Source organism: Halosaccharopolyspora lacisalsi, assembly GCF_014137975.1.
GTDB lineage: Bacteria > Actinomycetota > Actinomycetes > Mycobacteriales > Pseudonocardiaceae > Halosaccharopolyspora > Halosaccharopolyspora lacisalsi.
Map to the genome: position 1 here is coordinate 115343 of NZ_JACGWZ010000002.1, position 458271 is coordinate 573613.

Consider the following 458271-nt stretch of genomic DNA (forward strand, 5'->3'; position numbering starts at 1 on the left):
GGGGCTGCAACGGCTGGCCGAGCACATCGGACGCCCCGCGGTGCTGCTTCCCACCGACGACGCGGGAGCGATCTTCGTGGCCGAGCAGGCCGCCCGGCTGCGCCGGTGGTTCCTCTTCGCCGCCCCGGATCCGGAGCTGCCACGGCGGCTGGCGGGCAAGTCCTCGATGTACGAGCTGTGCCGGACGGTGGGGTTCCCCCACCCACGGGGGGTGCGGGCGGAAACCTGGAACCAGGCGCGGGACTTCGCCGCACGGACGGGATTTCCGCTGGTCGCCAAGCTCGCGACACCGTGGCGATCCGCCGGTCAGGGGGTGCGCAGTACGACGATCGTGGAGACGGAGCAGGGCTTGTGCGAGCTGTACCGGGCCTGCGGCCGGGCCGGACTCGTCCTGCAGGAGTTCATCACCGGCGACGGTGACTGGTTCTTCCACGGCTACTGCGGCACGGACGGTGCGTGCCTGTCCGCGCACACCGGGGTCAAGGAGCGTTCCTACCCGGCTCGTGCCGGACTGACCAGCCTCGGCCGGTCGGTGGTCAACACCGAGCTTCGGGACAGGGTCACGGAGCTGCTCGGGCGACTGTCCTACCGGGGCACCGTCGACATCGACCTGCGTTGGGACCAGCGGGACCGCAGCTACAAGCTGCTGGACTTCAATCCCCGGCTCGGAGCGCAGTTCCGGCTGTTTCGCGACGAGGCGGGAATCGACGTGGTACGAGCCGCCTATCTCGATCTGACGGGGCAGCGGGTCGCCGCGGGTGGCGCGGTGGCAGAACGTCGGTTCCTGGTCGAGAACTACGACCCGCTCGCCGCCTGGCGCTACTGGCGTCGCGGCGAGATCGGACTGCGCTCCTGGGCGGCGTCGTTGCGGGGGGTGGACGAGGTGGCGTGGTTGGCCTCCGACGATCTCTTGCCGTTCGGCCTGATGTGCCTGCGGATGTCCTGGCGAGCCCTCAGCGGTCCGCGGCGCGGACGGTCGACACCGCAGCAACCCCGCTACCGGGCCGGTCGAGCGGCCGGGAACCGGCGGCACGGACACAACGCGCGACACGACGTGTCGCTCCAACCGGTAGGGGAGGACCAGCCATGAACGAACTCGTCGACGTGGCCATCGTGGGTGCCGGGCCGTACGGACTGTCCTTGGCGGCCCATCTCCGAAGTAACGGTGTGCGCTACCGCCAGTTCGGGGTCCCGATGAACCTGTGGCGCCGGGCCATGCCGCGGGGCATGTACCTCAAGTCGCAGGGGTTCGCCTCCAACCTGTCCGACCCCGACGGCACCCACACGCTGGCCGAGTTCTGCCGGCAGACGGGGCGGCCCTACTCCGACCGCGGCATGCCGGTGTCGCTGGAAACGTTCGTCTCGTACGGGCACTGGTTTCAGCAGCACCGGGCTCCCGACGTGGAGGAAGTGCTGGTCACCGGAGTCACCCGGGTGGGAGGTCACTACGAGGTCTGCCTCGCCGACGGCGAGGAGTTCCGCGCCCGCAACGTGGTGGTCGCCACCGGTGTCGAGTACTTCCCGCGCGTACCGGACCAACTCGCCGCGCTGCCGGCTCACCTGTGCTCGCACAGCTCGGCTCACGACGACCTGTCCGGTTTTCGCGGCCGGGACGTCATCGTGCTGGGGGCGGGTCAGTCCGCCCTGGAGACGGCGGCACTGCTGCACGAGAACGGCGCCGACGTGCGGTTGGTGGCCAGAGCTTCGCAGGTGCGCTGGAACGGGCCTCCGCTGACCGCGAACCGGTCCCTGCACCGGCGGGTACGCGAACCCGAGGCCGGACTGGGCTCGGGCTTGACGACGTGGTTCTACTCCGAACAACCGTGGCTGTTCCGGCACCTGCCCCCGGCAGTACGGGCGAACCGGGCACGCAACGCGCTCGGGCCGGCGGGGGCGTGGTGGCTGCGTGAGCGGGTGGAGGGCCAGTTCCCCGTGCTGCTCCGCCACACCGTCGACTGGGCTCGGTCCCGGCAGGACCGGGTCAGGCTGGGGATGACCCAGGCCGACGGGCGGCCCTGCGAACTTCGCGCCGACCACGTGATCACCGCCACCGGTTTTCCGCCGGACCTGCGGCGCCTGAACTTCCTGAGCACACGGCTGCGCAGCCGGATACGGACGTTGGATCGCACGCCCCAGCTCGGAGCGGACTTCCAGAGCTCGGTGCCGGGACTGTTCTTCATCGGCCCCTCGGTGGCTCCCACCTTCGGTCCCGCCATGCGGTTCGTCTACGGCGCTGACTACGCCAGTCGGCAGGTGGCCGGGCGGTTGGTGCCGGAGGCGAATCCTCGGTCGGCCACGTTCCAGGGAGTCGGTAGATGAGTCCGACCAAGCTCGTCGCCCACGGCAGGGAGGTGATCGAACCTTCCGGCGGGACATCGGTGCCCGTGTCAGGGGGGTTCGACGACTCCGTGGCCAACCGGCGCTTCGCGCGGCTGAGTCCGGTGTTGACCCTGCCCCTGCTCGATACGTTCGCGTTGACCGTGCTGGTCCTGTCGGTGGGACCGAGCGTTCGTTTCGGTGCGTACTACGTGCCCGCCGTGCTGGTGCTGTTGGCCGCCGAGGGACAGCACCGCCTGCGGATCTGCCTGCGTGTCGGCGAGCAGGTGCCGCGCGTCGCCACCGCGGCGACACTGCCGCTGGTCGTGCTGCTGCCGTGGGGGCCGGCGGGGCCGATCGCGTTGCTGGGGCTCCTCGCGACCGCCGTGATCATTGTGCTGCGCAGCACGGCGTGCCAGGTGCTCCGGGTGCTGCACCGGCGCGGTCGGTTGCTCCAGCCGGTGGTGCTGCTGGGCGCGGACCCGAGGGCGGTGGAGATCGCCGAGCTGCTCGAGCGGCATCCCGAACTGGGATTGCGCCCGTGCGGTTTCCTGGATCGGCTCGGCGGTGCGCCCGCGGAGTCCTTGCTGGCGGACCCCTCCGAGCTGCCCGAGGTGATCGTCCGGCACGGCATCGCGCGTGTCCTCGTGTGCGACCCCGCGATGAGCGAGGCGGAGCTGACGTCGCTGCTGCGCTCCTGCCGTTCGTCGGCCGTCGACGTGTGCCTGGTGCCGCGACTGGCCGAGCTGGGGATGGCGGTCCCGCACGGTCGTCTCGACGAGGTGTGGGGGATCCCCCTCGTACCGCTGCGCCGGTGGGGGTGTGCGGGGCCGGGTGCCTGTGCCAAACGCGTCTTCGACCTGCTGATGGGAGCCGTACTGGTTACGGTGACGGCGCCGGTGACGCTGTTGCTCGCGGGCGCGATCCGGCTCCGCGGTGGTGCGGTGTTCTTCCGCCAGCTGCGAGTCACCGGCACCGGGGCGATGACCTCGGTCGTCAAGCTGCGCACCGTCGACAGCGGCGGCGGGGGCTGGAGCGTCTCCCCGCAGCACTGCACCCGGCTGGGGCGGTGGTTGCGCGTCACGCACTTCGACGAGCTGCCCCAACTGGTGCACGTGGTGCGGGCGGAGATGTCCCTGGTGGGGCCGCGCCCGGAACGTCCCCGCTACGCCGAGCGCTTCGCTCGGGAGATCCCGCACTACGCCGACCGGCATCGGATGCTCGGGGGAATGACGGGCTGGGCGCAGGTGCACGGCCTGCACGGAGACACCTCGATCGCCGAGCGGGCGCGGTTCGACAACCAGTACATCGAGTACTGGTCGCCGTGGTTGGACGTGGTGATCGTGATGCGAACGCTGATGATCGTGGCGGGCGCGGTGCTGCGGTGCCGCGCTCCCGCCGTGGGAGGAGGAAAACGGTGAGAGTACTGCATGTGATCACGGGCCTGGGCGTGGGCGGTGCCGAACTGCAGTTGCGTTCGATACTGCGGTGCACGCGCCACGACGCCGAGGTGGTCGCACTGTACAACCCCGGCGCCGTCGCCGACATGATCCTCGACGACGGCTTCCGCGTGCACGACCTGGGCATGACGAGGAACACGCAGCTCTCGGCGGTGCTGCGGTTGCGCGATCTCATCCGGCGCGGCGACTACGACGTGGTCCACGTGCACCTGTACCGGGCGTGCGTGTACGGGCGGATCGCCGCGAAGATGGCCGGTGGGCGGACCGTGGTCACCACCGAGCACTCCATCGGTGAGACGCACCTGGAACGCCGCCGCATGACCCTCGGAGTGCGCGGGTTGTACCTCGGTACCGAGCTGTGCTCGGACGCCACGATCGCGGTGTCGGACACGGTGGCCGAACGGCTGGTGAACTGGGGAGTGCCCTCCCGCAAGATCACGGTGATTCCCAACGGCGTCGATTTCGACCGGGTCGCCTTCGATCCCGATGCCCGGGCGCGGATCCGCGAGGAGTTCGGCATCCCCACCCGGTCCAGTCTCATCGGTGTGCTCGGGCGGCTGGATCCGAACAAGCGCTTCGACCTGGTCATCGAGGCCGCGGCCCCGCTGCTGCGTTCCGGGGCACGGTTGCTGATCGTCGGAGACGGTCCCGACCGCGATCGGCTGGAGCGGCTGACGAGGGAGCACGGTGTCGTCGATCAGGTTGTTTTCGCCGGTCAACGTCACGACGTGGCGGCGATCCTGTCGGCTCTGGACCTGTTCTTGGCCCCTTCGCGGCAGGAGACCTTCGGACTCTCCGTGCTGGAGGCGTTGGCCAACGGTGTGGTGGCGCTGTACACGACCTGTCCGGCCCTGGCCGACGTCGAGACCGACCGGGCGCGCCAGGTACCCGGCACTGCCGAGGATCTGCGTCGCGAGATCGCCACCGAGCTGACGAGTGTGCGGCCACGCACGGAAGAGCCCGCAGTCCGCGAGCGGTACGGCATCGAGGCGGTCACCGGCAGGATCGACGACCTCTACGAGCGGCTGCGGGAGCGACGCGAACAGTCCACCACGGGGACGTCTCCGGCCCCGAGCGACCGAACCACCGAACGTACGGGAGGCCGAGAATGAGAGCACTGGTCACGGGAGCCGCGGGATTCATCGGGTCGCACCTGACCGAACAGCTGCTCGCCGACGAACACAGCGTCGTCGGTCTCGACGATCTCAGCACGGGAGCTCACGAGAACCTGGCACCGGTGCTGGGGCGGAGCCGGTTTCGCCTGGTACGAGGCACGATCCTGGACTCCGAGACCGTCGACGAGCTGGTCAGCGGTGTGGACGTGGTCTTTCACATGGCCGCCGCCGTCGGCGCGTTCGTCATCCGCGACCGCGCGCGCGAGAGCCTGATGACCAACATCCACGGCACCGAGAACGTCCTGGCCGCCGCGCATCGACACGGTGCCCGCCTGCTGCTGGCCTCCACCAGCGAAATCTACGGCAAGAACTCCACGGTCGGTCTCGGCGAGGACGACGACCGCGTCGTCGGCTCCCCGTTGAAGTCCCGCTGGTCCTATTCGGAGGCCAAGGCCATCGACGAGAGCCTCACCGACTGCTACGTACGCGAGTCCGGGCTGGGCGCGGTGATCGTGCGGTTGTTCAACACCGTCGGTCCTCGCCAGACCGGTCGCTACGGGATGGTGGTGCCGAGGTTCGTGCGGCAGGCGCTCGACGGCTCCCCGCTGACCGTCTTCGGTACCGGTGAGCAGGTGCGCTGCTTCTGTCACGTGCACGACGTGGTGCCGGCACTGATCCGGTTGGCGACCCTGCCCCGAGCGAACGGGCTGGCGGTGAACCTGGGCAACAGCAGCCAAGTCACGATCTCCGAACTGGCCGCGCGGGTGATCGCGCTGACCGGTTCGACCAGCTCCGTCGAGTACGTGCCCTACGAGGAGGCCTACGGGTCCGGCTACGAGGACATGCTGCTCCGGGTGCCGGACTGCTCCCGGGCGCGGGAACTCATCGGATTCCGGCCGGTCCGGGACCTGGACGAGATCATCACCACCGTCGTCGACGACCAGCTCCTCGGTCGCCGCTCCCGGACAGCCGCGGTGTCGTGACGGGCCATGGTGAAGAAGGCGAGGACGGCGGAGCGCGAAGCGGTACCGCGGCGAGCCGCACGGTGGCCGCGGAAGCGTCGCCACCTGCTCGGCTCGGCCTACCTGCTGCTGCTGCTGGGGTGCGCGCTGCTGCTGGTGGCGCTCAGCCTGACACCGGCGCCCGCACCGACCTCGCAGCGTCAGACCCTGGTGGTGGGGGCCCTGCCGTTCTGGAACATCGGTGGTGGCACCGAAACACTGGTGACGCACCGGGAGAGCGTCAACGGCGTGTCGCCGTGGATGTACGGGATCGGCCCCAACGGAGGGATCACCACCCAGTACTCCCCCGAGGACTCCGACAAGGTGGATCGCAACCTGAGCAGGTTGCGGGACGCCGGGCTGCCGGTCATGCCCACGCTGGCCAACATCACCGAGGGGCGGTGGGCCTACGAGCCCGTCGCGCGGATGCTGCACGACCCGGAGTTGATGCGTCGACACGTGGCCGGCATCGTCTCCCTGGTCCAGCGAGAGGGCTACAACGGCATCGACATCGACTACGAGGACCTGCGCGCCCGCGATCGCGACGCCTTCACGGGGTTCATCACCCTGCTGGCCGAGCGGTTGCACGCAGTGGACAAGAAGCTCTCGGTCGCGCTGTTCGCCAAGACCACCGATGCCGGCTACGACGAGCGCAACGTGGCGCAGGACTACGCGGCGATCGGCCGGGTCGCCGACCAGGTCAGGTTGATGGGCTACGACTACCACTGGTCCACGTCGGAACCGGGTGCGGTGGCGCCCGTCGGATGGGTTCGCGACGTCCTGGACTACGCCAAGACCAGGATCCCGCCGGACAAGATCGTGCTCGGCGTTCCCCTCTACGGCTACGACTGGGTCGATGGGCACGGCGAGTCGGTCACGTGGTTGGAAGCTTTTCGGCTGGCCACCGAGCACGGGGCGAAAGTGCGCTACGACCGGGACCGCCAAGCACCGTGGTTTCGCTACACCGACGAGAAGGGGCGCGAGCATGAAGTGTGGTTCGAGAACGCGGCGAGTTCACGAGCCAAGTTCGAGGCAGTTCGGGCAGCGGGAATCCGCGGTGTGTACCTGTGGATGTACGGCCACGAGGACGTGGGGATGTGGCCCGCGCTGCGCGACACCCTGCCGGTCGGTTAGTCCGCGCCGCGGCGACGCACGAGGAGTGCTGTCGTGATTCCGTGGTGGGTGCTGGCCGTGCTCGTGGTCGGGGCCAACTTCACACTGTGGGGCTCGGTCGGGGCGGTGCGGCTGGTCGAGAGCCTCGTGCGGCGCGCCGGAGAGCGGGTGCCGCAGCGCGCCGTGGGCCCGGGTGCGGCCTCCAAATCCGGAATGCGAGTGCTGCGCTCCGAGGAGCGTGCACCCGGCGGAGGCGCCAAATCGGTCGACGTCGGTGACGTGGCGGTGCTCATCGCCGCGCACAACGAGCGCGTGGTGATCCAGGACAGCATCCGCTCCGTGCTGCGCCTGGTACCTCCCAAAAACGTCCACGTCGTCTCCGACGGGTCCAGCGACCACACCTACAAGTTGGCGCGGCGCGCCGGTGCCAAGGTGATCCGCACTCGCAAGAACGTCGGCAAGGCCGGTGCCCTGCAGGAGGCGATCGAGCGGTTCAGGCTGGTCGACAGGTTCCGGGTCGTGATGCTGCTGGATGCAGACACCAAGGTCGACGCGAACTACTTCGCCTCCGCGCTGCCGATGTTCGACGACGCGCGCGTGGTGGCCGTGGCCGGATGCGTGCAAACGGCCTGGCGGCGTCGTGGCCTGTCGTTGATGGGCAAGCTGTTGGCGTGTCACCGCGAGCGCATCTACGCGCTGACGCAGTACCTGCTCAAGTTCGGACAGACCTGGTCGCGGTTCAACGCGACCCACATCGTGCCGGGGTTCGCCAGCCTGTATCGCACCGAGGTGCTCCCGCACATCGAGATGAACCCGCCCGGCCTGGTCATCGAGGATTTCAACATGACCTTCGAGGTCTACCAGAAGAAACTCGGCAAGGTCGGTTTCACGCCGTCGGCCGTCGCGGTCACCCAGGACCCCGACAACCTTCGCGACTACGTGCGTCAGACCCGGCGGTGGGCACTCGGACTGTGGCAGACCGTCCGACGGCATCCGCCCCGGGCCAACCTGTTCACGCTCATGCTCACCCTGCTGCTCCTGGAGCTGTTGACCAGCAGTTTCCTGATTCTGCTGGTGCCGGTCATCCTGGTGGCACTGACGGTGCCCCAGTTGCTCGTGGGCGTGCCGGGGATGAGCGGACTGCACGCCTTCATGGCCGCACATTTCAGCCTCGGATCACTGATGTTCGGAGTGCTGCTGCCCGACATCGTGCTGACCTGCGGCGTGGCGCTGTTCCAGCGGCGCCCCCGCTTTCTGCTCTTCGGAGCCTTCTTCCTGGCGCTGCGGGTGCTCGACTCGGTGTTGTCGCTGCAGGCGCTGGCTCGCGCGTGGTCGCTGTCGACGGGGCGGTGGCGCAGCCCCGGTCGTCGGGCGATCGGGACGGGAAAGATGTGAAAGCGCTGGTGACAGAGCTTTCACGCGGACAAACCGAGCCGTTTGGGGGACAGTGGACGGGTGGATGTGTTGCGGGTGCTACTGGTGGACGACCACCGGATGCTGACCGAGGCCCTGAGTGCCCGCCTCTCGGCGACTCCGGACCTGTGGGTGGTCGGCTGCTGCGTACCCGGCGACCCCGGTCTGCCCGAAACCGTCGGCCGGTTGCGCCCGGACATTCTCCTGATCGATACGCAGTCGCTGGGTACGACCTCGGGTGAGGTGTTGGAAAGAGTGGTACAGGCACGGCCGTCGATACGGCTCGTGGTGCTCACGGCCGGGTACGACGCCGCTCGCGCCGTCGATGCCGCCCGTGCCGGTGTCACCGCTTGGATCCCCAAGGAACACGGCATCGAGGAGCTCATCGCCGTCCTGCGCGGTGTCCGCAGGGATTACGGATGGTTCCCGCCCCAGGTGCTCGGCGCGGTGCTGCGCGAGTTGCGCAACGACGTGCGGCAAGCGCGGGAGCAGTCCGGTCCGCTGGACGTGCTCAGCGACCGGGAACGGGAGGTGCTGCTGGGCATGGTGGCCGGTAAACGCGGCGGGCAGATCGCCGAGGATCTGGTGATTTCGAGTCAGACGGTACGCACGCACACTCGGAGCATCCTGACGAAACTTCGAGTGCACAGTCAGCTCGAGGCGGTCAGCGTCGCCTGCGCGGCCGGCCTGCGCGGGCCTCGTGAGCAGCTGTGTGCCACCGACGGGTCGACGGTTACGCGGTGACTCGCCGGCGCAGACAAGTGGCCACCGTCATCACCCGTCTCGAGGGTGGTGCGGGAGTGCTGGCGCTGCGCGGTGCCCGTGCCCTGGACGCGGCCAGTCATCGCGTGACGATCATTACGGGGAGCGGGGGGCGACTCCTCCGGGAGGCCGCCTCCTGCGGCCTGGAGACCGTGGTCGAGCCGGCGTTGTGTGCCCCCATCGCGCCGTGGCACGACCTGAAGGCGTTGCGGAACCTGACCACGTTGTTCGCGCGGCGCGGCTTCGACGTCGTGCACACGCACTGCGCGAAAGCCGGGGCGGTGGGACGGCTGGCCGCGCACCGAACGGGAGTGCCCCGAATCGTGCACACGTTTCACGGTTTTCCGTTCCACCCTTTTCAGTCGGCGTTGCGCCACCGTGGCTACATCGCCGTCGAACGCGGACTGGGCTCGATCACCGATCTCGCGCTCGGTGTGGGCGCGGGAGTGACCGTCGAGGCCGTGCGGCGGGCACTCGTGCCACCGGAGCGCATCCGCACCATCGGCGTGGCCGTCGATCCGGAGGCGCCGGAGGCCACCGACCCGGCCCGCCGCAGTGCCCGCCGTGCGCTGGACGTTCCCGAGGCGACCACTGTGGTCGGCGCGGTCGGGAGAGTGACTTACCAGAAGGCACCGGAGGACTTCGTGCACGCGTTGCGTGCCCTGGCACGGTCGAACGTGATGGGGGTGTGGGTGGGTGGTGGTGAACTCGCCGGTGAGGTGCGCCGGCTGGCCGCACGGGTACTACCGCGGGGGAGCCTGCTGATCACCGGCGACCGCACCGACGTCACCGAGCTGCTTCCCGCCTTCGACGTCTTCGCTCTGCCGAGCCGCTACGAGGGACTGCCGCTGGCGGTCGTGGAAGCTATGGTCAGCGGAGTTCCCGTCGTGGCCACGGCGGTCAACGCCGTGAGTGATGCCGTGCTCCCCGGTGAAACCGGGTTGCTGGTGCCTCCCGGCCGTCCGGACCTGCTGGCCGGGGCGGTCGCTCACCTTCTCGACCATCCCCACGAGGCCGCCAGGATGGCCGCGGCGGCACGTGCCCGGGTACGTCCCCACCACACCGCCTCGACGCTGGCCGAGGCGCTGACCGCGGCCTACCAGCCGGTCTTCACCCCGCACGTCAACGCTGCATGACCGATTTTCGCACCGCACGAACTATTGGTATCGATCAATGTGGAGGGATCCGCTCGATAGCGCGAACGATCCGGAAAACAGTGCCGAGCAAGCAACGCAACCTCCTGTCCGAACGACTCGAGAAGTAGCAACGACAGCCACGACAGAGGTCGACGACCTCGCGCAAGGGGCCGACGATGGTGGAGTTGATAGTGGGTGACGGTCACACGATCTTCGTGGAGGCGCTCGTGTCCGTGCTTCCCCAGCAGGGTTTCGACGTGCTGGGGACCGCGAGCAGTCTCGACGAGACCGTCGCGGCGGTCCGGCGGCACAAGCCCGACGTGTGCCTGCTCGACCGCCACCTCGCCGGCGGCGACACGATCGACGCTCTCGGAGAGCTGGACGAGGCCAGCAGCGTCACCAAGGTGCTCGTGCTCGCCGCCGACGGTGACATGCTGGGGATGCGGCATGCTCTGAAATCCGGTGCTTCCGGCTACGTGAGCAAGATGTGCGGCCTGGCCGCTCTCAGCTCCGGTATTCGCGATGTGGTCAAGGGACGAACCGTCGTCAACCTCGCCACCCGGCATTCGTCACGAACGGCCCCCCTCGGCGATGCCCACCGGCTCGCCGCGCACCTGACGGCCAGGGAGTGGGAGTGCCTGGGGCTGCTCGTCGAGGGAGCCCGCACCACGGTCATGGCCGAGCGGCTCGGAGTCTCAGCCGCCACGGTGCGCACGCACGTGCAGGCGGTCCTGACCAAACTGGGCGTGCACTCCCGGCTCGAAGCGGCCTCGTTCGCACTACGTCACCGCCTGCTCGACAACGCCGGGGCCGGTACGACTGCCGTCACCTCCTGACCGCGCGGCCGTGCCGGTGTGGTGATCGCGACGTGGGGTATCACCGTCTCGCGCTTGGCTGCTGGCGGTCAGTGCAGTGGTGACCGGTGATGGCGAATCAGGGCCATCAGGGTCTCCCGCCGCACGGCCGAAAGGGCGGCTACTCCGTCAGGACGGCCTCGACGAGGTGCGGGCCGGGCTCGGAGTGGGCCTGGCGCAGTGCGTCGAGCAGCTCCTGCCCGGTGGTGGCCCGCACGGCGGACACACCGAACCCGGCGGCCAGGGCCGTCCAGTCCGGCGCGGGACCGTCCAGACTGGTCATTCCGGTAGCGGCCGCACCGGGCTGCTCGACTCCCGAGCGCGCCAGTTCGGACTCCAGGATGCGGTACCGCCGGTTCGCGCACACCACGGTGGTCACGTCGAGGTTCTCGCGAGCCTGCGTCCAGAGCCCCTGCAACGTGTAGAGCGCGCTGCCGTCGGCCTGGAAATCGATCACGGGCCGGTCCGGGCAGGCGAGCGCGGCACCCGTGGCCATGGGGATGCCGATACCGATGGCACCTCCGGTCAGGGTGAGCTCGGTGTGCGCGGGGGCGGCGGAAGCCAGTTTGGGGTAGGCGGCCGAGCTCGAAACGCCCTCGTTGACCACGATCGCCGACTCAGGCTGGCTCAGCACGATCGCGGCGGCCACCGCCGAGGCCCCGAGGGCGCCCTCGGGAGGACGCACCTGCTTGGGCTCGGTCGCGGGCAGCTTGGTGGCGGCGCTGCCGCTGATCTCGGCGAGCTGCTGGAGGCCGTCGAGCGGATCCTGCTCCGGTGTCGCCAGGGTGTGCACGCGCATGGTGGAGGGGATCGGCATGCTCGGCATCCCCGGGTAGCCGAAGAAGGAGACCGGTCGTGAAGTACCGACCAGAACGAGGTCGGAGAAGTCGTCGAGGGTCTTCTGCCGGGCTTCGGGGAAGTAGGGCAGGGACCGCACGCCGGGAATGTCGGGTCCGCGCTCCAGCCGGGCGGGTGAACCTTCGGCGAAGACCTCGCCGCCGTGGTCGTGGGCGATCCGTGCCGCCGTACGCAGCCCCTCGGCCGTCAGGGCCGAGCCACCCATCAGCAGTGCCGGGCGCTTGTCCGCGGACAGGGCCTTGGCGACCGCGGAGACCTGCTGAGCGTCGACAGCGGGCACCGGCTCGGCGGCCGGGATCTCGGCCGTGACTCCGCCCTGCGCCCACATGTGGTCGCTGGCCGCGATCAGGGTGGCGGGCAGCTGCCCGGTCCGTGCTGCTCGCCAGGCCTCGACGAAATCGGCGGAGGCGCTCGCGGGCGAACTCGTCCGCCCGACCCAGCCCGACACGGGACGGGCGAGCGACTCGATATCACTGGCCAGGGGTGGGTCCGCGTGCTGGTGCCAGCTCGCGTGCTCGCCGACGACATTGAGCAGCGGGGTACGAGCCCGACGCGCGTTGTGCAGGTTGGCGATCCCGTTGGCCAACCCGGGGCCCAGGTGCAGCAGTGTCATCGCCGGGACACCCGTCATCCGCGCGTAGCCGTCGGCCGCGCCGGTGACAACGCCTTCGGACAGCCCGAGCACCGTGCGAATGCCGGGTATGGTGTCGAACGCTTCGACCAGGGGCATCTCCGTGGTGCCCGGATTGGCGAAACACACCTCGACCCCGGCCGACCTCGCCGTGCTCAGTAGACCTTCCGAGCCCTTCACGCGCCGCTCCTCACTTCGGTTCCCGCTGCGGCCATGCTCTACGGTTCGGCTCCCGCCGGCAATACGGCGATTCCCGCCGCAGCTTCAGTCCTGGTAAGCGGCGAGGTGTTCCAGGATCAAACGACTGACCGTCGCCGGTGCCTCCTCGGCCATCCAGTGCGAGACGTCCTCGATCGTTTCGAAGCGGTACTCGCCGGTGACGTGCCGACCGGAGCCCAGCGCCGCCGCGGAGCCGATCGCGGCGTCCTCGGTGCTCCAGACGTACAGCGTCGGTACCGGGACGGGGCCGGTGGCTCCGCTGAAGCGCACTGCCCGGTACCAGTTCAGCGCCGCGGTCAAGGCTCCCGGTTCGGACAACCGACGGACGTAGTCGCGGATGTGCTCCTCGGGAACCTTGTGCTCGTAGATCTGTCGCAGTTTGCGGGCGTCGTCGGCGAGCAGCGCGTGCTCGGCACCCGGTGAACGGAACACCTGCATGTACCGGGAGCGCTGCTGCTGGTCCGCGTCGTGGGTGATGGCGTGTCCGAGCGTGTCGGGATGGGGCACCGAGAGCGCGGTCAGCGTCCGGATCCGTGCCGGGGCCGCGGCGGCGACCGACCAGGCCACCGCGGCGCCCCAGTCGTGCCCGACGACGTCGAACCGCTGCCAGCCGAGCTGATCGGCCATGGCCAGCACGTCGCCGACCAGCTCCTCCATCCGGTAGTCGGCGACCTGCTCGGGACGCACCTCGGGGGAGTAGCCGCGCTGGTCGGGGGCGACTGCGCGGCACTCGGCGAGCTCCAGCGCCGCGAGTTGCTCGCTGAACTCGAGAGCGGACTCGGGAAAACCGTGCAGCAACAACACGCCACGCCCGTCCTCCGGCCCTGCTGCCAGCGCGTCGAACTTGCCGGCGGGGGTGGGGATCTGCAGGTGATCGATCATGAGTCCACCCTAAGCCCGACGGCGGCGCCGCCCCAGCCCTCACGAGACGATGCGATACCCCCACGAGCCGGTGTGCTCCTCACCGGGCCGTAGCACGATGACGCCCTCACCGGTGACGAAAGCGTTCGGCGGGCAGGTCATCGGTTCCACGACCAGTCCCGAGCGTGCCGGTCGCTCGGTGCTGGGGGCGTCGTCGGTGTAGACCTGGATGTAGTCGTACGTGTCGTCCATCCAGAGGTGGATGTCGGCCCCCCCGGTGCGCCCGAACTTCACGACGGTCTCGCCGCGGGAGTCGCGCCCCAGATCGGTGAAGGCGGTGTCCATGGTGGTCGGTCCGAGCGGGCGGGCCGCGCGGAAGTCGTACTTGGTTCCCTCCACCGGGGCTTTGCCGGTCGGGATGAGCCGGTCGTTGGTCACGTAGTAGGTGCCGGCGGGGAGTTCGAACTCGATCGAGTCGATCGTTCCGGAGCCGGCCGCGATGTAGGGGTGGACGGCCGTGCCGAAGGGGGCGTTCGTGCGGCCCGCGTTGCGGGAGGTCAGCGTGCTGCGGATCCCGTGGTCGTCGAGGCGGAACTCGATCCGGAAGGACATGGGGAACGGATACCCGTACTGCGGGTGCAGCAGGTACTCCAGCACGACCCTGTCGTGGCTGTGGTGCACCGGCTCCCACTCGACGAAGTTCATCAGTCCGTGCAGCGCCGACTCCCGCGAGGGCTCGTTGATCGGCACCTGTAGCTGCTCGCCCTCGAAGGTGTAGCGTCCCCGGTCGATGCGGTTGGGCCACGGCAGGATCGTCTTGCCCTGGTAGCCCCCGCCGACCTCGTCGGCCGGATGAGTGACCAGCAGCTCGGTACCGTCGTACTGCCAGGACAGCAACGTCGCCGACACTCCGGCGATCACCGCACGCTGCCGCCCCGAGCGCAGTTCGTAGAGTCGACCACTGGCGGTCTGCGTTCTGCCGTGGCCTTCTCCGTTGCCGTGCCGGCCGGTCTTGCCCGCGGCCGTTCCCGCCAGGGCGGTCATGGTGGTCGTCGCCATCGCCGTGGTCATCATCGACCGCCTGGTCCACACTCGCCGACTGTCGGACATCGAGTTCCTTCCCGTCGTTGGCTGCTTCGTCTCGAGCTCTACTGTGGCCGGTGCCACGGCCTCCTGCCAGCGCGACGCGGATCGACCGTCCACACGGACCGGTGGTGCCGGGTGACGGTTCTCGGCCGAACTCGTCACCCGGCACGGTGATCTAGGGTGTGCCGACGTCGATAATGGCCTCGTTGCTGGCCCTGACCGCGGCCACGTCCGGCTTGGTGATCCTGCGGTCGTAGGTCATCAGGCCGTTGACTTCGTTCTCCACGTCCGAGACCTGGGTGTAGATCGCCGCGGACAGTCCCTGCCGCCGGATCACCCCGGTGAGCTCGTCGCTGAGTTCCGCGTAGCGGCGGGTCAGCTCGGCGCGGCTGTCGGTCATCTCGTAGGCGCTGGGATCACCGGGCCACAGGTGCCCCTGCTCGATCAGGCCCAGCCCGCCGTACTCGCCGTCGACCGCGGCTCGGTCGCCGGTCACCTCGGGGTTTCCCGGGCCGACGTAGGTGTGGTCGTCGTAGACGTCCCCGGCACCGGTGTCGGGAAGCGAGTTGCAGCAGTTCACTCCGCTGGAGGCGTTGACCAGTCGGCTCGGGTCCATGCGTTCGACCCGCTCGGCGAGGCGAGCGGTGTCGAACTCGCCCCACCCCTCGTTGAAGGTGACCCAGCTCACGATCGATGTCGTGCTGTCGAGTTGCTCGACCATGTCCGTGAGCCCGGCCTCGTAGTTGGCCTTGGCCTCCGCGGACACCGGCGGACCGGGTTCGCCACCGACCTGGGCCGTCAGCGACGGCATGTCCTGCCACACCAGCATGCCCATCCGGTCGGCCCAGTAGTACCAGCGAGCCGGAGCGACCTTGATGTGCTTGCGCAGCATGTTGAAGCCGAGCTGCTTGGCCTGCTTGATGTCGAAGCGCATCGCCTCGTCGGTCGGCGGGGTGTAGAGCCCGTCCGGCCAGTAACCCTGGTCCAGCATCCCCTGCTGGAACAGGATCTCGCCGTTGAGCGCCATCCGCGGCCTTCCCCGGGCGTCCTCTACCAGGCCGATCGAGCGCATCCCCTGGTAGCTGGTGACCTCGTCCACGGCGCGCCCTGACCCGTCGATCAGCCGGACGGTGAGGTCGTAGAGATAGGGATCCTTCGGACTCCACAGGTGCGCCTCGGGTACCGGCAGGCTCAGCGGGCTGTCGGCGGGCCCGACCGTGCGGGAGACTTCGCGCCCGCCGGGCTCGGAGACGATCGCCTCGACGCGCTGCCCCCGCACCCCACGGGTGTGCGCCGTCAGCGCGAAGCTGCTGGTGTCGAGGTTCGGCGTGATGTCGAGGTGGCGGATGTGAGCGGTGGAGACCGGCTCGATCCACACGGTCTGCCAGATCCCGGAGGACCCGGTGTAGAAGATGCCGCCCGGCTTGTTGGTCTGCTTGCCGACGGGGTAGGGGTTGCCCTCGTTGCGGTCCTCGGCGGCGACCGTGACCTGCTGCTTCCTGCCCGGTTTCAGCGCGTCGGTCACGTCGACGGTGAACCTGGTGAAGCCACCACCGTGGCGGGCCACCTCATGACCGTTGACCCAGACCGTGGCTTCCTGGTCCACGGCGCCGAGGTGCAGCAACAGCCGTTGACCGCGCCAGTCGGGCGGCACCTTGAAGGTGCGCCGGTAGAGCATGTGCTCGTCGTGGCGCTTGATGCCGGACAGGGCCGACTCGGGGGGATACGGCACGAGGATGCGCTCGTCGAGCTCGGCGTCCCGCGCCGGCGGCGTCGACCCGGCAGCGTACTGCCAGACACCGTTGAGGTTCTTCCACTTCTCACGCGCCAGCTGCGGGCGCGGGTACTTCGGCAGGGCGTTGTTCGGCCCGACCTCGTCGGTCCAGGGTGTGGACAGCGGTGGTTGCTCGGGTTGCCACTCCGGGGCGGGCTGGGCATGGAGGCCGGGCGCTGAAGCGACCATTACGAGCGTGGCGAGCGCGAGGCTGGAGAGATACGCGAGGGGTCGTCGCCGTCGCGGGTGAGAGTGCACGGATACCTCCCGGGGGAAGAGTCGATGATGACTCGATGCGGTGACGCACCACACTCGAGTCAAAATCACCAGTAATCAACAAGAGTGACCATCACCACACGTATACGTCAATGATGCGCCGGGCAAGCGCGCGAGTCGGAGCAGGAACCCGGGCCGAACGGAGTATTCGTCGCGGGGACCAGGTGGTTGCGTCCGGTTTGTCGCGATCGTGCGCGTCGCTGGGTAGTCGTCTGGTTACTACTGGTCATAAGGATCATGCGAGGAAGTCGGGGGTGATGCCCGAAAACGATTTCCTAGGGTTCGTGAAGGCGACTGTGACGAACCTCGAATTCATTGGAATTTCGTTGCGGAGAGCACGGACGGGTTCCGCAATGAGCAATTATTGACTCGGACGTGGAGCGCCCGTCGCCGAGTTCGGCGGCGTCGCGCGCGACAATGCGTCCCCTCCGGGGCGTCGAGAGGCGTTGTCGAGAGGATCATGAGATGAATTACCAAGGGGCACTCGTCGCCGCGATCGGGAGGATAAAAGTGGCGGAGCCGAGGGGCCGCGAGGCGAACTGTCGCGGGCGCGACGGGCCGATATCGGGCCGTCGCGACAGGACTTGACCGATCAGGAACGCCGGTGCTTTCGAACGTTCCGGAGCTGAATCCCCACCGAGGCCTCGTTCAGCGGTTCCTCCCGCGCTGCGCAGCTGGGATCATCGCTGCGGCGGCAGGGGTCGGTGGAGCTCGGGAGCGGCGCGCGAGGAGGACGTGACTAGTGGGAACCGGCTCGTGGCGATGGTTCGGTCTCGACGGTCGCCCTGGCGCTGCGCTGCATCGGAATACCAGTGTAACATCCTCGCCCCCGTTCGCGATGAAACGGGAGCGAGGGGACGACAGAGCTCGTCCGACGGTGGCACCCGCGGCGGGGTTCGTGGGGCGCTGCGGCAGTACCGCGGCGACACTGTGACGGTGATTATTTCGCCGACCGATGAGGTTGCCCCGTTTGTCTCCGTTGTGGTATTTAATGCGCCCGCGCAGTGTACGCAAGATCATCGACTTGTGCCTTTACCGGATCGTGACTCGGCGCCGAAATGCTTGAATGAGTGCAGGTCGGGACGCATTTATTTACCCAGGGTGATCGTACGAATCACGCGATCATACTATTGGTATGATTAGGGTCACACGTTTGTGCTGTTGCTTTTTTTGTTTATTCGCCTAAGTTGGGTTCTCGGCGCACGGATTGTGCTTCGGGATCCGGTCGGCAAAGGTGCCGATCGAGTGTGATGACCGGCGTCGGCGCGCGGCCCCGAGTTTCGGCTGCCCGCGCCGGTTGCGGCCCTGGCGATGATCAGCGGCGACCCGACGCGTCCGTGGGAAGGCTCGACGCGGACAGCGCGGACCGAGCGATGCAGTGGCGCATGACCAACGCGAGTGGTGGGAGTGAAGTATGGCCAAGAGCGTGGATGATCTTGCCCGCGGTAACCAGTCAGGGACGGCCGCGGAGGACGTGGCGGACCCGGTGCACCGTGAGCAGCAGGCCTTCGGCGACAACCCGACCGAGGTGCGCGACACTGATCACTACACCCATGAGTACGTCGGTGGATTCGTCGACAAGTGGGACGACCTGATCGACTGGAAGAAGCGCTACGAGAGCGAAGGCCAGTTCTTCGTCGACCAGCTCAAGGCCCGCGGGGTCCAGTCGGTCCTCGACGTGGCCACCGGCACCGGTTTCCACTCGGTGCGGTTGCTGGAAGAGGGCTTCGAGACCGTAAGCGCGGACGGCAGCCCGCAGATGCTGGCCCAGGCCTTCAGCAACGGGCTGGCTTATGGCGGTCACATCCTACGAGTGGTCCACGCCGACTGGCGCTGGCTCAACCGGGACGTGCACGGTGAGTACGACGCCATCATCTGCCTGGGTAACTCATTCACCCACCTGTTCTCCGAGCGGGACCGTCGCAAGACTCTGGCCGAGTTCTACGCCATGCTCAAGCATGACGGTGTGCTGATCATCGATCAGCGCAACTACGACTCGATCCTGGACGACGGCTTCTCCAGCAAGCACACGTACTACTACGCCGGCGAGGACGTCTCGGCCGAGCCGGACTACCTCGATGACGGGCTCGCCCGCTTCAAGTACACCTTCCCGGACAAGTCCGAGTACTTCCTGAACATGTACCCGCTGCGCAAGAACTACACGCGGCGGCTGATGCGCGAGGTCGGCTTCCAGCGCATCGACACCTACGGTGACTTCCAGGAAACCCACGGTGACACCGAACCGGACTTCTTCATCCACATCGCGGAGAAGAGCTACCGGGAAGAGGACGAGCTGGCGGACATGTACTCCTCCGCGGTGAACACCGCCAGGGACTACTACAACTCCGAGGACGCCGACAACTTCTACTACCACGTCTGGGGCGGCAACGACATCCACGTCGGCCTCTACGAGACCCCGGAGCAGGACATCGACACCGCCTCGCGCCGTACGGTGGAGCGGATGGCGAGCAAGGTCGAGATCACCCCCGAGACCCGGATCCTCGACATCGGCGCGGGCTACGGTGGTGCCGCTCGCTACCTGGCGCGGACCTACGGTTGCAAGGTTGCCTGCCTGAACCTCAGCGAGGTGGAGAACCAGCGCAACATCGAGTTCAACCGCGCCGAGGGCCTCGACGGGCTCATCGAGGTCAAGGACGGTTCCTTCGAGGACATCCCGTACCAGGACAACGCCTTCGACCTGGTGTGGTCGCAGGACGCGATGCTGCACAGCGGCGACCGCGGGCGGGTCCTGGAGGAGACCACTCGCGTGCTCAAGCCGGGTGGTGACTTCGTGTTCACCGACCCGATGTCCTCCGACCAGGCGGCCAGGAAGGACTTGGAGCCGATCCTGGACCGGCTCAGCCTGGACAGCATGGGCTCGCCCGGCTTCTACCGCAAGGAGCTGGCGCGGCTGGGTCTGCAGACGTTCGACTTCGAGGACCTGACCAGCTACCTGCCGCTGCACTACGGCAGGGTCCTCGAGGTCCTTGAGAGCCGGGAGCAGGAGCTGTCCGACCGGATCGGCGAGCGGTACCGCACGAGCATGAAGGCCGGTCTGCGCAACTGGGTCAACGGTGGCAACACCGGAAACCTCGCGTGGGGCATCGTCCACGCTCGTTCCTGAGACCGATACCCCGAGACCTACCCACGAAGACACAAGTACCGAGAGTCGAAAGGTGAAGATCAGCCGTGACTGAGATGAACCGCAGGTTGTTCACGAGTGAGTCGGTGACCGAGGGTCATCCGGACAAGATGGCCGACTCCATCAGTGATGCGATTCTGGACGCGATGCTGGCCCAGGACCCGCGCTCGCGCGTGGCGATGGAGACGATGATCACCACGGGTCAGGTGCACCTGGCCGGTGAGGTCACCACCGAGGCCTACGTCGACATCCCGACCCTGGTACGGGACAAGATCCTGGAGATCGGTTACGACGACTCGGCCAAGGGCTTCGACGGCACGACCTGCGGCATCAACGTGGCCATCGACCAGCAGTCGCCGGACATCGGGCAGGGCGTGGACACCGCCCACGAGTCCCGGGTCGAGGGCGCCATCGACGAGATCGCCAGCCAGGGCGCCGGTGACCAGGGGCTGATGTTCGGTTACGCCTCCAGCGAGACCGACGAGCTGATGCCGCTGCCGATCGCCCTGGCCCACCGGTTGTCCCGCCGGCTGACCCGCGTCCGCAACGACGGCACGCTGCCGTACCTGCGCGCCGACGGCAAGACCCAGGTCACCGTCGAGTACGCCGGCGACCAGCCGGTGCGCCTGGACACCGCGGTGCTGTCCACCCAGCACGCCGAGGACGTCGACCTCGACAAGACGCTGGCCGGCGACATCCGCGAGAAGGTCATCAACCCGGAGATCGAGAAGGTCGGCCTGGACACCGCGGACATGCGCCTGCTGGTGAATCCGACGGGCCGGTTCGTCACGGGTGGTCCGATGGGTGACTGCGGTCTGACCGGCCGTAAGATCATCGTGGACACCTACGGGGGCATGGCGCGTCACGGTGGTGGTGCCTTCTCCGGTAAGGACCCGTCGAAGGTGGACCGTTCGGCGGCGTACGCCACGCGGTGGGTGGCCAAGAACATCGTGGCGGCCGGGTTGGCCGAGCGGGTCGAGGTGCAGACGGCCTTCGCGATCGGCAAGGCGGCGCCGGTGGGCCTGTTCGTGGAGACCTTCGGGACCGAGAACGTGGATCCGGACAAGATCCAGGCGGCGATCAACCAGGTCTTCGACCTGCGTCCGGCGGCCATCATCCGGGACCTGGACCTGCTGCACCCGATCTATGCTCCGACGGCGGCGTACGGTCACTTCGGCCGGACCGACGTGGACCTGCCCTGGGAGCGCACCAACCGCGTCCAGGAGCTCAAGAACGCGGCCGGTGTGTAGGTAATCAGCTGACGTGGGTTCTCGCGCAGGCTGCGGGACGCGGACGGCCGCGTCCCGCAGCCTGGCGGGCACACCCGCACCAACCATCCAGCTGACCGTAGGCCGATGGCTGATCACAGCCATCGGCCCTGGTGAAGGAGTTTCTCAGTGCAGATCGCGGTGACCGGTTCAATTGCCACCGACCATCTCATGGCCTATTCCGGCAAGATCGCCGACCAGCTGATCGCAGACCAACTACAGCAGGTTTCGCTGTCGTTCCTCGTCGAGGAGCTCGTGGTTCGCAGGGGCGGTATCGCCGCCAACATCACCTTCGGACTCGGCCAGCTCGGCGTTACCTCGTTGCTGGTCAACGCCGTCGGGCAGGACTTCGAGGACTACCGCGCCTGGCTGGACCGCCACGGCGTGGACACTGTCTCCGTGCACGTTTCCGAGACCGCGCACACCGCCCGGTTCACGTGCACGACGGACCAGGAGCAGAACCAGATCGCCTCGTTCTACCCCGGCGCGATGTCGGAGGCCCGCGAGATCGAGCTCAGGCCGGTCGCCGACCGCGTCGGCGGTCTGGACCTCGTGGTGATCTCGGCGGGCGACCCCGAGGCGATGCTGCGCCACACCCAGGAGTGCCGTGACCGCGGTTACTCCTTCCTGGCCGACCCGGGCCAGCAGTTGGCGACGATGAGCGGCCCCGACGTCCGTAAGCTGGTGGACGGGGCCAAGTACCTGTTCACCAACGAGTACGAGCACAGCCTGCTGCTGCAGTCCTCGGGCTGGTCGCACGACGAGGTCCTGCAGAAGGTCGACAAGTGGGTGACCACTCTGGGTGACCAGGGCGTGCGCGTGGAGTCCCGGTCTGAGCCGACGATCGAGATCTCCCCGGTGCAGCCCAAGCAGGTCGCCGACCCGACGGGGGCGGGCGACGCACTGCGCGCCGGTTTCCTGGCCGGTCAGGCCAAGGGACTGAGCCTGGAGCGTTCGTTCCAGCTCGGTTGCACACTGGCGACAGTGTCGCTGGAGACAGACGGCCCGCAGGAATATGACGTCGAGCACGGCTCGTTCGTGGCCAGGATCGCCGAGACCTACGGTGACGCTGCGGCGGCCGAGGTCGAGTCGACCCTTCGCTGAAGCATCCGGGAAGGCAGCGTGATGACGACACAGAAAGAATCGGGACCGCAGGACAACGACCCGAGCGGGTTCCTGACGGCCATCGCCGATCGCGTGCTCGTCGGGGACGGCGGCATGGGCACGGCGTTGCAGGAGTACGACCTCTCGCTGGAGGACTTCAGCAACCTCGAGGGTTGCAACGAGATCCTCAACGAGACTCGTCCCGACGTGGTCCGCTCGATCTACACGGGCTTCCTGAAAAACGGCTCCGATGCCATCGAGTCGAACACATTCGGTTGCAACCTCCCGAACTTCGACGAGTACGACATCGTGGAGCGCATCCGCGACCTCGCCGAGAAGGGCGTGGCACTGGCCAGGGAGTGCTGTGACGAGTACTCCACCCCGGAGAAGCCGCGCTTCGTCCTGGGATCCATGGGGCCGGGTACCAAGCTTCCCACCCTCGGGCACGCGCCCTACGCGGATCTGCGTGACGCTTACCACCAGCAGGTGCTGGGCATGCTCGACGGCGGCGTCGACGTGGTGCTGGTCGAGACGTCCCAGGACCTGCTGCAGACCAAGGCGGCGGTCGTCGCGGCCAAGCGTGCCATGGCCGACCAGCAGAAGTGGGTGCCGATCATCGCCCACGTCACCGTCGAGCAGATGGGCACCATGCTGGTCGGCTCGGAGATCGGTGCCGCGCTGACGGCCCTGGAGCCGCTGGGCATCGACATGATCGGCATGAACTGCGCCACCGGCCCGGCCGAGATGAGCGAGCACATGCGAGTGCTGGCCGAGCACTCCACCGTGCCGATCTCGGTGATGCCGAACGCCGGCCTGCCCGAGCTCGGCGACAACGGCGCGGTGTACCCGCTGCAGCCCGACGAGCTGGCCGACGCGCTGGTCGGCTTCGCCAACAAGTTCGGTGCCCGCCTGGTCGGCGGCTGCTGTGGTGTGACCGGCGAACACGTGCGCCAGGTCGCCGAGGCGGTCAACGGGATGAACCCGGCCCCGCGCGTACCCGAGATCGTGCCGTCCGTCTCCTCGATGTACCAGGCGGTGCCGTTCGAGCAGGACGCATCGATCCTCAACGTCGGTGAGCGCACCAACGCCAACGGTTCCAAGGCGTTCCGCGAGGCGATGCTCGAGGAGCGCTACGAGGACTGCGTCGAGATCGCCAAGGCGCAGACCCGAGAGGGCGCGCACATGCTCGACCTGTGCGTGGACTACGTCGGCCGCGACGGCACCTACGACATGAAGGAGCTGGCCTCCCGGCTGGCCACCGCCTCGACGTTGCCGGTCATGGTGGACTCCACCGAGCCGGCCGTGATCGAGGCCGGTCTGGAGCACCTCGGTGGCCGGTGCGCGGTCAACTCGATCAACTACGAGGACGGCACCGAACCGGGCGGGCGGTTCGACCGCGTGATGCAGATGGTGCGCGAGCACGGTGCCACCGTGGTCTGCACCTGCATCGACGAGGAGGGGCAGGCGCGTAACGCGGAGTGGAAGCTCCGGGTCGCCGAGCGCCTCATCGCCGACCTCACCACGAACTGGGGGCTGGACGAGTCGGCGATTATCATCGACTGCCTGGTGTTCCCGATCACCACCGGGCAGGAGGAGGTCCGCAAGGACGGCATCGAGACGATCGAGGCGATCCGCCAGCTGAAGGCGCGGCACCCCAGGGTGCAGACCACGCTGGGGTTGTCGAACGTGTCGTTCGGCCTGAACCCGGCGGCGCGCCAGGTGCTCAACTCGGTGTTCCTCAACGAGTGCCGCGAGGTGGGGCTGGACAGCGCGATCGTGCACGCCTCCAAGATCCTGCCGATGAACAAGATCGACGACGAGGCCAAGCAGGTCGCCCTGGACCTCGTCTACGATCGGCGCCGGGAGGCCGCCGAGGGCGAAGAGGCCTACGACCCGCTGCAGAAGCTGATGGCTCTGTTCGAGGGCAAGTCCGCCTCGTCCAGCGGTGCCTCCAAGGCCGAGGAGCTCGCGGCCCTGCCGCTGTTCGAGCGGCTGGAGCAGCGCATCGTCGACGGTGAGCTGAACGGTCTCAACGCCGATCTCGACGAGGCCATGAAGGAGAAGAAGCCTCTCGAGATCGTCAACGAGACCCTGCTCGCCGGGATGAAGGTCGTCGGTGACCTGTTCGGTTCCGGGCAGATGCAGTTGCCGTTCGTGCTGCAGTCCGCGGAGGCCATGAAGACCGCCGTGGCCCACCTCGAGCCGCACATGGACAAGGACGACTCCGGCGGCAAGGGCAGGTTGCTGCTGGCCACCGTCAAGGGCGACGTGCACGACATCGGCAAGAACCTGGTCGACATCATCGTGTCGAACAACGGCTACGAGGTGGTCAACATCGGCACGAAGCAGCCGATCAACACCATCTTGGAGGAGGCCGAGAAGAACAAGGTCGACGCGATCGGGATGTCCGGTCTGCTGGTCAAGTCCACTGTGATCATGAAGGACAACCTGGAGGAGATGAACTCCAGGGGGATCGCGGAGAAGTACCCGGTGATGCTCGGCGGTGCCGCGCTGACCCGTACCTTCGTGGAGAACCAGCTCGACGAGACCTACGAGGGCGACGTCCGCTACGCCAAGGACGCCTTCGAGGGGCTCACCCTGATGGACCGCATCATGCAGTCCAAGAACGGTGAGAACCCGGAGGCCGACGAGGCGGAGAAGGCCAAGAAGGCCGAGCGCAAGGCCCGCCACGAGCGGTCCCAGCGCATCGCGGAGAAGCGCAAGGCCGAGGAGGGCGAGCTTCCCAGCCTGGACGACACCACCAAGTCGAACGTCGACACCGAGGCCGGTGTGCCGACACCGCCGTTCTGGGGTTCGAAGGTCGTCAAGGGCGTTCCGGTGGCCGACTACCTGTCGCTGCTCGACGAGCGTGCGACGTTCTTCGGCCAGTGGGGTCTGCGTGGCGCGAAGAAGGGCGATGGTCCTTCGTACGAGGAGTTGGTGGAGTCCGAGGGGCGTCCCCGCCTGCGGGCCTGGATGGACGAACTGGCGACCAAGGGAATCCTGCAGCACGCGGCGGTGGTCTACGGTTACTTCCCGTGCGTGTCCGAGGGCAATGATCTGATCGTGCTGGACAAGGAGGTGCCGGACGCCGAGGAGCGGCACCGGTTCCACTTCCCGCGTCAGCCGAAGGAACGCCGCCTGTGCCTGGCCGACTTCTACCGTTCGCGGGAGAAGGCCGAGCAACTCGGCCAGGTCGACGTGCTGCCGATCCAGCTGGTGACGATGGGTACTCCCATCGCCGACTACGCCAACGAGCTGTTCGAGAAGAACGCCTACCGGGACTACCTGGAGATCCACGGCATGGGCGTGCAGTTGACCGAGGCGTTGGCGGAGTACTGGCACCGTCGCGTTCGCCAGGAGCTGCTGTGGCCGGCCGGTGGGGCGGTCGCGCAGGAGGATCCCGAGGACGTGGAGCAGTTCTTCAAGCTCGGTTACCGGGGCGCCCGGTACTCCTTCGGGTACGGCGCGTGCCCGGAGATCGAGGACCGGGCGAAGCTCGTCGAGTTGCTCGACAGCGAGCGCATCGGCGTGGTGCTCTCGGAGGGTTACCAGCTGCATCCGGAACAGTCCACCGACGCGATCGTCAGCCACCACCCGGAAGCCAAGTACTTCAACGTGTGACCTGGTGTCTGCGGAAAGTGGCTGACATCGCACTGAACAGGGAAAACGAGGAAAGGAAATCATGAGCCCGAAACTTGAGAAGGTCAACGGCATCGAGTTCGCGATCGCGGACCCGAAGCTGGCCGAGACCGGCCGTCACCAGATCCGCCTGGCGGAGCACGAGATGCCGGGTCTGATGGCTACTCGCCGTGAGTACTCGGAGAGCAAGCCGCTCAAGGGTGCTCGGATCGCGGGTTCGCTGCACATGACGGTGCAGACCGCGGTGCTCATCGAGACGCTGGTGGAGCTCGGCGCCGAGGTGCGCTGGGTCTCCTGCAACATCTTCTCCACCCAGGACGAGGCCGCCGCGGCCGTCGTCGTGGGCCAGGGCACTCCGGACAAGCCGGAGGGCACGCCGGTGTTCGCCTGGAAGGGCGAGACGCTGGAGGAGTACTGGTGGTGCACCAACCAGCTGTTCCACAACTTTGCCGGTGGCAAGGGCGCGAACATGATCCTGGACGACGGTGGCGACGCCACCATGCTGGTCCAGAAGGGCGTCGAGTTCGAGCGGGCCGGTGCCGTGCCGCAGCCCACCGAGGACGACCCGGACGAGTTCAAGGTCGTGCTCTCGGTCCTGCGCGAGAGCCTCGCCCAGGACAAGCAGCGGTTCACCAAGGCCGCCAAGGAGATCAAGGGCGTCACCGAGGAGACCACCACCGGTGTGCACAAGCTCTACGAGCTGGTCAAGTCCGGTGACCTGCTGTTCCCGGCGATCAACGTCAACGACTCGGTGACCAAGTCGAAGTTCGACAACAAGTACGGCTGCCGCCACTCGCTGGTGGACGGCATCAACCGTGGCACCGACGTGCTCATCGGTGGCAAGACCGCGGTGATCTGCGGCTTCGGTGACGTCGGCAAGGGTTCCGCCGAGTCGCTGCGCGGCCAGGGCGCCCGGGTCATCATCACCGAGATCGACCCGATCTGCGCGCTGCAGGCAGCGATGGAGGGCTACGAGGTCAAGACGATGGAGGACGTCGTCGAGGAAGCCGACATCTTCATCACCACGACCGGCAACTTCGACATCATCACGGCCGACCACATGAGCCGGATGAAGCACAACGCGATCGTCGGCAACGTCGGGCACTTCGACAACGAGATCGACATGGCCGGCCTGGAGAAGGTCCCCGGCATCAAGAAGGTCGAGATCAAGCCGCAGGTCCACGAGTACACCTTCACCGACGGGCACGCGGTCATCGTGCTGTCCGAGGGCCGCCTGCTCAACCTGGGCAACGCCACCGGCCACCCGAGCTTCGTGATGTCCAACTCGTTCACCAACCAGACGTTGGCGCAGATCGAGCTGTGGACCAAGCCGGGCGAGTACGGCAAGGACGTCTACATGCTGCCCAAGCACCTCGACGAGAAGGTGGCGCAGCTGCACCTGGACGCGCTGGGCGTCAAGCTCACCAAGATGACCAAGGCGCAGGCCGAGTACATCGGCGTCGACGTCGAGGGCCCGTACAAGCCCGAGCACTACCGGTACTGATCCACGCGCACCACGAGTGCCGACCGGTGACTGCAGCCGCCGCCCGGGCACGGGCCCGGGCGGCGGCCCCTCCGCCCCGCTCACCGCGGCGTGTGCGAATCACGCCGGGCGCGGACAGGCTCCGAAAACGGCAGTTCTCATCGATTTTTCGTTTCCGGGTGAAGTCACCGTTTCATTCGATAGTAGTATTGGTCCCTCCTCGCGGCGAGGTAGGTTCGCAGGAGCTGTTGGTGAGCTCTGCGGTGACCGACGTCGACAAAAGGAAAACCCGAGGCCGACATGAACACCATGAACACCATCGCACTCGAACTGGTACCGCCCGACCTCGACGGCGGCGTGGAAAAAGCCGTGGAGGAAGGTCGCAAGGTGGCCGAGAACGCTCGGGCCACCGGTCTCGACGGCCGCATTCGGCATCTCATGATGCCGGGAATCATCGCCGAGGACGACGACCGCCCGGTCGAGATCAAACCCAAGATGGACGTGCTCGACTTCTGGAAGACGGTCCAGCCCGAGGTCGGCGACGTCAACGGGCTGTGCACCCAGGTGACCGCCTTCCACGACAAGCAACAGCTCACCGAGCGGCTGCACAGCCTGCGTGACGCGGGCATGGACGGCGTCGCCTTCGTCGGCGTGCCCCGCACCATGGCCGACGGTGAGGGCCCCGGGCTGGCTCCCACCGACGCGCTGACGCAGTTCCAGGACGTCATCGGAAACCGCGGCTCCATCCTGATCCCGACCAGGGAGGGCGAGCAGGGCCGGTTCAACTTCAAGTGCGAACGCGGCGCCACCTACGGGATGACGCAGCTGCTGTACTCCGATGCCATCGTCGACTTCCTCGGCGAGTTCGCCAAGCAGACCTCGCACCGCCCCGAGATTCTGCTTTCCTTCGGATTCGTTCCCGGAGCAGAAAGCAATGCGAAACTCATCGACTGGCTTATTCAGGATCCGGGAAACCCGGCCGTGGAGCGGGAGCAGAAGTTCGTGGCCGAACTCGCGGAACGCTCCTTCGCGGAACGCAAACAGGCGCTCGTCGACCTTTACAAACGAGTCATCGACGGTGTGGGAGGGCTCGGATTCCCGCTGAGCGTCCACCTGGAGGCGCCCTACGGCAACGTGAAGCCGGCCTTCGAAACCTTCGCGGAGATGCTCGACTACTGGGCCCCGCGTCCGGCCGGCTCGTGACCTCACACGTCCGCTGATCATCGGTAGTCACCGTGCCCCGGTTCGAAGAACCGGGGCACGGCTTTGTTTCGCGTCGAGCGCGCGTAGCAGCGCGGCGGTGCGGCAATGGGGCGTCGAGTCACCTCGTTCCGGGGCGGTGAGCTCGGCTGTGCCAGGATCGGGTGAGGTTATCCACTCTTTCGGGTGAACCACGGGATCCGGGGTGAGCCCGGGCCGGTCGTTGAAGAGGTGAGGTCGATGGTGACGGAGCGGTCGGACGGCGTGGTCGCCGCCCTGCGGGCGAGCCTGCCGGAACAGCGGTTGATCACCGCCCCGGACTCCGTCGCCCGTTACGCCCACGACGAGGCCGAGTGGGCTCCGTACGGACAACCGGCGGCCGTGGTGCGCGTGAGCAGTACCGACGAGGTCGTCACGGTGGTGCGGGCCGCTGCCGAGGCCGGTGTCGCCGTGGTGCCGCGTGGAGCGGGAAGCGGCCTGTCGGGTGGGGCCAACGCCCTGGACGGGTGCGTGATGATCTCGTTCGAGTCGATGAACTCGATCCTGGAGGTCAACACCGCCGAGCAGCTCGCGGTCGTCCAACCGGGCGTGATCAACGACGAGTTCCGTTCCGCCTGCCTGGAGCACGGCGCGTGGTACCCGCCCGACCCGGCCAGCTCGCCGTGGTCGACCCTCGGCGGCAACGTCGCCACCAACGCGGGCGGTGTGTGCTGCGTCAAGTACGGCGTGACCCGGGACTACGTGCTGGGGATGGAAGCCGTGCTCGGCAGCGGCGAGGTCGTCCGACTGGGGCGGCGTACCGCCAAGGGAGTCACCGGGTACGACCTGTGCGGGCTGTTCGTGGGCTCGGAGGGCACGCTCGGCGTCATCACCGAGATCACGGTCAAGCTGCGGCCGGGGACGCGCGCCCCGGAACGCACCGTCGTCGGCGCCTTCGACTCGCTGGTGGACGCCGGTGCGGCGGTGTCCGAGGTCACGGCTTCCGGCGTGGTGCCGTCGGCACTGGAACTGCTCGACGGCCAGACCCTGCGGGCCGTGGACGAGTGGAAGAACATGGGCCTGAGCTCGGAGGCCGAAGTCCTGCTGCTGGGGCGTTCGGACGCTCCCGGTGCCGCGGGGGAGCAGGAGGTCGAGACCCTGCTGAGTTGCTTCGACAAGGGCGGAGCGCGCTGGAGCACGCATTCCACCGACCAGCACGAGGCCGACGCCCTGTTCGCCGCGCGCAGGCTGGCGTATCCGGCGCTGGAGCGGCTCGGTCCGCTGCTGACCGAGGACGTCTGCGTCCCCCGGGCAGCGGTGCCGGAGATGCTCTCCCGCATCGAGCGGGCGGCTCGGCGACACGACACCCGGATCGGCAACATCGCCCATGCCGGCGACGGCAACCTGCACCCGTTGATCATCACTCCCGCCGGGGACGACGCGGCCAGGCAACGTGCCCAGCGCGCCTTCCACGACATCGTCGACGACGCGATCGCCCTCGGCGGTACCGTGACCGGGGAGCACGGCGTGGGACTGCTCAAGCGCAAGGGACTGCACGCCGAGCTCAGCCCTACCGTCGTCGGGATGCACGAAGCCGTCAAGAACGCCCTCGATCCCGCCGGGATCTTCAATCCCGGCAAGGTCTTCGGCGCGCCCCACGACTGACGGTCCTCGGCGACGGCCTCACACCATGTTCAGGGCCGCCTGTTCGATGGTGCTCTCGTCGAGAAGGACGTGGTGCGCGGCCGGGCCGAGCGGGATGAAGCTGTCCTCGCTGGTGACACGCCTGATGGTCCCCGCGAAACCGCCGTCGACCAGTGCGGTGACCACCGGCTCGGAGACCCCGCCGCCGCGGCGGGTCTCGTCGGCGACGAGTACCCGGCCGGTGGCGCGGGCCGCCTCCAGGAGGTCGTCCACCGGCAGTGGCGCCAACCAGCGCAGGTCCAGGACCCGGACGCCGATGCCGTGCCGGTGGTGCAGCCGCCGTGCCACACGCAGGCTCATCGCCAGTCCGTTGCCGTAGGTGACCAGGGTGAGGTCCGTGCCGTGACCGTGCGTACGCGCCCGGCCGACGGGAACGTGGGCATCGGGAGCGGGGGCGAGCCAGCCCTCGTCGCCGGTCTCGTGCAGGTCACGCGTGTGGTAGAGGGCGATCGGTTCGAGGAACACGCACACCCTGCCCTCCTCGTGCGCCGCGGCCACGCAGGTTCGCAGCATCGCCGCCGCGTCGTCGGGACGTGCCGGGGAGGCCACGACGACGCCGGGCATGTCCCGCAACGCCGCCACGCTGTTGTCGTTGTGGAAGTGCCCGCCGAAGCCCTTCTGGTACGCGTAACCGGCCACGCGTACGACCATCGGGTTGCGGTAGCGCCCGTCGGAGAAGAAGCTCAGCGTGCCGGCCTCGCCGCGCAACTGGTCGGCGGCATTGTGCAGGTAAGCGAGATACTGGATCTCCGCGACGGGCAGCAGACCGGCCGGGCCCGCGCCGAGCGCGGTACCGAGAATGCTCTGCTCGTCCAGGAGGGCGTCGAAGACCCGTATCCCTCCGAACCGCTTGCGCAGACCTCGCGTCACCCCGTACACGCCGCCCTTGCGGGCGACGTCCTGGCCGAAGACCAGCACGCGGTCGTCCCGGGCCAGTTCGTCGGCGAGCGCGCGGTTGATGCTCTGGGCCAGGGTGAGTGCTTCGGAAGCACCACCGTTGTCCGCGAGCCGGGTGGCCCTGCGAGCCACCGCCTCAGGCCGGGTGCGGGAGATCGCGGCCATGACCTCGCGCGAATCGGCCAGTTTGGGGCGTTCGAGCACCTCCTCGGCGATGCGGGCCACCTCGCGCCGTTTCGCCTCGTAGTGCTCGACGACTTCGTCGGGGGACAGGATCCCGTGCCGGACGAGAGCCCGCGCGGTCGCCAACACCGGATCGTGGTCGTAGTCCGTGGCGATCTCGGTCCGTCCGCGGTAGCCGGACTCCACGTCCGAGCCCGCGTGCCCCATCAGACGCACGGTACGCAGGTGCAGCAAAGCCGGGGCGCGATTCCGGCGTACCCACTCGGTCGCCCGGCGGGCGACGTCGAGGCACCGGAGCGGATCGTCACCGTCGGCGGTGAAAAAACGCAGTCCCGGTCGGTGCGCGTAAGCCGACTCGATCCATCCCGGGGGCGTGCGCACGCTGATCCCGATCCCGTTGTCCTCGCACACCATCAGCAGTGGCATGGGCAGGCCCTGATACGCGCAGTGCAGGGCCGTGTTGATCGCGCCGGTGGCCGTGGAGTGGTTCGCCGACGCGTCACCGAAGCTGGTCACCACCACGGAGTTCGGCGACCACTCGTGGTCCGCCCCCAACCTGTTCGCACGGTCGAGGCAGAAGGCCAGCCCGACCGCGCGCGGGAGGTGGGAGGCGATGGTCGAGGTCTGGGGAATGACGCCGAGTTCGGCGTTGCCGAAGACCTTGTGGCGCCCCGCCGAGATCGGTTCGTCGGCGGAGGCCACCACTCCCAGCAACACGTCCCGCAACGGGTCGCTGCCGGGGAGCTGTCGTGCGCGCTCCAGGTAGAATCCGCCGGAGCGGTAGTGCAGCAGGGCCGGGTCCGAGGGGCTCAGCGCCGCGGCGACGGCGGCGTTCGATTCGTGGCCGGAGGACCCGATGCTGTAGAAGCCGAGACCGCGCGCTCCGAGCTGCCGCGCGGCGAAGTCCAGGTGCCTGCTGCCCAGCTGGGAGTCGAACAACTCCAGGAGGCGGGACCCGGTGTCCCCGGGCAGCGGTTGTCGCGGGCTCGCACGGGACTGCTCGGCGAGGCCGGTGACCACCGTCAGGAAGTGCTCGTCGATCGCCTCGCGCTTGGCGGGTGTGGTGGTCACGGCGCCTCCGGCTCGTAGTGGGCGCTGTCGCCGCGCCAGCCCTCGGCCACGGCAGCGCAGGACTTGGCCAGCTGGTCCAGCGCGATCGGCAGCAGCGGGTTGGTGTTCTGCTTGCGGTAGAGGGCCTTGACCCGGCGGTACGGTTGCCGCCCGGCGAGGCGCGTGACCCGCACGTGCTCTTCGGACACCGCCAGTCCCGGCAGGACCGCCGTACCCAGGCCGCGGGCCACCAGGTCCCGGATCACCGCGTAGTCGTTGCTGCGGAAGACGATCTCCGGGATGAAGTCGCTGGCAGCGGCCAGCCGCACCAGCGAGCGGGCCCCGGACGTGTCGTGGCGGGTGCAGATCCACCTGTCGGCGGCGAGGTCGCCCAGTCGTACCTGCTCGGCCGAGGCCAGTCGATGCGTTTCCGGCAGGGCCAGCAGCAGCGGCTCCGCCAGCAGCTCCTCCGCGCACAGCTCCAACGGCCACTGCCGGGGGTCGAGGTCGTACTCGAAGACCACGGCGGCATCCACCCGGCCGTCCAGCACGCCACCGATCACCTCGTCCGGGTCGCCCTCGTCGAGCTGGACCTCGGCGTGCGGGCACCGGTCCACTACGGCGCCCAGCACGTCCGGCAGGACGCGGGCGTTGGCCGTGGCGAAGCTGGCCAGCCGCAGGCTGCCCTCGTCCCCGACGACCATCGCCCGCACCTCGCGTTCCAGCGAGTCGAGCGCCCCCAGCACGTCCCGGCTCCGTTCGGCCAACCGCCGCGCGAGCGCGGTGCTGCGAGCACTGCGCGCGGAACGCTCGAACAGCGCGCCTCCCACCGAGCGTTCCAGCAGCACCATCTGCTGGGACACCGCCGAAGCCGTGTACCCCAGGGCGCGGCCGGCCTCGGCGAAGGAACCGGTGCGGACGCACTCCTGCAGGGTGCGCAGGTGAATCGGGTTGAGCACGAAGGTGCCTCGGCAATCACACGTCGCGGCACAGCGGGAAACGGCTTATGCGTGGCCGCGCAGTTGTGCGGGCAACCGGTAGTCCAGCTCGGGCTCGACGGTGTCGACGTCCATCTGGGCCTTCTGCAACGTGCCGGAGAAGTCCCAGTTCAGCGACTGCCACCGGGTGAACTGGTCGATCACCCACATGCCGGACAGTCGCCCGCCGTTACCGGAACGGCCGTTGCCGCCGAACGGCAGGTGCGCCTCGGCGCCGGAGGTGGAGTTGTTGGCGCTGACCATGCCCGCGCCGATGCCCTCGCGGAAGCGGAACGCGGTGGCCGGATCGGTGGTGTAGACCGCCGCCGACAGGCCGTATCCGGGAGCGTTGCCGAGTTCGATGGCCTCTTCGAGCGTGTCGTAGGTGGTGATCCCCACGATCGGCCCGAAGGTCTCCTGCAGGAACACCGTGTCGTCGCTGCGCATCCCGTCCAGCAGCACGGGGTGGTAGTACAGGCCCGTCGAGGGATCACCGCGGAAGGTAGCGCGCGGGGCCGAGTCGCCGATCCGGCCGACGGACTCGGAACCGAGCACCTTGTGATGCCCACCGATCTCGTCGAGGATTCGTTCGAAGTTGTCGGCGAACTTCTGGTCCAGCATCGGTCCGTAGAGGACGTCCCCGGTCGGTTCGCCGATGACGGCGGCGCGCAGTGCCTCGTCCAGCCGTGCGGTGAACTCATCGTGCACGTCGTTGTGCACGATGAGATTTCCGAGCGAGGTACAGCGCTGACCGGCCGTACCCCATCCCGAGAATAGAGCACCCTGCACCGCCAGGTCGAGGTCGGCGTCCGGCGTCACCACCATGGGGTTCTTGCCGCCCAGCTCCAGGCAGGGGCTCTGCAGGTAGCGCCCGCACAGCTCACCGATCCGCGAACCGACCGCGCTGGACCCGGTGAATCCGACCTTGTCGACGACACCGGCCTGCAGCGCCCTTTCCAGACCCTCGAAAGTGGCCGTGCCGTCGGCGTAGACGAGATTGAGCACGCCCCCGGGGACTCCGGCGCGCCAGGCCAGTTCGGCCAGCGCCCGCGCGGTCGCCGCCGCGTACTCGGCGGGCTTCCAGACCACCGCGTTGCCGCACAGCAGAGCGGGGACCAGATACCAGGACGGGACGGCGACGGGGAAGTTGCCCGCCGTGATCACGGTGGCCACTCCGACCGGCTCGCGGAAGGTGAACAGTTGCTTGTTCGGCATCTCCGAGGGCACGGTCTGCCCGTAGAGCCTGCGGCCCTCGCCCACGAAGAAGTCGCAGGTGTCGATGATCTCCTGGACCTCGCCGAGGGCCTCGACGTAGGGCTTTCCGATCTCGCGGGTGACCAGCCCGGCCAGCGACTCCTTGTTCGCCTCCACCAGGCGACCGAAGCCGGCGATCACCCGCCCGCGCAGGGGAGCCGGGACCCGCGCCCACTCGCGCTGGGCCGTTCGAGCGTGTTCGGCGGCGTCCAGGAGGGTCCCCGGTCCCGCCAGCCGGACCCGCGCGACCACGTCATCGAGCCGTGCCGGGTTCCGCGACAGGTACTCGCCCGTTTCCTCCGTCGCCCCCCTTCCCTCCGGGCCGATCACGCAGCTCCACGTCGTCGACTCCACCGACACGCACCTCTTCCCACTCGCTGGTCGTCCTGCGGCCGCCCGTCACTGTGTCTCACGACACCGGCGTTGACCTACGGCCACCGTAAACGTCCACGGGGCGATGTGCGCCAGAATCAGTACGGCGATTCCTGTTGCCGCTGAGCATCAGCGATGCTGTTGCCCGCCGTGCCCGTCCCGGGCACATGATGCGGTAGAACGGGCGGGATGACCTTCGCCGAACGACTGCGGGAGCTGCTTCCCGATCCCGCGGAGTTCCCCGGCCGGACGAGCATCGCCGCCTGGGTTCTCGACGAGTCCGACGCGGTGACGTGGGACTCGCGACGTCCGGTGCAGGCGGCCAGCACGATCAAGGTGCTGATCCTGATCGCGATGTTGCGCCGGGTTCGGGACGGGGGGCAGAGCCTGGACGTCGAACTGCGGCTGCCCGAACCGGAACGGCGCGTCGGTGGTACCGGCGTTCTGGGGGAGCTGACGAGCGTCGACCGGCTCAGTCTGGCCGATCTGCTGACCCTGATGATCGTGGTCAGCGACAACACGGCGACGAACATCGTGATCGATCTCCTCGGCGTCGAGGCGATCGATGCCTGCGCTCGCGACCTCGGTTGTACGGACACCCGGGTGCAGCGCCACCTGATGGACGTCGACGCGATGCTCGACGGGCTGGACAACACCACCACCGCCATGGACCAGGCGCGTGTGCTGGACGCACTGGCTCGGGGAACGGCCCTGCCCGAAGACCTGACCCGCTACGCATTGGACGTGCTGTCCCGCCAGCAGGTCCGCGACCGGCTTCCCGCGCTGTTGCCGGTGAGCGCACGGTGCTGGAACAAGACGGGCGAGCAGCCCGCCCTCCGCCACGACGTGGGACTGATCGGCACCGGCGAGCGTCCGCGGGCCGTGGTCGCCGTGCTGGTCGACGAACTCACCGACGAACGCTCCCGCACCGACTACCGGGGAGGACCCGCCTGTGATCTCATCGCCGACCTCGGCGCCCGCGTCCACGCGGCGCTGCGATGACCCGGTTCTCGCGGACGGGTTCAGGAGGTGGTTACTGCTCCGGGGCGGTGTCGGCGCCGGTGCGCTCAATCGTTCAGCGTCTCGACCTCGATGACGAGGGTGTACGAGCGGGACTCGCCCGGTTGCAGGTACGGCAGTTCCCCGGCGGCCCGCGCCGCGGCGCGACCGGTGATGACCCGGCAGTTGGCCGGCTCGATCCCCAACACGTACGTGCCGGCCCCCAGCATCTTCCACTGGAACAGTCCGGGTAACGCCGTGGTGTCGAAGCGGATCGCCAGTGCCAGTCCGCGAGCGGCGTTGTTCAGCTTGACCTCGACCTGCCCGGACTCGGCGAACTCGTGACGAAAGACCTGCTCGGCGAAGTCGGTTTTCGGAGCGGTGAAGGTGTTCCAGGACGCGAGGCCGAGCTCGGCCTGCGCGTCGCGGGCGACAGGGCTGCTGCCTGGGATGCTCAACGTGCTGCTCTCGTCCAGCAGGGGCCAGCCGAGATTCATGTGGTAAAGCACCATGTGCGGATGCGGCTCGAACCCCTCGTTGGTCACCGTGTCGGTCACGGTGATGGTTCGGGAACCGAGTTCGGTGCCGATGCTGCGCGACAGCGTCAGGTTCTCGCCGAACAACCGGGCCTGCTGCAGCTGCCCCGTGACCTCGAAGCGATAACCCCCGGCGACGGGGTCCTGCCGGGTGTTGACGTCGTGGGCCGGAATACCGCTGGCCCGTCCGTGCAGGCCGAGCTCCTCGCCCCGGTCGGTGTTGGCGGCACCGAACTGGTCCAGTCCGCAGGTCGTGAGCAGCCCTCCTCCGAAGGCGCGTTGCCACTGGGCGCCACGGTGCTCGGCCAGCGAGGGGGAGACGTGGCCGGCGGGCGAGATCCAGGCCAGCGGAACACCCCGGAAGCTCGCCGCCCCCAGGTCCAGGCCGCGGTCGGGCAGCACGTCGAAGACCAGTCCGGAACCGGACCGCACCTGGTAGCGACGCGCACCCCTCGCGGGGCCGTCCTCCTCGGAAAAGCGCTCGATCCCCCCGAGCTGTGCGAGGGAACCGACCCGGTCGCGCCACTGCGTCGTCGATTGGTCGTCCAGAAACCACACGCCCGCGATCCTGTCACGACGCCGCGGGCGGCCGAGCGTGCGTGTCCCTCGCCCGAACCATCGCACTTCAGCCGCCGTGCTCACCGGTGATCGCCGAGACGGCCAGCTCCCTGGTCTGCTCGCCGACTTCCGGTACCTGAAATCCCTGGCGTCGGATGTGCTCGACCAGCTCGGTCTCCGGGGGCACGTTGTGCCGGCGCAGGTAGTAACCGACCGCACCCGGCCAGATCCAGTCCCCGTCGGTGTGGAAGGTCAACGGCACCGATGCGGCCGCCTCCGGGTCCAGCTGATCCGTGTCGTAGCTGCGAGCCGCGAGCACGATCGGCGCCCGTTCGAGGTACTCGATGATCTGAGCTCGTTCCTGCGGACCGACCACGGGACGGTCGGCGACCGGCCTGCCGGCGCCGTCGGCTCCGTCGAAGACCTCCGCCTTGCGCAACTCGGTGACGTCCGCGTTCCCCACGTCCGAGGTGGGCAGTCCGGCCCGTTCCGCCAGCCATCCCGGGATGTTGTGCTCGGCCCTGGGGTAGTGGTGCAGTTCGGCGTCGAACTCCGCCGTGGTGGGGACACCGCGCCACGAGGGCTCGTAGTCGCCGTTGAAGTCGACGCTGTAGCTACCCGGGCGTTGCAGCTGATACAGCGCGCTGATCCACGTGCCGCGCTCGGGTTGGTGCATACCGTGGCGCAGTTCGTCGAACATCGGTTCGATCTCCGCCGGTGGGGTGAGAGGAACCAGGGTGCCGTTGGGGGCCTGCAATTGTGCGGCGAGCTCACGGTGCGAGCCCACTGCCCGGTATTCCACGCTGGCTTCCTGCCAGCCGGGGGGCAGCATCTGCACGATCACGCGACCGATTTGCTGAATCAGCTCCTGCTGCCCTTCCTCGGTCAGTGATCCCGGCTGGATCGGGGGTTCCGGTTGGCTCATGACTGCATCCTCCCAGTCGGACGGTCAACCCTCGGTGTGGTTTCGCGCGAGTCCGGCGACGCGTGACGGTGCCATCGTCGCAGCAGCTTAGGATCTCGTCGTTCGCACCTACGAGATCCTGTGTCCTCCGGCAGGGCGAAGGAGGCTCGCGCGGCCGCTGTTGCCGGGATCTCAGCCCGTGCGCAGTGCTGTTCGTCCGAATCCGGTGACCACCGGAACGTCCGAGAGAAGGATTGTTGACAATCAGACTCAGCCGGGTTTAGCTTCCAGTTATCGTCAGTGTGAGCGGAGGTGACCATGTGGACGCGTGAGCGCGAGTATCCGCGTCGACTCCGTTGGTTGTCCTCTTCGTCGTTGTGGCTGCGACATTCGTGAACCGCGCTACCGCCACGGGGAACACGGGCGGGTAGTGCGTCCGACGGGCCGTTCGGCCCGACGCTTTTCATTTTCACCAGTGGGTGCCGCGAGTTGCGGTACCCGTTCGACGTCTCGGGAAGGAGGTTCGGCCGGTGGCACTCGTGGACTGCGACCCGCTGATGAGGGTGACGTGGGCGGACCCGGTGACGGGCAAACGCGGATACTTGGTCGTGCACAGTCTCGTGTCCGGCCTCGCCACCGGCGGGACCCGGATGCGTGCCGGGTGCACGATGGCGGAGGTGGAGGATCTGGCACTGGGCATGGCACGCAAGACCGCCGTGTTCAACCTGCCGGTCGGCGGCGCCAAGGGAGGCATCGACTGCGATCCGAAGGATCCCGGGGCCAAGGACGTGCTGCACCGCTTCGTCGAGGCGATGCGGCCGTGGATCGACGCCCACTGGGTGACCGCCGAGGATCTCGGCGTGCCGCAGCACCTCATCGACGAGGTCTTCGAAGAGGTGGGACTGCAGCAGTCCTACCACGCCGCGATCCGGCGTGCCCCCGACGCGGAGCACACGTTGCGGCGCATTCGCGCCGGACTCAACGCACCGGTCCCGGGAGGACTGCTGCTCGGTGATGTCGTCGGCGGCTACGGCGTGGCCCAGAGCTGCTTGGGAGTGGTCCGCTCCCGTGGCTGGCAGGAGGACCGGACGACGGTGGCGGTCCAGGGGGTGGGCACCATGGGCGGCGGAGCCGCCTGGTACCTGCACGAGGCGGGCCTCCGGATCGTGGCGGTGGCCGATGCCGCCGGCACCCTGTACCACCCCGACGGGTTGGACGTCCCCGCGCTGCTGGAATCGCGTGATCGCTTCGGAGAGATCGACCGCACGCAGGTGCCCGAGGACGTGCACCGGTTCTCGCGGGACGAGGTCCTGGCCACCGATGTGGACATCCTGATCCCCGCCGCCGTGTCGTACGCGATCACCCCGCAACGGGTGCCGGAGATCCGCGCGAAGGTGATCGTCGAGGCGGCTAACACCCCGGTCACGGCCGAGGCCGAGAACCAGCTCGCGAGCGGGGGAGTTCCGGTGATCCCGGACTTCGTCGCGAACTCGGGTGCGGTGGCCTGGGCGTGGTGGTTGCTGCTGGGGCGGGTCGACGCGGATCCGGTGCTGTCGTTCAGCGTGCTGCGTGAGGAGATGTTGGCCAAGATGCCGCCGCTGCTGGAGGCGTGGGACGCCGACGGAACCACTCCGCGAGTCGCGGCCCTGGAATTGGCCGATCAGCACAGCGAGCACAATCGTGCCGCCGAGGCCGAGGGGCGGAGGTTGGCCACCATTCCCTAGTGGTCGCGCGGATGACAGTCCTTCGCGGGGGTGCTAGCGTGGGGACGTTGCAGTTGTGGTTCCCACCAGTCCGGTATCCAGCAGTACGGTTTCGAGCAGTACTGGAAAGTGCCTGCGGCATCCCGTGACGCAGGCACTTTGTTGTGCCGGAGGCCGCTCGGCCAGGGTGATCATCTCGGCGACTTTCGGGGGTCTGCGCAGTGTCGACCCTGGCTGGAGTAGGAGACTGAAGAATGGCTACCGGCACCGTCAAGTGGTTCAATGCCGAAAAGGGATTCGGATTCATCACCCCGGATGAGGGTGAGTCCGATGTGTTCGCCCACTACTCGGCGATTGACGCCAGCGGTTTCCGCACGCTGGACGAGAACCAGCGTGTGGAGTTCGATATCACCCAGGGCCCGAAGGGTCCGCAGGCCGCTCAGATCCGTAGTATCTGAGTTCACCTGTTCGTTTCCACTGGCCCCACGTTCCTGCGGAGCGTGGGGCCAGTGGTGTTTGGGGCGGGTTCGTGGTCGCATTCAGTAATCGAATTTCATACGAACCGGTGACTCGGCGCGGGGTAGGCTTCTCCCGATTGATGTCGATCGTCGTGCGAGGTGCTGGTGCCCCTGCGTGTGTTCGTGGCCGGTGCGACCGGAGCGGTCGGAAATGCGCTGCTTCCACGGTTGCGGGAACAGGGCCACCACGTGACCGCTCTCGTGCGGCAGGCCGGCCGTGCCGAGGCGCTCGGCCCCGTCGACGGTGTCGCCACCGCCGACGTCCTGGATCAGTCCGCACTGCGGGAGGCTCTGCAGCGAGCTCGCCCCGATGTCGTGGTACAGCAGCTCTCCGGCTTCCGCGATGTCGACGTCACCGAAGGTCTGCGTCGCACCGCTTGGCTGCGTGACCGGGGGACGCGCAACCTGGTGTCGGCGGCCGTCGAGGCCGGAGCGCACCGCGTCGTCGCCCAGAGCGCGGCATCGGCGTACCTCCCGGAGGGCCACGAGATCCTCGACGAGGAAGCGCCGCTGTGGACGGACGCCCCCGGCCGGTGGGGCGAGTCGGTACGTGCCGTGGAGACCTTGGAGGACGCGGTACTGACCTGCCCGGACATCGAGGGGGTGGTGCTGCGCTACGGCGTGCTCTACGGTCCCGGTACCTCGTACGCGTCCGGTGGTGCCGTGCACGCCCTGGTTCGCGGCAGTGCCTTACCCATGGTCCGTGAGGAGGCGGGGCTGACCTCGTTCACCCACGTCGACGACGCGGCCGGTGCCGCGCTGGCCGTGCTGACCGAGGCGGAACCGGCCGCTTACAACGTGGTCGACAACGAACCCGCCGAGATCACCGAATGGCTTCCCACCTACGCACGCATGATCGACGCTCCCGCTCCGGTGTCGTTGACGCTGGAACAGGCGAGAGGTCAGCTCGACTGGCTCACGGTGCACCAGCTCACCGAGCGGCGCGGTGCCACGAACTTCCGCCTCCGCGAGACGCTGGGCTGGCGACCTTCCTGGCCGAGCTGGCGCGAGGGATTCGCCGACCTGTTCGGCCTGTGGCCGAGCTGAGGCACCGGGGGAACGTCCGGATCGGCCCGCTGGTCGGATCACCCCGGATCGTAGGGGTCGTCGTCGGGAACGACGTAGCGTTGCTCGGCCACGTCGGCGGGATTGGCGTCCGGCGGCGTCTCCGTCATGTCCGCGACGAGCCCCTCCTCCTCGGAGTCCTCCCGGCCCTGCTGAACCTGCTCGATGGCGTCGGCTTCCGGCGTTTCGAAGTCCATGCGAAAACTCCTCGCTTCGGCGCTGGTTACTGCCACCAATGTAACCGTCGCCGCCGTGCGGCGAGTCGTCGCGAACGCTTACTGCTCCAGTGGGGGAAAGTCGGGCGGACGGCGCTGTTGGTGGCTGCGCGCGCCCTCGGTCACGTCGGGTCTGCGGAACGCGTTGATCATTCGCTCGCCCGCGTCGGCCGTGGCGGTTTCCAGACCGGTGTCCAGTCCGGTGTAGACCTGCTGTTTGATGTCGGCCATCGAGGCGGGAGAGCACTCCGTCGCCAGCGCGCGCGCGTAGGTCAGCGCGGCATCGAGGACTTCCTCCTCCGGAAGTACCCGATCGACCAGACCCAGTTCGTGCGCCTCGGTCCCCGGCAGGGTCCGCGCGGACAACAGCAGATCGAGCGCTCGGCCGACTCCCACCAGCTTCGGCAACAGCCAGGCCAGCCCGTACTCGGCGACCAGCCCGCGCTTGCTGAAGGCCGTGGTGAACTTCGCGTCCCGCGCCGCGAAACGGATGTCGGTGAACAGGGCCGCGACGAGTCCGACCCCGGCCACCGGCCCGTTGATCGCCGAGATCACGGGTTTGCGTATCCGGATCGGCAGTGACAGGGCGTGTCCGCCGGAGGCGGCCTCCTCCGGGGCGACCTCGGCCAAACCGGCGATGTCCGCCCCGGCGCAGAAGCCGCGTCCGGCACCGGTCAGCACGATCGCCCGCACTTTCCGGTCGGAGTCGGCCCGCTCGAGGAGCTCGAGGTAGCGCTGCTGCATCGTCGCGGTCCAGGCGTTGAGCCGGTCCGGCCGGTTGAGGGTCAGCAGCAGAACTCCCTCACGCCGTTCGACCAGCACCTCGTCGGTGTCCGCGGAGTCGTCTCCGTCCGGCACGCCATCACCTCCGCCGTGGTTACCAGCAAGCTACCCAGCTGTGATCCACGACTCAACCGGGGGCGGCCGTCCGCCGCGGACGGACACCCCCCGGAATGCCTCAACCGATCGAGCGACCGGCGTAGTGCGGGGGTGTTTCGGTGAGCGCGCCGATCCGCCGTGCCACCTCGTCCGGGAACTCGACGGCGCGGCCCTGCTCGCCGTCGACGTGCAGGGCGAGGACCTCCTCGGTGGCCACGACCTCCTCGCCGAGGCTCATCTCGTGGCAGATCCGCAGCTTCTTGGCGCTGCCGCCGACGACGTGCGTGGTCACGACCAGCTCGGACTCGGGTCCGACCTCCCGCAGGTACCTGACGTGTGCTTCGACCGTGTACAGCGAGCACCCGGTGCGTCGCCGGTACTGCTCGTCCAGGCCGATGTGCTCCATCAGCGCGTCGGTGGCGAAGCCGAAGACCAGCACGTAGTAGGCCTCGCTGAGGTGCCCGTTGTAGTCGATCCACTCGTCGCGGACCTGCTGACGCAGCGGGGGCGGAGCGGTCACGAGGCCCCCTTCCGGACGTTGTCGACGACGCGCATGACCTCGATGATGGCGCGGTCGCGGTCGGCGACGAGCTCGGCGATGTCGCGTCCCTCGGCGGCCTCCTCGCACCCCTCGACCATGCGGTTGCGCAGCTCGTCGGTCAGCTCGGGCGCTTCCAGCCGCGTCCACGGCGACTTCAACGACGGCCCGAAGTGGTCGAGCATGTGGGCCATGCCGCCCTCACCGCCGGCGAGGTGGAAGGTCAGGCACGGTCCCAGCAGCGGCCAGCGCAGCCCGGGGCCCTCGGTGATGGAGGCGTCGAGCTGGGCGGGAGTGGCTTCGCCGTTGGCGACCATGTGCAGGGCCTCCCGCCAGATCGCCTCCTGGAGGCGGTTGGCGATGAAGCCGGGGACCTCGTGGTCCATCGTGATGACCGACTTGCCCGCGACCTCGAAGAACTCCGAGGCCCAGCGCACCGCCGACTGATCGGTCTTCTCACCGCCGACGACCTCGACCAGCGGAATGAGGTACGGCGGATTGAAGGGGTGACCCACCACGAGTCGCTGCGGGGTGGGGCAGTCGACCTGCATCTCGGTCATCCCGTGACCCGAGGTGGAGGAGGAGATGACCACGTCGGTCGGGGTGGCCGCGTCGATGCGGGCCAGCAGGTCCTGCTTGATCTCCAGCGTCTCCGGTGCGCTCTCCTGGACGAACTGGGCCTCGGCCACGGCCTCTTCCAGGGTCGACGCGACCGTGAGGTGCTCGCGCGAGGCCCCCTCGGCGAGACCGAGTTCGGTCAGGGCGGGCCAGGCTGCCTCGACCAGCCGTCGCAGCTTGTCCGCGGCGTCGTCGGCGGGGTCCCACGCGGTGACGCGATAGCCGCGCGCGAGGAAGTGCGCGACCCAGCCGCCGCCGATCACTCCCGCGCCGACGCAGGCGACGTGGGAGACGCCCTCGGGGGAAACGGTGTACTCGGTCAACTCATGCCCTCCGCTTCAGTCCGAGCTTCTCGCGTGCCTGCTCGGGGGTGGCGATCCTGGAGCCCATGCCCTCGACGATCGAGACCGCCCGCTCCACGAGCTGGGCGTTGGTGGCCTTGACCCCCTTGCTCAGGTACAGGTTGTCCTCCAGCCCGACCCGGACGTGTCCGCCGAGCAGCGCCGACTGGGCCACCCAGGGCAGCTGGTTGCGGCCGATGGAGAAGCTGGCCCAGTTGGAGTCCGGGGGCAGCATGTTGACCATCGCCTGCAGGACGCCGGGATCGGCCGGTGCGCCGTAGGGGATTCCCATGCACAGCTGGAACAGCGCCGGGGCGTCGATGAGGCCCTCGTCGATGAGCTTGGTGGCGAACCACAGCTGCCCGGTGTCGAAGATCTCCATCTCCGGTTTCACCCCGAGCTCCTGGATGCGCCGAGCACCGGCCCGCAGCATGTCCGGAGTGCTGATGTAGAGCTGGCTGCCGTCGCCGAAGTTCAGCGAGCCGCAGTCCATCGTGCAGATGTCGGGCAGCAGCTCCTCGACGTGGGGTAGCCGTTCCAGACCGTTGACCAGGTCGGTGCCGTCCACCGGCTTGTGCGGGTCCTCCTGGGAGATGAACAGGTCACCGCCCATTCCCGCGGTGAGGTTGACGACCACGTCCACGCCGGAATCGCGGATCCGGCTCATCACCTCGCGGTACAGCGCGACGTCGCGGGAGCCCTGGGTGGTCTCCACGTTGCGCACGTGGATGTGGACCACGGCCGCACCGGCGTTGGCGGCGTCGACGGCCGAGGTCGCGATCTGCTCCGGTGTGACCGGCACGTGCTCGCTGCGGCCGGCCGTGTCGCCGGCTCCGGTGAGCGCGGCTGTGACGATGACTTCGTTGTTCATGCTCGGGATCCCTTCCGGGAGGAAAAGCCGCGCGGGGTGTCGCGCGGTGGGCATCGGTTGCTTGCTGCCTGCCGGGCGCGTGGGTCAGGGCCGGACGATCTCGCGGTGGACGAAGTCCCGCAGTGTCCGATGCATCCCCTCCACCGACCGGCCCGGCCGGTCGGTCATGACCTGGATGCCGAGGCCGTCGATGAGCGCGGTCAGCGTCATCGCCAGCTCGTCGGGGTCGGTCTCGGCGAACACGCCCTGCTGCTGGCCCTGACGGATCGTGTGGGCGATCGTGTCGTGCCAGCGGTTGTAGGAGTCGGTGTGCAGCACCCGCAGCTCCGGTCGCAGCGTGCTTTCGTTCCACACCTGCATCCAGATCGACCACTCCAGTCGCAACAGGCCCGGTGTGGGCAGTTGCAGCTCGACCAGCCGCAACAGTCGCTCGTGCGCGTCGTCGATCATGTGCAACTCGGCCACCTGGCGGTCGAACGCCAGTCGCACCGAGTAGCGCAGGGTCTCCGTGAGCAGGTCGTCGCGGCCGGGGAAGTAGTAGTGGATGGTGGCCGCGCTGGTCCCGCACGCCTTGGCGACGTCGGCGATCCGGACCGAGTGGTACCCGCGTTCGGCGATCAGGTGCCATGCGGCATCCAGGATCTGCTGGTAGCGCCCGGCGTCCTGGGAGTGCGTGAGCTCGACCTCGGTGCGCGCCGACCGCCGCGGCGCCGCCGCCACGGTGTCGGCTTCGTCGCTGCCGTTGATCAACCAGTTCACCGTGACGTTGCCGACCTCGGCGATCCCGGTGAGCTCGGCGGGCGTGAACCGTCGAGTACCCGCCAGGGACTTCGACAGCTTGGTCGCCTCCAAACCGATCAGCTCGGCGAAGGCCCGCTGGCTTCGCGGGTGCCGTCGCAGGATGTCGCGCACCCGTTCACGCAACCCGTCCGTCGTGCTCTCCACGGTGGAGAACACTAACAAGGCATTGCGAAAATCGCAACGATGCGGCTGTGTTGCGGTTCGGCGAGATGCTTTGTCACGCGACGTGGCCATTGAATTAGTCTGCTGCCCTGCTAAGATGTTCGCTCGGGTTGACTGGTGACGCTGAGTGGTTCAGAGTGACCTCTCAACGAACGACTGGCACATCAGTCGAATCGCAACGGCCGCGCCGTGGCGCTCAGTGTGGAGCGCCCGCGCCGGGATGGCCGTGTTCGACATCGACGTCGGCGCTGTGGCCCGTGCCCGCCCGACGCCTGGTTCGTGCTTGCTGTGTCGACGGGTTTGCGCACGAGTGCCCGTCGCGAATCCTTGGAGGTGCTTCCGCAATCGGTGGTGCAACCGGAAGAGTCCGGATCGACAAACAGGTTTTCTGGTGGTCGCTGCTGCTCGTGGCGGTCATCTGCGTTCCGGTGATGATCGCCCCCGAGCGGGGAAAACAGGCCCTCGACGCCGTGCTGGGAGTGCTGACCGGCGAGTTCGGGTGGCTGTACCTGTGGTTCGCCGTGGCGGTCTTCGGCTTCCTGGTCTGGCTGGCCTGCAGTCGGTACGGGCGGGTGAAGTTCGGCGACCCCGACGACAAGCCCGAGTTCTCCACGCTGAGCTGGATGTCGATGATCTTCACCGCCGCCATCGGCGGCGGGATCATGTACTGGGGTGTGATCGAGTGGGCGTACTACTACAACGACCCGCCGATGGGGATGGCCCCAGGGAGCGTGGAAGCCGCGCACTGGTCGGCGACCTACCCGTTGTTCCACTGGGGCTTCACCGCGTGGGGCCTGTTCTGCCTGCCTGCGCTCGCGTTGGCCTACGTCTACCACGTGCGCAAACAACGGACCCTGCGGCTCAGCGACGCCTGCCGGGGCGTCATCGGTGATCGTGCGGACGGCTGGCTCGGCCGCCTCATCGACGTCCTGTTCATCTTCGGCCTCGTCGGGGCCGCCGGAACCTCGCTGGGTCTGGAGGTGCCCGTCGTCTCCGACGGGCTCGCCACGCTGACCCCCCTGTCGAAGGGGGTGCCGCTGGACATCGCCGTGGTGGTGATCTGGACCGTCCTGTTCGGCGCGAGCGTGTTCCTCGGCCTGCAGAAGGGGCTCAAGCGCCTCGCCGACTTCAACGTCTGGCTGGCCTTCGCGCTGGGTGCGTTCATCCTCGTGGCAGGGCCGACGGTGTTCATGCTCGACACGTTCACCAACAGCGCAGGCATCCTGCTGCAGAACTTCGTGGAGATGAGCTTCTACACCGATCCCGTGGGAGGCTCCGGCTTCGAGGAGGAGTGGACCATCTTCTACTGGGGCTGGTGGATCTCCTACGCGCCCTTCGTGGGCCTGTTCGTGGCCAAGATCTCCAAGGGGCGCACCATCCGCGGCATGATCGCGGGGATGTGCCTGGCGGGCAGTGCCGGGTGCTGGCTGGCGTTCACCCTGCTGGGCAACACCGGCCTGTACTACGAGATCAAGAACATGGTGCCGGTGGCCGACATCGTCGCCTCCCAGGGCGACACCGCCGGGATCATGGCGACGTTGACGAATCTGCCGCTGGGCACCGTGGTGCTGACGATCTTCGTGGCCCTGGTGATCGTGTTCCTGGCCACCACGCTGGACTCCTCGGCCTACACCATGGCGGCGGTGGCCTCGCGGGAGATGCCCCGGGGCAGTGATCCGGCGCGCTGGCACCGCGTGTTCTGGGCGGTCGTGCTGGCCGGTGTCTCGCTGGTGCTGATGTACGTGGGAGGCCTCGAGGCCCTGCAGACGCTGTCCATCATCACGGCTTTCCCGCTGATCTTCGTGCTCGGTGTCGTGCTCGTGTCGTTCTACCGGTGGCTGAAGGCCGACCACGGGCCCGCGGTGCCGAAATCCGTGCCCGAGAACCCGGCCCAGGAGGGGACGATCCCCCCACCGGAGTCGGACGAACCGGAACCGCTTACCACGAGCACCTCCGCGCACTGAGGCCCGGTCGAGTGTGGCGACCACCGAGTCCGCGTGGTGAGCTGTGGTCGTGTTTGCACCACGGTGGATGAGGCGAACGTGACTCACTCGGAATCCGACTCGGCGCGAACCGGTCAGGCGCAGGACCACCGCTGGAGAGTGCTGGGACTGTGCCTGGCGGCGGGTTTCATGACCCTGCTGGACGTGAGCATCGTCAACGTGGCGCTGCCGTCGATCCAGCAGGGCCTGGACGCTTCTCCCACGGCGTTGTCCTGGGTCGTCTCCGGATACGCCCTGACCTTCGGACTGGTGCTGGTACCCGCGGGGAAGCTGGGGGACCGGATCGGGCGCAGTCGCATGTTCGTGATCGCGCTGCTGGCCTTCACGGTCGCCAGCGTGCTGGCCGGAGCGGCCCAGGGCGCGACGTGGCTGGTGGTGGCCCGGCTCCTCCAGGGAACGGCCGGCGGCCTGCTCAACCCGCAGATTCTCGGGTTGATGCAGCAGGAGTTCCGGGGACACGAGCGGGGCAAGGCCTTCGGGGCCTTCGGGGCCGTGGTGGGTGTTTCCACCGCGATCGGACCGCTGCTGGGCGGGCTGATCATCCAGCTCGCGGGTAGTGAGCACGGATGGCGCTGGGTGTTCCTGGTCAACCTGCCCATCGGGGTCGTGGCGCTGGTGCTGGCGATGCGGTTCCTGCCGCGCAACGTGGTGCACGGGCGCACGGAGGGCACGGACATCGTGGGGGTGGCCCTGCTCGGCACCGGCATGGTCTGCCTGCTGTTGCCCTTGGTGGAGGGCGGTGGCGACGTCTGGTACCTGTTCGTCGCGGCGGTGGTGCTGCTCGGGGCGTTCGTGTTCTGGGAGCACCGCTACCGACTGGCCGGACGCAGTCCGCTGGTGAACCTGCGGCTGTTCACCAACCGGCGCTACACCTTCGGCTCCGGCCTCGGGACGGTCTACTTCGCCGGCTTCACCGGTATTTTCTTCGTGCTCGCGGTGTACTTCCAGCGCGGCCTCGGCTACACGGCGCTGGAAGCCGGATTGGCACTGACGCCGTTCGCGGTGGGCTCGGCCGTGTCGGCGGCCCTGAGCGGGCGGATCGTGCACCGCTTCGGTCGCAAGCTGGTGCTGGTGGGCCTGGTGGGGGCGCTGGTGGGACTGCTGGCCACGGATCTGCTGCTGGCCACCGGCCTCGGCGCCGCAGCCGGACTGATCACCGCCCTGCCGCTGCTGGTGGCCGGGGCCGGCAGCGGGATGGTGATCTCGCCGAACCAGACCGTGACGCTCAGCGAGATCGACGTCGCGCACGGCGGCACGGCGGCGGGGGTGCAGCAGACCGGGCAGCGGATCGGATCCGCCCTGGGAATCGCCACCGCTTCCGGCCTGTTTTTCCGAGCCCTGTCCGACGGCTACACGGCCGCGATCTCTACCGGCCTGATCGTCTCGGTCTCCTTCGTGGGACTGGCCCTGCTGGTGGGGTTGGCCGAGCTCGTCGTCGACCGCCTGCGCCCGATCGCTTAGGGGGCGAGGGCCGTCGGAGCCGAAGAGGGGCTTCGACGGCGTTCTGGCTCGTCGCGGAGCGAGGGTCAGTTCGCGCGGTGAGCGTCGCTCGGACCGGCACCGACCTCTTGTGCGTCGAGCCCGCGGACCGCTCGGGCGGCCCGCGGGCTCGACGTCACTCCGCCTCGGTGGGGCTGGTGGTCCGGGAGGACAGCCGGGAGTTGCGGCGTCCGTAGCCGACGTAGATCGCCAGTCCCAGCAGCAGCCACACCCCGAAACGGATCCAGGTCAGGACGTTGAGGTTCATCATCAGGTAGAGGCAGGCCAGTGCGGTGAGGATCGGCAGCCACGGCGACAGCGGCACCCGGAAGGGACGGTTGAGGTTCGGCTTGCGGTGGCGCAGCACCGGCACGGCCAGCGCGACGATGAAGAAACCGGACAGCGCCCCGATGCTGACCATGTCCGCCAGCTCGGTGATCGGGACGAACCCGGCGATCAGCATGATGAGGCCGGCTCCGAGGAGGGTCACCCGGTGCGGCGTGCCCCAGCGGGGGTGCACCTGGGAGAGCTTGCGGGGCAGCAGCCCGTCGCGGCTCATGGCGAAACCGATCCGGCCGATGGTGACCAGTTCGACCATCATCACCGAGGTCAGTCCCAGCACGGCGCCGAAGCCGACGAGGGCGGCGATCCAGTGCGCCCCGACGTCGGTGAACGCCGCCGACAGCGGTGCGGCGACGTTGATGTCGCGGTAGTCGACCATGGAGGTCAGCACGAAGGACACCGCCACGTACAGCACGCTGCACACCGCCAGGCTGCCCAACAGGCCCACGGGAAGGTCCCGCCGGGGATTCTTGGTCTCCTCGCCCATGTTGGCCAGCGATTCGAACCCGGTGTAGCCGAAGAAGACGATGGCCGCGGCTGTGAGCACTCCGCCGAACCCGTATACGGACTGCTTCCAGCCCAGCAGCGCCGAGAGGAGGGGCTGCTGGGTGGCGTCCGCGCTGACCTCGGCGGGTTGGGCCGGCGGGATGAACGGGTCGAGGTAGGCGGCGTTGAAGAAGAACAGGCCGGCCACGACGACCAGGACGCACACCGAGACCTTGAGGATCACCAGTGTGTTGGTGACCCACGAGGACTCCCGGATGCCGGCCACGGCCACGGCGGCGAGCACCGCGATGATCAGCATCGCTCCGATGTTGACCGTGGAGTCCTCCCCGAACCACTGCTCCGGCAGTCCGAGCAGACTGGCCACGTAACCCGACCAACTTCGGGAGACCACCGAGGCGCCGAGGGCGAACTCCAGCAGCAGGTCCCACCCGATGATCCAGGCGAAGATCTCGCCCAGCGTGGCGTAGGCGTAGGTGTAGGCGCTACCCGCCGTCGGCACGGCCGAGGCGAGTTCGGCGTAGCACAGCGCGGCGAGCCCGGCCACGACAGCGCCGATGAGGAACGATATGACCACGCCGGGCCCCGCGTGGTCCTTGGCCTCGACACCGGTGAGCGTGAAGATACCGGAGCCGATGATGATTCCGATTCCCCAGCCGGTCAGATCCCTGCCGGAGAGTCGACGCTTCAGTCCCGCTCGTTGGCCCCGGTCGAGGACGTCCTCGACGGGGATCGTTCGCAACACACTCACGAAGGAGCACCGTACGCGGAAACAGGGCGCATGTTCACCTTTCCCGTCATGTGGGAGAACGGTGAACTGCGCCCTGATTCGCTCATGCGGGGACGTGGCTGGTGTCCCGGTCCCACACGCGGTGACCGGCCAGCGTCGAGGCGAACTCCTCGAAGAACTCCGAGGGCAACGAGCCCTCGTTGCTCACGGCCGTGATGACGCCGTGGTCGTTGGCGACCGATTGCGAGTCATCGGCGTGCCGCACTCCGTTGACCCCGGCCCGCTGGAGCATCGCCACGCCCTCCTGGCTGGCGGCCACCGGCTTGAAGTGCTTGTAGGCCTCGGTGACGAAGTGCACGCTGTAGCCGTCGGCGGAGAGGTTCTGCACGCTTTCGCCGGTGCCCGGGACGACGACCGCGTCGAACACCACCGAAGCCAGGGTGTCGATGCGCGCGTCGACCTGCACGTGCCCGGAGCTGCTGGCCCGCACCGAGCCGTCCCGCAGGCTCAGGACCTGGGGCACCGCCCCGCGGTCGGTCAGTTCCTGCTTGATCTGCTCCACCTCGCCGGAGTCGACCCCGTCGGCGACGAGCACGGCCACCTGGCGGGTGGCGATGGTGTCCTTGACCGAGTTCTCCTGGCTCAACGCCGGTGAGCTCTTGCCGTGGTTGCTCCGCGCGGCCGTGCTGGGAGGTGTGACCCCGACGCCTTCGGCGACCGCCACGGCCAGGTCGTGGTCGACGTGGTTGAGGTGTTCGACCACTCCCTCGCGGATGTGGGTGTGCTCGACCTTGCCCAGCTCGAAGCGGAACGCGGAGATGATGTGGTCCTTCTCCCAGTGGGCCATGCTGTTCCAGAACAGGGTGGCCTGACTGTAGTGGTCCTTGAAGCTCTCGCTGCGCTTGCTGATCTTGGCCCCCTCGACCTTTTCCTGGTAGTGCCGGAAGACATCCTGGTCATCGGCCATCGCGGGGCATCCTCCGGAGAGGCTGTTCTTGTGGTACGTCGCCTTGCTGGTGTGCACCCGGTTCTGTTGGAAACCGTCGCGCTGATGGGTGGAGATGTCGCTGATGGCGCGGTTCACCGGCAGGTAGGAGAAGTTCGGCCCGCCCAGGCGGATCAGCTGCGTGTCGAGGTAGGAGAAGTTGCGCGCCTGCAGCAGGGGGTCGTTGGTGAAGTCGATGCCCGGCACGACGTTGGCCGTGTGGAAGGCGACCTGCTCGGTCTCGGCGAAGAAGTTGTCCGGATTGCGGTTGAGCGTCAGCTTGCCCACCGGCTGGACCGGCACCTCCTCCTCGGGGATGATCTTGGTGGCGTCGAGCAGGTCGAAGTCGAAGTCGTGCTCGCGGGACTCGTCGACCAGCTGCACGCCCAGCTCCCATTCCGGGTAGTCGCCGTTGGCGATGTTCTCCCACAGGTCCTGCCGGTTGTAGTCGGAGTTCTTGCCCGCGATCTTCTGGGTCTCGTCCCAGACCAACGAGTGGGTGCCGAGCATGGGCTTCCAGTGGAACTTCACGAACGTGCCCCTGCCCTCGGCGTTGACGAGCCGGAAGGTGTGGACGCCGAAGCCCTGCATCATCCGGTAGCTGCGGGGGATCGCGCGATCCGACATCAGCCACATCATCATGTGCATCGTCTCGGGCTGGAGCTGCACGAAGTCCCAGAGCGTGTCGTGCGCCGAGGCGCCCTGCGGGATCCCCGTGTCGGGTTCAGGCTTCACCGCGTGCACGAAGTCGGGGAACTTGATCCCGTCCTGGATGAAGAACGCCGGCATGTTGTTGCCGACGAGATCGTAGTTGCCTTGGCTGGTGTAGAACTTGGTGGCGAAACCCCGCACGTCGCGCACGGTGTCGTTGGACCCCTTGGAGCCCTGCACGGTGGAGAACCGCACGAACACCGGGGTCTGCTCCTGCGGGTCGGTCAGGAACCGCGCGGCGGTGTAGTCCGACAGCCACCCGCTGTAGGGCTGGAACTGACCGTAGGCACCGGATCCCCGAGCGTGCACAACCCGTTCCGGGATGCGTTCGTGGTCGAAATGAGTGATCTTCTCGCGGGTGTGGAAGTCCTCCAGCAGCGTGGGGCCGCGTTCCCCGGCGGTGAGGGCGTCGTCGGTGTGGTCGATCTTCACGCCCTGCTGGGTGGTGAGGTTGGTGTCCTGGGGATCCTTGCGCACCTGGTCGAGTTGTTCGTCCTTGGCGTCGCGACGGCTTTGGGAAGCCATGAATAACCTCCGGCAAATGACAGACACTGCTGTCCGGGGATGCCCAACAGTGGCGGTGGCTATGCGCGGTGGCCCGAACACGGTCGGTCTAACCGAACAGCGGCAGGTGACGTATCAGTTCGGGGGCGCCCGCCACGATCAGGAAGTGGATGGTGCGGCCGAGGAAGCTCACTCCCAGGAAACCGAGGGCACCGATCCCGGCGGCACCCACGGCGAAGCACATCACGGTGAACGGTGGCAGGCTGGCGACCGCGCCGACGAACAGGACCATCAGCGCCCACCACGGTTGCCGTTCGGCGCGGTGCTGGAACCTCCACATCCACTTCGCCCAGCGACTGTCACTGCCGACCGCGGTCATCCGGCTCATGCGCCGTCCGAGGGTGAGACTGCCGCGCCCAGCGAAGTAGAGCAGGGTCTTGCCCGCCAGCTGCCCCACCGTGGCGGCCAGCGCCAGTGCCCACCACGGCACGCCGTTCACCGCGGAGACCGCGCCGATCAGGTAGAGCTCGATATTGACCAGGGGGAACACGCTCCCCAGCGCGGCCGTGCCCGCCGTGGTCAGCAGCCAGCCCCTCATCCGCCTCGCCCCGGACGTGGTGGCCGGGTGCGCACGAGCATCGAAAGGACTCCAGGGGGCGCGGACGGGAACGCTCCAACGGTACCGGGGTGTGCTCACCCGGTCGCCGGTGTGGTTGTGCGGCCACCTCGGGTGGTGATGTGGTTGCTCGGGTGGTGGTCGTTCCGGCTACCCGCGGTGTTGATCGAGGAGGCGTACGTGAGCATGGTTTCCGAACGGCAGTCGTTGTTCCCGGGGTTGCGGGATCCGGGGGAGACCGAGGCGATCCGGTTCGACGAGCGCGTGTTGAGCTACACCGATCTCGCCGGAGTCACCGCGAACCTGGCCGAGCGCATCGGTTCGGCGCGGTGCGTGGCGGTGTGGGGCACTGCCTGCCCGGAGACCTGCGCCGCCGTGGTCGGGGCACTGGCGGCCGGTGCGGCGGTGGTGCCGCTCAATCCGAAGCTGGGTCGGCGCGAGCTCGCTCACATCGTCGCCGACAGCTCCCCCGAACTCGTCCTGGCCGCCTCGGACTTCCCCGCGCCGGAAGCACTCGACGGGATTCCGGTCCACCACGTCGACCTCGAGGCTCGGGGTGGTGAGCTGCCGGAGGAGCCCCCGGAGGAGGACGCGGCACTGATCGTCTACACCTCGGGGACCACCGGGCCGCCGAAGGGGGTGGTGCTGTCGCGTCGGGCGATCCGGACGAATCTCGACGCGGTGGCTCGTGCGTGGGAGTGGACGCACCGGGACGTGCTCGTGCACGCGCTGCCGCTGTTCCACGTGCACGGCCTGATTCTCGGCACGCTCGGACCGTTGCGGCTGGGCGGCAGCGTGCGTCATCTCGGGAAGTTCTCCTCGCGGGCCGTGGCCGACGAACTCGCCGGTTCCGCCACGATGCTGTTCGGGGTCCCCACCATGTACCACCGGCTCGCCGAGGACGCCGAGCAGCAGCCGGACATCGCGGAATCGGTGGGCGGGGCACGGTTGCTCGTCTCGGGGTCGGCGCCGCTTCCCGCCGTCGAGCACCAGCGAATCACGCGCCTGACCGGTCAGCGGGTCGTCGAGCGCTACGGCATGAGCGAAACGATCATGAACTGCGGGGTGCGGGCCTCGGGAGATCGCAGGCCCGGGTACGTGGGCCCGCCCTTCGACGGCGTGGAGCTCAAGCTCGTCGACGAACAGGACCAGGAGATCACGGTCAGTGATGACGAGACCGTCGGCGAGATCCTCGTCCGTGGCTCGAACCTGTTCACCGAGTACCTCAACCGTCCGGACGCCACCGCCGAGGCCTTCCTCGACGGCTGGTTCCGCACCGGTGACGTGGCGACCAGGGCCGCCGACGGCTACATCCGCATCGTGGGTCGCCGAGCCACCGACATCATCAAGAGCGGCGGTTACAAGATCGGGGCCGGCGAGATCGAGAACGTGCTGCTGGAGCATCCGGCAGTGGCCGAGGTCGCCGTGACCGGGGAGCAGGATCCGGACCTCGGCGAACGCATCGTGGCGTGGGTGGTGCCCGCCGCGGAAGAGCAGGTCGACGAGGACGCCCTCGCCGAGCACGTCGCCGGACTGCTCACTCCGCACAAGCGTCCGCGTGTCGTTCGTGTCCTCACGGAGCTGCCGCGCAACGAGATGGGAAAGGTCATGAAGAAGGCGCTGCAGAGCTGAGGCGTTTTCGAAGCTTCCTGGTCCGGATGTCGGTGTGACATGTGCCCGTCTGTCCCCTTCGGGCTGTCCCGGCACGGTCAACATAGGTTAGCCTAACCAAGCCCACGGGCGGTCGCGAAGATCCGTACCGGTGACCGTGACCGCCGCTCGTGGCTGCTGACCGTGCCCGAGGCCGGTCAGGCCGGGGTCAGGCGCCTCCCGTCCTGGTGGTGGCCGGTGGGCACGGTGGTCAACGGCAGGAAGGGACGACATGGAGCCGACGGGGATCAACGGCCGGATCGCACTGGTGACGGGAGCCGCTCAGGGGATCGGCGCCGCCGTGACGAGGTCCCTCCGGGGCGGCGGCGCCACCGTCGCGGGACTCGACGTCCGCTCGGGGGAGGACGCGACCCACGTCGTCGACGTCGCCGATTCCGAGGCGGTCGAGGAGGCGGTGGCGAGGGTGGAACGGGACCTCGGCCCGGTCGACATCCTCGTCAACGTCGCCGGGGTGCTACGTCCCGGCAAGGTGGACGAGCTCGGTGACGACGACTGGAGGGACACCTTCGCGGTCAACACCGACGGCGTGTTCCACACGTGCCGTGCGGTTTCGCAACGGATGATCCCCCGGAAGCGCGGCTCGATCGTCACGGTGGGTTCCAACGCCGCCGGCGTACCGCGCTACGGCATGGCCTCCTACGCGGCGTCCAAGGCCGCGGCGACCTTGTTCACCAAGTCCCTCGGGCTCGAACTCGCCGAGCACGGCATCCGCTGCAACGTCGTCTCCCCCGGCCCCACCGACACCGAGATGCAGCGCGACCTGTGGGCGGACGACGACGGTGCGGAGGCGGTCATCACCGGCTCGCTCGAGACCTACAAGGCGGGAATTCCCCTGAACAGGCTCGCCACCGCCGACGACATCGCCGACGCCGTGATGTTTCTGGTCTCCGATCGAGCCAAGCACGTCACCATGCACGACCTCTACGTCGACGGCGGCACCACGCTGCGCGCCTGAACTCAGAGGCCGGTCCTCCCGGACGAAAGCCCGTCGTGACGATCCATCCTCTTCGCCCCACGAAAGGCACACATGACGATCGACAGCGATCCCACCGGCCTCGACACCCTCGTAGCCACCGACGAGGCCGCCCGGTTGTTACAGGCCTACGAGCCCGGCTCTTCGTTCTTCCTGTCCTCGCCGCGAGGGACCATGCTGGCGCGTGGCGCCGAGGCCACGGTGCCCAGGACCGGAACCCGGGCGGACCTGCCCGCCCGCGTCGCCGAGTTCCTGCGCGACGCCGAGGGGTTCGGTCGTGGCAACCCGATGGTCGTCGGCGCGGTGCCCTTCGCCGACTCCTTGCCCGCCCACCTCGTCCTGCCCGACGAGGTGATCCACGCGAGTCCGCTGGACGTGCTCGCCCCGGCCACGGAATCGGAGGAGGTCGACTGCGCCGTTCGTGCCGTTCCGCCTCCGGAGGAGTACGAGCGCGGAGTCGAACGCGTGCTGCGCCGCATCGGCGACGGCGAGCTCGACAAGGCGGTACTGGCACGTTCCCTGGAGCTGTCCACGCCCGACCCGATCAACCCCTCGCGCATGTTGCGCAACCTGGCGCTGCGGGACCCGAGTGGCTACACGTTCGCGGTGGACCTTCCCCGGCGAGACGCCGACGGCGCCGGTGACCCTTCCGTTCCCGGATCGGGGTTCGGGCGCACGTTGCTCGGAGCCAGTCCCGAACTGCTGGTTTCCCGCAGCGGGTTCCTGGTGCGGGCAAACCCGTTGGCGGGCTCGCTGCCACGTTCCGACGACCCGACCGAGGACCGGGCCCGCGCGCAACGACTGCTGAACTCGGACAAGGACCGCCGCGAGCACTCCGTGGTGATCGAGTCGGTCGCCGCGGCACTGCGCCCGCTGTGCTCCGACCTGCACGTGCCCGCGGAACCGACGGTGACGGCCACCGCGACCATGTGGCATCTGTCGACCGAGATCACCGGAACGGTGCGGGACCAGCGAACCTCCTCCCTGCACCTCGCGACCGCCCTGCACCCCACTCCCGCCGTGTGCGGCGCGCCCGTGAGGGCTGCGGGCAGCGCCATCGCCGAGGTCGAACCGTTCGAGCGCGGGTACTACACCGGAATGGTCGGGTGGTGCGACGCGGCCGGGGACGGCGAGTGGGTGGTGGCCATTCGCTGCGGCGAGGTCGAGGACAACTCGCTGCGGCTGTTCGCGGGGGCCGGCATCGTCGACGGCTCCGATCCCGCCGCCGAGCTCGCCGAGACCTCCGCGAAGTTTCGAACGGCCCTGGCGGCGATGGGCTGGCAGCACCGGATCTGACTCGGTTCCGACCGCGTGCGTGGAGGAAAGCGGCTTCGCCGCTTGTCGAAGGAGCCCTGAGGACGAGGGGAAAAGAGATGTTATCGGGATGTCCCACCTGGCCGGAGGAGTTCGCGCGGTATTACCGGCAGGCCGGGTACTGGCGCGGGGAAACCTTCGGCGAGTTGCTGCGCCGCGGTGCCGAGGAGCACGGCGAGCGCATCGCCCTCGTCGACGACCGGCGGCGGATCAGTTATCGCGAGCTGGACGCTCGTGCGGACCGGTTGACGGCCGGACTGCGTGAACTGGGGGTCGAGTACCAGGACCGCGTGGTGGTGCAGCTGCCCAACATCGCGGAGTTCTTCGAGGTGTGCTTCGCGCTGTTTCGCCTCGGTGCCGTCCCGGTGTTCGCCCTGCCCTCGCACCGGCTCACCGAAGTCGGTTACTTCTGCGAGTTCAGCGCTGCCACCGCCTACATCACCACCGACACCGAAGCCGGGTTCGACCACCGCGAGCTGGCCGCCGAGGTGACCGCGAAGGTTCCCGAACCGCCACACGTGATCATCGCGGGTGACCCCGGTGAGCACCCCTTCCACGCGCTGGAGGACCTCCACGCCGAACCGGTCGCCGATCGCGCCGGGCCGAGCTCCGGAGACATCGCCTTCCTGCAACTGTCCGGGGGCAGCACCGGAGTGCCGAAGCTGATCCCGCGCACCCACGACGACTACCTCTACTCCTTCCGGGCCAGCAACGACATCTGCGGCGTGGACGCCGACACGGTGTACCTCGGTGCGCTGCCGATCGCGCACAACTTCCCCATGAGTTCGCCGGGCACGTTCGGCGTCCTGCACGCCGGTGGGCGAGTGGTGCTGGCACGCCGCTCCAGCCCCGACGAGGTCTTCGAGCTGATCGAACGCGAGCGCGTCACCCTCACCGCCGCCGTCCCGCCCCTGGCGCTGGTGTGGTTGGACGCCGCCGAGGAGACAGAGCGAGACCTGTCGAGTCTGCGGGTGTTGCAGATCGGAGGTGCCAAGTGCAGCGAGGAGGTCGCTCGCCGGGTGCGCCCGACCTTCGGCGCGACCCTGCAACAGGTCTTCGGCATGGCCGAGGGACTGGTCAACTACACCCGGCTGGACGATCCCGAGGAGGTCGTCCTCACCACCCAGGGCCGGCCCATCTCCCCGGACGACGAGGTCCTCGTCGTCGATGACGAGGACCGACCCGTCGCCACCGGTGAAACCGGACACCTGCTCACCCGGGGGCCGTACACGATCCGCGGTTACTACCGGGCTGAGGAGCACAACGCCGCGGTGTTCACCCCGCAGGGCTTCTACCGCACCGGTGACGTGGTGCGACGGACCCCGCAGGGCAACATCGTGGTCGAGGGCCGAGCCAAGGACCAGATCAACCGGGGCGGCGAGAAGGTCGCCGCCGAAGAGATCGAGAACCACCTGCTGGCGCACCAGGACGTGCACGACGCCGCCGTGGTCTCCATGCCGGACGAGTACCTCGGGGAACGCTCGTGTGCCTTCGTCGTCCCGCGAGGCCACCCGCCCCGGGGGCGCGAGTTGATCCGGTTCGTCCGACGTCGCGGGTTGGCCGGCTACAAGGTTCCCGACCGGGTCGAGTTCGTCGAGCGGTTTCCGCGGACCGGTGTCGGCAAGACCAGCAAGGCCGACCTGCGGGCCGCGATCGAACGGGAGCTGGTTCCTCACCTCCACGAGGAAAAGAAACGGGCCTGAGGACAGGCCTGCGACGACGAAGAGGTCATGATGGCGCTTCCCGCAATCGCACCGTACTCCGTGCCACGTCAGGAGGAACTCCCCGCCGATCGGGTCGACTGGCGGCTCGAACCGGACCGGGCCGTGCTGCTCGTCCACGACATGGAGCGGCATTTCGTGGATGCCTTCACCCCGGACAGCGAGCCGCTCGACGAGGTCGTGCCCAACATCGGCGCACTGGCCGGTGCGGCCAGATCGTCCGGGGTGCCGGTCGTCTACAGCGCTCAGCCGAGTGGTCAGACCCCCGAACAACGGGGGCTGCAACTGGAGTGGTGGGGGCCCGGCGTCTCCGATCCGGACCAGGAAGCCATCATCGGCGAGCTGGCGCCCGGTCCGGAGGACGTGGTGCTGACCAAGTGGCGCTACAGCGCCTTCCAACGCACCGAGTTGCGCGAGATGATGCGGGCCTGGGGCAGGGACCAGCTCGTCATCACCGGCATCTACGCCCACATCGGCTGCCTGATGACCGCGGCCGAGGCGTTCCAGCAGGAAGTACGAGCCTTCTTCGTGGCCGATGCCGTCGCCGACTTCTCCGAGCAGGACCACAGGATGGCGGTGTCCTACGCCGCGAAGCGGTGCGCCGTGGTGCGCTCGGCGAACCGGGTGCTGGCGGAGCTGGTGGGCGAACACACCGCCGCGGTGTGAGCCGCGCGATTCGAGAGCAGTGGTGAGGAATGAGTGACGATTCGACGTTGACGCGCGACGGTGTGCGAGCCGAGATCGCCGAGTTGCTCTACGAGGACCCGGCCGAACTCACCGATGACGAGGATCTCGTCGACTTCGGTCTGGACTCGGTGCGGATCATGAGCCTCGTCGAGCGTTGGCGCAAACGCGGCGTGAAGATCACCTTCGCCGAGCTGGCCGAGCGCTCGACGCTGGCCGAGTGGTGGGAGGTCCTGGAAGCCCGGTGACCGGGCCGTCCCGAACTCGATGGCGGGTGATGAACGCGTCGTCGTGGCGGTCACACCGCCACGACGACGCGTTCACCCTTCGGGACGGTCCCGGTCAGTTTCCGGGCCAGGGCACCTGAGGGGACCGGTAGTAGTCGATGCCGAGCTGTTCCCACCGGGGAGCCTGGGCGGCCAGTCGCTGACGATAGGCCTGCCAGTCGTGCTTGCTCGCCGGGGACCAGCCGATCTCGGCGATACCGGGCAGGCGCGGGAAGGCCATGAACTCGACCTGGTCGAGGTTGGCCAGCGTCTCGGTCCACATCGGGGCCTCGACGCCCAGGATCGCCTCGTCCGGCACGTCGGGCAGGAACGTCGCGGGATCCCACCGGTAGGAGTCCCGGACGGTGCTGTACCCGGCCCAGTCCAGCCCGAGCTCGGTGTCCTCGTTGTACTTCATGTCGATGTAGGCCTTGTTCGCCGGGGACATGAGGATCTTGTTCCCGTTGGCGGCGGCCTCGACCATCTCCGGCGCGGAGTTCTCGGTGTGCCAGTACTGCACCACCGAGCCCTTCGGGGGAGTGGCCTTGGCGTACTCGCTCCAGCCGACGGCGGTCTTGCCGTACTTCTCGACCAGGGGCAGCACGCGGGACATGAACTTCTTGTAGTCGGCCTCGCTGGTCGAGTGCGCCTCGTCACCACCTATGTGCAGGTACGGGCCGGGGGTCATGGCGGCGACCTCGCGGATCACGTCCTCGACGAACCGGTAGGTGACCGGTTCGTCGATGCACAGCGAGCTGAACCCGACCTCGATACCCGTGTACGGAGGAGGCGCCGTCCCGTCGCAGTTCAGCTTGTCGTAGGAGGACAGCGCGGCGTTGGTGTGGCCGGGCAGGTCGATCTCGGGAACGATGGTGACGTTGCGCGCGGCGGCGTAGTCGACGATCTCGCCGTACTCCTGCTTGGTGTAGTACCCGCCGGGCGTGCCACCGACCTCGGTGTCGCCCCCGTGGGTCGTCAGCCGGGGCCAGCTGTCGATCTGGATGCGCCAGCCCTGGTCGTCGCTGAGGTGCAGGTGCAGGTAGTTGACCTTGTACAGCGCGAGGTGGTCGATGTAGCGCTTGACCGAATCGACGCCGTGGAAGTGCCGCGCGACGTCGAGCATCGCGGCGCGGTGTTCGAAGCGGGGCCGGTCGGTGATCTCCCCACCGGGGATCGTCCAGGGCCCGGACCGCTCACTGTCGCTTTCGATCGTGGCCGGCAACAGCTGGCGCAGCGTCTGCATCCCGTTGAACAAGCCGTCACCGGTGGTGGCGCGGATTGTCACGGAGTCGTCGTCGATCCGCAGTCGGTAACCGGCTCGCCCGAGCTCGGCGCGGGAACCGTCCAGCCGTAGCGAGATGCCCCCGGTCTCGTCTTCACCCTCGTACTTGGCCGCGTCGTGCTTGATCGGCAGGGCGAACCCGGTGGCGGGTCGCAGCAGCTCCCGCAGTCGGTTCGCCACCCGCTTGGCGGAGGACGCCTGCTTGTCGATGTGAATGCTGGTGTGCCCGGTCAGTCGGTACTGCTCGCCGCTCGCCGGTTCGACGGACACTGGTGCGGGGATCACGTCGTACAGCGACGACTCGGAGAGTTGCGCACCGCTGGCGGTCGAGAACATGCCCGCCGTCATGATCGCGCTCGCTGCCAGCGCCAGGGTCACCGAAGCGCGTCGCGGGAAGGGCGTACGTCCTGATCCGGCTCCTGTCGGTGCCGCTGTCCGCGGCTGTGCTCGGTTCATGGTCGTTTCCGTGCTTCCTGTCGGAAATGGTCCGATAAGGTATAGACCAAAGTTGCGCAGGCTGCATATCGGCCATTCGGAGTACGGGGATCCCGCGGTGCCGGGCACGGCGGGAATGGTCGCGGTCGGGGAGTCGTTCGTGCCGACGAGCGCTTTCGGCGAAGCCGAACGGTCGGACCCGTCGGTGCTGCTGGTCGCGTGAGAGGGCGATGAGGACGCTCGCCGCACGGGAGCGACCGCTGGGCGCCGGACGAACGCACCACCAAGACAACGTGTTCTCGGTCACACATAATCGGGGAGGGGAGTTCACGAGCTAACGCTCGCTCCGGTCCTCCCGATAGTCGAAACGGAGGTGCTACGACTGATGCGCACGGAGACGCGGCCGACGGCGGAGGAATCCGACAGTAGCGGCGAGCTGCCCACCACGCCGTGCAGCGTGGTGTGGAGCGGCGGTCATTCGTACGTACTCGAAGGCGTCGGTGGCCGCTCCCTCTGGGCGGGCGTGGACGACCGCGGTCGTCCACGGTTTCTGACCGACGCCGAACTCGCGAGCCGTGGTTGGTCGCGCCCGCGGTGACGAGTTCACGAGGTGATCCCGCCACGGGCGCCTCGGAGTTTCACGGAGGCGATGTGGGACCCTGAACCGTACGGACGTCGCCGGATGTCCGAAATCGGGCCGATTACGGGCGGGGCGGTCACGCAGCGGTTCAGGGGAGGGGCGTGGTGCAGGACACCGACGGCACCACGGCAGGATCCCACTCCGGGGGCGCGGGGGAACGTGCCCCGGGGTTCGAGCGGATCAAGGAAGCCGCGGTGGGTGTCTGGGACGATCCGTGGTGGACCGTTCCGAACTTTCTCAGCGCCCTCCGGCTGGCGGGCGTCCCACTGTTCCTGTGGCTGCTGCTGGGGCCGCACCACGACCTGCTGGCGTTGCTGATGCTGGTGGTCAGTGGCGCCACCGATTGGTTGGACGGCAAGCTGGCCCGCTGGTTGAACCAGTACAGCCGCATCGGGCAACTGCTGGATCCCGCGGCCGACCGGCTCTACATCATCGCGACCCTGGTCGCGTTCGTGATGCGTGATGTCGTCCCGTGGTGGGCCGCGTTGTTGCTGATAGCTCGCGACCTCGTGCTCACCCTGTGTCTGCCCGTGCTGCGTTACTACGGATACGAGCCACCCGACGTGCACTACCTGGGCAAAGCGGCGACTTTCTGCCTCATGTACGCCTTCCCCCTGCTGCTGCTCCTCCAGGGGGACTTCTCCTTCGACGCGGTCGTGCGACCCTTCGCCTACGCCTTCACGTGCTGGGGCGGAGCCCTGTACCTGTGGGCCGGGGTGCTCTACCTGGTCCAGGTCTTCTCGGCCGTGCGGGCGGCCCACGCCACCCGTGGTTGAGCGTCGCCACGTCTTGCGGGCCCTGCCACCGGCCCAATACGCTCGTCGAGCCCACGCGATCACAGCGGCGGGAAGAGCAGTCTGGCTAGGAAGGCGGGAAGGTGGCTCCGGAAGGAACCAGGTACACCCGAGAGCACGAGTGGGTCTCGCCCACCGGCCGGGACACGGTGCGCATCGGCATCACCGACTACGCGCAGCAGCAGCTGGGCGACGTGGTCTTCGTGGACCTTCCCCAGGTGGGGGAGCGACTCACCGAATCCGCGACGATCGGTGAAGTCGAGTCGACCAAGAGCGTCTCCGACCTGTACGCGCCCGTGGCGGGTGAGGTCGTGGCCCGCAACGAGCTGCTCGACGACCGCCCCGAACTCGTCAACACGCAGCCCTACGGCGACGGGTGGATGGTCGAGTTGCGCCTGGACGATTCCGGTGCGCTCGAGAACCTGCTCGACGAGGCGGCTTATCGCACGGTGCTCGAGCAAGGATGACGCGGTGGTCGCGCCGAAAACGGCGGAGTCGATGTTGGGAGTCGCGCGCGGAGCGTCGTCGGCGACGCGGTACGTTGGGTAACACTGGCACGACCCATCCGCTTAGAGGAGAGCTCAGGTGAGCACGAACGACGGGCCCGGCGACGTACCGCCGGAGCAGTCATCGGAGACCACCTCGGTCTTCAGGCCCTTCCTCTCGGAGCAGGAGAGCACCGAGAGCGCGCCCTCGGAGTCTGCCGCGTCCGGGGTCGATTCGCTGCCCGCCGGGTCCGCCCTGCTGGTGGTCAAGCGTGGTCCGAACGCGGGTTCGCGCTTCCTGCTCGACCGGGAGACCACCAGTTCCGGACGTCATCCGGACAGCGACATCTTCCTGGACGACGTCACGGTCTCCCGCAGGCACGCCGAGTTCCGGCGCGAGGGCAATGACTACGTGGTCGTCGACGTCGGCAGCCTCAACGGCACCTACGTCAACAGGGAGCCGGTGGACACATCGGTGCTGGCCAACGGTGACGAGGTGCAGATCGGCAAGTTCCGCCTGGTGTTCCTGACCGGGCCCGCTGACGGAGGACAGGGCGCCTCGTAGCGCCGGACCGGAAGGCGACGGCGCAGGGGCGGTGCCAGGTACCGCCCCGGCGAACTGGACTTGGTCCGGATACGGCGATGAGCGCGGTGTGGTCCGGCCCACCGCGCCCGCCAACGTGCGATTGGAAATCCGCTGTCGGGTACCCGGTGTATTGTGCGGGTGCTGTTGGCAGGAAGCAGCGGTCCACGGAGTGGGAATGGTGCGGTTGGCGGTGGCCGAGACAGGGCATCTTCGCCGTATCGCAGGTAGCGTCGAAGGCGTCGGTGCGCGATCCTCGGAGAAGAGGTCACGCTTCGACGCGCTGGAGGAGGCGATTGGACGATGAGCAGTGAGATGCGCGTCGTCGGCGTGCGAGTGGAACTACCAGCCAACCAGCCGATCCTGCTGCTACGTGAAACCGAGGGCGAGCGGTACTTGCCGATCTGGATCGGCTCGGTGGAGGCTACGGCCATCGCGCTCGAACAGCAGGGTGTACGTCCGGCCAGGCCGCTGACACACGACTTGCTCAAGGACGTGATCGGGTCCCTCGGACGGGATCTGGAGCAGGTCCGTGTCATCGACCTCCAAGAGGGCACGTTCTTCGCCGAACTCGTCTTCGACGGGGACGTGCGGGTCTCGGCCCGTCCGAGCGATTCGGTGGCCCTCGCGTTGCGAGTGGGCGTGCCGATCCACGCCGACGAAGCCGTGCTCGACGAGGCGGGCCTGCTGATTCCCGACGAGCAGGAGGACGAGGTCGAGAAGTTCAAGGAATTCCTGGACTCGGTCTCGCCGGAGGACTTTCGCGGGGCCGATACGTGACGACGTCGTCGCGCCGGGACGGTCCTCCGGCCGGGCGTCGGCGGCGTGCCGGAATGCGGCCGGCGCCCGGCCGCGTGTCACGTTGACCGTCCGCACGGCCGGATCTACCGTGGACACATCCTCACCGAGGGTGGGCCCGCAGTGGACGGCCCCGAATCCGACATCGGCGACCTTCGGCGTGAAAGCTCGGGTCGCAGGCGGCCTGCGGCATGTCGGGGGAGGGAGGTAGGCGTGGTCGAACAAGCACCCGATGCCGAGCAGGGGGAGCTGTTCGCCGACTCCTCGTTGCCGGACGCGCTGGTCGGTTATCGTGGTTCCGCCGCCTGTCAGATAGCGGGTATCACCTACCGCCAGCTCGACTACTGGGCGCGTACCTGCCTGGTCGGGCCCTCGATCCGACTCGCGGAGGGGTCGGGATCGCAGCGCCTGTACTCGTTCAAGGACCTCCTGGTGCTCAAGGTCGTCAAGCGGCTGCTGGACACCGGAGTCTCGTTGCACAACATCCGGGCGGCAGTGGAGCACCTCCGCCACCGGGGCGTGCGGGATCTGGCCGGCATCACCCTGTTCAGCGACGGAACGACGGTCTACGAGTGCACTTCCGCCGAGGAAGTGGTCGATCTGCTGCAAGGGGGGCAGGGAGTGTTCGGGATCGCGGTCAGCGGTGCGATGCGCGAGATCAGCGGCACGATCCGCGACTTTCCCGCCGAGCGCGCCGACGGTGCCGAACAATCCGTCCATGTCCACGACGAGTTGTCCCGACGGCGTCAGGACCGTCACATCGGCTGACGTATCGGGTAGGCTGCACACCAGTCGCAGACCCCGTGCGGGAGAGTTCGCTTCCGGTCCGGAACCGGAGGCGGCGCCGAAGGAGCAACTACTCCCCGACAACCTCTCAGGCCTCTTGGACCGCGCGGGCGAGATACCTCTGGAAAGAGGGTTCGACGCAAGGAGGCGCGGACCCCGCCGACGGTGCAAGTCCGGCTCGCCGCCGGGCGAAGCTCTCAGGCGTCCGCTTCGCGGACATTGACAGAGGGGGAGGGCAGTACTCGCCGCGAGTGCTGCCGCCCCTGGCTGTAATGCCGCGATGAGCGAGGTTTGGCGATGACCGATGTGACCAACGACCGTATCCCCCTGGCCGCGCTGGAGCACGGCACTCCGTTCGCCCAGCGCCACGTCGGGCCGATGCCCGCGGAGCTGGCCCACATGCTCGACGTGATCGGGGTCGGTTCGCTGGAGGAACTGGGCGAGCAGGCCGTCCCCGCCGGTATCCGCGAGCGGGACCTGAATCTGGCGCTCCCGGAGCCGGCGACCGAGGCCGAGTCGCTCGACGAACTGCGCGGACTGGCCGAGCGGTGCCACCCGCACGCCGAGATGATCGGCCTGGGCTACTACCCCACGATCACCCCGCCGGTGATCCGGCGCAACGTGATCGAGAATCCCGCCTGGTACACCGCCTACACCCCCTACCAGCCGGAGATCTCGCAGGGCAGGCTGGAGGCCCTGCTGAACTTCCAGACGATGGTGGCCGATCTCACCGGTGTTCCGGTGTCGAACTCCTCGATGCTCGACGAGTCCACGGCCGCGTCCGAGGGCATGACCCTGGTGCGGCGTGCCGGGCGAGCTGCCTCGTCCCGTTTCGTCGTCGACGCCGACACACTGCCACAGACGCTTTCCGTGCTGCGCACGCGGGCCGAGCCGCTGGGCATCGAAGTGGTCGTGGCGGACCTGTCCGAGGGCGTGGCCGGGCTGCCGGAGGGTGACTTCTTCGGTGCGCTGCTAGCCTACCCGGGTGCCTCGGGCGCCCTGCGCGACCACGAGGAGTTGATCTCCGAGATCCACCGCAGGGGCGGTATGGCCATCGTCTCCTCCGACCTGCTCGCGCTGACCCTGGTGCGCTCGCCCGGCGAGATCGGTGCCGACGTGGTGGTCGGTAACACCCAGCGCTTCGGAGTGCCGATGGGCTTCGGGGGCCCGCACGCCGGCTACATGGCGGTGCGCAAGGGACTGGAACGCCAGTTGCCCGGCCGGCTGGTCGGGGTCAGCGTCGACGCCGACGGCAACCAGGCCTACCGGCTCGCGCTGCAAACCCGGGAACAGCACATTCGTCGGGAGAAGGCCACCAGCAACATCTGCACGGCCCAGGTCCTGCTGGCCGTGGTGGCTTCCATGTACGCCGTCTACCACGGCCCCGAAGGACTGCGGGCGATCGCGACCCGGGCGCACCGCATGGCCACCGTGCTGGCGACGCGGTTGCGCGAGGGTGGCGTTGAAGTCGTGCACTCCGATTTCTTCGACACCGTGCTCACCAGGGTGCCGGGGCGTGCCGACGAGGTGGTCGCCGCGGCCAGGGACGCGGGCATCAACCTCCGTCGCGTCGACGCCGACCACGTGGGCGTGAGCTGCGACGAGACGACGACCCGCGGACGGCTCACCGCGGTGTGGCAGGCGTTCGGGCTGGACCGCGGAGAGCTCACCGACATCGACGAGCTCGACGCGCGGGTCCCGGACGCGTTGCCCGGGGTGCTGCACCGCGAGTCGGAGTACCTGACCCACCCGGTGTTCCACCAGCACCGTTCGGAGACCTCGCTGCTGCGCTACCTGCGCCGCTTGTCGGACTCCGACGTGGCGCTGGACCGCAGCATGATCCCGCTCGGATCCTGCACGATGAAGCTCAACGCCACGGCGGAGATGGAGCCCATCACCTGGCCCGCCTTCGCCGAGCTGCACCCCTTCGCGCCCGCCGAGGACGCCGAGGGGCTGCTGCGCGTCGTCGAGGATCTGCAGACCTGGTTGTCGGAGATCACCGGTTACGACGCGGTGAGCCTGCAGCCCAACGCGGGCAGTCAGGGCGAGTTCGCCGGTCTGCTGGCCATCAGCGCCTACCACCACGACCGCGGTGAGTCCGAGCGAGACGTGTGCCTGATCCCGGCCAGCGCGCACGGGACGAACGCCGCCAGCGCCGTCATGGCCGGGATGCGGGTCATCGTCGTGCGGTGCGACGATTCCGGCAACATCGAGATGGACCACCTGCGCGAGGTCGTTGACGCCCACCGGGACGACCTCGCGGCCATCATGGTCACCTACCCGTCCACGCACGGGGTCTACGAGGACACGGTCCAGGAGGTCTGTGGGCTGGTGCACGATGCGGGCGGGCAGGTCTACGTCGACGGCGCCAACCTCAACGCGCTGATCGGGCTGGCGCGGATGGGCAAGTTCGGTGCCGACGTCTCGCACCTGAACCTGCACAAGACGTTCTGCATCCCGCACGGTGGCGGTGGTCCCGGCGTGGGGCCGATCGGGGTCCGCGAGCACCTCTCGCAGTTCCTGCCGAACCACCCGTTGCAGCCGATGGCAGGCCCTGAGACGGGTGTGGGTCCGATCAGTGCCGCCCCGTGGGGCAGCGCCTCGATTCTGCCGATCTCGTGGGCCTATGTGCGAATGATGGGTTCGGACGGGCTGCGCCGTGCCACGCTGACCGCCGTCGCGGCGGCGAACTACGTCGCTCGGCGTCTCGACGACCACTTCCCGGTGCTCTACACCGGCGCGGGCGGGTTCGTGGCCCACGAGTGCATCCTCGACCTGCGCCAGATCACCAAGGACGCCGGCCTGTCCATCGACGACGTCGCCAAGCGATTGGCCGACTACGGACTCCACGCGCCGACGATGTCGTTCCCGGTGGCGGGCACGCTGATGGTCGAGCCGACCGAGAGCGAGAACCTCGCCGAGCTGGACCGGTTCTGCGAGGCGATGATCGCGATCCGCGCCGAGATCGACAAGGTCGCCTCCGGGCAGTGGCCCGTCGACGACAACCCGTTGTGCCACGCTCCGCACACGGCCGTTTCCCTGGCGGGGGAGTGGGACCACGCCTACGATCGGCGGACCGCCGCCTACCCGATGATGGGCGCCGGTACGGACAAGGTGTGGCCCACGGTGCGTCGTATCGACGGGGCCAAGGGCGACCGCAACCTGGTTTGCTCGTGCCCGCCGCTGTCGGCCTACGAAGGGTGACCCGGAGTGCTCCCGATGAGGCCGTGCACTACCGTGGAAAACTTCACGTGACCGGCTCCGAGAGGAGTTGAACAATGCTGACCATCAGCGAAAGCGCCGCCGAGGTCATCAAGGTGGTCTTGTCGGGTAGTGACTCCGCCGAGGAGGCCGGGCTTCGGATCGCCGGAGGCGAGGAAACACCCGAGGAGCTTCAGGCCTCGGTCGCCACCGGCCCAGAGGGCGGCGACCAGGTTATCGAACAGGAGGGCGTGCGCGTTTTCCTGGACGAGCGTGCCGCTTCTGCACTGGGTGACAAGACCCTGGACGCGGAGAAGGACGACAGCGGTGAGGTCGGCCTGACAGTTCGCGAGTGAACGACGAGACCCGCCGGGACGGCTTCGGCTCCCGGCGGGTCTCGTTTCTCAGGCTCCGGTCGCTGCCGGGGCTGGTTCGGCCCAGTCGAGCAGGCCGCGACAGGTATCGATCAGTCGTCGACGCAGCGGTGCTGCTTCCTCGCTGAAGGCCCGCTGCTGCCGGACGTAGTCGGCTCGTCCTTCGGGCGTCTCGATGGGCACGGGCTCGTAACCGAGCTCCCGGAGATCGTAGGGGCTCGCCCTCATGTCGAGCTCGCGGATGCGGGCGGCCAGTTCGAAACAGTCGGCCACGAGCTCCGACGGGACGAACGGCTCCAACTTGTACGCCCACTTGTACATGTCCATGTTGTTGTGCAGACAACCCGGCTGTTCCAGTCGTGTCTGGTCCTCGCGGCGGGGTTGCAGTTCGTTGCGAGGCCGGGCCGGTTCGCTGAAGAACCGGAAGGCGTCGTGATGGCTGCACTGGATCCGCATCGACTCGACGACCTCGTCTGTGCCCTGACCGCCCAAGCGCAGCGACCGGTCGGCGTGTCGCTTGTCGTCCTCACCGACGCGGTAGACCATCGCCCACTCGTGGAGACCGAAGCAGCCCAGCTGCGCCGAGCGCGACTCGACGGCCGTCAGCAGCGAGAGAACGAACTCCACGGTGCTCCGCCGGGTGGGAGTCAGCGCCGCCCGATCGAGCGCGACACCCTCCGAGGTCTCGACGTACCCGCGCCGGTCGAGGAACTCCTGGCCGTGGGCCAACGCCACGCCGTACCCCGGATGCCACCGCTCCAACCGAGCGGGTCTGTGCGAGTAGTAGGTGAACAGGAAGTCCATCACCGGGTGCTTCCGGCCGTGCTGCTGCCGCTGCCGGTGGGGCCCGGTGTACACCTTCACGCGCTGCTGATGCGCCTGTTGTCGCTCTCGCCATTCGTCTTCAGCGAGGACAGTCACGTAATTTTCCCTCTCTTCAGGTCAGCACCGAGTCAGCACGGTCAATCCTAGTCAGCACCGACCGGTCGCAAAGCATCCCGCATCTCTGCTCGGGAGCATCCCCGGGCAGGCGCCCGCAGATGGCGACCGCGGCGCTGATGGACTTGATCTCGCGGAGCCGCAGGCCGGAGGCGAAACGGTGCAAGTGGTGGGTGCCCGGTGAGCAGGCACAAGGAAGCCCCTGCCGCTCTACCGGGGCACGACAGGGTCAAAGCTTTCAGCGGCTCCTCGGAGCCTTCGAAGACGTTCGGACCCTTCTCCGGCTCCCTCAGGGCCGCCGACGGGTTGTCGAGCGCACTCGCCGACTCGTGACACTGCCACTCGGGGAGGCTGTTGTTCTCCAGGTCCACCACGGCGTTCCCGAGAGCGGCCATAGCGAGCGGGACCAACCACCTGCCTCTCCGCTGTTCACGACTGTTCCCCCTTCAGGGACGAGTGGCAGTCCGTGCACGTCGGTGTCGGCAGCCAGTCGATCTCGGACGGTCCGGCCATCGGCACCTCTTCGACCCCGCACACGGACGTTCCGAACTTACGGCCGTCCCCCTTCCGGCCGCCCTTGAACGCGTGCCGCGTCCCGTGCGGCCCCCTCTCGTCCCCGAGCACGGGGAGCCAGTAGTGGTACCGGCTCCCCGTGCGGTGTCCTGACTGCTTCCGTACCGCTCCTTGCTGGGCTAAATAGTGACAATTGAGACAAAACTAGGCTAAATCTGTATAACGAGCCAATAAGGGCGCGCACGCCGTTCGAGCGTTATACCGTCAAACCATGACGAGTGAGCCGGTGACGACGGGAGCGCTAGCGAGGGCACTCGGGTTGTCTCGCCGGTCGATCGCCCGGTACGCGGAAGCTGGCCAGATCACCCCGGAGTTCACCACTCCCGGTGGGCACCATCGCTGGGACGCGGACAAGGTTCGCCAGCAGCTACGCGACCAGTCCCCTCGACTCCGGTAGCCGACCCGCAAGTGGCTCTCACGAATCCGTGGAACGGCGACAGACGGACGATCGTCCGAGGTCAAGGTAGACACGGGTCCACAGCCGTGCGGAACCCGGTTGGAGCGGGTGAATCTCGCGCGCCACTCGGGTCCGGACAGCACCGACATCGAGTCGGACACTGTGGCCGGGCTGGTTCAGGCGACGTGGGTGCTGTCGCGGACGGTGCCGACGTACTCCTCCACGAGGTCCTCCAGCGCGACCACGCCCAGCGGGGTGCCGGAGGCGTCGACGGCCGTGGCGAGGTGGCTGCCGGTGCGACGTAGTGCGGTGAGGGCGTCGTCGAGACGAGCCTGCACCCGCACCGTCGGAAGGTCGCGCACGCGTGCGGGTTCCACCGGTGTCTCCGGCCTGTCGCCGGCCTGGTCGAGCACGTCCTTGATGTGCAGGTAGCCGAGCAGTCCGCTGTGATCGGTGCGAACGGGGAACCGGGAGAAGCCGGTGGCCGACACGGCGTTCTCGACGTCTCCCAGGGTCGGATCGCCGGGGAGGGTCGTCAGCTTCCGCATGGGCACGAAGACCTCGCTGACCGTGCTCTGCACCGAGGACAGGGTCTTGGCCAGCCGGTGGTGTTCGGACTGGTCGATGAGGCCCTCGCGGCGCGATTCCACCAGCAGTTCGGCCAGTTCCGAGGACGTGTAGGCGGTCTCCAGGTCGTCCTTGGGCTCGACCCGGAGCAACCGGAGCACTCCGTTGGCCATCATGTTGAACAGCGCGATGAGCGGTCGCGCCACCTTGACGAAGGCCACCAGCAGGGGCACGAACCACAGGGCCAACCGCTCCGGATCGGCGATGGCCAGGTTCTTGGGCACCATCTCGCCGATCAGCACGTGCAGTATCACCACCAGGGCCAGCGCGACCACGAAGGCCGTCCCGTGCAGCAGCGCGTCGGGCACCGGCAGGCCGCCGACGAGTTTTTCCAGCTGGTGAGCCACGGCCGGTTCCCCGAGCCGCCCCAGACCCAGCGAGCACAGCGTGATGCCGAGCTGGGCGCTGGTCAGCATCAACGAGCCTTCCTGGCTGGCGTTGATGACCGTGTGCGCCCGGCCGACGCCCTGCTCGCGCAGGGCTTCCAGCCGATCGCGGCGCGAGGACAGCAACGAGAACTCCGCGCCGACGAACAGGGCGTTGCACAGCAACAGCAGCAGGCTCAGTACGAGGGCGAAGGTGTCGCTCATCGGGCCACCTCCCGCACGCCCTCGGGCCTGTCGCCGGCGGGGGCCGTCGTGCTGTCGTGCTCACGGGCCAACCGCAGTTCGGCGATGCGGTTCCGGTCCATGCGGGTGACCATCAGTCGCCAGCGACCGCTGTCGATGCCGTCTCCGGCCACCGGGATCCGGCCGAGTTCGGCCAGCACGAGTCCGGCCACCGTCTCGTAGTCGCCCTCGGGCATCTCGAAGCCCGTCGCCTCCCGGAGTTCGTCGGAGCGGAGAAGCCCCGAGACGAGCCACGTCTCGCGGCCCGCGGAGCGCACGGCTGCCGTCTCGCGGCGGTCGTGCTCGTCGCGGACGTCGCCGATGATCTCCTCGACCACGTCTTCGAGGCTGACGATGCCCGCCGTGCCGCCGTACTCGTCGACGACGAGGGCCAGCTGCAGCCCGGAACCCCGCAGTCGGTTCAGCAGCGCGTCACCGTCGAGGGTTTCGGGGACCGTCGGGACGGGCCGGGTCAGCGATCCCACGCGAGTGGTCTCGCGCTGATTCTGACCCACCCCGAAGGCCTGTTTGACGTGGATCACGCCGTGCACGTCGTCGAGGTCGCCACCGTGGACCGGGAACCGGGAGAACCCGGTCCGGCGGGCCAGGTCGAGCAGGTCCAGGACGCAGTCCTTCGCCGACAGCGACTCGACCTTCACACGCGGGGTCATCAGTTCGGCGGCGGTGCGCTCGCCGAAGCGCAGGGACTTGTCCATGAGCTCGGCGGTGGACTCGTCGAGGGTGCCGTGCTCGGCGCTGGAACGCACGATCGAGCCGAGCTCCTCGGCCGAGCGGGCCGAGCGCAGTTCCTCCTGGGGTTCGACGCCCAGCCGGCGCACGACCCAGTTGGCGCTGTTGTTCATCCCATCGATGAGCCAGCGAAAGATCAGCGAGAACCGCGAGTGGTAGCCGGCCACCGCCCGGGCCGTGGGCAGCGAACGAGCGATGGCCAGGTTCTTGGGCACCATCTCACCGAAGACCATCGACAGGGTCGTGGCCAGCAGGATCGCCAGCGCCAGCGCCAGCGGTACCGCGACCGACTCCGGAATCCCCAGAGCCGTGAACACCGGGCGCACCAGGTCGCCGATGAGGGGTTCGGCCACGTAGCCGGTGACCAGGGTGGTCAGGGTGATCGCGACCTGGGCGCCGGAGAGCTGGAACGACAGCGAGCGGTGAGCGCGCTGCACGGTCTTGGCCCGCCGGTCGCCGACTTCGGCCACGTGCGCGTCGACCGCGCTCCGCTCCAGCGAGGTCAGGGAGAACTCGGCAGCCACGGCCAGCGCGGTGCCGAGGGTGAGCACGGCGACGAACAACAGTCCCAGAACCGCTATCAGGACGTCCATCAGCGGCTACCTCGCAGCGTGTTCGCCGCTGGGCGCACGTCGCCGCGGTGTTCGGAGGCGCCGGGTCTTCGACCCGGCCCGATACTGCCGTCGTCAGTCGAGTGTGCCTCGGGCACCGACGTTGTCACTCCTCTACGGAAGGGCTTACGAGGTATGTCCTCCATTGTATCCCGAGCGCGGCAGCGGAGGAGGAGGCCTTCGCCACCGGACTCAGGGGCGGCGTCCGAGCAGCGCCAGCAGCCGGGTTTGCCCGCCCGCGTCGGGAGTGACCGGCTGCGGGGGGTCGAAGATGCCCAACCCCTGCATGGACTGCACGTGGGGGGAGAACACGGAGTGCACGGTCTCCACCAGCTCGGGGTCGAGTTCGTCGTCGATCTCCAGGCCACGCGCCAGGTCCCAGGCGTGCACGGTCAGATCCAGGGTCATCTGCCAGCCGTAGTCCTCGGTGCGGATCTTTCCGCCGGTGACGTGGACCTGTCCCCTGACGGCCTTAGGGGCGTCCCAGGCGGCTCGGGCCGCCGCGCTCGCCTCCGCCCACGCCTCGATCGGATCGGAGCCGAGCTGGTCGCCGTCGAAGCGGTCGCCCACCTGCTCCAGGGTGGCCCCGTCCAGCAGCCAGGGTGCCCAGAGCTGCTCGCTCACGAGGTGGTTGAGCAGGTCACGGACGTTCCACTCGGTGCAGGGGGTCCGGTTGTCCCACTGGTCCTCCCGCATCCGACGCACCCGGCTGTCGAACTCGCGCATGGCGGTGCGGTGCGCGGGGAGTAGCTCCATGGTGTCCTCCGGCAATCAGGCGGTTACATAAAGTGACAAAATAAGGGGTTTCCTTCACCCGTTTGCCTGCGGGCGCTACCCCGATAAGCAGAGTGTAGGTACCTGGTGTAGACCTTTGTTTGCTTAAGTGTAATCCTTTCGGGTGTTCCCGGTGCCCTGCGCCGCTACGGACAGTTGTAGCCTCCCCCACAGTCTGAGTGGCTACAGCCACCATGCACACGTACGAGAGGACGTGATCGTGAACACCTCCACGGTTGCGGACCAGCCCGAGGGTAAGGGCTTCTTCGGCCAGCCCCCGGGCCTGTCCACGCTGTTCTTCACCGAGATGTGGGAACGGTTCTCCTACTACGGTATGCGCGCCATCCTGGCGCTGTACCTCTACACCACGGTCGCCGAAGGTGGCCTGGGCATCGATGAGAGCATCGCTCTGCCGTTGGTGCTGACCTACGGTTCCGCTGTATACCTGACCGGTGTTGCCGGTGGCTGGCTGGCCGATCGCATGCTCGGGTCGCAGCGAGCCATCTTCTACGGTGGCGTTCTGATCATGCTCGGCCACGTCTGCATGGCCATCCCCGGCGGTCTTGCCGCACTGGGAGCTGGGCTCGTGCTGATCGTGCTCGGCACCGGTCTTCTGAAGCCGAATGTCTCCAACGTGGTGGGCGGCCTCTACTCCAAGGAGGACACACGCAGAGACGCCGGCTTCTCGATCTTCTACACGGGCATCAACATCGGTGCCTTCATCAGCCAGATCCTCACACCGACCCTGCAGACCAACATCGGTTTCCACTGGGGTTTCGGTGCGGCCGCCGTCGGGATGGCTCTCGGCTTGGTTCAGTACGCTCTCGGACGCGGTCGTCTCGGTGCCGCGGGACGCCAACCGGTCAACCCCCTTCCTGCGGACAGCAGGGGACCGGTCCTGGCGCGGATCGCGCTCATCGCCGCAGTCCTGGCGCTCGTTCTCGTGGGGGCAGGAGCGCTGTGGGGCATCCTCGGGGTGGTCAACACGGTCACCGGTATCGCGATCATTCTGCCGCTGGCCTATTTCATCGTGATGTTCCGCAGTCAGCAGGTCACCAAGATGGAGCGGGACCGGCTGCTCGCCTACATCCCGCTTTTCCTGGCCACGGCCGTTTTCTTCATGCTTTTCGAACAGCAGGCCGCCACGTTGGTGGCGGTCACGGACTTCCAGACCGACACCAGCGTGTTCGGTTACGAGTTCCCGGTCGGGTGGTTCCAGTCGATTAACCCGTTGGCGATCATCATCCTCGCGCCCCTGTTCGCGGTGATGTGGACCAAGCTGGGTAACCGTCAGCCTTCCACGCCGGTCAAGTTCGTGGGTGGTCTGGTCTTCGTGGGGATCGCCTTCCTGTGGGTGGTGTTCTCGAGCCTGTTCACCAACGACGAGGGACTGCTCAACCCGTTCATGATCGGGTTCGTGTTCGTGTTGTTGACCATTGGTGAGCTCATGCTCTCGCCGGTCGGGCTCTCGGCGACCACCAAGCTGGCACCGCAGGCGTTCTCCTCGCAGACGATGGGGCTGTACTTCCTCGCTCCCGCTTTGGGGCAGGCCGTGGCGGCGCAGCTGGTGAAGCTGTATTCCGATGCCCATCAGAACCTGTACTTCGGTGGTGTGGGTCTGATGACCATCGTGCTGGGAGGCGTATTGCTTCTGCTGGCGCCGTGGATCAAGCGCTATATGCGGGGCGTGCTGTAGACCGTGTTTTCGTGGGGAGCTCGTTGTCGGGCGGGGCCCCACGGGGCATTGAGTAGTGCTTTTCGGTGTTTCATCGTTCTTGTTGGCATTGCTGCGGCGCGCGAATGATGGGGGCGCACAACCGAGTTGTGCGCTCCCATCATTCTTTGTGGGGCGCTCTCTCGTTCTTATTCTGTGGACCGAGCGTCCTGGGTAGGCCGGGAAGTGAAGTTTGATTTCGTGTCAGTGAAATTCCCAGCTGGATTTTACGCTTATGTCGGGTGGGAAAGCACGTTGCTGACGAGGTCTGCCCGGAGGGAATCCATTCGCCGGTGGTCCGCAGTCCCGATCCGGTTTTTGGGTCCTCCCAGGACGTGACAGCCCGGTATTCCCCGCGTGGGCCAGGTTGGCACCGGAAGTTATGTGTCATGTAAACCGCGTTGTGATCCAGCCAGACATCGCATCCTGGTGGTACTCCGGCTGTGGATGCCGGGGGTTCAACGGGATCTGCTGCAGCAGCGTTGGTGCTTCCCCATGAAACGGACCCGAGTGCTGTCAACGGCATCGTTGCAGAAGCGACCAGAGTCGCGGTGATCCAATTTTTGAGTCGTTTCATTTGTTTCCCTTGGATTGGATTGATTATTGTTGATCAATGCGGAGAACAGCATGGAGATATGACTGATGACAAGAGATTGATGCTTGGTTCCAGTGGTCTTTGCGACATCACCGGTTTCGAACAGATGAAGTGGTTGCCCGCCTGCCGAGCCGTCAGCGGGCCGAGGAGTTCTCGGACTCCTGGTGAGTGGTTCTACCGGCCTCCCGGGCCAGGTCTTCGAGCGTCTGGCTGACCCGGTCCAGCAGTTTGATGCTGCGGTGCAGCGAGGTGGGGCCGGTGTTCAGCGACTCGGCGATGTCGTGCAGGACTTCGGAGTGCTGCCGTGCGGGCCGCAGGGCGTCTTCGAAGTTCCGGTCCGCCCCGTCGGTCAGTGCCCCGGCCGCGTCGGCCAGCGCCCACAGCAGTTCCGCGACTCGGTTGCGGGTGTCCGCGTCGGACATCTCCACAGCCGTCGGTAGCACCACGGCCAGGTTGCGCACGTAGTAGGCACACCCGCTGATCAGCGTCAGCCACCGGCTGAGCTGGCTGCGGTGGGAGCGCCACCGGTAGGTGGTCAGTGGCCGAGCACGGTTGAGCAACTGCTGGAGCCGGTCGTCGAGATCCCGTACAGACTCACGCATCCCCGCGACGGTTTCTCCGGTGCTGGCGTCATTGCCGCTCTCGCGCAGCAGGTCGCGCAGACTCCCCAGGAACTCCCTGGAACGGGTCTGAACGACCGAGCTGGTTCGGGTCGGCAGGATCAGCACCGCAGCCAGCACTCCGGCCGCCGCACCCAGCGCGGTCTCCGCCAACCTGGTGCCCAGCACCGAGACGTCGAAGATCCCGAGGATTCCGTAGAGGATTCCCAGCAACGTGGTGATGAAGAAGGTCGCCACGGCGTAGGCGTAGCCGATGAAGTAGAAGGCCACGAACACGCACAGCAGCACCAGGGCGAACTCGAGCGGGGTGTTGCCGGTGACCTGGACGGCGACCAGGATCCCGAAGACCACCCCGAGCAGCGTTCCCACCGTTCGTTGCCAGGCGCGCACCAGCAGTTCGCCACGGCTGTTGGTGCTGATGAACACCACGAAAGCGGTGATCACCGCCCAGTACCAGCGGTTCGGGGAGACCAACTGTCCGAACACGATGGCCAGACCCGCCGCACAGGTGACCTGGACCGCCGTGCGGACCTCCTGCCGTTGCAGCCCGGTGCTCTCCGCTTCCTCCTCGCGTTCGGTCTCCTCCTGCTCCTCCTGCTCGGAGCTCTCGCTCGTGGCGGGGGAGGTCGAGCTGCTCCTGCCGAGTTCGGCGGTGGCCGCGGCGAGATCGGCCAGGCCGGCACCGAGTCGTCGGATCGTCATCGCCAGCTCGGCGGACTCCTCCCGCTCGACGCGGTCGGCCACCCGGTGGCTGGTTTCACGGACCTCGGCGGGGGTGGTGCGCACCACGTCCAGCAGGGAGCGCAGTGCCCGCGGCACCGTCGTACCGGGCTGGTCGATCGCCCGGAGCAGTGGCGTGAGAAGGTTCTCCGCGGCGAGCTCGATGTCGAGGATGCGCTGCCGCAGCTTCTCCCGACCGGACTCGTCGAGTCCCGTGAGCTGTTGCACGGTGCTCTCCAGCATCAGCGCCGTCTCGTTGAGCTGGGTCGAGCGGTTGTTCAGCTGCTTGCGCCGCTGCGTCGAACCGGGGTTCTCCGTCACGTCACGGACGGCGTGCAGGAGCGCGTACACCTGCGCTCGCAGGGTGCGCCGCCCCCGGTCGAGGATGCCCTGGGGATTGTCGGGCAGGACGACGAAGCGCAGCACGAAGGCGACCAGAGCCCCGCAGACACCGGCGAGCACCATGTACGGCAGCTGGGCGAAGCTCGGCTTCAGGAACATGGCGAAGAAATAGCCGAAGAAGCCGACCATTCCCAGCGCGAAGTACCGCGACCCGAACCGCCGGATGTAGGTGGCGACGAAAATCACCACCAGGAACACCAGTACCTTGACCACCGGTAACGGTTGGGTCGTGGTGGCCAGTAACAACGTCACGGCGGCCGGGAGTGGTACGAGCAGGGTGGTGATCCGGCGTTGGCGGTCGGTCTCGTCGTTGACCGCCACGATCGCCTGGATCGCCACGACCGCCCCGACGATCGCCGTGGGCAGGGGCTGCCCCCACCAGCCCAGCAGCGGGATCATGATCACTACGGTGAGCCCGACCGAGGACACCGCGCGCGTGGCCCGCCGCAGCCGCCTCAGGGCCGGATCGGAGGCGATGAAGCGGTTCCACCACTCGCTCCACATCCGTTGCCAGGCTCCTTTCCGTCGGCGCGCGCCCGGCCTCGGCGACTCTCCCTCGGCAACTCCTGGCGTGTGCGACAGTACGCGCCGCCGTGGTGATCGGCATCGTGTGAAACCGATGGCTCGCGGAGCTGGCGGGGAGTTCCGTGCCTGGAAGGCTCACCGGCCCCGGTGGCGGCGAACGCTCTCCTCGACGAGATCGAGGACCGGGTCGAGATCATCGGCGGGCAACCCCATGGCCAGGTGCGAGACCAGTCCCTCCAGGAAGAGTTCCAGGTAGGAGGTGAGGACGTCGACGTCGACGTCCTCGCGCAGGTTACCCGCACCGCGCTGCCATTTCAGCCGTTCGCGGGTGGCGGTGGTGAGCTGTTCGGAACGTTGTGCCCACCGTTGGCGAAAGTCCGTGTCCGTGCGCAGCCTGCGGGAGACCTCCAGGCGCGTGCCCAGCCAGTCGGCGCCGGGTGCCTCCGAGGTTCCCGGTTCCTCGAGCAGGTTGCGCATCACCTGCACCAGTCCCTGCTCGGCGACGACGTCGGCCATGCGCCCGGCATCGTCCTCGGCCAGGGCGAGGAACAGCGATTCCTTGTCCTTGAAGTGGTGGAAGATCGCGCCTCGTGAGAGCCCCGTGGCCTCTTCCAGCCTGCGTACCGTCGCGCCCTCGTAACCGTGCCGGGCGAAGCAGGCTCGCGAACCGTCCAGGATCTGGCGCCGGCGAGCTTGCAGGTGGTCGGAACTGACACGGGGCATGCGTCGCATGGTCCCAGTTTGTCGAACCGTTTTGCAATCCGTACGTACGTATTGTAAGTGGATTGTCGACAATGGAACCGTAATTAGCACAGCACGATGACGCCTGCAAGAGGGTGCGGGGCCGTGCTGCTGCCGGTAGCGTCGGTAATCAGTTCACTTCAGGTGGTGATCCACGTGACCGTGTCGATCGATTCCAGCGCCCACGAGTTTCCCGCTTCCCACGTAAGGACACGAGCCGATGCCGAGGCCTACGTCGCGTCGGTGTGTTTCAAGCACGGCCCGCCGCGACTGCTCGGCGTCGAACTCGAATGGACCGTCCACCATGCCGATGACCTCCGTCGTCCGCTCGACCCCGAGGCGCTGATCGAAGCTCTCGGATCGCACGCTCCGCGCTCCCTGGCCGCCTACAGCCCCCACGATCCGCTGCCCTGCGGATCGACGTTGACCGTCGAACCCGGTGGTCAGGTCGAGGTCTCCAGCAGTCCCGCCGAATCGTTGCGGACGCTGTTCGCCGCCGTCGCCGCCGACGCCGCCTACGTCGGGCGACTGTTCACCGCCGCCGGTTTCGTCCTCGGCGAGCAGGGCATCGACCCCTGGCGCCGTCCCCGCCGAGTGCTGCGGACCTCGCGCTATGCCGCGATGGAGTCCGCGTTCGACCGGATCGGCATCGACGGACGGTTGATGATGTGCAGTACCGCCGGCATCCAGGTGTGCCTGGACGCGGGGGAGCCCCATCGCGTGGCGTCCCGCTGGGCGGCACTGCACGCGCTGGGGCCGGTGATGATGGCGACTTTCGCCAACTCGCCCACCCTGTTCGGCGCGGACACCGGGTGGGCTTCGTCCCGGAGCCGTTCGGTGCTGCGTACCGATCCACCACGTACCCGTCCGGGGCCGATCACCGTCGACCCGGCGGCGAGCTGGGCCAAGAGGATTCTCGACACGGGCCTGGTGTGTCTGCGCTCCGAGGGCGAGGACTGGACCGTGCCCAGCGGGTTCAGCTTCGCGGAGTGGATCAGCGGCGGACTGCCGAGGCCGCCGACCGACGACGACCTCGACTACCACATGAGCACGGTCTTTCCGCCGGTGCGCCCACGCGGTTACCTGGAGGTGCGCTATCTCGACGCCCAGCCGGGGCAGGACTGGATGCTGCCCGCGGCGGCGCTGATCGCCCTGTTCCGCTCGGAGACGACCGTCGACGCCGTACTGGAACTGGCCTCTCCCGCCGCGGGCCGCTGGGTGCACGCGGCCCGCCACGGCCTGTTCGACCCCCAGCTCGCCCGTGCCGCGAAGACGGTCTTCGACCTGGCCTGCCGATGTCTGGAACACCCCGACTCCCCGCCGGGGCTGGCCGAGCGCTTGGCCGCCTTCGTCGAACACCGCCTGAGCCGTGCCGAATCCCATATCCGGTGAATCGGAGGTCCCATGACACAGCGGACGACGCACTCGCCGACACAACGCCCGACGACCGAGTTGACCGGCTCGGAGCTGCGGACCCGCGTTGCCGCCGAGCTACAACGCACCCGCCGGCGCAGCACCACCCTGACCAGCGCCGTCGATGACGACGACCTGGTCCGTCAGCACTCCCCGCTGATGTCTCCGCTGGTGTGGGATCTGGCCCACGTCGGCAGTCAGGAGGAGCAGTGGTTGGTGCGCGACGTCGGTGACCGCCCGGCGCTGCGCCCCGACATCGACGATCTCTACGACGCCTTCCAACACGCGCGCAGCGACCGCCCCACGCTTCCGTTGCTCGGTCCGCGAGAGGCTCGCGGCTACGTGAGCACCGTCCGCGACAAGGTCCTCGACCTGTTGGACCACGTGTCGCTGGAAGGGCGCCCCCTGGTGGAACAGGCCTTCGCCTTCGGCATGATCATCCAGCACGAGCAGCAGCACGCCGAGACGATGCTGGCCACCCACCAGTTGCGCCGGGGGGAACCGGTCCTCGACGCCGAGCCCACCCCCCACGCCCCCGACGCGGACTCGTTGCCGGAGGAGGTCCTCGTCCCGGCCGGGACGTTCACCATGGGCACATCCACGGAGCCGTGGGCGCTGGACAACGAGCGCCCCGCTCACGACGTTCACGTGGACGCCTTCGCCCTCGACACCACACCGGTCACCAACGGCGAGTTCCGGCGCTTCATCGCCGACGGCGGTTACGACCAGCCCCGGTGGTGGAGCCGGCAGGGCTGGGAGTACCGGCAGCGGGCCGGACTGCGCGCCCCGCTGTTCTGGGAGTCCGACGGGGTCACCTGGCTGCGGCGCCGGTTCGGTCACGTCGAGCCGGTGCCCGCGGAGGAACCGGTGGTGCACGTGTCCTTCCACGAGGCGCAGGCCTACGCGAACTGGGCGGGCAAGCGCCTGCCGACGGAGCGGGAGTGGGAGAAGGCCGCCCGGTTCGATCCGCGGACCGGCCGCTGCCTGCGGTACCCGTGGGGCGACCACGAGCCACGGCCGGAGGATGCCAACCTCGGTCAACGGCACCTGCGGCCGGCACCGGCCGGTGCCTACCCGGCGGGAGCGGCCCCCTGCGGCGCACGGCAGTTGATCGGCGACGTGTGGGAGTGGACGGCCTCGGACTTCGCGCCCCACCCGGGGTTCGAGGCGTTCCCGTACCGGGAGTACTCGGAGGTCTTCTTCGGACCGGACCACAAGGTGCTGCGCGGCGGCTCCTTCGGCACCGACGCCGCCGCCTGCCGCGGCACCTTCCGCAACTGGGACTTCCCGGTCCGTCGTCAGATCTTCGCCGGATTCCGGTGCGCCCGTACGCCCGCCCCCGAAGAGACAAGGTGAGGTGTCGGTCGATGTGCCGCCATGTGGGGTATCTCGGCCCGGCCGTGAACCTCGACGATCTGCTGCTCACCCCCCGACACTCGATGCTCGAACAGACTTGGGCGCCGTCCGAGATGCGCGGTGGGGGAACGGTCAACGTGGACGGGTTCGGTGTCGGGTGGTACCCGCGGGACGCGGAGGAGCCGTTGCGACACCGCGCGGCGGTTCCGATGTGGACCGACACCGGTTTCACCGACCTGGCCGCGGCCTCGTCGGCGACGGCGGTGCTGGGGGCCGTGCGTTCGGCCACCGTGGGAACTCCGGTCGTCCACACCGCGTGCGCGCCCTTCACGGCGGGGCCGTGGTTGTTCAGCCACAACGGGCGCGTGTCCGGCTGGCCGGACTCCCTGGCGGCGGTCGCCTCCCAACTCGACGCGGTCGACCTGATGACGCTGGACGCCCCGACGGACTCCGCCGTGGTGTGGGCACTGCTGCGGCGTCGTCTCGAAGACGGTCAGCCGCCGGAAAAAGCGGTGTGCGAGGTCCTCGCGGAGGTGGTCACGGCCGCTCCCGAGTCGCGCATGAACCTGCTGCTGACCGACGGCACCGTGCTCATCGCCACGACCTGGACCCATTCCCTGTCGGTGCGGCGCGACGACGACGCCGTGACCGTGGCTTCCGAACCCTTCGGGGAGCGGCGGGGGTGGGAGCCCGTCGCCGACCGACACCTCGTCGTCGCCGACACCACCGAGGTCAGCATCACCGCGTTACCGGAGGTAGGAGAGTCATGAGCGAACCCGAGCTGATCGTGCTGTCCACCGAAACCGACACGGCCCGTGAGCTGCGTGCCGACGTTCGGGACGGCTTGAGGGACACACCCAAGCGGCTGTCGTCGAAGTGGTTGTACGACACGCGTGGCAGCGAGCTCTTCGAACACATCACGGAGCTGTCCGAGTACTACCAGAAACGCGCCGAGCAGCGCATCCTGCGGGACAACGCCGCCGAGATCGCGGGGCTGACCGGTGTCGGCACGCTCGTCGAACTGGGCTCGGGCTCGTCGGAGAAGACCCGGCTGCTGCTGGATGCCATGCGCAACGAGACGTTGGAGCGGTTCGTGCCGCTGGACGTGTCCGAGTCGGCGCTGCGGTCGGCGGTGGAGGCGATCGCGCTCGACTACCCCGAGTTGACCGTGCGGGGAGTCGTCGGTGACTTCACCACCGGTCTGGCCAAGATGCCCCCCACCGACGACAGGATGGTGGCCTTCCTCGGAGGGACGATCGGCAATCTGCTGCCCGACCAGCGGGCCGAGTTCCTGGCCTCGGTGCGTGCCGCGCTGCGTCCCGGCGACTGGCTGCTGCTGGGTACCGACCTCGTCAAGGACCCGGATCGGCTGGTGCGCGCCTACGACGACGCCGAGGGGGTGACCGCCGAGTTCAACCGCAACGTGCTGCGAATGCTCAACCGCGAGCTGGGTGCGGACTTTCCCGTCGAGGACTTCGAGCACCGGGTCCACTGGGACGCCGACCGGGAGTGGATCGAGATGCGACTGCGGGCCGGGCGCGCGCTGCGCGTGTTCGTGCGGGAGCTGGACATGACGGTGGATTTCGCCGCGGGCGAGGAGATCCGCACCGAGATCTCGGCGAAGTTCCGGCTGGACCGGATCCGCCGGGAGCTCGACGTGGGGGGCTTCGACCTGTACCGGTGGTGGTCCGACGAGGCGGGGGACTTCGCCGTTTCCCTGGCTTCGGCGAGGTAGCGGAGTGCGCGGCCGCACCGCCGTTGCCGATGCCCGAGTCGTGCTCGCCGGCAGCACGGGGACGTGAATCCCGTGCGAAGGATGGTTCAGCGGCTGGGTGGATCCCCGTGGTTCGCCGCCGTGGGGCGGAGGGCGGTCCCCCTGGATCTCGCGGTGCAGCGCCGCACCGGCGGACGGATCAGCCTGCTCGGGCTGTTCGGCCTCCCCTCGTTGCTGCTGATCACGACAGGGCGCAGGAGCGGGAAACCGCGCCCGGTGCCGTTGCTGTACGCGCCGCGCGGCTCGGAGTGCCTCGTCGTCGGCTCCAACTGGGGGCGGTCGCAGCACCCGGGATGGTCGTCGAACCTGCTGGCCGAGCCGGACGCGCTGGTGCGGGTGCGCGGGCGCGACGTGCCCGTGCGTGCGCGACAGGTCACCGGTGCGGAACGGGACCGGTTGTGGCGCGAGGTCCTGACCCGGTTCTGGCCGGCCTACGACGACTACGCGGCACGAGCCGCCGACCGCGAGATCCGGGTCTTCGCCTTGTCTCCGCGATAGCGGTCAGGTCTCCGCGGCGGTCCGGGGCCTCCGCACGCCCGGAACGACGTGAGCCACCCGCGAGGACCGCTACCCGAGGCCACCGCGTTTGCTCACGCTGGTGACCAGGTGTTGGTACCACGACCCGAGCAGGCGGGGGAGTGCGTCGATGGCGTGGGCGTCGGTTCCGACGAGGATCCTGGCCCTGTCGCGCCGCACTCCGCGCAGGATGGTGCCTGCCGCCTCCTCGGGGGCGGTGCGGGCGATTCGGTCGAACGAGCCGGCCAGCTCCCGGGTGGAGCGGCCGGACGAGGCCCGCGAGTTCCGCGCGATCGCGGTCTTGATCCCGCCCGGGTGGACGCAACTCACCCCCACGGGACGCCCGGCCAGCCGCATCTCCTGACGCAGTGACTCGGTGAACCCGCGAACCGCGAACTTGGTGGCGTTGTAGGCGCTCTGGGTCGGTACTCCGATGAGACCGAAGACGCTGGAGAGGTTGACGAGGTGCCCGTCACCGGAGGAGATCAGGTGCGGGAGGAAGGCCTTCGTGCCGTGCACCACGCCCCAGAAGTTGGTGTCGACGATCCACTCGATGTCCTGCCAGCTCATTTCCGCCACGGTTCCGGTGACCGCGACTCCGGCGTTGTTGAACACCAGGTTGACCTCGCCGAAGTCCGCGAGTACTTCGTCGGCGTGGGTGTGGACCGCGTCCCGATCGGAGACGTCCAGTGCGTACGAACGGGCTCGTGCTCCGATCTTGTCGCACGACCGCGCGGTCTCGGCCACGCCCGCCTCGTCGACGTCGGACAGCGCCAGTCGTGCTCCCTGGGTGGCCAGCCCCACCGCCAGTGCCCGTCCGATCCCCGAACCGGCGCCGGTGATCACCGCAACCTTCCCCGTGAAGTTCCGCACCGCGAACCTCCTATGTGAAACCTACTCGAAGTAGCTTACCGGTCCGGCGACGACAACCGGCAGCGCTCCGACCTTGATCGAACGGGATCCACCTGCGTGTGTCCCAACGGGGACGCGCACAGCCCGTGCACCTACACTTCGTGCCGGTGGCGCAGCCGATTCGAGGATGTCTCGGGACCGGTGCGGTGGACAGGAAGGAAGAATTCAGTGGGTGCTCGTTTCGAAGAGCTCGACTGGCGCGAAACCTCGATCGGGGTGATCAGCCTCCGGCGCAGACGCGACCCGTCGCTCGAACGGGATGTCCACGAGATCAAACTCGATGACGAGTTCCTCATGTCGAGCCTGTTCACGGTGGCCGAAGCCGAGCTCGCACGGCTGGGACTGGACGCGCTGTCCGGCACCGACCTCGACGTCGTCGTGGGGGGACTCGGACTCGGGTACACCGCCCAGGCCGCGTTGGAGGATCAGCGCGTGCGTTCGCTGCGCGTCGTGGAGTCGCTCGAGTCGGTCATCGAGTGGCATCAGCGCGCCCTGCTGCCGCTCGGTTCCGAGCTGGTCTCCGACCGGCGCAGTCACATGGTGCACGGCGATTTCTTCGCGATGGTCGGCGACGGCTCCGGGTTCGGCGCCGAGACACCGGATCAGCGCTTTCACGCCGTTCTCCTCGACATCGACCACTCGCCGACGAACGTCCTGCACCCGAGCCACGCCGCGTTCTACGAGCCCGAAGGCCTGCGCCGACTCGCCGGGCACCTTCACCCGGGAGGGGTGTTCGCGCTGTGGTCGGACGACCCGCCCGACGAGAACGTCAACGCAGCGCTCACGGAGGTGTTCGCGACCTCGGAGGCACACGTCATCACGTTCACCAACCCGTATACGGGGGGAGAGTCGACGAACACCGTCTACGTGGCCAAGCTGGCCGGTCCGGACCACTGTCCCAAAGGGTGAACGGACCGTTTGGGCATTCACACCGCCCGAACGGTCCGTTCACCACGATGTCGGGAGGCGCCTTCAACCGGACACCCCCGACAAGAAAACATCAGTGTCCGTTACTGCTCGGGCCGTGAATGCGTCAGAATGGCCCTGTGGCGGCAGTCGAGGGGTTGACCGTGGCACCGGTGAAGGCGTTGGCCACCGTGCCCCGACAGCGCGTGCGGCTGGAGGAGCAGGGGGTGGCCGAGGACCGGCGGTTGTTTCTCGCCCACGCCGACGATTCCGTCGCCACGCTGCGCCACCACCCGGAGCTGACCCGGGTCGTACCCGATCTCGACCTGCCGGAGCGGAAGCTGCGGGTGACTCTTCCGGACGGAACGACGGCCACGTCTTCCCTGGACTCGACCGGACGGCGGTTGGAGAGCCGGATCTTCGGCAAGGACCGCTCGGGACACGTGCTGGACGGGCCGGTCGCCGACGCGCTGTCCCACCACGTCGGCCGGTCGCTGCGCGTCGTGCTCGCGGAAGGCGGTGGGATCGGGTGGGACGAGGGCCCCGTCTCGCTGCTGGGGACCGCCTCGGTGGCCGACGTCCTCCCGCCCGAGGTGCCCGGCGTCGGGCGCTTCCGGATGCTCGTCGAGCTCGGTGACACCGAACCCTACGAGGAGGACACCTGGGTGGGGCGGCGGGTGCGTCTCGGGGGAGCGCTGGTGCGCGTGACCCACTCGCTCAAGCGGTGCGTGGTCATGAACCACTCACCTGTCAGCGGCGCCAGGGACCGCAACGTGCTGCGCGGACTCGTCGCACGTCGCGGGCGTGACCTCATGTGCCTCGGAGTGATCGCGGAGGTCGTCCGTCCCGGCGATGTCGCTCTCGGCGATCCGGTCGAGGTGACCTCCGGCGGTTCCGAGTGATCAGTGCTCGCGGGCGGCGGAGTCCCGGAGGGTGTGCAGGACCTCGGGAGATGGGGTCAGGTGCCGGACGTGGACCAGGGCGTCGAAGGCCCGTCTCGGGTCGATGTCCAGCGTGAGGTTCTGCGCGCAGACGACCGTGGTCTCGGTGAGTCGTTCCGGCGGCACGCGCCGCAGGTCCACCAAGTGCAGCGGCAGCTCGGCGGTGTCCATCAGCGCGTCGAGGCTGCGGGGCGGTGGCGGTGGAATCTCCTCCGACGAGATCGAGGAGAGCCGGGGAGGAGAACCCTCGAAATGCGGTTCGGGGAAGCTGCCACGAGTGCGCGTCGTGCCGATGACGACCATGTCCTCGCCCAGCGCGGGTGCGAGGAGCTCGCCCAGCGACGGAGTCCCGATGGGGGTGCTCCCGCGCTGGACATGACCGTTGTGGCCGCTGACGACGACGCGTTCCTCGCGGTCGAGGATCCAGCGGACGGTGTCGGCCATCAGCACATCGCGTGAGTTGCGGCCGGTGACGAGGTGGTCGTCGAGGCACTGGGCACCGAGCGCGCACCGATAGGCGATGTCGTCCTCGGAGGAGCGGGCGCGTTCGACGAGGTCGGCGATCCCGCGGGACAGCCGCCGACGCTCGTCGGGTTCCATCGTCTGGTGGCGTGCAGGGGCCCGAAACATGTCGCCGAGATCGGCCAGAGCGAGGAGGTCCGGGTCCTCCGACCTGGGCTCCAAGCGTGCGAGGCAGGCTCGCACGGCTGGAAGCGGGGAGGCGTACGAGCCGGGGGCGTCCATGCCGTAAAAGCTCACCGTGCCGGCGTGCTCCGCGTTCCGGTCACGCATCCACCGCAGTTGGTCGTGCTTTTCCTCGCACGCGCCGAAGCCGTAGGTGATTCCGCTGCGGGCGAGCTGCTCCGGATCACCCGGTCCGCCCCGCAGCCAGTCGTCGACCGCCAGGCCCTCGGCGAAACCGGACTCCATGACGAACGCCGAGAACCCGAGCTCGTCGACGAGGAAGCGCGTCACGCGATCGGTGAGCCGGGAGATTTCCGAGACGGCGTGTTCACTCTCCCCGAGACACACGAGGCGAGCATCTCCGACGAGATCACGAATTGACGCGAGATCGCCGACGTCGGGATCGGCGGGATCAAGGGTACGCAGCGGGACCGCGAGGTCGCGCACCGAGTTCGTCGACATGTTGGGCACTCCTGATGTTCGGCACGTACCGGTTCTTCCATCCTGAAGCATCTCCCACCGCTGCGGAGGAAGGCGTGGCTCGGGACGGCTCGCTCCAGGAGTGCCACTGTCGGTGGTGTGTGCGAGTCTCGGTACCGCCGTGCTCCGCAGCGACGACGAGGGTGATGACCGTGGAGACCGAAACCGTGCACTTGGGCGTGTACGAACCCGCCACGCCCGACGCCTGGTACGCGCTGCATCGAGACCAGGGCGCGCGACCGTTCGCGGCGATGAGGACGGCCGGATGACCAGTGGAACGAGAAAGGAGATCCACCGTGGCCGAAGCCCCTTTCGACTGGGTGGTGTTCGACCTCAACGGCACCCTGCTCGACCCCTCCGCCATCGTCGCCGGACTGCCGTTGGAAGGTGAGGAAACGGCGCTGGCCCTGCTGGACGAGACCGTCGAGCAGGCGATGGTCGACACCTTGGTCGGGTGGTATCGCCCCTTTTCGGAGTATCTGCGGGCCGCGATCAGTCGGCGCTTGCGGCTGTCCGGGTTCGACGACACGGCGGAGCGGATGCGCGAGGCGCTGGCCGCAGCCCGCACGCTGCCCGCCTACCCCGACACCACCAGGGCGCTGGAGGTGGCCAGGGAGGCGGGGCTGCGGATCGCCACGATCACCAACAGCCCGAGCGAGTCCGCCGAGGCCGCGTTGGAAGCCTCCGGGACGCGCGCGTACTTCGACGCCGTCGTCGGTAGTGACCATGCCCGGGCCTACAAGCCCGCTTCCGTGGTGTACCGGACCGGGCTCGACAGGATCGGTACTCGTCCCTCACGAGCCTGCATGGTCGCCGCTCACGGCTGGGACGTGCACGGCGCGAAAGCGGCGGGGATGTTCACGGCGTGGGTGGGGCACAAGGAGCGACGGCTGCTGGACACGGTGAGCTCCCCGGACTTCTCCGGTGTCGACCTCGTCGAGGTGTGTCACAGCCTGGCCGCCGCGGTGAGGTCATGATCCTCGTGCGTCCACGGCGAACCCCCCGGCCGCCGGCAAGCGCATCATGCACGCCATGCACGGCATCCCCGCCGGTCGGTCGGAGACCTCGGCGATCTCGGCCGGAATGTGAATCCCGCAGTAGGTCTCCCAGAAATCGGGGTTCGTGTCGGGGGCGGGGCGGCCGGCCAGATGCGCCTCGCGCCGTGACTCGCTCATCGTGCCCGCCGTGAAGCGAACGGCAACAGTGCTGCTCATACAGGTGCCCCGACACGCAGTTTCGCGGCCCGCATGCATTCTTCGCAGGTGGGCCAGAGCCAGTTGATGTCGGTACTCGGGGCCGCCTCGACGGAACGCTCGCACAGCGTCGTCAGGGTCTCACCCCCCCTGTACTGCTTACCCCCCGGCAGCCGCCCGGCCATGGCGTGACGCTTCTTCTCGGCGGGTTGCCAATGGTGCTTGAGTTCGGTCGTCATGATCGCACCTCCGAACAAGGGACGTGAACACCGAGCCGCCATGATGCACGACCCCCGGGCGAATGTGTCGCAATTCACTCTAAGGGGGCGGATTGCCCGCTTGCCCGAGGGGGCGACCCGCCTGAACGCGTCGTGCACGGAGGAGTTTCGCGCGGAACCGTACTTTCACGGTTCCGCGCGAAACCGCGTCACCACTCGTTCACGAGGCGATCATGTTGCGCAGCACGTACTGCAGGATGCCGCCATTGCGGTAGTAGTCCGCCTCACCGGGGGTGTCGATGCGCACCGTAGCGTCGAACTCGACGGTGGAACCGTTCTCGCGGTGGGCCGTGACCCGCATCGTCTCCGGGATCGTTCCCTCGTTGAGGTGGGTGATACCGGAGATGTCGAAGGTCTCGGTGCCGTCCAGCCCCAGCGAGTGGGCGTTGGCCCCATCCGGGAACTGCAACGGGACCACGCCCATGCCGATGAGGTTCGAGCGGTGGATGCGCTCGAAGGACTCGGCGATGACCGCCTGGACGCCCAGCAGCTTGGTGCCCTTGGCCGCCCAGTCCCGGGAGGACCCGGAGCCGTACTCCTTGCCTGCCAGCACGACCAGCGGGGTGCCCTGCGCGGCGTAGTTCTGCGCGGCGTCGTAGATGAACGCCTGCGGACCGCCCGGCTGCGTGAAGTCGCGGGTGTAGCCGCCCTGCACGTCGTCGAGCAGCAGGTTGCGCAGCCGGATGTTGGCGAACGTGCCTCGGATCATCACCTCGTGGTTGCCGCGACGGGAACCGTAGGAGTTGAAGTCCTTGCGCTCGATGCCGTGCTCGCGCAGGTACTGTCCCGCCGGCGAGTCCGACTTGATCGCACCGGCGGGCGAGATGTGGTCGGTGGTCACCGAGTCGCCCAGCAACGCGAGCACTCGCGCTCCCGAGATGTCGGAGAGCGCTGCGGGCTCCGCGCCCATGCCCTCGAAGTAAGGGGGCTTGCGCACGTAGGTGGAGTCCGTGTCCCACTCGAAGGTCTCGCCCTGCGGCGTGGGCAGCGAGCGCCACCGCTCGTCACCGTTGAACACGTCGGCGTAGTCGGAGGTGAACATCTCCTGGGTGATCGCCGAGTCCATCGTGTTCTGGATCTCGGCCGGGCTCGGCCAGATGTCGCGCAGGTAGACCGGCTCGCCCTCGGTGTCGTGGCCCAGCGGGTCGGACTCGAAGTCGAAGTCCATCGTGCCCGCCAGCGCGTAGGCGATCACCAGCGGCGGCGAGGCCAGGTAGTTCATCTTCACGTCCGGATTGATCCGGCCCTCGAAGTTGCGGTTGCCGGACAGCACCGACACCGCCGCCAGATCGTTGTCCTGCACGGTCTGCGAGATCTCATCCGACAGCGGCCCGGAGTTGCCGATGCAGGTGGTGCAGCCGTAGCCGACCAGGTGGTAGCCCAGCTTCTCCAGGTAGGGCCAGAGCCCGGCCTTCTCGTAGTAGTCGGTGACCACCTGGGACCCGGGAGCCATCGAGGTCTTGACCCACGGCTTGCTCGTCAGACCCTTGTCCACGGCGTTGCGGGCCAGCAGGGCCGCACCGAGCATCACCGAGGGGTTCGAGGTGTTGGTGCAGGAGGTGATCGAGGCGATCACCACGGCACCGTGGTCCAGCTCGAACTCCCCGCGGTCCTGCGTGCTCACCTTGACGGGCGTGGACGTGCGCCCGGAGGCACCGTTGGCCGCGGACAGGTGCGGTTGCGGCCTGTCGGCGTCACCGCGGTGGGTCACGGAGGGGGCGTCACTGGCGGGGAAGGACTCCTGGCCGGCCTCGTCGAGCACGGCGTCGTCGGCGGCGTGCTCGGTGGGGACGTAGTCGGTCAGCGACTCCCGGAAGGAGGGCTTGGCCGCCGAGACCGCGATGCGGTCCTGCGGGCGCTTCGGCCCGGCGATGGACGGAACCACGGTGGACAGGTCCAGCTCCAGGTACTCGGAGTACTCCGGCTCGTGGTTCGGGTCGTGCCACAGGCCCTGTTCCTTGGCGTAGGACTCCACGAGGTCGAGCTGGTCCTGCGGGCGGCCGGTGAGCTTGAGGTAGCGCAGGCTCTCCTCGTCGATCGGGAAGATCGCCGCGGTCGAGCCGAACTCCGGGCTCATGTTGCCGATGGTGGCGCGGTTGGCCAGCGGCACCGAGCCCACACCGGAGCCGTAGAACTCGACGAACTTGCCGACCACGCCGTGCTCGCGCAGCATCTCGGTGATCGTGAGCACCACGTCGGTCGCGGTGGCTCCCGGCGGGATCTCACCGGTGAGCTTGAAGCCCACCACGCGCGGGATGAGCATGGACACCGGCTGGCCCAGCATCGCCGCCTCGGCCTCGATGCCGCCCACGCCCCAGCCGAGCACGCCCAGACCGTTGACCATCGTGGTGTGCGAGTCGGTACCCACGCAGGTGTCGGGGTAGGCCTGCCCGTTGCGGGACATGACGCTGCGGGCCAGGTGCTCGAGGTTGACCTGGTGCACGATGCCGGTGCCGGGCGGCACGACCTTGAACTCGTCGAAGGCCCCCTGGCCCCAGCGCAGGAACTGGTAACGCTCCCTGTTGCGCTGGTACTCGTACTCGACGTTGCGCTCGAAGGCGTCGGGCTTGCCGAACACGTCGATGACCACGGAGTGGTCGATGACCAGCTCGGCCGGTGCCAGCGGGTTGACCGACGAGGCGTCGCCGCCGAGCTCGGTCACGGCCTCGCGCATGGTGGCGAGATCGACCACGCAGGGAACTCCGGTGAAGTCCTGCATGATGACCCGGGCGGGGGTGAACTGGATCTCGGTCGACGGTTCGGCTTTGGGGTCCCATTCGGCCAGGGCACGCACGTGCTCGGCCTTGATGTTGGCACCATCCTCGGTGCGCAGCAGGTTTTCCAGCAGGATCTTGAGGCTGTAGGGCAGCCGTTGCGCGCCCTCGACCGCGTCCAGTCGGAACACCTCGTAGGAGGCGTCACCGACCTTCAGCGTGCCGCGGGCGCCGAAGCTGTCCTTGCTCGCAGGTGCAGTCACGGTCAACTCCATCTCGCGACGGGCGCAAGTTCGGGAACGACGGCGAGTCTCGCGTACCTCACCCAGGGGCGCGCGGGAGACCCGGCCATACAGGTAACAGTACGCTTGTCCTATATTCGCCCTCAAGGCCGGGTCGATGAAGAATCGGGCACGCATGACGCTGCGTGCAAGACCGAGGTTTTTCCGCGCTGCGAAGTTCCCGCTCGGGAAACTCCGGAGTTCTTGCTCACCGTGTTGCCGCGAGGTGGTCGTCGGTTCGCGGACTCCCTAGGCCCCGGTGAGCATCCACGCGAACACGACGACGGCGCCGCCGGTGAGGGTGCTGGCGGTGGCGTGCGTCGACAGTCGTCCTCCGCTCGGCTCGGGGGTTCGTTCGAGGTGTGCCAGGAAGTCCAGCGCGACGTGGAGGAAGAGCCCGGCGGCCACGCCGAACACCACGGCGGTCACCGACGTGGGAGGTGACCACCCCAGCAGCCCGACCGCGATGGACGAGATCCCGACTCCGCAGGCGGGAAGCACGACCGGTGTGACAGGTTCCCCGGCCCGGCGCAGCGATCGGGCCGCGGCGTAACCGGCAGGGCCCTTGTGCGAGACGATCGAGAGCCCGAGGAGCACTCCCGCGTTCGGCATGCTGGCGTAGACCGCTCCGATCACGAGCCCCGCGGTCACTGCGTGGATGGTCAACCGGACGACGCAGTCGTCCGGTGTCGTGCGGGTGCTGAGCCGGTCGGCGTTGTGCAGTGCGAACCCGACGAGTACACCGGTCGCGGTGCCGAAGCCGCCCAGCTTCGGGTCCTGGGTGATCGCCATCGGCAGCAGGAAGGCGCAAGCGCTGGTCACCATCGCCCCGGCCGTCGCGCCGTTCGCCCAGGTGAGCACGTGGGAGTTCGCGATCGCGCGCCGGCCGAGCACGGCCCCGGCGATCATGGACAGGCAGGACGCCACGGCGATGATCAGCAGCTTCCACAGCTGCGCCGCTCCCGCGGCTGCGCACATTCCCAGGAGGAGCCCCGCGGTGCCCAGCGCCCACGCGTGCTCGCCCGCTCGGTGGTGCTCCCTCGTCGTCAGAGTCATGGCCCTCGTTCCGGTGGATATCTCCCGCGGCGTGGCCGCGAGCGTCGGACATCGACGACGTGAACCCTATAGAAAATGAAAATCAATGTCATATAAAGGCACAGCGATGATTCCGATGCCTCCGCTGGAGGGCGCGAGGAGTCCGGTGTGAATGGGGGGCTCGTCGGTGAGCGCGTCCATCCGGGTGTTTCCGTTGGTCACTGGAAGGCAGCGGCTCCGGTGCGGGTCGGGGTCAACACCGGAGCCGCCGCCGTACGGGGCCGGAGACGACGCTTTTGCCGTCGGGGGGCGGCATCGTGCCGTCCCCGGTGCGCCAGGGTTTAGTGGTGTACGTCACCAGAACCAGGCATGGTGAATACAACTATGTTGTGTTCACAAAGTCAATTTTCACAGGGTGGCTCGATCGAATGAACTTCGATCACCGTGCGCAACGTGATGAACTCGGAATGCCGGTACACCAGGAGGAGGCGTAGCGCGTGGCCATGTCATCAAGCCCGGCAGTGCTCAAGCGTTGGATCGCATTGGAACTCAAGCGCCTGCGCGGTGAGGCGGGACTGAAGCAGAAGGATGCCGCCGCACGGGTCGGTCGCTCCCAACAGCACGTCGGCTATCTGGAAGGCGCGCGGAACCTGCCTTCGGCGGGTGATCTGGAGCTGCTGCTCGGCCTCTACGAGGTTCCGGAACGGATCACGTTCATGCGCGAACTCCTCGCCGCGGCGAAGAAAGGTAAGGACTGGTGGTCCGGTCTCAATGAAGCGGTCCCCCAGTGGTTCAATCTGTTTCTCGGTTTGGAGGCGGGCGCGACCGACTTGTCCTCGTTCGACTCCTTGCTGGTCACCGGGTTGCTTCAGACGTCGGAGTATGCCGAATCGGTCATTCGAGCCGACACCGATCTCACGGACGAGGAGGTTCGGCAACGCGTCGCGCTGAGGCAGGGGCGCCAGCGCATCCTCGACCAGGACGACCCCGTGCGGCTGTGGACCATCATGGACGAGGCGGTGCTGTATCGGCGAACCGGTGATGCGACGGTCATGCACGAGCAGCTCGCGCACTTGCTGAAGATGTCCGAGCGCCCGCGCATCGACATCCAGATCCTGCCGCTGGACGCGGGAACGCACATGGCACAGCAGGGCGGCACTTTCACCGTGATGAGATTTCCGCCCGACATGGTGGGAGATCCCGGTGCTGTCTACCACGATCTGGTCACCACTGGGATGTATTTCGAGGAGGCCGCGGACATCGCCGTCTACGAGCGAACACTGGCGAGGTTGCACGCCATGGCGGCCAGCCAGGAAGAATCCCGAACGATCATCCAACGCGCTTTGAAGGAGGTTCAACCGTGAACGAGAGCGTCCCCGCCCGAACGCTGGCGAACGTGACGTTTCGAGTGTCGCGATTCAGTGGGCAGAACGGTCACTGCGTCGAGATCGGTCAGGCGAACGCGGCGTTCGGGGTGCGCGATTCGAAGCTCCGGAATTCGCCCGTGCTGGCGATGACGGCTGAACGCGGCCGTGCGTTCCTGAACGCGATCAAGCGGGGGCGGTTCGACCGGTAGGGCGGAGAGCCGGAGGGGCGTGCCCAGTTCTCGGGACCCGGCACGCCCCGTTCGTTCCGTGCATCGCCCGCTGTCGGTGAAAGAAGCGGCACGTGCGGGCGGCCGTTCGTCCCGGCTGGGATGCTGCCGGTATGGGACGACTGCTGATCGGCACGGCGTCGTGGACCGACCGGACTCTGATCGAGTCGGGCTGGTATCCGGCCGAGGCCGACACCCCGGCCAAGCGCCTCGAGTTCTACGCCTCCCGGTTCCCGCTGGCCGAGGTCGACGCGACCTACTACCACCCGCCCGCGGAACGGACCGCCGCGCTGTGGGTGCAGCGCACTCCGGAGCGGTTCACGTTCAACGTCAAGGCGTTCAGCCTGTTCACACGGCACCCGACCAAACCCACCGCACTGCCCAAGGACCTCCGCCCCGACACCGAGGGCCTCACGCGGTCGAACGTCTACCTCGACGACCTCGACCCGCGCGTCGTCGACGAGATGTGGCAGCGGTTCCTGAGCGCGCTCACACCCCTGCACGAGGCGGGCAAGCTCGGTGCGATCCTGCTCCAGTTCCCGCGATGGTTCCCGATCAGCCGTGCCAACAAGCAGTACCTGCTGGAGTGCCGGGACCGCGCGGCGCCGATGCCGGTCTGCGTGGAGTTTCGCAACCACACCTGGATGCGGGAGGACAACAGGGAGGAGACGCTGGAGTTCCTGTCCACCCACGGTCTGCCGTACGTCGTGGTGGACATGCCCCAGGGACACACCAGCTCGATTCCGCCGGTGGTCGCGGCGACGGCCGAGCTGGCGGTCGTGCGGTTCCACGGGCGCTCGCGGAACTGGACCAGCCGCGACATCCAGGAGAAGTACGGGTACAAGTACTCGCACCGCGAGCTGGCCGAGTGGGCCCCGAAACTGCGTCACCTCGCCGAGTCGGCCACCACGACGCACGTGGTGATGAACAACTGCTACCGCGACTACGCCCAGACCGACGCCGCGGAACTGGCGGGGCTCGTCGACACCGGCTGAGGAGAGCTCCGCGAGACTCGGCAGCCGCTCGTGTCCGGGAGCTCGGCCGTCACCGCCCCCGCCACCATCGTCGAGCCCTGTCCCACAGCCCCGCCCCACCGGCTGACTCGCCGCTTCGGTGCTCGCGCGGAACCCGGTCGTGGACGGGCGGCAGCGACCACGGCGTGTGGGGTTCGGCCTGGTACCAGTAGGCCACCGACGAGTAGTCGTCCGATCGCTTGTTGGCGTGCCCGTGCTCGATGCTGACCCTGATCGTGCTGGAGAACGTGACCGGATCCTCGATGTGGAAGCGATAGAGGCTGATCCACCCGCTCCAGTTCTCGCCGCCGGCCAGGGTGATGCCGTGGTACGGCGCGGAGTGGGGGCGGCTCGGGCACCACGCCGTGTCGAAGTAGTCCTCCGTGCCGGTGCCGTGCAGCGTCGGTGGCCAGGTGTCCCCGTCGACGAAGATCATGTCGTCGCCCTCGCCGTACCAGTTCCACTGCGTCGTGTCGCGAAGGTTGTGCACGTTGAGCACGCAACCGACGTAGTGTCCGGTTCCGTGCGCGTCGAGGACCGTGTAATTGTCCGCGCCGTCGAGGTTGGTTCCCGTCAGCAGGAACTCCGCGTTCGTCTGCCCGTCCTGGTCGACCCCCTGGCAGGGGTGGGCCTGCCGGTACTGCGCGTGGAACCTGCCGATCCCGTCCTCCAGCTCGTCGTACTGCTCGTAGTCGATGTAGTAGTAGAACAGGACCGGCTGGTGGTCGAGTTCGCTGGTGATCTCGAACCGCGCGGCCGAGGCGAAGGGCATGTGGAAGTAGCAGGTGAACGACTTTCCGTCCTGCGGACTCATCTGCAGCGGCGCGGACACGAAGTCGACCGTCCGTGCGTGGCCGACCCCGAAGAAGTCCCCGAGCGGTGCCAGGATGCTCGGATGCTCCTCGTCGTCCCAGTAGGCGCGCAGGACCAGCCGCCGGAGGAAGTCCGGTTCCCGCTCCGGCCGTTCGGGGGCGACCGTGACCCAGATGTGGGTCACCGAACCCGCTCCTCGGACGTCGGCCAGCGTGCGCGTCCGTCCGGGCAGGAGCGTCAGGCGGTCGTCGTTTCCCCCGCTCCGGTCCCAGCTGGAGGCCCTGCCCCGCCTGCTGTGCCGCAGCCGAGCGAGATCACGCAGGCTGCTGCCGTGTTCGCCGTAACGTACCGTCATCGTTGGCCCGCCCTTTCCGAATCGGTCGGTCTCGATCCGCTCCGGACCCCGCCCCTCGGTCCCGTGGTCCCATCGTCGTCCCGCGGAACCGCCGCAGCCAGCGCACCAATCGGGAAGGTCGGTGTGAGTCAGGGAGTGCCGTAGAAGGTGGCGACCTCGACGAGCCCGAGGGGAATGCGCGTGATTTCGCCAGGTGTGTCGCTGGTCGTGAGGCCGCGCAGGACGAGTGCCAGGCGCGGACGTTCGTCGAGGCGGCGGGCGAATTCGACGTAGGTCGCCAGCAGGTGCACGCACGGGTCCTTGCGACTGGTGCAGTCGCAGGTGGCTGTCCGGGTCGCGGGATCGGGCGCGAGGGTCAGCCCCGCCTGCTTCAGCGCGGTGTGGACGGAGTCGTTCAGGTCACCGCCGACGGGTTGGTCGGCCAGCACGGTGCGTGCTTTCGCCAGCAGGGGCTCGTCCCAGATGGGGACCGTGATCCGGACTCGGTGGCGGCTGCGGTCCCGGACAGTGGCCTCGATGAGGCCGGTGGTCGCGTCGAGGTCGTGGACTCGATCGTTCCGGGCCAGGGACCGTGCCCGGGGCAGGGCGGGGTCGGGGCGGATGATCGAGGTGGGCTCGGCCAGCCGCAGCCAGTCCCGCCCCCATGCGGTGGTGCCGAACTCGTCGCTCATCGTCGTCATCGGTCCAGTTCGAGCAGGGCGCGGAGTTGATCGTCGCCGAGCCGGGCGAGGTCGGTCTCGACGGTGCGGGTTCGTCCGACGGCGATGCCGGAGAGGTCGCGTTTGCCCGCGTGGAGGTCGGCGATCGCCTCCTCCACGCTGCGCTCGGTGCACAGCGTGTGGACGGTCACGGCGCGGGTCTGACCGATGCGATGCGCCCGGTCGCTGGCTTGGTCCTCGACGGCGGGGTTCCACCACCGGTCGTAGTGCACCACGTGGGTGGCCCGGGTGAGGTTGAGCCCGAACCCGGCGGCACGCAGGCTCAGCAACAGCATCGGTGGCCCGTCGGGGTCCAGCTGAAATCGGTTGATCATCTCTTCGCGGACGGTGGTGGACAGGCCGCCGTGCAGGAACGGCACCGTCCTGCCGGTGACCTCCTCGCCGAGGTGGGCGGCCAGCAGCTCGCCGGTCTCGCGGTACTGGGTGAACACCAGCGCCCGCTCTCCACTGTCGACGATCTCGGCGAGCATCTCGGTGACGCGGTCGAGTTTGCCCGACCGGCCGCCCAGGTGGCCCCCGGTGGGGTGTGCCAGCTCGGGGTGGTTGCAGATGTGCTTGAGCCGGGTCAGCAGGGTCAGCACCCGACCGCGGCGCTCGATGCCCGAGCCCAGGCCGCTGTCGAGGACCTCCTCCAAGCTGGTTCGGTAGAGCCGCTCCTGTTCGGCGGTCAGCTCGCACACCACCGTCGACTCGATCTTGGCGGGCAGTTCGGGAGCGACGTCGCTCTTGTGGCGGCGCAGCACGTGCGGCCCGACGATCTCGTGCAGGCGCCGCGCCGCGGCCTCGGAACGGCGTTGTTCGACGGCGGCGGCGAACCGGCGACGGAACCTGGCTCGGGGGCCGAGCAGGCCGGGATTGGTGAAAGCCAGCAACGACCACAACTCGTCGAGCCGGTTCTCCACCGGGGTCCCGGTCATCGCCACCCGCAGCCGGGCGTTCAGCTTCCGCGCGGCACGGGCGGCCCGGGTGTCCGGGTTCTTGATCTGCTGGGCCTCGTCGAGCACGATCACGTCCCAGCCCACCTTCGCGAGCACGTCGGCGTCGCCGCGCAGCACCCCGTAGCTGGTCAGCACCACCGATTCGGTGGTGAGTCCGTCGAGGCCCTCGTTCCGCGCGGAACCCGTACGGAAGGCGACGTCGATTCCGGGGGCGAACCGGTCGAGCTCACGTGCCCAGTTACCGAGCACCGACGTCGGGCACACCACCAAGTGCGGTCCGGGACGCCGAGCCAGTACGGCGATGGCCTGCACCGTTTTGCCCAGTCCCATCTCGTCGGCCAGCACACCACCACCGTGGGTGGCCGCTGCTCGCAACCACGCCACACCGGCGCGCTGATAAGGGCGCAGCGCCGCCTCCACCGGGTCGGCGGGATCCGCGTCGTCGGTGGCATCGCCACCGGTGATGCCGTGCCGGACGGCGTCCACGGCCGCCCGGCCCGACCAGATCGTGGCGCCGTCCAGGCAGAGCGCCGCGTGTCCAGCGGTCGGCAACTCGTCGATCAGCGTCTCGACGGACTCGCCGTCCCGCATCGCGGCCGCGATGCGGGACCACGCCCGCAACGATTCTCCCGCCGTCGTGGAGGAGGACCAGTTCGCCAGTGCCGCCACGGCTGATTCGGCGTCGACGAGCACCGCGGGAACTTCGGTCGCCACCACCGCACGGCCCGCCCGCTCCGGGAGCGCGAGCGGCAACCGGGTTTCAGCGCCCTCCGGAAGTCCCGCCTCCGCGGCGGCGGTCCCCGGATTCCGCACGCCCCACCAGGCGAAGCACTCCGATTCCACGACGAAGCACGCCTGCAGCACCTCGGGCAGCGCGCCGCCGCCGTCGAATTCGGTGCTCATCTTACGCGCCCGTGCGATTTCGTCGGGGTGTTCGTGGCGCTCTCGACCAGGGAAGCACGTCGGACTCCGGGAGTGTGTGAACCAGCCTTTCAACGGTGACGATACATCACGTCGAGATGTCCTCGTCGGGGGAATTCGTATTTGACACGGCGCGCTTCCGAGGTTCCGGATAAGTCGTGCCGGGTGATTTGACAATTCCCCTTTCTTTCTGTCCGGGGGTCGGTGGCGGTATTCGACGTCCCGTTCTCGGCGAGGTGCGTCCCGGCTGTGGGTTGCGATAATCGTAAGTATAGTAACTTCAGTGTTAAATGAAATTACACCAATGTGACACCAGCACCCGACGAAAGCACCGCTCAGACGTCGACGGTCACCGTGCACCTCCACAGCCGACCGTCGGCGGAGAAATCCAGGCCGTGCAGGACACGGCCTTGGGCACCGCGCCGAAGAGGCCGAGCTCTTCCAGCGGCGCCACGGTCATGCGCCCGGAGCGTGTCCCGGCGGTGTTCGCCCTCGGCGCCCAACGCGACCACGTTCTCGGTGTCGAGAAGGTAGATCGACCTCGTCGAGGACCGAGACCAACGCGTCCTCGTCGTCGGAGGCGGCGAGATCGGTGGTCGCGGTTCGTTCCGGCCGCGCGGTGGAGACGTCGGCGAAGCTCTCGACCACCGCGGCCACGGCCTCGCCGAGACGGGCTTGCCGGGTCGGCCCCCACGCCTCGATGCGCGGATCCGCGGTGTGCGGCAGGCTTCGGTGCCCGCTTTCCGGCTCGGTCACCCCTTGACCACGCCCAGTGGTGTCAGTCGTGCGATCGTGCGGCACAGTCCGGCGCCTTCGGAGGCCTTCACGACCTCGGTGGCGTCCTTGTACGCGTCGGGAGACTCCGCGGCGAGGCCGCGCCGGGACGTCCCGCGCACGGCGATTCCCCGTGCTTCCAGCTCCTGCTGGAGGGTCTTGCCGCTGACCGAGCGGGCCATCTGGTGCCTGCTCTTCGGGCGGCCCGCCCCGTGGCACGTGGAGTAGAAGGCGTCGTTGTCCGCGACGCCCGTGAGCACGTAGGAGGACGTGCCCATCGAGCCCGGGATGAGCACCGGCCGACCGACCTCGCGGAGGCCGGAGGGCAACCCCTCGTGTCCCGGAGGCAGGGCCGGGGTCCGCCCCCTTGCGGTGGACGCACAGCCCGCGTCGTTCCCCCTCGACCTCGTGATGCTCGATCTTGGCCATGTTGTGCGAGACGTCGTAGACCAGCCACATCTCACAGCCGGTCCGCTGCTCGAAGACCTCCGCCGCGGCTTCGCCCAGCACGTGCCGGTTCGCGCGGGCGTAGTTGGCCGCGGCGGCCATCGCACCCAGGTAAGCTCGTGCTTCCGGGGACTCCACGGGGGCGCAGGCCAGTTGCCGGTCCGGCACCTGGACTCCGCGGGACGGCATGGTCTTTTCCATGGCCCGTACGTGGTCGGTGCAGATCTGGTGTCCGAGGCCGCGTGACCCGCAGTGGATCATCACGCACACCTGGTCGGGTTCCAGGACGAAGGCCGCGGCCACCCGCTCGTCGTAGAGCTGGTCGATCGTCTGGGCCCCGGGAAGTGCTTCCCGGGGCCCAGACTGCCGACCTGCCCGAGGCCGCGCTCCACGGCCCGCTCGCTGACCTGCCCCGGATCGGCGTCGTCGACCGCGCCGGCGTCCTCGCAGCGATCGAGGTCGCGTTGTTCACCCCGGCCCCGCTGCACCGCGTACCGCGAACCGGACAGCAGGACCTTCTCGAGTTCCTGCTGCCCGGAGACCGTCCACACGGCCCCTCGTCCCGCACCTCTCGGAATCGCCCGCCCGAGCCCGCCCATGATCGAATCGCGGTGGAGCGCGAAGTCGTGTCGATTCAGGCTCGTGCCGATCAGACGTACTCCGCAGGAGATGTCGACCCCGACACCCCCGGGAGAGACCACGCCGCCCTCTCGCACGTCGGTGGCCGCGACCCCGCCGATGGGGAAGCCGTATCCCCGGTGCATGTCGGGCATCGCGTAGGAGGCACCGACGACGCCGGGAAGCACGGCCACGCGGACCACCTGGTCGAGCGACTGGTCGGCACTCGGCTCGGGAAGCAGCGCCTTCGAGGTGAACACCATCCCGGGTACCCGCATCTCCTCGTGCCGCTGGATGCGGAAGCGGTTCGGGGTTTCCTCGATGAGTTCCATGCCGGCTCCCCGTGGCGACTCCCGCTTCGGGACTGCTCCCGGCGGCGACGGGACAAACCGTCGCAGGGACGCCGGTCCGCGGAAGCGGGAGCCGAACGGGTGTCGGCTCAGTCGCTCGGGGCCTCGTGCTCGAGGCTGGGTTCCTCGGGTGCGGTGGTGGTTTTCCGCAGCAGTGCGACCGTCCCGGCGAGCAGGAGCACCGCGGCCAGCAGTCCCAGCACCGTGCTGCCGGTGAGGCCGAGGACGAGGTAGCCGACCACCGTGAAGGCGGCGACGGCCAGGGCGTACGGCAGCTGGGTCATGACGTGGTCGACGTGGTGGGAGCCGGCTCCGGCCGAGGACAGGATCGTCGTGTCGGAGATGGGGGAGCAGTGATCCCCGAAGATGGCACCGGCGAGAACGGCGGCCAGCAGGGGCAGCATGAGGGTGATGTCCGTGCTCGCCGCGATGTCGGCGGCGATGGGCAGCAGCACGCCGAACGTTCCCCAGGAGCTTCCGGTGGAAAACGCCATGAATCCCGACAGGATGAACACCAGCATGGGAAGCAGCGTCAGGCTGATGCTTCCGTCGACGAGCCCGGCCAGGTAGCCCCCGGTACCGAGTCCGCTGATCACCTCGATCATCGTCCAGGCGAACAACAGGATCCAGATCGCCGGGAGCATGGACTTGATACCGACCCGCAGCCCCGTCGCGATGGTGCCGCGGTGCGTTTTCCGGCGGACGGTGAGAATCATGGCGGTGATCCAGCCGAGGACGCTGCCGCACAGCAGGGAGGTCGGCACGTCGGTGTTCTCGAACACCGACAGCAGCGTCGCCCCGCCCTCGGACTGCCGGACGCCGGTGACGATCATGGTGACCACGCTAGCGAGTACCAGGGCGGCGATCGGCCACACCAGGTCGCGGACCCGGCCGTTCTCGTTGGCCGCGAGCTGGTTCTCGTCGCCGGGCACGGCGCCCTTGGCCGGGTCGGTCAGCCCGCCTCCCTCGACGGCGCGCCGCTCGTGCTCGCGCATGGGGCCGACATCCAGGCGGAACCAGGCGACGCAGCAGATCATCAGCAGCGCCAGGATGGCGTAGTAGTTCAGGGGCACCATCCGGACGAAGGCCTCCAGCGACCCCAGGTTGCCCAATCCGTGGGTGGCGAGAATGCCCGCGAGGATCGAGATGATGTAGGCGCCCCAGCTGGAGACGGGCATGACCACGCAGACGGGCGCGGACGTGGAGTCGATCATGTATGCCAGCTTCGCCCGGGAGATGCGCTGCCGGTCGGCGATGGGGCGGCTGACGTTGCCCACGACCAGGGCGTTGAAGTAGTCGTCGATGAAGATGATCAGCCCCAGCGCGACGGGGACGAAGGTGGCGCCGACCCGGGTTCGCACCCGGCCGGTCGCCCACTGCCCGAAGGCGCGACTGCCTCCGCAGACCGTCACCAGGGAAGCGACCATGCCGAGAAAGAGCAGGAAGCCCAGGTTGAACACCTTACCGGTGTTGAGTCCGCCGTCGGCGACGAAAATGCCGCTGACGATGGTGTACAACTGCTCCAGTCCGGCTAATGGACGGAATTGGTTGAGCATCAGCAGACCGACAGCGATGCCTGCTCCGAGCGACAGCAGCACTTTTCGCGTCAGTATCACCAGCACAATGGCCAGTACCGGCGGAATGAGGGAATACACCGAATCGGCCATGTGATTCGCTCCTTCGTTTCGGTGGGCGCGGTCGACCCGGTGTCGTCGGATTTTCCGCTGGTTCCTGTCGGTGACGGCTCGTGTCGCCCGCGGCATCGGTAATCGGCACCGCGGGTGTTTCGCACAGTGTCGCGCTATACGCTTAGATACTCGTGGCCTGGACTGTCAAGTGACCTCCACCGGGGAAGCCGGTCGTGCGTGGAGGTCGGCCCTCGGTCAGCCGGCCGCCGGAGGCCACGATCCGGGACGCAGCAATCCACGGGTGTAGGCGGCGGCGACCAGCGCCGTGCGGTTGGCGGCGTCGAGGCGCCGCCGAAGCCGCGCGATGTGGTAGTTGACCCCGTCCACGCTGACTCCGAGCTCCCGCCCGATCGCCGAACTCGGTTTGCCCAGCGCCACCCGTTCCAGCACACGGGCCTCCCGGTCGCTCAGCGTCATGGCCGGCTCGGCGGTGCGGTTCTCGGCCTGCTGCCGCCGGGCCATGCTGGCCAGCAACATCGCACCGTCGAGCTCCGGGTGGGGCAGCGGTTGCAGGGTCATCTCGGCGCCGTCGGCGGGCTTCCCGAGTGGTTCCACCGAGAAGCGGTGCGTCGCGCGCCCACCGGACCGCAGGACGCGTTCGATCTTGGGGAGCACGGTCGGATCGACGGGACGCACCAGCTCGGTCAGCGCCGTGCCGCGCAGCGAGCTCATCTTCGTCGTGAAGAACGTGGCCATCGCGGGGTTGGCCTCCACGATCCGCCCGGTCGGTGTGCACATCGCGATCGGCAACGGAAGCGACATCACCAGGTCCAGCAGCCTGCTGCGCCACCGGCGGGCCTCCCGCAGCGCTTCGACGTGGTTGGTCAGGTCGAACAGGATCGAGCCGACGAGCCCGGATCCGGGCGAGACCGGGAAGTGGTAGGCCCGCCACGGGGAGTCGACGGTGCGTTCGCGCAGCAGGGTGGTGCCCAGGGTGCGCACGCTCCGGTGCTCGGCGGGCAGTATCTCGGCGAGGGAGGGGAGCGGGAGCTCGTTGAGCGGCTTCCCGAGTACGGACGGGTCCCCGCAGAGCTGCTCGAACTTCCGGTTGGCCCAGCGGACGTGACTCCGCGCGTCGAAAACCGCCACGGGAACGGGCAGGTGCGTCAGGAACGCCGACAGCTCCCCGGTGGGCTCGCTCGTGCTCATCACGCTCCCCTCAGGTCCTGTCGTCCGTGATGTCAACCGGAAAACGAACATCGATGCTACAAGTTCTGGTAGCTCCTTCGGCGGTACCGGGTGCCTCGCATGGCCATCATCGAGGCGGACAGGTTGGCGACAGGCGTGAGGAGACCTTTCCATGACCCGCAGGACGAAGACCCCCGGCAGGAACCGAGGCTCCGGGCTACCGCATCCCCCGGGGCGTCTTCCGCTGCTGGGTGACGTGGCGGAGCTGCGCGGCAACCGGCCCTTTCAACGGATCGTCGACGAGGGGCGCGGGCTCGGACCGATCTTCACGAGGAAGGTGCTCGGTACCGAGATCACGGTCGTCTCCGGGGCCGACCTCGTCGCGGAACTCGCCGACGAGCAGCGGTTCTCCAAGAAGGTGGCGGGATCCCTGCGGGAGGTCCGCCGCTTCGCCGGTGACGGACTGTTCACCGCGGACAACCACGAGCCGAACTGGGCCAGGGCGCACGATCTGCTGCTGCCCGCGTTCGCGATGAGCTCGATGCGCGACTACCACCCCGCGATGCTGAGCGTGGCCAACAAACTGCTGGCTCGCTGGGACGTCGCCGCCCCGGAGAGCACTGTGGACGTGCCCGGCGACATGACCCGGCTGACGCTGGACACGATCGGACTGTGCGGGTTCGGTTTCGACTTCGAGTCGTTCGAACGCACCGAGCCGCACCCGTTCGTCGAGGCGATGGTGCGGGGGCTGCTGCACGCGCAGAACAGGGGCAGGCGCCTGCCGGGGACGACTCGCCTGTACCGCAAGCGGGACGATCAGCACGAACGCGACATCGAGCTGATGTCCGAAGTCGTCGACGAGGTGATCCGCGAGCGCAGGGCTTCCGGGGACACCAGCACCGACGACCTGCTCGGGCTGATGCTCAACTCCGACGGCGGACCCGACGAGGTCAACATCCGCTACCAGGTGATCACGTTCCTCATCGCCGGGCACGAGACGACTTCGGGGGCGCTGTCGTTCGCCCTGCACTACCTGGCCAAGCATCCGGCCGTGCTGGCCCGCGCGCAGGCCGAGGTCGACGCCCTGTGGGGCGAGGAGGACGACCCGCAGCCCCGCTACGAGGACATCGGGAAGCTGCGCTACGTGCGCCAGGTCCTCAACGAGGCGCTGCGGCTGTGGCCCACCGCGCCGGGGTTCACGCGCGCGCCGATCGAGGACACGGTGATCGGCGGACGCTACCCGGTCGCCGAGGGACAGCCCCTGCTGGTCTCCGCTTCGCTGCTGCATCGCGATCCGGTCTGGGGAGACAACGTGGACAACTTCGATCCGGAGCGGTTCTCGCCGGAGCAGGAGAAGCAGCGTCCGCCCCATGCTTTCAAGCCGTTCGGCACCGGCGAACGCGAGTGCATCGGTCGTCAGTTCGCCCTGCACGAGGCCACGATGGTGCTGGGCATGCTCCTGCACCGCTACCGACTGATCGATCACGCCCGCTACCAGCTGCGCATCAAGCAGACGCTGACCATCAAACCGGCCGAACTGACCCTGGGACTGGTCCGCCGCGAGCCGCGGGAGCGCCGGAGTTCGGAGCCGCGGGCCGAACCCGCGCGAGCGCGGCGCGATCGGGCCGGGGGCAAGGTCGCCGAGGGCACGCCGCTGACCCTGCTGCACGGGTCCGACCTGGGGACCAGCAGGAGCACCGCCGAACAGTTGGCGAGCGAGGCCGCCGAGTACGGCTTCACCACGAGCGTCGGGCCGTTGAACGAGGCCGCGGACAACCTGCCCTCCGAGGGACCGACGGTGATCGTGGCCTCCTCCTACAACGGCAAGCCCACCGAGGACGCCGCCGATTTCGTCTCCTGGCTCGAACGGGCCGAGCAGCCCGTCGCACGGGACGTGCCCTACGCGGTGCTCGGCGTCGGGGACCGCAACTGGGTGGCGACCTACCAGCGGGTACCGACCCTGATCGACGCTCGCCTCGCCGAAGCGGGCGGGCAGCGCCTGCTTCGGCGAGGCGAGGTCGACGTCTCCGGTGACGCGCTCGGCGACACCGACTCGTTCGGCGACGCGCTGTGGGAAACCCTCCTGCAGCGCTACGGCCACGGCGAGAACGCACCGCGATCCTCGTCCTCCGAGCAGTCGGGCTACGTCGTCGACGAGCTCTCCTCCGGGGTGACCGGGGCCCTGGACGCTCAGCACGGCGTGGTGCCGATGGAAGTCGTGGACCGCGAGTCGCTGGTCGACACCGAACACCCGCTCGCGCGTGCGAAGCGGTTCCTGCGCGTGCGGCTGCCCGGAGGGCACTCCTATCGCACCGGAGACCACTTCACGGTGCTGCCGGACAACCAGCCCGACCAGGTGCGCCGTGCCGTCGAGCTGTTGCACCTCGACCCGGAAGCGGTGATCCGCGTCCGCGCCCAGGAGGGCGTGCGGCGGCCGCTGCCGCTGGACCGCCCGGTGCGGGTGCGGGAGCTGTTCACCCACTTCGTCGAGGTGCAGGATCCCGCCACCGCCCAGCAGATCCGGGTGCTCGCCGATCACAACCCCTGTCCTCCCGAGGAGCAGGCCCTCCGACGACTGGCCGAAGCACCGGCCGGGGAGAGCGTGCTCGACCTCGTCGAGCAGCACCCCGCCCTGCGCGAGCACCTGCCGCTGGCGGTGCTGCTGGAACTGCTCCCGACGATGCGCCCCCGCGACTACTCGATCTCTTCCTCGGCGCACTACCGACCGGGGGAGGTCGATCTGATGGTCTCGGTGCTGAGCGCACCGGCACGCACCGGCTCGGGGGAGTTCCGGGGTGTCGGCTCGCACCACATGAGCTCACTGGCACCGGGTGACACCGTGCGAGCGGCGGTGCGTCCCTGCCGCGAGGTCTTTCGCGTCTCGCCGGACCCGGACACACCGGTGATCATGATCTCGGCAGGGACGGGGCTGGCACCGTTCCGGGGATTCATCGCCGACCGACACCACGCCCTGGAACAGGGAGCCACGTTGGCGCCGGCCCTGTGCTACTTCGGTTGCGACCACCCCGATGTCGACTACCTGCATCGCGAGGAGCTCACCGCCGCCGACGAGGCGGGGGCGGTGTCGATGCGCCCGACCTTCCACAAGGCCCCGCAGGACGGAGCCGAGTTCGTCCAACACCGCATCCTCGCCGAGGCCGCCGAGATCCACCAGCTCCTGGAGAACGGAGCGCGGGTGTACGTCTGCGGCGACGGGGCGCGGATGGCACCGGGCGTGCGCGAGGCGTTCGTCGAGCTCTACAGCAGCCGGACCGGGACCGACCACGACAAGGCACGCCGCTGGCTCGAGGAGCTCATCGCCGCCGACCGCTACGTCGAGGACGTCTACGCGGGCTGAGCACGGCCCACGGTTTGGATTGATCAAGGGCAGCTGGGGCTCACGGCCGGGTCCCGCGCGGCAACCGGCTGCGTGGAACTGCGGAGGTTACCAACCGGTAGTAGCGTGAGAGCGATTCCAGCACCGCAGGAGGTCGACGATGACCACAGTGGAACCGGATCGCACGGCGGAGCAGACCCACGCGGTCGACGAGCGCGAAGCCAGGCGCGTGGCCGAGCAGGCCCGCGAGGCGCAGTGGCACAAGCCGAGTTTCGGCAAGGAACTGTTCCTGGGGCGGTTTCGCCTCGACCTCATCCACCCGTACCCGACCGGGGACCGGGACGGGGACGAGCGTGGGGAGGAGTTCCTGGAACGGCTGCGCGCGTTCTGCGAGAACGAGGTCGACACGGTCGCCATCGAACGTGACGGGGTCATCGCCGACCACACCGTCACCGGGCTCAAGGAGCTGGGCGCCTTCGGCATGAAGATCGGCACCGAGTACGGCGGGATGGGCCTGTCCCAGGTGTACTACAACCGGGCGCTGATGATCGCCGGGACGGCACACCCGTCGCTGGGTGCCCTGCTCTCGGCGCACCAGTCGATCGGTGTCCCCCAGCCGGTCAAGTTGTTCGGCACCGAGCAGCAGCGCACGGAGTACCTTCCGCGCTGCGCACGCACCGACATCAGCGCCTTCCTGCTCACCGAACCCGATGTGGGCAGCGACCCGGCCAGGGTGGCCACCTCCGCCACCCCCACCGGCGACGGTGACTACCTGCTCGACGGTGTGAAGCTGTGGACCACCAACGGTGTGGTCGCCGACGTCCTGGTGGTGATGGCCAGGGTGCCCGCGTCCGAGGACCATCAGGGCGGGATCAGCGCCTTCGTCGTCGAGGCCGACTCCCCGGGCATCACCGTGGAGAACCGCAACGCGTTCATGGGGTTGCGCGGTATCGAGAACGGCGTCACGCGGTTCCACCAGGTCCGGGTGCCCGGCCGCAACCGGATCGGTGCCGAGGGCGCCGGACTCAAGATCGCGCTGACCACGTTGAACACGGGACGGCTCTCGTTGCCGGCGATGTGCGCGGGGGCGGCCAAGTGGTGCGTGAAGATCGCACGCGAGTGGTCGGGGGAACGGGTGCAGTGGGGGCGCCCGATCGGCGAGCACGAGGCGGTCGCTGGCAAGGTCGCCTTCGTCACGGCCACGGCGTTCGCGCTGGAGTCGGTCGTGGAGCTGTCCGGGGAGATGGCCGACCAACGACGTCACGACATCCGCATCGAGGCGGCCCTGGCGAAGCTGTACGGCTCGGAGATGGGCTGGCGGGTCGCCGACGAACTGGTGCAGATCCGCGGTGGCCGCGGTTTCGAGTCGGCCGAGTCGCTCGCGGCCCGGGGGGAACGCGGCATCCCCGCCGAGCAGATGTTGCGGGACATGCGGATCAACCGGATCTTCGAGGGCTCCACCGAGATCATGCACCTGATGATCGCCAGGGAGGCGGTGGACACGCACCTGTCGGTGGCGGGCGACATCATCGACCCCGAGGCGGGTCTCGACCGCAAGGCCAGGGCCGCGGCCAAGGCGGGTCGGTTCTACGCGGGGTGGCTGCCGTCGCTGGTGTCGGGTCGGGGCCAACTCCCCGGCGCGTACCGGGAATTCGGGCCGTTGGCCGGGCACCTGCGCTACGTGGAACGCGCGAGCCGGCGGCTGGCGCGCCAGGTCTTCTACGGCATGTCGCGGTGGCAGGGCAGGATGGAGCTCAAGCAACGCTTCCTCGCCCGGATCGTCGACATCGGGGCGGAACTGTTCGCGATGAGTGCGAGCTGCGTGCGCGCCGAGACGCTGCGCCGCAGGGATCCGGAGCAGGGGAGTTCGGCGTACTCGCTGGCCGGGACCTTCTGCGCCCAGTCGCGGCTCCGCGTCGAGGAGCTCTTCCGCCGCCTGTGGGCCAACAGCGACGACGAGGACCGCACGTTGGTGCGAGCGGTCCTCGACTCCCGCCACACGTGGTTGGAGGAGGGCGTGCTCGATCCGTCCATCGACGGACCACTGATCGCGCACACCCCGCAGGGCGCCTCCGAGAAGTCCGACGTGCACCGGAAGGTGCCGTAACGAGCCCGGCCCGTCGAAAACCGGGTCCGTGTCCGGGCGCGAACTCTCACCGACTCATCCGTGAGCGCAGGATGTGCAGCGCGCGGTCGACGGACCCGGACTCGGCCGTGGAAACGGCGTGGGCCTGCGGCCAGGGATCCGCGTCGACGGCCATGGCCGCGGCGATGTCCTCGTCGGCGTCGGAGACCGTGGCGGACCGCTGTCGGAGCCGCTCGGTGGCGACGTCGTCGGGAGCGGTGCACTGCAGCGGGACCAGCTCGCTGCTGGTGCGTTCGGCGGTGTCGGTGGCCAGCTGCCGGTGCGTTCGCCGGGTCCAGGACGCGTCCAGCACCACCGTCTCACCGTGAGCCAGCAGCGTGCTCGCCCTGCGGAGCAACTCCTCGTAGGTGCGATCGGTGCTGTCCGGTGCGTACAGGCCGGAGCGGTAGGGCTCGGCCGTCGACTCCGCGGAGGTAACCCCGGCGACCTCCCGACGAACCCGGTCGCTGGAGAGCAGGGTGGCACCGAGTTCGTCGGCCAGCCCCTCGCTCAGCGTGGACTTGCCCGTCCCGGGGAGTCCCCCGACCAGGACGAGACGCGCCTGCGAGCGTCGCGCGTGCTCCAGGGCGAGTTGGAGGTGCTGTCGCGCGTCCAGGGCGGTGGAGGTGTCGGCGGGGGAGTGCTTCAGGCACGCGACCCTGGTGCGAACCAGGGCGCGGTAGGCCATGTAGTGGTGCAGCAGGCCGCTCGGAGCCGAGTCGGCGCTGAACTGGGCGTACCAGCCGAGGAAGCGTTCGGCCAGTGTGGGATCGCCGCGGTATTCCAGGTCCATGGCCAGGCACGCGGCGTCGTCGGCGCCGTCGAGCCACCGAAGGCGATCGTCGAACTCGATGCAGTCGAGCACGCGCGGGCCGTCGTCGAGGCAGAAGATGTCCTCGGAGAGCAGATCACCGTGCCCGTCCACGACTCGACCCTCGGACACCCGGCTGTCCAGCAGCGGACCGCGTCCGGAGACGAAGGTCAGCGCACGGTGCTCGAGCTCGTCGACGACTTCGGAGTCGACGAGGGTGCCGGCGAACGAACGCACGGTCCGGAGGGCGGCGCCCCACCGGTCACGCAGCGCGTCCGGCTTCCCCTCGGCGGAGACCTCCGGCGATCGGGACTGGCAGGAGTGCACCCCTGCGAGGATCCTGGCCACCTCCCGCACCGCGTCCTCGTCCGCGCGACCGTTCTCGACCAACCCGGCCAGGGACCGCTCGGCGGGCATCCGGCGCATGACGACGAAGTGCTCGTACACCTCGCCGTCACGACCGCGTGCCTCGACCACGTCGAGGTACACGTCGGGGGCGAACCGGCGATTCAGCTCCCACTCCCGTGCACAGGCCCAGGCGCGGGTGCGAAGGTCGCGGAAGTCGAGGAAACCGAGATCCACCGGTTTCTTCATCTTGTACGCGAGGTCACCGGCGAAGAACACCGCGCCGGCGTGGGTCTCCGCCGTGCCGGTGTAGCCGTTCCCCGCGGGCTTGCCGGACACGGTCCTGTGCTGGCTCGGGACGGACTCGGACGGGGAACTCTGCCCCAGTCCGTCGTCCGGCAGGGTACGGGGATCGACGTTGGCGAGGTGTCCTTGCGGCGGCGGTGCACTCACCACGACCTCCGGGAGCGTGCGGGTGCGGCCGGTCCTCGGGTACCCGCACGCTCGGTGATTATTCCTCACGGACCGCGTGGGCGACGTCGAGGATTTCGGCCGATGTCCGAGCGATGAGGCGTCCCGTGAGCGATGAGGCATCCTGGAAGGACGACCGACCGGTATCGAAGGGAGACCTCGTGTCCGCTGTGAGTCCCGATTCCCAGATGCCCCTCCGGCGTCTCGGCGAGCAAGGTCCGGAGGTCAGCGCTCTCGGCTACGGCGCGATGGGACTGTCCGGCGTCTACGGGGAGGCCGACGACGCGGAGTCCGCGCGGCTGCTCCGCCACCTGCTCGACATCGGCCTGACGTTCGTCGACACCGCCGACGTCTACGGTCAGGGCCACAACGAGCGACTGATCGGCGACGCGATCGCCGGCAGGCGGGACGAGGCGTTCCTGGCCACGAAGTTCGGAGCCGGTCAGGAGACCGGGCTCGGACGACCGGAGTACGTGCGCAAGGCGATCGACGCGAGTCTCGAGCGGCTGGGCGCCGACCACGTCGATCTCTACTACCTGCACCGGGTCGACCCGACCACTCCGATCGAGGAGACGGTCGGCGCGCTCGGGGAGCTGGTCGAAGCAGGCAAGCTGCGCCACATCGGGCTGTCCGAGGTCGCCCCCGGCACGTTGCGCCGGGCTCACCGCACATACCCCGTCACCGCTGTGCAGCAGGAGTACTCGCTGTTCACCCGAGAGCCCGAGGAACACCTGCTGCCCACGATGCGTGAACTCGGTGTCGGCCTGGTGCCCTACTCCCCGCTGGGGCGGGGAGTGCTCACGGGAGGTTTCCGGGACGCCGCGCAGGTGGAGAACCTCCAGCAGCGTCAGCAGCGCTACCCGCGCTTCGCCGAGCAGAACCTGCAGCGGAACCTGACGCTCGTCGATCGGCTGCGGCAGCGCGCCGATGCTCTCGGCCGCACCCCGGCCCAACTGGCACTCGGGTGGCTGCTGGCCCAGGGCGAGGACATCGTGCCGATCCCGGGAAGCAGGCGGCCGGTCAACGTGGAGGCCAACATCGAGGCCGTGCGACACCCGCTCGACGCCTCCGTGGTCACCGAGCTCAGCGAACTGTTCCCGGTCGGTGCGGCAGCCGGTGACCGGTACGCGCCGGAGTTCTCCGCCCGCCTCGAACAGTGAGCGCGGTGGAAGGGGGCGGACAACCGATCAGAGCAGCCTCCTCGTCGTGAGGCGGTGTTCGACCTGACGGACCTCGTCGTCGGTGAGGGGAAGCCGTGGTGGAGCGGTGACCGGGCAGTCGATGATCCCGCGCAGGTGCGGGGCGGCTTTGCAGGCGCCGACCGTCGAGGAGCTCGGTCCTGTGCGGGTCGAGTCGCCCACGCCGCTCAGTCCGGGCAGGGTCAGCAGCCTCTCCTGCTCGGCTCGCGCCGCGTCCCACTCCCCTTCGAAGCAGTGTCGGTGCAGGCGCCCGTAACCGCGGGGATCCACACTGCCCAGACCGGGGACCACGCCGTGGACTCCCGTGGACAACGCGGTGTCGACGATCAGCTCCGAGCCGGTGAGTACCCGGAACGACTCGAGCACCCGGCGGCGGTGTCCATCCGGCAGGAACGTCACCTCGCTGGTGGAACCAAGGACGAACAGGCCGTGCACCCCCCGCCGTCCAGCAGGAAGTCGACGAGCCTTTCGAGTGAGCCGCCGCCGATGTCGAGGCCCGGGGTCAGGGGTGCAGACCGGGGATCGCACCGTCGAGCGCGGGGGACGTCCATGCTGGACGCCTCCTTCGCCGGCTGTGATCGCGGAGGGGCCGACGCGGCGACGATGTTCTGGGTGCGGACAGGGGTGATCGCACGATATCGGGCATTCCGGGAGAATTCGAAAGTGGCGCGCGGACGCCTGTTCCGGCTCCGGGATATCCGAGCGAAGTCGTCCCGGCGCTCTTCGAGTGGTTGATCGAGGACGTGCCGGGGTAGTGCTGGGGTATGGCCGAGGAGTACCAGAGCGCGGAACCGTTCCTCCCCTCGCAGGGTGGTATCGCGGCACTGCGGAAGGCCGCCGGCTCGTGCCGGGGGTGCGCGCTGCACCGGGACGCCACCCAAACCGTCTTCGGCGACGGTCCGGCCGAGGCGCGAACGGTGTTCGTCGGTGAGCAGCCGGGTGATCGGGAGGACCGCGAAGGCCGCCCGTTCGTCGGACCGGCGGGTGGTCTCCTCGACCGCGCGCTGGAGGAAGCCGGAATCGATCGCGACGACGCATATCTGACCAATGTCGTCAAGCACTTCAAGTACACCTACCGGGGAAATCGGCGGATGCACGGCAAGCCCGGCAGCTCGGAGACGAAGGCCTGCTGGCCCTGGTTCGCCGCGGAACTACGGGCGGTCCGTCCCGAACTCGTGGTCTGCCTCGGCGCGACGGCGGCGCAGACATTGCTCGGAAAGTCCTTCCGGGTCACCGCCGATCGCGGCGCGCTGCTGGACTTCCCTCCGGATCTCGACATCGGTGGTGGCCCGCGGCCCCGGTACGTGCTGACCACGGTGCATCCCTCGGCCGTGCTGCGGGCCGGGGACGACCGCGACGCCGCCTACCGTGCTTTCCTGGACGACCTGGGGGCCGTCGCCGAGGCGATCGAGTAGTGGCACCTCACCCGAGCGTGCCACCGCGCCCGCAGTCGAACACGGCCGGAATCCCGGTGGCGTCGTCGCTTCTCGGCGGGCCGGATTGGGCGAATCGGGTGAGCAGGTAGCACGCGAGAATGACGTGATACTCCGAGTTCGCCATGCGGAGCGCCCGTTCCCCGACGGATAGTAACGATATTCGACCCGGTCGGCCCAGCGCGTGCCTCTGGTTTCGACCCGGGTCGAATGGATACGATCAATTCGGCGGCAGGTCGCGGAGACGTTTCGTCCAATGGCCACCGCCCGGCAATCCAGAAACGGATGGTCGCTTTCGGGAGGTATACCGTGCATATCGATTCGTGTCGGGAACTCAAATACAATCTCGCCCGCCGGCTCCCCGATTTGGGGTTGCGTCCGGAACTGGAGCCCTGGATGGGGCTGGGGTTGGCCAAACGGGCCGAGGGAACGTACTCGCTGGCCGTGCGCGTCACCGAAGCCGCCCCCGTCGGCGAGGTTCTGGCGCGGGTCAGGGAGGAGGCGCGCGAGGAGGTCGACATCCGTGAAGTGGGTCCGATCGTGCCGCATCGGGACACCGGCGACCTGCGGCAGCGCCGCCGTCCGCTGGTTCCGGGATGCTCGGTGGCCCATTCGGACGTGACAGCCGGTACCCTCGGCGCGTTCGTGACGCTGGGGGGCGAGCCGCACCTGTTGTCGAACAACCACGTACTCGCCAACAGCGACCAGGGCAGGATCGGCGACACCGTGCTGCAACCCGGTCCCGCCGACGGCGGGCAGAACCCGCGCGACCGCGTCGCCACGCTGAGCGCCACGGTCGAGCTCGTCACCGACCGCCCCAACCTCGTCGACACCGCCGCCGCGCGACTCACAGCGGAGGTGAGTTTCGACGCCACCGCTTATCCGGGCGGCGCTTTGGGAAAACCGGTTTCCGAAGCCCCCGCAGAGGACACCGTCGAGAAGGTGGGGCGCACCACCGGGCACACCACGGGCAGCATCACCGCTTTCGAGGTGGACGGCCTGCGAATCTCGTACCCGGAAGGAACCCTGACTTTCGACGATCAGATCGAGATTTCCGGGGACGCCGGGTCGTTCAGTTCCGGCGGGGATTCCGGATCGGTGATCTGGACCCGCGGTGACCGGAGTCCGGTGGGATTGTTGTTCGCGGGCAGCACCCGAGGTGGGCCGGACGGCACCGGCCTGACCTACGGGAACCTGTTGAGCACCGCGCTGAGCGAACTCGGCGCCACGTGGATCGAATCACCGTAAGCGGTTCGTCAGCCGCTCGGAGACGAACGGGGCGATCGCTCGGCCACCACCTCCGGTGGCCGAGCTCACCGGTAGCAGTAGGAGTCCGAGGAGGCGTCGCCGCCCTGGAGCCTGATCTGGTGGACCCGGCGACCGCCGAAGTCGTCTCCGTGTGGGAAGAACCTCCGATCGACGGTCAGACCGCCTCCCGATTCCGGATCGGTGTCCAGTTTGGCCATCCACGCTCCCACTCCGTCCGGGTAGAACTGGTCGTCCCAGGAACCGTAGAGCGAGTTGCTGACGTAGATCCGGCGTCCGTCGCGGCTGACCTCCACCATCTGCGGTCCGCCCGCGAGCGGTGTCCGTGGATCCGTCGGATGAGGGGCGCGTTCGACGATCCCGCCCAGTCGGACCGAGCCGACCTCCCGGGGAGCGGCCGGATCGCCGACGTCGTACTGCTTGAGCTCGCCGGTGCCCCAGCACGACACGTACAGGTAGCGGTCGTCCACGGACAGGTTGATGTCGGTCACCAGGGGTGGCACGGCCCCGAAGGGGCGCAGCGCGGGCGGCAACGCGTCGGCCCGCGAAGGCACCTCGGCCGGGATCGTGATCACTTTCTCCGCCCTCCAGACACCGGTCCCGCCGCGGTACCAACGCCACACCGAGGCCGACAGGTCCTCGACGTTGGTCACCACGCCGGCGAAGCCGTAAGTGGCCTCGGGGTCGTGGGCCGGACGCAGCTCCAGCACCATCTGGTGCTCGTCACCGAGCTCGACGCGCTGCCGGTGCTGTCCGGTCGACAGCGTCCAGAAGTGCAGTGCGTGTCCGTACTCGCGGTTCATCAGCCGCTCCGGGACGAGGCCGTTCTCGACCATGGAGGGAGTGCCCCACTCGCTGGTGACCGCCGTGTCGGCACCCAGGTGCCACCACGCGTCGTAGGCCAGGTACTGCGGTCCTCGGTCGCTCTCCCACGCGCGCCGCACCTCGAAGGTGTCGTGATCCAGCAGCGCTATTCCTCCGGGGCCTTCGTCGCCGTCGGCGGTTCCCAAGCAGGACAGCAGCACTCCCGAAGGGCCACAGTGCAGGGTGTGCGGACGGGAGTAGCCGGCCCGGGCAGCCAGCTCCGCGGCGTCGATGGTCTTGACCAGACCGGGCGTCCGGGGATCCGGCTGCGTGTCGAAGACGTGGATGCGGGAGGAGCGCAGTCCCGGCAACAGCAGGTACCGTCGCTGCAGCCCTTCGGTGCAGTGTCCTTCGTGGGCGAGGGCGCTGCTGCAGGCGTTCCAGCCGAAGTGGTGCAGTTCGTCGCCGAGGGTCGGCATCTCGGCGGTACTGATCACCGTGCCGTAACCGTCCGATTCGGGGTCCGTGTCCAGCACGGTCAGAGCGTCCGGCTGCTGCCCCGCACGATCGAAGGTCACCATGTAGGCCAGCGACTCGGCCGGTGCCGTGATCGCTTCACCGGGAGTGCGGTAGAACGTCGAGTCCATGCACTGACAGTAACTCGTCAAGTGCTCGCCGTGGTGGATCCATGTCGGGGTTTCCCCGATGGTGTCCCGGAAAACCGGATCGAGGGGTCCGTGGTCGGAGGTGATCGTGCGCTTGGTGACAGTGGGACACGGCACCGCATCGCTGGAGGACCTCGTCGGACTGCTGGGGCGGGTCGAGATGGAGGCCGTGATCGACGTCCGCAGCGCCCCGGGAAGTCGCAGGAACCCCCGGTTCGCCCGGAGCGTCCTCGAGAACGAACTCCCGCGGCGGGGACTCGGATACCGCTGGGACGAGCGGCTCGGCGGATTCCGGTCGCTCCCACCCGATTCGCCGGACTGGGTGTGGCGCAACGAGGGGTTCCGCGCTTACGCGGCGCACATGCGTACCGAGCGGTTCCGGGACGGCGTCGCCGCGCTGCTCTCCGAGGTGAGCCGGTACGGCTGCGCGGTGATGTGCAGCGAGAGCCTCTGGTGGCGGTGTCATCGCCGCCTGATCGCCGATCACGTCCAGCTGGTGCACGGGATCGCCGTGCGACACTTGATGCACGACGGACGCGTGATCGAGCACCGCCCCGTCGAGGGTGTCCGCGTCCGCGATGACGGACTGCTGGTCTACGACGCCGGTCGGCAGCGGCCGGGCGACGAGTGAGCTGGACCCGGGACTTGTCGACACGGACTTCGCCCGTGGGGTACGAACGACCGGTGATCTACGACTACTGCGTGGTCGGTGGAGGCATCGTCGGCATGGCCACCGCCATGACGCTGCTGGAACGCCATCCGGGGGCCGCTGTCCTCCTGCTGGAGAAGGAAACCGAAGCCGGACGCCACCAGACCGTGCACAACAGCGGTGTCATCCATGCCGGCATCTACTACCGGCCCGGATCGCTGAAAGCGGAGCTGTGCCGCCGTGGTGCGCGGGCCACCAAGGACTTCTGCCGCGAGCACGGGATCCCCTTCGAGGCCCCGGGCAAGCTGCTGGTGGCCACCGACGAGAGCGAAGTCGCACGGATGGAGGCACTCCACGAGCGGGCTCGACACAACGACATCGACGTGGAGCGGATCTCGCGGACACGGCTGCGCGAGATGGAGCCCGCGGTCAGCGGACGCGGTGCGCTGCTGGTCAAGGAGACCGGCATCGTCGACTACGGTCGGGTGTGCGCGGCCATGAGCCGGGTGGTGCGCTCGGGTGGGGGCCACATCGAGTTCGGTGCCGAGGTCACCGGTATTCGGGAGACCGCCGAGCGGGTCACGGTCCGGTCGGGGGTTCGAAGCTTCGACGCCCGCAAGGTGATCGTGTGCGGGGGCTTGCAGGCCGACCGGTTGGCACGGATGGCCGGTGTCGACACCGATTTCCGCATCGTGCCGTTTCGCGGCGAGTACTACCGGCTTCCCGCCGACCGCGCCGGGATCGTGGACCATCTGATCTATCCGATCCCGGACCCGTCGTTGCCCTTTCTGGGGGTGCACCTGACCCCGATGATCGACGGGAGCGTCACGGTGGGCCCCAACGCCGTCCTGGGGTTGTCTCGCGAGGGGTACCGGAAAAGGGCGGTGCGGGCCGCCGATGTGCTCGACTACCTGTCGTTTCCCGGTTTCTGGAAGGTGGCGCGGGACAATGTCCGGACGGGTGCCGTCGAGATGCGGAACTCGCTGTGGAAGCGGGGTTACCTCCGGGAGTGTCGTCGCTACGCGCCGGGACTGGAGCTTCGGGACCTGTTGCCGGAACAGGCGGGGATCAGGGCCCAGGCCGTGCTGCGCGACGGGACGCTGGTCCACGACTTCCTCTTCCGTGAGACCGCTCGTACGGTGCACGTCTGCAACGCCCCGTCGCCGGCGGCCACCTCGGCGATGCCGATCGCGGAGATGATCGCCGCGAAGTGCGACGGTGACGGCCGGTAGACACCGGCGCCGCGCCCCGCTCGGTTTCGAGCAGTACGGGTCCGGGTATTTCCGGGGATGACGGTGTACGCACGGACTCGAGGAGATGCGATGAGCGAGACCGTGAAGGTTCTTCCGCTCGGCGGCCACCACGAGTACGCCGCCGAGGTGCACGAGGGAAACCAGACCACCGAGCACCGGGTGGTCTTCGCCCAGGACCTGCTCGACGATCTGGTCATCGCCGATGCGGACGAGAGCGCCCTGGTCGTCGAAGCCGTCAAGTACATGCTCCAGGAAGTGCCGTCCGCGGGCCTGCCCCACGACATCGATCTGGAGGACGTACGCAGCAGGGACGCCGGGTTCGTCCCGGAATTGCGGGCACGCCTGACATCGTGACCGGCTCGCAGTGCCTCGACCGCCTCACCGACCGATGAGGCGGTCGAGACGCTGTCGGGGCTGCCGCAGCGACCGCGCGCGGCGGGTGAAGTTCGACCACGAGTCACCGTACCGCTGAATGCGCTCGACAGCGGTGGTCATGGTGTGGTGCCACGGTTCGGTCGTGTCGAGTTCCTCCCACTCCAGCGGGGTCGCCACGGGTGCCGTGGGCTTGGCGCGAACCGAGTAGGGAGCCACCGCCGTCTGCGCGTAGGCGTTGCGCAGGTAGTCCAGGAAGATACGCCGCCCGCGGTCCTCCTTGCGCTGCTCGACGGTCAGTGCCTTCGGTTCCCGCTCGGCGAGCAGGGCCGCGGCGTCGCGTGCGAAGTTCCGCACGTGGTCGAAGGTGTGTTCGCGCCGCAGCGGGGCCACCACGTGGAACCCCCGCGATCCCGTGGACATGAGAAACGGTACGAGTCCGAGCTCGTCGAGCAGGGTGCCCATGCCGCGAGCCGCGAGCCGCAGCTGCTCCAGGTCCTGCGTGGCCGGATCGAGATCGAAGATCAGCCGGTCGGGCGTGTCCAGCTGGTCGGTCCGCGAGAGCCAGCAGTGCGGGGTCACGCAGCCCTGGTCGGCGAGGTAGACCAGAGTGGCCGCGTCGTCGCAGACGGCGTGCACGATCGTGCCGCCCTCCTTCTTCGGCACCTCGGCCCGGCGTATCCAGTCCGGGAAGTGCTCGCCGACGTTCTTCTGAAACACCCGCTGGCCGGTGATGCCGTCGGGAAACCTCTCGGCCGCCACCGGGCGGGCCCGGGCGTGGCGCACCAGGGCGGGAGCCACCTGCCGGTAGTACTCGGCCAGCTCCCCCTTGGTGATCCCGTCATCGGGGAAGAAGACCTTGTCCGCCCTGGAGACCTCGACGGTTCGCTTGCCCGCCCGCAGGGTTTCGGTGCTCATGTCGGCCGCTCCGCTACGACGTCGGCAGGGTTCTTGTCCCGGCGCAGGCCCAGGTACCGGGGATGGCGCAACTTGCCGTCCTCGGTCCACTCGGTGAAGGCGATCTCGGCGACGAACTCGGGGGCGATCCAGCGCGCGCCCCGTTCACCCGGGTCCTCGGAGAACGGTGATCGCGCCCGTTCCCGTGCGCCCAGTCGGTCGCGCAGGTCGTGCAGCGTCTCCTCGGTGAATCCCGTGCCGACCTTGCCGCCGTAGACCAGGTGTCCGTCGTCGTAGTAGCCGACCAGCAGCGCTCCCAGGCCCGTGCGGCTGCCGGCGGGATCGGTGAACCCCCCGATGACGAACTCCTGCTCGTGCACGCACTTGAACTTCAACCACGTCCGACTGCGTCCCCGGGCGTAGCCGCGGGTCGCGTCCTTGGCCAGGGCACCTTCCCAACCCGCTCGGCAGGCCTGGCGGTGGTAGTCGACTCCGTCGGAGTTGCGGTGCTGCACCAGCCGGATCGGATCGCGGGAGCGCAACGTCCGCTTCAGCAGCTTCTTGCGGTCACGCAGCGCCAGGTCCGTCACGTCGTACCCGTCGATGTGCAGCAGGTCGAAGACGTAACAGTGAATCGGTGTCTCGTGCATCCGGTTCTGATCGGCGGAACCGAGCTGCATCCTGCCCTGCAACCGGGCGAAGCTCGACCTGCCGTTCTCGAAAGCGACGATCTCGCTGTCGAACACTCCGCTTCGGCAGGGCTGCTCGGCGAAGGCCCGCAGCAGCTCCGGGTAGGTCTCGTCCAGCCGTTTGCGGTTGCGCGAGAGCAGCCACACCTCCTGCCCCTGCTTGAACACCAGGCACCGCTGCCCGTCGAGTTTCGGCTCGAACAGCCAGTCGGGATCGCTGAAGGGCTCGTGAACGAGCGTGGCCAGGGTCGGGTCGACCCACCGCGGTTGCGGCTGCCACCGCAGCCGGTCGTGCGCGGACTTCGGCAGCGACTCCAGCCCCGAACTCATCGCAGCTGCCCGCCGGTCTCGGTGATGTCGGCCAGGTCGCCACCGCTGAGCACCGATCGGGGTTGTCGCTTGAGGGGCTTGCGACGCCGATCGGCTCCCTCGTCCTTCATCTTGACCAGCAGCCACTGTCCGTTCCGACCCATGCGGGTGAGCGCGTAACCCCCGCGCAGCTTTTGGCCCTCCAACCACACGGACAGCCGGCCCTGCTCCAGCGCCTCGGCAGCGTCGTCGTGGTGCGTGCTCAGGTGCCGGTAGGTGCCGGTGTCCCAGACGAGGACCGTGCCGGCACCGTACTCCTCGGCCGGGATGACCCCCTCGAAGTCGGCGTACTCCAGCGGATGGTCCTCGGTGGGCACGGCCAACCGCTTGTCCTGCGGGTCGATCGAGGGCCCCTTCGGCACCGCCCAGGACTTCAACACCCCGTCGACTTCGAGTCGAAAGTCGTAGTGCAGCGAGCTGGCGTCGTGCTTCTGGATGACGAACCGGGGATCCCGTTCCTCTCGGGAGCGCTTCTCCCCACCGTCACGCGGCTCGGAGGTCGTACCGAAGTTCCGCTTGCGGCGGTACTCGCCGAGCTTGTCCTGCATGGGCCCGTCGTACCCGTCGCAGCGGCAGGACAAACCTCCCGTGCGAGCGCGGCGAGCGCTTCACGGTTCTCGACTCGGCGCCCGGGTCAACCCGCGTAGCGCCGGATCCGGTTGATGTCGCCGATGTCCTTGTAGTCCTCCACCTTCACGTTCTGACCCTGGGTGGGAGCGTGAACGACCTTGCCCCCACCGATGTAGATGCCGTTGTGACTGGAGGAGCTGTAGTAGAAGATGACGTCACCGGGTTTGAGCTCGCTGCGGGAGACGCTCTGGCCCTTTTCCACCTGGGTCTGCGTGGAGCCGGGCAGTGAGACCCCGGCCTGCTCGTACGCCCAGTGCACCAGTCCGGAGCAGTCGAACTGGTCGGGTCCCTTGGCTCCGTAGACGTACGGGGAGCCCTGTTTGCTCAGAGCGGCGTTGACGGCTTGGACGGCGACCCCGGACCCCGCCAGCGGGCCGGCGCTGGTGGAGCCACCGGACAGGGAGTCACGTTCCTCGGAGCTGAGCTTCTCGTACTGCTGCTTGACCTCGGTGATCCGTGCGTCCATGGACGCCTTCTTGCGCTGCAGGCCTTGCTGGATGCGGGTCACGTCGGCGACGGCCTTCGCCGCGCGCGCCTGGGCTTGCTCCGTCCTGTGCTGAGCCGACTCGGCCCGATCGGTGGCCGCTGACAACGCTTGGATCGCCTCGTTGTTGTCCTTGGCCAGTGAGTCGAGGACGGAGGCCCGGTCCAGGAACGCCTTGGGATTCTCACTGACCAGCAGCGCGGAGAGCTCGTTCAGACGGGCACCCTGGTAGGCCGCACGGGTGAATTCGTTGACCTTGCCGCGGCGCTCGCTCTCCTCGGCGCGGGCTTGTCGGGCGATGTGGGCGGCCTGGTCGGTTTCCGCGGTGGCACGTTTCAGGTCGGCCGTCCGCGCGGCGTGGTCGTCCTGAGCCTTCTTGTACTTCTCGGTGAGTTTTTCCGCCTCGCGGGAAAGGGTGCGCAGCTGCTTGACCGCATCCGAGGTGTTGTCGGGCAGTCGTGGGTCCGCGTGAGCCGAACCGGGGGTGACGGTGACGGCGACGGCTACCGCCGCTGCCGCCACGGGGACGCGCTTCAGGCGGGACGACACCAACGTAGCTCCTTCGTCTGCTCCGGGGCGACGATCCGGGGGTGCGTTGCCGGCCGATCCTCGTGGATCGGTCGACATCTCGCGCAGATTACGAAATGGATACTTTGGTGACACGAACGGGGTGCTGCTTCACCGGACGAGTGCGCGGTCAAGTGTCGGGCGAGTGCTCCGCGTGCTCGCTGCTGTCCCCACGTCTACCGGAGGTGCCGTTCGACACCTCGCTCGAGAGCTCATTGCGGGGACGAACGACTGAGGCCGGCCAGGATTCGCTGCATGACCTCGGGGTCCATCTCCGCGGTGTAGTCGTCGTCCTGCTCGGCGGCCGCGGACTTCTTCGGATCGCGCTGGGGAAGCGGTATGTCCGAAGCGGTCAACCCCGTCGGCAGCGGTAGTTCGTGCTGCCTGACCCGGTCGGAGTTCACCTCGATCACCAGACGGTCGCCGTGCAGGCGCAGCCGCACCGCGACCAGTCCCGGCGACTCGCTGTCGGTGCCGTCGACGACGGTCCGCACCAACTCGGTGGCCGCGTTCACGCCGTCCTCGATCATCGGGCGCAGGTCCCACTCGGTGAGAGTGAACCGTACGAAGATATCGGTGCAGTTCACCGCACTGGGCAGTGCTACGAGTTGCAGGTCGTCGACCTGAGCGGTCTCGGTGTTCACCCTGGGTCCTTCCTGTTTTCCACGGCCGGTCCGCGCGTCATGGTCCGTGACTCATATCTTGCCAAGTTTCGCGCGCGCGGTACATGCCAGGGCCTTACATGTTCGAACGAGTTGTGCCACGCGTGCGGTTTGTCCCCCCGGCTTCGCGGGTACTCGACCGATCAGCGGTGGTTCGCCCGGAGCCGAGGTGTCCCGAAGGAGTGTCGCGGTGCGCTACGAGCAGATGATCGAGGAAGTTCGGCGACGACTGTCGGTGGACGCGGGAAGGGCGGAGACCATCCTGTCCGCGGTGGTCCAGGCGCTCGGCGAGGCCGCCGCGACCGAGGAGATGGCCGATCTGCGTTCTCAACTGCCGGAGCCGCTGAGTTCTGTCGCTCCGACCGTGCCGGGGCGGGACCGCTCCCTGGACGAGACGGTCGTTCGCGTCGGTGACCTCACAGGAGCCGAGGACGCGGACCGAGCTCGCTCCTATGTGGATGCGGCGTTCGGCGTCGTGACCCAAGCGGTCACCCAGGAGCAACTGCGACGGGTGATGGACACGCTCGCTCGGGACTACCAGCAGCTCGTTCCGGGATCGGTGGGACTGGACGGTACGGACGAGACCTTCGCGCGGGATGTGCGTGCCCGGGCCGAGTTCAGCAGCGACGAACAGGCCCTGCAGGTGTCGGCCGCCGTCCTGTCGGTGCTGAGTGGACAGATCACCCCGGGGCAGGCCGAAGAACTGGCGGCGTGCTTGCCGAGCACGCTCTCGCGGACGTCGCTGACCACGAGCGGTGCCGTCCACGCCGACACGGAGGCGGTGCTGCGAGAGATCAGCGAGCGACTGGGAATCGCCGACCAGCAGACCGCTCTCCGGCAGACGCAGGCCGTCGTGTCCGTGATCAACGAGTGGGCGCCCGCCGAACTCGGCGATGCTCTCCGGCAGCTGCCCACCGACTTGACGAGATCACTGAGCGGCTAGGCGCGGACCTCGGTCACCCGCCTCTCCCCGGCTCGACGAGCGATTCGTTTCGGATGTTGACGAGCGGGTATGCGGGGGTGGGAAGCGGGTGCGCCGCCCGCGGGAAACCGAGCTGGTGATCGAGGTGCTCGTATGAGTGAGCTGGTGTCGGACTACGTTCTCCGTCGGCTGCGCGAGTGGGGAGTTGAGAAGGTCTTCTCCTACGCCGGAGACGGGATCAACGGAATCCTGGCCGCCTGGCAGCGGGCGGGTAACGACCCCCGCTTCATCCAGGCACGACACGAGGAACTGGCGGCCTTCGAGGCGGTCGGCTACGCGAAGTTCTCCGGGCGCACGGGCGTGTGCATGGCGACCGGCGGGCCGGGGGCCGTCCACCTGCTCAACGGACTCTACGACGCGAAGTTGGACCACGTTCCGATGGTGGCGATCGTCGGTCAGCAGGGCAGTACCTCGTTGGGAGGCGCCTACCAGCAGGAGATCGATCTGAACTCGCTGTACAAGGACGTGGCCAGCGAGTACGTCCAGTTCGTCTCGACACCCCAGCAGCTGCCGAACGCGCTCGACCGCGCCATGCGCACCGCGCAGGCCAAGCGCACCGTCACCGCGCTGATCATCCCCGGCGACGTTCAGGACATGGAGTACTCCCCGCCCACCCACGCGTTCAAGATGGTGCCCTCCAGCCTGGGTATCTCCGGATCGACCGTGACTCCGGCGCACGAGGACGTCAAGCACGCCGCCGAGATCCTCAACTCCGGGCAGCGTGTCGCGATCATGGTCGGTCAGGGAGCCCGCGACGCCAGGGACGAGGTCATGGAGGTCGCCGACGTGCTCGGCGCCGGTGTGGCCAAGGCGCTGCTGGGCAAGGACGTGCTGCCCGACGATCCGCCGTACGTCACCGGATCCTCGGGACTGCTGGGCACTCGTCCGTCCTGGGAGTTGATGCGGGACTGCGACACCCTGCTGATGGTGGGAGCCAGCTTCCCCTACAGTCAGTTCCTGCCGGAGTTCGACCAGGCCAGAGCGGTCCAAATCGACATCGACCCCACGCTCATCGGGATGCGCTACCCCTTCGAGGTCAACCTGCTGGGGGACGCTCGGGCCACGCTGCGGGAGCTGCTGCCGTTGTTGGAGCGCAAGCAGGACCGGTCCTGGCGCGAGCAGGTCGAGAGGACCGTGCGCGATTGGTGGGACGTGATGGAGCGCCGTGCGGGGGTGGAAGCCGATCCGATCAATCCCGAACGGGTGTTCCACGAGCTTTCTCCGATGTTGCCGGACAACGCGATGCTGACCTCGGATTCCGGTTCGGCGGCGAACTGGTACGCCCGGCACCTCAAGATTCGCGGTGACATTCGCGGATCTTTGTCGGGCACCCTGGCGACAATGGGGCCGGGCGCCCCCTACGCCACTGGTGCGAAGTTCGCCCATCCCGAGCGCCCCGTGTTCGCCCTCGTCGGTGACGGCGCGATGCAGATGAACGGGATCAACGAACTGATCACCATCGCGCACTACTGGTCGGAGTGGCAGGACCCGCGCGTGGTGATCGGTGTCCTCAACAACCGGGACCTCAACCAGGTCACCTGGGAACTGCGTGCGATGAGCGGTGCCCCGCAGTTCCTGCCGTCGCAGCGGTTGCCCGAGTTCGGTTACGCCGCTTTCGCCGAGAGTCTCGGCCTGCGCGGTATCAAGGTGGACCAGCCCGACCACATCCACAACGCCTGGCAGCAGGCCATTCAGGCCGACCGGCCGTGCCTGGTCGAGTTCGTCACCGACCCGGCCGTCCCGCCGATCCCGCCGGAGGCGAACTGGGACCAGATGGAAAGCGTCGTCGAGGCGATGGTCAAGGGCGACCCGGAGACCTGGCCGATGATCAAGGAAGGTGCCAAGGCCAAGGTGCAGGAGTTCCTGCCGGGCAGGACCGATCGCGAGTGAACGGTTCCGGTGGGGGTGTGGTCGAGGTCCGGCCACGCCCCCACCGGCCCGTGACGAACTCAGGCAGACGCCAGCAGTGACGAGGAGACGAGATGACGGCCGGCACCGGACTTCCGGGCGTTCCCCGGGTGGACACCGCGGCGCTGGAAGCGGACCTGAGCTCCCGGGTGGAGGGTGAGGTTCGGTTCGACGCCGGCTCCCGGGGTGCCTACGCCACCGATGCCTCGAACTACCGTCAGGTTCCCATTGCCGTGGTCGTGCCCTACAGCGTGGAGGCGGGTGCGCGGGCGGTGCACGTCTGTCGCGAGCACGACGCACCGGTGCTGTCTCGTGGCGGGGGAACGAGCCTCGGCGGGCAGTCCACCAATGTGGCGGTGGTCATCGACTGGACCAAGTACTGCCAAGGGGTGGTTTCGGTCGATCCGGACGCTCGTACCTGCGTGGTGGAACCGGGAATCGTCTACGACGAGCTCAACAAGGCCGTCGCCGAGCACGGGCTGAAATTCGGTCCCAAGCCCTCCACCCACAGTCACTGCGCGCTCGGCGGAATGATCGGCAACAACGCCTGCGGTTCCAGCGCCCAGAAGTACGGGAAGACCGTCGACAACGTGCGCAGCCTGGAAATCCTGACCTATGACGGTCTGCGCTGCTGGGTGGGCCCCGTCGGGGAGCGGGAGCTGGAGGACGTGATCGCGGCGGGCGGGGAGCTCGGCGAGGTGTACCGACGACTCCGCGATGTACGGGACCGCTATCGCGAGCAGATCCGGCAGCACTACCCCGACATCCCGCGGCGTGTCTCCGGCTACAACCTCGACTCGCTGCTGCGCGACGACGGTATCGACGTCGCCGAGCTGCTGGTGGGCAGTGAGGGAACCCTGGTCACGGTGCTGCGTGCCGAGCTCGATCTCGTCCCGACGGTGCCCCACAAGGCCATGGTCGTGCTCGGCTACTCCGATATCGCCGCTGCCGCCGACAGCACCCCCGCGATACTCGCCCACTGCGAGCCCCTGATCCTCGAAGCCGTCGGGGGAGAGCTCGCGCACTTCATCCGCGAGCAGAACCTGTTCGCCGAGTCGCTCGCCCTGCTCCCTCAGGGCGAGAGCTGGCTGTTCGTCCAGTTCGGGGGAGATACCCAGCAGCAGGCGGACGAGCAGCTCGATCGGCTGCTGTCCGGGTTGGACAAGTCCACCACCGACGCCGATGTCGCCGTCTCCGACGACCCCGAGCGTGAGCAGGAGATGCTCAAGGCCCGCGAGGCCGGCCTCGGTGCCACCGCCAACCCGCCGGACATGCCCGAGAGCTGGGAGGGCTGGGAGGACTCGGCCGTCGCGCCCGGTGTGCTCGGGGACTACCTGCGTGATCTGCTCGCCCTGTTCGAGGAGTTCGGCTACGAGCGCCCAGCTCTGTACGGGCACTTCGGTCAGGGGTGCGTGCACATCCGCATTCCGTTTCGGCTCAGGAGCGGTCCCGGAGTGGCCACCTTCCGGCATTTCGTGCAGCGCGCCGCCGACCTCGTGGTCTCCTACGGAGGGTCGCTCTCCGGCGAGCACGGTGACGGGCAGGCGCGGGGCGAACTGCTCGTGCGCATGTTCGGCGCGGAGATCGTGCAGGCCTTCGCCGAGGTCAAGGACATCTTCGATCCGGCCAACCGGATGAATCCCGGCAAGGTCGTTTCCCCGCGGCGCGTGGACGAGAACCTGCGGCTGGGCTCGGACTACCGCCCGATCCAGACGGAGACGTTCTTCGGCTATCCCGAGGACGGCGCGAGTTTCCACCAGGGCGTGATGCGCTGCGTGGGCATCGGCAACTGCCGCAACCACGGTGGTGGCGTGATGTGCCCCTCCTACCGGGCCACCCAGGAGGAGGAGCACTCCACTCGCGGGCGTGCGCGCCTGCTGTTCGAGATGATGCAGGGCCACGAGGACTCGCCGATCACCGACGGGTGGCGTTCGGAGGCGGTGCGGGACTCCCTGGACCTGTGCCTGGCGTGCAAGGGGTGCAAGTCCGACTGCCCGACCGGTGTGGACATGGCCACCTACAAGGCCGAGTTCCTCGCCCAGCACTATCGCCACCGGCTGCGCCCGGCTTCGCACTATTCGCTGGGCTGGCTGCCCGCCCTGGCCCAGGGCGCTCGGGGTGCGCCGGGGCTGGTCAACGCCGCGCTGCACTCGCCCGGACTCGCGCAGCTCGGTAAGCGCCTGGGCGGAGTCACTCCCGAACGGGAGGCACCGCGATTCGCCTCGTCGACCTTCCAGAGCCAGTGGCGCCGCCGTGGCGTCGCCGAACCCCGCCCCGGTGATCCCGACGCGGTGGTGCTGTGGCCGGACACGTTCACCAACCATTTCGAACCGCACATCGCGCGGGCGACGGTGCGGGTGCTGGAGGACGCGGGTTTCCGCGTCGCGGTGCCGCGAAAGCCGGTCTGCTGCGGACTGACCTGGATCTCGACCGGACAGGTCGGCACGGCGGCGGCGGTGCTGCGCCGCACCTTCCGCGTGCTGCGCCCGTGGTTGGAAGCCGGAACCCCGGTGGTGGGCATGGAACCCTCGTGCACGGCGGTGTTCCGGCACGACATGCACGACCTGCTCCCGCACGACGAGGACGCCCGGAGGCTGCACAGCCAGTTCATGACACTGGCCGAGGTCCTCACCGAGCGCGCGGCGAACGACTGGGAACCCCCGCAGGTGGACGCGGACGCCGTCGTGCAGACCCATTGCCACCAGCACGCCGTGATCGGCTTCGACGCCGACACCACGCTGATGCGGAAAGCGGGAATCGACGCCGAGGTCCTCGACTCGGGATGCTGCGGAGTGGCGGGCAACTTCGGGTTCGAACGCGGCCACTACGACGTGTCGATGGCCTGCGCCGAGTACGCCCTGCTTCCCGCGGTGCGCCGGACCTCCGAGGAAACCCTGGTGCTCGCCGACGGCTTCAGCTGCCGCACCCAGATCTCCCACGGCAGTCCGCGGAGGGCACTGCACCTGGCCGAAGCGCTGCGCACGGGCTGAATAGTGGACGGTTGGGTTCGTTCGCTCCCGGGTATGCCCGGGGCACAAGCCATTAGCGTAGGGGGGCGGTTACGGTGAGCAGCGTTTTCCGCGAGACCGTCGTCGAAAGCGACTGGGAGCAGCTCGTGATCGCGGCGGAAGGTGCCGGTCGGCACAGTGGTCGTGAACTGGCGCGTCAGTGCACGACCTGGGAGTTGGGACGTACCGGGCAGGTATGGGTCCGAGTCCGGCCGCACGATTCTCCCGTGGGGGCGTGGTTGTTCTCCACCGGTCGGGCTCACTCGTACGAGACCGGGGTGCTCGTGCCCATCACCCCGGACAAGCAGGATTTGGTGTCCGCTGCCAGGGCCCGGTCGTTGTTGGTGTGCCGGGCTTATGCCGCTGCTTACTGTGCCGTGCTGGTGCAAGAGGCCGGGGTTCTCGCCGATGTTCTCGAGCGGGCCGACGAGCTCTTCCAGCAGCTGATCGGTGGGGGTGAGCTCGGTGGGAGCGCGGAGACCACGAGGCACTTCGAGTGGGAGAGGACATGAACGATCGCATCGTCCAGCCGGCCGGTAGCGAGGGCTGGAGCATCTCCGAACCGGGAAAGGCCACCGCGAATCGGTACTGCGCCGATTACGATGACGCGTTTCGCCAGGCCAGGGAAGCGATTCTCCGGGAGGGCGGCGGGCAGTTGCGCGTCCACAGCGAGGACGAGGAGGAAGTGCAGACCTACGCGATCGAACCGCACCAGCAGAGCGGGGGCTGAGCTGGTGCGGTCCGACGGCGTTGGTCAAAGAGCCGCGAACTCGTCGACCGCGCCCTGGAGCTGACGCCGTTCGTGGGGCGTGTAGCCGCCCCACACGCCGTAGGGCTCGTCCACGTTCAAGGCGTGGAGGAGGCAATTGCGCTGCACGGGACACCGCGCGCAGATCTCCTTGGCTTCCTGGGCGCGGCGTTCGCGGGCTTGCCCTCGCTCGTGCTCGGGGTGGAAGAACAGATTGTCGTCGTAGTCGCGACAGGCCGCACGAAGTTGCCAGTCCCACTGTTCCGTGACGGTCCCGGGTAGACGCCGTGTTTCGGTCACGAAGCTGCCTCCTTCCACCGGCAGCGGCCGGAGCAGCATCGCCGCACTGCGGTCCCGACCACGACCCGACCGACGTCGGTGACCACCGTGGCCCGGTTCTCGGCACCGCAGTGCGGGCGAGAACGGCTCACCGAAGCGGTCTCGGTGGCGAGAGCTGTATGCGTATGGGCCATGCCGTGTGCCTCCGGCCGCACTATTCAACGTTCGAAAAGGGAGTACGAAATACGCGCTGTCTGCTCAACCGCGTCTACCGAGAGGGGTAGCCACGGTTCGACACGCCCAAACCGAACAGCGTGTGTGTTCGTTCACAAGGCGGCCCCCGACCGCGTCGTCGTGGTCGGGGGCCGCCGGTGGCGCTGTCGATCAGGACCGATCGTGGTGAGCCTGGAGGGGGACGACGTCGGACTCGGTGCTTGCCGGTTCGCTCGCCGAAGCCGCACGCTCGGCGAACACGCTCCGCAGCGCCCGGCCCAGCACGGCGATCCAGACCACGCCGAAGAGCACCGTCAGCACGGTGCTCGTCGTGCCGACGACACCGACGGCGCCGAGGACGACCCGCACGTTGGTCAGGATGATCAACCCTCCGGCCCCGACTCCGATGAGGCGTGTGGGCAGGCTGCGCACCACCCACGCGGCCAGCGGAGCGGCCAGCACGCCGCCGATGAGCAGTCCCACGATCACGGTGACGGAGAGCATGTCACCGCCCAGCGTGGTCAGGAAGCCGACACTGGCGGCCAGGGAAACCACCGTCTCACTGGTGGTGACCGAGCCGATGGCGTGACGCGGGGAGACCCGGCCGCTGCTGAGCAGGGTGGAGGTGGACATCGGCCCCCAGCCACCGCCGCCCGTGGCGTCGATGAAACCGGCCGCCAACCCCAGCGGAACCAACCACCGGTGCCCGCGGGCGCTGAGAGTCCTGGTGCGTACGGGGCTTGCTCCCAACGAGAACCGGAGAAGCACGTACAGTCCCAGCCCCACCAGCATCACCGCCATCCACGGGCGGGCGGCCTCGCTCGCCAGCGAAGCCAGCATCGTGGCTCCGGCGAACCCGCCCACGGCTCCCGGCAGGGCCAGCCAAGCCACGATACGCCAGTCGACGTTGCCCAGGCGCCAGTGCGAGGCCCCCGAGGCAACCGCGGTGCCGACCTCGGCCAGGTGTACCGAGGCCGAGGCCACCGCGGGGGCGGTGCCCACCGTCAGCAGCCCGGTGGTGGCAGTGACACCGAAAGCCATGCCGAGGGAGCCGTCGACGAGCTGGGCGACGAACCCCGCTACCGCCACGAGCACCAAAGTGGGCATTCGGTTGCCTCCTGCCGACCGTCCGGCCGCTCTGCCCCGTCGGCAGCCGCCGAATTCATGATTAAGTCGATAGGGACAGTACACTTTGAGGGTGTAACGTGAAACGGCGTCTCAGTACATGAGAACCGCAGGTCAGCGGGATTGCCATACCCCGGCTTCGGTGGTCCGAGCAGCCACGTCGGCGGGAAGCTCACCCGCGACGAGCTGGGCGATGGTGACGTCTTCGAGCACCTCGCGCAGGCTGCTGCGCACCGCGATCCAGACGTTTTGCAGCACGGAGACCGACGAGTCGTAAGCCACCGCCTCCGGGCGGAGCCCGTGCACGCTCACGAGGGGGCCGTCCGTGGCGCGAATCACGTCGGCTATCGAGATCGTTTCCGGGGAGCGGGCCAGTACCCACCCACCGGCTTGCCCGCGGCGGCTGGCGACCACACCGGCACGGCGGAGGTCGGCCAGGACCGCTTGGAGGAAGTTGCGCGGGATCTGTTGGGCGGCGGCGATGTCCTCGGCGCTCACCGCCTGATCCGAACCCCCGCGCGTGATCTCCACGAGGGCACGTATCGCGTAGTCCGCTTTGGCCGAGATCCGCATGGCCTCGATTGTTCCTCATCCGCTGCAGGAATGTGAGGGATGGCCGCGAGTCGGGAAAGCGCCCGCCCTCGCACCGTCACCGATGGCACGAGGGCGGGCACCGTGGCCTCAGGGGCTGATCAGGAACTTGTCGGGGGTCAGGGGTAGCTCACGCACCCGGATTCCGGTGGCGTGATGGGCGGCATTGCCCACGGCGGCGGCCGTTCCGACGATGCCGACCTCCCCGATGCCCTTGGAGCCCATCGGGTTGACGTGGGGATCGTACTCGTCGAGCCAGGTCGCTTCGATGGAACCGATATCGGCGTTGCTGGCGATGTGGTATCCGGCGAAGTCCTGGTTGACCACGTGACCGAACCGCTCGTCGGTGACGCTGTGCTCGTGCAGGGCCATGGACACACCCATCGTCATGCCACCGAGGAACTGCGAGTGGGCCGTGCGGGGATTGATGATCCGTCCGGCGGCGAACACGCCCAGTAGCCGGGGAACGCGGATCTCACCGGTGTCGGCGTGAACGCGGACCTCGGCGAACTGGGCACCGTAGGCGTGCATCGAGTACTCGCCGGCAGCGGGGTTCGGCGGTGCCGTCGCGGTCGTCTCCGCCCCGGGCTCCGGGGTGCTGCCGTGTTCCTCGCGGAAGGTCCGCGCCACGTGGACGATCGCCGAACCCCAGGAGGCGGTCCCCGCGGAACCGCCGGCGAGGCTGGCGAAGGGCTGCGTGGTGCTGCCGAGGTGAAGATCCACTGCCTCGACGGAGACCTCCAGGGCTTCCGCGGCGATCTGGGACAGCGCCGTCCGGGCACCCGTACCGAGATCGGAGGCACCGATATCCACTCGATACCGCCCGTCGGAACAGCAGCGAATCGTGGCCATCGAGCCGGGAAAGCTCAGGGTCGGAAACGTCGACGCGGCCACGCCCGTACCGATCAGCCAGTCTCCTTCACGCCGGACGCCGGGCGTGGGATCGCGGTGTCGCCACCCGAACTTCTCGGCTCCCTCGCGCAGGCAGGCGACGAGATTCCGGCTGGAAAAGGGCAGGCCGGAACTCGGGTCGGACTCGGGTTCGTTGCGCAGGCGGAACTCGATGGGGTCCACACCGCAGACCTGGGCCATTTCGTCCATGGCCGTCTCCAGCGCGTACATCCCACCGGTCTCGCCCGGGCCCCGCATCCAGGTACCGGGCGGGACGTCCAGCGCGGCGAGCCGGTTGGTGATGTGGCGGTTCGGGGAGACGTACATGTTGCGGGAGGCGTTGGCGCTCTGGTCGGCGAACTCCTTGATCCGCGCGGTCTGCTCGAGCGAGTCGTGACCGGTCGCCGTCAACCGGCCCTCGGAGTCGGCACCGAGCCGAATCCGCTGGACGGTGGGAGGGCGGTACCCCACCAGGGAGAACATGTGCTGGCGCGTCAGCGCGCACTTCACCGACCTGCCCGGCAGTGCCTTGGCGGCCAGTGCCACCAGGATCACGTGGGAGTGCGGCATCCCCTTGGCGCCGAAACCACCGCCGACGTGCGGGGAGATCACGTGCACCCGCTCCGGTTCCACGCCGAGCAGTGGGGCCACGACGGCCCGCACCACGTGCGATCCCTGGTTCGAGTCGTGGAGGGTCAGCTCCCCGTCCTGCCAGCACGCGATGGTGGCGTGCGGTTCCATCGGGTTGTTGTACTCGGCAGGGGTGGTGTAAGTGGCGTCCAACGTGAACGTGGCCGCCGCCAGCGCGGTGTCGACGTCTCCGTGGACGAGGTCCGCGGACATCATCGGGTTGGAACCGTCGTGGGTGTAGACGACATCGCTGTCGTCGCGGAATGCGGCGTCGTGGGGGTGTCGTTCGTAGGTGATCCCGATGAGACTCGCGGCGTGGTGAGCCGTCTCGGGGGTGTCGGCGAGGACGGCACCGATGAGCTGGCCGCGGAAGCCGACCTCGTCGGACTGGAGGACGGCCAGCTCGGAGTCCGGCGTGGAAGCCAGCCGCTCCGCGTTGGTGTGGGTGAGCACGGTGTGGACACCCTCGAGGGATTCGGCCGCCGCGGTGTCGATGTTCGTGACGCGCCCCCGGGCGATGGTGGCCTGGAGGGGATGCAGGTAGACGGGATCGTCCGGACGATGCTCGAAGGCGTAGGTGGCGGTACCCGTGACCTTGGCGGGTCCTTCGAGGCGTTCCAACGGTGCACCGACGGTGTTCAGCACACCGGTCATGATCCCTCCTGCTGGGTGAGGTCGCGGAGGACGGAGGTGAGGGTGTTGCGGGCCATGGGGATTTTGAACTCGTTGTCGGACAGGGGCCGGGCCTCGGCGAGTTCGGCGTCGGCGGCGGTGCGGAAGGTCGCCTCGGTGGCGGGCGCCCCCCGCAGGGCGTTCTCGGCCAGGGTGGCGCGCCACGGCTTGTGGGCCAGCCCGCCGAAGGCGATGCGGACGTCGCGGATCGTGTCGCCGGCGATGTCGACGGCCGCTGCCACCGAGACGAGAGCGAAGGCGTAGGAGGCGCGGTCGCGGACCTTGCGATAGTTCGAGCGTGCGGCCATGGGGAGCGCGGGCAGATCGACCGCGGTGATCAGTTCCCCGTGTTCGAGCACGGTGTCACGGTCGGGTTCGTCCCCGGGAAGTCGGTGCAGGTCGGCGACGGGAATGCTGCGCGGTCCACTGGGGCCCTGGGTGTGCACGACGGCGTCCAGGGCGGTCAACGCCACGGCCATGTCGGAGGGATGGGTGGCCACGCAGTGCTCCGAGGAACCGAGAACGGCGTGGTAGCGGGTGTAGCCGTCCAGGGCCGAGCAGCCGGTACCGGGCTCACGCTTGTTGCACGGAGTGGTGACGTCCTGGAAGTACACGCAGCGGGTGCGTTGCAAGAGGTTGCCGCCGGTGGTGGCCAGATTGCGTAGTTGTCCGGAAGCCCCTGCCAGCAGCGCGTGGGCCAGTACCGGGTAGCGCTGTCGGATGATCGGCTCGGCGGCCAGGTCGCTGTTGCGCACCGCCGCACCGACGCGGACGCCGCCGTCGGGCAGTGTCTCGACGGTGTCGGACGAAAGACGGGAGACGTCGACCAGCAGTTCGGGGCTGGACACCCCGAGTTTCATGTGGTCGACGAGGTTGGTGCCGCCTCCCAGGTACCGCGCGTTGGGGTTGCGGCTGACGGTGGCCACCGCGGTGTCGGTGTCGGTGGCGCGCTGGTAGTCGAAGGGTTTCACTGGGCGGCCTCCCGGACGGCGGTGACGATGTTGGCGTAGGCGCCGCAGCGGCACAGATTGCCGCTCATGCGCTCGCGGATCTCCTCGTCGTCGAGTTCGGTCGGCTCGGTGAGGTCCTCGGTGGCGGCACTGGGCCAGCCGGCCTTGGCCTCGTCGAGCATGCCCACCGCCGAGCAGATTTGGCCCGGCGTGCAGTAGCCGCACTGGAACCCGTCGTGGTCGAGGAAAGCCTGCTGCACCGGATGCAGTTGCTCGCCGTCGGCGAGTCCTTCCGCGGTGGTGACCTCACTGTCGTCGCAGGCCACTGCGAAGGTGAGGCAACTGGTGGCGCGGCGCCCGTCGAGCAGCACCGTGCAGGCTCCGCACTGGCCGTGATCGCAGCCCTTCTTCGGTGAAGTCACCCCCAGGCGTTCTCGTAGCGCATCCAGCAAGGTCGTGCGTGTGTCCGTCACCAGGGACCGCCGTGTGCCGTCCACGTTCAGTCGGATCTCCGCGTCCATGCGAAAAGGGTGCCTCTCGTCGTCGTGTCACGCACGTTGCCGCCCCGACCGACCCGGCCGGGGTCGGGTGATCATCCCCCTTCGGGAAGTCTGCCCGACGATCCCGCTTTCGTCGACCGATTTCCGTGGCATCCGGTGTTCGACTCGTGCCGACTGCGGTCCCCCCGAGGAACTGCGAGACTGCACGCATGGCGGTCGATCTCTCAGCGGTGGACAACCTCGCTTCCAAGGAACACCACCTGGCGATGGTGGCCACCACCCGAGCCGACGGCAGCGTGCAGAGCTCGGTGGTCAATTCCGGAGTCACCCAGCATCCCGTCAGCGGGGAACCGGTGGTGGCTTTCGTGACCTACGGCCGAACCAAGCTCGCCCACTTGCGCGCCCGCCCGAGCACGGCGTTGACGTTCCGCGCGGGGTGGGCCTGGGTGACCGTCGAGGGAGAAGCCGAGATCATCGGACCCGACGATCCCAGCGAGGGGGTCGACGCCGAGAGGCTTCGCCTCCTGCTGCGGGAGGTCTTCTCCGCCGCGGGTGGTGACCACGACGACTGGCAGGCCTACGACCGGGAAATGGCCCGCCAGCGTCGCGCCGCCGTGCTGGTACCGCCACGCCGCGTCTACGGCGTGTGAACGGTGTCCGGCCGTCTTCGGTGAACGTCCGGCCGCACTGGTGCACCGGAACTTTCCCGGACGAGATATCCGAGGATCACGCTGCTCCGGGTGCTTGTTCCACCTCGGCTTCGGCGCCGGGGCGGTCCTCGATGCGTTCGACCTTGTCGACGAGGAAGACGAAGCTCAGCGCACCGAGCAGGGCGATGGCGCTCATGTAGCGAGTCCGCCCTCGAAGGAACCGCTCAGGCTCACGATCGTGCCGATGACGATGGGTGTGACGGCGCCGCCGATGTTGCCGACGAAGTTGAACACGCCGCCGGTGAGACCGACCATGCGCGCCGGTGCGATCTCGGCGGGCAGGGCCCAGCCGAGCGCGGCCATGCCCTGAGCGAAGAACGCCACCGACATGATCGCCACGACCAGGGCGATGCTGTCCACGTAGTTGGCCGCCACGATGCTCGTGGCCAGCAGCAGCCCCGCGATGATCGGCGTCTTGCGCGCGACGTTGGCCGAGTGGCCCCGCCGCAGCATCCGGTCCGACCACCAGCCGCCCAGCAGCACCCCGACCAGGGCCACCAAGTACGGGATGGAGGCGTAGACGCCCGCGTTGAGCAGGTCCACGTCCTTGGCCCGGGTGAGGTAGCTGGGAAACCAGGTCAGGAAGAAGAACATCGCGCTGGTGTTGGCGAACTGCCCGAGGTAGGTGCCCCAAAGCCGTCGCTTGCCGAGCAGGTAGCGCAGGTCCGCCCAGTTCAGCTTGGCCCTGCCGGGCGGGGCGCTTTCCCCGTCCCGCCCGTGCTCCTCGATGTGGGCGAGTTCGCTCTCGGAGACCCGGATGACTCGCGGGGGGGGGGGTGTTCCGGATCTCGCGGAACCACACCAGTGCCCACACCAGGCCCAGCGCACCGGTGACCAGGAAGACCGACTCCCAGCCGAAGGCGATCACCAGCAGTGACAGTCCGGGAACGGCCACGGCCAACCCGACGTACTCACCCGCGGTGTAGACGGAGGTGGCCTTGCCGCGTTCGTGGCGGGGGAACCAGGACGCCGTCAACCGTCCGTTGGCCGGAAACGCCGGTGCTTCGAAAACGCCGATGGCGGTCCGGATCGCGAACAGGGAGACGAACCCCCGCGCCAGTGCCGTGACGGCGGTGGCCACCGACCAGGCCAGCAGTGCCCATCCGAAGGCCAGCCGGGGCCGATTCTGTCGAGCAGCCATCCACCGGGGATCTGCAGGAAGGCGTAGCCCCACGAGAAGGCGGAGAAGATCACTCCCATCTCGGCCGCGCTGAGACCGAGGTCCCGCTGGATGTGCGGTGCCGCCACCGAGAGGTTGGTGCGGTCCAGGTAGTTGATGGCGGTGCTGACGAACAGCACCGCGAGTACCGCATAGCGAACGCGGGTCCGTCCTCGCGTGGAGTCGCGGTCACTACGGGCGTCGGTTTCTGCTACAGCCATGGTCGCTCCTGCGCAGTGCGGAATTCGGTGCGTCGGCCGGGGTGGTGGGTGGTGGTCGTCCGGGGATCGCCCGAGAGCAACGCCGAGTGTTCGTATTGTGAACGAAAGTTACGAGAACGGACTCGGGGACGCTAAGTTCGAAGCTGTTCCGCGTCAATGGACACACTGATCGTGTACGTGCGGCGCTGTGGACGGTATTGACCGTCACAGCGGGCTTGGCTATCGTTCGCTTAAAGCACGTACGTTCTCTATGCGAACGGAGTGGGTGGGTGTCTCGTACACGGCAGCTCGACGAGGCCGTGGCCGAGCTCGTCGGTGATGGTGATGTGGTGGCCCTGGAGGGGTTCACCCATCTGATCCCGGTGGCTGCGGGCCACGAGATCATTCGGCAGCGGCGGCGTGATCTGACGCTGTGCCGGATGACGCCGGATGTGGTTTACGATCAGTTGATCGGCGCCGGGTGCGCCTCCAAGCTGGTGTTCTCCTGGGGCGGTAACCCCGGTGTGGGATCGCTGCACCGGTTTCGCGACGCGATCCAGCGGTCCTGGCCCGTCCCGCTGGAGATCGAGGAGCACAGTCACGCCGGTATGGCCAACCGCTACGTCGCCGGGGCCTCCGGCTTGCCCTTCGCGGTGCTGCGCGGCTACACCGGTACCGACCTGCCGAAGCACACCGATTCGATCAAGACGGTGAGCTGCCCGTTCACCGGCGAGGAGCTGGCCGCGGTCTCGGCGCTGAACCCCGACGTCGGCATCATCCACGCGCAGCAGGCCGACAAGCAGGGCAACGTGCAGATGTGGGGCATCACCGGCGTGCAGAAGGAGACGGTGCTGGCCGCCAAGCGGTCGCTGGTGACCGTCGAGGAGACCGTCGACGAGCTCGTTCCCCGGCCCGGTGGCGTCGTGCTGCCGAAGTGGGCCGTCACGGCCGTGGCCGAGGTCCCGGGTGGGGCGCGTCCCTCGTACGCGCAGGGGTACTACGAGCGGGACAACGACTACTACCAGCAGTGGGACCTGATCAGCCGGGACCGTGAGAAGTTCCAGCAGTGGCTGGACACCGAGATCCTCGACGCCGAGAGGAGCCCGCGATGACCGCGAGCGTGTCCGCCGGTACCTCCACCGGCGACGCCGAGTTCACCGCCGACGAGATGATGACGGTCGCCGCCGCACGCAGCCTGGGAGACGGCACCGCCTGCTTCGTCGGGATCGGCCTGCCGAGCACGGCCGCCAACCTGGCCCGGCGCACCCACGCGCCGGACCTGGTGCTGATCTACGAGTCCGGCACGCTCGGAGCCAAGCCCGACCAGCTGCCGCTGTCCATCGGCGACGGGATCCTGGCCGACACCGCCGACTCGGTGGTCAGCGTGCCCGAGATCTTCAACTACTGGTTGCAACCCGGCCGGGTCGAGACCGGTTTTCTGGGTGGGGCGCAGGTCGACAAGTACGGCAACATCAACACCACCGTCATCGGCGGCGGCTACGAGGACCCGAAGGTGCGGTTGCCGGGGGCCGGGGGTGCCCCCGAGATCGCCGCCTCCTGCCAGCAGGTGCTGATCGTGATGCGGCAGAACACCCGCTCGTTCGTCGAGACGCTGGACTTCGTGACCTCGGTCGGCTACGGCAGCGGCGGTGACGACCGCGAGCGCCTCGGGTTGCGCGGCGCGGGGCCGGTGACCGTGATCACCGACATGGGCGTGCTCGAACCCGACCCGGACACCCGCGAACTCACCCTGACCCGGCTCGGTCCCGGTGTCGACGTCGAACAGGCCAGGGCGGCCACCGGCTGGGACCTGCGCGTGGCCGACGAGCTCGGCAGCCAGCACCCCCCCACCGAGACCGAACTGTCCGTGCTGCGTGAGCTCAAGGCCACCATCGAGAACGGAGAGTCGACGTGACCGACAGTGCTTATGTGCTGGACGCGGTGCGCACCCCGATCGGCCGCTACGGCAAGGGGCTGGCCGAGGTGCGTCCCGACGACCTCGCCGCCCACGTCGTTCGCACGCTGGTCGAGCGCACCGACGACCTCGATCCGGCCCAGGTGCAGGACGTGCTGTTCGGCGACGCCAACGGTGCCGGCGAGGACAACCGCAACGTGGCCAGGATGGCCGCGTTGCTGGCGGGCCTGCCCACCAGCGTGGCCGGAGCCACCGTCAACAGGCTGTGCGGTTCGGGGCTGGAAGCGGCCATCGAGGCCAGCCGCACCGTGGAGACCGGTGACGCCGAGCTGCTCATCGCCGGCGGTGTCGAGTCGATGAGCCGCGCCCCCTGGGTGCTGCCCAAGCCCGAGAGCGGCTATCCGCGTGGGCACGAGACCCTGCACTCCACCACGTTGGGCTGGCGCATGGTCAACCCCGCGATGCCGGAGCAGTGGACCATCAGTCTGGGCTCCAGCGCGGAGATCCTCGCCGACCGCTACGGGATCAGCCGGGCCGACCAGGACGCTTTCGCGCTGCGCAGCCACACACGCGCGGCGGCGGCCTGGGAAGCGGGCAGCTTCGACCACGAGGTGGTCGCCGTTCCCGGCACCGAGGTCACCCGCGACGAGGGCGTGCGCGCGGACAGTTCACTGGAGAAGCTGGGCAAGCTCAAGCCGGTCTTCCGCGAGGACGGCACCGTCACGGCGGGCAACTCCTCGCCCATGAACGACGGGGCGGCGGCTCTGCTGCTCGGTGGACAGCGCTCCGCCGAGCAGCTCGGCGTGGAGCCGCTGGCCCGCATCGTCAGCCGGGGCGTGTCCGGAGTGGATCCCGATGTCTTCGGGATCGGTCCCGTGGAGGCAGCGAACACGGCACTGCGCCGTGCCGGCATCGATTGGTCGGATCTGACCGCCGTCGAGCTCAACGAGGCCTTCGCCGCCCAGTCGCTGGCCTGCCTGGCCGAGTGGCCCGATCTCGATCCCGAGATCGTGAACATTCAGGGCGGAGCCATCGCCATCGGTCATCCCCTCGGTGCCTCGGGCGCGCGTATCCTCGGCACACTGGCCCACCAGCTGCACCGGGCCGGTGGTGGCTGGGGACTGGCCGCGATCTGCATTGGCGTCGGGCAGGGGCTCGCCGTTGTCCTGCACGCATGAGGCGCAACCACCAGGAGCCACCATGCACAGTCGAACACCCACCAACACCACCGGACTGACCCTGCCGTCCTACGAACGGGACGACTCCTCGCATCCCGCGTTGGCCACGCCGGAGTACGGCTCGACCCGGTTGCGTGCTCCTCAGCGGCCGCTCCAGTTGCTGCCGCAGAACCTCACCGAGGTGACGGGGCCGGTGCTCGGTCACGAACGCGTCGGCGCGACCGACCACGACCTGACCGTCCAGCACGGCGGCGAACCGCTGGGCGAGCGCATCCTGGTCAGCGGCCGCGTACTGGACTCGGACGGTCGCGCGGTACCGGACACCCTCGTGGAGATCTGGCAGGCCAACTCGGCGGGCCGTTACTGCCACGTCGGAGACCAGCACCCGGCGCCGCTGGATCCGAACTTCTCCGGAGTGGGCCGGTGCATGACCGACTCCGAGGGCAACTACCGGTTCGTGACCATCAAACCCGGGGCCTATCCCTGGGGCAATCACACCAACGCCTGGCGTCCCGCCCACATCCACTTCTCCCTGTTCGGGCGCGCTTTCACCCAGCGGTTGGTCACCCAGATGTACTTCCCCGGGGATCCGCTGTTCTACCAGGATCCGATCTTCCACTCGGTCCGCGACCCGCGGGCCCGGGAGCGGATGATCTCCCGGTTCGATCTGGACACCACGGTTCCGGAATGGGCGTTGAGCTTCAAGTTCGACATCGTGCTGCGCGGCAGCGCGGCCACGCCGTTCGAGGACGAGGAGGACGAGCACTGATGACCGATCTTCCGCGAACCACGCCGTCGCAGACGGTCGGTCCCTTCTTCGCCCTGCCCGACGGACTCCCGTGGCCCGACGGCCCCGAAGTGGTGGGCACCGAGGAACCGGACGCGATCCTGTTGCGCGGGCAGCTGATCGACGGCGCGGGCGAGCCGGTCCCGGACGGACTGATCGAGATCTGGCAGGCCGACGAGCGGGGCAGGATCCAGCACCCGGACGACCCGCGCGACGACAGCACGTCGTTTCGGGGCTTCGGGCGGTGCGCCACCAACGCTGAGGGGCGTTTCTGGTTCCGCACCGTCAAGCCCGGTGCGTTGCCGACGCCCTCCGGTGGCACCGAAGCTCCGCACATCAACGTCACCGTGCTCGCTCGCGGAATGCTCGACCGGGTCGTGACGCGGATCTACTTCCCGGACGAGCCGCGGGCCAACGCGGTCGACCCGGTACTGTCCGCAGTGGACCCCGAACGCCGTGCCACACTGGTCGCCGTTCCCGAGACGGAGGCCTTCCGCTTCGACATCCGATTGCAGGGCGATGACGAAACCCCCTTCTTCGCGGTCTGAGTCGGCGCCGGCGTCAGGACTGTTCGGGCCGATGTTCACCACCGCGGCGGCGACGGCCCGAACGGACCGCCACGCCTGGCTCCAGGCGATGTTGGACTTCGAGCGAGCACTGGCCGCGGCCCAGGCTCGATGCGGGGTCGTTCCCCGGTGGGCGGCCGCGGAGATCGCCGAGCACTGCGCGGCCGACGACTACGACGCCGCCTCGATCAGCCTGCGGGGTGCTGAGTCGGCGACACCGGTCATCGCCCTGGTCAAGGACCTGACGGAACGCGTGGATTCCGCGGCCACCGCGTACGTGCACCACGGTGCCACGAGTCAGGACGTCGTCGACACCGCCGCCATGCTGGTCGTGCGCGAGACGCTCGACGTCGTTCTGGACGACCTCCACGCCGCCGCGCAGGGGTGCGCGCGTCTGGCCGAGGAGCACCGTGACACGGTGATGGTCGCGCGCAGCCTCCTGCAACAGGCTCTTCCGACGACGTTCGGACGCAAGTGCGCGGGTTGGTTGAGCGCACTGACCGAAGCCACTTCGGGACTGCACCGGGTCCGGGACGAGCGGCTGGCGGTGCAGTTCGGTGGTCCGGCGGGAACCCTGGCCTCGCTCGGTGACCAGGGGGTGGACGTCCTCGGTGCCCTCGCCGAGGAGCTCGGCCTGCCCGAACCGGACCTGCCGTGGCACACCGACCGCACTCGTATCGGCGAACTGGCGGGCGCGCTCGGCACCGTCGCGGGGGCGCTCGGCAAGATCGCGCTCGACGTGAAGTTGCAGGCCCAGACCGAGGTGGGCGAACTCGCCGAGGGCTCCTCCGGGGGGTCCTCGGCGATGCCGCACAAGCGCAACCCGGTACGTGCGGTGCGCGTCAGCGCGGCCACCGAGCGAGTCCCCGGCCTGGTCGGCGGCTTGCTGGCCGCGATGCCCCAGGAGCACGAACGGGCCGCCGGTGCCTGGCAGGCCGAGTGGGAACCGCTGGTCGAGTTGCTGCGCCTGGTCGCCGCGTCCGCTTCGGCGGTTCGCGAGATGCTCGTCGACCTGCGGGTCGACACCGAACGCATGATCAACAACCTCGACCTGACCGGAGGATTGCTGATGGCCGAGAGCGCGGCCTCGGCACTGAGCGAATCCCTCGGCCGGAGCGGGGCGCACGAGCTGGTCACCGGCTTGTGTCGCCGGGCCGTCGAGAAGAAGACCACGCTGCGGGAGGAGTTGCTGGCCGACTCGTCGGCCCGCGCGGCGTTGTCCGAACAGGACATCCGAGCCGCTACCGAACCGGCCGACTACCTCGGCTCGGCCGGTGTGTTCGTCGATCGGGCGCTGCGCGCCCACACACGTTTGTCAGGAGACGATACCGAGTGATCGTGCATCACGAGTTGAACGGACCCGAGCAGGCACCGGTGCTGGTGCTGTCCAATTCGCTGGGAACGGACCTGTCGATGTGGGACGAGCAGCTGTCCGTCCTCACCGAGCACTTTCGAGTCCTGCGCTACGACCAGCGGGGCCACGGCGGGACTCGGGCGACATCGGGACCCTACGACCTCCGGGGGCTCGGCGACGAGGTGCTCGCTCTGCTGGATCATCTCGGTATCGCGCGGGCCCACTTCGCCGGGGTCTCGCTCGGAGGCATGACCGGTATGTGGCTGGCCCAGAACGCGCCCGAACGCATCGATCGACTGGCGCTGCTGTGCACTTCGGCCGAGCTGGGCCCGCCCTCGAACTGGCGCCAACGCGCCGAGCTCGTGCGCCGGGAGGGCACCGCGGCCGTGGCCGAGAGCTCACTGAGCCGCTGGTTCACCCCCGCGCTGGCCGGACGCTCCGACGTCGTCGACAAGTACAGCGGCATGATCACCGCGGCTTCCGACGAGGGCTACGCCGGGTGCTGCGAGGCCATCGCCTCCATGGACCTCGTCGACCGGCTCGGTGAGATCGGCGCCGGCACGCTGGTCGTCTCCGGTGAGCAGGACCAGGCCACTCCGCCGGAGCACGGCGAGCGCATCGCCGCCGCGGTCCCCGGCGCCCGCATGGAAACCCTGTCCCAGGCGGCGCACCTGGCCAATGTCGAGCAGTCCGAGACCGTCAATCGACTGCTCGTCGAGCACTTCGCGGCAGGAGGCGCGTGATGTCCGGAGCCACCGACGACGAATCCCGGCGTGCCGAGGGCATGGCGGTGCGCCGCGAGGTGCTGGGCACCGAACACGTCGACCGCGCCCAGGAGCGGACCACCGAGTTCACGGCGGGGTTCCAGGACTTCATCACCCGCTACGCCTGGGGTGAGGTGTGGTCCGGCGAGGGCACCGATCGGCGTACCCGCAGTTGCCTGACGCTGGCGATCCTGGCTGCCACCGGGTGTGAGTCCGAGTTCGCCATGCACGTGCGCGCGGCCCGCCGCAACGGTGTCGAACCCGAGCAGATCCGCGAGGTGCTCATGCACGTCGCCCTCTACGCGGGAGTGCCCAAGGCCAACAGTGCCTTCGCCGTCGCCGATGCCATTCTGTCCGAGAACGCCGACGACCACGGGTGAGGACGGGAAGAGTGACGATGGAACCGGTGAGTGACTCCGGCGCGGGATCCGTGCAGTCGTTGACGCGGGGTCTCGCGGTGATTCGTGCCTTCGACGAGTCGCGTCCGGAGATGACCCTCAGCGAGGTCGCCCGCGTCACCGAGCTCTCCCGCGCCTCGGTGCGGCGATTCCTGCACACCCTGGTCCAGCTCGGCTACGTCTGGACCGACGGCCGAGTCTTCGCGCTGACTCCGCGCGTGCTGGAGCTGGGCTTTTCCTACCTGTCGAGCATCTCGCTGCCCGAGATCGCCCAGCCGCACATGGAAAAGCTGGTTTCCCAGCTCCACGAGTCGGTGTCGCTGTCGGTGCTCGACGGTGACGACATCGTCTACGTCGCCCGGGTGCCGACGTCGCGGATCATGACCGTGTCCATCAACATCGGAACCCGGTTTCCCGCCTACGCCACCTCGATGGGGCGCGTGCTGCTGGCGCATCTTCCCGAGGACGAGCTTACTGCCTACCTGGAACGGGTCGAGCCGACGAGGCTCGGCCCGCACACGGTGACCACGGTCGGCGCGCTGCGCCGTGAGCTCGAGCGTATCCGGGCCCAGGGCTGGAGTCTGGTCGATCAGGAGCTGGAGGCCGGTCTGCGTTCGTTGGCCGCTCCCGTCCGCGGTCCGGCCGGTCGGGGTGGCCGCGGGGGAGTGAAGGCGGCGGTGAACGTCTCCTGTCACGCCGGCCGCACCAGTCAGGAACACGCCAGGAAGGTGCTGTTGCCGTCGCTGCTGGAGGCGGCGGCGCGGATCGAGGCCGATCTGAGGGTCGCCCCGAGCGCACGTGCCGATACTCCGTCACGGTGATCCGATTCCGCTCATTGGTTCGTTCGTATTGCGAACACTAGTTACCTTGGCGGCAGCTTAGTAGGTCGCTCTCCTGTGGCAACAGGGGAGCGACCTGCGTTTTTCTTGGCATTCCAGCTGGTGATATCCCTTTCCTGGGGTTCTGATGCTGTCGTTTTCGCGGTGATCGCCGCGCGTGTTGACGTTGTCTTCGAGGGCGGTCTAGGCCGAAGTTCGTATAAAGAAATTATGTTCGTAATGCGTTCACTAGCTGGTGGATGATGTCAGCTCCCGGCGCTGTCGCCGGTTTCCGACCTGCCCGCGCGGCCGAGCCGTGGCATCCGGGAGTGGTCCTGTGAAGGCCCTCGCCCTGACCGCCCTGCACCGGCTGGAACTCCGTGACGACTGGCCGACCCCCGAACCGGCGAGGGCGACGTGCTCGTCAGGATGCGCGGAGTCGGCCTCTGCGGCTCGGACCTGACGGTCTACGACGGCAAGCGGGACCTGCCGGAGATGCCGTGGATACCCGGTCACGAGGGGTGCGGAGAGATCGTCGCCGTCGGCACGGGAGTCTCCGAGCGGCGCCTCGGCGAGACCGTGGTCGAACCCAACTACTGCTGCCTGCGCTGCACCTGGTGTCGTACCGGGCGCACCTCGGCGTGTGAGAACCGCGGCATCGTCGGGATCAATCGGCCTGTTGTCCGAGTTCGCCGTCGTGCCCGCCGAGTTCGCCTGGACGGTCCCCGCGGAATGGTCCGTCGAGCGGCCTGGTGCGCGTGGAACCCCTCGCGGTGGCCCAGCGGGCCGTCCGGGACTGCGGCGTGGGACCGGAGGAGACCTGCCTGGTCGTCGGTGCCGGTTCCCAGGGACTGTTGATCTGCCAGAGCCTGCTGGCTCTCGGAGCGCGCCCGCTGGTCAGCGAACCTCACCAGGGGCGCTTGGAGCTGGCCTCGGAGCTGGGAGCCGAGGTCGCCACCCCGGAGGACGGGTCCTACCGCTACGTGTTCGAATCCTCCGGATGTGAGCCCGGTTTCCGCGACGCGCTGAACGCGGCGGACAAGACCGCGGTAGGATCCTTGATCGGTCAGAGCACCGCGCCGTGCTCCCTGGTCACGCAGCAGATCGTGCAGCGCCGGTTCACGCTGCGCGGAGCCCTGATCTACGACCACCCCGGGGACTTCGAGCGGACCAGAGCCTCGCTCGGCGGTGACCTCGAACCCGAACGGATCACCCAGGCCACGGCCACGCCCGCACGGGGCCGACAGCGCGCTCACCGGCGCGCGCGAGGTCCCGGGCAAGTCGTGGATCGACCTGTCCCGATGGACCGTCGACCGGTGACCACGGGTACGCCCTCCGACCGAGCGCGCGAACCATGCGCGGGCCGGATGGAAGGAGTCCTCATGTCCGATCGGCACCGTCGTCTCGGGGTCGGTCATCTCACCGCCCCGGACCTCGCACCGCCGGAGCTGGTCACCCTGGCCGCACGGGCCGGCTTCGGCTCCGTGGGAGTCCGGCTGACCACGACCAACGGCCAGGAGCGGCGATGGCCCGTCGACGTCGGTTCTCCCCTGCTACTGGAGACCGTGCAGGTTGGGGGGCACCGGCGTCGGCGTGCTCGACATCGAGATCCTCTCGATCGGGCCGGACACCCGCGTGGCCGACTACGATCACGTCCTGGACCCCGGCGTCCGCCTCGGTGCCCACTTCCTCAACGTCATGTGTGACGATCCCGATCCGGACCGGGCGGCCGACACGTTCGCGGCACTGGTCGAACGCGCCCGGCTCTACGAGATTCGTCCGGCCGTGGAGGCCATGTCCTACAAGCGGGTCAACAGCCTGGAGCAGGCGCGCCGCATCGCCGAGCGGTCGGAAGGAGGGGGGCGTCCTGCTGGACGCCCTGCACCTACAGCGTTGCGGCAACACCGTTGAGGACGTGCGCGGCCTCCATCCCGCGCTGCTGACGTACCTCCAGATCGCCGACGCGCCCCGGCGCGCCCACCATTGCGGCCCCGGACGCAGGACTTCCTCGCGAGGCAGGTCTTCGGCGGTAACCCCACCCAGCGGGAAGGCCTCGCGGCCCGGCAAGTGCCGGGGGAGGGGGAGCTCGACCTGCCCGCGCTGCTGGAGGCCGTTCCCGCCGAGCTGCCCGTCAGCGTCGAAGCCCCCGACCTCGCCCACGTGCGGGCGTGGGGACACCAGGAGTTCCGCCGCCGTCAGCACGACGCAGCACGCACCCTGCTGGACTCACGTCCCACGGTGCAGGGCGGTCAACCGCGCTGATCCCAACCCGAATGCTGCCAAGGGCCCCTCCGCGGCGAGCTCAGGGGCTCCATCGTGGGCCCGGTGGCGTCGAAGCCTTCGTCGTCCCGGGCGGAACCCGGTTCCTGCCCCGACCCCCGCTGATCGGAGTCGTCGGTGCTGACGTACGCGCCGATCGCCTCCGCGATGCGCTCGCCGCATTCCGTGGTGATCGCTCGCATGCCCTGTTGCAGCGAACGAGTACTCGCCTCGTCGCTCAGTCGGGATATCTCCGCGGCCAGCCGGTGCGGACCGAGGGCGAGGGCCCGGTCGTCCAGCGTCAGGTCGACCAGCTTGCCCTGGAGGTCCACCGAGAGGGCGATGCCCTCGCCTCGTGCCGTATTGCGGATGGCGTCCATCCCGGCGGCGAAGTCCGTCGTCTCGGGGATGTCCTCGGCGATCCGGATCAGTCCGTCGACGCTGCGCTCGTCCGTGCTCATCAGTACCTCCAGGTGGCCGAAGTGGTGGCCTCCGAGTCGCCGAGCCCCAACGCGGACAGCTCCTCGGTGCTCACTCCGTCGAGTCCCGCCTTCATCGCCTGCGCGGCGGCTTGGTCGGCTTTTTCGGTCGCCTCGTCGACGGCGGCCGTGATCGCCCGTGCCAGGCCCGTGCCCCCGAGCCGCAACGCGCCCTGTTCGAGTTCCAGGGAGCGCAGCGCTCCGCCGGGCGCCACCTCGACCGAAATACCGTCTCGCCGCGCGCTTCCCGTGGTCGTCACGTCGGATGCACCCCTCCGTAGAATTTGTCGGCATCCTCGGGAAGTGTGTAGGTGCGCCGCGCCACCTGGTCTTCGGAGTTTCCCTCGATCGTGGTGATCGTGTTTCCGTCCACTTTTTCGATGATGCCGATGTGCTTGTTGTTTCCCTGCTCGGGTCCACTGCCGAAAAGAAGTGCGTCACCGGGGCGTGCCTGTTCGGAGAGAGCTCCCTGGTCGTAGGCGGTGCCCTGTCTTTGTCCCCATTCGTAGACGTCCCCGGTGAAACCGTACGTCCTTGACGTCGACTCCCGCGTCCTGCCACATGGAGGTGGCGAAAAACGAGCACCAGGGCGATCCGGTCGGCCCCCACTTGTTCTGGTTGTTGGGGCCCTCGTGGTAACCCAGGTGTTCGCGCGCGTTGTCCAGGATCTTCTCGACCTTGGCGGAATTCGGCCCGTCCTTGCCGTCTTCCTTGCCGGTCTCCCCGCCTTCGCCGCCCCTCTCGGCGGGTTTCTTCCCGCTCCTGTCGGGATCGGCGACTCCGTCGGCGTCCAGCTCCTTCTGGAGCGCACGCAGTTTCCGGGCGGCTTCCTCCAACTCGGCGCGGGCTTCCTTGAGCTGTCCCCCTGATTCGTGGATGTAGCGGTTGGCGAGGTCCGAGACGCTGGCCATCACCCTCATCAGGCCCGCGGGTGCCGCGATGCCCAAGGCGGCCAGTCCGGCCTTGAGGAACTGTGACGCCTTCGTGACGAAGTCGCTGATGAGGTCGCCGACCGTGGTGTGTCTGCCGTCCAGGGAGCGGATCACCTCGGCGACGATTTTCGCGGCCTGCGCGCTTGCTTCCGCCGTGGTGGCGAGATCCTTGCCGAGCATCGCCGACTTCTTCTCGAACGCGTCCGCCGTGTTACTGGTCCAGTGATCCACCAGTGTTTCGGCTGCCTTCCGTTGCGCGTCACGCTGTTCGCGGACGGAGTCGGCCGCCGACTCCAAGGCGGTCTGCGCCTGGTGCGACCCGGCCGCCCTGCCCTCGAGTTTTCCCTGGTGCGTGACCAGTTCACCGGCCAGCCCGTTGACGATTCCCGTGATGTCCACTCCGGTGTACCCCGTTCCGGTTACAGGATTTTCCTGAACTCGTCGGCCGCTTGCTCGTCGGACTCCTGGTATGTCTTCGCGGCCTTCGCCACCGCGTCCCCCAGTTTCCCGGACTGCGATCCGGTCGCCTTGATCTGCTTCTCCAGGCTCTTGCCGAAACTCGTCAGCGCGTCCGTGAACCCGGTTTCCCCGCCGATGTCGCCGAAGGTGTCCGCTGCGATTCCGCTGACCTCGTGCACGGTTCGGTCACTGACGGTATTCAGCTCATCGGAGACCTCCGCGGCCCTTTCGGCGTAGTCGAAGAAGTAGTCCGTGTCCACGTCGAAACCGTCGCCGGGTCCGGGCCCGTTCCCGCCTCCCGCCTCGGGATTCCGAGATCCTCCTCCCGGATCGGGTTTCGCGGAACCGCCACCCCCGCCGGTAACCTGCTCGGCCGCCTTGCGGGCCTCGTCGAGGTGCTTCTCGTGCTCCCCGTTCTCGTGGGTCGTCCAGGGTTTGAAGGAGTCTCCCCGGGAATCGTAGATGTCGTGAGCCGCCGCGGCGTTCGCTGCCGGGTCGAACAGCCCGCTGTTGGAGTCGAGACCGAGCTGGCCGCGCCGGTTCTCTCCTGAGTCGCCGATCATATTGACTTGCCAGAGACCGTAGGAATTGTCCGGCGGCGTGTCGTTGTGTGCCTCGGTGTCGCCCCCGGACTCGGCCAGGGCCACGGCAACCGACGTGGTCAGATCCTCGCCACGGAAACCCGCGTCGTGTGCGTGTTGGGCGATCTGTTCCGGTGTAATCTGCGTCAGAATAGCAGTATGGCAGGTTCCGACCGTCACCGTGGCGGAACGGTCGAAATTATTCTTTCGGACCACTGATTCCGTGGTCGACGGTCCTGATGACTGTGAATCGTCGCTGGTAGCGGTTCCGAACGGGTGATGTCCTCCGGTCGCGGTACCCGACCGGGCGAGTCACGGCGAGGTGGTCACCGCCACCGGGCGGCGTGCAGCCCGTCGGTGATGTAGCGGTGGGCGTGGTGGGCCAGGTCCTCGTTGTCGTCCCACAGGTCGCGCCACACCGCGAGCGTGCTGGACAGCGCAGGATCGACCACGGCCGAGGAGAAGCTCTCGAAGGTGACCGGACCTTCGTAGCCCGCGTCGACCAGGGCGCGGAAGAACGTCGCGAAGTCGATCGTGCCCGATCCCGGATATCCGCGGTGACTCTCCCCGACGTGGACGTAACCGAGCCTGTCGGCGGCCTCCCGCACCGGCCGCGCGAAGTCGCCCTCCTCGATGTTCATGTGGTAGGTGTCCAGGTGGATCAGCACGTTCGGTGCGTCGACCTCGTCGAGGAACTCCAGGGCCTGTCGCGTGGTGTTGAGCAGATTGCTCTCGTAGCGGTTGACGATCTCCAGGCCGAGCGTGACGCCGCTGTCGGCGGCCTGCCCGGCGAGCTCGCGGATCGCGGCCACGGAGTTGGCGCGCGCCTTCTTCGTCGCCGGTGCCGAGTACTTGCCCAGCGCCGAGTAGAGGGCGCCCACCAAGTGGGTCGAGCCGATCCGGGCCACCAGCTCCAGCGCGGTGCCGAGTTTCGCGCGTCCACGCCGTACCACCGCCGTGTCCTCGTTGTTGACGTCGGCGTCGAAGGTCAGACCGAGTGAGGCCGACGCGGTCAGGCCGTGCTCGTCGAGCAGGTCCCGCACCAGTTTCGTGTCGATGCCGGAGGGGTCGGTGGCGGTCAGCTCGATCAGGTCGTAACCGGCCTCTGCTGTCCTGCTCACCGCCAGCCGGGTCTCCTCGGGGCTCCAGCCGCCGACCCAGACACCCGCGTGGATACCGAGGGGATTCATGTGCGCCTCCTCAGGCTGACGTGCTCGTCACCGTGGCAGTGGATCTTTCTCGCCAGCCTAGCCGCGATGGCGAGTCGTGTTGACTTCCAGCGCGCTCGAAGTTCTACGTTGCCGACGTTAGCGTGGAGACGACGTCCCGGCGAAAGAGGTCCCATCATGGCGGTTCAGCTCAACCACACCATCGTCGCGACGCACGACAAGCAGGAATCGGCGGCGCTGCTGGCCGACCTGCTGGGGCTGCCGCAGCCGGAGCCGTTCGGACCGTTCGAGACGGTGAAGGTCGACAACGACGTCACCCTCGACTTCGCCGACACCGAAGGTGAGGTCCGCTCCCAGCACTACGCCTTCCTGGTCGGTGACAGCGAGTTCGACCAGATCTTCGGGCGGATCCGCGACAGGGGGCTGTCGTACTGGGCGGATCCGGGGCACCACCAACCCGGTGAGATCAACACCCATGACGGCGGCCGGGGCGTGTACTTCGAGGCCTTCGACGGCCACAACCTGGAAATCCTCACTCGCCCCTACGGCAGCGGTCAGTGACACACCCGGCCGGACACCGCGCCCGGAAAACCTCGGTGAGCGTTCACCGGCGCGGGGTCAGGCGCCACAGGGAGGTCACCTCGGCCGCACGAGCCGCGTGGAGCGGGTCGGTCTCGTCGGAGGCACGAGGATGGCTCGGTGTCGTGTCCCGACGTTCCACCACGGTCAACCCCGCCGCGTCGATCGCGGAGAGCAGCTCCTCCCGGCTCCGCAGCCCGAGGTGCTCGGCGAAGTCCGACAGCACCAGCCACCCCTCGCCGCCCGGCTCCAGGTGCTGGGGCAACCCGTCGAGGAAGCCGTGCAGCATGCGGCTTTTGGGGTCGTAGATCCCCCGTTCGAGCGGGGAGCTGGGGCGGGCCGGAATCCACGGCGGGTTGCACACGATCAGCGGGGCGCGGCCGGGGGGAAAGAGGTCGGCCGGAACGAGCTCCACCCGCTCGGACAGTCCCAGCCGGGTGAGGTTCTCGTGCGCGCACGCCGTCGCACGCGGATCCTGGTCGGTGGCCACGACGCGCTCGACGCCCCGCCGGGCCAGGATGGCGGCCAGGACGCCGGTGCCCGTACCGATGTCGAAGGCCAGCGCCGAGGAGGGAAGCGGCGCCTCGGCGGCCAGCCGGGCGTACTCGCCGCGTACCGGGGAGAACACGCCGTAATGCGGGTGGATGCGGTCGTCGAGCCCCGGGACGAGAACACCTTTCTCGCGCCATTCGTGCGCTCCGACGACTCCCAGGATTTCGCGCAACGAGAGCACCGACTTCTCACCACCCGGCCCGTAGGCTTCGGTGCAGGCCTGCCGGACGTCGGGAGCCCGCCGCAGCGCGATGGTGTGATCCGGCTCGAGCTCGATCAGCAGCATCGCGAGCTTGCGCGCGCGTTGTCCCTGCGCTTGGCGGTGCAGATGGAAGCTCTGAGCCGCGGAAGTGGCTCGCTTGGGACGTTTGCGGTCGGCGCGCCGCGCCATCGCCTGGAGCAGTTGGCGTGCGTTCTGGAAGTCGCCCCGCCACAGCATCGCCGTGCCCTCGCAGGCCATCCGGTAGGCGGTATCGGCTTTCGTGCCGTCGTCGGCGATCACCACGCGCTCGGGAGGTGGCGCTCCGTTCTCGGAACGCCACCGGGCGCTGCGTTGTTCGCCGTCCTCGACCCAGCGAACGAACTCCCGCTCGACCACGGAGTCACCTCGCGGGCTCAACAGCTCTGCACCGGGTGCAGGCTGAAGTCGGCCTCGATGCGCGAGGCCGTGGCCAGCAGCGGCGGCACGACCTCGCGCCGGATGACGGCGTCCTCGGTGCTGTGGGTCTGCAGCGAGACGTTCAGGGCCGCGACGACGTTCGCCGACCGGTCGCGCAGGGGAGCGGCCACGCCGTGGAGGCCCTCCTCGAGCTCGCCGTCCGACAGCGCCCATCCGCGACTGCGCACCCGTTCGATCTCGCTGCGCAGGGCGTCCTCGTCGGTGATGGTGCGTGCCGTCAGTGCTTCCAACTCCATCGACTCCAGCCTGCGGGTGAGCTCCGCGTCGTCGAGCCCGGCCAGCAGCACCTTGCCCATCGAGTTCGCGTGCGCGGGAAAGCGGCTGCCCACGGTGATCGCCACCGACAGCAGGCGGGAGCTGGGAACGCGGGCCACGTAGTAGATGTCGTGACCGTCCAGGACCCCCACCGAGGTGCTCTCGCGCAGGTCCTCGGCGAGCTGGTGCAGGTGCGGATCGGCGATCTTGGGCAGCGGGCTGCCGGACAGGAAGGCGTAGCCGAACTCCAGCACGCGCGGGGTCAGCGCGAATCGGCGACCGTCCATGCGCAGGTAGCCGAGGTCGACCAGCGTCAGCAGGAACCGACGAGCACCGGCTCGGGTCAGGTTCGCCGCCTCGGCCACTTCGGTCAGCGTGAGCTCGGGACGCTCGGCCGAGAACGCCCGCAGTACCGCCAGCCCGCGCTCGAAGGACTTGACGAAGTGTTCCCCGCGCTCCTCGACCATTCCCGCCTCTTGCTCGACACCACTGCAACCGACTCGGCTACCCTACTTTGTCCTTTTCACGTCCGTGCGGCTTGTCTGCGGTGGGCGGGGTGGCCGGTGACGACACCCCGCCCACCGAACCAGGAAAGCCGTTCCGCGCCGGAGCGGACCAGCCGGACCTCGCCGGTGTGGGAGAACAACCGCGCCGCCCGCTCCGCCGACCCGAAGCTGCCCCATCCGCCGCCGTCCGAGTTGACCACCTCCGCGCGGTGGTCGAACTCCATGCCACCGGGCGAGCACGCTGCCGACGATCAGCTCGCCCTCCTCGTCCCGTTCCAGCTCGCAGAGCGCGAAGAGGCGGGGAGGACACCGCAGCTTCGCCTCGATCACGACGTGCTCCTCCGGCGCGGGTGCCCAGTCGATGGGATCTTCGATGGTGGTCACCCCAACCTCCTCGGTGGTGAACAGTGGCGATCGGTTGCTCGTCGAGCTTGGTCGGTCACTTCGAGAAGGGCATGTACTTCCCGCAGCCCCAGCAGATCGCTGGACTGCTTGAGTTCTACGGTGCTCCCAACTGGGCCGTGGAGCGGCTGACCTCGTTGTGTGGTCGTGCGGATCAGCGAACTTGGCTGGCTCCGTGGGTGGACGTGATCCCGGACTGGTTGCGCACCTTCGTCGGCCTGGAGGGGCTCGCGGTTCGTGAGACCACGTACGCCCCTCTCGTGCTCCCCGCCTGGGTGCAGACGGCTGATTACGCCGCCGGGATGACGTCACCGAGTTCCCGGGTTCGTCCGGACCAGGGTGAACGTCTCGTGGGCCTGCGGATGGAACGACAGCAGCGCTTGTTCGGCGAAGAATCGCCCCCGCACCTCACGGCGTTGATCGAGGAACCGGTTCTCGATCGGCCGATCGACGGTGCTGCCACGATGCGGGGTCGGCTCGAACGCCTGGTGACGATATCCGAACGCCCGAACGTCGAGGTGCTGATCGTTCCTGCGGCAGTCGGCCGTCGTGATGGTCTGGAGGGCAGGTTCACGGTCCTGGACTTCGACGAGGCCCGGTCGATTGGCTATGTTGAGATTCCCGGCGGCGCGGTCTACGTCCAGGACCAAGACCAGGTCGGGGCGTATGCGCGGAACGCCGAAGCACCGCGTTCTGTTGCGCTGTCGCAGACCGAGTCCGCCGAAGCTGTCCGAGAACGCGCGGACGCACTCACTTGGTCGAGGAGGATTGATGAGCACCGCCGACGACAAGCCGGTCTGGCGGAGGTCGAGTTAGAGCAGCAACGGGTCCGACTGCGTCGAGATCGCGTTCCTTCCCGGTGCCGTGGCCGCGCGGGACTCGAAGGAGCCCGCCGGGCCGGTCCTGCGGTTCGGCGCGGCCCGGTGGGGACGCTTCCTCGAAGCCCTCGACAACGGCGTGCCCTCCGCCTGACGACTTTCCGCCGGAGCCGCAGTCCTCAGCGCATGGAGCCGAGGAGCTCGGCGAGCCGGTCCATGGTCTCGCCGGCGCCTTCCTCCATGTCGGTCTGGGCCATGGCGTCGCGATCCTCCACGGACTGGAAGACGGAGACGTTCACGTACTTCGTCCTCCCGTCGACCTCCTCGAGGGTGAGCGTGTCGAGGCAGACGTGGCCCGGCATGCCCTCGAACTCGAAGGTTCGCACGATCCGCTCGGGGTTGACGACGTCGTGGTAGACGCCGTTGAAGGCGTACTCGGTGCCGTCGGTGTCGCGGTTGAGGTAGCGCCAGCGCCCGCCGGGCCGGACCTCGTCGTGGTCGACGCTGGTCTCGTAGCGTCGCGGGCCCCACCACCTGGGGACGAGCTCGGGGTCCGTGACCGCCTTGAACACCACGTCGCGGGGTGCGTCGAACACGCGGGTCATGACGACGTCCTGCCTGCCCGGTTCGATGACGAATTCCGTCTCACTCATGGTCTTCTCCCTTTTCTCTTCGTTGGATGGTTTGGATCTCCTGATCGAGCCGGTCGAAGCGGTCGCGCCAGTCCTCCCGGTAGCGCTGGATCCAGTCGGAGGCGGTTTCCAGGGGCGCGGTCTCCAGTCGGCACGGCCGCCACTGCGCGTCGCGGCCCCGGCTGATCAGCCCCGCTCGTTCGAGCAGCTTCAGGTGCTTGGAGACTGCCTGAATGCTGATGGAGAAGGGTTCTGCCAGCTCGTTGACCGTCGCTTCGCCCGTTGACAACCGGGCCAGGATCGCCCGTCGCGTCGGATCCGCCAGCGCGGCGAAGGTGAGGCTGAGCTGATCGTCCGTCATATTTGATTAACCTTCTGATTGAACAACCGGTAGGTTGATTATGCGTTCTGCCGATGTCTCCGTCAACAGGAAGTACGGTCCGACCATGACACCTGTCATGAGTGGTCCGTGATGATCGGCCTACGCGGGTGGCCGCGTTCGTCGGCAGGGTGAGAGCCGTGCGACGAAACACGACTTCGAGGGGCATCGGTGAACGGGGCACCGATCACACCGGTACCGCGATCGACATCAGCGGACTGCGGAAGGACCACGGCCCGGTCCGTGCCGTCGACGGCGTCGACCTCGGCATCGCTCCGGGCGAGGTGATGGCGTTGCTCGGTCCCAACGGGGCGGGCAAGTCGACGCTGGTCGACATGATCCTCGGACTGACGAGGCCGGACTCCGGACGGGTTCGGATCTTCGGTGCCGAGCCGGAACGGGCGGTGCGCGGGGGAGCGATCGCGGCGATGTTGCAGACGGGCGCGCTGCTCGACGACGCCACCGTGGGGGAGATGCTGGGAATGGTCGCCTCGTTGCACCACGCTCCTCTGACGGTCCGCGAGGCGCTTCGCCGAGCCGGAATCGAGGACCTGGTCAAGCGGCCGTCCACGCGGCTCTCGGGTGGTCAACAGCAACGAGTCCGCTACGCGCTCGCGCTGGTCAGCGATCCGGCCCTGCTGCTGCTCGACGAGCCGACGGCAGCCATGGACGTGGGAACCCGGCGCGAGTTCTGGCACTCGATGCGGGACTACACCGACAGCGGCAGGACGGTGGTCTTCGCGACGCACTACCTGGAAGAGGCCGAGGAGTTCGCCGACCGGGTGGTGTTCATGAAGTCCGGCCGCATCGTCGCGGACGGGGCCGTGGCCGAGGTACGTGCCCTGGCCGCCGGACGGACCCTGCGTGCCACCGTTCCGGGTGTTGTCGAATCGGCCGTGCGGGCACTGCCCGCCGTCGCCGACGTCGGGATCCGCCACGACGAGGTCGTGGTGGTCAGCTCCGACTCCGACACGACGTTGCGTGCGCTGCTGTCGCGCTTTCCGCACGCACGTGACATCGAAGTCACCGGAGTCGGCCTCGACGAAGCGTTCGTCGCGCTGACCGGTGACGTTCAACGCGACCAGGCGGAAGCGGTGCGGTCGTGAACCTCGGATACCTCGGTCTGGAAATGCGACGCGCTCTGCGCGCCCCCGGAACGCTGCTGTTCACGATCGGGTTCCCGGCGGTGTTCTACCTCCTGGAGACGATGCTGTTCGAAGGCATGGTCCCCGGCGGGAGCCCGGCGGATGACTACGCCGCCACGACCATGATCGGTATGTCCGCGTGGGGAGTCATGACCTCGGGCTTGCTGGTCGGCACCCGCGTGGTCCACGAACGGGTCGTCGGTTGGCAACGTCAGCTGCGGTTGACGCCGTTGACCGGGAGCGGATATCTGCTCGGCAAGACCGCCGTGGGTATGTTCGTCGCGCTGCCGACGGCGATCGCCGTCCCGCTCGTGGCTGTACTGGCCAAAGGAGTAACCCTGGACGTGACCGGCTGGTTTCACGCCACGCTCGGGGTGTGGGCGGGTTCGTTGCCGTTCGCGGTCCTCGGCCTGCTGATCGGCCAGTGGGCGAACAAGGACAACGTACAGAACTTCACGATCGTCGGAATGCTGGTGCTGGCGATGTTCGGCGGGCTGTTCATGCCGTTGGGTATGCTCCCGCCGTGGTGGACCACGCTGGCGCGGTTCGTGCCCAGCTACTGGCTCGCCGAGATCGGCCGCGCGGGTATCCAGCCGGGGCACGACGCTCTTCTCGCCGCGATGGTTCTCGCCGGATGGGGGACCGTGCTGTCGACGGTCGTGGTCTGGCGCTACCGCAGGGACTCGGCACGGTTATGAGCGCTCGGAGGGGCACGGTGCCATGGGAAAGCTGATCGGGCGGCGATGGCAGCGCCGGCTGCCGTCCGGGTCCTCCGTGACCGATCACGGTTCTTGGGTACTCGCTCCCGCCCTGGCCGTGCTGTTCAGCCTCATGCTGGTTCCCGCGTGGTTGGACGCGCTGTCCCGGGTGGAGGACGAACGCAGCGTAACCGCGGTGATCGTCGGCGTGGTGTACAGCGCCGCTTGCGTGATCGCGGTCCCGGTCTCGACGAAGATGAGTTCGACCGCGCGGCTGGTTTTCTGCCTGGTGCTGCTCGCGACGGGGCTGGGCTTCATCGGGCTGACGGATCCGAGCAATTTCTGGGTGCTGCTGTGCGCGCTGGGGATCGTGGCGGTGCTGCTGTCGACCGTGGCCACGGCGGCGATCACGTCGGTGGTCGTGTTCGGGCTGTCGGTCGGCGCCGTCCAGACCGGAACCTTCTCCCAGCAGTTCCCGAACCTCGCCGTTCTCGTTTCGGTGACCACGGCCGTGGCACTGATGGTTCGGCTGTTCGATGCCAACGCCGAGCTCAAGCGGGCACGTGACCGAGTCGCCGCGCTCGCGGTCGAGCAGGAGCGGGAGCGTTTCGCCCGGGACCTGCACGACATCCTCGGTCACAGCCTGACCACCATCACGGTGAAGGCTTCGACCGCACGGCGTGTGCTGGAGACCGGTGACGTCGACCGCTCGATCACCGAGATCGGTGATGTCGAGCGGCTCGGTAGGCAAGCCCTGACGGACGTACGCGCCACGGTCTCGGAATATCGCGAAACCACCCTGGTCGGTGAGTTGGCCGCGGCCGGTGAAACGTTGCGCGCGGCTGGGATCGAGGCCGAACTCCCCCACGCGGTGGATGACGTGGATTCGAGATCGCGGCAGGTGTTCGGGTACGTGCTGCGTGAGGCGATCACCAACGCCGTGCGGCACTCGGGTGCGCACCGGGTCGGCGTTCGGCTCGGCCGGGACTGGATCACAGTGATCGACGACGGTGCCGGTGCCGGTGCCGGTCAGGAGGAGACCGGAAACGGCCTGAACGGTCTCGCGGAGCAGGTTCGCGAGCTCGACGGATCTTTCGAAGCCGGTCCCGGCGGGCAGGGTGGATTCGTCGTCCGCGCGAGCGTGCCCGATGAGCCGTCGACCAGCACTGCACGGGACGGCGCCGAGGACACGACGCCGCGATACACGCGCGAGGCGGGAGAAACGTCGTGATCGGAGTCCTCGTCGCCGATGACCAGCCCCTGGTAAGGGGTGCGCTGGCCACGGTGCTCGATCTCGAAGCGGACATCACGGTGCTCGCCCAGGTTGGTTCCGGAGAGGAGGTACTGCCCGAAGCGCGTCGGTGTCGCCCCGACGTGGTGTTGCTGGACGTGCAGATGCCGGGCAAGGACGGGTTGGTCATCATAGCGGAGCTGTGTACGGAGCTGCCCTCCTGCAAGATCCTGATCTGCACCACGTTCGGACGGCCGGGTTACTTGACGCGCGCCGTGTCCGCCGGTGCCCGCGGGTTTCTGGTCAAGGACGCTCCACCGGAACAGCTCGCCGACGCGGTTCGCCGCGTTCACAGCGGGCTACGGGTCGTGGATCCTTCGTTGGCAACGGAGTCACTGGTGACAGGCCCCAATCCGCTGACGGAGCGGGAGCGTGAGGTGCTCGCCCTGGCTGCCGACGGCAGTACTGTGTCCAGGATCGCTGGATCCTTGCACCTGACCGTGGGTACGGTCCGTAATCACTTGTCCGCGGCGATCGGCAAGACGGGAGCCGAGACCCGGGGCGGCGCCCACCGGATCGCCGAACAGCGCGGCTGGTTGTGAAAGCCGCGACGAGCTGGTGCTGGCACCGCCCGAGAAGACGCCGGTCAGCGCGGTTCGGCTTGCAGGGAGCGGGTGAGGATCAGGCGCAGGGTGGGTAGCTGTTCCAGCGGGGTGAACTCGGTGTCCACGCTGGCGCGGCTGAACAGCCCGTCGACCAGGGCCGTGATCCAGGTGGCGGCCGTGGCCAGGTCGAGGGAGTCGTCGATCTGACCCTGCTCGGCCGCTCGGCGCAGCAGCTCGGTCAGGCCCTCGCGCGTGGCGCTGTCGCTGCGGGCGACCATCGCCGCGAACTCGTCGTCGCGACCGGCCTGCCGGACCAGCTCCATGACGAGCCCGGCGTTGGCGGGGTCGGCCAGTGGTTCGACGAGGGTGTCGACGAGGCCGAGAACATCGCCCCAGGGGTCATCGGAGTCGGCGGTTTCGGCCACGTACTTGGCGATGTCGCGTTCGTCCTGCTCGAAGATGGCCGTGAAGATCGCTCTCTTGCTGGGGAAGTAGTGGAACAGGCTGCCCGAACTGATCCCGGCCGCTTCGCAGATGTTGGCGACTGTGGTGCTGTCGAAGCCCTTCCTGGCGAAGCAGGCCGCAGCGGTGTCGAGGATGTGGCGGCGCTTGGCCTCGTGCTTGGCGGGATCGACTGTGCGCATGGCTCCTCGTGACCGGACGCGGCGTGTCAGCGCTGTGCGCCGTGCCGCCAGTACTGGCGTTTGTCCTCGTCGCGTACCACGATACCCAGCTTGATCAGTTCCGCGCGCAGCACGGTCGCTTCCTTCTTGTCGTTCTTGCGCAGTGCTTGCTCGCGGGCCTTGAGCACAGCGCCGGCCCCGCTCGGCAGCCCGGGGGCGTCCTGCACCCACAGCTGGTACTCCGTGGCGTGGGGGTCACCTTCCGGGCACCACGCGTAGGCGTGCGCGAGGAACGCCTCCCGAAGGTGGCGGAAGGGGAGATCGGACTCCTCCCTGGCCAGTTCGTTCCCCCCGGGGGCGAGCAGGACGAGTTCCCCGCTGTCCTGGAACACCGCACCGACATCGGTTCCCGCGAATTCCCGCGAGGTCCCGTCGCGCTTCAGTGCGACCGCTTCCCTCGACACGATCACGCTGAGTCTTTCCCGGGCCCAGAGGAAGGCGAAGGCCAGTCCGGCGAGCGCCCCGAGCACGAGCGCCACGAGCGTGCCGTGGGGGATCGATGCGGCGAGTGCTACAGGCCCCGGGACGGGCAGCCAGGGGAGCGTGACCAACCATTCGGCCGCCTCCTTGACGAGCCATCCGGCTCCGGCCGCCAGCAGCGGACAGCCCAGCCACGATCCGTAACGGATCCATGCCGGTTCGGCCACGACGGTCTCGGGGTCGGCGTCGGTGTTGCGCGAGGTGGAGAGCACGTACTCATTATTAGACCGACTGATCGGTTTATCAAGCTCACGTGCCGGACCAGGTGGTTCGGTACGGCTCGGACAGTCCGATACGTTGCTTTCGGCATCGGTTGCGACGGAGGAGTCTCGTGAACAGTCAGCCAGAGTACGTCCAAGATGGATCGAGCGTGGCCGGTGCTTCGGTGGAGCCGCGGTACGCGGTTGGCGACGTGTTGGCCCGGATGCTGACCGAGCTGCTGGCGCCGTGGATTCTGGTGGTGGTGCTGCCGCTGGCGGTGGCCCGGGAGGCGACCGGCGAGCCGGGGGCCGCTGTCGGCTGGGGGCTACTGGTGGTGTTGACCAGCAGCATCCTGCCGATGATGGTGCTCGTGTGGGGTGCGCGGTCGGGGCGCTGGGACGGGCATCACGTCCGGAACCGACAGGAACGACTCGTTCCGTTCCTCGTGATCATCGTGCTGAGCGGTATCGGTCTCGGGATGCTGTTGCTCGGTGGTGCTCCGTGGCTGCTGACGGCACTCGACATCAGCATGGTCATTTCTCTGTTGGCGGCGTGTGCGGTCACTCTGCGGTGGAAGATCTCGATGCACACCGCCGTGGCTTCCGGAACCGTGGCCATGCTCGCCGAGACCTACGGTCCCGCGCTGTGGGGGCTGTCGCCGCTGGTGATCGCCATCGCGTGGTCCCGCGTCAGGGTTCGGGACCACACCGTGCCGCAGGTCGCGACGGGGGGAGTGCTCGGCGCCGTGGTGGGTGGCGGACTCTTCGCGCTGCTGTCCTAGAGGCCTTTCCGATGCCGTCGGATCGCGCGAAACCGGCGCAACGAGCAGAGGTTACAGCGGCACCGGTGCAAGAGTCGGAACCCGGTTTCGCGCGAAACCGACAGAACACCCGCGCCGCGTTCACGCTCCGCCGACGGGGACGCCGTCCGCGGACGGGGCGGGGCTCTCCGGAGCCTCCGGCAGGCTCGCGTGGGACTGGTCGGCGAACTGGGTGTGGTGCAGCTCGGCGTAGAGCCCTCCGTGCTCCAGCAGCTCGCTGTGACTGCCCTGCTCGGCGATGCGTCCTTCGGAGATCACCAGGATCCGGTCCGCCTCGCGGATGGTCGACAACCGGTGAGCGATCACCAGTGAGGTGCGCCCGGTCAGCGCGGTCTTGAGCGCGCGCTGCACGGCCGCCTCGGATTCCGAGTCCAGGTGGGCCGTGGCCTCGTCGAGCACCACGATGGGCGGTGCCTTCAGCAGCAGCCGGGCGATCGCCAGCCGCTGCTTCTCGCCACCCGAGAGGCGATACCCGCGGTCGCCGACGATCGTGTCCAGTCCGTTGGGCAACTCCGCGAGCAGTCCTTCGAGCTGAGCCGTGCGCAGTGCCTCGAACAGCTCGGCGTCGTCGGCGTCGGGGCGTGCGTAGACGAGATTGGCCCGGATGGTGTCGTGGAACATGTGCGGTTCCTGGGTGACCACGCCGACCGTCGAGTACAGCGACGCCAGCCGGACGTCCCGCACGTCGTGGTCACCGACGCGGACGCTGCCCGAATCCACGTCGTACAACCGTCCCGCCAGGCTGGTGATCGTGGTCTTTCCCGCTCCGGAGGGTCCGACGAGCGCGATCATCTGGCCGGGCTCGGCCGTGAACGAGACGTCGTGCAGCACCTCGTGGGCGGGAGTGCTGTCCTCGCGTGCCACCGACTCCAGGGAGGCCAGCGAGATCTCCTCGGACGACGGGTAGCGAAACGACACGGAGTCGAACTCCAACCGGGAGGAGTCCCGGGGCAGGGACACCGCGTCCGGCTTCTCCTCGATCATCGGGGGCAGGTCCAGCACTTCGAAGACGCGGTCGAAGCTGACCAGTGCGGTCATGATGTCGACGTGGACGTTGGACAGCGCGGTCAGCGGTCCGTACAGCCGGGTGAGCAGCGAGGCCAGCGCCACCAGCGTGCCGAGCTGGAAGGAGCCGAGGACCACCAGCGAGCCGCCGAGCCCGTAGACGACGGCGGTGGCCAGCGCGGCCAGCAGTGTCAGGGCCACGAAGAACACCCGGCTGTACATCGCCGAGAGCACGCCGAGGTCGCGCACCCGCGCGGCCTTCCCCGAGAAGGTGCGCGATTCGTCGTCGGTCCGACCGTAGAGCTTGGTCAGCGTGGCGCCGGCGACGCCGAAGCGCTCGGTCATCAGCGAGCTCATCTCCGCGTCGACCACCATCTGCTCGCGGGTGACGCGCTGGAGGCGCCGCCCGACCCAGCGCACCGGGAACAGGAACAGCGGTAGCAGGGCCAGGGCGATCAGGGTGATCTTCCAGGACAGCACGAACATCGTGCCCAGCACCAGCACCAGGCTGAGCACGTTGGACACCACCGAGGACAGCGTGCTGGTCAACGCCCGCTGGGCACCGATCACGTCGTTGTTGAGCCTGCTGACCAGTGCCCCCGTCTGTGCGCGGACGAAGAACGCCACGGGCATCCGTTGCACGTGGTCGAAGACCTCCGAGCGCAGGTCGTAGATGAAGCCCTCACCCAGGCGGGCCGAGTACCACCGCTGCAGCAGCGACAGCACCGCTTCCAGCAGGGCCACCCCCGCCGTCGCCACGGACAGCCAGACGACCACCCCGATGTCGCCCGGAACGATGCCGTTGTCGATGATCGCCTTGAACAGCAGCGGGGTGACGACTCCGAGTACCGCTGCCACCGCGACCAGTAGTAAGAACGGCACGATCACACCGATGTACGGGCGTGCGTAGCGCGCGATGCGGTGTGCGAGGCCGGGGGGTAGTTTCTGGCGGGTGACCGACTGGTCGCTGGCCAGTGACCGCATGGTCTCCCAGCCGACTCCGGCGCCGTTCATGGGTTCTCCTCGAAACGGGAATGGTGTGGCGTGCTCACAGAGCTTGATACTTCGAGTAAGGTCGAAGTCAATGCCGTGTGCCGGGGCTCTCGGCCTCGGGGGCGCTCTCCGGTGGCGCGGTGAGTTTGCCCAGCAGCTGGCGCAGCTGATCCCGTTCGTGGAGGTGCAGCCGTTCCAGCATGGCGGAGTCGACGGAATCGGCGACGGGGGCCGCCTGCTCCAGTGTCGCCCGTCCCTCGTCGGTGAGCTGCAACAGTCGTCGCCGCCGGTCACCGGCGTCGACGGTACGCAGCAGCAGCCCCCGTTGTTCCAGGCGCAGCAGCAGTGAGGCCAGGGTCGCCTTGTCGATGGCCGCGAGCTGTCCGAGGGCGGCTTGTTCGAGTCCCGGATGCTCGTAAACGGCGCGCAGGACGGCGTACTGCGGCTTGGTCATCCGTGGCAGCTGAGCCTGCCAGTTCGCGGTGTGTTCTTGCAGCGCGCGTCTGAGCAGGTGAAAGACGGCGTTGTCCAGCTCCACTGGGATTTCACTCCGACGTGTTCTCGAGGGTCCGGACAGGCATTTTAGTGCACGATCTTCGGTTCTCGTGCCCATATGCAGGAGAACGTTCACATGGTCCCGGTCCTCGCCGAGTCCTACCACCCTGCGAGGGGCGCCGGGCTGTGTTTTTCTTCCGTCGGGGATTCCTCGACGAAAGCAGGAGGGGCAGGATGGCCGAGCAGCGGCGCAACATCACGGTGGCGGTGACCGGAGCCGGGGGCACGCTCATGGCGTGGCACGTGCTTTCCACTCTGAACAGGGACTCGCGGGTGGAGCATGTCGACCTGATCGTCTCGGACGCCGGGCGGAAGTTGATGGCGCACGAGTTCGGCGGCTCCGAGGACGACGACCCCGTGGAGAAACTGCTCGGTGACGGCAGGGAGAAGGTCACCTCGTGGGCCCCGGACGACCTCGCCGGTGCGCCGACGTCCGGCAGTTATCCGAGCTGGGGCATGGTGGTGGTTCCCTGCGCGCTGGGGGTGATGAGCCGCGTGGCCCAGGGGCAGGCGAACTCGCTGATCGAACGCGCCGCCGACGTGTGCCTGAAGGAACGCAGGCAGCTGGTGCTGTGCGTGCGCGAGACCCCGTTCAACATGATCCATCTGCGCAACATGACGCAGGTGACCGAGGCGGGCGGGATCGTGTACCCGATGATCCCCACCTTCTACAACGCGCCGCAGAGCGTGGAGCAGATGTACGAGGAGTTCACCACGCGGTTGCTGGGGTTCATCGGGCTGGACCAGACGGACTACTACGCGTGGAGCGGGGGGCAGGCGCAGGCACAGCGTGAGCGTTCGCTGACGTAAAGCCGGCTGTCTCGACGGCTTCTTCCCCGGTTTCGGCTGTGACCCGGTTCTCCAGGAGAAGGAGGGTGCTGCCGTGGACCGCGTGCTAGTATGTGTACGAACGTTCGTACACGAACAAGTGAAGCGGCGAGAGCGATGCGACTGATCATCGGTATGACCGGCGCCACCGGTGCGCCCCTGGGGGTGGGGTTGCTCGAGGCGCTGCGCGGTAACCCCGAGGTGGAAACCCATCTGATTATGAGCCGCTGGGCGCGAACCACCATCGAGCTGGAGACTCCTTACGGTGCTCACGAGGTCGCCAAGTTGGCCGACGTGGTGCACGGCTCTGGTGATCAGGCCGCGTCGATCTCGTCGGGGTCCTTCCGCACGGACGGCATGGTGATCGCGCCGTGCAGCATGAAGACGCTTGCCGGGATCCGTGCCGGTTACGCCGACGGGCTCATCGGACGTGCCGCCGACGTCGTGCTGAAGGAGCGACGCGAGCTGGTGCTCGTTCCGCGCGAGACACCGCTGAGCGAGATCCACCTGGACAACATGCTGGCCCTGACGCGCATGGGCGCCGCGGTGGTGCCGCCGATGCCCGCCTTCTACAACCAGCCCGAGTCGGTCGGCGACGTCGTCGATCACGTCGTCGCCAGGGTGCTGGATCAGTTCGGCCTACCCGCTCCGGACGCACGTCGCTGGAACGGTCTGAGCGAAGCACGCCGCCGCGCGCGATGACCCCATCGAGACAAGGAGCAACGATGGCCTACGACGATCTGCGATCCTACCTGGAAGAACTCGGTGAGCAGCAGCAGTTGTTGCACGTCGACGAGCAGGTCGACCCCGAACCCGATCTCGCCGCGGCGGCGAACGCGGCGGCCCGGCTCGGCGAGAACGCCCCCGCGCTGTACTTCGACAACGTCACCGGCTTCACCAACGCCCGGATCGCGCTGAACGCGCACGGGTCCTGGGCAAACCACGCCGTGGCCATGGGCCTGCCCACCGCGACCTCGACCAAGGAACAGGTCGAGGAGTTCATCCGGCGCTGGGAGAACTTCCCGGTCACTCCCGAACGCAGGCAGGACCCGCCGTGGAGCGAGAACGTTCTCGAGGGCGAGGACGTGAACCTGTTCGACGTGCTGCCGTTGTTCCGGCTCAACGACGGTGACGGTGGTTTCTACCTCGACAAGGCCGCCGTGGTCTCCCGCGACCCCGACGAGCCGGACAACTTCGACAAGCAGAACGTCGGGACCTACCGGCTGGAGGTCAAGGGCACCGACAAGCTCGGCATGCAACCGGTGCCGATGCACGACATCGCCCTGCACCTGGGTAAGGCCGAGCAGAGCGACGAGGACCTGCCGGTGGCGATCGCCCTGGGCAATGACCCGATGATCTCCATCGTGGCGGGCACACCGCTGGGCTACGACCAGTCCGAGTACGAGATGGCCGGGGCACTGCGCGGAACCCCCGCTCCCATCGCGACCGCGCCGCTGACCGGTTTCGACGTGCCCTGGGGCAGCGAGGTCGTGCTGGAAGGCGTGATCGAGGGCCGCAAGCGGGAGATCGAGGGGCCCTTCGGGGAGTTCACCGGGCACTACTCCGGTGGCCGCAACATGACCGTGGTGCGCATCGACAGGATCTCCCACCGCACCGACCCGATCTTCGAGTCGCTGTACCTCGGGATGCCCTGGACCGAGATCGACTACCTCATCGGCCCGGCCACCTGCGTGCCGCTCCACCAGCAACTGCGCGCGGAGTTCCCCGAGGTGCAGGCGGTCAACGCCATGTACACCCACGGGCTGCTGGCGATCGTGTCCACCAAGAAGCGCTACGGCGGATTCGCCAGGGCGGTGGGGTTGCGGACGATGACCACCCCGCACGGGCTGGGCTACTGCAAGATGGTCATCGTCGTCGACGAGGACGTCGACCCGTTCAACCTGCCCCAGGTCATGTGGGCACTGTCGAGCAAGGTCAACGCCGCGAACGACCTGGTCAACCTGCCCAACATGTCCGTGCTGGAGCTCGATCCGGGCTCGCAGCCGCCGGGAATCAGCAACAAGCTGGTCATCGACGCCACTACCCCGGTCTCACCGGACAACCGCGGCCACTACAGCCAGCCCGTCACCGACCTGCCCGAGACCGGCGCCTGGGTCGAGAAACTGCAGAACCTCATGCACGGCAGGAGCTGACTCTTGGGGAAGGAAGGATTCACACCGATGTGCCCTCGTTGCGCGCACGAAAGCATCAGCAAACTCGCGGGATCGCCCGTGGCCGGGGCGTGGGAGGTGCTGCAGTGCCAGCGTTGCCTGTACACGTGGCGCACCACCGAACCGGACCGCCGCACCAAGCGCGACTCCTATCCCGAAGCGTTCAAGATGACCCAGGCCGACATCGACAACGCTCCCGAGGTGCCAGCAATCCCGGCGTTGCGCGGGCGCGGCTGAAACACTCGATTCAGCTGAGAGGAGTGGGAGCGTTGAGTTCGAACGACACGCTGATGTGGGAGGCCCGGGCCGCCGAGGGCAGAATCGACGAGCTGGTCGAGTGGCTCGACAACGAGGCCGTGCCGTACCTGCGGGAGCAGGCCGACTGCCGAGGGGTGCACGTGTACCGCTCCGAGCAGGACGAGGAGCAGCGGGCGGTCGTACTCGCCCACTTCGACGGCGAGCCCGCGAGACTGCCGGATCCACCGGAGGGCCTGCTGCACCGTGATCCTCACCAGTGGCCCTTCCAACGCGTCCGCACGGTGGGCATGTAGTACCGGCGACACCCGGGGCACGCAGGGGGGAGTCCGGTTTCGCGCGAAACCGGGTAACCACCTACTGGGGAAGCATGGTTACCGCCTCGATCGCTTCGTGCGGAAGTGGTGTCGCGGGTGCCGGATCAGCTGTCGAAGTGGCCGGTGCGGAGGTCGTCGCGGAAGGCGTTCCAGCGGATGGCGGGTCGGGCGACGAGAACGAGTGATTCCAACCGTGGTGAGCGCGCCGTTCTGGCAGTATCACCGCCGGAACGACGCGCTCACCGTTGGGGCAGTGTCGCTCAGCCGTTGTCGAAGCCCGCGCGGCGCAGGGCGTCGGCGAGCGCGCCGTCCTTGGTGGCGCCCTGGCCCTGACGCTGCTTGCCCTGCCCGGACCTGTTCTGGTCCTGCTTGCCGCCGGAGCGCGGTTTGCCGCCGTCGCGCTTGCCGTTGTCCCGGCGTCCGTCACCGGACTCCGCGTTCTCCTTGCCGCCGGACTCGACCTCGTCGTCCAGCCGCAGGGTCAGTGAGATGCGCTTGCGGGCCACGTCCACGTCCATGACCTTGACCCGCACGACCTCGCCGGGTTTGGCCACGTCGCGCGGATCGCTGACGAACGACTTCGACATCGCCGAGACGTGCACGAGCCCGTCCTGGTGGACACCGACGTCGACGAAGGCTCCGAACGCGGCCACGTTGGTGACCACTCCCTCCAGCACCATGCCGGACTTGAGGTCGGCCAGCGTCTCCACACCTTCGGCGAAGGTCGCGGTCTCGAATCCCGGACGCGGATCCCGGCCCGGCTTCTCCAGCTCGGAGACGATGTCGGTGACGGTGGGCAGCCCGAAGGTGTCGTCGACGAAGTCGGCGGGCTTGAGCGCGCGCAGTGCCTTGGTGTTGCCGATCAGCGCACCGATGTCGTGATCGGTGACCGTCGAGATGCGCTCCACCACGGGGTATGACTCGGGGTGCACGCTGGAGGCGTCCAGCGGGTTGTCCCCGTTGGGAATGCGCAGGAAGCCCGCACACTGCTCGAAGGTCTTCGGACCGAGCCGCGTGACCTCGGTCAGCGTCTGGCGGGTGCGGAACGGGCCGTGAGCGTCACGATGCCCCACGATGTTCTCCGCCAGCCCCGCGCTGATTCCCGACACCCGGGTCAGCAGCGGCACCGAGGCGGTGTTGAGGTCCACGCCGACCGCGTTCACGCAGTCCTCGACCACCGCGTCGAGGGAGCGCGACAGCTTGGTCTCGGCCACGTCGTGCTGGTACTGACCCACACCGATCGACTTGGGATCGATCTTGACCAGCTCGGCCAGGGGGTCCTGCAACCTGCGCGCGATCGAGACGGCCCCGCGCAGCGACACGTCCAGCTCCGGCAACTCCCGCGCGGCGTAGGACGAGGCGGAGTACACCGAGGCGCCCGCCTCCGAAACAGAGACCTTCGTCAGTCCCCGGCCGGCCTTGACGAGCTCGCCCGCGAGCTTGTCGGTCTCGCGGGAGGCGGTGCCGTTACCGATGGCGATCAGCTCGACGCCGTGCTGCTGAACCAGCCGTCCCAACGTGGCCAGCGCCTCGTCCCACCGTTGCTGGGGTTTGTGCGGATAAATGGTCTCGGTGGCCACCACCTTGCCGGTCGCGTCGATCACCGCCACCTTGACGCCGGTGCGGTATCCCGGGTCGAGCCCCATCGTCGTCCTGGTGCCCGCGGGCGCGGCCAGCAGCAGGTCCCGCAGGTTACCGGCGAAGACCCGGACGGCCTCGTCCTCGGCCGTCTGGCGCAGGCGACCCCGCAGGTCGAGGTCGAGGTGGACGAAGATCCGGGTGCGCCAGGCCCACCGCACGGTCTCCCGGAGCCAGGAGTCGGCGGGACGCCCCAGGTCGGAGAGCTCGAAGTGGGCGGCGATGAGGCGCTCGTACTCGCTGGGGCCCTCCGGCTGCTCGTCGGCGGCCTCCGGTTCCAGCGAAAGGTCGAGGACCTCCTCCTTCTCGCCCCGGAACAGCGCCAGGATCCGGTGGGAGGGCAGTTTGGTGAAGGGCTCGGCGAAGTCGAAGTAGTCGGAGAACTTCGCCCCGTCCTCCTGCTTGTCCTCGCGCACGCGCGAGGACAACCGGCCCCGCGTCCACATCCGCTCCCGCAGCTGCCCGAGGAGGTCGCCGTCCTCGGCGAAGCGCTCGACCAGGATCGAACGGGCCCCCGCCAGCGCCGCCGGAGCGTCGGCGACACCGTTCTCGACGTCGACGTAGTCGGCGGCGACGGTCGGCGGATCCTGGCTCGGGTCGGTGAGCAGCAGCTCGGCCAGCGGTTCGAGCCCGGCCTCCCTGGCGATCCGGGCCTTGGTGCGCCGCTTGGGCTTGTAGGGGAGGTAGATGTCCTCCAGCCGCGCCTTCGAGTCCGCGGCCATGATCCGCGCTTCGAGCACCTCGTCGAGTTTGCCCTGGTTGCGGATCTCGTCGAGGATCGCCGTGCGCCGCTGCTCCAGCTCACGCAGGTAGCGCAGTCGCTCGTCCAGCGTGCGCAGCTGCGTGTCGTCGAGCCCCCCGGTGGCCTCCTTGCGGTAACGGGCGACGAACGGCACGGTGGCCCCTTCGTCGAGCAGCTCGACGGTCGCCCGTACCTGACCCGCACCCACGCCGAGTTCCTCGGCGATCCTGTGATGAACCGACATCGTCACGAGGTCTCCCATCGACGGAAGCTCCGGCGTTCGGGCCGGAGCGGAAGTCGGCCCCGAGTGGCGCTGGTCCCACGTGTGGCCAGTGCTTACTCAAAACCAACAGACGTATAAAATGATCACTGTGAGGACGGCGTACAAGTTCCGGGCTTATCCGGATTCCGAGCAGGCGGCCCAGTTGGGCCGCACGTTCGGGTGTGTGCGCCTGGTGTGGAACAAGACTCTTGACGCGCGGCACCGCCGGTACCATACCGAAGGAAGGAGCACGTCCTACACGGAGACCGACGCGGCCCTGTCCGAGTGGAAACGCACCGGCGAGCTGGCGTTTCTGTCCGAGGTGCCGTCGGTGCCGTTGCAGCAGACTTTGCGGCACCAGCACCCCGCGTTTCAGCATTTTTCGCCGCTCGGGCCCGCTATCCCCGGTACAAGAGCAGGAGCGGTCGTCAGACGGCGCGCTACACCCGGTCGGCATTTCGGATCCGCGACGGGAAGCTGTTCCTGGCGAAGCAGGTGAGCCCGGTGCTTCGTGTGGTCCGGGCCCGACGTTGACGTGACCGCACTGAACCCCACGATGGTGGTTGCTCGCGGGCCGGACGGGCGCTGGTTCGTCACCTTCAGTGTCGATACCGACGAGCCCGAACTCGAGCCGGAGGCCGGGCGTGCTGCAGGCACCGATCTGGGCGTGAGGGATTTCGCCGTCACCTCGGACGGCGAACGCATCGCCAATCCGCGGCATCTGGACCGCAAGGCCCGCGACCTGACCCGGTACCAGCGCCGCATGGCGCGCGAGCAGCGCGGCTCGAACAATCGGCACAAGGCGAAGGAGAAGGTGGCCCGGGCCCATCGCAACGTCCGGAAGGACTTCCTGCACCGCACGTCGACGAACTTGGTTCGGTACCCTTCGCCGGAAACGTGCTCCGTGTGCGGGCACCTACTGGACCATCTGAAGCTTGCCACTCGGGCATGGACGTGTCCGGGCTGCCGCACCCGACCGGGGTCACAACGCGGCCAAGAACATCCTTGCGGCAGCCCGGCGGGGCCCCTGAAGGGCGGAGAGGAAGTCAAGAGTTTGCTTCGACCTCCTCCGATGACCTTGTCCGCGACGTTGTCGCCGATGCCGGTCATCGGAGCGTCGAGCAGGGCCGTGTCCGTCAGGTGACGCGTTCGCGGGTCACCTCGCGAGCCGCGGCCGCGATGCTCTCGGCATCGATACCGGCTTGGTTCAGCAGTTCGGCGGGCTTGCCCGAACCGGGCATCGTCGACACCGCCAGCTTGCGAACCGGTACCTGCACCCCGGACTCGGCCAGCGCGGTCAGCACGGCCTCGCCCAGGCCGCCTTCCGGCCAGTGGTCCTCGGCCGTGACCAGCGCACCGGTCTCGTACGCGGCCGCACGCAACGCGGCGGCGTCCACCGGCTTGATCGAGTAGAGGTCGAGCACCCGGGCCCGCAGGCCCTCGGAAGCCAGTTGCTCGGCCGCGCGGAGGGCTTCGTGCACCGTGACCCCCGCGCCGATCAGAGTGACGTGATCACCGTCGCGGACGGTCTTGCTGCCACCGATCTCGAACTCCTCGTCCGGAGAGTAGAGGGTGGGGTAGGCGCCGCGACTGGTGCGGAGGTAGCAGATCCCGGGCCGATCGGCCATCGGCTCCAGCAACCTGGCGGTCTGGTTGGGATCGCAGGGGTAGAGCACGGTGCTGCCGTGGACCGCACGCAGTGCGGCGAGATCCTCCAAGGCCATCTGCGACGGCCCGTCCTCACCGATGGCGACTCCGGCGTGCGAGCCCATCAGGCACAGATCGGCTCGGCTGATCGCGGCCATCCGAACGAAGTCGTAGGCGCGGGAGAGAAATGCCGCGAACGTCGAGGAGAACGGTTTCCAGCCGCGCGTCTGCATTCCCACGGCGGCGGCGACCATCTGCTGCTCGGCGATGTACATCTCGAAGTAGCGGTCCGGGTGCCCTTCCCGGAATTGTTCGGAGTGCGTGGAGTTGGACACCTCGCCGTCCATGGCCACCACGTCGGCCCGCTGGGACCCCAGGGCTCGCAGTGCCTGACCGTAGGCCTTGCGAGTGGCGACCTCGGAACCACCCTTCTCGTAGTGGGGCAGTGTGCCGCCTTCGGCCCGGAACTGGTGCGGCAACTCACCGTCTCCGGGTTTGGAGACGTCGACCCGCAGGTCACGAGTCCCGCCGAGCTCCTCGATCGCCTCCGCGGTGTCCTTGACCGGCTTACCGTGTGCGCCGAGTTGGTCCTCGACCTCGGAGACTCCCCTGCCCTTCTTGGTGCGGGCGATGATCGCCGTCGGGCGACCGGTGGTCGAACTCGCCTCGGTGAGCGCGGACTCCACCTGCTCGGGGTCGTGGCCGTCGATCGCGATCGCGTTCCAGCCCAGGGCACGGGCGCGATCGGCGTAGGAGTCCAGGTCCCAGCCGTGCATGGTCTCGCCGGTCTGTCCCAGGCGGTTGACGTCGATGATCGCGGTGAGGTTGTCGAGCTCGCGGTGAGCGGCGTGCTCGAAGGCCTCCCAGATCGATCCCTCCGCCATCTCGCTGTCACCGCAGACGACCCACACCCGGTAGGGCAGCTGGTCGAGATACTTGCCGGTCAGCGCCAGTCCGACACCGATCGGCAGTCCCTGTCCCAGTGATCCGGTGGCCACGTCGACCCAGGGCAGCGCCGGGGTGGGGTGTCCCTCCATGCGGCTGCCGAACCCGCGAAAGCTCAGCAGCTCGGCATCGTCGACGGCTCCCGCGGCCTTGAAGCAGGAGTACAGCAAGGGGGAGGCGTGCCCCTTGGAAAAGATCAAATGGTCGTTGTGGTGGTGGTCGGGCCGATCGAAGTCCAGCCGTAGGTGACCGTCCACCAGCGCGGCCATCAGGTCGGCCGCAGACATCGACGACGTGGGGTGTCCGGAGCCCGCCGCATCGCTGGCCCTGATCGAGTCCACTCGAAGTTGTTGTGCCAGTTCGTGCCTGAATGCTGTCTTTTCCACGGTCGCGGGCTTCCCTTCTGAGGTGGCGGCTAAACCACCTCCGCGCACACCGTGCGTGAACCCATTTTCACTCGTTCGGGGGTGCGCTTCGCCCTGCGAACGCAAAAAAGTCGCAATACGATGTCCACAGTCGACTCCGAGATCCTTTCGTGCCGGAGTAGGGGAGGTGACCATGGCCGCACTCCCGGAACGTGCCCGCCCCGACAGGCGGCAGGACAGCACCTTCGAGGTTGTTCTTCCGGGACAGCTGCCAGCAGCCGATGCCGTGCTCGCCAGGGCGAGTACGGAGAATTTCCCGGTGGCTTCGCGCATCCTGCCGCGACGGATCCGCCGACATCTGCTGGCGGTCTACGGCTACGTCAGACTCGTCGATTACGCTGGTGACGAGGCCTACGGTCCGCGTGAAGGTCTGCTCGACCTGCTGGAAGCCGATCTCAAACGCGTCTACGACGGCACCGCGCGGATTCCGCTGGTGCGGGCGCTGGAACCGACGGTACACGAGTGCGGTATCCCGCGGGAGCTGCTCGGCCGGCTGATCGAGGCCAATCGCAGGGACCAGCACGTGCGGCGGTACCAGACCTTCGCCGAACTGCTGGACTACTGCGTCTACTCGGCCAATCCCATCGGGGAACTGGTGCTGCACATCTTCGACCGCGCCCGCCCGGAACTGGTCACGTTCTCGAACCGGGTCTGCACCGCGCTGCAGATCCTGGAGCACTGCCAGGACGTCGTCGAGGACTTCCAGCAGGACCGGGTGTACCTGCCCGCCGAGGACCGGGTGCGGTTCTGCTGTCCGGAGCAGGACCTGGCACGCCCCGCGGCCTCTCCCGAACTCCAGGCGCTGATCTGGTTCGAGGTCGACCGGGCGCGGCGGATGCTGGACGAGGGAACCGCGATGGTCGGTCGGCTCTCGGGGCTGGGACGGCTGGCCGTGGCCGGCTACGTAGCGGGTGGCCGCGCCACCGTGCGAGCCTTCGCCGACGCCGGACACGACCCGGTCGCGACCGAGGTGCGGCCGTCGAAGAAGCGAATCCTGTCGGAATGGGGCCGCGTGAGCGTGCTGGGACGAGCACCGCACCCGGGGCGCCGTGGTTCGGAACGGATACGCAGTGCCTACCGGCAGTGCGAGGAGATCACGCGAACCCAGGCCAGGAACTTCCACTACGGCATCCGATTGTTGCCCGGTCCGAAACGCCGTGCTCTCTCGGCGATCTACGCGTTCGCGCGCCGGGTGGACGACATCGGAGACGGTGAGCTGCCCGAGGAGCAGAAACTGCGGCGACTCGAACGCGCCCGCGGTGACATTCGCTCGATCGACATCGACTCCGAGGACCCGGTGCTGGTGGCGCTGGCCGATGCCGCGCACGTCCTGCCGATTCCGCTGGAGGCCTTCGACGACCTCATCGACGGGTGCGAGGCCGACGTGCACGGTCAGGAGTACCGCACGTTCGAGGAACTGGTGACCTACTGCCGGCGCGTGGCCGGTTCGGTCGGGCGGCTCTCGCTGGGAGTGTTCGGGGCTTCGCAACCGGACGTGGCCAGTGGCCGCGCCGACGCGCTGGGAGTGGCGCTACAACTGACCAACATCCTGCGTGACGTGCTGGAGGACCGGTGCAACGGGCGGGTCTACCTGCCCACCGAGGAACTGGACCGTTTCGGGGTGCGGCTCGATCTCGTCGGCCACGGGATGCTGCTCGACGGCGGTGCGGCCCTGGACGAGCTGATCCGCTTCCAGGCGCGCCGCGCCGAGGAGTGGTATGCCGAGGGGCTGCGCCTGCTGCCGATGCTGGACCGGCGAAGTCGCGCGTGCTGTGCTTCCATGGCCGGTATCTACCACGAATTGTTGCAGCGCATCATCGCCGATCCGCGCACGGCGATGCGCGGTCGGATGTCGTTGCCGGGTTGGCAGAAGGCCGCCGTCGCGGCCCGATCATTGGCGGGGATGACCCCGTGACCCGCGACGGAGTGATCGTGATCGGCGGCGGCCTGGCCGGTGTGTCGACCGCGCTGCGCTGCCGAGACGCGGGTTTCTCCGTGACTCTGTTGGAGGCGCGCTCCCGCCTCGGCGGTGCCACCTACTCGTTCCTGCGGGGTGACCGGGAGGTCGACACGGGCCAGCACGTGCTGCTGCGCTGCTACTCGGCCTACACCGGGCTCCTGAGTCGGCTCGGGGTCCTCGAGGGGGTCGACTTCCAGTCGCGCTTTCGCGTCCCGATGGTGCGACCCGGACAACGCCCCTGGGTGGTGCGCCGCGGAGGGTTACCCGCCCCCGCCCACCTGCTACCGGTATTGCTCGGCCACCGCGCCCTGACACCGCGTCAGCGCGTGCGTGCAGCGTCCACGGCACTGGCGTTGCAGCGGCTCGACCCGGACGATCCGGTGCTGGACCGGGTCAGTTTCGGTCAGTGGCTGCGCGCCAGGGCCGAGCCCGAGGAGAACGTCCGGGCGCTGTGGGGGCTGCTCATCGTGGCCGCGCTCAACGCCGAGCCGGAGGACGCCTCGCTGGCACTGGCCGTGCGCGTTTTCCGCACCGGAGTACTGGACGGCGTCCGCGGCGGCGACATCGGTGTTCCCCGACGGCCGCTCGGACAGTTGCACGACCTGCCCGCCCGCGAGGTCCTGACCCGCGACGGAGCGGAAGTGCGGCTCCGCACGAAGGCGCTGTCGGTGCGACCCACCGAAACGGGCCTGAACGTGGAGGTGGACACCGGGCGCGATCGCGACGGCCCCGCCGAACTGGAGGCCGCGGCGGTCGTGGTCGCCGTCCCCCACACCGCGGCCACCCGGCTGCTCGAACCGGTGCTCCCGGAGGCGGGGCAGTGGTCGGACCTGTCGGCGGCACCGATCGTCAACGTCCACATCCAGTTCGACCGGGTGGTCACCGAAGAACCCATGACGGCGGCGCTGGACTCGCCGGTGCAGTGGATCTTCGATCGAAGCGCGGCCGCCGGCGTCCGCGACGGCCAGTACCTCGTGATCTCGTTGTCCGCGGCGCATTCGTTCGTCACCGCGCGCTCGAGGGAGCTGCGTGATGTCTTCCTTCCCGCGTTGGGCGAACTGCTGCCGCGAGTGCGGCAGGCCGAGGTGCTGGACTTCTTCGTCACTCGCGAACCCGCCGCGACCTTCCTGGCCGCCCCGGGAACCCGCGAGATCCGCCCACCCGCACGCACCCGCGTTCCCGGACTGTTCCTGGCCGGAGCATGGACGGCCACCGGTTGGCCGGACACGCTCGAAGGAGCGGTCCGCAGCGGTGACCGTGCCGCCGAAGCCGTAGAGCTCCTCCTGAGTGTCGATCGCCGTAGTGGCGTGGAGGTAACCCCATGACCGCGACCATCCCCACCGCGCTGGCGACCGCGCGGGAACTCGTCGACCCGGAGCTGCGCAAGGCCGTCAGCAGACTCGACCCGGACCTGCGCCGGGTGAGCGAGTACCACTTCGGATGGGTCAACGCCGACGGCGTTCCCGAAGTCCGCCAGGGCAAGGCGCTCCGGCCCGCGCTGGTGTTGTTGTCGGCCCGGGCAGGGGGTGGCGCCCACGATCAGGTGCTCCCCGTGGCCGCGGCGGTGGAACTGGTTCACAACTTCTCGCTGCTGCACGACGACCTCATGGACGGTGATCAGGAGCGTCGGCACCGGCCCACCGCGTGGAAGGTCTTCGGCCGTTCCTCGGCCCTGCTGGCCGGTGACGCGCTGCTGGGCCTGGCCACGGAGACGGTGCTGGAGACGTCCTCCCCGCAGGTGATCGACGCGGCGCGGGCACTGACGAGCACGATCGGCAAACTCATCACCGGCCAGTCCGCCGACCTGAACTTCGAGCAGCGCATGGACGTCACCCTCGACGAGTGCCTGCGCATGGTCGAGGGAAAGACCGGGGCACTGCTGGGATGCGCCGCCTCGATCGGCGCGCTGTTCGTGTCCGCCCCGGCTGAGACGGTCGCTCGACTGCACGCCTTCGGTACCGAACTGGGGATGGCTTTCCAGCTCGTCGACGACCTGCTCGGGCTGTGGGGCGACCCGGAAGTGACCGGTAAGCCGGTGCTGTCCGACCTGCGCGCCCGCAAGCAGTCCCTGCCGGTGGTGCACGCGCTCGACTCCGGCACCGCCGCCGGCAGGCGGTTGCGGGAGCTGTACTCGCAAGCGCAACCGCTGGAGGAGCGACAGCTGCGGGAAGCGGCCGAGATGGTGCAGCGGGCCGGTTCGCACGAGTGGGCGCAGGTCGAGTGCGAACGGAGGTTCACCACGGCCCATCAGCATCTCGAACTCGCCGGTTGTGACACCGCGACCGAAGGACTGACCGAACTCGCCGATTTCATTGTGCGGAGGCAATGGTGACGGACTCGCTACGACGGGAAACCGAACGAACCGAGGTCATCGAGAGGGACTTCGATGAACACGTCCCCGTGTCCGATCGGGGAGTGACCGCGCTGGCCGCGGGACGCGATCACATGCTGTCGCTGCAGCACCCCGGCGGATGGTGGAAGGGTGAGCTGCAGACCAACGTGACCATGGACGTCGAGGACCTGCTGCTGCGGCAGTTCCTGGGAATCCGCACCGAGACCGAGACCGCCGAGGCCGCACGCTGGATCCGCTCCCAGCAACGCGCCGACGGAACCTGGGGAAACTACTACGGGGCGCCGGGAGATCTCTCCACCACGGTCGAGGCGTACGTGGCCCTCAAGCTCGCCGGTGACTCCGTCGACGACGAGCACATGGCCCTGGCCCGCCGCTGGATCCTGGAACAGGGCGGCATAGAGCGCACCCGCGTGTTCACCCGGATCTGGCTGGCGCTGTTCGGCGAATGGTCCTGGGAGAAGCTGCCGGCCATGCCGCCGGAGCTCATCCTGCTACCACCGTGGTTTCCGCTCAACGTCGCCGACTGGGGGTGCTGGGCACGTCAGACGATCGTGCCGCTGACCGTGGTGTGCACGATGAAGCCCCGGCGCGAGCTGGGCATCACCGTCACCGAGCTCAGGAGCGGGCGGGTGCCCGCAGCGTCGAAAGCTCCGCTGCTGTCCTGGGAACGGGGCTTCAACGGGCTGGATCGCGTGCTGCACCGGTACCACCGGCATTCCGTGCGGTGGCTGCGGCGTCACTCGATGCGCCGAGCCGCCGAGTGGATCGTGGCACGGCAGGAGGCCGACGGATGCTGGGGCGGAATCCAGCCCCCGTGGGTGTACTCGCTGCTGGCGCTGAACCTGCTGGGCTACCCGCTGGATCACCCCGTGATGCGGGAGGGGGTGAGCGGGCTGGAAGGCTTCCTCATCCGGGAGCCGACCGAAAGCGGCGTGGTGCGCCGGTTGGAGGCGTGCCAGTCCCCGGTCTGGGACACCGTGCTGGGAATCCAGGCGCTCTGCGACGCCGGTGTGCCCGCCGACCACGAAGCGCTGCGCAGCGCGGGCGAGTTCGTCCGTTCCGAGGAGATCAGGGTTCGCGGTGACTGGGCGGTGCGCCGACCCGAACTGGCACCGAGTGGCTGGGCCTTCGAGTTCGAAAACGACGGCTACCCCGATGTCGACGACACCGCCGAGGCGCTGCTGGCGCTGGACCGCATCGGCGATCCCGACGACGAGGCCACCCGGTCGGCGATCACGCGAGGCGAGCAGTGGCTGCGCGGTATGCAGTCCCGCGACGGTGGCTGGGCCGCTTTCGACGCCGACAACACGCGGGAACTCGTGAACAAGTTGCCGTTCTGCGACTTCGGCGCCGTCATCGACCCGCCCTCGGCCGACGTCACCGCCCACGTGGTCGAAGCGCTGTGCACGGTCGGCAGCGGACAGGACGACGTGGTGGGCAAGGGGGTGCGATGGTTGCTCACCCACCAGGAGGCCGACGGATCGTGGTACGGCCGCTGGGGCGCCAACCACGTCTACGGCACGGGAGCGGTGGTTCCCGCCCTGGTGCGCTCGGGCCTGCTGCCCGAGCACGCCGCCCTGCAACGAGCGTCGCGGTGGCTGGAGACGCACCAGAACGACGACGGGGGGTGGGGCGAGGACATGAGGTCCTACGACGACCCGAGCTGGATCGGCCACGGCACCTCCACGGCCTCCCAGACGGCTTGGGCACTGATGGCCCTGCTCGCCCTCGGCCGCCACGACACCGAGGTGGTCCGCGCCGGCGTCGACTACCTGGTCACCACCCAGCTGCCGGACGGGAGCTGGGACGAACCGCAGTTCACCGGTACCGGATTCCCCGGCGACTTCTACATCAACTACCACCTGTACCGCCAGATATTCCCCCTCAACGCGCTCGGCCGGTACCGCACGGCCGTGGAGGGCGGGTAGTCGACCATGAGCACGGGATTACTGGTATGCGCGCCGTTGCACGTGGAGGCGTGGGCACTTCGCCGTGACCTGGGTAGCCGCACGGTGCGCCGCACCGGCTACGGGGTGCGGCGCAGTGCCCGCAGCGCCGTACGACTGCTCCACCACCCCGGACACGCACTGGCCGTGGCCGGGGTGGCCGGCGGCATCGATCCAGCCGTGCGAAGTGGCGACGTCGTCGTGGCCGACGACCTGCTGGGCGCGGACGGCACTGTCGTACGCACCTGTCGCAGCGCGCGATTGGTCGAGGAGCTGCGGCGGCGGGGACTGACCGTGCACTGCGGACCGATCGTGACCGCGGATCGTCTCGTGCGCGGCGCCGAGCGTCCCGAATGGAGCCGTACCGAGGCCATCGCCGTGGACATGGAGTCGGCGGTGCTGGCCGGTGCCGCCGGGGACCGCGCGTTCGCGGTGGTCCGTGTCGCGGTGGACACGGTGTGTGAACCACTCCTGAATCCGGGCACTCCCCGGCGGGGATGGGCGGCGCTTCGACAGCTGCGCCGCACGGCGGGGCCACTGGCTCGCTGGGCGAGTTCGGTGGCCCCTCCCGACGAAGAAATTCACTCCACTCGGACCCGAGAGGTGTCGTGATGGGCATTCCAGTACGTCAGGCCGCCCGCGTTGGCGCGTATCTGCTCAAGCAGAAGATCGCTCGCCGGGAGAAGTTCGCGCTGACCCTCGAACTGGAGCCACTGTTCGCCTGCAACCTCGCTTGCGAGGGCTGCGGCAAGATCCAGCACCCCGCCAATGTGCTCAAGCAACGCATGTCGGTGGAGGATGCCGTCGGGGCCGCCGAGGAGTGCGGAGCCCCGGTGGTCTCCATCGCGGGCGGGGAACCACTGATGCACCCCCAGATCGAGGAGATGATCGAGGAGCTGATCAAGCGCAAGAAGTTCGTGTACCTGTGCACAAACGCGCTGCTGATGCCCCGCAAGATCGACAAGATTCGCCCGTCGCCGTACTTCGCGTGGGCGGTGCACATCGACGGGCTCGAGGAGCGCCACGACGCCTCGGTGGACAAGGAGGGTGTGTTCGCCCAGGCGGTGGACAACATCCGCGACGCCCAGAACAGGGGATTTCGGGTCACGACCAACAGCACGTTCTTCAGCACCGACACGCCGCAGACCGTGATCGACGTGCTGGACTATCTGAACAACGACCTCAAGGTCGATCAGATGATGCTCTCGCCCGCCTACGCCTACGACAAGGCGCCCGATCAGGATCACTTCCTCGGCGTCGAGGAGACCCGCGAGCTGTTCCGCAAGGCCTTCGCGGAGGGCAGGCGCAAGAAGTGGCGCTTCAACCACTCTCCGCTGTTCCTGGACTTCCTCGAGGGCAAGGTCGACTTCGGGTGTACGGCGTGGGCGATCCCGTCGTACTCGCTGTACGGCTGGCAGAAGCCCTGCTACCTCATGGCCGACGGCTACGCGCAGTCCTACCAGGAGCTGCTGGATGAGACGGACTGGGAGTCCTACGGGCGGGGACGCGACCCGCGGTGTGCGAACTGCATGGCCCACTGCGGTTACGAGCCGACCTCCGTGATGGCCACGATGGGCTCGCTGAAGGAGTCGCTGCGTGCGGTGAGGGGGTAGTGGACTGTTCGGCGGATCGCCGTGTGATCCGTGCTGCGCTCTCCCCTGAAGGACCTTGGTCGTGATGGCGAAAACCAAGCCGGTCGATCAGGGACCTGTATTTCCTGCTGCGGTAGGCGTCCTCCCAGAGTTGCGGGGCGACGTGAAACGAGCCCGCTGGCACCCCGCCTAAGACCAGCCACGCCGGCAACGGGTATCGCCACGGGAAGGCCGCACCACCGGGGTGGTCAACGTTGCGTAGCAATACGCAACTCAGGGAGTGCGCGTTTTTAAACACTTTCTGAACGGTTGACCGGCGGATTGCTGGCAACACTGGATGGGGCGTGGCAGCCGTGGGATGTCGCATGGTGCTGCGTGCTCCCGTCCCCGCGGTGCTGTGGTTGACCACAGGGCTGCTGGTGGTGCGCACGATCATCGGCGTCACCACCGGCGGCGTGTTCTTCTGCTTTCTGCGATCCGGTCTGCAGAATCTCCTGATCGCTTTCTGCCTGCTGGCCGGCCTGCCCTTCGAACGCACGTTGCTGGGCAGGCTCGCCAACGACCTCTGCGCATTCCCGGCGGCTTTGACCGGCGATGCCCGCGTTCACCGGTTCTTCAGAAGGGCCTCGGTGCTGTGAGCCCTGGTGTTCGTCACCAACGGCGCGGCGATCCCGTGGACACTGGCGCGGGCCACGTTCGAGGATTTCCTGCTGGTCACCACCGCCGGTTCGTGCGCCTTGGTCGGCGTCGCCGCCGTGGTCTCGCTGCTGTGGACCCGCCGGGAACTGCGTGGTGCGGGCGTCCGGCCGCGTCTGCGCCCGAACCCCGCATGGCCTGAACGACCCGGGGTGCCGTACACGGCCGAAGTCGTGTACGGCACCCCGGTGCGGCGACCGGAAGAACTCGGTCAGGCCGCGAGGTAGTCGCTCACCTCCGAGAGGACTTCGGTGTTGCTCAGGAAACCGATATGGGTCTCGCAGGTCACTCGGGTGTTCGTAGCTCCCTCCACCTTGGTGCTGGTGTAGGGGATGATGACGCCGTCGCAGGGCGAGAACCAGGTGCGGTAGCCGACGTCGCCGGGAGTCTCGTCACCGGAGTTGAGCTCGCGGAGGAAGTCCGATCCGGGGAGCATCTCCCGGCACGAGGCGAAGACGGTGCAGCTGGATGCGTAAGTGGTGCCGTGATTGGCACCCGCCAGGGAGGCCCACTGGTCGACGTGGCTTGTGCCGCCCAACTCGTTGGTGTACCAGCGGGTTACCAGGCCGCCCATCGAGTGGTTGACGAGATCTACCTCGTCGGCTCCGGTGCGGTCGAGAACGTCGCGGACGTAGTCGGCCAACCCGGAGGCGCTGGCCTCGTTGGACTGGTTGTAGTCGTACTCGTAGGCGAACAGCTGGTCGGCGCTGTAGCCGTTGGCGCGAAACACCGTTTCGGCCGTTGTCCAGTTGGACGCGCTGCCGGTGTAGCCGTGCACGAAGATGACGGGGTCGTTCGTCGCTGAGTTCGTCGCCGCGTTCGCCGCTGCCGGGGCGAGGGCGACGAAGGCGACAGCGGTCAGGAGGATGCCGAGAATCCGGCGCATGACAACTCCTCGCTGGGGGATGCGGACCTGGAGAAGTCTCCTCGCATCGAAGGCCGTGCCACATCGGTGTAATCGCCGGTCTCGTTCTTCGTGTCCCGAGTCGATCGTGGGCGCGCCCCGACTCGGGGACTTTTCCGGTGAGTGACCGCACGGTCACACTGGGCGGATGACTGTCGAGAGTGAAGCGATGTCTTTTTCCGGGCGGATGCACGGACGTGACCAGGAGTTCGCCCGTGTGTCCGGCCTCGTGGAACGAGCTTGTCGGGGCCGCGGAGCGGCGCTGGTGATCACGGCGGAGCCGGGCATGGGACGGACGACCCTGCTGGAGCGAACACGGACTGATCCCGTGAATGTCGGCACGGTCGGGATCCGTGGCATCGAGGCGGAGTCGGAGCTGTCCCTGGCCGGCCTGAAACGGCTGTTGTCGGGACTTCCCGGAGAGGGCGGGGACCACTGCGCGGTGGTCGATCGGCTGCTCGGCCCCGGTGCGGCTCCTCCGGCGAACACTGCCGTACTCGGCGGCACCGTCCGGCGGTTGCTGGCCGAGTCCGGGCCCCTGCTGTGTTGGATCGACGACGCTCACCTCGTGGACCGCGCCTCGCTGGAGGTGTTGGCCTTCGCGGCTCGCCGTCTGAGTACGACGTCGGTGCTCATGGTGTTCACCACCGCTCGTGGGGTGGGCTCGGACAGCGCGGTGTCCGGACTGCTCACCGGGATTCCCGACCTCGAACTCTCCGGTCTCGATGACGAGGCCGCCACGAGAGTCCTGCGCGATCGGGTCGCTCACGGAGTCTCCGAGGAACCGGCCGAGGACCTGCTAGATCTCGCCTGCGGTAATCCGCTCGCACTCGTCGAGCTCGCCACGAGCCTGACGCTCGAACAGGCCGCGGGCCTGTCGCCGGTGCCGAACGTGCTTCCCCGGGACGGTCGCTACCGGGGTCTCGTGCGGCGGTGCTTCCTCCGTCTCCGCGGCCAGGCCCGACTGTGGGCGGTGATGGTGGCCTCCGAGGAGCGACTCGACACCGACACGGTCTCGCGTGCGATCGCCGAATCGGGGCAGGACCCGGAGAGCTGGGAAGAAGCCGTGGAATCCGGGTTGGTCGTCGTCGACGGGAAAACCGCGGAGTCTCCGAACGAACCGGTTCGGTCGAGCGTGTGGGCGGAGTCCTCGTTGGCGCAGCGCCGTCAGGTCCACGATCTCCTCGCGACGGTGCTCCAGCGGGAGCAAGACGAGACCCGGTGGACGTGGCATCGGGCCGCGGCTTCCGGGGAACCGCCGGACAGCTACGCCGGAGAACTCGCCGAGGTGGCCAACGCCGCCAGGCGGCGAGAGGACTACGCGATCTCCTCGGAGGCTTTCCGGCGTTCGGCCGTTCTGACACCGCACCGTGAGCTCAGGGCGGAAAGGCTGCTCGCGGCCGGTCACGACAGCTGGCTGACGGGAAGAGCACGAAGATCCCGCGCCTTGATCCGCGAGGCACATCCGCTGGCCGCGTCCCCCGAACTCCGCGGCACGGTCGGCTTACTGCGAGGCAGCATCGAGTTGCACGACGGTATTCCGGAGAGAGCGAGCCGGAACCTGGTGGAGGCGGCGGACGAACTCGACGGCACGAATCGTGCGGCGACCGTCACGGCACTGATGTTGGCCGGGGAAGCCAGCTATGTCGCCGGGGACTACCCGCGGTACTTCACCATCGCCCAGCGTGCCGCGGCATTGCGACGGCCGGACGACTCCGTGCCCGTTCGACTGATGCTCGACCACTTCGCCGGTATGGCCGCCACCTTTCGCGGAGGTCACCGGGAGGCCGCACAGGCTCTGCGCCGGGTGGTCCGGCTCGCGGAGGTGGTGCGGGATCCCGCGTCGATGATCTGGGCGAGCCAGGCCGCGTTCACCCTGGGCGATCCCCGGCGTTCCCGGGAGCTCGCCATCCGGGCGCTGAGTACGGCGCGTGGCCGGGGGATGGTGGCTCTGGTGCCGTGGACACTGGTTTGTCTCGCGCTGTCCGAACTCCTGCTGGACCGGTACTCCTCGGCGACGGCCAACGCGCGGGAGGGACTGCGGGTGGCCCGAGCGACCGGTCAGCACAACTTCGTGATCGACCACTTCGCCATCCTGGCGCTGCTCGCCGCTCTGCGCGGGGACGGTGAGGTCGCGCTGCCGTACTTGCGGGAGGTCGCCGACGATGCCGAGACCAGGGGACTGGGCCGTCCGGCCGCGCTCGGTTCGTGGGCGTCGGCCTGCCTCGATCTCACGGACGGTCGTCCTGCCGATGCCGTGGACCGGTTCCGGCTCGTGGCCTCGGGAAATGGTCACGTCAACCTCGCGATTCGAGGTCTGGCCGCCCCGCACTACGTCGAAGCGGCGGCACGGTGCGGTCAGCGAACCCGAGCTGCTCGGGTGCTGAAGTCCTTCGACGACTGGGTGGGCACGACCGGGAGCGCGGCCAGACTCGCCCTGTCCCACCGTTGCCACGCACTGCTCGCGGGTAGCGGGGCCGACACGGACGAGCACTTCCACATGGCGATGCGGCTGCACCGCCGCAGCGACACGCGCCTGGAACTGGCCAAGACCGAGCTCTACTACGGCGAATGGCTGCGTCGCCATCGCGAACCGCGCAACTCGCGGCGGTTCTTCGCGGATGCGGCGAAGATTTTTCAGCAGTACGAGGCCGACCACTGGCTGGAAAGGACGCGGACGCAGCTTCGCGTGGCCGGAGAGGCGCCCCGTCCGGCGAGCACTGCGGCGGTCGACGTGCTCACGCCGCAACAGGCGCAGATCTCACGGTTGGTCGCGCGTGGAGCGACGAACCGCGAGATCGCGGCGGAGCTGTTCATCAGCAGGCGGACCGTCGACCATCACCTGCGCAACGTCTTCTCCAAACTCGGGGTGCGTTCCAGGGTGGAACTGGCCGGGCTCGTTCGCTGATCACCCGAACAGGCGGGCCAGCCGGTGGAACGCCCCGGGGACGGTTCCCTGGACGCGGGCGGCCACCGTCAGCCAGCCGGGGACGAACACCTCCCGGTGATTCCGCTCGATCCCGCGCACGAGGGCCTCGGCCACCGTCGTGGGCTCGACCTGGCGGGGAAAGCTCCGGGCGTACGGCTTGCCACGGCTCGTGAAGAACGGTGTCCGCACGGCCCCGGGAAGCACCGTGGTGACACCGACCGGGGGCGCCTCGTAGCGCACGCTTTCAGCGAAGGTCCGAAGACCGGACTTGGTGGCCGCGTACACGGCCTCACCGCGAACGCCGAGGGCCGCGATGGAGGACACGAACACCACGTGCCCGCGCCGCCGCCGAACCATGGCCGGCAGCAGGTGGCGTGTGAGCTCCACGGAGGCGGTCAGGTTGACCGCTATCAGCGTCGAGACGTCCTCGGCGGACATGTCCTCCAGCGCGCCCTCCCAGCCGAACCCGGCATTGTTGATCAGCAGGTCGACGTCCTGGTCCGCGGCGACACGTTCCACGTCGGCACGCTCGCCGAGGTCCGCGCACATCACCCGTCCTCCCGTGCGTCGCGCGACCTCGGACAACCTGCGCTCGTCACGCCCCACCAGCACCAGGCGGCACCCGCTGTGCGCCAGTGCCGAAGCCGTGGCCGCACCGATGCCGGAGGAAGCGCCCGTGATCAGCGCCGTCCGGCCCGCCAGCCTCAACCCCATGCCCACCCTTCGGACGAATCGTCGGAGCCCTCGCGCTCGATCTCGCGACGCAGGTGCTCGCCACGGTAGGTCAGCAAGGTGATTCCCCCGATGATGGCCATCCCGGCGAGCGTCTCCCCCGCCAGCACGGTCGGGGTGATGATCATTTGCTCCCCGAACCAGTTCACCCCGATGGCGACGCCGACCAGCGGATCCACGGTCGTGATCACCGCCAGTGCCGGGGAGATCAGCCGGCCCTGCTGGAAGGCGTTCTGGCTGAGCAGGAAGCCGCAGGGGCCGATGACGCACACCCCGTAGAGCACCCAGTGCTGGAACGGTTCGGTGATGCCGCCCGCGCGGACCTGCTCGGCCACGACCTTCATCAGCGCTGCGGTCACCCCGTAGAGCACTCCGGTGGCCAGTGCCAGGGCGATCACCCGGATCTCGCCGGGAAACCGGGTGGCGGCGAGCAGGCACGCCGCGAACACGAGCGCGAGGAGCACGGCCAGCGGCACGGCCTGTGGCGCGATCATCGCTCGGCCGCCTCCGCTCGGTCGGGCCAGCAGCAGGAATGCGGCCAGACCCCCCATGCAGCACAGCGCGCCCAGCATCACGATGCCGTCCAGGTGCCGTCCGGCCAACCAGGCCGAGCACACGGTCGCGAACAGGACACTGGTCACCAACAGGGGCTGGACGAGCAGCAACGGGCCGAAGGCCAGGGCCACCACCTGCAGCGAGAGGCCGACGATGACGGTGAGCACGCTGGCGACCCAGATCGGCTTGCGCACCAGTTCCACCAGCAACCGCGGATTCAGCGTGTCGATCTTGGGGACCTGCTTGGTGGCGCGCTGTTGGACGACGCTGGCGAGTCCGAAGCTCGCCGCGCCCACGACCGCGGCGGGTACCGCGATGGCCAGCCACGCTCCCGGGGCCGTCATGTCCCCTCGTCTCGCCCGGGAAGTTCCTGGAGATCGTCGAAGGAACTGCGTACGTGGTCGGTGAGCCGTTCGGGATCCGGTACCATGCCGGCATCGGCGGTGATGCCCACGCCGACCATCTCTCCCCAGGTGATCATTCCCATGGCCAGTCCGACCCCCTCGGCCAGCGGCAGTACCGGCAGCACGCCGGCGACGAGGGCGCCGGCCACGCGGGGAGGTTTGCGGGACCCCGGGAGTACCGAGACGATCGCGTTGAAGAACCGCCGCTGGTAGACGCGACGCACCACCCACGCGTGCAGTGGGGCCGGGAGCAGCCCCAAAGCAGCCATCACGGCTCCCGCCGCCAACGGCTGCCCGCGGCGTTGCGTGACCTCCATGCGCGCGGTCACCTCGGCCATGCGTTCCGCCGGTGTCATCGGTCCCACCGGCAGATCCACCGAGACCGTCACCGTGCGGTTGCCCCACTGCGGGCTGTCGCCGTCCTCGTGCAGCGGGCGGGTCGTCAAGGGAACCATCACGCGCAGCGTCTGCTGCGGCGTCGTGCCGCCGCGCTCGTTCAGCAGACGGTGGAGCGCCTCGGCCATCACGGTGATCAGCAGTACGCTGGAACGGATTCCGTGGGAACGGGCACTGGCGCGCACCTTCGCCGCGGACAGCTCACCCCACCCGAAGCGACGTCGCGGTGTGCTGGTTCCCCCCAGTTCGCTGGCCGGCGCCGTGCCGGCGCCCGCCAGGCTCGCCAGCCCTCGCACGACTCCGGCGCCGTGGTGCGCCCACTTCCGCCACGAAGCGGTGGAGCTCGGGGGCGGTGACGTGCGCGGCCGGGTTTCGTGATCCCGAAGCAACCGCACCAGGGTGTCGGTGACCGCCAGACCGTCCCCGAGCGCGTGGTGCATCTTCGCCAGCAACGACCAGGAGTCGTTCTCGACGTCGTGCACCAGCATCAGCTCCCACGGTGGCCGGTCGGTGCGTACGGCGGTGGCGAAGAAGTCCCGGACGAGCTCGTGCCAGTGGTGGCCCGGACCCGTTCCGGTCGTCCGCAGGCACAGGTGTTCGTGCGGGTCGACGCTGTCCGCCTGAATCCAGCGCGGCCTCCGGCCACGCCGCTCCGACAGCCGCCAGTGCAGCATCGGCAATTCCGATGCCCGCTCCGCGATCAGCTCGGCGACGTGGTCGACCATGTCCGGTGCCGACATGTCGTCCCGGTTCCGCTCCAGCAGCAGCACCGCTCCGGTCTGTTGCGGCACCCGTTCGGTGGCGGCGTGGACGAAGAAGGCGTCCTGGGCACGCAGGGCTCGGCTGCCCCTGTGCCGGGGAAGCCGGGCCAGCGCATCGACCTGCTCGGTGAAGTCTCCGGAAGTGGCGTGCTCCAGCGCGCGCTGTTCGATCGTGCGCAGCCGTCGGTGGTCGCCGGTCAGCTCCCGCAGGGTGTCGGCGAATTCGGACCGCGTGGGACACAGCTCGGCCAGCCCGGCGCGAGCCATGAGTTCGGCGTTTCCCCAACCGTGACCGGCGATCGGCTCGAACATCACGACCGTGCGGCCGCACGCGAGCGCTTCCAACGCCGTCGCGCCACCGGCGTTGGTGACCACCACGTCGGCCGCCGCCGTGAGCGTGGGCATGTCCCGCACCCAGCCCAACGGCATCAGCCGGGGTTCGGCGCGTTGCTCCAGTCGCTGCCGCAGTTCGTCGTTGTGGCCGCAGACCACCACCACCGAACGGACCTCGGGTTCCTCCAGAGCGGTCTCGACCGCGCGCTCGATCGAACCGAAGCCCAGCGACCCGCACGAGACGAGCACCAGGAAACCGTCATCCGGCAGGTCGAAAGCCCTCCGTGACTCCGCCTTGTCCGCCGGACGGAACTCGGAGGCGACCGGAGGGACGCAGACCTCGGCGGCGGCATCGGGTTGGGCGCGGTGCAACTCGCGCAGGCTCGCCCCGCTCATGACGTAGTGCATGTCCACTTCGGGGTAGACCCAGAAGGGGTGGGGGGAGAAATCGGAGATCACGGCAGCCACGGGTCGCTCCAGCTCTCCGCGCCGTCGCAGCCAGTCGAGTCCGGCCGTGCCCATCGGATAGGTCGAGATCACCAGGTCCGGCTCGTAGTCACGCACCACCGGGCGCAGCCGTCGCCCGCTCCAGGCTCCCACGAAACGACGGGAGGCGTCGGCGAACCAGCGATACCGCCACAGGGCCGCGTAGAACAGGTCGTACAGCCACGGCGTGGACTCCACGTTGCGGATGTAGATCCACCGAAAGGCCGGCCCCACGCCCGGCCCCATGGTGCGGAGGGTCTCCACCCATTCCACCTCGCAGTCGGGCCACGATCGACGCGCCGACTCCTCGACGGCGCGGGCGGTGGCGTTGTGCCCTTCGCCGATGGTGGCGCTGACCAGCAGTACGCGTCTCGGGGTGGTGACGGGCGGAGCGGAAGTCACCGGACAACGTCCTTTCCTCGACTCGCTTCTCGGGAGGAAAGACTAAACCAACCCCGGGCCGTTCAGCGCGCCGAATATCGGTCCCTTCCTGTTTCGAAGGATCATTCTCCCTGGTAAGGAAGACTTTTCACGGGTTCGACGTCCTGGTCGGTCCTGCCCACTTGAGCGGCGCCGCCGGGAGAGCCGATGCCGGTGGCGGTGAAAAAGTCCGCGTTCGCCTGCGTGTAAGCTTCGTATTCCTCGGGAACGTCGTCCTCGTAGTAGATGGCCTCCACCGGGCACACCGGCTCGCACGCCGCGCAGTCGATGCACTCGTCGGGGTGGATGTAGAGCATCCGCCCGCCCTCGTAGATGCAGTCGACGGGACACTCGTCGATGCAGGACTTGTCGAGAACGTCGACACATGGCTCGGTGATCACGTAGGTCAAGAGACCCCCTTCGTTGCCGCGCTTTCGGGGACGGCCTACCCGGTACGGTTTCCCGTTATACGGACCGTGCCGGGTGAACCGCTCGTGCACAGGCGTGAGAACGGATTCAAGTCATCGACGGTAAAATACCGTCGAACGAGTTATCCGGCCGTGCTCGCCGTGCTGCGCGGGACGTCGGTGGCCGCGAAGAGTATGGGGGCACGAGCGGGATGTCGAAGGGAGCGCGCTCACGTGAGCAGCGTCAACAGCGGATCGTGGACCACGTGTTGGCCCAGGGATCGGCGAGCGCGGCCGAGCTGACGGAGCTGGTCGGCGTCAGCGTGATGACGGTTCACCGCGACCTCGACGAACTGGCGCGACGAGGGTTGGTGCGCAAGTTCCACGGCGGTGTCTCGGCCCAGCCTTCGACCGTTTTCGAAGGGTCCTCGGAATACCGCATGGGGGCGCAGCGCCCGCTCAAGGAAGCCATCGCCGGCGCGGCCGTGCAGCTGGTCGAACCGGGCGGTTCGATCCTGCTCGACGACTCGACCACGGCGCTGGCCGTGGCCGAGTCGTTGGGCGATCTGGGGCCGTTGACGGTGGCCACGAACTACCTGCCGGCCATCGAGATACTCAAGAAGTCCCCCGAGATCCACCTGATCTGCCTGGGGGGCAACTACTCGACCACGCACGACTCCTTCCTGGGCCTGCCCTGCATCGAGGCGGTGGGAGCCCTGTCGGTGGACATGGCCTTCGTGTCCACCTCGGCGATGAATCCGACCATGACCTTTCACCAGGAGCACGAGCTCGTTCAGGTCAAACGCGCCATGTTGGCCGCGGCCGAACGCAGCTTCCTGCTCATGGACTCCAGCAAGATGCCGCGTAAGGCATTGCACCAGATGGCGCCGCTGGCCGACTACGATCAGCTCGTGGTCGACGACGGTGTCGACGAGGAGTTCCTCGCGGCGGCTCGCGACGTGCTCCCGGTGACCGTGGCCCCCACGGGTGCGTGAGCGCTTCGCGCGGCCCCCCGCTGCCGTGCTCTCGCCATCGGCATCGGCGGTCACCGGAACAGGGCGGAGAGCTCCTCGGGAAGCTGTGCCAGCGTGTCTTCGACCTCGTTGGCGGGAAGCCACTTCTGCAGCGTCCCGAACACGACCCGGACCTGCTGTTCCACCTCGTCGAGGTCGACGGAGTCGATCTCACCGCTGAGCCGGTCGAGGAAGGTGTCCTTGTCGAAGGCGTGAGCCTGACTGTCGTGCCTGTCGAGTTCGGAACGCAGCTCGGGAGGCAGGGCGGGGGAGAGGTCGTTGATCTGGCCGTTGGTGATGCGTTCGGCCAGCGAGCTCATGGTCGCCCTGACGAGTCGGTCGGCCTGCTCGTGCGAGGACAGTCCCGCCTGCTGCTGCACCTGCTCCAGCAGCGTTTCCATCGTCAGTCCCTGGGGACCCGGATGAGTCATGTCCTGCTCCTTTCCTCGACGCCACTCCTTCCGCTACCCGTGATGGGGCTGATCGACACTCACCACCCCCGGTAATGATCGTCACCGGCGACGCGCCAGGGTGAGGCCGTCGCCGACGGGCAGCATGGTCAGCTCGACCCGCTCGTCGTGCAGCGCGTGCTCGTTGAACGCCCGGATCGCGCGGATGTCGGCGTCACCGTAGTCGGGGCCCACGACGTGCCCGCCCGCGAGGACGTTGTCCACCAGGATCAGCCCACCGGGACGCGTCCGAACCACGATCTCCTCCCAGTAGTCGACGTATTCCGTCTTGTCCGCGTCGATGAACGCCAGGTCGATCGACGGCTGCTCCGGGAGGGCGCTCAGCGTCTCGATCGCCGAGCCCAGCCGTAGGTCGATGAGGTGCCGGACTCCGGCGCGTTCCCAGTGGTCGTGGGCGATGGCCGTGTACTCGGTGCTGGTGTCGCAGCACAGCAGCCTGCCGTGTTCGTCGAGGCCCCGCGCGACGGCCAGCGCCGAATACCCGGTGAAAGTGCCCACTTCCACCGCGAATCGCGTCCGGGCGATTTTGGTCAACAGCGTCAGCAACGAACCCTGCTCGGGGGAGATTCGCATCCGTGCTCGGTCGGGGAACTGCCGTTCGGTCTCGGCGATCAGTTCCCGCTGCACCTCGTCGGGCTGCGTTCCGTGCTCCACCAGGTACTCGTGCAGCTCGGAATCGAGCTGCGCCGTCTTGCGCGCCACTCCCGGAAAACTACGCTTTCCCGGTCGGTGGCGCAGCGGTGTTCGGGGCGGTCTCGAGCCGATTCGCCACGGCACGATCGTGTTCCGGTCGCGACGCTCCTCGTGAGTGTTTACGCTGACCTTCGTCACGACAGCCGCCCGTGATCGTGGGATCTTCGAAGCGAAAGGCGTGCGCTGGATGAGCAGGTTGACACGGCCGACGAAACCGGCGAGCTCGACCTACCGCCGCGCCGGGCAGCAGGCCGACGAACTGGATCAGCGGTTCCAGCTGGCCGGAGGACTTCGACGGCAGATCAACAAGGTCTTTCCGAACCACTGGTCGTTCCTGCTCGGCGAACTCGCCCTGTACTCGTTCATCGTCCTGCTCATCACCGGCACCTACCTGGCGTACTTCTTCGATCCCTCGATGTCCGAGGTCACCTATCAGGGGATCTACACGAATCTGCGCGGTGTGGAGATGTCGCGGGCGTACGAGACCACCCTGGACATCTCCTTCGAGGTCCGCGGGGGGATGTTCGCCCGCCAGATCCATCACTGGGCCGCGCTGGTGTTCCTGGCCGCGCTGGTGGCTCACATGCTCCGGATCTTTTTCACCGGCGCTTTCCGGCGGCCGCGGGAAACCAACTGGGTGATCGGCATCCTGCTGTTCGTCACGGGGATGTTCGAGGGCTTCACCGGGTACTCGCTGCCGGACGACCTGCTCTCCGGCACCGGGGTGCGCATCGCTTCGGGAATCACCATGTCGGTCCCGGTCATCGGTACCTGGCTGCACTGGCTGCTGTTCGGCGGTGAATTCGCCGGTGACGAGATCATCCCACGCTTCTACCTGATCCACATCTTCCTCCTGCCGGGCATCATCGCGGCGTTGATCGCGGTCCACCTGGCCCTGGTCTGGTACCAGAAGCACACTCAGTTCCCCGGTGTCCGCGCCACCGAGAGAAACGTGATCGGCGTGCGCATCGTGCCCGTGTTCGCGATCAAGGCCGGAGGGCTGTTCGCCGTGGTCACCGGCGTCCTGGCGATCATGGGCGGGATCTTTCAGATCAACCCGATCTGGAATCTGGGGCCCTACGTCCCCTCCATGGTCTCGGCGGCCTCGCAGCCGGACTGGTACATCCTCTGGACCGAAGGGTCCAGTCGGGTGTGGCCTCCGTGGGAGATCTACCTGTTCGGCAGTTTCACCGTTCCCGCTGTGTTCTGGCCGACCGCGTTCCTCATGGGCGTGATCTTCGCGGTGGCGGCGTCGTATCCGATGATCGAGCGCAAGCTCAGCGGTGACGACGCCCACCACAACCTGCTGCAGCGCCCCCGCGACGTTCCGGTGCGCACCAGCCTCGGCGCGATGGCGCTCACGTTCTTCATGATCCTGCTGCTCATGGGGGCCAACGACATCATCGCCTTCAAGTTCGACATCGCGCTGGAGGCCACCACCTGGATCGGTCGGATCGGGCTGTTGATCGCTCCTCCGCTGGCCTACTACTTCGCCTACCGGATCTGCATCGGTCTGCAACGCTCCGACCGCGCGGTTCTCGAGCACGGTCTGGAAACCGGCGTGATCCGTAGGATGCCGCACGGTCAGTTCATCGAAGTACACCAGCCGCTGGGTCCGGTCGACGAGCACGGGCACCCCGAAGAGCTGACGTACCAGGGTGCGCCCGTACCGAAGAAGATGAACGAGATCGGGGCCGCCGGCAGGCCCCGAGCCGGCAGCCTGCTGCGACCGGACCCTCCCGAGGAGAGCGAGCGGTTGGAACGGGCACGCGAGGAGGACGAGCAGCGGCAGCGTCGTGAGTCCGAAGAGGAGGACGAACTGCCGAGCGGGCACCCTCGGGACCCCGAGCTGTGACGAGCGCTCGCGGGAGATGCTTGCGCAGGGGAGACGGCGTATTCTGCTGGTATTCGGAGGGTGTTCGGTGTCGGCCGTCGGTGCTGGTCGTCGCCGGAAGCTTTTCGAAAAGCTCTCACAAACGCTCGGACGGCCGGTGCGTGACGCGGTTCAACGCCTCCGCGCTCCTCGGTAACCGGCCAGCAGGAGGTGAGATGTAATGACGCAATCGACGTCCATGGAACAGCATCCCGACCTGATGGAGCTGCGGGCACGCTACGAGGCGGCCGGCGAAACCACTCAGGCGCAGATGCTGGAGGGCATGACCATGGTGGCCGGTCTTTACGCGGCCATCTCGCCCTGGGTGATCGGCTTCAGCGCGACCTCTTTCCAACTGGCCATGAGCAATCTCGTGACGGGGTTGGCGCTGACGCTGTTGGCGTTGGGTTTCGCCTCCGCCTACAGCAGGACCCACAACCTCTCGTGGGTCGTGCCGGTGATCGGTGCCTGGTTGGTCATCACTCCGTTCTTCGTGCTCGACGGACCGCTGACCGCGGGGATCGTGCTCAGCAACGTCATCACCGGTGGCGTGACGGTGTTGTGCGGTCTGGGTATCGGCTCGCTGGGGTTGATGCGAAAGGGCCGCTGAGTGCGCCCGGAAGTACGTGAGGTCGTGCGTGCTCCGTTTCCGCGCGGAAGCACGCACGACCCCGCTCACCTCTCACCGTTCTGTGGGGTTCGCGTGCACGATCACCACCGGGCACGGTGAGTGGTGGGCGCATTTGTGGCTGACCGATCCGAGGAGCGCACCGACGAATCCTCCGTGGCCTCGGCTGCCCACGACCAGCAGTCCGGCCTGCTCGGCGGCCTCGAGCAGGATCTGAGCCGAATGCCCCTGAACGACCCGGGTCTGTACCGGAGTCGACGTGGTGCGTTTTTCCAGGGCGCTTTCCACGGTGGTTTCGACGGTGACGCTGGCGGCGCCCTCGAATTCACGAGGTGGTACGGCCCCACCCTCCCAGCTGTAGAAGGCGGGGTATTCCCAAGCGGTGATCGCTTCCACGCTCGCGCCGGTCAGTTCCGCCTGACCGAGCGCCCAGTCCAGCGCCGCCATCGAGGACGGTGAGCCGTCGATACCCACCACGATCTTGTTCGTCTCACTCATCGGGTCTCCAATCGGGGGAATTCCGGCGTTCGGGTCGGGGAGGAGCCGGCCTCGAGTGTGTGGTGGTGACCACTCGCTGGTCGGCTCTACGAACAAGATCGGTAAGAAGTCGCGTCAGTTGGCGGAGTACATCGAGTCCGCCTTCATGGGTCGGGATGGTCGGTTGAGGTGGGCGAAGTTGCGCGAGCCGCTGAACATGGTGTGGTCGCGCCCGCTGTCGGAGGGTGTGGAGCCGTCGGTGGGGACGGTGTCCCGTGATGCGGCCGGCCGGGGGGTCGTCTCGATCGTGGTTGAGACCAGTACCGAGCATTACGCGCCGACTGATCGGGCTGGTGGGGTGGATGCCGGGTTGGAGTCGTTGGTGACGCTGTCGACCGGGGGGGGGGGGGGGGGAGGTTACCGACCCGAAGCACGAGAAGCGGGACCGCAAGAAGCTGGTGAAGGCTCAGCGGGAGCTGTCCCGCAAGCAGCCCGGCTCGAACAATCGGGCCAGGGCTCGTCGGGAGGTGGCCCGGGTGCACGCGCGGATCACCGACCGGCGCCGGGACCATTTGCACCAGGTGAGCACTGGACTCGTCCGTGAGAACCAAACGGTCGTGATCGAGGATCTTCAGGTGCGCGGCATGCTGGCCAACCACAGTCTCGCTTGTGCGCTCGGTGATGCGTCGTGGTCGCAGTTCCGCACGATGCTGGAGTACGAGGCCGCGTGGTGTGGCCGTGAGGTCATCGTGATCGACCGGGGGTTCCCGTCCAGCAAGACGTGCCCGGCGTGTGGCCGGCTCACCGCGAAGAAGCCGCTGCACGTGCGCACGTGGGCGTGCGCCGGGTGCAACACCACGCACGTCCGCGACGTCAACGCCGCGAAGAACATCAAGGTCGCCGGGCTGGTGGCGTCGGCCTGTGGAGCCGGTGTCAGACCTCAACGGGAGACCTCCCGGACGGGGCAGTCGGCAAGGAAGCAGGAACCCTCGACCGCGAGACCGAAGGAAAACCCCGGCCTCCAGGACGAGGAATAGTCAAGCTGCCCCCTTGTCGCCTCTCCGCCACTGTGCCTGCCGAGTGGGACGATCGGCATCCCGCGACGGGGAGTTCCCCCGATTCGGTGGCCCCTCGGTTCGTGGTGACCTCCTCGGTTCGTTCAGTCGGCCAGTGCGTGCTCGACGAGCTTGTCGGAGAGTTCGCGCAACCGGGTGCGCTCCTGCGGGTCGTAGGCCTGGGCCAAGGCGCGGGCCTCTTCGAGGCCGTGGAAGTAACGGCCCGTGACTTCCTCCAGCGAGGTCTCGGCCACCAACCGGTAGGTCGCTTCGAGTCCTTCGTCGACCGTGCTCGCCGGGCGGATGTCGGCCTGCCGCACCATCGTCGTGTTCATGTACGTGGCCGGATGCAGCGCGTTGACGGTGACTCCTTCGCCGCGGAGCTGTTCGGCCAGGTCGAAGGTGAGCATGATCTGGGCGAGCTTGCTCTGCGCGTAGGCGCGGGTACCGCTGTAGCCCGAGGTCAGCATCGGGTTGTCGAAGTCGATCGGCTGCTGACCCGCCGAGGCGACGTTGACCACCCGTGCCGGTGCGGAGGCCGCCAGTAGCGGAACCAGCTCGCGGGTGAGCACGTAACCGGCGAGGTAGTTCACCGCGAAGCGCAGCTCGATGCCGTCGGCGGTCTCCTGCCGCTCCGTCTCGTCGGCGCCGAAGCCGACCCCGGCGTTGTTGACCAGCACGTCGACGCGGCGGAATCGTTCGCGGACGTGCTGGGCCATCTCACAGACATTGCGCGGCTCGGAGAGGTCGGCCAACACGACCTCGACGCGATCGTTTCCGGTCGTCTCGGTGATCTCACCGCGGGTGCGCTCGGTTCGTTCGGGGTCGCGGCCGTGCACCGCCACCCGGGCACCCTGGGCGGCCACGCGTTCGGCGAGTGCCCGCCCGAGTCCGTCCGTGGCGCCGGTGACGAGGACGGTTTGTTCGCTGAGCGGACGCACAGTCAGCCTCCTCGGGGGCAGGGGTGGGCAGTACGTATGGCCTCCATTGGAGTGACGGTAGCGCTTTGGCGCCACTCGGGAGTCACAGTATGTCCCCAAAAGGCATACCCGGAAGGTCATTCCGTCACACTAAGAGAATATCGAAAGTGTGATCTCCGTAATCACTGGGTATCTTACGGTAGTCAGCGGGTCGTCTTGACGACCCGTGCGGGGGGCACGAAGAAGGTAGAGATCATGACGGCAACATCGGAACCGCACCGCGTCGTGGAGGAGTTGGGGAAGCTGGGACAGGTGACCGCCCTGCTGGAGGAACTCAGCGGCTCCGGAACGGAGGGCGTGCAGGAGCGACAGCGGGCCCTGCTGTCGGCGGCCGAACTCGGGCGGCGACTCGCCGTCCTGCTGGACGAGCTGGCCGGCGAGTACGAGCGTCCCGGTGTCCCGGAGCAGGGCTCCGTCCAGATCTCCCTGGACCAGGCCGCCGCCGCCGCGGAGGATCTCGGCAACTGTGCACGTCATGCCGCGGAGGCCTTGTTGGCCGAGTCGTGAATCCCCGGTCCTCGGCCCCTCGCCACGCGAGTAGCACGACCGATCAGCCGACGATAGGCTTCACGGTCGGGAGCCGATTCCGTTGAAGGAGCAGCCGTGGCCGGGTCGTGGGCGAAGCGCTCCTGGAGGCCGGACGTTCCGGTACGGCGGTCGCGCGCACCGCGATGGGCCGAGCAGGAGGAAACGTGGCGGTCGGCGAAGCCGCCCGTGATCGCGGCCGCGCTCAAACGCGCGCTTTCCCGTCCCTCGGGGAACTGGTTCGTCCTGGCAGCGAGCCGGGAGATCACGGGGCGGGAGCCGTTCGGCCGCACTGTGGCGGGCACCGAAGTGGTCGCGTGGCGCGGCGAGGACGGACGGCTGCACGCGGGGCCGGGGGCCTGTCCCCACCTCGGCGCTCCGCTGAGCCAGGCGCGTGTGCACTGTGGCGAGCTCGTGTGCCGCTGGCACGGCCTGAAGCTGGGGGAGCGGGGTGGCCCGTGGTGGGCCCCCTTTCCCACCTACGACGACGGTGTTCTCTCCTGGGTACGACTGGACGAAGCCGGTGCCGAACAAGCTCTGCCCGAGCCCGTGGTGCCCGTCAGACCGCCCCGGGCGGCCGGTATCGACGCGGTCGCCACCACGGTGGGAAGCTGCGAACCGGAGGACGTCGTGGCCAACCGGCTGGATCCCTGGCACGGTTCCTGGTTCCACCCGTACTCCTTCGCCGACCTCAGCGTCGTGCGAGCTCCGGAAGTCGACGCCCCCGACGACGTCGACAGCGACCGCTTCGACGTGGACGTGACCTTCCGACTGTCCCGCCGCATCGGCGTTCCGGTACGGGCGAGTTTCACCTGCCCGGAGCCGCGCACCGTGGTCATGCACGTCGTGGATGGTGAGGGGGCGGGCAGCGTCGTGGAAACCCATGCGACTCCGCTGGGCACCGATGCCCTCGGTCGTCCCCGGACAGCGGTCGTCGAGGCCACGGTGGCCCACTCCACGCGCCCCGGGTTCCGCGCCGCTCGCGGAATAACCCCGGTGCTGCGGCCCGTGATGCGCCGGGTCGCGTTACGACTCTGGCGTGACGATCTCGCCTACGCCGAGCGTCGTTATCAACTACGCAGCACCGGACGCTGGCCGGGTTGAGACGAGGCGCCGTCTCGTCCGACGGGTCGGTTCGACCGACCCGGCCGCGCCCACCGGAACGCGCGGTTACCGGGACGGGGCGGGTGCGGACAGCTGCCGCAGCACCGGGAACCGTCCGCGGTCCGGCACGCTCCACAACGCGTGGCCACGTGTTCCCCAGTTGGACAGCAGTGCGTTGGCCGCCTGCATCCCGGTCGTGGCCGCCCGCTCCATCAGCGCCACCGGTAGGTCGATCCGCACCAGGTCGCCGGCCAGGACCACGTTCGGATCGGGGGTGGTGATGTGGGGGCGATCGTCGAAGCCGTCCGGAGGGAACAGCGGGCAGTCGGCGCGCAGCTCGTGCCGCTCGTCGACGATCGTCGCCCCGGCGGTCTCCGGGTACAGGCGGTGCAGTTCGGCCAGCATGCGTGGGCGCAACTCGGCCACCGTCGGTGACCCCGGTAAGGCGTAGGCGTGCAGTTCCACCACGGAACCTCCGCGGGCGTGCGCCCACTGCGCGGCACTGTGCTCGTAGCGTTCCAGCACGCTGATGTTGTCCAGCGGACCGAAACCACTGGTCCCCATGAATCCGGGCCGTTGCGCCCGGACCGGGCGATCCAGCCACAACCGCGAGACCAGGAAGGCCGGAGCGCTGGGAAGCCCCGCGACGCGGGAGCGCCACCGCGCGTCGCCCAGTTCCGGCGACCCGGCGACCAGCCGCCGCAGCCCGCCCGGGTCCGTGGCCAGGACGCAGGCGTCGGCGTCGACGTCCTCACCGCCGTCGAGACGTACCGAGAACCGCCGCCGATCACCCGGCCTCACCGACCGCACCGTGGTCGCCGTGCTCACCCGCGTCCCCAGCCGCTGGAGGTAGCGCCGCAACGGTTGCCACAGCGCTGACGGGAAGCAGTCCGAGGCGACGTCGAACAGCAGACCCTCGTTGGAGCCCAGGAAGTAGATGTGGAACATCGTGGCCAGCTCGGCCGCCGACAGGTGGCTCGGATCGGCGAAGAAGCTTCGCGAGAACACCTCGAAGGCCAGGTGCTTGGCCGCCTCGGGGAAACGGATCCGGTCGAGGAAGCTCGCGGCGTCGAGGTGGTCGAGCTGTTCGTAGATCTCCGGCACCGAGACCTGTGCCAGTGGCAGTGCCGCGCGCTTGCCCAGCCGGGTGACGTCCTGCCAGCCGAAAGTGGGGCTGCGGGCCACGAAGGCCAACGCGTTCCACGGGGGTGTGCGCGGAAGCCCGGCGAAGGTGTCCTGATACCCCCGGCTGTGCACCAGCGGATAGTCCGGCAGCGACACCAGTCCCGTGAGGTGTGGATCGGCCCGGCGCAACAGCGCACGCAGGTTGTAGTACTGCCGGAAGAACGCGTGGAAGCCCCGGTTCATGGACGCGGTGGAGCCGTCGGCCAGCTCGGTGCGCCAGCCGCCCACACGGCCGCCGAGGTGCGGTTCCCGCTCCAGCAGCCGGACTTCGACGCCCCGCTCGGCCAGGCAGGTCGCCGCGGCCAGTCCGGCGATGCCCGCGCCGACGACCACCACGCGGGGAGGAGTCGTCGAACCGGGAACGCTCTCGTGACCCGGCTCGGGCGGGTGCTGCACCGCCTTGCGGTCCCGTCCCGGATGACCGTCGCGCCGCGTCACGTCTGCTCCCCACGCCGTCCGAGGAAGGTGTGCACGATCCCGCGCTGCCACCCCGGCACCGGCAGCACCGCGGTGTCGTCGAACCCGGCCCGCCGGAGTCGCGGAGGCAGCTGCGACTCGCCGTCGAAGTCCAGTACGCTGCGCCACAGGTACCGGTACAGCCCCGTGCTTCCGGTGGTCAGCAGCCCGGCCGGGATGATCACGCCCCAGCATACTGCGCTCCACACCGAGCGCGCCCACCACCGGTCCCGCACGGAGTACTCGTGCACGGCTAGTCGAGCGCCGGGACGCAGCAGCGAGTGCAGCGTGCGCAGGCCGGTGTCGATGTCGGGGAGGTTGCGCACCAGGTAGGCGGCCAGCACCCCGTCGAACGGACCGACGATCCCCACCTCGGACAAACGCTCCAGCGGCGCGTGCACGAACTCCACCGTGCCGGGCCATTTCTTGCGCCGGGCCCGCGCCAGCATCTCGGCCGACCCGTCGACGGCGACGATGCGCGCTTCGGGCGCGGCTCGCAGCAGCGCCGCGGTGGAGGCGCCCGTCCCGCAACCGGCGTCCAGCAGTCGCAGACCCCGCCCCCGGCCGGGCACGCTCAGCCGACGCGCCGACAGGGCCAGGTGCCGGTGATAGCCGGGATTGGCTCCGACGAGGAGGTCGTAGGCTCCGGCGGCCGCGTCGAACTCGTCCAGGACCCGGTGCTTCTCCCGCGCCTTGGCGGAAGCCGCGGTTCTGCGTCGGGACGTTTCCACGGTGGTGCGTCTCACCGCGCCCCGCCGATGTCGGTGGCAAGCAGGGGAACCTGCTGGGCGGCCCACGGACTGATCAACCACGGTGCGCGTTCGGCGATGCGCACGAACTCGTCCCACTCGCTCCAGGCCCAGTCCGCGATCTCATCGGGGGCCACCCGGGGCCGGTCCCGGGTCACGGCCGTGTACACCGGGCACAGCTCGTTCTCCACCGTCCCGGTGACGTCGGTGGCCCGGTAGCGAAAGTCCGGCAGGCGCATTTGCGGATTCTCCAGGGTGACCCCCAGCTCCTGCCAGACCCTGCGGTGCACCGCGGCGAGCCCGTCCTCGCCGGGAGCGGGATGCCCGCAGCACGAGTTGGTCCACACACCCGGCCAGGTGCGCTTCTGCAGGGCTCGGCGAGTCACCAGCAGACGTCCCTCGGCGTCGAAGACGTAGCAGGAGAAGGCCAGGTGCAGCGGGGTGTCGGTGCGGTGCACCTCGTGCTTGGAGGCGCTGCCGAGGTACTGGCCGTTGTCGTCGAGCAGGACCACGAGTTCCGTGGCGGGAGTGGGGTTCATCGAAGCACCTGTGGTGAGCGTTGGGGGTAACAGGCAGGGACGCGACCGGTGAGCCGGGCGCGGGTTCGGGCCGTCGTAGCGGTGACGGCCGTGTGCGCGGCCACACCGAGTCGCCGTGTCCGCGTCACGGCGACTCGGCGTCGGAACACGTCGTAATCGGACTCGACCACGCGGTCGAGTATGTCGCTGTAGAGCGTGAACGCGGTGGCCACGCACGGACGCGAGACCGGGTCCAGCATGGCGATTCCCGGTGCCGCGCTGCGATACACGGCTCGGGTGCGTGCCACCTGGTCGGCCAGGGCACGCCGCACCCCCAGATCCGGGTGCCCCCTGCGGTAACACCAGTGCAGCCGCTGGTGGTCCACGCCGAAAGCGGCGAGCTCGTCGGCGGGCAGGTAGACCCGTCCGCGCTGCAGGTCCTCGCCGACGTCGCGCAGGAAGTTGGTCAGTTGGAACGCGTTGCCCAGGGCCGCGGCGTACGGGACGGCCTCCTGCCGAGGCGGCACGGTGCCCAGGACCGGCAGCACCTGCATCCCGATCACGTCGGCCGAGCCGTGGACGTAGGCGTTCAGCGCGTCCCGGGTGGGGTAGCCGGTGACGACCAGGTCATCGCGCATCGAATTCATGAAGGCTGTGAACAGCGAGTGGTCGATCCCGTGGCGTCGCACGGTGTCCACCAGCGCCGCGAGGACCGGGTGCCGACTGTGTCCGGTGCTCAGTCCGTGCCGCAGGCTCGCGTCGAGCTCGTCGAGCTCGGCGGCCCTCGTCCTCGACGAGCGGGAGGGGTCGAGATCGTCGACGATGTCGTCCACCCAGCGCGCGAACCCGTACAGCGCGTGCACGGCCGGTCGTTGTGCGGGAGTCAGTAGCCGGGTGGCCAGGAAGTACGTACGTCCGTGCTCGGCGTTGAGCCGTCGGCAGTGGTCGTAGGCCGCGCGCAGCTCGGGATCGCGGACCCCGGCGGCGTCGAGTTCGCGCCCGCTCATCGGCTCTCTGCTCGGGCGAGGCCGGTGTCGACCACGGAACGGCGTGGTGCCGACGGCGTTCCGGTGATCCGCTGGGCGGCGAGTTTGCCCGAGATCAGCACGGTGGGGACACCGACGCCGGGAGTCGTCCCACAACCGGCCAGCACGGCGTTGTCCACGCCGCGCACCAGATTGCGCGGCCGGAACGGTCCCGTCTGGGCGAAGGTGTGGGCGGTGCTGAACGGACTGCCCGCCAGCAACCCCTCCGCGGCCCAGTCGTCCGGGGTGACGATCCGGCTGACCTCGATCGAGGAGCCGAATCCGGGCATGAGTCGCTCCTGGAGCGTGGCGACGACCTCCGCGGTGTAGGCCCCTCCCATCCGGGGCCAGTCGGGACGCGCCCGATCCAGGTTCGGGCACGGAACCAGCACGTGATGCAGGTGCTTGCCGGGCGGGGCCAGAGTGGGATCGGTCCGCGTGGGATTGGTGATCAGCACGGACGGATCGCTCATCAGACGACCGCGGCTGATGATGTCGTCGAAGGTGGACTCCCACGCCGCTCCGAACGACAGCGTGTGGTGGCTCAGCTCGGGCTGGTCCCGGTCCGTGCCCGCGTGCAACAGGACCGCGGAGGGGGACGCGCGCAGCGGTGTGGGTCGTCGGGGGGGCTGCCCCAACAACCGGTAGGACACCGGCAGGTCCGGGGTCAGGACCACGGCGTCGCAGGGGATGCGCTCCTGCCCGGACGTGCGGACCGCGGTGATCCGTGAGTCGCCGCGTTCGAGTTCGGTGACCTCGGTGTCGTAGTGGATCGACGCACCCGCGCGGACGGCGGCGGCAGCGAGCGCGTCGGGGACGGTGCGCATTCCTCCACGGGGGAAGAAGACACCGCCGACGGTGTCCATGTAGGAAATGACGGCGTAGGCGGCGAGAGCGCGTTGCGGGGCCATTCCCGCGTACAGCGACTGGAAGGAGAACACCCGCTTGAGCCGTTCGTCGGACAGGAAGCGCCCGATCGCACCGTCCAGCCGACCGAAGCCGCCGAGCAGGCACAGCCTCGCCAGGTCCGGCCCGGCCAGGTCCAGGGGGGAGTCGAAGTTGGCGTCGATGAACGTGTCGAACTGCGTGCGATGGAGCTGACGTAGCCAGTTCCGCAGCTGCCGGTACCCCGCCGCCTGTCCGGCACCGGCGAATTCGCGGATGTGCTGTTCCATCCGCTCGGGGTCGGTGTGCACGTCCAGGGTCGTGCCGTCGGCGAACCGCGCCCGGTAGGCGGGGTCGAGCGGGATCAGGTCGAGCCGCTCGGCGACGGACTCGCCGACCGCTGCCAGGGCCTCGTCGAGCAGGTCGGGCATCGTCAGAACGGTCGGGCCGGTGTCCATGCGGTACCCGTCGATGTCGAGGCGGCCCGCACGCCCACCGGGGTGCGAGTCGCGCTCCACGATCACGACCTCGCGACCGCTGCCCAGCAGGTGCAGCGCGGCGGTCAGGCCGGACAGCCCCGCTCCGACCACGACGACACGATCGGTACGCCCTGCGACGGTGCGCATGTGCTCTCCTTCGCGGGGCGTGAACGGGACTGCGGCCGGCGTTGAGACGAACGCCGTTGGATGTACGCAAGTCTAGAAACTCCGCGGTATCCGCTCAACTCGCGGTGCTCACCGCGTCGAGTGACAAAATTGTTCCAAGGAGTGACCGAACGGGACTGTACTGGTCTCTCCGGGCCTGTTGCTTCCGGACGAACCACTGGGCACGCGCGTGATGTGGCGTTCATGTGACGAGTAAAACTCGGTGACGTTCGAACGGGTGATTTCGCGACCAAACCATGTGCCGGTGTGATCCGAATACTGAGCGAAACAGCACAGCGACCGAGAGGATCACGATGCGCATAGCCGCCGAATTCGCCCGCGGACCCGTCCACCACCACGGTGGCTGAGCGCCATGGCCGAACACGTGGACGTGATTCTGCCGTGCCTCGACGAGGCCGCGGCCCTGCCACCGGTGCTGCGCTCGATCACCGAGTCCCTGGAGGCCACGGCCCTGGTGGTGGACAACGGGTCGACGGACGGTTCTCCCGAGGTCGCCGCCGAGCACGGTGCCCGCGTGGTGCACGAGCCGGTACCCGGATACGGCGCCGCGGTCCACACCGGGCTGCTCCACGCCACCGCCGAGATCGTGTGCGTCGTCGACGCGGACGGCTCGGTGGACCCCGGCGAACTGACGCGCCTGATCGCACCGGTGCGCGAGGACACCGCCGATCTGGTGGTGGGACGTCGGGTACCGACCGAGCGGGCGGCCTTCCCGTGGCACGCCCGCGCGGGGAACGCGGTCCTGGCCGCGATGTTGCGGCGTCGCGGAGTACCGGTGCGCGACCTGGCACCGGTGCGCGTGGTCCGCCGGGACCAACTGCTGAAGCTCGACGTGCGGGACCGGGCGTTCGGCTATCCCCTCGAACTCCTCCTCCGAGCCGGTCAGGCCGGCTGGCGACTGCGTGAACTGCCGGTCGACTACCAGCCCCGCGCGTCCGGGACTCGGTCGAAGGTCTCCGGTTCGGTCCGGGGCACCGCACGGGCGGTGCGGGACATGATCGGGGTGCTGCGATGAGCGACACGGCGTTACTGGTGGTCGCCAAGGCTCCCGAACCGGGCCTCGCCAAGACACGGCTGTCCCCACCGGCGAGCGCGGACGAAGCCGCCGGGATCGCGGCGGCGAGCTTGCTGGACACGCTGCGGGCGGTGCGCGCGGTGCCGGACTCGGCCGGTGTGGTCGCCTGGACGGGTGAGCTGGCGTGTGCCCTGCGACGCGAGGAGATCGCGGCAGCGCTGAACGGTTTGAGCGTCGTGCCGCAACGCGGTGACGACTTCGGCGCGCGACTGGCCGCCGCTCACGCCGATGTCGCCGAGGTGCTGCCGCACCGGCCCGTTGTGCAGATCGGGATGGACACCCCTCAGGTAACCGGGCAACTGCTCGCCGAGTGCGCCGAGCCGCTGCACCACGCCGAGGGACCGGATGCCGTCCTGGGACCGGCTTCCGACGGAGGCTGGTGGGCACTGGGACTGCGCGATCCCCGCTGGGCCTCGGTGCTGGCGGAAGTGCCCATGTCCCGTCCGGACACCGGGGACCTGACCCTGGCCGCCCTGCGTTCGCACGGCCTGCGGGTGGGCCTGCTCCCCGAACTCTCCGACGTCGACACGATGAGCGAGGCGGTACCGGTCGCGAAACGAGTCCCCGAATCCGAGTTCGCCGCCGCGGTGCGGGCCGGGGTGGGAGTGGTCCCGTGAACAGTCCCTTCGACCGGGCGCTGCTGGCTCGGAGGTCCTGGATGGAGTACGACAACGGCGCCCGATGGGAGATGCCGGTACACCGGTGGCGCGAACACTCCGACGCCGTCGACGCGATGCTGCTGTCGCACTGCCGGGGGACGACTCTCGACGTCGGCTGCGGCCCGGGACGGCTCACCCTGGCCCTGATCGCGAGAGGCGTCCTCGCCCTGGGCATCGACACCTCCGAAGCCGCCGTTCGGATGACCGTCCAGCGGGGTGGTCGCGCCCTGATGCGGGACGTGTTCGGCCCCGTTCCGGGGGAGCAGCACTGGAAGCACGTGCTGCTGGCTGACGGCAACCTGGGCATCGGCGGTGATCCGAAGCGGCTGCTGGAGCGGGTGCGTCGGCTCCTCGACACCGACGGCAGCGTCATCGTCGAAGTGGCGTCACCGGGGACGGGGATGCGTTCCCGGATGGCCAGGATCGACAGTGGACCGTGGTTTCGCTGGTGCGATGTCGGCGTGGACACCGTGCCACGGCTCGCTGAGTCGGCGGGAATGCGGCTGAGCTGGACCGTCGAAAACGCCGGTCGCTGGTTCGCCGGGATGGAGCCGAAGACCCCCGACTCGGAGCTCCCCGTGCCGTCGGGGGCCGTACCCGCGAAGCAGTAGTCCACGTGGGTGGTGGCCGCGGCGGCGCTCACTCCCGCAGTGGTGCGGTGGCGAACTCGGTCATGCCCTCGGTGAAGCCGATTTCGGCGTGAAAGCCCAGTTCCTTGTGGGCCAGGTCCGGGTCGGCGACGATGTGGCGCACGTCGCCGACCCGGAACCGGCCGGTCACGACCGGTTCGGGGCCGGAGGACGCCGCTGCCAGGGTGGTGGCCATGCCCCCGATCGTGCGCGGGTGCCCGGAACACACGTTGTAGGCGGCGAAACCGTCCCTGCCGTGTTCGACGGCCGCGACATTGGCCCTGGCGACGTCGCGCACGTGGATGAAGTCGCGCCGCTGCGCCCCGTCCTCGAACACGCGAGGTGCCTCACCCCGAGCGAGCGCGGAGCGGAACAGGGAGGCGACACCGGCGTACGGGGTGTTGCGCGGCATCCGCGGGCCGTAGACGTTGTGGTACCGCAGCGCCACGGCCGTACCACCGGTGTGTCGGGCCCACGCCGCGGCCAGGTGCTCCTGGGTCGCCTTGGTGGTCGCATAGGTGTTGCGGGGAGCCAGCGGCGTGTCCTCCGGGACCGTTCCCGGTTCCAACGACTCCCCGCACCGGGGGCAACGGGGTTCGAACACACCCCGCTCGAGGTCGTCGACGGTGCGCGCTCCGGGGCGGACCACACCGTGGGCCGGGCAGCAGTACCGCCCCTCGCCGTAGACGACCATCGAACCGGCCAGCACCAGCCGTGTCGTGCCGTGCCGGCTCATGGCCTCCAACAGGCGCGCCGTCCCGAGATCGTTGTGCGAGACGTAGTCGGGCATGTCGGCCATACCGGTCTCCAGCCCCACCATCGCGGCCTGGTGGCACACCACGTCGACGTCCCGCAGCGCCCGGTCCAGCACCTCCGGCTCACGCACGTCACCGGTGATCAGCTCGTGAACGGAGGGAGGGGCCGGACGAGCCGCACCGCCATGTGCGGCGGGCAGGAACATGTCCAGGACACGTACCTCGTGCCCGCCTGCGGTGAGCGACTCCACCACGTGCGAGCCGATGAACCCGGCGCCTCCGGTGACGAGAACGCGCATGCTGCCTGCTTCCTTCTCGTTGATCACGATTGTTCGTCGGTGACCGTGTGGTTAAGGATGTTTCGCTCTCCACCCGTCTGGGGGTCGGAGTCCGGGAGGAGCAGTTTCCTCCGACCGGCGATCACGGTCCTGCAGGATCTGCCGCACCCGCTTGTGTGGGGTGTGCAGGGAGATGTCGGGGTCTCCGTGCCGTCGCAGGATGGTGATCGCTGCCGCGTGGTCTGCCCGCCACACGTCCCCGCACCGGGTGCAGTGAAGCCGGTCCCCGGCCCGGTCGCCGAGGCAACCGCAGCAGGGGGCGACTTGTGACGTGTAGGCCGCGTTGACCGGCGACAACGCCGAACTTCGGCGTTCCGACGCGCTGGACAGCGCCTCCGCCAGCACACCCTTGGTCCACTGGTTGAGGCGCCGGTTGGTGGTCCGCCCGCGGCTGTGCCGGGCGGAGAACGGTTTCGCCAGGTCTTCGGCCACCACATGGTTCGCGTGGTCGCAGACCTGGTGGGCAGCGGTGAAGCACAACGTGCGGACCCGCTGCTCCAGCCGGTGGGCACGCCGCTGCCATTTCACCGTGCCGAGGTTGTTGGCCACGATCCGATCGTGCTTGGCCCGGTTGCCTTGGGCGAGTTCGTGCTGCGCCAGCGCACGCAGCTTGCTCCGGCTTTGCCCCTTACATTTCCGGTGGTCGGACTCGCTGGCCAGCAGCTCACCGAGCCCGTCACCGTGGTGGTTGCCGTGGGAGTCCACGAGCGCTTCGGCGTATCCCTTATCCACCCCGACGTCACCGGTGCCGCACGGGCGTTGCGAGGTGGGCATGGTGGCCGCGTCGATCTGGTGATGCACCTCGACCCGGCCGTCGCGCAGGATCAACCGTAACGTGCCGGACGGTGCCACGTTGGTGTTCAGCGGAATGCGCACGGGGCTGCGCCGTTCCAGGCCGGGCACCGACAGCCACACGTTCCCACTGGCCGGATGGGCCCACGTGGTGTACTGGTCGGCCCGCACGATGATCCGGTTCGCCACGCGGCTGTGTCCGTGCCGCCAATGCTGACGCATCATGCGGGACAGATACCCATCCTGGGGCCACGTGTCGCGTCTCAACGCGGTATACAGCCGTTTCCGCTCAGCCTCGGACACGGCCAGGCGGGCGATGGCCCGTCGCACCGGTGCTGTCGCCGCTTCCCGGTAGGTCGCAATGTCCGCGATGGTGTCGCGCAGCGTTTCTTTCCACGCGTTCGCCAGCACCCCGAACTGGTCGGCTGTGCCGTCCGCGAGCCACCGGTCACGGATGTCTCGGTCTGTGACGCCGACTCCGGCCAGCGCCCCGTACTCGCGCCACACCTTCGCCCGCACCCGACCAGGACGACGGGCCTGCTCGGTGAGAGCAGCCTGCTTACCCGGGTTCAGTCCGTCGCTGTAGGCGATCCGGGTCGTTTTCGCGGCTTTCACGATCCGGCCCCGAACTCGTCTGTCAACTGCTTCTCGTACCTGCGTAGCCCATCCAGGCGGCCCGAGAAGGTGTGCACGATCGCCAACAGGTCCTCGACTAGTTCCCGCTGCGGCGACAACGACTCCGCGTTGGCCACGGTGATGCGGCACCCGTTCCGGTGAGCCACGTGTTCAAGATAGTCGAACCCGAACCGCGCCAGCCGGTCCTGGTGCGCCACCAGCACGTGGTCGATCTGCCCGTCCTCGATGCGGTCCATCAGGTTCAGGAACTTCGGGCGCTGTAGGTTCATGCCCCCACCGACTTCGCGGACTCGCTCGTCCACGGTGATGCCGTTGGCCAGGCAGAACTGGTCCATCGCTGCCACTTGAGATTCCAGCTCGTCGCGCTGCCCGCTGCTGGAAACGCGGCAGTACACCACCGTGGCCCGCTGCTGGACGGCGGCAAGGTTCAACACGGACCGCACGTCCGCCTCGGTGAAGTAGCGCTGCCCACTCCGGGTGCGTTTCGCGGTCAGCAGCCCCTCGCGTTCCCACCGGCGTACGGTGCTCGCCGACCGGCCAACCCGCGCAGCGAATTCCCCGATCCGATAAACCTTGTCCATCAAGGTCAATAGTACACAACTCTAAACAATAATTCATGCACTAGTCAGAGCTCCTTCGTGGCCTGAGCGTGTTCGCCTTCGCCCGCTGCGGGTTCGGCGCGGAGGCGAGTCTAGGTCGTGTTCGAGGACTCTTGGTCCACATTCGTCGGTTCGGTGGCCGCGGTCGAATCGCCCGCTCGGGTCCTGCGGTGATCCGGGATGCTCCTGCGAGCGCAGCCTGCCGTCCGCTATTCGGCCGTGACGGAAACCGAGTGCCAACCGGTGGCGCCGTCGGGAACGACGTCCGCGCGCTTCGGCGTCTGGGTGTATCCGGACTTGTCGGTGGCGCGGCACTCCAGGGTGTGTCGGCCGGGGGAGAGGTCGAGCTCGGTTCGCCACATCCGCCAAGTGTCGAGGTTGACCTCCGTGGACAGCCGCGCGTCTTGCCACGGGCCACCATCGAGGCGCACCTGCACACGGCGGATGCCGGTGGTCTGGGCCCAGGAGGTGCCCGCGACGGTGGTGGTGCCCGCCGGCACCCGGGCGAACCCGGCCGGGGAGTCGATGCGCGACTGCGTCTTGACGGGGGCGCGCTCGGCCCAACCGCGCTTCTCCCAGTAGGTCTCCCCGTCCCAGGTGGTCAGTTCGAGGCCGGTCAACCACTTGGTCGCCGAGACGAAGCCGTACAGCCCCGGCGTGACCATCCGCACCGGGAAGCCGTGCTGGGCCGGAAGCGGTCGTCCGTTCATGCCCACGGCCAGCAGGGCGTCACGGCCGGGATCCGTGAGCACGTCCACGGGGGTGCCCGCCGTGAACCCGTCGGTGCTGGTGCTGAACACCTGATCGGCACCGGATCGGACCCCGGCCTCCAGCAGTACGTCCCTGATCGGCACCCCTTCGAAGGTCGCGGTGGAGACGTAGTCCCCTCCGACCGGGTTCGACACGCAGGACATGGTGATCGTTCTCGCGATCCGGCGGCGCCGCAGCAGGTCGTCGAAGGACAGGTTCAGCTCGCGGTCGACCATGCCGTGCACTCTCAGCCGCCATCCCTCGACGGTGACCCGGGGGACGGTGAAGGCGGTGTCGATGCGGTGGAACTCCTCGTTGGGCGTGAGGAACGTCGGTGTCCCCACCTCGTGGAAGTCCGCGCCCGCCGGGATTTTCGAGCTCTCCACCGGTCGCACGGACAGGGCGCGCTCGACCGCCAGCCGCGAGGCTCGTACGTTGTCGCGCTCGACCAGGTGCCGGCCTCCGAGGCCGGCGGCGCCCGCGCCCACCGCGACAGTAGCCGCCGAACCCAGGAAGCGACGCCGGTCCGGACCGCTCCGGGCGGGTTCCGTTTCCTCGCTCGTCTCCCCGCGGCGTCCGGCCGTGCTGTGCAACCAGCCGAAGACACCGCCCCCGGCGACCGTGGTCACCACCGGCGCGATCAGCGCGGTCGGACCGAGCCCCACGGCTGCCGAGGTTCCCACCACGCCGAACAGAGCGATCATCAGCATTCCGGGTAGGCGCCGGCGGCGTGACAGGACACCGCCGACCACGGCCACGACCAGGATGACCAGTGCCATGCCGATCAGCAGGGCCAGCTTGTCGGCAGCGCCGAAGACGTCGATCGCGAACGACTTCACCGGTTGTGGCGTGAGATCGATGGCCGCGTTGCCCACCACGATCAGCGGGGAGAACCGCGGATCGGTCAGCCCGGCCACGAGGTGCCCGGCGGCCAGTGCCGAAGCCGCCGCCAGCCCACCGATCAGCGCCGCTACGGATCTCGTGAGTCCGGCGCTACGTTTCGGATCGCTCATGCCCGGGATTCGTACTCACCCCGCGTGGCGATTGGTTTCGTCCCTCGTCGGTGAAGCTCTCAGCGGCTCTCGTGTGCCGCTGTCAGTCTCGCTCCCGGCGCTGCTGGTCCTTCGTCCGCAGCTGCTGCTTCACGTCTTCCAGGTCCCACCGGTAGTGACCTCCCGGCGTGACGAGCGTCGGTTCAAGCTGCCCGTTACGGGCGTAGTTCGTGATCGACTGGTGGGAGATGCCTAACTCCCTCGCGAGCTGTCCGGACGTGAGTAGCCGATCGCGAGTCATGAACCGATCGTATTTCGCCCGATCGGCCTACGCTGGTCGCTTTAGCACTATAAGAAGTTTCGGTACATTGGGAGGAGTTGTCAGATTTAGCAGTTTTTTGGGGAGCGATGTGGAAGTCGTGAAGACACCGGACGAGAGCCAGTACCACTACTGGCCTCCCGTGTTCGGGGAGCAGATGGGGCCGCACGGCACCCGGCACGCCTTCAAGGGCGGCCGCAAGTGGGACGGCCGGAGGTCGGGAACGTCGGTCTGCGGAGCGGAAGACCTGCCTATGGCGGGACCGTCCGAGGTCGACTGGCTCATGGCACCGACGTGCATGGACTGCCATGCGTTCTTGAAGGGGGAGCAGTCGTGGACGAAGTAGGCAAGCTGACGAGGCTCGCCATGGTCGCTCTCGGCAACGCCGTGGTGGACATCGACAACGACACCCTGCCCGCGGGCAGCGTCACGAACTGGCCAGCGGTCTCGACAACCTGTCGGCAGCGATCAGGGAGCCGGATCAGCCCCCGAACGTCATCGAGGGCTCCAGCTCCCCGGGGACCGGACTCCCGGGATCCGGAGCCGCTGAAAGCCGCCCCTGCCGCGCCCCGACAGCGGCAGGGGCTTTTCACGTCCCACTCGCGTCGTTGCCGTCAAGGGCGGTGGTGCTTCCTCGGAAAGTGCTGCGGTAAGTGCGCGGGGAAACGCCGAGGTCGTTGTACAGGTGTTGGCGCAGCGAGGCCGTGGTCGTGAAACCGGCCTCCGCGGCGATCCGCTCGACCGGAAGGTCGGTCTCCTCCAGCAGCTGCCGGACGCGTTCGAGACGTTGCCGGGTCAGCCACCGCAGCGGCGACATGCCGACCTCCTCGCGAAAGCGACGCGTGAAGGCCCGGGTGCTCATCGACTCCCGCGCGGCCAGCTCGCGCAGGGTCAGCGGCCGGTCGAGATGCCGCAGCGCCCAGGCGCGGGCCGTTCCGGTGGAGGAGAGTCCCGGCTCGGGAACGGGACGGCGGATGAACTGGGCCTGCCCGCCCTCCCGGTGAGCGGGCACGACCGTGGTGCGGGCGACGTCGTTGGCCACCGCCGAGCCGTGGTCCTCGCGGATCATGTGCAGGCACAGGTCGATGCCCGCGGCTTCCCCCGCCGAGGTCAGCACGTTCTCCTCGGCGGTGTAGAGCACGTTCGGGTCGAGGTCGACGGTCGGGTACAGCCGTCGAAAACGTTCCACCGCCCGCCAGTGCGTCGTGGCCCGACGCCCGTCAAGGAGTCCGGCCGCGGCCAGTACGAAAGCACCCGTGCAGATCGAGGCTATGCGGGTGCCCGGGCGGATGCGGGCGAGTGCGGCGGTGAGGTCGGCATCCAGCGGAGCCGCGACCTCGTCGTACTCGTGCGAGGCCACGAGAACGACGGTGTCGGCCTCGTCCACGACGGCGAGGCCGTGCGTGACGGTGATGGCGAAGTCGGCATCGGTACGGACCTGACCGGGTACGGGAGTGCAGGTCAGCACGTCGTACAACGGTGTGTCGTCGGTCGAGGCGCTGCCGAACAACTGGTGCACCAACCCCAGTTCCATCGGCAGCAATCCGTCGCGGACGAGCACGGCGACTCGGTGGCGCGCGGGGCTCGTGCCAGTAATCATGGCTCGATTCTTGCACAAGATGGCTTTCGAGCCACTCGTTTCACCGGAACCGACCCCGCACTCTCGGTATCGAGGCGCCGAACGAGGAAAAGGAGTCGACGATGTTCGAGACGTGGATCGCTCTGGCGGTGACGGCACTCGTCATGCTCTGCGCGGCGTGGGGGCTGACGTACCGGATGCGGAAGTTCGGGTCGCCGCTCGGCCGGAACAGAACCACTCGGTGCGGCCCGCACCACGGCAGGGAACCACACGAGACGCCGGTTTCGACGATCACCCGCGCGGGGTGGGGAACCGGCTCTTGAACGAAGAGGCGGCGGGGCGTGCTGGGGGTCCACGCCCCGCCGCTGAACGTCGCGCGAGGGGGGAGCGCGCGACGGAATTCAGGCTAACGTTGGTAGTTGAACCTTCATATTCGGGGGCCCGGACCGGTTTCCGGACCCCCGAACGTCGTCACGCCGAAGCGGCCTCGGAATGCACGGAGAACTTCAGCTGGTCCTCGCCCGCGGTGACCTCGACACGCTGGCCCTCGCTGAGCTTGCCCTCCAGCAGCAGGTCGGAGATGGCGTCGTCGACCTCGCGCTGGATGGTGCGCCGCAGCGGCCGGGCCCCGAACTCGGGCTGGTGGCCGTGCTCGGTCAGCCAGTCCACGGCGGCCGGTTCGAACTCCACGTCGACGCCCTGGGCCCGCAGGCGGTCCTTGCTCTCGTCCAGCATCAGCTCGGTGATCCGGCGCAGCTGGTCGCTCTCCAGCTTGCGGAAGACCACGATCTCGTCGATGCGGTTGAGGAACTCCGGCCGGAACGAGTCGCGCAGCCGGTCCATCAGCCGGTCCCGGGCCGGTTCGTCGGCCTGCTCCTGCTCGCGGCTGCTGAACCCGATCACCCCGGAGCGGTTCGAGATGATGTCCGATCCCAGGTTGCTGGTCATGATGACCACGGTGTTGCGGAAGTCGATCGTGCGGCCCTGACCGTCGGTCAGACGCCCGTCCTCGAACACCTGCAGCAGGGTGTTGAACACGTCGTGGTGGGCCTTCTCGATCTCGTCCAGCAGCACCACCGAGTAGGGACGGCGCCGCACCGCGTCGGTGAGCTGACCGGACTCGCCGTATCCGACGTAGCCCGGAGGGGCCCCGACCATCCTGCTGGCGGTGTGGGCCTCCTGGAACTCGCTCATGTCCAGCCGGACCATGCGCTCCTGGTCACCGAACAGGGACTCGGCCAGCGACCGCGCGAGCTCGGTCTTGCCCACCCCGGTGGGACCGAGGAACAGGAACGTGCCCACGGGCCTGCTGGGATCGCCCATGCCGGTGCGGGAACGCCGCACCGCTCGCGCGACGGCGTGGACCGCTTCGTCCTGGCCCACGACGCGGTGGTGCAACTGCTCCTCCAGTCGCATCAGCCGCCCCTTCTCCTCCTCGGTCAACTGGGTGGCCGGGATGCCGGTGGCGCGGGAGACGACTTCGGCGATGTCGTCGGAGCTGACCTCGGGGATCCCGTCGCCGCTCTCGCGGTGGCGACGGATGTTCTCCTGCACCTCGTTGATCTGGTCACGCAGGTTGGAGGCCTTCTCGTACTCCTCGTTGTGGACCGCCTGCGCCTTGTCGCGCGCGAGCTGGTCGGCCTGCTGCTCCAGTTCGCGGACGTCGGTGTTCGGCGTCTTGGTGCGCAGCCGCTTGCGGGCTCCGGCCTGGTCGAGCAGGTCGATGGCCTTGTCCGGCAGGTAGCGGTCGGTGATGTAGCGATCGGAGAGTTCGGCGGCCATGCGCAGTGCCTGATCGCTGAACCGCACCTGGTGGTGGGCCTCGTAGCGGTCCCGAAGCCCGTGCATGATCTGCGTGGTGTCGTCGACGCTGGGCTCGGAGACGTCGATCGGCTGGAAACGGCGCTCCAGGGCGGCGTCCTTCTCGATGTTCTTGCGGTACTCGTCCAGCGTCGTGGCGCCGACCACGTGCAGCTCACCGCGGGCCAGCTTCGGCTTGAGCATGTTGCCCGCGTCCACGGAACCTTCCGAGCCGCCCGCCCCGACGACGGTGTGCAGCTCGTCGATGAAGATGATCAGCTGATCGCTGTTCTTGCCGATCTCGTCGAGGAGCTTGTTCATCCGCTCCTCGAAGTCGCCGCGATAACGGGTCCCGGCGACCACTCCGGAGAGGTCGAGCTGCACCACGCGTTTGCCGGCGAGCACGTCCGGCACCTGGCCGTCGACGATGCGCTGCGCGATCCCCTCCACCACGGAGGTCTTGCCGACACCGGCCTCACCGACGAGCACCGGGTTGTTCTTGGTGCGCCGCGCCAGTACCTCGACGGTCTGCTCGATCTCGTCGAAGCGCCCGATGACGGGATCCAGGCCACCGTCCCGGGCCTTGACGGTGAGGTCCTGCCCGTACTGGTCGAGCGTGGGGGTGGAGCTGGCCTGCTGGCTGCTTTCCGGGCTGCTCTGCTGTCCCGGCTGGTGTGCGGCGCTGGATTGGAGGGACTCCAGCGTGACGTTGGCCTGGGCCAGCAGCCGTCCGGCCGTGGACTCCTGGTTGGCCGCCAGCGCCAGCAGCAGGTGGTCCGGGCCGATGTAGGAGGACCCGACCGCTCTGGCGATCTGGTGGGAGTCCAGCAACGCCCGTTTCGCCGCCGGGGTCAGCGCCGGGGGCTGTTCGGTGCTCTCACCCTCGGGAAGTTGCTGCTCGATGTGCTGGGCCACCGAGGAGGAGTCGGCACCGGCCCGATCCAGCATTTCGCGCGTGCCCTCGGTCTGCGTGGCCGCCCACAGCAGGTGGTGGGCGTCGAGGTCCCGGCCACCGTGCTGGGCCGTCAGCCGTGCGGCCGCGGCGACCAGTTCCTGAGCCTGCTGACTCATCAATCGGGTGATGTCGACTCGCTGCATGGGCCTGCCTTGGCCTCCGAGGAACCGGGCGAAGAAGTCGTCGAAGGGACTCGAACCAGGCCCACCGGGGCCGAAGAAGCTGGTCATTACTACCTCTTTCCTTCGCGAGCTCCTGATGTGGTTGTTCCCGCGGAACTCACCAGCTCAAACATGAGCCTCCCCCTGCGGCATTCCTGAGTCGGGTTCGCTCAAGGCGAACTTCCGGATCATGGCGTCTCTTGCTTGCGGCGGCCGGACTCCCGGTGAGGCCGTGCCTGACTGATCGCCTTCTCCAGCTCCGAGCGGTTCAGCTTGGACCGCCCCCGGATGTTCAACGTCCTGGCGCGGCGGTCCAGTTCGGCCTTGCTCAACTTCGAGACCTCCCGGGAGGCTTCCTCCTCGCCCCGGTCGCTTCGCGCCCGCTCGGCGCTGCGACGCAGGGTCGTGGAGAGATCGCTGTCCTCGGTCGGCTCCGGCGGAGGCCCCTCGAACTCCGGAGTGCGGCCCCGGCTCTTGTCCTCCAGGAGCTTGTCGACCCGCGCGGTGTAGGTGTCGGCGTAGGACTCCGGTTGCCAGGGCCCGCTCATGGAGTGGACGAGATCGGTGGCCATCCGCAGTTCCTTGCCGCTCCTGGCCGGCTTCCGGGCGCTCTCCTCGATCACCTCGGACTGGTCGCGGATCTCGTCGGCGAAGAACAGGGTGTCCAGTGCGAGGACGTCGTTGTCGGCGCGCAGTGCCGTGAGGTACTCCTTGCCGCGCAGCACGAACCGAGCGATGCCGGCCCGGTTCGTGTCGGCCAGCGCACGCCTGAGCAGTCCGTACGGCCGCTCGTGCTCCTGGGCGGAGGGGCTCAACCAGTAGGTCTTCTGGAAGTGGACAGGATCGATCTCGTCGAGATCGACGAAGCGGGAGATCTCGATGCTCTGGGAACGTCCCGGAGCGATGTCGTCCAGCTCCCTGGGCTCGACGGTCACCAGCGTGCCGTTGACGATGCGTCCCTTGACGACGTCCTCGGACCCGAGCTCCTCCCCGGTGCGTTCGTTGACCTTGCGATAGCGCACGCGGTCGGAGGTCCCCCGCTGGTACTGGTTGAAGGTGATGGTGTGGTTCTCGGTCGCGCTGTAGAGGCCGACGGGGATGGTCACCAGACCGAAGGTGACCGACCCGCTCCAGATCTTGTGCACCATGTCGGCGTGCCTCCCTCCCGCGGCACCGCTTGCCGAATCATGCGGTGTACCCGTCGGGTGCCCCCTGCGGCCGCGCTCAAACGTGACGGTCACCGCAGCCGGTGGGTGCCGTCGGCCAGGCGTTCGGTGCGGTGCCGCCGCGCCAGCAGTTCCAGCAGCGGGACGGCCACCCGGCGCGTGGTGCCCAACGTCTGCCGAGCCTGACTGAGCGTGAACGGCGAGGGCAGCTCCGCCAGCCGTGCCACGGCCTGCTCGACGGCGTCGGGGAGCAGGAAGACACCCTGATCGATCTTGCTCAGCTCGCCGGCGCGCACCGCCGCCGCGAGCTGCCGGGATCCCAGGCCGAGTTCGGTCAGCTCCGTGGCGGTGGGCGCTTGAAACGGTGCCGACTCCAGTCGGTCGCGGATCTCGGCGACCGCCTCGCGGACGGGTTCGGGCAGGCGGGGAGCTCCCAGTCGCAACCGGCCCTCGTGCACGGACACGTCCGCGGCATCGGGAGCCCGCAGCACGGCCGTCAGCAGCGCGGCATCGGGCAGCGACAGCGCTTGCCGCGCGGACTCGGTGGGCAGCCCGCCTTCCAGCGGATACCGCTCCTGGTAGTCGTTGAGCAGACCGAGCAGCTGCTTGGCCAACGCGTCGCGGTGCGCGGGATCCAGCAGCCAGGACCCGGCCCGCAGTGCCCCCGAGGGCTCGGTGGCTCCCATGGCGCGCAGCTCCTCGGAGCGGATCCAGCGGCGGCGCCGAAGTTCGGCGGCCCCGTCGGCATGGTCGTCGAACTCCTCCAGCTCCACCGCGCGTCGCCTCCCGGCGCCGCGTCGCGCCAGCGCCGGTGGCCGGACATCCAGCACGAGCGCCCCCGCGGGGACGCGGTGACTGCCGGGATCGCGCAGCAGGCACCGGTCACCGATGCGGAGCGGAAGCGGACCGTCCAGGGACAACCGCGCGGTGTCGGTACCGAGCGGACGCACGCGCGTCACCACGGCCGCCGAGCCCACGTGCATCGTCAACCGTGCGGACAGCTCTCGGGGGTCGCTGCCGCGCAACCGCACGTCGACGACATCGGTGCACAACCACTGCCGGGGCGGCACCAACGCATCTCCGCGGCGCACCTCGTCGAGATCCGTGCCGCGCAGGTTCACCGCCACTCGGGCGGGACCATCGACGTGAGGTGCCTCGGTGCCCAAGCACTGCAAACCGCGCACGGACACCTCTTGCCCACCGGGCAGCAACACCAGGTGCTGGTCGACGGCGAGACTGCCCGCGGGCAGCGTTCCGGTGACCACGGTTCCGGCACCGCGGATGGTGAACGCGCGATCCACCCACAGCCGGGGATCGGCGTCGTGGGGCGGGCGCGGCAGTCCGGAGACCAGTTCGTCGAGGGATCGGCGCAGGTCCGCGGCGCCCTCGCCGGTGGTGCCGCTGACGCACACCGTGGGCAGCCCTGCCAGCGATGTTTCCGCCAGCTGCTCGTGCGCCTGCCGGGCGGCCGGTTCCGGGTCGGCGAGGTCGCTGCGGGTGATGACGAGGACCCCGTGCCGCACGCCCAGCGCGTGCAGGGCCTCCAGGTGCTCGCCGGACTGGGGCATCCACCCCTCGTCGGCGGCGACGACGAACAGCACGGCCGGGACCGGCCCGACACCGGCGAGCATGTTGGCTACGAAGCGCTCGTGCCCGGGAACGTCGACGAAGGCCAGCTGCTGACCGTCGGAGACCGTGGTCCAGGCGAATCCGAGGTCGATCGTGAGCCCGCGCCGGTGCTCCTCCGTCCACCGGTCGGGTTCCATGCCGGTGAGCAGCCGGATCAGTGTGGACTTGCCGTGGTCGACGTGTCCGGCGGTGGCCACGACACGCATCAGCGCACCGCCGAGAGCACGGCTCGGACCAGGTCGGTGTCCTCCTCCGGGGGGAGGGCGTGCAGGTCGAGCAGGCACCGCCCCTGTTCCACCCGGGCCAGCACCGGTGGGTCCCCGGTACGGAGTTGTTTGGCGAGGTGCTCGGCCACCCCCACGGCCGCACTGGGCAACTCGACACCGGGAGCTCCACCACCGCCGACGGCGGCCGTGGTGGACACGGTCTCGGCGGCGACGCCGGCACCGGCGAGGATCTCGGCGATGCGCTCGGCTCGATGCCACAGCTGCCGTTCGTCCCGCTCCAGTGCCTGTCCGGTGGGGGTGGACGGTCCCCGCACCGTGACCTCCAGCGCGGCCAGCGTCAGCTTGTCCACCCGCAGCGCACGGGCGAGCGGATCGCGGCGCAGCCGTTCGACCAGCTCGGCGTCGCCGAGCAGCATCCCCGCCTGCGGACCACCGAGCAGCTTGTCGCCGCTGGCGGTGACCACATCGGCGCCCTCGGCCAGCGCGGTGGTGGCGTCGGGTTCGGCGGGCAGCCTCGGATGCGGGGACAGCAGACCCGAACCGATGTCGGCCACCACCGGCACGTCGAGTTCGCTCAGCGCCGCGACCGAGACGGCGGAGGTGAACCCGCTGATCACGAAGTTCGACGGATGCACCTTGAGGACGAAGCCGGTGTCCGGGCCGATGGCGTCGCGGTAGTCGCTGAGGTGGACGCGGTTGGTGGTGCCGACCTCCCGGAGGCGGGCACCGGTGGAGGCCAGCAGCTCGGGGATGCGGAACCCGTCGCCGATCTCCACCAGCTCGCCCCGCGCCACCACGATCTCGCGGTCCGCCGCCAGTGCCGTGGCCGCCAGCGCCAGCGCCGCCGCACCGTTGTTGACCACGTGAGCGGCTTGCGCCGTGGGCACGGCCTCCCGCAGCGCGGCGAGAGCTCCGGTGCCCCTGCGCCCGCGATGTCCCGTCTCCAGGTCGAGCTCGACGTCGGTCGTCCCCGCCGCGGTGGTCAGCGCCCGCACGGCGGCCCCCGACAACGGCGCACGCCCGAGATTGGTGTGCAGCAGCACGCCACTGGCGTTGAGCACCCGCCGGAGGGACAGGGTGGACTCCGGAAGCTCGGCCAGCACTCCTTCGACAACTTCCTGAACGGCGATCTCGCCGTCCCTGGCACGTTGTTGTGCCTCGTGCACGGCCTGCTTGACCCGCTCGCGGCCGAGCCGCTCGGCGGCCTCGGCGACGCGTGGCTCGTTGAGAATCCGGTCGGTGGCCGGGATGTGGCGGCGAGGATCACCCATGCCCGGCACTATAGGAGCTTTCACGGTGGGGAGTCCTGTTGATCGGAGCCGCGCTGCCCGTCCGGTTCCGTGTCCGTCTCCGTGGAGCCGGGAACGACTCCCGGTTCGGGAGTGGGTTCGCTCTCCGGGGTCTGGCGCGTGATGAGCACCTGACCGATGAACAGATCGTAGACGAGCACTCCGACCGCACCGCCGACGAGCGGGCCGACGATCGGTATCCACCAGTAGTGCGCGAAGTGGTCGTAGCTGCCGGGAAAGGCGAGTTCGCCCCATCCCGCCAGCCACGTGAGCAGGCGCGGCCCGAGGTCCCGGGCGGGGTTGATGGCGTAACCGGCATTGGAGCCGTAGGACAACCCGATCACCATCACGACCAGCCCGATCACGAAGGGGGCCACGTTGGCTCCCGGCGCCTGGTTGCGGTTGTCGATGAGTGCGGCGATCAACCCCACCAGAATGGCCGTCCCCACGACCTGGTCCAGCAACGGTCCCACCACGCCTCCGGCGAAGTACTCCGCCGGGTAGGTGGCGAAGATCGAGAAGGTGGACAGCGACTCCGGGCGGGCGGCGATGCCCTGCGCCTGGTCGTAGGCGACGATGGCCGGACGGTAGACGGCGAACACGAGGGCCGCCGCGGCGAAGGCCCCGAGTGTCTGGGCGAACCAGTAGGGCACGACCTTGGACCACGGGAAACGTCGCCGCAGCGCCCAGGCGAACGTCACCGCCGGATTGATGTGCGCACCACTGACCCCACCGGCGACGTAGACGCCGAAAGCCACCGCCAGTCCCCAGCCCCACGACACGATCAGCCAGTTGGCGGCGCCGAATGCGCCCTCCTGCCTGCCGGATCCGGGCAGCCCGGCCACGGCCACGGCCACGGAACCGCAGCCGAGCAGGATCAGCGTGAAGGTACCGAGGAACTCCGCCGAGAGCTCTCCGCCGGTGCCTCGGCGAATTCGCGTCCAGACACCCCTCGTTCCTCGCGTGGTCGCCACACGCATCGCCGGACCTCCTCGATTCCCCGTCACCGCGTTCGGGCCGGTTTCGTTCCGTCCCGTGAACGAGGGTGGCCCAACGGCGGCGTTCGCGCTCGGTCACTTCGGGGGACGCGTTGGCGACGTGTCGTCCCCGGACGGCGGAGACAACTGCGTGCTACGGCCTCTCGCCGTCCCCGAGCCGGGGACGCCGCTGCCAGTGCCGGGTGGCCTGTTCGAACGCGTAGCCGGCCCGCAGCACCGCCAGATCCGCCCGGTGCGGCCCCACGACCTGCACTCCCACCGGAAGGCCGCCGTCGGTGAACCCGGCCGGCACCGCCAGCGCCGGACAGCCGGTGGCCGAGACGAAGTACGCCGAGCGCATCCAGTCCAGGTAGGAGTCCATGGCCACGCCGTCCACCGAACCGGGGTACTCCAGTTCGACGGGGAACGGAGGTACTTGGCTCACGGGAAGCAGCAGCACGTCGTAGTCCAGGAAGAACCGCCGCATCCGGTGGAACAGCTCGGTGCGCCCCCGCGCGGCCCTGGCCAGATCGGCTCCGGTGAGGTCGCGACCGGCGTCGATGTTGTCGATCAGACTCGCCTTGAGCCGGTCACCGTGCTGGTCCCGGACCCGACCGAGGTCGAGGTCGAACTGCCACGCGCGAAGCGTGCGGAAGACGTCCTCGGCACCGGCGAAGTCGGGACAGGCCCGTTCCACGGTGCCGCCGAGGTCGGCGAAGACCTTCGCGGCCGACTCCAGGGCGGTGGTCACGGACGGGTCGACCGGGACGCTGCCACCGAGGTCCGGGGAGAAGGCCACCCGCATCCCGGCGAGGTCGCTTTCGAGGGGCTCGGCGAAGCACGAACCCGGTTCCGGCACCGAGACGGGGCTTCGTGCATCGGGCCCGGCCAGCACGGACAGCGCCAGCGCCGTGTCCGTGACGGTGCGCGCCATGGGGCCCTGCACCGCCATCGAGGTCCACGCCGCCTGTTCCGGCCAGCTCGGTACTCGTCCCGGGGAGGGACGCAGCCCCACGACGTTGCAGAAGGAGGCGGGATTGCGCAGCGACCCCCCCATGTCGCTGCCGTCGGCGAGGGGGTGCATCCCGCACGCGAGCGCGGCCGCGGCGCCTCCGCTGCTCCCTCCGGCGGACTTGGTCGTGTCGTAGGGGTTGGCGGTGGCTCCGAACAGCGGGTTGACGGTGTGGGACCCGGCGGCGAACTCGGGGACGTTGGTCTTGCCGATGGTGATGGCTCCCGCACCGCGGAGCCGTTCGACGACCAGCTCGTCGGTGTCGGGAAGGTTGTCGGCCAGCACGGGTGTGCCGTAGGTGGTGCGGATTCCGGCCGTGTCGTGCGTGTCCTTGTGCGCGACCGGAAGCCCGTGCAAGGGGCCGACCGGATGACCGGCCGCGAGGCGGTCGTCGGCGGCTCGCGCCTCGTCGAGAGCGCGCTCCGCGACGAGCGTGACGATGGCGTTCACGTGGGGATTGGTTCGCTCGATGCGCGCGAGATGCGCCTCGACGACCTCGCGGGCCGAGAGGTGGCGCTGCCGGATCAGCCGGGTGAGCTCGACGGCCGTGTACTCGGTGATGTCGGTGGTCACGGGAGAGTCCTTTCCGGAGGCTGCGGCGGTGTTCGGATCGCACGGGGACGGTCGGAACAGGACGATCATGCTCTTGCCCGGAGTGCCGGACAACCACGAGCGGGACCGGATGCTTCAGTGCAGCCGGTGTCCGCAGGCCCAGGTCCCGAGCACCTCGATCTCGGTGATGCGCGAGGGAACCACGGTGACGGGGTCCGCCGACAGCCACACGAGGTCCGCCGAGGCACCCACGGCCAGCCTGCCGCGGTGATGTTCGGCGAAAGCCTGCTCGGCGACACCGGTGGTGTAGGCGCGAAGCGCGGTCGTGACATCCAGGCACTGGTGACCGCTCCAGCCCTCGGGAGGCAGGCCGTCGAGTGTTCGTCGGGTCACGGCCACCTGAAGGCCGTCCAGCGGCCGGGGGGAACTGATCGGCCAGTCGCTGCCGAAGGCCAGCTTCACTCCCGACTCGTGTAACCGCGCGGCCGGGTACTGCCGTTCGGCGCGTTCCGTCCCGAGACGGGGAACGGTGAGTTCGGTCATGAGCGGGTCGAGCTGCATCCAGAACGGTTGCAGGTTGGCGATGACGCCGAGCGCGTCGAACCGCGCCAGGTCGGCCGCGTCGACGAGTTGCGCGTGAGCGATGACCGGACGGCGGTCGCGACTCGGATTCACTCGCTCGGTGACGGCGACGGCATCGAGGGCGACCCGCACCGCCGCGTCCCCGATCGCGTGGAAGTGCAGTTGAAAGCCGTCGGCGTCGAAGGCCGTGGCGGCGCGGGCGAGCTCGTCGGCCGACCACACCGGCTGGCCGTGGCCGCACGAGGTGTCGGCGTAGGGTTCCAGCAGCGCGGCGGTGCGGTTTTCCACGACACCGTCGACGAAGAACTTGACCGTGTTCGCGGTGAGCCATGCGTTGCCGCTGTGCTCGACGGCGCGGCGAAGCTCGGCGAATTCGGCACGTTGCTGCTGCCACCGCTCGGGAACCGCGCGCGGGGCCAGGTCGGTGCGCAGCTTCAACCGGTTCTCGCGTGCCGCCCGGAGGTACGCGGCGGCCTGTTCCGGATCCACCCAGGCGTCCTGGATCCAGGTCACTCCCGCGGCGGCATAGACCCGGGCCGCGTCGTCGAGCGCGGTCGCGAGACTGTCCGTGTCCGGTTCCCCGGCACGATCCAGCACGAGATCACAGGCGTGCCACTCGCGCAACGTGCCCGCGGGCGTGCCGTCGGGCCGACGAACGATGGAACCGATCGTCGGGTCGGGTGTGGACTCGGTGATGCCGGCCCGTCGCAGAGCTTCGCTGTTGCACCACACGGTGTGGTAGTCGAAGGCGCGCAGCACCACGGGCCTGTCGGGAACCGCGGCATCGAGCCAGCGCGCGTCGAACTCGCCCCGCGGGGCCAGCGTGGGGTCGTAACTTCCCGCGACGATCCACTCCCGCTCGGGATGCTCGCCGGCCCACCGGGCGACCTCCTCGACGACCGCCGCCACGCTCTCGAGCTCGCCGATGCGTGGCCCCTGGAATTCCAGCGCACCGAAGATCGGGTGGGCGTGGCCGTCGCCGAAGGACGGCATCACCACACCCCCTCGGAGGTCGACGACCTCGTCGGCCTGTTCCAGCAGGGACAGCGCCGGGTCACCGAGGGCCACGATCCGGCCCTCGCGGATCGCCAACGCGGATTCGGCCGCACCGCCGTCGAAGTCGGGCAACACCGGCCCGCCGGTGAAGACCGTCAGGTCGGGCACGCCTGGCCTTCCGGGTTCACCCACCGGAACAGCTCGGCCTTGGCGATCTTGCCGGTGGCCGTCGTCGGCAGCTCCTCGACCAGTCGGATCACCGGCACCTTGTACGGCGCCATGTTCTCGCGCGCCCAGGTCCTCAGCAGTTCGGCTTCCAGCGTGGCCTCCGGATCCGGCTGGACGAACGCGACCGGAACCTGTCCGGTGTTCGGGTCCTCGCGCGGGACGACGCCGACAGCGGCCACGCCCTCGGCTCGGCCCAGCAGCGTCTCCACCTCGGCCGGGAACACGCTCATCCCGTTGACCTTGATCATTTCCTTGTTTCGCCCGAGGTAGTGCAGACAGCCCTGCTCGTCGAACACCCCGACGTCGCCGGTGCGCAGCCAGCCGTTGTCCAGCGCCTCGGCGGTGGCGGCGGGGTCGGCCCAGTAGCGCCGCAGCAACGACGGGCTGCGCACGACGATCTCACCGTGCTCGCCGAGCGGCAGCGGCCGCGCGGTCTCGGGCGAGACCACCATGATGTCGGTACCGGGCACGGGCAGCCCGCAGAACACCGGTTCGGAGCGCAGGTCCCGGTCCTCGTCCTGGAAACCGCGCGGGCTCGTGTCGCCGGTGTGGGTCTCGGTCATGCCGTAGGCGGCTTCGCGCAGCACGCTGTGGTCACCGGCGACCTCCTGCCACCGCCGGCGCACTCCGGGAGTCAGCTTGCGCGCCACCGACATCGCCAGCGGAGCGTCCAGAGCGGACAGGTCGGTGGTGCCGATGTCGGGCTGGTCGAGCAGTTCGAGGTAGTCGTCGACGAGACCGAGCAGGGTGCCTACCCGGTAGTGCTCAAGGGCGGTGAGCACGGCGCGCGGATCCCACCGGTTGAGCAGCACGCAGGTGCCTCCGGTGACGATCGGTACGAGAACGCCGCCGTCCTCCCCGGCGATCCAGAAGATCGGAACGTAGGTCAGGCTCGTCGACGGGTGCTCGACGCCCTGGGCCGCGGCCATCGTGGCCGCCGTGTAGAGCATGCCGCGCTGGGTGTGCTCGCAGCCCTTGGGCATCCCGGTGGTGCCGCCGGTGTAGTTCAGCGCGGCCAGCGCGTCGAGCTCCGCGACCGGGTGTTGCCACCGGGGGCGGTCCAGCGCCTGCCACCAGCCGCTGCGCTGGAGTCGTCCGTCGGGCAGGGGCGGCAGCGGCAGTGTCGGCTCTCGCGGCAGCGCGTCCTCCAGCGAGGTGACCAGGACTTCGCGCAGGCAGGTGTCCGCGCGGACGGCTTCGACCACCGGGGTCAGCGAGTCGAGTGTGACCACGACCTCGACACCGGCGTCACGGAGTTCGTGGCGCAGCTCGTGCTCGCGGAAGAGCGGATTGATCGGCACGTGGACGGCTCCGAGCTTGAGGATGCCCATCATCGCGACGACGAACTGCGGACAGTTGGTCAGGTGCACGCCCACCCGGTCGCCCCGGTGCACGCCCACAGAGTCGAGCCAGTGCGCGAACCGGTCGGAGAGCTCGTCCAGCCGGGCGTAGCTGATCTCGTCGCCGTAGAACACGATGGCGGTGCGCTGCCCGGCGTGCCGCGCCCAGTGCCGCAGGTGCTCGGTGATCGCGATCTCGCCGAGCGGGTACTCCACCTCGGCGGCGACTCCGGGTGGTCGGGCGGAGTCCTGCCGCTCCCGCAGCTCGGTCAGGTGCCTGATCGTCTCGTCGCTGTCGGCCGTCATCGATCTGCCTCCCGGGTGTCGGTGTCGGGATCGTGCTCGATGCCCAGTAGTCGCAAGTACAGCACAACGAGATGCCCCACGATCCGCTCGCGACTGCCGGGATCGGCGACCACCATCGGTGCGAACCGGGTGATCATGCCGGACGCGGCCGTGGCGACGATGTCGGCCGGAGCGGACGGTCGTGCGAGGCCGTCCCGCACCAGCCGCTGGACGTAGCGGGTCGCGCGCTTGAGCAACCGCGTCCGGATATCCGACCACAACGTGCGGATGTGCTCGTCGGACAGCGCCTGGTGCTCCAGCACCGTGATGAAGGCCAGGTTGTCGGCGTAGACGGCCAGGAAGTCACCCGTGGTCGCCTCGGCCACCGCGACCGGGTCGGTGGGATCGACCCCGTGAGCTTCCTGGGCGTGCAGGAACGAGTCCCGCAGCCGTTCGGCCAGGACGCGGAACACCTCGGACTTGGAGGCGAAGTAGACGTAGAAGGTGGCTCGGGAGACCTCGGCGCACAGGGTGATGCCGGCGATCGTGGTGCGGGCGTAGCCCAGTTGCTCGAACGTGAGCTTCGCGGCGTCCAGCAGCGACGCGCGGGTGGCGCTGTCGAGACGATCCCGCTCGTTGCGGACGGCCCACTCCCGTGCGGTGTTCACCCGCACACGATGTGTTGACGTTGACGCTACTGTCAACAGCCGAGCTGAGCTGGAGGTGGGGCCGTGACCGTGTCCGCTGTTTTGGTCGCCAACCGGGGCGAGATCGCGATTCGTGTCCTGCGCGCCGCCGCCGACCTCGGGCTGCGTACGGTCGCGGTGTACTCCGAGGACGACGCCACCTCCTCCCACGTCGGTAAGGCCGACGAAGCCCACGCCCTGCGGGGAGGGGGGACGGCCGCCTACCTCGACGCCGACCAGCTGATCGCTCTCGCCCGGTCCACCGGTTGTTCGATGGTGCATCCCGGATACGGGTTCCTCAGCGAAAACGCCGAGTTCGCCGCCCGGTGCTCCCGGGAGGGGCTGCGCTTCGTCGGCCCCGATCCGGAGGTGCTGCACCGCTTCGGCGACAAGCTCCGAGCCCGCGAGCTGGCCACCGAGCTCGGCGTCCCGGTGCTGCCGGGGACCACCGAGACCACGGCGCGGGCCGCCGCGGAGTTCCTGGCGGGGCTGGGGGCCGGGGGCGCGGTCATGGTCAAGGCCCTCTCCGGCGGGGGCGGTCGAGGGATGCGCCCGGCCGGGAACGCCGCGGAACTGGAGAGCGCTTTCGAACGGGCCGGCTCGGAGGCGCGCGGTGCTTTCGGCGACGGTGCCGTCTACGTCGAGCAGTACCTGCCGCGTGCCCGGCACATCGAGGTGCAGATCCTCGGTGACGGGCGGAAGGTCACGCACCTGGGGGAGCGGGACTGCAGCATTCAGCGTCGCAGGCAGAAGCTGATCGAGGTGGCTCCGGCCCCCGCCGTGTCGGCGGCCCTGCGCCACCGCATCACCACGGCGGCGGTGCGCATGGCCGAGCGCGTGAACTACGACGGAGTGGGGACCTTCGAGTTCCTCGTGGACACCGACTCCGAGCGGGAGGAGTCCTTCTTCCTGGAAGCCAACCCGAGGTTGCAGGTCGAGCACACCGTGACCGAGGAGATCACCGGCGTCGACCTCGTCCAGGCCCAACTCCGCATCGCCGCCGGTGCGGGACTGGACGAACTCGGACTGCACCGCGTCGAGGACCGGGAGCCGAACGCCTTCGCCCTCCAGGCCCGGGTGAACCTGGAAACGACCGGCGCCGACGGCACCGTGTATCCCGCGACGGGTACGCTGACCGCGTTCGAACCGCCCTCCGGCCCCGGTGTGCGGGTGGACTCGCACGGCTACACCGGCTACCACGTGGGCGCACGGTTCGATTCGCTGCTGGCCAAGGTCGTCGTGCAGGCACCCGGTCCGGACTTCGCGGTGGTGGCGCGTCGCGCGCACCGAGCCCTGGGCGAGTTCGTGCTCGCCGGTCCCGAGGCGAACGTGCCCCTGCTGCGAGCCGTTCTCGCTCATCCCGAGTTCGTCTCCGGTGACTACGACACCGGTTTCCTCGAACGTCACCACGACGAGCTCCGCGCGGCGGAAAGGGCCGAGCGACCTCCCGAGCCCGCCGACGCCGTGGCGGTCGACGAGAGGTTCCCGGACGCGGTGGCGATGAAGGCTCCGACGGGAGCCGTGGTGCTCGACGTGCGGGTGGGGCCGGACGAGCCGGTGCGGCGCGGGCAGCCGCTGGTCGTGCTCGAAGCGATGAAGATGGAACACGTCGTCGCCGCCACCGGCGACGGCACCGTCCGCCACGTGGCCGTCCACAAGGGATACCAGGTCGACACCGGTACACCGATGGTGTTCCTGGCGGAGCGGGACGCGGAGTCGTCGCCGGAGGAGGCCACCGACGCTCCCGACGTGGACGAGATCCCCCCGAACCTGCACCAGGTTCGTCGACGCCACGCCGTCGGCCTCGACGAGGCCCGGGCGCAGGCGGTGGAACGCAGGCACGGAACGGGGCGGCGCACCGCGCGGGAGAATCTGCGCGACCTCTGCGACGAGGGGACCTTCGTCGAGTACGGAGCGCTGACCGTGGCCGCCCAGCGGCGGCGTCGGCCCGTGTCCGAGCTGATCGAACGGACCCCGGCCGACGGGCTCGTCGCCGGTGTCGGCCACGTCAACGGTGAGCGGTTCGGACCTGACCGCAGCCGCTGCGTCGTGATGTCCTACGACTACACGGTCCTGGCCGGGACCCAGGGACTGCTCAACCACCGCAAGACCGACCGGATGCTGGAGGTCGCCGAACGCAAGCGGTTGCCGGTGGTGCTGTTCGCCGAGGGTGGAGGTGGGCGTCCCGGAGACACCGACACCACCTCCGTGTCGGGACTGGACGTGTCCTCGTTCCAGACCTTCGGCCGCCTCAGCGGCCTGGTCCCGTTGGTCGGCATCGTCGCGGGTCGGTGCTTCGCGGGCAACGCGGCGCTGCTGGGCTGCTGCGACGTCGTCATCGCCACCCGGGACGCCACCATCGGCATGGGCGGTCCCGCCATGATCGAAGGTGGTGGGCTCGGGTCGTTCGCCCCCGAGGAGGTCGGGCCCAGCGACGTGCAGTCGGCCAACGGGGTGATCGACGTCCTCGTCGACGACGAGGCCGAGGCGGTCGCCGTCGCGAAGCGCTACCTGTCCTACTTCCAGGGCGACGTCGCCGAGACCGAGTGCGCCGACCAGCGGCTCCTGCGACACGTGGTTCCGGAGAACCGTCGCCGTGTCTACGACGTGCGCACCGCCGTCGACGGTCTCGCCGACACCGGATCGGTGCTGGAGCTGCGCCGCGCCTTCGCCCCCGGTGCCGTGACGGCCCTGGTTCGCGTCGAGGGCCGCCCCCTCGGACTCGTCGCCAACGATCCCGCCCACCTCGGTGGTGCCATCGACCGCGACGCCGCCGACAAGATGGCCCGGTTCCTGCGGCTGTGCGAGGCGTTCGGACTCCCGGTGATCTCGCTGTGCGACACGCCGGGGTTCATGGTCGGTCCCGAGTCCGAGAGGACGGCCACCGTGCGCCACTTCAGCCGGTTGTTCGTCACCGGTGCCAACCTGACCGTGCCGATGTGCACGATCGTGCTGCGCAAGGGCTACGGACTCGGTGCGCAGGCCATGGCGGGCGGAAGCTTCGCGGCGCCGACGGCGACCGTGTCCTGGCCCACCGGGGAGATCGGTGCGATGGGTCTGGAGGGATCGGTCCGGCTGGGGTACCGGCGCGAACTGGCCGACATCACCGACCCCGAGCAGCGACAACGGGAGTTCGACCGGCTGGTCGACGAGGCGTACGAGCAGGGCAAGGCCCTCAACGCCGCCTCGGTGTTCGAACTCGACGACGTCATCGATCCCGCCGACACCCGCACCTGGATCACCGAAACCCTCGCCGGAGGTAGCCGCGGGCGTCCCCACCCGGCCAAGCGCGTCCCCTACGTCGACACCTGGTGACGGGCACGTCGAGCCGGGGAGGCCTGGCGGGACCTCCCCGGCTCGTCACGGCGTTACCTGTCCGGTGCTGCCGAAGCTCGATTCGTCGCAGTAGTCGGTGATGCCGTCCCGGTACAGGCACACGATCACGCGAACGGACTGGTTTTCCGCGATGTCGCTGTTCTCGACGTAGTAGCAGCCGTCGCTGGATCTCGGATCCCGCATCCCGAGAAGATACCTCCCGCTGCGGTGCTGGAGGTAGGCGACCGCGCCGTACCCGTCCGCCTGAATGTCGCAGACGTAGAGCTCGTCGCCGTGGTCCTCGAAAAAAGCCCTACCGTCGGATTTCCGTCGTCGGTGTAGAGCCATCCGATGTTCGCCGGGCCGGCGACGGCGGTTCCGCCGCCGAGCGGCAGACCTGCGGTCATGGCTACCATCGCGGTCAGTGTCCTGATTCTCATTGTTCCTGCGTCGTTCGTTTTGCGGCGACGACTCGCGGAACACCCGCGACGCGGTGGGAATTGAGGGATCGCCCCGATTTGATCGACGCGGACGGGATTTCTGATCGCGCTATCTGAATTCTCGTTCCGCGCTCGACGTAATCTATAATTCCCGGTCTTCGGGAGAAGGGCAAAGCTTCCCACGTGTGGATCCCCGATCTCTTTCGGGAGCGCTGTCGTCACGTAGCGATGTCGCGGACGGGACGACGACCTCCGGCGAGGGAGGGAGGTGGCGGAGGCGGACGGGAATCGAACCCGCCTGACCGAGGTACTCGGCCACGTCGGTTTTGAAGACCGCGGGGGCCACCAGGCACCCTTACGCCTCCACGATCAAGTGTACGAGAGATGCCGATCAGGCGCGCGTGGCCTAGCGTCGGCCCATGACCGATCTCGATGCCCCGGCGATCCCCACCTACCGGCTGAGTCAGTACGCCCACGGCGGTGGCTGCGCCTGCAAGATCCCACCCGGTGAACTGGAGTCCGTGGTTGCCGGCCTCCGGCAGGATCAACCGGAACAACTGCTGGTCGGCCTCGACGACGGCGACGACGCGGCGGCCGTGCGCATCGAGGGCGGCACCGCCGTGCTGTCCACGGCCGACTTCTTCACCCCCGTCGTCGACGACCCCTACGACTGGGGGCGGATCGCGGCGGCCAACGCCCTGTCCGACGTCTACGCGATGGGTGGTCGTCCGGTGGTCGCGGTGAACCTGCTGTCGTGGCCCCGCGAGGTGCTGCCCTTCGAGCTGGCCCGGGAGGTGCTGCGGGGCGGCGCCGACGTCGGGAGGCAGGCGGGATGCCCGGTCGCGGGCGGGCACAGCGTCGACGATCCCGAACCGAAGTACGGCATGGCCGTGACCGGGGTCGGTGCCCCGGAGTCATTGCTGCGCAACGACTCCGGACGTGCCGGGCTGCCGTTGTCGTTGACCAAGCCCCTGGGCATCGGGGTGCTCAACAACCGGCACAAGGCCACCGGCGAGGTCTCGACCGCGGCGGTGGCGACGATGACCACGCTCAACGCCCGTGCCGCCGAGGACGCCGTCGCGGCGGGGCTGCGGTGCGCCACCGACGTGACGGGTTTCGGGCTGCTCGGACATCTGCACAAACTCGCCCGCGCCAGCGGTGTCTCCGCGGTCGTGGACTCCTCGGCCGTGCCCTATCTGGACGGTGCTCGACAGGCGCTCCGCGACGGGTACGTCAGCGGCGGTACCCGGCGCAACCTGGACTGGGTGCGTCCGCACGTCGATCTGTCGGCCATCACGGACGACGAAGCCCTGCTGCTGGCCGACGCCCAGACCTCGGGAGGGCTGCTGGTGGCGGGGGAGGTTCCGGGAGCACCTGTGATCGGTGAGCTCGTGGCGCGCGGCGAGCACTCGATCACTGTGCGGTGAACTCCTCGGTCGCCTCCGCGAGACCGCGCGAGGTGCCGTCGATCACCTCGGTCAGCAGGTCGCGCAGGGGAGCGCCGTCGGTGCGGACCAACCACGCGTGCATGGCCGAGCCGAAGCAACTCACCAGTGTCATCGACCACGCGCCGGGGCGCGGGTCGGTCGCTGCGTCGGTGCCCAGGTGCTCGGTGACCAGCTCCGTGACATCGCGCATCCAGCGTTGGCGCAGCAGGTGCAGCTCGTAGTCGCCGGTGTTCTCCAGTGACTGAAGCAGCTCGGCACGCAGCAGGTGTTGTTCGCGGTCGGCTTCCATGCGCTCGGCGGCGTCGAGCATCGCCGCCGTCAGCGAGCGCATCGGGTGCTCCTGCGTCGATCGCTTTCGCAACGTGAGGCGCATCTGCTCGAGTTCGCCGGTGAGATCGCCGAACAGGACCGCGTCCTTGCTCGGGAAGTACCGGAAGAACGTCCGCGGAGCGATGTCGGCCGCATCGGCGATCTGCTCCACCGTCGTGGCGTCGAAGCCCTGCTCGGTGAACAGCCGCAGCGCGGCCTCCTCGATCCCCGCCCGTGTGCGGGCGGCCTTGCGCTGGCGTCGTCCTCCGCACTCGGCGGTGTCGGTTTCCACCGGAACCGTTGTCATGACGACAGGTTGGTGCCGTACGCGCCCAGAAGTCAACTGTGCCTATCGTCACCAATGACAAATGGCAGTACTGACATATTATGGGTGCGTCGGAGGGAGCACGTGTGTCTGCAAGCAAGGCGGCCGAAGGTCCATCGGCGGGGTCGCCGACAACGGGGGAACGAGCGGCATTAGCCGAGGGCATCGACGCGATGGTTTACCGGCGGCGGTGGGCCACGCTGCTCGTGCTGTGCCTGGCGCTGTCGGCCACCATGCTCGCCAACACCTCGTTGAGCGTGGCCCTGCCCATGCTTTCCCGCGACCTGGGCTCTTCCACGGCCCAACAGCAGTGGTTCTCCAATGCCTACGCCCTGGTCTTCGCCGGGCTGCTGTTCACCACCTCGGCCATCGCCGACCGCTATGGCCGCAAGCGGATGTTGCAGCTCGGGCTCGTCCTGTTCGGCGCGGTCTCGCTCTACGTCTGGCTGTTCATCGACTCCAGCATCGAACTGATCGTCGCGCGCGGGTTGCTCGGGCTCGGCGGTGCGATGATCATGCCGGTGACGCTGTCGATCCTGACCAGCGTCTTTCCCAGCGGGGAACGCACCAAGGCAGTGGGGATCTGGGCGGCGGTCTCCGGTGCGGGCAGCGCGCTCGGCCCGGTGATCGCGGGCCTGCTCATCCAGTACTACTCCTGGGAGTCGGTCTTCGCGATCAACGTCCCCGTCGTGATCGTGGCCGTGCTGGCCGGGATCCGGTACATCCCCAGCCGCACCGGCCGCGAGGGCGGGCACGGCGGACTCGACCTGCTCGGTGCTCTGCTGTCCACGGCGGGCATCGCGCTGGTCGTCTACGCGCTCATCCGGGCTCAGGAAGTCGGGTGGACGTCCCCGCAGACACTGATCATGGTGGCGATCGGTCTCGTGTTCGTCGGCCTGTTCGTGGCCTGGGAACGGCACGTGTCCGATCCGATGCTCGACGTCCGGTTGTTCCGCAACAGCGGGTTCTCCGCCTCGGCGGTCGCGTTGACCCTGGTGTTCTTCGCGATGATCGGGGTGTTCTTCTCGCTGAGCCAGACCCTGCAGATCGTCTACGGGTACTCGCCGCTGAGCGCCTCGACGGCCATGCTGCCCATGTCGATCATGATGATGATCGTGGCGCCGCAGGTGGCTCGCATCGTCGGGCGCTTCGGACCCCGGGTGACCATTTCCGGGGGGCTGGTGGTGGCCGCGCTGGGCATGGCGGGACTGAGCACGATGACGGTCGATTCCGGGTACTGGCACCTGCTGATTCCGCTGGCGCTGACGGCCACCGGCATGTCGCTGGCCATGGCCCCGGCCACCGACCAGCTCATGGCCAACGTGCCCAGGGAGCGCGCCGGCATGGGATCGGCCACCAACGACGTCACCCGCGAGGTCGGAGCGTCGCTGGGTGTGGCCGTGCTGGGCAGTGTGCTCGGCGGCAGCTACGCGGCGAGCCTGAGCGACTCCGTGGCCGGTCTGCCGGCCCAGGCCCAGGAGATGGCGACGTCGTCGCTGCCGGGCGGCATGATGGTGGCCAACTCGCTGGGCGAGCGCGGTCAGGCGCTGGCCCAGGACGTCATGACCTCGTGGATGAGCGCCTCCCAGCTGGCCTACCTGGCCGGGGCCGGGCTGATCCTGGTCGCCGCGATCGTGGCCTGGTTCTTCCTGCCCCGCACCACCGGGGGCACGGAGACCGAGACATCCTCGCACCCCGAGTCCGAGTCCGAGTCCGAGTCCGAGTCCGAGTCCGTGGATGGGGACGTCTCGGCGCGCTGATCATCGACAGCGCTCGTGGCGGACGCGTTCGCCGAGTCCGTAGAATGGAGTTCTCAACTACTGTGTCCGGTCCCGTGACGGGGCCGGGCACGCTCCTCCGAGAGGTGCAACATGATCGGATTCATCGTCGCCGGAGTGGTCATCGGTGCCCTGGCGCGTCTGATCAAGCCCGGTAAGCAGAACCTCGGCATCCTGGCAACCCTGCTGTTGGGGCTCGTCGGCTCCGTTGTCGGAGGTGTGGTGGCGAACCTGCTGGGGACGGGAGGCGTTTTCGAGCTCAACGTGCTCGGTTTCGTCGTCGCCGTCGTCGTCTCGGTCGCCCTGATAGGCAGTGCGGAGAGCATCGCCGGGTCACGCCGCAAACGCGAGGTCCACTGAGTTCCGGTTTCGCGCGAAACCGGGTAACCACTGAACATTAGTCGAGGCTTACCTCGTGTGATGGCCGGTGCGGAGGCTGGTCAGGAATTCGTTCCATCGGGTGGGGGTGAACACCGGCGCGCCGCCGGCGGGATCCTTTCGAGTCCCGCGTCACCACGGCCCGGTCACCGAGGGCGACCTCCACGCAGTTGGTTTGTGTGCTGCTGCTCTTGCGCCAGCTCGCTCGGGTTCAGCCCGCCGAGATGGCGCTCGGAGGGTCTTGGATTCGCTGCTTCGCGTGCGGCCGGTTTCCGGGGAGAGACCAGCCGCACACGGGGTTCGCGGGACTTGGTGGAGAACCCGCGCTCAGAGGACGACGGGAGTTCGCAGAGTCCGCGGTTGCGGAACGAGGGGCGTCGACGGAGGTCGTTCGCGGGCACGTCCAGCGTGAGGTCGGGGAAACGACGCAACAGGGTTTCGATCCCGGTTTCCGCTTCCATCCGTGCCAATCCGACACCGAGGCAGAAAAGCGGGCCGTGACCGAATCCGAGGTGCGGATTGGGATCGCGGGTGAGGTCGAGCGCGTCGGGATCGGTGAAGCGGTCGGGATCGCGGTGGGCCGAGGCCAGTGACAGCATCACCGTGTCTCCGGCAGGAACGGTGGTCCCACCGATGTCGACGTCGGCCACGGCGAAGCGCCGGATCGCCAGCTGCGGCGGTGGGTCGAAGCGCAGCAACTCCTCCGCGGCGGTGGGCATCAATCGGGGGGTCGGACCGCAGCGCGGCCAGCTGTTCGGGATGGGTCAGCAGGGCGGCCATCCGGTTGCCCAGCGAGTTGACCGCGTTCTCGTAACCGGCGAACAGCACCACGAACGCCATCGAGGTCAGTTCGTCCCCGGTGAGCCGGTCCTGTTCGTCGCGGGCGGTGATCAGCGCGCTGAGCAGGTCCTCACCCGGTTCGGTCCGCTTGGCGCCCACGAGCTCGACGAGGAAGCGGTGCAGGGAGCCGAGGGCATCGCGGGCGCGGCTCGGGACGGTCGGGATCGGGAGCCAGCAGCTCGTCGGTCCAGGCCCGGAAGTTCGGCCGGCCCCGGTCGGGCACGCCGAGCAGTTTGCGGATGACGGTGATCGGCAGCGGCCCCGCCAGGTGCTCCATCAGGTCGACCCGCTCGTACGAGTCCATGGCCCCGACCAGGTCGTCGGCGATGCTCTGCACGCGGTCCCGCAGGTGCTCGACGCGGCGGGAGGTGAAGGCCTTCGACACCATGCTCCGCAACCTCGTGTGCTCCGGCGGGTCCGTGTTGAGCAGGTTGGTGTCCAGTGCGGGTGGTAGGGAGAAACCGCGATAGCCGTTGTAGGAATTCTCCTTGCTTACCGACAGCCGGGAGTCGGCCAGCGCGGTCCGCACGTCGTCCTAGCGGATGACCAGCCACACGGGTGCCCCGTCCGGAGTCCGGGCACGGTGCACCGGCCCCCGCTCGCGCAGGCGGGCGTAGGCCGAGTGCGGATCCGCCAGGAACTCCTCGTCGAACAGGACCGGGTCGTCGGCGGGATGTGGCACAGCGTTGCGACCTCCCGGGAAGACGGTACGAGGCACCCGCCGAATTCCTACAGTCCCATGGCGGTGGTGAGGTAGGCGGGAACCCGCGGGGCGATGGTGATCAGCAGTAGCCACGCGGCCAGCGGTGTGAACACGACCGTGGTCAGTCCCTTCTCCACGGAGCCGCCGGCGCGGAACCGCAGGAACGCGGGGAGTCGGATCTCGTACCAGGTCTCCCCGGCGATCGGCAGCGGGAACAGGAACGGGCATCCGGCCTTGGTGATCGCGTCTCCCAGGCAGTGCACGAAGCACCCGAGACCGATGAGTATCCCGATCGGTCCGGCCAGGTCGTTCATCGCGGCCACGGGACCGGCATCGCTGAGCGCCATCGGCACGGCCGCCGCGACGACGGGCGCGGCGACCCAGTGGCCGAACTGGGCCTGGGCCAGCAGCAGGCAGAACAGCACCGGCAGGAGCACGGCCGCGAACCCGGCGGTCGGATGCCAGGACGCCGCCAGCTGCGAGCCGAACCCGACCAGCGCGCCGAGCAGCGCGGCGAAGAGCAGCGAATGGGTCATGTGCCGGTGGGTGCCGTCGCAGTTCTCGTCGCGAGGACCCTTGGTCGCCTCGTACAGCCGGGCCGAGCAGGCCCGCAGCCCCTTCGACAGGCCGCGGGTCATCCAGCCGAGTCGTCGGGTCGCGGTCGCTCCCGGGTGATCCAGGTCCGGCAACAGCGCGGCGCCGGACGCCACGGTCCCCCCGAGGATCACGCCCGTCGGGTTGGTCACTCCCACCGCGGGCGCGGCGGCCAGTCCGGCGCACAAGCCGGTGATCGCGTGTCCTGCGCGCATCATGCGGCATCACCGGCACCACGACCGGCCTCGCGGACAACGGTTCTGTCACGACGGCGCACGTCGCCTCCTTCGAACGGTGAACAGTACTGATCATCTTCCTGCATACGGTCACGTCGCTGTGGACCGGTGCCACCCGTACGGGTGAACTCCCGGGGCACGGCGCCACGGACGGAACCGAATTGCACGTGGTTTCCGTGGGACGCAGGGTGGGTACCTGCCGGAAGGTGGTGATGTTGCGTGCGTGAGTGGTTGCGCTGGCCAGTACTGCGTCAGCTGTCGGGTTCGGACTTTCTCGGGCGCGGCCGTGCCGCGCGTTCACCCAGTGCCGACGAACCCGCCCGCATCGAGAACGCCGACTCGGTCGTCCGGTCGGTCTGTCCGTACTGCGCGGTGGGCTGCGGGCAACGGGTCTTCGTGCGGGACGGCGAGGTCACCCAGATCGAGGGTGACCCGGACTCGCCGGTCAGCCGGGGGCGACTGTGTCCGAAGGGCTCGGCCAGCAGACAGCTGGTGACCTCACCGAGCCGGCAGACCAAGGTGCGCTACCGGCGCCCGCACGGCACCGAGTGGGAGGACCTCGACCTCGACACGGCCGTGGACATGATCGCCGACCGGGTGCTGGCCACCCGGGACGAGACCTGGGAGCAGACCGACGAGCAGGGCAGCCTGCTGCGTCGCGCGATGGGCATCGCGAGCCTCGGAGGAGCGACCCTCGACAACGAGGAGAACTACCTCATGAAGAAGCTCTACACCGCCCTCGGCGCGATCCAGGTCGAGAACCAGGCCCGCATTTGACACTCCTCCACGGTTCCCGGTCTGGGAACCTCGTTCGGGCGCGGAGGGGCCACGACCTTCCAGCAGGACCTGCAGAACTCCGACTGCATCGTGATCCAGGGTTCCAACATGGCCGAGGCGCACCCGGTCGGGTTCCAGTGGGTGATGGAGGCCAAGCGGCGCGGGGCCAAGGTCTTCCACGTCGACCCGCGGTTCACCCGGACCTCGGCGATGGCCGACCAGCACCTCGCGTTGCGCGTCGGCACCGACATCGCCTTCCTCGGCGGACTGGTCCACTACGTGCTGGAGCGGGACCGGTACTTCCACGACTACGTCGTCAACTACACCAACGCCCCGTTCATCGTCGGTGAGCAGTTCCGGGACACCGAGGACCTGGAGGGACTGTTCTCCGGGTTCGACGCGTCGGCGGGCGGTTACAAGACCGAGAGCTGGCAGTACGAGGGCACCGAAGCGTCCCCGTCGGCGGGGCGGCGCGACCAGTGGCAGAAGTCGGGTCAGCCGCAGGAGGGCGAGACCAGCTCGCACGGCCGCGAACGCGCCTCCAGCGGACCCGAGCGGGCGGGTTCGGGCGGACCCGTCTACCCCGGTTCACCCGAGAGCGACCCGACGCTGACCCATCCGCGGTGCGTGTTCCAGGTCCTCAAGCGGCACTTCGCCCGGTACACCCCCGAGATGGTCGCCCAGGTGTGCGGGATCTCGGAGGAAGCTTTCACCGAAGTGGCCGAGGCACTGGTGACGAACTCGGGGCCGGAGCGCACGAGCGCGTTCGCCTACTCCGTGGGCTGGACACAGCACACCGTGGGCGTGCAGTACATCCGCACGGCCTCGATCCTGCAGCTGCTGCTGGGCAACATCGGGCGACCGGGTGGCGGGATCCTGGCGCTGCGCGGGCACGCCAGCATCCAGGGCTCGACCGACATCCCCACCCTGTTCAACCTGCTGCCCGGCTACATCCCGATGCCGCAGGCCCACACCAACGAGGACCTCCAGTCCTTCGCCGAGGCCGACGGAGCCACCAAGGGGTACTGGGGCAACATGCGCAGCTACCTGGTCAGCCTGCTCAAGGCCTGGTGGGGCGACAACGCCACGGCCGACAACGACTACTGCTTCGACTACCTGCCCCGCCTCACCGGTGACCACGGCACCTACCAGACCGTGGTGGACCAGATCGAGGGGCTGGTCAAGGGGTACTTCGTGATCGGCCAGAACCCCGCCGTGGGCAGCTCCAACGCGCGGCAGCAGCGCCTGGGACTGGCCAACCTGGAGTGGCTGGTCGTGCGGGACTTCAACATGATCGAAACGGCCACGTTCTGGAAGGACGGCCCCGAGATCGAGAGCGGTGAGCTGGCGACCGAGGACATCGGCACCGAGGTGTTCTTCCTGCCCGCGGCCGCTCACACCGAGAAGGAGGGCACCTTCACCAACACCCAGCGGATGCTGCAGTGGCACCGCAAGGCGGTGGAGCCTCAGGGCGACCAGCGCAGTGATCTGTGGTTCTACTACCACCTCGGTCGGCGCATCCGCGAAAAGCTCACCGGGCGCCGGCCCGAGCGCACCGCCGAACAGCGGGAGCGTGACCGGTCGGTCCTGGAGCTGACCTGGGACTACCCGACCGAGGGGCCGATGGCCGAACCGAGTCCCGACGCGGTCCTGCGGGAGATCAACGGCACCGGACCCGATGGTGAATCGCTGTCGGGCTACACCCAGCTCGCCGACGACGGTTCGACCCGTTGCGGCTGCTGGATCTACTGCGGCGTCTACGCCGACGGCGTCAACCAGGCCGACCGCCGCAAACCGGGCAACGAGCAGTCCTGGGTCGCGCCGGAGTGGGGCTGGGCCTGGCCGATGAACCGGCGCATCCTGTACAACCGCGCTTCGGCCGACCCCGACGGTCGCCCGTGGAGCGAGCGCAAGGCCTACGTCTGGTGGGACACCGAGCAGGAGCAGTGGACCGGCCACGACGTTCCCGACTTCGACAAGAAGAAGGCCCCCGACTACGAGCCCGATCCCGCCGCCACCGGCCCCGAAGCCATCAAGGGCGCGGAGCCGTTCATCATGCAAAGCGACGGTCGGGGATGGCTCTACGTGCCGGCGGGGCTGGTGGACGGCCCCCTGCCCGCGCACTACGAACCGCAAGAGTCGCCGGTGTCCAACCCGGTCTACCCCAACCAGCAGCGCAACCCGGCCCGGCAGATCTTCGCCCGCCCGGAGAACCGGTACCAGCCCAGCGGTGCGGAGCGGGGAAGCGAGGTCTTCCCCTACCTGTTCACCACGTTCCGGCTGACCGAGCACCACACGGCCGGAGGCATGAGCCGGTGGTTGTCGCACCTGTCCGAGCTCGCTCCCGCGATGTTCGTGGAGGTGTCGCCGGAACTGGCGGCCGAGCGCGGGCTGCGGCACCTCGACTGGGCCACGCTGGTCACCGCGCGCACCGCCATCGAGGCACGTGTGCTGGTGACCGAACGAATGCAGCCACTGCGTCTCGACGGGCGGACGCTGCACCAGATCGGTATCCCCTGGCACTGGGGCCCGAACGGTATGACCACCGGTGACGCCGCCAACGAACTGCTCGGCGTCGCACTGGACCCCAACGTGCACATCATGGAGACCAAGGCGAGTACCTGCGACATCCGGCCGGGACGCCGGCCCCGTGGTGTCGAACTGGCCCCCTTCGTCGCCGAGTACCGCCGACGAGCCGGCATCACCGAACTCACCGGAACCGAGCACGCCGACGATCCGAGCCTGACCGGCCGGGATGAACGTGAGAGGGGAAACGAGAATGAGCGCTGACGGGGACAACCGGCTCAGCGGACCGCTGGCCGATCCGGCCGTCGAGGCCGGTTATCCCCCCGAGCACCCCGAGCGCGTCGGGTTCTTCACCGACACGAGCGTGTGCATCGGCTGCAAGGCCTGCGAGGTCGCGTGCAAGGAGTGGAACCTGCTGCCGGAGGACGGCCTGGAGCTCTCGGGCATGTCCTACGACAACACGCAGGATCTCGGGGCCACCACCTGGAGGCACGTCGCCTTCGTCGAACAGCGCATCGACACCACCACGAGGGAAACCGTCGACATCGGGATGCCTGATATGACGCGGCCCGGTGATTCCTCCACGGCAGCGGTGGATCCGACGGAGGACGCGGCGACCCAGATCCGCTGGCTGATGTCCTCGGACGTGTGCAAGCACTGCACCCACGCGGCCTGCCTGGACGTCTGCCCGACGGGGGCGCTGATCCGGACCGAGTACGGGACCGTCATGGTCCAGGACGACGTCTGCAACGGATGCGGCTACTGCGTCCCGGCGTGCCCGTACGGTGTGATCGACACTCGGCCGGACACCGGCGGGGCCTCCAAGTGCACGATGTGCCAGGACCGGTTGGGGGCGGGGGAGACACCCGCGTGCGCGGCCGCCTGCCCGACCGAGTCCATCCAGTACGGACCGCTGGACGAGCTTCGCGACCGCGCCGCTCAGCGCGTCGACGAGCTGCACGAGCAGGGGGTGACCGAGGCCCGCCTGTACGGTCACGAACCGACCGACGGCGTGGGCGGCGACGGTGCCTTCTTCCTGCTGCTCGACGAGCCCGAGGTGTACGGACTGCCTCCGGACCCGGTCGTGACGACACGGGACCTGCCGTCGATGTGGAAGCACGCCGCCGGCGCGGCGCTGACCGCCGCTGTCACCATCGCCGCCTGCTTCGTCGGAGGCAAGCGATGAGCCGACCGGACGACAGTGCTGAGCGTTCCGCCGAAGCCGGGAACGACTTCCGCTCCTACTACGGTCAGCCGATCATCAAAGAACCGACGTGGAAGGTGCCCGACGTCCCGGCCTACCTCTACCTCGGCGGACTGGCCGGGGCTTCGTCGTCCATGGCGGTACTGGCCGAGCTGACCGGCCGAACGCACCTGAACCGGACCGGGCGCGTCGCGGCCGCGGTCGGCTCGACCGCCAGTGTCGTCGCCCTGATCCACGACCTGGGTCGCCCCGCCCGGTTCCTGAACATGCTGCGCGTGTTCAAGCCGACCTCACCGCTGAGCGTCGGCTCGTGGATCATCGCGCCGTTCTCCTCGCTGACGGCTGCTGCCGCGGCCAGTGAGATCACCGGTCGGCTGCCCCTGATCGGCAGGCTCACGTCGATCTCGGCGAGTGTGCTGGCGCCCGCGATGACCACCTACACCGCCGTCCTGCTCTCGGACACCGCGGTGCCGGGGTGGCACGAGGTTTACCGCGAGCTTCCGTTCGTGTTCGCGGGGAGTGCGGTCTCGAGCGCGGGCGCGGTGGGGATGCTGGCCACGCCCAGGGGCGAAGCCGCTCCCGCTCGTCGGATGGCACTGGCGGGGTCGGCACTGGAACTCGCCGCCAGTCACCGCATGGAACAGCGGGCGGGCGTGATCGGTGAGGTTTATCGCGAGGGCAGGTCCGGCAAGGTCGTGCGCGCGGCGAAGGTGCTGACGTGCGTGGGTGCGGGTGCCGCACTGCTGGCCCGGCGCAGCCGGGTCGCGGCGATCGGGGCCGGACTGTGCCTGACAGCGGCCAGCGCCGCCACCCGCTACGGCATCTTCGAAGCCGGACGGGTCTCGGCTCGCGATCCCAAGTACACCGTCGTTCCCCAACGCGAGCGCCTGGCGAACGAGGGAGCCGCGAGCGGCTGACCGGCCGGGAGGATCAGGACTCGTCGGCCAGGGTGAGCAGTCGGGTGACGGTGTTCCAGTTGCGGCCCGTGGCGGTGACGTCGAAGTGCTTTTCGAGGAAGGCGTTGGTGAGCCGGGTTCGGCGTAGTCCGTCCGGGCACCACAGGTAGAACTCGCGGCCGACGATCCGGAACCGATCGGGGGCGAACTCGGCCGGGTTCAGCTCGTCGATCCGGTGCGGTGCGGGAGCTTCGCCGAGGAATGTCACGAGATGCCGCGCCGGATCGTCGACCACCTCCCGCAGCGGATCACGCGCGACGATCTCGGCGAGTTCGTCGCGCGTGCGTACCAGTACCGGAACGCGCACCCCGAGCTCTCCGGCCAAGTGCTCCGCGACGTCGCGTTCCGCCCGGTCCGGTGTGGTTCCGGCCGTGAACACGACGTTGCCGCTTTGCAGGTGCGTCCTGATCGCCTCGTACCCGAGCTGCCCGAGGGACTCCCGCAGTTGAGCCATGCTCATCCTGTTGCGGTTGCCGAGGTTGATCCCGCGAAGCAGCGCGATCTGTCGCGTCATGCACGTGTCCTCCTTGCGGCGCTTGCACGTCGGTCGGGGCGGGTGGTTCACGCCGGTCGGTGCACCCCCGGGGTCGCACCCGCTCCGGACCTCGGGTGGACGCGACAGGTCCGCTTCGGCGGCGCCGTTGTGGTTGACGACGTTTCCCGAGCGCGGAAAGGCCGCCGATCGTGAACGCACCACAGGATTTCACACTGCGTAGGGCCAGGTCACGGGAGCAGCCCACCGGAGCGGTTCCGTGGCGAGAAGTGGCCGTCCTCCTCGTCGCGGCCCTGGGGCTGTGCGCGCTGATCGCGCTGGTGCTCCAGCTCGGTGGACCGGACGCGCTGTTCGGTCTTCCTCCCGGTTCGTTGGCGATGTTGACCCCGACGGTCGCCGTGCTCGTCGTGGTGGGCTTGGTGAGTCGGCCGCGCAGCGTTCTCGGCGCCACCTCGCTGCGACCGCTGCGCCCCGGGGCCGTACAGCCGCGTACTGCCTGGTGGCGTTGCTGCTTTCCACGTTCGTGGGAGCCGTCATCGCTCTGGTCGCGGACGCGCTCGACGTCCAGGAACTGGACCTGGAGAACTCCTCGGTGCTGCGGCAGCGGATGGCGCTGGGCGGCTTCGCGGGTGAGCAGGGGAGTGGCTTCCCACCGGTGCTGCCGTTCCTGGGGTGGTTGCTTCTCCAGCTCGGGAGCGTCCTGTCGGTACTGGTGTTCGCCTTCGGTGAGGAGTGCGGCTGGCGCGGTTACCTGCTGCCCAAGCTGCTCCCCACCGGGATCTGGCCGATGTTGCTGCTCAGCGGAGTGATCTGGACCGCGTGGCACGCTCCGTTGATCCTCCTTCGGGACTTCGCCGCCCACTGTGCCCTGTTCCTCGTCGGCAGGGCGCTGCCGCAGGTGGTGGTCATCAGCTGGCTGCGGCTGGCCTCCGGGTCGGTCTGGGCCGCGGTCGTGTTCCACGCGAGCTCGGTGATGATCTTCACCGGTGTGGCGGCCCTGAGCGAGTCCGGAAGCGCGCTGAACCCGGCCGTGTCCCTGATGGGACGGGACCTCCCGCTCAACTGGTTCGTGATGGCGGCTGTCGCGGTGCTGCTCGCCGTCACCGGCAGGCTTCGGGCTCGCCCCGGCGATCCGGCCCTGTCCGAGGCCGCACAGCGCTGATCGAGGGCGTCCCGAAGGGTGAACGCGTCGTTTTGGCGGTGAGAGTGCCAAAACGACGCGTTCACTCGCACACCGGCACGAGACCGACGAGGTGCCTACGACGCTGCTCGACCGGCAGTCGGTGCCGCCGGAGCGAAGTCCTCGAACTTGGCGTCGGAGGCTTCCCGCTTCTCGCGCAGGCGGGCGGAGACGTCCTCGACGCCGCGCATCGCCCGCAGGACGTTGCGACCGGCGATGTGCTGTAGCTCCTCGTCCCCGTAGCCGCGACGGAGCAGCTCGGCGAACAGGGTGGGGTAGGCGGAGACGTCCTCCAGCCCCCGGGGCGTCTCGGTGATGCCGTCGTAGTCGGCTCCGATACCGATGTGCTCGGCTCCGACGCGGTCACGGATGTGGTCGACGTGATCGGCGACGTCGGCCGCGGTGGCCGGTGCCCTGTCGGTGACGTAGGACGGTACGAAAGTCACCATCACGACTCCGCCGTTGTCGGCCACGCGGTCCAGCACGTCGTCGGGCACGTTGCGCGGGTGGTCGGTCACACCCCTGGCCGAGGAGTGCGAGAAGATCACGGGCGCCTCGCTCGCGTCGAGGGCGTCGTGCATCGTCCTCGGGTGGACGTGGCTGAGGTCGACCAGCATGCCCAGCCAGTTCATCTCGGAGACCACGGCGCGCCCGAACTCGGAGAGCCCGCCGTGGCGGGGCTCGTCGGTGGCCGAGTCCGCCCAGTCGTGGGTGCTGTCGTGGGTGAGCGTGAGGTAGCGCGCCCCGGCCTCGTAGCACATGCGCAGCACGGCCGGCGAGTTGTCGAGCACGTGGCCGCCCTCCACGCCCAGCATCGAGGCGATGCGACCTCGCTCGGCGGCCCTCTCGACCTGGTCGGCGGTGGTGGCGAACTCGAACTCGTCGTACCGGTCGATCATGCGCCGGGCCGTGTCGAGCTGCTCCAGCTGCGCCTTGGTCGCCTCCGGGCCGGTCAGGTCGGTCGGGACGTAGACCGACCAGAACTGTCCACCGACCCGTCCTCGGCGCAATCGCGGGACGTCGGTGTGCATCGGCGGATCGAGCCGGCTCGTGTCCCGCCTCAGATCGATCCCGTCGAGGCGGTTTCCCGTGCGCTGACGGTACTGCCAGACCACGTCGTTGTGGCCGTCGATCAACGGCGCCCGCTCCAGGAGCTCGACGGCCCGGCGGTACTCGTGCCCGCTGTTGTCGGGGGATGCCGCCAGACTGTGCCGCGTTCCGGCGAAAAGGCCCGCGGCGGCCGCCGCGCCGGCTCCCAGGAACTCTCGTCGCTCCACGTCGCCCTCCTCGTGGTCGTGGAGTTCGAGAACACCAGAAGCGGAGGGAGTGGACAACGACCCGCTCCGTGCGTGGCGGATTTCGAAGCCGCTCAACGCGTCGAGAGGGGACTATGTACTCGGTGTATACCTCGAATGTATAGTGCTCGGCATGACGATCGGTCACACCTTGCTCGGACTGCTGGAGGGCGGGCCGCGGCATGGTTACGACCTGAAGCGGGCTTACGACGAGCGCTTCGGCCAGCACCGGTCCCTGCCGTACGGACAGGTCTACTCGACCCTGTCGCGGCTGTTGCGGGACGGTCTGGTCGACGTGGACGGTGTCGAGTCCGGCGAGGGTCCGGAGCGCAAGCGGTACTCGATCACCGAAGCGGGGGTGCGCACGCTGGAGGAGTGGTTGTCCACTCCGGAAAAGCCCGTGGCGAACCTGCACAGCACGTTGTTCACCAAGGTGGTCCTGGCGGTGGCCTCCGGCCGGGACGCCGGGGAGGTCCTCGACGCCCAGCGGCAGGCCCACCTGGAGCGGATGCGCGAGCTCACCCGGAGCAAGCGGGAAGCCGGGACCACCGACCTGCTCGTGCACGATTTCTCCCTGTTCCACCTCGAAGCCGATCTGCGATGGCTCGAACTGGCCGTGACCCGGCTCGATCAGCTCACCAAGGAGATCAGATGACCACAGATCCCGAGAGTCCTTCGGGAAGCGATCCCGTCCTGGTCGGATCCGACCTTCAGCTCTCGTTCGGGCGGACACCGGCCCTGCGCGGTGCCGGCATGTCCGTGCACGCGGGGGAGATGGTGGCCGTGATGGGGTCGTCCGGCTCCGGCAAGTCGACTCTGCTGCACTGCCTGGCCGGCATCCTCACCCCGTCGTCGGGTTCCGTGCTCCACCACGGCCGCGAGATCACCACCATGCCCGACCAGCAGCGCAGTGCCCTGCGGCGGGACGAGTTCGGTTTCGTCTTCCAGTTCGGACAGCTGGTCCCGGAACTGACCGTGGCCGAGAACGTGGCGCTGCCGCTGCGGTTGTCCGGCCACCGCCACGCCGACGGGCGCCGCCGGTCGGCGCTGTGGATGGACAAGCTCGGGGTGAGCGACGTGGCCGACCACAGGCCCGGTGAGATCTCCGGGGGCCAGGGGCAGCGTGCGGCGGTGGCCAGGGCGTTGGTGGCCGACCCGGAGGTGGTCTTCGCCGACGAGCCCACCGGCGCGCTGGACTCGATCGCGGGAGAGCAGGTGATGGCGCTGTTGGACGAGACCGCTCGGGAATCGGGCACGGCGGTGGTGCTGGTGACTCACGAGTCCCGCGTGGCCGCCTACGCCGATCGCGAGGTTCTCATCCGCGACGGGGCCGTGCGGCAGCAGGAGTCGGTGCGATGACCCGGCGCAGTTCCGCGCGAGCCCGTCTCGGTGACCTGGCACTCGGGATCCGGCTGGCTGTCGGGGGCGATCGGACTCCCTGGGGAAGGCTCCTGCTCACCGCAGTGGGGATCGGACTCGGCGTGGGCGTGCTGTTGCTGGCAGCCTCGGTGCCGACCATGAAGCAGGCTCGCGATGAGCGGCAGAACGCTCGGCAGGAGATCGCGGGGGTGCTGTCGCATTATCCCCACTCTTCGCGGTACCAAGATTCCCACGATCCCTCGATGCTGGTCACGCGTGCCTCCACCGAGTTTCGCGATCAGCGCATCCAGGGGCGGGCCCTGGAGCCCCTGAGTCCGGACGCTCCGGTCCCGCCGGGTCTGCAGCGGATTCCGGGACCGGGACAGATGGTGGTCTCTCCCGCGTTGCGGGAGTTGTTGCGCGGATCCGGTGGTGAACTGCTGAAGCCGAGACTGCCGGACCACGTCGTCGGCGTCATCGACAAGGAAGGGTTGATCAGCCCGAACGAGCTCTTCTACTACACCGGGACCACGAACCTCTCGGAGGGCGGCACGACCGTGGCGGCGGTGTATCCCGGTGACTCGCCGTCGACGAACACCAGATCGTTGTCCGGGCAGATGTGGATCATTCTGTCGTTCGGCGTGACCGTCCTGCTGGTGCCCATCGTGGTGTTCGTGGTCAGTACCACCCGGATGGCCGAGGCGGCCCGGGAACGGCGCCTGGCGGCCCTGCGGCTGGTCGGTGCGGACGGAAAGCAGATCCGCCGCATCGCTTCCGGCGAAGCACTCGTCGGCGCGGTGTTCGGTGTGCTGCTCGGGTGGGCCGTGTTCCTCGGTGGCGCCCAACTGGTCCCGCACATCACGCTGCTCGAATTCTCCACGTTCGCTTCGGACATTCGCCCTGTGTGGGAGTTTGCCGTACTGGTGACTCTCGGTGTCCCCGCTGCCGCGGTCATCACGGCACAAGCTGCCATGCGGCGCACGATCATCGAACCCCTCGGTATCGTGCGCCGGACCAAACCGAGCTCGCGCGGGATCGTGTGGCGGTTGGTCCCCATGGCGCTGGGAGTCGTGGGCCTGCTGCTGGTCGGAGCCAGTTCGGAACGCATCAGCCAGCTCCAGATTCCCTTCCTCGCCTCGATCGTACTGCTGCTCATCGGGGTGCCGCTGGTGCTGCCCTGGGCGGTCGAGCGGGTCGTGCGGTGGTCGAGCGCCCGGTCGGTGACCTGGCAGCTCGCGCTGCGGCGGTTGCAGCTCAGCAGCGGCACCGCGGCGCGGTCGGTCAGCGCGATCGCCGTCGTGCTCACCGGTGTCATCGCGCTGCAGACCGTCTTGGCCACCTCCGTGGCCACCTTCCAGGCCCAGGCCCACGACGGACCCACTCACCAGGTGGCCACTCCGTCGAGGCACGAGGTCAAGGTCAGGGGCACCCTGGAGCACCCGGGCAAGGGCATGGCGGAGTTGGCCGATGCCCTGGAAGGGCTGCCTTCGACCGGTGAGGTCGACGGCACCGCCGGGGTGCGGTTCGCGGTTCCCGAGCAGCAGAGAGGACCCCGCCGCAGCAGGTACACGGGGGCGACGATCGTCGACTGCGCCACGTTGCTCGAACGAGATGTGGTCACGCGGTGCAGTGCCGGGGACGTCTTCCAGAGCCCCGAGCACTCGCGGAGGACGCCGTCGGGAGCGATACGTCCCGGTGAACGGTTGCGGGCCACGTCCACTTACCACGGATCGGCGGGGCTCGAAGGGACTCCCGGTGAGGTCACGACCTGGCGGGCACCGGCGGAGTTGAAGCCCTTCGAGGTTTCGGAGTCGCGTCAGTACCGCTACGACATGAGTTATCTGCTGATCACACCACAGGCCGCCGAGAACATCCCGTGGTGGGCGCGCAACGTGGAGCTGGGGCTCGACTTCACCGCGTCGGCCTCTCCGGACGCGATCGAGCGGGTGCGCAACGTCGCCGCCGAGTACCTCGAATTCGCTTCCGTACGCCGCATCAGCGGGTATTCGCCACTGCCGTCGGACGATGCGATGGTTTTCCGGTTGATCCGGTACGGGTTGCTGCTCGGCACGCTGGTCGCGTTCGCCCTGATCGGCTGCGGGCTGTTCGTGACGGCGGCCGAGCAGATCCAGGAGCGGCGCCGGCCGATGGCGGTGTTGGCCGCCGTCGGCGCTCGTCGCCGCACGTTGGGGTGGTCGGCTTTCCTGCAGAACGGGGTGCCCATGCTCGTGGCCGTGGCGGTCTCCGTCGTGGTCGGGTTGTCGCTCGGGGTTCTGGTGGTGATGGTGACCTCGTTGGACAACCTGGCTTTCGATCCGCTGGGACTGCTGGGACTGGTGGGAATCGCGGCCGCGTCGGTGCTGGTGGTGACCGGACTGACGATGCCCGCGCTGAGGCGGGCCATGCATCCGGAGGGCTTGCGCACCGAATGAGGAGGGGGACCGCGGGGCTCGGCGTCGGCCACCGACGCCGAGCCCCGTCGTGTATCACGTTCATTTAACGATACTGTTGCTTCAGTATTGAATGAAACCAATCGAACGACCTCCCCACCTGCCGTTCCTGTCGGAGCAACGAGACAGCAACGTTCAGCGCTCGCAAAGAGTTGTCGACAACGGTCCCTCGGGCGCCGTAGTAGTCGCCCACCCGGAGTGCCGATTCGTGTGACGTCATCGGCATGAGCGTCGGCGGTCCGACCGGGACGCCCCCGGAATGCGGCACCCTCGTCGAGCACGAACACGAAGATAAGGTTAGGCTTACTTTCGTGATGATCCCGGCAAGTGCTCGGAGTGCGCCGATGACGTCTTCCGCTCCGGTCCGTACGACGACGGACGCGGTCTCCGCTTTCAAGGTTTTCGCAGCTCAGGTGCTCCGGGTGCGAAGGCTGAGTCCGCATCTGGTGCGCATCACCTTCGGTGGTCCCGAGCTGGCCGGCATGGCCAGCGGCGGGCTCGATCAGCGGATCAAGGTGCTGTTGCCGCTGGCCGAACAGGAGGCTCCGTGTCTGCCGGAGGAGGATCGGACCTTTCGCGGCGTCCGCGAGCTGCCGGAGGAGCGGCGTCCGCTCGCGCGGACTTACACGATCCGGGCGCATCGTCCCGCTCGGGCCGAGTTCGACGTCGACTTCGTCCTGCACGGCGCCACGGGGCCCGCTTCGGCCTTCGCCGAGCGAGCCCGGCCTGGTGACCAGGTCGGCATCGTGGGGCCGAACGCCGAGTACGACCACGCCGAGCGGTTCAGCGGTGTGGAGTACCGGATGGACTTGCTGGGGGGGCACGCCCTGATCGTCGGTGACGAGACCGCGCTGCCCGCCATCGGCAGTATCCTGGAGACCCTTCCGGCCGGTACGCGCGCCACCACGTTCGTGGAACTTCCGGAAGCCGCCGACATCCCGTCTCTCGACGTCGCCGCCGACGTGCGGTTCCGATGGTTGCCGCGCGGGGAGTTCGCCGCTGCGCGCGGTGACTCGGTACTGGAGGAAATCCGCTCCCAGGCCTGGTTCGACGCGGGGTTGTACGCGTGGGTCTGCGGAGAGGCGAGCATGGTCAAGGCGGTGCGGCGACAGCTGCTCGACAGTGGTCTCGACGCCGCTCGGGTGACGTTCATGGGTTATTGGCGCGAGGGCGGCGCCGAGGGCGAGCCGGCGGGGCAGGGGTGACTCGACGGGACTGGTGCTGTGATGTGGATCTCGAATATACTGATCAACTTCGTGGTGTTCGGCGATCGATCGATCGTCTGTTGCCCTGCGTTTACCGGAACATCGCGCTGACCTTGATAACGTTTCTGTGACGATTGGCACGCCATTACGGTTTGGTGTAGATCCACGTGCTACGTAGCGTCCGCCGTGTCGGCCCCGAACCGACGAGGCAGCACCGGAAGCTCGTAGCGCCGTCCCTCTGCCCGACGAGCTTCCCGTCCCCGAAGAACACGCACGGGCAGGGGGAGAGGACCGAGCGCCGCTTGGGGAAGTGTCGAAGTGGTCCGGTCTCTCTCGTGGGCTCGCGGGCTCATGGCGCGGCAGGAGACTCTCATGGTTCGTTACCAAGGCAAGCACCGTCAGTCCACCGTCACCGGTCGCGGTGTCGCTCGCGTGGCCATGGCGGGAGCCGTGCTGGCGGCTCCGTTCGCGGCGGCTCTTCCCGCCAACGCGGCATCCCCGTCGACATGGGACGCCCTGGCCCAGTGCGAGAGCAGCGGCGACTGGCACATCCAGTCCGGCAACGGTTTCTCCGGCGGCCTCCAGTTCACCGAGTCCACCTGGTCGGCCTACGGTGGCGACCAGTACGCCGCCAACGCCGCCGATGCCTCCCGCGAGCAGCAGATCGCCGTTGCCGAGCGGGTTTTGCAGGCCCAGGGGCCGAACGCCTGGCCGGTGTGCTCCCAGCAGGTCGGCCTCACCGCTGGTGGTGGGCTGCAGAACCAGGACGTGTCCGCTGGGACGACCTCCCAGTCCGATGGTTCCCAGCAGGCCACGCAGCAGTCGGGAACCGCTCGGCAGACCGACACCGGATCGGGTGCTGCTCCCGCGGACGGGAGAAGTTACACGGTCCAGCCCGGTGACACGCTCAGCGCGATCGGTGCGAAGTTCGGCGTGAGCTGGCAGCGCATCCAGCAGCACAACTCGGAGGCGATCAGCAGCCCCGAGCTGATCATGCCGGGGCAGCAGTTGCGGATTCGCTGAGGCGAAGCGGTACCGGCGCACGTCCGGCACGCAGCACGCGAGGGATCCCACTCGTCCTCTCCGGTGGGGTCCCTCGCGTTGGCCGTGTGGGCGCAGAGCTCTTGCGGAATCTTACCTGGGTTTGCGTCGCTGCCGGTCCATGTGCAGGTCCCGGATCGTCCACACGATTCCGGCGAGCGCGAAACACGAGAGCAGTATCAGAATCAACGCTTCCGTCACGACGTCGCTCCTTGGGGAAACTGGGCGACCGTGCGGTTCGCTGCGGTCGTGAGCGTTTCCGTGATGCTCGGTCGATGTCCTGTCAGGATGCTGGACGGAGGCGACTTTCGTCAAGGAATCCGGTTTCGGACCCTTTCTTCTCGCCGCCTGCGAGGCGCGAGCTACACAGTGGATATTCATCGGCTCCGGTGCATTGTCGTCACTCCTCGTTGGAGCCTCTTCGAGGTCGTGACCAGCTGATATTGCTCCCGGTGTTGCATACTGCGAGCCGTGTTTGGGATCGTTCGACGAAGAGCTGGCTCGAAGATGAAGGATCCTTGCTTTTTGCTGGTGGGAGTGCGAAATCGCGTCCGTGCATCACTCCCCGTGATCAATGTGGATATCTTCCTACCTGATGGTGTGAGCTTCTGGGAGTGGTGCTCGGCGGGCCCGGTTGCTGGGGCGCTATTAAACTGGTGCTGATCACTTCGGCTGTTCGCCCCGTGCCGCCCTCGATCGAAAAAGCGATTCATCGGAGCGAAGCGGCCGAGCCCGATCGGGCGAGGAGCCACCATGTTCGCTGATCACCATGCCGCGTTGGCCGATGTCGTGCGGGCTCAGTTGAGCGCCGTACCCCAGGGATGGGTGGGGCTGGCCGCTGTCGTGGCGGGCGCGCTGATGTGCATGCTGGCACTGGCCAGACGTGCCTGTGCGGCGTTGCCGCTTCGGCGAAGTCAGCGCACCGTACGGAGTGAGTCGTTCGGCGACCACGCGGCCGGGGCGAGGACACCACGGCCGTGGCGTTTCGGTGACGGAGGGGGCGACACATGAACCAGGCCCGGAACCACGAGTCCACTTCGACCGTCGAGGAGTCGGTGACCGAGCAACGGTGGCGTGTGGTCGCACCACCGCCTTCCGAGATCCGGCGACCGCCCCGCAAGGATCCGCGCACCACATTGGCGGTCGGAGCCGGGAGGCTGGCCGCCACGCTGTCGCAGCGGCTCGGGGCGGGCAGCGGTGCGATCATCGGCGGCCGGGTCGCGCTCCTGCTGCAGCCACGCGCGCTGCGCCGGTTGACCAGGGGCAGACGTGTCGTCATGGTGACCGGAACGAACGGCAAGACGACCACCACGCACATGATCGTCGAAGCTCTTCGGGAACGCGGGGGAACGGTCAGCAATGCCACCGGGGCCAACATGCTCGACGGTCATGTGGCGGCCCTGATGACGCGCCCGCGGGCCCCGTACGCGGCGTTGGAAGTCGACGAACTGCACCTGGCGCGGGTGACCGAGGAGTTCGAGCCCGCCGTGATCGTGCTGCTCAACCTCAGCCGCGACCAGCTCGACAGGGTCGGGGAGATCCGGTCGGTGGAGGAGCGCCTGCGGCGGGCACTGCGACGGGCACCGGGCGCACACGTGATCGCCAACGCCGACGACCCCAACATCGTCTCGGTCGCGGTCGACCATCCCCGGGTGACGTGGGTGGCCGGTGGCAATCGCTGGAAGCACGACGCGCTGAACTGCCCGCGTTGCGGCACGTTCCTCGACGGTGCCGACGAGTGGCGCTGCGTGTGTGGACTGGTCCGCCCGCCCGCGGACCTCACGGTCGATGCTGAGGGGGTCACCGGTCCGGACGGGTGGTATCGGTCGCTGGAGCTGGCGCTGCCCGGCCAGGTCAACCGACTCAACGCCACCTTCGCGCTGGCCGCCGCGCTCGTGCTGGGAGGCGACCCCGACACGGCGTTGCGACGTATCCGGGACATCGACCAGGCCAACGGCCGCTACGGCACGGTGTCGCTGGGCGGGCGGATCGTGCGGTTGCTGCTGGCGAAGAACCCCGCGAGCTGGCTGGAGATGCTCGATCTGGTTTCGGCGCACCGGCATCCGCTGATTCTGGTGGTCAACAGCAGGGAGGCCGACGGTTTCGACGTTTCCTGGCTGTGGGACATCGACTTCGAGTGCCTCGACGGCCGCGAGGTCGTGGTCGCGGGCGACCGAGCGCGGGACCTGGCGGTGCGGCTGCGATACGCCGAAGTCTCCTGCGAGGTCGCCGGGAGCGTGGAGGACGCGCTGACCCGGCTGCCGGGGGAGTGTCCCGACGTCCTTGCCAATTACACGGCCTTTCGTGACCTCTCGGCGAAGAGTGCGGCACCATGACGAAGGAATCGGTTCTGCGAATCGCGCTGGTCCTGCCGGACCTGTTGGGAACCTACGGTGACCGGGGCAACGCCCTCGTGCTGGCCAAGCGGTCGAGCTGGCGCGGTACCCCCGCTGAGATCGTGACCGTGCTGTCCTCCTCCGAGGCGGTCCCCGACTCCTGCGACATCTATCTCGTCGGTGGGGGCGAGGACGTCGCTCAGCACGCCGCGGTGCGGTTCCTGCGTGACGGGGGGCTACGGCGAGCCACGCAGGCGGGTGCACCGGTGCTCGGGATCTGCGGGGGACTCCAAGTACTGGGTACGGGGTTTCGCACCGGTGACGGCTCGTATCACGAGGGACTGGGGCTCATCGACGTCGTCACCGAACCGGGCGCTTCCCGAGCGATCGGTGAGGTGGTCACCGAGTCCTCGGTCGACGGGATCGGGGTACTGACCGGGTTCGAGAACCACCTCGGTCGGAGCAGGATCGCCGAGGGGGTTCAGCCGCTCGGTCAGGTGGTGCACGGCATCGGCAACGGTTACGACGCGGTGGAGGGCGCGGTCAGCGGGCACGTCGTGTGCACTTATCTGCACGGCCCGGTACTGGCCCGGAACCCGGTGCTGGCCGACACCATGCTGGAGTGGGCGGTGGGGCGGCCACTGGAGCCGCTGCCCGAGATCGACGAGATCGAGGAACTGCGTGCCGAGCGGACGAACCGGATCAAGTTCCGCTCGAGGCATCCGAACGCTCAGCGGAGTCAGTGACGACCGAGCAGCCGTCGCAGGCGTGTGGTCACCGGGGCCAGCTCGGGAACGCGGAACAGGATCAGCATCCCGAAGCTGACCAGCAGGACCACAGCGGAGCACACCCCGAGGGACAGCCAGGCTTGCGGGACGGCCCCCAGCGGACCGGTCAGGGCAAGCATCCCTTGCAGCGCTCCGAGCGCCGCGACGCAGCCGAGGACCGTGGCCAGCAGCGCGGTACCGAAACTGAGCACGATCCGCTTCGTCTGCAGGTGCCCCAGCCGCACGCGCAACCAGACCTGGCCGATGATCGCGCCGAGGAAAAAGCTCAGCGACATCGCGACCGCGACGCCGATGACCAGGTCCTCGGGGCGCAGCACGGCCAGAAAGCCGTAGCACAGCACGATCCGGAAAATCACCATGATCATGTTGATCGCGGTGGGAGTGCGGGCGTCCTTCATGGCGTAGAAGGCACGCAGTTGCAGCATCGTGATCGCGAAGGGCACGATTCCGAGCGCACAGAAGCCCAGCGTGGTTCCCAGTCGTTCCGCGGTGGCCACGTCACCCTGTCCGAGGGAGAAGAAGGCCACGCCGATGGCCCCACCCGCTGTCAACATCAGTGCGCTGACGGGCATGAGCATGACCGTGCTCACCCGTGTTCCCAGTGAAAGGTCACTGACGAAACCCTCGGTGTCCTGTTCGGCGGCGGACCGGCTGATCCGGGGCATCAGCGCGGTCAGCAGTGACACGCCGAGCACTCCGTAGGGCACCTGGGACAGCAGCCAGGCGTAGTGGAAGGTGGACACGCTGCCGACCGTGCCCTGGCCGGCGACTCGAATGACCACGACCATGCCGATTTGACTGATCACGGTGTAGCCCACGACCCACAGGGCCAACGAACCGAACTCGGCCAGCCGGTGGTCCCATCCCCAGCGCCAGCGGAACCGGAAGCCCGTGCGCCGCAGCGAGACCACCATGGTCGCGCTTTGCGCGGTGATCCCCAGCGCGGTGCCGATGCCCAGGATCAACAGCTTGACCTCGCCCATGTGCACCGGGTTCGTCGAGATCTCGCCCGGCACCAGGGCATAGGTGACGACCGTGGCGATGACAACGACATTGTTCATCACAGGAGCCCACGCGGGAGGACCGAACACCTGACGCACGTTGAGCACGGCCGCCAGCAGGGCCGACAGGCCGTAGAAGATGATGCCCGGCAGCAGCAGATAGGCGAAGGCCGTGGTCAACTCGGCGTTGGCGCGGGTGTGGGGACCGAGGTAGAGCGCGGTCAGCAGTGGCGCGGCCGCCACGGCCAGCGCGGTGGCCATGACCAGCAGCACGCAGCCCATGGTGATCATCCACTGCGCGTAGGCCTCACCGTGCTCCCGGCCTTCCTGCTGCGCCCGGACGAGCAGGGGAACCGCGACACTGGTCAGCACCCCGCCGAGGAGCAGTTCGTTGACCACGGTCGGCAGCGTGTTGGCCACCGTGTAGGAGTCGTTGATCACTCCGAGTCCGAGGACGGTGACCAGCAGGATCTTGGCCAACAATCCGCTGACGCGACTGACGCCGGTGGCCACGGCCATCGTCCCGCTGGCCCTGCCCAGTGACGGAGCCCGGGACCGCGACGGTGTGCTGGCCTGATCAACCACGTGTCGACGGTAACGGAGAATCGCCCGTCGCGTCCGGTGGAACACCACGGGCCACTTCCGTCCTGCGCGCGCACCCCGTGACGCGCACACTGGCCTCTCGGGTTGGTGAGCCGCGAGGATCAGGGGGAAACGTGGCGTCAACGAGCAATGACGAGCGCGTCGAGGACTTCCCGGGCGGGATCGTGGTGGTGCGGCGGTGGGTCTATCGAGCCGTCGACTGCGCCATCGGTTCGGTCGACGGTTTTCTCTACGGGCTCGCCCGAGTCGCCGAGTCGCGCTCCGCGCCGAACACGGCTCCGACGTATGCCTCGGGGGCGCTCAGTCCGGCCAACCTGGGGCCGTGGTTGGCCTTCGACATCCCACCGCTGTCGCGGTACTGGTCTTCGGAGGTGCTCTCGCGGCTGGCCACCGCCGGTTCCTCGGATCTGGTGGCCTGGGACGTGTACGGCTACGAGTGGGGGATCGAGAAGCTCCGCAGTGAGGTCAACGGATTCGTCGACACCGCGTTGAGCTCGATACCCGAACCACGCCGGGCGCACCGGAACGGCCGGAGACGGCGGTAGAGCCGCCCCGGCGGGGCCCGAAACAGCGCGGGTGGGCGGTTCGGCACCGACTCAGGTGAGGTCGGCGAAGCGTTCCACGTCGTGGGAGCGGCCGGAGACGATGAGGATGTCACCGCGCTCCAGCACGGTGTCCTGGGTGGCGTAGGTGAACCCCTCGTTGGGCCGCTTGATGCCGACCACGGTGACGCCGTACTTGCTGCGCACCTTGGTCTCGCCGAGGGAGTGTCCCACGGCCGCGCCCGGAGCGCGGGTCTTGACCAGCGCGTAGTCGTCCTCGAACTCGATGTAGTCCAGCATCCGCCCGGTGACCAGGTGCGCCACCCGCTCGCCCATGTCGTGTTCGGGCAGTACGACGCGGTGGGCACCGACCCGCTCCAGGATCCGCCCGTGCTGGCGACTGACGGCCTTGGCCCAGATGTGCGGGATCTCGAAGTCGGAGAGCACGGAGGTGGTCAGGATACTGGCCTCGAGGTCGTCACCGATGGCCACGACGGCACGCTGGAACTCGGGCACGTCGAGCTGACGCAGCACTTCGGGATCGGTGCTGTCGGCGACAGCGGCATGAGTGACCGCGTCGGAAAACTGCTGCACGAGGAGCGGCCGGTTGTCCAGCGCCAGCACTTCCGACCCGCGCTCGACCAGCTCCAGTGCGAGGGAGCTGCCGAAACGTCCCAGCCCGATGACCACCGCACGCGATGCGGGGCCCTTGTGGTTGCTCTTAGCCAACGATGGGTCGCTCCTCCGGGAAATCGTAGCGTCGCCCGCGTTCTCGCAGCGCGAGCGCGGAAGCCAGGGTGATCGGCCCCAGTCTGCCCGCGAACATCAACAGCACCAGGACGAGTTGTCCCGCCTGCGGAAGCTGGCTGGTGATGCCGGTGGACAGTCCGACCGTACCGAAGGCCGAGACCGATTCGAACAGGACCGCGTCGAGTCGGAACGGGCTGAGCACCATCAACGCCAGTGCCGCCACGAACACCAGGCCGCCACCGACCAGGACCACGGTCAGCGCCTGGCGGTGCACGACCACCGGGAGCTTGCGCCCCAGGATGTGCACGTTCGTCTCCCCCCGGACCTCGGTGAGGATGACGAAGGCCAGCAGGGCGAAGGTGGTCACCTTGATACCGCCAGCGGTGCCCGCGCTTCCTCCGCCGATGAACATCAACACGTCGGTGACCAGCATCGTGGCGGGATGCAGTTCCCCGACGTCGACGCTGTTGAAGCCCGCCGTGCGGGGAGCGAGACCGTGGAAGAATCCGGCCAGCAGCTTTCCGGGCACCCCGAACCGCCCGAGCGTGCCCGGGTTGTTCCACTCGAACGACAGGAAGGCCGCCACGCCGATCACGGCGAGCGTGGCGTAGGTGCCCAGGGTCACTCGTGCGTGCAGCGACCAGTACCGGCGCTGGTGCCGCAGCCGTCGCCCGATCTCGAACAGGACGGGAAACCCCAGGCCACCGATCACGAACGCGATGACCATGGGCAGACAGATCCACGGATCGGTGGCGAAACGCACGAGGCTGTCGGAGTACAGCGAGAACCCGGCGTTGTTGAACGCCGAGACCGCGTGAAACAGGCCGAGGTAGGCGGCATGCTGGAGCGACTCACCATAGCCGAGGGTGAAACGCGTGGTCAGCACTGTCGTCGTCACCAGTTCCACGATCAGGCTGACGGTGATGACCCCGGCGACGACCGAGCGGATGTCGCCGAGTCCGAGGCTCTTGGTCTCGGTCTGGGCGGTACGTCGCATCCGCAACCCGAATCGACGTGCCACCAGCATCCCCAGCATCGAGGCCAGCGTCATGATCCCGAAGCCACCGATCTGGATCATACCGAGCACGACGCTTTCCCCGAACGTCGACCAGTGCCCCGGCGTGTCGACGACGACCAGCCCGGTCACGCACACGGCAGAGGTGGCGGTGAACAGAGCGTTGACCCAGTGGGTGACGGTGCCGGTCTCGCTGGAGATCGGCAGCATCAGCAGCACGGTTCCCACCGCGATCGCCAAGGCGAAGCCCGCCACGACCATCTGCGCGGGGTGCTTGCTGTCGGGAAGCAACCGGCGGGATCGTCGAGCTATGCGTCGTAGCCAGGCCGCTCCGCGAGCTACCGGGCTACTCATGCTGGGGCGCCTTCAGGCGGGGTTCGATTCGTGCCAACACCAAGAGGGGGAGGCTACTGCCACCGCGGTGTCCGCCGGTCGGCGCCCCACCGTTCGATGTGCGTCCTGTGGCGGCGGCCACGCACACCCGACCTGGGACGATCGACGAGGTACTGCTCCCCGAGCTGAGGCTGTGGCTCCTGTCCGCACCCTGACCTGACCTTGTCCGGTTGGCTGGCGATGATGGGCGACGGTTGTCGGATCTCGATCCGCTTGTCCGGGCCGACGAGTGGATTCATCGCCGATGATGCCGGAGCACGGAGGAAACCGCCAGTAGTCGTACCGGGCCGTCCGGCGGATGCTCAGGTGCTACGGAACGGACGGCCGGTACGAGTCGTGCGTACGGACCGTCCGTTCCGCTGCGGACGTCACTTGAGCAGGCTGCGGGCCATGACCATGCGCTGGATCTGGTTGGTGCCCTCGTAGATCTGGGTGATCTTGGCGTCGCGCATCATGCGCTCCACCGGGAAGTCACGGGTGTATCCCGCCCCGCCGAACAGCTGCACCGCGTTGGTGGTGACCTCCATGGCCACGTCCGAGGCATAGCACTTGGCCGCGGCCGAGATGAAGCCGAGGTTGCCCTCGCCGCGCTCGGCGCGTGCCGCCGAGACGTAGACCATGTGCCGCGCGGCCTCGACCTTCATGGCCATGTCGGCGAGCATGAACTGCACGCCCTGGAAGTCGGCGATGGGCGTGTCGAACTGCTTGCGCTCCTTGACGTAGTCGGTGGCGGCGTCGAGGGCGCCCTGGGCGATACCGAGCGCCTGGGCACCGATGGTGGGCCGGGTGTGGTCGAGAGTGCGCAGCGCCGTTTTGAACCCGGTTCCGGGTTCACCGATGATGCGGTCGCCGGGGATGGTGCAGTCCGTGAAGTGGATCTCGGCCGTGGGTGATCCCTTGATCCCCAGCTTCTTCTCCTTGCCACCGACCTCGAAGCCCGGGTCGTCGGCGTGGACGACGAAGGCGCTGATCCCGTTGGGGCCCTTGTCGGGATCGGTCACGGCCATGACCGTGTACCAGCTGGACTCACCACCGTTGGTGATCCAGCACTTGGTGCCGTTGAGGACCCAGTCGTCGCCGTCGCGGTGGGCGCGGGTTTTCATGTTCGCCGCGTCGGAACCGGCCTCGCGCTCGGACAGCGCGTAGGAGGCGGTGGTTTCCCCGGAGGCGATCGATCCCAGGACCTGCTGCTTGATCTCCTCCGAACCCGACAGCAGGATCGGCATGGTGCCGAGCTTGTTGACCGCCGGAATCAGCGAGGAGGAGGCGCACACCCGCGCGACCTCCTCGATCACGATGCAGGTCGAGACCGAGTCGGCGCCTTCGCCGCCGTAGGCCTCGGGGACGTGGACGGCCGCGAATCCCGCGCCGCTCAGCGCGTCGAACGCCTCGCGCGGGTATCGTTCCTGCTCGTCGCACTCGGCGGCGTACGGGGCGATTTCCTTTTCGGCCAGCGCCCGTACCGCCTCACGCAGGTCGTTGTGCTCGTCGGCCAACCGGTAGAGCTCGAAGTCGGGGTTCACCACACGTCTCCCATTCACAGGTTCGAACGCCGCGATCGGCTTGCGGCGCGAAAATCCTAGCGGCACTCCGTGCCACAGGTAAACCCGGCCTGCTACCTTGCCGGGCATGACCGAGGCAGCTGCGTCCACCCCGAAACCGCGCGTGGGTCGGACCGCCGACGGGCGCAGGAAGTTGCGAAGTGCGCTCGCGGTGGCAGCACTGGACCTGTTCGCCGCTCAGGGCTACGAGGCCACCACCGTCGAAGAGATCGTCGATGTTGTCGGTGTCGGCCGCCGCACGTTCTTCCGCTACTTCCCCTCGAAGGAGGCGGTGGTCTTTCCCGACCACCGGGAACGCGTGACCGAGGTGGTCGAGCTGTTGGAGGCCGCCGACGAGACCGAAGCACCGCTGGCGGCGGTGGGGCGTACCGCCGAACTGGTGCTCGAGATGTATCTCGCCGAACCGGAAATCTCGCTGAAGCGCTTCGAACTCACTCGTCAGGTGCCTTCGCTGCGGGACACCGAGATCGCGAGTATCGACCGCTATCAGCGTGTCTTCGCCCGTTACCTGCGTCATCGCTATGCCGGCCAGGCCGACGGGGAACTTCGCGCGGCGGTGGCCGCGTCGGCCGTGGTGGCCGCGCACAACCACGTACTGCGCGAGTGGCTCAGAAGCGGGGGAGTCACGGATGCCCGAACGGAGCTGCGCCAGGCGCTGCGGTTCGTCACCGACACGGTCGGTACCGCTGCCGGCTCCGACTCCGAGCACGTCGTCGTCAGCGTGGTGCGTACCGAAGCCTCTCCGGCGACTGTGAGTTCGCGGATCGAGGGCGTCCTCCGGGAGCTCTCGGACGAATGACGACCAGTAATGGCACCGAGTGCCTAATCTGGTCCGAGTCCCGGTGGTCGGCCGTGCCGGGTGTGCGGCCCGAGGCGCCAGCGGTCGTGTGCTCTCCGAGCGCACTCCCTGGGCGGATCAGGATATTTTTAGCTCTGTTGTTTCAGTGTAAAATGAAATAAGCACACTGATGCACGAATAACCACGACATGCGGAAAACGTCGAAACTAGGACATGACCGCAGGGGCGCGGTGCTCGTCGATGAGGCTGTGCGCCATCGTGCGGGCGCGGCGGGCGGCGATGGTGTCGCCTTCGGCGGCGGCGACGATGGAACCCTTCATGAGAATGTGCCAGGAGTGGGCGAAGTCCTGCGGCGCTGTCAGGCCGGCTCTGTCGGCCAGGTCGCGCACGATGACGCGAATGTTGTCCAGGTACTGCGCACTCGCTTGCCCCAGGGGATGCTCGGACCCGTGGCCGTGCATTTCCAGCAGTACGTTGATGAACGAGCAGCCCTCGAAATCGGTGCGGTGGAACCACTCGTCGAAGACGTCGAAGATGGCCAGGAGCTGCTCGGTCGGGGTGTCACCGCGACGAAGAGCCTCGGCCTCGATGAAGTCGTGGGTCCAGCGTTGCTCGCGTTCGGCCAGGAAGGCCAGCACCAGATCGGTCTTGGCGGGGAAGTGGCGATACAGCGTGGCCTTGGCCACCCCGGAGCGGGTGATGACCTCGTTGATGCCGACGCTGCCCACGCCGTGCTGGGCGAACAGGTCGTAGGCGGTCTCCAGGATGCGTTCCCGCGGAGCGTCGCGGGTGGCAGCCTCGTGGCTGGTCGTCATGCACTTCACCGTAGTACTGGGTCAAGGGGGCGAAACCACTGCTGAAATCCAGCCTACTCCTGTGAGACAGACCTGTCTGTCTCGCGTAGATTCGGCATTGGCTAGTTAAGCAAGCAGCTGGCAGTGCCCCTGATCGGGGGTGACCTCGCGTGTTCGGCGAGATGCGTGCCCCTTTTTCCCAGAACGGGAGCTGTGCATGCTTTTCCACCTTCGTGCTCCGGTTGCCGACAGCGAGCTCATCTCGTTTTCCGCTGACGCCGCGGGAGGACCGTCGGGCGCTTCGGACTCGGTAACGGAGGGGGCACCGTTGCGGTTGAGCCTGAGCTGTACCGATCCGCAGGTGGTGGTGCTCAGCGCAGCCGGGGACGTGGATCTCGCCACGACGCCGCGGTTGAGCCGGCTGCTGTGGCCGCGACTGTGGTCAACGCCGGCCGCGGTCATCGTCGATCTCAGCCGGGTGCGGTTTCTCGGTCTCGCCGGTGTGGAGCTGTTGGCTCGTGCGCACGCCTACGCCGACCACCGCGGCATCGCGTTCAGCGTCGTGACCAGCACCCGTGCCGTCGACCGCGCGCTGATCGCCGGTGGACTCCGGGCCGGTCCGCCGTGCTTTGCCACGTCGACCGCCGCGCGCGGGGCGGCCGGGGCCACGGACGGCACCGACCACGAGTATCCGGTGGCCCGGAACGGGCAGGTCCGGTCGGTCGTGACGCAGCCATGAGCAGTCCCGCGGCCTCTCCCGGCGGTTCGGACCGTGGACCGGGATCAGTTCCGGGAACGGTCGTCACCATAAGGAACGGACCTCTGATGTCATCCACCCATTCACCGCTGGTCGCTGCCGGGTACGAGGTCGCGTCGACCACGCCGTCCTCGGAGGGCTGCCAGGTGTGCGGCCACTTCGCCCTGACCGAGGACACCTCGCACGAATTCGCCCATCGGCCGATCAACCGCCTGATCTGCCAAGTGTGTGGCGCCCACCGCGTAACGAACGTCTGAGAGGCCCATGCCGACGAGCTCGTTTCGAAAGCATCGGGTGCAGCGCCGTGGTGGGGTAGCAGGTTCCCCCCGAGGGGGCTGCGCGGCGGGCCGGTGCCTGCTGGCGGGGAGGGCCCTCGCTCCACGGTGCCACCGACGCGGGGGCGCCCCCAGCCCGCCAACCAGGCTGCACAACCTGGCTCACGCCCCCCTCACCGGTACCGCGATCGTGCTCACCGCCTGTTCTCCCGAGCACCCGCAGACCCTGCACGAGGGTCTGCGGGTGCGGTAGCCGGCTCCTGGGCACGGTTTCCCGGCGCCGCTCGCCCCTCAGAGCCTCGCCCTGCTCGGCATGGGCTTCGGCACCGTCGTCGGCGTCGACACCAGCCGGAGACGGTGACCGTCAACGATCTCGTCTACACCCGCACCGCCGAAGGGGGCAGTTGCACAAAAGCAGCTGCCCAAAGCTGCGCATCGCACCCGACGCGCTTGCCGAATCCGACGGCGTGTGGTCGACCGTCGCCGTTTCCCGCCTGTGAACCAGTACGCCGTCCACCGAGGGTTCACCGAGCGGGAACAGTCGTATCCCGGTACTTCCTTCATCGTTCACTCGTCGATCGGTTGCCGCTCTGGGGGCAGGTGCCGACTGAGCACGTCAGCCTCGGACCGGAGGCGTCGCGCGATGTCGCGACGGTCGTTCTGCTCGTGCTCGCTCGCAGCGTTCGACCGCTCGTGCACTTCTGTCTCGACGATCGCGCGCAGATCGGCCTCGGTCAGGTGACGACGTTCCACTTCTGCGGCACCCGGGCCGGCGACCGATCCTGCGATGCGCTCGCTCTCGGAGGTTCTCGCCCCAGATGGCCCCTCGGAGGGGCTTCAGCGTTCTCGACGGCCGTTCAGCGTCGAGCGGAGAGCGGCGATGGCGACGCGGTCTCGAACCTTGAGAGCTGCCGTCAGCTCGCGACGCAGGTCGGTACGCACGTTTCAGGGCGCTAACTCGGTCCGGAGGGACCGGGCAACGGGTCTCTCGGAGCTGCCGTGCCGGTGAAGCATCACCGGTCAGTCGTAGCCTCGGATCAGGTGGCTCTCGTCGCCGTCGTCGTGGGGCACGGGTGTAGCCGTAACGTCTGATGTCCCGGGGGAGGGCTCGGCAGCGGCTCCGACGGGGCCGGGGCGATGGGGCGCGTCCTGGTGCATGGGGTTCTCCTGGGGTCAGTACGGTGCCGTGTTCGATGATGCACGTCACACCTCTATGTCGCATTCCCGCCTTCGAGTGTTTCAGTTTATTGCCATAGTTGTTTCAGTATTGAATGAAACTAAATCACAACAAAAACCAAAAAGCAAGGACACGCAGCAAGCACGGAGAAAAAGAGCTCAGCTAGCCGGAATCAGCCTGCTGCCGTGGCGGCCACCCAGGTGGACGCCGTTCTCGACGACGGTGCGTCCCGCCTGGCACACCCAGGGAATGCCGTGGGGCGGGTGGGCCGGGTCCTGGTAGTCGCCGACATCGGTGATGGTGGCGGGGTCGAACGCGACCAGGTCGGCGATGTAGCCGGGGGCGATGCGTCCTCGTGCAGGGATGCGGAACTCGTGGGCGGGGAGCGCGGTCATGCGGCGGACGGCTTCGGGGAGGTCGAGGATGCCGCGGTCGCGGCTGTAGCGGCCGAGCAGCCGGGGGAAGGTGCCGAAGAGGCGAGGGTGGGGCTTTCCTCCGGTACCGGGGGGCAGACCGTCGGATCCGATCATGGTGTGGTTGTCTGTCAGTGCGGCTTCGAGGTCGTGTTCGTGCATGGAGAAGTGCACCATGGAGGCTCGTAGCTTCTCGCGCACCAGTATCTCGATCAGTGCGTCGACGGGTTCGACACCGCGTTCCTCGGCGACGTGGGCCAGTGTGCGTCCTTCGTCGGCGTGGCTGGCCGTGGTGGCGACGAGCACGTGGTCCCAGCCACCGCCGTGGTGCTGCCAGCCCGGGCGTCCGGCGGCGAACGCTTCGGCGAGTTCGTCGCGTCCGGTGGAGCTGGTCAGGCGATTCAGCAGGGTTCGCTCGTCACCGGCCAGGAACTCCGCCGGCAGGGCGGCCGTGAGCACGGTCGAGGAGGCGGTGTAGGGGTAGACGTCCTGGGCGATCCGGTGGCCGTCGGCGCGGGCCGCGTTGATCTTCTCGAGGGCGTGGGGCACGGTTCCCCAGTTACCGGGGCCGGCGGCCTTGAGGTGTGACAGGTGGGTGCGTCCGGCGACGGCACCGATGCGCAGTGCCTCGGTGATCGAGTCCAGCAGTGCCGAGCCCTCGTCGCGCATGTGCGTGACGTAGATGCCGCCGCCGCCGAGGACTTCGGCCAGTGTGCTGAGTTCTTCGGTGCGCGCGAAGAGGGCGGGCGGGTAGATCAGTCCGCTGGACAGGCCGAAGGCGCCGGCGGTCATGGCTTCGTCGAGTCCGGCGCGCATGGTTCGCTCGGCCTGGTCGTCGGGGGTGTGTTCGGACATGCCCATCGCCGCCACGCGCAGGGTGCTGTGGCCGACCAGGGGGCAGTGGTTGGTGACGTATCCGGCGTGGTCGGTGGTGGTGAGCAGGTCGGCGAAGCCGGACCAGGTGAATTCGAGTGGGGGGAAGAGGCGTTCGGTCAGTGCCGACGGCGCGTGGTCGTTGCTGGTGGGGGCGAGGCTGAAGCCGCAGTTGCCGACGACTTCGGTGGTGACGCCTTGCAGGATCTTGGTCGTGTCGTCGTGGGTGAGCAGGGGTGCGTTGTCGGCGTGGGAGTGCACGTCGATGAAGCCGGGTGCCAGGACGAGTCCGGTCAGGTCGCGGGAGGGGAGGGCGTCCGGGGGGATGGTGCCGGGGGTTTCCACGGCGGTGATGCGGCCGTCCTCGACGAGGACGTCGGCGGCGCGCAGGGGTGTTGCCGTGCCGTCCGCGAGGTGTGCTCCGGTCAGCAGCATGGTGGGGGTGTTCACGGGTGGCCTGCCTTCCTGCGGCGCTGGTGGTGGGGATCATCCTGCCGGAGGAGGGGTGGTGCAGCGAGGGGCACAGGTGTCCGGGATGCGGACGGGGTGTTCGGGTGGGTCTGGCATGGTGCTTCGGGCAAGGGCGTCGGTGCCGGGTCGTCAGGTGGGGTGTGCGGTGCACGGTGAGTACAAGGTTCCGGGTGGCAAGCTGGTTGTCGTCGACGTGGACGTGGTCGAGGACCGCTTGAGTCGGGTGCGGTTGAGTGGGGATTTCTTCCTCGAGCCCGATGAGGCGTTGGAGGACATCAACCGGGCGTTGCAGGGTGCCGGGGTGGATGCCGGCTCGGAGACGTTGGCTCGGTTGATCGAGCGGGAGCTGTCCTCGGACGTGCGGATGGTGGGTTTTGGTCCCGAGGCGGTGGCCATCGCGGTTCGTCGGGCGGTGAGTCGGGCCACGGGGTGGCGTGATCACCAGTGGCGGTTGATTCGGGACGAGCCGCAGTCGCCGTTGAATCACATGGCGTTGGACGAGGTGTTGGGGGAGGAGGTCGCCGCGGGGCGGCGGTCTCCGACGTTGCGGTTCTGGGAGTGGTCGGCGCCGTCGGTGATCATCGGTAGTTTCCAGTCGGTGGGCAACGAGGTCGACGCCGAGGGGGCTCGGGAGCACGGGGTCGAGGTCGTGCGTCGGATCACCGGTGGTGGTGCGATGTTCGTCGAGCCGGGCAACACGATCACTTACTCGTTGTACGCTCCGAGTTCGTTGGTGGCGGGGATGTCGTTCGCGGACTCCTACGCCTTTCTCGACGACTGGGTGTTGGACATGTTGGGGGAGTTGGGGCTCAACGTGTGGTATCAGCCGCTCAACGACATCACCTCGGACGGCGGCAAGATCGGTGGTGCCGCGCAGAAGCGGGTGGCTTCCGGGGCGGTGGTGCATCACGTGACGATGTCCTACGACGTCGACGTGGACAAGTTGGAGCGGGTGCTGCGCGTCGGTGAGGAGAAGGTCTCGGACAAGGGGGTGTCCAGCTCCGGTAAGCGGGTCGATCCGTTGCGCAGGCAGACCGGCATGGCGCGGCAGAGCATCATCGACACGCTGGTTGAGGGGTTCCGTCGTCGTTACGGTTTGGTCGACGACGAGGTCACCGTGGCCGAGGCGCGGCGGATGCGGGAGTTGATCGAGGCCAAGTTCGCGACATCGGAGTGGACGCACCGGGTGCCCTGAGCGCGGTTCGTCCCTGTGTGGGGGTGTCGTGTCAGGTCAGGAGTTCGGGCACGCCGGGTGTGGTGCGTCGGCGGCGGAGCCAGACCTTGCGGGTTCCGTCGGAGTAGAGCAGTACTCGGGACAGTTCCCAGCCGGCGAATTCGGCGTGGATGGTCAGTTGGGTCGCCGCGCTGATCCGGGTGATGCCGGGGGGTAGGCGCAGCGCCCGGTAGTCCCAGTGCTGGTCGTGGTCCTGTTCGTGTGTTGTTTCGGTCACATTGACACCACCTGTAGTCCTTGTCCGGTCGCGGAGGCAACGTAGACCGTGCCGGTGGCTGGGTCAACGGTCACGGAGTTGGGTTGGCGGACGGTGGGGAGTCGGTGGCGTTCGATCGGTTGGCCCGCGGTGACGTCGTAGGCGACGAGTTCGTTGCTGGCGGTCAGCGTGGTCCAGGCGAGGTCGGTGGAGGCGTCGTAGGTCAGGCCGTAGGGGTGGCCGTCGACGGGGGATCGCTGCCTCATGATCAGCGGGTCGGTGGAGAAGGCCATGAGTTCGTTGCCGCGGGTGTCGATGGTCAGGATGCGGCCGAAGCGGTCCTTGACGGCGTGGGTGGAGCCTTCTCCGGCGCGCAGGGCTGCTCCCTTGTCGCCGGTGTCGATGGTCACGGGGGTCAGTGAGGTGGCCAGGCTGTCGAGTACGAGGACTTCGTCGCCTTGTCGGATGAGGCGGGAGGGTTCCTGGAATCCGTCGGCGGTGTGTTGGACCTTGCCGTTGTCGACGGTCACGACGGTGTTGGGCTCGCGCAGGGCCACCACGAGTTCGCCCTGGATCTCGACGGCGTCGACTGGTCCGCCCGTGACGGGGATGCGGTCGAGGGTGCCTGTGGTGGTGTTGACGCGGACCACGAGGTCGTTGTCGGGGATGGACACCAGCAGTGTGGCTTTGCCGGTTTTGCGCATGCCGGCGGCGGGTCCGGGCAGTGGGATGGTGCGTGGTGGCTTGTTCGGGGTTCGGGTGTCGAACAGGGTTAGCTTCGGGCGGCCCGCTCCTGCCAGGGCGAGGGTGTTGGTGGCCGGGTCGAGCACGGTCAGGTCGGCGGGGGGTGCGGGCAGCACGGTGCCGGCAGGGGTGGTGGCCGTGGGGGGTGAGTCGGCGGGGGTGGCGGGCACGAGTGTGTCGCTGACCCGGAGGTGGCTGCTGCTTTCGCCGGTGCCGCATCCGGTGAGCAAGGCGGTTACGACCAGGCAGGCGGCGACCAGTCGGCGCAACGACGACCTCCTTGGGTGTGCCGGGCGGGGTGGTTCGTGCTTGCCGCGCCTCGGGTGGTTGCTTGGCGCATCGGTGTGTCGCCCACATCGGTGGCCTCGGCGTGACAGTATCTCGCGTGGTTGGACGTGCCTGGACAGGTGGCCCGGGTTAGCCGGGGGCGGGGCCGGTGTCGGTGGTCGCGCTCACGTCGTCGAGGGCGGCTTGGATGGTGGGGGGCAGCACGATGTCCTCGGAGGCCAGTGAGGTCGTGAGTTGGGTGCTGGTGCGGGCTCCGAGTACGGCCGAGGCCACGCCCGGCCGGTCGCGGACCCAGGCCAGTGCCACGGCCATGGGGGAGGTGCCGAGTCCTTCGGCGGCGGTGAACACGGCTTGCACGATTCTGGAGGCGCGTTCGGTGCGGTGGTGGTCGACGTAGTCGGCCAGGTGGGGGTGGGCGCCTCGGGAGTCGGCGGGGGTGGTGGTGCGGTACTTGCCGGTGAGTACTCCGCGGCCCAGGGGTGCCCATGCCAGCAGGCCGAGGCCGTGGTGGTCGGCGGCGGGCACGATCTCGTGTTCGGCGGTGCGTTCGACGAGGGAGTACTCGGTTTGCAGTGAGGACAGTGCTGTTCGGGTGGTCCGGCTCAGGGTGGCGGTGGTGGCCAGTTGCCAGCCTGTGTGGTTGGACACGCCGACGTAGCGGACCTTTCCGCTGTTCACGGCGGTGTCGAGGGCGTCGAGGGTTTCCTGGAGGGGCACCGAGGGGTCCCAGGTGTGGAGTTGCCACAGGTCGATGTGGTCGACGCGGAGTCGTCGTAGTGATCCGTCCAGGGCGTTGAGGAGTGCGCCGCGGGAGGCGCCGGTGCCGAACGGCCCGTCGTGGCGGTGCGCGCCGGCTTTGGTCGCCACGATGATGTCGTCGCGGGGGACCACGGTTCCCAGCAGGCCGCCGAGGATGTGTTCGCTGTGGCCGTTCTGGTAGACGTCGGCGGTGTCGACGAGGGTGCCGCCGGCGTCGCGGAAGGCGACGAGCTGGTCGGCGGCGTCGTTGGCGTCGGTACCGAGTCCCCAGTTCATGGTTCCGAGGGCGAGTCGAGACACGCGGAGGCCGCTGCGGCCGAGCTGTCGTTGTTCCACGCCCGTCGAGCTTATTCGGTGGATTTCGGCGTTGTCGCGTGCCCGTGCCGATGCGGTGCGTCGTCGGTGAAAGTGGCGGGGTTCACAGGGGGCGTGGGGGTTCCCGGTCCGGGTGGTGGGTCTTGCCGCGGGGTTTTTTCCGAGGGTGTTCGTCCCGGGTGACCTGGGTGGTCATGGTCTTGATCGGTGTGGTCGCCCCGGCGGGGTCGGGGTGGTGTGGATGCTGCAGGATTTTTGTCCGGGGGGTGGCAGGGGTGACGCGTCGTGGGGGTGGGCGCGGGACGGTTTCGATGGTGCTGGAGTGGTTTCGTTGACGTGGTTGCAGGCCGTGGTGCTTGCCGTTGTGCAGGGGCTCACCGAGTTCCTGCCCGTTTCGTCGTCCGGGCATTTGCGCGTCGTGTCGCAGTTGTTCTTCGGGGCGGATGCGGGTGCGTCGTTTACGGCGGTGACTCAGATCGGCACCGAACTGGCGGTGGTGGTCTACTTCTTCGGCGACATCGCTCGGTTGGTGGGCGTTTGGTTCCGCGGGATCGTCAGTCACCGGGTTCGGCGCACCCGGGATTATCGGTTGGCCTGGTACGTCATCGTCGGCAGCATTCCGATCGGCATTCTGGGGTTTTTGTTCCAGGACTACATTCGGGGTACGCTGCGCAGCTTGTGGATCACTGCGACCACGCTGATCGTGTTCGGTGTGTTGATGGGGTTGGCCGAGTGGTTCGGGCCGCAGCGGCGTGGTCAGCAGGGACTGCGGTTGCGTGACGGTGTGTTGATGGGGTTGGCGCAGTCGTTGGCGCTGGTTCCGGGGGTTTCGCGGTCGGGAGGAACGATCACCGCGGGATTGTCCCTGGGGTTGGATCGGACCACGGCGGTGCGGTTTTCGTTTCTGCTGGCGATTCCGGCCGTGTTCGCGGCGGGGCTGATGGAGGTTCCGCACGTGTTCGAGACCGGTGGGCCGGGGTTGCAGCCGAGTGTTGTCCAGATGGTGGTGGCCACGGTGCTGGCGGGGCTGATCGGGTATGCCTGCATCGCTTGGTTGCTGCGTTACGTGCAGCGCAACAGTGTGTACTTGTTCGTGTGGTGGCGTGTTCTGGTGGGTGTGGCCGTCTACGCGCTGTTGGGTTTCGGGGTGATGCGGTCCTGATGCCCGGTGGTGGGCGCTGAGAGTGCGCGTGGGTGGGGGCTGCGGCCGGCCTGGTGTGGTGCGGCCCTTACCCTCGGCGGACGTGGCGACTCTCATTCTGTTGCGGCACGCGCGGTCGGCGGCCAATGGTTCCGGCATCCTGGCGGGGCGCTCCGGTGGTATCGGGCTCGACGAGATCGGTGCTCGGCAGGTGCGTGATCTGGGCGGGCGAATGTCGCGGATCCCCCTGTCGGCGCTGGTGTCCTCGCCGCTGCAGCGGTGTCAGGACACCGTGGCCGAGCTGGCCGGTGCGCAGGGGCTGACCGTGACGAGCGACGAGCGTGTTTCCGAGGTGGATTACGGGGCTTGGACCGGCCGCAAGGTCGAGGACCTGGCCGAGGAGCCGTTGTGGAAGGTGGTGCAGCAGCATCCCTCGGCGGCGGTGTTTCCCGACGGTGAAGGGCTCGCGCAGATGCAGGCTCGGGCGGTGGCCGCTGTTCGTGCCCATGACGCGCGGGTCACCTCCGAGTACGGTGCGAACGCGGTGTGGGCGTTGTGCAGCCACGGTGATGTGATCAAGGCGGTGTTGGCGGACGCGCTCGGTCTGCACCTCGACGGTTTCCAGCGCATCGTGGTGGAGCCGTGTTCGATCAGTGCCGTGCGCTACACCGACACGCGGCCGTTCGTGCTCGGGATCAATGACACCGGTTCGGACGTTTCGAGGCTGGTTCCGTCGGCCGACGACGGCGGTGCCGGTTCCGAGGCCGTCGTCGGTGGTTCGACCGGGCGGTGAGGCAGATGGGCGGCTGGCCGGTTTTCGACCTCGCGGACTATTTGGGTGGTCACTGGCGGCTGGATCGCGGGATTCGCGACGGTGCCGGGGCGGAGCTGGGTACGTTCGCGGGCACGGCCGAGGTCACCGTCGAGGGATCGGTGCTCGTGTACGACGAGCGGGGCACCCTGGATGTGGGGACCTATCGTGGTCCCGCCCACCGCAGGTTGCGGTATCGGATCACCGGACCCGGGCTGGCCGAGGTGTATTTCGACTACGGTGATTTCTTCCACGACCTGGATCTGCGCGAGGGATGGTGGCGGACGCGGCATCCGTGTCGTGAGGATCTGTACCGGGGTGAGTTCCACGTGCACGGTCGTCACGAGTGGGAGCAGGCGTGGACGGTGGCGGGGCCGACCAAGAACTACGCGATGACCACGCGGCTACGGCGCGCCGGCGCGCCGTAGGTCGGTCACGGGCCGGCTGTTGTTGGGTGGCGCAGTGAATTCCTCCGCCGCTTTCGGCCGGGGCGTTGAGTTCCATCGGTATGGCGGTGCGGCCCGGGTGGAGATCGCGGAGCACCGACAGGGCCCGCTCGTCGGTTCGGCGGTCCCGCAGTGGGGCACGAACACCGCTCGCGTTGGCGACGTAGTAGTTGGCGTGGGAGGTCAGGAACTCGGGTTCGTGCGTGCCGCTCGTGGCGCGGTCGGCGTCGGGGAGTTCGACGGCGCGCAGAGTTCGGTGGTGATCTCCTGGCGGGGCCGTCCCGGATCGGGGTTGGCGTTGACCAGCAGGGTGCCTTGCCCGTCGACCTCCGGTGCTCCGCCTTCGGCGACCGTGTTCGGTGCCCCAGTGGTCCAGCGGGCGGGCGGTCACCCGGGTGTCGGCGCGGTGGGTTCGTTCGCGGCCCCACCCGTTGACGACGAATTCGGTACCGCGGATGTCGTTCTGCCCGATCACGAACGTCGGTGTCGTGTCCCGGGCGTCCACAGGTCGTCGACGGGGACGTCGATGACGTCGACCGCGGAGCCGCGCAGGCGTTGTGCTTGGCGGGCTTGGTGGGGGCGGGCGAAGCAGTGCCGGTGTTCGGGCGGGAAGTTCCCCTGTGGTCGTGTGCGTCGCGCTCGTTTCAGCCGATTCGCGGGCCGCTGTGGCCTCGTGGCAGGACGAGGCCGGGCGGTTCGGGGCTTCGCAGTGCGCTTACCGCTGTTCACCGTCGGGGTCGAGGAAGGGGCCCGCGGACAGGCCGAGGGCTTGGACGGTGTGGACGAGGTGGTCGCGCAGGTGAGTTTTGGCGAGTTCGCCGTCGCCGCTGTGGAGGGCTTGGGCGATGTGGCCGTGCTGGTGGGTCACGGTGTCGCGGCGGGGTGGTTCGTGGGTGCGGGCGGTGGCGGTGATGCGCAGCTGCCGGTCGCGCAGGGTGCCGTAGAGGTCGGTGACCACGGGGTTGTCGGCGGCTTCGACGAGGTGGGCGTGGAAGGCCCGGTCGGTCTCGTGCATGTCGGCGTCGGAGAGCTCGTCGGGGTGGCAGGCCGGGTGGGCGGCGAGTTCGCCGCCCAGCTGCCGCAGGGCCTCGGCCCCGGACGCGGCGAGCTTGTCGATGGCGAAGCTCTCCAGCGCCAACCGCGTCTCCATCAGCGCGCGGGCCTCGGTCGGAGTCACCGGCACCACCAGCGCACCCCGCTTGGGGTACAGCCGCAGGAACCCCTCGGCCTGCAGCTGCAGAAACGCCTCCCGCACCGGAGTGCGCGACATGGTCAGGTCCGCGGCGATCTCCCCCTCGGACAGCAAATGCCCATCGGCGTAGCTGCCATCCAACAGCCCGGCCTTGACGTGGCGGTAAGCCCGATCAGCGGCCGGCTGCTCAACGGCTCGACGGGACAGGGCCGCGGATACCGATTCTGACGGTGTTGCGCTCGACACGGATCTATCGTACGTGCCCCCTGCTTGTATCTATGCTGTATCTCAGCTTGTGGAGGTGGGGATGACGACGACGGTGGCGGAACGCCGACACTTCGGCGGCGAGGGCGTGACCTGGTCGCCGCGCCGAGCCTGGATGATCTGGGGGCTGGCCGCGCTGTGCTATTTCACGGCCCTGTTCCACCGTGCGAGCCTGGCGGTGGCCGCTCCGGAGGCACTGGACCGGTTCTCGGCGGGACCCGCCGTGCTGTCGCTGTTCTCGGCGCTGCAACTGGGGGTCTACCTGGCGCTGCAAATCCCCTCGGGAGTGCTGGCCGACCGGCTCGGCCCCCGCACGGTCATCACCGGAGGGATGCTCGCGCTGGCGGCGGGCTCGACGGTGTTCGGCCTCAGCACCTCCCTGGCCGGCGGTATCACCGGTCGGATGCTCATCGGTTTCGGTGACGCGTTCCTGTTCACCAACGTCCTGCGGCTGGCCGCCCACTGGTTTCCCGCGAACCGTTTCGGCCGGGTCGCGGCACTGACCGGCCTGATCGGAGGCCTCGGTCAACTCGTGGCCACCACTCCGCTGAGCGCGGCCCTGCACGAGCTGGGATGGGTCACGACGTTCGTGACAGCGGCGGCGTTGACCGCCGCGCTCGCGGTGCTGGCGGCGATGATGCTGCGCAACCGGCCCGCCGGTGAGAGCGGGGCTGCCGCCGAGGGGCCACCGGAGCGGATCGGGCGGTTGCTGCGGTCGGTCGTGGCCCAGCGGGGCACTCAGCACTCGTTCTGGGTGCACTTCGTGCTCATGGCCCAGTTCGTGGCCGTGAGCACGCTGTGGGGCTCGCCGTGGCTGATCCAGGCGCAGGGGTACAGCTCCGCCGGGGCGGGCACGATGCTGATGCTGTGCGTGGTGGCGTTCCTGGTCGGTTCGTGGCTGTCGGGGCGCTATCTCACCGGGGGAGCGCACCGACGGGAGAAGGGCACGCTGTGGTTGTCCGTGGCGGTCGCGGCGTCCTGGGCGGTGATGATCGGCTGGCCGGGTCCGTTGCCGTTCGGGGTGCTGCTGGCGGTACTGGTGACCATCGGGGTCGGCGGGGGCGGCGCCATGCTGGCCTTCGACGGGGCCCGCTCGGCCAACCTCGCCCACCGCTCCGGCACGGCCTCCGGCGTGGTCAACATGGGCGGGTTCCTGGCCGCGGTGCTCATCCAGGCCGGAGTGGGGGGCGTGCTGAGCGCGCTCGGCCAGCTGCCACCGCAGCAGGCCTACCGGTGGGCGTTCGTGCCGGTGCTGGTGGTGATCGGCGGCGGTGTCCTCGGCCAGCTGGTGCGACGGACCCGTCCTGTGCCAGGCTCGTGAATCGACCGACGGTGGTACACCACCGGACGGGCTCGCGAGGTCGAGGAGGTCGGTGTGACCACGGCGCTGGCACTGCACAACTTCGTGGGCGGCGCATGGGCACCGACCCGGGACGGGCTGACACTGCCGCTGATCGAACCCGGTACCGGGCGGGAGTTCGGCACCGCGGCGCTGACCCGATGGAGTGATGTCGACGAGGTGATGGACACGGCGGCTTCGGCCGCCCGGAGCTGGGCCCGCACGACACCACGCCAGCGGCAGCGAGCCCTGCTGCGCATCGCCGACGAGCTCGAGGACCACGCCGCGGAGTTCACGGCCGCCGAGTGCCGCAACACCGGCAAACCGACCGGCCTCGTCGAACAGGACGAACTTCCCTGGGCGGTGGACCTGCTGAGGTTCTACGGGGCGGCCGCGCGGTTGCAGGAGGACACCGCGGCCGCCGAGTACCGGCCCGGTCACACCTCGTTCGTGCGGCGGGAACCGATCGGGGTGTGCGCGCAGGTCACGTCCTGGACGCATCCGCTGGTGCTGGCCGTGGCCAAGATCGCCCCGGCGTTGGCCGCGGGCAACACGGTGGTGATCAAACCGGCCGAGACCACTCCGGTGTCGACGTCGATGCTGGTGGAAACCGCCGCGCGGCACCTGCCCGCCGGGGTGTTGAACCTGATCTGCGGGGATCGCGACAGCGGCCGGGCCATGGTCGCCCACGAGGCCCCGGGCATGTTCTCGATCACGGGCACGGTGCGTTCCGGTATGGAGGTCGCGGCCGCGGCCGCCGCCGACCTCAAGCGTGCACACCTGCAACTGGGCAGCAAGGCCGCGGCGGTGGTCTTCGACGACGCCGACGTGCGGCGGGCCGCGCGGTGCATCGCCGCGGCGGCTTTCGGCAACGCCGGGCAGAGCTGCACGGCACCGAGCCGGGTGCTGGTCGCCGCGAGCGTGCACGACGAACTGGTCCAAGCCCTGGCTGGGTGGGCGCGCCACATGCGTCCCGGGCCGCCGGGTGATTCCGAGGCTGCTTTCGGGCCCCTCAACAGCGCCGGTCAGCTCGACCTGGTGCGGGAGTTCCTCGACCGGCTGCCCCAGCGGGCCCGCATCGCCGCCGGGGGCCGGCGGTGGGGCGGGGAGGGGTTCTTCCACGAGGCCACGGTGATCGAGGGCATGCGTCACGACGACGAGCTGGTCCGCAACGAAGTACTGGGCCCGCTGATCACGGTGCAGCGCTTCGACGACGAACAGCAGGCCATCGAGCTGGCCAACGGGGTGCGCTACGGGTTGGTGGCCAGCGTGTGGACGCAGCAGCACGCCCGTGCGATGCGCATGTCCCAGCGGGTGCAGGCCGGCACGGTGTGGATCAATGCCCACCACCCGATGGCCGCCGAGATGCCCCACAGCGGGTTCAAGCACTCGGCCTCGGGGCGCGATCTCGGTCGTGCCGGGCTGGAGGAGTACAGCCGCGTCAAGCACGTCATGTCCTTCACCGACGAATGAGGACCCGTGCGGTTCCCCTCGAAGTCGAGGGTGCGAGAGACTCTCGGCGACGTCACGGCTACCAGGAGGGAGTTCATCCGGTGACAGCGTCCTCCCACGACCGGATCCCCGACACGATGCGGACCAGTGTGCTCTCGGCTCCCGGCGAGATCGCGGTCCACCACCGCCCCACCCCCGAACCCGGTGCCGGGCAGGTACTGGTGCGCGTCGACTCGGTGGGGGTGTGCGGGTCCGATGTGCACTATTACGAGCACGGTCGGGTGGGCCCGTTCGTGGTGACCGCCCCACTGGTGCTGGGTCACGAGGCCGGAGGCCGGATCGTGTCCACCGGCCCCGACGTGGACGCCGATCGGGTGGGCCAACGGGTCGCGCTGGAACCCGGCGTGCCGTGCAGGCGCTGTGACCAGTGCAAGACCGGGCGCTATCACCTGTGCCCGGACATGCGGTTCTTCGCCACCCCGCCGGTGGACGGGGCCTTCTGCGAGTACGTGGTGCTCGACGAGGACTTCGCCCACCCGGTGCCGCCGGAGATCTCCGAGGACGCGGCGGGACTGATCGAGCCGCTGTCGGTGGCGGTGTGGGCGTGTTCGAAGGCCCGGATCGGGGCGGCCACCCGCGTGCTCATCTCCGGTGCCGGACCGATCGGCGTGCTGACGGTGCAGGTGGCACGGGCCTTCGGGGCCACCGAGATCACCGTGGTCGAACCGTCCGAGCCGCGACGGGACGCGGCCACCCGCTTCGGCGCCACCAGCACCGTCGACCCGACCGAGCGGGAGCCGACCGAGGTCGTCGACGGTGTCGACGCCTTCCTCGACTGCTCGGGAGCGGCCCCGGCCATTCGGGCGGGCATCCCCGCGGTGCGTCCCGCCGGGCGAGTGGTTCTGGTGGGAATGGGAGCCGACGAGATCACCCTGCCGATGGTGGTGCTGCAAACCAGGGAAGTGGAGGTGACCGGGACCTTCCGCTACGCCAACACGTGGCCGACGGCGATCGCCCTGGCCGCTTCCGGCCGCGTGGAGCTGGACGCGCTGGTCACCGGCCGGTACCGGCTGGAGGACGCGGAGCAGGCGCTGACGGCCAACACCGATCCGCACAGCATCAAACCCGTGGTGCGACCCGGCCAGCGGGACTGATCAGGAACGCACGGCGATCGCCAGCAGCGCGGCCGCCGGTCCGGTCAGCCGGTGGCCCGCCCGCCACACGGCGTGCAGGGGGCGGCGCAGGTCGAGGTCGACGTCGACCTCGACCATGCGTGCCTCGGCGAGGTCGGTGGCCACGGCCAGCACGCTCAGCACCGCCGGTCCCGCCCCTGCGACCACGGAGTTGCGCACGGCCGTGGTGGAGTGCAGTTCCAGCAGGGGAGCCACGGGGTCGCTCCCGCGGTAGGACAGCGCCTGGTACAGCGTTTCGCGGGTGCCCGAGCCCCGCTCGCGCACGATCAGCGGGGTCGCGGCCAGTTCGGTGACGCTCAGGCTGCGGCGCAGCTGTGCCCAGGGGTGTTCGGGTGGGACCACGACGACCATGCGGTCCCCGGTGACGTAGCGGCGGGACACCCCCTCGGGTACCGAGGGGGTTTCGATGAATCCGAGGTCGCACTGGCCGTGGCGGACCCGGTCGCAGACCGAGACCGAGTTGCCGACGTCGAGTTCGAGGTGCGCCTCGGGCAGGGTCGTGCGCAGGGTGCTGATCCACGCCGGGGCGAGGTAGTCGGCCACGGTCATGCTCGCCGCCACGCGCAGGTGGACCTCGTGGCGGGCGCGCAGGGCGCGGGCCCCGTCGAGGAGGCCGTCGAGGTGGGTCAGGACCTGCCCGGACCAGTCGCGGACCATCGCCCCGGCCGGGGTCAGGGTGCACCCCTGGCGGGTGCGTTCGAGCAGGGTCAGGCCGAGTTGGCGTTCCAGGCTGGACAGCCGTTTGCTCGCCGAAGGCTGACTGACCCGCAGCTCGGCCGCGGCGGCACCGAGACTGCCGAGGTCACCCACCAGGACCAGCAGCCGTAATGATTCCGTGTCGGGTGCGGTCATGCACCGAGCATAGGTGCCCCGGCCGGCAGCCCCGCCCCGGTGGCCTGAGACACACGCCCCTTGATGTCGAGTTAAGTCGAAGTTCGAGACTCCTCGGGCAAGCGCGGACACCACCGAGACGCAGTCGGAGACGACCATGGACAGCACCGTTGACCTCGCCACGTTCGACTCGGCCTACGAGAACCGTTCCGCGCCGTGGGTGATCGACCAGAACCAGCCCGCGATCGTCGAGCTGGAGCGTGCCGGCTGGATCCGCGGCGCCGTGCTCGACGCGGGATGCGGCAGCGGCGAGCACACGATTCACCTGACCGAGCTCGGCTACGACGTCGAAGGGGTGGACCTGTCCGAACGCGCGCTCGAACAGGCACGCGCGAATGCCTCCGCGCGAGGTGTCCCGGCCCGTTTCGCCGTCGCCGACGCGCTGGACCTGGGGGCGCGGCCCCGTTACGACACGGTCCTCGACAGCGCCCTGTTCCACGTGTTCGGCGCCACCGACCGCCCGGCCTACGCGCGCAGCCTGCACGCCGCCTGCCGCCCGGGTGCTCTCGTGCACGTGCTCGCCCTCTCCGACACCCAGGCGGCGACCGGGCCCCGCATCAGCGACACCGCGATCCGAGGGGCCTTCGGGAACGGCTGGGACATCGAGGACCTGAGCCCCCACCGCTACCGGGGCATCGTCCGGTATCCCGAGGACGCCGATCGGCTCGGCGTCGCCATCGGTGAACCCGCCGACACGGCGGCGTGGTTGGCCCGAATCCGGCGGCTCTGAAGCGACATCGCCGCACGGTGTCATGCCGTGACGTTATGACCTCCTGCGCGGATCACGGCTACGCACGGGCGCGGGATTTCGTGATGCTGACCCGGTGACCCCCACCGAACACAGCGCACCGACGCCACCCGCCCCCGTGCTGTGGCCGGGACTGGTGATCACCGGTGCCGCGATCGTCGTGGCATTGGTGATCGCCGAGCTGATCGCGGCCGTCAGCGCCCTGACCGTGGCGGTCGTGCTCGGCATCGTGGTCGGCAACGTCGTGCGGTTGCCCGAGTCCGCTGGGCCCGGCTTGGCCTGGGCGATGCGCAGGCTGCTGCGCGCCGGTGTCGTCCTGCTGGGGCTGCGGTTGGCGGTGGGCCAACTCGTCGGGCTCGGGATCGGCACGATCGCGGCGGTGCTGATCCTGGTGACCGTGACCTTCCTCGGAACGGTGGGACTGGGGCGGCTGCTCGGCGCCTCGCGGGGACTGTCGATGCTGGTGGCGACCGGGTTCTCCGTCTGCGGGGCCTCGGCGATCGCGGCGATGGACGGCGTGATCGACCGTGACGACGAGGACGTGGCCACCTCGATCGCCATGGTAACGATCTTCGGGACGGCGGCGATGCTGGTGCTGCCCGTGGTCGGCACCGGACTGGGGCTCTCGGACCCGCAGCTGGGCCGCATCGCCGGGGGCAGCGTGCACGAGGTCGCCCAGGTCGTCGCGGCGGCGTCCCCGGCCGGTGCGGCGGCGGTGGCCGTCGCCGTGGTGGTCAAGCTCAGCCGGGTGGTCCTGCTGGCACCGCTGGTGATGCTGGTCAGCCTGGCCGAACGACGCCGGACCGGCGCCACGGGCGAGCGCCCACCGGTCCTGCCGCTGTTCGTGGTCGGATTCCTGACCGCGGTGGCGGTGCGCAGCACCGGGCTGCTGCCCGAGGTGGTGCTGGCCGGGGCCGAACAGGTGACCACCCTGCTGCTGGCGGGAGCACTGTTCGGACTCGGCACCTCGGTACGGGTGCGGGCGTTGCTCCGCACCGGGCCGAAGGCCTTCGTCCTGGGCCTGTGCTCGACGGTGCTGGTCACCGCCACGACCGTCGCCACCATGTTCACGCTCGCGTGAGCAGCCACCTTCCTCGACGCCGACGAGGTCACCGCCGGGAATACCGGTTCGGGCGCGTACTCGTTCTTGCGAGTTCTGTCCGCTGACAACGGCAGAGCCGATACGGACAACTCATCAAACCGGTCGTCCTCCCCGGCCCTCACGAGCTACGATGTCCGATCATGACCGAGCTCGACTTCGCGCGGCGCACACGGTGGTCCTGCGACACCGCCCCAACCTCGAGGTGATGACCCGGCTCGGCTCAGTCGGGCCGGGTGGCCACGCCGCACCAGGCCAGCCCGCGGGCCTGCGCCTCCTCCTCGGACAGGGGCTCGTCCGGCACGTCGGGGCGCCAGTCCGGTAGATGCACCATCCCCGGTGACAGCAGCGGCCACGGGCCGAACCACCGGGCCAGTTCGGCCCGGTCCCGCAACCACAGCGGGTTCGACGTGTCCTGGTAGGACGCAGCGCCCCCGCGCATCTGCTCCTGCTGCTCGGGGGTGGCATCGTCGCAGGCGATGTGGGACAACCCCAGCCAACTCCCGGCGACGAGCCGATCGCGGTAGCGGTCCAGCACTCCGGGCACGTCGGCCTCGTCGCCGAGGAAGTGACCCAGAGCGATCAGTAACAGGCAGACCGGCTGATCGAAGTCGATCAGCCGTCGGGTCTCCGGGGACTCCAGGACCGCCGACGGGGCCAAGAAGTCCTGCTGGACGATACCGGCCCAACCGGTGGCCTCCTCCTGCTGCAACAGCATCCTCGAGTGGGCGGCGGCGACCGGCTCGTAGTCGACGTAGACCACCCGCGCGTCCGCGCCGTGCTGGCGCACGATCTCGTGGACGTTGCCCACAGCCGGGATCCCGCTGCCGATGTCGAGGAACTGGCGAATCCCGGAATCCAGAGCCGCCCGCACGAGTCGCCCCAGAAACGCGCGATTGCTCCGGGCGAGCGCCTTGATCGGCGGTAGCATCGTTTCGATGCGGGCGCCGAACTCCCGGTCGATGGCCCAATTGTGGGCTCCACCGAGGTACCAGTCGTAGATGCGGGCCGCGCTCGGACGCGACAGGTCCACCCCGGGGAACCGGGCCGCGTCCCCCTCGGTCTCGGTGCTCATCGGCAGACTCCTTACACGACAGTGATCCGGCGAGCACTCTAGTGTGATCACCCGTGCCCGTACAGGACGTGTGCACATACGCTCGGTTGCCGCGAACACTGTCCGGGCGCTGTGCGCGCCCCGGCGCACACGGGTGAGCAGGTGTGACACCGGCTCGCCACTACGGGTCCGGCAGGGGAACGGACAGGCCGGTCTTGATCGCCTCGAGCGCGGGCAGGGTGTCGTAGCGGCGCACGTTCTCGTCGTCCATGAACAGCCGGTCCGACAACGCGCGGCATTCGGCGAGGCTCTCGGTGACCAGCACGACGACGTAGTCCCACTGCCCGGCCAGGTCGTAGCACTGCTGCACGCGGGGCTCGACCAGCATGCGCGCGCGGAACGCGGCGTGGTGCTGCGCGGACTCGCGGTCGAGCGTGACCAGGACCACGGCCAGCGTGGTGGGCCCGAGTGCGCTCGGGTCGAGCACGGCGACCTCGCGGGTGATGACTCCGGCAGCGCGGTAACCGCGGAGTCGACGTTGGACCGCGCTGGGGGAGAGCCCGACCTCGTCACCGAGATCGCGCAGCGTGCGTCCGGCGTCCTCCTGGACGAGCCGCAGCAGCCGGTGATCGAGGGAATCCGGAACGGAGGGCACGCAACGATTTTGCGCAGCAGCGGCACGATTTTCAATCGCGATCACCGCCCGCCGCTCTACCGTGGGGACGATCCCGATCCGGAAGGCACGCACATGCACGATCTGGGCCTCGATCTCACCCGGATCGAGCAAGCCTCGAGTCTGATCGATCCGGTGTTCGTCGACACGCCGCAGTTCGTCGACGAGCAGCTCTGCGTCGCGCTCGGCAGACGAGTGATGGTCAAGATCGAAACCCTGAATCCGCTGCGCAGCTTCAAGGGCCGCGGCATCGACCTGCTCGCCCGCGAGTTCGCGCCGGGCACCCGCCTGGTGTGCGAGTCGACCGGCAACTTCGGCCGGGCCGTCGGCTACGCGGCAGCCAGGCACGGCCTGAGCGCGGAGATGTTCGTTCCCGCGGGCATCAGCCCGGTGAAACTGGCCAGGATGGCTTCCCTCGGCGTGCGCGTGCACGAGGCCAGCGAAGGCCGAGCCGAACAAGCCGCTCGTGCCTACGCCGCCACGTGCGAGGACAGCGTCTTCGTCGAGGGCGTCGCGATCAGTGCGCCGATCCCGGAATCGGTGGCCCGCATGCTCCTGCTGGTCGACGACGTGGTGGTCGTGGACGACGCGGACACCCTTGCAGCGATGTGCACCGCGCTGGCGACCCTCGGGGTGCTGCCGGAACCCGCGGGCGCGGCCGATCTCGCCGCCATCGCCACGCACGACGTGCCGGACGAGGTGCTGGCGACCGCTGTTATCGGGCCAAACGTCGCAACCGCCCTGTTCGGCGACGTCCTGACCGTCACGGAGGTAAGCCATTGAGCACGGTGCTGATCATCGGTGTAGGTGACATCGGCGAGCGGATCGCCGACGGACTGGCCGCCGGTAGCCGGGTGCGGCGTCTGCTGCTGGCGGGCCGCTCGGCGGCCGGCGATTCCGTGGCGGCGACCGTGGCCAGCGCCCGCGACTGCCTGGTCGAGCCGGCCCGGCTGGATGCCTCCCGACAGAACGAGGTGGCCGAACTGCTGGCTGCCACCCGACCCGACCTGGTCGTGCACTGCGCCTCGCTGCGCGGCCCCTGGACGATGTCCGGCCGCACCGATCCCGCGGCTCGTGCTGTCGCCGCCGCCGGTCTCGGTGTGCGGCTGCCCTATCAGCTCCCGCTGATCCTGTCGGTCATGCGAGCCGCCCGCCAGGCCGGCTACACCGGGCCGGTGGCGAACCTGTCGTTTCCGGACGTGACCGGCCCGGTCCTGGCCCGCCTCGGCCTACCCCCCACCGTCGGCCTGGGCAACGCCGCCAAGATGCAGCTGCGGGTCCGCGCCGCGCTGCGCGCCGCGCACCCGGACCGGCCCATGCCGCTGATCCGCGTGCTCGGCCACCACGCCCAGGTCTTCGACGTCATGCAAGCCCGCCCACCCGCCGACCCGGAACAGCGCTGCCGGGTCTACCTCGGCGAGCACGGGCAGCGGAGCGATTCGCTGGCCTACCGGGCGCCCGCGCTGGCACCCGGACCGCGCTACAACACCGTCACCGCAGCCGCAGCCATCCCCGTCCTGGAAGCACTCCTGCCCGGCGCGGGTCCGCTGCGCCATTCCACCGCCGCACCGGCAGGCCTGCCCGGCGGCTACCCGGTCCGCATCGTCGACGGCTCCGTCGCCCTGGACCTGCCGCCCGGGCTCTCCGAGGCCGAGGCGGTCGCGGTCAACGAGCGCATGGCCGCCGGCGACGGCATCGACAGCATCGACGACGACGGCACCGTGCACCTCACCCCGGCCAGCCAGAAAGCCGTCGCCGACATCGCACCGGAGCTGGCCGGACCCGTCGCCATCGACGACCTCGCGACCCGGGCGGCACGCCTCGACTCCGTACTCACCTGACCAGCACCCCAGGCCCGGTGCCGAGAGGTCTCGAATTCCTGGTTGCCGTGCGTGGTCGAGCAGGCTCGCCGTGTCATGTGCGTGCCGGGCGAGGAGGCGATGTGACCGCTGAAGTCGGTGAGCTCGACGCCGCGCTCGCCTGCCCGTGCTCGACGAAGGACCCACCCGCTCAGGCGTGATCGCGAAGGTGATGCGCCGGCGAATCGGTCGGCATCGTCGGGCGGGGAAACCGGTACCGGCACCATCCGTCAGTGATCCCCGGGGGCACGCCCAGCGCTCCGGTCGCCTCCGGTCATCCGTTCGATCACGCGGGTGATGTGGTCGACGCAAGGGCGCACGTCCGCGAGGAGGTCCTGCCAGTGCTCCTCCTGCTCTCCGCGGTGGACGGCCCGCGCGCGGTCCAGCACGGGTCGGTGCTCGGCGGGGAGCCGCCCCAGTGCCCAGTCGGCCGCCGCCTCCTTGGAACTGATCGTTCCGGTGGTCAGAGTCGTCCAGATGCGGGCGAGCGTGAGGACGACATTGCGCGTGTCCGAGGCGAGCTCGGCACGCAGGTCCGGCACGCCGGCAACGAGCGCGCGCTCGAGATCCTGCCAGGGGACGGGATCGAGCACGTCCTCCGGCAGGGGACCGACCAGCGGGCTGCTGTGCTGCCGCACCATCGTGAGCAGTAGCGCCAGATCCGGATCTCTCGTCGGCGTCGGGGTATCACCGCGCACGAGCTCGTCCCGCAGCCATTCGCCGTACTGGAACTCACAGCGCGGCGGGTACCGCCACGGGCGGACATCGGACTCCACGACGAGCGTCAGCTCGATGGGCCGGGCCGCGCCGCGCCGCGGGTACGCACCGGAGACACTCAGCAGACCATCGACGAGTGCTCGCCGTTGCCGGGGTGCCGTGCGCCGCCGCGCCACGACCAACACGTCGACATCGCTGTGCGGGCCCAACCCGCCCTGCACGGCCGACCCGTACAGATACGCCCCCACGATCTCCGCACCGAGCACGTCGCGCACGACGCGCACGCTGTCCTCGTCCTGACGCACCAACACGCTCCTTCACCCCACACGGACGGATGACCACTGCCACGTAAGCGGTGGTCGCGCGAAATCGGCTTGCCGGTACGAGGTGGCCCGCTCGTAGGATTCCGGCATGAGCGGCACCAGCAGCGTCACCGAGCTGGTCGAGGACAACCGACGACACTGGGACGAGCGGGTTCCGATCAACACCGCGAGCTCGTTCTACGATCTCGACGGATTTCGCACCGGTGCCGAGGACCTCGACCAGTTCCAACTCGACGAACTCGGCGACGTCATCAGCGCCGTCGCCGGATCCGGACTGCGGATCGAGTTCGTCCACGAACACGACACGATCCCGTTCCCGCGTTACGGCGCGCTCGTCACTGACGGTACGCGCTTCCACTACCTCGACCACTCCGCACGCCTGCCACTGATGTACTCGCTGGCCGCCACCGCTCCCGCCCGGTAGAGCCCCGAACGAGCCCGCCACGAAGTCGAACGGGCGAGAGGTCTCGTGATCGGCAGCATCAGCCTGCTCGGGCCAGCGGCTGATGGCGCTGTCGAGGTCGGCTACGTCGCCGTGGCTTCGCGGCGCGATGACAACCCGATACCGCACCAGCCGTAGTCCCCACCGGGGTACGGCGAGGCACCAGTGGTCCGAGCGTCCGCGCTCAGCGCGGACGCTCGGACCCACCGACGTCCTCCGCTGCGGTTGTCAGGCGACCTGCAGGTCGATGTCGACGTTGCCGCGGACGGCGTTGGAGTACGGGCAGGTCCGATCTGCTTGTTCGACCAGCTGTTGGGCCTGTTCGTGGCCGAGTCCGGGCAGGGAGACGGTCATGCTCACGTTCAGGCCGTAGCCACCGTGCGCGTCGGGCCCGATGCTGACCCCGGTGGTCACCGACGAACCCGAGATGTCGACCTTGGGCCGGCGGGCCACGAGTTGCAGGGCGCTGTGGAAGCAGGCGGAGTAGCCGGTGGCGAACAGCTGTTCCGAGCTGGTCGCCGCGCCGCCGGGACCGCCGAGTTCCTTCGGCACCGCCAGGTCGAGGTCGAGCACCCCGTCCGAGGACCACCAGGTGTGCCCCCGCTTCCGGCGCCGGTGGCGGTCGCTTCTGCCGTGTAGAGCGCTGTCATGAGATCTCCTCGCTCGTTCGGTGCGGGCTTTCCTGCGGTGCCGTACAGGCGCGTCGCCGGCCCGGCCGGAGTTGGGCCGTGCCCGGGGCAGCCGGACGAGCATCTCGCCGGTGTTCGTCGGATCAGTGGCCTCGGGCCGGCATCCCCGGCAGCCCGGCCAGGAAGGACTCGGTCGCGGGGCCGAGCAACCGCCTGGCGTCCGGATGCGATTCCAGTCCGACGACCAGTGCGATCGAGATGTCGGCGGCGTCCGCGGGGGCGATCCCGGTCAGCCCGGCGTCGGTGAACACGTCGGTGAGCAGGTGTTTGAGCCGGGTGGTGAAGTCGGCGCAGATGTCGCCGTAGAGGCGGGCCTTGGCGTCGAGCAGCTCCGCGGCGTGCGCGGAGTCCCCGGCGAGGTCCAGGACGAGGTCCAGCTTGGCGGTCAGGACGCCGTGCACGCGCTCGGCCGGGTCCCGGTCGGTGGCGGCCACCTCGGCGGCTTGCGCGAGCGTCCGGTGGTGCAGGCGCTCGACAAGCCGCCGCACGGCGTCGTCCTTGCTGCGGACGTACTGGTAGACCGCTGACCTGGACACGCCCACGGTGGTGGCGATGTCGTCCATGGTGGTGCGCCGGATGCCGTAACGGGTGAGGCACTCGTAGGTGGCATCCAGAATCTCGGTCAGCCGGTCGCTTGCCACGGTCAGCCCAGTGCCTTGACGACCTCGGCGGCCAGCGGAGCCGACGAGGCGGGGTTCTGCCCGGTGTACAAGTTGCGGTCGACGACCACGTTCGGCGCCCACGGCTGCCCCTCGGAGAACTCGGCCCCCAGGGCGATCAGCCGGTCCTGCAGCAGCCACCGAGCCTTGTCGGCCAGTCCGGCCTGGGACTCCTCGGTGTTGGTGAACCCGGTCACCCGGTAGCCGGCGAACGGAGAGCCCTCGCCGGTGTCGGTGGCCAGCAGCGCGGCGGGGGCGTGGCAGACCACGGCCAGCGGCTTTCCGGAGGCCAGGGTATCGGTGAGCAGCCGCGCCGAGTCGCCGTTGACCGCCAGGTCCTCCATCGGGCCGTGGCCGCCGGGGTAGAACACCGCCGCGTAGTCGGCCGAGTTGACCTCTTCCACCTTGACGGGGTCGTGCAGCTCGGTGGCCGAGTTCAGCACGGAGATGACCTCGTCGGCACCGTCCTGGCCACCGTTGACCTCCGGGGCGAGGCTGCCCTTGTCGACTGTGGGCACGACACCACCGGGGGTGGCCACCACGATCTCGTGCCCGGCGGCGGTGAACGCCTGGTACGGCGCCGTGAACTCCTCGCCCCAGTAGCCGGTCGGGTGCTGGGTGCCGTCCGCCAGCGTCCAGTAGTCGACGCCGGTCATCACGAACAGGATCTTGGCCATGAGGGACTCACCCTTTTCGGAACGGCCGCCTCACGGGGTGCGGCACTTGGCGAACTGACAATCTACATGCAATCTGTCAGATCTGACAGATGCAACTGTAGTCTCGCCCCCCACGGGACCGTCAATGGGGCCTGCCTCTCATGGATTTCAGTCGTGCTGGGCGGAGAACGGTCCGCCGCTGCCGAAGGCCAGCTCGGTGAAGCGGTCGCCGATGCGGCGGTGCGCGGCGGGGTCCGGGTGGAGCCGATCGGGCAGCGGCAGCTCGGCGAAGTCCGCCTCGCCGTAGAGGTCGCAGCCGTCGAGATAGGACAGAGTGGGGTCATCGGCGGCCCGCTGCTCGACGACGCGGGCCAGTTCCTCCCGGATGACGCTCAGCGTCAGCTTCCCGGCGGCGCGTTCGGCGGGGTCTCCGGTGGCCCGGAACCGCAGCTGCCCGTCGCCGAAGTCCACGGCTCCGGGGCCGGGGGTGTCCTCGTGGATGGGGCAGTACAGGGGCGAGACGACCAGCAGCGGCGTGGTGGGATGGCCCTCGCGGATGGTGTCGAGGAAACCGTGCACGGCCGGGCCGAAGGCGCGCAGCCGCATCAGGTCGGCGTTGACCAGGTTGATGCCGATCTTGACGCTGATCAGGTCCGCGGGGGCGTCCCGCACGGCGCGGGCGGTGAACGGGTCGAGCAGCGCGCTGCCGCCGAATCCGAGGTTGACCAGTTCCACCCCACCGGAGGAAGCGGCCAACCCCGGCCAGGTCGTGGACGGGCTCGCCGCGTTCGAACCGTGACTGATCGAGCTGCCGTGGTGGACCCACACCCGACGGTCCCCACGCGGTGCGGCCTCGACGGGAGCGTCAGTGCGCAGCGCGACCAGCTCGGTGATCTCGGTGTGCGGCAGCCAGATCTCGACGTCCTTGACGCGGGCGGCCAGCTCGGCGAACCGGACCGTGCCGACCGGGCCAGGTTGGGTTTCGGCGCCCCCGGTGGCCATGTCCAGCAGCAGGACCTTGCCGCCGGTCGTGCCGGACTGCCCGGCGAGTTCGCCGTCGACGAGCAGGTCGTACACGCCGTCCGGGCGGGGCGGGATGTCCCGGTAGCCCACCTTGGTGCGCAGCGTGTCCAGCTCGACGGCCGTGGCCCGGGTGCGAAACACCAGCCGCACGCCGGAGGGTTGGGACTCGGCCATGGCCAACTGCCCGTCGGGGCACTGCGCGCGAGCCCGGGCGGGCAGCCGGTGCGGCAGCACGCCGTGCTCGGTGCGCTCCAGTTCGAGCGCGCCGCGCAGGAGGTCTTCGGTGATGGGCGTGGAGATCCACTCCGTCGCCCGGGGCGTGGTGGAGTCGGGGATGCTTTCGTGCTGATGGTTCACAAGCCCAGCCTGTCAACCGGATTCGGTGATCCGCACATCCTTTTCCCGGCCCACACCCCGTGCCGCCACGCCCACTCGACTGTCGTGGGCGTGGTGGTGCGGGGGCTGCGCAGCCCCCGCACCACCACGCTTCGGGGTCGAACCCGGTGGTTACCGCGACCGGCCGGCGGCAAGTCCTACCGGGTCAGGAGGAGGATCCGCCGTCACCGTGGCCCCAGTTGCACTTGTGCTGGCGCACGTTGTTCCACCAGTCGCCGTTGGGTTCCCGGTCGGACTCCAGAGTCCAGGCCGGATCGTTACCGGTGAAGTTGCCCAGGGCATGGCAATCGAACTGATGGCGCAGCGTCTTCGGGTTCGGGAAGGTCACACAGTTCCGCAGATCGCTCCGGGCCGGATTGACCGGTGGCTTGGGCCCCTTGATCTCTGGCACCAGATTGACCTTGAACATGCCGCCGTCCGAGTTCGGGTCACGCTCGCTTTTTTGATCAAGAGGCTGCCGCGGGAACGCCGGCCCTGGTTCGGTGGCAGCCGAGTGGCCTCCGCTCCCACCGCTTCCGGGCCCGTACCGGCCGTGGGCTCGGCCGGCTGGGCCACGGCCGGTCCCGCCCCCAGCGAGGAGGCGACCAGGGCGGTGCTCGCGACCAGCGCGAACCGTCTGACAGGGCTGGTGGCGGTCGCGTGCGTACTCCTCTCGCCTCCGTTCCCAGCAGACACAGCGTCGTTCGCTGTTGCGGTTCACGGTGCCGCAGAACCGATCCCTGTTCGGTGGGTTCGACGACGTATCACTCGAGCGAGGGACGATCTGATCGCGAACAGCATCGCCGCCTCAGGACTCCGGCCTGCCGTGGCCGCGGGGTGGCGGGATCTCGGTACGGCCGGTCGCGGTGTCGTGCCGCACGCGCGGAGCCGCGGGAAACACCCGGTCCCGAGGCAGCCGGTCACGGAACTGATGACGGATGAGCTCGGCATCGGACACGGTCCAGGTCACCACGATCTCGCCATCGCGAAGACCTCCGCCGGTCTGGTCCAGCCAGCGGACCGCGTGGCGCACCACCAACGCGTGCCGGGCCTCTCGCTCGGCCAGTTGGGCAGCGATGGCACACAGGTGCCGCCAGCGCTCGGGGTCGAAGTGGTCGGTGTGGACAGTGGTCTGCACGGACATTCGGCACTCCCGGTGATCAGACGACCACGTCCAAGTGAAACCGAGGTCGAGCACGCGGGAATACCGACAAATGGGCCCGATCCCGAGCGAACGCGGGACCGGCGGAGTGAAGGTGATACCCGAGGTCGGCTCAACCTGGTGCAGGTCCACGAGGTCTGACGGATTCCGGGAACTCGGTGGCTCCGGTCAGCGCGGCTGTGGCTCTCTTCTCGTACCCGTGGTGTGGGGATGTCCGAACGACAGGCGGTCCGGTGAGGTCGCTGCTCGGGGAAGCGCGATGCCGAGGTGGGACCCGGAAGTGCCGGGTCACTCGTCGTGTGACGAACACCAGGTGCTGTGCTCACGACTGATCGCAGCGCTGGAGCCTGCTCCCGGGGCAGGGAGAGATCGTGGCTGGCAACGATGTAGGCCTGCGAGACGGTGGTGTGCTGCAGGGCCGCCGACCAGGCGACGAACGCGACCACGGTGGTGGCGATGATTCCGGCGGGGTCGAAGGAGACCACTCCGAACGCCTTGGTCAGCGCTTCCACCACGCCGGCGATCTCGAACAGCAGCACCAGTGTCTGGTAGCGACGGGCTCGACGTCGGTGGAACAGTGCCTTGTTCGCGTACCAGCCTGCTGGTCGGTGATCCGCCCGGTCAGGTAGCTGCGCCTGCGGTCCGGTCGGCAGCGCGCAGCTCGCGCATGTGTGCACTGAGCGCGGGTGCTCCGGTCGGCACCAGTCGCGAAGTCGGGAGATCACGTTGCAGGGCGGCCAGCCGCTCGGTGAATACCCGGTCGGCCTCGATCGACGACAGGGACAGCGGAGTGAAATGCGGCTGCTCGGTCTGTTCACCCTCCTGCTGGGCGGGATCTTCGGGATGCGCGTGCTGGTGGGAGGCGGGGGTCGGCCGGTTTCGCTCGACCGTTCCCAGGTGGTCCGGTTGTTCGGCGGTTGGGAACGCGTGGTCGCTACCGCTCCCGCCGGGCTGATCGACTCGGGTGCTGTGACGGTCTCGACCGCGCGACGGTGAAGGGAATCAGCTACTTCGACATCGGGGTCCCGAGGTATCCGTGCCGATGCGCCGCGGACGGATCAACGTGCCCCGCCGACCAGCCACGACCGCCGCGTCGGCGACCGGGCCGCGCTTACGACTCGTCGGTGACCAGCGGTACGAATCCGACCGAACTCAGTGTTTCCCGGCGGCCGTGGCGCAGCCGGACGAGGTCACCGAGACCGCCGTGCCCCACCGGGCACACCAGCGTGCCGTCCGGACCGAGCTGCTCCAGCAGGGGCTGGGGGATCTCCTCGGCCATGGCGGTCACCGAGATCCCGTCGAACGGGGCGCGGTCGGGTGCCCCCCGGGCACCGTCTCCGTGGCGGACCTCGACGTTGTCGTAGTCCAGCTCCGCCAGCGTTCGTCGGGCTCCTTCGGCGAGGTCGGCATGGCGCTCGACGCTGGTCACCCGGCGGCAGCACCGTGCCAGGACCGCGGCGGCGTAGCCGCTGCCCGTGCCGATCTCCAGCACGTTCTCGGTCCCCGAAGGATCCAGCGCCTCTGCCATCAACGCCACGATCCAGGGCACCGAAATCGTCTGTCCCGAGCCGATGGGCAGCGGCTGGTCGGTGTAGGCCTCGGGGACCAGCTCGGGGTCGACGAATCGTTGCCGGGGCACCTCGGCCATGGCCTCGAGCACGTACCGGTTGCTGATGCCGCCCCGGCGCAGGGAATCGACCATGTCGGATCGCCGCGCCCGCTCGTCGCCCGCCATCGTGGCCTCCCCTCGCGTGCTCTCGGAAATACCCCGGGTCGTCGACGGTAGTCGCAGCCGGGCTGCTGGGCATCTCCCGCGCTACGTCGAGGTGTCGTCGATCCGGGACTCCATCACCTCGGCGAAACGGGTCAGCGCATCGACGACGCGTTCGCGATCCTGCCCGAGGCCGGCCAGCAGTCTCGCGTGGGCTTCGAGCTCGCGGGGGAACAGGTCGTCGATGACGTCCTGACCGGTGCCGGTCATGCTGATCAGTGCGGCGCGTCGGTCCGCGGGGTTGACCGAACGCGTGATGAGATCGCGTTTTTCCAGCTTGCCCAGGGTTTTGCTGACTCCCGCCCGGGACATGCCGAGGCGGGAGGCGAGGTGGTGGGCGGTGACCGGTTCCGCGTTGTAGCGCAGCGGCACGAGCAACTCCACCTCGGCCGCGGTCAGTGCCGCACCGTCGTAGAGCGGCTCCACCGCCCGGTCGAGCAGGGCTGTGATGCGCTTGACCAGCGCCACGACTTCCATGGGGGAGGTGTCCAGTCCGGGGTGGTGCTCACCCCAGAGCTGCTGGGTGCGTGACTGAAGAGGGAGCATGATCACCAATTTTGTTAACTAGCGAACTACTTGTTACTTTTTCAGCGTAGCCCACTGTCCGGTCGGGACGAACGAGAGCCTCACCGAAAACACCCGCGTTCGCCCCGACAGACAGCAGCGCCCGTCGACGGCGGGCACGACTGTGGAGGTCATCGACATGGAATACGACGCGATAGTGGTCGGGGGCGGTGCGGCCGGGCTGGCCGCCGCGACGATGTTGGCCCGCTCCCGCCGTCGGGTGGTGGTGGTCGATGCCGGCGAACCTCGCAATGCTCCGTCCGCACACCTGCACGGTTTTCTGTCCCGGGACGGATCGTCACCGTCCGAGCTGCTCGCGGCCGGTCGACGCGAGGTGACCGGCTACGGCGGACAACTGCTCCAGGACCGGGTGCGCGACATCGGGCACATCGACGAGCACGGCTACCTCGTGCGCTTGGACGGTGGAGGCGAGCTGACCACACGCGGGGTGCTGGTGGCCACTGGGCTGCGCGACGTGCTCCCCGACATCCCCGGTGTGCGCGAGCGGTGGGGAAACGACGTGCTGCACTGCCCGTACTGCCACGGATACGAGGTGCGCGACGCGCCGATCGCGGTGGTGGGCGGCGACAATCGACCGTTCACCCTGCACCAGGCGTCGCTGGTGCGGCAGTGGTCGGACGACGTGGTGTTCTTCCCGCACACGATCACCCTGACCGAGGAGGAACGGGAGCGGTTGCTCGCCCGCGGGATCCACATCGTCGACGGTGACGTGGCGCGGGTGGCCACCGACGGAGGCCGACTGTCCGGGGTGGAATGCGCCGACGGTCGGGTGGTGCGGCGGGAGGCGGTGTTCGTGGGTCCCCGCTTCGTGCCGCACGACGAACTCCTCACCGGCCTGGGGTGCGCGCTCGGCGACGACGGGTGGGTGGTCACCGACACCACGGGCCGCACCAGCGTGGACGGGATATGGGCGGCCGGCAACGTCGTGGACTCACCGGCCCAATTGAGCAACGCCGCCGGTGCGGGATCGACCGCCGCCACAGCGCTCAACCACCGTTTGCTGGCCGACGACGTCGAACGAGCCCTCACCGACCACCGCGCGGCGCACCTCGGCTGACCGTGAGAGTGGTGGCGAAGCGGTTTCAGACGGTCGCGGCGGGACGGTTCCAGGGGCGGGCCCGTTCGAAAGCGCGGGCGGCCCTCAGGACGCGGGCGTCGCTGTGGCGGGGTCCCACGATCTGGAGACCGACCGGGAGACCGTCGGACGTGAAACCGCAGGGCACACTGGCGGCCGGTTGCTGGGTCATGTTGAACGGATAGCTCAGCGGAGTCCAGCCGGTCCAGCGTGGCGTGGTGGATCCGGCCGGTACTTCCGCGTCGGCTTCGAAGGCCGGGATCGGCACGGTGGGGGTCAGCAGCAGGTCGTAGGTCTCGTGGAAGGCCCCCATGCGCTGGCCGAGCTTCATGCGGGTGTCGGTGGCCTCCAGGTAGTCCTGAGCGGAGTAGTCCAGACCTTGACGGCAGACCTGGGCCAGGCCGGGGTCCAGCAGCTCCCGTTGGGCGTCGGTGAGGTGGTCGGTGGATTTGGCGGCACCGGAAAACCACAGCACGTGGAAGTCCTCGACAGGATCGTCGAAACCGGGGTCGGCCCGCTCCACGCTCGCCCCCGCCTCCTCGAAGGCCCGCACCGCCTCGGCGACGATCTCGGCGATCTCGCTGTCCACGGTGGCGAAACCGAGGTCGGGACTGTAGGCCAGCCGCAGGCCGCGCACCCCGGCGTCGAGACCCTCCACGAAGGATCCGCTCGGGGGCGGCAGGGCCGACCAGTCCCGACTGTCGGGTTCGCACAGCACGTCCATCATCAGGGCGGTCTCGGTCACCGTGGTCGTCATCGGACCCGCGTGCGCCAAAGTGCCGAACGGACTGGCGGGATAGTGCGGAATGCGGCCGTAGGTGGGCTTGAGGGTGCAGATCCCGCAGAACGCGGCGGGAATGCGCACCGATCCGCCTCCGTCGGTGCCGATGGCCAGCGGGGCCATCCCGAGCGCGACGGCCGCGGCCGCACCGCCGCTGGACCCACCGGCGGTGCGGGTGGTCTCCCACGGGTTGCGGGTGGCACCGGTCAGCGGGCTGTCGGTCACGCCCTTCCACGCCAGTTCCGGGGTGGTGGTCTTGCCGACGAAGACCGCGTTGTGCTCACGCATCCGTGCCACGGCGGGAGCGTCGACGGTCCAGGACTGGTCGGGGCACACGGTGCGGGACCCGCGCAGGGTGGGCCAGTCCCGGGTGAGGAAGATGTCCTTGATCGAGGTCGGAACCCCGTCGAGGCGCCCGACCGACTGTCCGCGCTGCCACCGCCGCTCGGAGTCCCGTGCCTGCAGCAGGGCGTGCTCGCCGTCGACGAGGCAGAAGGCGTTGACGGCCGGATCGGCCTCGGCGATGCGCTCCAGCGTGGCCTCGGTGGCCTCCACCGGGGACAGCTGCCCGGACGCGAAGGCCTCCAGCATCTCCGTGGCGGTCAGGTCCGCGGCCGACGGTGTCGTGACCGGGGTGGGGGTGGTGCTCGGTGCCGTGGTCTCGCTCATCAGATGCTCTCCGATCCACTGACGTAGCCGCGATGTTTGTCCACGACGTTGCGCAGCCGGTCGTCGGCGGCGTAGCCGGCCAGGTTCGTCGTGAACAGGGCGACCAGCTCCTCGGTCCACCCGAGCGTGTCGCCGGACATGTGCGGGGAGACGAGCACGTTGTCCATCTCCCACAGGGGGGAATCCTCGGGGAGCGGTTCGACGTCGAAGACGTCCAGGGCCGCTCCGGCGATGGTGCCGGCGACCAGGGCCTCGACGAGGTCTTCCTGAACGACCAGCTGGCCGCGCCCGACGTTGATCAACCGAGCACTCGGCCGGAAACGCGCCAGCATCTCGGCATCGATCATCCCGCGGGTGCTCTCGGTCAGGGGAGCGGCCAGCACCACGTAGTCGAACTCGCCGACGACCTCGTGCAGCGCCTCGGAGGCGTGCACGTAGCCGAAGTCGGGGTCCTCGGCGCGGCTGGTGCGTCCGGCTCCGACCACCGACAGCCCCGCCGCCGACAACTGGGTGGCGATGGCCCGCCCGATCGGACCGGTGCCGACCACGAGCGCCTTCTTGCCCTCGATGCGCTCGGTCTCGCGGTGCTGCCAGCGCTTGTGGTCCTGCAGCCGCACGCTGGTGTGCAGGTCCTTGGCCAGGGCCAGCACGGTGGTCAGCACGTACTCGGCCATGGGGCGGTCGAAGATGCCGCGGGAGTTGGTCACCACGACTTCGGAGTCCCGCAGCGCGTCGAACAGCAGCCGATCCACTCCGGCGCTGGCGACGTGGATCCAGCGCAGCTCGTCGGCGGCGGAGAAGGCCTCGCTCACGGCCTCGGACAGGAAGTGCCAGACGAACAGCACGTCGGCACCGCCAAGTGACTCGGCGAGCGTGTCCTCGGTGGCGTAGCGCACGGTGGCCAGCCGCTCGACGTCGGTCATCGCGGGCGGGTGGTTTCCATCGTGCAGGACCACGACGGTGGGAGAGCTCGCGTTCATGCCTGCCTTCGCGTTCGCGGGAGCGTGTTCGGTGGTGCGGACGACGACGCCGGTGGCCCGGGGTATTGACACGCTACGAAGCACTCGTAGGATTGTCAACAATCAGCCGACCCGGCCGCGTCCGGCCGGTGTGGCGGTACTTCTGTCTCCGCGTCGAAACGGACACCCTCACCGATGACCAGGTACTTGTCGATCACGTTGCAGCACCGTGACGTGACGTGCGTGGCCGAACTGCTGGACAAGGACGCCCCCCGAACCTGCGAGGCGGTCTGGCAGGGGCTTCCCCAGGCCGGCCCGGTCCACCACGCCAAATACGCGCGCAACGAGGTCTACACGATGGTGCCCCGCTTCGCGGGCGCCGAACCCGGCCAGGAGAACCCGACGGTGACCCCGATCCCCGGTGACCTCGTGTACTTCTCCTTCGACGGGGGGATGCTCGACCGCGAGTTCAAGGAGGAGAAGGACCTCCAGGACCTGTCGGGCGTCATCGATCTGGCGATGTTCTACGGCCGCAACAACCTGCTGATCAACGGTGACGTCGGGTGGGTGCCCGGCAACGTCTACGGCGCGGTGGTGGAGAACCTGGCGGCCTTCGCCGAGGCCTGCCACGACGTGTGGCGCAGCGGCAGCGTCGGGGAACGTCTGATCTACCAGCGGCACTCGGGCTAGGCGAGGGAAAGGAGGATGCCACCCGAAGGACTGGACACGGTGTGGGGACCCGAACCCCAACGGGGCGTGGGAGTGGTCGCCCCCTTCGACCTGGGACTGGACCGGGAACTGTGGCGATGGGTGCCCGGCAACGTCTCGCTGTACCTGACCCGCACGGCGTTCGTGCCGGTGCCGGTCACCGTGGAGATGGCCTCGATGATCAGCGATGAGGCCTCCGTGCACGGTGCCACCCGTGACCTGCTGGCACCCGAACCGGAGGTGGTCGCCTACGCGTGCTCCTCGGGGAGCTTCGTCCACGGCGCCACCGGGGAGCTCGGGCTGCGCCGGGTGATGCGCGACGCGGGAGCCCCCGCCGCGGTGACCTCGTCCGGGGCGTTGGCGGAGGCGTTGGAGGTGCTGGGGGTGAGCCGGCTGGCGATCGCGACCCCCTACGTGGCCGCGGTGACCGAGTGCCTGCACGGTTTCCTGGGCGAGTACGGCGTGGAGGTGGTCTCCAGCGTGGGGCTGGGTCTGCTCGGCCAGATCTGGAAGGTCACCTACAACCAGGTGGTCGACATCGTGCGCTCGGCCGACCGCGTCGAGGCCGAGGCCATGTTCATCAGCTGCACGAACCTGCCCACCTACGACATCATCGCCTCTTTGGAACAGGAGCTGGGCAAGCCCGTGCTCACGGCCAACCAGGTCACCATCTGGGCGGCCCTGCGCCGCATGGGGGTCACGGCCGTGGCGCCGGACCAGGCGTTGATCCGGGCGCTGCCCGCTTCCGCGGCGTAGGACTCACCGATTACGAAAAAGTGTCGCCCTTTCGGGTGTGCGGTCTACAGCGGGTAACATTGTCAACAATCGACCACCCGCGTGGCGAGGGCCGCGTCCCCACCGGGGCGGACCAGGCGACAAGGAGGACACCCGTGGCACACACTGCGGGAATGCTTTACCCGGGGTACAGCGCCGAGGACGACTATCCCACTCTCGAAGGCCTGCTCGGGGAAGGCGTCCGGCTGCCCCTGGTGCACACCCTCATGCGGCATGACGCCCACCGCGAGGACGCGCTGCTCGACGTCGGCGGCTCCGACGTGCTGGCCACCGGCGCCCGCCGACTGCTCGACCACGGCGTCGACTCGGTGGTATGGGCCTGCACCAGCGGAAGTTTCGTCTTCGGCTGGCACGGAGCCCAACAGCAGATCCGGCAGCTGCGGGACGTCACCGGAACGGCGAGCTCGAGCACCTCGTTCGCGTTCGTGCATGCCGCGGCCTCCCTCGGCCTCACCCGGGTCGCCGTGGCCGCGACCTACCCCGACGACATCGCCGAGCGCTTCGCCGGGTTCCTGCGCACCGCCGACATCGAGGTCCTGAGCCTGGCCAGCCGCGGCGTGGTCACCGCCGCCGAAGTGGGCACCCTCGGCCGTGAACAGGTGCTGGAGTTCGCGGCCGCCCACGACCACCCCCGGGCCCAAGCGCTGCTGATGCCCGACACCGCCCTGCACACGGCGGCCTGGCTCGACGATCTCGAAGCCCGGTTGGGCAAGCCCGTGCTCACGGCCAACCAGGTCAGCGCCTGGGAAGGCCTGCGCCTGGCCGGCCACGTCGAGACGCACTCCGGCCTGGGCGCCCTGTTCAGCCGGGGTGGTCACGTCGAGGTCGAAGCGGTCGAGACCGGAACCCTCGCGGACTCAAGGAGATGGTGAACCGTGCTCGGAATCGAGGAGCACAACCACCCCGGCGAACTGGAGCCGGTACAGCGCAAGTCCACGGCCGCGATCGTGGCCGACCAGCTGCGCTCGGCGATCATGTTCGGTTCGCTGCCCCCGGGCAGTCAGATGGGCGAGGCCGAACTGGCCACGCGCCTGGGCGTGAGCCGGGGACCCCTGCGGGAGGCCATGCAACGGCTGGTTCAGGAAGGACTGCTGCACAGCGAGCCGCACCGGGGTCTGTTCGTGGCCACGCTCGACGCCGCCGACGTCCGCGACCTCTACACCGCCCGCCTGGCGGTGGAGAGGTCGGCCTGCGAGCAGATCGTGCGGCACCACCGCGTCGAGGCGGTTGCCGAGCTCTCGGCCGCGCAGGCACGGATGGTTTCGGCGGCGAGCAAGGGTGACCGCGTCGAGCTCACCGACGCCGACCAGGAGTTCCACGAGACCCTGGTGCGGGTCTCGCGCAGTCCCCGGCTGCAGCGCATGGCCCAGACGCTGCTGGTGGAAAAGCGGATGTGCCTGACGGCGTTGCAGGACAAGTATCCGGCCGACAAGCAGGCCCTGGTCGACGAGCACCGGGGACTCGTCGACGCCATCGAGGCCGGTGACGAGCAGCTCCTGCTGGCACGGTTGACCGAGCACATGAACGACGCGCTGGACCGGCTCAACGGATCGCTGCCCCGGTGAGGCGGGATACATTTCGGACGGTCCCCACGTCGGCACCGTCACCTCGTCACCGACCGAGAGCCTGCCCGCGCCGGTGACGACGATGTTCGGCCGGAAGCGACTCGCGGGAAGTGGCACGGACCCGGTGGCGAGCCTGCGGTTGAGCGAGTCCAGGGAGGACTCCGACAGGAGGTGTATCGGGCAGCTGTCGGCGTAGCCGGACCGTCCCGGCGTGTGGCCGCCGGTGATCCGGTCGTGCTCCGGTGGGACTCGGACCAGTCTGCTCCCGGCTCCGAGGGTCCGCGAAAGCCACTCGGCCACCACATCACCTTGGTCGATCCCCCGGTAGGCAGTACCGAACGGAGTGACGCCCCGACGGGGCCCGGTGGTGTCGACATCGACCTCGACCGAGCCGGTGCCGGGGGCGCCGAGGACGAGCCGGGTGCCCTCGGCGTCGATGTCGGGACGGATCGACGCCATCCGTGGATGCGTGCGCTGCGTCCGGTGGGCGCCGTCCTGGCCGATCACCATGAAACTGCGGTCGTGTTCGAGCCCGGTCGTCGTCACCGTGGAGGTGGTCACCGCGACCCCGGCACATCCCTTGACGGGTAGCAGACCAGATCGGCGACGCGCGGTGCGGGCCCTCGCGGTGGCTCCGCGGCCGGGGACGGTTCATCTCGCCGTGCGGCAGCGTACGAAACGGCGCGGACAGTGGTCAACGCTGCCGGGCCCCGAGTCGGGGCCGCGGCGTGCCGACGGTGTGGTCTCGCCGCGCGGCGAGACCACACCGGAACGGTGGAAGCCTCACAGACCGCCGACGGCGACGTACTTGGTTTCCAGGAACTCCTCGATGCCGATCTTGCCGCCCTCGCGTCCCAGACCGGATTGCTTGACCCCGCCGAACGGGGCGGCCGCGTTGGAGACCACACCCTGGTTGAGCCCGACCATGCCGGTGTCCAACGCCTCCGAGATCCGCAGCCCGCGTTGCAGGTCCCGGGTGTAGAGGTAGCTGACCAGGCCGTACTCGGTGTCGTTGGCCTCGGCGACCACGGAGGACTCGTCGGTGAAGGTGGCGATCGGTGCCACGGGCCCGAAGATCTCCTCGCGCCGCAGCCGGGCGTCGGTGGGCACCTCGGTCAGCACCGTGGGCTGGTAGAAGTGCCCCCGGGTGTCGTCGCGCTCGCCGCCGAGGACGACCTTGGCGCCGCGTTCGACGGCGTCGGTGACCAGTTCGTCGACCTTGTCCAACTGGCGGGCGTCGATCAGCGGGCCGACCTCGATCTCGTCGCTGACGCCCCGGCCGATGCGCAGTGCGCTCATCCGCTCGGCCAACCGCCGGGAGAACTCCTCGGCCACGTCGGCGTGGACGTAGAAACGGTTGGCCGCGGTGCAGGCCTCGCCGACGTTGCGCATCTTGGCCAGCATCGCCCCATCCACGGCCGCATCCAGGTCGGCGTCGTCGAACACCAGGAACGGGGCGTTGCCCCCCAGTTCCATGGACGTCTTCAGGACCTGCTCGGCGGACTGCTCGATGAGCGTGCGGCCGACGGCCGTGGAACCGGTGAACGTGAGCTTGCGGGCACGTCCGTCGCGCAGCATCGGCTCGGTGACCTGACCGGCGCTGCTGGTGGTGACGACGTTGAGGACCCCGTCGGGCAGGCCGGCCTCCTCGAGGATGGCCGCCAGCGCCAGCATCGACAGCGGGGTCTGCTGGGCGGGCTTGACGACCATGGTGCAGCCCGCCGCGATCGCGGGCCCGATCTTGCGGGTGCCCATGGCCATCGGGAAGTTCCACGGAGTGATCAGCACCGCGGGCCCGACCGGCTGGCGCATCACCAGAAAGCGGCCGGTACCACTGGGTGAGACCGCGTAGTCACCGTCGATGCGCACGGCTTCCTCGGAGAACCAGCGGAAGAACTCGGCGGCGTAGGTGATTTCGGCGCGGGACTCGGCCAGCGGCTTGCCCATCTCCAGGGTCATCAGCAGCGCGAGGTCCTCGTGGCGCTGTGTGATCAGTTCGAACGCCCGCCGCAGGATTTCCCCGCGCGCCCGCGGGGGGTGCTGTGCCCAGCTGTGCTGGGCGTCGTCGGCGGCGGCCAGCGCGGCCAGCCCGTCGTTGGCGGTGGCATCGGCGACCGCGCACAGCCGCTGCCGGTTCGAGGGGTCCTCGACGTCGTAGGTGCTGTCCGTCTCGGCGGCACACCACTTCCCACCGATCAGTAGCTGCTTGGGCACGGCCTGAACGACGGTGTCTTCGCCGGAGAGTTGTTCGGGGGAGTTCATGGTCGGTATCGCCCCTTTCGGGGGTCGGCGGTGGACACGGCGCGACTGTGATGGTTGCATGTCCGCAGAGATTGTCAACAATCATACAGTTCGTGTCGCCGGTTCCGTGCGGCACGGTTGGGAGCCGATCATGGCCGAACTTTCCCCGGCCCTCAAACAAGCCACCCCGGTCGTGGCTGCCCGAGGCGAAGGGGTCCACCTCTACGACGAGGACGACCGGCCCTACCTCGATTTCACGGCCGGGATCGGCGTCACCAGCACCGGCCACTGCCACCCCAGAGTGGTGGAAGCGGCCCAACGCCAGGTGGGCACCCTCATCCACGGCCAGTACACGACCGTGATGCACCGTCCGCTGCTGGAACTGACCGAACGACTCGGCGAGGTGCTGCCGACCGGACTGGACCGGATGTTCTACCTCAACTCCGGCAGCGAAGCCGTCGAGGCCTCCGTGCGGCTGGCCCGGCAGGCCACCGGTCGTTCCAGCATCATCGCCTTCCAAGGAGGGTTCCACGGCCGCACCATGGGTGCGGGCGCGTTGACCACGTCGGGAACCAAGGTCCGCGCCGGCATCGGGCCGATGATGCCGGGGGTGACGTTCTCCCCCTTCCCCGAGTCCTACCGGCACGGCTGGTCCCAGGAGGAAGCCGTGCGTTTCGCGCTGGCCGAACTCGACCACGTGCTGGCCACCACGTGCGCCCCGGCCGACGCCGCCGCGTTCATCGTCGAACCCGTCCTCGGCGAGGGCGGCTACGTGCCGGCGCCACCGGAGTTCCTCGCCGGGTTGCGGGAACGCGCCGACCGGCACGGGATCCTGCTCATCGCCGACGAGGTCCAGACCGGCGTGGGCCGCACCGGCCGGTTCTGGGGCCTCGACCACGCCGAGGTCGCCCCCGACGTGCTCATCACCGCCAAGGGCCTGGCCAGCGGCTTCCCCCTGTCGGGGATCGCGGCCTCCCAGCAGCTGATGTCGCGGGCATGGCCCGGGTCCCAGGGCGGGACCTACGGCGGCAACGCCGTGGCCGCCGCGGCCGCGATCGCCACGCTCGACGTCATCGCCGAGGAAGGCCTCGTCGACAACGCCGCCGAACAGGGCCTGCGCCTGCAGGAGGGACTGCGCAAGGTCGCCGCCGGACACCCCGCCATCGGTGACGTGCGCGGTCGCGGGCTGATGATCGGCAACGAGTTCACCACCGCCGACGGGCAGCCGGACACGGCCACCGCATCCCGCGCGCACCAGGCCGCCGCCGAGCGCGGTCTGCTGCTGCTGACCTGTGGCCCCCACGGCAACATCGTGCGCATGATCCCCCCACTGGTGGTCACGGCCGACCAGGTCGACGAGGCCGTGACGCTGTGGGAGCAGGCCGTGACCGCAGCCACCTGACCCGCGGGCAGGCGCGGCTACCCGGGGGCGCGCCCCGCGGTGACGCGCCGCGCGGCGTGGCATCGCGATGCGCGGTCTCACCGTGATCGTGCAGGGTGGGCCGATGACCCTGCTCCTGGTATTCGGTCTGTCCCTGCTGGTGTCGGTACTGGTCTCGGGGCTGGCCGCGCGCACGATACTGTCCACCTCGCTGCTGTTCCTGCTGGCCGGCGCGGTGGTCGGCGGTGGCGGCCTGGGCCTGGTCCCGCTGACCCCGGACAGCCCGATCGTCTCGACAGCCGCCGACATCGCCCTGTTCACGGTGCTGTTCACCGACGGCACCAAGCTGCGGCTGCTGTCGGGCACGGGCACCACCTGGAAGACCCCCGCCCGCGCCCTGGGCTTCGGGATGCCGCTGAGCTTCGGGTTGGTCACGCTGCTGACGCACACCCTGACCGACCTGGACTGGACCGCCTCCGCGCTGGTCGGCGCGGTACTGGCTCCCACCGACCCGGTCTTCGCCTCGGCGATCGTGGGACGCAAGGACGTGCCGGACCGGCTGCGCCGGCTGCTGTCGGTGGAAAGCGGCCTCAACGACGGGCTGGCCCTGCCCGTGGTGCTGATCCTGCTGGCCAGCACCGGCCACACCGTGGCGGGGGAGGCGACCTCGGTGCCGATGGTGCTGCTCGAGCTGGCCGGGGGACTGGTACTGGGGGTACTCGCCCCGCTGGTGGCCGGAGGGCTGGTTCGGCTTCCCCGGCTCGGTGCCACCCCCCGGTTGCAGCCGCTGGGGCCGCTGGCCGTCGGTGTCGCGATCTACGCGGCCAGCGACCTCACCCACGTCAACTCCTACCTCGCCGCGTTCGTAGGCGGGGCCGTGCTGGCCGGCATGAGCCCCCGTTCCCAGCAGGCCTTCGAACAACTCGGTGATCAGCTGTCCGAACTGGCCAAGTTCGCCGCCCTGCTGGTGTTCGGGGCCCTGCTGACCCCGACCCTGTTCGGCGACGTGGCGATCACCGGCTACGTCGTGGCGGTGCTGACGCTGATCCTGGTGCGCCCGGTGAGCCTGGGCGTGTCCCTGCTGGGCAGCGCGCTCCGGCGGCGCGAACTGCTGGCCGCGTCCTGGTTCGGGCCGAAGGGCTTCGCCTCGGTGGTCTACGGACTCCACGTGCTGCACTCAGGGACCCCGCAGGCCGAGCAGGTCTACCAGCTGGTGGCGGTGACCATCGCCCTGTCGATCGCGGCGCACAGCAGCAGCGACGTCCCCGTCGCACGCCTGTTCCACGTGGAGGACGTCGCCAACGTTCCCCCCAAGGACTCGTCGGAGTCGAACGACGACCGTGCGTGACTTTCACGCCATGAGCTGCTCCGATGGTGGCAATGTCGACAGGGTGGGCGACGCGCCCCCGGGTTTCTGGGATGCTGCGCACAGCAGGACCGGTACGGCAGGCGTACCGGAACGTCGATTCCGTGGGTGTGAAGGGTCATGAGCGACTGGTCAGCGGGTGAATCCGCTCGGCGGAGACGGCCACGATCGGGCCGGCAAAGCCACGGTGGTGGCTACGACTACTATCGGGGCTCGTCTTCCACCGCCCCGACCACACCGCAACGCTCCGTGGCCTCACCCGACGAGCACGCCGGTCGGCGCCGGGACCGTCCCTCCACCGGGGAGCCCCCGCGCTCCGGGTCTTCCGGGCGCAAGAAGAAGCGCCGATGGCCGCGCCGTATCGGCATCGCGCTGGCAGTGGTGCTGCTGCTGGTGACCGGTCTGGTGATCTACACCGACACCTCCCTGCAACGCACACCGGCTCTGGCCGACTATCCGGGACGGGTGGCCGACACCCCCGGCACGAACTGGCTGCTGGTGGGGTCGGACAGCCGCCAGGGCCTGGACCCCGCCCGCAGGGAGGAACTCTCCGCCGGAGATGCCGGGGGACGCCGCACGGACACGATGATGCTGGTCCACATCCCCGCCGGCGGGGGCCAGCCGTCGCTGATCAGCCTGCCCCGCGACTCCTGGGTTCCCATCCCCGGGCACGGATCCAACAAGCTCAACGCGGCGTTCTCCTTCGGCGGGCCACGACTGCTCGCGCGAACCGTGGAAACGGTCACCGGGGTGCACCTCGACCACTACGCCGAGATCGGCCTGGGTGGTTTCGCCGGCCTCGTCGACGCCGTCAGCGGCGTCGAGATGTGCCTGGACGAGCCGCTGCGCGACCCCAAGGCGGGCTTGAACCTCTCCGCCGGGTGCCAACAGCTCGACGGTGCCCAAGCGCTCGGGTTCGTGCGCACCCGCGCCTTCGCCGAAGGTGACCTGCAGCGGATCGAGAACCAACGCAAGTTTCTGGGAGCACTGGTCGACAAGGCCTCCAGCCCGGCCACCCTGCTCAACCCGTTCCGACTGTTCCCCCTGATCACAGCAGCCGGGGAGACGTTCCTCGTCGACAGCAGCGACCACGTCTGGAACCTGGCGTGGCTGGCGATGGCCATGGGAGACATCAGCGGCAAGCAGGGCGTGACCACCACGGTGCCCATCGCCCGGTTCATCACCGTCGACGGCCAGTCGGCGATCAAGTGGAACACCGACCAGGCACTGCGCATGTTCGAGGCCATCGCCCAGGACGAGCCCATCCCCCCGGAGGTGCTGCCGGACTGACCCCGGGGGGCGGCCGCGTGAGCTGTACCTCTCGGCGGGATCGTGATTGGATATTCGCGCCGCCGTGGGGTACTGGTCGGGGGATGAGTGAACGCACAGGCAACGACCGAGGCCGGCAGGGCCGCGGTGGTCCGAAGCAGGGCCCCGGAAAGCGCGACGCGGCCGGCCTGGCCCAGCAACTGCGGGGCATGCACGGATCCAGCTACGGCCGGTACAAGTCACTGACGGGAACCTGGTCCTTCGAGGGCTTCACTCTGGACGTGCAGAAGGTCCAGCCCGATCCCTACGCGCCGGCCAGCCGGTGCGAGGTGCGGGTCGACCCGGCCACGGCGGGATTCCCCACCGGCCTGTGGTCCAACCCGGTGCGGGCGCGCGCCCTGGCCGGCATCCTGGTCCGCACCGCCTACCGCAGACTCAAAGACAGCAAGCTGCGCGTGGACGCCGGTTACCAGCAGGTCCTGGACCGCAGCTCCTGCCAGGTCGTCGACGGCACCGTGGTGCTGCGGCTGGGCATCGACATGCCCGGCAAGGGCCGCACGATCGACGGCAAACAAGCCGAACAGGCCCTGTGCCGGGAACTGCCCGAGACCGTGGAGGCCGCCCTGCGCTGGTCCACCGCCGACCAGCGCCGCGTCCGGGAGTTCGTGGACTCCGTCGAGGACACCGACGCGCTCCGCCGCGCCCTTCCCGAGCACGGACTCGTCGCCTTCGTCGCGGACGGCTCCGTCCTGCCACGCCGCAGCGGCGTCGACGACCGCCCCCTCAGCGACGGGTTGCCGTTCACCACCCCCGAGTCGCTGCGAGTCGACATCGACCTGCCCCACCGGGGCCGGGTCAGCGGCATGGGCGTGCCCGAGGGCATCAGCCTCATCGTCGGCGGAGGGTTCCACGGCAAGTCGACACTGCTGCGCGCCCTGGAAAACGGCATCTACGACCACATCCCCGGCGACGGGCGGGAACTGGTGGTCTGCCGTGACGACACGGTCAAGGTCCGCGCCGAGGACGGGCGCCGGGTGCACCGCGTGGACGTGAGCCCCTTCGTCAGCCACCTGCCCACCGGAACCGACACCAGCGACTTCTCCACCGACAACGCCTCGGGCTCGACGTCGCAGGCCGCTTCCCTCGTCGAATCGGTCGAAGCCGGCGCCAGCGTGCTGCTGCTGGACGAGGACACCGCCGCGACCAACCTGATGATCCGCGACGCCCGGATGCAGTCGCTGGTGGCCAAGGAATCCGAACCCCTGACCCCCTTCCTGGACCTCATCCGGCCCCTGCACGACCAGCAGGGCGTGTCCACCATCATGGTCATGGGCGGCTCCGGGGACTACATGGACGTCGCCGACCGGGTGCTGATGATGGACGCCTACCGCGCCCACGAGGTCACCGATCAGGCCCGCGCCCTGGCCCAGCGCCCCACCGGACGCCACGCCGAGGCCACCGACTTCCCCGCACCCCGCCAGCGCGTGCCGGGACCCCGCTCGATCGAGACCGAACGCCCCAAGGTGCGCTCGCGGGGCACCGACGCCCTGACCCTGGGCGAGTCCACGGTCGAACTCCGGGCCGTGGAGCAGCTCGTCGACCCGAGTCAGGTCACCGGCATCGGCCTGGCCCTGGTCACCTGCACCCGTTCCGGCCTGCTCGACGGGCGACGCACCGTCGCCGAGATCCTGCAGGCCTTCGACGCCGAAGTCGCCAAGCGCGGCATCGCCGCCGTCGACGACCGCTACGTGGGCGATTTCGCCGTGCCCCGTCGCTTCGAGCTCGCCGCAGCCCTCAACCGGTTGCGCAGCCTGCGCGTGGTGTCCTTCCGCTCCTGAAGCGAGGCCACGCGGTGGTTTGTCCGACGGCCGCGTCGGGCAGACCACCGACGAGGCCACTCGCGACGAAGGAGACCCGGCCATGGCGAGTCCCACACAGTCCGACCAGCTCGCGGACGGCTTCACCGACCGGCAACACGCGGGTCGAGTGCTGGCCGAACACCTGCCGACCGATCTGCGCGATCCCGTGGTGTTCGGCCTCGCCCGCGGGGGAGTACCCGTGGCCGCCGAGGTGGCCCGGGCGCTCGGCGCGCGGCTGCGCGTCAGCGTGGCCCGCAAGATCGGGGCCCCCGGGCAACCCGAGCTGGCCCTGGGCGCGGTCACCGCCGAGGGCCCGGCCACCTACGACTCCCGACTGCTGACGGCCTTCCACACCAGCGCCGAGCAACTCGAGGACGAGTGCTCCCGCGAACGCGACGAAGCCCGCCGCCGCGAACAGCTCTACCAACAGGGCCCTCCGATCTCCCTGACCGGACGCGACGTCGTCCTCGTCGACGACGGGCTGGCCACCGGCGCCACCGCCCGAGCCGCACTGCGCGGGGTGCGCCAGTCCGAACCCCGGGGGCTCTTCCTGGCCGTGCCCGTGGGGGCCCCGGGCGCGGTGCGGGCCCTCCAGGAGGAGGCCGACTCGGTGATCTGCGTGCTCCAGCCGAGTTCGTTCCACGCGGTGGGGCAGTGGTACCGCCGGTTCTCACCCACCACCGACGAGGAGATCCTGAACCTGCTGCAGGAGTTCCCCTCCGACTGACCATCGCGGTCACGCGTGCACGACACCGGCCAGGACCCGGTGCCGGCATGACGAGATGCGCCAGCCCCACCGATGGGCAACCCTGGAAACGCCCCACCGCTTCGCTGCTGGCCCGCAGGCACTCGACCCCCAGGGAGACCACCCGATCATGCCAAGCGCGCCCGCCGGGTTGCACCACGTGACCGCCATCGCCACCGACCCCCAACGCAACGCCGACTTCTACCACGCCGTGCTGGGACTGCGGCTGGTCAAAACGACCGTCAACTTCGACGCCCCGGACACCTACCACCTCTACTTCGGTGACGAGAGCGGCCAACCCGGCACGCTGATCACCTTCTTCCCGTGGCCCTCCGCACCACGAGGCCGTCGCGGCGCGGGGCAAACCACCACGGTGGCGTTCTCGGTCCCCCAGGGATCCCTGGGATGGTGGCAGCACCACCTGCGTGAACTCGCCACCCACGTGGGCGCGCCAGCCACACGCGGCGACGAGGAAACCCTGACGGTGTACGACCCCGACGGGCTGGCCCTCGAACTCGTCACCCAACCCGAATCCGACCCGCGTCCACCCTGGAACCAGGGCCCGATCCCCCCGGAACACGCCATCCGCGGACTGCATTCGGTCACCCTGACCGAGGTCAGTCACGAGCACACCGCCGAGCTGTTCACCGACACGCTCGGGTTTCGCCTGCTCCACGAATCCAGCGCCCGCTTCCGCTTCACCACCGGCCACGGTGGTTCCGGTGCGATGGTGGACCTGCTGTGCAGCCCGGAAGCCCCGCAAGGACTGGTGGCCGCAGGAACGGTCCACCACATCGCCTGGCGCACCCCCGACGAGACCCAGCAGACGTCCTGGCGCACCACCCTCGTCGACCGGGGCCTCAACGTCACCCCCATCCTGGATCGCCGCTACTTCCAGTCGATCTACTTCCGCGAACCGGGCGGGGTGCTGCTGGAAATCGCCACCGACTCGCCCGGATTCACCGTCGACGAGCCACTGATGGAACTGGGACGAGCCCTGAAACTGCCCCCCTGGTTGGAACCCACCCGCGCCGAGATCGAACGCGAGCTGCCCACGCTGCGCGTACCGGGACCCGACGAGGACGTCACCGTCGCGGACACGACCCGGCAACGAGGATGATCCGCGGCATGCGACACCGATCCGGCCGAAAGCACCCGGAGGTCCTGTCCGATGACCCGCGCCGAAACCCGAACCGGAACCTCGCCCACCTGGCCGGCCCTGCGGGTGGCCGAGTGGACCGACACCCGGGACACGCTGCACATGTGGACCCAGATCGTGGGCAAGATCCGGCTGGCCCGAGCACCGATGCTCAACCACTGGTGGCAGGTTCCGCTGTACGTCTCCGCCCGGGGGATGACCACGTCGGCGATCCCCCACGACGGCCGCGTGTTCGACATCGAATTCGACTTCTGCGACCACCTGCTGCGGATCCGCTCCAGCGACGGCGACCAGCGGCACGTGCGCCTGGAACCGAAGCCGGTCGCGGAGTTCCACGCCGAGACCATGGCCGCCCTCCACACGCTCGACCTGGACGTGTCGATCTGGACCGTGCCCCGCGAGGTCGAACGCGCCGTCCCGTTCGACCAGGACACCGAGCACGCCTCCTACGTTCCCGAGCACGCCCACCTGTTCTGGAAGCAACTGGTGGCCGCCCACCGGGTCATGAGCCGGTTTCGGTCCCGGTTCGTCGGTAAGGCCAGCCCGGTGCACTTCTTCTGGGGCGCCATGGACCTGGCCTGCACCCGCTTCTCCGGGCGCACCGCTCCACCACACCCCGGGGGTGTTCCCAACTGCGGCGACTGGGTCATGGTCGAGGGCTACTCCCACGAACTCTCCAGCTGCGGATTCTGGCCCGGCGGTGACGGTGAGGGCGTGTTCTACTCCTACGCCTATCCCGAGCCGGACGGATTCGCCACCCACCCCGTCGGCCCGTCCGGTGCTTTCCACGACCCCGATCTGGGCGAGTTCCTGCTGCCCTACGAGGCCGTGCGCACCGCGGTCGATCCCGAACGGGCCCTGCTGGAATTCCTGCAAACCAGTTACGAGGCCGCCGCCGACAACGCCGCCTGGGACCGCCACGCACTCGAGGGCATCTCCCGCTAGATCGGTCCGCGCCCCCGAAAGCGCACTGTGAGCGATCCTGCCGCAGGTGTGCACCGCCGGGTCCGGCCAGGCCGGGTAGCCTGCCGGAGCATGGCACGGGATGCGCGCGGAGGCACCGCGCAGAACGAGGACTTCGCGTCCTGGTACACCGAGCTGGTGTTCAAGGCCGGTCTGGTCGACCGGGGGCCGGCGAAAGGCACCATGGTGATCCGGCCGTACGGATACCGGCTCTGGGAACTGCTCCAGGAGGAGCTGGACCGCCGGATCAAGGACACCGGTCACGAGAACGCCTCCTTCCCGCTGCTGATCCCGGAGAGCTACCTTTCCCGGGAGGCCGAGCACGTCGAGGGCTTCTCCCCGGAACTGGCCGTGGTGACCCACGCCGGGGGCAAGGAACTCGACGAGCCGCTCGTGGTCCGGCCGACGTCGGAGACCGTGATCGGCGAGATGATGTCGAAGTGGGTCGCCTCCCACCGCGACCTGCCGCTGCTGCTCAACCAGTGGGCCAACGTGGTGCGCTGGGAGATGCGCCCGCGGATGTTCCTGCGCACCACCGAGTTCCTCTGGCAGGAGGGACACACCGCGCACGCCGACGCCGACAGCGCCATGCGCGAGACGACGTGGGCGCTGGAGATGTACTCGCAAGTCGCCCGCGACATCGCCGCGATGCCGGTCATCGCGGGCGAGAAGACGGCGGGCGAGCGGTTCGCCGGCGCGGCGAGCACCTTCACCATCGAGGGCATGATGGGCGACGGCCGCGCGCTGCAGGCGGGCACGTCGCACTACATGGCCACGAACTTCGCCGAGGCGTTCGGCATCACCTACGCCGGTGAGGACGGCGGGTCGACCCTGTGCCACACCACGTCCTGGGGCATGAGCACCCGCATGGTCGGCGGTGTGGTGCTGACCCACGGCGACGACCGGGGCCTCGTGCTCCCGCCCCGGCTGGCTCCCCACCAGGTGGTCGTCGTCCCGATCGGCAAGGGTGACGCGCTCGCCCGCGTCGAGCGGGAGGCCGGAGATCTCGCCGAGCGGCTGCGGCGGGCGGGCGTCCGCACGCACGTGGACACCCGCCCGCAGGTGTCTCCCGGCTTCAAGTTCAACGACTGGGAGCTCAAGGGCGTACCGATCCGCCTCGAACTCGGCCCGCGCGATCTCGACAGCGGTACGGGGGTGCTGGTGCGCCGGGTCGGGGATGAGGGCAAGGAGACGGTTCCGCTGGAGACCCTGCCCGAGCGGGTACCGGCCGTCCTCGACGAGTTCCAGGCGTTCCTGCTCCGGCGCGCGACCCGGTTCCGCGACGCGCACACGGTCACCGTGGACGAGTGGACCTCCTTCGCCGAAGCGGTCTCCACCGGCTGGGCGCGGGCGTTCCACTGCGGCAACGCCGCGTGCGAGGACGACATCAAGGCGCACACCGCCGCCACACCACGGTGCGTTCCGCTCGACGCCGACGCCGAGTCCGGCGCGTGCGTCCGGTGCGGCGCGGCGGCGGACTACGACAAGCGGGTCGTCTTCGGGCGGGCCTACTAGGAACGGTCTCCGCACGCGGGGGCCAACGGCTTCTCCGGCCACGGCACTCGGTGTGCTCGCGACGGCCAAGACCTCACCCGGACAGCGGATTTCCCACGCCCGTTGGGGTGGTTTCTTGAGCGGGAAGGTGAAAATCACTCGGCGCATACGGTTAAGTGAGAGGCTATGGTTGCCGGAGGCTTCGATCGCACATCCGTCCCCCCTCACCACTGCCGGCGGGAAAGCGCCCGACGCGATGCGCAGCCCGGCACCGATGGCGAGCACACCGTCTCCGTCGACCTCGCCACCGAGCTCGGACGGGCCAGCACCCGGTTGGCGACGCGACTGGCCGACCCCGCCCTCGTCCACACGATCGGCGACCTCGAAGCCATCACCGACGGTTTCGCCACCACCGTGGGCGGCCTCGCCGAAGGCGTGACCGCCATGGCCGCCTGGATGCGCACCGCCGGCCACGGCGGCACCCTGTCCGGGCACACCAGCGTGGTGGCCGATCGGCTCGCCCACGCCGGAGACGAACTCGACCGCCTCAGGCAGGCAGTGGCCCAGGCCGCGTCCCCGGAGAACTGAGGCGTGAAACCGCCGCCGCCGGCTCCGGTGTGGATCACCGTGTCGAGTGCGCCGCCCGGAGTCGGTCGCGGCGGCGGCGCGTTGTTATGATCAAGCTGGCCCGAGACGGGCCCGGGTGCCGAGTCGGGCACTGCACTGGCGAGCGGGCACCCCGTGTCGACCCCCGGGTGGCCACGCCCGCGAATCGGGAACCCTCCGTCGGTGGCAAGGCCGCCGAGCGGGATCCCCGTCCTCGGCGGTGGGGACGAACTCGACGTCAGTATCCTGCTGACAAGCGCGTCGAACCGAGACGCAGCCGTGTCGGCGGTGTGCTCGCGACGTCGTTGTCGAAGTGGTGCTGTGGAGGTACGCAGAGGTGAACGGGGGCAGTAGCGGGGACGCGTCCGCCGCCTTCGACTCGCTGCTCAGCGACCTGGACCGGGCCCGCACCGACACGAACACCGAGTCCGGACTGTCCCTGGGCAACCTGCTCGACGAACAGGCCCACGGCACCGTGTCCCGGGCCATCCGTGCCACCGTGGACTGGGGCAGCGGTGAACTCGACAGCACCCACCTGCTGTGGGCGATGACCCAGGCCGCCGCGACAGCGCGGGTGCTGGCCGATTCCGGCGTGCACGTCGACTCCCTGGCCCAACGACTCCGCGACGCCGCGAGCACCCGCGAGGCCGTGCTCGGCGGGCCCGGACACCACCAGAAACCCACCCTCTCCGGCGCGGCACGACGCGCCCTGCTGCGAGCGCACCACCAGGCACTGACCGAAGGCGCCGACGCCGTCCGAGCACGCCACCTCCTGCTCGGCCTGGCCACCGACGCCGACTCGGTGGCGGGCAGAGCCCTGGCCCGAGCCATCGAACAGGGCGACCAGGGCAGCGACACCGCCCCGGAGTTCCCGGAGACCCCGGCGAGCACCACCCCCAAACTCGACGAGTTCGGCATGGACATGACCGAACTCGCCCGCGCCGGCGAGTTCGACCCCGTCATCGGCCGCGGCGAGCAGATCGACCAGGCCATCGAGGTGCTGGGGCGCCGGGCCAAGAACAACCCGGTCCTCATCGGCGACCCCGGCGTGGGCAAGACGGCGGTCGTGGAAGGACTCGCCCAACGCATCATCGGCCGGCAGGTCCCCACCCCGCTGGCGGGCAAACGCGTGATCGCCCTGGACGTGGCCGGCATGATCGCCGGATCGAAGTACCGCGGCGAGTTCGAACAACGCTTCCAGGACGTGATGGGCGAGCTGCGCCGACACCGCGACGAGGTGGTGGTCTTCGTCGACGAGATCCACAGCCTCGTCGGCGCGGGCGGCGGCGATGGCACCATGGACGCGGGCACGATGCTCAAACCCGCCCTGGCCCGCGGCGAAGTGCACCTGATCGGGGCCACCACCGTCGAGGAGTACCGCCGCCACGTCGAAAAAGACCCCGCCCTGGAACGCCGATTCCAACCGATCCTGGTGCCGGAGCCCTCGGTGTCGGACACGATCACGGTGCTGCACGGCCTGTGCGACCGGTACCAACGCCACCACCAGGTGCGGATCAGCGAACAAGCCCTGTCGGCGGCGGCGAACCTGTCCCAGCGCTACCTCACCGACCGGTTCCTCCCGGACAAAGCGGTGGACCTGGTGGACCAGGCGTGCGCCCGAGTGCGCTTCCGCCGCGGCGGCTCGGCCGAGCACCCCGAAAAACCCACCCGGCTGGTCGTCGAACCCGACGACGTCGCCGACGTGGTCTCCCGCCGCACCGGCATCCCGGTGGCCGACCTGACCGCCGTGGAACGCAACCGCCTGCTGGACCTGGAACGCCAACTGGCCAAACGGGTCATCGGCCAGGAGGCGGCGGTGCGCTCGGTGGCCGAAGCCGTGCGCCGGGCCCGCGCCGGCCTGGCTGACCCGGAGCGCCCCGTCGGCAGCTTCCTGTTCCTCGGCCCCACCGGCGTGGGCAAGACCGAACTGGCCCGCGCCCTGGCCCACGCCCTGTTCAGCGACGCCGACCGGATGGTGCGCCTGGACATGGGCGAGTTCCAGGAAAAGCACACGGTCTCCCGCCTGATCGGGGCACCCCCCGGCTACGTCGGCTACGGCGAGGCGGGCCAGCTCACCGACAAGGTCCGGCGGCAACCGTATTCGGTCGTGCTGCTCGACGAGGTGGAAAAGGCCCACCCGGACGTGTTCAACACCCTGCTGCAGCTGTTGGACGCGGGCCGACTGACCGACGCGCAGGGCCGCCTGGTCGACTTCCGCAACACCGTGGTGATCATGACGTCGAACATCGGGGCCGACCGCGTCCTGAACACCGGCGCCACCAGCGACCAGGCCGCCGTCGAAGTCCTCGACCAGCTGCGAGCCCACTTCCGCCCCGAGTTCATCAACCGCATCGACGACGTGATCGTCTTCCACGCCCTGGGCTCGGCCGAGCTCCGCGAGATCGCCTCGCTCCTGCTGCGCCGCACCGACGACCAGCTGCTGGCCAAGGGAGTGCACCTGGAAGTCACCGACGCCGCCCTGAGCTGGTTGGCCGAACGCGGCCACGAACCCGAGTTCGGCGCGCGACCGCTGCGGCGGGTGATCCAACGGGAACTGGACAACCACCTGGCCGCCCTGGTGCTCGACGGGTCGGCCACCGACGGACACCGCGTCGTCGTGGACGTCGACGACGACGCGCTCTCCTTCGACATCCGGGCCACCGGCCACACCGTCGCGACCGGCCGCCACGCAGCCCCCCAGCACCCCCACAGCATCCCCGGCTGAACAACCGCCCGCCGCGCCCGGCCGAACTCGCCCAGTACGCTCTCCCGCCGGGAGAAGTCCTCGGCCACGGCACAGCCACGGAGGTACCGATGCAACAACCCGGATACGGATGGGTGTCGCTGACCACCGACTACGGACACCAGGACGGCTTCGTGGCCGCCTGCCACGGCGTTCTCGCCCGCATCGCCCCCCACGCCCGCACCCTGGACGTCACCCACACCGTGCCCGCCCAGGCGATCACGGTCGCCGCCACCGTCCTCGCCCACACCGTGAACTACCTCCCCGAAGCGGTGCACCTGGTCGTCGTCGACCCCGGAGTGGGCACCGACCGTCGCGGCGTGGTCGTCGACACCGACCGCGGAACCCTGGTCGGGCCGGACAACGGCGTGCTGATCCCCGCCGCCGACGCGTTGGGAGGCGCCCGCGCGGCCTTCGAGCTGACCGACTCCCGCTGGTGGCTGCCCGCGGTCTCGCGCACCTTCCACGGTCGGGACATCTTCGCGCCGGTGGCCGCCTGGCTGGCACGAGGCACCGACCCCGCCGAGACCGGACCACCCCTGGACCTCGACGAACTCCGCCGCCCACCCGAACCCCACCGCCACGTCGACGGCGACAGCGTGCACGCCGAAGTGATCACCATCGACCACTTCGGCAACCTCCAACTCGCCGTCGACGCCGCCGACGTGCGATGGCCGGTGGGGCAGTGGTTGCACATCCACACCGACCAGGCCGTGATCCGAGCACAGCGGGTGGCCACCTTCGCCGACGTCGCCGACCAGCAACCACTGGTCCTGGCCGACTCGGCCGGAGCGCTGGCCGTGGCCGTCAACGGCGGCTCCGCCGCCGAAAAGCTGGCCACCGGCCGAGGCCGGATCCTGCGCATCGAACCAGCCGAACCCCCGACCGAACCCCAAGGAGCATGACGTGACCCCTCGCCACCTGACCATCCTGGCCGTCCGCACCGCGGTGTTCGTGATCGTGGCCCTGACCGTGGCCGTGATCAGCGGCTGGTCCCCCTTCGCGATCACGGCGGTGGCCCTGACCAGCGGAGCACTGGCGATCCAACTCGGCGGACTGATCTGGATGCGCCGCACCCACCGCGCCGAGCAGTAGCGCCCCACCGCGGCGGAGATCGTTTCGACGACGCCCGACATGGGTAATCCCCCCATGTCACCGCGAAGAGAGGACGATCAGGCGCATGACACAGCAGGGGTCTCTGGCACGCAAACTCATCGCCTCCCACTTGGTCGACGGCGACATGACACCGGGTTCGGAAGTCGCGATCTCCATCGACCAGACCCTGACCCAGGACGCCACCGGCACCCTGGTGATGCAGGAACTGGAAGCGCTCGGGCTGCGCCGAGCCCGCACCGAAGCCAGCGTGCAGTACGTCGATCACAACCTGCTGCAAACCGACGAGAAAAACGCCGAAGACCACACGTTCCTGCGCTCGGCCGCCCAACGCTACGGCCTGTGGTTCTCCAAACCCGGCAACGGCGTGTCCCACCCCACCCACATGCAGCGCTTCGGCATCCCCGGCAAGACGATGGTCGGCTCGGACTCGCACACCTGCGCGGCAGGCTCCCTGGGCATGCTGGCCATCGGAGTCGGCGGCCTCGAAGTCGCCATGGCCATCGCCGGCGAACCCCTGCGCGTGCGGATGCCCGAAATCTGGGGAGTGCGCCTGACCGGGTCACTGCCCGACTGGGTCTCGGCCAAGGACGTCATCCTGGAGATGCTCCGGCGCCACAGCGTCAAGGGCGGCACCAACCGCATCATCGAGTACCACGGCCCCGGCCTGGACGAACTCACGGCCATGGACCGCCACGTCATCGCCAACATGGGCGCCGAACTCGGCGCGACCACCACCGTGTTCCCCGCCGACGACGCCGTCCGCGACTTCCTGCGCGCCGAAGGACGCGAACAGGACTTCGTACCCCTGGCCGCCGACACCGACGCCGTCTACGACACCACCGACGAGATCGACCTCTCCGGTCTCGTGCCCCTGATCGCCCAACCCTCCTCCCCGGACAAGGTCGTTCCCGTCAGCGAGGTCGCCGGCACGGAGGTGAGCCAGACCGTGATCGGCTCCTCGGCCAACCCCGGACTCCGCGACTTCGCCGTCGCCGCCGCCATGGGCCGCGGACGCCAGACCAGCGACGAGGTCAGCTTCGACGTGAACCCGACCTCGCGGGAGATCCTGGAAGACCTCACCCGCATGGGAGCCACCTTCGACCTGATCTCAGCGGGAGGGCGCATCCACCAAGCCGGCTGCATGGGCTGCATCGGCATGGGACAGGCCCCCGCCGTCGGGCAGAACTCCCTGCGCACCTTCCCCCGCAACTTCCCGGGACGCTCGGGCACCCCCGAGGACTCGGTATGGCTGTGCTCACCGGAAACCGCCACGGCCTCGGCACTGACCGGCGTGATCACCGACCCGCGGCAGTGGGCCGCCGACCACGACGTGGCCTTCCCGAAACTGGCCCTGCCCGAGAACGCCTCGGTCAACACCTCGATGCTCATGGCCCCCCTCCCGGAAGACCAGGCACGGGAGACCGAACCCGTCAAGGGCCCCAACATCTCGGCGCTCCCGGAATTCACGGCCCTGCCCGACCAGCTCCAGCTGCCCGTCCTGCTCACCACCGGCGACAACGTCTCCACCGACGAAATCTCCCCGGCCGGTGCCCGCGCCCTCCCGCTGCGCTCCAACATCCCGGCCCTGGCCGAATTCACCTTCACCCGACTCGACGAAACCTACCCCGAGCGCGCACTCGAACACCGCCAAACCAGCGGCCACGTCGTCATCGGAGGACACAACTACGGGCAAGGGTCCTCCCGCGAACACGCCGCGATCACCCCACGCCACCTCGGACTCCGCCTGGTCATCGCCAAGTCCTTCGCCAGGATCCACTGGCAGAACCTCATCAACTTCGGAATCCTGCCCCTGGAATTCGTCGACGAAACCGACCACGACCACATCGAACAGGGCGACACGCTGACCTGCGACCAGCTCCACACGACACTGCCGCAGGACACCGAGCTCACCGTCCGCAACACCACGCGCGATCAGAACTACCGAGTACGACACCGCCTGTCCCCCCGGCAGGTCCGCGCCGTACTCGCCGGAGGACTCATCCCGATGCTGGCCGACACGCGCTGACCCGCCGAACCGCGAACGCGGCAGCTCTTGTTGCTGCGACGAGCTGCTTTTACGGTGGACACGCGGTTGAGTACACAGCCACGACCAGCACCCCGCCACCCGGCGCGGCATCCTTAACCCCGTGGCGATCCACCAGCAGCCACGCAGCCCCAGCCGCGACCGAAACCGGGCGATCTGCCCCAGGGGAGGTACCGTGATCCCTCCGGACACCGCGGATCAACCCGCGCACGGCGGCGAGGCGGCCACCACCGCCACCCCCCACGACCACACCGCAGCCGCGATCATCCCACCCCGCCAAGCCGCCGACAACGTCCTCGACACGGCCCCGCGGCGCCGCAATCCGCTGCTCGGACAGCCACTCCGGCTGGCCGTGCAGCGCCCCGGCATCGGCATCGTCGTCGTCCGCCTCACCGGCGAACTCGACCTGGCCGCCATGCCCCGCCTGACCGAACTCGTCCGCCAACGACTCACCGCCGCCGTCCTGCGCGCACTCGTGCTGGACCTGTCCCAGGTCTCCTTCGTGGCCAGCTGCGGCGCGGAACTGCTGCTTTACGCCCAACGCCGCGCCGACCAGCGCGGCGTCGGCATGTACGTCGTCATCGGACAGGGCAACCTGCGCAGACTCCTGAACCTGACCGGCCTGACCGAGAGATTCCAGGACCGCGACACCGTGGCCGAAGCCGTCGCCGAAGCCCGGCAGTAACCCCCGGTCCGCTGTGTCCCGGATCATGACCCCGCGACACGCTCCCACCGATCCGCCATCGTGGAAATCACGACAAGCGAGCAGGGCAGGGGAGTAGGGGTCATGGCGCTCACCACCCGAGCGAACCGAATGCTGGGCATCGAACACCCGATCGTGCAAGCACCGATGGACGGCATCGCCGGCGGAGCACTCGCGGCCGCGGTCACCGACGCCGGAGGGCTCGGCATGATCGGCGGCGGCTACGGCGACCCCGACTGGCTGGCCCGCGAATTCACCGCCGCGGGCACGACCCGCGTGGGGTGCGGCTTCATCACCTGGTCGGTGGCCGACCGGCCGCACCTGCTCGACCAGGCCCTGGCCCACGAACCGGCGGCGGTGATGCTGTCCTTCACCGACCCGACCCCCCTCGCGACACGCGTCCACGACGCCGGCGCCCGGCTGATGTGCCAGGTCAACACCCGCCGCCAAGCCGAACAAGCCCTCCACGCCGGAGCCGACATCATCGTCGCCCAAGGAACCGAAGCCGGCGGACACGGATACGGCCCCCAAACCACCCTGAGCCTCGTCCCCGAAGTCGTCGACACCACCACCACCCACGCACCCGAGGCCGTGGTCCTGGCCGCGGGCGGCATCGCCGACGGGCGCGGCCTCGCCGCGGCCCTGGCCCTCGGCGCCGACGGCGTCCTCGTGGGCACCCGCTTCTACGCCAGCACCGAAGCCCTGAGCACCCCACCGGCCCGGGACCGCGTCGTCGCCGCCGACGGCGCCGACACCTGCCGCACCACCATCTACGACACCGTGCGGACCCCCTGGCCACACGGACACACCATGAACGTCCTCCGCAACGACTTCGTCGACCGCTGGCACGGCGCCGAGGACGAACTACGAGCCACCCGCACCGAAGCCACCGCCGAGTACCGACAAGCGGTGACCGAACGCGATTACGACATCGCCAACGTCACGGCCGGACAAGCCGCGGGCCTCATTCACGAAATACACCCGGCCGCGCACACGGTGCACCACATGGTCACCCACGCCGAGGAAATCCTGCGTTCCCGCGCCGCGACCGTCACCCGAAACCCCGCAATCGGAAAAAATCCGACCGAGTGAACCCCCACCGAGCGGGAAAACACGAACCCCCGCACGAATAAACGAAAAAACGTGCCGTGGCCGCACCCTGACGAGTGTGACCACGGCACCACTTCAGCATCGGCGAAACCGTGCTTAATGTGGCTGTCCTGTGTTGAACCACGGTGTGGCGGTACGGCGAACCCGACCTCGACCCCGGGATTGACCCACGCTCAGCCCAAAACTTCGACGACTGATACGAGCAGTCCGTTCAGCCCTGCTCACGGCCCGAAACCACGACAACCTCCCGCGGCTTCGGGTGACGCATCATCGCGCGCCCCCGTTCCATCTCACGGGACATGCCGCCGAGCCAACGAACCAGACCTGCCATGGGAGTCTTCCTCCAACTTTTTCTACAGAGATAGGCCCAGCCAATCCAATACCGGCAGCCCTACGCTTCCGGCAGCAGGACCAAACCACCCACCCCGAGACACTCCCGACGCGACCCCGCCACGGTATCCCCGCCGGCCACATCACACCGCACCCTCGGAAAGGAAGTATCGATCACTGCACCCGCTGTATCGCCACCGACGACCGCACCGTTACCACCCCCACACGATTTCCCACCCCCGAATCCACCAGCTCATCCCGGATGAGCTCCCACCGCGTCCCGCAGCTGCTCCGCCGTCGACGCCCCCGACTGCCGGGCACAGTGCGCACAGCAGAAGAAGCGACCACTGTCCTCGACCCCGTGCCCGAGAATGCGGCAACCACAGTGCTCACACTGCGGCGCCAACCGATTGGCCGCGCATTCGAACGAGTCGAAGACATGCACCTGACCACCCACCGTGTGGATCTCGAAGCTCATCCAGTAGTCGTTGCCGCAAACCTCGCACACAGCCATACCGAGCCTCCTTCGTCACCTTGTGTCGGGAAAACCCAGCATGCGGGCCCACCACCGACCCGGCAACCGCGAGCCGAAACACCCCACCACCGACGCCCCCCGCGACTGGGTACCGTAAAACCACCCGAGCAGACCGAGACCCCGGAGGAACCCGTGCGCCTGGACAACCCGACACGCCGGGCCTGGTTGATCTGGGGGAGCGCCGTGGTGGTCTACATCGCCGCCGTGTTCCACCGCGGCAGCCTCGGCGTCGCCGGGCCACAGGCCCTGGACCGCTTCACCGTCGGCCCCGCCGCCCTGAGCACCTTCACCGTCCTGCAAGTCGGCCTGTACGCCACGATGCAAATCCCCACCGGCGTCCTCGTCGACCGATTCGGACCACGCCGCGTACTCATCGGCGCAGCCACCCTCCTCGGTGCCGGACAAACCCTGTTCGCCCTCGCCGACACCTACGCACTGGGCCTGGCCGCACGAGCCGTCCTCGGCATCGGCGACGCGATGACCTGGGTCGCCGTTCTGCGCCTGGTCGCCGTGCACTTCCCCGCCCGCCTGTACCCACTGGTAGCCACCCTGTCCTCGGCCCTGGGTGCCCTGGGCGGCGTGGCGGCGACGTTCCCCCTGTCCCTGACCCTGGGACAACTCGGCTGGACCACCACCTTCCTGCTCGCCGGGATCACCACCCTCGGCTTCACCGCCTCCTCGGCCCTGCTGGTACGCGACGGCCCACCCCCACACCACGGCGAACCCCGCACCGAGCCATCGACCGCCCTGCTGCACCGCCTCCGCACCGTCTGGACCGTGCCCGGCACCCGCCTGGCGTTCTGGGTGCACTTCTCCACGATGTTCGTCTCCAACGCCCTGTCCCTGCTGTGGGGATACCCCTACCTCACCGACGGCCTGGGCATCCCCGCGAGCACCGCGAGCATGGTGCTCAGCCTGCTCATCATCGGTCAGGTCCTCGGCGGCCCCGTCGTCGGCACGGTCATCGGACGCCGCCCCGCCGGCCGCATGCCGATCGTGCTGACCTACCTCACCGTCGAGGCCGCATGCCTGACCACACTGATGACCTGGCCCGACGGACATCCACCCCTACCTGTGGTGGCAACCGCGTTCTTCCTGTTCGCCCTCGGCGGCCCCGTCTCGGCGATCGCCTTCGCCCTCGCCCGCGACTACAACCCCCTGCACCACGTCGGCACCGCCACCGGCATCGCCAACACCGCCGGACACACCGCCACCGCCACCGCGGTCCTGACCATGGGGCTGGTCCTGGACCTCGTCCCGAGCACCTCCACGATCACCGGCTACCGCATCGCCTTCCTGGCCCCCACCGCGATCCTCCTGCTCGGACTGCTCCGCACGACCACGTGGTGGCGACGCACCCGCTCGACTATCCTGGCCGCCCAACAACGCGGCGAGGACGTCCCGGTACCGATACGTCCCCACAAATGGGACCTGGACGAGCTTCGACACCACGAGTGACCCCGGCGGAAAGGTGCCGACCTTGCTGGTGGCAGTGACCGGAGCCAGCGGTGCAGTCGGAAGCGCGGTCGTCAACGGACTGGCTCACAGCGGCCACAGTGTCCGCGCGATCGACCGCCACCCACCCCGGGACAACACCGAGATACCGGACGACTTCCGAACGGTCGACGTGTGCGACCACCCCGCACTCCGCGACGCGCTGAAGGGCTGTCAGGCCCTCGTCCACCTGGCCGGCATCGCCTCACCACTGCACCAACACGCCACCACCGTGCACAACACCAACGTCGTGGGCAGCTACAACGCGCTCACGGCCGCCACGGAAAACGACATCGCCACAGTGTGCCTGGCCTCCAGCATCAACGCGATCGGAGGAGCGTTCAGCCGCCGCGCCCGCTACGACTACTTCCCGGTCGACGAACAACACCCCACCTACAACGAGGATCCCTACAGCCTGTCGAAGTGGATCGGCGAACACCAAGCCGACAACACTGTGCGGCGCCACCCCCACATGAGCATCACCAGCCTGCGGCTCCACGGAGCCAACCCGGACCGCCGCACGGCCGCGAACCAGGCACACGCCACGGATCCCACCCGACTGATCAACCACCTCTGGGGATACGTCCGCCTGGACGCCTGCGCACGCGCCTGCGCACTGGCCATCGAAACGGACTGGCACGGCCACGAAGTCCTCCAACTCGTCGCCCCGGACACCGTCATGGACACCGACTCCGGCGACCTCGCCCGTCGACACTGGCCAGAAGTCCCACTCCGACAAACGCTCACGGGCAACAGCGGTTTCTACGACTGCACCAAGGCACGAAGACTGCTCGGCTGGACCCACGACGAACGCTGAGCCTCGAAGGAGACCGAGGGCGGGACTGGCGGCCTGTGGATTGTCCGGGCTATGCGGAGAGGGCAGCAGTCGAAAGCGGGGGTGGACGTCAACCGTGGCGATGTCAGCGAACTGACCGGGACCGCGGGAGAGCACGCGCGCCGATCGGGAAGACCCTGATCTTTCCCCAGGAGCACCCCGATCAGCGGCTCCCGAGCAGTCACGAGAGGCCACAACGAAGCCACCGCGTTCCAGTCCCCGGGAAACTCACGCCGTACCTGCGAAAGGTGACCCTGCGTCGAACATTCCAGCGCAAATGGCGGATCTAGCGCCGGGTAGGGGAGTCCGGCTTGAACGTCCCGGGACTGAGCCGGCCCGGGGGGAGTTCGGCGGCGATGAGCTGGGAAAGACGTTATTGGCCGGTGGTCTTGAGGCGGACCGGCAGGCGACGGATGGATCAGAGGCTCTCGGACGCTGACCCCTCCAGGGAGGTGCCAGTGTGTTGACTAGTCGTGCGTTCCCGCGGTTCAGCTGTCACTCTGCAAGTTGGTGGATAATGTGCGTTATCCACCAAACATAGCGATGGTGGACCCGTCAGGGGTGGGGGCGGCCGGGACGGCGCTGGGAGAAGTGCGGGTCATGTGGTCAAGGGTTTGGCCCGGTCTCGGGACGATGACGTGATCACAGACGATGTTGACGAGCAGCCCGCGTCGCGCGACGTAGGACTCCAGGACGGTGCTGATTCATCACGGTGACGAACCAGATCGACAAGTCCGCAGGCTGCACCAAGATCGACATGCCGACTGGCTGCGCCGTCGCGGTCGGCTCCTGCGGGCGCTGTCGGAACGACCAGTGTCGTCGACGTGCACGTGCTCACTACGAGCTCTCGGGTCCCTGAAAACCGCTCTCCAGCGAAAACCCCAGCACAGAAGTTCGCCGATAATCTATATTATGTTAAGTAATGGTTCGTGGAGGCCTCCCCGAAGCTGATCCGCGAACCTGCGCCGACCTCGACCGGTGCTGCGAACACGACCTACGTGGACGGCGCTGACGCTGCTGAGCCAGATCATCGGCGGACGCCACCGTTGCGGAGGTGTCCTTCCCGTCATGCGCTCCTCCCCGCTCCGAGTGGCTACGGAAGCTGGGATCGCTCGCCCGCACGAGTCGCACAAGTCTCCGTCGCGGTCGGCCTCGTTGCCGCGCGAGTTCCTGCTGCGTGTTCAGCTGCTTCGCCAGCGCGCGCAACCGTGTTTCTCGTTCGCCTCACGAGTCTTCGGGTCCTCGAACGCGGCCAGCTCGGCCATCACCTCGGCCACCATCGTCTCGGTCACCTCAACCTCCCTGTACCTCGTGTGACGAAGGGACTCCGAGTACTGGTTCGCTGTGCGACGACACTCGATCTGGGGTCAGTCATGCGGGCTCTTCGCCCAGGTAAAAGGCGGTGGTGCGGTTCGCGGCCGCTGTGGCGTCTTCCTCCGGTGTTCCGGCGCGCACCGACGCCTCGGCCCACCGCCCGCTTGCAGCGCGGATGAACTGCTGAGCGGGTCCGGTCCGGGCGAAGGCACTGGGATCGTCCGGACGGTCCTTTCCAGCGACCAGGTGCAGCGCCAGGCCCAGCAGGGCGAGGTCCCAGCCCACCCCTGTTGCGCCCGGGCCGAACTGGGTCCAGAACTCTGAGTCGGCGTCGCCGGTGTGCTCGTGCTCGAGGGTGAGCCGCACCCGGTCCCCTTCTGGGGTGAGGCGCACAGCCAGCTGACTGGAGTCTCCGGCGTTCTCCCACGTCACCGTGAATGAGCGCGGTGGGTCGCAGGCCACGACCTCGCCGGAGGCGTTGCCCTCGACGTGGTAGCGGCCTCCCAGTTGTAGGTCACCACTGACCGGTGCGAACCAGCGCTCGAGCCGGTCGGCCTGTGTGCAGGCCTCCCAGAGGTCCTCCAGCGTGGTCGGGTAGGACTGGCCGATGGTCTGAACTGTGTGCTGCTTCTTCTCGTCGCGTTTGACGGTGAGCTCGCGGCGCACCTCGTCGGGTTGCGAGGCGATGATGTGGTGGTCGGATGGCTGGGTCATGGTTGCTCCTCGTCGTTGGTCGAAGCCGGTGCGTTGCTGTCTCGTCGTGTCTTCTTGCCGCGGGCGATCTCGGTCGCGAGTGCGTCCAGGCGCGGCTCCCAGAATCGCCGGAACGGATCCAGCCACTCGTCGACGCTGCGAAGCGGCGTCGGGTCCAGTGAGTACACCCGACGGGTCCCCTCGGTCCGCATGTCCGCGAACCCCGCCTCCCTGAGCACCTTGAGGTGCTGGGACACCGCCGGCTGGCTGATCCCGAACTCTTCGCCGACCACGCGGACGACATCGCCCGCTGACATCTCGCCGTTGGCCAGCAGCTCGAGGATGCGTCTCCGGACAGGGTCACCGAGAACGTCGAACGCGTGCACATCGCAAGTATAAGCGAGAGGAAGTATAAGTCAACTTCGATATTAGTTGGACGAGCCGTAGCGCGCCCCCGATCCGTCCGCTGCGGCAGTGAACTCCGGGATCGCAGCAAGGGGTCGCGCGATGGTGCTGTGCGTGCACCGCTGGGCCAGCAGGTCCTGGGGCTCAACGGCATGGTCGTGCCCGCCGACCGCTATGAGCCCGAATACACCTGGCAAGCGACCTGAGAAGGTCGAGCACGCTCCTCGGTGCCGGGGAATCCGGTTGACCGAGTGAGCAGGATGAGTGCCATGAGTCCCTCGTCGCCGAAAGCGGTGCCCTGGAGCATGACCACCGTGCCGGTGTCCGACCGGGACGCCGTGGAGCTGTTGCGCGTCTACTTCGCCGAGATGGTCGGTCGCTACACCGGTCGTGGTGCTGGGCACGACGAGGTCGATGCGGCGATGGCCGAAGATCCCAGCGAGGCTTTGGCGCCTTCCGTCGGGGGTGTTCCTGTTGGCGCGGTACGACGGTCGCCCGGCGGGTTGTGTTGGTGTGAAGCTGGTCGAGGCCCACTCCGCCGAAATCAAGCGGATGTTCGTGCGTCACGACCTGCGTGGGCTGGGCGGTGGTTCGCGGCTGGTCGGGGCTGCCGAGAGCGCGGCGCGTGAGCTGGGTGCCACGACCGTGCGGCTGGATACCCGGCACGATCTCGTCGAGGCCCGCGCCCTCTATTCCAAGCACGGATACGTCGAGACTCCGCCGTATTCCGGGTCCTTGTACGCCGATCACTGGTTCACCAAGAGCTTGGGGTGATCCGGTGACGCCCTCTCCCCGACCGGCTTCTCGCGGTGTCATTCCGGTTCGGGCAGCACGGCCTGACTCTGGGTGGTTTGGGCGACGCGGCGTTCCTCGTCGTCGAACAGGTCGGTCTGGACCACCACGATGCTGTTTCCTCGCTGCAGGGGCTGGCTGATTCCGTGCACCCTCCCCTGCCGCACTCCGTGGAAGAAGTTGCTCGTGGACTGGATGGTGGAGGTGGTGGTCTGTTCGGGCAGGTTGAGGTAGGCGCAGATGGCTCCGAGGCTGTCGGCGAGCGTCATGAGGGCGCCGCCGTGCAGGAAGCCGCCGAGGGTGCAGCGTTCTGGAGACCAGTCGAGGTGGCCGCGTACCTGCTGGGGGTCGTCGGAGTCCAGTTGCACTCCCAGGGCGGCGGCGAAGGGCATGGACGCCACCAGCAGGTGGGTTTCGTCGGGTGGTGTGGCGGTCATGGCCGGTTTCCCCTTTCTCGTGTGGTGTGACGGAGCCGGTGTGCTTCGGTGACGAGTTCGGCGTTGTCGTCGGCGACGCGGCCGTCTGGCAGGTGCGGTGTGTCTTCCAGGCCGATGCGGGTGTCGAGTCCCTCGCGGAGGGCGAGGTTCAACACGGGCCAGGCTCCTGCGGATTCTCCGTGCAGCAGTATGGGGGCGCTCACCGGGTGTAGGCGGGTGAGCAGTGCCGTGGCTGTCGTGGTGGCGCCTTTCGCGGTCCGGTCGGTGACTTCGGCCAGCACGCGGAGGACGTGTGCGCGGTGTGGTGAGGTCAGGAAGTGTTCCTCGGCGTCGGTGCCCGAGCGGATGCCGGCTTCGATGCCGATGCCGCGTTCGAGCAGGGTTTCGGCGAGGTCGTCGGCCCCGGGTTCGTGCCAGTTCACCGAGGCGTGGTCGGGCAGTACGGTCCAGGTCCGGATCGTGGCGATCCGCTCCCCCGGGGCCGGTGTGGTCCAGGCGCCGGTGGTGATGCCCACTGCGATGCCGGGTGCGGCGGCTCGGACGGCGCGCAGGGTGGCGGCCACGAACGGGGCTTCGAGGGTGTCGGTGCCGTCGGGGGTTTTGGGATGCAGGTGGAGGTCCTCGGCGCCGGCGGTGATGCTGGTCGCTGCGGCGTGAGCGAGCTGTTCGGGGAGCACGGGAAGGTGGTGGTGCTGGTGGGGTGTTCGGGCGCCGTTGAGGCAGGCCTGCAACATGAGGTGATTCTGCTCGATGTGGGGGTGTGGGCGAAACTCCGCGACGCCGTTTCGCGTGGCCGGGACAACGGGGTGTGATAACGGATACCGTTTGTGTCACTGCCGTCGGAGGGAGCTTCGCGTGTCGGTGTCCGAGGTCTGTCGGAGGTATCGGCGGGGTGACCTGCCGAGTTCGGGAGTCGATCTGGGGGTGGATGCGACTTCGGCGCTGTTGTTGGCGGTGTGGGCGCATTCGGTGGGTGATCGCGCCACCGCGTGCGAGTGTGCTGCTCGGGCGGCTCGGTTCGATCCCGGCAGTGAGTTCGCGCGGCTGTTGGCGCGGTATGTGCGGGATCCTGCCGGGGAGGGTGTCTACGACTCCCCCGCGGCGTTTCGGGCGTTCATCCGTGGCGGTGGCAATGTGGGATTGTACGAACGGACGTCGGCGGCGTTGCGTGCGGCGTACGACGAGTTCCGGCCGGGGTGTGTGCTCGACATCGGTGTGGGTGACGGGTTGGCGTTGATGCCCGCCGTGCCGGACAGTGGTGTTCACGTGGACCTCGTGGAGCCGAGCGCTTCGCTCCTCGACGAGGTGGTTGGGGCTTTGACGCATCGCGGTATTTCTCATCGGGCGTGTCAGGGCACGTTTCAGGAGTTCACTTGTGACCATGATGCGTCGTCGTGGGATCTGGTGCAGTCGAGTTTCGCGTTGCAGTCGCTGCCGCCGGATGACCGGTCGCGGGCGTTGAGCTGGATCGCTCGGCACACGCGGGTGTTCGTGCTCGTGGAGTTCGATGTGGCCGAGGTGGTGTGTCCGTACGAGCCCGGGTGGTTTCGGGGGTGTGTGTCCCGGGTCGAGCGGGGGTTGCGCGAGTACGGTCGGGATCGGGATCTGGTTGGTCTCGGTTTCGTGTTGCCGGTCATTCTGGGGCATTTCGATACCGCGGGCCGGACGAACTACGAGTGTTCCGTGCGGCAGTGGGAGTGGGAACTGCGTGAGGCGGGGTTTACGGACGTCGTTTCCCGCGAGCTCTACGACTACTGGTGGGAGCCGGCCCACGTGGTCGAGGCGACTCGATGACCGGCGGTTTCGGTGTCGTGAGCGTGCTGTTGTAGCTGGGGGCTCGCGGTGACGTGGTTGTTGAGCGTGTTCGCGGTGAGCGCGGGTACGGGGGTCGTACCGGTGTTCAGTTCCGAGTTGTATCTGGTGGGGGTGATGGTGGCTCATCCCGAGTTGCCGTGGTGGTTGGCCGGTTCGGTGGCGGCTGTGGGGCAGTTGCTCGGTAAGAGCGTGCACTATCTGGCCGCGCGGGGTGTGGTGGCGTTGCCCCGGTGGGTGGGAAGGGCGAGGTGGGGGCGCTGGTCCGGTTGGTCGGGGCGGTTCCAGCGATGGTGTCGGCGGCGGCCGTTGTGGAGCGCGGGTGTGGTGTTGGTCAGTGCGGTGGTCGGGGTGCCGCCGTTCGCGATGGTCGTGGTCGCCGGTGGTGTGGCTCGGTTGTCGCCGGCGGTGATCGTTCCCTCCGGTGTGGTCGGTCGGGTGTCGCGGTACTGCCTGGTGGCGGCCTTGCCGGGGATGGCCCAGTCCTGGTGGTGGTGAGGTCTTCGGAAATTCGGTGGTGGGACGGGAGGGGGCTGGGTTAGGCTGGGGACACTATGAAGCAGTGACATCGAGCTCGGCCCGCGCCTGCGGCCGCCTCCAGCGCCGGTTTCGTCGGTGATGCTGGTGTGCTTCGTGCCCGGCGGGTACCACTACCCCACTGTGTGAGTTGGTCCTGCTTGATGTCTGCTGCTTTTCTCGTCGCTCGTGATCTCACCAAGTCCTACGGTGCCCGTGTCGTCGTCGACGGCGTGTCGTTGACCGCCGGTGCGGGGCGTCGCATCGGACTCGTCGGGGACAACGGGACCGGTAAAACCACGTTGTTGCGGTTGCTGGCCGGGCTCGACGATCCCGATGCAGGTGAGGTCGTCCGGCCCGACGATGTCGGGTTCCTGCACCAGGAACTTCCCTACCCGCATGGCAGCACGGTCACGACCGTGCTGGAGGATTCCCTGGCCGAGGTGCGCAGGGTGGAGCGGGAGCTGGCCGAGGTGGCCGAGCGGCTCGCGGTGTGGCCCGGAGATGCCGGGTTGCTGGCGACCTACGGTGACCTGCTGGAGTGGGCGCGGGTTCACGAGGTGTGGGACGCCGACCGGCGCGTCGATCTCGTCCTGGCCGGGCTGGGGTTGTCCGGGGTCGGTGGTGACCGGACGTTGGACGCGTTGTCGGGAGGACAGCGTTGCCGGTTGGGGCTGGCGGCGCTGTTGGTGCGTCAGCCGCGGGTCGTGGTGTTGGACGAGCCGACCAATCATCTCGACGATGCTGCCGTGACGTTCCTCCAGCGGCATCTGGCCGCGTTACCGGGTGCGGTGGTGTTGGCCAGTCACGATCGGGTGTTTCTGGACGCGGTGTGTACCGACATCGTCGACATGGATCCCGGTGTGGACGGCGTCACCCACTATGGAGGGGCTTTTTCGGATTATTTGTGGGCCAAGCGTGTCGCGCGTGCTCGCTGGGAGCAGCGTCGTGCCGTCGAGCAGGACGAGCTCGCCCGGCTGCGGGAGTCGGTCGCGGTCACCGCGCGGCAGGTCAGCCACGGCGCTCCTCGGGGCAACACCAGCAAGTTGGCGTACGACTACAAGGGCGCGCGCGTGGACAAGCAGATCTCGCGGCGGGTGCGTGACGCCCGGCAGCGGCTCGACGAGCTGGAACGCACCCAGATGCGCAAGCCTCCGGTGCCGTTGCGGTTCGCCGCACCGGTGACCAGTGGTGGTGCTGGTGACGAGGTCGCCGTTCGAGTGCGCGCGGCGGGGTTGGGGTCTCGGGTGTGGCTCGATGAGCTCGATCTCGACGGGGATGGGCGGTTGCTGATCACCGGGCCGAACGGGGCGGGCAAGTCCAGTCTGCTGTATTTGATGGCCGGGTGGGTGCGTCCGGAGACCGGTGTGGTCCAGCACCGGCGGGGTCTGCGGGTCGGGCTGTTGGAGCAGGACGTGGTCTTCACCGATGCCGACCGCACGCCTCGGCAGGTGTATGCCGCTGCCACCGGGGGCCGGGGTGATGTCGCGGGGTTGGGTGAGCTGGGGCTGCTGGCCGGGCGTGATCTGGATCGTCCGGTCGGTGTGCTCTCGGTCGGTCAGCGTCGAAGGCTGGCGTTGGCCACGCTCATCGCCGATCCGCCGCACGTGTTGTTGCTGGACGAGCCGACCAATCACCTCTCGCTGAGCCTGGCTTCGGAGTTGGAGGAGGCGTTGGCCGCGGCACCGGGGGCGTTGGTGGTGGCCAGTCACGACCGGTGGCTGCGGCGTCGGTGGGGCGGGCCCACCCTGGCGTTGGAGGGCGGCCGGACCGTCGGGAGATCCTCGGTCGCGGACTGAAGGGGGCTCGCATGCAACGGTTCGTGACCACCGGTGAGGGAGTCCGGTTGTGGACCGAGTCTTCCGGCCACGCGGAGGACCCGCCGGTGTTGCTGATCACGGGTGCGAACGCGTCCGCGCCGAGTTGGCCGGACGAGTTCGTCGAACTGCTGGTCTCGCGGGGATGGCGCGTACTGCGCTACGACCATCGCGACACCGGCCGGTCCACCCGCGTGGATATCATCGAACGTCCCTACTCGGTGGCCGACATGGCCGGTGATGCCGTGGCCGTGCTGGACGGCCACGGCATCACCGGTGCTCATGTGGTGGGTTTTTCCCTCGGCGGGACTCTCGGTCAGGTTCTGGCCCTTGATCACGGGCCCCGGTTGCGCAGCCTGGCCCTCGTGGCCACCGCCGCCTTGGACGTGGACTTCGTGGGCAACATGCGTCGAGCGCTCGCGGACGAGCCCAGCCCGGACGGGCTACCGACGCCGACACCGCAGATCGTGCGTGCGATGGTCAGCAGGGCCGATCCGGTCACCGATCGCGAGAGCGCGCTGCGGGCACGGGTGGACGAGTGGCGCTTGTTGGCCGGAGAAGTCCTGCCTTTCGACGCCGAGGAGTTCCGGCGTCTGGAGCAGCGCGTCATGGATCACGAGGGGTCGTGGCAGCGACCTGGTAACCACGCCGTGACCACACCGGTGCCGACCGAGCGCGGTGTCGACCTGGCTCAGGTCACCACGCCCACCCTGGTGGTCGAAGGTGGTCAGGGTCCGATCAATCCACCTCCGCACGGGGCAGCACTTGGCCGCTGTACTCCCCCGTGGCCGGTGCGTGCAGGTACCCGGCATGGGACACGCCCTGCCCGTCAGCGTGCACCGGTACCTCGTCGAACGTCTCGACGAGCACTTCCGGTGGTCCTCGACCGCGGTCCCCTCCGGGCTGGGTCGGTGACCCGACGCGGTCACGACTCGTGTCCGGTCGGTTGCGGTCGCGCGTGCGGCTGAATCGGTCCCGTCCTAGCATGGTTGTGATCCGTAGCGGGGGCGCTTGGCCAGCGCCGTGGGGCGGATAGCATCGCCCCAACAATCACCCGGCAAGCAGGAGAGATCTCCATGACCCGTTCCCCCGTCACCGTCACTGTTACCGGCGCGGCCGGTCAGATCGGCTACGCGCTACTGTTCCGGATCGCCTCCGGTCAGCTCATCGACGCGGAGACGCCGATCAAGTTGCGGCTGCTGGAGATTCCCAAGGCTGTCACCGCCGCCGAAGGCACCGCGATGGAGCTCACCGACTGCGCGTTTCCGCTGTTGAGTGACATCGAGGTCACCGATGACGCGCGCAAGGCCTTCGACGGCACCAACATCGCCATGCTCGTCGGTGCTCGGCCGCGTTCGCAGGGCATGGAGCGGGGTGACCTGCTGGAGGCCAATGGGGGGATCTTCAAGCCGCAGGGTGAGGCCATCAACGCCGGTGCGGCCTCCGACGTGCGGGTGCTGGCGGTCGGTAACCCGGCCAACACCAACGCGCTGATCACCCAGGCCCACGCTCCGGACGTGCCCGCCGAGCGGTTCACCGCGATGACGCGGTTGGACCACAATCGGGCGTTGGCTCAGCTGGCCGCGAAGCTGGGCGTGTCGGTGGCCGAGATCCGCCGGTTGGCCATCTGGGGCAACCACTCGGCCACCCAGTACCCGGACATCTTCCACGCCGATGTGGGTGGCGAGAACGCCGCCGAGCAGGTCGAGCAGGACTGGATTCGGGACGATTTCATCCCGACCGTGTCCAAGCGTGGTGCGGCGATCATCGAGGCGCGGGGGGCCTCGTCGGCGGCCTCGGCCGCCAACGCCGCTATCGATCACGTGCACACCTGGGTCAACGGCACCGACGAGGGTGACTGGACCTCGGCCGGCGTCGTGTCGGACGGCTCGTACGGGGTCCCGGAAGGACTGATCTCGTCGTTCCCCGTCACCGCCCGCGACGGCCGCTACGAGATCGTGCAGGGGCTGGACATCGACGCGTTCTCCCGGGAGCGGATCGACGCCTCGGTGCAGGAGCTGACCGAGGAGCGGGACACGGTTCGCCGCCTGGGACTGGTGTAACTGGAAGTGCGGCTCGCCCGACGGGCCGTGCGTGGAACAGGCCCCTGCACCAGCGAGGTGCAGGGGCCTGTTCGTGTCCGTGTGCGTCAGAGCGAGTTTGGCCGTTCCGGGCGTCGCGTGAGTACTCGAGGGCCGTCCTCGGTGATCGAGACCGTGTGCTCGGAGTGGGCGGTGCGTGAGCCGTCGGCGGCGCGGAGGGTCCAGCCGTCCGGGTCGGTGATGATGCGGTCGGTGGTGCGGGCGAACCAGGGCTCCAGGGCGATGGTCAGTCCCGGCCGGAGGACGAGGCCGCGTCCGGCGCGGCCGTCGTTGGCCACGTTGGGGGCCTCGTGCATGGTGCGTCCCAGCCCGTGGCCACCGAACTCCGTGTTGACCGGGTAGCCGTTCTCGGCGGCGACCGTGGCGATCGTCGCCGAGATGTCGCCCAAGCGGTTACCGGGCTGTGCGGCCGCGATCGCGGATTCGAGGGCGGTCTCGGTGGCGCGGACCAGGCGTAGGTCCTCGGTGGCGGGGGTGCCCACGATGACGCTGCGGGCCGAGTCGGCCACCCACCCGTCGATGTCGACCGCGAAGTCCATGCTCAGCACGTCGCCGTCGCGGAGTGCGTAGTCGTGCGGGAGTCCGTGCAGGACCGCATCGTTGACGGACAGGCAGATGACGTTGCGGAACGGGCCCTCGCCGAAGGAGGGGGCGTAGTCCCAGTAGCAGGATTTCGCTCCGCGTTGGCTGATCTTGTCGCGGGCGTGGTGTTCCAGGTCGAGGAGGTTGACGCCGACGTCGGCGAGGTCGCCGAGTTCGGTCAGCACGTCGGCGACGAAGCGGCCGGTGGTGTGCATCCGGTCGATCTCGGTGGGTGACTTCAGTTCGATCACGGGCGTTCCTTCCACGACAATGCTCGGTATAATAATACCCCCCCCGGGTTGTGGTGATCCCCCGGTGGCACACGTCGAAAAAACACCGCTCATGGCAGAAAAGGTGGGAGATTCGGCATTGTGGTCATCTGCTCGGCTCGGCCAGCACGGTTTCCGCGCGGAGCCGATCGGTGCTCGTCGTCCTGTTCGAGGGCGTGCAGAGCCTTGACGTGACGGGCCCGTCGGAGGTGTTCGCCGCTGCCGATCGCTGGCGGACGTCGCGCGGTGGCGGACCGGCCTACGACGTCTCCACGGCCGGCCTCGGTGGTCATCCGGTCCGTACGTCCAGTGGTTTGCCGATCACTCCCGACGTCGACCTGCACCGTGCGCGGGAACCCGATGTGCTCCTCGTCCCCGGTGGCGAGGGAACGTGCGTGCCCGACCAGGATCTCGTCGCGTGGCTGCGCCGACAGGCGCGGCAGGTCGTGTCGGTGTGCACGGGTGCCTTACGGTGTGCACGGGTGCCTTCCTGCTCGCCGAGCCCGGCGTGCTGTCGGGGCGACGGGATACCACCCACTGGGCCCACTGCGAGTCCCGGGCCGGCCGGTTTCCCGACGTCGACGTCACCGCGGAGCCGATTTTCGTCCGGAACGGCGACCTCGCCACCCAGACAGCGCAGCGCGAGCCACTGCGAGAGGTTCAGCAGTGGATCGTCGAACGCCCGGAGGCTGACCTGTGCGTGCACGCCCTCGCCGAGCGAGTCACCCTGCCGCCTCGGCAGTTCACGCGTGCCTTCGCCGACCGGGTGGGCATGACCCCGGGCGCTATGTCGATCGAGTTCGGCTGGAAGCCGCTCGCCGCCGACTGGAGGACACCGGCGAGGGAATCGAGGAAACAGCTCGGGCTTGCGGCTTCGGCACGCCGGAAGCGATGCGACGCGCTTTCGTGCGCGCCCGTCCTCGCCCCCGTCCGAGTACCGGCGTCGGTTCCACCCCGATTCCCCGCCAACGACCGAGGAGAACGATGCGGATCGCGATCCTGCTTTTTGACCGGTTCACCGCCCTCGACGCGGTCGGGCCCTACGAGGTGCTCAGCCGTTTGCCCGATACCGAGACCGTCTTCGTCGGGCAGCGGACGGGGCCTGTGCGCAACGAGGGGGGCAGCCTCGCCCTGGTCGCCGAGGCCACCTTGGCCGACGTGGCACGTCCCGACATCGTCGTCGTGCCCGGCGGTCCCGGACAGTCCGCGCACATGTCCGACGGGCCCGTCCACCAGTGGTTGCGCGCCGTCGACGCGACCAGCGCCTGGACGACGTCGGTGTGCACCGGATCGCTGATCCTCGCCGCCGCGGGACTGCTCACCGGACGCCGGGCCGCCTCGCACTGGCTGGCTCTCGATCAGCTTCCGACGCTGGGCGCGTATCCGACCGGCGAACGCGTGGTCGTCGATGGTAAGTACGTCACCGCCGCAGGCGTGTCCTCCGGCATCGACATGGCCCTGACCCTCGCCGGACACATCGCAGGCGACGAAGTCGCCCAAACCATCCAGCTCGGCACCGAGTACGACCCCCGGCCCGCCTATGACGCGGGTGCACCGGACAAGGCCCCGGACGAGGTCGTCAGCGCTCTCCGTGCCCGCAGCCGCTTCGTCCTCCGGGGCGAGGCGTAACTGGTCGACGACGAGGAGGAAACGGTGCCGAAGCGCTATGTCGTCACCGGTGCACCCGGCGCCGGAAAGACCGCGCTCGTGCGTGGTCTGCAGGAGCGGGGCTGGGCCGTCGTGGAGGAGGCGGCGACCGAGGTGATCGCACGGGAACAGGCCCGAGGGGTGGACGAGCCGTGGACGCACGGCGACTTCGTCAGCAAGATCGCCGCACTGCAGCGTGACGAACAACAGCGCTCCGTCCCCGCTGATGTCGGCGTGCAGTTCTACGACCGCTCTCCGCTGTGCACGCTCGCACTCGCCCGGTACATGCGGCTGCCGGTCACATCGACCCTGGCCCACGAGGTCGCGCGCGTCGACCGGGAGCAGGTCTACGAGCGCACCGCTTTTTTCGTCCGCCCCATCGGGTTCGTCGAGCCGACCGCCGCCCGAAGGATCAGCTATCCCGAGTCCCTGGAGTTCGAGGCCGTACACGAGGAGACCTACCGCGACCACGGATTCACCATCGTGGATGTGGCGCCCGCCAGCGTCGCGGAGCGCACGGCCGCCGTCGAGGAACACGTCACCGCGCGGTGGTGAAGCTGCGGCGGTAGGTGTGGGGACTGACGTCGGTGGCCTTCTTGAAGCGGTCGCGGAAGGCGGTGGGTGATCCGAAGCCGCCCTGGGTTCCGATGCGTTCGACGGAGTGGCGCGTGGCTTCCAGGAGGTGTTGGGCTCGGCGGATCCGGGCGTGGTGGAGCCGTTGGAGAGGTGTGGTGCCGGTCTGTTCGCGGAAGCGGCGGATCAAGGTCCGGGTGCTGGTTCCGGCGTGGGCGGCGATGTCGGCGAGGGTGAGATCACGACCGAGGTCGTCCTGCAGCCGGGTGAGCAACTGCCCGTTGTCAGCGTAGAGGACGGCCGGATCGTCCGTCCCGCCTCAGCGACCGGCGCAGTGGGGACGACTTCCCTTCCTGACCTCGATGTGCGCGGAAGTCGTGGTGGCCCGGCTCGTTGTTGCCGGCGGTTGTTGTTCCCGGAGCGGAAATACCGGCCTTATCGTGACGGTATGGTTCGTTACCCACTCACGCCCGATCAGCTCGAGGCCGGCAAGCGCCTCGGAGCACTGCTGCGGGATGCTCGGGCTGACCGCGATCCCCAGACCGTGGCCCGTGCTGCGGGTATTTCGCCGGAGACCCTGCGCAAGATCGAAACCGGCCGGCTACCCACGCCGGCTTTCGGCACGGTCGTTCGTCTCGGCGACGCGCTCGGGTTGGCGGTCCAGGACCTGGCGGCCGTGTGGCGCGACGATCCGCCGCTGGAAGTGGTCTCGTAGGTTGTGTTCGGACGGATCCGTTTCGCACTGCGATCGCCTCAGGGATATGGCCCGTTGATGTCGCTGAGTTCGTAGTGCAGGGTCCTGGTACGCATGATCCGGTGGGACAGGGGAACGACGAGGCCGTGCAGTACGCGGTGTTTGCGGGCAAGGAGCTTGCTTGCCGCTCGGGCTTCGTCGCCGTCCAGACGCCGAGCTTGCCCTCGCATCATCGGTCCGGTGGGCTTGCCGCGGAAAGTCGACCGGTAGAACCGTACCTCGGGAAAGTTGCGCAGCCGCTTGCTCTTGCCGGCCTTGTCGAAGGTGCGGATGTAGGCGCGGTCCCCCCGCACGGCGATGTTGACGGGGGTGTCGACCCAGCTGCCATCGCGCTTCTTGGTCTGCAACAGGATCGTTCCTTGCCGGACGAACGGGCGCAGCAGGTCAGGCACCGGCTCTGTTGCGTTCATGACGATCCACTCGCTTCCAGGGCTTTTCGTTCCGATACGACTCAACCAGGTTGCTCCAGTTCCCCGGACGGGGCTGGGCGAAGCGGGCTTCCCGGTTGTTCGGAAGTGTCGACCTTCGTGCCCCGACCGCGCAGTGAACGGCCTGAGTTCGACGGGAAGCATTCCCGGTTACTGTTCCGCGCGGGTCAGCGCGGGGAGTTCGGAGCCTGTTCGCCGTGATGGGCCGGCTGGTCGAGCGTGCTGGTGCCGTGGTCGGCGTGGGGAGGCGGGCCCCAGGAGATCACCCGGTGTTCCGGGGTGCTGAGAGGTACGGGCTCGTCTCCGGGCGGAGCGATGATCACGCCGGGAGGGCGTCCCACGAGCCGCGGTACGTAGCGAAGATGGTCGCCGGTGCGCCCTCCGAGTGAGGATTCCCGCCTCACTCGGAGGGCCGTGTTCGTGCGTCAGCTCTTCGGGGCCAGCGAACCCACCGGCAGCAGGGTCCGCTTCCAGGTGAAGTTGGCCACCCCGGCGAACGAGGCGTACCAGGCCAGCACGGCGGTGATCAGACCGACCCAGCCACCGAGGGTGGCGATCGCGCCGACACCGGAGAGGTCCCCGATCGCCAGCAGGAAGAAGGTCAGCGTCAGGGCGACGAACACCGACAGGACGGCGACCGTGACCCGCATCGCCGCGACCGTCATGTAGGCGGTGAAGATGCCCCAGGCCAGCAGGTACAGCCCGGTGGCCGTGGCCGCGTCGGGTCCCAGTCCGTCGGTGACGAACTGAACGTAGGCCGCGAAGGACAGCCAGAAGGCGCCGTAGGAGGTAAAGGCCAGCGCCCCGAAGGTGTTGGCTTTGCGGAACTCCCACATGCCCGCCATGAACTGAGCCAGTCCCCCGTAGAACAGGGCCAGCGGCAGCACGACCGGTTCGAGGTCGCTGCTGAGCAGTCCCGCGTTGAACACGCTGAGCACGAAGGTGGTCAGCGCGAAGGCGGCGAGTCCCAGCGGTGCGGGATCGGCGATCGAGGCGGTCGGGTCGGGAGCTTGCTGGGGCGAGTTCGTGTCCTCAGCCATGAATGTGGTTCCTCTCGCTGTCTGGCAGTCGAGGTTATCGGTGATTAGCGGCATACATACGACACGTCGGGTGGGTGCCGCAAGGACCGTCTCCGATCACTCCTGTCGGAGCGAGCCGAGAAAGTGGCCGGGTGACGGTACCGTCACCCGGCCACAACGCTGCATAAGCTAGATCATCGTTACTCCACACGGCTACCAGCCATGCGATGAGCGGTCCTCACAGTACGACGAGCGGTCGCCCGTTCAGGGGAAACCGACACGGTCAGTGGTGCTATCCGCCCACTCGGTATTCGTGTGCAAGCGTCGACTTCCCTCGCCGTGAGCATTTTCGGCTGCTTCAGAGAGGAATGACCAAACATTCTTCCCGATGTCAACCCCTCCCTATTTTCGTCACGGTGACGTTCAGAGGTTGCGATCGGCGGTGGCCGCGGCGACGAGATGAGCGGGGTCGCGCGCCACCGACAGGGCGACATGGTCGTAGAGCTGGGTGATCGCGGCTGAGGAATGCCCGAGTGCGTCGCGACGGTCCTCCAAAGCCGCTCCACGTTGCCGGGCGATGGTGTTGAAGGTGTGCCGCATCGAGTGCGGAGTGATGCTTTCCGGCATCGGAACCCCTGCCCGGTCGGCAGTACGCTGCACCAGGCGATAGACCTGGTGTCGATTGATCCGCTTCCCGGCGCGGGTGACCAGCAAAGCCCGGCTGTCGGCTCCGTCGGGACGAACGGCCAGATACTCCTCCAGGAGCGCGGCGAGCTGGGGCGGCAGGGGGCGCAGGCGCACCGCTCCCCCCTTCATCCGCACGGTGAGTACCCGCATCCCGTCCCGCTGGCCCAGATCGTCGAGATCGGCCTGGCACAGCTCGGAGACCCGGATGCCCAGATCGACCAGAAACACCATGATCAACGCCGCGCACTCTCGGCCGAGCGTGCGATGCTCGCGGTCGCGGCTGGCGGCCAGCATCGTGCTCGCCTGCCCCTCGGTCACGCTGGCCGTGGGGGAATGACGCCGGTCGTAGCGGGGGCGGGTGACATCGCGGGCCGGATTGGCATCGAGCACGTCGGCTCGAACGAGAAACGTGTACCAGCTCGAGATCGCGGCCAGTTTGCGGGCACTGGTCTTCGCCGCCAGCGGGCGCCCGGTGCGCGGGTTCGGCGCCACGGCCAGCTCCGTGGCATACATCTGCACCTCGGGAAGCCGCAGCGTCAACGGATCCAGCTCGCGCCGGGCACACCATGCCAGGTATTCACGCAGGTCCCGCTGGTAGGCCGTGCGCGTCGCGGTCGATTCGGTGAACGAACCCAGCCATGCGGCCACCAAGTGCCCGAGGGCGTGGCCGGTTCGCGTGCTCGTGGCCAACAGGACTTCGTGCTCGGGGCGAGTCGGATTCGTTTCGAGCGGCTGCGTGGTCATGACGGCACTCTACCGCGCATAAGCGTACTTATGCGCGCACCCTCTGTTTCGTATTCGTACCGTACCTATCGTTTATTAGTATGATACGTTACTTTAGTTACGGTACTTTTCAACGAAACTAGGTGCAGGGATGACCGATACCCCACAGAGCGCGAGCGGGGACAATGCCGGGCAGGCACCGGCTGACTCGGAGGCGCTGTGCGCGTGGCCGGACGGATGCGCGCACCCGGCGGCACGAACTCACGGAGGGGGACGTCCGGGGCGCTACTGCCAGCAGCGCGTGAACGGGCGGATCCACAACCGTGGCAATGCGCAGAAACGCCGTCACGAACTCGCCACCGAGGACCAGGAGTCCCCTGCGACTCGTGCCATCGGGGACTCCGCTCCCGCCGAGCCACTTTCCGTGGACATGGCCCGGGCCTCGGTCACCGAGCAGGCTCACGAGCTCGCGCGGTTGGTGGAGCAACTACCGGCGCGGCTGTCCGACTACGTCACCCTGCTCTCTCAGGTCGGGGACGTGGATGCCGCCCAGCGCCAGATCGCGGCCGCACGACGTGAAAATCAGCGTCACCTCGACGAGGCCGAGGAACGTGTGGCCGCCGAACAAGCTGCCGCCTCGGCTGCTCGTGCCGAGCTCGCCGAGGAACAAGCGGCCCGTGTGGAGGCCGAGGAGGCCACCGAGGCCGCCAGCCGGCGCGCCGAGGACGCCGAAGCCATCGCTGAGCAGGCTCGTGAACAGGCCCGGTCGGCCGAGCAGGACACCACCGACGTGCGTGCTCAGGCCGAGCAGGATCTCGCCGAGGCCCATCGTCAGGCCCGGGAGTCCCTGGAACAGGCTCGCGTTGCCGCCGAAACCGAAGTTCGTGAGGTTCGTGCCGAGGGAGAGCGTCTGCTGTCCGAAGCCCGTCAGGCTCAGGAGCAGGAACTCGAGCGCGTTCGGGCCGAGGCCGCAGAGCAGGTCGAGCAGGCTCGTGGTCGTGCCGCCGAATCCGATCAACAGCGCGCCCGCGCCGAGCAGCGTGCCGCCGATGCCGAATCCGACGCCGCGCGTCTGCGGGAGCAGCTCGCCGAGAACACGCATCGTCACCGTGACGAAATCGACGCGCTCCGTCGGAGCCACCAGGATGACCGTGATGAAGCTCGTCGCCAGGCCGCCGAAGACCGTCAGCTCCTCAAAGACACCTACGAGCAGCGTCTCGCCGAACTCCGCTCCGTCTTCGCCCCCGAGCACCCCTCCCCCGACCAAGCCCCCGATTAGCGATCCCGCGGGCAGGCCGTGCGATCCCACGGCCTGCCCGCGGAACGTGCTTGCTTCGGTCGGATCCGATTCCGTGCTCTTTCGATCCGGTTTTGTCCGATGGCGTCACGGGGCTTAGGAAATCTTCGTGAGCGGGTACCCGCGATGTTGTGATCGGAATCGTTGTGATGATCGTAGCGGCACTGCTCAACGCCTCGGCGTCGGTGCTGCAGCGACGTGCGACCAAGGCCGAGCCCGAGTCGGCCGCGTTCTCCCTGCGGATGGTCCTGGACCTGGTTCGGCAGCCGGTGTGGATTCTGGGCATTCTCACGATGATCGCCGGGTTTCTGCTGCACGCGGTGTCGCTGTCGCTGTCCCAGATCGCCCTGGTCCAACCCCTGCTGGTTTCGGAGTTGCCGTTTACTCTGCTGTTGGCGTCCTGGGCGTTCGGCCTGCGCATTCCGAGACGGGACTGGGGGGCGATCGCCATGCAGTCGGCCGGGCTCGCCGCGTTCGTGGGGTGCCTGTCCCCCACCGGTGGTGACCCACGGGTACCGACGGCGACATGGGTGCTGGGCGTTGGGGTGACGGTCACTGCGGTGGCCGCGCTGGTGGTGCTGGGCTATCGCGGTCGTCACGAGCATCGGGCCGCTTTGCTGGGCGTGGCGACCGGGGCGACGTTCGGGCTGAACTCCGCGTTGATCGCCGGGGTCGCCGCCGAGGTCGGTCACGGTGGTGGCCTGCTCACGACCTGGCAGACCTACGGTGTCATCGCCCTGGCCCCGACCTCGTTCTTTCTGCTGCAGAACGCGTTGCAGGCGGGAAACCTGGTTGCCTCCCAACCCGGTTTCACGTTGACCAATCCCCTGGTGTCGGTGGCATGGGGGCTGGCGGTCTTCAACGAACAGGCTCGGGGCGGCGTGTTCGTGATCGGAACGATCGCCGGGGCCGTGCTGATCGGGGTCGGTACGGCCCAGCTGGCTCGTTCCCGGCTGCTGGATCCTGCCACCGCTCCTCGTGAATCGACGGGATGAGTGGGCGGTACTCACCTCCGGTGCGGGTGCCGCGAGCACGGCGGTCGGACGAGTCACCGGCCGAGTGGTCCTGGAGTCCCACTCGGCCGGAAGGACCGGACGTCTTGGCGCCGGTCACGTGCCGTAGGGCTGGGCGATGCGGGCTCGCCGCAGGGCACGGCCCCACCAGGCGAGCTGGTCGAGCAGTGTGGTGGCTGCCGTGTTGACGGCCTCGGCCTCGTGCGGTTTGCCGTGTTCGTCGAATCGTTGCGGTGCTTGGTGGAAACTCACCGTCTCGCGAATGGTGACCGTGTGGAGTTCGGCGAAAACCGTGCGCAGTGCTTCGACGGCCCGCAGGCCACCGGACAGGCCACCGTAGGAGACGAACCCGACCGGTTTGGCCTGCCAGGGCGCGTGGAGCGTGTCGATCGCGGTTTTGAGTGCCCCGGGGTAGCTGTGGTTGTACTCGGGGGTGACGACGACGAAGGCGTCAGCGGTATCGATCCGTGTGGCGAAGTCCTCACTGGTGGGTGCGGTCTCGGCCAGGTCGATGATGTCGGCTTTCATGTCCTCGCGGTGTTCGACCTGGTGGAGCATCCAGTCGCGGATCACGGGAGCGAACCGGCCGGGGCGTGTGCTGCCCACGAGCATTGCCAGGTGCAGGGGCTCTGAAGACATGCTGTGTCCTTCCGGGACGGAGCAGGAGGGCAGCGGAGTGCCCGGAGTCACGAAGGACGTTAAAACTTCTACCAATATCGAAGTCAATGATGGCGGCGCCGTACCGTGTCGTGGCGGCAGCTCGCCCGGGTTCGGGTGTTCTTGGTCACCGGCGATCACCGCGTGGAGTGCCCGTGCGGTCAGGGCACGCGAGTCCGTGCTGGTGACCACTTCGGTTTTCGGACGTATCCGGTAGCTGCGGATCCTCCGGCCGCGCCGTGATCAATCCCTGGGCACAGGGGTGATGTTTTATCGGACCGTGACCGGTAGGGTCTTCAGCAGCCGACGGGGTCCGCCCTGCCGGTACTACTGGCCGTTTGCTCCTCTTTCGAGTCGATACGGATGACACTTCAAGACGATCTTGCTCGACATTGGTTCCAGCCCCTGGTGCCGATGGACCACGGACACAAGGAACAAGCGCAACCGGATCCGGGACCGCTGACCACCCGCATCGTCGGCGAACTGCCGCCGCTCGATCAGCCGAGCACGCCCGCGCACCCCGCGCCCGAGCAGCTCGAGGTCACCCAGCCCTACATCCCCGCCGTCCGTGAGCAGCCCCCGGACTTCGCCAGGCGGCTGTCTCCGGAACAACCGCCTCCGGCGCCCAAGCCGACCACCTCGCCCCGGCAGGACCGCCCCGCTGAGTCGGCGCAGCCGGCGGCCGAGCCGACGACACCGGCATCCCGGCCCGAGTCGGCCGATTCCTCGCAGGCTCCGGCCGCCGCTCCCCGCAAGCGGCGCAGCCTGGCTCGCCGGGTGGTGCGGCGCATCATCGGACCGGACCTGTTGCGCAAGGACCCGCCCAAGCGCAAGTGACCGCGCAGGCCGGCTCCCTTCTTCCTTCGGAAACCGGCCTGCGCGGATGGTGCGGTCAGGACAGGTGAGCTTCGAGGGCGTCGGCTCCGGCCGCCGCTCCCCCGCTGCCGTGCAGGGTCGTGCTCATCGCGGTGACGTTGGTGCGGACGTGCTGGTCGGCGGCGAGGTCGTCGACGGCCTTGCGCAGTTCCTCGGCGGTGACTTCGTCGTCGAGCCGGTGACCGAGGCCGAGTTCCACGACGCGGTGGGCGTTGGCTTCCTGCTCGGGCATCTGGGGGTAGGCGGCGAGGGGAACGCCGTAGTACAGCGCCTCCATGGTGGAGTTCATGCCCGTGTGCGACAGGAACGCGGTGGCGTGTTCGAGCACGGCGGGTTGGGGGAACCGGGCTCGTACCTCGAAGTTGGGCGGGGTCTCACCGAGCTCGGCGACGTCGATGTGGTCGCCGATGGCCATGGCGACCTGCCAAGGACTGTCGGCGAAGGCCCGCAGGCACACCCGGTAGAAGTCGGGGCGGTTGTGGAACACGGTGCCCAGGGAGATGAACAGCAGGGGCGCTTCGGCGTCGGCCGGCTGCCAGGATTCGGCGTGGGCGCGGCGGCCCAGCGAGGGGCCGAGGAAGCGGAACCGCTCGTCGAAGGTCTCGGCCTCCAACTGGAACTGCTCGGGGATGAACACGAGGTTCAGCGGGGCGGGGACGGTCTGGAACATGGGTTGTGGCTTGGCCACGCCGTACTCGGCTGCGAAGCGCTCGAGTTCCGCACCGGTTTCGAGCAGGGCGGGGTGCTCGTGGTCGAACGAGTCGGGTATGAACGTCTCGTGCAGCGAGAACTGCTCGTTGGCCGCGAAGTTGGGCACGAGGGTGACCTCGGGCACGTCGAGTTTGTCGGCCAGCATCCGTCCGGTGAAGGTCATCATGTCGTAGCAGACCGCGTCGGGGCGGTCCTGCTCGAAGTGCGAGACCAGCTTCGGGAAGCTCTCGCGGGCGTCGTCGACGAAGTACCGCATCATCCCGGCGAGTAGTTCCGGGGTGAATTCCACACCGGGGCCGGGAGGCTGGGAGGGGAGCTGGGTGCTCAGTCCGAGTCCTTCCGCGCCGGCGGCCTCGACCTTGGAGATCAGGCCCTCGCCGGTGGCATAAGTGACACGATGCCCTCTGGCGACTAGTTCTTCGACCAACGGCAGACTCGGGTTGACATGTCCGTGGGCGGGCGGGGCGACAAAAGCGAAATGCTTGGGCATGAGTCCTCGGGGGAACGCGACGTTGACAGTCCTTTTGGCACAACTGCCACTTTCTCCGTGATTATTCCGCCCGCGCCGATTTTGTGCTATGTGGCAAACGTAACCCGTCACGGCACCGTGAGGACTCGGGGACCGTCGTCGGTGATGGCCACGGTGTGCGCGGCGTGAGCGCAACGACTGCCGTCGTCGGTGCGCAGCGCCCACCCGTCGCGATCAAGCTGGTAACTGTCCCGCCCTCCGGCCACGAACGTCGGTTCCAGGCTCAGCGCCATGCCCGGCCGCAAGGGGGATCCTCGGCCCGGTGCGCCGTCATTGGCCACGAACGGGGCCTCGTTCCTGTCCCGTCCGATGCCGTGGCCGCCGAGACGAGCGGGAATTCCGTAGCCGCTGCTGCGTCCCACGAGGCCGATGGCGTGCGAAACGTCCCCGAGTCGTGCGCCGGTCCGGCACGCGGCGATCCCGTCGGTCAGGGCTGCTTCGGTGGTCTCCAGCAGCGTCCGATCGTCGGGGTGGGCCGTGCCGACGGGAACGGTCACCGCCGCGCCGCCGCACCGGCCCTCGACGCGGGCGCCGCAGTCGATGCTGAGCAGGTCCCCGTCGGCCAGGCGGGCTCCGGTGGGTGGGGCGCGCCCGATGGTGTCGTTGACCGACAGGCACAGCACTCCCGGAAACGGCCTCGGCTCGCGGATCGGGCGGGTTCCGGGCAGGACCGGTTCCGCGCCCGCCTCGGCCAGGACCGCGGCCGCCACCTCGTCGAGCTCCCGCAGGGTCACTCCCACCCGAGCGTGGTCGCGCAGTGCGGCCAGCACCTCGGCCACGACCCGGCCCGCGGAACGCATCGCGTCGAGTTCGGAGGCTGTTTTCAGTTCGATCATGGACTGCACTTTCCCCTGAGGTCGTCGGGGCGGACGTCCGGACGGGCATTCACGGTCACGAGACAAGCATCCCCGTTCGGACCGCGTCGAGGTGACCACCCGAACCGCAGCTTCTCGGCACGCTCAAGGACGACCTGGACACGGACCGCCGCCTGGACTTGGAAGGGCTGCTAAGGCCGCCACCAACGGGCCGTACGACACGCGGCGCTATCGCGGGAAGGGCCTATTCTGTGCGATAGCAGCAGTGATGACCGGTGACGGCAGTGCTCCGGTCGCCGCTGTCGCCGATGCGCTGCACCACCTGCCGGGCGAGCCGGACGAATCCCTGGCCGGGCTCGTCGGTCAGGCGGGGGCCGAGCGGATGCGGGCCTGGTTCCGCGACCGGTGGGGGCGTGCGGCACCGGCGACGTGGACTGCGCTCGGCAGCGGCATCCCGGCGAGAGCGAGGGGAGCTGGCTGGCGACCGTCAGCCAGCGGGAGAAGACCTCATGGGCGCTGGCCCACGAATCCGCCGCCCGCGCGGCCGCACTGCTGTTGCTCGACGTCGACGAGCTCGACCTGGCCAACCGTCGCGCGGTGGTGCGCCGCAAGGGCGGAGCGGCCGATGTGATCACCTGGCAGACCCGCACCGCTCGGTTGTCGCACCGCTACGTCGGCACCCGCACCCGAGTCCCGCCGTTTGTCACCGACCGGGCCGCCGACGTGGATCCGGGCACCGGTCGGGCACGGCTGTCGTATCGGCGCGCGGCCGAGCTGTTCGGGTACGCTTCCGGCGGGTGGACACTGCACGAACTGCGGCGTTCCGCGCTGACCCACGCCGCCGAGGAGGGGGCGCCCATCCCGATGCTGATGACCAAATCCGGGCACACCCCAATCCGCAGCCTGTCGTTGTGCCCGGCCGTCGGTCGACGCGCTGGCACGCCGAGCGTGATCCCGCCACGCGCAAAGCCAACCCGCGATGAGGCGCACTGCCCGCCAGCACGACGAAACCGGTGGCTGCCGGTGCTCTCCGACGATGGCAGTGCCGAGGGGGCCTGATGCAGGAACGATCTGACGTCGGCACCGGGGCCAGAGGCCAGCACTCGGGGATCGCGCGGTTGCAGTCGGAGACAGAAGCGCGACTGGGGGTGCTGGCCGCGGGCCTGCGGGAGTACGCGATCCTCGTGCTCGATGCGGCCGGTCGCGTGCAGCGGTGGGATGCGGCGGCCGAACACATCCTGGGCTATCGCGGCGAGGAAATCATCGGGGAGCACATCTCCGTGTTCTCCCCGCCCGAGCAGGCCGCTGCCGTGCGCCCGGACTGGCAGTTGGCTGAGGCCACCGAGTTCGGCAACCATGTCGACGAGGGTTGGTGCCGGCGTCGGGACGGCACCGGCTTCTGGGCCCACGTGGTGACCACCGCACAGCACGCTGCGGACGGCGCCGCGGTGGGGTTCCTGCAGGTCCTCCGGGATGAGACCGAAGCCGGGGTCCACCAGCAGCGATCCAGCCGGCGGTTCAGCGACCTGTTCGACCTCACCCCGGCCGGGATCGCGCTGTTCGACGAAACCGGGCACGTGCTGGACGCCAACGAGGCGCTGTCCAACCTGCTGGGCTACCGGATACAGGACTTGAACCACATGCCTGCCATAAGCCTGATGCACCCGAACGACCGGGACGCAGGCCTCATCGCCGACGAAGCAGCGAGCGCGCGGCTGAACCAGCCGCGGGTCCGCCAGCGGCTGTTGCTGTCCTCGGATGGACATCCGGTGCCTTGCGAGGTGCTCAGCACCTCCTCGGTGGCCGACGACGGCAGCCGGTTCTGGCTGGTGGTGTTCCAGGACATCACCGAGTGGCAGCGCCAGACCGACGAGCTGCGGCACCAGGCCACTCACGACGAGCTGACCGGGTTGCTCAACCGCACCGGCCTCAACGAACTGCTCGACTCCGTGCTGCACGGCGGCGCCGAGCGGGTCGCCGTGCTGTTCTGCGATTTGGACAACTTCAAGCGCGTCAACGACGCGCTCGGTCACGAGGCCGGCGACGAACTGCTCACTGCCCTGGCGCGGCGCCTGACCGACGGATTGCCGCCCGGGTGCGTCCCCGCTCGCCTGTCCGGTGACGAGTACCTGATCATCTGCTCGGACGTCGACACCGTCGGCGGGTTGGAGTCCTTCACCACGTGGGTGGCCGAACTGCTGCGCACGACCGTGCCGCTGCGCGGGCAGCTGATCGCCGTGTCGGCCTCGGTCGGCGCGGCGATGCTCGACCAGGACACCGCCGGCGGGAACCTGCTGCGCTACGCCGACACGGCGATGTTCCACGCCAAGAGCAAAGGTCCCGGGCGCATCTCACTGGCCAGCCGCGCCCTGATCGGCGTGCGGGAAGGGCAACTCGACCTGGAAGAACAGCTGCGCGAGGCCCTCGAGACCGACTCCCTGGAGCTGCACTACCAGCCGATCCTGGACCGCGACGGTGCCGTGGTCATGGCCGAGGCCCTGGTGCGCTGGCCGCACCCCGACCGCGGGCTGCTCTCGCCCGCGGTCATCCTGCCCGTGGCCGAGCAGGGCGACCTGCTGCGCGCACTGGACCGGTGGGTGCTGCGCACCGCCCTGGCCGAGGCCACCACCTGGCCCGAGCAGAGCGGACACCCGGTATCCGTCGCGATCAACTTGGTTGATCTGCTGCCCCACGACCCCGAATTCATCGACGCGGTCACCGCAGCTATCACCGAGACCGGCGTCGACCCGTCCCGCGTGGTCCTGGAAATGGTGGAAACCTCCCTGGTCGAGCTGCCCACACGGCCCCACCAGGCCATGGTCGAACTCGTCGAACGCGGCGTGCGCTTCGCCCTGGACGACTTCGGCACCGGCTACTCCTCGCTGGCCCGGCTCAAGGACCTGCCCACCCAGATCCTCAAACTGGACCGCCAGTTCGTCACCGGCGTGGAAACCGACCCCGCCGACGTCGCCATCGCCCAAGCCATGATCGGCATGGGCCACGCGATGGGACGCAACTGCGTCGCCGAAGGCGTCGAAACCCCCGGCCAGTTCCACGCCCTCGACAACCTCGGCATCGAGCTCTACCAAGGCTGGCTGTTCTCCCACGCCCTCCCGCTCCCGGAATTCCGCACCTATCTCACCCCGCGGCAGGCGTAGCAACACACCCAAGCACCCCCGACCCACCCACTCGACAACTCATCCCCGAAGGCCGAGCACAAAGCCACCACGACCAAGACCCCGAGACCCACCTTGCGGCCGACGGGAGCTTCGGGAGGACTCGGCCGAAAACGTCGATCACCGGATCGTGTCCCGTTTCGGCGTGTCCGGCGGCCGGTGGTCACTAGGATGTGTCGTGATGTCGACCGACGCACTGCCCGAAGCCGTGACTCACGTGGCCGGTGAGCTGGCCGAACTGCCCGCCACGGTGGCGGTGGCGCTGGGAGGGTCGCGGGCCACCGGCACGCACCGCCCCGACAGCGACTGGGATCTCGGGCTCTACTACCGCGGGTCCCGGTGCCGGTTGGATCCGGAGCAGGTGCGTCGACTCGGCTACCCCGGTCAGGTCAGCGAGCTCGGCGACTGGGGACCCATCGTCCACGGAGGGGGGTGGCTGACCGTCGACGGCACCCACGTCGATGTTCTCTTCCGCGATCTGGATACCGTCGAGCACTGGCACGAGCAGGCTCGGCACGGTCACTTCGAGGTCATGACCCAGACCGGCTACCTCGCCGGTGCTCCGACGTATCTGCCGGTCGGTGAGCTGGCGATCGGCCACCGGCTCTTCGGCGAGCTCCCCGAGGTCACCTTTCCCGAGGCACTGGCCGAAACGGCCCCGCGCGCATGGTGGGGACAGGCGGAGATGGCGCTGCTGTTCGCCCAGGGGTACGCGGATCTCGGCGACGGAGCCTGCTGCACGGGAATGCTGGTCCGGGCCGTGCTGTGCAGCGCCCATGCCCGCATGGCCGCCCGCCGCGAGTGGGTGCTCAACGAGAAGTACCTCGTCGACCGCGCCGAACTGGCCCACACCCGGCCACTGCTGACCCAGCCCGGCACCACCAGTGACGAACTGGCCGCCACCGTCACCGCTGCGTCCCGGGCCCTGGGGATCCACCCCGGCGCCACTCGCTGAGCGGACACCCACCAAGCGGTGCGGGGCCGCCGGGATCCGTTCGCGGCCGACGACGAAGTCCGCGACCGCGAACGGGCGATGGAAGATCGTCGACCGCTGAACCACGGAAAGCAATTGCCGTTCACTCGGGTAGTGAATCACCGTTCACTCGGATGCGATAGCCTCTGACAACCTCGCAACACAGCGACACATCACGGTGGAACCGGACGGTGTTGTCGCGCGTCCAAGGGGGGCGATTTCGTGATTATCAAGGGAGCGACGCATGTCCATCGCAGCGGCCGGGCGTCAGGCCATGTCCGCGATGAGTGAAGGCCAGGGATTCTCCGAAGTGGCCGGCCAGGCCACGGAAGAGGCGACCGAGGGGTTCTCGATCGACCCCGGGGACTTCCTCTCAGCACGGGAACAGGACACCTCGGCGGGGACTCGGATCGAGCAGCGAAGTGCCTCGATCGGTGAGATCGGTGCGATCGTCAATCGCAGCGTTTCCGAACGGGGCGACAACGGCGAGTGGGTCAATGTCATTTGTCCCGTCGTCATTCCCAAGCGCAGCGCGGTGCTCAGTCTCGGCCTGCCGGTGCTGGCACTGGCCGTGCTGGCCGTGATCGGTGTGCTGGTGACCCAGTCGACGGGTGTGGGCGCGGCGTGGTTCGGCCCGCACATCTGGGTGTTGCTGGTACTCGTGGCGGTGCTGTTGTGGGCGCGTCGCAGCGTCGTCATGGTGCCGGAGGGGTGCCAGGCGATGATCACCAAGTTCAGCAAGCTGGACCGCACGGTCGGCCCGGGCCGCACGGTGCTGCTCGATCCGCGCAAGCAGGTCAGCTACGTGCTGAACACCACGCGGGAGTACCCGTTCAACGCGCCGATCAGCGAGGCACCCACCCGGGGCGGGATCAAGGCCTCGGTCGATCTGTTCCTGCAGTTCCGCATCGAGGATCCGACGCAGTTCATGTTCGCCCTCGGCGCGGTGTCGGGCTTTTCCGACAAACTGACCAACGCGGTCAGCGAGGTCACTCGAAGCCTGATCTATCAACAGCGGGCCGAGGACATCTACGATCTCGTGGGGGAAAGCACGCAGGAGCTGCTGGAGAGCCTGAACAAGCAATTCCTGCCCGCTGTGCGACTGACCAGCGCCAACATCACTCACGCCGAGCCGTCCAACCAGCAGTACCGGGCCGATCTCGCCGCGCCGGAAATGGTGCGACTGGCCAAGGAAGCATACACCTACGAGTACGAGCTCAGTCTGCGCAAGGAGCAGAACGAGGGTGATCTGAACAAGGAACTGGCCTCGATGAACGAGAGCCTGTCCGGTATCAGGGCCGAGATCGCCAGCCATCAGGCTCAGATGGACACCGCGCTGGAACGGGAGACCAACCGCGCCAAGGCGCAGGCGCGGCAACGCTTCGTCGAGGCGGAGAGCACGGCCAACGCCAACGCAGCCCTGCTGGAAGCCCAAGCCCTGGACATCCAGGCGGTCAGTGCGGCCGACACTCCGGAAATCCTTGAGTACCGCTACGAGCAGGACATGCTGGACAAGCTGGAGGGTCTCGCCGAGCACCTGCCGGTGCTGGTCTCCCTCGGGGACGGCGACGACATCGACTACCTGACCGCCGCGCGGCGGATGCTCGGTGTGTCCGACGAGGGGGCCGGCTTGTCCGAGACGGACGTGGCAGCGATCCAGCAACGCACCGAGGCCATTCAGGAGCGCATCCGCGCTCGGCAGGCCGAGATCGACGAATTGCTGGCTCCCGCCGTGCCCGAGGAGGAAGCCACCGCGGAGGAAACCACCTCCGAGGAGGTTCCCGAGCGCGACCGGACCGAGCGGATCAGGGCCTCGGTGACCGACGAGTCGCTCACCGAGCGGGTCGATCAACTCAGTGCCCCGGACGACGACAGCGCGACACCGGGCAGCGAGCAGCACCAGGCAGGTGAACAGTGATGGCGACCCAGCAACGCGGTTTTTCCAAGATCACCGACGTGGTCGCGGCGTGGTCGAACATCCGCCAGCTCATCCGCGGAGGTGACGAGGGCAAGCTCGTGCCCGTGGTGATTCCGAAGGACAATCGGGGCCTCGGCTGGCTCGTGCTGCTGTTCGCGGCCCTGTACCTGGCCGGGACGGGCGCATTCAGCAGTGGCCTCGTCGCCACGGTCACGTGGGTCGGTGCCGCCCTGGCGCTGGTGCTGTCCGCGATCTCCCTGTGGCGTGGTTCGATCGTGGAGATCGAGCAGGGCACGACCGGCATCCGCAGCCGCTACGGTGCGTTCACCGACACGCTCTCTCCGGGCCGGCACTATCTGTGGTGGCCCTGGGACAAGGTGGAGTTCGTCGTGGACACCACCACGGAGATCCCGTACAATGCGCCGGTCGTGGCCTGCCCCACCGCCGAGGACGTGCCCCTGAAGGCGATCGAGTTCTTCCTGAAGTTCCGCATCGACAACCCGATCGACTTCGTGCGCACGATCGGTGCGGGCAACTTCGACGCTGTGCTCTCCAGCGCGGTGCAGGACGCGATCCGGCAACGTGCCAGGCAGGTGCGCACCGAGCAGGCCTACGACCTGCGCGGCAGCGACGTCGAGGACATGCAGGCGACGCTGAACCGCCAGCTCAGCAAGTACGGCGTGCAGATCCTCGGCGCCAACATCCCGGACGTGCAGCTGCCGGACCAGTATCAGCAGCACCTCTCCACCCGTGAGCGTGTCGCCAAGGAACTCGGCGCCTACGAGCGCGAGTGGGAACTGACCCGCAAGCAGCGCATCGACAACCTCTCCATGGAGATCGAGCGCGCCAAGAAGACCCGCGACGCCAAGCTCGTCGAGGTCAACGCGGCCCGCAACCAAGCTCGTCAGGACGTCGCCAGGCGGCTGGAGGAGCAGGAGACCGAGGCGCAGCGAGCTCGGGGGGAGATCGAGGCTCGGGGCAGGGCCCGGCTCACCGAGTCGCAGAACGAGGCGAAGTCCCGCCAGCGGCTCGGTCAGGCCTACCGCGACAACCGCGCCGTGCTGCACTACGAGCTGGCCCGGCGCAGGCTGGAAGTCGGCGAGAAGCTCGCCGAACACGCGCCGCGTCCGGTCGTGGTGCGTGGCGGGGGTGGTGAGCAGTCGGCGTTGTCGACCCTGCTGTTGTCCCACTTCCTGCCGAGGATGAGTTCGCAGGCGTTCTCGACCGGCAACGCCACGGCTCGGTCCGAGCAGGGCCAGGGCGAGGACCCCATGAACGAGACCGCGCAAGCGCTCGGGCAGGCAGGCGGCGAGTTCGCGCAGTCCCTGCTGGGCAACGACAACACGGGACACTAGGGACCGGGCGTGTCGTGAACGAGTGAAGCCGAGTTGACAGCGACGCCCCGCTGGTCTTTCCGGAAAGACCAGCGGGGCGTCGTGCTGCGGTGGGCGACCTCGGCGTCAGCCGATGTGGTCTTCGACCAGATCCGCGCCGCGAACGGCCCGCCGCCCTCCCGGATGTCCTGCTGCATCCGTGCGAGACCGCCCCGTACGTCCGGGTCGGACGAGACCCGTGCGACCGCGGCGCGCAGTGTTTCGGGGGTGGCCGTGTTCGTGTCCAGTCGTTCGCCGAGGCCCAGTTCCCGCAGCCGGTCGGCGTTGGCGACCTGTTCGGGCATCTGCGGCAGGGTGACCACCGGGACGGCGTAGTGCAGCGACTCCATCACCGAGTTCATCCCCGCGTGCGAGAGGAACGCCGTGGCGTGCCGCAGCACCGCCAACTGCGGAAACCGCGATCGAACCTCGAACGTGGGCGGGATCGGGCCCAGCGCTTCGGCGGGCACGTTCCCGACGGTCATCGCCACCTGCCACGCGTCGCCGAACGCCTCGATGCAGGTGCGGTAGAACTCGGGGTGATCGGTGAAGATCGTGCCCAACGAGATGTACAGGACCGGTCCCCCGGACTCCGGGGGCGACCACGACTCGGCACGTTCTCGCACGCCCAGCAGCGGACCGAGGAAGCGGAACCGCTCGTCGAAGCTGCTCCCGGCCGGTTGGAACCGACGGGGGACGAAGACGAGGTTCAGCGCTTCGGGCACCTCCATGGTGCCCTCGACGTCGAGCTCGACGTCGTGTTCGGCGGAGAAGTCGGCGCAGTCCCCGGCGAGCTCGACCATGGTGGGGTGGTCGGCTCCGAGCCCGGCGGTCAACTGGTCATCGAGCGAGTACGCGTCGTTCGAGGCGAGGTTCGGCAACGACCGGACCACCGGCACGGCGAGCTTTTCGGCCACGAGCCGGGCGGGCCAGTTCGTCGCGTCGTAGCAGATCGCGTCCGGGCGTTGCGCGCGGCAGTGCTCGAGCAGCACCGGATAGGTCGCCCGCAGCGCCGCGAAAAAGTGCCGCAACCACGAACCGACGACGTCCGGACCCACCTCGGAAGGCGGGACGAACGGTTCCAGCGGCGGTAACGGAACCCACCGCGCACCAGCCTCGACGACGGCCTCGGAGTGCTCGGCCCCGGTGGCGTAATCGACCCGGTGCCCTCGACGTACGAGCTCCTCCACCAGCGGCGACGTCGGATTCACGTGGCCACGACCGGCCAGCGCCACGAACAGCAGGTACTTCCCCACGCCGTTGATCCTACGGGCAGCCGCGATGTCCGCGCCGCTTTCGCCGCACGAAAACGGCCGACTGACCCCACCCGTTGCGCACGGGCGACCCCCGTGTCAGGACCTCTGGCCCGGGACGTCGGGGGTGTCGGTGGCCGCTTCCTGCTCGGCGACCGCCGCCGACGGTGAGGTCGCGGTCCCGGCGGGCACACCGGTGGAGGCCGTGGGCACCTCCTTGCGCGCCACGGCCTCGGCCGCGCGCACCGCCTCGGCCACCTCCGGGCTGGTGGAGATGTCGAACCAGGACCGCACCGACTCGTCGTCCTGCTCGGGCGGGGTGGCGGGGGGCTCCTCCTGCGGAGGCTCGTAGCGGAACACGCCGTCCTCACCGGGAGCACCCAGCATCCGGGCGAAGCCCTCCAGCGACTTGCCGAAGTCGCTGGGCACCATCCACACCTTGTTGGCGTCACCCTGAGCCATCTCGGGCAACGTCTGCAAGTACTGGTACGCCAGCAGTTCGGGGGTCGGTTTGCCCTGCTTGATGGCGGCGAAGACCTTCTCGATCGACTTCGCCTCACCCTGGGCGCGCAGGTAGCGGCTGGCCCGCTCGCCCTGCGACCGCAGGATGCTGGATTGGCGCTCGCCTTCGGCGGACAGGATCGCGGCCTGCTTGGACCCCTCGGCGGACAGGATCTGCGACTGCTTCTGACCCTCGGCGGTCTTGATCGCCGACTCGCGCTCGCCCTCGGCGTTGAGGATCATCGCGCGTTTTTCCCGGTCGGCGCGCATCTGCTTTTCCATGGAGTCCTTGATGGACGGCGGCGGGTCGATGGCCTTCAACTCCACCCGGGCCACCCGGATCCCCCACCGGCTGGTCTCCTGGTCCAGCACCCCGCGAAGCTGGGTGTTGATCTGGTCGCGGGAGGTCAGCGTGTCCTCCAGGCTCATGCCACCGACGACGTTGCGCAGCGTCGTGCTCGTGAGCTGCTCCACCCCGACGATGTAGTTGGAGATCTCGTAGACGGCCGACCGCGAGTCGGTGACCTGGAAATACACCACGGTGTCGATCGAGACCGTCAGGTTGTCCTGCGTGATCACCGGCTGTGGGGGGAAGGACACCACCTGTTCGCGCAGGTCGATCTTGGCGCGAACCCGGTCCAGGAACGGAACGAGGAAGTTCAGCCCCGGGTCGGCCACGGTCTTGAACCGGCCGAGCCGCTCGATGACGGCGGCCGTGGCTTGGGGAATGAGCAGGACGGTCTTGACGGCCAGAACGATGACCACCAGAACGATGACGGCCAGGACGATGAGCGCGGCCATATCCATCAGCTCCCTAAGGCTCGGCAGACACGACGGCGATGGCCCCCGAGATGTCCATGACCATGACCGTCCGGCCCGTCTCCAGTACTTGGGCCTCGTCGAAGGCCCGTGCCGACCACACGTCTCCGCCGATGCGCACCCGGCCGTCCCGCGCGTCCACGGTCGATTCCACGACGGCGCGGGACCCGATCAAGGCGTCGACGTTGGTGCGCAGCTCCTGGTGGGACAGCTTGCGCTTGAGGGCGGGCCGAGCCAGCATCACCAGGCCCCCGGACAGGGCGGCGAAGACGAGGGCCTCCAGCCACACCGGTGCTCCCAACGCGGAGACCCCGGCAGTGCCTATCGCCGCGGCTCCGAGCATGAGCAGCACGAGTTCACCGGAGATCACCTCGGCTGCCACCAGCACCAAGCCCGCGATCAGCCACACCAGTGCGGCCACCATGTACTCATGGTGACAGATGTGCCCCGTGCGGTCACCACCATCCGTGACCGAGGTGTGACCGAATGCCGCACCGCTTCGGGAGCTGCCCTAGGGTTGCGGCTCGGTGAGGAAGTCGATGAGCTGCTCGACGGCTTTGATCAGCGGGGGTTCGAGGTCGCGGAAATCGTTGACCGAGGCCAGGATCCGGCTCCAGCCGTCGGCGGGATCGGACCAGCCCAGCCGTGCGCAGACACCGTCTTTCCACGACTCCTCCCGCGGCACCCGGGGCCATTCGCGCAGCCCCACCGCGGAGGGTTTGACCGCCTGCCAGATGTCGACGTAGGGATGCCCGGTGAGCATGACGTGGTGCTGGTCGACGGCAGTGGCCAGTCGTGACTCCTTGCTGCCGGCCACCAGGTGATCGACCAGGACTCCCACGCGCCGCTCGGAGGTCGGGGCGAACCGCTCCAGCAGGGCGGGCAGCTCGTCCACACCGTGCAGCGGCTCCACCACCACCCCTTCCACGCGCAGGTCGTGACCCCACACGCGTTCCACGAGCTCGGCGTCGTGCAGCCCTTCCACCCAGATCCGGCTCTGCCGCGCGGTGCGGGCACGCAGTCCGTCGACACGCACCGAACCGGAGGCCGACTGCATGCGGGGTTCCGCCGACTCCGGGCGCGGGGCCACCAGCGTGACCGGCTCGCCCTCGTGGTGAAAACCCGCGGGGCGCATCGGGAAGACCCGGTGCCGCCCGTGCCGGTCCTCCAGCACCACGTCGTGTTTTTCCGTACCGCCTCGTTCGAGACGCACCACCGCCCCGCAGAAGCCGCTGACCGGTTCTTCCACCACCAACCCGGGTTCGGCCGCGATCTCGGTGACCGGTCGTCGTCCCCGCCCGGCGCGCAGCGCGTCACTGCCGTAGTCCTTCGCACGCACGCGTTCACCGTAATCGATCACCCCAGTTCGGACCGCGCGCGTGAAGGGGGAACCGGATACCCCGGAGAAGGGGGCGCGCAGGTGCCGGTCCGGACTCGTTGCGAGCTGCCGGGCCGAGGAGACGGTCTGCTGTGACGAGCGCGAACGGTGGACTCGCCTCCGGGCCTGTCCAGCTGGTGACTGTCCGTTGACGTTCGTTCCCGTTCAGAAAGCGTGTCCGTCTTGAGCTGTCGTAGTGCTACACGGCGTTGAGGTCGGGATCAGCGCGGCAGCCGCAGTGATCGCAGGTGACGGGGTTGGCGATGACCTCCCCGGGCGACAGCACCGCCAGCGACTTCACCCCGACCGTGCCGTCCCGGGGTCGGTTCCGACTCGCGTCGTTCGATTTCCACGGACAACGACACCTGCCACCGCCCCCGGCGGAACGAGACCGTGGCCGACCGGATGCGGGCGGTGCCCCGCTGCCCGTGCCGGGCCAGTTCGCGGGGCGACTCGTGGGTGCGCACCGCCCCGATCCGGGGCAACCGCACATGCCTGCGGTCAGCCGTTGTCGGCCCGAACGCGCCGGTGGTGAACCGACACGACCACGCAGCCCGCTTCGACCGGAACCGCGGAAACCCCACCGCCCGCCCGGCACACTGCCCGTGGCGGGAGGAGTTCCAGGTGTCCAGCGCCGTGGCCAGGTTCGCCGACCCCGACGAGTACGCCTCCTTGGAGTTCTCACCCCACCACGGAGCCACCTCACCCTTGGCGGCGCTCCGGGCTTTCCGCAGGCTATAGGCCGACCACGACACGGCCGGGGTGAGCTGATCCTCAGCGAGGCCGTAGGCGTTCCGCGCCGCGCTGATCCAGCACCGCCGTCACTCGGGCCAAGCCCCCGTTGAACGCGAACCGCGCCGCACCACAGTGGGAAGCCAACGCAGCAACCTGCGCCTCGGACGGGCCCAGCACGAACCGATACGCCTGCAACACCGTCCCCACCCTGGTTACCTCCCTACTCGATACCTTGCGTGATCATGGAGTTCCCGAGGGTGACCCATCCCAGACGGCGCGGTCCCCTCGCTCCCAGCAGCGGACATCCTCGGAAACAGCGCGACACCGCTGCACCGCACCCCTCCGCCGTGAGCTTCCTCCACCGACCAAGACCGGGCCACACCATGCTCGGCAACCCACCACGCCCCACACCTGGCGTTACGAACCCCCATCCAGACGACGCACAAAGAGACACAACCACGAACAGCCAAGCACCCCGACGTTCCCCCGATCGGCTACTCCGACGAATCGGAGTGTGGGAGAACGTGCTTCCGGCCCGTTCGCGCCTGCCCTGGTCAGTCGTGGGCGGCCGACGGCTTTTGGTCGTTTTCCACAACTGGGACCGGGTAACGTGCACTGTTCACGACATGGCGCCGGCAGCCGGTGGGCGGCAGGGTGAAGGAGCCGTCGTGCCGCGGCACGCACATCGTTGATCTACAGGAGAGGCTCGATCGGGTGTTCAGTCGTATCGCCATCGTCAACCGTGGTGAGGCCGCGATGCGGCTCATCAACGCAGTCCGGGATCTGGCCGCGGAAACCGCGACACCGATCGAGACCGTCGCCCTGTACACCGACGTCGACCGCACCGCCCGCTTCGTGCGCGAGGCCGACATCGCCTACGATCTCGGCCCCGCGTCCACGCGCCCGTACCTCGACCTGAAGGTGCTGAAGCGCGCGCTGGTGGACAGCGAGGTCGACGCAGCGTGGGTCGGGTGGGGCCTCGTCGCGGAGGACCCGGCGTTCGCGGACCTGTGCGAGGAGGTCGGAGTCACCTTCGTCGGGCCGAGCGCGGAGGCCATGCGCAAACTCGGCGACAAGATCGGGGCGAAGCTGATCGCCGAGGAAGTCGGCGTGCCGGTGGCGCCGTGGAGCCGCGGTGCGGTCGAGACCTCGGAGGCCGCTCTGGCGGCGGCGGCCGAGATCGGCTACCCGTTGATGCTGAAGGCGACCGCGGGCGGCGGCGGGCGCGGCATCCGCGTGATCACGAACGACGCCGAGCTCGCCGACGCCTACGAGCGCACCAGCCAGGAAGCCGCGCGGGCGTTCGGCAGCGGCATCGTGTTCATGGAGCGCCTGATCACCGGTGCCCGGCACGTCGAGGTTCAGGTGATCGCCGACGGCGAGGGCACCGCGTGGGCGCTCGGCGTCCGTGACTGCTCGGTGCAGCGGCGCAACCAGAAGGTCATCGAGGAGTCGGCGTCGCCGGTGCTCGGTCCCGTGCAGGTGGCCGAGCTCAAGGCCTCGGCCGAGCGGTTGGCCGTGGCGGTCGGTTACCGCGGCGCGGCGACCGTCGAGTTCCTCTACCACCCCGGCACCGAGCTGTTCGCGTTCCTCGAGGTCAACACCCGCCTGCAGGTCGAGCACCCGATCACCGAGTCCACCACCGGGTTCGACCTGGTCAAGGCGCAGCTGTGGGTGGCGTGCGGCCACGGGCTCGAAGGCGAGGTGCCGGTGGAGCGGGGGCACGCCGTCGAGGCCCGGTTGAACGCCGAGGACCCCGACCGCGACTTCGCGCCCGCCCCGGGCCGCATCGCGCGGCTGGGCCTGCCCGCCGGGCCGGGAGTCCGGGTGGACACCGGCGTCAGCGAGGGCGACACCATCCCCGCCGACTTCGACTCGATGATCGCGAAGATCATCGCCTGCGGCCGCGATCGCGACGAGGCGCTCGGGAGGCTGCGCCGGGCGATGGCACAGACCTCGGTGATCATCGAGGGTGGCGCGACGAACAAGAGCTTCGTGCTCGACCTGCTCGACCAGCCCGAGGTGATCGACGCCAGCGCGGACACCGGCTGGATCGACCGCGTCCGCGACGAGGGCAGGCTCGTCTCGCACCGGCACTCCGCCGTCGCGCTGGCGACCGCCGCCATCGAAGCCTACGAGGAGGAGGAACGCGTCGAGCAGCAGCGGCTGCTGTCGACGGCGTTCGGGGGGCGCCCGCAGGTGCAGCACGAGAGCGGCCGGCCGCTGGAGCTCAAGCTGCGTGGTGTCGGTTACCGCGTGCGCGTCTCGCGAGTCGGTGCGCATCGGTTCCGCATCGGCATCGAAGCCGGTGACGACGTCCGCACCGCCGACGTCGAGCTCGACCGCTTCGACCGGCACACCGGGCGGGTCGTCGTCAACGGCACCCGGTATCGCCTGCTCACCGGCACGCACGGACAGATCCACCTGGTCGAGGTGGACGGCGTGACGCACCGGGTCAGCCGGGAGGAGGGCGGCGTGGTCCGCTCGCCCGCCCCCGCGCTGGTCATCGCCACGCCGCTGGAGGTCGGTGCCGAGGTCGAGGCGGGCGCACCGGTGCTGGTGCTGGAGAGCATGAAGATGGAGACGGTGCTGCGGGCGCCGTTCAGGGCACGCCTGAAGGAATGCGTCGTGTCCGTGGGCAGCCAGGTGGAGACCGGTGTACCGCTGTTGCGGCTGGAGCCGCTCGCCGACGCCGGAACCGAGGACGCCTCGACCGCCGGGTCCGTCGAACTGGACCTGCCCGCCCCGCGCGAGGAGAGCCCGGTGCGAGAACGCACCACGCGCGGCCGGGAGGACCTGCGCAGCCTGCTGCTGGGCTTCGACGTCGATCCGCACGACGAGCACCGGGTGTTCGATGACTACCTCGCCGCGCGCCGGGCGGCCACCGAGGACGGCCACCGGCCACTGGCCGAGGAACTCGACCTCGTCGACGTGTTCGCCGACCTCGCCGAGCTGAGCCGCAACCGGCCGACGGGCGAGGACGGCCACGTGTACAACGCCCGCGAGTACTTCCACACCTACCTGCAGAGCCTCGACGTCGAGCGAGCCGGGCTGCCGGAGGCGTTTCAGGCAAAGCTGGCCCGAGCGCTCGGGCACTACGGTGTCACCGAGCTGGAGCGCTCCCCCGGGCTCGAAGCCGCGGTGTTCCGGATCTTCCTCTCACAGCAACGCGCGTCCGACGACGCCACGGTCATCGCGACGTTGCTGCGCGCGTGGCTGCGGGAACCACCGCCGGACGAGACGCTGCGCGAGCCCGCCGGTCTCGCGCTGGAGCGGCTGGTGGCCGCGACGCAGGGCCGCTTTCCCGTGGTCGCCGACCTCGCGCGCGGCGTGGTGTTCGCCTGGTTCGCCCAACCGCTGCTGCGCCGCAACCGCGCCCGCGTCTACGCCAACGTCCGCAAGCACCTGCGCCACCTGGACGCGCATCCGGACGCCCCGGACCGCACCGAGCGCATCGCCGAGATGGTGCGCAGCACCGAGCCACTGATGCGGCTGCTCGGCCAGCGGATTCTCCGCGACGGGCGGGACAACGCGACCATGCTGGAAGTGCTGACCCGGCGGTACTACGGCAACAAGGGGATCACCGGCGTCCGCACCGGCGAGGTCGCGGGCTGCACGTTCGTGGTCGTCGAACGCGCGGACTCGAGCGTGGTCTCCTCCGCGGTGAGCTTCGAAGCGTTGGGCAACGCGCTGCGCGGGCTCGCAGAGCTGGCCGGTGGCGAGGACGCCATCGACGCCGACATCTATCTCGCCTGGGAGAAGCAGCCGGAAGACTCCGACGCGATGGCGGAGGCGCTGCACGAGGTCGTCAGCGCGCACCCGCTGCCGGACCAGGTCCGCAGGCTCACCGCCACCGTCGCGGGCAGCAGCGGCGCGGTGATGCACCACCACTTCACGTTCCGCCCGTCGACCGCCGGGATGACCGAGGATCGGCTGATCCGCGGCCTGCACCCGTACATCGCGCGGCGGATGCAGCTGGAGCGGCTGAGCAAGTTCGACCTCACCCGGCTGCCGTCGTCGGACGAGGAGATCTACCTCTTCCGGTGCGTGGCGCGGGAGAACCCGTCGGACGACCGCCTCGTCGCCTTCGCGCAAGTGCGCGACCTGACCGAGCTGCGCGAGCACGACGGCAGGTTGGTCGCGCTGCCGACGGCCGAGGACACCATCGCCACCTGCCTCGACTCGATTCGCCGCGCCCGGTCGCGGCGATCGTCGCGGAAACACTTCAACACCAACCGGATCGTGGTCTACGTCTGGCCGCCGAGTGACATCACCCGCGCGGAGCTGGAGGGGATCGTCGAACGTGTGCTGCCGACGACCGCGGGCGCCGGGCTGGAGGAGATCCTGTTCATCGCACGGCAGCGCGACCGGAACACCGGCGAGCTGACCAAGATCGCCGTGCGCATCTCCTTCGACGCCACCGGCGGCACCGAGCTGACCGTCGGCGATCCGCCGGTCGAACCGATCGAGCCGGTCGACGACTACCGGCAGAAGGTGCTGCGCGCGAGCAGCCGCAACACGGTCTACCCGTACGAGCTGACCGACCTGCTCGGTGACTTCGTCGAGCACGACCTCGACGACGACCACGCACTGGTGCCGGTCGACCGGCCGAAGGGGCACAACACCGCGGCGATCGTCGCGGGCGTGGTCACCACGCCGACCCAGCGGCACCCGCAGGGCGTCACCAGGGTCGTGCTGCTCGGCGACCCGACGAAGTCGCTCGGGGCGCTGTCGGAGCCGGAGTGCCGCCGCGTGCTCGCCGCACTGGACCTGGCCGAGCGGATGCGGGTGCCGCTGGAGTGGTACGCGTTGTCCGCCGGCGCCCGGATCTCCATGGAGTCGGGCACGGAGAACATGGACTGGGTGGCCGCGGCACTCAAGCGGATCGTCGAGTTCACCCAGGACGGCCACGAGGTCAACATCGTGGTCGCGGGCATCAACGTCGGCGCGCAGCCGTACTGGAACGCCGAGGCCACGATGCTCATGCACACCAAGGGCGTCCTGGTGATGACCCCGGAATCGGCGACGGTGCTCACCGGCAAGCAGTCGCTCGACTTCTCCGGTGGCGTCTCGGCCGAGGACAACTTCGGCATCGGCGGTTACGACCGGGTGATGGGCCCGAACGGGCAGGCGCAGTACTGGGCGCCGAACCTGACCGCCGCACGGGACGTGCTGATGTCGCACTACGACCACACGTACGTCACCCCCGGTGAGGAGGCGCCGCGGCGGACGATGACGACCGACCCCGTCGGCCGCGACGTCTCCGACTTCCCGCACGCCGTGGAGGGCAGCGACTTCACCACCGTCGGCGAGATCTTCTCCGCCGAGGCCAACCCGGACCGCAAGAAACCGTTCGACATCCGAACCGTGATGCGGGCGCTGTCCGACCAGGACCACCCGGTGCTGGAACGCTGGGCGGGCATGGCCGACGCGGAGACCACAGCGGTGCAGGACGTGCATCTCGGCGGCATGCCGGTGTGCCTGCTCGGCATCGAGTCACAAGCGACGCCCCGGCGCGGATTCCCACCCACCGACGGCCCGGACACCTACACCGCGGGCACGCTGTTCCCGCGCTCGTCGAAGAAGGCCGCACGGGCGATCAACGCGGCCAGCGACAACCGGCCGCTTGTGGTGCTGGCGAACCTGTCGGGCTTCGACGGCTCACCGGAGTCGATGCGCAAGCTGCAGCTGGAGTACGGCGCCGAGATCGGCCGCGCGATCGTGAACTTCCGCGGGCCCATCGTGTTCTGCGTGATCTCGCGGTACCACGGCGGTGCGTTCGTGGTGTTCTCGAAGGCGCTCAACCCGAACATGACCGTGCTCGCGCTGGAGGGCTCGTTCGCCTCGGTGCTCGGCGGCGCCCCCGCCGCCGCGGTGGTCTTCTCCGGCGACGTCAACGCCCGCACCGCAGCCGATCCGCGCGTGCAGGAGTTGGAGGCCCGCGTGGCGGCCGCATCCGGTGTCGACCGCGGCGCGTTGACCGCGGAGCTCGACGAGCTGCGCTCCTCGGTTCGCACGGAGAAGCTCGGCGAGGTGGCCACGGAGTTCGACCGCGTGCACAACATCCAGCGCGCCGTCGAGGTCGGTTCCGTCGACGCCGTCATCCGCGCCGCCGAACTCCGCCCCCGCATCATCGAGGCCCTCGAATCCCACCCGCGCTGATCTCCGGCGCCACGGGAGGACATGGTCAGCCTGCCCGTGGACCGGCCGTCTGCACCGGTCATGCCGAACCCCGTCGCGCGCGACGGGGTTCGGCAGCTGACGTCGAAAGAACCGTCATGTGGCTGCTACCGCTCGGTGCGGTCTCCGCGCTCTCCGCCCCGGAGCCGGGAACGGGGGGTCGAATCCGTATCCTTGGTGGACGTGCCATGCCCAAGTGCCACTATGGTCGTCTGGACATCCGCGTGGCTGCACGGAGCCGCGGCCTCCGACGACGTCGTCGATGCCCTGCAAACGTGGGCCGAGGACCACGAGGTGCGTGCGGCCTCCGACGAGCTCGCGACTCGTCTGGAGCTGCCCGGTCCGCAGGGCCGCCCGGCCGGCGCGGGGTTGCTGCTGGCCGCGCTGCGCAAGGCCGGTGCCGCTCGTGGGGATCTCGTGCTGCCGGTGGCCGGTGATGTTCGCGGGCTCGACGGGGCGAGTCCGTTTTCCCAGTTCGCGCTGCGCTGCGGTGAGGCGGGGGTCTTCGCCGACGCCGGGCTGGGGGTAGTGCCGGAGCACGTCGCCGAAGGCGTGCTGCGCTGGAGCGTGTTCGAACTCGGTGTGTTGCCTCCCGCCGAGTACGTGCCGATCGGCGAGGCGGAGCACGGGATGGCCTCGGCGATGCGGGAGGCGGCCAGTACCCTCAACGACCTCGACATCGCCCGGCACCGTCCCGGGGTGCGCGGCGAGATCGCCGAGGCGGTGTCGGCTCGTCCCCAGCCGGACTGGCCCGACGACGCTCCCCAGCGCCCGCTGCGGGTCCTGCAGCGGGCCGCGGAGGTCGAGGCCATCCTGCGGGTGGCCTCCGACGACGCTCCCGGTGGTGCTTTGTCGTCCTCGGCCACGCGTGCCCGGACCGATGCCCTGCGTCCCCTGTTCGACGCGGTCCGCTCCGCCCGCTGCGCGGCCGTGGCCGAGATGGTGCGTGTGCTGGCCGACCGCACCGAGCAGTACTGACGACGCGGACGGTCGTTCACCCGGTCCCGCAAACTTGACGGAATTCCGGTTCGTTTCGACACCTCATCGCAACAAAAGTCTCCACGGGCGACGGTTCCGTTCGGTCGCGGCCCGCGCGCGTAATCCCGGGAACGACGATGGTCCGATCGGTCCATCGTCGCCGATATCGATTATCGATCCCCGTCTTAATTCTGGTGATCCCCCGGTTCCCCACCGACGGAAATCCCCCCTCGTCGAGGAAAGCACCGGGCCGGATCGTTGTTCAAACCAATGATCCGTCGACGCGGCGAATCTCGTTCGTGCTCGACGGAATGACGAGACTCGGTTTCGGTGCCCCCGCGTCCGCGCACCCCTGGAGTCCCCCCGAGCGACGAGATCGTCATCGACGTCGCGACCGTCAACGGTGCGGGCTGTCCCCAGGGGGACGGCCGCCGTCGCCGTGGCGCCGGACAACACGGCCTTCACGGCGACCTACAGCGACTACCTGGCTCAGGTGGGGCCCAACTCCACCGCCACCGACTTCCGCAAGAACTGCCAGATCAACCTGCTGGTCCACGTTCCGCACGGATTCACCTACGCGACTGCCAAGGCCGATTATCGCGATTTCGCCCACCTGGAGTCCGGCGCCAGGACCGAACAGCGAGCGAACTACTACTTCCAGGGAAATTCGCCGACGGCGACCACGAAAAGGGAGTTCAACGGCCCCCCGACGAGAACTGGCAGACAACGCACGAGGTCGAGACCGGCCAGTTGGTGTACGCCCCCTGCGGGGAGCAACGCTACTTCAACATCAACACCGAGTTGCGCGTGTATTCCGACGATTCGACTCCGACGGCGACCAGCTTCGTCACCATGGACTCGACGGACGGAAGTATCGACACCACCCATCACCTCGCCCGGAAGAAGTGTGGTGCGTAGTCCACGGCTTCCGCGCTAGCGGGAAGAGCCCGGGTTCGGGGTCCGGGTGAACGCGGCCCCGGCCCCGGGGGCGACCGGTGGTGCCGTGAAACTCACCCACTGGTCACCGGCACCGCGTGTGTCCGAAGTCCTCGCCGTGGGTACCACCCGGGCATGGATATCGTCCGGGTCATCTGTGCCATCATATTTCCCCCGCTCGGGGTCGCGTTGCAGGTTGGATTCCGCGGGGCGTTCTGGCTCAACATCCTGCTCACGATCCTCGGGTTCATCCCCGGTATCGTCCACGCCCTCTACGTCATCCTCCGCCGCTAGAGTTCGGGGGCTGCACCGACACCGCCCCGGTCCGGCACGAGGAACGCCGGATCCGGGCCGCGGTGGAGCCGACCTCACGCGGTGGCCGCGATCGCGGTGGGGAGGTCACCGATCGTGGGCAGCACGTGAGTGTGCGGGGCGTTGCCGAGCTCCTCGGCCCCGTGCGCCCCGGTGAGCACGCCGGCCACCATGCCCGCACCGGCTCGGGTGCCGGCCAGCAGGTCGTTGACCGTGTCCCCCGCGACCGCCACGCCGCCCATCGATCTCGTGGACAGCCGCAGAGCCGCCGTCAGGACCAGGTCCGGATGCGGTCGCCCCCGGGACACGTCCGAGGGGCACAGCACGAGATCGACGAGATCGCTCCACCCGAGCGCCTCGACGAGCCGGTCGCGCGTGGCCGCGTCGAAACCGGTCACCAGCGCCACCCCGATGTCGAGCTCTCGCAGGTACCGGAGGGCATCGGCGGCGTGGGGCAGCGCCGTCACCGTGCCCGCCGACACGTGCTCGGCCAGCACTTCCTCGAACGCGGCGTGCGCGCGGGAAGCAAGCGCGTGATCGCCGTCGAGGACGGCGGCGAACATGTCCGGCTTGGAAGCACCCCGCAGCGCCCGGAATCGTCGGTCGAGGTCGTCGGGCAGCGGTGCCTCGACCCGCTCCAGCGCCGCTCGGAACGACTTCTCCACCACACCGTTGTCAGCAACAGTGGTTCCCGCCATGTCAAGCACCGCCACGTCCACGGCGGCCACACTATCCCGGAACTCCCCGGAAGGGGGGCCTAATCGCTCAACAACATCCCGGGGCGCAGGGAGCACCGTTGGTGGTGCAGCCCGCCGACGGCAGGGTGGAGAGCTTGCGGGCGGGTTGGGATTCGAGGTGCTCGTCGACGAGGTCGGCGATCATCCGCGTGAATCGGGGATCCGTACCGGCTGTGGCGGCCCGGGCGAAGCCCAGCCCCAGTTCGGCGGCCTTCTCCTCGGCCTCGTTGTCGAGGTCCCAGACGACTTCGAGGTGATCGGAGACGAAACCGATCGGGCTGACCACGACCGCGCCGACGTCCTTGGCGTGCAGCTCGCCGAGGTGGTCGCAGATGTCGGGTTCCAGCCACGGCACGCTCGGCGGCCCGGAACGGGACTGCCAGACCACGTCGTAGGTACCCACGTCGGCGTCGTGGGCAACCAGCCGGGCCGCTTCGGCGACCTGGCGGGAGTACCAGTGCGGCTGCCCGTCGGCGCCGGGCTGCTCGTCGGCGCTCAGCGGCACCGAGTGCGCGGTGAACACCAGCCGCGCCTGATCCCGCACCGCCGGGTCCAGACGAGCGTAGGCCCGGCCGACGGCATCGGCGTTGGCCTGCACGAACAGGGGGTGGTCGTAGAACTGTCGCAGCTTGACCAGCTCCGGAGCACGGTCTCCGACGGCTTCACGTGCCCGGGCGATGTCCTCGTGGTACTGCTTGCAGCCCGAATAACCGCCCCAGGCCGACGTGGCGAACACCAGCGCCCGCCCGATCCCGTCGTCGGCCATCCGGGCGACGGTGTCCTCGACGAGGGGATGCCAGTTGCGGTTGCCGAAGTAGATCGGCAGGTGCCGCCCGCGAGTGCTCAGCTCGGTCTCCAGAGCCGCCATGATCTCCCGGTTCAGCCGGTTGATCGGTGAGACGCCACCGAAGTGGTGGTAGTGCTCGGCCACGGCGTCCAGCCGCTGCTCGGGAACGCCCCGGCCCCGGGTCACGTTCTCCAGGAAAGGGCGGACTTCCTCAGGGCCTTCGGGACCGCCGAAGGACAGGAACAGCAGCGCGTCGAAACTCACCCGACCATGATGACCTCGCGGGATCGGGACCGCTCACCCGGGGGCGCGGGCGAGTGAACGGTCCCACGCAGGCTCACGCTCCCAGCGCGTGGAACCCCCCGTCGGCCATGACCATCGACCCGGTGGTCTTGGGCAACCAGTCCGACAGCAGCGCGCACACCGACTGCCCGACCGGTGTCGGGTCCTCGACGTCCCAGCCCAGCGGGGCACGCTCGCCCCAGGTGTCCTCCAGGCCCTTGAAGCCGGGGATGGACTTGGCGGCCATCGTGCGCACGGGACCGGCCGAGACCAGGTTGACCCGGATGCCCCGGGGGCCGAGCTCACGAGCCAGGTACCGCGAGGTCGACTCCAGCGCGGCCTTGGCCACCCCCATCCAGTCGTAGGCGGGCCAGGCCACGCGGGCGTCGAAGTCCATGCCCACGACCGAACCGCCCTGCCCCATCAGCGGCAGGCACGCCTTGGTCAGCGACTTCAGCGAGTACGCCGAGATCTCCAGGGCGCTGGAGACGTCCTCCCACGGGGCCTCCAGGAAATCCGCGCCCAGGCAGGAAGCGGGCGCGAAACCGATCGAGTGCACCACTCCGTCGAGGCCGTCGACGTACTCGCCGACCTTGCCGGACAGGCCATCGAGGTGCTCGGAGTTGGTGACGTCGAGTTCGACCACCGGGGCCTGCTTCGGCAGGCGTTCGGCGATGCGTTCGATCAGCCGCATCCGGCCGAACCCGGTCAGGACGACCTCGGCGCCCTGTTCCTGGGCGACCTTGGCCGTGTGGAAGGCGATCGAGGAATCGGTGATCACACCGGTGACCAGGATTCGTTTACCGTCGAGCAGTCCAGGCACGTGCATCCTCCGGACGAGTTCGCGAAACAGTTGGGCAACAGCAACGACGACAGGGCGACAACGCGCGTTCGGCCACAGTGGTCAGTGACCCATGCCGACACCACCGTCGACGGGGATCACCGCACCGGTGACGTAACCGGCCGATTCCGAGGCCAGCCAGGTCACGGCACCGGCGACCTCGTCGGGTTCGGCGAAACGAGCCAGCGGCACCTGATCGAGGATCTCCTTCTTCCGCTGCTCGCTGAGCGCCTCGGTCATGTCGGTGGTCACGAACCCGGGGGCGACCACGTTCGCGGTGATGCTGCGCGAGCCCAGTTCCCGAGCCACCGACCGGGCGAAACCGACCAGCCCCGCCTTGCTCGCCGCGTAGTTGGCCTGCCCGGCGCCACCGGACAACCCCACCACCGAGGACACGAAGATCATGCGGCCCCTGCGGTTGCGCAGCATGCTGCTCGCGGCGCGCTTGGCCACCCGGTAGGACCCCGCCAGGTTGGCGTCGACGACCCCGTCGAACTGGTCGTCGTCCATGCGCAACAACAGGCCGTCGTCGGTGATGCCGGCGTTGGCCACCAGCACCTCGATCCTGCCGTGGGCGGCCTCGGCCTCGTCGAAGGCCGCCGAGACCTGCTCGGTGTCGGTGACGTCGCAATGCACCCCCAGCAGCCCCTCCGGAGCACCGGACCCGCGGTGGGTCACCGCCACCTTGTCCCCGGCCGCCTCGAACGCCCGGGCGATAGCCAGCCCGATCCCCCGATTTCCGCCGGTCACCAACACCGACCGTGCCACTGTCGATCTACCTCCCGCCAACGCCTGGTGGTCACCACTGTCATGGTCGTGACAGCCGAAAGAGTATCGGCCGCGCGATGTTCGAGCCGCATCGGATGCGATCCCTCCCCCGGCCGTGTCGTGGATCACCAGCGGTCATCATGGACGCCGAAGCAGTCACGTCCCGACACTGATGCCCATCCCGTCGGCAGGAGCGCGTTGCGATGACCACCTCACCCCCCACGACCCTCCCGGACTTCGCCACCGAACTGCGCGCCACGATCGACGGGCAGGCCCGCTTCGACGCCGGTTTCCGGGCGTTGTACGCCACCGACGCGTCGAACTACCGCCACGTGCCGGTCGGAGTCGTGTTCCCGCACCACGCCGACGACGTGGTGGCCACGATGGGCATCGCCCGCGCCCACGGCCTGTCGGTGACCAACCGGGGCGCCGGCACCAGCATCGCGGGCAACGCCTGCGGGCAGGGCCTGGTGCTGGACTTCTCCCGCCACATGAACCGCATCCTCGACATCGACGCCGACCGGCGCCTGGCCCGGGTGCAGCCGGGAGTGGTGTTGGACGAGCTGCGCGCGGCCGCCGCGCCCCACGGGTTGACCTTCGGCCCCGACCCGTCCACGCACAGCCGGTGCACCCTCGGCGGCATGATCGGCAACAACTCCTGCGGCACCCACTCGGTGGCCTGGGGAAAGACCGTCGACAACGTACGGAGCCTGGAGGTGCTGCTCGACGACGGCACCCGGCTGGAAGTCGGCCCCACCCCGCCCGAGGAGATGGAGGCCCTGTGCGCCCGCGGCGACCGCGTCGGACGGCTCTACCGGTCGCTGCGGGAGCTGATCGGCGAGGCCGGTGACGACATCCGAGCGGGCTTCCCCGACCTCACCCGCCGGGTCTCCGGCTACAACCTCGACCAGCTGCTGCCCGAGAACGAGTTCCACCTCGCCCGCGCGCTGGTCGGTACCGAGGGCAGCTGCGCGACGGTGCTCAGCGCCACCGTGGAGCTGGTGCCCTCCCCGCCGAAGCGGGCGATGGTGGTGCTGGGCTTCGCCGACACCTACGCCGCCGCCGACGAGGTCACCCGGCTGCGGGACCTGGAGGCGCTGGCCATCGAGGGACTCAGCGCCGAGCTGGTCGAGGTGGTGTCCCACCGCAATCCGGAGTCACCGGCGCTGCCGCTGCTGCCCGGGGGGCGCAGCTGGCTGCTGGTGGAAACCGGCGGGAACACCACCGAGGAGGCCGAGTCCGGTGCCCGGCGGATCGTCGAGGCGCTCGGCGACCGCGTCGAGACGGTCACCCACACCGATCCCGCGCGGATGGCGGCGCTGTGGAAGATCCGGGAGGAGGGATCCGGCTACTCCACGCGGATGATCGACGGCTCGGAACGCTGGTCCGGCTGGGAGGACGCGGCGGTGCCGCCGGAGAACCTGGGGGCCTACCTGCGGGAGTTCGACTCCCTGCTGGAGCGCTTCGGGCGCAGGGGCATCACCTACGGCCACTACGGCGACGGCTGCATCCACGTGCGCATCGACTTCGACCTGCTCTCCGAGTCCGGAGTGGCGAACTACCGGGCTTTCCTGGAGACCGCGGCCGATCTCGTCGTCGCCCACGGCGGCTCGGTCTCCGGTGAGCACGGCGACGGCCAGGCCCGCTCGGAGCTGTTGAAGCGCATGTACTCGTCCGAGGTGATCGCCGCGTTCGAGCGGTTCAAGGACGCCTTCGACCCCGCCGACCGGCACAACCCGGGGCAGATCGTGCGTCCCCGGCCGGTGGACGCCGATCTGCGGGTGCTGGTGTCTCCCCCCGAGATCCCCAGCCGCACGACGTTGGCGCTGCACGACGACGGTGGGGACCTGGCATCGGCGACGCGGCGCTGCGTGGGCATCGGCAAGTGCCTGAACCCCTCGGGCGGGGTGATGTGTCCGAGCTACCGGGCCACCAAGGACGAGAAGCACTCCACCCGGGGCCGGGCGCACCTGCTGTTCGAGATGCTGGGGGGCGAGACCATCACCGACGGGTGGCGCTCCACCGAGGTCCGGGACGCACTGGACCTGTGCCTGTCCTGCAAGGGCTGCAAGACCGACTGCCCGACCGGCGTGGACATGGCCACCTACAAGGCCGAGTTCCTGCACCACCACTACCGCCACCGGATGCGTCCGCTGTCGCACTACTCGATGGGGTTCCTGCCGCTGTGGCTGACGGCGGGCCAGTACGCGCCCGGCCTGGCCAACCGGGTGCTAGGCGGTCGGCTGGCGCCGCTACTCAAACGCATGGGCGGCATCGCCCCGCAGCGCGATCTGCCCGCCCTGGCCGAGACCAGCCTGCGCGCGTGGTGGAAACGGCGCCGCTCCGGCTCGCGCGGCGGTCGCCCCGTCGTGCTGTTCCCGGACACCTTCACCAACCACTTCGAACCCGGCATCGGCCGCGACGCCGTGGCCGCGCTGGAGGCCCTGGACCAGTCGGTGCGGATGCCCGCGGCGCCGGTGTGCTGCGGACTGACCTGGGCCTCCACCGGGCAGCTCGACATCGCGCGGACCATGGTGCGCCGCACGGCGCGGCTGCTGCGCCCGCAGGTCCGGTCGGGGATGCCGGTGCTGGGGCTGGAACCGAGCTGCACCGCGTTCCTGCGCAACGACGCGCTCGAACTGGCCCCGCACGATCCCGACGTCGCGGCGCTGGCCGAGGCCACGAAGACCTTCGCCGAGTGGGTCGAACCGACGCGTCAGCAGTGGCAGCGCACCGAGGAAAACTTCGACGCCGAAGCGCTGGTGCAGGTGCACTGCCACCAGTACTCGGAGCTGGGCTTCGAGCCCGACCGGCGAGCCCTGGAGGCCACGGGCGTGGCTCCCCGGGTGCTGGACTCGGGCTGCTGCGGGTTGGCGGGCAACTTCGGGTTCGAACGCGGCCACTACGACGTCTCGATGGCCTGCGCCGAGGACACCCTGCTGCCGGCCGTGCGCGCGGCCGAGCCCGGCACCGACGTCGTCGCCGACGGTTTCAGCTGCCGCACCCAGCTGCGCCACGCCACCGAGGCCGAGCCCCTGCACCTGGCCACCCTCGTGGCCCGTTCCCTCGGGGTCGCCGAGTCGTAGCGCCCGGTCACGGCCGGGGTGATTCCTGCCCGTCCACCAAGGCCCCGTCCCGCATGGTCGTCACGGCATCGACGCCGTCGAGGTGCTCGGTGTCGTGGGTGACCATCACGGTGGCGACGTCGTAGTGCCGGGTGACCTCGACGATCAGGTCGATGATCCGGGCACCGCGATCGTGGTCGAGCGCGGCGGTGGGTTCGTCGACCAGCAACACCGTGGGCTCACCGGTCAGGGCGCGGGCGATGTTGACGCGTTGACGTTCACCGCCGGAGAGCCGATGGGCCCGGCGACGCCGCTTGTCGGCCAGACCAACCGTGGCCAGCAGGTCCTCGGCGCCGCGTCGGCGCGCCACCGAGCGCCGCCGCATGTGGTCGGTGACCAGCAACTGTTCGGTGGCTGTCAGGGACGCGACGAGGTTGGGCTGCATCTACGACAAACTCGACGTCGACAACCGCACGGCGGCGATCGCCGCGGCCCTCGACAGGGGGATCCTGCGCCCCCTGAAGCCGCCCCGAACGTCCCGAAGTGACCCGGGCTGATTACCCCGAACCAAGACCACGCACAACCGGGGAGGGGCAGGGGAACTCGGTGTCCTCCTGGCCTTCGTGGTCCGGACCTCGGCCCCTCCCCGATCACCGGCCTGCTGGACACCAGCGGTCGGGTGGTCGATTTCACCGACCCGGCGCGGTCACTGGGCGCACTCCCCACCGGATCGGTTTGACCTCAAGTGCGGTCGAAGTCGGAGGATCACCGGCGTCCGAGGGAAACTCGTGTGTCGGGAGTACGTCGATGATCGTGGTGACCGGAGCGACGGGGAACGTGGGCAGCGTGGTGGTGCGTCGGCTCGCGGAACGGGGCGTGTCGGCGCGTGCGCTGACCCGGGACGCGAGTCGTGCGGTGATGCCGTCCGGCGTCGACGTCGTCGAGGGCGACCTGACCCGGCCGGAGTCGCTGCGGCCGGCGTGGGACGACGCGGAGTCGCTGTTCCTGCTGACGACCGGGAACGAGGATGTGGCGGCAATCCTCGAATCGGCGCGGCAAGCGGGCATCGAGCACGTGGTGCTGGTGTCGTCCCTGCTGGCTCAGACGCACCCGGATTCGCCCATCGGCCGTGGCGCGCTGCGGGGAGAACGGGCCGTGCGGGACAGCGGCATGTCCTGGACGATCCTGCGGGCGTGGGAGTTCTCCTCGAATGCGGTGTGGTGGGCACCGTCGATCCGCGATCACGGCACGGTTCGCGCCACCGGCGTGGACGCGGCGTCTCCGGTGATCGACCCCGCCGACATCGCCGCGGTCGCTGCTGCGGCGCTGACCGAGCGGGGGCACGAAGGGCGGATCCATGCCCTCACCGGGCCCGCGGAAGTCACCGTCCGCGAACGGGTGCGAATCCTGGGCCGGGTGTTGGATCGTGACCTCGTGCTCGAGGAGATGAACGCGGCCGAAGCCCTCGAGAACCTGAAGCGGTTCATGCCCGAGGAGGTGGTCGAACCCGTGATCGGCACGGACTCCGGCGAGGACCGAGGTCCCGGTGTCCTCTCCACGGTGGAGTCGGTGACCGGAGCGCCCGCACGCACCTTCCACCAGTGGGCGCTCGACCACACCGGCGCATTCCGCTGATCTCCCGTCGGGCCCGATACTGCTCAATATCAGAACACACCGCACCAGGGTGTTTCTGACGTCGAGGAGCGTCGCGGCCACAGTGCCCGCACACGACTGTTGCTGCGTCACCCGGCGAGTGTCAGGAGTGCGGCTCCCGCGAACCGGCGAGCCGTCTCACACGTGGGTGGATCATCTGTCGAGTTTCCACTCACGTGCACTTTCAGCGACTGGTCACTCGCCACGTCGGCGTATGACGTGCAGCTGTCGTGCGGCCCACTCCCGGATTCGCCGTACTCAAGCCTGATCACACGATATCCCTGCACCCGGGGCAAATCGACCGCCCGGGAGGACTCCATGGATCCGTTGGTCCACCGATCGATTCCGTGGTTCGTTACGACAGCGACAGAGACAGTCCCCCCGTACCGGGGCGAGTACTGACAACTCGTCCCTTCTTCGTCCGCACCTTCCACAACCGAAACCGGTTGCGGAGGTGCCTTCACTTGAAGATTACGCAGGTCTGCCCGCGAAATCAGATCACATGGCTCTACATCGTCCAACGACAACTCGCGTGGTCGGTCCGACGAGCCACACGCCGTCGCCACGCCCAACAGCACCAGCACCGCGGACACGAACCGCACCGTACGACCGCTCATCCGTAGTACCGCACCTTCAGCTCGGCGACTTGAGCCTGGAAGTGCTGGATCAGACGCGGAGTTACCTCGGCGACTCGCGCGACGAACTCGCGCTCGCTCAGCTCGCGCACGGTACCGGGACGGATCGTCGCGCTGAAGTCCCGCATCCCGACCGTCGAGATCCCGCCCGCCCCCTCCCGCGCACTCGCGCACTCGCCGATCGCACTGTCGTACGCACCGGACACTGTCGGCAGGTCGGATTTGGCAACCTGTCTCAGCCCGTAAAGATCGGCACCGAACCCCTTGCCCGTGTGTGCCTTTTTCCTGTCCTTCGATCGATGTCGTAACCGTGATGCTATTCGACGCCCCTCGTTCAGGTTCACCAGGACTGTGCGTGCCCTGTGACACGATCCTTACCGGCCCCCAACCAGGGTGACGGGCTTTCGAACCGGTTTCCGTCAGGCTAGATCTTGATCTGGAGCGCGCTCTAGCTCCTGCCGTCCGAGATCGTTGCGGAAGCGATCCACGATGGACAGGAGCAGTGATGGCGCGATTCACGGGTAAGCGAGTGCTGATCACCGGATGCACCAGCGGTATCGGTCTGGCCGGTGCGAAGCGCATCGCCGCCGAGGACGGTCACGCGATCGTGACCGGCACCCATCCGCACCGACTCGCTGCGGCCCGGCAGGAGTTGCCGCAATGCCGGGTCGTGACCAACGACGCCGATCCGAGTGCTGCCGAGGCCCTCGCGGAGGAAGTCGCGGACGGCGGTGGTCTCGACGGGGTGTGGCTCGACGCCGGATACGCGGCCGTGTCCGACGTCGACGAGGTCGCCGGGGCTCGTTCCTGCCCCCCGACGACAGGCTGCGAGCGTTTCGGAGGGTGCCCCGGCCCGTGCCGCGCTGGTCAGTTGACGATTGATGGGAGCACTCACGCGAACGTAGAGAACCATCCAGGCGCCGCCGCAGACCACGGCCACCCCGTTGGCGACCGCACCATCGATCCGGCCCGCCAGGCCAGCGGTGACCGCGGCGAGCGCCGCGGCCACCCCGCCCAGGACGCCGGGGATGGGCATGCGGCGATCACCGTAGCGATGGATCTGGCCCATGCTCATCACGAGAGTCCGGTCGTCGACCTGGGTGAGCGCGGGTCGCTGCACGATCGCGCAGAACATGTCCGTGCCGTACACAACGGCCGTCCCAAGGAGTGCGACCACGGTGAGTGCGAGACTCGGTGTGGTCATCGCTCGCCTCCCGCGCGCAGGCGACGAAGCGGGAACATGATCCCTGCCCGCAGCAGGGCGAACGGCCCGAACTGACGGATCATCTCGAGGGCGTTCAGCTCGTCCCAGTGCTCGACGAACATGCCGTCGGCTACGCGCCAGACGTCGATCGAGCGCATCTCGATGCGGCGCCCACTCGCGGGGATGCCGAAGAACTCCCCACGGTGTGTTCCGCGATAGGTGAAACGTCCGACAACTCGATCCTCGGTCACCACCAGATCCTCCATGGTGGCCCGCACGTCCGGCAGAGCGGCGAAGAAGTCGGCCCAGAACGCCCGGTTGGCTTCCCTGCCGTTGACGACGAAGGGGTTGTGGTTGACGTAGTCGACGGCCACGAATTGCTCGACCAGGTCAGGATCGTGCTCGTTGAGCATCCGCAGAAAGACTTCGGCCAACGCGCGATTCGCATCGGTCACGGGATGCACCTCCACGCCCCGCGTCGTCCACGGGCGGGGCGAGCGGCGATCTTGACTTCGAGTTTGGTTGAACTCTTAGTCTCGGCCGCAGACACCGACCGAGGAGGAAGACATGACCACGAGCGAGCTGCGGCCGGCCCTGAGCGACCCGGCGGCACAGGCCGCCGCCGAGGCGGCGGTGGCCGATTTCGCCGCCGAGCTCCAGGAGGGTTTGGACACCGCGAGTGCCGAGGCCTACGACCGCTCCTTCGCCGCGGACGTGATGTGGGGCAGCCCCTACGGCCGGACGCTGACCGACATCGACGAGCTGATGGCCATACATCGCCGGCTCATGGCCGCCGAGGTGGCACCGCCGTCCCGCTTCGAGGTCGCCGGAGTGCTCGGCCCGGCACCCGGCGTCGCGATCGCGCACATCCGCAGGCAGGCGCTGGACGGCACCGGTTTCTCCGAGATGGCGCTTTACACGTTGATCGAGCGTCACGGCCGGTGGTGGTTGGCCGCCGCCCAGAACACCCCGGTTGCCCAGGCGTCGGAATGACCGAGCAGCCGAGTTGCCGGGCGTGCGCAGCATCCTCGCCCGGTTGGTGAACCGGGGTGTTCACCAAGCGGGCGCGTGGTCCCGCAATCGTGTGCCGGTCTTGGGAATACTGGTGGTGGGTTGTAGGTTGTGTGGGGTGGTCGTCAGGTTTTTCTGAGTTCGTGCTTGTGCACGCTCGCAGGATGTTGATGCGGGCGCGCTGCTGTCTTTGGTTGTTGCTGGAGTAGTTGCCGTCTGTGAAGGCCGAGCGGCCCCTCGCTGTCGTGTGGTGCGGCGGTGATCCCAGCGCAAGGAGGAGGCGGACATGGCACAGGGAACGGTGAAGTGGTTCAACGACGAGAAGGGCTTTGGTTTCATTGCCCCGGATGAGGGTGGTCCGGACGTGTTCGTGCACTACTCGGCCATCGATGCCAGTGGTTTCCGCAGCCTGGCGGAGGACCAGCAGGTGACTTACGAGGTCACGCAGGGCCCGAAGGGTGCGCAGGCCAGCAACGTGCAGGTCTGACCCATTCTCTGGGAGGGTGGCTCGGCCGGGCTCCCGGCCCGGCGCCACCCCCTTCAGCAGGAAAATCGGCCCCTCTCCGCGGAGAGGGGCCGATTTCGCATCTCCAGAACCCGCTCAGCGGTACTTCCCGGGCCGGTGATGTTTGAACGTGTCGCTCTCACGGCGCAGCGTGTCGAGGGGTGGAACCGGATACGGCGGAAAGGGGCCGCGCTGATCGTTCCTGCTGGTCGCAACACGATCTACGGGGCCATCCATCGCAGTCCAAGGCCGCTACGCGTTCAGCAGCACCCAGCCGAGTGAGCTTCGTGCCCTCCGCGGCCCCAACGAGCCCGACGAGGAACTCTGAAGTCCGCCCGTAAAGGCACCCCTCCACGGGACGTCCGGATCGCACGCGGGTGGGGGCGGTGTGGAGCTCAGTGTCCTGGGGGAAGCAGCCGTGCGGCGGTGAACGATCGTCGTAGCAGGATGACGGTCGTTGCTGTGAGGCCGCCTGCTGCGGTGATGGCTGACGCTGGCCCGAGGGCGGAGGCGAGGGCGCCGACGGCTGCGGTTCCGAGTCCCTGGGCCGTCATGAGTCCGCTGCTGAACAGGCCGAAGCCTCGTCCGCGCAGATGCTCGGGAACGAGTTCGGCGAAAGCTGCCTGTAGCGGCAGCGAGTAGGCGACGCAGGTTCCTTCGGCGATGAGCAGGACCATCGCGGTGGCCAGGCCGGGGTGTGTGGCGAAGGCAAGCAGTGGTGTGCCGGCCAGCAGGGCGAGCGGGAGGGCCAGGCGTGCGCGCATGGCGGGGCGGAACATCCGGGCGATGGTCACATCTCCGAGCACCATGCCAACCGGCAGCGCCGCGAGGAGGTAGCCGGCGCTGCCCTCCGGAAGACCGGCGCGTGCGGCATAGGCGACCAGTGTTGCTTCGGCCCCGGCCAGGGCGGCGATCGGCAGCCACAGCCCCAGCAACAGCCCGCGAAGGCGTCGGTCGCTGCGCAGCAGGTAAATATTGGTGCGCCACGTCTCGATGGCCGTCGTTCGCAGCGCGAGCCCGGGCGTGCGGGCGGCGCGGTCCCGCAGGCCCAGACGCCAGATCGCTGCGGCCAGCAGGTAACTGCCGGCGGCGAGCAGCAAGGCGACCTGCGGGCTCAGAAAGGCCAGCAACACGCCTCCCACCGCGTAGCCGGCGATCTGCACGGTCGAGGAGATCGTCTGGACGATCGATCGTCCGAGCACGTAGCGGTCGCCGGTCAGGATCTCCGGCAGCAGGGCCCCGGTCGAGGCCGACCGGAGTGGGGCGAGGGCCCCGGCCACGGCCACCAGCACCAGCACCGCCCAGACGGGAAGCCACACCGCGGCAAGAACCCCGGTGACCGCGGTTTGCAGCAGGTCGTAGGCCACGAGCAACCGACGTGGTCGTAGCCGATCGGCCAGGGCGGTCAGCGTGCTGCCACCGATCGCTTGCGGGATGAACCCGGCGCCGAACGTGACCGCGCTCAGCAGGGCCGAGTTGGTCGCGTTGAACACCAGCACGGACAGCGCGAGGGTCCGCAGCGTCTCGGCCAGCAGCATGAGCAGGTTGCCCACCAAGACAATCCGGAACTCGGGTTCGGCGAAGACATCGCCATACGTCGTGGGCCCGGGCTCGGTTTGGTTCCGCGCAGCCATCGCGCCAGCCTCGACCGCATGGACGAGGACGCGCAAACCCTTTGTGCGGCAGTGAAATGAAACGGCCGAATGCTACGGATCCACCGACTCCCGCCCCCGATTTCTCCCGCACGCCAAACTGGCTGGCGTGCTGCACGTCAGAGGCCGACCGAGCTCGGCGTCGCCGACGAGCGGATCCACCTCGACCAGGGACTCACCGGAACCGCCCGCGCCCGCCCCGGGTCGCGATCAAGCACTCGCAGCGGAACGAAGCGGCGACACGCTCCTCGTGCCCGAACTCGACCGTCTCGTCCGCTCCGTTCCGGATTCCCGGGCCATCGGCGACGATCTGGCCGAGCGCGGCTCAAGCTCTCCCCCGGTGGGCAGGTCTACGACCCCCTGTCGAGGTGGTCCTGGCCTGATCAGACTTCAGCTCGGTCAACCGCTCCCCCGCTTGCGCTGGGCTTCGGCGACCACGGAGTCCTCCCGCTCCGGCATTATTAGTTCAACGTCTGAAATATTCGGTATGCTGATCTGCATGGTGAGCTGGCAGGATTCGTTGCAGCGGCGAGCGTGGCGGCCGTACATCGAAGCGAGCTTGCTGCTGGAGACGCGGCTCGACGAGGATTTGCGGGCGTCCGCCGGGTTGAGCCTGATGGATTACCACGTGTTGCTGGTGCTGTCGGAGAGCCCGGCGCACCGGTCGCGGATGGGCGAGCTGGCAGCGCGCATGGTGTTCTCGCCGAGTCGGCTGACCTACCAGGTCAAGGTGATGGAGCGGCGCGGCTGGGTGCTGCGGCAGGCCTCGCCGGACGACAGGCGGGTCAACTACGCGGTGCTGACCGCGACCGGGCTCGAAGCGCTGCGCGCGGCGGACCACCACCACGTCGAGACGGTGCAGCGGCTGTTCACCGATGATCTCGACGAGCACGAACTACACGTGCTCGCACGGGTGTTCACCCGTCTGCAGGGCCGCCTGCACGACTCACGCGGGCAGGCGGTCGACGAGTCCGCCGCCTCGCAGACCACGGAGCAGGACGGGAACCGCTGATGAGCAACGTCGAGAACGACCCGCCCGAGCAGACCGTGTGCTCGGCAGGTCTGTCGGTCGCGACCGAGCCGGACACGGAGCTGCTGCACCCTCGCGAGGTCCCGCTGGGTGGGCCGCGGGCGATGCGCGTGCGGCGCGCCTTGCCGAATCGGGACCGGCGGATGGTGGGAGCGTGGTGTTTCGCCGATTCGTACGGCCCGAGCGACATCACCGGGCAGCCGGGGATGCAGGTGCCGCCGCATCCTCATACCGGGCTGCAGACGGTGACCTGGCTGGCCGACGGCGAGGTTCGGCACCAGGACGGCGTCGGTAGTCGCCGGCTGGTGCGTCCCGGTGAGCTTCCGCTGATGACCGCCGGGCGCGGCATCGCGCACTCGGAGCAGTCCCCGCCCGACCACTCGTCGAGCCTGTACGGGGCGCAGCTGTGGGTGGCCCTGCCCGAGCGGTTCCGGCAGGTCCCGCCGGCGTTCGAGTTCCACTCCTCGCTGCCGCGGCACGAGCTCCGGCAGGGCAGCATCACCGTCCTCGCCGGGGGCGTCGACGATGCGATCTCACCGGCCACGACTTACTCGCCGCTGGTCGGCGCGAGCCTGACCCTCTCGGCGGGCGGGCAGCTGTCGGTGCCGCTCGAGCCGGAGTTCGAGCACGCGGTTCTGGCCCTGTCGCCGGGGTTGACCGCCGCGGGTGTCTCCGTTCCGGTGGGGGCGATGCTGTACCTCGGCCGTGGCCGTCGTGCGGTCGAGCTGACCGCCGCGGTCGCGGGCCAGGCGCTGTTGCTGGGCGGAGAGCCGTTCACCGAGGACTTGGTGATGTGGTGGAACTTCGTCGGCCGCAGCCACGACGACATCGTCGACGCCCGCACGACCTGGGAAGCCGAGCACGACAGCGACGTCGGCAACCGCCGGTTCGGCCCCGTGAACGGATACGACGGGCCCGCCCTGTCCGCTCCCGCGTTGCCCAACGCCCGGCTGAAAGCCAGGGGTCGCTACCACCCCCACCACTGACCCGGTGCCGGAGTGGGGTGCGTCACCACCTCCGATCCGTGGGGAATAGGCCCCGATCCGCTTTCGTTGCCGGTATTAGTTCAAATCTTAAGTAGTGGAGTGGTCAGGATGCAGTTCGGGGTTTTCACCGTCGGCGATGTCACGCCGGATCCGACGAGTGGTCGTGTGCCGTCGGAGGGTGAGCGGATCAGGGCTATGGTGGCGATCGCGGAGAAGGCCGAGGAGGTGGGTCTGGATGTGTTCGCCACGGGTGAGCACCACAATCCGCCGTTCGTGCCGTCGTCGCCGACGACGATGTTGGGCTATGTCGCGGCTCGGACGGAGCGGTTGGTTCTGTCGACGTCGACGACGTTGATCACGACGAACGATCCGGTCAAGATCGCCGAGGACTTCGCGATGTTGCAGCATCTGGCTGGTGGTCGGGTGGATGTGATGATGGGTCGGGGTAATCAGGGGCCGGTGTATCCGTGGTTCGGACAGGACATCCGGCAGGGCATCCCGTTGGCGATCGAGAACTATCACCTGCTGCACCGGCTGTGGCGCGAGGACGTCGTGGACTGGGAAGGCAAGTTCCGCACCCCGCTGCAGGGTTTCACCTCCACCCCGCGCCCGCTGGACGGAGTTCCGCCGTTCGTCTGGCACGGCTCGATCCGCAGCCCCGAGATCGCCGAGCAGGCCGCCTACTACGGCGACGGGTTCTTCCACAACCACATCTTCTGGCCGCCCGAGCACACCAAGCGCATGGTCGAGCTCTACCGCCAGCGCTACGAGCACTACGGCCACGGCCGGGCCGATCAGGCCATCGTCGGCCTGGGTGGGCAGGTGTTCATGCGCCCGAACTCGCAGGACGCGGTGCGCGAGTTCCGGCCCTACTTCAACGATGCCCCGGTCTACGGCGGCGGCCCCTCGCTGGAGCAGTTCACCGAGCAGACCCCGCTGACCGTGGGCAGCCCCCAGCAGGTCATCGACCGCACCCTGGGTTTCCGCGACTACGTCGGTGACTACCAGCGCCAACTGTTCCTGATCGACCACGCCGGGCTGCCGCTGAAGACGGTGCTGGAACAGCTCGACATCCTCGGCGAGGAGGTCGTGCCGGTGCTGCGGAAGGAATTCGCCGCCCGCAAACCCGCCCACGTCCCCGAGGCCCCCACCCACGAGTCCCTGGTTCAAGCACAACGGGGCGCGGAAGGGAGCACGGCATGACCCGCGTTCTCGCGATCTCCGCGGGCCTGTCGCAGCCGTCGACCACCCGACTGCTGGCCGACCGGCTGGTCACGGCCACCCGCGGCGAGCTGGGAGACGAGACCGCGGTCGACGTGGTCGAGCTGCGCGACTACGCCCACGACATCACCGATGGCCTGCTCACCGGCTTCGCCAACCAACACCTCCGGCCCGTGCTCGACCAGCTCCACGCCGCCGACGGGCTCATTCTGGTCAGCCCGACGTTCACCGCCTCCTACAGCGGCCTGTTCAAGTCCTTCATCGACCTCGTCGAACCCGGGTCGGTGCAGGGCAAACCGGTGTTGCTCGCCGCGACCGGCGGTACCGAACGGCATTCGCTGGTCCTGGAGCACGCGCTGCGCCCACTGCTGGCCTACCTTCGCGCTCAGGCGGTACCCACCGCCGTCTACGCCGCCAGCGCCGACTGGGGCAGCGACGCCGACCTCAACCAACGCATCACCCGTGCCGCGAGTGAACTCGCCACAGCGGTGCGGGACCAACCGCAGCACGAGAGGACCGACCCGTTCACCGACCCGGTCCCGTTCGAGCAGCTCCTCCACGAAACCACGACACGCTGAGGGGAAACCATGTCCGACGAAGCTCCCGAGGTGACAGTCGCCCGATCCGGTGATCGAGAGCGCTACGAGATCACCCTCGACGCCCAGCAGGCGGGATTCGCCGAGTACGTCGACCGCGACGGGCAGCGCATCTTCCACCACACCGAGATCGGCGAGGACTTCGGCGGTCGCGGATTGGGCAGCACCCTGATCGGTCGAGCACTGGCCGACACCCGCGCCGCCGGCCTGCGCGTCGTGCCGGTGTGCCCGTTCGTGGCGAAGTACCTCACCAGCCACCACGACGTCGACGACGTCGTCGACAAGGTCACCCCGGAAGCGCTCGCCGCGGTGCGCGAACGGACCGGATGAGCCGAGCTCCGCACCCGGGCGCGTGATTCACCGCCGACCCGGCCCCGCGAGATGGCGTCCGGCAGCGGGAACGGCCACCATAGTTGCACAGGGCACACCGCACTCGCGATTTCCCCAGGAGAGCGACATAGCCGGCGAAACGTCACGGCCCGACCGCGCGGCCCAGTCCTGCACCGCCGCTATCAGCTGGTCTCCGACACTACGGCCCCGAGCCCGAGGACTGACCCACACGGACCTCAGCTCGCCGGCCCCGTCGTCGCCGGGGACTCCGCTGGCCATGCCCGCGGGACGACCGTTCAGCACCGCGACGGCGTTGTAGGTGCCGGGCATTTCGAAGCGCGCACGCCACTGCGCCTCGCCGCCGTTGTCCCAGTCCTCGAGCCGAGACTTGAACGCCTCCGGTGCCTCGGCGAGCGCAGCGAGGCGGACCTCCCGCCACACCGGCCAGTCTCCGGTTGTCAGGGCCTGCACGGTCAGCACGCGTTCGAGTTTGCCCGCGAGGCGCAGGATCCAGCAACGGCACCGGCGACGCGGTCGTCAGCCGACGAGGCGAGTCCGGGGGTTTCGGCGCGTGGGGACCAATGGGCGGAAATCCGGCGTTAAGCACGGTGGGCTAGGTTGAGCGCTCATGCCGGTGGCGTTCTTGTCGGCGGCTGAGCAGGACCGCGTATGGCCAGTATGCCCGCGAGCCGCTGGATCAGGAGGTCCTGGAGCGCTTCTTCTTCCTTGATGACGCTGATCGTGAGTTGGTCGCGCACGTATTCTCCCCCTCAGAACCCTTCCTGCACGCCCAACTAGTCACCGGGAGCCCTGCTGTGGATGCAGCCACAGGGGGTTGGTCCGCCGTCCCCCAGCCGTGGACAGGTTCAGGTCGGCTCCCTCTCGGCCCGGACGCGTCCGCGAGTGACGGAGCTGTCGTCGCCGTCGGGGCCGTCTGCGACGTCGCTGTTCCGTGGAACCAGCCCACCGGCCAGGTCAGCTTCGCACTGAGCGAGTACCTCGACCTTGAATCCGGCAAGCGCGTGGTACTCCACAGCGAGCGTGGCGTCACAGTCGGTGTGCGCGGTGGTGCCTCGGCGGACTTCACGGGACGTGAGCTCCGGGACTTCTTCCTCGGAGCCCTGCTGCCCGACGAGGCAGAGGAGGAGCCCGAGGAGCCTCACCCGTGGACATGGCTGACGGAGCTCGCCGCCGCCCGTGGTGTCACGGTCACGCCGGAGGAACTCAAGTCCTTCCCGTACGAGCTCGATTTCCGTCCTGCGGTGCAGGCACTTGTCCGAACAGATGGGTCCTGACCCTTCAGTCGGGACCGGACTATCGACACCCAGCCGTACGCCAAGCCTGAGTCGAGCCCCTCGCACCTTCGCTCAGGTGCCGACGTAGACCGCGAGGTGCTCGCCGGTGAGGGTGGAGCGGTCGGCGACGAGGTCGGCGGGTGTGCCCTCGAAGACGATCCGGCCGCCGTCGTGGCCGGCACCGGGGCCGAGGTCGATGATCCGGTCGGCGTGGGCCATGACGGCCTGGTGGTGCGCGATGACGATGACCGACTTGCCGGAGTCGACGAGCCGGTCGAGCAGCCCGAGCAGCTGCTCGATGTCGGCGAGGTGCAGGCCGGTGGTCGGTTCGTCGAGGACGTAGATGCTGCCCGTCTCGGCCATGTGGGTGGCCAGCTTGAGCCGTTGGCGCTCACCTCCGGACAGGGTGGTGAGCGGCTGGCCGAGGGTGAGGTAGCCGAGCCCGACGTCGACGAGCCGGTGCAGGATCTTGTGCGCGGCCGGGATGCGTGCCTCGCCGGCACCGAAGAACTCCTCGGCCTCGGTCACCGACATCGCGAGCACTTCGCTGATGTCGTGGCCGCCGAGCCGATACTCCAGCACCTCGGCCTGGAACCGCTTGCCCTCGCACTCCTCGCAGGTGGTGGAGACACCGGCCATCATCGCCAGGTCGGTGTAGGTGACGCCGGCGCCGTTGCAGCTGGGGCAGGCGCCTGAGGAGTTGGCGCTGAACAGGGCCGGCTTCACGCCGTTGGCCTTGGCGAAGGTCTTGCGGACCGGGTCGAGCAGCCCGGTGTAGGTCGCCGGGTTGCTGCGCCGGGAACCCTTGATGGCCGCCTGGTCCACCATCACCACGCCGTCCCGTCCGACGACCGAGCCGTGGATCAGCGAGCTCTTTCCGGATCCGGCGACGCCGGTGACGACGGTCAGCACCCCGAGTGGGATGTCGACGTCGACGTCGCGCAGGTTGTGCTCCGCCGCGCCACGGACCTCGAGCGCTCCGGTGGGCGTGCGCACCGCCTCCTTGAGGGCGGTGCGGTCGTCGAGATGACGGCCTGTGAGGGTGCCGCCCGCCCGCAGCCCCTCGACGGTGCCCTCGAAGACCACCTCACCGCCGGCCGCTCCGGCGTTCGGCCCGAGGTCGACGACGTGGTCGGCGATCGCGATCGTCTCCGGTTTGTGCTCGACGACGAGCACCGTGTTGCCCTTGTCCCGCAGCCGCAGCAGCAGGTCGTTCATCCGCTGGATGTCGTGGGGATGCAGGCCGATGGTGGGCTCGTCGAAGACGTAGGTGACGTCGGTCAGCGACGACCCGAGGTGGCGGATCATCTTGGTGCGCTGCGCCTCGCCGCCCGACAGCGTGCCCGACGGCCGGTCCAGCGAGAGGTAGCCCAGCCCGATCTCCACGAACGAGTCGAGGGTCTCCCCCAGCGCGTCGAGCAGCGGCGCCACCGACGGCTCGGCGAGCCCGCGGACCCATTCGGCCAGGTCGCTGATCTGCATCGCGCACGCGTCGGCGATGTTGATCCCCGCGATCTTCGAGGACCGGGCCGCCTCGCCGAGCCGGGTACCGCCGCACTCGGGGCACGCGGCGAAGGTGACCGCCCGGTCCACGAACGCCCTGATGTGCGGCTGCATCGCCTCGCGGTCCTTGGACAGCATCGACTTCCGCAGTTTCGGGATCAGCCCTTCGTAGGTCACGTTGATGCCGTCGGACTTGATCTTGGTCGGTTCCTTGTGGAGCAAGTCGTGCAGCTCGGTCTCGGTGTAGTCGCGGATCGGCTTGTCCGGGTCGAAGAAGCCGGATCCCAGGTAGATGCGGCCGTACCAGCCGTCCATGCTGTAGCCGGGGATGGTGAACGCGCCCTCGCGCAGCGACTTGCCGTCGTCGTAGAGCTGGGTCAGGTCGAAGTCGGTCACGCGGCCCGTGCCCTCGCAGAGCGAACACATGCCGCCGGTGATGCTGAAGTCGCGCCGCTCCTTCACGGTGCTGCCACCGCGCTCGAACGTGACCGCACCCGCTCCGCTGAGGGAGGCGACGTTGAAGGAGAACGCCTTGGGCGAGCCGACGTGCGGCTGCCCGAGGCGGCTGAACAGGATGCGCAGCATCGCACCCGTGTCGGTGGCGGTGCCGACCGTGGAACGTGGATCGGACCCCATCCGCTCCTGGTCGACGATGATCGCCGTCGTCAGGCCGTCCAGCACGTCGACCTCGGGCCGGGCCAGCGTCGGCATGAAGCCCTGCACGAAGGCACTGTAGGTCTCGTTGATCATCCGCTGCGACTCCGCGGCGATCGTGCCGAACACCAGCGAGCTCTTGCCCGAGCCGGAGACACCGGTGAACACCGTCAACCGGCGCTTCGGGAGCTCGACGCTGACGTCAGCAAGGTTGTTCACGCGCGCGCCCTGTACACGGATCAGATCGTGGCTGTCGGCGACGTGCAGCGCAGACGATTGCGTGTCCGCCCTCGTGTCCGTGCTCATCGTGTCTCCCTCTGTCGTGCGGACCCGCTTGCGCGCCGCCGAGCTGTTTTCCGTAACTCGGAAAGACCGAGATACCACACCCGTCCGACACCGTCGCCCTGTGGCGCTACCAGCTCACCGTCGCCGATCACGACCGGCGCCCGCCCGCGCCCCAGAAGAACGGGCCGGACGTCGCGGTGACCCGGACGTCCCAACCGAGGTGCGCGAGTCGCTGCTCGAGGTCGGCGGGCCGGAAGGGGATCTTCACCACCCGGTGATGGGTGCCGTCGGCGAGCGTCCGGCGGATGACCGGGGACCACTCCCCCTCGACGAGCTCGTCGGGGGTCCGGTGGCCGTCGTCGACGAACAGTACCCGTCCCGCCGGTTCGAGGCACCCGGCGACCAGCGACCAGAAGGACTCGAACCGCTCGTGCGGAACGTGCGACAGCCAGAACCCGAGAAAGACCACGTCGTAGCGACGGTCGGGGGTCCAGTCGAACACGTCCGCCCGCACGAAGCGCACCCGCTCGTCGTCGAACCGGGCGGAGGCGAGGGCGAGCATCTCCGCGGAGGCGTCCACAGCGGTGACGTGCTGCGCGTGGGACAGCAACCGCCCCGTCCACGTGCCGGGCCCGCAGGCGAGTTCGAGCACGTCACCGGCCGGTTGGAAGGCGTCGATGGCCTCGGACAGCTCGTCCTCGCCCGGAAAGGGCAGGACGTGGTCCCTGTACTCCGGGGCGACCGCCCGGTAGTAGGCGGCCTGCTCCTCGAGCAGCTGCTCGAGCTCCGTCGCGTCGTCCGGGGACGTCATGCACGGGATCATCGCCGACGACGCTTCCGACCGGCAATGGGAGTCAGCCGACCGCTGCCTCGAAGAAGGCGTCGCGGGTTCCGGAGCTGGTGTGCTGGGCCCAGAGGGCGTGCAGGGGCGCGAGGGCGGGCGGTTCCAGGTCGAGCACGTGGGCCTGGCCGTCGGCGGCGGGACCTGCGGGTGCGGTGACGAAGGCGACGCGGTCGGTGCCGAGCACGGCGGTCACCGGTGGGGTTCCCTGCAGCGGGCTGCGCTCGGTGTCCGGTTCGAACCCCGCCCGGCGGCAGTGGTCGATGAGCAGGTCGGTGTAGCCGGAGCGGCCGGGATGCCCCCACACCACGAAGCGTTCCCCGGCCAGCTCGGCCAGGTCCACCGAGTCCCGCCGCGCGAGGTGCTGGTCGATGTCCACGGCGATGCGCAATCGGTGGTGACCCACGATGATCCGGGCCAGCCCCCGTGGCGGGGTCATGGCTCGGCACAGGCCGACGTCGAGGTCTCCGCCCAGGAGTTCGGCGGTGAGCTCGTCGGGATAGCGCTGGTTGGCGTGGGCGGCCACCTCGGGGTGGGAGGTGCGCACCGGGCGCAGCAGCGTGGTGATCTCCTCACTGGTGACCGCCGGTGTGTGCCCGATACGCAGGGTCTCGGTCTCACCGCGGCCGATGCGGCGGGCACGCTGCACGGCGGAGTGAGCCAGCCCGTGCAGCGTGCGGGCGTCGTCGATCAGCGCCTGCCCGGCGGGAGAGACCGTCACCACTCCCCCGGCGCGGTCCAGCAGCGTCACCCCGACCTCCCGTTCCAGCACGCGGATGGAGGTGGACAGGGCTTGCTGGGACAGGTGCAGCCGAGCCGCGGCGCGGGTGAAGGTGCCGTCCTCGGCCACGGCGAGGAGGTGTTCCAGCTTGCGCAGATCCAGCCCCATGCGTCACACCCGGTGTGCTGTGGTGGCGCGGATCTGGGTGACCACGGCCAGCGTGCCCATGACGGCGACGGTGGCGATCCCGATGGCCAGCGACGGCAGGACGGTGCCGAGGATCAGGCCGACGGCGCCGACGACGACCAGTGCTGCCGCGGCGAGGTAACGGGCGCGGGCGACCGTGCCGGTCCGCGAGCGCAGGAACAGGATGTTGCCTGCCAGGTAGATCAGCGGCCCGCCCATGGTGGTCAGCACCACCGCGGGGTCGGCCTCGGCGTGGGTGATGCGCAACTCGATGGACACGGCCACGACGATCGCGCCGGCGACCATGAGCGCGTGGGCGTAGGCGAACGCCGAGCGCAACACCCCGGTATGCGCCTCGCCCTGACTCGCTTGGGTGTCGGGCCCGGCCAGGGCGAAGTAGGCCCACCACAGCACGAACAGCCCGGCGAAGCCGAGCAGTGCCGCCACGATCGCGCGCGCCGGGATCGGGTCGAGTTCAGACAGCGTGAATCCCATGATCAGGATGGACTCGCCGAGCGCGATGATGAACACTCCGCGGTTGCGTTCGGCGAGGTGTCCGGGGTCGGTGGGCCAGGTGTGCATCGGTGCCGAGCCCAGGCCGGGGAAACGGAACTGCAACCGTGGAGCCGCCACGTCCACGAACAGGGCGACGAGCCAGACGATCAGCCGCGGGCCGGGCGCGAGGAACGCCCCGACGATGAAGAGCACCCCCGCCGAAGCGCTCCAGGCCAGCAGGTTCGTGTAGTTCTTCGCGAGCACGTGCCCACGCATCGCCACCGCCATGAACGCCGGGCGTCCGACCTGGGCTGCCACATAGCAGGCCGCGAAAAGCAGGCCGTCGGCGTCGAAGGCGTGCGGCAACCCGAGCGACATGCCCAGCGCGGCGATCATCAACAGCCCGTTGAGCACCCGCACCAGCCCGCTGTGCGGATCCAGCCAGTTCATCGCCCACGCCGAGTAGTTCCAGGCCCACCACACGGCCCCGAACAGCACAGCCACCTGTGCCACTCCCAGCCAGCTGAGATGGGCCAGCAGCGTGTGCGACACCTGGACGATCGCGAAGACGTAGACCAGATCGAAAAACAGTTCGATCGGGGCGACCTCCGACCGTCTGGCCCCCTCCGGCCGCAGCAGACGCGGCCGAGTTGGTTCCTGGGTATCGGGGTTCTCGCTCACCGCGTCCTTCCCTGCTAGACGATGGGGGTTCGGCTGTCTCGCCACATCATTGTCGCCCACCCCGCGTGCCCGCGCGGTGCGGACGACCCCCTCGGTGCCGCCCGCACCGCGCGTTTCCCCTCTCCCCCGCGTCACCGGGTGGTGTAGCCGCCGTTGGGGAACAGGGTCTGGCCGGTGAACCACCAGCCGTCGGTGGCCAGGTGCCGGATGATCGGGGCGATGTCCTCGACCTGGGTGAGCTGGTTGCCCAGGGCCTGCGACTGGTGGAACTGCACCCGTTCCGGGGTTTCCTGCGGGTAGAAGAACGGGGTGTTCATCGGTCCCGGTGCCACGGTGTTGACCGAGATCTTCCGGTCGGCGAACTCCTTGGCCGCCGCGCGGGTGAAGTGCTCCAGTGGTGACTTGCCGCCCGCGTAGGTGGAGTAGCCGTCGGTGAACGCCGCCAGCAGCGAGGTCCCCAGACTGATGATCTTGCCGTGGTCGTTGAGCCGGCGCCCGGCCTCCTGGATGAAGAAGTACGCCGCCTTGGAGTTGATGGCGAACATCTGGTCGTACTCGTCCTCGGTGGTCTCCAGGATCGGCTTGCGCAGCACCATCCCGGTCGTGTTGACCGCGACGTCGATCCCGCCGAAGGTGTCCACCGCGGTGTCGAACAGCCGCCGCACCTCGCTGACCCGCGTCAAATCGCCCTGCACGGTGATCGCCTGCGAACCGGCCGCCTGCACCGCCTCGACGGTCTCTCGAGCGTCACCGGCCGAGGAATCGCTGTGGTAGTGCACCACGACGTTCGCGCCGTCCGCGGCGAACGTCCTCGACAGCAACCCGCCCAGGTTCTTCTCGCCTCCGGCGATGACCGCGACCTTGTCCCGCAACGTCTGCTCAGCCATGACACGCTCTCCTGAAACCCGATATCGATACTGGTCAGCGACCTCCCCACGGTCGCACCAGCAACGTTATCCAGCATGCGTTCACGTTCGGAAACACAAACGAACTGTGCCCCCACAAAAGCACTGGATACCCCGGCTCACCAGCCACGAACCTGAGACGGGTGGGGCCGGAACACGTCGGAAACGGGCCGCGCTGACGTGGAACCGCACAGTTCGAAAGCCCGGGCACTATATGCACCACGACGTAGCGCGAGACAGGCCTCGACCAGGGCACGATGTGCCGAACTGAAGTTCCTAGCCTTCTTCTGGCCGCAGTCGGAGTGACGCGACGACTTCGAAGCCTCCCCCGGACCTGGGGCCGGTGCGTAGCGAGCCGCCGTAGGCCGCGACTCGTTCCTGCATGCCGATCAGCCCGTGGCCCTGATGACGCGTGGTCGCGTGGTGTGGCTCGTCGGGGGATGCTGCAGCGCCTCGCCCGTCGTCGCAGAGGTGTATCCGCAGCGTGTTCTCGTCGTGGTGGATTCGCAGGTGGACTTCGCTGACGCCCGGGCCCGCGTGTTCGAGGGTGTTCGTCAGTGCTTCCTGCACGATGCGATAGGCCGCCAGCCCCACTCCGGTGGGCGGCGTGTGGGGCGTTCCGTCGACGGTGAACTCGACGGGAAGTCCGGCTTGGCGCACCTGCTCGACCAGTTGGTCGAGTTGGTCGAGGCCTGGTTGCGGAGCGTGTTGCGCGTTCGGCTCGTCGCTGCGGAATATGCCGAGCATGCGACGCATTTCGGTCTGCGCGTAACGCCCGGTGGCCGCGATCGTGTCGACTGCCTGCCGGGCCTGGTCCGGGTTGGTCGTCATCGCGTATGTGGCGCCGTCGGCTTGCACGGTGATCACGCTGAGGCTGTGCGAGACGATGTCGTGCATCTCGCGCGCGATCCGGGCACGTTCCGTTGCCGCCGCGATGTGTGCCCGGTTGTCGCGCTCGCGTTCTGCCTGCGCGGCCCGTTCCCGCAGACTCGCCAGGTACGCCCGCCGGATGCGGACGCTGTTGCCCCAGATCCACGTGGAGCCGATGAGGATCGTGGACGGAATCAGTTCCATCGGCAGGCGCAGCCCACCCCCGGCCGACACGAACCACCGAGCGTACACGAACACGGTGCCGAGCTCCAGAATGACGGCCGCGAACGCCGCGTTGGGCCAACGGCATCGGGAGGCGACATTGTAGAGCGCGGCGAGTAGCACGAGGGTGGCCGGCAGCAGTCCCATGTCGAGCAGCCACTGCGCGAACGCCGCCCCCGATGCGATCACGAATGCGGTCGTCGGGCGTTCGCGCCGGATGAGCACCGGGCCGCACTGTCCGCCGGCCACCAGCAGCGCCATCCACCAGGTCGGGGCATCGGGCGCGCTGGCCGCGCTCGCGGTGCTGAGGATCAGCAGCGGCGCTGCGAGGGCCGTGTCGGCGAGCCGCGGGTGTCCACGTACCCAGGTGCCTACGGCGCTATACACGCCCGTCAGGCTACGTTTCGGCTGGAGGCGTGGCGTCCGGCTCCGGTCGGACATGCGGCTACTCCCCAGGTCGCACCCACACTGACCGCCAGCGGTGTGAACAGCTGATTCGGCATGCTCCTCAACGCGAATCCCTCACCCAGCCACATCGATGTCAGCGCAGGTGGTGGCTGTGGCCGACCGGAACTTAGTCGGTGCTACCGGGACCCGTCAGTGGTGAAGGCGATGGTGTCGTCGAGGCCCGACCGGTAGCCGTCGCTGGTGTTCACGGTGAGGGCCGGCAAGGCTCCGCGTCAGAGCGGGGTGAGGACGCAGAACTCGTTGCCCTCCGGGTCGGCGAGGCACGTCCACGGGACGTCGCCCTGGCCGAGGTCGATGTCGGTGGCGCCGAGCGTCCGCAGCTGGGCCACCTCCGCCGTTTGATCGTCACCGGGGTGAGGCCGGAGGTCGAGATGGACGCGGTTCTTCACCGTCTTCGCATCGGGTGTGCGGAGGAACTTCAGATACGGGCCGACGCCCTTGGCGGAGCGCAGCACCGCGTGATCGCCGGTGACCTCGTGCAGGGTCCAGTCCATCGCCTCCTCCCAGAACCGGGCCATGGTCCGCGGATCGGTGCAGTCGACCACCACTGCGGCGATCGGCCCGGTGTCCCGGTAGATCGTCCGGGGCTCCAGCACGCAGAACTCGTTGCCCTCCGGGTCGGCCAGGACCGTCCACGGGACGTCGCCCTGACCCACGTCGGCGGACGTCGCGCCGAGGTCCTGGAGGCGTGCGACCAGGTCCGCGTGATGGGCCGCGGAGGTGGTGGCGAGGTCGACGTGCACGCGGTTCTTCACCGTCTTGGGTTCCGGGACGGTAATGACGTCGACGCAGACGGCGACGGGGTCGGGGTAGACGGAACCCACGGGAGTGAGGTTGGTGACGATGCCGGGTTCCTCGACGGAAGCATTCCAGCCGAGCGCTTCCGCCCAGAACTGGCCGAGCGCGGAGTCGTCCCGAGCGTTCATCGCAATCTGCACAAGCCGCGTCGCCATGTCGCTGATCCTATACACGGGCGGATCAAGAAACCACCCGTATTCGCCTTCTGCAGGTGGGGGGCAAGGATCGGGAATCGGCCCGCTGCGAGCCGGTTGGCGGCCGAGGCGTGTCGGTGGCGCTGAGGGGTCGGGGGCTTGTCGAGGTTGGGCTGGATCCCCCGCACGGAGTCAGGTCGTGGCAGCGGGGCCGGGTGGCAGGTGGACGGTCATGATCAGGTGGCAGGTTTCGATACCCGCTCCGTGGTAGGCGTGTGGGGTGTCGGCGTCGGTCGAAAACGACCGGCGGGCCCCACCCCCGCGTCCCCGGTGGGGCCCGCTACTGGTCAGCGTCGCCCCGGGAGGCCTCAACGTTTGGTCTGTCACGGATCTTCCCCAGACCCCTGGGAGCAGTTCAGGATCTGGCGCCGAGCACGGTTTTCAGCTGGTGGTCGGTGTCGGCACACACCTGAGGGTCTTGCACGTCTACCACTCGGACCCGTGCCAGTGGCCGGAGCGTGGCTCACGGCACGAGGAAGGCGCTGTCGTGGGTGTCGGTGACGGCCATGTGTCCGGGGGCGTGCGCGAGGGCGAACGGGGGCTTCGAACGCATGACGGCTGCCTGCGGGGTAACGCCGCAGCCCCAGAACACCGGAACCTCGCCCGGCCGGATCTCGACCGCGTCGCCGAAATCGGGGCGATCCAGGTCGGTGATGCCGAGCTGTTCGGGCGAGCCGACGTGCAGCGGTGCGCCGTGCACGGCCGGGTAGCGCGCGGTCACGCGCACCGCCGTGGCCACGAGATCCGCCGGGATCGGACGCATCGACACGACCAGCGGCGCGTGCAGGGTACCGGCCGGACGACAGTTCCGACTCGTGCGATACATCGGAACGTTGCTGCCCTGTTCGAGGTGCCGGACGGGGACACCGGCCTGCAGCAGCGCGGTCTCGAAGGTGAAGCTGCATCCGATCAGAAAGCACACGAGGTCGTCCCGCCACAGATCGGTGACCTCGTCGCGTTCGGCGACGAACTCACCCTCGGAGTACACGCGGTAGGCGGGAAGGTCGGTGCGCAGGTCCCCGTCGAAGATCGACGTACGTGCCTCCCCGGGCTCGCTGACGTCCAGCACGGGGCAGGAGCGCGGGTTTCGTTGCGAGAACAGCAGGAAGTCGTAGGCGTACGCCCGAGGTAGGGCGATCAGATTCGCCTGGGTCCACCCGGCGCAGTACCCCGAGGTCGGCACGCGCAGCCCGGTCCGAAAGGCCTGCCGCGCCCGCGGTGGCGACATGTCGGCAGGGGAAGTCTTGGGGGGCTCGTTCATCGTTTGCCTCCGAGGCGGAATCTGATGCGCTGACCCGGTCTGGACTGTGCGGCTTGGTCGACGTGGGTGGCTCGCACGACCGCGATGACCGGGTACCCGCCGGTGGAGGGGTGATCGGCGAGAAACAGCGTCGGCAGGCCGTTGGGAGGGACCTGCAGCGCCCCGGTCACCATGCCCTCGCTGGGTAGTTCGGCGGTGTCGCGGCGGGGAAGTTCCGGACCCGCCAGCCGCATGCCGACGCGATTGCTGTCGGCGGTGACCTCGTACGGCCTGCTGACCAGCGTGTCCAGCGCTTCCGGGGTGAACCAGTCGTGCCGAGGACCGGGCACGATGTCGAGGGTGACCTCATCGATGGCGGGTGGGGCCACGGGGGCGATGTCGACGTGCGGATGCCCGTGCGGTGCGGGGCCGACCGGCAGAATCCGACCGGGGCCGAGCTGCTCGGGGCCGAGCCCGGCGAGTACGTCCGTGCTGCGCGACCCCAGGACCGGGTCCACGACGATTCCTCCGCGCACGGCGAGGTAGCTGCGCAGTCCACGCTCCGGCGTGCCGAGCCGGACTTCCGCGCCGCCGGGCACGCGCAGCGGCGCATTCGGCGCCTCACCGCGCCCGTCGATCGTGACCGGACAGGGCGCGCCGGTCACCGCGATCACCAGGTCACCGTGCGCGCGTACGGTCAACCCACCGAGGGTGACCTCGACGGCAGCGGCGGACTCGTCGTTGCCGCACAGACGGTTGGCCAGCCGCAGTGAACCCCGGTCGGCCGCGCCGGAGGTTCCCACGCCGATCCCGGACAGCCCCGGCCGTCCGAGATCCTGCACCGTGGACAGCGGGCCCGTGGCAAGCACCTCCACAGTGGATCGGGTCATGCGGTGGCCTCCTCGAAGCGAACCCGTACCCCGGGACGCAGCAGCGCGGGCGGATCACGGTCGACGCGCCAAATTTCCAGGTCCGTGCGGCCGATGAGCTGCCAGCCACCCGGTGACGTGCGCGGATAGATGCCGGAGAACTCCCCGGCGAGTCCGACCGCACCGACTGGTACCCGGGTGCGTGGCTCGGCCCGGCGTGGAACCACGAGTCGGGAGTCGCCGCCGCTGAGGTAGCCGAAGCCGGGTGCGAACCCACCGAAGGCCACCCGCCACTCGGTGCCGGTGTGCGCCTCGACCACCTCCCGCTCGGTCAGCCCCGTCAGTCGCGCGACCTCGGCGAGGTCCTCGCCGTCGTAGACGACCGGAACTCGCAGCAGCCCCCGTTCCTGCTGCCCGCCGTGCGAGGGCCGGGTGGCCTGCACGGCGTCCTGAACTTCGGCGATGTCGGCCGTGTCCGGATCCACGCGCAACAACAGAGTGCGTGCGGCAGGCACCAGATCGACCACCCCAGGTGGCCGGTCGGCGTCCAGAGCGGCGTACAGCGCCAGCACCTCGTCGAGGTCCCGCAGTTCGACGAGCAGGCCGGAGTCGGCACACGGCAGCATTCGCATGGTCACGTGTCTCCGGTGAACGGGACCAGCAGCGCACCCTCGTCGATCAGCCTGTTGCGCACCGCCTGAGCCACGGCGGCGGCGTCCGGGGTGTCACCGTGCACGCAGATCGAGTCCGCCTCCACCCGAATCCGCGACCCGTCAACGGCCTCGATCGGTTCCCCACGCACCATTCGCACGCACCGCTGGGCGATGTACTCGGGATCGTGCAGCACTGAACCGAGTTCTCGCCGCGAGACCAGCGTGGCCTCCGGTGTATAGGCGCGGTCGGCGAAGGCCTCCCGGCACACCCGCAGCCCGGCGTTCTCGGCCATCCGCAGCCACTCGGATCCGGGCAGGCCCAGCGCGACCAGGCCGGAGTCGTACCGGACCACGGCGTCGACGACCGCCGCGGCCTGTTCGGAGTGGTGCACGATCGCGTTGTACAGCGCCCCGTGCGGTTTGACGTAGCGCACCTCGCTGCCCGCCACGCGGGCGAACCCCGCCAGAGCTCCGATCTGGTAAAGCACGTCGTCGGTGAGTTCGGCCGGCGCCACGTCGATGAACCGCCGCCCGAAGCCGGCCAGGTCCCGGTAGCCGACCTGCGCGCCGATCGCCACGCCCAGCGTCGCGGCTCGTTCGCAGGCTCGCCGGATCGCTCCCGGGTCTCCCGCGTGGAAACCGCAGGCTACGTTTGCGCTGGTCACGACGGTCAGCAGCGTCGCGTCGTCGCCCAGTTCCCAGCGGCCGAAGCTTTCGGCCAGATCCGCGTTGAGATCCGTGCGCATCGTGTTACCGCCTTCCCGGTCCCTCGGGTCGAGTCAGGTCCACAGAGCGGCGATGCCGCCGAGCGAATTGGCACCCAGATACAGCGTCAGCAGCCAGGCCGCCACACCGAGCACCAGCAGCCACCGGGGATAGCGATAGCCCCCGAGCAGGTCCTGGCGGCGTAGCGCCACCCACATCAACACTCCGAAGCCGACGGGCAGGATCAGCCCGTTCAGTGCTCCGGCCAGCACCAGCAGCGTGGTCGGTGCCTGATTCAGCAGCAGGAACACCGCCGTGGACAGCCCGATGAATCCCACGACCAGCCAGGAACGGAAACGTTCCAGCGTCGGGGAGAAGGTCACCACGAACGAGACCGAGGTGTAGGCGGCGCCGATGACGGAGGTGATGCCGGCTGCCCACAGGATCATGCCGAACAGCCGCAGCCCCACCGCACCGGCGGCGTGCTGGAAGGCGTCGGCCGTGGGGTTCTGCGTTGCCAGAGTGACACCTCCGGCGACCACGCCGAGCAGCGCCAGGAACAGCACCATCCGCATCACGCCGGTCAGCACCATCGAGATGATCGAGCTGCGGCTGATCTCGGCGACGCGGTCGGGGCCTGTGACTCCAGTGTCGACGAGCCGGTGAGCCCCGGCGTAGGTGATGTAGCCGCCGACGGTGCCGCCGACGAGTGTGGTGATCGCCAGAAAGTTGATCTCGTCGGGCAGCACCGCCTGGCGCAGCGCCGCACCGACGGGTGGGTCGGAGACGATCGCCACGTAGGTGGTCAGGGCGATCATGGCCACGCCGAGTACGACGACCAGGCGATCCATGGCCAGCCCGGCACGTTTGCTCAGGAAGATCGCGATCGCGATGACCGCCGAGACCGCACCTCCGATCTTGGCGTCGAGCCCGAACAGCGCGTCCAGCCCCAGCGAGGTGCCCCCGATGTTGCCGACGTTGAACACCAGACCGCCGAACACCACGAGGGCGGCCATCACGTACCCCAGGCCCGGCAGCACCCGGTTGCCCAGGTCCTGGGCGCGGGTTCCCGAGACACCGATCACCCGCCACACGTTCAGCTGCACGGCGATGTCCAGCAGGATCGACAACACGATCGCGAAGGCGAACGCCGCACCGAGCTGGACGGTGAACTGCGTGGTCTGGGTGATGAAACCGGGCCCGACGGCGCTGGTGGCCATCAGGAACACCGCCCCGAGCAGCGTGCTGCGTGTGGCTGCCGCCTTGGTGCTTGCCGTGGTATCGCTGCCCATGGCTTCTCCTGTCGCGGTCGAACTTGGCGTGCGAACGCGGCTCGTTGTCAATGTGACCCCGACAACCTATAAGATTGTTGAACAATACTGCAATACTCTTGCTGAACCTTTTTCTCGTAGACTGGGCGCGTCGATCACTTTCGAGCGTGTGAGGAGCGCGATGACCACCACGGGTACGTGGGTCGATCAGCTCGCCGCCGACCGGTCACTGCTGGACCGTGCGAGCACGGCCGAGCGCGTGGCCGAGGTGCTGCGGCAGCGCATCATCGAGGGGGTGCTGGCGCCCGGCACACGGCTGTCCGAGGAAAGCGCCGGCCGGGCGTTGGCGGTCTCGCGCAACACGCTGCGCGAGGCGTTCCGGCTGCTGGCCCACGAGCAGCTGCTGGTGCACGAGCTGCACCGGGGGGTGTTCGTACGAGTGCTGTCCGCCGACGACGTCGTGGACCTCTACCGCATGCGGCGGCTGCTGGAAACCGGCGCGGTGCGCCACGCCGCGCAGGCGGGTCCGGAGCTACTCGCGGCCGTCGAGGAGGCCGTCGGTGCCGGTGAGCGTGCCGCCGAGGCCGAGCGCTGGTGGGAGGTGGGCACCGCGAACATGCGCTTCCACCAGGCACTGGCCGCGCTGGCGAGCAGCCCGCGGGTGGACGAGACGATGCGCCAGCTGCTGGCAGAGCTGCGCCTGGCGTTTCACGTGATGTCCCGGCCACGGGAGTTCCACGAGCCCTACCTGGAACTCAACCGCGTGATCGCCGAGCTGATCGGCGCCGGAAAGGCACACGAGGCGGCCGACCGCCTCGACGCCTACTTCGACACCGCCGAAACCCAGCTGGTGGAAGCCTACCGGTCCTACGGTTCGTAACCGACCGCCTCGACGCCTACTTCGACACCGCCGAAACCCAGCTGGTGGAAGCCTACCGGTCCTACGGTTCGTAACCGACCGCCTCGATCCGGCCTGACGCGACGGCGATAGGCTGGCTCAGCCACCGTTGAAGGCCGGACAAGTACTCGTCTCCGACGCTGTGACCAGCTACGATGCCCACCTGTATGCCCATGAGGGCACGATCCGGGCCCGGCATCTGGAAGCCCAGACCGAGCAGGCGTGGCGTCTGACACTGGTGACCAACGCCGTGGTGGCCCGGACGACCGAGTACTACGGCCTGGCGGTGGAGTCGATGCGTCGCTCCGGACGACGCATCGACGACGAGGTCCTGGCCCACATCTCTCCAGCGCACAGCGAGAACGTCAACTTCTTCGGTGCTATCGACGTCGAAGGCGAGCTCGCCCAGCTCGGCCCCACCGGCTACCGGCCACTGCGCATCGGCGACACCCTCTTCTGATGCGAACACACGTGTGTCCGTAAGCGGATCGGTCACGAGACATCAGTCGGGTGTGGTTCGCGGGGCGGAACGGCTTGAGCTCATCCGGTGCTGTTGTGGACTGACTCCGCGTGATCGCTTGAAGGCGGCGCTGAGCGCGAACGCGTTGTTGTAACCGACCTGGTGGGCGATCGATTCGATCGGGGCCTCGGTGTTGCTGAGGAGGTCGGCAGCCAGGTCGAGGCGCCAGTCGGTGAGGTAGGCGATGGGAGGGGTACCGACGAGGTTGGTGAAGCGGCGGGCCAGCGTCGCTCGGGATACCGCGGTCCGCCTGGCGAGCGCGTTCACGGTCCAGGGATGGCTGGGGTCGCCATGGATGAGCCGTAAGGCGGGTCCCACGACGGGATCGCCGTGCGCTTGGTACCAGGCCGGTGCCGCGGCGTCGGGCCGGGTGAACCAGGCGCGCAGGACGGCGACCACGAGTAGATCAAGAAGTCGGTCGAGGACGAGGTCCTGGCCCGGCTCGTCGCGCGCGATCTCCTGCGCGAACAGCGATACCAGCGCGGACTCGGCATGAAATTCCTTGGGTATGACCAGGAGCGGCGGTAAAGCGCTGAGCAGCCACGCCGCGATCTCGCTGGGTTCGCGGTACTTGCCGATCAGCAGCATCGACGACCCGTCCACGTCGGCTCCGGCGGGGCCTACACCATTGACCCAGGTGCGCACACCGTTGTCGGCAGTCGTATGGAGCTGAGCCCCGGCCGCGGTCGTCCGCCTGGGTCCAGGGTGGATGATCACGTCGACCGGTGTGCGGAGATCGTCGGTGAAGGTGAATGGGTCCGGGCCGCGCATCATGGCGATGTCGCCCGAGTCCAGCAGCACCGGATCACCGGCGTCGGGCACGACCCAGGGCGCCCCGCGCGCAACGGTCACCACGCTGAGCGGCGCACTGTCCCGAACGTGCACGGACCAGGGCGGGCTCTGAACGGTCCGCAGCACGAACGCGCCCCGTGCCCTGGCTCCGCTGAGCAGGCTGGTCAACGGTTCCACCGCTACAGCGTAAGACGCACGATTATGGATCTGCGAGCCTCGCGCATAGTCGCAGGCCCCGGCACGCTGGTGGACTGGTGGGCATGATCGCTGCCACGCCGACGACATTGGTCCTTGCGGGGACAGGCAAGACGGGACGCCGGGTGGTGACCGGGCTCACGGCACGCGGGGTGCCGGTACGGGTCGGCTCACGGCGCGCGGAGCCGCCGTTCGACTGGCAGGACGAGACCACGTGGGCACCGGCGCTGCGCGGTGTGGACAGGGCCTACGTCGCCTTCTATCCGGATGCGGCGTTTCCCGGCGCCGCTCACCGCATCAGTGCCTTCGCCGACCTGGCGGTGGTCTCCGGCGTCCAGCGACTGGTCCTGCTCGCCGACCGCGGCGCCGGCGAGGCGCAGCGGTGCGAGCAAGCGGTACGCGACTCGGGGGCCGAGTGGACCATCGTGCGGGCGGGTTTCATCACCCAGAACTTCAGCGAGGCGTTCCTGGCTGAACTGGTCCGGGCCGGCGTGGTCACGCTTCCAGCGGGCCACATCGCGGAACCGTTCACCGACGCCCAGGACATCGCCGACATCGCCGTCGCAGCACTGACCGAGGACAGTCACCGCGGCCAGGCTCTGGACGTGACAGGACCCCGGCTGCTCACCTTCACCGAGGCCGTCGCCGAGATCGCCAGAGCGACACGCAGGGAGGTGCGCTACCAGCCGGTCACACCCGCGCAGTTCGTTTCGTCCCTGACCGATCGAGGTGTACCAGCCGAATACGCGACGCAACTGGCTGACCTCATGGTCGAGGTCTTCGACGGCCGCAGGGCCAGCGTGACCGACACCGTCCATCGCATTCTCGGCCGGTCACCCCACGACTTCACCGACTACGCCCGCAACACCGCCGAGACGGGAGTCTGGGACACCCACGCGAGATCCTCCGGTGCGAGCTGACCCGCTTGGAGATCGGCGCGCGACTCGACCAACCCCGACATGGCCACCGCTCGTCACAGCCGGTATCGCCAGCTTCAGGCGCTCACCATGTGGTTGACAACCTACCCCGCCCCACCCCTCGCGTCGTGGCACTCTCACTGAGCCATCGCTCGGTGCGACGAGGTGGTCACCATGCGGCGTCGGGGTGAGGTGGTTCGGGATGCTGACCGGAGGCGAAGCGTGTAGCGGCGGTGAGATCGAGGCGAACTACGTCGACACCCACGGCGCCAGCGTCGTCGGCTTCGCCTTCACCGAATCGGTGATCTCGGTTTGGCGCATCCAGCACAACGCGGCCAACAGCGTCAGCCGCACCTCGCGGGGGCTGTCCCGCAGGGTGAACACCCCCCGCCGGGCCCACCCTCTCCGGTGGTCAGCCGCGAGCCGCCCGCAGCACCCGCTCGACCGTGTCCAACGCCTGATCGACGTTGTCGACGAGATTCATCATCTCCACGAAAGCGTGGTCGACATCGGTGTCGCGTTCCGCCCGCACGACGGTGTCGACAACACCGTCCAGCGCCTCGGTCGTCATCGGGTAGACACGCAACACCGCCCCCAGCGCCGCCGGATCACGCCCCGCCTCACCGGCCAACCGCCGGATCCGGCTCATCGGCCCGTTGACCGCCTCGGGATCGAATTCGTCCGCACCCGGCACGTGCAGCGGTAGCCACCCGTCGGATCGCCGGGCGACACGTTCCACGGCCGCGCCGGCGAAACCCGCCAGGTACACCGGTGGACGCGGACGCCGATCCGGCTTGACGTCGACGTGGGTGGACGGCACGGACCAGTACTTCCCGCCGTACTCGACGGGATTGTCCGACCACCACGCGAACAGCGCGTCGAGGCACTCGTCCAGCCGACCCCCGCGCTGGCTCATCGGCACACCGGCGGCCTCGTACTCCTCCGGCGACCACCCCGTACCGAACCCCGGCACCAACCGGCCACCGCTGATCCGATCGATCGTCGTCAACGACCGCGCCAGCACGGCGGGCGAATACCACGGGGCGATCAGGACGTTGGCGCCGATCTCGACGCGCTCGGTGACCGCCGCGGCAGCCGACATCAGGGCGAACGGATCCAGCACGGAGCGGAAGGCGTCGGGAATCGTCTCCCGGCCGCCGTAGCCGACGGTGGGATTTACCGCCGCCAGCAGCCGATCACCGACCCAGAGACTGTCCGCGCCCAGTCGCTCCGCCTCCCGCGCGAAGCGCACGAGCTCACCGGTGTCCCCGGCGACCGGGCCGAACTGCGGCAACGTGAAACCGATCTTCATACGGGAAGTCCCTTCCGTACACCGGCCCACGGCTCCGCCGTCCCGGTCGAGGCACAGTCGATCTCACGGTAGCCGCTGACGTAAGAACAACGACATACCTACGGCGACGATCGCCACGAGCGTGCCCAGTGCCAACCACGACTTGCTCGCGTCGGTGCGCTTGACCTCGTAGCCGATCTGCTTGCCCAACGTGTCGTAGACCCGCCGAAGCTGTTCGGCACTGGCGGCCTTGTGGAACTCCCCGCCGGACAGCTCCGCGATACGCCGCATCGCCTCGTCGTCGACCTCGACCGGCTGCCGCTCCCCCTGAATGCGAATGGTCCCGTACCGGGTGCCGAACGAAATCGTCGAGATCGGGACATGAGCCTGCTTCGCCGCCCTGGCCTGCGTATACGCCCCCCGAGGAGCCGTGGGACTACGCGGAATGGTCTGGCCCCCGTCGGCCATGAGCACGATCCGCGCGGGAGGCGCCCCCTGCGCACCTCCCACCATCCTGCCGAAGGACTGGATCGCCATCATCGAGGCCTTGATGCCGTCACCGGTAGCGGTGGCCTCCGACAACCGCAAACTGTCGATGGCCTGCTTGACCTTCGTGCGGTCCCGAGTCGGCGGCACCATGACCGTGGCGGTACCGGCGAACGACACCAACCCCAGATTGATCCCCGAAGTGAGCTTGTCCGCGAACTCCTTGGCCGCCTGCTTGGCCGCGGCCAACCGGCTCGGACGAACGTCCTCGGCCATCATCGACAACGACACGTCCATGGTCAGCATCACGGTCGCCCGGTTCCGCGGGACACGCTGCTCCGCCGTCGGACCGGCCAGGGCCACCGTCAACAGCACCAACGACACCCCGAGCAGCGCCACCGGCACGTGCTTGGACCAGCCCTGACTCCGCGGAGCCACCCGATCGAGCAGTTCGAGATTGCTGAACCGCAGCGTGTCACGCCGCCGCCTGCGCAGGGACCACACATACCCCACGGCCAGCGCCGCCACCACCAGCAGCAGCAGGAACCAGCCCGGTGCGGTGAATCCGGAAAAACCCAACATCACGCCACTCCCCCGGACCAGCCCCGCTTGCGGGCCATCACGAACCGAACGATGTCGGCGACCCAGTCCGAATCCGTCCGCAACACCAAATGAGCACAGCCCGCGCGCCGCAATGCGGTGGCCACCTCCTCGCGATGCGCCGCGGCAGCCGCCGCGAACTCACGCCGCAACAACGGAGTGGTCCGCACCTCCCGCTGCTTGCCCGTCTCCGGGTCCGACAACACCACCGTGCCGACGTCCGGCAGCTCGAGATCACGCGGATCGATCACCTCGATCGCCAACAACGAGTGCCGCCCGGACAACCCCCGCAACGCTCGCTGCCATTCCGTCGAACCCAGAAAGTCGGAAACGACCACAGCCAGACCCCGCCGCCGCGGCGGCCGGCGCAAGGACTCGACCAGCGCACCCAAGTCTCCCCGCGTGCCCTCGTCGGCGCGCGGGAACTCCGCGACCCGCCGCAACACCGCCCCCGAGTGAGCGGACCCGCCCGCGGCGGGCACCCGGTGCCGGGACTGCCCGTTGTCCACCACCGCCCCGATCCGGTTGCCCCCACCGCCGGTCAGGTACGTCACCGCCGCCAACCCGGCGATCGCCAACTCCCGCTTGTCGCAGGCCGCCGTGCCGAAATCCAGACTGGGCGAGAGATCCATCCCCACCCACGTCTCCAACTCCCGGTCGGCGATGCTCTGCCGAATGTGCGGCTCGGTGGTACGAGCCGTCACCGACCAGTCCATCCGCCGCACGTCATCACCGGGCTGATACCTCCGGGCCTCACCCGGCTCGGTGCCGGGGCCGGGAACCAACCCCAGATGATTCCCCTGCAACAGCCCGTCCAGCCGCCCCCGCACCGTCAACTCCAGGGTGCGCAACGCGGCCTGCAACCGTCCACTGTGCAAAGCCGGCGGCGACCAGGACGGCCGCTGCTGCTCGGATGCCGACACGACTGCCTGGCTCCTCACTGACGATGGGGGGCACCGGCCGGTGCCTGCCCGTACGGCGCGGGCTGGCCCGGAGCCTGGGACTGCGGCCGCGCGGAAACCTGGGGCAACGGAACCGTCTGCAACACCCGGTTGACGATGTGATCGACCGGAACCCCGTCGGCCAACGCGTCGTAGGACAACACCAGGCGATGCCGCAGCACGTCGGGAACCACGTCGACCACGTCCTGCGGCAGCACGTAGTCACGTCCCCGCACCAGCGCCAACGCCCGCGCGGCGGCGACGACACCCAGACTGGCCCGCGGCGAAGCGCCGAAGGAGACCCAGCCGGCGATGTCGGAAAGCCCGTGCTCGTTCGGCGTCCGGGTGGCCATCACCAACCGGACCACGTAGTCGACCAGCGCATGATGCACGAACACCGTCGAGGCCACTCCCTGCAACCGGATCAGCTCCGCCGGTTCCAGCACCGAGTTCGGCTCGGGAACGGCCGCGCCCATCCGGTAGATGATCTCGCGTTCCTCCTCTGCCGAGGGGTACTCGACGAGCAGCTTGAACAGGAACCGGTCCCGCTGGGCCTCCGGCAGCGGATAGACGCCCTCGTTCTCGATCGGGTTCTGCGTGGCCAACACCAGGAACGGGTCCGGGGTCGGATAACTGGTCCCCGCCAGCGAGACGTGACGCTCGGCCATGACCTCCAGCAGCGCCGACTGCACCTTCGCCGGAGCCCGGTTGATCTCGTCGGCGAGCACGAAGTTGGCCAGCACCGGACCGAGCTCGACGTCGAACTGCTCGCTGCTCTGCCGGTAGATCCGGGTGCCCAGCAGATCGGCGGGAACCAGGTCCGGGGTGAACTGCAACCGCGAGAACGACCCGCCCACCACCGAGGCGAAGGTCTCCACGGTCAGGGTCTTGGCGATGCCCGGCACGCCCTCGAGCAGGACGTGGCCCTTGGCCAGCAGCCCCACCAGGATGCGCTCCACCAGTCGATCCTGGCCCACGATCACGCGCTTGATCTCGAACACCGTGCGTTCGAGCAGCTGCGCGTCCCGGGCCGGTGTGGTGACCCGCTCCTCCGGGACGGACGTCGTCCCGTCACCTTGGAACCCCTCGCCCTGCCCGGGATCGGTCACTGGAGCAACCTCCTGTCGAAGGAAACGAACGTCGGATCGAGACCACCGGCGTCATCGCACTGTCGACCAAGATCCTGGCACGCCCGAGCGCTGTGCGTACGCGGGGGCATCGACCCGCTTGCTCCCAGTCAATCGCATTTGCGGTGTGTCTGCTGTGAAGCTTGTCCTTGCTTGTTTTCGCGGGTGTTGTTGTGTGGTTTGATTTTAGCCAATACTGAAATTATGCATACTTCAAATATTAGCGTCTGCAATGTTTTCCGAGACCAAACATCAGAGCTCCAGGTCTAGACCCCTGGGGGACCAATGGGCGGAAATCCGGCGTTAAGCTCGGTGAGCGCTGGTCAGATGGCTGCAGAGGGTGGTGCGGGGCACTCCGTAGAGGTCGGCGATCTGTTGGACGATCCAGGCACGGGAGTCGTACTTGGCTTGAGCATCGGTGGCCTGCGCGGCCGACGGCTTCGGCTTACGACCACCTTTGCGACCCCGAGCACGGGCCGAAGCGAACCCTTCGCGGGTGTTGGCCTGGGTGATGTCCTTCTGGAACTCGGGGTCTGAGTAGCAGGCCCCGTACTCCTGAAGCTGTCCTGAGGGGCAGAGTAGAGCGGAACTATTCGTCGGTGAGAAGTACCGAGTCGAGGGCGTGGGCGCGGTCGGCGGCCGAAGAGCGGGTGTAGACGCGGGTGGAGTCGAGTTTGGCGTGGCCCATGAGGTCGGCGACGGTGACGACGTCGACGCCGCCTCGTAGCAGTTGCGTGCCGAAGGTGTGCCGCAGTGTGTGTGGATGTACCCGTGCCTTGCCCGCGTGGGGGCCGGCGTCGTGCACGAGCCCGGCCGCTAGGGCAATGGCGCGGACGACGGTGTTGACGCTGCGTACGCTCAGGCGTCCACCGCGGTGGTTGAGCCACAGCGCCGCTGACTCGCCGGCGGCGGGCCAGTCTGGTCGTTCGTCGAGCCAGACGCGCAGGGCCTCGCGGGCGGTACGGTGCAGTTGCACTTCGCGGTAGGTGCCGCCGTCGCGGCCCTTGCCAGCGCGCACGATGACCTTGCCTCGGCGGGTGGAGATGGGCACGTCGGTGATGTCGAGTTGGGCGAGCTCGTCGGCGCGCAGGCCTGTGTACAGCAGCACCAGTACCACTGCGCGGTCCCGTGCCGAGGGATGGCGTTGTACGGCGCGCAGGAAGCGGCGCTGTTCGCCTTCGTCGAGTGCTTGCGGCGCGGTGGCCGGTTGCTGCTCACGGCGGGCGAGCGGGCGGCCCAGCCCGAGGTGGTGGGTGTAGAAGTGGTCCAGCGCCGTGAGCATCGCGTTGATCGTGGTCGGCTTGGCCTTGCGGACGGTTTTGAGGTGGGCGCGGTAGTCGCGCACGGCGAAGTCGCGGGCGTGGGCCTCGGCCAGCGGATCACCGTCGAGGGTGGCGGTCTCGGCGAGCCAGCTCAGGAACCCGGCTACGCGGGAGGCATACGCACGGCGGGCGCCGTCGGAGAGGTCGGCCCGTGCCAGCGCGGTCCGGTAGCCGGCAAGGACCCGGCTCAGGCGTGCGCCCGACGTTGTTGCGGGGAGGGGCTCAGCCACGGGTCTCCCTGATATCGGAAGCGATTCGGTGACAGTGGAGCCTCGATACTACCCTGATATCGGAAGTGTCCTGCTAGGGTGGCTTCCGATATCCAGCGGTATCGGAATCGGTGCCGTGTGGGGCGCGACAGGAGGTGCCAGCGCCGATGCGTATTACCGCGGTCATCGTCGGCCTCGCGGTGGTGGTCGGCGCGGTCGGCTACTTCGTCGGAGGCCAGTGGATCGCTCCGATCCAGAACCGCGCAGTGAGCATCTGCGCTGAACTGGGCGGCTACGACAGTGGCGGCAGCGTGTCCTGGCGCGTGGGGGTCCCGGCCGGCTGGGTCTGTCACCACCCTGGAGGCCAGACCTTCCTGGGCTGGACCGCTCCCTTCGAGGAGTCCTACTACCACACCCCTACCCGGTGATCTCTGGCTGATCGGTGAGGCCTCGAAAAACGTCTCGGGGCCGAGCAAGCTCTGCTCGGCCCCGAGATAGGTGCGTAGGTCAGGGTCGTGTGCTGGTGGGGCGCGTTCCTACCGGACAGACGGGCCAGTCGGGAACGCAGATGACCCAGGCGGGATGGATGTCCTGCGTCGCGTCGGCGAAGATGCAGAACGTGCCGTGACACTGACCGGGGATGCGGTGGCCGCGTTGGCCTTGCAACTTGGCCCAGTCATTCCGGGTGTTGCCCGCGCCGGTGCGGATGTAGTTGCTGTACTGGAAGTTCGCCTGAAGCTTGAGCGCATCGGAAGTGCCGATCGTGAGGTACCGTTCGCCGGCTGGGTCATCGAAGGTGGTGTCCAGGTAAGCATCCGGCATGGTCGACGACCAGTAATCGGCGTAGCTGCCGAAAAAGTGCTGGCCATCGTAGTTGTTGATGGCGAAGTCGTGCTCATAAGTGACGTTGGGACCGTGGCACTTGAGGTTGGCCAGGTTCGCAGGGGTCCAGCCGAAGTCCAGCGTCAGGTTCCGCAGGTTCAGGCCGTCGACGTTCATACCGATGGCGTCGCTGACCGGTACGAAGTTCGGCGCACACTGAGCAGCGGTCGACGTGTCGGCTGTGCTCGTGCGGGTATTCGCCGTTGCGGGAGCGGTGGGTTGGGCCGTGCTACCGCGTTGGAGCAAACGCTGGACACTGGCCGATTCGCGGGCACCAGAGACCTTCGCCCGCGTAAACGCGACCTCACCGTTCTTCAGAGCTTGCTGGGCGGAGACGAGCAGGCCTGTGGTGGCCGGCGCGGGATTCGCTTCGGCTCGTTCGGAAGCCAGCTGGGCGGCCAGCCCGTCTTGGAGCTGACGCCGGGCGGCCTCGGCGGCTCTGGGGCCGGCCTGCAGGCCAATCCCGACAGTGAGATCCGCGGGCTGGCCCGGAAAGACCGTGACCAGCTGCACCCTCCCCAGCGCAGGGTCGGACAGATAGGAGCCGACCTCGGTGGTCGTCAACGGCTCCGAGAAACGCACCTGCAGCGGAGCACCTGTTGCCTCGGTCGGAGATTGCGGTGCGGCAGACGAAGGTGCGGACGACGTTGCTGTCGCAGGCACCGCCGCCAGGGACACAGCCAGTGCGGCGGCACCGACGACGGCGCCGAGACGATACGGACGCATCGTGAAGTTGTTCACCCCATGACAAGACGCTGTGGTATGTGAAGAAGTTTCACTACATCGGATCACCGCGTGGATAAATACCGCCATTGGAGTGATACATGTGCGTGTGTAGTGGAGAAGCACTGTGGAGCGGGGACTCGATATCCCTCCATGCTTCCACCACCAGGGCCTCCGGCGAGCTAGTTGGCCAGCTCCAGACATCGGTCCATGTCCAGCTGAAAGCGTCCATAGGGGTTGATGTTGGACCAGAACAGCGGGCTCAGGGCGCGGCGCTCGTGGGGGCCGAGGAGTTCGTCCCAACCGGGGCTGTCGAGGACGTGTTGCAGCAGCAGGGTGTTGACGTGCACCAATGCCGACTGAAGTAGGTGCAGGGCGAGCATGGAGACTTCGGCGGACTCCCGATCAGGGCCGGTGAGCTCGCTGTTTTTACCGTAGAAGATCACGCCGTTGCCGGAGTTCCAGTTCTCCACGACCTGCAGCCCGCCGTGGATCTCGCGACGCAGGGCTTCGTCGGCGAGGTAGTCGCAGGCGAAGATGGTGCGCACCGCTCGGCCCAGTTCTTCCAGGGCTTGGTAAGTGGGGTGTTTGGGTCCACCGCGGGTGAATCGGCGCAGGATCGACTCGGATTCGGCCGTACCCAGGCGCAGTGCGGTAGCGTATTTGATCATTTGGTCGTACTGCTGGGCGATGAGGTCCCATTTGATCGGCCGGGTGGTCACCGGGCCCAGGTGGGCGTAGGCGACGCCCTCGTCGGGCTGGTACAGCCGGATGGAGCCGATGTTTTTCAGCCGGGGCAGCAAGCGGAAGCCGAGTAGTTCGGTGAAGGCGAAGCCGACCACCGACGCGCCGTGGGTGTCGACGTAGTTCGCGTCGATCTCGGCGGTGGTGCAGTGCCGCAGCAACCCCTCGATCATCGCCGCGACCTCCGAGGAGGAACAGCTTTTGAGCTGGGAGTAGATGCAGGTGTGCTGGCGTTCGACGTGCCAGTAGATCATCACCCCGGGTCCGCCGTAGCGCTGGTGCCACTCGGTCATCAGGTTCGACTCCCACGAGCCGAACTTCTTCGAATCCGACGCGCAGGCGGTGCCCTGGCCCCACCATTGCGGGTCACGGGCGTCGAACGTGGCGCCCACGAGCTTGGCCACGGCCGCCCGGAGATTGTCGCGGGTGAGGAAGTGCCGCCGCACGTGCCGCAGCTCGCGCTCGGTCTCGCCGTGGTCGCCGGTGGCCACGAGCTTACGGATACCGATATTGGTGCCCAGCGCGAACAGCACCAGCAGCAACCGGCGCCGCAGCGTGTCGCGGTCGAGATTCTCGCGGGAGGCCACCGAGGTGAATTCGCTGGTGAACTCGGTGAGGAAGTCAGCGTCTTTGAGGACGTCGAGCAGGTCCATCGTGCCCCACCGGCGGGTGACTTCCTCCTTGACCGCGGTCAGGGTGCGGGGCTCCGGTAGCGGGTCGAGTTTGGGCACCGTGGTCCACGGCTCGCCGCGGCGCCGCGTAATCCGCACTCCGCCGGTGGTGCCCTGGGCCAGGGCGGTGTCGTAGCGGTCCAGTGTCGCGGTCATGCGCTGCTTGAGGTCGGCGACGAAGGTCTCGGCCTCGCGGGGTTTGCGCAGCGCCTCGTAGTGCACGTCGCGGGTAGATTCGAAGTCGGCTGGCAGGTCGTCCTCGGGATTGCGCCACTGATTCCCGCCGGCCACGTAGACCTCGCGGCGTCGCAGCGCCTCCCGCAGCGACACCAGCACGCACAGCTCGTACGGGATGCGCTCGATCCGGCCCTTCTCGTCGACCACCGCCTCACGCCAGGCTTTCGGCACCACTCCCTCGACCGGCACCGACTCCTCGCCAGCGTAGAAGCGGACCTTGCCATCGACATCGCGATAGCGCTGCAACAGCTCCAAAGCCTGCATGATCGGCCGGTAAGCGGTGTTGTTGCAGCGAAAATCCAGCGCGGCCAACAGCGGCGGCAACATCCGCCGATAGTGGTTCGAATACGAGCCCCGCAGCACCGTGCGCACCCGAGACCGAAACGCCTGCTCGGTGGCCTTGGCCTCTTTGACCAGCTCCTGCAGAGTCTTCTCGCCGACGACCGGATACAGCGGTGCGCACCTGCTCATCCGGCTGCTCCAGCGCCGTCTCGGCCATCCGAAACAAGATGCCCTCCTTGCCCCGCACCCGACGCAGATCGTCGGTGAGCTCGTGCTCGACCTTGCGATCCGCCTTCGTATTGATCTTGTGCACAAGTCTGATCAGCAGGTCCACCAGCGCATCAGTGATCTCGCTTTGGCGCATCCAACACAACGCCGCCAACAGCGTCAGCCGCACCTCGCGTGGAGAATCCCGCAGGTCGGACGGGTACGAGCGCATCGCCCGCGCCCGCCAGGCGGCCACCAGCTTCTCCGAGGCATCGGTGAACAACCCGTCCGGCAGCCCCAGCTGGCGCACCGCCGTCAGCTTGTCAATCTCGGCCAGCACCGTCTCCAACCCAACCTGGCCGGGATCGGCTTTCAACTCCGCCAACAGACCCCGACGCGAGGAATCCTCGTCGGCAACCAGCGCCTCCAGAGCGGCCACACACGCCTCGGGCAACCGCTCGACGGTGCGCTGGCAAAACCGCTGCTCGAACGTCGACCGAGCCGAGCCAATGATGCGGTCCAACCGGCCCGGCGGCTCGATCCCGTCGGCCCGACACCGCACCAACACCGCCTGCCGCAACCGGTCCTCACGCAGCTCGACCGGGCAGACCTCATCGGCCAACCACCCAGCCAGCTTGTCCTCATCACCCCGGGAGAACTCGCGGAAACCGAACGCGGCCCGGACCTGCGCCCGATGCTCCTTGATCGACCGCGAACGCCACGAGTAGTGGCCGAACACCTCGGCATCCACGCCGACCTGCTCAGCGACGTAGCCGACCGCTTGTGGTGGGACTTCCTCGGCATAGCGTGGGAACCGCGCCTCGATCTCGAAGAACTTCAGCAACAACGCGAACCCGAGCCGGGTCGCCCCGGACTTGTTGCCCACCAGACGCCAGTCATCGCCAGCCAGCGTCCACGACTCCACCAGTTCATCTGAGGCCCACTCGCGCTGCACACGCGCACGCTATCGAGCCTCCAGGCCAGCATCTCACCGGGATCGTTCTACTTTGCCCCTCAGGACAGCTTCAGGAGTACAGGGCCTAGCAGGAGTACCGGAGGATCCTGTACTCCTGCTACTCAGACCCCAACTCGGCGACGGCGGCCAGTATCCGGTAGCCCATCCACCCTTCGGCGGTGGTGGGGCTTGGGTGTGAACGACAGACGGCGCCAAACTTCAACGCTCCTGATCGGAGACGCGGCCTGTCGGCGCGCTGAAGGACTGTGGGCCGGTACCGCAGATAGTGCGACCCTCCCCGCGGAACCATCCCAATGGCGAAACCGCATCAGCCACCACGCAACGTCCACCAACACGAACACCACTTAGCGCACGATCCCGCACAGACGTTCCCCAGACCCAGGGACGTTCCCGCCCGGAGGGTGAAAACGACGTTGTGCCGCACAGGAGATCGATTCCCGCCTGCTCGGTTCCTTTGGCGTGGTCTTCTTTGCGCCGTTCGCGAATGAATGCGTCCTTGGCCTCGACCAGTAGCGACAGGTCGGCAGTTGAGCAAGTGCCTCCGGGAGCGGCCCGCTCCACCATGACGACCGGCTGGACGCGACTACCGCCAGGTGCGGTCGAGGAAGTCGGCGATGAGTGGCGCGATCTGGCTCAGGTGGTCTTCGAGGGCGAAGTGGCCGGTGTCGAAGAGGTGCAGTTCGGCATCGGGCAGGTCGCGCAGATAGGCGCGGCCACCGGGTTCGGGGAAGAACGGGTCGTTGCTGCCCCAGGTGATGAGCGTGGGCGGGGTGTGCTTGCGCAGCCAGGCCTGCCAGCGGTCGTAGCGCTCGATGTTGGAGTGGTAGTCGAAAAGCAGCGCCAGCTGTGCTTGCTGGCGCTCCGGCTTGTCCAGGAAGTACTGGTCCAGGATCCAGCCGTCCGGGGCGATGAGTTCGGGCTCGGCCACACCGGTCTCGTACTGGCCGCGCGTGGTGGCCAGGGTGAGGAGGTCTCGAAGGGTGTTCTCGGCGTCGGGGTTGTCGGGGTGTTGGGTGAGCATGCTACGGGCGAGCTCGGAGAGCCCCTCCTCGTAGGCGTTGCCGTTCTGCACGACCAGCCCGGCGATCCACTCGGGGTGGCGTTCGGCGAGGCGAAAGCCGGTGGGGGCGCCGTAGTCGAAGACGTACATGACGAACCGGTCCAGTCCGAGCCGCTGGACGAAGCCGTCGGTGACCTCGGCGAGCCGGTCGAAGGAGAAGGCGAAGTCATCCGGGGTCTCGGTGTGGCCGAACCCGGGTAGATCCGGAGCGATCAGCCGGTAGTGCGATCCGAGGACGTCGATGAGGCGGCGGAACTGGTGCGAGGCCGAGGGGAAGCCGTGCAGGAGCAGCAGCACGGGTGCATCCGCCCTGTCGGGCAGCGACTCGCGGTAGAAGACGCGGACACCGTCGACGTCGACGTGCCGGTGGGCGGTGCGCGTGATCCGATCGGACATCGTGCTAACTCCTTAAGTGGTCGATAATCCATTAGTACGTGACACGTACTAATGCGTCAATAGACGAGGTACCATTAGCCTATGAGTGACGAAGCCCCGCTCGTCGGCGAGCCGCTGGCGTTGGACCTGGTCAACACCCGCCCGGTTACGGGTGATCTGCTCACCACGCTTGACGGGCTGCGTGCTTGGCTCAGGCTTCAAGCCGACCGGTTCCCGGAGATGCACGAGATACTCACGCGGCTCACCAAGGAGGACCTGGCGGACGTCCGGATGATCCGCGAGCACACGGCCGAAGCTCTCGCCCGCGTTCGCCGGGGCGAACGCCCTGCCGAGGCCGACCTCGAAGCGCTCAACCGCACACAGGGTGCCGCGCCCCTCATCAACGAACTGAGCTGGAACGGGTCGACCACCACTGGCGCCCGACGGCGCATCGGCCCGCCCGGAACGCGCCTCGCAGGCTGGCTCGCCGAAGCCGCCGCCGACCTGCTGTCCGATCCAGCGGTCGCCAAGATCCGCGAGTGCGCGGCCGACGATTGCGTGCTGCTGTTCCTGCCGGCTCACTCGCGCCGCCGCTGGTGCTCAGCCGCCCGCTGCGGCAACCGAGCCCGCGTCGCCCGGCACTACCAGCGCCACAAGACCGGATAGCCGAAGCCCTCTGGGCTGATCCGGCCCGGGGGCCATCGGGCGGAAATCCGGCGCTAAGTCCGTTTGCACCAGCCGCTCGTCATGACGAGTGGCTGGTGACCAGCGCTTCCAGTCTTGCTGCGCTCTCACTGCCCGGCTCGTTCGGATACGAGGCCGCTCGGCAGCCTGTCGCTGTAGATGGCGCACACGAGTTCGACAGCACTTTACTGCTGCGTCCCTGGGTCTGGGGAACGTCTGTGCGGGATCGTGCGCTAAGTGGTGTTCGTGTTGGTGGACGTTGCGTGGTGGCTGATGCGGTTTCGCCATTGGGATGGTTCCGCGGGGAGGGTCGCACTATCTGCGGTACCGGCCCACAGTCCTTCAGCGCGCCGACAGGCCGCGTCTCCGATCAGGAGCGTTGAAGTTTGGCGCCGTCTGTCGTTCACACCCAAGCCCCAACGATGTGCTCAGCGATGATGAGGCGCGTCGCCCGTACCCACCCGCCCGGATCGCACTTGTGCTCAAGTGTTGCCGGTGATCGCCTGCCTGCGATCACTTGCGAAGTCGAGAACGGTACTCGCCCGGGGGCATGCCTCGGGCACGTCGGAAGGCACGGCTGAAGGCGTGCGGAGAGGCGTAGCCGACCGCGCCGGATATCGACTCGACCGGCTCGTCGGTGTCGCGGAGCCGAACGGACGCCAGGTCGATGCGCCACCGCGTCACGTACGCGCCCGGCGGCTGTCCGAGGGCGGACCGGAAGTGCCTGGACAGCGTCGTCCGGGAGACCGCCGTCGCGACCGCCAAGGACTCGGTGGTCCAGGGGTGTTCCGGTCGGGCATGGACACACACCAGGGCGTCGCGCACGACCGGATCACGCATCGCGCCCAGCCATGATCCCGACCGCGTCTCCGAGTGGCGGGCCAGCCAGACGCGTACGAACTGGATGAGCAGAAGGTCGACGATGCTGTTGACGGCGGCGGTGGTGCCGAACTGCGGCTGCGCGAGCTCCGCAGTGAGAAGCTCGACGGTCTTTCTGAGCTGTGCGTTCTCCCGGCTCGTGACGTGCATCGGCCGGACGAAGGAGGTGAGCACCGGCGTACTCACCTCCGGGTCCTGCTCGTAGCGCAGGACGAGCACTTCCGTCTGCGCCGGCCTCGACCCCAGGTGCAGGGCGCTGCCGTCGGTGAGGGCCTGGACCGTCGCCTTCCGATCACAGGGACCCATCGTCGTACCGGACCCGCTGGCTATCCCGTGGGCGGTGCCCGGCGGCAGCAGGACGGCGTCTCCCGCCTGCACCTCCAGGGGTTTCCCGCCCGGGACTTGGAGCCACATCGTGCCGCGGGACACCACGTGCAGTGCCGCTCCCGGATAGGGGTCCAGCCACAGGCCCCAGGTTCCTCCAGCCTTCAGCACGACCCCGACCGCCCCTCGCGCACTCGATACACGTAGCGCCTCCGCGAGTACGTCCATCGTTCCCTCCTCGTCGACGGGCGTTTCAGACCACGTCAAGAACGATCTTTCCGTGCACCTTCCGCGCGAACAGCGCCTGGACGGCGTCGTCCACGTCCTGCCAGTCGCCTCGCAGCCCGACCGGTGCCGAGAGCCGCCCGGTGGCCTGAGGCCCAGCAGGTCCGTCAGCTCCCCGCTGGTCGGCGTCATGTCGCCGTAGGTGGCGATGCTGCGGGGTTCGCCGAAGCCGAACAAGACCCCTGACGGGAACGTGGTGTCCTGCCCCGAGGAGTAACCGACCACGTGGATGGTGCCGCCCTCGGCGAGGGAACTCCACGCCTCGGCCACCAGCGGCCCACCGACCGTGTCCAGGACGAGTCGAACCGGTACTCGGTCTCGGTCAGGTCGGTCAGGACCTTGTCGGCCCCGAGTTCGCGGAGTCCGGCGGACCGGTCCCGCGAACCCACGAGTGCCGTCACCCGGGCGCCCGCCAGTGCCGCCAACTGGACGGCGAAGTGCCCCACGCCCCCGCTGGCGCCGGTGACCAGGACGTTGCGCGCCAGCAGGGAACGCTTGCGCAGCACCCGCAGTGCGGTGACTCCGGCGATCCCCAGCGCGGCACCGTCGGCCAGATCCACGCCCTCGGGGACGATGCCGAGCGAGGCGGGGCTGACTGCCACCCGCTCCGCCCACGCGTGGGAAGACATCCCCAGCGCGACGCGCGTACCTTCGGGTGGCCCCGAGCCGTCGGATGCAGCGCACACCACGACGCCGGCCGCGTCGTGACCGTGCACCGCGCCGGCCGGCCACTGGTACGCGTAATTCAGCTCTCCGAAGTTGAGACCGATGTGCCGTATCTCGACCAACGCCTCGCCGCTGGACGGCACGGGCATATCGACCTCGGCGAACCGGACGGGTCCGGCCTCGCCGTGATCGACCACAAGGGCGCGCATGGGTGTGTTTCCTCCTCTCGTGGATGCGCCCGAACATTCGGCGCGAAAACGGACGGAACGCGCGAATGCCGCTCTGCCGCCTCCTTGAAACCCTACGCATGCCCAGCACAGCGACCAGTCCCGTGAGAACCAATCAGTTGACGATCTGTATCAGTGCGGCTCGCGCGCGGCGTCGAGCTCTGCACGCATCCGGTGGATGACGGGACCGCCCAGTCGGCGTAGGCGGTCGCGCTCCTCGGACTCGTCCGGCCCCGCGCCGCAGTCGCTCGACCCGCTCCGCGCCCTGACCTCGCGGTGCGCGTGGACGGCCAGCTCCGCGCTTGACCTTCGAGTCGACTCGAAGATCCAGATTCGCCGGTATGACCGTGCTGCTTGTCTCCGAACTGGCCGAACGCTCCGGCTTTCCGGCGTCCGCGCCGCGTTTCTACGAAGAGCAGGGCCTGCTGCGCGCGGACCACTCTTCGTCCGGGTACCGCCTGTTCGCCGAGGACACCGTCGACCGGCTCGCTTTCATCTCCGCCGCCGAGCTCTTGGGTCCGGACCTGGGCGAGATCGACGGCCTCGTGGCCGTATGGGACCAGGGTTCGTGCGCCCAGGTACGCGCCGACCTGCAAGAAACGCGCACCGACCAGGCCCGGACGCGGAGCACCGAACTGGCGGCGTTTACCGGACGGCTGGAACAGGCGCGCGCTCATCTGGCAGGCCCGAGCCCGACGGGCCCTGCGATCCCTCGTGCGCGTTGCTGCACACCCGCGGCCCGGCTCCGCTGTCGGCGCCGGTGGCCGAAGCGACCACGCGCCGTCCGCTCCCCTGATGTCCGTCCCCGTGGTGGCGTCCACCCTGGACGCTGGCCGCACCCCTGCGGAGGGCGGGCTGTGCCTGCACCTGTCCGGCGAAGTCGATGCGGCCGAACCGGCTCGCCTGGTCGCGGCCGAACGGAGGTGCTGCGACTTCTTCGTCTTCGACCTGCACCTGGGTGAACGCGCCATCCTGGAGGTGCACGCCCAGGAGCTACTCGCCGACGTCTTCGCCGGCCGGCCTTGGATCGACGTGGGCGAGCACGAGCCGATCAGCGGTGAACAGGGCGTCAGCACCCTGGCCGATCACCAGGCCAGTGCCCTCCGCGACCGGATCTACGCAGCCCTGCATGACGGTCCGCGCATGGAGTGGGCGACGCCGACCGACGGCGGAGACCGAGCAGGGAGTCCAGGAGACTATCGCTCGTTTTCACGGTTCTTCCCCAGACTTCTTCTCCCCGTCGCCGCCGCGACGCAGGTCTTCGGGAGTGTCGATATCGCACGCCTCGGAGCCCACCGCCGGGACGGACAGCGGGTCCAGCGGCTTCAGGAGAGAGCGCAGGGAACGTCCCTGCGCGTCGGCGGGCATCGCCCGGCGCAGCGCAGGAGCTCTCCACACTCCCACCAGCCACTGCGGCACCCCCTCGGGGTCACCGAGCACGCACCCGTGGGCCGCGGGACGCGCCCGCAACGCCTCCGTCAGACGGTCAACCGTCGCTTCGGTGACGTCGGGGTGATCCGTGGCCAGCACCGCCACGTACTCCACGGAATCCGGCACGGCACGCAGCCCGGCGTCCAACCCGGCCAGCGGTCCCCCACCGGACGGGGTCTCCCGCGTCCACACGACCTCATGGTCGGTCGGGCGCCACGGCCCGACCACCACGACGGGGGCGGCACCGGACACGGCGTCGAGCGTGCGATCCAGCAGCGTACGACCGCTCACCCGAATCATCGCCTTGTCCGTCCCGCCGAGCCGACGTGCCCGACCCCCTGCCAACACCATCGCCGCGAATTCGACCGTCACACCCGGATGATGCCCACTCCGGTCACGCGCACCCGAACCCGGTCAAAGCATCCGCACCGCGTAGGGAGCGATTCCGTCGTAGCGCACCGAGGTCACGCGCACGTGAGCACCCGAGTAGGGGGCCTCGATCATCCTCCCGTTGCCCACGTACAGCGCGACGTGGTGCACGTTGCCGCCGTCCTGCCAGAACAGCATGTCCCCCCGGCGCATCTGCGACAGCGGCACCCGCTCGCCGGCCCGGTACTGGTATCCGCTGTAGTGCGGAAGATCGATGCCGACCCCGGAGAAGGCGTAGACCATCAATCCCGAACAATCGAACCCGATCTTGCGGTAATCACCGTGCGCGTCGGCGACACCGCCGTCGTGGACGCCCTTGGTCGGCCCGTGGGCGTTGCCTCCGCCCCAGGCGTAGGTCACCCCGAGCTGGGACCTCGCACGCTGCACGACCGTGTTGACCGCACTGGGGGCCCGGGCGGAGTTCGTCGTGTCCGCACCACTGGATTCCGCGGTGCTGGGCGCCCGCGCCGCACCGGGCGCCTCATTCGCTGGTGTGTCCTGCGCCGTCGCGTCTTGTTCCTGGGCGCGGCGGTCGGCTACCCACTGCTGGTGGCGCCGACGTTGTTGCCGCAGCTCTCCGACGTTCGCCCGAGCGCGCTCGAGCTCGGCGGCGAGGTGAGCCTTCTCCTTCCGGAGTTCGTCGGCACGTGCCCGTTGGGTCTTCTGCAGGGCCACGGCGGCGTCCTTGGCGGACTCGGCCGCGGCTCGCGCCCGCTCGGCGGCCACGCGTTTGGCCTCGGCCCGCTGGGCGGCCTGCCGCGCCACGGAGTCGACGTTGGCCTTGCGGGTGCGGGCGCGGCGTAGATCGTCGAGTACATCCAGTTGCTTCCGACTGATCACGTCGAGCAGGCTGGCTCGTTCCAGCATCTCCTGCGGGCTCTCGGCGTTGAGGAACGACGGTAACGAGCCGATCCGCCTGCCTTGCTTGTAGCTGCCGGCGACGAAGGCGTCCAGTCGCTTGCGGTGGTGCTCGACGCGGCCGGCGGCGGCTTCGGCCCGTTCCGCGCTCGCCGCCACCGCTTGCCGTGCCCGCTGGTAAGCCCGTCGGGCTCGGCGCAGATCGACCCGGGCCTTGTTCGTGGCCTCCCGCTTGGTCTCGACCCGCACGGACAGATCGTGCAGTCGGGATTCGGCCACGGCGAGCTTGTTGGCCAGCTGACCGACTCGTTCGGCCTTCTCACGCGCCTCGGCGCGTTCGGAGGCGATGCGCTCCCGGCCGGGATCCGGCGGTTGAGGCGCGGCCCCGACCTCGGGTGTTCCCAGCGGCAGGGTCAGGACCACGGTCATGCTCAGGGTGCTGAACCAACGCAGCGCACGGGACCGACCGGCCGGTGCGGTCACGGCCGTCACCTCCTCTAGCCCATCATCCGTTCGGCTCAAGATTGCTCCGTTCGGGGCTATGCAATCGATCACGGACTGTGCCAGGGAGGTCACTACTCAGCCACTTGGAAAGCGGGAGTCACGCTCAAAGACATCCATTTGGGTGACCGAAATCCTCGGGCTCGGAGTCCGAACAGGACTTCGACGTACCGCTGCGGACCGCGGAAACGCCCGACGTGCGCGTGCGGGTACGAGTCGGTCGGGCCGCACTCGAACTCAGCCACGCGCAGATCGACCGCGGCGCGCGACGACGGCCTCGCGAATCGACGCCTCCACCTTCGACGCGGTTACGTCGAGGACCATCGGAGTCCGGCCGGTGAGCATCAGCTCGGACGCATGACGACGACGCCGCAGCCGAGCGAGCCGGGGTCAGCGCCAGGTACGGGGATCGCCCCAGGTGTGTACGGGCCGTTCGGGGGTCGACGGTGGAACGGCCGCGAGCGCGGGCAGTACCTCGTCGAGCCCGCCCCGCAGCACCGCCGCGGCCTGGTCGTCGTACGGGGTGGGCTCGGCGTTGCAGATCACCAGGTCGGCGCCCGCCCTGGTGGCGAGCTCGGCGAACCCGGCGGCCGGATGCACCGTCAGCGAGGTGCCCGCGGCCAGGAACAGATCGCAGTCCAGCGCGGCACGATGCCCCTGACGCAGCACGCCCTCGTCGAGGGACTGCCCGAAGGACACGGTCGCGGACTTGAGAATGCCGCCGCAGGTCAGGCAAGCAGGGTCCGGTTCACCGGCGGCGACCCGCTCGAGAGCGGCGCGCATGGTCCCGCTCTCGCCGCAGTTCAGGCACACCGTGGCGAACATCGTCCCGTGCAGTTCCAGCACCCGTTCGGGGGCCAGCCCCGCGCGCTGGTGGAGTTCGTCGATGTTCTGGGTCAGTACAGCACGCAGCCGCCCGGAATCGTCGAGAGCGCGAAAGGCCTCGTGCGCGGCGGTGGGCACGGCCTCCCACGCGGGATTCTCCGCTCGGCTGCGCCAGGCCTGACGACGCACTTCGGGGTCGGCCACGTAGCTGTCGATGTCACTGAGCCGCTGGGCAGTCGGGTCCTTCGTCCACACCCCGTTGGGGCCGCGAAAGTCGGGGATGCCCGATCCGGTGGAAATACCGGCTCCGGTCAACACGGTGATCCGTTGCGCCGCGGCGAACAGCTCCCGCGCCTGTTGCCATTCCACGGAGATATCAGTGCCACGTTCCACCACGTCCCCACAGTGCCACGAACCGGCGAACCGAAGCTCTCCGGCACCGCGGGAGACGAATTTTCACGGCGGTAACGCGCGGCGAGTCGCCCGGAAACATCATCTTCCCACTCTTGGTCACGGCCAGGAAAATGATCCACGGGCAGCACGGCACCGTGCTCCGCCGACCCGGCCGCCGAGGCGACCGCGAACTTTGCCGAGGAGTTCTCGGATGAGTGAACAGACGACAGTGGCGACGCACTGCCCTTACTGCGCGCTGCAGTGCGGGACACGGCTGAGTCGGTCCCGTGACGGCGTGACGATCACCCCGTCCCGGGACTTCCCGGTCAATCAGGGCGGGTTGTGCCAGAAGGGGTGGACGGCGCCGGCGCTGTTGGACACTCCCGACCGGCTGCGGGAACCACTTGTGCGTGGCCGGGACGGCACGCTGGTGCCGACGAGCTGGGACGGCGCGCTGACCACGATCGCGGACCGGCTGAAGCGGATCATCGCCGAATCCGGGCCGGAAGCGGTGGCGGTGTTCGGCGGTGGTGGGCTGACCAACGAGAAGGCGTACCTGCTGGGCAAGTTCGCCCGGGTGGCGGTGGGGACCAGCCAGATCGACTACAACGGCCGGTTCTGCATGTCGGCGGCCGCCACGGCGAGCACGGCCGCGTTCGGCCTGGACCGGGGGCTGCCATTTCCGGTGACGGACCTGGCCGAGGCGGACGTGGTGCTGGTGGCCGGGGCGAACCCGGCGGAAACGATGCCACCGCTGATGCAGCACTTGTCCCGACCGGACCTGCTGGTCATCGACCCGCGCAGCACCCCCACCGCCGAGTCCGCGGCGCTGCACCTGCAACCTCGGCCGGGCACGGACCTCGCCTTGGCGCTGGGGCTGCTGCACGTGGCCGTGATCGACGGGTGGTGCGACACGTCCTACGTGGCCGAGCGCACCACCGGGTTCGATCAGGTGTGGGCCCGGGCCGCGGCGTGGTGGCCCGAGCGGGTCGAACGGGTCACCGGAGTGCCGGTGTCCCAGCAGCGGGAAGCGATGCGCCGACTGGGTGCGGCCGGGCGCGGTTACGTACTCACCGGTCGCGGCGCCGAGCAGCACAGCAACGGCGCCGACACGGTGGCCGGGTTCATCAATCTCGCCCTGGCCCTGGGACTGCCCGGCCGCGACGGCAGCGGCTACGGCTGCCTGACCGGCCAGGGTAACGGCCAAGGTGGCCGCGAGCACGGCCAGAAGTCCGACCAGCTACCGGGTTATCGCTCCATCACCGACCCGACGGCCCGCGAGCACGTGGCCCGGCAGTGGGGCGTCGCGTCCGAGTCGCTTCCCGGACCGGGCCGCAGCGCCACGGAACTGCTGGAGGCGCTGGGCACCGAAACCGGCCCGCGGGCACTGCTGGTGTTCGGTTCCAACCCGGCCCTGTCGGCCCCGCACTCGTCCCGGATCGCCGAACGGTTGGCGGCGCTGGACCTGCTGGTGGTGGCGGATTTCGTGCCCTCGGAGACCACGGCGACCGCCGACGTGGTGCTGCCCGTGACCCAGTGGGCCGAGGAGGAGGGCACCCTGACGAACCTGGAGGGGCGGGTCCTGCGGCGGCACCGGTTGCTGTCACCACCCGCCCGGTCCCGCTCCGACCTCGACGTCCTGCAGCACCTGGCCACCCGGCTGGGCCAGCCCGCCCACCGCTTCCCCACCCGGCCCCGCGAGGTCTTCGACGAGCTGTCCCGCACGTCGGCCGGTGGCCCGGCCGACTACTCAGGCATCAGCTACGAGCGCCTCGACTCCGGTGCGGCGCTGCACTGGCCCTGCCCGCGAACCGACCCGCAGCACCCGGGCACTCCCCGGTTGTTCCTGGACGGCTTCGCCCACCCCGACGGGCGAGCCCGCTTTCGCCCCGCGGACCACCACGACCCGGCCGATTCCCTGAACAGCACCTACCCGCTGTGGGCCACCACGGGACGCTTGCTGGCGCAGTACCAGACAGGGGCCCAGACCCGGCGCGTCAAAGAACTCGACGAAACGAGCCCGGGCCCGTTCGTGTCCGTCCATCCCGACACCGCCTCCCGCGCGGGCCTGCACGAGGGAGGATCGGCTCACGTGCGCTCCAGACGCGGCAGCGTCCTCGTGCGGGTGCGGGTGGATCCCACGATGCGTACCGACACCGTGTTCCTGCCGTTCCACTTTCCCGGGGCCGGGCGGGCCAACCTGCTGACCCCTTCCGCGCTGGATCCCCGCAGCGGGATGCCCGAGTTCAAGGTCTGCGCCGTGCGCGTCGAGCCCTGCTCGGAGTGGACGCGATGAGCCGGCTGGTCGTCATCGGCAACGGTCCCGCGGCGCACCGGCTCGTCGAACGGCTCGACGAGCTCGGCTACGACGGCGAGATCACGATACTCGGCGCCGAGGCCCGCCCCGCCTACAACAGGGTGCTGCTGCCCGCGGTGCTGGACGGCAGTCTGGGCCCCGACGCCGTCGGGCTGGACGAGCCACCCACCGGGGTGCGAGTGCGTCTCGGTGTCACGGTCACCGGCATCGACCGCGCCCGCGGGCTGGTGCACACCGACACCGGCGCGGTCCATCCCTACGACGAGGTGGTGCTGGCCACCGGTGCCCACCCCCGCATTCCCGCTGAGGTCGCCGCCACCGCCGGGGTGTTCCCCCTGCGCACCACCGAGGACTGCGACGGGATCCTCCGCGCCACCGGAAACGCGGGGCAGGTGACCGTGCTCGGCGCGGGGGTCCTCGGTGTCGAGGCCGCTCTCGGGCTGGTCGCGCGTGGCCTGCGGGTCACTCTGGTGCACCCGCACCAGCACCCGATGAACCGCCGGCTCGACGCCGCGGGCGGTCGGGTGCTGGCCGAACAGCTGAGCACCCGCGGAATCACGCCGTACTGGGGACGCCGGGTCCGGGCCTACCGGGCGCCGAGGCTGGAACTCGACGACGGGCAGGAACTCGACACCGCCGCCCTCGTCGTGTGCGCCGGTGTCGTCCCCGCCGTGGAACCGGCCCGCGCGGCCGGGCTGGCCGTGAACCACGGGGTACTCGTCGACGAACGGCTGCGCACCAGTGATCCCGACATCCACGCCATCGGCGACTGCGCCGAGCACGCCGGGCGCACTCCCGGCCTGCTCACCTCGGCTTGGGAACAGGCCGAGGTCCTGGCCGAACTGCTGGTGCACCCGACCACGCGGACTCGCTACGAACCGAGCGCCGAGGTCGTCCGGCTCAAGGCACGCGACCTCGACGTGGCCGCCTTCGGATCGGGGGCACCGGCCGAGGACGCGGAACTGGTCACGCTGTCCGATCCCGCCCGCGCGCGCTACGCCAGGCTGCTGCTGCACGACGATCACGTGACCGCGGCGGTGCTGCTCGGGTTCGACCGGGCCATCGCCACCCTGACCCGCCTGTGCGCGGAAGGTAGGGAGATACCCGCCGACCGGCTGGCCTTCCTCCTCGGCACCACCGCCCGCTACACCGGCTCCGCCGAGCCCGGCCCGGACACGGTGATCTGCCGCTGCAACACCGTCACCAGGCGGGCACTCAGCGAGGCCTTCGACGAAGGTGCCCGCGACGTGCCCGCGCTCGCCGAAATCACCCGTGCCACGACCGGGTGCGGCAGCTGCACCGACGAGGTGCGTCGCCTCTGCCGCACGCTGGTCGCGAACGCCGCTACCGAACAGGAGACCGCCGCATGACCCGTACCCTCGTCGTCGTCGGCCACGGCATGGTCGGCCACCGCCTGATCGAGACCCTGCGCAGCCGCGACGAGTCCGGGAGCTGGCACGTCGTCGTCCTCGGGGAGGAAGCGCACCCCGCCTACGACCGCGTCGGTCTTTCCTCCTATTTGGACGGAAAAACGGCCGCGGATCTGAGTCTGGTCAGCCAGGAGTTCCACACCGACCCGCGGGTCGAGCTGCGACTGAACACCGGGGCCGCAGCCATCGACCGCCGGAACCGCACCGTGACCACCACCGACGGTGCCGTCCTCGGCTACGACGCGCTGGTGCTGGCCACCGGGTCCCGCCCGTTCGTCCCCCCGGTGCCCGGCCACGACCTGCCGGGCTGCCACGTCTACCGCACCCTCGACGACCTCGACGTCATCCGCGAGCAGGCCACGCCGGACCGCCCCGGCGTGGTCGTCGGCGGCGGGCTGCTCGGACTCGAAGCCGCCAACGCGCTGCACACCCTCGGGATGACGACCCACGTCGTGGAGATGGCGCCCCGGCTGATGCCGCTGCAGGTCGACGAGGGCGGTGGACACGTCCTCAACCGCCTGATCGGCGACCTCGGCCTGCACGTGCACCCCGGCGCGGCCACCGAGACGATCCACGCGGACCGGGAGGGCCGCGTCGACGCGGTCACCCTCTCCGACGGCACGCGGCTCGACACCGACATGGTCGTGTTCTCCGCCGGAGTGCGGCCCCGCGACGAACTCGCCGACGCGGCCGGGCTCGAACGCGGTCAGCGGGGCGGTTTCCTCGTCGACGACCGCTGCCGCACCGGTGACGCGGCCATCTGGGCCGTCGGGGAATGCGCCGCCGTCGAGGGGCGCTGCTACGGGCTGGTGGCGCCGGGCTACAGCATGGCCGAGACCGTCTGCGAGCAGTTGCTCGACCTCGGCGACGCGCGGTTTCCCGGCGCCGACATGTCGACCAAGCTCAAGCTCCTCGGCGTCGACGTCGCCAGTTTCGGTGACGCCCACGCCGCCACCGACGGAGCCCTGGAGGTCGTCTACGCCAACAACGCCGCAGGCACCTACGCCAAGCTCGTGCTCAGCGACGACGCCCGGGTCCTGCTCGGCGGCGTGCTCGTCGGCGACGCCGGTGCTTACGCCACGCTGCGGCCGCTCGTCAACCGGGAACTGCCCTCCTCCCCCGAGCAGCTGCTGCTACCCGCAGGCGGCGGCGTCAGCACGGGCGCGCTGCCCGACGATGCCGTCGTGTGTTCCTGCAACAACGTGTCCAAGGCCGACATCACCGGCGTCATCGACGCGCAGCAGGCCGCCGACGTCGCCGGGCTCAAGACCTGCACCAAAGCGGGCACCAGCTGCGGTTCCTGCGTTCCGATGCTCGAAAACCTGCTCACCGAACGCGGGGTGAGCGTGTCCAAGGCGCTGTGCGAGCACTTCACGCAGTCCCGCGCCGAACTGTTCGAAGTCATCAAGGCCACCGGCATCACCAGCTTCTCCGAACTCGTCACCCGGTACGGCAGCGGGCGTGGTTGCGACCTCTGCAAGCCGGTGGTGGCCTCGATCCTGGCCAGCCTCGGCAGCCCGCACATCCTCGATGACGAGCAAGCCGGGCTGCAGGACACCAACGACCGCTTCCTGGCCAACATGCAGCGCAACGGCACCTACTCGGTGGTGCCCCGGGTTCCGGCCGGGGAGATCACGCCGGAGAAGCTGATCGTGCTCGGCCAGGTGGCCCGCCGGTACGGGCTCTACACCAAGATCACGGGTGGGCAGCGCGTCGACCTGTTCGGGGCCAGGGTCGAGCAGTTGCCCGAGATCTGGCGGGAGCTGGTCGAGGCCGGTTTCGAGTCCGGTCACGCCTACGGCAAGGCGCTGCGCACCGTGAAGTCCTGCGTGGGCACCGACTGGTGCCGCTACGGGGTGCAGGACTCGGTGACGATGGCGATCCGGTTGGAACTGCGCTACCGGGGGCTGCGCGCACCGCACAAGATCAAGGCCGGGGTTTCCGGGTGCGCGCGCGAGTGCGCCGAGGCCCGCTCCAAGGACTTCGGCGTCATCGCCACCGAGCAGGGGTGGAACCTCTACGTCGGAGGCAACGGCGGTTTCAACCCGCGACACGCGGAACTGCTGGCCGCCGATCTCGACGAGGAGCGACTGATGGTCCTGATCGACCGGTTCCTCATGTTCTACGTGCGCACGGCCGACCGCTTGCAGCGCACCTCGGCCTGGATCGAGTCGCTGGAAGGCGGGTTGCAGCACCTGCGCAGCGTCGTGGTCGAGGACTCGCTGGGAATCGCCGCCGACCTGGAGTCCGCGATGGACGAGCACACCCGGGACTACACCGACGAGTGGTCCGGGGTGCTCAACGATCCCGAAAAACTGTCGCGTTTTGTGTCCTTCGTCAACGCCCCGGAGACCCCGGACCCCACCATTCGATTCACCGAGCAGCGCGGGCAGATCCGGCCCGCCCCGGTGGAGCTGCCCGTCCCGACCGTGCGCACCGACCAGGAGGTATCGGCATGAAATGGCACCGCGTATGCACCGCGGCGGCACTGCCCCCCGAGTACGGCGTCGCGGCGCTGCTCGGCGAGGACGGCGCGGCCGTGTTCCGCACGGCCGGAGACGGGCTGTTCGCGGTGGGCAACGTCGATCCGTTCAGCGGCGCGGGGGTGATCAGCAGAGGCATCGTCGGCGACCGAGACGGTGAACCGACCGTGTCCTCGCCCATGCACAAGCACGTGTTCTCGCTGCGGACCGGCACATGCTTGGACGAGCCCTCCGTCGCGCTACCGACCTATCCGGTCCGCTACCGCGGCGGGGACGTGGAAGTCGGACTCACCTGAATCGGACACGCGAAAATCTCGCTCCACCTCTTTCAGGAGCGAAGCGTGCTCGTCAACTTTAGCCGCCGTTGGTTTTGTCGTATCCTGGATTATTCCCGCAGTTTCCCGAAGGGAGCAGCGATGACCACAGCAACAGGATCCGGTCGCTCCAGGCAGCAATCCAGCCGCAGCAGCCAGTCCGGCAAGCAGTCCGGTAGCCAGTCCGGCAAGCAGTCCGGTAGCCAGAGCAAGCAAAGCAGGCAGAGTCAGCAGCAGCAAACGACTCAACGGCAGGAATCCGCTCGGCAGCGGACCGGTGAAAGCGCCTCCACCGGGCAGACGGACGGTGGCCAGACCCGTGCCACCACGGTCGACCTTCCGTTCGTCACCGCCCAGTTCCGCATCCCCGAGATGCGGCTGCCCAGCGGTGAGGACTTCAACTCGGCCGCGGACTCCGTGCGTTCCCAGCTGCCCTCCCGCGAGGACTCGATGTTCTACGGGGGCCTCGCGGCCGGAGCCGCTTTCGCCCTGATCGACTGGCCGGTGGCGCTGGCCATCGGGGTCGGTCACGCCATGCTCTCCCGAGGCACACGTCCGCAGGAGTCCGGCAGCTCCTCGTCCAGGAGAGAAGCCACCGCATAACCGTCGGTGCCCGCGCGTCGGCGAGTGCCGCGCGCCGCACCGTGATAGGGAAAGGAGTACGGAAAGGAGCTTCGATGGTGCTCGGTCGGCTGTTGTCGACGGCCTCGGAAGCGGCGAGTTCGGTGGTGCGCGCGACGAGTGCACTGGCCGGTTCCCCCGCCGGCAGACGCAGCTGGAGCAGTGGGGATCGAACCCACCTGGAAGTTCGGGGCCTGCACCGGAGCGACAACGCCGCCCTCGCCGAGGCGGTCCGGCAGCACCTCCGCTCCCGGCAGGGAGTCGAGGACGTCCGGATCAACGCCACGCTGGGCCGAGCGATCGTCCGCCACGATCGCGAGCTCGTCGGTACCGACGAGCTCGCGCGAGTCCTCGGAGACGTCGAACACGAACACGACCTGGACCACGCGGAAACCGCACCGGCAGGAGAGCACCATCCCGGCAACCCCGTGCCGCTGCTGAGGGAGGTCGGGGCCTTCGGGGTGAGCGTGGTCGGTCTCGGGTACGCGGCGGCCACGTCCCTGCCCCCGATCCGGCTGTTTCCCTCCGTGGTTCCGGCCACGGTGTCACTGGTCGAGTCCGTGCCCTGGATGCGCTCGACCGTGCAGCAGTACCTCGGCAGGCAGGCCACCGACACCGTGCTCGCGACCGTGAGCACCGTGTCCCAGGTGCTGGCGCGGAGCCCGCTGGCGTTGACGGTCACCGCCTGCTACCGACTCTGCGCCTGCCGCGAAGTGCTCGCCCGCCACCACGCGTGGCACCGCTGGGAGCGGTCCGTCGGCGAGTACCCGCAGGTGCATCACGCCGACCCCGTCGAGGCCGTGGCACGGCCACGTCCGCTTCCCAGCGGCCCGGTCGAACGAGTCAGCGACGTGGCCGGGACGCTGGCATTGCTCGGCTACGGCGCGACGCTGACGCTGGCACCGCAGCGCGCCGTGGCGATGATGCAGGCGGCAACGCCCCGAGCGGGCAAAATGGGGCGGGAAGCCTTCGCCACGCAGCTTTCGACCACGCTGTCCGGACGAGCGAGCCTGGTCCTCGATCCGGACGTGCTGCGGCGGTTGGACCGGGTGGACACGGTGGTGCTGGATCTTCCGGCGTTGCCGAGCGCGGAACTGGCCGCGGCCGCCCGGTCGGTCGGGCACGTGGTGACCACCGAGCTCGGAGCCGACGGCGATCACCTCCCCCTGAACGCCACCGGTCTGGCCGAGACCGTGCGCGAGTTGCAGACCGAGGGTGCGGTGGTCGCCGTCGTGTCGGCCCGCGACCGCCCGACACTGACCGTCGCCGACGTCGGCATCGGCGTGGTCGGGGACTCGGGGTCACTGCCCTGGGGAGCGCATGTCACCTGCTTCGATCTCGCCGACGCGCGGACCCTGATCGGGGCCGTGGCACCGGCACGCACCACGAGCCGGTACAGCGCGAGGCTGACGGTGGTGGCCTCGTGGCTCGGTGCCCTGTTCGGCTCGCTCGGCCCGGCCTACGGTTCCTCCTCCCGAGCGTCGATGCCGATCGGCGCGTCGGCACTGATCGCTCTCGGCCTCGGCACGTGGTGGGGGACGCGGGCCACCACGGGCCAGCACTCACCTCGGTACTCGATCGGGCCCTCGCACTATGGCAAAATCGAGGAAACGAGCAGCGATGACGACACGCACAGTCGACGAGTCACCGCCCCCACAGCGGCGTGTGAGCAAAGCCACGACCCGTGACGGGCCTGTTTCGAGGCGTTTTACCCGATGTTCACTCCATACCCACCTCGGGCTCACTACAGTGCGTCACACTCTGTCGCGAAAGCAGTTCCCATGCATTGGACGCGGGAGAAGCACGGATCATGCCTCCTTTCCTGACCACCGTTTTGACCAGCGTGGCCGCCGCCCTGGTCGAGGCGCTCGTACTGCGTCTGGCCAAGGCCGCGTTCGTCCGGGTCACCACCCAAGCCGGCTGAGGCCCCACCGACACGACGGTTCCCGATACCCGATCACGTCCGGGTCGTGTTCGGCCTGCGGACTAGCTCGCTACGCGGCACAAGCACCAGCCGGCACCGGAAGCCCCGCCGACGAGCCGCACGGCACCGAGGTGCTCGCCCCGGAGCCACCGGACCAGGATCGTGGCCACCATAGGCTCTCCGGGTGGACCACCGCGCTCGCCGCGGGCGCGGAAGACCCGTTCACGGCCACGATCCCGGTCAGCTACGCCGGCACGGTGCTGATCAACACGGTCGAGGACCGCCTCCGAAAGGCTCGCCGCGCGCTCACGAAACAACTCGCACGCCGTCCGCTCCGCACGGCACAGACCGGTAGCCGCGCCTGACGCGAGGATCAGTGGTGTTCCTTGCCCTTGCCGGTGTTGGTCCTGGTGCCGTGCTCGGTGGGACGCCCCGGTTCGCGGGGACCGGCGGGATCGACCACCGAACCGGACCGCTTGTGTCCGGGTACGTCGGAGGGCTCGCTCTCCGACCCCGGCGTCGGGCTGGCCCCGCGCCGGAGCTCGTCCATGCGGCTGGTGAGCACTTCGATCACGTGCACCCGGTTGGCGTGCTCGCGTTCATGATCCAGCAACTGCTGGATCTCCTCCTCGGTCAGGGAACGGATGCGGTGCCCCAGGGTGGCCAACGGAAGTTCGTCGTAGTTGGCCAACGGCAGGTTCGGCTCCGACACGGCCGCCTCCTCTCGATTCGTCCCACGGTGACTGAGTTCGTCGCTCTCTTGGTCATACCCACACGAGCGCGCCGCCACGCCTGCCGAACGGTCCTCACTCCCGCTGGCACCCGGGACACCAGACGGTGCCCCGGCCGGCGATCTTGCCGCGCTCGAGCCGGTCGTCGCATCGGGGGCACCGCCCTCCGGGCTCGTCCCGGTGACCGGTCAGCCACGAGGGGCGGTCCGGGACGCGCTCCACGCGGACGGCCTGACGCAGGACAGAGCGCATGCTCGCGTGCACGTCCCGCAGGCGCGCGTCATCGAGATCGGTGGTGCGGCAACGCGGGTGAACACGGGCTCCCCACAGGATCTCGTCGACGCACAGGTTGCCCAGTCCCGCCAGAACCGACTGCTCCATCAACGCCGACTTGATGCCACGGCGCCCGCGGGCGAGGCACTCGTGGAACCGCGCGGGGGAGACCTCCGCCGCGTCGGGCCCCAACTCCCCCAGGACCGTTGCCAGGTCGGACTCCCGGCGAAGCGGATGCAGCCCCTTGAGCTTGCGCATGTCCCGGTAGCGCAACTCGCCGTGCTCGAACGTCACCACCGCCCGGTCGTGCGGATGGGCCTGCTCATCGAACCGGCACCACACCAGCATTCCCGTCATCCCGAAGTGCACCAACACGCAGGGGGTGCTCTCGTCCGTGTCCGCCTCGTCGACGACCGGCAGCACCAGCCACTTGCCGAACCGGCGAGGCCGGCCCATTCGACGGCCCCGCAGCAGTTCCTCCAGTTCGGACGCCGTCCCGCGCCGCACCACCCGGGGGTCGTGGACCCGGACTTGCTCGATGCGTTGTTGCGCGGCGTGGTCGGCCACCACGCGGCGAAACCCCTCGACGTCCGGCAGCTCGGGCATCCTCGACGGTCACCCGTTCACGCGCCCGTGTTCACCGGCCCGGAGCCGGGGCGCGAGGTGCTGGGAGAACGCCTCGAAGAAGCGGTCCTGCTCGGGGCCGATCTGCTGGAGGTAGAGCTCGTCGAACCCGGCGTCGTCGAACTTCTGCACCGCCTCCAGCACCCGCTGCGGATCCGGTCCGCAGGGGAAGTGCTCGGCGGCCATGTCCTCGGTGACCAGCTCGGTGGCCGAAGCGAAGTCGCGGGGCGTGGGCAGTGTCTGGGGCAGGGTTCCGGGCAGCAGTTCACTGCCCCACAGGCGGCGGGCTGTGGCCGCGCCCTGCTGTTCGGTCTCGGCCCAGCACACCTTCATCCCGGCCTGGGCCGGTTTGCCCTCGCCACCGGCGGAGTGGAAAGCACGCACCAGCCCCGAGTCCGGGATCATGGTGCAGAACCCGTCCCCGAGTTCCCCGGCCACCCGGGCCGCGCGGGAACCGAAACCCGCCACGTGAACCGGTATGCGCTGCTCGGGCAGCGTGTGCAGCCGGGCGTTTTCCACCGTGTAGTACTCACCGCGGTGGGTGATCTCCTCACCGGTGTGCAGCTTGCGGATCACCTCGCAGGCCTCGGCCAGCATCGACAACCGCACCTCGACGGGAGGCCAGCGCTGTCCGGTGACGTGCTCGTTGAGGGCCTCACCCGACCCCACCCCGAGCGCGAACCCCCCCGAGCACTGCACCGCGGCGGTGGCCGAGGCCTGCGCGAGCACCGCCGGATGGATCCGCGTGGTCGGGCACGTGATCGCCGTGGTGATCGGTAGTGCGGTCACCTGCGACAGCGCGCCGATCACCGACCACACGAAGGGACTGTTTCCCTGCTCGTCCAGCCACGGGTGGAAGTGATCGGAGATCCACAGGCAGTCGAAACCGGCTTGCTCGGCCATCGTGGCCTGCCGCACCAACTCGTGGGGACCGAACTCCTCACAGGACAGAAAGTAGCCCAAACGCATGCCCCCGGCATACCCGTGCTCGGCGCGATCCTAATCCGCGACGGTGCCGGCTCAGCCCTGCTGACCGTGCCGGCGAAGCTCGTGCTCGGAGTGCCGCACGGCCGGCGACAGGCCACGCCGGTCCGACTCCAGCATGCTTCGGGACATGCGTTCACGCGCGGGTTCGCCCCGCTCGAAGGCGTTGGCGATCCGCTCGGCCTGGACCGGTTTGATCGTCTCGGCGAACGGCGACTCGTAGGGATCGACGACGCATTCCACGAGCGTGGGGCCACCTCGTTGCAACGCCGTGGACAGCAGATCCGCCACCTCGGGCGGCTTGTCGATGCGGAAGGCCCGCACCCCGCAGCTCTCGGCGACCCCGGCGAAGTCGATCGGGGAGAGCTCACATCCGTACTGGGGGTTTCCGAGCATGGCGTTCTGCTCCCAGGCCTCCAGCGCGAGCGAATCGTTGCGCAGCACTATGACCGTGATCGACAAGTCGTACTGGGCCAGGGTGGCCAGCTCCCCCATCCCCATCGACAGGGCACCGTCACCGGTGAGCGCGACGACGGGCCGGCCGGGATCGGCGATTTTGGCGCCGACCGCGTACGGCAGCGCCGAACCCATCGTGCAGTGCGTCCCGCTGAACGAGTAGCTCATCCCCCGCCGCAGCGGCACCCGCGACCCCCACGCCGTCACGGTTCCCGCGTCGCTGGTGAGCACGGCCCGGTCCGGCAGCACTTCACCGAGGTGGTGGGCCACGGCCTGGGGCTTCATCGGTCGCTCGGTGCCGGCCGCCTGGTCGCGTTGCAGCTGCCACCACGCGGCCATGCCGGACTGCGCGTTGTCGAGGAAGGAGCGGTCCCGTTTCCGCTCCAACAGCGGGCGCAGACTGCTCAGCACGGTGTGCGCGTCCCCGGCCAGGCCGACCTCGACCGGATACCGCATGCCGATCTTGGAGGGGTCGTTGTCGATCTGCACCGCCCGGGCCTGACCCGGTTTCGGCCAGAACTCGTAGTACGGCGTCGAGCTGCCCACGATCAGGAAGCCGTCGCAGTTCTCCATCGCCTCGTGCGAGGGGCGGGTACCGATCAGCCCCATACCGCCGGTGGTCAGCGGGCTGTCGTCGGGCACGCTGTCCTTGCCCAGACCGGCCTTGACGATCGGCGCCGCGAGGGTCTCGGCGACCTGTTCGAGCTCCTGCCCCGCACCCCGCGCTCCCGCACCGGCCATGATGACCACGTTGCGGCAGTCGCCGAGCAGCGCGGCGGCCTGCCGCAGCTGCTCTTCGGGCGGGGCGACCACGTGCCGCTGGGTGGCCAGCGAGGTGTGCCCGGCGGGATTCTTGTCCGACCAGGTGTCCTCGGTCCAGGACTGGATGTCGATGGGGATCGCCAGGTGCCCGGGAGCGCCCGCGGCCAGGGCCTTGCGCACCGCGAGGTCGGTGGCGTTGACCGCGTGGGCCGGCCCCATCACCCGCTCGCTGAAGGCGCACGCGTCACGGAAGAGGTAGTCGGAGTTGAGGTCCTGCAGCAGGTGGGCGCCGATGACGTCGTGGTAGGTCATCCCGGTGATCGCGATGACCGGCACACCGTCGACCTCGGCGTCGTAGAGCCCGTTGAGCAGGTGCACCGCGCCGGGCCCCGCCGTCGACACGCACGCGGCCGGACGCCCGGTGAACTTCGCGTGGCCGACCGCGGCCAGCGCGGCGTTCTCCTCGTGCCGCACGTGGACGTAGCGCATCCGGTCGGCGTGGGTGCGCAACGACTCGAAGAAGCCGTTGACGGCGTCACCGTTGATGCCGAAGATGGTGTCGATGCCCCAGTCGAGCAGGCGCTCGACGATGTGGTCCGAGGTCGTCCTGGCCATGTTCCTCGCTCCTCGTTCAACTCCGGAGTGCTCGCTTCGCCGCCCACGCCGCGAGGCGGCCCCCAGCACGGGGCTCGCATCCGGCCGCGCGTCGTACCGTTCACGGACCCGTTCCGGACAGGACCCACTCGGCCCCCGAATCCGCGGACCACACCGATGTCCACGGCTTCGGCCAGGTGCAGCGGGCCGCGCCCGGTGCCCTGCTCGATCCGTTCGCGGCAGCTGAAGCCGTCGGCCAGCACGACCGTCCCGGCGGGAGCCGCACGCACCGCGGGCAGGACCACCCGATCCCCCGCCGCGACCGAGACCTCGTACTTCTCGCCCCGCTCGTAGCCGAGGCGGCACCTGCCCACGGCGTTGCCCCGCGACAACGGAGGTAAACCTGCCGGAAGACGCCACCGTGCTCGGCGGGGCCACCGACCCGAGCACGTTTACCGAACGAAACCGGAGGGTAGAAAGCGTCCTGACGGGAAAGCCCCAATGATGAGAACCGGTGGAGTTCGACGGATGCACACCGTGTCGGCACCTTCCCTGCCCCAGGACGAGTACGAGCACCTCGACGCGTTCTGGCGAGCCGCGAACTACCTCGCGGTGGGCCAGCTGTACCTGCTGAGCAACCCACTGCTCCACGAACCGCTCCGGGCCGAACACATCAAACCGAGACTGCTCGGCCACTGGGGCACGGTCCCGGGACTCACACTGATCTACGCGCACCTGAACCGGCTGATCCGCCAACGCGACCTCGACATGCTCTACGTCGTCGGCCCCGGCCACGGAGGTGCCGCCATGCAGGCCGCGACCTGGCTGGAAGGCAGCTTCAGCGAGGCCTACCCCGAAGTGCCCCGCGACGCGGAGGGCATGGCGCGGCTGTGCAAGAACTTCTCGTTCCCCGGCGGGATGCCCAGCCACGTCGGCCCCGAAGTCCCCGGCTCGATCAACGAGGGCGGCGAACTGGGGTACTCGTTGTCGCACGCCTACGGAGCCGTGTTCGACCGGCCGGACCTCATCACCACGTGCGTGGTCGCCGACGGCGAAGCCGAGACGGGACCGCTGGCCACCGCCTGGCACGGCACGAAGTTCCTCGACCCGGCCCGCGACGGCGCGGTACTGCCGATCCTGCACCTCAACAGCTACAAGATCGCCAACCCCACGGTGCTCTCGCGCATCGGCGACGAGGAGCTGACCGCACTGCTGGAAGGCTACGGGCACACCCCGTACCTGGTCTCCGGTGACGACCCGCAGTCGGTGCACCGGGACTTGGCGGCCACCCTGGACCGAGCCGTCGACGAGATCGGCGAGATCCAACGCGCCGCCCGCGACGGGACCGAACACGGTCGGCGACGTTGGCCGATGATCGTGCTCCGCACCCCCAAGGGGTGGACCGGACCCGAACAGGTGCACGGCCGGCAGGTGGAGGGAACCTGGCGTTCCCACCAGATCCCGTTGGCCCGACCAGCCGGTGACGCCGATCAGCGGGCGGCGCTCCAGGAGTGGATGCGTGAGTACCGGCCGGAGGAGTTGTTCGACGAGCAGGGCCGTCCGCGCGCCGTGGTGACCGACGCGGTGCCCGCCGGCAGACGCAGGATGGGAGCCAACCCCGCGGCCAACGGCGGTGTGTCGAGCCGGCTGCCCCTCCCCGATGTCCGGGACTACACGGTCACCCTGGACGAACGAGGCGGTGCGGTGTGCTCACCCACCGAAGTGCTCGGCGGGTTTCTCCGCGACGTCATGCACGCCAGCCAGGAGCAGCGCAACTTCCGGCTGTTCAGCCCGGACGAGCTCGAATCGAACAAGCTCGGCGCGGTCTACGAGGCCACCGACCGCGCCTGGCAGGCCGAACAGGCCGACGTCGACACCGAGCTCGCTCCCGACGGCAGGATCATGGAAATCCTCAGCGAGCACACGCTGCAGGGATGGCTCGAAGGGTACCTGCTGACGGGCCGCCACGGACTCTTCGCCAGCTACGAGGCCTTCATCCACATCGTGGACTCGATGTTCAACCAGTTCGCCAAGTGGCTCGACGCGACCCGCGAACTCGAATGGCGACGCCCCGTGCCGTCGCTGACCTACCTGCTGTCCTCGCACGTGTGGCAGCAGGACCACAACGGGTTCTCCCACCAAGACCCGGGATTCCTCGACCACGTCACGCGCAAGAAGCCCGAGATCGTGCGCGTGTACCTGCCCCCCGACGCCAACACCCTGCTGTGCGTGACCGACCACTGCCTGCGCAGCCGGGACCTGACCAACGTCATCGTGGCGGGCAAACAACCCCAGCCGAGCTGGCTGGACAAGGACGAAGCGGTGGCCCACTGCACCCGCGGAGTCGGCGTGTGGGAATGGGCCAGCACCGCCACCGGAGACCCCGACGTCGTGATGGCCTGCGCCGGCGACGCCCCCACCCGAGAAACACTCGCGGCGGTGGACCTGCTGCGACAACACCTGCCGGAATTGGCGATACGGGTGGTCAACGTCGTCGACCTGATGCGGCTGCAACCCCCCGACGAGCACCCGCACGGCCTCCCCGACGAGGAATTCGAAACCCTGTTCACCACCGACAGCCCGATCGTGTTCGTCTACCACGGCTACCCCTCGCTGATCCACCGACTCACGCACGGAAGGCCCAACCGCGACCTGCACGTGCGCGGCTACCAGGAAGAGGGCACGACCACCACGCCCTTCGACATGGCCGTGCGCAACGGCATCGACCGCTACGGACTGGTCATCGACGTCATCGACCACGTCGCGGGACTGAGGCAACACGCCGCCGGCCTGCGCCAGCTGATGCTCGACAAACGCATCGCCCACGACGTGCACACACGCGAGCACGGAGAAGACCTCCCCGAGGTCCGCGACTGGACCTGGGGACGGCCGCAGACACGAGGAACCTCACGCGAGGAAGGAGAGAGCCGGTGAACACCCGCGCCATCACGGTCAACGCCGGGTCGAACAGCCTCCGGCTCGACCTCGTCGACACCCAGGACCTGCGCGTGCACGAGTCACAACACACGTCGACACCACCAACCGCTCCCGAATCCCTGCGCGACTTCGACGAGTTCCTCGGCCAGCACGGCGAACGCGCCACGACCGTGGCCCACCGCCTCGTGCACGGCGGAGAGCACTTCCCCCAACCACGCCCGGTGGACGAGAACACCGTGTCCCGACTGCACGAACTCGAAGCACTCGCCCCCCAACACGTCCCCTCCACCGTGCAACTCGTCCAACGAACCGCCCACGCCGCACCCTCGACCCCGCAAGTCCTGTGTCCCGACACCGGGTTCCACCACACCCTCCCCGCAGAATCCCGCCTCGAACCGCTCCCCTCCCGGTGGCGGTCACAGATCCGCCGCTACGGCTTCCACGGCCTGTCCTACGCCTGGGCACTGCGCCGCACGAGCGAACTACTGGGCCGCGACGCCGAACGGATCAACGCCCTCGTCGCCCACGTCGGCGGCGGCTGCTCGGTATGCGCCATCCACAATGGCCGCAGCGTGGACACGACCATGGGCTTCACCCCGCTGAGCGGAATCATGATGACGCGGCGCAGCGGCGACCTCGACCCCAGCGCGCTGGTGTGGTTGCTGCGCAACTCCGGCGAGGACCTCGACGAGGTGGAAGCCGCCCTGCAACGGGAATCGGGACTGCTGGGACTGTCGAACGGCTACTCCGACGACACGCGCGAACTCGTGGAAGCAGCCGAAGCGGGCAACGACACCGCCCGGACCGCACTGACCGTGTTCTGCCGACACCTCGCCTCCGGACTGGCCGCGATGGCCACCAACCTCGACTCCGTGGACGCGGTGGTGTTCACCGGTGAGATCGGCTGGAACCAACCGGAGGTCCGCCGCGAAGTGTGCCGACGCCTTGCCCTGCTCGGAGTCCCCGCCGACCTGTCCGACAACCGGCAGGACGACGGACCGGTCAGCGGCTCCGGGGAACGGCCGCCCGTCCTGGTGGTGCAGCCCCGCGAGGAGATCCAGCTGGCGCTCGAGGCGACCCGGGCCCTCTGAGGAATCCCGGCGAAACGGTGCGGGTGGCGCCGCAACCGGAACCGCGCGTGTCGTTTGGACAGCGCACCCGCCGGGAAACCGGAGGGCCACCGTACTGCAGCCCAGCTCTCGGTGGGGGAAGACGATGACCAGCCAGGTAACGCCATACGCGATCGGCACCGCACTCCAGCGCCTCGACGGACGCAGCAAGGTCACCGGAACAGCGCCCTACGCCTTCGAGCGCGTCGTCGACAACGCCACCTACCTCCACCCCGTGCAAGCCACCATCGCACTGGGCCAGATCACGGCCATCGACACCGCGGAAGCCGAAGCCCTCGACGGGGTGATCACCATCCTCACCCACGTCAACGCACCCCGGCTGGCCTCCACCGAAGATCGGGAACTGGCGGTACTGCAAACCGACCGGGTCTCCTTCCGCGGCCAGCTCATCGGTGCCGTCATCGCCGACACCCCCGAGACCGCACGACAAGCGGCCGGACTGGTGCGAATCTCCTACGCCCAGTGGCCGCACGAGGCCGAACTGTCCTCCGAACGCAGCGACCTCTACACCCCCGAAGCCGTCAACCCGTCCTTCCCAGCCGACACCGACGAAGGCGACGTCGACACGGCGATGTCCGCCGCACCCGTCACACTGGACACCACCTACACCACGCCCCTGGAATACAACAACCCGATGGAGCCGCACACCACCGTCGCGCTCTGGAACGACCACGAGCTCACGCTGTACGACTCCACCCAGGGCGCACACACGGTCCGCACCACTGTGGCCCCCGTGATCGGCCTCGACCCCGAACGAATCCACGTCAGCGCCCCCCACGTCGGCGGCGGATTCGGCTCGAAGGGAATACCGCACGCCCACATCGTGCTCGCGGCACTGGCCGCCAGGACCGTCGAGGGCAGACCGGTGAAGTTCGCCCTGACCCGCCAACAGATGTTCTCCCTGGCAGGACACCGCACCCCCACCATCCAACGAGTACGACTGGCCGCCGACACCGACGGCCGACTCTCGGCACTCGCCCACGACGTCGTGGAATGGACCTCGAAGGTCAAGGAATTCGCCGAACAGACCGCCGTACCCTCCCGCAACGTCTACGCCGCCCCGAACCGGCGCACCAGCCACCGGCTCGCCGCCCTGGACGTGCCCGTACCGTCCTGGATGCGAGCACCCGGCGAGTGCCCCGGCATGTTCGGCCCCGAAGTGGCCGTGGACGAGATGGCACTGAAGTGCGGAATCGACCCCGTCGAATTCCGCGCCCGCAACGAACCCGACGTCGACCCCGAAACGGGCAAACCGTTCTCCAGCCGCCACCTCGTCGAATGCCTGCGCGAAGGCGCCGACCGATTCGGCTGGCACCACCGCGACCCCACCCCCGCCTCCCGGACGGAACGCGGATGGCTCGTGGGCACGGGAGTGGCCTCCTCGATCTATCCGACCCTCCGCGCGGTGTCCACCGCGACCATCCGCGTCGAAGCAGCGGACCACTACCGAGTCGACATCGGCGCCACCGACATCGGCACCGGCACCTGGACCGCGCTGACCCAGATCGCCGCCGACGCCCTGGAAGTCCCCGTCGGACACGTCGACCTGCGCATCGGCGAAACCGCGCAACCCGAAGCCAGCGTCGCGGGCGGCTCGACGGGAAACGCCACCTGGGGCACGGCGATCGTCGAAGCCGCCCGCGCACTCCAGGACACCCACGGTCGCCCACCCGAAATCGGAGCCGAGGCGAGCGGCACGACACCGAACAACCCCGAGACCGAACGGTTCGCCATGTTCGCCCACGGTGCCCAGTTCGCCGAGGTACGCGTACACGCCGACACCGGGGAGATCCGAGTGCCGCGGATGCTGGGCGTGTTCGCCGCGGGACGCATCATCAACCCCCGCACGGCGCACTCCCAGTTCATCGGCGGCATGACCATGGGACTGTCCATGGCCCTGCACGAGGTCGGCGTGCTGGACACCCGGTTCGGTCACGTGGTCAACCACGACTTCGCCGAGTACCACATCCCCACCAACGCCGATGTCGGCGACATCGACGCCACCTGGATCGACGAGGACGACCCGTACGTCAACCCGATGGGCGCCAAGGGCATCGGCGAGATCGGCATCGTCGGCGCGGCCGCCGCCATCGCCAACGCCGCCCACCACGCCACCGGCATCCGCCTGCGCGAGCTTCCCATCACCCCCGACGCACTCCTACGGTAATGCCGAAGGACCCATCCACCGAGGTCACGCGGGGAAAGGGCGTCACCAAGCTCGCACCGCGATCGAATTCGTGCTCCCATGAGGCCATGGGAGAGCCCGACCCGACCGATCCCGATGGTCGAGACGGGAACGTGGTGTGCGGGTTCACCGTCGACCTCGTCGAGCACGCCCCGCGGATGCCGGCGGGAGTGTCCCGTGTGGAGATCCGCCTGGGCGGCGACACCGTCGGGGACCTGGACTACCGCACTTGCTCCGAGTGTCGGTTCGGGGTCCTGGAAAGCGTGCGGGTTGCCACCGCCGTCCGCCGACGCGGTCTGGCCTCCCACGCCGTGTTCGCGATCCTGAGCGCCCACCCCGCTTACCAGTGGAGCACGTCGACCATCACCGACACCGCCGAGGCCACCGCTTTCTGGACCGCGCTCGACTGGCCCGGCATCGGGGGAACCCTCCCGTACTGCCCGCACATGCGTCGGGCCGACGAGCACAACCCCTGAACCCGTCCAGGACGCTGCCCAAGTAGGAGCACCATCGTCCCGGCCGGTCCCTCGTGTGGGTGAGCCTGCGTCAATCCCCACATCGCCGCTGGGGGCCGAGGTGTGTTGTGAGGTTTCCTCAGTGTCCTTCTCGGGGTGCCGGTAAGGAACGTGTCATGAGCCGCCATTGCGCTGCAGGGTGCGGTACACGGTCGGTCGGGACACGGAGAACAGCTCGGTGAGGTCGGTGATCGTGTAGTCGCCGCTGGCGTGCATCCGCCGCAGCTCGGCCTGCTGCTTCGGCGAGAGCTTGGGCTGCTTGCCGAAGCAGCTTGCCCTTCGGCTGGGAACCGGATACGCCTGAAAGGGGCCGTGGGAACTCGACGGATGGTGACCGCATAGCCATGCGAGTCCGGACGCATATCCGGGCAATCCGGCTGCTTGCCGGACCAATAACGGACGAACTCAGCGTTTTCGCTGGTGGGCCGGGCGTGAGCGTGCCGGTAAAGACAGTTCCGTCAACCCGAACGCTTGCCCGACGATTGCTTGAGCACGCACCGACCACGGACGGTCGTTTCGCGCCTCAGGCGAATGATCCACGACGCATGGGCCATTGATCGAACTGCTGACCATCGGGGACGAACAGCGCGGCCCCTTTCCGGCGTATCCGGTCCCCACCCTCTGAAGGTCGTGTGCGCTGCGCAGGTCAGGTTGTGGAAGCGGGGTCGGGTGGCAGGTGGACGGTCATGATCAGGTGGCAGGTTTCGGTGCCCGCTCCGTGGTAGGCGTGTGGGGCGTCGGCGTCGAACATGGCGGTCTGCCCGGTATCGACGGCGTGTGCGGTGCCGTCGACGACGAGGGTCATCCGTCCGGAGGTGACACTGACGGTTTCCACGACTGCGGCCTGGTGGGGATGGCTGGGATATTCCTCGCCCGGTTCCAGCTGCCAGTGCCAGACCTCGGTGGGGGCCGGTCCCGAGGTCGTCACCACGAGGCGTGCCTGGCCGCCCCGTTCTCCGGTCCACAGTGGTGGCACGGCCTCGGCGGCGACGACGCGGACGCGGCCTTCGGGGGCTTCCTGCATCAGGGCGGACACCGAGATGCCGAGGGTGTCGGCCAGCCGGACCAGGGTGGCCAGGTTGGGGTTTCCCTCGGCTTTTTCCAGCCCCACCAGTGCTCCCTTGCTGACTTGGGCGCGCCGGGTGAGTTCCTCCAGGGTCAGGCCCGCGCGGATGCGGGCCGCTCGGACGTTGGAGGCGATCGCCCGGAGTGCTGCCGTCGTTTCAACCATGTGATCACCACTTTCACAGTGGGTCATTTCAATGAACCATACAGTCGTTCGGTTGACCCTTGTGGTCATTCTACCGTACTGTCTGGTCGTTCCATTGACTAGTATGGGGATGTGTCGTGATCGCTCTGCTACTGGCCCTCGGCAGCTCGCTCGCGTACGGGTGCGCCGACTTCCTCGGCGGCCTGGGCGCCCGTCGGGCGCATGTGCTGCGGACCGTGATGATCGCGGCCCCGGCCAGCCTCGCGGTTGAACTGCTGCTGTGGCCACTGCTCGGCGCCTCGTTCAGCGCCGCGACCGTGGGATGGGGCGCACTGTCGGGAGTCGCCTCGGCCGCCGCGTTCGCCCTGCTCTACCGCACCCTGGCATTCGGCCCGATGAACGTGCTCTCACCGGTGACCGCACTGGTCTCCGCCGCGCTGCCCGTCGGCGTGGGTCTGCTGCAGGGCGAACACCTGGCCGCAGCCGGACTGGCGGGCCTGCCACTGGCCCTGGTGGCGGTGGTGCTGGTCAGCGCCAGCCCCGGCGCGGGCGCGGCACGCCCCTCACGGACCGCGCTGCTGCTCGCACTCGGCGCGGGCGCCGCCATCGCAGGCCAGCTGATCTTTCTGCACCAGGCACCGTCCGACAGCGGAGTGGCCCCGCTGATCATCGGCCGAGCGGTCTCCTCGACGATCACTCTCGCCGCGGCGGGACTGATGCACCGCAAGCTCGGCCCCGAACGGCCCGCGTACGCGCTCTCGGCAACCGCGGGGGCACTGGACTCCGTGGCGAACCTGCTGTTCCTGCTCGCCGCCCGCAGCGGCAACCTCAGCATCGTCGCCGTGATCGTCGCCCTCTACCCCGCCGGCACGGTCCTGCTCGCCTGCGGCGCGACCGCCGAACGCATCCACCGCGGCCAGCTCGTGGGCCTGGGCACCGCCGCCGTCGCCGTGAGCCTGCTGGCCACGACCTGAGTACGCTCACCGCTCCCACCGACAGGAAGGATAACGCCATGTTGGTTCAGCCCTGGGAAGCCAGCCTGGACGACGCCGAATGGCAGAGCTGGATCGCCGACGGCCACGACTTCGGACAACTGTGCGTCAACGGTCGGCCGGGCCATCCGCCCGTCGTCGTCCCGACCCACTTCACCTCCGACGGAGATCACCTGCTCGTCCATCTCGCCCGGCCCAATCCGGTCTGGACGGCGATCGAGCATGACCCGCACGTCGCTTTCACGGTCATCGGCGACTACGCCTTCATCCCCGGTCCCTGGCGCGCCAAGGCCGGCACACCGCTCGCCGATGGTGTGCCCACCAGCTACTACGCGACCGTCCAGTTCAGCTGTCGCGCCAGCATCGTCGACGGTCCCGAGGCCAAGGCCGAACTGCTGCGCCGCCAGATGGCCCACTTCCAGCCCGACGGCGACCACGCCCCCATCGCCGTCGACCAGCCTCCCTACGGTCGGATGCTGCCCGGCATCCGCGGCCTGCACCTGCAGGTCACCGACGTGGTCGCCAAGTTCAAATACGACGACCAGAAACCCCTCGAGCACCGCACCGCTGTCGTCGAGGCCCTCACCGAACGCGGCCAGGGCCTCGACGTGCCCACCGCACGCCAACAGCGCCGCCGCCGGGACCGCATCGGACCCTGGAAGCCCTGACCCCACCGCTGATCACGGCCTGCCCGCCATGGCTCGCGCCGCGGCCGTCAGCCCACGGCACCTGGGCCGGTTGTTCCACACCGAACTGGGCACCACCCCCGCCCGCTGGGTCGAGCGGGTCCGACTCGAGCGCGCCCAACAACTCCTGCTCGACGGGCACAGCGTCACCTCGTCGGCCCGGCGCAGCGGACTCGGCAGCGACGAAACCCTCCGCCGCGCCTTCACCCGCCACCTCGGCACCACCCCCACCGCCTACCGCCAACGCTTCGCCACCACCGGCACGGTGCAGCGCGATGCCCAGACCAGCGCGTCGGGCACCGAGTACGACGGAAACAAGAGGACCGTCTACCGCACCCTGCATCGCAATGGCGGCTCATGACACGTTCCTTACCGGTATCTCTTCTCGGCTGGTTTTGGGGTTGATTTTTCGGGTTAATTTTAGTCTGTACTGATATATCTATGTATATTATCTCTTGCAGTTCTCCTCTGCCCCAGAGCGACAGATCCGCTAAGCACGAAGGACGGTGATGTCGGCACTGAGCGGTGACGGGCATCCGAAGGCCTCGAGGCCTTCGGATGCCCGTCACCGCGCGGGTCGCCTACGTGGAGGCCGGAGCGGCCTCGTCATCTCGCGCGTCCGAGGAACCGATGTCGTGCCCCCACTTCAGACGTTCCTCGCTGTCCGGTTCGAGCGCCGCCATCGGGACCGGCGAGCTGACCCGGCGCGTCAGCCAGGACACCAGGAGGATGGTCGCCAGTCCGGCGACCATGGACACCGTCCGGAACGGGAACAGCACCGAGCCGTCCTCGTACCAGGGCCAGGGCAGGAACGGAGGCAGTCCGAAGGTCGGCTCACCACCGGACAGGCGCAGCACCAGCGAGACTCCGAACCCGCAGAGCACGCCGATGCGATTGGCGAACGGAACGAACAGCGCGCACACCAGCATCGGGAACAGCAGCACGTAGATGAGGTCGCTGGCCAGGTACCACAGGTCGTAGACGCTGGCCACGTTCAGCGCCAGGATCGTCGCCGCCGCGCCGATCACCACGATCAGCCTGCGAATCACCTGCTGCACCTGAGCGGGGCCGGCCTGGGGACGAACCAGGCGACGGTAGACGTTCCAGCCGGTCAGCGACGAGGCCGACAGGACGGAGGAGTCCACGCTCGACATGACCGCCGCGGCCAGCGCACCGAGCCCGAGTGCGGCGACCCCGGTCGGAACGAGGTAGCGCAGGACGTAGGGCAGCACCAGCGACGGGTTGTCCAGCGGGGGTGCGCCCTGGGCCTGGAAGTCGGCCGAGGTGGCGATGATCCCGATCAGCACCGGGGGCACGGCGGCGAGCACGCACACCACGCTGGCGCCGAGGGACAGCCGCCGGGCGTTGGCCGGGCTGCTGGCCGACAGCACGCGCTGGAAGTACACCTGCCAGGGGATCCCGCCGAACACCAGCGCCAGGCCGAAGTCCCACCAGTTCCAGTACATGTGTCCCCAGGACGGGTCGTCCCATCCGGTCAGGGGCGGGAACATCGCCGCGTACGAGCCGAAGTCGATGTCGTACGTCGACCAGGCATCGCCGAGCCCGCCGACCGTGGCGGCCGCGAACGGGATGGCCGCGATGAGGCCGACGAAGATGAGCACGATCTGCACGACGTCGGTGATGGCCACCGACCACATGCCGCCCACCACTGTGTAGGCGATCGCCACGGCGGCCGAGAGGATGATCGACACGCCGAAGTCCAGACCGATGATCGTGCCGAAGGTCGTGCCCAGGGCGGTGAGGATCGCGCCGGTCCAGAAGATCTCGCCGAGCACCGCCGGGATCGCTCCCAGTCCGGCGATCTGCTTGCCGAAGCGGATGTCGATCGGGTCGAGCATCGTGGTGAACCGGCCACGGCGCATCTTCTTGGCGAAGAACATGCCGCCGATGAGCAGGCTCAGGGCGTAGCCCCAGGGAGCCTGCGCCCAGGCCAGACCGTCGTTGAAGGTCGCCTCGGCGGCCCCGCTGATGTAGCCACCGCCGACCCAGGTCGCGGTCATCGTGAACACGCCGATCCACAGCGGCATGTTGCGGCCGGCGACCATCGTGTCGGCCAGCCCGCCACCGCGACGGGATGCCACGAACGCGCCGAGCCAGTAGAACAGCGCGTAGAACGCCATCATCGCGAACAGCCCGGGCCAGGAGACGTGGGGCTGTGCGACCGCGACGTAGACCAAGGCGAGGGCCATCACGGCGACGAACACGCCGATCTTGATCAGGGAGCGGCTCCGCGAAGCAGCGGGCGGGCGCTCGGACGACTCGGTCTTCGTGTGTCTTTCTTCAGGCACCGATGGCTCTTCCTGTCGGGGATTGGGACAAGTTCGACACCATAGGCGAGCGACACCGGTATGTACAGATGTACATGAGCCCAGTCATGGACGAGATCGCACTTCGACACGACACGTGGCCGAACGTGCGTGTGGCGTGCGCAAACCGGGCGGTTCTACAACGCGGACGCCTCTTCGTCGACGTACCGCATGACGAGCGTGCCGGCCACATCCTCGTCCGTGGCCGCGTAGACGTGGTCCGCACCCCCGTCGAAGCGAATGTAGTCACCCGGCCCGAGCGTCTCGGGGTCCGATTCCGGCCCGGTCACCAACGTTCCGGAGTGCACCAGCAACTGCTCGATCACCCTGGGGCGGTGCGCCGGGGACACGTACCGGTTCCCGGCGCGCACGTGAATCCGGTAGATCTCCAGCGTCCGGCCACCGCCGATCGTTCGGTCCACGAGCTGCACGTCGACCGCCCGACCGGGGAGTTCGGCCTCGTCGGCCCTCCGCACGACCAACCCGGTCTCCACCGGCGGGTCGGCTTCCGTGATCAACAGGCGTCCCAGGGGCACGCCGAGCACCGTGGCCAGCGCGTAGAGCGTTTCCAGCGTCGGATTGCGCTGCCCGGCCTCGAGTTCGGACAGCGTGCCCTTTCCCAGTTCGGCACGGCGGGCCACCTCGGACAGCGACAGGCCGCGATGGACGCGTGTCGCGCGCAGGTTCGCGCCGACGACCTTGACCAGCTCCACCGGGACCTCCTAGCATCACTGCGTTCTATAAACAGAACGAAAGATTTTCGACAATCGGACGGATGACCCGTGTCCTCACGTCAGCGCCTGCCGCACGCACTCCCCATGTCCGTGGTGGTCTCAGGGTGTGTGACGACACTGGTCGGTGTCACGAGCTCGGTGGCCATCGTCTTCCAGGCGGCGAGAGCCGTCGGTGCGGGCCCGGCCGAGATCTCCTCCTGGATCCTCGCCCTCGGCATCGGCATCGGTGTCACCTCGATCGCGTTGTCCCTGCGCTATCGAGCGCCAGTCGTCATGGCCTGGTCCACGCCCGGCGCCGCGCTGCTCGCCACGAGCGCACACGGTACCCCGCTGTCCGAGGCGATCGGAGCCTTCCTCATCGCTTCGGCGCTGACCGTGCTCGTCGGGGTCACGGGATGGTTCGAACGTGCCGTGAACCTCATCCCCTCGTCGATCGCCTCGGCGCTGTTGGCCGGCATACTGCTGCAGTTCGGCACCGACGTGTTCACCGCGATGGGCACACGGTTCTGGCTGATCCTGGTGATGCTGGTGAGCTACCTGCTCTGCAAGAGGCTGCTACCTCGCTACGCGGTGCTCATCGCGCTCGCGGTGGGGACGCTGCTGACAGCCGTGCAGGGCTCGTTCCAGCTCGACACCGTGCGCCTGGCCGTGGCCACACCGGTTCTCACCTGGCCGTCCTGGTCCCTGTCCACGACGATCAGCCTCGCCCTCCCCCTGTTCGTCATCACGACGACCTCCCAGAACCTGCCCGGTGTGGTGACGCTGCGCGCCCACGGATACCGAACGCCGATCTCACCGATCCTGTCCTGGTCCGGCTCGGTCAACCTGGTGCTGGCTCCACTGGGCTGCTTCGGGATCAACCTCGCCGCGATCACGGCTGCCCTGTGCATGGGCCCCGACGCCCACGAGGACACGAGCCAGCGCTACCGGGCCAGCATCGTCTCCGGCGCGTGCTACCTGGTACTCGGTCTCTTCGGCGCCACCCTCGGCACTCTCATCGCCGCTTTCCCGCTCGCGCTCATCACCGCGATCGCCGGTATCGGCCTGCTGGAGACCATCGGGAACTCGCTGGCGTCAGCGACCACCGAGCCCGCCACCAGGAACGCCGCTCTGATCGCCTTCCTCGTCACCGCCTCCGGCGTGTCGATCCTCGGCATCGCCGCGATCTTCTGGGGCCTGATCGCGGGGATCGGCGCCCACCTGCTCCTCGGCCGCCCCGCAAGCCGTTCGGACATCCCGTGAGACGGAAGACGCCGTCGGGACCCGACCCCCCCCCGGCCCGTGAGCAACCGATTCCGGGTCACTCGCTTTCAGCGGCGTCGGTCACTCCCGGTACGGGGGTCGTCCCGGTGAACCGGTCCCTCATCGCGTCGACTCCGCACTGGGGACGAGCCAGGTCGGTCAGCGAGCGCCGCTGCTCGTGGGCGCGCTCCACGCCGATGTCCGTGGCCTCGTCGCGGCTGCGCTTCAGCGACTCGTCGCACTCGCCCTCGCGGTTGAACGACCACATCGGTTTCGGCTCCCCCAGCGGCAGGGCGTCACCCGGCCCCGCGTCGTGACGGCCCGTGTGCCAGGTGTGCCACGTCTTTCCGCAGGAGTTCCTGAGTTGCTCGAACAGGTCCCCTTCCGCCACCTCGGGAAGTCCCGAGGCCATGAGCTGCCCCGAGAGCACCTCGAAGTCGTGCGGGTGCCAGTACGGTTTCTCCTCCTCCCGCAACGTGTCGGACAGGGCTCCGAAGACGAGGTACTCGATGCCGATCAGGTGGGCCCGGGCGTGTTGCCGTCGAACAGCACGCACTACATCAGGTCGTCGTCGACCGCGTGGCAGTAGTGGTGGGCCTCCATCTGCGATTCCGGCTCCGCCTCGGGGCAGTGAAACCCCACGACGTAGACGTCGAAGTCGTCCAGCGGACCGGTGTCCTGCAGTAGCTTCGCCCCTGCTGCAGGGTCTCCAGCCAGGCCCCCTCGCCCTCGCCCGCAGCTGGGGTCGGAGCGTCTCGCCGTGGAATCATCGGCTTCACCCCGGTAGCCTCCCGGTGTGTTCGGTATTCGGCCTCACAGCGGATCACCCGAACGCGCCGCCGGACAATCAGTGCCCTCACGGGTCTCACCGCTCGCCGAGGGGACGAAACAACGGCGCCGTGAACCTCGTTTCAGTCGGAACAGGCCGGAGACCCCATCCGTACGCGGAATCGAGGTAGTGACGATGACCGATCCCCTCGCGCTGGACACTCAGCTGCGGCAGCACTCCAGGAACACTTTCGGGCTCGACACCGCCCTGTCGGGGTATCTCGAGGCGATCCGCCGGGCGACGAACGTCCTGGAGCTGGAGCTGACGAGCGCCTCGGCGAACCACGTCGACGGGCGAATCGAACTCACGCTTCGGGCGGCCCCGAACGTGAACATCGAGTGGACCCCGCACCGGGGCTGGGTGCTCGTCTGCCCCGGCGACCCCCAGCGGTACTACTACCGGGTCGGTTCCGAGGCCGACGCCGCCTCGGTGATGCCGGACCCCGAAACGGTCGCCTCCTGGCTGCTCCTGGTCTCCGAGGGCAACCGGGACGGTCACCACGAGTCCCCCGAGCCGCTGGACCCCGGCGACAACGCCCTGCTCGACCGGATGTACACGTTCGGTTCCGGGCGGGACCCCTACACTCCCGGCTGACCACGGCGCGGGACGACCCGGTTACACGGGACCGGCCGTGTCCAGGTGGTACACCCGAAAAGCCTCCCCCAACACCGGCTGGGCCACGTCGCGCACCGCGACGCCCTCAGGCGGCACGCCGTGTTCGCTGCCGAAATGCGCGTGGCCGTGCAGCGCCAAGCTGCTGTCCGCGGAATCGATCGCCTCGGCGAGCAGGGAGGAACCGAGGAACGGACAGAGTTCACGCGGTTCCTCCCCCAGCGTCGCGGTCACCGGGGCGTAGTGCGTCAGGGAGAGGCGGTACTCAGCGTCGAGCCCGTTCAGGCACTCGCGCAACGCGCCGGTCGCCCGCTCCGAGTGGTCGATGAACGCTTTCATCTCCCGCTCCCCGAACGAGCTGCCGCACGTGCCGAAGAATCCACCGCCGAAGCCCTTGGTTCCGGCGTCGTCGACCTCGCCGCCCGGCGAGGTCGACGACGGTGGCCTGACCCTCCAGGATTCGGACCCCCCGTCCAGCAGGATCGCGGCGACCTCCTCGGGGCAGCTCTCGTGGTGGTCGTGATTGCCGAGCACGCCGATCACGGGTACCGGCAGGTCACCGATCTCCTCGACGACGATCCGAGCTTCCTCCCTGCTTCCGTGGTCGGTCAGATCACCGGCGAGCAGCAGCACGTCGGCGTGCTCGTCGACGCCTTCCAGCCGCGGTCGAAGGCTGCTCCGCGAGTGATCAGCCAGATGAACGTCGCCGACGGCTGCGATACGGATCACGGTGATTTCCTCCCGATGTCGCGTCTTCGGCCCCGTGCTCGTCCGAGCTCTTCCCGGGCTCCGCGAGCTCGACGATGCCGAGGCGTTCGACCAACAGCGGAAACGCCTCGGCGTACGGCGAGTGCTCGGTTCCCCGGCTCACCACCTCCCAGTCGAGCTGCTCACGCAGGACAGCGCGATGAGCAGAGTTTCGGCCAGGTCGCAGCGATGGGGACCGAACACCAGCATCCTGTCGATGACGAGGTGGGTCGCGGACATGACCGGCACCGCCACGGGACCGACCCGGATACGTTCCGCCCGATCCAACAGTGCCCGGTCCACCGGATGCTCGTCGGGGCGGTGGATGAGATCGACGAGCTGCTGACCGTCGTAGGTCCTGACCGGCCAGTCCTCGACGGTATCCCGCACCGCCATGCCCCACCGTTCGACGGCGTCCAGCACCGCGCTCCGGTCCTCCTCGCGGATCAGCACATCGACGTCGTGGGCCGGTTCGTAGACCGCCCAGCCACCGGCCAGGGCGAACCGCACGTCGTGCTCCCGCAGGGCGCCGACCGTCCGCGTCATCGTGCGCAGCGGCCTCGTCTGCTCCTCGGACACCGAAACGACGCACCTCCCGTAGCGGCTCTGCCGGAGACGTGCCCACCACGGTGCCTCGCCGTACCCGAACCGTGGTCGCCGAGAGTGCCGTCCTCGTTCCGGGGTGGGGCTCCGGCCCGGAACAGCTAGATGACCTCGTGGTGCTGGAGGTACCGGAACATCGCGATCCCGGGAAGGACCGGCAACCAATAGGTCAGCAGCCGGGACGTGAGCACGGCCGTGACCGCCGCTGTCGGTGCGACGCCCACCGCGCCGAGACCGGCCACCAGAACGGCCTCCACCGCGCCGATGCCGCCTGGAGAGGGCACGAGGTGACCGAGCGTGTTGCCGATGACGAAGACGGTGACCACGGCCCACACCGAGAAGTCGGTGGTGATCGCGGCCAGACTGGCGGCGAGACCGAGAGCCGAGGCCACCTGGTAGCCCAGTGCCCCGCCGAACAGCTGCACGGCTCGGACGGGATGGCGCAGTGTCTCGAACAGCTCCCCGGCGACTTCCACGGCGGGCCGGACGATTCTGCGACGCCCGGGCGGGGAGGCGAGCACGGCCCCGAGCAGCACCAGGACACCGACGAGCGCCAGCCCGATCGGCCAGCCGATCGGGATCGACAAGCCGCCGGGAACGCTGCTCATTCCGGTGGCGAGGACGCCGACGATGCCGAGCAGGAACGCCACGGCCCCCGTGGCCGCCTGGTTGAGGACGGTGATCCCGACGGCCAGTGATCGGCGCAACCCCAACCGTTCGATGTAGATGAGGTTGATTCCGAAGAAGCCGGCACCGCCCGGCGTGGTGCGGCCCGTGAACGCGGCGGCCACCTGCACGGCGGTCGTGCGCCAGAACGGCAGCCTGACCCGACTGGAGCCGAGCATGGACACCGACGACATCAGGATGGCCAGTTCTCCGGCGATCACCGCCGCCGCGAGCCACCCCCAGTTGGCGTTCCGCAGCGCCACCAGTATCCCGGACATGTTCGAGAGCTCGGGCAGCAGCAGGTAGACGGCGGCGCCGGTCAGCAGCAGCCCCACGACGGTGACCGGGCGCACGGGGGAGCGAAAACCCGGGATCGGGCACTGGAGACGATCGGCGAGGGTTTCGCGCAGTTCGGAGAGCAGGAACCGGTTCGCCGCGGGCTGGGCCAGGATGCGCCGTGGCAAAGCCAGAGGGCGCAGGTTGACCAGCGCCGCTTCGAGCTGCTCGGTCGGTATCACGCGCAGCGCGGTGTCCACCGCGCGTTCGATGCCGGCCACCGAGGCCAGCGACACCAGGGACTCGGCGAGGTCCTGGTCCAGACGTCGCGCCGACGCGCCGACCTGGCTGAGCGTGAAATTGAGCAGCCACGGCCGGTACTCGACGTCGATGAGGATGTTTTTGACCCGCAGGTCGTGATGGGCGATGCCCGCCTCGGCCAGCGTGGTCAGCTGCCTCCAGATTTCCTCCAGAACCGTGTCGTCGAGTTCGGCGACCGGCACTTCGGAGAGCCGCTCCCCCTCGACCTGGCGATGCACCAACAACGGAGGAGCGTGCTTGACGTCGCAGGCCAACACCACCGGAGGGGTACGCACTCCCGCCCGTTCGGCGAGCAACGTGACGTAGGCTTCGTGCTCGACCTCGTGATGGGCCGAGGACAATCGCGGCTGTTCCTGCACGTCGAGCACCGCGAGCAGTCGACCCACCTGGTACAGGATTCCGGCACGCCGATGCAGTCTGCGCACCACCTTCAGGCGAAACGTCTGTCCGTCATCGGTGGCCACGGCGAACTGGCGCGGCTGAAGCAGCCGATATTTCAGCGTCACGACCGAAACCGGAGCGAATCCGGACAATTCCAGTTCGTGGCGCACGACCTCCTCGGAAACCTTGTGCCCGGGAGCGCCCCAGACGAGGTGGAACAGCGTCCCCACGCCCCAGCCGAGCAACCCGCCGGCCACGCCCCCCCAGGGCAGGTGGTTGCCCAGGTGCACCTCGGCCACGGCCACCAGCACGGTCAACACCCAGCCGACGTGGCGTACTCGTCGGCCGAGATAAGGAGCGATCACCACCGCCAGCGCGGCCACCACGGCCACGTTCGTGGCGGGGAAGGCGATCTCGACCTGGGGACCGAGTCGCAGCTGGGACGGCACCGGACGGGGACCCACGATGCGGGTCAGCCCCTCGGACACTCCCCACGTGGTGGCTCCCGCCGCCGCGCAGAGCAGTCCCACTCGAATCCACTTGGCGTACAGGGCGACCCCGGTGACCACGGAGATGCCCACCCAGGACCCGAACCAGGGCAGCGCGATCCACAGCGGGTCGGAAACCTCGGGGACTCTGCCCAGCTGGTGAAAGATCGCCACCTCGACCGGGTTCGCCGGTACCAGAGCCAACAGGACGCTGATCGTGAGCAGTCCACCGGCCACGAGCAACCGAACGAGGTCACGAGGATGCCGACCGATGGACAGCCGCAATCGACGATCCGCGGAACCTCGTTCTCCGGAGGGCGACCCGTCGGCGTTTCGCACTGCTCCAGGAACTCCTGACGCTCGGTGGGTGCGACGCTTTCCGATCGACAACAGCACGTACCGTGCCCGGCCGCAACAGCGGCGCTTCGGCGACCGGGCTCGGCAACGACCGGCAGGAACGAAACACCCACGTGGCCGCCGGACCGTGGCTCGGCCACGGAGCGGCGGTTCACCGCTCGTAGAGCCCGACGATGTTGCCGTGCGCCAGTTCGGAGCCGGAAAGCGCCCGACGCAGGTCCTCGGGCGTGGAGTCCTCGCCGAGCCCCAGCGGCCGGTCGGAGGCGTAGACGCGGAAGAAGTAGCGGTGCGCCTCGTCCCCGGCAGGTGGATGCGGCCCGCCCCAACCGAGTTCGCCGAACCCGTTGCGCGACTGCGTGACCCCCGACGGAACCTCCCCCTCGTTCAGCCCGGTGACCTCCGGCGGAATTCCGGACATCAGCCAGCGCACGAAGACACCGCTCGGGGCGTCGGGGTCCTCGCACAGCAGTGCGAGCTCCCTGGTGCCCTCCGGCACGGCCTCCCACCCCAGTTCCGGCGAGATGTTCTCGCCGTCCCTGCTGCACCGCGTGGGCAGCAGCGTGTGGTCGTTGAACGTGCTGCTGCGCAGCCGGGTACCACCGCCCTCGGCGTCCCTTTCCACGCCCTTGGCCCCGGGTTCTCCCGAAGGACGTCGCCCGGCGGGCTCCCCGGTCCGCGGCTCCCGCGGCAGCGGATCGTCCCGATGGAGTCGATCATTGGCCGCCTCGTCGGCGTACTCGTCGGGGACGCCTTCCCCTTCGTAGTCGTTGCGCAGGCGTGTCCGCTTGATGTCGTCCTTGTGGCTGCCGGGCTCCGGCATCATTACCACCTCTTCTCGCCGAATGACCTCCGCCGCGATCCGCGGACAACCACTTCACGATCCCGAACCTGTCGGTTAACCGGATCGACGAGTCGCGAAACGTCCTTCACCGGACACCCCACGTAGTGATCCCGGGTTCGACGGAGAGGAACCCGACTGCCCGGGTGTCACGCCGCGCACGACCATTTCCCGGAATTGTCCCGAGCGAAAACGGCGAAGTGCCCGCCACGACGAAGAACCACCGAATCGAATACCGCGCCGCGGAGGTGACTCGAGACACGGAGGTGGAATGGTGCGGGCGGGTACGATGACGGACGGAGCCTTCGGGAACCTGGCCGGGAACACGCCCGCGAAGGTGGTCGTGAACGTGGTCAGGGACACTGTATCGTTTCCGGCGTTGAACCTGTACGGTCACGAAGGACCGTTTGGTTGCGGCCCTGTCGACCGGGCGCTTCAGCGGACTTCGGTCGCTGCGCAATCACGGGTCTGACGGGGACG

423 protein-coding genes, 1 tRNA gene, 15 pseudogenes and 1 riboswitch (1 of these 440 running past the window's edge) are annotated in these 458271 nt (G+C 68.7%); of the genes and pseudogenes, 225 read left to right on the top strand and 214 right to left on the bottom strand.

What is annotated here, in order from left to right:
• The 10 genes from FHX42_RS08325 to FHX42_RS08370 form a co-directional block, all read left to right on the top strand.
• On the top strand, positions 1-1090 hold the 3' portion of the coding sequence (locus FHX42_RS08325; protein WP_182543675.1) for a carboxylate--amine ligase. The gene continues 248 nt to the left of window position 1, outside the view; the window shows 1090 of its 1338 coding nt (coding positions 249-1338); its start codon lies off the left edge, out of view; it ends in the stop codon at positions 1088-1090.
• Positions 1087-2319 (top strand): NAD(P)-binding domain-containing protein, encoded by a 1233-nt coding sequence (locus tag FHX42_RS08330; protein ID WP_182543676.1) that lies wholly within the window; start codon positions 1087-1089, stop codon positions 2317-2319. The genes FHX42_RS08325 and FHX42_RS08330 overlap by 4 nt, the downstream gene beginning before the upstream one ends.
• Positions 2316-3737, top strand: a complete 1422-nt coding sequence (locus FHX42_RS08335) for a sugar transferase (RefSeq protein ID WP_182543677.1) — start codon at positions 2316-2318, stop codon at positions 3735-3737. Before FHX42_RS08330 ends, FHX42_RS08335 begins: the two co-directional genes overlap by 4 nt.
• On the top strand, positions 3734-4888 hold the full coding sequence (locus tag FHX42_RS08340; RefSeq protein WP_182543678.1) for a glycosyltransferase: 1155 nt from the start codon (positions 3734-3736) through the stop codon (positions 4886-4888). Before FHX42_RS08335 ends, FHX42_RS08340 begins: the two co-directional genes overlap by 4 nt.
• A complete protein-coding gene (locus tag FHX42_RS08345; protein ID WP_182543679.1) occupies positions 4885-5874 on the top strand; it encodes an NAD-dependent epimerase/dehydratase family protein in 990 nt (329 codons plus the stop codon). The genes FHX42_RS08340 and FHX42_RS08345 overlap by 4 nt, the downstream gene beginning before the upstream one ends.
• A gap of 6 nt (positions 5875-5880) precedes the next feature.
• Entirely contained in the window at positions 5881-7026 is a 1146-nt protein-coding gene (locus FHX42_RS08350) for a glycosyl hydrolase family 18 protein (protein ID WP_182543680.1), read from the top strand.
• 33 nt (positions 7027-7059) lie between these two features.
• The gene (locus tag FHX42_RS08355; RefSeq protein ID WP_182543681.1) at positions 7060-8400 is read left to right on the top strand and encodes a glycosyltransferase family 2 protein; all 1341 of its coding nucleotides are present in this window, start codon (positions 7060-7062) and stop codon (positions 8398-8400) included.
• A gap of 60 nt (positions 8401-8460) precedes the next feature.
• The gene (locus tag FHX42_RS08360) at positions 8461-9162 is read left to right on the top strand and encodes a LuxR C-terminal-related transcriptional regulator (protein ID WP_182543682.1); all 702 of its coding nucleotides are present in this window, start codon (positions 8461-8463) and stop codon (positions 9160-9162) included.
• Positions 9159-10316, top strand: coding sequence for a glycosyltransferase (locus FHX42_RS27315; protein WP_328795977.1), 1158 nt, complete (start codon positions 9159-9161; stop codon positions 10314-10316). The genes FHX42_RS08360 and FHX42_RS27315 overlap by 4 nt, the downstream gene beginning before the upstream one ends.
• Positions 10317-10492: 176 nt before the next feature.
• On the top strand, positions 10493-11152 hold the full coding sequence (locus tag FHX42_RS08370; RefSeq protein ID WP_182543683.1) for a response regulator transcription factor: 660 nt from the start codon (positions 10493-10495) through the stop codon (positions 11150-11152).
• Between the two features lie 139 nt (positions 11153-11291).
• Here the strand turns inward: FHX42_RS08370 and FHX42_RS08375 are convergent, their stop codons facing one another.
• From FHX42_RS08375 to FHX42_RS08390, 4 genes are all read right to left on the bottom strand, one after another.
• A complete protein-coding gene (locus FHX42_RS08375) occupies positions 11292-12839 on the bottom strand; it encodes an acetolactate synthase large subunit (RefSeq protein ID WP_182543684.1) in 1548 nt (515 codons plus the stop codon).
• 84 nt (positions 12840-12923) lie between these two features.
• The gene (locus FHX42_RS08380; RefSeq protein ID WP_182543685.1) at positions 12924-13760 is read right to left on the bottom strand and encodes an alpha/beta fold hydrolase; all 837 of its coding nucleotides are present in this window, start codon (positions 13758-13760) and stop codon (positions 12924-12926) included.
• Between the two features lie 39 nt (positions 13761-13799).
• Positions 13800-14849: an aldose 1-epimerase family protein gene (locus FHX42_RS08385; RefSeq protein ID WP_182543686.1), complete on the bottom strand. Its 1050-nt coding sequence runs from the start codon at positions 14847-14849 to the stop codon at positions 13800-13802.
• 151 nt (positions 14850-15000) lie between these two features.
• Positions 15001-16788, bottom strand: coding sequence for a glycoside hydrolase family 2 protein (locus FHX42_RS08390; protein ID WP_182543687.1), 1788 nt, complete (start codon positions 16786-16788; stop codon positions 15001-15003).
• A 1501-nt stretch (positions 16789-18289) separates the two neighbouring features.
• Here FHX42_RS08390 and FHX42_RS08395 point away from each other — a divergent pair.
• The 7 genes from FHX42_RS08395 (at position 18290) to FHX42_RS08425 (ending at position 30358) form a co-directional block, all read left to right on the top strand.
• Positions 18290-19999 carry a glycine/sarcosine N-methyltransferase gene (locus tag FHX42_RS08395; protein ID WP_182543688.1) on the top strand — a complete coding sequence of 570 codons (1710 nt, stop codon included), beginning with the start codon at positions 18290-18292 and terminating at the stop codon, positions 19997-19999.
• A gap of 74 nt (positions 20000-20073) precedes the next feature.
• Entirely contained in the window at positions 20074-21267 is a 1194-nt protein-coding gene (gene metK, locus FHX42_RS08400) for a methionine adenosyltransferase (RefSeq protein ID WP_182544202.1), read from the top strand.
• Between the two features lie 147 nt (positions 21268-21414).
• Positions 21415-22389, top strand: coding sequence for a carbohydrate kinase family protein (locus tag FHX42_RS08405; RefSeq protein ID WP_182543689.1), 975 nt, complete (start codon positions 21415-21417; stop codon positions 22387-22389).
• A 21-nt stretch (positions 22390-22410) separates the two neighbouring features.
• Positions 22411-26013: a methionine synthase gene (metH, locus tag FHX42_RS08410; RefSeq protein ID WP_182543690.1), complete on the top strand. Its 3603-nt coding sequence runs from the start codon at positions 22411-22413 to the stop codon at positions 26011-26013.
• A 61-nt stretch (positions 26014-26074) separates the two neighbouring features.
• Positions 26075-27535, top strand: a complete 1461-nt coding sequence (gene ahcY, locus FHX42_RS08415) for an adenosylhomocysteinase (protein WP_182543691.1) — start codon at positions 26075-26077, stop codon at positions 27533-27535.
• Between the two features lie 288 nt (positions 27536-27823).
• Complete coding sequence (locus FHX42_RS08420) at positions 27824-28717, top strand: mycobacterial-type methylenetetrahydrofolate reductase (RefSeq protein WP_182544203.1); 894 nt, start codon at positions 27824-27826, stop codon at positions 28715-28717.
• A gap of 237 nt (positions 28718-28954) precedes the next feature.
• Positions 28955-30358 (top strand): FAD-binding oxidoreductase, encoded by a 1404-nt coding sequence (locus tag FHX42_RS08425; protein WP_182543692.1) that lies wholly within the window; start codon positions 28955-28957, stop codon positions 30356-30358.
• Between the two features lie 18 nt (positions 30359-30376).
• On the opposite strand, the gene FHX42_RS08430 is transcribed toward FHX42_RS08425, so the two are convergent.
• From FHX42_RS08430 to FHX42_RS08440, 3 genes are read right to left on the bottom strand one after another with little or no spacing between them, the layout of a single operon-like run.
• A complete protein-coding gene (locus tag FHX42_RS08430) occupies positions 30377-32548 on the bottom strand; it encodes a thiamine pyrophosphate-dependent enzyme (protein WP_182543693.1) in 2172 nt (723 codons plus the stop codon).
• Positions 32545-33486, bottom strand: coding sequence for a LysR substrate-binding domain-containing protein (locus tag FHX42_RS08435; RefSeq protein WP_182543694.1), 942 nt, complete (start codon positions 33484-33486; stop codon positions 32545-32547). The genes FHX42_RS08430 and FHX42_RS08435 overlap by 4 nt, the downstream gene beginning before the upstream one ends.
• Before the next feature lie 45 nt (positions 33487-33531).
• Entirely contained in the window at positions 33532-35112 is a 1581-nt protein-coding gene (locus tag FHX42_RS08440) for an aldehyde dehydrogenase family protein (RefSeq protein ID WP_328795978.1), read from the bottom strand.
• Positions 35113-35319: 207 nt separating this feature from the next.
• Here FHX42_RS08440 and FHX42_RS08445 point away from each other — a divergent pair, with 207 nt between their 5' ends.
• Complete coding sequence (locus tag FHX42_RS08445) at positions 35320-36132, top strand: serine hydrolase (protein ID WP_182543696.1); 813 nt, start codon at positions 35320-35322, stop codon at positions 36130-36132.
• 65 nt (positions 36133-36197) lie between these two features.
• On the opposite strand, the gene FHX42_RS08450 is transcribed toward FHX42_RS08445, so the two are convergent.
• Positions 36198-37223: an aldose 1-epimerase family protein gene (locus FHX42_RS08450; protein ID WP_328795979.1), complete on the bottom strand. Its 1026-nt coding sequence runs from the start codon at positions 37221-37223 to the stop codon at positions 36198-36200.
• Positions 37224-37290: 67 nt separating this feature from the next.
• A complete protein-coding gene (locus FHX42_RS08455) occupies positions 37291-38148 on the bottom strand; it encodes a hypothetical protein (protein WP_182543697.1) in 858 nt (285 codons plus the stop codon).
• 509 nt (positions 38149-38657) lie between these two features.
• Here FHX42_RS08455 and FHX42_RS08460 point away from each other — a divergent pair.
• From FHX42_RS08460 to FHX42_RS08470, 3 genes are all read left to right on the top strand, one after another.
• Positions 38658-39851 carry a Glu/Leu/Phe/Val dehydrogenase dimerization domain-containing protein gene (locus tag FHX42_RS08460; RefSeq protein WP_328795980.1) on the top strand — a complete coding sequence of 398 codons (1194 nt, stop codon included), beginning with the start codon at positions 38658-38660 and terminating at the stop codon, positions 39849-39851.
• A 233-nt stretch (positions 39852-40084) separates the two neighbouring features.
• Positions 40085-40288 (top strand): cold-shock protein, encoded by a 204-nt coding sequence (locus tag FHX42_RS08465; RefSeq protein WP_182543698.1) that lies wholly within the window; start codon positions 40085-40087, stop codon positions 40286-40288.
• A gap of 165 nt (positions 40289-40453) precedes the next feature.
• On the top strand, positions 40454-41395 hold the full coding sequence (locus FHX42_RS08470; protein WP_328795981.1) for an NAD-dependent epimerase/dehydratase family protein: 942 nt from the start codon (positions 40454-40456) through the stop codon (positions 41393-41395).
• Between the two features lie 38 nt (positions 41396-41433).
• On the opposite strand, the gene FHX42_RS08475 is transcribed toward FHX42_RS08470, so the two are convergent.
• The 6 genes from FHX42_RS08475 to FHX42_RS08500 form a co-directional block, all read right to left on the bottom strand.
• Complete coding sequence (locus FHX42_RS08475; RefSeq protein WP_182543699.1) at positions 41434-41610, bottom strand: hypothetical protein; 177 nt, start codon at positions 41608-41610, stop codon at positions 41434-41436.
• Between the two features lie 78 nt (positions 41611-41688).
• Positions 41689-42486 carry an enoyl-CoA hydratase-related protein gene (locus FHX42_RS08480; RefSeq protein WP_182543700.1) on the bottom strand — a complete coding sequence of 266 codons (798 nt, stop codon included), beginning with the start codon at positions 42484-42486 and terminating at the stop codon, positions 41689-41691.
• Between the two features lie 100 nt (positions 42487-42586).
• Positions 42587-43027, bottom strand: a complete 441-nt coding sequence (locus FHX42_RS08485; protein ID WP_182543701.1) for a thioesterase family protein — start codon at positions 43025-43027, stop codon at positions 42587-42589.
• Positions 43024-43986: a 3-hydroxyacyl-CoA dehydrogenase NAD-binding domain-containing protein gene (locus FHX42_RS08490; RefSeq protein WP_182543702.1), complete on the bottom strand. Its 963-nt coding sequence runs from the start codon at positions 43984-43986 to the stop codon at positions 43024-43026. The genes FHX42_RS08485 and FHX42_RS08490 overlap by 4 nt, the downstream gene beginning before the upstream one ends.
• A 1-nt stretch (position 43987) precedes the next feature.
• Entirely contained in the window at positions 43988-44875 is an 888-nt protein-coding gene (locus tag FHX42_RS08495; RefSeq protein ID WP_182543703.1) for a BKACE family enzyme, read from the bottom strand.
• Positions 44876-44959: 84 nt separating this feature from the next.
• Positions 44960-45820, bottom strand: coding sequence for a TetR/AcrR family transcriptional regulator (locus tag FHX42_RS08500; RefSeq protein ID WP_328795982.1), 861 nt, complete (start codon positions 45818-45820; stop codon positions 44960-44962).
• 275 nt (positions 45821-46095) lie between these two features.
• Here FHX42_RS08500 and FHX42_RS08505 point away from each other — a divergent pair, with 275 nt between their 5' ends.
• The gene (locus tag FHX42_RS08505) at positions 46096-47802 is read left to right on the top strand and encodes a BCCT family transporter (RefSeq protein WP_328795983.1); all 1707 of its coding nucleotides are present in this window, start codon (positions 46096-46098) and stop codon (positions 47800-47802) included.
• A gap of 78 nt (positions 47803-47880) precedes the next feature.
• A complete protein-coding gene (locus tag FHX42_RS08510; protein WP_328795984.1) occupies positions 47881-49302 on the top strand; it encodes an MFS transporter in 1422 nt (473 codons plus the stop codon).
• Between the two features lie 154 nt (positions 49303-49456).
• On the opposite strand, the gene FHX42_RS08515 is transcribed toward FHX42_RS08510, so the two are convergent.
• From FHX42_RS08515 to FHX42_RS08525, 3 genes are all read right to left on the bottom strand, one after another.
• Positions 49457-50917 (bottom strand): amino acid permease, encoded by a 1461-nt coding sequence (locus tag FHX42_RS08515; RefSeq protein WP_182543705.1) that lies wholly within the window; start codon positions 50915-50917, stop codon positions 49457-49459.
• 82 nt (positions 50918-50999) lie between these two features.
• Complete coding sequence (locus FHX42_RS08520; protein ID WP_182543706.1) at positions 51000-53117, bottom strand: catalase; 2118 nt, start codon at positions 53115-53117, stop codon at positions 51000-51002.
• 88 nt (positions 53118-53205) lie between these two features.
• Positions 53206-53694 (bottom strand): VTT domain-containing protein, encoded by a 489-nt coding sequence (locus FHX42_RS08525; RefSeq protein WP_182543707.1) that lies wholly within the window; start codon positions 53692-53694, stop codon positions 53206-53208.
• Positions 53695-53898: 204 nt separating this feature from the next.
• Here FHX42_RS08525 and FHX42_RS08530 point away from each other — a divergent pair, with 204 nt between their 5' ends.
• The 6 genes from FHX42_RS08530 to FHX42_RS08555 all read left to right on the top strand — a co-directional run bounded on the left by FHX42_RS08530 (position 53899) and on the right by FHX42_RS08555 (position 60323).
• Positions 53899-55344 (top strand): acyl-CoA synthetase, encoded by a 1446-nt coding sequence (locus FHX42_RS08530; protein ID WP_182544209.1) that lies wholly within the window; start codon positions 53899-53901, stop codon positions 55342-55344.
• 250 nt (positions 55345-55594) lie between these two features.
• Positions 55595-56338, top strand: a complete 744-nt coding sequence (locus FHX42_RS08535; RefSeq protein WP_182543708.1) for a 2,3-dihydro-2,3-dihydroxybenzoate dehydrogenase — start codon at positions 55595-55597, stop codon at positions 56336-56338.
• Between the two features lie 72 nt (positions 56339-56410).
• Complete coding sequence (gene dhbC / locus FHX42_RS08540) at positions 56411-57652, top strand: isochorismate synthase DhbC (protein WP_182543709.1); 1242 nt, start codon at positions 56411-56413, stop codon at positions 57650-57652.
• Positions 57653-57729: 77 nt separating this feature from the next.
• Positions 57730-59373 (top strand): (2,3-dihydroxybenzoyl)adenylate synthase, encoded by a 1644-nt coding sequence (locus FHX42_RS08545; protein WP_182543710.1) that lies wholly within the window; start codon positions 57730-57732, stop codon positions 59371-59373.
• A 30-nt stretch (positions 59374-59403) separates the two neighbouring features.
• Positions 59404-60057 (top strand): isochorismatase family protein, encoded by a 654-nt coding sequence (locus FHX42_RS08550; RefSeq protein WP_182543711.1) that lies wholly within the window; start codon positions 59404-59406, stop codon positions 60055-60057.
• 29 nt (positions 60058-60086) lie between these two features.
• Positions 60087-60323 (top strand): phosphopantetheine-binding protein, encoded by a 237-nt coding sequence (locus FHX42_RS08555; RefSeq protein WP_182543712.1) that lies wholly within the window; start codon positions 60087-60089, stop codon positions 60321-60323.
• Between the two features lie 94 nt (positions 60324-60417).
• Here FHX42_RS08555 and FHX42_RS08560 read toward each other — a convergent pair whose 3' ends face one another.
• A complete protein-coding gene (locus FHX42_RS08560) occupies positions 60418-62079 on the bottom strand; it encodes a beta-N-acetylhexosaminidase (protein ID WP_328795985.1) in 1662 nt (553 codons plus the stop codon).
• 52 nt (positions 62080-62131) lie between these two features.
• On the opposite strand from FHX42_RS08560, the gene FHX42_RS08565 reads away from it, so the two are divergent.
• The 8 genes from FHX42_RS08565 to FHX42_RS08600 all read left to right on the top strand — a co-directional run bounded on the left by FHX42_RS08565 (position 62132) and on the right by FHX42_RS08600 (position 69701).
• Complete coding sequence (locus tag FHX42_RS08565; RefSeq protein ID WP_182543713.1) at positions 62132-62281, top strand: hypothetical protein; 150 nt, start codon at positions 62132-62134, stop codon at positions 62279-62281.
• A 518-nt stretch (positions 62282-62799) separates the two neighbouring features.
• Positions 62800-63474, top strand: a complete 675-nt coding sequence (locus tag FHX42_RS08570) for a CDP-alcohol phosphatidyltransferase family protein (RefSeq protein ID WP_182543714.1) — start codon at positions 62800-62802, stop codon at positions 63472-63474.
• A 101-nt stretch (positions 63475-63575) separates the two neighbouring features.
• On the top strand, positions 63576-63959 hold the full coding sequence (gene gcvH / locus FHX42_RS08575; RefSeq protein ID WP_182543715.1) for a glycine cleavage system protein GcvH: 384 nt from the start codon (positions 63576-63578) through the stop codon (positions 63957-63959).
• A gap of 118 nt (positions 63960-64077) precedes the next feature.
• Positions 64078-64542 carry a glycogen accumulation regulator GarA gene (garA, locus tag FHX42_RS08580; RefSeq protein WP_182543716.1) on the top strand — a complete coding sequence of 155 codons (465 nt, stop codon included), beginning with the start codon at positions 64078-64080 and terminating at the stop codon, positions 64540-64542.
• Between the two features lie 321 nt (positions 64543-64863).
• Complete coding sequence (locus FHX42_RS08585) at positions 64864-65340, top strand: bifunctional nuclease family protein (RefSeq protein WP_182543717.1); 477 nt, start codon at positions 64864-64866, stop codon at positions 65338-65340.
• A gap of 231 nt (positions 65341-65571) precedes the next feature.
• Entirely contained in the window at positions 65572-66126 is a 555-nt protein-coding gene (locus FHX42_RS08590; protein ID WP_182543718.1) for a MerR family transcriptional regulator, read from the top strand.
• Positions 66127-66154: 28 nt separating this feature from the next.
• Positions 66155-66259: riboswitch (glycine riboswitch) on the top strand.
• Positions 66260-66441: 182 nt separating this feature from the next.
• Positions 66442-69348 (top strand): aminomethyl-transferring glycine dehydrogenase, encoded by a 2907-nt coding sequence (gcvP, locus tag FHX42_RS08595; RefSeq protein ID WP_182543719.1) that lies wholly within the window; start codon positions 66442-66444, stop codon positions 69346-69348.
• 74 nt (positions 69349-69422) lie between these two features.
• A complete protein-coding gene (locus FHX42_RS08600; protein ID WP_182543720.1) occupies positions 69423-69701 on the top strand; it encodes a HesB/YadR/YfhF-family protein in 279 nt (92 codons plus the stop codon).
• Between the two features lie 48 nt (positions 69702-69749).
• Here the strand turns inward: FHX42_RS08600 and FHX42_RS08605 are convergent, their stop codons facing one another.
• On the bottom strand, positions 69750-70640 hold the full coding sequence (locus tag FHX42_RS08605; protein WP_182543721.1) for a 3-methyladenine DNA glycosylase: 891 nt from the start codon (positions 70638-70640) through the stop codon (positions 69750-69752).
• 802 nt (positions 70641-71442) lie between these two features.
• On the opposite strand from FHX42_RS08605, the gene FHX42_RS08610 reads away from it, so the two are divergent.
• Entirely contained in the window at positions 71443-71628 is a 186-nt protein-coding gene (locus FHX42_RS08610) for a MerR family transcriptional regulator (protein WP_220480082.1), read from the top strand.
• Positions 71629-71804: 176 nt separating this feature from the next.
• Here FHX42_RS08610 and FHX42_RS08615 read toward each other — a convergent pair whose 3' ends face one another.
• The 3 genes from FHX42_RS08615 to FHX42_RS08625 form a co-directional block, all read right to left on the bottom strand.
• Positions 71805-72845 (bottom strand): hemolysin family protein, encoded by a 1041-nt coding sequence (locus FHX42_RS08615; RefSeq protein ID WP_182543722.1) that lies wholly within the window; start codon positions 72843-72845, stop codon positions 71805-71807.
• Positions 72842-74206, bottom strand: a complete 1365-nt coding sequence (locus tag FHX42_RS08620; RefSeq protein WP_182543723.1) for a hemolysin family protein — start codon at positions 74204-74206, stop codon at positions 72842-72844. Before FHX42_RS08620 ends, FHX42_RS08615 begins: the two co-directional genes overlap by 4 nt.
• A 210-nt stretch (positions 74207-74416) precedes the next feature.
• Entirely contained in the window at positions 74417-74980 is a 564-nt protein-coding gene (locus FHX42_RS08625; RefSeq protein WP_182543724.1) for a TIGR03086 family metal-binding protein, read from the bottom strand.
• 238 nt (positions 74981-75218) lie between these two features.
• On the opposite strand from FHX42_RS08625, the gene FHX42_RS08630 reads away from it, so the two are divergent.
• Entirely contained in the window at positions 75219-76694 is a 1476-nt protein-coding gene (locus tag FHX42_RS08630) for a peptide MFS transporter (protein ID WP_328795986.1), read from the top strand.
• A 747-nt stretch (positions 76695-77441) separates the two neighbouring features.
• Here FHX42_RS08630 and FHX42_RS08635 read toward each other — a convergent pair.
• Entirely contained in the window at positions 77442-79553 is a 2112-nt protein-coding gene (locus tag FHX42_RS08635; protein ID WP_182543726.1) for an FUSC family protein, read from the bottom strand.
• Positions 79554-79709: 156 nt separating this feature from the next.
• A complete protein-coding gene (locus FHX42_RS08640; protein WP_182543727.1) occupies positions 79710-80297 on the bottom strand; it encodes a TetR/AcrR family transcriptional regulator in 588 nt (195 codons plus the stop codon).
• A 174-nt stretch (positions 80298-80471) separates the two neighbouring features.
• On the opposite strand from FHX42_RS08640, the gene egtA reads away from it, so the two are divergent.
• The 5 genes from egtA (at position 80472) to FHX42_RS08665 (ending at position 85356) form a co-directional block, all read left to right on the top strand.
• Complete coding sequence (gene egtA, locus FHX42_RS08645; RefSeq protein WP_328795987.1) at positions 80472-81707, top strand: ergothioneine biosynthesis glutamate--cysteine ligase EgtA; 1236 nt, start codon at positions 80472-80474, stop codon at positions 81705-81707.
• Positions 81708-81719: 12 nt separating this feature from the next.
• Complete coding sequence (egtB, locus tag FHX42_RS08650) at positions 81720-83084, top strand: ergothioneine biosynthesis protein EgtB (protein WP_182543729.1); 1365 nt, start codon at positions 81720-81722, stop codon at positions 83082-83084.
• Between the two features lie 11 nt (positions 83085-83095).
• A complete protein-coding gene (egtC, locus tag FHX42_RS08655) occupies positions 83096-83854 on the top strand; it encodes an ergothioneine biosynthesis protein EgtC (protein WP_182543730.1) in 759 nt (252 codons plus the stop codon).
• The gene (gene egtD, locus FHX42_RS08660; protein WP_182543731.1) at positions 83851-84819 is read left to right on the top strand and encodes an L-histidine N(alpha)-methyltransferase; all 969 of its coding nucleotides are present in this window, start codon (positions 83851-83853) and stop codon (positions 84817-84819) included. Before egtC ends, egtD begins: the two co-directional genes overlap by 4 nt.
• Before the next feature lie 81 nt (positions 84820-84900).
• The gene (locus tag FHX42_RS08665; RefSeq protein ID WP_182543732.1) at positions 84901-85356 is read left to right on the top strand and encodes a nitroreductase/quinone reductase family protein; all 456 of its coding nucleotides are present in this window, start codon (positions 84901-84903) and stop codon (positions 85354-85356) included.
• Between the two features lie 69 nt (positions 85357-85425).
• On the opposite strand, the gene FHX42_RS08670 is transcribed toward FHX42_RS08665, so the two are convergent.
• Positions 85426-86247, bottom strand: a complete 822-nt coding sequence (locus tag FHX42_RS08670) for an SDR family NAD(P)-dependent oxidoreductase (RefSeq protein ID WP_182543733.1) — start codon at positions 86245-86247, stop codon at positions 85426-85428.
• A gap of 207 nt (positions 86248-86454) precedes the next feature.
• On the opposite strand from FHX42_RS08670, the gene FHX42_RS08675 reads away from it, so the two are divergent.
• Together FHX42_RS08675 and FHX42_RS08680 are read left to right on the top strand one after the other, a co-directional pair.
• Positions 86455-87195, top strand: coding sequence for a polyamine aminopropyltransferase (locus tag FHX42_RS08675; RefSeq protein ID WP_182543734.1), 741 nt, complete (start codon positions 86455-86457; stop codon positions 87193-87195).
• Positions 87196-87332: 137 nt separating this feature from the next.
• Entirely contained in the window at positions 87333-88094 is a 762-nt protein-coding gene (locus tag FHX42_RS08680) for an MOSC domain-containing protein (RefSeq protein WP_182543735.1), read from the top strand.
• On the opposite strand, the gene FHX42_RS08685 is transcribed toward FHX42_RS08680, so the two are convergent.
• On the bottom strand, positions 88095-89279 hold the full coding sequence (locus tag FHX42_RS08685) for an erythromycin esterase family protein (RefSeq protein ID WP_182543736.1): 1185 nt from the start codon (positions 89277-89279) through the stop codon (positions 88095-88097).
• A gap of 164 nt (positions 89280-89443) precedes the next feature.
• Here FHX42_RS08685 and FHX42_RS27030 point away from each other — a divergent pair, with 164 nt between their 5' ends.
• Positions 89444-89566 (top strand): hypothetical protein, encoded by a 123-nt coding sequence (locus FHX42_RS27030; RefSeq protein ID WP_268898359.1) that lies wholly within the window; start codon positions 89444-89446, stop codon positions 89564-89566.
• A gap of 27 nt (positions 89567-89593) precedes the next feature.
• On the top strand, positions 89594-90274 hold the full coding sequence (locus tag FHX42_RS08690) for a haloacid dehalogenase type II (protein WP_182543737.1): 681 nt from the start codon (positions 89594-89596) through the stop codon (positions 90272-90274).
• Here FHX42_RS08690 and FHX42_RS08695 read toward each other — a convergent pair.
• The 4 genes from FHX42_RS08695 to FHX42_RS08710 form a co-directional block, all read right to left on the bottom strand.
• Positions 90269-90511, bottom strand: coding sequence for a hypothetical protein (locus FHX42_RS08695; protein ID WP_182543738.1), 243 nt, complete (start codon positions 90509-90511; stop codon positions 90269-90271). The two genes, FHX42_RS08690 and FHX42_RS08695, sit on opposite strands and share 6 nt — an antisense overlap.
• Positions 90508-90729 carry a zinc finger protein gene (locus tag FHX42_RS08700; RefSeq protein ID WP_182543739.1) on the bottom strand — a complete coding sequence of 74 codons (222 nt, stop codon included), beginning with the start codon at positions 90727-90729 and terminating at the stop codon, positions 90508-90510. Before FHX42_RS08700 ends, FHX42_RS08695 begins: the two co-directional genes overlap by 4 nt.
• A gap of 199 nt (positions 90730-90928) precedes the next feature.
• The gene (locus tag FHX42_RS08705) at positions 90929-93745 is read right to left on the bottom strand and encodes an aconitate hydratase (protein WP_328795988.1); all 2817 of its coding nucleotides are present in this window, start codon (positions 93743-93745) and stop codon (positions 90929-90931) included.
• A gap of 267 nt (positions 93746-94012) precedes the next feature.
• Positions 94013-94819, bottom strand: a complete 807-nt coding sequence (locus FHX42_RS08710) for a ZIP family metal transporter (RefSeq protein ID WP_182543741.1) — start codon at positions 94817-94819, stop codon at positions 94013-94015.
• A 482-nt stretch (positions 94820-95301) separates the two neighbouring features.
• On the opposite strand from FHX42_RS08710, the gene FHX42_RS08715 reads away from it, so the two are divergent.
• The 3 genes from FHX42_RS08715 (at position 95302) to FHX42_RS08725 (ending at position 97387) form a co-directional block, all read left to right on the top strand.
• On the top strand, positions 95302-96162 hold the full coding sequence (locus tag FHX42_RS08715) for a helix-turn-helix domain-containing protein (RefSeq protein WP_235987201.1): 861 nt from the start codon (positions 95302-95304) through the stop codon (positions 96160-96162).
• On the top strand, positions 96159-96374 hold the full coding sequence (locus FHX42_RS08720) for a DUF397 domain-containing protein (protein ID WP_328795989.1): 216 nt from the start codon (positions 96159-96161) through the stop codon (positions 96372-96374). The genes FHX42_RS08715 and FHX42_RS08720 overlap by 4 nt, the downstream gene beginning before the upstream one ends.
• A gap of 131 nt (positions 96375-96505) precedes the next feature.
• Positions 96506-97387 carry a DUF72 domain-containing protein gene (locus tag FHX42_RS08725; RefSeq protein ID WP_182543743.1) on the top strand — a complete coding sequence of 294 codons (882 nt, stop codon included), beginning with the start codon at positions 96506-96508 and terminating at the stop codon, positions 97385-97387.
• Between the two features lie 49 nt (positions 97388-97436).
• Here FHX42_RS08725 and FHX42_RS08730 read toward each other — a convergent pair whose 3' ends face one another.
• From FHX42_RS08730 to FHX42_RS08760, 9 genes and pseudogenes are all read right to left on the bottom strand, one after another.
• A complete protein-coding gene (locus FHX42_RS08730) occupies positions 97437-98573 on the bottom strand; it encodes a glycoside hydrolase family 172 protein (protein ID WP_182543744.1) in 1137 nt (378 codons plus the stop codon).
• Positions 98574-98701: 128 nt separating this feature from the next.
• Complete coding sequence (locus tag FHX42_RS08735) at positions 98702-99253, bottom strand: SWIM zinc finger family protein (protein WP_182543745.1); 552 nt, start codon at positions 99251-99253, stop codon at positions 98702-98704.
• Positions 99250-101133, bottom strand: a complete 1884-nt coding sequence (locus FHX42_RS08740; RefSeq protein WP_182543746.1) for a DEAD/DEAH box helicase — start codon at positions 101131-101133, stop codon at positions 99250-99252. Before FHX42_RS08740 ends, FHX42_RS08735 begins: the two co-directional genes overlap by 4 nt.
• 474 nt (positions 101134-101607) lie before the next feature.
• Positions 101608-101907 carry an archease gene (locus FHX42_RS08745; RefSeq protein ID WP_182543747.1) on the bottom strand — a complete coding sequence of 100 codons (300 nt, stop codon included), beginning with the start codon at positions 101905-101907 and terminating at the stop codon, positions 101608-101610.
• Entirely contained in the window at positions 101904-102389 is a 486-nt protein-coding gene (locus tag FHX42_RS27320) for an RtcB family protein (protein ID WP_328795990.1), read from the bottom strand. Before FHX42_RS27320 ends, FHX42_RS08745 begins: the two co-directional genes overlap by 4 nt.
• Positions 102340-102675 (bottom strand): annotated as a pseudogene (locus FHX42_RS27325) (RtcB family protein); the annotation flags it as partial. The gene FHX42_RS27320 and the pseudogene FHX42_RS27325, both read right to left, overlap by 50 nt.
• Complete coding sequence (locus FHX42_RS27330; protein WP_328795991.1) at positions 102633-103322, bottom strand: RtcB family protein; 690 nt, start codon at positions 103320-103322, stop codon at positions 102633-102635. The pseudogene FHX42_RS27325 and the gene FHX42_RS27330, both read right to left, overlap by 43 nt.
• A 107-nt stretch (positions 103323-103429) precedes the next feature.
• The gene (locus FHX42_RS08755; RefSeq protein WP_182543748.1) at positions 103430-105007 is read right to left on the bottom strand and encodes a Na+/H+ antiporter NhaC family protein; all 1578 of its coding nucleotides are present in this window, start codon (positions 105005-105007) and stop codon (positions 103430-103432) included.
• 216 nt (positions 105008-105223) lie between these two features.
• Complete coding sequence (locus FHX42_RS08760; RefSeq protein WP_182543749.1) at positions 105224-106177, bottom strand: PAS domain-containing protein; 954 nt, start codon at positions 106175-106177, stop codon at positions 105224-105226.
• A gap of 151 nt (positions 106178-106328) precedes the next feature.
• Between FHX42_RS08760 and FHX42_RS08765 the strand changes: the two genes are divergently transcribed.
• Together FHX42_RS08765 and FHX42_RS08770 are read left to right on the top strand one after the other, a co-directional pair.
• Positions 106329-109514: a bifunctional cytochrome P450/NADPH--P450 reductase gene (locus FHX42_RS08765; protein ID WP_182543750.1), complete on the top strand. Its 3186-nt coding sequence runs from the start codon at positions 106329-106331 to the stop codon at positions 109512-109514.
• A 139-nt stretch (positions 109515-109653) separates the two neighbouring features.
• Positions 109654-111600, top strand: coding sequence for an acyl-CoA dehydrogenase family protein (locus FHX42_RS08770; RefSeq protein WP_182543751.1), 1947 nt, complete (start codon positions 109654-109656; stop codon positions 111598-111600).
• 46 nt (positions 111601-111646) lie between these two features.
• On the opposite strand, the gene FHX42_RS08775 is transcribed toward FHX42_RS08770, so the two are convergent.
• Positions 111647-113227, bottom strand: coding sequence for a bifunctional aminoglycoside phosphotransferase/ATP-binding protein (locus tag FHX42_RS08775; protein ID WP_328795992.1), 1581 nt, complete (start codon positions 113225-113227; stop codon positions 111647-111649).
• A 206-nt stretch (positions 113228-113433) separates the two neighbouring features.
• On the opposite strand from FHX42_RS08775, the gene FHX42_RS08780 reads away from it, so the two are divergent.
• Positions 113434-114405, top strand: coding sequence for an aldo/keto reductase (locus FHX42_RS08780; protein WP_182544214.1), 972 nt, complete (start codon positions 113434-113436; stop codon positions 114403-114405).
• A gap of 27 nt (positions 114406-114432) precedes the next feature.
• Here the strand turns inward: FHX42_RS08780 and FHX42_RS08785 are convergent, their stop codons facing one another.
• A complete protein-coding gene (locus FHX42_RS08785; RefSeq protein WP_220480083.1) occupies positions 114433-114810 on the bottom strand; it encodes a dihydrodipicolinate synthase family protein in 378 nt (125 codons plus the stop codon).
• A 398-nt stretch (positions 114811-115208) separates the two neighbouring features.
• On the opposite strand from FHX42_RS08785, the gene FHX42_RS08790 reads away from it, so the two are divergent.
• Complete coding sequence (locus FHX42_RS08790; protein WP_182543752.1) at positions 115209-115859, top strand: UdgX family uracil-DNA binding protein; 651 nt, start codon at positions 115209-115211, stop codon at positions 115857-115859.
• A gap of 7 nt (positions 115860-115866) precedes the next feature.
• Here the strand turns inward: FHX42_RS08790 and FHX42_RS08795 are convergent, their stop codons facing one another.
• Positions 115867-116004, bottom strand: coding sequence for a hypothetical protein (locus tag FHX42_RS08795; RefSeq protein ID WP_182543753.1), 138 nt, complete (start codon positions 116002-116004; stop codon positions 115867-115869).
• A 245-nt stretch (positions 116005-116249) separates the two neighbouring features.
• On the opposite strand from FHX42_RS08795, the gene FHX42_RS08800 reads away from it, so the two are divergent.
• Positions 116250-117125: a Nal1-like putative serine protease gene (locus FHX42_RS08800; RefSeq protein WP_220480084.1), complete on the top strand. Its 876-nt coding sequence runs from the start codon at positions 116250-116252 to the stop codon at positions 117123-117125.
• Positions 117126-117190: 65 nt separating this feature from the next.
• Here the strand turns inward: FHX42_RS08800 and FHX42_RS08805 are convergent, their stop codons facing one another.
• Entirely contained in the window at positions 117191-118594 is a 1404-nt protein-coding gene (locus FHX42_RS08805; RefSeq protein ID WP_182543755.1) for a selenium-binding protein SBP56-related protein, read from the bottom strand.
• 115 nt (positions 118595-118709) lie between these two features.
• Here FHX42_RS08805 and FHX42_RS08810 point away from each other — a divergent pair, with 115 nt between their 5' ends.
• From FHX42_RS08810 to FHX42_RS08820, 3 genes are all read left to right on the top strand, one after another.
• On the top strand, positions 118710-119243 hold the full coding sequence (locus tag FHX42_RS08810) for a DUF488 domain-containing protein (RefSeq protein WP_328795994.1): 534 nt from the start codon (positions 118710-118712) through the stop codon (positions 119241-119243).
• Between the two features lie 35 nt (positions 119244-119278).
• A complete protein-coding gene (lhgO, locus tag FHX42_RS08815; protein ID WP_328795995.1) occupies positions 119279-120493 on the top strand; it encodes an L-2-hydroxyglutarate oxidase in 1215 nt (404 codons plus the stop codon).
• Between the two features lie 90 nt (positions 120494-120583).
• On the top strand, positions 120584-120868 hold the full coding sequence (locus tag FHX42_RS08820) for a hypothetical protein (protein ID WP_182543757.1): 285 nt from the start codon (positions 120584-120586) through the stop codon (positions 120866-120868).
• Between the two features lie 24 nt (positions 120869-120892).
• Here the strand turns inward: FHX42_RS08820 and ligD (FHX42_RS08825) are convergent, their stop codons facing one another.
• The 5 genes from ligD (FHX42_RS08825) to FHX42_RS08845 all read right to left on the bottom strand — a co-directional run bounded on the left by ligD (FHX42_RS08825) (position 120893) and on the right by FHX42_RS08845 (position 125166).
• Positions 120893-121804 (bottom strand): non-homologous end-joining DNA ligase, encoded by a 912-nt coding sequence (ligD, locus tag FHX42_RS08825; RefSeq protein WP_182543758.1) that lies wholly within the window; start codon positions 121802-121804, stop codon positions 120893-120895.
• Positions 121801-122802 (bottom strand): non-homologous end-joining DNA ligase, encoded by a 1002-nt coding sequence (ligD, locus tag FHX42_RS08830; protein ID WP_182543759.1) that lies wholly within the window; start codon positions 122800-122802, stop codon positions 121801-121803. The genes ligD (FHX42_RS08825) and ligD (FHX42_RS08830) overlap by 4 nt, the downstream gene beginning before the upstream one ends.
• Positions 122799-123389 carry a DNA polymerase ligase N-terminal domain-containing protein gene (locus tag FHX42_RS08835; RefSeq protein WP_182543760.1) on the bottom strand — a complete coding sequence of 197 codons (591 nt, stop codon included), beginning with the start codon at positions 123387-123389 and terminating at the stop codon, positions 122799-122801. Before FHX42_RS08835 ends, ligD (FHX42_RS08830) begins: the two co-directional genes overlap by 4 nt.
• Before the next feature lie 86 nt (positions 123390-123475).
• Positions 123476-124504: a C40 family peptidase gene (locus tag FHX42_RS08840; RefSeq protein ID WP_328795996.1), complete on the bottom strand. Its 1029-nt coding sequence runs from the start codon at positions 124502-124504 to the stop codon at positions 123476-123478.
• 230 nt (positions 124505-124734) lie between these two features.
• Entirely contained in the window at positions 124735-125166 is a 432-nt protein-coding gene (locus FHX42_RS08845; RefSeq protein WP_182543762.1) for a hypothetical protein, read from the bottom strand.
• A 208-nt stretch (positions 125167-125374) separates the two neighbouring features.
• Between FHX42_RS08845 and FHX42_RS08850 the strand changes: the two genes are divergently transcribed.
• The 5 genes from FHX42_RS08850 to FHX42_RS08870 all read left to right on the top strand — a co-directional run bounded on the left by FHX42_RS08850 (position 125375) and on the right by FHX42_RS08870 (position 131812).
• Positions 125375-126127: a DUF2267 domain-containing protein gene (locus FHX42_RS08850; RefSeq protein WP_182543763.1), complete on the top strand. Its 753-nt coding sequence runs from the start codon at positions 125375-125377 to the stop codon at positions 126125-126127.
• Positions 126128-126259: 132 nt separating this feature from the next.
• Positions 126260-128056, top strand: a complete 1797-nt coding sequence (locus tag FHX42_RS08855) for a thiamine pyrophosphate-requiring protein (RefSeq protein ID WP_182543764.1) — start codon at positions 126260-126262, stop codon at positions 128054-128056.
• 92 nt (positions 128057-128148) lie between these two features.
• Positions 128149-131064: an FAD-binding and (Fe-S)-binding domain-containing protein gene (locus tag FHX42_RS08860; RefSeq protein ID WP_182543765.1), complete on the top strand. Its 2916-nt coding sequence runs from the start codon at positions 128149-128151 to the stop codon at positions 131062-131064.
• A 74-nt stretch (positions 131065-131138) separates the two neighbouring features.
• Positions 131139-131594, top strand: a complete 456-nt coding sequence (locus tag FHX42_RS08865; RefSeq protein ID WP_182543766.1) for a hypothetical protein — start codon at positions 131139-131141, stop codon at positions 131592-131594.
• Positions 131591-131812, top strand: coding sequence for a DUF2188 domain-containing protein (locus tag FHX42_RS08870; RefSeq protein ID WP_182543767.1), 222 nt, complete (start codon positions 131591-131593; stop codon positions 131810-131812). The genes FHX42_RS08865 and FHX42_RS08870 overlap by 4 nt, the downstream gene beginning before the upstream one ends.
• Positions 131813-131836: 24 nt before the next feature.
• Here the strand turns inward: FHX42_RS08870 and FHX42_RS08875 are convergent, their stop codons facing one another.
• The 6 genes from FHX42_RS08875 to FHX42_RS08900 form a co-directional block, all read right to left on the bottom strand.
• Positions 131837-132130: a WhiB family transcriptional regulator gene (locus tag FHX42_RS08875; protein ID WP_182543768.1), complete on the bottom strand. Its 294-nt coding sequence runs from the start codon at positions 132128-132130 to the stop codon at positions 131837-131839.
• 363 nt (positions 132131-132493) lie between these two features.
• Positions 132494-133429 carry a sulfite exporter TauE/SafE family protein gene (locus FHX42_RS08880; RefSeq protein WP_182543769.1) on the bottom strand — a complete coding sequence of 312 codons (936 nt, stop codon included), beginning with the start codon at positions 133427-133429 and terminating at the stop codon, positions 132494-132496.
• Between the two features lie 132 nt (positions 133430-133561).
• A complete protein-coding gene (locus tag FHX42_RS08885) occupies positions 133562-134020 on the bottom strand; it encodes an RrF2 family transcriptional regulator (RefSeq protein WP_182543770.1) in 459 nt (152 codons plus the stop codon).
• A 108-nt stretch (positions 134021-134128) separates the two neighbouring features.
• On the bottom strand, positions 134129-136213 hold the full coding sequence (locus FHX42_RS08890) for a xanthine dehydrogenase family protein molybdopterin-binding subunit (RefSeq protein ID WP_182543771.1): 2085 nt from the start codon (positions 136211-136213) through the stop codon (positions 134129-134131).
• Complete coding sequence (locus tag FHX42_RS08895; RefSeq protein WP_182543772.1) at positions 136210-137202, bottom strand: FAD binding domain-containing protein; 993 nt, start codon at positions 137200-137202, stop codon at positions 136210-136212. The genes FHX42_RS08890 and FHX42_RS08895 overlap by 4 nt, the downstream gene beginning before the upstream one ends.
• Positions 137199-137702 carry a 2Fe-2S iron-sulfur cluster-binding protein gene (locus tag FHX42_RS08900; RefSeq protein ID WP_182543773.1) on the bottom strand — a complete coding sequence of 168 codons (504 nt, stop codon included), beginning with the start codon at positions 137700-137702 and terminating at the stop codon, positions 137199-137201. Before FHX42_RS08900 ends, FHX42_RS08895 begins: the two co-directional genes overlap by 4 nt.
• Positions 137703-137890: 188 nt before the next feature.
• On the opposite strand from FHX42_RS08900, the gene FHX42_RS08905 reads away from it, so the two are divergent.
• On the top strand, positions 137891-138331 hold the full coding sequence (locus FHX42_RS08905; RefSeq protein WP_182543774.1) for a TIGR03618 family F420-dependent PPOX class oxidoreductase: 441 nt from the start codon (positions 137891-137893) through the stop codon (positions 138329-138331).
• 192 nt (positions 138332-138523) lie between these two features.
• On the opposite strand, the gene FHX42_RS26490 is transcribed toward FHX42_RS08905, so the two are convergent.
• The gene (locus tag FHX42_RS26490) at positions 138524-139219 is read right to left on the bottom strand and encodes an MFS transporter (RefSeq protein ID WP_328795997.1); all 696 of its coding nucleotides are present in this window, start codon (positions 139217-139219) and stop codon (positions 138524-138526) included.
• Positions 139191-139771 (bottom strand): annotated as a pseudogene (locus FHX42_RS26495) (MFS transporter); the annotation flags it as partial. The pseudogene FHX42_RS26495 and the gene FHX42_RS26490, both read right to left, overlap by 29 nt.
• A 269-nt stretch (positions 139772-140040) precedes the next feature.
• Between FHX42_RS26495 and FHX42_RS08915 the strand changes: the two are divergent.
• From FHX42_RS08915 to FHX42_RS26515, 13 genes are all read left to right on the top strand, one after another.
• A complete protein-coding gene (locus FHX42_RS08915) occupies positions 140041-140862 on the top strand; it encodes a CoA transferase subunit A (protein ID WP_182543775.1) in 822 nt (273 codons plus the stop codon).
• Positions 140859-141665, top strand: coding sequence for a CoA-transferase subunit beta (locus FHX42_RS08920; protein WP_182543776.1), 807 nt, complete (start codon positions 140859-140861; stop codon positions 141663-141665). The genes FHX42_RS08915 and FHX42_RS08920 overlap by 4 nt, the downstream gene beginning before the upstream one ends.
• On the top strand, positions 141662-142843 hold the full coding sequence (locus tag FHX42_RS08925) for a thiolase family protein (RefSeq protein WP_182543777.1): 1182 nt from the start codon (positions 141662-141664) through the stop codon (positions 142841-142843). Before FHX42_RS08920 ends, FHX42_RS08925 begins: the two co-directional genes overlap by 4 nt.
• Before the next feature lie 22 nt (positions 142844-142865).
• The gene (pcaH, locus tag FHX42_RS08930; protein ID WP_182543778.1) at positions 142866-143612 is read left to right on the top strand and encodes a protocatechuate 3,4-dioxygenase subunit beta; all 747 of its coding nucleotides are present in this window, start codon (positions 142866-142868) and stop codon (positions 143610-143612) included.
• Positions 143612-144178: a protocatechuate 3,4-dioxygenase subunit alpha gene (pcaG, locus tag FHX42_RS08935; RefSeq protein ID WP_182543779.1), complete on the top strand. Its 567-nt coding sequence runs from the start codon at positions 143612-143614 to the stop codon at positions 144176-144178. The genes pcaH and pcaG overlap by 1 nt, the downstream gene beginning before the upstream one ends.
• A 31-nt stretch (positions 144179-144209) precedes the next feature.
• Positions 144210-145532, top strand: a complete 1323-nt coding sequence (gene pcaB, locus FHX42_RS08940) for a 3-carboxy-cis,cis-muconate cycloisomerase (protein ID WP_182543780.1) — start codon at positions 144210-144212, stop codon at positions 145530-145532.
• Positions 145529-146293 (top strand): 3-oxoadipate enol-lactonase, encoded by a 765-nt coding sequence (pcaD, locus tag FHX42_RS08945; RefSeq protein WP_182543781.1) that lies wholly within the window; start codon positions 145529-145531, stop codon positions 146291-146293. Before pcaB ends, pcaD begins: the two co-directional genes overlap by 4 nt.
• Positions 146293-146694, top strand: coding sequence for a 4-carboxymuconolactone decarboxylase (gene pcaC / locus FHX42_RS08950; protein ID WP_182543782.1), 402 nt, complete (start codon positions 146293-146295; stop codon positions 146692-146694). Before pcaD ends, pcaC begins: the two co-directional genes overlap by 1 nt.
• A gap of 17 nt (positions 146695-146711) precedes the next feature.
• The gene (locus FHX42_RS08955; RefSeq protein WP_182543783.1) at positions 146712-147533 is read left to right on the top strand and encodes an IclR family transcriptional regulator domain-containing protein; all 822 of its coding nucleotides are present in this window, start codon (positions 146712-146714) and stop codon (positions 147531-147533) included.
• Between the two features lie 426 nt (positions 147534-147959).
• Complete coding sequence (locus tag FHX42_RS26500) at positions 147960-148388, top strand: alcohol dehydrogenase catalytic domain-containing protein (protein ID WP_235987208.1); 429 nt, start codon at positions 147960-147962, stop codon at positions 148386-148388.
• On the top strand, positions 148283-149236 hold the full coding sequence (locus tag FHX42_RS26505; protein ID WP_235987146.1) for a zinc-binding dehydrogenase: 954 nt from the start codon (positions 148283-148285) through the stop codon (positions 149234-149236). Before FHX42_RS26500 ends, FHX42_RS26505 begins: the two co-directional genes overlap by 106 nt.
• Positions 149229-149441 (top strand): hypothetical protein, encoded by a 213-nt coding sequence (locus FHX42_RS26510; RefSeq protein WP_235987147.1) that lies wholly within the window; start codon positions 149229-149231, stop codon positions 149439-149441. The genes FHX42_RS26505 and FHX42_RS26510 overlap by 8 nt, the downstream gene beginning before the upstream one ends.
• 72 nt (positions 149442-149513) lie before the next feature.
• Complete coding sequence (locus tag FHX42_RS26515) at positions 149514-149792, top strand: hypothetical protein (protein ID WP_235987148.1); 279 nt, start codon at positions 149514-149516, stop codon at positions 149790-149792.
• On the opposite strand, the gene FHX42_RS08970 is transcribed toward FHX42_RS26515, so the two are convergent.
• From FHX42_RS08970 to FHX42_RS27340, 3 genes and pseudogenes are all read right to left on the bottom strand, one after another.
• On the bottom strand, positions 149780-150250 hold the full coding sequence (locus tag FHX42_RS08970; protein ID WP_182543784.1) for a hypothetical protein: 471 nt from the start codon (positions 150248-150250) through the stop codon (positions 149780-149782). The two genes, FHX42_RS26515 and FHX42_RS08970, sit on opposite strands and share 13 nt — an antisense overlap.
• Positions 150250-150528 (bottom strand): YbaB/EbfC family nucleoid-associated protein, encoded by a 279-nt coding sequence (locus FHX42_RS08975; RefSeq protein WP_182543785.1) that lies wholly within the window; start codon positions 150526-150528, stop codon positions 150250-150252. The genes FHX42_RS08970 and FHX42_RS08975 overlap by 1 nt, the downstream gene beginning before the upstream one ends.
• Positions 150529-150665: 137 nt before the next feature.
• Positions 150666-151079, bottom strand: a pseudogene (locus FHX42_RS27340) (hypothetical protein); the annotation flags it as partial.
• Positions 151080-151153: 74 nt separating this feature from the next.
• On the opposite strand from FHX42_RS27340, the gene FHX42_RS27345 reads away from it, so the two are divergent.
• Positions 151154-151426, top strand: coding sequence for a hypothetical protein (locus tag FHX42_RS27345; RefSeq protein ID WP_328795998.1), 273 nt, complete (start codon positions 151154-151156; stop codon positions 151424-151426).
• A 193-nt stretch (positions 151427-151619) separates the two neighbouring features.
• Here the strand turns inward: FHX42_RS27345 and FHX42_RS08985 are convergent, their stop codons facing one another.
• Positions 151620-152420: a type VII secretion target gene (locus tag FHX42_RS08985; RefSeq protein WP_328795999.1), complete on the bottom strand. Its 801-nt coding sequence runs from the start codon at positions 152418-152420 to the stop codon at positions 151620-151622.
• Positions 152421-152566: 146 nt separating this feature from the next.
• Positions 152567-153430, bottom strand: coding sequence for a sugar phosphate isomerase/epimerase family protein (locus FHX42_RS08990; protein WP_182543786.1), 864 nt, complete (start codon positions 153428-153430; stop codon positions 152567-152569).
• Positions 153431-153586: 156 nt separating this feature from the next.
• On the opposite strand from FHX42_RS08990, the gene FHX42_RS08995 reads away from it, so the two are divergent.
• Positions 153587-153970: a VOC family protein gene (locus FHX42_RS08995; protein WP_182543787.1), complete on the top strand. Its 384-nt coding sequence runs from the start codon at positions 153587-153589 to the stop codon at positions 153968-153970.
• 43 nt (positions 153971-154013) lie between these two features.
• On the opposite strand, the gene FHX42_RS09000 is transcribed toward FHX42_RS08995, so the two are convergent.
• The 3 genes from FHX42_RS09000 to FHX42_RS09010 are packed head-to-tail and all read right to left on the bottom strand — an operon-like array spanning position 154014 to position 156204.
• Positions 154014-155138 (bottom strand): methyltransferase, encoded by a 1125-nt coding sequence (locus FHX42_RS09000; protein ID WP_182543788.1) that lies wholly within the window; start codon positions 155136-155138, stop codon positions 154014-154016.
• A gap of 17 nt (positions 155139-155155) precedes the next feature.
• Entirely contained in the window at positions 155156-155941 is a 786-nt protein-coding gene (locus FHX42_RS09005; RefSeq protein WP_182543789.1) for an IclR family transcriptional regulator domain-containing protein, read from the bottom strand.
• 56 nt (positions 155942-155997) lie between these two features.
• Positions 155998-156204, bottom strand: a complete 207-nt coding sequence (locus FHX42_RS09010) for a hypothetical protein (protein WP_182543790.1) — start codon at positions 156202-156204, stop codon at positions 155998-156000.
• A 231-nt stretch (positions 156205-156435) separates the two neighbouring features.
• Between FHX42_RS09010 and FHX42_RS27730 the strand changes: the two are divergent.
• Positions 156436-157059: pseudogene (locus tag FHX42_RS27730) on the top strand (DUF5753 domain-containing protein); the annotation flags it as partial.
• 154 nt (positions 157060-157213) lie between these two features.
• Positions 157214-157354 (top strand): annotated as a pseudogene (locus FHX42_RS09020) (DUF397 domain-containing protein); the annotation flags it as partial.
• Between the two features lie 25 nt (positions 157355-157379).
• Here the strand turns inward: FHX42_RS09020 and FHX42_RS09025 are convergent.
• Positions 157380-157853 (bottom strand): SRPBCC family protein, encoded by a 474-nt coding sequence (locus FHX42_RS09025; RefSeq protein WP_182543792.1) that lies wholly within the window; start codon positions 157851-157853, stop codon positions 157380-157382.
• Positions 157846-158193 (bottom strand): ArsR/SmtB family transcription factor, encoded by a 348-nt coding sequence (locus FHX42_RS09030; RefSeq protein WP_182543793.1) that lies wholly within the window; start codon positions 158191-158193, stop codon positions 157846-157848. The genes FHX42_RS09025 and FHX42_RS09030 overlap by 8 nt, the downstream gene beginning before the upstream one ends.
• Before the next feature lie 185 nt (positions 158194-158378).
• On the opposite strand from FHX42_RS09030, the gene FHX42_RS09035 reads away from it, so the two are divergent.
• Genes FHX42_RS09035 through FHX42_RS09050 form a run of 4 tightly spaced genes read left to right on the top strand, consistent with a single transcriptional unit; the run spans position 158379 to position 161887 of the window.
• A complete protein-coding gene (locus FHX42_RS09035) occupies positions 158379-159317 on the top strand; it encodes an ABC transporter ATP-binding protein (protein ID WP_407926223.1) in 939 nt (312 codons plus the stop codon).
• Positions 159314-160054, top strand: a complete 741-nt coding sequence (locus FHX42_RS09040; protein ID WP_182543794.1) for an ABC transporter permease — start codon at positions 159314-159316, stop codon at positions 160052-160054. The genes FHX42_RS09035 and FHX42_RS09040 overlap by 4 nt, the downstream gene beginning before the upstream one ends.
• A 22-nt stretch (positions 160055-160076) precedes the next feature.
• The gene (locus FHX42_RS27350) at positions 160077-161285 is read left to right on the top strand and encodes a sensor histidine kinase (protein WP_182543795.1); all 1209 of its coding nucleotides are present in this window, start codon (positions 160077-160079) and stop codon (positions 161283-161285) included.
• Positions 161282-161887 (top strand): response regulator transcription factor, encoded by a 606-nt coding sequence (locus FHX42_RS09050; RefSeq protein WP_182543796.1) that lies wholly within the window; start codon positions 161282-161284, stop codon positions 161885-161887. Before FHX42_RS27350 ends, FHX42_RS09050 begins: the two co-directional genes overlap by 4 nt.
• 44 nt (positions 161888-161931) lie before the next feature.
• On the opposite strand, the gene FHX42_RS09055 is transcribed toward FHX42_RS09050, so the two are convergent.
• Positions 161932-162534 (bottom strand): TetR/AcrR family transcriptional regulator, encoded by a 603-nt coding sequence (locus FHX42_RS09055; RefSeq protein ID WP_182543797.1) that lies wholly within the window; start codon positions 162532-162534, stop codon positions 161932-161934.
• Positions 162535-162560: 26 nt separating this feature from the next.
• Positions 162561-163265 carry a YqeB family protein gene (locus FHX42_RS09060; protein WP_220480088.1) on the bottom strand — a complete coding sequence of 235 codons (705 nt, stop codon included), beginning with the start codon at positions 163263-163265 and terminating at the stop codon, positions 162561-162563.
• Positions 163266-163384: 119 nt separating this feature from the next.
• Here FHX42_RS09060 and FHX42_RS09065 point away from each other — a divergent pair, with 119 nt between their 5' ends.
• A complete protein-coding gene (locus tag FHX42_RS09065) occupies positions 163385-164035 on the top strand; it encodes a hypothetical protein (RefSeq protein ID WP_328796001.1) in 651 nt (216 codons plus the stop codon).
• A 120-nt stretch (positions 164036-164155) separates the two neighbouring features.
• On the opposite strand, the gene FHX42_RS09070 is transcribed toward FHX42_RS09065, so the two are convergent.
• Both FHX42_RS09070 and FHX42_RS09075 read right to left on the bottom strand, forming a co-directional pair.
• A complete protein-coding gene (locus tag FHX42_RS09070; protein ID WP_182543798.1) occupies positions 164156-166093 on the bottom strand; it encodes an ABC transporter ATP-binding protein in 1938 nt (645 codons plus the stop codon).
• Positions 166094-166160: 67 nt separating this feature from the next.
• Positions 166161-166610 carry a MarR family winged helix-turn-helix transcriptional regulator gene (locus FHX42_RS09075; protein ID WP_182543799.1) on the bottom strand — a complete coding sequence of 150 codons (450 nt, stop codon included), beginning with the start codon at positions 166608-166610 and terminating at the stop codon, positions 166161-166163.
• Positions 166611-166801: 191 nt separating this feature from the next.
• Here FHX42_RS09075 and FHX42_RS09080 point away from each other — a divergent pair, with 191 nt between their 5' ends.
• From FHX42_RS09080 to FHX42_RS09100, 5 genes are all read left to right on the top strand, one after another.
• Positions 166802-167437 carry a UbiX family flavin prenyltransferase gene (locus tag FHX42_RS09080; RefSeq protein WP_182543800.1) on the top strand — a complete coding sequence of 212 codons (636 nt, stop codon included), beginning with the start codon at positions 166802-166804 and terminating at the stop codon, positions 167435-167437.
• Positions 167438-167572: 135 nt separating this feature from the next.
• Positions 167573-168157, top strand: coding sequence for a non-oxidative hydroxyarylic acid decarboxylases subunit B (locus FHX42_RS09085; RefSeq protein WP_182543801.1), 585 nt, complete (start codon positions 167573-167575; stop codon positions 168155-168157).
• Between the two features lie 23 nt (positions 168158-168180).
• The gene (locus FHX42_RS09090) at positions 168181-169608 is read left to right on the top strand and encodes a non-oxidative hydroxyarylic acid decarboxylases subunit C (RefSeq protein WP_182543802.1); all 1428 of its coding nucleotides are present in this window, start codon (positions 168181-168183) and stop codon (positions 169606-169608) included.
• A 27-nt stretch (positions 169609-169635) separates the two neighbouring features.
• Positions 169636-169863 carry a non-oxidative hydroxyarylic acid decarboxylases subunit D gene (locus FHX42_RS09095; protein WP_182544220.1) on the top strand — a complete coding sequence of 76 codons (228 nt, stop codon included), beginning with the start codon at positions 169636-169638 and terminating at the stop codon, positions 169861-169863.
• Between the two features lie 32 nt (positions 169864-169895).
• Positions 169896-170177, top strand: a complete 282-nt coding sequence (locus tag FHX42_RS09100) for a hypothetical protein (RefSeq protein WP_235987149.1) — start codon at positions 169896-169898, stop codon at positions 170175-170177.
• 281 nt (positions 170178-170458) lie between these two features.
• Here the strand turns inward: FHX42_RS09100 and FHX42_RS09105 are convergent, their stop codons facing one another.
• Positions 170459-172822 (bottom strand): Tex family protein, encoded by a 2364-nt coding sequence (locus tag FHX42_RS09105; protein WP_182544222.1) that lies wholly within the window; start codon positions 172820-172822, stop codon positions 170459-170461.
• A 118-nt stretch (positions 172823-172940) separates the two neighbouring features.
• On the opposite strand from FHX42_RS09105, the gene FHX42_RS26530 reads away from it, so the two are divergent.
• Both FHX42_RS26530 and FHX42_RS26535 read left to right on the top strand, forming a co-directional pair.
• Entirely contained in the window at positions 172941-173339 is a 399-nt protein-coding gene (locus FHX42_RS26530) for a helix-turn-helix domain-containing protein (RefSeq protein WP_235987150.1), read from the top strand.
• A 36-nt stretch (positions 173340-173375) separates the two neighbouring features.
• Entirely contained in the window at positions 173376-173984 is a 609-nt protein-coding gene (locus FHX42_RS26535; RefSeq protein WP_328796002.1) for an RNA-guided endonuclease InsQ/TnpB family protein, read from the top strand.
• Here the strand turns inward: FHX42_RS26535 and FHX42_RS09115 are convergent.
• The gene (locus FHX42_RS09115; protein ID WP_328796003.1) at positions 173977-175818 is read right to left on the bottom strand and encodes a transketolase; all 1842 of its coding nucleotides are present in this window, start codon (positions 175816-175818) and stop codon (positions 173977-173979) included. The two genes, FHX42_RS26535 and FHX42_RS09115, sit on opposite strands and share 8 nt — an antisense overlap.
• 172 nt (positions 175819-175990) lie before the next feature.
• Between FHX42_RS09115 and hpnC the strand changes: the two are divergent.
• From hpnC to FHX42_RS09155, 9 genes and pseudogenes are all read left to right on the top strand, one after another.
• Positions 175991-176842, top strand: a pseudogene (gene hpnC / locus FHX42_RS25905) (squalene synthase HpnC); the annotation flags it as partial.
• A 36-nt stretch (positions 176843-176878) separates the two neighbouring features.
• The gene (gene hpnD, locus FHX42_RS25910; protein WP_220480170.1) at positions 176879-177772 is read left to right on the top strand and encodes a presqualene diphosphate synthase HpnD; all 894 of its coding nucleotides are present in this window, start codon (positions 176879-176881) and stop codon (positions 177770-177772) included.
• A complete protein-coding gene (hpnE, locus tag FHX42_RS09125) occupies positions 177769-179142 on the top strand; it encodes a hydroxysqualene dehydroxylase HpnE (protein ID WP_328796004.1) in 1374 nt (457 codons plus the stop codon). The genes hpnD and hpnE overlap by 4 nt, the downstream gene beginning before the upstream one ends.
• The gene (locus tag FHX42_RS09130; RefSeq protein ID WP_182543805.1) at positions 179139-180149 is read left to right on the top strand and encodes a polyprenyl synthetase family protein; all 1011 of its coding nucleotides are present in this window, start codon (positions 179139-179141) and stop codon (positions 180147-180149) included. The genes hpnE and FHX42_RS09130 overlap by 4 nt, the downstream gene beginning before the upstream one ends.
• 68 nt (positions 180150-180217) lie before the next feature.
• On the top strand, positions 180218-182098 hold the full coding sequence (gene shc / locus FHX42_RS09135) for a squalene--hopene cyclase (RefSeq protein WP_407926224.1): 1881 nt from the start codon (positions 180218-180220) through the stop codon (positions 182096-182098).
• A gap of 6 nt (positions 182099-182104) precedes the next feature.
• On the top strand, positions 182105-182728 hold the full coding sequence (locus FHX42_RS09140) for a phosphorylase family protein (RefSeq protein WP_182543807.1): 624 nt from the start codon (positions 182105-182107) through the stop codon (positions 182726-182728).
• Positions 182728-183729 (top strand): adenosyl-hopene transferase HpnH, encoded by a 1002-nt coding sequence (hpnH, locus tag FHX42_RS09145; RefSeq protein WP_182543808.1) that lies wholly within the window; start codon positions 182728-182730, stop codon positions 183727-183729. The genes FHX42_RS09140 and hpnH overlap by 1 nt, the downstream gene beginning before the upstream one ends.
• Positions 183730-184073: 344 nt before the next feature.
• Complete coding sequence (locus FHX42_RS09150) at positions 184074-184346, top strand: hypothetical protein (RefSeq protein WP_182543809.1); 273 nt, start codon at positions 184074-184076, stop codon at positions 184344-184346.
• A 6-nt stretch (positions 184347-184352) separates the two neighbouring features.
• On the top strand, positions 184353-184631 hold the full coding sequence (locus FHX42_RS09155; protein WP_182543810.1) for a hypothetical protein: 279 nt from the start codon (positions 184353-184355) through the stop codon (positions 184629-184631).
• On the opposite strand, the gene FHX42_RS09160 is transcribed toward FHX42_RS09155, so the two are convergent.
• Complete coding sequence (locus FHX42_RS09160; RefSeq protein ID WP_182543811.1) at positions 184616-185290, bottom strand: esterase/lipase family protein; 675 nt, start codon at positions 185288-185290, stop codon at positions 184616-184618. The genes FHX42_RS09155 and FHX42_RS09160 overlap by 16 nt on opposite strands.
• A gap of 166 nt (positions 185291-185456) precedes the next feature.
• Here FHX42_RS09160 and FHX42_RS09165 point away from each other — a divergent pair, with 166 nt between their 5' ends.
• On the top strand, positions 185457-188216 hold the full coding sequence (locus tag FHX42_RS09165; protein ID WP_182543812.1) for a helix-turn-helix transcriptional regulator: 2760 nt from the start codon (positions 185457-185459) through the stop codon (positions 188214-188216).
• Here FHX42_RS09165 and FHX42_RS09170 read toward each other — a convergent pair whose 3' ends face one another.
• The 4 genes from FHX42_RS09170 to fdxA form a co-directional block, all read right to left on the bottom strand.
• Positions 188217-188951, bottom strand: a complete 735-nt coding sequence (locus FHX42_RS09170) for an SDR family NAD(P)-dependent oxidoreductase (protein ID WP_182543813.1) — start codon at positions 188949-188951, stop codon at positions 188217-188219.
• A complete protein-coding gene (locus tag FHX42_RS09175; protein ID WP_182543814.1) occupies positions 188942-189868 on the bottom strand; it encodes a DMT family transporter in 927 nt (308 codons plus the stop codon). Before FHX42_RS09175 ends, FHX42_RS09170 begins: the two co-directional genes overlap by 10 nt.
• Positions 189865-192306 carry a WS/DGAT domain-containing protein gene (locus FHX42_RS09180; RefSeq protein ID WP_182543815.1) on the bottom strand — a complete coding sequence of 814 codons (2442 nt, stop codon included), beginning with the start codon at positions 192304-192306 and terminating at the stop codon, positions 189865-189867. The genes FHX42_RS09175 and FHX42_RS09180 overlap by 4 nt, the downstream gene beginning before the upstream one ends.
• A 101-nt stretch (positions 192307-192407) precedes the next feature.
• The gene (gene fdxA, locus FHX42_RS09185) at positions 192408-192734 is read right to left on the bottom strand and encodes a ferredoxin (protein ID WP_182543816.1); all 327 of its coding nucleotides are present in this window, start codon (positions 192732-192734) and stop codon (positions 192408-192410) included.
• A gap of 209 nt (positions 192735-192943) precedes the next feature.
• On the opposite strand from fdxA, the gene FHX42_RS09190 reads away from it, so the two are divergent.
• Complete coding sequence (locus tag FHX42_RS09190) at positions 192944-193726, top strand: DeoR/GlpR family DNA-binding transcription regulator (RefSeq protein WP_182543817.1); 783 nt, start codon at positions 192944-192946, stop codon at positions 193724-193726.
• 50 nt (positions 193727-193776) lie between these two features.
• Here FHX42_RS09190 and FHX42_RS09195 read toward each other — a convergent pair whose 3' ends face one another.
• Both FHX42_RS09195 and FHX42_RS09200 read right to left on the bottom strand, forming a co-directional pair.
• Entirely contained in the window at positions 193777-194175 is a 399-nt protein-coding gene (locus FHX42_RS09195) for a DUF2267 domain-containing protein (RefSeq protein WP_182543818.1), read from the bottom strand.
• An 81-nt stretch (positions 194176-194256) separates the two neighbouring features.
• Positions 194257-194916, bottom strand: coding sequence for an O-methyltransferase (locus FHX42_RS09200; protein ID WP_182543819.1), 660 nt, complete (start codon positions 194914-194916; stop codon positions 194257-194259).
• A 178-nt stretch (positions 194917-195094) separates the two neighbouring features.
• Between FHX42_RS09200 and qcrB the strand changes: the two genes are divergently transcribed.
• Together qcrB and FHX42_RS09210 are read left to right on the top strand one after the other, a co-directional pair.
• The gene (gene qcrB, locus FHX42_RS09205) at positions 195095-196762 is read left to right on the top strand and encodes a cytochrome bc1 complex cytochrome b subunit (RefSeq protein WP_182543820.1); all 1668 of its coding nucleotides are present in this window, start codon (positions 195095-195097) and stop codon (positions 196760-196762) included.
• 199 nt (positions 196763-196961) lie between these two features.
• Positions 196962-197390: an SPW repeat protein gene (locus FHX42_RS09210; protein WP_182543821.1), complete on the top strand. Its 429-nt coding sequence runs from the start codon at positions 196962-196964 to the stop codon at positions 197388-197390.
• Between the two features lie 72 nt (positions 197391-197462).
• Here the strand turns inward: FHX42_RS09210 and FHX42_RS09215 are convergent, their stop codons facing one another.
• A complete protein-coding gene (locus tag FHX42_RS09215) occupies positions 197463-197906 on the bottom strand; it encodes a universal stress protein (RefSeq protein ID WP_182543822.1) in 444 nt (147 codons plus the stop codon).
• A gap of 437 nt (positions 197907-198343) precedes the next feature.
• On the opposite strand from FHX42_RS09215, the gene FHX42_RS09220 reads away from it, so the two are divergent.
• Positions 198344-198922 (top strand): RNA-guided endonuclease InsQ/TnpB family protein, encoded by a 579-nt coding sequence (locus tag FHX42_RS09220; protein ID WP_182543823.1) that lies wholly within the window; start codon positions 198344-198346, stop codon positions 198920-198922.
• Between the two features lie 122 nt (positions 198923-199044).
• Here the strand turns inward: FHX42_RS09220 and FHX42_RS09225 are convergent, their stop codons facing one another.
• On the bottom strand, positions 199045-199881 hold the full coding sequence (locus tag FHX42_RS09225; RefSeq protein WP_328796005.1) for an SDR family NAD(P)-dependent oxidoreductase: 837 nt from the start codon (positions 199879-199881) through the stop codon (positions 199045-199047).
• 234 nt (positions 199882-200115) lie between these two features.
• On the opposite strand from FHX42_RS09225, the gene FHX42_RS09230 reads away from it, so the two are divergent.
• Both FHX42_RS09230 and FHX42_RS09235 read left to right on the top strand, forming a co-directional pair.
• The gene (locus FHX42_RS09230; protein WP_182543825.1) at positions 200116-200427 is read left to right on the top strand and encodes a hypothetical protein; all 312 of its coding nucleotides are present in this window, start codon (positions 200116-200118) and stop codon (positions 200425-200427) included.
• A 96-nt stretch (positions 200428-200523) separates the two neighbouring features.
• Positions 200524-201549: a DUF5914 domain-containing protein gene (locus tag FHX42_RS09235; RefSeq protein ID WP_328796006.1), complete on the top strand. Its 1026-nt coding sequence runs from the start codon at positions 200524-200526 to the stop codon at positions 201547-201549.
• A 66-nt stretch (positions 201550-201615) separates the two neighbouring features.
• Here the strand turns inward: FHX42_RS09235 and FHX42_RS09240 are convergent, their stop codons facing one another.
• The 5 genes from FHX42_RS09240 to crtI are packed head-to-tail and all read right to left on the bottom strand — an operon-like array spanning position 201616 to position 206993.
• Positions 201616-203172 (bottom strand): FAD-dependent oxidoreductase, encoded by a 1557-nt coding sequence (locus FHX42_RS09240; RefSeq protein ID WP_182543826.1) that lies wholly within the window; start codon positions 203170-203172, stop codon positions 201616-201618.
• Entirely contained in the window at positions 203169-203921 is a 753-nt protein-coding gene (locus tag FHX42_RS09245; RefSeq protein WP_182544225.1) for a class I SAM-dependent methyltransferase, read from the bottom strand. Before FHX42_RS09245 ends, FHX42_RS09240 begins: the two co-directional genes overlap by 4 nt.
• Before the next feature lie 11 nt (positions 203922-203932).
• Entirely contained in the window at positions 203933-204478 is a 546-nt protein-coding gene (idi, locus tag FHX42_RS09250; RefSeq protein WP_182543827.1) for an isopentenyl-diphosphate Delta-isomerase, read from the bottom strand.
• Positions 204475-205464: a phytoene/squalene synthase family protein gene (locus FHX42_RS09255; protein WP_182543828.1), complete on the bottom strand. Its 990-nt coding sequence runs from the start codon at positions 205462-205464 to the stop codon at positions 204475-204477. The genes idi and FHX42_RS09255 overlap by 4 nt, the downstream gene beginning before the upstream one ends.
• Positions 205461-206993: a phytoene desaturase family protein gene (gene crtI, locus FHX42_RS09260; protein ID WP_182543829.1), complete on the bottom strand. Its 1533-nt coding sequence runs from the start codon at positions 206991-206993 to the stop codon at positions 205461-205463. Before crtI ends, FHX42_RS09255 begins: the two co-directional genes overlap by 4 nt.
• 391 nt (positions 206994-207384) lie before the next feature.
• Here crtI and FHX42_RS09265 point away from each other — a divergent pair, with 391 nt between their 5' ends.
• Genes FHX42_RS09265 through FHX42_RS09275 form a run of 3 tightly spaced genes read left to right on the top strand, consistent with a single transcriptional unit; the run spans position 207385 to position 209377 of the window.
• Positions 207385-208047, top strand: a complete 663-nt coding sequence (locus FHX42_RS09265) for a glycosyltransferase family 2 protein (RefSeq protein WP_182543830.1) — start codon at positions 207385-207387, stop codon at positions 208045-208047.
• Positions 208044-208724 (top strand): TIGR04282 family arsenosugar biosynthesis glycosyltransferase, encoded by a 681-nt coding sequence (locus FHX42_RS09270; protein ID WP_182543831.1) that lies wholly within the window; start codon positions 208044-208046, stop codon positions 208722-208724. The genes FHX42_RS09265 and FHX42_RS09270 overlap by 4 nt, the downstream gene beginning before the upstream one ends.
• Positions 208721-209377 (top strand): class I SAM-dependent methyltransferase, encoded by a 657-nt coding sequence (locus FHX42_RS09275; RefSeq protein ID WP_328796007.1) that lies wholly within the window; start codon positions 208721-208723, stop codon positions 209375-209377. The genes FHX42_RS09270 and FHX42_RS09275 overlap by 4 nt, the downstream gene beginning before the upstream one ends.
• Positions 209378-209405: 28 nt before the next feature.
• Here the strand turns inward: FHX42_RS09275 and FHX42_RS09280 are convergent, their stop codons facing one another.
• From FHX42_RS09280 to FHX42_RS09300, 5 genes are all read right to left on the bottom strand, one after another.
• A complete protein-coding gene (locus FHX42_RS09280) occupies positions 209406-210449 on the bottom strand; it encodes an NAD-dependent epimerase/dehydratase family protein (RefSeq protein WP_182544227.1) in 1044 nt (347 codons plus the stop codon).
• A gap of 51 nt (positions 210450-210500) precedes the next feature.
• Positions 210501-211895 (bottom strand): zinc ribbon domain-containing protein, encoded by a 1395-nt coding sequence (locus FHX42_RS27355; protein WP_182543832.1) that lies wholly within the window; start codon positions 211893-211895, stop codon positions 210501-210503.
• The gene (locus FHX42_RS09290; protein WP_182543833.1) at positions 211892-212497 is read right to left on the bottom strand and encodes an IS607 family transposase; all 606 of its coding nucleotides are present in this window, start codon (positions 212495-212497) and stop codon (positions 211892-211894) included. The genes FHX42_RS27355 and FHX42_RS09290 overlap by 4 nt, the downstream gene beginning before the upstream one ends.
• 227 nt (positions 212498-212724) lie before the next feature.
• Positions 212725-214278, bottom strand: a complete 1554-nt coding sequence (locus FHX42_RS09295) for a molybdopterin-dependent oxidoreductase (protein ID WP_182543834.1) — start codon at positions 214276-214278, stop codon at positions 212725-212727.
• An 82-nt stretch (positions 214279-214360) separates the two neighbouring features.
• The gene (locus FHX42_RS09300) at positions 214361-214558 is read right to left on the bottom strand and encodes a helix-turn-helix domain-containing protein (protein ID WP_182543835.1); all 198 of its coding nucleotides are present in this window, start codon (positions 214556-214558) and stop codon (positions 214361-214363) included.
• A 109-nt stretch (positions 214559-214667) separates the two neighbouring features.
• Between FHX42_RS09300 and FHX42_RS09305 the strand changes: the two genes are divergently transcribed.
• Positions 214668-214922, top strand: a complete 255-nt coding sequence (locus FHX42_RS09305; protein ID WP_328796008.1) for a hypothetical protein — start codon at positions 214668-214670, stop codon at positions 214920-214922.
• 243 nt (positions 214923-215165) lie between these two features.
• On the opposite strand, the gene FHX42_RS09310 is transcribed toward FHX42_RS09305, so the two are convergent.
• Entirely contained in the window at positions 215166-216176 is a 1011-nt protein-coding gene (locus FHX42_RS09310) for a GlxA family transcriptional regulator (protein WP_182543836.1), read from the bottom strand.
• Positions 216177-216277: 101 nt separating this feature from the next.
• Between FHX42_RS09310 and FHX42_RS09315 the strand changes: the two genes are divergently transcribed.
• On the top strand, positions 216278-216478 hold the full coding sequence (locus FHX42_RS09315; RefSeq protein WP_182543837.1) for a hypothetical protein: 201 nt from the start codon (positions 216278-216280) through the stop codon (positions 216476-216478).
• Between the two features lie 148 nt (positions 216479-216626).
• Here FHX42_RS09315 and FHX42_RS09320 read toward each other — a convergent pair whose 3' ends face one another.
• From FHX42_RS09320 to FHX42_RS09360, 9 genes are all read right to left on the bottom strand, one after another.
• Positions 216627-219140, bottom strand: coding sequence for an ATP-dependent Clp protease ATP-binding subunit (locus FHX42_RS09320; RefSeq protein ID WP_182543838.1), 2514 nt, complete (start codon positions 219138-219140; stop codon positions 216627-216629).
• Between the two features lie 119 nt (positions 219141-219259).
• Positions 219260-220219, bottom strand: coding sequence for a non-homologous end joining protein Ku (gene ku / locus FHX42_RS09325; protein WP_182543839.1), 960 nt, complete (start codon positions 220217-220219; stop codon positions 219260-219262).
• A gap of 89 nt (positions 220220-220308) precedes the next feature.
• Entirely contained in the window at positions 220309-222072 is a 1764-nt protein-coding gene (gene selB, locus FHX42_RS09330) for a selenocysteine-specific translation elongation factor (protein WP_182543840.1), read from the bottom strand.
• Complete coding sequence (selA, locus tag FHX42_RS09335; RefSeq protein ID WP_182543841.1) at positions 222072-223364, bottom strand: L-seryl-tRNA(Sec) selenium transferase; 1293 nt, start codon at positions 223362-223364, stop codon at positions 222072-222074. Before selA ends, selB begins: the two co-directional genes overlap by 1 nt.
• A gap of 20 nt (positions 223365-223384) precedes the next feature.
• Positions 223385-224362, bottom strand: a complete 978-nt coding sequence (locus FHX42_RS09340) for an MIP/aquaporin family protein (RefSeq protein ID WP_182543842.1) — start codon at positions 224360-224362, stop codon at positions 223385-223387.
• Positions 224363-224513: 151 nt separating this feature from the next.
• Positions 224514-225944, bottom strand: coding sequence for an amidase (locus tag FHX42_RS09345; protein ID WP_328796009.1), 1431 nt, complete (start codon positions 225942-225944; stop codon positions 224514-224516).
• Positions 225945-226058: 114 nt separating this feature from the next.
• Positions 226059-227669 (bottom strand): amidohydrolase, encoded by a 1611-nt coding sequence (locus FHX42_RS09350; RefSeq protein ID WP_220480091.1) that lies wholly within the window; start codon positions 227667-227669, stop codon positions 226059-226061.
• Positions 227657-229375, bottom strand: coding sequence for an AMP-binding protein (locus FHX42_RS09355; RefSeq protein ID WP_182543843.1), 1719 nt, complete (start codon positions 229373-229375; stop codon positions 227657-227659). The genes FHX42_RS09350 and FHX42_RS09355 overlap by 13 nt, the downstream gene beginning before the upstream one ends.
• Positions 229372-230022, bottom strand: a complete 651-nt coding sequence (locus tag FHX42_RS09360) for a TetR/AcrR family transcriptional regulator (RefSeq protein ID WP_220480092.1) — start codon at positions 230020-230022, stop codon at positions 229372-229374. Before FHX42_RS09360 ends, FHX42_RS09355 begins: the two co-directional genes overlap by 4 nt.
• Before the next feature lie 69 nt (positions 230023-230091).
• Here FHX42_RS09360 and FHX42_RS09365 point away from each other — a divergent pair, with 69 nt between their 5' ends.
• Positions 230092-233355, top strand: a complete 3264-nt coding sequence (locus FHX42_RS09365) for a carboxyl transferase domain-containing protein (RefSeq protein ID WP_328796010.1) — start codon at positions 230092-230094, stop codon at positions 233353-233355.
• A gap of 45 nt (positions 233356-233400) precedes the next feature.
• On the opposite strand, the gene FHX42_RS09370 is transcribed toward FHX42_RS09365, so the two are convergent.
• The gene (locus tag FHX42_RS09370; protein ID WP_182543846.1) at positions 233401-233703 is read right to left on the bottom strand and encodes a hypothetical protein; all 303 of its coding nucleotides are present in this window, start codon (positions 233701-233703) and stop codon (positions 233401-233403) included.
• A 361-nt stretch (positions 233704-234064) separates the two neighbouring features.
• Positions 234065-234160 (bottom strand) — tRNA-Sec (locus tag FHX42_RS09375).
• A gap of 54 nt (positions 234161-234214) precedes the next feature.
• Between FHX42_RS09375 and selD the strand changes: the two genes are divergently transcribed.
• Positions 234215-235222, top strand: coding sequence for a selenide, water dikinase SelD (gene selD / locus FHX42_RS09380; RefSeq protein ID WP_182543847.1), 1008 nt, complete (start codon positions 234215-234217; stop codon positions 235220-235222).
• Here the strand turns inward: selD and FHX42_RS09385 are convergent.
• Positions 235209-235859 (bottom strand): TetR family transcriptional regulator, encoded by a 651-nt coding sequence (locus FHX42_RS09385; protein WP_182543848.1) that lies wholly within the window; start codon positions 235857-235859, stop codon positions 235209-235211. The two genes, selD and FHX42_RS09385, sit on opposite strands and share 14 nt — an antisense overlap.
• 104 nt (positions 235860-235963) lie before the next feature.
• Here FHX42_RS09385 and FHX42_RS09390 point away from each other — a divergent pair, with 104 nt between their 5' ends.
• Positions 235964-237637: an MFS transporter gene (locus FHX42_RS09390; RefSeq protein ID WP_328796011.1), complete on the top strand. Its 1674-nt coding sequence runs from the start codon at positions 235964-235966 to the stop codon at positions 237635-237637.
• A gap of 111 nt (positions 237638-237748) precedes the next feature.
• Positions 237749-238015 (top strand): hypothetical protein, encoded by a 267-nt coding sequence (locus FHX42_RS09395; RefSeq protein WP_182543850.1) that lies wholly within the window; start codon positions 237749-237751, stop codon positions 238013-238015.
• Between the two features lie 37 nt (positions 238016-238052).
• Here FHX42_RS09395 and FHX42_RS27735 read toward each other — a convergent pair whose 3' ends face one another.
• From FHX42_RS27735 to FHX42_RS09410, 5 genes are all read right to left on the bottom strand, one after another.
• Positions 238053-238199, bottom strand: a complete 147-nt coding sequence (locus tag FHX42_RS27735) for a hypothetical protein (protein WP_407926212.1) — start codon at positions 238197-238199, stop codon at positions 238053-238055.
• The gene (locus tag FHX42_RS26545) at positions 238180-238752 is read right to left on the bottom strand and encodes a cytochrome P450 (protein ID WP_235987152.1); all 573 of its coding nucleotides are present in this window, start codon (positions 238750-238752) and stop codon (positions 238180-238182) included. The genes FHX42_RS27735 and FHX42_RS26545 overlap by 20 nt, the downstream gene beginning before the upstream one ends.
• A 191-nt stretch (positions 238753-238943) precedes the next feature.
• The gene (locus FHX42_RS26550) at positions 238944-239402 is read right to left on the bottom strand and encodes a cytochrome P450 (protein WP_235987153.1); all 459 of its coding nucleotides are present in this window, start codon (positions 239400-239402) and stop codon (positions 238944-238946) included.
• Positions 239403-239408: 6 nt separating this feature from the next.
• Positions 239409-239555 (bottom strand): cytochrome P450, encoded by a 147-nt coding sequence (locus tag FHX42_RS26555; protein WP_235987154.1) that lies wholly within the window; start codon positions 239553-239555, stop codon positions 239409-239411.
• Between the two features lie 47 nt (positions 239556-239602).
• Positions 239603-240388, bottom strand: a complete 786-nt coding sequence (locus tag FHX42_RS09410; protein WP_182543851.1) for a metal-dependent hydrolase — start codon at positions 240386-240388, stop codon at positions 239603-239605.
• 237 nt (positions 240389-240625) lie between these two features.
• On the opposite strand from FHX42_RS09410, the gene fdh reads away from it, so the two are divergent.
• The 3 genes from fdh to nrfD are packed head-to-tail and all read left to right on the top strand — an operon-like array spanning position 240626 to position 245830.
• Positions 240626-243973, top strand: coding sequence for a formate dehydrogenase (gene fdh, locus FHX42_RS09420; RefSeq protein WP_328796012.1), 3348 nt, complete (start codon positions 240626-240628; stop codon positions 243971-243973).
• A complete protein-coding gene (locus FHX42_RS09425) occupies positions 243963-244895 on the top strand; it encodes a 4Fe-4S dicluster domain-containing protein (RefSeq protein ID WP_182543853.1) in 933 nt (310 codons plus the stop codon). Before fdh ends, FHX42_RS09425 begins: the two co-directional genes overlap by 11 nt.
• Positions 244892-245830, top strand: coding sequence for an NrfD/PsrC family molybdoenzyme membrane anchor subunit (gene nrfD / locus FHX42_RS09430; RefSeq protein WP_182543854.1), 939 nt, complete (start codon positions 244892-244894; stop codon positions 245828-245830). The genes FHX42_RS09425 and nrfD overlap by 4 nt, the downstream gene beginning before the upstream one ends.
• Positions 245831-245843: 13 nt before the next feature.
• Here the strand turns inward: nrfD and FHX42_RS09435 are convergent, their stop codons facing one another.
• Positions 245844-246383, bottom strand: a complete 540-nt coding sequence (locus tag FHX42_RS09435) for a DUF1697 domain-containing protein (RefSeq protein ID WP_182543855.1) — start codon at positions 246381-246383, stop codon at positions 245844-245846.
• Positions 246384-246861: 478 nt separating this feature from the next.
• Between FHX42_RS09435 and FHX42_RS09440 the strand changes: the two genes are divergently transcribed.
• The gene (locus FHX42_RS09440; protein WP_182543856.1) at positions 246862-247524 is read left to right on the top strand and encodes a CPBP family intramembrane glutamic endopeptidase; all 663 of its coding nucleotides are present in this window, start codon (positions 246862-246864) and stop codon (positions 247522-247524) included.
• A 95-nt stretch (positions 247525-247619) separates the two neighbouring features.
• Here the strand turns inward: FHX42_RS09440 and FHX42_RS09445 are convergent, their stop codons facing one another.
• Positions 247620-248747, bottom strand: a complete 1128-nt coding sequence (locus FHX42_RS09445; protein ID WP_220480178.1) for a dipeptidase — start codon at positions 248745-248747, stop codon at positions 247620-247622.
• 223 nt (positions 248748-248970) lie between these two features.
• On the opposite strand from FHX42_RS09445, the gene FHX42_RS09450 reads away from it, so the two are divergent.
• The 8 genes from FHX42_RS09450 (at position 248971) to FHX42_RS09485 (ending at position 257974) form a co-directional block, all read left to right on the top strand.
• Positions 248971-249492: a PadR family transcriptional regulator gene (locus FHX42_RS09450; RefSeq protein WP_182543857.1), complete on the top strand. Its 522-nt coding sequence runs from the start codon at positions 248971-248973 to the stop codon at positions 249490-249492.
• The gene (locus tag FHX42_RS09455) at positions 249489-250196 is read left to right on the top strand and encodes an ABC transporter ATP-binding protein (RefSeq protein ID WP_182543858.1); all 708 of its coding nucleotides are present in this window, start codon (positions 249489-249491) and stop codon (positions 250194-250196) included. The genes FHX42_RS09450 and FHX42_RS09455 overlap by 4 nt, the downstream gene beginning before the upstream one ends.
• On the top strand, positions 250193-252628 hold the full coding sequence (locus FHX42_RS09460) for an ABC transporter permease (RefSeq protein ID WP_182543859.1): 2436 nt from the start codon (positions 250193-250195) through the stop codon (positions 252626-252628). The genes FHX42_RS09455 and FHX42_RS09460 overlap by 4 nt, the downstream gene beginning before the upstream one ends.
• A gap of 440 nt (positions 252629-253068) precedes the next feature.
• On the top strand, positions 253069-253851 hold the full coding sequence (locus FHX42_RS09465) for a siderophore-interacting protein (RefSeq protein ID WP_220480094.1): 783 nt from the start codon (positions 253069-253071) through the stop codon (positions 253849-253851).
• A gap of 372 nt (positions 253852-254223) precedes the next feature.
• Positions 254224-254874, top strand: a complete 651-nt coding sequence (locus FHX42_RS09470; RefSeq protein WP_182543861.1) for a LysM peptidoglycan-binding domain-containing protein — start codon at positions 254224-254226, stop codon at positions 254872-254874.
• A gap of 771 nt (positions 254875-255645) precedes the next feature.
• Complete coding sequence (locus tag FHX42_RS09475; protein ID WP_182543862.1) at positions 255646-255903, top strand: hypothetical protein; 258 nt, start codon at positions 255646-255648, stop codon at positions 255901-255903.
• Entirely contained in the window at positions 255900-257228 is a 1329-nt protein-coding gene (locus tag FHX42_RS09480; protein WP_182543863.1) for a MurT ligase domain-containing protein, read from the top strand. The genes FHX42_RS09475 and FHX42_RS09480 overlap by 4 nt, the downstream gene beginning before the upstream one ends.
• Positions 257225-257974, top strand: a complete 750-nt coding sequence (locus FHX42_RS09485) for a type 1 glutamine amidotransferase (RefSeq protein WP_182543864.1) — start codon at positions 257225-257227, stop codon at positions 257972-257974. The genes FHX42_RS09480 and FHX42_RS09485 overlap by 4 nt, the downstream gene beginning before the upstream one ends.
• Here the strand turns inward: FHX42_RS09485 and murJ are convergent.
• Positions 257968-259602, bottom strand: a complete 1635-nt coding sequence (gene murJ / locus FHX42_RS09490; RefSeq protein WP_182543865.1) for a murein biosynthesis integral membrane protein MurJ — start codon at positions 259600-259602, stop codon at positions 257968-257970. The two genes, FHX42_RS09485 and murJ, sit on opposite strands and share 7 nt — an antisense overlap.
• A gap of 131 nt (positions 259603-259733) precedes the next feature.
• On the opposite strand from murJ, the gene FHX42_RS09495 reads away from it, so the two are divergent.
• Positions 259734-260165: a hypothetical protein gene (locus FHX42_RS09495; protein WP_182543866.1), complete on the top strand. Its 432-nt coding sequence runs from the start codon at positions 259734-259736 to the stop codon at positions 260163-260165.
• Positions 260166-260216: 51 nt separating this feature from the next.
• On the opposite strand, the gene FHX42_RS09500 is transcribed toward FHX42_RS09495, so the two are convergent.
• From FHX42_RS09500 to FHX42_RS09510, 3 genes are all read right to left on the bottom strand, one after another.
• Positions 260217-260891, bottom strand: a complete 675-nt coding sequence (locus FHX42_RS09500) for a potassium channel family protein (protein ID WP_220480095.1) — start codon at positions 260889-260891, stop codon at positions 260217-260219.
• On the bottom strand, positions 260884-262281 hold the full coding sequence (locus FHX42_RS09505) for a TrkH family potassium uptake protein (RefSeq protein ID WP_182543867.1): 1398 nt from the start codon (positions 262279-262281) through the stop codon (positions 260884-260886). The genes FHX42_RS09500 and FHX42_RS09505 overlap by 8 nt, the downstream gene beginning before the upstream one ends.
• A gap of 407 nt (positions 262282-262688) precedes the next feature.
• Positions 262689-263843, bottom strand: a complete 1155-nt coding sequence (locus FHX42_RS09510) for an acyl-CoA dehydrogenase (RefSeq protein WP_182543868.1) — start codon at positions 263841-263843, stop codon at positions 262689-262691.
• 106 nt (positions 263844-263949) lie between these two features.
• Here FHX42_RS09510 and FHX42_RS09515 point away from each other — a divergent pair, with 106 nt between their 5' ends.
• On the top strand, positions 263950-264681 hold the full coding sequence (locus tag FHX42_RS09515) for a TetR family transcriptional regulator (protein ID WP_182543869.1): 732 nt from the start codon (positions 263950-263952) through the stop codon (positions 264679-264681).
• A 206-nt stretch (positions 264682-264887) separates the two neighbouring features.
• Here the strand turns inward: FHX42_RS09515 and FHX42_RS09520 are convergent, their stop codons facing one another.
• Entirely contained in the window at positions 264888-265496 is a 609-nt protein-coding gene (locus tag FHX42_RS09520; RefSeq protein ID WP_182543870.1) for a TetR/AcrR family transcriptional regulator, read from the bottom strand.
• Between the two features lie 196 nt (positions 265497-265692).
• Between FHX42_RS09520 and FHX42_RS09525 the strand changes: the two genes are divergently transcribed.
• Complete coding sequence (locus tag FHX42_RS09525) at positions 265693-266214, top strand: STAS domain-containing protein (RefSeq protein WP_182543871.1); 522 nt, start codon at positions 265693-265695, stop codon at positions 266212-266214.
• Positions 266215-266300: 86 nt separating this feature from the next.
• Positions 266301-266489: a hypothetical protein gene (locus tag FHX42_RS09530; protein ID WP_182543872.1), complete on the top strand. Its 189-nt coding sequence runs from the start codon at positions 266301-266303 to the stop codon at positions 266487-266489.
• A gap of 585 nt (positions 266490-267074) precedes the next feature.
• On the opposite strand, the gene FHX42_RS26560 is transcribed toward FHX42_RS09530, so the two are convergent.
• Together FHX42_RS26560 and FHX42_RS09540 are read right to left on the bottom strand one after the other, a co-directional pair.
• Positions 267075-267260, bottom strand: coding sequence for a GatB/YqeY domain-containing protein (locus FHX42_RS26560; protein ID WP_328796013.1), 186 nt, complete (start codon positions 267258-267260; stop codon positions 267075-267077).
• A 582-nt stretch (positions 267261-267842) separates the two neighbouring features.
• Positions 267843-269420, bottom strand: coding sequence for an N-acyl-D-amino-acid deacylase family protein (locus FHX42_RS09540; protein WP_328796014.1), 1578 nt, complete (start codon positions 269418-269420; stop codon positions 267843-267845).
• A 115-nt stretch (positions 269421-269535) separates the two neighbouring features.
• On the opposite strand from FHX42_RS09540, the gene FHX42_RS09545 reads away from it, so the two are divergent.
• Positions 269536-270636: a lipoate--protein ligase family protein gene (locus FHX42_RS09545; RefSeq protein WP_220480097.1), complete on the top strand. Its 1101-nt coding sequence runs from the start codon at positions 269536-269538 to the stop codon at positions 270634-270636.
• Positions 270637-270667: 31 nt separating this feature from the next.
• Here FHX42_RS09545 and FHX42_RS09550 read toward each other — a convergent pair whose 3' ends face one another.
• From FHX42_RS09550 to FHX42_RS09560, 3 genes are all read right to left on the bottom strand, one after another.
• Complete coding sequence (locus FHX42_RS09550) at positions 270668-270892, bottom strand: DUF5703 family protein (protein WP_182543873.1); 225 nt, start codon at positions 270890-270892, stop codon at positions 270668-270670.
• A complete protein-coding gene (locus FHX42_RS09555) occupies positions 270889-271884 on the bottom strand; it encodes a YncE family protein (protein ID WP_182543874.1) in 996 nt (331 codons plus the stop codon). Before FHX42_RS09555 ends, FHX42_RS09550 begins: the two co-directional genes overlap by 4 nt.
• Before the next feature lie 148 nt (positions 271885-272032).
• Positions 272033-272998, bottom strand: a complete 966-nt coding sequence (locus tag FHX42_RS09560; RefSeq protein ID WP_182543875.1) for an aldo/keto reductase — start codon at positions 272996-272998, stop codon at positions 272033-272035.
• 310 nt (positions 272999-273308) lie between these two features.
• On the opposite strand from FHX42_RS09560, the gene FHX42_RS09565 reads away from it, so the two are divergent.
• From FHX42_RS09565 to FHX42_RS09575, 3 genes are all read left to right on the top strand, one after another.
• Positions 273309-274139 carry an undecaprenyl-diphosphate phosphatase gene (locus FHX42_RS09565; RefSeq protein ID WP_235987227.1) on the top strand — a complete coding sequence of 277 codons (831 nt, stop codon included), beginning with the start codon at positions 273309-273311 and terminating at the stop codon, positions 274137-274139.
• Between the two features lie 82 nt (positions 274140-274221).
• A complete protein-coding gene (locus FHX42_RS09570; RefSeq protein WP_182543877.1) occupies positions 274222-274911 on the top strand; it encodes a histidine phosphatase family protein in 690 nt (229 codons plus the stop codon).
• Positions 274912-274916: 5 nt separating this feature from the next.
• On the top strand, positions 274917-275357 hold the full coding sequence (locus FHX42_RS09575) for a DUF6314 family protein (RefSeq protein ID WP_182543878.1): 441 nt from the start codon (positions 274917-274919) through the stop codon (positions 275355-275357).
• Positions 275358-275382: 25 nt separating this feature from the next.
• Here the strand turns inward: FHX42_RS09575 and FHX42_RS27740 are convergent.
• Together FHX42_RS27740 and FHX42_RS09585 are read right to left on the bottom strand one after the other, a co-directional pair.
• Positions 275383-275880: pseudogene (locus FHX42_RS27740) on the bottom strand (agmatine deiminase family protein); the annotation flags it as partial.
• Between the two features lie 210 nt (positions 275881-276090).
• Entirely contained in the window at positions 276091-276813 is a 723-nt protein-coding gene (locus FHX42_RS09585) for a GntR family transcriptional regulator (RefSeq protein WP_182543879.1), read from the bottom strand.
• A 61-nt stretch (positions 276814-276874) separates the two neighbouring features.
• Here FHX42_RS09585 and FHX42_RS09590 point away from each other — a divergent pair, with 61 nt between their 5' ends.
• From FHX42_RS09590 to FHX42_RS09600, 3 genes are all read left to right on the top strand, one after another.
• Positions 276875-278152 carry an MFS transporter gene (locus FHX42_RS09590; RefSeq protein ID WP_182543880.1) on the top strand — a complete coding sequence of 426 codons (1278 nt, stop codon included), beginning with the start codon at positions 276875-276877 and terminating at the stop codon, positions 278150-278152.
• Between the two features lie 54 nt (positions 278153-278206).
• Positions 278207-279643 (top strand): aldehyde dehydrogenase family protein, encoded by a 1437-nt coding sequence (locus FHX42_RS09595; RefSeq protein WP_182543881.1) that lies wholly within the window; start codon positions 278207-278209, stop codon positions 279641-279643.
• An 80-nt stretch (positions 279644-279723) separates the two neighbouring features.
• Complete coding sequence (locus FHX42_RS09600) at positions 279724-280776, top strand: NAD(P)-dependent alcohol dehydrogenase (protein WP_328796015.1); 1053 nt, start codon at positions 279724-279726, stop codon at positions 280774-280776.
• Here the strand turns inward: FHX42_RS09600 and FHX42_RS09605 are convergent, their stop codons facing one another.
• The gene (locus FHX42_RS09605) at positions 280777-281667 is read right to left on the bottom strand and encodes a LysR family transcriptional regulator (protein ID WP_182543883.1); all 891 of its coding nucleotides are present in this window, start codon (positions 281665-281667) and stop codon (positions 280777-280779) included.
• Between the two features lie 136 nt (positions 281668-281803).
• On the opposite strand from FHX42_RS09605, the gene FHX42_RS09610 reads away from it, so the two are divergent.
• Both FHX42_RS09610 and FHX42_RS09615 read left to right on the top strand, forming a co-directional pair.
• Positions 281804-282436 carry a class I SAM-dependent methyltransferase gene (locus tag FHX42_RS09610; protein WP_182543884.1) on the top strand — a complete coding sequence of 211 codons (633 nt, stop codon included), beginning with the start codon at positions 281804-281806 and terminating at the stop codon, positions 282434-282436.
• A 94-nt stretch (positions 282437-282530) separates the two neighbouring features.
• Positions 282531-283535: a YeiH family protein gene (locus FHX42_RS09615; protein WP_328796016.1), complete on the top strand. Its 1005-nt coding sequence runs from the start codon at positions 282531-282533 to the stop codon at positions 283533-283535.
• A gap of 241 nt (positions 283536-283776) precedes the next feature.
• Here FHX42_RS09615 and FHX42_RS09620 read toward each other — a convergent pair whose 3' ends face one another.
• Both FHX42_RS09620 and FHX42_RS09625 read right to left on the bottom strand, forming a co-directional pair.
• Entirely contained in the window at positions 283777-284628 is an 852-nt protein-coding gene (locus FHX42_RS09620; RefSeq protein WP_182543885.1) for an SAM-dependent methyltransferase, read from the bottom strand.
• Between the two features lie 160 nt (positions 284629-284788).
• Entirely contained in the window at positions 284789-285262 is a 474-nt protein-coding gene (locus FHX42_RS09625) for an Lrp/AsnC family transcriptional regulator (protein ID WP_182543886.1), read from the bottom strand.
• Positions 285263-285355: 93 nt separating this feature from the next.
• On the opposite strand from FHX42_RS09625, the gene FHX42_RS09630 reads away from it, so the two are divergent.
• A complete protein-coding gene (locus FHX42_RS09630; RefSeq protein ID WP_182543887.1) occupies positions 285356-286063 on the top strand; it encodes a PLP-dependent lyase/thiolase in 708 nt (235 codons plus the stop codon).
• Positions 286060-287121 carry a saccharopine dehydrogenase NADP-binding domain-containing protein gene (locus FHX42_RS09635; protein WP_182543888.1) on the top strand — a complete coding sequence of 354 codons (1062 nt, stop codon included), beginning with the start codon at positions 286060-286062 and terminating at the stop codon, positions 287119-287121. Before FHX42_RS09630 ends, FHX42_RS09635 begins: the two co-directional genes overlap by 4 nt.
• A gap of 248 nt (positions 287122-287369) precedes the next feature.
• Here the strand turns inward: FHX42_RS09635 and FHX42_RS09640 are convergent, their stop codons facing one another.
• A complete protein-coding gene (locus tag FHX42_RS09640; protein ID WP_182543889.1) occupies positions 287370-288161 on the bottom strand; it encodes an aminoglycoside adenylyltransferase family protein in 792 nt (263 codons plus the stop codon).
• Between the two features lie 106 nt (positions 288162-288267).
• Between FHX42_RS09640 and FHX42_RS09645 the strand changes: the two genes are divergently transcribed.
• The gene (locus tag FHX42_RS09645) at positions 288268-288603 is read left to right on the top strand and encodes a hypothetical protein (protein ID WP_182543890.1); all 336 of its coding nucleotides are present in this window, start codon (positions 288268-288270) and stop codon (positions 288601-288603) included.
• Between the two features lie 246 nt (positions 288604-288849).
• Here FHX42_RS09645 and FHX42_RS09650 read toward each other — a convergent pair.
• The 7 genes and pseudogenes from FHX42_RS09650 to FHX42_RS27745 form a co-directional block, all read right to left on the bottom strand.
• Positions 288850-289271 (bottom strand): annotated as a pseudogene (locus tag FHX42_RS09650) (organic hydroperoxide resistance protein).
• Between the two features lie 122 nt (positions 289272-289393).
• On the bottom strand, positions 289394-289951 hold the full coding sequence (locus tag FHX42_RS09655; RefSeq protein WP_182543891.1) for a TetR/AcrR family transcriptional regulator: 558 nt from the start codon (positions 289949-289951) through the stop codon (positions 289394-289396).
• Positions 289952-289953: 2 nt separating this feature from the next.
• Positions 289954-290646 (bottom strand): type 1 glutamine amidotransferase domain-containing protein, encoded by a 693-nt coding sequence (locus FHX42_RS09660; RefSeq protein WP_182543892.1) that lies wholly within the window; start codon positions 290644-290646, stop codon positions 289954-289956.
• A gap of 147 nt (positions 290647-290793) precedes the next feature.
• Positions 290794-292005, bottom strand: coding sequence for a GDSL-type esterase/lipase family protein (locus FHX42_RS09665; RefSeq protein WP_182543893.1), 1212 nt, complete (start codon positions 292003-292005; stop codon positions 290794-290796).
• A 184-nt stretch (positions 292006-292189) separates the two neighbouring features.
• On the bottom strand, positions 292190-292453 hold the full coding sequence (locus FHX42_RS09670) for a hypothetical protein (protein WP_182543894.1): 264 nt from the start codon (positions 292451-292453) through the stop codon (positions 292190-292192).
• A gap of 378 nt (positions 292454-292831) precedes the next feature.
• On the bottom strand, positions 292832-293167 hold the full coding sequence (locus FHX42_RS26565; protein WP_235987155.1) for a hypothetical protein: 336 nt from the start codon (positions 293165-293167) through the stop codon (positions 292832-292834).
• A 371-nt stretch (positions 293168-293538) separates the two neighbouring features.
• Positions 293539-294003, bottom strand: a pseudogene (locus FHX42_RS27745) (SLATT domain-containing protein); the annotation flags it as partial.
• Between FHX42_RS27745 and FHX42_RS09685 the strand changes: the two are divergent.
• Positions 293981-294181 carry a hypothetical protein gene (locus FHX42_RS09685; protein ID WP_182543897.1) on the top strand — a complete coding sequence of 67 codons (201 nt, stop codon included), beginning with the start codon at positions 293981-293983 and terminating at the stop codon, positions 294179-294181. The pseudogene FHX42_RS27745 and the gene FHX42_RS09685 overlap by 23 nt on opposite strands.
• A 115-nt stretch (positions 294182-294296) precedes the next feature.
• On the opposite strand, the gene FHX42_RS09690 is transcribed toward FHX42_RS09685, so the two are convergent.
• Positions 294297-294920 (bottom strand): protein-L-isoaspartate(D-aspartate) O-methyltransferase, encoded by a 624-nt coding sequence (locus tag FHX42_RS09690; protein ID WP_182543898.1) that lies wholly within the window; start codon positions 294918-294920, stop codon positions 294297-294299.
• An 81-nt stretch (positions 294921-295001) separates the two neighbouring features.
• Positions 295002-295502 carry a MarR family winged helix-turn-helix transcriptional regulator gene (locus FHX42_RS09695; RefSeq protein ID WP_182543899.1) on the bottom strand — a complete coding sequence of 167 codons (501 nt, stop codon included), beginning with the start codon at positions 295500-295502 and terminating at the stop codon, positions 295002-295004.
• Between the two features lie 157 nt (positions 295503-295659).
• Between FHX42_RS09695 and FHX42_RS09700 the strand changes: the two genes are divergently transcribed.
• Entirely contained in the window at positions 295660-296598 is a 939-nt protein-coding gene (locus tag FHX42_RS09700) for an NAD(P)/FAD-dependent oxidoreductase (protein WP_182543900.1), read from the top strand.
• A gap of 25 nt (positions 296599-296623) precedes the next feature.
• Here FHX42_RS09700 and FHX42_RS09705 read toward each other — a convergent pair whose 3' ends face one another.
• Complete coding sequence (locus FHX42_RS09705; protein WP_182543901.1) at positions 296624-298066, bottom strand: amidase; 1443 nt, start codon at positions 298064-298066, stop codon at positions 296624-296626.
• A complete protein-coding gene (locus FHX42_RS09710; protein WP_182544237.1) occupies positions 298066-299046 on the bottom strand; it encodes a D-2-hydroxyacid dehydrogenase in 981 nt (326 codons plus the stop codon). Before FHX42_RS09710 ends, FHX42_RS09705 begins: the two co-directional genes overlap by 1 nt.
• Positions 299047-299220: 174 nt before the next feature.
• Here FHX42_RS09710 and FHX42_RS09715 point away from each other — a divergent pair, with 174 nt between their 5' ends.
• From FHX42_RS09715 to FHX42_RS09730, 4 genes are all read left to right on the top strand, one after another.
• Complete coding sequence (locus tag FHX42_RS09715; RefSeq protein WP_182543902.1) at positions 299221-299715, top strand: DUF3830 family protein; 495 nt, start codon at positions 299221-299223, stop codon at positions 299713-299715.
• Between the two features lie 15 nt (positions 299716-299730).
• Positions 299731-300489 (top strand): maleate cis-trans isomerase family protein, encoded by a 759-nt coding sequence (locus FHX42_RS09720; protein WP_182543903.1) that lies wholly within the window; start codon positions 299731-299733, stop codon positions 300487-300489.
• Between the two features lie 152 nt (positions 300490-300641).
• A complete protein-coding gene (locus FHX42_RS09725; protein WP_182544238.1) occupies positions 300642-301400 on the top strand; it encodes a maleate cis-trans isomerase family protein in 759 nt (252 codons plus the stop codon).
• 12 nt (positions 301401-301412) lie between these two features.
• Entirely contained in the window at positions 301413-302093 is a 681-nt protein-coding gene (locus FHX42_RS09730) for a GntR family transcriptional regulator (protein WP_407926225.1), read from the top strand.
• 99 nt (positions 302094-302192) lie between these two features.
• Here FHX42_RS09730 and FHX42_RS09735 read toward each other — a convergent pair.
• Positions 302193-302654: pseudogene (locus FHX42_RS09735) on the bottom strand (MOSC N-terminal beta barrel domain-containing protein); the annotation flags it as partial.
• A 222-nt stretch (positions 302655-302876) separates the two neighbouring features.
• Positions 302877-304355, bottom strand: coding sequence for an NAD-dependent succinate-semialdehyde dehydrogenase (locus tag FHX42_RS09740; protein WP_182543905.1), 1479 nt, complete (start codon positions 304353-304355; stop codon positions 302877-302879).
• Positions 304356-304485: 130 nt separating this feature from the next.
• Between FHX42_RS09740 and FHX42_RS09745 the strand changes: the two genes are divergently transcribed.
• The 15 genes from FHX42_RS09745 (at position 304486) to FHX42_RS09815 (ending at position 322874) form a co-directional block, all read left to right on the top strand.
• Positions 304486-305736: an aspartate aminotransferase family protein gene (locus FHX42_RS09745; RefSeq protein ID WP_182543906.1), complete on the top strand. Its 1251-nt coding sequence runs from the start codon at positions 304486-304488 to the stop codon at positions 305734-305736.
• 103 nt (positions 305737-305839) lie between these two features.
• Complete coding sequence (locus tag FHX42_RS09750) at positions 305840-307063, top strand: cation:proton antiporter domain-containing protein (protein WP_182543907.1); 1224 nt, start codon at positions 305840-305842, stop codon at positions 307061-307063.
• A gap of 138 nt (positions 307064-307201) precedes the next feature.
• Positions 307202-308371 carry an LCP family protein gene (locus FHX42_RS09755; RefSeq protein ID WP_182543908.1) on the top strand — a complete coding sequence of 390 codons (1170 nt, stop codon included), beginning with the start codon at positions 307202-307204 and terminating at the stop codon, positions 308369-308371.
• An 83-nt stretch (positions 308372-308454) separates the two neighbouring features.
• The gene (locus tag FHX42_RS09760) at positions 308455-310188 is read left to right on the top strand and encodes an ABC-ATPase domain-containing protein (RefSeq protein ID WP_182543909.1); all 1734 of its coding nucleotides are present in this window, start codon (positions 308455-308457) and stop codon (positions 310186-310188) included.
• Positions 310189-310270: 82 nt separating this feature from the next.
• A complete protein-coding gene (locus tag FHX42_RS09765; protein ID WP_182543910.1) occupies positions 310271-310936 on the top strand; it encodes a phosphoribosyltransferase in 666 nt (221 codons plus the stop codon).
• A gap of 148 nt (positions 310937-311084) precedes the next feature.
• Positions 311085-312074 (top strand): ring-cleaving dioxygenase, encoded by a 990-nt coding sequence (locus FHX42_RS09770; protein ID WP_182543911.1) that lies wholly within the window; start codon positions 311085-311087, stop codon positions 312072-312074.
• A 51-nt stretch (positions 312075-312125) separates the two neighbouring features.
• Positions 312126-313058, top strand: a complete 933-nt coding sequence (locus FHX42_RS09775; protein WP_182543912.1) for a DUF5996 family protein — start codon at positions 312126-312128, stop codon at positions 313056-313058.
• Positions 313059-313148: 90 nt separating this feature from the next.
• Positions 313149-314591, top strand: coding sequence for a proline--tRNA ligase (gene proS, locus FHX42_RS09780; RefSeq protein ID WP_182543913.1), 1443 nt, complete (start codon positions 313149-313151; stop codon positions 314589-314591).
• Positions 314592-314756: 165 nt separating this feature from the next.
• The gene (locus tag FHX42_RS09785) at positions 314757-315158 is read left to right on the top strand and encodes a hypothetical protein (RefSeq protein WP_182543914.1); all 402 of its coding nucleotides are present in this window, start codon (positions 314757-314759) and stop codon (positions 315156-315158) included.
• A 355-nt stretch (positions 315159-315513) separates the two neighbouring features.
• Positions 315514-317901 carry an ATP-dependent Clp protease ATP-binding subunit gene (locus FHX42_RS09790; protein ID WP_182543915.1) on the top strand — a complete coding sequence of 796 codons (2388 nt, stop codon included), beginning with the start codon at positions 315514-315516 and terminating at the stop codon, positions 317899-317901.
• A gap of 89 nt (positions 317902-317990) precedes the next feature.
• Positions 317991-318824 carry an SAM hydrolase/SAM-dependent halogenase family protein gene (locus FHX42_RS09795; protein WP_182543916.1) on the top strand — a complete coding sequence of 278 codons (834 nt, stop codon included), beginning with the start codon at positions 317991-317993 and terminating at the stop codon, positions 318822-318824.
• 1 nt (position 318825) lies between these two features.
• Positions 318826-319014, top strand: a complete 189-nt coding sequence (locus FHX42_RS09800; RefSeq protein WP_182543917.1) for a hypothetical protein — start codon at positions 318826-318828, stop codon at positions 319012-319014.
• Positions 319015-319099: 85 nt separating this feature from the next.
• Positions 319100-321061: an aconitate hydratase gene (locus FHX42_RS09805; RefSeq protein WP_182543918.1), complete on the top strand. Its 1962-nt coding sequence runs from the start codon at positions 319100-319102 to the stop codon at positions 321059-321061.
• A gap of 193 nt (positions 321062-321254) precedes the next feature.
• On the top strand, positions 321255-321764 hold the full coding sequence (locus tag FHX42_RS09810) for an STAS domain-containing protein (RefSeq protein WP_328796019.1): 510 nt from the start codon (positions 321255-321257) through the stop codon (positions 321762-321764).
• Positions 321765-321866: 102 nt separating this feature from the next.
• The gene (locus FHX42_RS09815) at positions 321867-322874 is read left to right on the top strand and encodes an NAD(P)H-dependent flavin oxidoreductase (protein ID WP_182543919.1); all 1008 of its coding nucleotides are present in this window, start codon (positions 321867-321869) and stop codon (positions 322872-322874) included.
• A gap of 601 nt (positions 322875-323475) precedes the next feature.
• On the opposite strand, the gene FHX42_RS09820 is transcribed toward FHX42_RS09815, so the two are convergent.
• Positions 323476-323736: a Prokaryotic metallothionein gene (locus FHX42_RS09820; RefSeq protein ID WP_182543920.1), complete on the bottom strand. Its 261-nt coding sequence runs from the start codon at positions 323734-323736 to the stop codon at positions 323476-323478.
• Positions 323737-323889: 153 nt separating this feature from the next.
• Between FHX42_RS09820 and FHX42_RS09825 the strand changes: the two genes are divergently transcribed.
• Both FHX42_RS09825 and FHX42_RS09830 read left to right on the top strand, forming a co-directional pair.
• Positions 323890-325215 carry an MFS transporter gene (locus FHX42_RS09825; protein ID WP_328796020.1) on the top strand — a complete coding sequence of 442 codons (1326 nt, stop codon included), beginning with the start codon at positions 323890-323892 and terminating at the stop codon, positions 325213-325215.
• A gap of 28 nt (positions 325216-325243) precedes the next feature.
• On the top strand, positions 325244-326068 hold the full coding sequence (locus FHX42_RS09830) for an NAD-dependent epimerase/dehydratase family protein (protein WP_328796061.1): 825 nt from the start codon (positions 325244-325246) through the stop codon (positions 326066-326068).
• Positions 326069-327457: 1389 nt separating this feature from the next.
• On the opposite strand, the gene FHX42_RS09840 is transcribed toward FHX42_RS09830, so the two are convergent.
• Entirely contained in the window at positions 327458-328114 is a 657-nt protein-coding gene (locus FHX42_RS09840; protein WP_182543922.1) for an SRPBCC domain-containing protein, read from the bottom strand.
• Positions 328111-328479 (bottom strand): ArsR/SmtB family transcription factor, encoded by a 369-nt coding sequence (locus FHX42_RS09845; RefSeq protein WP_182543923.1) that lies wholly within the window; start codon positions 328477-328479, stop codon positions 328111-328113. Before FHX42_RS09845 ends, FHX42_RS09840 begins: the two co-directional genes overlap by 4 nt.
• A 433-nt stretch (positions 328480-328912) precedes the next feature.
• Here FHX42_RS09845 and FHX42_RS09850 point away from each other — a divergent pair, with 433 nt between their 5' ends.
• The gene (locus tag FHX42_RS09850) at positions 328913-329272 is read left to right on the top strand and encodes a GNAT family N-acetyltransferase (RefSeq protein ID WP_235987157.1); all 360 of its coding nucleotides are present in this window, start codon (positions 328913-328915) and stop codon (positions 329270-329272) included.
• A 38-nt stretch (positions 329273-329310) separates the two neighbouring features.
• Here the strand turns inward: FHX42_RS09850 and FHX42_RS09855 are convergent, their stop codons facing one another.
• Together FHX42_RS09855 and FHX42_RS09860 are read right to left on the bottom strand one after the other, a co-directional pair.
• Positions 329311-329727 carry a PaaI family thioesterase gene (locus FHX42_RS09855; RefSeq protein WP_182543924.1) on the bottom strand — a complete coding sequence of 139 codons (417 nt, stop codon included), beginning with the start codon at positions 329725-329727 and terminating at the stop codon, positions 329311-329313.
• Positions 329724-330461 (bottom strand): 3-keto-5-aminohexanoate cleavage protein, encoded by a 738-nt coding sequence (locus FHX42_RS09860; protein WP_182543925.1) that lies wholly within the window; start codon positions 330459-330461, stop codon positions 329724-329726. The genes FHX42_RS09855 and FHX42_RS09860 overlap by 4 nt, the downstream gene beginning before the upstream one ends.
• A gap of 121 nt (positions 330462-330582) precedes the next feature.
• On the opposite strand from FHX42_RS09860, the gene FHX42_RS09865 reads away from it, so the two are divergent.
• From FHX42_RS09865 to FHX42_RS09885, 5 genes are all read left to right on the top strand, one after another.
• Positions 330583-331521, top strand: a complete 939-nt coding sequence (locus FHX42_RS09865; RefSeq protein WP_182543926.1) for a class I SAM-dependent methyltransferase — start codon at positions 330583-330585, stop codon at positions 331519-331521.
• A gap of 48 nt (positions 331522-331569) precedes the next feature.
• Complete coding sequence (locus FHX42_RS09870) at positions 331570-332037, top strand: hypothetical protein (RefSeq protein ID WP_182543927.1); 468 nt, start codon at positions 331570-331572, stop codon at positions 332035-332037.
• A gap of 182 nt (positions 332038-332219) precedes the next feature.
• A complete protein-coding gene (locus FHX42_RS09875; protein WP_182543928.1) occupies positions 332220-333854 on the top strand; it encodes an ABC-F family ATP-binding cassette domain-containing protein in 1635 nt (544 codons plus the stop codon).
• Between the two features lie 11 nt (positions 333855-333865).
• Positions 333866-334840: an alpha/beta fold hydrolase gene (locus FHX42_RS09880; RefSeq protein WP_235987159.1), complete on the top strand. Its 975-nt coding sequence runs from the start codon at positions 333866-333868 to the stop codon at positions 334838-334840.
• A gap of 108 nt (positions 334841-334948) precedes the next feature.
• Positions 334949-335935 carry a malate dehydrogenase gene (locus FHX42_RS09885; RefSeq protein ID WP_182543929.1) on the top strand — a complete coding sequence of 329 codons (987 nt, stop codon included), beginning with the start codon at positions 334949-334951 and terminating at the stop codon, positions 335933-335935.
• Positions 335936-336021: 86 nt separating this feature from the next.
• On the opposite strand, the gene map (FHX42_RS09890) is transcribed toward FHX42_RS09885, so the two are convergent.
• The gene (map, locus tag FHX42_RS09890; RefSeq protein WP_182543930.1) at positions 336022-336807 is read right to left on the bottom strand and encodes a type I methionyl aminopeptidase; all 786 of its coding nucleotides are present in this window, start codon (positions 336805-336807) and stop codon (positions 336022-336024) included.
• 170 nt (positions 336808-336977) lie between these two features.
• Here map (FHX42_RS09890) and FHX42_RS27750 point away from each other — a divergent pair, with 170 nt between their 5' ends.
• The 4 genes and pseudogenes from FHX42_RS27750 (at position 336978) to FHX42_RS09905 (ending at position 339027) form a co-directional block, all read left to right on the top strand.
• Positions 336978-337601, top strand: coding sequence for a DJ-1/PfpI family protein (locus tag FHX42_RS27750; RefSeq protein ID WP_220480100.1), 624 nt, complete (start codon positions 336978-336980; stop codon positions 337599-337601).
• A 25-nt stretch (positions 337602-337626) separates the two neighbouring features.
• A pseudogene (locus tag FHX42_RS27755) lies at positions 337627-337677 on the top strand (hypothetical protein); the annotation flags it as partial.
• A 132-nt stretch (positions 337678-337809) separates the two neighbouring features.
• Positions 337810-338454, top strand: a complete 645-nt coding sequence (locus FHX42_RS09900) for a DJ-1/PfpI family protein (protein WP_182543931.1) — start codon at positions 337810-337812, stop codon at positions 338452-338454.
• A gap of 24 nt (positions 338455-338478) precedes the next feature.
• Positions 338479-339027, top strand: a complete 549-nt coding sequence (locus tag FHX42_RS09905) for an AAA family ATPase (RefSeq protein WP_182543932.1) — start codon at positions 338479-338481, stop codon at positions 339025-339027.
• Here the strand turns inward: FHX42_RS09905 and FHX42_RS09910 are convergent.
• A pseudogene (locus FHX42_RS09910) lies at positions 339011-339319 on the bottom strand (helix-turn-helix domain-containing protein); the annotation flags it as partial. The gene FHX42_RS09905 and the pseudogene FHX42_RS09910 sit on opposite strands and share 17 nt — an antisense overlap.
• A 174-nt stretch (positions 339320-339493) precedes the next feature.
• On the opposite strand from FHX42_RS09910, the gene FHX42_RS09915 reads away from it, so the two are divergent.
• The gene (locus FHX42_RS09915) at positions 339494-339760 is read left to right on the top strand and encodes a helix-turn-helix transcriptional regulator (RefSeq protein WP_182543933.1); all 267 of its coding nucleotides are present in this window, start codon (positions 339494-339496) and stop codon (positions 339758-339760) included.
• Positions 339761-339798: 38 nt separating this feature from the next.
• On the opposite strand, the gene FHX42_RS09920 is transcribed toward FHX42_RS09915, so the two are convergent.
• From FHX42_RS09920 to FHX42_RS09940, 5 genes are all read right to left on the bottom strand, one after another.
• A complete protein-coding gene (locus FHX42_RS09920; protein ID WP_182543934.1) occupies positions 339799-340209 on the bottom strand; it encodes a PPOX class F420-dependent oxidoreductase in 411 nt (136 codons plus the stop codon).
• A 185-nt stretch (positions 340210-340394) separates the two neighbouring features.
• Positions 340395-340550, bottom strand: coding sequence for a hypothetical protein (locus FHX42_RS09925; RefSeq protein WP_182543935.1), 156 nt, complete (start codon positions 340548-340550; stop codon positions 340395-340397).
• 102 nt (positions 340551-340652) lie between these two features.
• Positions 340653-341267: an acetate uptake transporter gene (locus tag FHX42_RS09930; RefSeq protein ID WP_182543936.1), complete on the bottom strand. Its 615-nt coding sequence runs from the start codon at positions 341265-341267 to the stop codon at positions 340653-340655.
• Positions 341268-341669: 402 nt separating this feature from the next.
• Positions 341670-342677 carry a tyrosine-type recombinase/integrase gene (locus tag FHX42_RS09935; RefSeq protein ID WP_182543937.1) on the bottom strand — a complete coding sequence of 336 codons (1008 nt, stop codon included), beginning with the start codon at positions 342675-342677 and terminating at the stop codon, positions 341670-341672.
• 466 nt (positions 342678-343143) lie between these two features.
• A complete protein-coding gene (locus FHX42_RS09940) occupies positions 343144-343908 on the bottom strand; it encodes a hypothetical protein (RefSeq protein WP_182543938.1) in 765 nt (254 codons plus the stop codon).
• Between the two features lie 194 nt (positions 343909-344102).
• On the opposite strand from FHX42_RS09940, the gene FHX42_RS09945 reads away from it, so the two are divergent.
• Complete coding sequence (locus FHX42_RS09945) at positions 344103-344948, top strand: DMT family transporter (protein ID WP_220480103.1); 846 nt, start codon at positions 344103-344105, stop codon at positions 344946-344948.
• 114 nt (positions 344949-345062) lie between these two features.
• On the opposite strand, the gene FHX42_RS09950 is transcribed toward FHX42_RS09945, so the two are convergent.
• The gene (locus tag FHX42_RS09950; protein WP_182543940.1) at positions 345063-345605 is read right to left on the bottom strand and encodes an NADPH-dependent FMN reductase; all 543 of its coding nucleotides are present in this window, start codon (positions 345603-345605) and stop codon (positions 345063-345065) included.
• A 381-nt stretch (positions 345606-345986) separates the two neighbouring features.
• On the opposite strand from FHX42_RS09950, the gene FHX42_RS09955 reads away from it, so the two are divergent.
• Positions 345987-346460 carry a hypothetical protein gene (locus FHX42_RS09955; RefSeq protein ID WP_182543941.1) on the top strand — a complete coding sequence of 158 codons (474 nt, stop codon included), beginning with the start codon at positions 345987-345989 and terminating at the stop codon, positions 346458-346460.
• Positions 346461-346515: 55 nt separating this feature from the next.
• Here the strand turns inward: FHX42_RS09955 and FHX42_RS09960 are convergent, their stop codons facing one another.
• Together FHX42_RS09960 and map (FHX42_RS09965) are read right to left on the bottom strand one after the other, a co-directional pair.
• Positions 346516-347700 carry a macrolide family glycosyltransferase gene (locus FHX42_RS09960; protein WP_182543942.1) on the bottom strand — a complete coding sequence of 395 codons (1185 nt, stop codon included), beginning with the start codon at positions 347698-347700 and terminating at the stop codon, positions 346516-346518.
• 107 nt (positions 347701-347807) lie between these two features.
• Positions 347808-348575 (bottom strand): type I methionyl aminopeptidase, encoded by a 768-nt coding sequence (gene map / locus FHX42_RS09965; RefSeq protein ID WP_182543943.1) that lies wholly within the window; start codon positions 348573-348575, stop codon positions 347808-347810.
• Positions 348576-348959: 384 nt separating this feature from the next.
• Here map (FHX42_RS09965) and FHX42_RS09970 point away from each other — a divergent pair, with 384 nt between their 5' ends.
• The 5 genes from FHX42_RS09970 to FHX42_RS09990 all read left to right on the top strand — a co-directional run bounded on the left by FHX42_RS09970 (position 348960) and on the right by FHX42_RS09990 (position 355976).
• Positions 348960-349613, top strand: coding sequence for a tyrosine-type recombinase/integrase (locus tag FHX42_RS09970; protein ID WP_220480104.1), 654 nt, complete (start codon positions 348960-348962; stop codon positions 349611-349613).
• Entirely contained in the window at positions 349613-351712 is a 2100-nt protein-coding gene (locus FHX42_RS09975) for a putative bifunctional diguanylate cyclase/phosphodiesterase (RefSeq protein WP_182543944.1), read from the top strand. The genes FHX42_RS09970 and FHX42_RS09975 overlap by 1 nt, the downstream gene beginning before the upstream one ends.
• A 199-nt stretch (positions 351713-351911) precedes the next feature.
• Positions 351912-352685 carry a nucleotidyltransferase domain-containing protein gene (locus FHX42_RS09980; RefSeq protein ID WP_182543945.1) on the top strand — a complete coding sequence of 258 codons (774 nt, stop codon included), beginning with the start codon at positions 351912-351914 and terminating at the stop codon, positions 352683-352685.
• Positions 352686-352947: 262 nt separating this feature from the next.
• Positions 352948-354621 (top strand): SPFH domain-containing protein, encoded by a 1674-nt coding sequence (locus tag FHX42_RS09985; RefSeq protein WP_182543946.1) that lies wholly within the window; start codon positions 352948-352950, stop codon positions 354619-354621.
• A complete protein-coding gene (locus tag FHX42_RS09990) occupies positions 354621-355976 on the top strand; it encodes an SPFH domain-containing protein (protein ID WP_182543947.1) in 1356 nt (451 codons plus the stop codon). The genes FHX42_RS09985 and FHX42_RS09990 overlap by 1 nt, the downstream gene beginning before the upstream one ends.
• Here the strand turns inward: FHX42_RS09990 and FHX42_RS09995 are convergent.
• The 6 genes from FHX42_RS09995 to FHX42_RS27760 form a co-directional block, all read right to left on the bottom strand.
• Entirely contained in the window at positions 355973-357250 is a 1278-nt protein-coding gene (locus tag FHX42_RS09995) for a macrolide family glycosyltransferase (protein ID WP_182543948.1), read from the bottom strand. The two genes, FHX42_RS09990 and FHX42_RS09995, sit on opposite strands and share 4 nt — an antisense overlap.
• A 96-nt stretch (positions 357251-357346) precedes the next feature.
• Positions 357347-358555, bottom strand: coding sequence for an SPFH domain-containing protein (locus FHX42_RS10000; protein WP_182543949.1), 1209 nt, complete (start codon positions 358553-358555; stop codon positions 357347-357349).
• Positions 358556-358562: 7 nt separating this feature from the next.
• Positions 358563-358991, bottom strand: a complete 429-nt coding sequence (locus tag FHX42_RS10005; RefSeq protein ID WP_182543950.1) for an NfeD family protein — start codon at positions 358989-358991, stop codon at positions 358563-358565.
• Positions 358992-359078: 87 nt separating this feature from the next.
• Positions 359079-359906: a DUF3097 domain-containing protein gene (locus FHX42_RS10010; protein ID WP_182543951.1), complete on the bottom strand. Its 828-nt coding sequence runs from the start codon at positions 359904-359906 to the stop codon at positions 359079-359081.
• Between the two features lie 260 nt (positions 359907-360166).
• Complete coding sequence (locus FHX42_RS10015; RefSeq protein ID WP_220480105.1) at positions 360167-360646, bottom strand: hypothetical protein; 480 nt, start codon at positions 360644-360646, stop codon at positions 360167-360169.
• 73 nt (positions 360647-360719) lie between these two features.
• Positions 360720-360887: a helix-turn-helix domain-containing protein gene (locus FHX42_RS27760; protein ID WP_407926214.1), complete on the bottom strand. Its 168-nt coding sequence runs from the start codon at positions 360885-360887 to the stop codon at positions 360720-360722.
• A 507-nt stretch (positions 360888-361394) separates the two neighbouring features.
• On the opposite strand from FHX42_RS27760, the gene FHX42_RS10020 reads away from it, so the two are divergent.
• The 4 genes and pseudogenes from FHX42_RS10020 to FHX42_RS10035 all read left to right on the top strand — a co-directional run bounded on the left by FHX42_RS10020 (position 361395) and on the right by FHX42_RS10035 (position 369068).
• Entirely contained in the window at positions 361395-366842 is a 5448-nt protein-coding gene (locus FHX42_RS10020) for an ATP-binding protein (RefSeq protein ID WP_182543952.1), read from the top strand.
• Positions 366843-367064: 222 nt separating this feature from the next.
• Positions 367065-367838, top strand: a complete 774-nt coding sequence (locus tag FHX42_RS10025; protein ID WP_182543953.1) for a hypothetical protein — start codon at positions 367065-367067, stop codon at positions 367836-367838.
• 330 nt (positions 367839-368168) lie between these two features.
• Positions 368169-368756: pseudogene (locus tag FHX42_RS10030) on the top strand (DUF4360 domain-containing protein).
• Positions 368757-368909: 153 nt separating this feature from the next.
• Entirely contained in the window at positions 368910-369068 is a 159-nt protein-coding gene (locus FHX42_RS10035; RefSeq protein ID WP_182543954.1) for a YqaE/Pmp3 family membrane protein, read from the top strand.
• Positions 369069-369142: 74 nt separating this feature from the next.
• On the opposite strand, the gene FHX42_RS10040 is transcribed toward FHX42_RS10035, so the two are convergent.
• From FHX42_RS10040 to fabG, 4 genes are all read right to left on the bottom strand, one after another.
• On the bottom strand, positions 369143-369880 hold the full coding sequence (locus FHX42_RS10040; protein WP_328796021.1) for an HAD family hydrolase: 738 nt from the start codon (positions 369878-369880) through the stop codon (positions 369143-369145).
• Positions 369852-370874 carry a ferrochelatase gene (locus FHX42_RS10045; RefSeq protein WP_182543956.1) on the bottom strand — a complete coding sequence of 341 codons (1023 nt, stop codon included), beginning with the start codon at positions 370872-370874 and terminating at the stop codon, positions 369852-369854. The genes FHX42_RS10040 and FHX42_RS10045 overlap by 29 nt, the downstream gene beginning before the upstream one ends.
• 73 nt (positions 370875-370947) lie before the next feature.
• Positions 370948-371715: an enoyl-ACP reductase FabI gene (gene fabI / locus FHX42_RS10050; RefSeq protein WP_182543957.1), complete on the bottom strand. Its 768-nt coding sequence runs from the start codon at positions 371713-371715 to the stop codon at positions 370948-370950.
• An 81-nt stretch (positions 371716-371796) separates the two neighbouring features.
• Positions 371797-372501, bottom strand: a complete 705-nt coding sequence (gene fabG / locus FHX42_RS10055; protein ID WP_182543958.1) for a 3-oxoacyl-ACP reductase FabG — start codon at positions 372499-372501, stop codon at positions 371797-371799.
• Positions 372502-372704: 203 nt separating this feature from the next.
• On the opposite strand from fabG, the gene FHX42_RS10060 reads away from it, so the two are divergent.
• The gene (locus FHX42_RS10060) at positions 372705-375587 is read left to right on the top strand and encodes an FAD-binding and (Fe-S)-binding domain-containing protein (RefSeq protein WP_182543959.1); all 2883 of its coding nucleotides are present in this window, start codon (positions 372705-372707) and stop codon (positions 375585-375587) included.
• Positions 375588-375594: 7 nt separating this feature from the next.
• Here the strand turns inward: FHX42_RS10060 and FHX42_RS10065 are convergent, their stop codons facing one another.
• Complete coding sequence (locus tag FHX42_RS10065; RefSeq protein ID WP_182543960.1) at positions 375595-376011, bottom strand: ATP-binding cassette domain-containing protein; 417 nt, start codon at positions 376009-376011, stop codon at positions 375595-375597.
• 362 nt (positions 376012-376373) lie between these two features.
• Here FHX42_RS10065 and FHX42_RS10070 point away from each other — a divergent pair, with 362 nt between their 5' ends.
• Positions 376374-377201: an SDR family oxidoreductase gene (locus FHX42_RS10070; protein WP_182543961.1), complete on the top strand. Its 828-nt coding sequence runs from the start codon at positions 376374-376376 to the stop codon at positions 377199-377201.
• Between the two features lie 107 nt (positions 377202-377308).
• Here FHX42_RS10070 and FHX42_RS27765 read toward each other — a convergent pair whose 3' ends face one another.
• Both FHX42_RS27765 and FHX42_RS10080 read right to left on the bottom strand, forming a co-directional pair.
• Positions 377309-377836: a DUF3558 family protein gene (locus tag FHX42_RS27765; RefSeq protein ID WP_407926215.1), complete on the bottom strand. Its 528-nt coding sequence runs from the start codon at positions 377834-377836 to the stop codon at positions 377309-377311.
• Positions 377833-378060, bottom strand: a complete 228-nt coding sequence (locus tag FHX42_RS10080) for a hypothetical protein (protein ID WP_182543963.1) — start codon at positions 378058-378060, stop codon at positions 377833-377835. Before FHX42_RS10080 ends, FHX42_RS27765 begins: the two co-directional genes overlap by 4 nt.
• A gap of 299 nt (positions 378061-378359) precedes the next feature.
• Here FHX42_RS10080 and FHX42_RS27770 point away from each other — a divergent pair, with 299 nt between their 5' ends.
• Entirely contained in the window at positions 378360-379133 is a 774-nt protein-coding gene (locus FHX42_RS27770; protein ID WP_220480109.1) for an SDR family NAD(P)-dependent oxidoreductase, read from the top strand.
• On the opposite strand, the gene FHX42_RS10090 is transcribed toward FHX42_RS27770, so the two are convergent.
• On the bottom strand, positions 379055-379513 hold the full coding sequence (locus tag FHX42_RS10090; protein ID WP_182543964.1) for an ester cyclase: 459 nt from the start codon (positions 379511-379513) through the stop codon (positions 379055-379057). The two genes, FHX42_RS27770 and FHX42_RS10090, sit on opposite strands and share 79 nt — an antisense overlap.
• Positions 379514-379625: 112 nt before the next feature.
• On the opposite strand from FHX42_RS10090, the gene FHX42_RS10095 reads away from it, so the two are divergent.
• Positions 379626-380051, top strand: a complete 426-nt coding sequence (locus FHX42_RS10095) for a DUF4440 domain-containing protein (RefSeq protein WP_182543965.1) — start codon at positions 379626-379628, stop codon at positions 380049-380051.
• Positions 380052-380355: 304 nt separating this feature from the next.
• A complete protein-coding gene (locus FHX42_RS10100) occupies positions 380356-380556 on the top strand; it encodes a cold-shock protein (RefSeq protein ID WP_182543966.1) in 201 nt (66 codons plus the stop codon).
• Positions 380557-380969: 413 nt separating this feature from the next.
• On the opposite strand, the gene FHX42_RS10105 is transcribed toward FHX42_RS10100, so the two are convergent.
• Positions 380970-382208: an MFS transporter gene (locus FHX42_RS10105; RefSeq protein ID WP_182543967.1), complete on the bottom strand. Its 1239-nt coding sequence runs from the start codon at positions 382206-382208 to the stop codon at positions 380970-380972.
• Between the two features lie 517 nt (positions 382209-382725).
• Between FHX42_RS10105 and FHX42_RS10110 the strand changes: the two genes are divergently transcribed.
• The 5 genes from FHX42_RS10110 to FHX42_RS10130 all read left to right on the top strand — a co-directional run bounded on the left by FHX42_RS10110 (position 382726) and on the right by FHX42_RS10130 (position 386389).
• Positions 382726-383238, top strand: a complete 513-nt coding sequence (locus FHX42_RS10110) for a MarR family winged helix-turn-helix transcriptional regulator (RefSeq protein ID WP_182543968.1) — start codon at positions 382726-382728, stop codon at positions 383236-383238.
• Entirely contained in the window at positions 383238-384242 is a 1005-nt protein-coding gene (locus FHX42_RS10115) for a pirin family protein (RefSeq protein ID WP_182543969.1), read from the top strand. Before FHX42_RS10110 ends, FHX42_RS10115 begins: the two co-directional genes overlap by 1 nt.
• A 108-nt stretch (positions 384243-384350) precedes the next feature.
• Entirely contained in the window at positions 384351-385445 is a 1095-nt protein-coding gene (locus FHX42_RS10120; protein ID WP_182543970.1) for an LLM class flavin-dependent oxidoreductase, read from the top strand.
• Positions 385442-386041: an FMN reductase gene (locus FHX42_RS10125; protein WP_182543971.1), complete on the top strand. Its 600-nt coding sequence runs from the start codon at positions 385442-385444 to the stop codon at positions 386039-386041. Before FHX42_RS10120 ends, FHX42_RS10125 begins: the two co-directional genes overlap by 4 nt.
• Before the next feature lie 9 nt (positions 386042-386050).
• Positions 386051-386389, top strand: coding sequence for a GNAT family N-acetyltransferase (locus tag FHX42_RS10130; RefSeq protein ID WP_182543972.1), 339 nt, complete (start codon positions 386051-386053; stop codon positions 386387-386389).
• Between the two features lie 27 nt (positions 386390-386416).
• Here the strand turns inward: FHX42_RS10130 and FHX42_RS10135 are convergent, their stop codons facing one another.
• Positions 386417-386869, bottom strand: a complete 453-nt coding sequence (locus FHX42_RS10135; protein WP_182543973.1) for a GNAT family N-acetyltransferase — start codon at positions 386867-386869, stop codon at positions 386417-386419.
• 266 nt (positions 386870-387135) lie between these two features.
• On the opposite strand from FHX42_RS10135, the gene FHX42_RS10140 reads away from it, so the two are divergent.
• Positions 387136-387684, top strand: coding sequence for a hypothetical protein (locus FHX42_RS10140; protein ID WP_235987161.1), 549 nt, complete (start codon positions 387136-387138; stop codon positions 387682-387684).
• A gap of 72 nt (positions 387685-387756) precedes the next feature.
• Here FHX42_RS10140 and FHX42_RS10145 read toward each other — a convergent pair whose 3' ends face one another.
• The 12 genes from FHX42_RS10145 to FHX42_RS10200 form a co-directional block, all read right to left on the bottom strand.
• Positions 387757-390147: an ATP-binding cassette domain-containing protein gene (locus FHX42_RS10145; RefSeq protein ID WP_182543974.1), complete on the bottom strand. Its 2391-nt coding sequence runs from the start codon at positions 390145-390147 to the stop codon at positions 387757-387759.
• A 127-nt stretch (positions 390148-390274) separates the two neighbouring features.
• Positions 390275-390937, bottom strand: a complete 663-nt coding sequence (locus FHX42_RS10150) for a class I SAM-dependent methyltransferase (RefSeq protein WP_182543975.1) — start codon at positions 390935-390937, stop codon at positions 390275-390277.
• 43 nt (positions 390938-390980) lie between these two features.
• The gene (locus FHX42_RS10155; RefSeq protein ID WP_182543976.1) at positions 390981-391856 is read right to left on the bottom strand and encodes a LysR family transcriptional regulator; all 876 of its coding nucleotides are present in this window, start codon (positions 391854-391856) and stop codon (positions 390981-390983) included.
• A gap of 3 nt (positions 391857-391859) precedes the next feature.
• Positions 391860-393050, bottom strand: coding sequence for a low temperature requirement protein A (locus FHX42_RS10160; RefSeq protein ID WP_328796023.1), 1191 nt, complete (start codon positions 393048-393050; stop codon positions 391860-391862).
• A 131-nt stretch (positions 393051-393181) separates the two neighbouring features.
• Positions 393182-393937: an SDR family oxidoreductase gene (locus tag FHX42_RS10165; protein WP_182543977.1), complete on the bottom strand. Its 756-nt coding sequence runs from the start codon at positions 393935-393937 to the stop codon at positions 393182-393184.
• A 294-nt stretch (positions 393938-394231) separates the two neighbouring features.
• Positions 394232-395434: a sensor histidine kinase gene (locus tag FHX42_RS26575; protein WP_182543978.1), complete on the bottom strand. Its 1203-nt coding sequence runs from the start codon at positions 395432-395434 to the stop codon at positions 394232-394234.
• Positions 395435-395727: 293 nt separating this feature from the next.
• The gene (locus FHX42_RS10175) at positions 395728-396468 is read right to left on the bottom strand and encodes a VOC family protein (protein WP_182543979.1); all 741 of its coding nucleotides are present in this window, start codon (positions 396466-396468) and stop codon (positions 395728-395730) included.
• Between the two features lie 502 nt (positions 396469-396970).
• The gene (locus tag FHX42_RS10180) at positions 396971-397735 is read right to left on the bottom strand and encodes a putative hydro-lyase (RefSeq protein WP_182544244.1); all 765 of its coding nucleotides are present in this window, start codon (positions 397733-397735) and stop codon (positions 396971-396973) included.
• A gap of 29 nt (positions 397736-397764) precedes the next feature.
• On the bottom strand, positions 397765-398637 hold the full coding sequence (locus FHX42_RS10185; protein ID WP_182543980.1) for a 5-oxoprolinase subunit C family protein: 873 nt from the start codon (positions 398635-398637) through the stop codon (positions 397765-397767).
• Positions 398634-399248, bottom strand: coding sequence for a 5-oxoprolinase subunit B family protein (locus FHX42_RS10190; RefSeq protein WP_182544245.1), 615 nt, complete (start codon positions 399246-399248; stop codon positions 398634-398636). The genes FHX42_RS10185 and FHX42_RS10190 overlap by 4 nt, the downstream gene beginning before the upstream one ends.
• Positions 399249-399250: 2 nt before the next feature.
• A complete protein-coding gene (locus FHX42_RS10195; protein WP_182543981.1) occupies positions 399251-400015 on the bottom strand; it encodes a LamB/YcsF family protein in 765 nt (254 codons plus the stop codon).
• A 33-nt stretch (positions 400016-400048) separates the two neighbouring features.
• The gene (locus FHX42_RS10200; RefSeq protein WP_182543982.1) at positions 400049-401266 is read right to left on the bottom strand and encodes an NRAMP family divalent metal transporter; all 1218 of its coding nucleotides are present in this window, start codon (positions 401264-401266) and stop codon (positions 400049-400051) included.
• 160 nt (positions 401267-401426) lie between these two features.
• Here FHX42_RS10200 and FHX42_RS10205 point away from each other — a divergent pair, with 160 nt between their 5' ends.
• Together FHX42_RS10205 and FHX42_RS10210 are read left to right on the top strand one after the other, a co-directional pair.
• Positions 401427-402125, top strand: a complete 699-nt coding sequence (locus FHX42_RS10205; RefSeq protein WP_182543983.1) for a GntR family transcriptional regulator — start codon at positions 401427-401429, stop codon at positions 402123-402125.
• Positions 402126-402306: 181 nt separating this feature from the next.
• Positions 402307-402603, top strand: a pseudogene (locus FHX42_RS10210) (Tn3 family transposase); the annotation flags it as partial.
• 42 nt (positions 402604-402645) lie between these two features.
• Here FHX42_RS10210 and FHX42_RS10215 read toward each other — a convergent pair.
• A complete protein-coding gene (locus tag FHX42_RS10215) occupies positions 402646-403632 on the bottom strand; it encodes an AraC family transcriptional regulator (protein ID WP_182543984.1) in 987 nt (328 codons plus the stop codon).
• 83 nt (positions 403633-403715) lie between these two features.
• Here FHX42_RS10215 and FHX42_RS10220 point away from each other — a divergent pair, with 83 nt between their 5' ends.
• Positions 403716-404570 carry an NmrA family NAD(P)-binding protein gene (locus tag FHX42_RS10220; RefSeq protein WP_182543985.1) on the top strand — a complete coding sequence of 285 codons (855 nt, stop codon included), beginning with the start codon at positions 403716-403718 and terminating at the stop codon, positions 404568-404570.
• Between the two features lie 246 nt (positions 404571-404816).
• On the opposite strand, the gene FHX42_RS27040 is transcribed toward FHX42_RS10220, so the two are convergent.
• From FHX42_RS27040 to FHX42_RS10245, 6 genes are all read right to left on the bottom strand, one after another.
• Complete coding sequence (locus tag FHX42_RS27040; protein ID WP_268898361.1) at positions 404817-404951, bottom strand: hypothetical protein; 135 nt, start codon at positions 404949-404951, stop codon at positions 404817-404819.
• A gap of 28 nt (positions 404952-404979) precedes the next feature.
• On the bottom strand, positions 404980-405879 hold the full coding sequence (locus tag FHX42_RS10225; protein WP_182543986.1) for a TIGR03619 family F420-dependent LLM class oxidoreductase: 900 nt from the start codon (positions 405877-405879) through the stop codon (positions 404980-404982).
• Between the two features lie 63 nt (positions 405880-405942).
• Positions 405943-406923 carry a VWA domain-containing protein gene (locus tag FHX42_RS10230; RefSeq protein WP_182544246.1) on the bottom strand — a complete coding sequence of 327 codons (981 nt, stop codon included), beginning with the start codon at positions 406921-406923 and terminating at the stop codon, positions 405943-405945.
• Between the two features lie 2 nt (positions 406924-406925).
• Complete coding sequence (locus FHX42_RS10235) at positions 406926-407867, bottom strand: DUF58 domain-containing protein (protein ID WP_328796025.1); 942 nt, start codon at positions 407865-407867, stop codon at positions 406926-406928.
• A 14-nt stretch (positions 407868-407881) separates the two neighbouring features.
• Positions 407882-408994: an AAA family ATPase gene (locus tag FHX42_RS10240; protein WP_182543988.1), complete on the bottom strand. Its 1113-nt coding sequence runs from the start codon at positions 408992-408994 to the stop codon at positions 407882-407884.
• A gap of 607 nt (positions 408995-409601) precedes the next feature.
• The gene (locus FHX42_RS10245) at positions 409602-410564 is read right to left on the bottom strand and encodes a tyrosine-type recombinase/integrase (protein WP_182543989.1); all 963 of its coding nucleotides are present in this window, start codon (positions 410562-410564) and stop codon (positions 409602-409604) included.
• Positions 410565-410710: 146 nt separating this feature from the next.
• On the opposite strand from FHX42_RS10245, the gene FHX42_RS10250 reads away from it, so the two are divergent.
• Entirely contained in the window at positions 410711-410971 is a 261-nt protein-coding gene (locus tag FHX42_RS10250) for a hypothetical protein (protein WP_182543990.1), read from the top strand.
• Between the two features lie 79 nt (positions 410972-411050).
• Here the strand turns inward: FHX42_RS10250 and FHX42_RS10255 are convergent, their stop codons facing one another.
• From FHX42_RS10255 to FHX42_RS10265, 4 genes and pseudogenes are all read right to left on the bottom strand, one after another.
• Positions 411051-412166, bottom strand: coding sequence for a hypothetical protein (locus FHX42_RS10255; protein ID WP_182543991.1), 1116 nt, complete (start codon positions 412164-412166; stop codon positions 411051-411053).
• A 164-nt stretch (positions 412167-412330) separates the two neighbouring features.
• On the bottom strand, positions 412331-414271 hold the full coding sequence (locus tag FHX42_RS10260) for a Tn3 family transposase (RefSeq protein ID WP_235987163.1): 1941 nt from the start codon (positions 414269-414271) through the stop codon (positions 412331-412333).
• 604 nt (positions 414272-414875) lie between these two features.
• Positions 414876-415244: pseudogene (locus FHX42_RS26580) on the bottom strand (DUF4158 domain-containing protein); the annotation flags it as partial.
• A gap of 604 nt (positions 415245-415848) precedes the next feature.
• A complete protein-coding gene (locus FHX42_RS10265; protein ID WP_182543992.1) occupies positions 415849-416721 on the bottom strand; it encodes an alpha/beta fold hydrolase in 873 nt (290 codons plus the stop codon).
• A gap of 81 nt (positions 416722-416802) precedes the next feature.
• Between FHX42_RS10265 and FHX42_RS10270 the strand changes: the two genes are divergently transcribed.
• Entirely contained in the window at positions 416803-417366 is a 564-nt protein-coding gene (locus FHX42_RS10270) for a CGNR zinc finger domain-containing protein (protein WP_182543993.1), read from the top strand.
• A gap of 531 nt (positions 417367-417897) precedes the next feature.
• Here FHX42_RS10270 and FHX42_RS10275 read toward each other — a convergent pair.
• Together FHX42_RS10275 and FHX42_RS10280 are read right to left on the bottom strand one after the other, a co-directional pair.
• A complete protein-coding gene (locus FHX42_RS10275) occupies positions 417898-418815 on the bottom strand; it encodes an AraC family transcriptional regulator (RefSeq protein ID WP_182543994.1) in 918 nt (305 codons plus the stop codon).
• A gap of 185 nt (positions 418816-419000) precedes the next feature.
• Positions 419001-419747: a zinc-binding dehydrogenase gene (locus FHX42_RS10280; RefSeq protein ID WP_235987164.1), complete on the bottom strand. Its 747-nt coding sequence runs from the start codon at positions 419745-419747 to the stop codon at positions 419001-419003.
• Between the two features lie 359 nt (positions 419748-420106).
• Here FHX42_RS10280 and FHX42_RS27775 point away from each other — a divergent pair, with 359 nt between their 5' ends.
• Complete coding sequence (locus FHX42_RS27775) at positions 420107-420727, top strand: MerR family transcriptional regulator (protein ID WP_182543995.1); 621 nt, start codon at positions 420107-420109, stop codon at positions 420725-420727.
• 247 nt (positions 420728-420974) lie between these two features.
• On the opposite strand, the gene mobA is transcribed toward FHX42_RS27775, so the two are convergent.
• The 3 genes from mobA to FHX42_RS10300 all read right to left on the bottom strand — a co-directional run bounded on the left by mobA (position 420975) and on the right by FHX42_RS10300 (position 424205).
• Positions 420975-421568 (bottom strand): molybdenum cofactor guanylyltransferase, encoded by a 594-nt coding sequence (mobA, locus tag FHX42_RS10290; RefSeq protein ID WP_328796026.1) that lies wholly within the window; start codon positions 421566-421568, stop codon positions 420975-420977.
• 42 nt (positions 421569-421610) lie between these two features.
• Positions 421611-422966 carry an NlpC/P60 family protein gene (locus tag FHX42_RS10295; protein ID WP_182543996.1) on the bottom strand — a complete coding sequence of 452 codons (1356 nt, stop codon included), beginning with the start codon at positions 422964-422966 and terminating at the stop codon, positions 421611-421613.
• 408 nt (positions 422967-423374) lie between these two features.
• Entirely contained in the window at positions 423375-424205 is an 831-nt protein-coding gene (locus FHX42_RS10300) for an SIR2 family NAD-dependent protein deacylase (RefSeq protein WP_407926216.1), read from the bottom strand.
• A gap of 208 nt (positions 424206-424413) precedes the next feature.
• Between FHX42_RS10300 and FHX42_RS10305 the strand changes: the two genes are divergently transcribed.
• The 7 genes from FHX42_RS10305 (at position 424414) to FHX42_RS10335 (ending at position 433656) form a co-directional block, all read left to right on the top strand.
• On the top strand, positions 424414-426498 hold the full coding sequence (locus FHX42_RS10305) for a molybdopterin oxidoreductase family protein (RefSeq protein ID WP_182543997.1): 2085 nt from the start codon (positions 424414-424416) through the stop codon (positions 426496-426498).
• Positions 426495-427889 (top strand): FAD-dependent oxidoreductase, encoded by a 1395-nt coding sequence (locus FHX42_RS10310; RefSeq protein WP_182543998.1) that lies wholly within the window; start codon positions 426495-426497, stop codon positions 427887-427889. The genes FHX42_RS10305 and FHX42_RS10310 overlap by 4 nt, the downstream gene beginning before the upstream one ends.
• Positions 427886-430408 (top strand): nitrite reductase large subunit NirB, encoded by a 2523-nt coding sequence (nirB, locus tag FHX42_RS10315; protein WP_182543999.1) that lies wholly within the window; start codon positions 427886-427888, stop codon positions 430406-430408. Before FHX42_RS10310 ends, nirB begins: the two co-directional genes overlap by 4 nt.
• Positions 430405-430728, top strand: coding sequence for a nitrite reductase small subunit NirD (nirD, locus tag FHX42_RS10320; protein WP_182544000.1), 324 nt, complete (start codon positions 430405-430407; stop codon positions 430726-430728). The genes nirB and nirD overlap by 4 nt, the downstream gene beginning before the upstream one ends.
• 120 nt (positions 430729-430848) lie before the next feature.
• Positions 430849-431349 (top strand): hypothetical protein, encoded by a 501-nt coding sequence (locus tag FHX42_RS26585; protein ID WP_235987165.1) that lies wholly within the window; start codon positions 430849-430851, stop codon positions 431347-431349.
• Between the two features lie 74 nt (positions 431350-431423).
• A complete protein-coding gene (locus FHX42_RS10330; RefSeq protein WP_182544001.1) occupies positions 431424-433055 on the top strand; it encodes a hypothetical protein in 1632 nt (543 codons plus the stop codon).
• Between the two features lie 367 nt (positions 433056-433422).
• On the top strand, positions 433423-433656 hold the full coding sequence (locus tag FHX42_RS10335) for a hypothetical protein (protein WP_182544002.1): 234 nt from the start codon (positions 433423-433425) through the stop codon (positions 433654-433656).
• An 8-nt stretch (positions 433657-433664) separates the two neighbouring features.
• Here FHX42_RS10335 and FHX42_RS10340 read toward each other — a convergent pair whose 3' ends face one another.
• From FHX42_RS10340 to FHX42_RS10355, 4 genes are all read right to left on the bottom strand, one after another.
• Positions 433665-434003: a hypothetical protein gene (locus FHX42_RS10340; protein ID WP_182544003.1), complete on the bottom strand. Its 339-nt coding sequence runs from the start codon at positions 434001-434003 to the stop codon at positions 433665-433667.
• Between the two features lie 94 nt (positions 434004-434097).
• Positions 434098-434901, bottom strand: a complete 804-nt coding sequence (locus FHX42_RS10345; protein ID WP_182544004.1) for a DNA-formamidopyrimidine glycosylase family protein — start codon at positions 434899-434901, stop codon at positions 434098-434100.
• A 9-nt stretch (positions 434902-434910) separates the two neighbouring features.
• The gene (locus FHX42_RS10350) at positions 434911-435888 is read right to left on the bottom strand and encodes a TIGR03557 family F420-dependent LLM class oxidoreductase (protein WP_182544005.1); all 978 of its coding nucleotides are present in this window, start codon (positions 435886-435888) and stop codon (positions 434911-434913) included.
• Between the two features lie 51 nt (positions 435889-435939).
• The gene (locus FHX42_RS10355) at positions 435940-437736 is read right to left on the bottom strand and encodes a thiamine pyrophosphate-dependent enzyme (protein ID WP_182544006.1); all 1797 of its coding nucleotides are present in this window, start codon (positions 437734-437736) and stop codon (positions 435940-435942) included.
• A 507-nt stretch (positions 437737-438243) separates the two neighbouring features.
• Between FHX42_RS10355 and FHX42_RS10360 the strand changes: the two genes are divergently transcribed.
• The 4 genes from FHX42_RS10360 to FHX42_RS10375 all read left to right on the top strand — a co-directional run bounded on the left by FHX42_RS10360 (position 438244) and on the right by FHX42_RS10375 (position 444443).
• Entirely contained in the window at positions 438244-440649 is a 2406-nt protein-coding gene (locus tag FHX42_RS10360; RefSeq protein ID WP_182544007.1) for a phosphoketolase family protein, read from the top strand.
• Entirely contained in the window at positions 440646-441743 is a 1098-nt protein-coding gene (locus FHX42_RS10365) for an acetate/propionate family kinase (RefSeq protein WP_182544008.1), read from the top strand. The genes FHX42_RS10360 and FHX42_RS10365 overlap by 4 nt, the downstream gene beginning before the upstream one ends.
• A 124-nt stretch (positions 441744-441867) precedes the next feature.
• The gene (locus tag FHX42_RS10370; protein WP_182544009.1) at positions 441868-443949 is read left to right on the top strand and encodes a xanthine dehydrogenase family protein molybdopterin-binding subunit; all 2082 of its coding nucleotides are present in this window, start codon (positions 441868-441870) and stop codon (positions 443947-443949) included.
• 86 nt (positions 443950-444035) lie between these two features.
• Entirely contained in the window at positions 444036-444443 is a 408-nt protein-coding gene (locus tag FHX42_RS10375) for a hypothetical protein (RefSeq protein WP_182544010.1), read from the top strand.
• A gap of 153 nt (positions 444444-444596) precedes the next feature.
• On the opposite strand, the gene FHX42_RS10380 is transcribed toward FHX42_RS10375, so the two are convergent.
• Positions 444597-444854, bottom strand: a complete 258-nt coding sequence (locus tag FHX42_RS10380) for a helix-turn-helix domain-containing protein (protein WP_235987166.1) — start codon at positions 444852-444854, stop codon at positions 444597-444599.
• 274 nt (positions 444855-445128) lie between these two features.
• Positions 445129-445713 (bottom strand): helix-turn-helix domain-containing protein, encoded by a 585-nt coding sequence (locus FHX42_RS10385; RefSeq protein WP_182544011.1) that lies wholly within the window; start codon positions 445711-445713, stop codon positions 445129-445131.
• A gap of 116 nt (positions 445714-445829) precedes the next feature.
• Here FHX42_RS10385 and FHX42_RS10390 point away from each other — a divergent pair, with 116 nt between their 5' ends.
• Genes FHX42_RS10390 through FHX42_RS10400 form a run of 3 tightly spaced genes read left to right on the top strand, consistent with a single transcriptional unit; the run spans position 445830 to position 447731 of the window.
• A complete protein-coding gene (locus tag FHX42_RS10390) occupies positions 445830-446666 on the top strand; it encodes an EamA family transporter (RefSeq protein WP_182544012.1) in 837 nt (278 codons plus the stop codon).
• Between the two features lie 38 nt (positions 446667-446704).
• On the top strand, positions 446705-447352 hold the full coding sequence (locus FHX42_RS10395; RefSeq protein ID WP_182544013.1) for an FMN-binding negative transcriptional regulator: 648 nt from the start codon (positions 446705-446707) through the stop codon (positions 447350-447352).
• Between the two features lie 28 nt (positions 447353-447380).
• Positions 447381-447731 (top strand): helix-turn-helix domain-containing protein, encoded by a 351-nt coding sequence (locus tag FHX42_RS10400; protein WP_235987167.1) that lies wholly within the window; start codon positions 447381-447383, stop codon positions 447729-447731.
• 220 nt (positions 447732-447951) lie between these two features.
• Here the strand turns inward: FHX42_RS10400 and FHX42_RS10405 are convergent, their stop codons facing one another.
• Positions 447952-449679, bottom strand: coding sequence for a sodium:solute symporter family protein (locus FHX42_RS10405; protein ID WP_220480111.1), 1728 nt, complete (start codon positions 449677-449679; stop codon positions 447952-447954).
• A gap of 155 nt (positions 449680-449834) precedes the next feature.
• Positions 449835-450410 carry a helix-turn-helix domain-containing protein gene (locus FHX42_RS10410; protein WP_182544014.1) on the bottom strand — a complete coding sequence of 192 codons (576 nt, stop codon included), beginning with the start codon at positions 450408-450410 and terminating at the stop codon, positions 449835-449837.
• A gap of 105 nt (positions 450411-450515) precedes the next feature.
• Here FHX42_RS10410 and FHX42_RS10415 point away from each other — a divergent pair, with 105 nt between their 5' ends.
• A complete protein-coding gene (locus FHX42_RS10415) occupies positions 450516-451673 on the top strand; it encodes a benzoate/H(+) symporter BenE family transporter (RefSeq protein WP_182544251.1) in 1158 nt (385 codons plus the stop codon).
• 58 nt (positions 451674-451731) lie between these two features.
• On the opposite strand, the gene FHX42_RS10420 is transcribed toward FHX42_RS10415, so the two are convergent.
• Together FHX42_RS10420 and FHX42_RS27360 are read right to left on the bottom strand one after the other, a co-directional pair.
• Positions 451732-452229: a DUF1264 domain-containing protein gene (locus FHX42_RS10420; RefSeq protein WP_328796028.1), complete on the bottom strand. Its 498-nt coding sequence runs from the start codon at positions 452227-452229 to the stop codon at positions 451732-451734.
• Positions 452229-452315 carry a hypothetical protein gene (locus tag FHX42_RS27360; protein ID WP_328796063.1) on the bottom strand — a complete coding sequence of 29 codons (87 nt, stop codon included), beginning with the start codon at positions 452313-452315 and terminating at the stop codon, positions 452229-452231. Before FHX42_RS27360 ends, FHX42_RS10420 begins: the two co-directional genes overlap by 1 nt.
• A 322-nt stretch (positions 452316-452637) precedes the next feature.
• Here FHX42_RS27360 and FHX42_RS10425 point away from each other — a divergent pair, with 322 nt between their 5' ends.
• Entirely contained in the window at positions 452638-453096 is a 459-nt protein-coding gene (locus tag FHX42_RS10425) for a DUF6292 family protein (RefSeq protein ID WP_182544015.1), read from the top strand.
• Between the two features lie 21 nt (positions 453097-453117).
• On the opposite strand, the gene FHX42_RS10430 is transcribed toward FHX42_RS10425, so the two are convergent.
• From FHX42_RS10430 to FHX42_RS10445, 4 genes are all read right to left on the bottom strand, one after another.
• Positions 453118-453843 (bottom strand): metallophosphoesterase family protein, encoded by a 726-nt coding sequence (locus FHX42_RS10430; RefSeq protein WP_182544016.1) that lies wholly within the window; start codon positions 453841-453843, stop codon positions 453118-453120.
• 138 nt (positions 453844-453981) lie between these two features.
• Entirely contained in the window at positions 453982-454440 is a 459-nt protein-coding gene (locus FHX42_RS10435) for a hypothetical protein (RefSeq protein WP_182544017.1), read from the bottom strand.
• A 125-nt stretch (positions 454441-454565) separates the two neighbouring features.
• Positions 454566-456881 carry a lysylphosphatidylglycerol synthase transmembrane domain-containing protein gene (locus tag FHX42_RS10440; protein WP_182544018.1) on the bottom strand — a complete coding sequence of 772 codons (2316 nt, stop codon included), beginning with the start codon at positions 456879-456881 and terminating at the stop codon, positions 454566-454568.
• A 223-nt stretch (positions 456882-457104) separates the two neighbouring features.
• Positions 457105-457773, bottom strand: coding sequence for a YbhB/YbcL family Raf kinase inhibitor-like protein (locus FHX42_RS10445; RefSeq protein WP_182544252.1), 669 nt, complete (start codon positions 457771-457773; stop codon positions 457105-457107).
• Positions 457774-458271: the final 498 nt, after the last annotated feature.

Excerpts from the sequence above, each read along its gene's own strand:
- FHX42_RS10110 (WP_182543968.1), top strand. The coding sequence starts at position 382,726 with ATGGTGAGCTGGCAGGATTCGTTGCAGCGGCGAGCGTGGCGGCCGTAC.
- FHX42_RS08995 (WP_182543787.1), top strand. The coding sequence starts at position 153,587 with ATGGCGGTTCAGCTCAACCACACCATCGTCGCGACGCACGACAAGCAG.
- FHX42_RS10260 (WP_235987163.1), bottom strand. The coding sequence starts at position 414,271 with ATGAGCAGGTGCGCACCGCTGTATCCGGTCGTCGGCGAGAAGACTCTG.
- FHX42_RS27770 (WP_220480109.1), top strand. The coding sequence starts at position 378,360 with ATGGCGCGATTCACGGGTAAGCGAGTGCTGATCACCGGATGCACCAGC.
- FHX42_RS09575 (WP_182543878.1), top strand. The coding sequence starts at position 274,917 with ATGGGCGGCTGGCCGGTTTTCGACCTCGCGGACTATTTGGGTGGTCAC.
- FHX42_RS08635 (WP_182543726.1), bottom strand. The coding sequence starts at position 79,553 with ATGTGGAGCGAGTGGTGGAACCGCTTCATCGCCTCCGATCCGGCCCTG.
- selA (WP_182543841.1), bottom strand. The coding sequence starts at position 223,364 with ATGGGTGATCCTCGCCGCCACATCCCGGCCACCGACCGGATTCTCAAC.
- FHX42_RS10400 (WP_235987167.1), top strand. The coding sequence starts at position 447,381 with ATGGCTCGCGCCGCGGCCGTCAGCCCACGGCACCTGGGCCGGTTGTTC.
- FHX42_RS10150 (WP_182543975.1), bottom strand. The coding sequence starts at position 390,937 with ATGACGTCCCCGGACGACGCGACGGAGCTCGAGCAGCTGCTCGAGGAG.
- FHX42_RS09010 (WP_182543790.1), bottom strand. The coding sequence starts at position 156,204 with ATGGAGTTCGACCACCGCGCGGAGGTGGTCAACTCGGACGGCGGCGGA.
- FHX42_RS09150 (WP_182543809.1), top strand. The coding sequence starts at position 184,074 with ATGGTGCTGCGTGCTCCCGTCCCCGCGGTGCTGTGGTTGACCACAGGG.
- FHX42_RS08555 (WP_182543712.1), top strand. The coding sequence starts at position 60,087 with ATGAGTGACGATTCGACGTTGACGCGCGACGGTGTGCGAGCCGAGATC.
- FHX42_RS09605 (WP_182543883.1), bottom strand. The coding sequence starts at position 281,667 with ATGACCGCACCCGACACGGAATCATTACGGCTGCTGGTCCTGGTGGGT.
- FHX42_RS09320 (WP_182543838.1), bottom strand. The coding sequence starts at position 219,140 with ATGACCAGCTTCTTCGGCCCCGGTGGGCCTGGTTCGAGTCCCTTCGAC.
- FHX42_RS09475 (WP_182543862.1), top strand. The coding sequence starts at position 255,646 with ATGTTCGCTGATCACCATGCCGCGTTGGCCGATGTCGTGCGGGCTCAG.
- FHX42_RS09850 (WP_235987157.1), top strand. The coding sequence starts at position 328,913 with ATGCGGCGATGGCCGAAGATCCCAGCGAGGCTTTGGCGCCTTCCGTCG.
- FHX42_RS08920 (WP_182543776.1), top strand. The coding sequence starts at position 140,859 with ATGACCGCGAGCGTGTCCGCCGGTACCTCCACCGGCGACGCCGAGTTC.
- FHX42_RS09030 (WP_182543793.1), bottom strand. The coding sequence starts at position 158,193 with ATGACGGACGATCAGCTCAGCCTCACCTTCGCCGCGCTGGCGGATCCG.
- FHX42_RS08585 (WP_182543717.1), top strand. The coding sequence starts at position 64,864 with ATGAGCAGTGAGATGCGCGTCGTCGGCGTGCGAGTGGAACTACCAGCC.
- FHX42_RS10385 (WP_182544011.1), bottom strand. The coding sequence starts at position 445,713 with ATGGTTGAAACGACGGCAGCACTCCGGGCGATCGCCTCCAACGTCCGA.
- FHX42_RS10115 (WP_182543969.1), top strand. The coding sequence starts at position 383,238 with ATGAGCAACGTCGAGAACGACCCGCCCGAGCAGACCGTGTGCTCGGCA.
- FHX42_RS09710 (WP_182544237.1), bottom strand. The coding sequence starts at position 299,046 with ATGAACGCGAGCTCTCCCACCGTCGTGGTCCTGCACGATGGAAACCAC.
- FHX42_RS08890 (WP_182543771.1), bottom strand. The coding sequence starts at position 136,213 with ATGACCGGTGTGCTGAACACCGTCGGTGCACCGTTGGAACGCCTCGAA.
- FHX42_RS09765 (WP_182543910.1), top strand. The coding sequence starts at position 310,271 with ATGGCGAGTCCCACACAGTCCGACCAGCTCGCGGACGGCTTCACCGAC.
- FHX42_RS09170 (WP_182543813.1), bottom strand. The coding sequence starts at position 188,951 with ATGGGGTTGAGGCTGGCGGGCCGGACGGCGCTGATCACGGGCGCTTCC.
- ligD (WP_182543758.1), bottom strand. The coding sequence starts at position 121,804 with ATGAGCACCGAAACCCTGCGGGCGGGCAAGCGAACCGTCGAGGTCTCC.
- FHX42_RS10305 (WP_182543997.1), top strand. The coding sequence starts at position 424,414 with ATGAGTGAACAGACGACAGTGGCGACGCACTGCCCTTACTGCGCGCTG.
- FHX42_RS08545 (WP_182543710.1), top strand. The coding sequence starts at position 57,730 with ATGTTATCGGGATGTCCCACCTGGCCGGAGGAGTTCGCGCGGTATTAC.
- pcaH (WP_182543778.1), top strand. The coding sequence starts at position 142,866 with ATGCACAGTCGAACACCCACCAACACCACCGGACTGACCCTGCCGTCC.
- FHX42_RS09385 (WP_182543848.1), bottom strand. The coding sequence starts at position 235,859 with ATGACAACGGTTCCGGTGGAAACCGACACCGCCGAGTGCGGAGGACGA.
- FHX42_RS08535 (WP_182543708.1), top strand. The coding sequence starts at position 55,595 with ATGGAGCCGACGGGGATCAACGGCCGGATCGCACTGGTGACGGGAGCC.
- FHX42_RS27330 (WP_328795991.1), bottom strand. The coding sequence starts at position 103,322 with ATGGAACTCATCGAGGAAACCCCGAACCGCTTCCGCATCCAGCGGCAC.
- FHX42_RS09290 (WP_182543833.1), bottom strand. The coding sequence starts at position 212,497 with ATGGACAAGGTTTATCGGATCGGGGAATTCGCTGCGCGGGTTGGCCGG.
- egtB (WP_182543729.1), top strand. The coding sequence starts at position 81,720 with ATGACACAGCGGACGACGCACTCGCCGACACAACGCCCGACGACCGAG.
- FHX42_RS10350 (WP_182544005.1), bottom strand. The coding sequence starts at position 435,888 with ATGCGTTTGGGCTACTTTCTGTCCTGTGAGGAGTTCGGTCCCCACGAG.
- FHX42_RS09915 (WP_182543933.1), top strand. The coding sequence starts at position 339,494 with ATGGTTCGTTACCCACTCACGCCCGATCAGCTCGAGGCCGGCAAGCGC.
- pcaB (WP_182543780.1), top strand. The coding sequence starts at position 144,210 with ATGTTCACCACCGCGGCGGCGACGGCCCGAACGGACCGCCACGCCTGG.
- FHX42_RS09860 (WP_182543925.1), bottom strand. The coding sequence starts at position 330,461 with ATGTTGCAGGCCTGCCTCAACGGCGCCCGAACACCCCACCAGCACCAC.
- FHX42_RS09485 (WP_182543864.1), top strand. The coding sequence starts at position 257,225 with ATGACGAAGGAATCGGTTCTGCGAATCGCGCTGGTCCTGCCGGACCTG.
- FHX42_RS08820 (WP_182543757.1), top strand. The coding sequence starts at position 120,584 with ATGAGCGAGACCGTGAAGGTTCTTCCGCTCGGCGGCCACCACGAGTAC.
- FHX42_RS10360 (WP_182544007.1), top strand. The coding sequence starts at position 438,244 with ATGCACACCGTGTCGGCACCTTCCCTGCCCCAGGACGAGTACGAGCAC.
- FHX42_RS08760 (WP_182543749.1), bottom strand. The coding sequence starts at position 106,177 with ATGAGCACGAGCGAGCCCACCGGGGAGCTGTCGGCGTTCCTGACGCAC.
- FHX42_RS26565 (WP_235987155.1), bottom strand. The coding sequence starts at position 293,167 with ATGTCCGTGCAGACCACTGTCCACACCGACCACTTCGACCCCGAGCGC.
- FHX42_RS09900 (WP_182543931.1), top strand. The coding sequence starts at position 337,810 with ATGCGGATCGCGATCCTGCTTTTTGACCGGTTCACCGCCCTCGACGCG.
- FHX42_RS10375 (WP_182544010.1), top strand. The coding sequence starts at position 444,036 with ATGGGAGAGCCCGACCCGACCGATCCCGATGGTCGAGACGGGAACGTG.
- FHX42_RS09720 (WP_182543903.1), top strand. The coding sequence starts at position 299,731 with ATGCCACCCGAAGGACTGGACACGGTGTGGGGACCCGAACCCCAACGG.
- FHX42_RS08495 (WP_182543703.1), bottom strand. The coding sequence starts at position 44,875 with ATGAACAACGAAGTCATCGTCACAGCCGCGCTCACCGGAGCCGGCGAC.
- FHX42_RS10025 (WP_182543953.1), top strand. The coding sequence starts at position 367,065 with ATGGTCGTCTGGACATCCGCGTGGCTGCACGGAGCCGCGGCCTCCGAC.
- FHX42_RS08755 (WP_182543748.1), bottom strand. The coding sequence starts at position 105,007 with ATGGCCGATTCGGTGTATTCCCTCATTCCGCCGGTACTGGCCATTGTG.
- FHX42_RS09190 (WP_182543817.1), top strand. The coding sequence starts at position 192,944 with ATGTCGAAGGGAGCGCGCTCACGTGAGCAGCGTCAACAGCGGATCGTG.
- FHX42_RS08990 (WP_182543786.1), bottom strand. The coding sequence starts at position 153,430 with ATGAATCCCCTCGGTATCCACGCGGGTGTCTGGGTCGGCGGCTGGAGC.
- FHX42_RS10225 (WP_182543986.1), bottom strand. The coding sequence starts at position 405,879 with ATGAAGATCGGTTTCACGTTGCCGCAGTTCGGCCCGGTCGCCGGGGAC.
- selB (WP_182543840.1), bottom strand. The coding sequence starts at position 222,072 with ATGCGTGTCGTGGCCACCGCCGGACACGTCGACCACGGCAAGTCCACA.
- FHX42_RS08615 (WP_182543722.1), bottom strand. The coding sequence starts at position 72,845 with ATGAGCGACACCTTCGCCCTCGTACTGAGCCTGCTGCTGTTGCTGTGC.
- FHX42_RS09545 (WP_220480097.1), top strand. The coding sequence starts at position 269,536 with ATGGTGCTTCGGGCAAGGGCGTCGGTGCCGGGTCGTCAGGTGGGGTGT.
- FHX42_RS08420 (WP_182544203.1), top strand. The coding sequence starts at position 27,824 with ATGAACACCATCGCACTCGAACTGGTACCGCCCGACCTCGACGGCGGC.
- FHX42_RS08795 (WP_182543753.1), bottom strand. The coding sequence starts at position 116,004 with ATGGCGAACTCGGAGTATCACGTCATTCTCGCGTGCTACCTGCTCACC.
- FHX42_RS09530 (WP_182543872.1), top strand. The coding sequence starts at position 266,301 with ATGTCATCCACCCATTCACCGCTGGTCGCTGCCGGGTACGAGGTCGCG.
- FHX42_RS08855 (WP_182543764.1), top strand. The coding sequence starts at position 126,260 with ATGAGTGAGCTGGTGTCGGACTACGTTCTCCGTCGGCTGCGCGAGTGG.
- FHX42_RS08970 (WP_182543784.1), bottom strand. The coding sequence starts at position 150,250 with ATGAGCACGGACGAGCGCAGCGTCGACGGACTGATCCGGATCGCCGAG.
- FHX42_RS09505 (WP_182543867.1), bottom strand. The coding sequence starts at position 262,281 with ATGAGTAGCCCGGTAGCTCGCGGAGCGGCCTGGCTACGACGCATAGCT.
- FHX42_RS26585 (WP_235987165.1), top strand. The coding sequence starts at position 430,849 with ATGACCACAGCAACAGGATCCGGTCGCTCCAGGCAGCAATCCAGCCGC.
- FHX42_RS09340 (WP_182543842.1), bottom strand. The coding sequence starts at position 224,362 with ATGCGTGTGGCGACCACGCGAGGAACGAGGGGTGTCTGGACGCGAATT.
- FHX42_RS09930 (WP_182543936.1), bottom strand. The coding sequence starts at position 341,267 with ATGGCTGAGGACACGAACTCGCCCCAGCAAGCTCCCGACCCGACCGCC.
- FHX42_RS09620 (WP_182543885.1), bottom strand. The coding sequence starts at position 284,628 with ATGAGCACCGAGACCGAGGGGGACGCGGCCCGGTTCCCCGGGGTGGAC.
- FHX42_RS08790 (WP_182543752.1), top strand. The coding sequence starts at position 115,209 with ATGGCCGAGGAGTACCAGAGCGCGGAACCGTTCCTCCCCTCGCAGGGT.
- idi (WP_182543827.1), bottom strand. The coding sequence starts at position 204,478 with ATGAACCCCACTCCCGCCACGGAACTCGTGGTCCTGCTCGACGACAAC.
- FHX42_RS08955 (WP_182543783.1), top strand. The coding sequence starts at position 146,712 with ATGGAACCGGTGAGTGACTCCGGCGCGGGATCCGTGCAGTCGTTGACG.
- FHX42_RS09880 (WP_235987159.1), top strand. The coding sequence starts at position 333,866 with ATGCAACGGTTCGTGACCACCGGTGAGGGAGTCCGGTTGTGGACCGAG.
- FHX42_RS10095 (WP_182543965.1), top strand. The coding sequence starts at position 379,626 with ATGACCACGAGCGAGCTGCGGCCGGCCCTGAGCGACCCGGCGGCACAG.
- nirB (WP_182543999.1), top strand. The coding sequence starts at position 427,886 with ATGACCCGTACCCTCGTCGTCGTCGGCCACGGCATGGTCGGCCACCGC.
- FHX42_RS09480 (WP_182543863.1), top strand. The coding sequence starts at position 255,900 with ATGAACCAGGCCCGGAACCACGAGTCCACTTCGACCGTCGAGGAGTCG.
- FHX42_RS10180 (WP_182544244.1), bottom strand. The coding sequence starts at position 397,735 with ATGTCGCCACCGCGGGCGCGGCAGGCCTTTCGGACCGGGCTGCGCGTG.
- FHX42_RS08475 (WP_182543699.1), bottom strand. The coding sequence starts at position 41,610 with ATGGACTTCGAAACGCCGGAAGCCGACGCCATCGAGCAGGTTCAGCAG.
- FHX42_RS09070 (WP_182543798.1), bottom strand. The coding sequence starts at position 166,093 with ATGAACGGCGCCGGAGTCGGCTGGGAGACCATGCGGTCACTGGCCAGC.
- FHX42_RS10250 (WP_182543990.1), top strand. The coding sequence starts at position 410,711 with ATGCGTATTACCGCGGTCATCGTCGGCCTCGCGGTGGTGGTCGGCGCG.
- FHX42_RS09470 (WP_182543861.1), top strand. The coding sequence starts at position 254,224 with ATGGTTCGTTACCAAGGCAAGCACCGTCAGTCCACCGTCACCGGTCGC.
- FHX42_RS10310 (WP_182543998.1), top strand. The coding sequence starts at position 426,495 with ATGAGCCGGCTGGTCGTCATCGGCAACGGTCCCGCGGCGCACCGGCTC.
- FHX42_RS10145 (WP_182543974.1), bottom strand. The coding sequence starts at position 390,147 with ATGAGCACGGACACGAGGGCGGACACGCAATCGTCTGCGCTGCACGTC.
- FHX42_RS09920 (WP_182543934.1), bottom strand. The coding sequence starts at position 340,209 with ATGAACGCAACAGAGCCGGTGCCTGACCTGCTGCGCCCGTTCGTCCGG.
- FHX42_RS08780 (WP_182544214.1), top strand. The coding sequence starts at position 113,434 with ATGCCCCTCCGGCGTCTCGGCGAGCAAGGTCCGGAGGTCAGCGCTCTC.
- FHX42_RS09725 (WP_182544238.1), top strand. The coding sequence starts at position 300,642 with ATGCTTTACCCGGGGTACAGCGCCGAGGACGACTATCCCACTCTCGAA.
- nrfD (WP_182543854.1), top strand. The coding sequence starts at position 244,892 with ATGAGCCGACCGGACGACAGTGCTGAGCGTTCCGCCGAAGCCGGGAAC.
- FHX42_RS09990 (WP_182543947.1), top strand. The coding sequence starts at position 354,621 with ATGGCGACCCAGCAACGCGGTTTTTCCAAGATCACCGACGTGGTCGCG.
- FHX42_RS10155 (WP_182543976.1), bottom strand. The coding sequence starts at position 391,856 with ATGGGGCTGGATCTGCGCAAGCTGGAACACCTCCTCGCCGTGGCCGAG.
- FHX42_RS10185 (WP_182543980.1), bottom strand. The coding sequence starts at position 398,637 with ATGACCCGATCCACTGTGGAGGTGCTTGCCACGGGCCCGCTGTCCACG.
- FHX42_RS27775 (WP_182543995.1), top strand. The coding sequence starts at position 420,107 with ATGACCGTGCTGCTTGTCTCCGAACTGGCCGAACGCTCCGGCTTTCCG.
- FHX42_RS10060 (WP_182543959.1), top strand. The coding sequence starts at position 372,705 with ATGACCACCTCACCCCCCACGACCCTCCCGGACTTCGCCACCGAACTG.
- FHX42_RS09455 (WP_182543858.1), top strand. The coding sequence starts at position 249,489 with ATGACCACAGATCCCGAGAGTCCTTCGGGAAGCGATCCCGTCCTGGTC.
- FHX42_RS09425 (WP_182543853.1), top strand. The coding sequence starts at position 243,963 with ATGAGCGCTGACGGGGACAACCGGCTCAGCGGACCGCTGGCCGATCCG.
- metK (WP_182544202.1), top strand. The coding sequence starts at position 20,074 with ATGAACCGCAGGTTGTTCACGAGTGAGTCGGTGACCGAGGGTCATCCG.
- FHX42_RS08370 (WP_182543683.1), top strand. The coding sequence starts at position 10,493 with ATGGTGGAGTTGATAGTGGGTGACGGTCACACGATCTTCGTGGAGGCG.
- FHX42_RS08905 (WP_182543774.1), top strand. The coding sequence starts at position 137,891 with ATGGCGGTCGATCTCTCAGCGGTGGACAACCTCGCTTCCAAGGAACAC.
- FHX42_RS09395 (WP_182543850.1), top strand. The coding sequence starts at position 237,749 with ATGATCGGATTCATCGTCGCCGGAGTGGTCATCGGTGCCCTGGCGCGT.
- FHX42_RS27765 (WP_407926215.1), bottom strand. The coding sequence starts at position 377,836 with ATGAGCGGTCGTACGGTGCGGTTCGTGTCCGCGGTGCTGGTGCTGTTG.
- metH (WP_182543690.1), top strand. The coding sequence starts at position 22,411 with ATGACGACACAGAAAGAATCGGGACCGCAGGACAACGACCCGAGCGGG.
- FHX42_RS08770 (WP_182543751.1), top strand. The coding sequence starts at position 109,654 with ATGACCACAGTGGAACCGGATCGCACGGCGGAGCAGACCCACGCGGTC.
- dhbC (WP_182543709.1), top strand. The coding sequence starts at position 56,411 with ATGACGATCGACAGCGATCCCACCGGCCTCGACACCCTCGTAGCCACC.
- FHX42_RS08600 (WP_182543720.1), top strand. The coding sequence starts at position 69,423 with ATGCTGACCATCAGCGAAAGCGCCGCCGAGGTCATCAAGGTGGTCTTG.
- FHX42_RS08805 (WP_182543755.1), bottom strand. The coding sequence starts at position 118,594 with ATGGACTCGACGTTCTACCGCACTCCCGGTGAAGCGATCACGGCACCG.
- FHX42_RS10190 (WP_182544245.1), bottom strand. The coding sequence starts at position 399,248 with ATGCGAATGCTGCCGTGTGCCGACTCCGGCCTGCTCGTCGAACTGCGG.
- FHX42_RS09370 (WP_182543846.1), bottom strand. The coding sequence starts at position 233,703 with ATGGCTCTACACCGACGACGGAAATCCGACGGTAGGGCTTTTTTCGAG.
- FHX42_RS10330 (WP_182544001.1), top strand. The coding sequence starts at position 431,424 with ATGGTGCTCGGTCGGCTGTTGTCGACGGCCTCGGAAGCGGCGAGTTCG.
- FHX42_RS26530 (WP_235987150.1), top strand. The coding sequence starts at position 172,941 with ATGATCACTGTGAGGACGGCGTACAAGTTCCGGGCTTATCCGGATTCC.
- FHX42_RS08730 (WP_182543744.1), bottom strand. The coding sequence starts at position 98,573 with ATGACGGTACGTTACGGCGAACACGGCAGCAGCCTGCGTGATCTCGCT.
- FHX42_RS26500 (WP_235987208.1), top strand. The coding sequence starts at position 147,960 with ATGCGCGGAGTCGGCCTCTGCGGCTCGGACCTGACGGTCTACGACGGC.
- FHX42_RS09090 (WP_182543802.1), top strand. The coding sequence starts at position 168,181 with ATGGCCTACGACGATCTGCGATCCTACCTGGAAGAACTCGGTGAGCAG.
- FHX42_RS10120 (WP_182543970.1), top strand. The coding sequence starts at position 384,351 with ATGCAGTTCGGGGTTTTCACCGTCGGCGATGTCACGCCGGATCCGACG.
- FHX42_RS09755 (WP_182543908.1), top strand. The coding sequence starts at position 307,202 with ATGAGCGACTGGTCAGCGGGTGAATCCGCTCGGCGGAGACGGCCACGA.
- gcvP (WP_182543719.1), top strand. The coding sequence starts at position 66,442 with ATGACCGATGTGACCAACGACCGTATCCCCCTGGCCGCGCTGGAGCAC.
- FHX42_RS09750 (WP_182543907.1), top strand. The coding sequence starts at position 305,840 with ATGACCCTGCTCCTGGTATTCGGTCTGTCCCTGCTGGTGTCGGTACTG.
- FHX42_RS08335 (WP_182543677.1), top strand. The coding sequence starts at position 2,316 with ATGAGTCCGACCAAGCTCGTCGCCCACGGCAGGGAGGTGATCGAACCT.
- FHX42_RS08625 (WP_182543724.1), bottom strand. The coding sequence starts at position 74,980 with ATGGAGCTACTCCCCGCGCACCGCACCGCCATGCGCGAGTTCGACAGC.
- FHX42_RS09775 (WP_182543912.1), top strand. The coding sequence starts at position 312,126 with ATGACCCGCGCCGAAACCCGAACCGGAACCTCGCCCACCTGGCCGGCC.
- FHX42_RS09690 (WP_182543898.1), bottom strand. The coding sequence starts at position 294,920 with ATGGCGGGCGACGAGCGGGCGCGGCGATCCGACATGGTCGATTCCCTG.
- FHX42_RS08525 (WP_182543707.1), bottom strand. The coding sequence starts at position 53,694 with ATGAGGGGCTGGCTGCTGACCACGGCGGGCACGGCCGCGCTGGGGAGC.
- FHX42_RS09005 (WP_182543789.1), bottom strand. The coding sequence starts at position 155,941 with ATGGTCGAGGAGCGCGGGGAACACTTCGTCAAGTCCTTCGAGCGCGGG.
- FHX42_RS09770 (WP_182543911.1), top strand. The coding sequence starts at position 311,085 with ATGCCAAGCGCGCCCGCCGGGTTGCACCACGTGACCGCCATCGCCACC.
- FHX42_RS08345 (WP_182543679.1), top strand. The coding sequence starts at position 4,885 with ATGAGAGCACTGGTCACGGGAGCCGCGGGATTCATCGGGTCGCACCTG.
- FHX42_RS09630 (WP_182543887.1), top strand. The coding sequence starts at position 285,356 with ATGCACGATCTGGGCCTCGATCTCACCCGGATCGAGCAAGCCTCGAGT.
- FHX42_RS09410 (WP_182543851.1), bottom strand. The coding sequence starts at position 240,388 with ATGATGCGCGCAGGACACGCGATCACCGGCTTGTGCGCCGGACTGGCC.
- FHX42_RS08885 (WP_182543770.1), bottom strand. The coding sequence starts at position 134,020 with ATGCGGATCTCGGCCAAAGCGGACTACGCGATACGTGCCCTCGTGGAG.
- FHX42_RS08445 (WP_182543696.1), top strand. The coding sequence starts at position 35,320 with ATGACCTTCGCCGAACGACTGCGGGAGCTGCTTCCCGATCCCGCGGAG.
- FHX42_RS10125 (WP_182543971.1), top strand. The coding sequence starts at position 385,442 with ATGACCCGCGTTCTCGCGATCTCCGCGGGCCTGTCGCAGCCGTCGACC.
- FHX42_RS08665 (WP_182543732.1), top strand. The coding sequence starts at position 84,901 with ATGGTTCAGCGGCTGGGTGGATCCCCGTGGTTCGCCGCCGTGGGGCGG.
- FHX42_RS08610 (WP_220480082.1), top strand. The coding sequence starts at position 71,443 with ATGACGAGTGAGCCGGTGACGACGGGAGCGCTAGCGAGGGCACTCGGG.
- FHX42_RS09355 (WP_182543843.1), bottom strand. The coding sequence starts at position 229,375 with ATGACGGCCGACAGCGACGAGACGATCAGGCACCTGACCGAGCTGCGG.
- FHX42_RS10270 (WP_182543993.1), top strand. The coding sequence starts at position 416,803 with ATGAGTGACGAAGCCCCGCTCGTCGGCGAGCCGCTGGCGTTGGACCTG.
- FHX42_RS09105 (WP_182544222.1), bottom strand. The coding sequence starts at position 172,822 with ATGTCGGTTCATCACAGGATCGCCGAGGAACTCGGCGTGGGTGCGGGT.
- FHX42_RS09055 (WP_182543797.1), bottom strand. The coding sequence starts at position 162,534 with ATGCGCACAGTCGATCCCGCCAAGCACGAGGCCAAGCGCCGCCACATC.
- FHX42_RS08350 (WP_182543680.1), top strand. The coding sequence starts at position 5,881 with ATGGTGAAGAAGGCGAGGACGGCGGAGCGCGAAGCGGTACCGCGGCGA.
- FHX42_RS27350 (WP_182543795.1), top strand. The coding sequence starts at position 160,077 with ATGGGAAAGCTGATCGGGCGGCGATGGCAGCGCCGGCTGCCGTCCGGG.
- FHX42_RS10355 (WP_182544006.1), bottom strand. The coding sequence starts at position 437,736 with ATGGCCAGGACGACCTCGGACCACATCGTCGAGCGCCTGCTCGACTGG.
- hpnH (WP_182543808.1), top strand. The coding sequence starts at position 182,728 with ATGGGCATTCCAGTACGTCAGGCCGCCCGCGTTGGCGCGTATCTGCTC.
- FHX42_RS08620 (WP_182543723.1), bottom strand. The coding sequence starts at position 74,206 with ATGGACGTCCTGATAGCGGTTCTGGGACTGTTGTTCGTCGCCGTGCTC.
- FHX42_RS09840 (WP_182543922.1), bottom strand. The coding sequence starts at position 328,114 with ATGACCCAGCCATCCGACCACCACATCATCGCCTCGCAACCCGACGAG.
- FHX42_RS10070 (WP_182543961.1), top strand. The coding sequence starts at position 376,374 with ATGATCGTGGTGACCGGAGCGACGGGGAACGTGGGCAGCGTGGTGGTG.
- FHX42_RS09230 (WP_182543825.1), top strand. The coding sequence starts at position 200,116 with ATGACGGCAACATCGGAACCGCACCGCGTCGTGGAGGAGTTGGGGAAG.
- FHX42_RS10280 (WP_235987164.1), bottom strand. The coding sequence starts at position 419,747 with ATGCGCGCCCTTGTGGTCGATCACGGCGAGGCCGGACCCGTCCGGTTC.
- FHX42_RS08835 (WP_182543760.1), bottom strand. The coding sequence starts at position 123,389 with ATGCAGGACAAGCTCGGCGAGTACCGCCGCAAGCGGAACTTCGGTACG.
- FHX42_RS08715 (WP_235987201.1), top strand. The coding sequence starts at position 95,302 with ATGTCATCAAGCCCGGCAGTGCTCAAGCGTTGGATCGCATTGGAACTC.
- FHX42_RS10415 (WP_182544251.1), top strand. The coding sequence starts at position 450,516 with ATGTCCGTGGTGGTCTCAGGGTGTGTGACGACACTGGTCGGTGTCACG.
- selD (WP_182543847.1), top strand. The coding sequence starts at position 234,215 with ATGACCGATCTCGATGCCCCGGCGATCCCCACCTACCGGCTGAGTCAG.
- FHX42_RS09660 (WP_182543892.1), bottom strand. The coding sequence starts at position 290,646 with ATGGCCAAGATCCTGTTCGTGATGACCGGCGTCGACTACTGGACGCTG.
- FHX42_RS10265 (WP_182543992.1), bottom strand. The coding sequence starts at position 416,721 with ATGTCCGATCGGATCACGCGCACCGCCCACCGGCACGTCGACGTCGAC.
- FHX42_RS09955 (WP_182543941.1), top strand. The coding sequence starts at position 345,987 with ATGACACTTCAAGACGATCTTGCTCGACATTGGTTCCAGCCCCTGGTG.
- FHX42_RS08550 (WP_182543711.1), top strand. The coding sequence starts at position 59,404 with ATGGCGCTTCCCGCAATCGCACCGTACTCCGTGCCACGTCAGGAGGAA.
- FHX42_RS09520 (WP_182543870.1), bottom strand. The coding sequence starts at position 265,496 with ATGACGACCAGCCACGAGGCTGCCACCCGCGACGCTCCGCGGGAACGC.
- FHX42_RS09855 (WP_182543924.1), bottom strand. The coding sequence starts at position 329,727 with ATGACCGCCACACCACCCGACGAAACCCACCTGCTGGTGGCGTCCATG.
- FHX42_RS08735 (WP_182543745.1), bottom strand. The coding sequence starts at position 99,253 with ATGACGACGATGAGCGACGAGTTCGGCACCACCGCATGGGGGCGGGAC.
- FHX42_RS09270 (WP_182543831.1), top strand. The coding sequence starts at position 208,044 with ATGAGCGACACGGCGTTACTGGTGGTCGCCAAGGCTCCCGAACCGGGC.
- FHX42_RS08725 (WP_182543743.1), top strand. The coding sequence starts at position 96,506 with ATGGGACGACTGCTGATCGGCACGGCGTCGTGGACCGACCGGACTCTG.
- FHX42_RS09280 (WP_182544227.1), bottom strand. The coding sequence starts at position 210,449 with ATGCGCGTTCTCGTCACCGGAGGCGCCGGGTTCATCGGCTCGCACGTG.
- FHX42_RS27030 (WP_268898359.1), top strand. The coding sequence starts at position 89,444 with ATGACCGTGGAGACCGAAACCGTGCACTTGGGCGTGTACGAACCCGCC.
- FHX42_RS10345 (WP_182544004.1), bottom strand. The coding sequence starts at position 434,901 with ATGCCCGAGCTGCCGGACGTCGAGGGGTTTCGCCGCGTGGTGGCCGAC.
- FHX42_RS09315 (WP_182543837.1), top strand. The coding sequence starts at position 216,278 with ATGTTCGAGACGTGGATCGCTCTGGCGGTGACGGCACTCGTCATGCTC.
- FHX42_RS09525 (WP_182543871.1), top strand. The coding sequence starts at position 265,693 with ATGCTTTTCCACCTTCGTGCTCCGGTTGCCGACAGCGAGCTCATCTCG.
- FHX42_RS10205 (WP_182543983.1), top strand. The coding sequence starts at position 401,427 with ATGACCACCACGGGTACGTGGGTCGATCAGCTCGCCGCCGACCGGTCA.
- FHX42_RS09760 (WP_182543909.1), top strand. The coding sequence starts at position 308,455 with ATGAGTGAACGCACAGGCAACGACCGAGGCCGGCAGGGCCGCGGTGGT.
- FHX42_RS08390 (WP_182543687.1), bottom strand. The coding sequence starts at position 16,788 with ATGGTCGCTTCAGCGCCCGGCCTCCATGCCCAGCCCGCCCCGGAGTGG.
- FHX42_RS09310 (WP_182543836.1), bottom strand. The coding sequence starts at position 216,176 with ATGATTACTGGCACGAGCCCCGCGCGCCACCGAGTCGCCGTGCTCGTC.
- FHX42_RS09435 (WP_182543855.1), bottom strand. The coding sequence starts at position 246,383 with ATGACGCGACAGATCGCGCTGCTTCGCGGGATCAACCTCGGCAACCGC.
- FHX42_RS09950 (WP_182543940.1), bottom strand. The coding sequence starts at position 345,605 with ATGTCTTCAGAGCCCCTGCACCTGGCAATGCTCGTGGGCAGCACACGC.
- FHX42_RS10395 (WP_182544013.1), top strand. The coding sequence starts at position 446,705 with ATGTTGGTTCAGCCCTGGGAAGCCAGCCTGGACGACGCCGAATGGCAG.
- pcaG (WP_182543779.1), top strand. The coding sequence starts at position 143,612 with ATGACCGATCTTCCGCGAACCACGCCGTCGCAGACGGTCGGTCCCTTC.
- FHX42_RS08640 (WP_182543727.1), bottom strand. The coding sequence starts at position 80,297 with ATGCCCCGTGTCAGTTCCGACCACCTGCAAGCTCGCCGGCGCCAGATC.
- FHX42_RS09195 (WP_182543818.1), bottom strand. The coding sequence starts at position 194,175 with ATGACTCATCCGGGTCCCCAGGGACTGACGATGGAAACGCTGCTGGAG.
- FHX42_RS08900 (WP_182543773.1), bottom strand. The coding sequence starts at position 137,702 with ATGGACGCGGAGATCCGACTGAACGTGGACGGCACACGGCGGTCCCTG.
- FHX42_RS09945 (WP_220480103.1), top strand. The coding sequence starts at position 344,103 with ATGATCGTAGCGGCACTGCTCAACGCCTCGGCGTCGGTGCTGCAGCGA.
- FHX42_RS09165 (WP_182543812.1), top strand. The coding sequence starts at position 185,457 with ATGACTGTCGAGAGTGAAGCGATGTCTTTTTCCGGGCGGATGCACGGA.
- FHX42_RS09885 (WP_182543929.1), top strand. The coding sequence starts at position 334,949 with ATGACCCGTTCCCCCGTCACCGTCACTGTTACCGGCGCGGCCGGTCAG.
- FHX42_RS08425 (WP_182543692.1), top strand. The coding sequence starts at position 28,955 with ATGGTGACGGAGCGGTCGGACGGCGTGGTCGCCGCCCTGCGGGCGAGC.
- FHX42_RS10000 (WP_182543949.1), bottom strand. The coding sequence starts at position 358,555 with ATGGATATGGCCGCGCTCATCGTCCTGGCCGTCATCGTTCTGGTGGTC.
- FHX42_RS09985 (WP_182543946.1), top strand. The coding sequence starts at position 352,948 with ATGTCCATCGCAGCGGCCGGGCGTCAGGCCATGTCCGCGATGAGTGAA.
- map (WP_182543943.1), bottom strand. The coding sequence starts at position 348,575 with ATGATCGAACTGAAAACAGCCTCCGAACTCGACGCGATGCGTTCCGCG.
- FHX42_RS09080 (WP_182543800.1), top strand. The coding sequence starts at position 166,802 with ATGGCCGAGCAGCGGCGCAACATCACGGTGGCGGTGACCGGAGCCGGG.
- FHX42_RS09700 (WP_182543900.1), top strand. The coding sequence starts at position 295,660 with ATGGAATACGACGCGATAGTGGTCGGGGGCGGTGCGGCCGGGCTGGCC.
- FHX42_RS08695 (WP_182543738.1), bottom strand. The coding sequence starts at position 90,511 with ATGAGCAGCACTGTTGCCGTTCGCTTCACGGCGGGCACGATGAGCGAG.
- FHX42_RS08465 (WP_182543698.1), top strand. The coding sequence starts at position 40,085 with ATGGCTACCGGCACCGTCAAGTGGTTCAATGCCGAAAAGGGATTCGGA.
- FHX42_RS09980 (WP_182543945.1), top strand. The coding sequence starts at position 351,912 with ATGTCGACCGACGCACTGCCCGAAGCCGTGACTCACGTGGCCGGTGAG.
- FHX42_RS09025 (WP_182543792.1), bottom strand. The coding sequence starts at position 157,853 with ATGAGTGAGACGGAATTCGTCATCGAACCGGGCAGGCAGGACGTCGTC.
- FHX42_RS10425 (WP_182544015.1), top strand. The coding sequence starts at position 452,638 with ATGACCGATCCCCTCGCGCTGGACACTCAGCTGCGGCAGCACTCCAGG.
- FHX42_RS09215 (WP_182543822.1), bottom strand. The coding sequence starts at position 197,906 with ATGAGTGAGACGAACAAGATCGTGGTGGGTATCGACGGCTCACCGTCC.
- FHX42_RS10035 (WP_182543954.1), top strand. The coding sequence starts at position 368,910 with ATGGATATCGTCCGGGTCATCTGTGCCATCATATTTCCCCCGCTCGGG.
- FHX42_RS09610 (WP_182543884.1), top strand. The coding sequence starts at position 281,804 with ATGGACAGCACCGTTGACCTCGCCACGTTCGACTCGGCCTACGAGAAC.
- FHX42_RS10370 (WP_182544009.1), top strand. The coding sequence starts at position 441,868 with ATGACCAGCCAGGTAACGCCATACGCGATCGGCACCGCACTCCAGCGC.
- FHX42_RS09820 (WP_182543920.1), bottom strand. The coding sequence starts at position 323,736 with ATGGCTGTGTGCGAGGTTTGCGGCAACGACTACTGGATGAGCTTCGAG.
- FHX42_RS09130 (WP_182543805.1), top strand. The coding sequence starts at position 179,139 with ATGACCGCGACCATCCCCACCGCGCTGGCGACCGCGCGGGAACTCGTC.
- FHX42_RS09670 (WP_182543894.1), bottom strand. The coding sequence starts at position 292,453 with ATGTTCAAGGTCAATCTGGTGCCAGAGATCAAGGGGCCCAAGCCACCG.
- egtD (WP_182543731.1), top strand. The coding sequence starts at position 83,851 with ATGAGCGAACCCGAGCTGATCGTGCTGTCCACCGAAACCGACACGGCC.
- FHX42_RS09160 (WP_182543811.1), bottom strand. The coding sequence starts at position 185,290 with ATGCGCCGGATTCTCGGCATCCTCCTGACCGCTGTCGCCTTCGTCGCC.
- FHX42_RS10100 (WP_182543966.1), top strand. The coding sequence starts at position 380,356 with ATGGCACAGGGAACGGTGAAGTGGTTCAACGACGAGAAGGGCTTTGGT.
- FHX42_RS08530 (WP_182544209.1), top strand. The coding sequence starts at position 53,899 with ATGGTTTCCGAACGGCAGTCGTTGTTCCCGGGGTTGCGGGATCCGGGG.
- FHX42_RS09255 (WP_182543828.1), bottom strand. The coding sequence starts at position 205,464 with ATGAGCGGGCGCGAACTCGACGCCGCCGGGGTCCGCGATCCCGAGCTG.
- FHX42_RS09975 (WP_182543944.1), top strand. The coding sequence starts at position 349,613 with ATGCAGGAACGATCTGACGTCGGCACCGGGGCCAGAGGCCAGCACTCG.
- FHX42_RS09140 (WP_182543807.1), top strand. The coding sequence starts at position 182,105 with ATGAGCACGGGATTACTGGTATGCGCGCCGTTGCACGTGGAGGCGTGG.
- FHX42_RS08385 (WP_182543686.1), bottom strand. The coding sequence starts at position 14,849 with ATGTCCGACAGTCGGCGAGTGTGGACCAGGCGGTCGATGATGACCACG.
- FHX42_RS08700 (WP_182543739.1), bottom strand. The coding sequence starts at position 90,729 with ATGACGACCGAACTCAAGCACCATTGGCAACCCGCCGAGAAGAAGCGT.
- FHX42_RS09295 (WP_182543834.1), bottom strand. The coding sequence starts at position 214,278 with ATGAGCGATCCGAAACGTAGCGCCGGACTCACGAGATCCGTAGCGGCG.
- ku (WP_182543839.1), bottom strand. The coding sequence starts at position 220,219 with ATGGTGCACAAGATCTGGAGCGGGTCGGTCACCTTCGGTCTGGTGACC.
- FHX42_RS26545 (WP_235987152.1), bottom strand. The coding sequence starts at position 238,752 with ATGCCCACCGCCGCGGAGGAGTTGCTGCGCTTCGACCCACCGCCGCAG.
- FHX42_RS09815 (WP_182543919.1), top strand. The coding sequence starts at position 321,867 with ATGGCGCTCACCACCCGAGCGAACCGAATGCTGGGCATCGAACACCCG.
- FHX42_RS10065 (WP_182543960.1), bottom strand. The coding sequence starts at position 376,011 with ATGCAGCCCAACCTCGTCGCGTCCCTGACAGCCACCGAACAGTTGCTG.
- FHX42_RS10195 (WP_182543981.1), bottom strand. The coding sequence starts at position 400,015 with ATGCGCACGGATCTCAACGCGGATCTGGCCGAAAGCTTCGGCCGCTGG.
- FHX42_RS09740 (WP_182543905.1), bottom strand. The coding sequence starts at position 304,355 with ATGAACTCCCCCGAACAACTCTCCGGCGAAGACACCGTCGTTCAGGCC.
- FHX42_RS09645 (WP_182543890.1), top strand. The coding sequence starts at position 288,268 with ATGAGCGGCACCAGCAGCGTCACCGAGCTGGTCGAGGACAACCGACGA.
- FHX42_RS08765 (WP_182543750.1), top strand. The coding sequence starts at position 106,329 with ATGACCCGCAGGACGAAGACCCCCGGCAGGAACCGAGGCTCCGGGCTA.
- FHX42_RS08880 (WP_182543769.1), bottom strand. The coding sequence starts at position 133,429 with ATGCCCACTTTGGTGCTCGTGGCGGTAGCGGGGTTCGTCGCCCAGCTC.
- FHX42_RS10275 (WP_182543994.1), bottom strand. The coding sequence starts at position 418,815 with ATGGACGTACTCGCGGAGGCGCTACGTGTATCGAGTGCGCGAGGGGCG.
- FHX42_RS09805 (WP_182543918.1), top strand. The coding sequence starts at position 319,100 with ATGACACAGCAGGGGTCTCTGGCACGCAAACTCATCGCCTCCCACTTG.
- FHX42_RS10005 (WP_182543950.1), bottom strand. The coding sequence starts at position 358,991 with ATGGTGGCCGCACTGGTGTGGCTGATCGCGGGCTTGGTGCTGGTGGCA.
- FHX42_RS09590 (WP_182543880.1), top strand. The coding sequence starts at position 276,875 with ATGACGACGACGGTGGCGGAACGCCGACACTTCGGCGGCGAGGGCGTG.
- FHX42_RS08685 (WP_182543736.1), bottom strand. The coding sequence starts at position 89,279 with ATGTCGACGAACTCGGTGCGCGACCTCGCGGTCCCGCTGCGTACCCTT.
- FHX42_RS10200 (WP_182543982.1), bottom strand. The coding sequence starts at position 401,266 with ATGGGCAGCGATACCACGGCAAGCACCAAGGCGGCAGCCACACGCAGC.
- FHX42_RS09705 (WP_182543901.1), bottom strand. The coding sequence starts at position 298,066 with ATGAGCGAGACCACGGCACCGAGCACCACCCCCACCCCGGTCACGACA.
- FHX42_RS08395 (WP_182543688.1), top strand. The coding sequence starts at position 18,290 with ATGGCCAAGAGCGTGGATGATCTTGCCCGCGGTAACCAGTCAGGGACG.
- FHX42_RS08860 (WP_182543765.1), top strand. The coding sequence starts at position 128,149 with ATGACGGCCGGCACCGGACTTCCGGGCGTTCCCCGGGTGGACACCGCG.
- FHX42_RS08560 (WP_328795985.1), bottom strand. The coding sequence starts at position 62,079 with ATGAACCGAGCACAGCCGCGGACAGCGGCACCGACAGGAGCCGGATCA.
- FHX42_RS09515 (WP_182543869.1), top strand. The coding sequence starts at position 263,950 with ATGACCGAGGCAGCTGCGTCCACCCCGAAACCGCGCGTGGGTCGGACC.
- pcaC (WP_182543782.1), top strand. The coding sequence starts at position 146,293 with ATGTCCGGAGCCACCGACGACGAATCCCGGCGTGCCGAGGGCATGGCG.
- crtI (WP_182543829.1), bottom strand. The coding sequence starts at position 206,993 with ATGCGCACCGTCGCAGGGCGTACCGATCGTGTCGTCGTGGTCGGAGCG.
- FHX42_RS09795 (WP_182543916.1), top strand. The coding sequence starts at position 317,991 with ATGCAACAACCCGGATACGGATGGGTGTCGCTGACCACCGACTACGGA.
- FHX42_RS09745 (WP_182543906.1), top strand. The coding sequence starts at position 304,486 with ATGGCCGAACTTTCCCCGGCCCTCAAACAAGCCACCCCGGTCGTGGCT.
- qcrB (WP_182543820.1), top strand. The coding sequence starts at position 195,095 with ATGAGCAGGTTGACACGGCCGACGAAACCGGCGAGCTCGACCTACCGC.
- FHX42_RS09695 (WP_182543899.1), bottom strand. The coding sequence starts at position 295,502 with ATGCTCCCTCTTCAGTCACGCACCCAGCAGCTCTGGGGTGAGCACCAC.
- FHX42_RS09785 (WP_182543914.1), top strand. The coding sequence starts at position 314,757 with ATGGTTGCCGGAGGCTTCGATCGCACATCCGTCCCCCCTCACCACTGC.
- FHX42_RS26510 (WP_235987147.1), top strand. The coding sequence starts at position 149,229 with ATGTGTGACGATCCCGATCCGGACCGGGCGGCCGACACGTTCGCGGCA.
- FHX42_RS09300 (WP_182543835.1), bottom strand. The coding sequence starts at position 214,558 with ATGACTCGCGATCGGCTACTCACGTCCGGACAGCTCGCGAGGGAGTTA.
- FHX42_RS09935 (WP_182543937.1), bottom strand. The coding sequence starts at position 342,677 with ATGACCACGCAGCCGCTCGAAACGAATCCGACTCGCCCCGAGCACGAA.
- FHX42_RS09875 (WP_182543928.1), top strand. The coding sequence starts at position 332,220 with ATGTCTGCTGCTTTTCTCGTCGCTCGTGATCTCACCAAGTCCTACGGT.
- FHX42_RS09450 (WP_182543857.1), top strand. The coding sequence starts at position 248,971 with ATGACGATCGGTCACACCTTGCTCGGACTGCTGGAGGGCGGGCCGCGG.
- FHX42_RS08520 (WP_182543706.1), bottom strand. The coding sequence starts at position 53,117 with ATGGCTTCCCAAAGCCGTCGCGACGCCAAGGACGAACAACTCGACCAG.
- FHX42_RS10130 (WP_182543972.1), top strand. The coding sequence starts at position 386,051 with ATGTCCGACGAAGCTCCCGAGGTGACAGTCGCCCGATCCGGTGATCGA.
- FHX42_RS10220 (WP_182543985.1), top strand. The coding sequence starts at position 403,716 with ATGATCGCTGCCACGCCGACGACATTGGTCCTTGCGGGGACAGGCAAG.
- FHX42_RS09685 (WP_182543897.1), top strand. The coding sequence starts at position 293,981 with ATGCGGCTGCTCGGTCTGTTCACCCTCCTGCTGGGCGGGATCTTCGGG.
- ahcY (WP_182543691.1), top strand. The coding sequence starts at position 26,075 with ATGAGCCCGAAACTTGAGAAGGTCAACGGCATCGAGTTCGCGATCGCG.
- FHX42_RS09085 (WP_182543801.1), top strand. The coding sequence starts at position 167,573 with ATGCGACTGATCATCGGTATGACCGGCGCCACCGGTGCGCCCCTGGGG.
- egtC (WP_182543730.1), top strand. The coding sequence starts at position 83,096 with ATGTGCCGCCATGTGGGGTATCTCGGCCCGGCCGTGAACCTCGACGAT.
- FHX42_RS09175 (WP_182543814.1), bottom strand. The coding sequence starts at position 189,868 with ATGACGGCCCCGGGAGCGTGGCTGGCCATCGCGGTACCCGCCGCGGTC.
- FHX42_RS09460 (WP_182543859.1), top strand. The coding sequence starts at position 250,193 with ATGACCCGGCGCAGTTCCGCGCGAGCCCGTCTCGGTGACCTGGCACTC.
- ligD (WP_182543759.1), bottom strand. The coding sequence starts at position 122,802 with ATGAGTTCGGGGCTGGAGTCGCTGCCGAAGTCCGCGCACGACCGGCTG.
- FHX42_RS10175 (WP_182543979.1), bottom strand. The coding sequence starts at position 396,468 with ATGGCGACGCGGCTTGTGCAGATTGCGATGAACGCTCGGGACGACTCC.
- FHX42_RS10445 (WP_182544252.1), bottom strand. The coding sequence starts at position 457,773 with ATGCCGGAGCCCGGCAGCCACAAGGACGACATCAAGCGGACACGCCTG.
- FHX42_RS08870 (WP_182543767.1), top strand. The coding sequence starts at position 131,591 with ATGAACGATCGCATCGTCCAGCCGGCCGGTAGCGAGGGCTGGAGCATC.
- FHX42_RS09715 (WP_182543902.1), top strand. The coding sequence starts at position 299,221 with ATGACCAGGTACTTGTCGATCACGTTGCAGCACCGTGACGTGACGTGC.
- FHX42_RS08455 (WP_182543697.1), bottom strand. The coding sequence starts at position 38,148 with ATGAGCCAACCGGAACCCCCGATCCAGCCGGGATCACTGACCGAGGAA.
- FHX42_RS09210 (WP_182543821.1), top strand. The coding sequence starts at position 196,962 with ATGACGCAATCGACGTCCATGGAACAGCATCCCGACCTGATGGAGCTG.
- FHX42_RS09095 (WP_182544220.1), top strand. The coding sequence starts at position 169,636 with ATGTGCCCTCGTTGCGCGCACGAAAGCATCAGCAAACTCGCGGGATCG.
- FHX42_RS08740 (WP_182543746.1), bottom strand. The coding sequence starts at position 101,133 with ATGAGCACCGAATTCGACGGCGGCGGCGCGCTGCCCGAGGTGCTGCAG.
- nirD (WP_182544000.1), top strand. The coding sequence starts at position 430,405 with ATGAAATGGCACCGCGTATGCACCGCGGCGGCACTGCCCCCCGAGTAC.
- proS (WP_182543913.1), top strand. The coding sequence starts at position 313,149 with ATGGCACGGGATGCGCGCGGAGGCACCGCGCAGAACGAGGACTTCGCG.
- FHX42_RS08380 (WP_182543685.1), bottom strand. The coding sequence starts at position 13,760 with ATGATCGATCACCTGCAGATCCCCACCCCCGCCGGCAAGTTCGACGCG.
- FHX42_RS10165 (WP_182543977.1), bottom strand. The coding sequence starts at position 393,937 with ATGGCTGAGCAGACGTTGCGGGACAAGGTCGCGGTCATCGCCGGAGGC.
- FHX42_RS08330 (WP_182543676.1), top strand. The coding sequence starts at position 1,087 with ATGAACGAACTCGTCGACGTGGCCATCGTGGGTGCCGGGCCGTACGGA.
- FHX42_RS09960 (WP_182543942.1), bottom strand. The coding sequence starts at position 347,700 with ATGCCCAAGCATTTCGCTTTTGTCGCCCCGCCCGCCCACGGACATGTC.
- FHX42_RS10105 (WP_182543967.1), bottom strand. The coding sequence starts at position 382,208 with ATGGCTGCGCGGAACCAAACCGAGCCCGGGCCCACGACGTATGGCGAT.
- FHX42_RS09265 (WP_182543830.1), top strand. The coding sequence starts at position 207,385 with ATGGCCGAACACGTGGACGTGATTCTGCCGTGCCTCGACGAGGCCGCG.
- FHX42_RS08710 (WP_182543741.1), bottom strand. The coding sequence starts at position 94,819 with ATGACTCTGACGACGAGGGAGCACCACCGAGCGGGCGAGCACGCGTGG.